Origin of the sequence: Roseateles saccharophilus, from assembly GCF_031458095.1 — a bacterium.
Lineage (GTDB): Bacteria > Pseudomonadota > Gammaproteobacteria > Burkholderiales > Burkholderiaceae_C > Pelomonas > Pelomonas saccharophila_A.
This window is the reverse complement of the sequence record NZ_JAVDXU010000004.1, coordinates 115344-571982: the sequence shown is the minus strand read 5'-3', so window position 1 is coordinate 571982 and position 456639 is coordinate 115344. Positions and strand designations below refer to the sequence as shown.

At 68.0% G+C, this 456639-nt stretch carries 395 protein-coding genes, 9 tRNA genes and 2 pseudogenes (2 of these 406 running past the window's edge); 248 read left to right on the top strand and 158 right to left on the bottom strand.

The window, feature by feature from the left end:
* The 7 genes from J2X20_RS25255 to J2X20_RS25225 form a co-directional block, all read left to right on the top strand.
* Positions 1–491: the 3' portion of a response regulator gene (locus J2X20_RS25255; RefSeq protein ID WP_310271520.1), read on the top strand. The gene continues 187 nt to the left of window position 1, outside the view; the window shows 491 of its 678 coding nt (coding positions 188–678); its start codon lies off the left edge, out of view; the stop codon is at positions 489–491.
* Positions 488–694: a DUF3820 family protein gene (locus J2X20_RS25250; protein WP_310271418.1), complete on the top strand. Its 207-nt coding sequence runs from the start codon at positions 488–490 to the stop codon at positions 692–694. The genes J2X20_RS25255 and J2X20_RS25250 overlap by 4 nt, the downstream gene beginning before the upstream one ends.
* Positions 691–1386, top strand: a complete 696-nt coding sequence (locus J2X20_RS25245; protein ID WP_310271415.1) for a phosphodiester glycosidase family protein — start codon at positions 691–693, stop codon at positions 1384–1386. The genes J2X20_RS25250 and J2X20_RS25245 overlap by 4 nt, the downstream gene beginning before the upstream one ends.
* 120 nt (positions 1387–1506) lie before the next feature.
* A complete protein-coding gene (locus tag J2X20_RS25240) occupies positions 1507–2373 on the top strand; it encodes an ABC transporter ATP-binding protein (RefSeq protein WP_310271412.1) in 867 nt (288 codons plus the stop codon).
* The gene (locus J2X20_RS25235; protein ID WP_310271407.1) at positions 2370–3950 is read left to right on the top strand and encodes a hypothetical protein; all 1581 of its coding nucleotides are present in this window, start codon (positions 2370–2372) and stop codon (positions 3948–3950) included. The genes J2X20_RS25240 and J2X20_RS25235 overlap by 4 nt, the downstream gene beginning before the upstream one ends.
* A gap of 56 nt (positions 3951–4006) precedes the next feature.
* Positions 4007–4516, top strand: a complete 510-nt coding sequence (locus tag J2X20_RS25230) for a hypothetical protein (protein WP_310271404.1) — start codon at positions 4007–4009, stop codon at positions 4514–4516.
* 33 nt (positions 4517–4549) lie between these two features.
* Positions 4550–5293, top strand: coding sequence for an ankyrin repeat domain-containing protein (locus tag J2X20_RS25225; RefSeq protein ID WP_310271403.1), 744 nt, complete (start codon positions 4550–4552; stop codon positions 5291–5293).
* Here J2X20_RS25225 and J2X20_RS25220 read toward each other — a convergent pair.
* The 4 genes from J2X20_RS25220 to J2X20_RS25205 form a co-directional block, all read right to left on the bottom strand.
* Entirely contained in the window at positions 5287–7881 is a 2595-nt protein-coding gene (locus J2X20_RS25220) for a TonB-dependent receptor (RefSeq protein ID WP_310271400.1), read from the bottom strand. The two genes, J2X20_RS25225 and J2X20_RS25220, sit on opposite strands and share 7 nt — an antisense overlap.
* A 125-nt stretch (positions 7882–8006) precedes the next feature.
* Positions 8007–9245 (bottom strand): MFS transporter, encoded by a 1239-nt coding sequence (locus J2X20_RS25215; protein WP_310271398.1) that lies wholly within the window; start codon positions 9243–9245, stop codon positions 8007–8009.
* 5 nt (positions 9246–9250) lie between these two features.
* Positions 9251–10195, bottom strand: coding sequence for a carbohydrate kinase family protein (locus J2X20_RS25210; protein ID WP_310271395.1), 945 nt, complete (start codon positions 10193–10195; stop codon positions 9251–9253).
* A gap of 64 nt (positions 10196–10259) precedes the next feature.
* On the bottom strand, positions 10260–11510 hold the full coding sequence (locus tag J2X20_RS25205) for an ROK family transcriptional regulator (RefSeq protein WP_310271392.1): 1251 nt from the start codon (positions 11508–11510) through the stop codon (positions 10260–10262).
* 306 nt (positions 11511–11816) lie between these two features.
* On the opposite strand from J2X20_RS25205, the gene J2X20_RS25200 reads away from it, so the two are divergent.
* The 12 genes from J2X20_RS25200 (at position 11817) to J2X20_RS25145 (ending at position 27221) form a co-directional block, all read left to right on the top strand.
* Complete coding sequence (locus tag J2X20_RS25200) at positions 11817–12926, top strand: hypothetical protein (RefSeq protein ID WP_310271389.1); 1110 nt, start codon at positions 11817–11819, stop codon at positions 12924–12926.
* Positions 12923–14728, top strand: coding sequence for a glycoside hydrolase family 9 protein (locus tag J2X20_RS25195; protein ID WP_310271385.1), 1806 nt, complete (start codon positions 12923–12925; stop codon positions 14726–14728). The genes J2X20_RS25200 and J2X20_RS25195 overlap by 4 nt, the downstream gene beginning before the upstream one ends.
* 57 nt (positions 14729–14785) lie before the next feature.
* Positions 14786–15736 (top strand): RNA polymerase sigma factor SigJ, encoded by a 951-nt coding sequence (gene sigJ, locus J2X20_RS25190; RefSeq protein ID WP_310271381.1) that lies wholly within the window; start codon positions 14786–14788, stop codon positions 15734–15736.
* Between the two features lie 48 nt (positions 15737–15784).
* The gene (locus J2X20_RS25185) at positions 15785–16264 is read left to right on the top strand and encodes a carboxymuconolactone decarboxylase family protein (protein WP_310271377.1); all 480 of its coding nucleotides are present in this window, start codon (positions 15785–15787) and stop codon (positions 16262–16264) included.
* 222 nt (positions 16265–16486) lie between these two features.
* Positions 16487–17377 carry a DUF6929 family protein gene (locus J2X20_RS25180; RefSeq protein WP_310271375.1) on the top strand — a complete coding sequence of 297 codons (891 nt, stop codon included), beginning with the start codon at positions 16487–16489 and terminating at the stop codon, positions 17375–17377.
* A 34-nt stretch (positions 17378–17411) separates the two neighbouring features.
* Positions 17412–18653: a M28 family metallopeptidase gene (locus J2X20_RS25175; protein ID WP_310271372.1), complete on the top strand. Its 1242-nt coding sequence runs from the start codon at positions 17412–17414 to the stop codon at positions 18651–18653.
* A 267-nt stretch (positions 18654–18920) separates the two neighbouring features.
* Entirely contained in the window at positions 18921–20753 is a 1833-nt protein-coding gene (locus J2X20_RS25170) for a thiamine pyrophosphate-binding protein (RefSeq protein ID WP_310271369.1), read from the top strand.
* A complete protein-coding gene (locus J2X20_RS25165; protein ID WP_310271366.1) occupies positions 20750–21547 on the top strand; it encodes a citrate synthase family protein in 798 nt (265 codons plus the stop codon). Before J2X20_RS25170 ends, J2X20_RS25165 begins: the two co-directional genes overlap by 4 nt.
* The gene (locus tag J2X20_RS25160; RefSeq protein WP_310271364.1) at positions 21544–22392 is read left to right on the top strand and encodes a citrate synthase family protein; all 849 of its coding nucleotides are present in this window, start codon (positions 21544–21546) and stop codon (positions 22390–22392) included. The genes J2X20_RS25165 and J2X20_RS25160 overlap by 4 nt, the downstream gene beginning before the upstream one ends.
* 61 nt (positions 22393–22453) lie before the next feature.
* The gene (locus J2X20_RS25155) at positions 22454–24505 is read left to right on the top strand and encodes a TonB-dependent receptor plug domain-containing protein (RefSeq protein ID WP_310271360.1); all 2052 of its coding nucleotides are present in this window, start codon (positions 22454–22456) and stop codon (positions 24503–24505) included.
* A 109-nt stretch (positions 24506–24614) separates the two neighbouring features.
* A complete protein-coding gene (locus J2X20_RS25150; RefSeq protein ID WP_310271358.1) occupies positions 24615–25544 on the top strand; it encodes an ABC transporter substrate binding protein in 930 nt (309 codons plus the stop codon).
* A 9-nt stretch (positions 25545–25553) separates the two neighbouring features.
* The gene (locus J2X20_RS25145; RefSeq protein WP_310271355.1) at positions 25554–27221 is read left to right on the top strand and encodes an ATP-binding protein; all 1668 of its coding nucleotides are present in this window, start codon (positions 25554–25556) and stop codon (positions 27219–27221) included.
* Here J2X20_RS25145 and J2X20_RS25140 read toward each other — a convergent pair.
* The 7 genes from J2X20_RS25140 to acnA all read right to left on the bottom strand — a co-directional run bounded on the left by J2X20_RS25140 (position 27199) and on the right by acnA (position 36344).
* Complete coding sequence (locus tag J2X20_RS25140; RefSeq protein WP_310271352.1) at positions 27199–29577, bottom strand: ATP-binding cassette domain-containing protein; 2379 nt, start codon at positions 29575–29577, stop codon at positions 27199–27201. The two genes, J2X20_RS25145 and J2X20_RS25140, sit on opposite strands and share 23 nt — an antisense overlap.
* 2 nt (positions 29578–29579) lie before the next feature.
* Positions 29580–29990 carry a VOC family protein gene (locus J2X20_RS25135; RefSeq protein WP_310271348.1) on the bottom strand — a complete coding sequence of 137 codons (411 nt, stop codon included), beginning with the start codon at positions 29988–29990 and terminating at the stop codon, positions 29580–29582.
* 40 nt (positions 29991–30030) lie between these two features.
* Complete coding sequence (locus J2X20_RS25130; protein WP_310271347.1) at positions 30031–30474, bottom strand: helix-turn-helix transcriptional regulator; 444 nt, start codon at positions 30472–30474, stop codon at positions 30031–30033.
* On the bottom strand, positions 30471–31574 hold the full coding sequence (locus tag J2X20_RS25125; protein ID WP_310271344.1) for an acyltransferase family protein: 1104 nt from the start codon (positions 31572–31574) through the stop codon (positions 30471–30473). The genes J2X20_RS25130 and J2X20_RS25125 overlap by 4 nt, the downstream gene beginning before the upstream one ends.
* 76 nt (positions 31575–31650) lie before the next feature.
* Positions 31651–32160 (bottom strand): hypothetical protein, encoded by a 510-nt coding sequence (locus tag J2X20_RS25120; protein WP_310271341.1) that lies wholly within the window; start codon positions 32158–32160, stop codon positions 31651–31653.
* 138 nt (positions 32161–32298) lie between these two features.
* The gene (locus J2X20_RS25115; protein ID WP_310271338.1) at positions 32299–33366 is read right to left on the bottom strand and encodes a M35 family metalloendopeptidase; all 1068 of its coding nucleotides are present in this window, start codon (positions 33364–33366) and stop codon (positions 32299–32301) included.
* A gap of 239 nt (positions 33367–33605) precedes the next feature.
* Positions 33606–36344, bottom strand: a complete 2739-nt coding sequence (acnA, locus tag J2X20_RS25110) for an aconitate hydratase AcnA (RefSeq protein ID WP_310271335.1) — start codon at positions 36342–36344, stop codon at positions 33606–33608.
* Between the two features lie 50 nt (positions 36345–36394).
* On the opposite strand from acnA, the gene J2X20_RS25105 reads away from it, so the two are divergent.
* The 13 genes and pseudogenes from J2X20_RS25105 to dut all read left to right on the top strand — a co-directional run bounded on the left by J2X20_RS25105 (position 36395) and on the right by dut (position 48753).
* The gene (locus J2X20_RS25105; protein ID WP_310271332.1) at positions 36395–37744 is read left to right on the top strand and encodes an MATE family efflux transporter; all 1350 of its coding nucleotides are present in this window, start codon (positions 36395–36397) and stop codon (positions 37742–37744) included.
* Positions 37745–37822: 78 nt separating this feature from the next.
* Positions 37823–38797 (top strand): BMP family lipoprotein, encoded by a 975-nt coding sequence (locus J2X20_RS25100; RefSeq protein WP_310271329.1) that lies wholly within the window; start codon positions 37823–37825, stop codon positions 38795–38797.
* Positions 38798–38876: 79 nt separating this feature from the next.
* On the top strand, positions 38877–40421 hold the full coding sequence (locus J2X20_RS25095) for an ABC transporter ATP-binding protein (RefSeq protein WP_310271326.1): 1545 nt from the start codon (positions 38877–38879) through the stop codon (positions 40419–40421).
* Positions 40418–41527: an ABC transporter permease gene (locus tag J2X20_RS25090; protein WP_310271323.1), complete on the top strand. Its 1110-nt coding sequence runs from the start codon at positions 40418–40420 to the stop codon at positions 41525–41527. The genes J2X20_RS25095 and J2X20_RS25090 overlap by 4 nt, the downstream gene beginning before the upstream one ends.
* On the top strand, positions 41520–42485 hold the full coding sequence (locus J2X20_RS25085; RefSeq protein ID WP_310271320.1) for an ABC transporter permease: 966 nt from the start codon (positions 41520–41522) through the stop codon (positions 42483–42485). The genes J2X20_RS25090 and J2X20_RS25085 overlap by 8 nt, the downstream gene beginning before the upstream one ends.
* On the top strand, positions 42486–42902 hold the full coding sequence (gene cdd, locus J2X20_RS25080; protein WP_310271316.1) for a cytidine deaminase: 417 nt from the start codon (positions 42486–42488) through the stop codon (positions 42900–42902).
* A gap of 8 nt (positions 42903–42910) precedes the next feature.
* On the top strand, positions 42911–43747 hold the full coding sequence (locus J2X20_RS25075; protein WP_310271312.1) for a purine-nucleoside phosphorylase: 837 nt from the start codon (positions 42911–42913) through the stop codon (positions 43745–43747).
* On the top strand, positions 43744–44508 hold the full coding sequence (gene deoC, locus J2X20_RS25070; protein WP_310271309.1) for a deoxyribose-phosphate aldolase: 765 nt from the start codon (positions 43744–43746) through the stop codon (positions 44506–44508). The genes J2X20_RS25075 and deoC overlap by 4 nt, the downstream gene beginning before the upstream one ends.
* A 3-nt stretch (positions 44509–44511) precedes the next feature.
* Positions 44512–45822: a thymidine phosphorylase gene (deoA, locus tag J2X20_RS25065; protein ID WP_310271306.1), complete on the top strand. Its 1311-nt coding sequence runs from the start codon at positions 44512–44514 to the stop codon at positions 45820–45822.
* Between the two features lie 23 nt (positions 45823–45845).
* A pseudogene (gene trmB, locus J2X20_RS25060) lies at positions 45846–46508 on the top strand (tRNA (guanosine(46)-N7)-methyltransferase TrmB); the annotation flags it as partial.
* 49 nt (positions 46509–46557) lie between these two features.
* Positions 46558–47073, top strand: a complete 516-nt coding sequence (locus J2X20_RS25055; protein ID WP_310271303.1) for a hypothetical protein — start codon at positions 46558–46560, stop codon at positions 47071–47073.
* 7 nt (positions 47074–47080) lie between these two features.
* Positions 47081–48304: a bifunctional phosphopantothenoylcysteine decarboxylase/phosphopantothenate--cysteine ligase CoaBC gene (coaBC, locus tag J2X20_RS25050; RefSeq protein ID WP_409034200.1), complete on the top strand. Its 1224-nt coding sequence runs from the start codon at positions 47081–47083 to the stop codon at positions 48302–48304.
* Positions 48304–48753, top strand: a complete 450-nt coding sequence (gene dut, locus J2X20_RS25045; protein WP_310271298.1) for a dUTP diphosphatase — start codon at positions 48304–48306, stop codon at positions 48751–48753. The genes coaBC and dut overlap by 1 nt, the downstream gene beginning before the upstream one ends.
* Before the next feature lie 57 nt (positions 48754–48810).
* Here the strand turns inward: dut and J2X20_RS25040 are convergent, their stop codons facing one another.
* Positions 48811–49332: an FKBP-type peptidyl-prolyl cis-trans isomerase gene (locus J2X20_RS25040; protein ID WP_310271296.1), complete on the bottom strand. Its 522-nt coding sequence runs from the start codon at positions 49330–49332 to the stop codon at positions 48811–48813.
* A gap of 40 nt (positions 49333–49372) precedes the next feature.
* Here J2X20_RS25040 and J2X20_RS25035 point away from each other — a divergent pair, with 40 nt between their 5' ends.
* The 3 genes from J2X20_RS25035 to J2X20_RS25025 all read left to right on the top strand — a co-directional run bounded on the left by J2X20_RS25035 (position 49373) and on the right by J2X20_RS25025 (position 51348).
* Positions 49373–50488, top strand: coding sequence for a ribosomal protein uL16 3-hydroxylase (locus J2X20_RS25035; RefSeq protein WP_310271292.1), 1116 nt, complete (start codon positions 49373–49375; stop codon positions 50486–50488).
* The gene (locus J2X20_RS25030; protein ID WP_310271289.1) at positions 50485–50979 is read left to right on the top strand and encodes a hypothetical protein; all 495 of its coding nucleotides are present in this window, start codon (positions 50485–50487) and stop codon (positions 50977–50979) included. The genes J2X20_RS25035 and J2X20_RS25030 overlap by 4 nt, the downstream gene beginning before the upstream one ends.
* Positions 50980–51144: 165 nt before the next feature.
* On the top strand, positions 51145–51348 hold the full coding sequence (locus tag J2X20_RS25025) for a hypothetical protein (protein ID WP_310271286.1): 204 nt from the start codon (positions 51145–51147) through the stop codon (positions 51346–51348).
* 127 nt (positions 51349–51475) lie between these two features.
* Here J2X20_RS25025 and J2X20_RS25020 read toward each other — a convergent pair whose 3' ends face one another.
* From J2X20_RS25020 to J2X20_RS24990, 7 genes are all read right to left on the bottom strand, one after another.
* Positions 51476–52255 carry an MBL fold metallo-hydrolase gene (locus J2X20_RS25020; RefSeq protein ID WP_310271283.1) on the bottom strand — a complete coding sequence of 260 codons (780 nt, stop codon included), beginning with the start codon at positions 52253–52255 and terminating at the stop codon, positions 51476–51478.
* 31 nt (positions 52256–52286) lie between these two features.
* Entirely contained in the window at positions 52287–53462 is a 1176-nt protein-coding gene (gene bamC, locus J2X20_RS25015) for an outer membrane protein assembly factor BamC (RefSeq protein ID WP_310271280.1), read from the bottom strand.
* Positions 53463–53532: 70 nt separating this feature from the next.
* Complete coding sequence (dapA, locus tag J2X20_RS25010) at positions 53533–54414, bottom strand: 4-hydroxy-tetrahydrodipicolinate synthase (RefSeq protein ID WP_310271278.1); 882 nt, start codon at positions 54412–54414, stop codon at positions 53533–53535.
* 30 nt (positions 54415–54444) lie between these two features.
* A complete protein-coding gene (locus J2X20_RS25005) occupies positions 54445–54951 on the bottom strand; it encodes a class I SAM-dependent methyltransferase (protein ID WP_310271276.1) in 507 nt (168 codons plus the stop codon).
* On the bottom strand, positions 54948–55076 hold the full coding sequence (locus J2X20_RS25000; RefSeq protein WP_310271273.1) for a hypothetical protein: 129 nt from the start codon (positions 55074–55076) through the stop codon (positions 54948–54950). Before J2X20_RS25000 ends, J2X20_RS25005 begins: the two co-directional genes overlap by 4 nt.
* Complete coding sequence (locus J2X20_RS24995; RefSeq protein ID WP_310271271.1) at positions 55073–56287, bottom strand: MFS transporter; 1215 nt, start codon at positions 56285–56287, stop codon at positions 55073–55075. The genes J2X20_RS25000 and J2X20_RS24995 overlap by 4 nt, the downstream gene beginning before the upstream one ends.
* 14 nt (positions 56288–56301) lie before the next feature.
* Positions 56302–57660 (bottom strand): amidohydrolase family protein, encoded by a 1359-nt coding sequence (locus J2X20_RS24990; RefSeq protein WP_310271268.1) that lies wholly within the window; start codon positions 57658–57660, stop codon positions 56302–56304.
* Positions 57661–57737: 77 nt separating this feature from the next.
* On the opposite strand from J2X20_RS24990, the gene J2X20_RS24985 reads away from it, so the two are divergent.
* The 7 genes from J2X20_RS24985 to J2X20_RS24955 all read left to right on the top strand — a co-directional run bounded on the left by J2X20_RS24985 (position 57738) and on the right by J2X20_RS24955 (position 66765).
* On the top strand, positions 57738–59744 hold the full coding sequence (locus tag J2X20_RS24985; protein ID WP_310271266.1) for a DNA topoisomerase IV subunit B: 2007 nt from the start codon (positions 57738–57740) through the stop codon (positions 59742–59744).
* A 98-nt stretch (positions 59745–59842) separates the two neighbouring features.
* Entirely contained in the window at positions 59843–61390 is a 1548-nt protein-coding gene (locus J2X20_RS24980; RefSeq protein WP_310271264.1) for a S8 family serine peptidase, read from the top strand.
* A 142-nt stretch (positions 61391–61532) separates the two neighbouring features.
* Positions 61533–62561: a histone deacetylase family protein gene (locus J2X20_RS24975; RefSeq protein ID WP_310271261.1), complete on the top strand. Its 1029-nt coding sequence runs from the start codon at positions 61533–61535 to the stop codon at positions 62559–62561.
* Positions 62562–62563: 2 nt separating this feature from the next.
* Entirely contained in the window at positions 62564–63088 is a 525-nt protein-coding gene (locus J2X20_RS24970; RefSeq protein ID WP_310271258.1) for a GNAT family N-acetyltransferase, read from the top strand.
* Positions 63085–63738: a lytic transglycosylase domain-containing protein gene (locus tag J2X20_RS24965; RefSeq protein ID WP_310271256.1), complete on the top strand. Its 654-nt coding sequence runs from the start codon at positions 63085–63087 to the stop codon at positions 63736–63738. Before J2X20_RS24970 ends, J2X20_RS24965 begins: the two co-directional genes overlap by 4 nt.
* Positions 63735–66068, top strand: coding sequence for a DNA topoisomerase IV subunit A (gene parC, locus J2X20_RS24960; protein ID WP_310271253.1), 2334 nt, complete (start codon positions 63735–63737; stop codon positions 66066–66068). The genes J2X20_RS24965 and parC overlap by 4 nt, the downstream gene beginning before the upstream one ends.
* 202 nt (positions 66069–66270) lie before the next feature.
* The gene (locus J2X20_RS24955; RefSeq protein WP_310271250.1) at positions 66271–66765 is read left to right on the top strand and encodes an FxDxF family PEP-CTERM protein; all 495 of its coding nucleotides are present in this window, start codon (positions 66271–66273) and stop codon (positions 66763–66765) included.
* A 102-nt stretch (positions 66766–66867) separates the two neighbouring features.
* Here J2X20_RS24955 and J2X20_RS24950 read toward each other — a convergent pair whose 3' ends face one another.
* Genes J2X20_RS24950 through J2X20_RS24940 form a run of 3 tightly spaced genes read right to left on the bottom strand, consistent with a single transcriptional unit; the run spans position 66868 to position 69370 of the window.
* Complete coding sequence (locus tag J2X20_RS24950) at positions 66868–67365, bottom strand: outer membrane protein assembly factor BamE (RefSeq protein ID WP_310271247.1); 498 nt, start codon at positions 67363–67365, stop codon at positions 66868–66870.
* 8 nt (positions 67366–67373) lie between these two features.
* Positions 67374–68414, bottom strand: a complete 1041-nt coding sequence (locus tag J2X20_RS24945; protein ID WP_310271245.1) for a quinone-dependent dihydroorotate dehydrogenase — start codon at positions 68412–68414, stop codon at positions 67374–67376.
* Between the two features lie 14 nt (positions 68415–68428).
* Positions 68429–69370: a LysR family transcriptional regulator gene (locus J2X20_RS24940; protein ID WP_310271241.1), complete on the bottom strand. Its 942-nt coding sequence runs from the start codon at positions 69368–69370 to the stop codon at positions 68429–68431.
* A 104-nt stretch (positions 69371–69474) separates the two neighbouring features.
* Between J2X20_RS24940 and J2X20_RS24935 the strand changes: the two genes are divergently transcribed.
* The 9 genes from J2X20_RS24935 (at position 69475) to J2X20_RS24895 (ending at position 78338) form a co-directional block, all read left to right on the top strand.
* On the top strand, positions 69475–70401 hold the full coding sequence (locus J2X20_RS24935; RefSeq protein WP_310271238.1) for a DMT family transporter: 927 nt from the start codon (positions 69475–69477) through the stop codon (positions 70399–70401).
* Between the two features lie 52 nt (positions 70402–70453).
* Positions 70454–71575 (top strand): 3-deoxy-7-phosphoheptulonate synthase, encoded by a 1122-nt coding sequence (locus J2X20_RS24930; RefSeq protein WP_310271235.1) that lies wholly within the window; start codon positions 70454–70456, stop codon positions 71573–71575.
* Positions 71576–71870: 295 nt separating this feature from the next.
* Positions 71871–72302 (top strand): DUF2141 domain-containing protein, encoded by a 432-nt coding sequence (locus J2X20_RS24925; protein WP_310271232.1) that lies wholly within the window; start codon positions 71871–71873, stop codon positions 72300–72302.
* 11 nt (positions 72303–72313) lie between these two features.
* Positions 72314–73795, top strand: coding sequence for a carotenoid oxygenase family protein (locus J2X20_RS24920; protein ID WP_310271229.1), 1482 nt, complete (start codon positions 72314–72316; stop codon positions 73793–73795).
* 188 nt (positions 73796–73983) lie between these two features.
* Positions 73984–74655: a PEP-CTERM sorting domain-containing protein gene (locus tag J2X20_RS24915; protein WP_310271226.1), complete on the top strand. Its 672-nt coding sequence runs from the start codon at positions 73984–73986 to the stop codon at positions 74653–74655.
* 17 nt (positions 74656–74672) lie between these two features.
* The gene (locus tag J2X20_RS24910; RefSeq protein WP_310271223.1) at positions 74673–75281 is read left to right on the top strand and encodes a PEP-CTERM sorting domain-containing protein; all 609 of its coding nucleotides are present in this window, start codon (positions 74673–74675) and stop codon (positions 75279–75281) included.
* Positions 75282–75285: 4 nt separating this feature from the next.
* Entirely contained in the window at positions 75286–77046 is a 1761-nt protein-coding gene (locus tag J2X20_RS24905) for a glycoside hydrolase family 16 protein (RefSeq protein WP_310271220.1), read from the top strand.
* Between the two features lie 51 nt (positions 77047–77097).
* Complete coding sequence (rpiA, locus tag J2X20_RS24900; protein WP_310271217.1) at positions 77098–77757, top strand: ribose-5-phosphate isomerase RpiA; 660 nt, start codon at positions 77098–77100, stop codon at positions 77755–77757.
* Positions 77758–77765: 8 nt separating this feature from the next.
* Complete coding sequence (locus J2X20_RS24895) at positions 77766–78338, top strand: hypothetical protein (protein ID WP_310271214.1); 573 nt, start codon at positions 77766–77768, stop codon at positions 78336–78338.
* A 122-nt stretch (positions 78339–78460) separates the two neighbouring features.
* Here J2X20_RS24895 and J2X20_RS24890 read toward each other — a convergent pair whose 3' ends face one another.
* The 6 genes from J2X20_RS24890 to J2X20_RS24865 all read right to left on the bottom strand — a co-directional run bounded on the left by J2X20_RS24890 (position 78461) and on the right by J2X20_RS24865 (position 87493).
* A complete protein-coding gene (locus J2X20_RS24890; RefSeq protein ID WP_310271210.1) occupies positions 78461–80017 on the bottom strand; it encodes a M4 family metallopeptidase in 1557 nt (518 codons plus the stop codon).
* A gap of 291 nt (positions 80018–80308) precedes the next feature.
* Positions 80309–81601, bottom strand: coding sequence for a methyl-accepting chemotaxis protein (locus J2X20_RS24885; protein ID WP_409034199.1), 1293 nt, complete (start codon positions 81599–81601; stop codon positions 80309–80311).
* Positions 81602–81729: 128 nt separating this feature from the next.
* The gene (gene mnmC / locus J2X20_RS24880; protein WP_310271208.1) at positions 81730–83595 is read right to left on the bottom strand and encodes a bifunctional tRNA (5-methylaminomethyl-2-thiouridine)(34)-methyltransferase MnmC2/FAD-dependent 5-carboxymethylaminomethyl-2-thiouridine(34) oxidoreductase MnmC1; all 1866 of its coding nucleotides are present in this window, start codon (positions 83593–83595) and stop codon (positions 81730–81732) included.
* A complete protein-coding gene (locus tag J2X20_RS24875) occupies positions 83592–84239 on the bottom strand; it encodes a Rossmann-fold NAD(P)-binding domain-containing protein (protein ID WP_310271202.1) in 648 nt (215 codons plus the stop codon). The genes mnmC and J2X20_RS24875 overlap by 4 nt, the downstream gene beginning before the upstream one ends.
* A 5-nt stretch (positions 84240–84244) precedes the next feature.
* A complete protein-coding gene (locus tag J2X20_RS24870) occupies positions 84245–85759 on the bottom strand; it encodes a DEAD/DEAH box helicase (RefSeq protein ID WP_310271198.1) in 1515 nt (504 codons plus the stop codon).
* Positions 85760–85924: 165 nt separating this feature from the next.
* The gene (locus tag J2X20_RS24865) at positions 85925–87493 is read right to left on the bottom strand and encodes an ABC transporter substrate-binding protein (RefSeq protein ID WP_310271195.1); all 1569 of its coding nucleotides are present in this window, start codon (positions 87491–87493) and stop codon (positions 85925–85927) included.
* Between the two features lie 92 nt (positions 87494–87585).
* On the opposite strand from J2X20_RS24865, the gene ettA reads away from it, so the two are divergent.
* The 4 genes from ettA (at position 87586) to J2X20_RS24845 (ending at position 92237) form a co-directional block, all read left to right on the top strand.
* A complete protein-coding gene (gene ettA / locus J2X20_RS24860; RefSeq protein WP_310271192.1) occupies positions 87586–89250 on the top strand; it encodes an energy-dependent translational throttle protein EttA in 1665 nt (554 codons plus the stop codon).
* Between the two features lie 143 nt (positions 89251–89393).
* Positions 89394–89891 (top strand): Spy/CpxP family protein refolding chaperone, encoded by a 498-nt coding sequence (locus J2X20_RS24855; RefSeq protein ID WP_310271189.1) that lies wholly within the window; start codon positions 89394–89396, stop codon positions 89889–89891.
* Positions 89892–89982: 91 nt separating this feature from the next.
* Positions 89983–90699: a response regulator gene (locus tag J2X20_RS24850; RefSeq protein WP_119047244.1), complete on the top strand. Its 717-nt coding sequence runs from the start codon at positions 89983–89985 to the stop codon at positions 90697–90699.
* A gap of 164 nt (positions 90700–90863) precedes the next feature.
* Positions 90864–92237 (top strand): sensor histidine kinase, encoded by a 1374-nt coding sequence (locus J2X20_RS24845; protein WP_310271186.1) that lies wholly within the window; start codon positions 90864–90866, stop codon positions 92235–92237.
* Here the strand turns inward: J2X20_RS24845 and J2X20_RS24840 are convergent, their stop codons facing one another.
* Genes J2X20_RS24840 through trpS form a run of 3 tightly spaced genes read right to left on the bottom strand, consistent with a single transcriptional unit; the run spans position 92238 to position 94986 of the window.
* Complete coding sequence (locus tag J2X20_RS24840; protein ID WP_310271183.1) at positions 92238–93581, bottom strand: MATE family efflux transporter; 1344 nt, start codon at positions 93579–93581, stop codon at positions 92238–92240.
* On the bottom strand, positions 93578–93985 hold the full coding sequence (locus tag J2X20_RS24835; protein WP_310271180.1) for a DUF3717 domain-containing protein: 408 nt from the start codon (positions 93983–93985) through the stop codon (positions 93578–93580). The genes J2X20_RS24840 and J2X20_RS24835 overlap by 4 nt, the downstream gene beginning before the upstream one ends.
* Positions 93982–94986, bottom strand: coding sequence for a tryptophan--tRNA ligase (gene trpS, locus J2X20_RS24830; RefSeq protein ID WP_310271178.1), 1005 nt, complete (start codon positions 94984–94986; stop codon positions 93982–93984). Before trpS ends, J2X20_RS24835 begins: the two co-directional genes overlap by 4 nt.
* A gap of 58 nt (positions 94987–95044) precedes the next feature.
* On the opposite strand from trpS, the gene purN reads away from it, so the two are divergent.
* Positions 95045–95677, top strand: a complete 633-nt coding sequence (gene purN, locus J2X20_RS24825; RefSeq protein WP_409034198.1) for a phosphoribosylglycinamide formyltransferase — start codon at positions 95045–95047, stop codon at positions 95675–95677.
* Here purN and J2X20_RS24820 read toward each other — a convergent pair.
* Positions 95670–96317 (bottom strand): DUF1345 domain-containing protein, encoded by a 648-nt coding sequence (locus tag J2X20_RS24820; protein ID WP_310271175.1) that lies wholly within the window; start codon positions 96315–96317, stop codon positions 95670–95672. The genes purN and J2X20_RS24820 overlap by 8 nt on opposite strands.
* 23 nt (positions 96318–96340) lie before the next feature.
* Here J2X20_RS24820 and J2X20_RS24815 point away from each other — a divergent pair, with 23 nt between their 5' ends.
* The 3 genes from J2X20_RS24815 (at position 96341) to J2X20_RS24805 (ending at position 99531) form a co-directional block, all read left to right on the top strand.
* Positions 96341–97603, top strand: coding sequence for an RsmB/NOP family class I SAM-dependent RNA methyltransferase (locus J2X20_RS24815; RefSeq protein ID WP_310271171.1), 1263 nt, complete (start codon positions 96341–96343; stop codon positions 97601–97603).
* Positions 97604–97733: 130 nt separating this feature from the next.
* Positions 97734–98945 (top strand): DesA family fatty acid desaturase, encoded by a 1212-nt coding sequence (locus J2X20_RS24810; protein ID WP_310271167.1) that lies wholly within the window; start codon positions 97734–97736, stop codon positions 98943–98945.
* A gap of 100 nt (positions 98946–99045) precedes the next feature.
* Positions 99046–99531, top strand: coding sequence for a DUF3016 domain-containing protein (locus tag J2X20_RS24805; protein WP_310271164.1), 486 nt, complete (start codon positions 99046–99048; stop codon positions 99529–99531).
* A 100-nt stretch (positions 99532–99631) separates the two neighbouring features.
* Here the strand turns inward: J2X20_RS24805 and rpmG are convergent, their stop codons facing one another.
* From rpmG to trxB, 3 genes are all read right to left on the bottom strand, one after another.
* Complete coding sequence (gene rpmG, locus J2X20_RS24800) at positions 99632–99802, bottom strand: 50S ribosomal protein L33 (RefSeq protein WP_025564431.1); 171 nt, start codon at positions 99800–99802, stop codon at positions 99632–99634.
* Between the two features lie 34 nt (positions 99803–99836).
* A complete protein-coding gene (gene rpmB, locus J2X20_RS24795) occupies positions 99837–100070 on the bottom strand; it encodes a 50S ribosomal protein L28 (protein WP_025564080.1) in 234 nt (77 codons plus the stop codon).
* A gap of 184 nt (positions 100071–100254) precedes the next feature.
* On the bottom strand, positions 100255–101214 hold the full coding sequence (gene trxB, locus J2X20_RS24790; protein ID WP_310271150.1) for a thioredoxin-disulfide reductase: 960 nt from the start codon (positions 101212–101214) through the stop codon (positions 100255–100257).
* A gap of 164 nt (positions 101215–101378) precedes the next feature.
* On the opposite strand from trxB, the gene J2X20_RS24785 reads away from it, so the two are divergent.
* From J2X20_RS24785 to J2X20_RS24765, 5 genes are read left to right on the top strand one after another with little or no spacing between them, the layout of a single operon-like run.
* Positions 101379–102047, top strand: coding sequence for a Crp/Fnr family transcriptional regulator (locus tag J2X20_RS24785; protein ID WP_025564077.1), 669 nt, complete (start codon positions 101379–101381; stop codon positions 102045–102047).
* Between the two features lie 16 nt (positions 102048–102063).
* Positions 102064–104451, top strand: a complete 2388-nt coding sequence (locus J2X20_RS24780; protein ID WP_310271143.1) for a DNA translocase FtsK — start codon at positions 102064–102066, stop codon at positions 104449–104451.
* Complete coding sequence (gene lolA, locus J2X20_RS24775; protein WP_310271141.1) at positions 104448–105053, top strand: outer membrane lipoprotein periplasmic chaperone LolA; 606 nt, start codon at positions 104448–104450, stop codon at positions 105051–105053. The genes J2X20_RS24780 and lolA overlap by 4 nt, the downstream gene beginning before the upstream one ends.
* Positions 105050–106345 (top strand): replication-associated recombination protein A, encoded by a 1296-nt coding sequence (locus J2X20_RS24770; RefSeq protein WP_310271139.1) that lies wholly within the window; start codon positions 105050–105052, stop codon positions 106343–106345. Before lolA ends, J2X20_RS24770 begins: the two co-directional genes overlap by 4 nt.
* Positions 106332–107228: an amino acid ABC transporter substrate-binding protein gene (locus J2X20_RS24765; protein WP_310271136.1), complete on the top strand. Its 897-nt coding sequence runs from the start codon at positions 106332–106334 to the stop codon at positions 107226–107228. The genes J2X20_RS24770 and J2X20_RS24765 overlap by 14 nt, the downstream gene beginning before the upstream one ends.
* Here the strand turns inward: J2X20_RS24765 and J2X20_RS24760 are convergent, their stop codons facing one another.
* Both J2X20_RS24760 and J2X20_RS24755 read right to left on the bottom strand, forming a co-directional pair.
* Positions 107229–108569 carry a sigma-54-dependent transcriptional regulator gene (locus tag J2X20_RS24760; protein ID WP_310271135.1) on the bottom strand — a complete coding sequence of 447 codons (1341 nt, stop codon included), beginning with the start codon at positions 108567–108569 and terminating at the stop codon, positions 107229–107231.
* Entirely contained in the window at positions 108562–110406 is a 1845-nt protein-coding gene (locus tag J2X20_RS24755; RefSeq protein ID WP_310271133.1) for a sensor histidine kinase, read from the bottom strand. Before J2X20_RS24755 ends, J2X20_RS24760 begins: the two co-directional genes overlap by 8 nt.
* A 297-nt stretch (positions 110407–110703) precedes the next feature.
* On the opposite strand from J2X20_RS24755, the gene J2X20_RS24750 reads away from it, so the two are divergent.
* From J2X20_RS24750 to J2X20_RS24735, 4 genes are read left to right on the top strand one after another with little or no spacing between them, the layout of a single operon-like run.
* Complete coding sequence (locus tag J2X20_RS24750) at positions 110704–111627, top strand: branched-chain amino acid ABC transporter permease (RefSeq protein WP_310271130.1); 924 nt, start codon at positions 110704–110706, stop codon at positions 111625–111627.
* 13 nt (positions 111628–111640) lie between these two features.
* The gene (locus J2X20_RS24745) at positions 111641–112723 is read left to right on the top strand and encodes a branched-chain amino acid ABC transporter permease (RefSeq protein WP_310271127.1); all 1083 of its coding nucleotides are present in this window, start codon (positions 111641–111643) and stop codon (positions 112721–112723) included.
* 13 nt (positions 112724–112736) lie between these two features.
* Positions 112737–113522 carry an ABC transporter ATP-binding protein gene (locus J2X20_RS24740; RefSeq protein ID WP_310271125.1) on the top strand — a complete coding sequence of 262 codons (786 nt, stop codon included), beginning with the start codon at positions 112737–112739 and terminating at the stop codon, positions 113520–113522.
* A 14-nt stretch (positions 113523–113536) separates the two neighbouring features.
* The gene (locus J2X20_RS24735; protein ID WP_310271123.1) at positions 113537–114259 is read left to right on the top strand and encodes an ABC transporter ATP-binding protein; all 723 of its coding nucleotides are present in this window, start codon (positions 113537–113539) and stop codon (positions 114257–114259) included.
* Positions 114260–114321: 62 nt separating this feature from the next.
* On the opposite strand, the gene J2X20_RS24730 is transcribed toward J2X20_RS24735, so the two are convergent.
* The 3 genes from J2X20_RS24730 to J2X20_RS24720 all read right to left on the bottom strand — a co-directional run bounded on the left by J2X20_RS24730 (position 114322) and on the right by J2X20_RS24720 (position 119355).
* The gene (locus tag J2X20_RS24730; protein ID WP_310271121.1) at positions 114322–116658 is read right to left on the bottom strand and encodes an alkaline phosphatase D family protein; all 2337 of its coding nucleotides are present in this window, start codon (positions 116656–116658) and stop codon (positions 114322–114324) included.
* A 13-nt stretch (positions 116659–116671) separates the two neighbouring features.
* Entirely contained in the window at positions 116672–118144 is a 1473-nt protein-coding gene (locus J2X20_RS24725; protein ID WP_310271118.1) for an OmpP1/FadL family transporter, read from the bottom strand.
* 155 nt (positions 118145–118299) lie between these two features.
* Positions 118300–119355, bottom strand: a complete 1056-nt coding sequence (locus J2X20_RS24720; protein WP_310271115.1) for a Leu/Phe/Val dehydrogenase — start codon at positions 119353–119355, stop codon at positions 118300–118302.
* A 169-nt stretch (positions 119356–119524) separates the two neighbouring features.
* Between J2X20_RS24720 and J2X20_RS24715 the strand changes: the two genes are divergently transcribed.
* Both J2X20_RS24715 and J2X20_RS24710 read left to right on the top strand, forming a co-directional pair.
* Entirely contained in the window at positions 119525–120199 is a 675-nt protein-coding gene (locus J2X20_RS24715) for a LuxR C-terminal-related transcriptional regulator (protein WP_310271112.1), read from the top strand.
* Positions 120196–121917: an ATP-binding response regulator gene (locus J2X20_RS24710; RefSeq protein WP_310271109.1), complete on the top strand. Its 1722-nt coding sequence runs from the start codon at positions 120196–120198 to the stop codon at positions 121915–121917. Before J2X20_RS24715 ends, J2X20_RS24710 begins: the two co-directional genes overlap by 4 nt.
* Before the next feature lie 4 nt (positions 121918–121921).
* Here J2X20_RS24710 and J2X20_RS24705 read toward each other — a convergent pair whose 3' ends face one another.
* Both J2X20_RS24705 and J2X20_RS24700 read right to left on the bottom strand, forming a co-directional pair.
* A complete protein-coding gene (locus tag J2X20_RS24705; RefSeq protein ID WP_310271106.1) occupies positions 121922–122650 on the bottom strand; it encodes a 2OG-Fe dioxygenase family protein in 729 nt (242 codons plus the stop codon).
* Complete coding sequence (locus J2X20_RS24700) at positions 122650–123681, bottom strand: CDP-6-deoxy-delta-3,4-glucoseen reductase (RefSeq protein WP_310271104.1); 1032 nt, start codon at positions 123679–123681, stop codon at positions 122650–122652. Before J2X20_RS24700 ends, J2X20_RS24705 begins: the two co-directional genes overlap by 1 nt.
* Positions 123682–123756: 75 nt before the next feature.
* On the opposite strand from J2X20_RS24700, the gene J2X20_RS24695 reads away from it, so the two are divergent.
* A complete protein-coding gene (locus J2X20_RS24695; protein WP_310271100.1) occupies positions 123757–124617 on the top strand; it encodes an NAD-dependent epimerase/dehydratase family protein in 861 nt (286 codons plus the stop codon).
* Here J2X20_RS24695 and J2X20_RS24690 read toward each other — a convergent pair.
* Together J2X20_RS24690 and J2X20_RS24685 are read right to left on the bottom strand one after the other, a co-directional pair.
* Positions 124614–125195: a rhomboid family intramembrane serine protease gene (locus J2X20_RS24690; RefSeq protein ID WP_310271097.1), complete on the bottom strand. Its 582-nt coding sequence runs from the start codon at positions 125193–125195 to the stop codon at positions 124614–124616. The genes J2X20_RS24695 and J2X20_RS24690 overlap by 4 nt on opposite strands.
* A 93-nt stretch (positions 125196–125288) precedes the next feature.
* Positions 125289–125373, bottom strand: a tRNA-Leu gene (locus J2X20_RS24685).
* Positions 125374–125467: 94 nt separating this feature from the next.
* Here J2X20_RS24685 and cysM point away from each other — a divergent pair.
* From cysM to J2X20_RS24670, 3 genes are read left to right on the top strand one after another with little or no spacing between them, the layout of a single operon-like run.
* On the top strand, positions 125468–126364 hold the full coding sequence (gene cysM / locus J2X20_RS24680) for a cysteine synthase CysM (RefSeq protein ID WP_310271094.1): 897 nt from the start codon (positions 125468–125470) through the stop codon (positions 126362–126364).
* Positions 126361–126888: an NUDIX domain-containing protein gene (locus tag J2X20_RS24675; RefSeq protein WP_310271090.1), complete on the top strand. Its 528-nt coding sequence runs from the start codon at positions 126361–126363 to the stop codon at positions 126886–126888. Before cysM ends, J2X20_RS24675 begins: the two co-directional genes overlap by 4 nt.
* A 10-nt stretch (positions 126889–126898) precedes the next feature.
* Positions 126899–127126 (top strand): sulfurtransferase TusA family protein, encoded by a 228-nt coding sequence (locus J2X20_RS24670; RefSeq protein WP_057299823.1) that lies wholly within the window; start codon positions 126899–126901, stop codon positions 127124–127126.
* Positions 127127–127190: 64 nt separating this feature from the next.
* Here the strand turns inward: J2X20_RS24670 and galU are convergent, their stop codons facing one another.
* Positions 127191–128075, bottom strand: coding sequence for a UTP--glucose-1-phosphate uridylyltransferase GalU (galU, locus tag J2X20_RS24665; RefSeq protein WP_409034197.1), 885 nt, complete (start codon positions 128073–128075; stop codon positions 127191–127193).
* Positions 128076–128161: 86 nt separating this feature from the next.
* Here galU and J2X20_RS24660 point away from each other — a divergent pair, with 86 nt between their 5' ends.
* The gene (locus J2X20_RS24660) at positions 128162–129112 is read left to right on the top strand and encodes an NAD(P)-dependent oxidoreductase (protein ID WP_310271081.1); all 951 of its coding nucleotides are present in this window, start codon (positions 128162–128164) and stop codon (positions 129110–129112) included.
* Between the two features lie 7 nt (positions 129113–129119).
* Here the strand turns inward: J2X20_RS24660 and J2X20_RS24655 are convergent, their stop codons facing one another.
* Positions 129120–131933, bottom strand: a complete 2814-nt coding sequence (locus tag J2X20_RS24655) for a valine--tRNA ligase (protein ID WP_310271078.1) — start codon at positions 131931–131933, stop codon at positions 129120–129122.
* A 95-nt stretch (positions 131934–132028) separates the two neighbouring features.
* Complete coding sequence (locus tag J2X20_RS24650; protein WP_409034204.1) at positions 132029–133753, bottom strand: CocE/NonD family hydrolase; 1725 nt, start codon at positions 133751–133753, stop codon at positions 132029–132031.
* A gap of 335 nt (positions 133754–134088) precedes the next feature.
* Here J2X20_RS24650 and J2X20_RS24645 point away from each other — a divergent pair, with 335 nt between their 5' ends.
* Genes J2X20_RS24645 through J2X20_RS24630 form a run of 4 tightly spaced genes read left to right on the top strand, consistent with a single transcriptional unit; the run spans position 134089 to position 136616 of the window.
* Positions 134089–134535 (top strand): hypothetical protein, encoded by a 447-nt coding sequence (locus J2X20_RS24645; RefSeq protein ID WP_310271072.1) that lies wholly within the window; start codon positions 134089–134091, stop codon positions 134533–134535.
* Positions 134535–134822: an ATP-binding protein gene (locus tag J2X20_RS24640; protein ID WP_310271069.1), complete on the top strand. Its 288-nt coding sequence runs from the start codon at positions 134535–134537 to the stop codon at positions 134820–134822. Before J2X20_RS24645 ends, J2X20_RS24640 begins: the two co-directional genes overlap by 1 nt.
* Before the next feature lie 7 nt (positions 134823–134829).
* A complete protein-coding gene (locus tag J2X20_RS24635) occupies positions 134830–135543 on the top strand; it encodes a response regulator transcription factor (protein WP_310271066.1) in 714 nt (237 codons plus the stop codon).
* Positions 135540–136616, top strand: coding sequence for a sensor histidine kinase (locus J2X20_RS24630; protein ID WP_310271063.1), 1077 nt, complete (start codon positions 135540–135542; stop codon positions 136614–136616). The genes J2X20_RS24635 and J2X20_RS24630 overlap by 4 nt, the downstream gene beginning before the upstream one ends.
* Here the strand turns inward: J2X20_RS24630 and J2X20_RS24625 are convergent.
* From J2X20_RS24625 to J2X20_RS24610, 4 genes and pseudogenes are all read right to left on the bottom strand, one after another.
* Entirely contained in the window at positions 136613–138103 is a 1491-nt protein-coding gene (locus J2X20_RS24625; RefSeq protein ID WP_310271058.1) for an amidase, read from the bottom strand. The two genes, J2X20_RS24630 and J2X20_RS24625, sit on opposite strands and share 4 nt — an antisense overlap.
* A 59-nt stretch (positions 138104–138162) precedes the next feature.
* Positions 138163–138945 (bottom strand): VPLPA-CTERM sorting domain-containing protein, encoded by a 783-nt coding sequence (locus tag J2X20_RS24620; protein ID WP_310271055.1) that lies wholly within the window; start codon positions 138943–138945, stop codon positions 138163–138165.
* Between the two features lie 190 nt (positions 138946–139135).
* Positions 139136–140113 carry a GMP reductase gene (locus J2X20_RS24615; RefSeq protein ID WP_310271052.1) on the bottom strand — a complete coding sequence of 326 codons (978 nt, stop codon included), beginning with the start codon at positions 140111–140113 and terminating at the stop codon, positions 139136–139138.
* A gap of 577 nt (positions 140114–140690) precedes the next feature.
* A pseudogene (locus J2X20_RS24610) lies at positions 140691–141293 on the bottom strand (NUDIX domain-containing protein); the annotation flags it as partial.
* Between the two features lie 59 nt (positions 141294–141352).
* Here J2X20_RS24610 and J2X20_RS24605 point away from each other — a divergent pair.
* Positions 141353–142111 (top strand): DeoR/GlpR family DNA-binding transcription regulator, encoded by a 759-nt coding sequence (locus J2X20_RS24605; RefSeq protein WP_310271050.1) that lies wholly within the window; start codon positions 141353–141355, stop codon positions 142109–142111.
* On the opposite strand, the gene J2X20_RS24600 is transcribed toward J2X20_RS24605, so the two are convergent.
* Positions 142101–143408 carry a DUF3422 family protein gene (locus J2X20_RS24600; protein ID WP_310271047.1) on the bottom strand — a complete coding sequence of 436 codons (1308 nt, stop codon included), beginning with the start codon at positions 143406–143408 and terminating at the stop codon, positions 142101–142103. The two genes, J2X20_RS24605 and J2X20_RS24600, sit on opposite strands and share 11 nt — an antisense overlap.
* An 84-nt stretch (positions 143409–143492) precedes the next feature.
* On the opposite strand from J2X20_RS24600, the gene J2X20_RS24595 reads away from it, so the two are divergent.
* Positions 143493–144626 (top strand): beta-ketoacyl-ACP synthase III, encoded by a 1134-nt coding sequence (locus tag J2X20_RS24595; protein WP_310271044.1) that lies wholly within the window; start codon positions 143493–143495, stop codon positions 144624–144626.
* On the opposite strand, the gene J2X20_RS24590 is transcribed toward J2X20_RS24595, so the two are convergent.
* Positions 144623–145360, bottom strand: a complete 738-nt coding sequence (locus J2X20_RS24590; RefSeq protein ID WP_310271042.1) for a transporter — start codon at positions 145358–145360, stop codon at positions 144623–144625. The two genes, J2X20_RS24595 and J2X20_RS24590, sit on opposite strands and share 4 nt — an antisense overlap.
* Positions 145361–145396: 36 nt before the next feature.
* Here J2X20_RS24590 and sbcB point away from each other — a divergent pair, with 36 nt between their 5' ends.
* From sbcB to J2X20_RS24550, 8 genes are all read left to right on the top strand, one after another.
* Positions 145397–146842, top strand: coding sequence for an exodeoxyribonuclease I (gene sbcB / locus J2X20_RS24585; protein WP_310271038.1), 1446 nt, complete (start codon positions 145397–145399; stop codon positions 146840–146842).
* Between the two features lie 82 nt (positions 146843–146924).
* Entirely contained in the window at positions 146925–148895 is a 1971-nt protein-coding gene (locus tag J2X20_RS24580) for an MFS transporter (protein WP_310271036.1), read from the top strand.
* Positions 148896–149013: 118 nt separating this feature from the next.
* Entirely contained in the window at positions 149014–149955 is a 942-nt protein-coding gene (locus J2X20_RS24575) for a GGDEF domain-containing protein (RefSeq protein ID WP_310271032.1), read from the top strand.
* Positions 149956–150348: 393 nt separating this feature from the next.
* Positions 150349–150621: a hypothetical protein gene (locus tag J2X20_RS24570; protein WP_310271029.1), complete on the top strand. Its 273-nt coding sequence runs from the start codon at positions 150349–150351 to the stop codon at positions 150619–150621.
* 44 nt (positions 150622–150665) lie between these two features.
* Positions 150666–150788: a hypothetical protein gene (locus J2X20_RS24565; protein ID WP_310271026.1), complete on the top strand. Its 123-nt coding sequence runs from the start codon at positions 150666–150668 to the stop codon at positions 150786–150788.
* A gap of 63 nt (positions 150789–150851) precedes the next feature.
* On the top strand, positions 150852–151709 hold the full coding sequence (locus J2X20_RS24560) for a hypothetical protein (protein WP_310271023.1): 858 nt from the start codon (positions 150852–150854) through the stop codon (positions 151707–151709).
* A gap of 23 nt (positions 151710–151732) precedes the next feature.
* On the top strand, positions 151733–152296 hold the full coding sequence (locus tag J2X20_RS24555; protein ID WP_310271020.1) for a sigma-70 family RNA polymerase sigma factor: 564 nt from the start codon (positions 151733–151735) through the stop codon (positions 152294–152296).
* The gene (locus J2X20_RS24550) at positions 152289–153308 is read left to right on the top strand and encodes an ankyrin repeat domain-containing protein (protein ID WP_310271018.1); all 1020 of its coding nucleotides are present in this window, start codon (positions 152289–152291) and stop codon (positions 153306–153308) included. The genes J2X20_RS24555 and J2X20_RS24550 overlap by 8 nt, the downstream gene beginning before the upstream one ends.
* Positions 153309–153312: 4 nt before the next feature.
* Here J2X20_RS24550 and J2X20_RS24545 read toward each other — a convergent pair whose 3' ends face one another.
* The 6 genes from J2X20_RS24545 to J2X20_RS24520 form a co-directional block, all read right to left on the bottom strand.
* On the bottom strand, positions 153313–155112 hold the full coding sequence (locus tag J2X20_RS24545; protein WP_310271015.1) for a DUF3592 domain-containing protein: 1800 nt from the start codon (positions 155110–155112) through the stop codon (positions 153313–153315).
* A 136-nt stretch (positions 155113–155248) separates the two neighbouring features.
* On the bottom strand, positions 155249–157840 hold the full coding sequence (gene acnB, locus J2X20_RS24540; protein WP_310271012.1) for a bifunctional aconitate hydratase 2/2-methylisocitrate dehydratase: 2592 nt from the start codon (positions 157838–157840) through the stop codon (positions 155249–155251).
* Between the two features lie 36 nt (positions 157841–157876).
* Positions 157877–158299 carry a type II toxin-antitoxin system VapC family toxin gene (locus tag J2X20_RS24535; protein ID WP_310271009.1) on the bottom strand — a complete coding sequence of 141 codons (423 nt, stop codon included), beginning with the start codon at positions 158297–158299 and terminating at the stop codon, positions 157877–157879.
* Positions 158296–158541 carry an AbrB/MazE/SpoVT family DNA-binding domain-containing protein gene (locus tag J2X20_RS24530; protein ID WP_056196361.1) on the bottom strand — a complete coding sequence of 82 codons (246 nt, stop codon included), beginning with the start codon at positions 158539–158541 and terminating at the stop codon, positions 158296–158298. The genes J2X20_RS24535 and J2X20_RS24530 overlap by 4 nt, the downstream gene beginning before the upstream one ends.
* A 104-nt stretch (positions 158542–158645) precedes the next feature.
* Positions 158646–159272, bottom strand: coding sequence for a hypothetical protein (locus J2X20_RS24525; RefSeq protein WP_310271006.1), 627 nt, complete (start codon positions 159270–159272; stop codon positions 158646–158648).
* 132 nt (positions 159273–159404) lie between these two features.
* A complete protein-coding gene (locus tag J2X20_RS24520; RefSeq protein WP_310271004.1) occupies positions 159405–160406 on the bottom strand; it encodes an HpcH/HpaI aldolase/citrate lyase family protein in 1002 nt (333 codons plus the stop codon).
* Between the two features lie 149 nt (positions 160407–160555).
* On the opposite strand from J2X20_RS24520, the gene J2X20_RS24515 reads away from it, so the two are divergent.
* Positions 160556–162121, top strand: coding sequence for a methyl-accepting chemotaxis protein (locus J2X20_RS24515; RefSeq protein WP_310271001.1), 1566 nt, complete (start codon positions 160556–160558; stop codon positions 162119–162121).
* Positions 162122–162262: 141 nt separating this feature from the next.
* Here the strand turns inward: J2X20_RS24515 and J2X20_RS24510 are convergent, their stop codons facing one another.
* Complete coding sequence (locus tag J2X20_RS24510) at positions 162263–163249, bottom strand: malate dehydrogenase (protein ID WP_310270998.1); 987 nt, start codon at positions 163247–163249, stop codon at positions 162263–162265.
* A 94-nt stretch (positions 163250–163343) separates the two neighbouring features.
* On the opposite strand from J2X20_RS24510, the gene J2X20_RS24505 reads away from it, so the two are divergent.
* The 11 genes from J2X20_RS24505 to purL all read left to right on the top strand — a co-directional run bounded on the left by J2X20_RS24505 (position 163344) and on the right by purL (position 175869).
* On the top strand, positions 163344–164060 hold the full coding sequence (locus tag J2X20_RS24505) for a GntR family transcriptional regulator (RefSeq protein ID WP_310270995.1): 717 nt from the start codon (positions 163344–163346) through the stop codon (positions 164058–164060).
* A gap of 91 nt (positions 164061–164151) precedes the next feature.
* A complete protein-coding gene (gene sdhC, locus J2X20_RS24500) occupies positions 164152–164580 on the top strand; it encodes a succinate dehydrogenase, cytochrome b556 subunit (protein ID WP_310270992.1) in 429 nt (142 codons plus the stop codon).
* A 12-nt stretch (positions 164581–164592) separates the two neighbouring features.
* Complete coding sequence (sdhD, locus tag J2X20_RS24495; RefSeq protein ID WP_310270989.1) at positions 164593–164952, top strand: succinate dehydrogenase, hydrophobic membrane anchor protein; 360 nt, start codon at positions 164593–164595, stop codon at positions 164950–164952.
* A complete protein-coding gene (gene sdhA / locus J2X20_RS24490) occupies positions 164952–166718 on the top strand; it encodes a succinate dehydrogenase flavoprotein subunit (RefSeq protein WP_310270985.1) in 1767 nt (588 codons plus the stop codon). The genes sdhD and sdhA overlap by 1 nt, the downstream gene beginning before the upstream one ends.
* Positions 166719–166734: 16 nt before the next feature.
* Positions 166735–167436: a succinate dehydrogenase iron-sulfur subunit gene (locus tag J2X20_RS24485; protein ID WP_310270983.1), complete on the top strand. Its 702-nt coding sequence runs from the start codon at positions 166735–166737 to the stop codon at positions 167434–167436.
* A 3-nt stretch (positions 167437–167439) separates the two neighbouring features.
* Positions 167440–167703 carry an FAD assembly factor SdhE gene (locus J2X20_RS24480; protein ID WP_310270980.1) on the top strand — a complete coding sequence of 88 codons (264 nt, stop codon included), beginning with the start codon at positions 167440–167442 and terminating at the stop codon, positions 167701–167703.
* 24 nt (positions 167704–167727) lie between these two features.
* On the top strand, positions 167728–169038 hold the full coding sequence (gltA, locus tag J2X20_RS24475) for a citrate synthase (protein WP_310270977.1): 1311 nt from the start codon (positions 167728–167730) through the stop codon (positions 169036–169038).
* A gap of 64 nt (positions 169039–169102) precedes the next feature.
* On the top strand, positions 169103–170020 hold the full coding sequence (locus J2X20_RS24470) for a ribokinase (protein WP_310270974.1): 918 nt from the start codon (positions 169103–169105) through the stop codon (positions 170018–170020).
* A gap of 19 nt (positions 170021–170039) precedes the next feature.
* Positions 170040–171353: a TRZ/ATZ family hydrolase gene (locus tag J2X20_RS24465; protein WP_310270971.1), complete on the top strand. Its 1314-nt coding sequence runs from the start codon at positions 170040–170042 to the stop codon at positions 171351–171353.
* A 3-nt stretch (positions 171354–171356) separates the two neighbouring features.
* Entirely contained in the window at positions 171357–171761 is a 405-nt protein-coding gene (locus tag J2X20_RS24460) for a hypothetical protein (protein WP_310270968.1), read from the top strand.
* Between the two features lie 142 nt (positions 171762–171903).
* A complete protein-coding gene (purL, locus tag J2X20_RS24455) occupies positions 171904–175869 on the top strand; it encodes a phosphoribosylformylglycinamidine synthase (protein ID WP_310270966.1) in 3966 nt (1321 codons plus the stop codon).
* Here purL and J2X20_RS24450 read toward each other — a convergent pair.
* The 4 genes from J2X20_RS24450 to J2X20_RS24435 form a co-directional block, all read right to left on the bottom strand.
* A complete protein-coding gene (locus J2X20_RS24450; protein WP_310270963.1) occupies positions 175866–176327 on the bottom strand; it encodes an SRPBCC family protein in 462 nt (153 codons plus the stop codon). The two genes, purL and J2X20_RS24450, sit on opposite strands and share 4 nt — an antisense overlap.
* Complete coding sequence (locus J2X20_RS24445) at positions 176324–176674, bottom strand: ArsR/SmtB family transcription factor (protein WP_310270961.1); 351 nt, start codon at positions 176672–176674, stop codon at positions 176324–176326. Before J2X20_RS24445 ends, J2X20_RS24450 begins: the two co-directional genes overlap by 4 nt.
* Positions 176643–177317 (bottom strand): glutathione S-transferase family protein, encoded by a 675-nt coding sequence (locus J2X20_RS24440; RefSeq protein WP_310270958.1) that lies wholly within the window; start codon positions 177315–177317, stop codon positions 176643–176645. The genes J2X20_RS24445 and J2X20_RS24440 overlap by 32 nt, the downstream gene beginning before the upstream one ends.
* A gap of 113 nt (positions 177318–177430) precedes the next feature.
* A complete protein-coding gene (locus J2X20_RS24435; protein ID WP_310270955.1) occupies positions 177431–178762 on the bottom strand; it encodes an MFS transporter in 1332 nt (443 codons plus the stop codon).
* Between the two features lie 114 nt (positions 178763–178876).
* Between J2X20_RS24435 and cyoA the strand changes: the two genes are divergently transcribed.
* From cyoA to J2X20_RS24400, 7 genes are all read left to right on the top strand, one after another.
* Complete coding sequence (cyoA, locus tag J2X20_RS24430; protein ID WP_310270952.1) at positions 178877–179953, top strand: ubiquinol oxidase subunit II; 1077 nt, start codon at positions 178877–178879, stop codon at positions 179951–179953.
* A 9-nt stretch (positions 179954–179962) separates the two neighbouring features.
* Positions 179963–181966 (top strand): cytochrome o ubiquinol oxidase subunit I, encoded by a 2004-nt coding sequence (gene cyoB, locus J2X20_RS24425; protein WP_310270949.1) that lies wholly within the window; start codon positions 179963–179965, stop codon positions 181964–181966.
* Positions 181967–181982: 16 nt separating this feature from the next.
* Positions 181983–182606 carry a cytochrome o ubiquinol oxidase subunit III gene (gene cyoC / locus J2X20_RS24420; protein ID WP_310270947.1) on the top strand — a complete coding sequence of 208 codons (624 nt, stop codon included), beginning with the start codon at positions 181983–181985 and terminating at the stop codon, positions 182604–182606.
* Complete coding sequence (gene cyoD, locus J2X20_RS24415) at positions 182606–182995, top strand: cytochrome o ubiquinol oxidase subunit IV (RefSeq protein ID WP_310270944.1); 390 nt, start codon at positions 182606–182608, stop codon at positions 182993–182995. The genes cyoC and cyoD overlap by 1 nt, the downstream gene beginning before the upstream one ends.
* A gap of 178 nt (positions 182996–183173) precedes the next feature.
* The gene (locus tag J2X20_RS24410; protein WP_310270939.1) at positions 183174–183872 is read left to right on the top strand and encodes an SURF1 family protein; all 699 of its coding nucleotides are present in this window, start codon (positions 183174–183176) and stop codon (positions 183870–183872) included.
* The gene (locus J2X20_RS24405; protein WP_310270937.1) at positions 183869–185203 is read left to right on the top strand and encodes an ATP-binding protein; all 1335 of its coding nucleotides are present in this window, start codon (positions 183869–183871) and stop codon (positions 185201–185203) included. The genes J2X20_RS24410 and J2X20_RS24405 overlap by 4 nt, the downstream gene beginning before the upstream one ends.
* Positions 185193–185750 (top strand): response regulator transcription factor, encoded by a 558-nt coding sequence (locus J2X20_RS24400; RefSeq protein WP_310270934.1) that lies wholly within the window; start codon positions 185193–185195, stop codon positions 185748–185750. The genes J2X20_RS24405 and J2X20_RS24400 overlap by 11 nt, the downstream gene beginning before the upstream one ends.
* On the opposite strand, the gene J2X20_RS24395 is transcribed toward J2X20_RS24400, so the two are convergent.
* The 7 genes from J2X20_RS24395 to J2X20_RS24365 form a co-directional block, all read right to left on the bottom strand.
* On the bottom strand, positions 185751–187046 hold the full coding sequence (locus J2X20_RS24395) for an NAD(P)/FAD-dependent oxidoreductase (RefSeq protein WP_310270931.1): 1296 nt from the start codon (positions 187044–187046) through the stop codon (positions 185751–185753).
* Between the two features lie 125 nt (positions 187047–187171).
* Complete coding sequence (locus J2X20_RS24390; RefSeq protein ID WP_310270928.1) at positions 187172–187522, bottom strand: RNA recognition motif domain-containing protein; 351 nt, start codon at positions 187520–187522, stop codon at positions 187172–187174.
* Between the two features lie 84 nt (positions 187523–187606).
* Positions 187607–187816: a hypothetical protein gene (locus J2X20_RS24385; protein ID WP_310270925.1), complete on the bottom strand. Its 210-nt coding sequence runs from the start codon at positions 187814–187816 to the stop codon at positions 187607–187609.
* Positions 187817–188063: 247 nt separating this feature from the next.
* A complete protein-coding gene (locus J2X20_RS24380) occupies positions 188064–189044 on the bottom strand; it encodes an LLM class flavin-dependent oxidoreductase (protein WP_310271515.1) in 981 nt (326 codons plus the stop codon).
* 5 nt (positions 189045–189049) lie between these two features.
* Positions 189050–189952 carry an alpha/beta hydrolase gene (locus J2X20_RS24375; RefSeq protein ID WP_310270922.1) on the bottom strand — a complete coding sequence of 301 codons (903 nt, stop codon included), beginning with the start codon at positions 189950–189952 and terminating at the stop codon, positions 189050–189052.
* Between the two features lie 161 nt (positions 189953–190113).
* Positions 190114–190671 (bottom strand): GNAT family N-acetyltransferase, encoded by a 558-nt coding sequence (locus J2X20_RS24370; RefSeq protein ID WP_310270918.1) that lies wholly within the window; start codon positions 190669–190671, stop codon positions 190114–190116.
* Positions 190668–190916, bottom strand: coding sequence for a DUF2917 domain-containing protein (locus J2X20_RS24365; protein ID WP_310270915.1), 249 nt, complete (start codon positions 190914–190916; stop codon positions 190668–190670). The genes J2X20_RS24370 and J2X20_RS24365 overlap by 4 nt, the downstream gene beginning before the upstream one ends.
* A gap of 132 nt (positions 190917–191048) precedes the next feature.
* Here J2X20_RS24365 and gcvA point away from each other — a divergent pair, with 132 nt between their 5' ends.
* On the top strand, positions 191049–191975 hold the full coding sequence (gene gcvA, locus J2X20_RS24360; protein ID WP_310270913.1) for a transcriptional regulator GcvA: 927 nt from the start codon (positions 191049–191051) through the stop codon (positions 191973–191975).
* A gap of 2 nt (positions 191976–191977) precedes the next feature.
* Here the strand turns inward: gcvA and J2X20_RS24355 are convergent, their stop codons facing one another.
* The 3 genes from J2X20_RS24355 to J2X20_RS24345 all read right to left on the bottom strand — a co-directional run bounded on the left by J2X20_RS24355 (position 191978) and on the right by J2X20_RS24345 (position 194580).
* Positions 191978–192691, bottom strand: coding sequence for a YebC/PmpR family DNA-binding transcriptional regulator (locus J2X20_RS24355; RefSeq protein WP_310270910.1), 714 nt, complete (start codon positions 192689–192691; stop codon positions 191978–191980).
* Positions 192692–192787: 96 nt separating this feature from the next.
* On the bottom strand, positions 192788–193480 hold the full coding sequence (locus J2X20_RS24350; RefSeq protein ID WP_310270907.1) for a hypothetical protein: 693 nt from the start codon (positions 193478–193480) through the stop codon (positions 192788–192790).
* Positions 193480–194580, bottom strand: coding sequence for a S1C family serine protease (locus J2X20_RS24345; protein ID WP_310270903.1), 1101 nt, complete (start codon positions 194578–194580; stop codon positions 193480–193482). The genes J2X20_RS24350 and J2X20_RS24345 overlap by 1 nt, the downstream gene beginning before the upstream one ends.
* Before the next feature lie 129 nt (positions 194581–194709).
* On the opposite strand from J2X20_RS24345, the gene J2X20_RS24340 reads away from it, so the two are divergent.
* The 4 genes from J2X20_RS24340 (at position 194710) to J2X20_RS24325 (ending at position 197317) form a co-directional block, all read left to right on the top strand.
* Entirely contained in the window at positions 194710–195321 is a 612-nt protein-coding gene (locus J2X20_RS24340; protein ID WP_310270899.1) for a hypothetical protein, read from the top strand.
* A gap of 77 nt (positions 195322–195398) precedes the next feature.
* Positions 195399–195788: a hypothetical protein gene (locus J2X20_RS24335; RefSeq protein WP_310270896.1), complete on the top strand. Its 390-nt coding sequence runs from the start codon at positions 195399–195401 to the stop codon at positions 195786–195788.
* A gap of 6 nt (positions 195789–195794) precedes the next feature.
* Positions 195795–196520 (top strand): acetyltransferase domain-containing protein, encoded by a 726-nt coding sequence (locus tag J2X20_RS24330; RefSeq protein WP_310270893.1) that lies wholly within the window; start codon positions 195795–195797, stop codon positions 196518–196520.
* Positions 196520–197317, top strand: coding sequence for a polysaccharide deacetylase family protein (locus J2X20_RS24325; protein ID WP_310270891.1), 798 nt, complete (start codon positions 196520–196522; stop codon positions 197315–197317). The genes J2X20_RS24330 and J2X20_RS24325 overlap by 1 nt, the downstream gene beginning before the upstream one ends.
* Positions 197318–197327: 10 nt before the next feature.
* Here J2X20_RS24325 and J2X20_RS24320 read toward each other — a convergent pair whose 3' ends face one another.
* On the bottom strand, positions 197328–199109 hold the full coding sequence (locus J2X20_RS24320) for a PEPxxWA-CTERM sorting domain-containing protein (protein WP_310270889.1): 1782 nt from the start codon (positions 199107–199109) through the stop codon (positions 197328–197330).
* Positions 199110–199238: 129 nt separating this feature from the next.
* On the opposite strand from J2X20_RS24320, the gene J2X20_RS24315 reads away from it, so the two are divergent.
* Genes J2X20_RS24315 through upp form a run of 3 tightly spaced genes read left to right on the top strand, consistent with a single transcriptional unit; the run spans position 199239 to position 203074 of the window.
* Entirely contained in the window at positions 199239–201674 is a 2436-nt protein-coding gene (locus tag J2X20_RS24315; protein WP_310270886.1) for an ATP-binding protein, read from the top strand.
* The gene (gene rlmB, locus J2X20_RS24310; RefSeq protein WP_310270882.1) at positions 201671–202408 is read left to right on the top strand and encodes a 23S rRNA (guanosine(2251)-2'-O)-methyltransferase RlmB; all 738 of its coding nucleotides are present in this window, start codon (positions 201671–201673) and stop codon (positions 202406–202408) included. Before J2X20_RS24315 ends, rlmB begins: the two co-directional genes overlap by 4 nt.
* 33 nt (positions 202409–202441) lie before the next feature.
* A complete protein-coding gene (gene upp / locus J2X20_RS24305) occupies positions 202442–203074 on the top strand; it encodes a uracil phosphoribosyltransferase (protein WP_310270878.1) in 633 nt (210 codons plus the stop codon).
* A gap of 148 nt (positions 203075–203222) precedes the next feature.
* Here upp and J2X20_RS24300 read toward each other — a convergent pair whose 3' ends face one another.
* Entirely contained in the window at positions 203223–204404 is a 1182-nt protein-coding gene (locus tag J2X20_RS24300; protein WP_310270875.1) for an acetylornithine transaminase, read from the bottom strand.
* 93 nt (positions 204405–204497) lie between these two features.
* Here J2X20_RS24300 and J2X20_RS24295 point away from each other — a divergent pair, with 93 nt between their 5' ends.
* Both J2X20_RS24295 and J2X20_RS24290 read left to right on the top strand, forming a co-directional pair.
* Positions 204498–205475: a GlxA family transcriptional regulator gene (locus tag J2X20_RS24295; RefSeq protein ID WP_310270873.1), complete on the top strand. Its 978-nt coding sequence runs from the start codon at positions 204498–204500 to the stop codon at positions 205473–205475.
* A gap of 104 nt (positions 205476–205579) precedes the next feature.
* Positions 205580–206044: a hypothetical protein gene (locus J2X20_RS24290; protein WP_310270870.1), complete on the top strand. Its 465-nt coding sequence runs from the start codon at positions 205580–205582 to the stop codon at positions 206042–206044.
* Positions 206045–206059: 15 nt separating this feature from the next.
* Here J2X20_RS24290 and J2X20_RS24285 read toward each other — a convergent pair whose 3' ends face one another.
* The 3 genes from J2X20_RS24285 to J2X20_RS24275 are packed head-to-tail and all read right to left on the bottom strand — an operon-like array spanning position 206060 to position 208159.
* Positions 206060–206602: a chromate transporter gene (locus J2X20_RS24285; RefSeq protein ID WP_310270868.1), complete on the bottom strand. Its 543-nt coding sequence runs from the start codon at positions 206600–206602 to the stop codon at positions 206060–206062.
* Positions 206599–207150: a chromate transporter gene (locus J2X20_RS24280; protein WP_310270862.1), complete on the bottom strand. Its 552-nt coding sequence runs from the start codon at positions 207148–207150 to the stop codon at positions 206599–206601. The genes J2X20_RS24285 and J2X20_RS24280 overlap by 4 nt, the downstream gene beginning before the upstream one ends.
* 1 nt (position 207151) lies before the next feature.
* On the bottom strand, positions 207152–208159 hold the full coding sequence (locus J2X20_RS24275) for a D-2-hydroxyacid dehydrogenase family protein (protein ID WP_310270859.1): 1008 nt from the start codon (positions 208157–208159) through the stop codon (positions 207152–207154).
* 123 nt (positions 208160–208282) lie between these two features.
* Between J2X20_RS24275 and J2X20_RS24270 the strand changes: the two genes are divergently transcribed.
* From J2X20_RS24270 to J2X20_RS24255, 4 genes are all read left to right on the top strand, one after another.
* Positions 208283–208792, top strand: a complete 510-nt coding sequence (locus J2X20_RS24270; RefSeq protein ID WP_310270857.1) for a DUF1993 domain-containing protein — start codon at positions 208283–208285, stop codon at positions 208790–208792.
* A gap of 108 nt (positions 208793–208900) precedes the next feature.
* Positions 208901–210757, top strand: coding sequence for an O-linked N-acetylglucosamine transferase, SPINDLY family protein (locus J2X20_RS24265; protein ID WP_310270854.1), 1857 nt, complete (start codon positions 208901–208903; stop codon positions 210755–210757).
* Entirely contained in the window at positions 210758–213124 is a 2367-nt protein-coding gene (locus J2X20_RS24260) for a type I secretion system permease/ATPase (RefSeq protein ID WP_310270851.1), read from the top strand.
* On the top strand, positions 213121–214323 hold the full coding sequence (locus J2X20_RS24255; RefSeq protein ID WP_310270848.1) for an HlyD family type I secretion periplasmic adaptor subunit: 1203 nt from the start codon (positions 213121–213123) through the stop codon (positions 214321–214323). The genes J2X20_RS24260 and J2X20_RS24255 overlap by 4 nt, the downstream gene beginning before the upstream one ends.
* Positions 214324–214352: 29 nt before the next feature.
* Here J2X20_RS24255 and J2X20_RS24250 read toward each other — a convergent pair whose 3' ends face one another.
* On the bottom strand, positions 214353–215825 hold the full coding sequence (locus J2X20_RS24250; protein ID WP_310270846.1) for an alpha/beta hydrolase: 1473 nt from the start codon (positions 215823–215825) through the stop codon (positions 214353–214355).
* A 229-nt stretch (positions 215826–216054) separates the two neighbouring features.
* Between J2X20_RS24250 and J2X20_RS24245 the strand changes: the two genes are divergently transcribed.
* The 10 genes from J2X20_RS24245 to J2X20_RS24200 are packed head-to-tail and all read left to right on the top strand — an operon-like array spanning position 216055 to position 225108.
* A complete protein-coding gene (locus J2X20_RS24245) occupies positions 216055–217467 on the top strand; it encodes a TolC family protein (RefSeq protein ID WP_310270842.1) in 1413 nt (470 codons plus the stop codon).
* Between the two features lie 37 nt (positions 217468–217504).
* The gene (locus J2X20_RS24240; RefSeq protein WP_310270839.1) at positions 217505–218458 is read left to right on the top strand and encodes a WxcM-like domain-containing protein; all 954 of its coding nucleotides are present in this window, start codon (positions 217505–217507) and stop codon (positions 218456–218458) included.
* The gene (locus J2X20_RS24235) at positions 218455–219552 is read left to right on the top strand and encodes a DegT/DnrJ/EryC1/StrS family aminotransferase (protein ID WP_310270836.1); all 1098 of its coding nucleotides are present in this window, start codon (positions 218455–218457) and stop codon (positions 219550–219552) included. Before J2X20_RS24240 ends, J2X20_RS24235 begins: the two co-directional genes overlap by 4 nt.
* Positions 219549–221138, top strand: a complete 1590-nt coding sequence (locus J2X20_RS24230) for an HAD-IIIC family phosphatase (RefSeq protein ID WP_310270833.1) — start codon at positions 219549–219551, stop codon at positions 221136–221138. The genes J2X20_RS24235 and J2X20_RS24230 overlap by 4 nt, the downstream gene beginning before the upstream one ends.
* On the top strand, positions 221135–221356 hold the full coding sequence (locus J2X20_RS24225; RefSeq protein ID WP_310270830.1) for an acyl carrier protein: 222 nt from the start codon (positions 221135–221137) through the stop codon (positions 221354–221356). Before J2X20_RS24230 ends, J2X20_RS24225 begins: the two co-directional genes overlap by 4 nt.
* Positions 221346–221927 carry a GNAT family N-acetyltransferase gene (locus J2X20_RS24220; RefSeq protein WP_310270828.1) on the top strand — a complete coding sequence of 194 codons (582 nt, stop codon included), beginning with the start codon at positions 221346–221348 and terminating at the stop codon, positions 221925–221927. The genes J2X20_RS24225 and J2X20_RS24220 overlap by 11 nt, the downstream gene beginning before the upstream one ends.
* Positions 221917–222342 carry a VOC family protein gene (locus tag J2X20_RS24215; RefSeq protein WP_310270825.1) on the top strand — a complete coding sequence of 142 codons (426 nt, stop codon included), beginning with the start codon at positions 221917–221919 and terminating at the stop codon, positions 222340–222342. The genes J2X20_RS24220 and J2X20_RS24215 overlap by 11 nt, the downstream gene beginning before the upstream one ends.
* Positions 222339–223070: a class I SAM-dependent methyltransferase gene (locus J2X20_RS24210; RefSeq protein ID WP_310270822.1), complete on the top strand. Its 732-nt coding sequence runs from the start codon at positions 222339–222341 to the stop codon at positions 223068–223070. Before J2X20_RS24215 ends, J2X20_RS24210 begins: the two co-directional genes overlap by 4 nt.
* The gene (locus J2X20_RS24205; RefSeq protein WP_310270819.1) at positions 223067–224416 is read left to right on the top strand and encodes a hypothetical protein; all 1350 of its coding nucleotides are present in this window, start codon (positions 223067–223069) and stop codon (positions 224414–224416) included. The genes J2X20_RS24210 and J2X20_RS24205 overlap by 4 nt, the downstream gene beginning before the upstream one ends.
* 17 nt (positions 224417–224433) lie before the next feature.
* On the top strand, positions 224434–225108 hold the full coding sequence (locus J2X20_RS24200) for a glycosyltransferase (RefSeq protein WP_310270816.1): 675 nt from the start codon (positions 224434–224436) through the stop codon (positions 225106–225108).
* A 3-nt stretch (positions 225109–225111) separates the two neighbouring features.
* Here the strand turns inward: J2X20_RS24200 and J2X20_RS24195 are convergent, their stop codons facing one another.
* A complete protein-coding gene (locus J2X20_RS24195) occupies positions 225112–225975 on the bottom strand; it encodes a helix-turn-helix transcriptional regulator (RefSeq protein WP_310270813.1) in 864 nt (287 codons plus the stop codon).
* Positions 225976–226070: 95 nt separating this feature from the next.
* Between J2X20_RS24195 and J2X20_RS24190 the strand changes: the two genes are divergently transcribed.
* From J2X20_RS24190 to J2X20_RS24180, 3 genes are read left to right on the top strand one after another with little or no spacing between them, the layout of a single operon-like run.
* Entirely contained in the window at positions 226071–227285 is a 1215-nt protein-coding gene (locus J2X20_RS24190) for a DUF4331 family protein (RefSeq protein ID WP_310270811.1), read from the top strand.
* The gene (locus J2X20_RS24185) at positions 227282–228346 is read left to right on the top strand and encodes a tetratricopeptide repeat protein (protein WP_310270808.1); all 1065 of its coding nucleotides are present in this window, start codon (positions 227282–227284) and stop codon (positions 228344–228346) included. Before J2X20_RS24190 ends, J2X20_RS24185 begins: the two co-directional genes overlap by 4 nt.
* A gap of 29 nt (positions 228347–228375) precedes the next feature.
* On the top strand, positions 228376–229020 hold the full coding sequence (locus tag J2X20_RS24180) for a glutathione S-transferase family protein (protein ID WP_310270806.1): 645 nt from the start codon (positions 228376–228378) through the stop codon (positions 229018–229020).
* Positions 229021–229178: 158 nt separating this feature from the next.
* Here the strand turns inward: J2X20_RS24180 and J2X20_RS24175 are convergent, their stop codons facing one another.
* From J2X20_RS24175 to J2X20_RS24160, 4 genes are all read right to left on the bottom strand, one after another.
* Complete coding sequence (locus tag J2X20_RS24175; RefSeq protein ID WP_310270802.1) at positions 229179–229553, bottom strand: nuclear transport factor 2 family protein; 375 nt, start codon at positions 229551–229553, stop codon at positions 229179–229181.
* Between the two features lie 139 nt (positions 229554–229692).
* Positions 229693–230484 (bottom strand): glycosyltransferase family 2 protein, encoded by a 792-nt coding sequence (locus tag J2X20_RS24170; protein ID WP_310270799.1) that lies wholly within the window; start codon positions 230482–230484, stop codon positions 229693–229695.
* 9 nt (positions 230485–230493) lie between these two features.
* Complete coding sequence (locus tag J2X20_RS24165; RefSeq protein WP_310270796.1) at positions 230494–231177, bottom strand: class I SAM-dependent methyltransferase; 684 nt, start codon at positions 231175–231177, stop codon at positions 230494–230496.
* On the bottom strand, positions 231174–231815 hold the full coding sequence (locus J2X20_RS24160; protein WP_310270792.1) for a glycosyltransferase family 32 protein: 642 nt from the start codon (positions 231813–231815) through the stop codon (positions 231174–231176). The genes J2X20_RS24165 and J2X20_RS24160 overlap by 4 nt, the downstream gene beginning before the upstream one ends.
* 134 nt (positions 231816–231949) lie before the next feature.
* Here J2X20_RS24160 and J2X20_RS24155 point away from each other — a divergent pair, with 134 nt between their 5' ends.
* Both J2X20_RS24155 and J2X20_RS24150 read left to right on the top strand, forming a co-directional pair.
* The gene (locus tag J2X20_RS24155) at positions 231950–232762 is read left to right on the top strand and encodes a hypothetical protein (RefSeq protein WP_310270789.1); all 813 of its coding nucleotides are present in this window, start codon (positions 231950–231952) and stop codon (positions 232760–232762) included.
* A complete protein-coding gene (locus tag J2X20_RS24150; RefSeq protein WP_310270786.1) occupies positions 232746–233792 on the top strand; it encodes a GSCFA domain-containing protein in 1047 nt (348 codons plus the stop codon). Before J2X20_RS24155 ends, J2X20_RS24150 begins: the two co-directional genes overlap by 17 nt.
* Before the next feature lie 136 nt (positions 233793–233928).
* Here J2X20_RS24150 and J2X20_RS24145 read toward each other — a convergent pair whose 3' ends face one another.
* The 3 genes from J2X20_RS24145 to J2X20_RS24135 form a co-directional block, all read right to left on the bottom strand.
* Positions 233929–249459 carry a hypothetical protein gene (locus J2X20_RS24145; RefSeq protein WP_310270783.1) on the bottom strand — a complete coding sequence of 5177 codons (15531 nt, stop codon included), beginning with the start codon at positions 249457–249459 and terminating at the stop codon, positions 233929–233931.
* 343 nt (positions 249460–249802) lie between these two features.
* The gene (locus J2X20_RS24140) at positions 249803–260143 is read right to left on the bottom strand and encodes a hypothetical protein (RefSeq protein WP_310270780.1); all 10341 of its coding nucleotides are present in this window, start codon (positions 260141–260143) and stop codon (positions 249803–249805) included.
* 409 nt (positions 260144–260552) lie between these two features.
* Positions 260553–261227: a GntR family transcriptional regulator gene (locus J2X20_RS24135; RefSeq protein WP_310270778.1), complete on the bottom strand. Its 675-nt coding sequence runs from the start codon at positions 261225–261227 to the stop codon at positions 260553–260555.
* 82 nt (positions 261228–261309) lie between these two features.
* Between J2X20_RS24135 and scpA the strand changes: the two genes are divergently transcribed.
* The 8 genes from scpA to J2X20_RS24095 are packed head-to-tail and all read left to right on the top strand — an operon-like array spanning position 261310 to position 269612.
* A complete protein-coding gene (gene scpA, locus J2X20_RS24130; protein WP_310270775.1) occupies positions 261310–263484 on the top strand; it encodes a methylmalonyl-CoA mutase in 2175 nt (724 codons plus the stop codon).
* Positions 263484–263912, top strand: coding sequence for a GNAT family N-acetyltransferase (locus J2X20_RS24125; RefSeq protein WP_310270772.1), 429 nt, complete (start codon positions 263484–263486; stop codon positions 263910–263912). The genes scpA and J2X20_RS24125 overlap by 1 nt, the downstream gene beginning before the upstream one ends.
* On the top strand, positions 263909–264874 hold the full coding sequence (meaB, locus tag J2X20_RS24120; protein WP_310270768.1) for a methylmalonyl Co-A mutase-associated GTPase MeaB: 966 nt from the start codon (positions 263909–263911) through the stop codon (positions 264872–264874). The genes J2X20_RS24125 and meaB overlap by 4 nt, the downstream gene beginning before the upstream one ends.
* Complete coding sequence (locus tag J2X20_RS24115; protein WP_310270765.1) at positions 264871–265266, top strand: VOC family protein; 396 nt, start codon at positions 264871–264873, stop codon at positions 265264–265266. The genes meaB and J2X20_RS24115 overlap by 4 nt, the downstream gene beginning before the upstream one ends.
* A gap of 3 nt (positions 265267–265269) precedes the next feature.
* Positions 265270–266802: an acyl-CoA carboxylase subunit beta gene (locus tag J2X20_RS24110; protein ID WP_310270762.1), complete on the top strand. Its 1533-nt coding sequence runs from the start codon at positions 265270–265272 to the stop codon at positions 266800–266802.
* The gene (locus tag J2X20_RS24105; RefSeq protein WP_310270758.1) at positions 266799–267089 is read left to right on the top strand and encodes a helix-hairpin-helix domain-containing protein; all 291 of its coding nucleotides are present in this window, start codon (positions 266799–266801) and stop codon (positions 267087–267089) included. The genes J2X20_RS24110 and J2X20_RS24105 overlap by 4 nt, the downstream gene beginning before the upstream one ends.
* A gap of 10 nt (positions 267090–267099) precedes the next feature.
* Positions 267100–269145: an acetyl-CoA carboxylase biotin carboxylase subunit gene (gene accC, locus J2X20_RS24100; RefSeq protein WP_310270757.1), complete on the top strand. Its 2046-nt coding sequence runs from the start codon at positions 267100–267102 to the stop codon at positions 269143–269145.
* Positions 269142–269612, top strand: a complete 471-nt coding sequence (locus J2X20_RS24095; RefSeq protein WP_310270755.1) for a VOC family protein — start codon at positions 269142–269144, stop codon at positions 269610–269612. The genes accC and J2X20_RS24095 overlap by 4 nt, the downstream gene beginning before the upstream one ends.
* Here J2X20_RS24095 and J2X20_RS24090 read toward each other — a convergent pair.
* Positions 269593–270363: a substrate-binding periplasmic protein gene (locus J2X20_RS24090; RefSeq protein WP_310270751.1), complete on the bottom strand. Its 771-nt coding sequence runs from the start codon at positions 270361–270363 to the stop codon at positions 269593–269595. The genes J2X20_RS24095 and J2X20_RS24090 overlap by 20 nt on opposite strands.
* 139 nt (positions 270364–270502) lie before the next feature.
* A complete protein-coding gene (locus J2X20_RS24085; protein WP_310270748.1) occupies positions 270503–271735 on the bottom strand; it encodes a Yip1 family protein in 1233 nt (410 codons plus the stop codon).
* A 304-nt stretch (positions 271736–272039) separates the two neighbouring features.
* Here J2X20_RS24085 and J2X20_RS24080 point away from each other — a divergent pair, with 304 nt between their 5' ends.
* From J2X20_RS24080 to J2X20_RS23965, 24 genes are all read left to right on the top strand, one after another.
* Entirely contained in the window at positions 272040–273371 is a 1332-nt protein-coding gene (locus J2X20_RS24080) for a phospholipase C/P1 nuclease family protein (RefSeq protein WP_310270745.1), read from the top strand.
* 84 nt (positions 273372–273455) lie between these two features.
* Positions 273456–274349, top strand: a complete 894-nt coding sequence (locus J2X20_RS24075; RefSeq protein ID WP_310270742.1) for a LysR family transcriptional regulator — start codon at positions 273456–273458, stop codon at positions 274347–274349.
* A complete protein-coding gene (leuC, locus tag J2X20_RS24070; RefSeq protein ID WP_310270740.1) occupies positions 274346–275758 on the top strand; it encodes a 3-isopropylmalate dehydratase large subunit in 1413 nt (470 codons plus the stop codon). Before J2X20_RS24075 ends, leuC begins: the two co-directional genes overlap by 4 nt.
* Before the next feature lies 1 nt (position 275759).
* A complete protein-coding gene (gene leuD / locus J2X20_RS24065) occupies positions 275760–276407 on the top strand; it encodes a 3-isopropylmalate dehydratase small subunit (RefSeq protein ID WP_310270737.1) in 648 nt (215 codons plus the stop codon).
* 1 nt (position 276408) lies between these two features.
* The gene (gene leuB, locus J2X20_RS24060) at positions 276409–277503 is read left to right on the top strand and encodes a 3-isopropylmalate dehydrogenase (protein WP_310270734.1); all 1095 of its coding nucleotides are present in this window, start codon (positions 276409–276411) and stop codon (positions 277501–277503) included.
* 94 nt (positions 277504–277597) lie between these two features.
* Entirely contained in the window at positions 277598–278710 is a 1113-nt protein-coding gene (asd, locus tag J2X20_RS24055) for an aspartate-semialdehyde dehydrogenase (protein ID WP_310270731.1), read from the top strand.
* Positions 278711–279041: 331 nt separating this feature from the next.
* Positions 279042–281546, top strand: coding sequence for a FimV/HubP family polar landmark protein (locus J2X20_RS24050; RefSeq protein WP_310270729.1), 2505 nt, complete (start codon positions 279042–279044; stop codon positions 281544–281546).
* A gap of 64 nt (positions 281547–281610) precedes the next feature.
* A complete protein-coding gene (truA, locus tag J2X20_RS24045) occupies positions 281611–282393 on the top strand; it encodes a tRNA pseudouridine(38-40) synthase TruA (protein WP_310270726.1) in 783 nt (260 codons plus the stop codon).
* Positions 282390–283022 carry a phosphoribosylanthranilate isomerase gene (locus J2X20_RS24040; protein WP_310270723.1) on the top strand — a complete coding sequence of 211 codons (633 nt, stop codon included), beginning with the start codon at positions 282390–282392 and terminating at the stop codon, positions 283020–283022. The genes truA and J2X20_RS24040 overlap by 4 nt, the downstream gene beginning before the upstream one ends.
* Before the next feature lie 8 nt (positions 283023–283030).
* Positions 283031–284284, top strand: coding sequence for a tryptophan synthase subunit beta (trpB, locus tag J2X20_RS24035; protein ID WP_310270720.1), 1254 nt, complete (start codon positions 283031–283033; stop codon positions 284282–284284).
* Positions 284281–285078: a tryptophan synthase subunit alpha gene (trpA, locus tag J2X20_RS24030; protein WP_310270717.1), complete on the top strand. Its 798-nt coding sequence runs from the start codon at positions 284281–284283 to the stop codon at positions 285076–285078. Before trpB ends, trpA begins: the two co-directional genes overlap by 4 nt.
* A 10-nt stretch (positions 285079–285088) precedes the next feature.
* A complete protein-coding gene (gene accD, locus J2X20_RS24025; RefSeq protein ID WP_310270714.1) occupies positions 285089–285961 on the top strand; it encodes an acetyl-CoA carboxylase, carboxyltransferase subunit beta in 873 nt (290 codons plus the stop codon).
* 62 nt (positions 285962–286023) lie between these two features.
* Positions 286024–287334 carry a bifunctional tetrahydrofolate synthase/dihydrofolate synthase gene (gene folC / locus J2X20_RS24020; RefSeq protein WP_310270711.1) on the top strand — a complete coding sequence of 437 codons (1311 nt, stop codon included), beginning with the start codon at positions 286024–286026 and terminating at the stop codon, positions 287332–287334.
* A 14-nt stretch (positions 287335–287348) separates the two neighbouring features.
* Positions 287349–288116 carry an SPOR domain-containing protein gene (locus J2X20_RS24015; protein ID WP_310270708.1) on the top strand — a complete coding sequence of 256 codons (768 nt, stop codon included), beginning with the start codon at positions 287349–287351 and terminating at the stop codon, positions 288114–288116.
* A gap of 5 nt (positions 288117–288121) precedes the next feature.
* The gene (locus J2X20_RS24010; protein WP_310270706.1) at positions 288122–288664 is read left to right on the top strand and encodes a CvpA family protein; all 543 of its coding nucleotides are present in this window, start codon (positions 288122–288124) and stop codon (positions 288662–288664) included.
* 11 nt (positions 288665–288675) lie between these two features.
* A complete protein-coding gene (gene purF / locus J2X20_RS24005) occupies positions 288676–290187 on the top strand; it encodes an amidophosphoribosyltransferase (protein ID WP_310270704.1) in 1512 nt (503 codons plus the stop codon).
* 4 nt (positions 290188–290191) lie between these two features.
* Complete coding sequence (locus tag J2X20_RS24000) at positions 290192–291412, top strand: O-succinylhomoserine sulfhydrylase (RefSeq protein ID WP_310270702.1); 1221 nt, start codon at positions 290192–290194, stop codon at positions 291410–291412.
* The gene (gene gltX / locus J2X20_RS23995) at positions 291409–292809 is read left to right on the top strand and encodes a glutamate--tRNA ligase (protein WP_310270700.1); all 1401 of its coding nucleotides are present in this window, start codon (positions 291409–291411) and stop codon (positions 292807–292809) included. The genes J2X20_RS24000 and gltX overlap by 4 nt, the downstream gene beginning before the upstream one ends.
* Positions 292810–292897: 88 nt before the next feature.
* A tRNA-Ala gene (locus J2X20_RS23990) sits at positions 292898–292973 on the top strand.
* 50 nt (positions 292974–293023) lie between these two features.
* A tRNA-Glu gene (locus tag J2X20_RS23985) sits at positions 293024–293099 on the top strand.
* Positions 293100–293207: 108 nt separating this feature from the next.
* Positions 293208–293284 (top strand) — tRNA-Asp (locus J2X20_RS23980).
* Between the two features lie 75 nt (positions 293285–293359).
* Positions 293360–293435 (top strand) — tRNA-Ala (locus J2X20_RS23975).
* A gap of 38 nt (positions 293436–293473) precedes the next feature.
* Positions 293474–293549 (top strand) — tRNA-Glu (locus J2X20_RS23970).
* Positions 293550–293631: 82 nt separating this feature from the next.
* Positions 293632–293708: transfer RNA gene (locus J2X20_RS23965), tRNA-Asp, on the top strand.
* 51 nt (positions 293709–293759) lie between these two features.
* Here the strand turns inward: J2X20_RS23965 and J2X20_RS23960 are convergent.
* From J2X20_RS23960 to J2X20_RS23950, 3 genes are all read right to left on the bottom strand, one after another.
* The gene (locus J2X20_RS23960) at positions 293760–293984 is read right to left on the bottom strand and encodes a hypothetical protein (protein ID WP_310270697.1); all 225 of its coding nucleotides are present in this window, start codon (positions 293982–293984) and stop codon (positions 293760–293762) included.
* 204 nt (positions 293985–294188) lie between these two features.
* Positions 294189–294279: transfer RNA gene (locus tag J2X20_RS23955), tRNA-Ser, on the bottom strand.
* Positions 294280–294330: 51 nt separating this feature from the next.
* On the bottom strand, positions 294331–294597 hold the full coding sequence (locus J2X20_RS23950; protein ID WP_310270694.1) for a hypothetical protein: 267 nt from the start codon (positions 294595–294597) through the stop codon (positions 294331–294333).
* 186 nt (positions 294598–294783) lie between these two features.
* Here J2X20_RS23950 and J2X20_RS23945 point away from each other — a divergent pair, with 186 nt between their 5' ends.
* Positions 294784–295494 (top strand): helix-turn-helix transcriptional regulator, encoded by a 711-nt coding sequence (locus J2X20_RS23945; protein WP_310270692.1) that lies wholly within the window; start codon positions 294784–294786, stop codon positions 295492–295494.
* Between the two features lie 284 nt (positions 295495–295778).
* Here J2X20_RS23945 and J2X20_RS23940 read toward each other — a convergent pair whose 3' ends face one another.
* Positions 295779–296690, bottom strand: a complete 912-nt coding sequence (locus J2X20_RS23940; RefSeq protein ID WP_310270689.1) for an SPFH domain-containing protein — start codon at positions 296688–296690, stop codon at positions 295779–295781.
* 40 nt (positions 296691–296730) lie between these two features.
* On the bottom strand, positions 296731–297159 hold the full coding sequence (locus J2X20_RS23935) for an NfeD family protein (protein WP_310270688.1): 429 nt from the start codon (positions 297157–297159) through the stop codon (positions 296731–296733).
* Positions 297160–297278: 119 nt separating this feature from the next.
* Here J2X20_RS23935 and J2X20_RS23930 point away from each other — a divergent pair, with 119 nt between their 5' ends.
* Positions 297279–299546 carry an Orn/Lys/Arg family decarboxylase gene (locus J2X20_RS23930; protein ID WP_310270686.1) on the top strand — a complete coding sequence of 756 codons (2268 nt, stop codon included), beginning with the start codon at positions 297279–297281 and terminating at the stop codon, positions 299544–299546.
* A 7-nt stretch (positions 299547–299553) separates the two neighbouring features.
* Here J2X20_RS23930 and J2X20_RS23925 read toward each other — a convergent pair whose 3' ends face one another.
* The 5 genes from J2X20_RS23925 to fabI all read right to left on the bottom strand — a co-directional run bounded on the left by J2X20_RS23925 (position 299554) and on the right by fabI (position 307241).
* On the bottom strand, positions 299554–301857 hold the full coding sequence (locus J2X20_RS23925; RefSeq protein WP_310270684.1) for a glycoside hydrolase family 88 protein: 2304 nt from the start codon (positions 301855–301857) through the stop codon (positions 299554–299556).
* A 39-nt stretch (positions 301858–301896) separates the two neighbouring features.
* Entirely contained in the window at positions 301897–302715 is an 819-nt protein-coding gene (locus tag J2X20_RS23920; protein ID WP_310270681.1) for a helix-turn-helix domain-containing protein, read from the bottom strand.
* A complete protein-coding gene (locus tag J2X20_RS23915; protein WP_310270678.1) occupies positions 302715–304046 on the bottom strand; it encodes a DUF1501 domain-containing protein in 1332 nt (443 codons plus the stop codon). Before J2X20_RS23915 ends, J2X20_RS23920 begins: the two co-directional genes overlap by 1 nt.
* 12 nt (positions 304047–304058) lie before the next feature.
* Positions 304059–306200 carry a DUF1800 domain-containing protein gene (locus tag J2X20_RS23910; RefSeq protein ID WP_310270675.1) on the bottom strand — a complete coding sequence of 714 codons (2142 nt, stop codon included), beginning with the start codon at positions 306198–306200 and terminating at the stop codon, positions 304059–304061.
* Positions 306201–306461: 261 nt separating this feature from the next.
* Positions 306462–307241, bottom strand: a complete 780-nt coding sequence (fabI, locus tag J2X20_RS23905; protein ID WP_310270672.1) for an enoyl-ACP reductase FabI — start codon at positions 307239–307241, stop codon at positions 306462–306464.
* Between the two features lie 259 nt (positions 307242–307500).
* Between fabI and rimP the strand changes: the two genes are divergently transcribed.
* From rimP to J2X20_RS23810, 19 genes are all read left to right on the top strand, one after another.
* Positions 307501–308124 carry a ribosome maturation factor RimP gene (rimP, locus tag J2X20_RS23900; RefSeq protein ID WP_409034196.1) on the top strand — a complete coding sequence of 208 codons (624 nt, stop codon included), beginning with the start codon at positions 307501–307503 and terminating at the stop codon, positions 308122–308124.
* The gene (gene nusA / locus J2X20_RS23895; protein ID WP_025564233.1) at positions 308121–309599 is read left to right on the top strand and encodes a transcription termination factor NusA; all 1479 of its coding nucleotides are present in this window, start codon (positions 308121–308123) and stop codon (positions 309597–309599) included. Before rimP ends, nusA begins: the two co-directional genes overlap by 4 nt.
* A 47-nt stretch (positions 309600–309646) precedes the next feature.
* Positions 309647–312679 (top strand): translation initiation factor IF-2, encoded by a 3033-nt coding sequence (gene infB / locus J2X20_RS23890; RefSeq protein ID WP_310270667.1) that lies wholly within the window; start codon positions 309647–309649, stop codon positions 312677–312679.
* 75 nt (positions 312680–312754) lie between these two features.
* Entirely contained in the window at positions 312755–313135 is a 381-nt protein-coding gene (gene rbfA / locus J2X20_RS23885) for a 30S ribosome-binding factor RbfA (RefSeq protein WP_310270663.1), read from the top strand.
* Complete coding sequence (gene truB, locus J2X20_RS23880) at positions 313128–314087, top strand: tRNA pseudouridine(55) synthase TruB (RefSeq protein WP_310270661.1); 960 nt, start codon at positions 313128–313130, stop codon at positions 314085–314087. Before rbfA ends, truB begins: the two co-directional genes overlap by 8 nt.
* Positions 314088–314111: 24 nt before the next feature.
* On the top strand, positions 314112–315935 hold the full coding sequence (gene typA / locus J2X20_RS23875; protein ID WP_310270659.1) for a translational GTPase TypA: 1824 nt from the start codon (positions 314112–314114) through the stop codon (positions 315933–315935).
* A 110-nt stretch (positions 315936–316045) separates the two neighbouring features.
* Positions 316046–316918: a DMT family transporter gene (locus J2X20_RS23870; RefSeq protein WP_310270656.1), complete on the top strand. Its 873-nt coding sequence runs from the start codon at positions 316046–316048 to the stop codon at positions 316916–316918.
* Complete coding sequence (locus J2X20_RS23865; protein ID WP_310270653.1) at positions 316915–318030, top strand: enoyl-CoA hydratase/isomerase family protein; 1116 nt, start codon at positions 316915–316917, stop codon at positions 318028–318030. The genes J2X20_RS23870 and J2X20_RS23865 overlap by 4 nt, the downstream gene beginning before the upstream one ends.
* 88 nt (positions 318031–318118) lie before the next feature.
* Positions 318119–318697, top strand: coding sequence for a lectin-like protein (locus J2X20_RS23860; protein WP_310270650.1), 579 nt, complete (start codon positions 318119–318121; stop codon positions 318695–318697).
* Positions 318698–318832: 135 nt separating this feature from the next.
* Positions 318833–319786: a tRNA dihydrouridine(20/20a) synthase DusA gene (dusA, locus tag J2X20_RS23855; protein WP_409034195.1), complete on the top strand. Its 954-nt coding sequence runs from the start codon at positions 318833–318835 to the stop codon at positions 319784–319786.
* 38 nt (positions 319787–319824) lie between these two features.
* The gene (locus tag J2X20_RS23850; protein ID WP_310270644.1) at positions 319825–320766 is read left to right on the top strand and encodes an MBL fold metallo-hydrolase; all 942 of its coding nucleotides are present in this window, start codon (positions 319825–319827) and stop codon (positions 320764–320766) included.
* Positions 320741–321331, top strand: a complete 591-nt coding sequence (locus J2X20_RS23845) for a methylated-DNA--[protein]-cysteine S-methyltransferase (protein ID WP_310270641.1) — start codon at positions 320741–320743, stop codon at positions 321329–321331. Before J2X20_RS23850 ends, J2X20_RS23845 begins: the two co-directional genes overlap by 26 nt.
* An 80-nt stretch (positions 321332–321411) precedes the next feature.
* Positions 321412–322665: a DEAD/DEAH box helicase gene (locus J2X20_RS23840; RefSeq protein WP_310270638.1), complete on the top strand. Its 1254-nt coding sequence runs from the start codon at positions 321412–321414 to the stop codon at positions 322663–322665.
* The gene (locus tag J2X20_RS23835; protein ID WP_310270635.1) at positions 322655–323122 is read left to right on the top strand and encodes a CYTH domain-containing protein; all 468 of its coding nucleotides are present in this window, start codon (positions 322655–322657) and stop codon (positions 323120–323122) included. The genes J2X20_RS23840 and J2X20_RS23835 overlap by 11 nt, the downstream gene beginning before the upstream one ends.
* A 57-nt stretch (positions 323123–323179) precedes the next feature.
* The gene (locus J2X20_RS23830; protein WP_310270632.1) at positions 323180–325846 is read left to right on the top strand and encodes a TonB-dependent receptor; all 2667 of its coding nucleotides are present in this window, start codon (positions 323180–323182) and stop codon (positions 325844–325846) included.
* Positions 325847–326026: 180 nt separating this feature from the next.
* Positions 326027–327589 carry an ABC transporter substrate-binding protein gene (locus tag J2X20_RS23825; protein ID WP_310270630.1) on the top strand — a complete coding sequence of 521 codons (1563 nt, stop codon included), beginning with the start codon at positions 326027–326029 and terminating at the stop codon, positions 327587–327589.
* 8 nt (positions 327590–327597) lie between these two features.
* Entirely contained in the window at positions 327598–330816 is a 3219-nt protein-coding gene (locus tag J2X20_RS23820; protein ID WP_310270627.1) for a response regulator, read from the top strand.
* A 150-nt stretch (positions 330817–330966) separates the two neighbouring features.
* Positions 330967–331470 (top strand): hypothetical protein, encoded by a 504-nt coding sequence (locus J2X20_RS23815; RefSeq protein WP_310270624.1) that lies wholly within the window; start codon positions 330967–330969, stop codon positions 331468–331470.
* 95 nt (positions 331471–331565) lie between these two features.
* Positions 331566–333626, top strand: coding sequence for a TonB-dependent receptor (locus J2X20_RS23810; protein ID WP_310270621.1), 2061 nt, complete (start codon positions 331566–331568; stop codon positions 333624–333626).
* Positions 333627–333630: 4 nt separating this feature from the next.
* Here J2X20_RS23810 and J2X20_RS23805 read toward each other — a convergent pair whose 3' ends face one another.
* From J2X20_RS23805 to J2X20_RS23795, 3 genes are all read right to left on the bottom strand, one after another.
* On the bottom strand, positions 333631–334599 hold the full coding sequence (locus tag J2X20_RS23805; protein ID WP_310270618.1) for a recombination-associated protein RdgC: 969 nt from the start codon (positions 334597–334599) through the stop codon (positions 333631–333633).
* A 61-nt stretch (positions 334600–334660) separates the two neighbouring features.
* Positions 334661–335986: a PEP-CTERM sorting domain-containing protein gene (locus tag J2X20_RS23800; protein WP_310270615.1), complete on the bottom strand. Its 1326-nt coding sequence runs from the start codon at positions 335984–335986 to the stop codon at positions 334661–334663.
* A gap of 80 nt (positions 335987–336066) precedes the next feature.
* Entirely contained in the window at positions 336067–336717 is a 651-nt protein-coding gene (locus J2X20_RS23795) for a DsbA family oxidoreductase (protein ID WP_409034194.1), read from the bottom strand.
* 215 nt (positions 336718–336932) lie between these two features.
* Here J2X20_RS23795 and J2X20_RS23790 point away from each other — a divergent pair, with 215 nt between their 5' ends.
* The 5 genes from J2X20_RS23790 (at position 336933) to J2X20_RS23770 (ending at position 341525) form a co-directional block, all read left to right on the top strand.
* The gene (locus J2X20_RS23790) at positions 336933–338162 is read left to right on the top strand and encodes a hypothetical protein (protein ID WP_310270611.1); all 1230 of its coding nucleotides are present in this window, start codon (positions 336933–336935) and stop codon (positions 338160–338162) included.
* 4 nt (positions 338163–338166) lie between these two features.
* A complete protein-coding gene (locus tag J2X20_RS23785; RefSeq protein WP_310270607.1) occupies positions 338167–338613 on the top strand; it encodes a hypothetical protein in 447 nt (148 codons plus the stop codon).
* A complete protein-coding gene (locus tag J2X20_RS23780) occupies positions 338610–340223 on the top strand; it encodes a sensor domain-containing diguanylate cyclase (protein WP_310270605.1) in 1614 nt (537 codons plus the stop codon). Before J2X20_RS23785 ends, J2X20_RS23780 begins: the two co-directional genes overlap by 4 nt.
* 66 nt (positions 340224–340289) lie before the next feature.
* Positions 340290–341159 (top strand): glutathione-dependent disulfide-bond oxidoreductase, encoded by an 870-nt coding sequence (yghU, locus tag J2X20_RS23775; RefSeq protein ID WP_310270602.1) that lies wholly within the window; start codon positions 340290–340292, stop codon positions 341157–341159.
* Positions 341160–341186: 27 nt separating this feature from the next.
* Positions 341187–341525 carry a hypothetical protein gene (locus J2X20_RS23770; protein WP_310270599.1) on the top strand — a complete coding sequence of 113 codons (339 nt, stop codon included), beginning with the start codon at positions 341187–341189 and terminating at the stop codon, positions 341523–341525.
* On the opposite strand, the gene J2X20_RS23765 is transcribed toward J2X20_RS23770, so the two are convergent.
* From J2X20_RS23765 to J2X20_RS23735, 7 genes are all read right to left on the bottom strand, one after another.
* Positions 341509–341925, bottom strand: a complete 417-nt coding sequence (locus tag J2X20_RS23765) for a ribosomal maturation YjgA family protein (RefSeq protein ID WP_310270596.1) — start codon at positions 341923–341925, stop codon at positions 341509–341511. The two genes, J2X20_RS23770 and J2X20_RS23765, sit on opposite strands and share 17 nt — an antisense overlap.
* Complete coding sequence (locus J2X20_RS23760) at positions 341922–342914, bottom strand: succinylglutamate desuccinylase/aspartoacylase family protein (RefSeq protein ID WP_310270593.1); 993 nt, start codon at positions 342912–342914, stop codon at positions 341922–341924. Before J2X20_RS23760 ends, J2X20_RS23765 begins: the two co-directional genes overlap by 4 nt.
* The gene (locus tag J2X20_RS23755; RefSeq protein ID WP_310270591.1) at positions 342911–343765 is read right to left on the bottom strand and encodes a PIG-L deacetylase family protein; all 855 of its coding nucleotides are present in this window, start codon (positions 343763–343765) and stop codon (positions 342911–342913) included. Before J2X20_RS23755 ends, J2X20_RS23760 begins: the two co-directional genes overlap by 4 nt.
* A gap of 9 nt (positions 343766–343774) precedes the next feature.
* On the bottom strand, positions 343775–344662 hold the full coding sequence (locus J2X20_RS23750) for a DMT family transporter (RefSeq protein ID WP_310270588.1): 888 nt from the start codon (positions 344660–344662) through the stop codon (positions 343775–343777).
* 210 nt (positions 344663–344872) lie between these two features.
* A complete protein-coding gene (locus J2X20_RS23745) occupies positions 344873–346045 on the bottom strand; it encodes an esterase-like activity of phytase family protein (RefSeq protein ID WP_310270585.1) in 1173 nt (390 codons plus the stop codon).
* Positions 346046–346105: 60 nt separating this feature from the next.
* Complete coding sequence (aptA, locus tag J2X20_RS23740; RefSeq protein WP_310270583.1) at positions 346106–347422, bottom strand: omega-aminotransferase AptA; 1317 nt, start codon at positions 347420–347422, stop codon at positions 346106–346108.
* Between the two features lie 36 nt (positions 347423–347458).
* Positions 347459–348376, bottom strand: coding sequence for a DMT family transporter (locus J2X20_RS23735; RefSeq protein WP_310270579.1), 918 nt, complete (start codon positions 348374–348376; stop codon positions 347459–347461).
* Positions 348377–348549: 173 nt separating this feature from the next.
* Between J2X20_RS23735 and J2X20_RS23730 the strand changes: the two genes are divergently transcribed.
* Complete coding sequence (locus J2X20_RS23730; protein ID WP_310270575.1) at positions 348550–349293, top strand: DUF805 domain-containing protein; 744 nt, start codon at positions 348550–348552, stop codon at positions 349291–349293.
* On the opposite strand, the gene J2X20_RS23725 is transcribed toward J2X20_RS23730, so the two are convergent.
* On the bottom strand, positions 349290–350063 hold the full coding sequence (locus J2X20_RS23725; protein ID WP_310270572.1) for a ferritin-like domain-containing protein: 774 nt from the start codon (positions 350061–350063) through the stop codon (positions 349290–349292). The genes J2X20_RS23730 and J2X20_RS23725 overlap by 4 nt on opposite strands.
* Positions 350064–350082: 19 nt before the next feature.
* Entirely contained in the window at positions 350083–350964 is an 882-nt protein-coding gene (locus J2X20_RS23720) for a hypothetical protein (protein ID WP_310270569.1), read from the bottom strand.
* An 82-nt stretch (positions 350965–351046) separates the two neighbouring features.
* Between J2X20_RS23720 and J2X20_RS23715 the strand changes: the two genes are divergently transcribed.
* The 5 genes from J2X20_RS23715 to J2X20_RS23695 all read left to right on the top strand — a co-directional run bounded on the left by J2X20_RS23715 (position 351047) and on the right by J2X20_RS23695 (position 360341).
* Positions 351047–351574, top strand: a complete 528-nt coding sequence (locus J2X20_RS23715; RefSeq protein WP_310270567.1) for a gamma carbonic anhydrase family protein — start codon at positions 351047–351049, stop codon at positions 351572–351574.
* Complete coding sequence (gene hslO / locus J2X20_RS23710; protein ID WP_310270564.1) at positions 351567–352523, top strand: Hsp33 family molecular chaperone HslO; 957 nt, start codon at positions 351567–351569, stop codon at positions 352521–352523. Before J2X20_RS23715 ends, hslO begins: the two co-directional genes overlap by 8 nt.
* 107 nt (positions 352524–352630) lie before the next feature.
* The gene (locus tag J2X20_RS23705; protein ID WP_310270561.1) at positions 352631–356053 is read left to right on the top strand and encodes a hypothetical protein; all 3423 of its coding nucleotides are present in this window, start codon (positions 352631–352633) and stop codon (positions 356051–356053) included.
* A 132-nt stretch (positions 356054–356185) separates the two neighbouring features.
* The gene (locus J2X20_RS23700; RefSeq protein WP_310270556.1) at positions 356186–359680 is read left to right on the top strand and encodes a hypothetical protein; all 3495 of its coding nucleotides are present in this window, start codon (positions 356186–356188) and stop codon (positions 359678–359680) included.
* Between the two features lie 190 nt (positions 359681–359870).
* Complete coding sequence (locus tag J2X20_RS23695; protein WP_310270554.1) at positions 359871–360341, top strand: hypothetical protein; 471 nt, start codon at positions 359871–359873, stop codon at positions 360339–360341.
* Between the two features lie 6 nt (positions 360342–360347).
* On the opposite strand, the gene J2X20_RS23690 is transcribed toward J2X20_RS23695, so the two are convergent.
* The 10 genes from J2X20_RS23690 to J2X20_RS23645 form a co-directional block, all read right to left on the bottom strand.
* The gene (locus J2X20_RS23690) at positions 360348–360869 is read right to left on the bottom strand and encodes an AAA family ATPase (protein WP_310270551.1); all 522 of its coding nucleotides are present in this window, start codon (positions 360867–360869) and stop codon (positions 360348–360350) included.
* Entirely contained in the window at positions 360866–361477 is a 612-nt protein-coding gene (gene pnuC, locus J2X20_RS23685; protein ID WP_310270548.1) for a nicotinamide riboside transporter PnuC, read from the bottom strand. The genes J2X20_RS23690 and pnuC overlap by 4 nt, the downstream gene beginning before the upstream one ends.
* Positions 361477–361770 (bottom strand): septum formation initiator family protein, encoded by a 294-nt coding sequence (locus J2X20_RS23680; protein ID WP_310270544.1) that lies wholly within the window; start codon positions 361768–361770, stop codon positions 361477–361479. The genes pnuC and J2X20_RS23680 overlap by 1 nt, the downstream gene beginning before the upstream one ends.
* Positions 361771–361773: 3 nt before the next feature.
* Entirely contained in the window at positions 361774–363060 is a 1287-nt protein-coding gene (gene eno, locus J2X20_RS23675) for a phosphopyruvate hydratase (RefSeq protein WP_310270541.1), read from the bottom strand.
* 96 nt (positions 363061–363156) lie between these two features.
* On the bottom strand, positions 363157–364425 hold the full coding sequence (locus J2X20_RS23670; protein ID WP_310270538.1) for a DUF3999 family protein: 1269 nt from the start codon (positions 364423–364425) through the stop codon (positions 363157–363159).
* Complete coding sequence (locus tag J2X20_RS23665; RefSeq protein ID WP_310270535.1) at positions 364406–367108, bottom strand: DUF2339 domain-containing protein; 2703 nt, start codon at positions 367106–367108, stop codon at positions 364406–364408. Before J2X20_RS23665 ends, J2X20_RS23670 begins: the two co-directional genes overlap by 20 nt.
* A 5-nt stretch (positions 367109–367113) precedes the next feature.
* Positions 367114–367401, bottom strand: coding sequence for a DUF1330 domain-containing protein (locus J2X20_RS23660; RefSeq protein ID WP_310270532.1), 288 nt, complete (start codon positions 367399–367401; stop codon positions 367114–367116).
* Between the two features lie 5 nt (positions 367402–367406).
* The gene (kdsA, locus tag J2X20_RS23655; RefSeq protein WP_310270529.1) at positions 367407–368264 is read right to left on the bottom strand and encodes a 3-deoxy-8-phosphooctulonate synthase; all 858 of its coding nucleotides are present in this window, start codon (positions 368262–368264) and stop codon (positions 367407–367409) included.
* 232 nt (positions 368265–368496) lie between these two features.
* Entirely contained in the window at positions 368497–370128 is a 1632-nt protein-coding gene (locus J2X20_RS23650) for a CTP synthase (RefSeq protein ID WP_310271512.1), read from the bottom strand.
* A gap of 73 nt (positions 370129–370201) precedes the next feature.
* Positions 370202–371011 carry an alpha/beta fold hydrolase gene (locus tag J2X20_RS23645; protein WP_310270527.1) on the bottom strand — a complete coding sequence of 270 codons (810 nt, stop codon included), beginning with the start codon at positions 371009–371011 and terminating at the stop codon, positions 370202–370204.
* 324 nt (positions 371012–371335) lie between these two features.
* Here J2X20_RS23645 and J2X20_RS23640 point away from each other — a divergent pair, with 324 nt between their 5' ends.
* A complete protein-coding gene (locus J2X20_RS23640; protein WP_310270525.1) occupies positions 371336–371851 on the top strand; it encodes a hypothetical protein in 516 nt (171 codons plus the stop codon).
* A 31-nt stretch (positions 371852–371882) separates the two neighbouring features.
* Here J2X20_RS23640 and J2X20_RS23635 read toward each other — a convergent pair whose 3' ends face one another.
* Positions 371883–372701 carry a substrate-binding periplasmic protein gene (locus J2X20_RS23635; RefSeq protein ID WP_310270522.1) on the bottom strand — a complete coding sequence of 273 codons (819 nt, stop codon included), beginning with the start codon at positions 372699–372701 and terminating at the stop codon, positions 371883–371885.
* A 5-nt stretch (positions 372702–372706) separates the two neighbouring features.
* The gene (gene mutS / locus J2X20_RS23630; protein WP_310270519.1) at positions 372707–375268 is read right to left on the bottom strand and encodes a DNA mismatch repair protein MutS; all 2562 of its coding nucleotides are present in this window, start codon (positions 375266–375268) and stop codon (positions 372707–372709) included.
* Between the two features lie 100 nt (positions 375269–375368).
* Here mutS and J2X20_RS23625 point away from each other — a divergent pair, with 100 nt between their 5' ends.
* Complete coding sequence (locus J2X20_RS23625) at positions 375369–376415, top strand: hypothetical protein (protein WP_310270516.1); 1047 nt, start codon at positions 375369–375371, stop codon at positions 376413–376415.
* Between the two features lie 5 nt (positions 376416–376420).
* Here the strand turns inward: J2X20_RS23625 and J2X20_RS23620 are convergent, their stop codons facing one another.
* Together J2X20_RS23620 and J2X20_RS23615 are read right to left on the bottom strand one after the other, a co-directional pair.
* The gene (locus tag J2X20_RS23620) at positions 376421–377290 is read right to left on the bottom strand and encodes a Bug family tripartite tricarboxylate transporter substrate binding protein (protein WP_310270513.1); all 870 of its coding nucleotides are present in this window, start codon (positions 377288–377290) and stop codon (positions 376421–376423) included.
* Positions 377291–377378: 88 nt separating this feature from the next.
* Positions 377379–378299 (bottom strand): LysR family transcriptional regulator, encoded by a 921-nt coding sequence (locus tag J2X20_RS23615; protein ID WP_310270510.1) that lies wholly within the window; start codon positions 378297–378299, stop codon positions 377379–377381.
* A gap of 163 nt (positions 378300–378462) precedes the next feature.
* On the opposite strand from J2X20_RS23615, the gene J2X20_RS23610 reads away from it, so the two are divergent.
* A complete protein-coding gene (locus J2X20_RS23610; protein WP_409034193.1) occupies positions 378463–379785 on the top strand; it encodes a hypothetical protein in 1323 nt (440 codons plus the stop codon).
* Between the two features lie 65 nt (positions 379786–379850).
* Here the strand turns inward: J2X20_RS23610 and J2X20_RS23605 are convergent, their stop codons facing one another.
* Both J2X20_RS23605 and J2X20_RS23600 read right to left on the bottom strand, forming a co-directional pair.
* Positions 379851–380165: an energy transducer TonB gene (locus tag J2X20_RS23605; RefSeq protein WP_310270507.1), complete on the bottom strand. Its 315-nt coding sequence runs from the start codon at positions 380163–380165 to the stop codon at positions 379851–379853.
* Between the two features lie 228 nt (positions 380166–380393).
* The gene (locus J2X20_RS23600) at positions 380394–381326 is read right to left on the bottom strand and encodes an inositol monophosphatase family protein (protein WP_409034192.1); all 933 of its coding nucleotides are present in this window, start codon (positions 381324–381326) and stop codon (positions 380394–380396) included.
* Positions 381327–381435: 109 nt separating this feature from the next.
* Between J2X20_RS23600 and J2X20_RS23595 the strand changes: the two genes are divergently transcribed.
* The 3 genes from J2X20_RS23595 to J2X20_RS23585 all read left to right on the top strand — a co-directional run bounded on the left by J2X20_RS23595 (position 381436) and on the right by J2X20_RS23585 (position 386361).
* Positions 381436–382182, top strand: a complete 747-nt coding sequence (locus J2X20_RS23595) for an RNA methyltransferase (RefSeq protein ID WP_310270505.1) — start codon at positions 381436–381438, stop codon at positions 382180–382182.
* Positions 382183–382213: 31 nt separating this feature from the next.
* Complete coding sequence (gene cysE, locus J2X20_RS23590) at positions 382214–382990, top strand: serine O-acetyltransferase (RefSeq protein WP_310270502.1); 777 nt, start codon at positions 382214–382216, stop codon at positions 382988–382990.
* Positions 382991–383124: 134 nt separating this feature from the next.
* Entirely contained in the window at positions 383125–386361 is a 3237-nt protein-coding gene (locus J2X20_RS23585) for a two-component regulator propeller domain-containing protein (RefSeq protein ID WP_310270499.1), read from the top strand.
* Here the strand turns inward: J2X20_RS23585 and mog are convergent.
* Both mog and yjgA read right to left on the bottom strand, forming a co-directional pair.
* Entirely contained in the window at positions 386358–386942 is a 585-nt protein-coding gene (mog, locus tag J2X20_RS23580) for a molybdopterin adenylyltransferase (protein WP_310270497.1), read from the bottom strand. The genes J2X20_RS23585 and mog overlap by 4 nt on opposite strands.
* The gene (gene yjgA, locus J2X20_RS23575; protein WP_310270493.1) at positions 386935–387471 is read right to left on the bottom strand and encodes a ribosome biogenesis factor YjgA; all 537 of its coding nucleotides are present in this window, start codon (positions 387469–387471) and stop codon (positions 386935–386937) included. Before yjgA ends, mog begins: the two co-directional genes overlap by 8 nt.
* 58 nt (positions 387472–387529) lie before the next feature.
* On the opposite strand from yjgA, the gene pmbA reads away from it, so the two are divergent.
* The gene (gene pmbA, locus J2X20_RS23570) at positions 387530–388897 is read left to right on the top strand and encodes a metalloprotease PmbA (RefSeq protein WP_310270490.1); all 1368 of its coding nucleotides are present in this window, start codon (positions 387530–387532) and stop codon (positions 388895–388897) included.
* Between the two features lie 329 nt (positions 388898–389226).
* Entirely contained in the window at positions 389227–390309 is a 1083-nt protein-coding gene (locus J2X20_RS23565) for a TRAP transporter substrate-binding protein (protein ID WP_310271503.1), read from the top strand.
* A gap of 142 nt (positions 390310–390451) precedes the next feature.
* On the opposite strand, the gene J2X20_RS23560 is transcribed toward J2X20_RS23565, so the two are convergent.
* The 6 genes from J2X20_RS23560 to J2X20_RS23535 form a co-directional block, all read right to left on the bottom strand.
* Entirely contained in the window at positions 390452–392011 is a 1560-nt protein-coding gene (locus J2X20_RS23560) for a TRAP transporter large permease (RefSeq protein WP_310271501.1), read from the bottom strand.
* Positions 392011–392619 (bottom strand): TRAP transporter small permease subunit, encoded by a 609-nt coding sequence (locus J2X20_RS23555; protein WP_310270486.1) that lies wholly within the window; start codon positions 392617–392619, stop codon positions 392011–392013. The genes J2X20_RS23560 and J2X20_RS23555 overlap by 1 nt, the downstream gene beginning before the upstream one ends.
* Before the next feature lie 97 nt (positions 392620–392716).
* The gene (locus J2X20_RS23550; RefSeq protein WP_025563960.1) at positions 392717–393061 is read right to left on the bottom strand and encodes a protein tyrosine phosphatase family protein; all 345 of its coding nucleotides are present in this window, start codon (positions 393059–393061) and stop codon (positions 392717–392719) included.
* A 9-nt stretch (positions 393062–393070) separates the two neighbouring features.
* Positions 393071–393517, bottom strand: a complete 447-nt coding sequence (locus tag J2X20_RS23545) for a GatB/YqeY domain-containing protein (protein ID WP_310270479.1) — start codon at positions 393515–393517, stop codon at positions 393071–393073.
* A 108-nt stretch (positions 393518–393625) separates the two neighbouring features.
* Complete coding sequence (rpsU, locus tag J2X20_RS23540; RefSeq protein WP_012346814.1) at positions 393626–393838, bottom strand: 30S ribosomal protein S21; 213 nt, start codon at positions 393836–393838, stop codon at positions 393626–393628.
* A 166-nt stretch (positions 393839–394004) separates the two neighbouring features.
* Positions 394005–395222 (bottom strand): BaiN/RdsA family NAD(P)/FAD-dependent oxidoreductase, encoded by a 1218-nt coding sequence (locus J2X20_RS23535; RefSeq protein ID WP_310270422.1) that lies wholly within the window; start codon positions 395220–395222, stop codon positions 394005–394007.
* A gap of 216 nt (positions 395223–395438) precedes the next feature.
* On the opposite strand from J2X20_RS23535, the gene J2X20_RS23530 reads away from it, so the two are divergent.
* On the top strand, positions 395439–396452 hold the full coding sequence (locus J2X20_RS23530) for a GGDEF domain-containing protein (RefSeq protein ID WP_310270420.1): 1014 nt from the start codon (positions 395439–395441) through the stop codon (positions 396450–396452).
* On the opposite strand, the gene J2X20_RS23525 is transcribed toward J2X20_RS23530, so the two are convergent.
* Together J2X20_RS23525 and J2X20_RS23520 are read right to left on the bottom strand one after the other, a co-directional pair.
* The gene (locus J2X20_RS23525; protein WP_310270417.1) at positions 396449–397261 is read right to left on the bottom strand and encodes a sulfite exporter TauE/SafE family protein; all 813 of its coding nucleotides are present in this window, start codon (positions 397259–397261) and stop codon (positions 396449–396451) included. The two genes, J2X20_RS23530 and J2X20_RS23525, sit on opposite strands and share 4 nt — an antisense overlap.
* Positions 397258–397716 carry an EVE domain-containing protein gene (locus J2X20_RS23520; RefSeq protein ID WP_310270414.1) on the bottom strand — a complete coding sequence of 153 codons (459 nt, stop codon included), beginning with the start codon at positions 397714–397716 and terminating at the stop codon, positions 397258–397260. The genes J2X20_RS23525 and J2X20_RS23520 overlap by 4 nt, the downstream gene beginning before the upstream one ends.
* A 322-nt stretch (positions 397717–398038) precedes the next feature.
* Between J2X20_RS23520 and J2X20_RS23515 the strand changes: the two genes are divergently transcribed.
* Positions 398039–399901, top strand: coding sequence for a M48 family metalloprotease (locus tag J2X20_RS23515; RefSeq protein ID WP_310270410.1), 1863 nt, complete (start codon positions 398039–398041; stop codon positions 399899–399901).
* On the opposite strand, the gene J2X20_RS23510 is transcribed toward J2X20_RS23515, so the two are convergent.
* The 6 genes from J2X20_RS23510 to J2X20_RS23485 all read right to left on the bottom strand — a co-directional run bounded on the left by J2X20_RS23510 (position 399898) and on the right by J2X20_RS23485 (position 404366).
* Positions 399898–400197, bottom strand: a complete 300-nt coding sequence (locus tag J2X20_RS23510; protein WP_310270406.1) for a cell division protein ZapA — start codon at positions 400195–400197, stop codon at positions 399898–399900. The genes J2X20_RS23515 and J2X20_RS23510 overlap by 4 nt on opposite strands.
* Positions 400194–400403 carry a hypothetical protein gene (locus J2X20_RS23505; RefSeq protein ID WP_025563979.1) on the bottom strand — a complete coding sequence of 70 codons (210 nt, stop codon included), beginning with the start codon at positions 400401–400403 and terminating at the stop codon, positions 400194–400196. The genes J2X20_RS23510 and J2X20_RS23505 overlap by 4 nt, the downstream gene beginning before the upstream one ends.
* A 13-nt stretch (positions 400404–400416) precedes the next feature.
* Positions 400417–401061 (bottom strand): endonuclease III, encoded by a 645-nt coding sequence (gene nth / locus J2X20_RS23500; protein ID WP_310270399.1) that lies wholly within the window; start codon positions 401059–401061, stop codon positions 400417–400419.
* A 10-nt stretch (positions 401062–401071) separates the two neighbouring features.
* Positions 401072–401716, bottom strand: coding sequence for an electron transport complex subunit RsxB (rsxB, locus tag J2X20_RS23495; RefSeq protein ID WP_310270396.1), 645 nt, complete (start codon positions 401714–401716; stop codon positions 401072–401074).
* The gene (locus tag J2X20_RS23490) at positions 401713–403044 is read right to left on the bottom strand and encodes a polyhydroxyalkanoate depolymerase (RefSeq protein WP_310270394.1); all 1332 of its coding nucleotides are present in this window, start codon (positions 403042–403044) and stop codon (positions 401713–401715) included. Before J2X20_RS23490 ends, rsxB begins: the two co-directional genes overlap by 4 nt.
* Positions 403045–403178: 134 nt before the next feature.
* The gene (locus J2X20_RS23485; RefSeq protein ID WP_310270391.1) at positions 403179–404366 is read right to left on the bottom strand and encodes an amino acid aminotransferase; all 1188 of its coding nucleotides are present in this window, start codon (positions 404364–404366) and stop codon (positions 403179–403181) included.
* A gap of 129 nt (positions 404367–404495) precedes the next feature.
* On the opposite strand from J2X20_RS23485, the gene uvrB reads away from it, so the two are divergent.
* From uvrB to tsaD, 9 genes are all read left to right on the top strand, one after another.
* Entirely contained in the window at positions 404496–406625 is a 2130-nt protein-coding gene (gene uvrB, locus J2X20_RS23480) for an excinuclease ABC subunit UvrB (protein WP_310270389.1), read from the top strand.
* A gap of 186 nt (positions 406626–406811) precedes the next feature.
* Positions 406812–407345 carry a Fe-S cluster assembly transcriptional regulator IscR gene (gene iscR / locus J2X20_RS23475; RefSeq protein WP_025563988.1) on the top strand — a complete coding sequence of 178 codons (534 nt, stop codon included), beginning with the start codon at positions 406812–406814 and terminating at the stop codon, positions 407343–407345.
* A 27-nt stretch (positions 407346–407372) separates the two neighbouring features.
* A complete protein-coding gene (locus J2X20_RS23470) occupies positions 407373–408593 on the top strand; it encodes an IscS subfamily cysteine desulfurase (protein WP_310270384.1) in 1221 nt (406 codons plus the stop codon).
* Between the two features lie 21 nt (positions 408594–408614).
* The gene (gene iscU, locus J2X20_RS23465; RefSeq protein ID WP_310270380.1) at positions 408615–409001 is read left to right on the top strand and encodes a Fe-S cluster assembly scaffold IscU; all 387 of its coding nucleotides are present in this window, start codon (positions 408615–408617) and stop codon (positions 408999–409001) included.
* Between the two features lies 1 nt (position 409002).
* Entirely contained in the window at positions 409003–409326 is a 324-nt protein-coding gene (iscA, locus tag J2X20_RS23460) for an iron-sulfur cluster assembly protein IscA (RefSeq protein ID WP_310270377.1), read from the top strand.
* A gap of 62 nt (positions 409327–409388) precedes the next feature.
* Positions 409389–409907, top strand: coding sequence for a Fe-S protein assembly co-chaperone HscB (hscB, locus tag J2X20_RS23455; protein ID WP_310270370.1), 519 nt, complete (start codon positions 409389–409391; stop codon positions 409905–409907).
* Positions 409908–409909: 2 nt separating this feature from the next.
* Positions 409910–411754, top strand: coding sequence for a Fe-S protein assembly chaperone HscA (gene hscA / locus J2X20_RS23450; protein ID WP_310270369.1), 1845 nt, complete (start codon positions 409910–409912; stop codon positions 411752–411754).
* Positions 411755–411762: 8 nt separating this feature from the next.
* Positions 411763–412101, top strand: a complete 339-nt coding sequence (gene fdx / locus J2X20_RS23445; RefSeq protein ID WP_310270368.1) for an ISC system 2Fe-2S type ferredoxin — start codon at positions 411763–411765, stop codon at positions 412099–412101.
* Positions 412102–412199: 98 nt separating this feature from the next.
* On the top strand, positions 412200–413225 hold the full coding sequence (gene tsaD, locus J2X20_RS23440; RefSeq protein ID WP_310271498.1) for a tRNA (adenosine(37)-N6)-threonylcarbamoyltransferase complex transferase subunit TsaD: 1026 nt from the start codon (positions 412200–412202) through the stop codon (positions 413223–413225).
* A gap of 7 nt (positions 413226–413232) precedes the next feature.
* Here tsaD and J2X20_RS23435 read toward each other — a convergent pair whose 3' ends face one another.
* Positions 413233–413622: an Hsp20/alpha crystallin family protein gene (locus J2X20_RS23435; protein WP_310270365.1), complete on the bottom strand. Its 390-nt coding sequence runs from the start codon at positions 413620–413622 to the stop codon at positions 413233–413235.
* 385 nt (positions 413623–414007) lie between these two features.
* Between J2X20_RS23435 and rpsO the strand changes: the two genes are divergently transcribed.
* The 24 genes from rpsO to J2X20_RS23315 all read left to right on the top strand — a co-directional run bounded on the left by rpsO (position 414008) and on the right by J2X20_RS23315 (position 439368).
* Positions 414008–414277, top strand: a complete 270-nt coding sequence (rpsO, locus tag J2X20_RS23430; RefSeq protein ID WP_310270363.1) for a 30S ribosomal protein S15 — start codon at positions 414008–414010, stop codon at positions 414275–414277.
* Positions 414278–414487: 210 nt separating this feature from the next.
* A complete protein-coding gene (gene pnp / locus J2X20_RS23425) occupies positions 414488–416656 on the top strand; it encodes a polyribonucleotide nucleotidyltransferase (protein WP_310270360.1) in 2169 nt (722 codons plus the stop codon).
* Between the two features lie 11 nt (positions 416657–416667).
* Positions 416668–417654 (top strand): NAD(P)H-quinone oxidoreductase, encoded by a 987-nt coding sequence (locus tag J2X20_RS23420; RefSeq protein ID WP_310270357.1) that lies wholly within the window; start codon positions 416668–416670, stop codon positions 417652–417654.
* 9 nt (positions 417655–417663) lie between these two features.
* Positions 417664–418407, top strand: a complete 744-nt coding sequence (gene tpiA / locus J2X20_RS23415) for a triose-phosphate isomerase (RefSeq protein ID WP_310270354.1) — start codon at positions 417664–417666, stop codon at positions 418405–418407.
* 59 nt (positions 418408–418466) lie between these two features.
* On the top strand, positions 418467–418847 hold the full coding sequence (gene secG, locus J2X20_RS23410) for a preprotein translocase subunit SecG (RefSeq protein WP_310270351.1): 381 nt from the start codon (positions 418467–418469) through the stop codon (positions 418845–418847).
* A gap of 112 nt (positions 418848–418959) precedes the next feature.
* Positions 418960–419044 (top strand) — tRNA-Leu (locus tag J2X20_RS23405).
* Between the two features lie 185 nt (positions 419045–419229).
* Complete coding sequence (locus J2X20_RS23400) at positions 419230–419589, top strand: NADH-quinone oxidoreductase subunit A (protein ID WP_310270349.1); 360 nt, start codon at positions 419230–419232, stop codon at positions 419587–419589.
* Between the two features lie 30 nt (positions 419590–419619).
* Entirely contained in the window at positions 419620–420096 is a 477-nt protein-coding gene (locus J2X20_RS23395; RefSeq protein ID WP_046113908.1) for a NuoB/complex I 20 kDa subunit family protein, read from the top strand.
* A 10-nt stretch (positions 420097–420106) separates the two neighbouring features.
* Positions 420107–420703: an NADH-quinone oxidoreductase subunit C gene (locus J2X20_RS23390; RefSeq protein ID WP_310270340.1), complete on the top strand. Its 597-nt coding sequence runs from the start codon at positions 420107–420109 to the stop codon at positions 420701–420703.
* 3 nt (positions 420704–420706) lie between these two features.
* The gene (locus tag J2X20_RS23385) at positions 420707–421963 is read left to right on the top strand and encodes an NADH-quinone oxidoreductase subunit D (RefSeq protein ID WP_310270337.1); all 1257 of its coding nucleotides are present in this window, start codon (positions 420707–420709) and stop codon (positions 421961–421963) included.
* A complete protein-coding gene (locus J2X20_RS23380) occupies positions 421960–422463 on the top strand; it encodes an NADH-quinone oxidoreductase subunit NuoE family protein (RefSeq protein ID WP_310270334.1) in 504 nt (167 codons plus the stop codon). The genes J2X20_RS23385 and J2X20_RS23380 overlap by 4 nt, the downstream gene beginning before the upstream one ends.
* An 8-nt stretch (positions 422464–422471) precedes the next feature.
* Entirely contained in the window at positions 422472–423812 is a 1341-nt protein-coding gene (gene nuoF, locus J2X20_RS23375; RefSeq protein ID WP_310270331.1) for an NADH-quinone oxidoreductase subunit NuoF, read from the top strand.
* Positions 423813–423832: 20 nt separating this feature from the next.
* Positions 423833–426139 carry an NADH-quinone oxidoreductase subunit NuoG gene (nuoG, locus tag J2X20_RS23370; RefSeq protein ID WP_310270327.1) on the top strand — a complete coding sequence of 769 codons (2307 nt, stop codon included), beginning with the start codon at positions 423833–423835 and terminating at the stop codon, positions 426137–426139.
* A gap of 14 nt (positions 426140–426153) precedes the next feature.
* Complete coding sequence (gene nuoH, locus J2X20_RS23365; RefSeq protein WP_310270324.1) at positions 426154–427251, top strand: NADH-quinone oxidoreductase subunit NuoH; 1098 nt, start codon at positions 426154–426156, stop codon at positions 427249–427251.
* A 10-nt stretch (positions 427252–427261) separates the two neighbouring features.
* Complete coding sequence (nuoI, locus tag J2X20_RS23360; protein ID WP_119046407.1) at positions 427262–427750, top strand: NADH-quinone oxidoreductase subunit NuoI; 489 nt, start codon at positions 427262–427264, stop codon at positions 427748–427750.
* A gap of 53 nt (positions 427751–427803) precedes the next feature.
* A complete protein-coding gene (locus J2X20_RS23355) occupies positions 427804–428445 on the top strand; it encodes an NADH-quinone oxidoreductase subunit J (RefSeq protein WP_310270319.1) in 642 nt (213 codons plus the stop codon).
* Positions 428442–428771, top strand: a complete 330-nt coding sequence (gene nuoK / locus J2X20_RS23350; protein ID WP_310270317.1) for an NADH-quinone oxidoreductase subunit NuoK — start codon at positions 428442–428444, stop codon at positions 428769–428771. Before J2X20_RS23355 ends, nuoK begins: the two co-directional genes overlap by 4 nt.
* 13 nt (positions 428772–428784) lie before the next feature.
* Positions 428785–430821, top strand: coding sequence for an NADH-quinone oxidoreductase subunit L (nuoL, locus tag J2X20_RS23345; protein ID WP_310270314.1), 2037 nt, complete (start codon positions 428785–428787; stop codon positions 430819–430821).
* A 21-nt stretch (positions 430822–430842) separates the two neighbouring features.
* Positions 430843–432333, top strand: a complete 1491-nt coding sequence (locus J2X20_RS23340; protein ID WP_310270311.1) for an NADH-quinone oxidoreductase subunit M — start codon at positions 430843–430845, stop codon at positions 432331–432333.
* Positions 432334–432354: 21 nt separating this feature from the next.
* Complete coding sequence (gene nuoN / locus J2X20_RS23335; protein ID WP_310270309.1) at positions 432355–433830, top strand: NADH-quinone oxidoreductase subunit NuoN; 1476 nt, start codon at positions 432355–432357, stop codon at positions 433828–433830.
* Between the two features lie 145 nt (positions 433831–433975).
* The gene (locus J2X20_RS23330; protein ID WP_310270306.1) at positions 433976–434278 is read left to right on the top strand and encodes a DUF2818 family protein; all 303 of its coding nucleotides are present in this window, start codon (positions 433976–433978) and stop codon (positions 434276–434278) included.
* The gene (locus J2X20_RS23325; RefSeq protein ID WP_409034203.1) at positions 434256–434846 is read left to right on the top strand and encodes an NUDIX domain-containing protein; all 591 of its coding nucleotides are present in this window, start codon (positions 434256–434258) and stop codon (positions 434844–434846) included. Before J2X20_RS23330 ends, J2X20_RS23325 begins: the two co-directional genes overlap by 23 nt.
* A 109-nt stretch (positions 434847–434955) precedes the next feature.
* The gene (locus tag J2X20_RS23320; protein ID WP_310270301.1) at positions 434956–436125 is read left to right on the top strand and encodes an efflux RND transporter periplasmic adaptor subunit; all 1170 of its coding nucleotides are present in this window, start codon (positions 434956–434958) and stop codon (positions 436123–436125) included.
* A 15-nt stretch (positions 436126–436140) separates the two neighbouring features.
* Complete coding sequence (locus J2X20_RS23315; RefSeq protein WP_310270298.1) at positions 436141–439368, top strand: efflux RND transporter permease subunit; 3228 nt, start codon at positions 436141–436143, stop codon at positions 439366–439368.
* On the opposite strand, the gene J2X20_RS23310 is transcribed toward J2X20_RS23315, so the two are convergent.
* Both J2X20_RS23310 and J2X20_RS23305 read right to left on the bottom strand, forming a co-directional pair.
* Positions 439346–440749, bottom strand: a complete 1404-nt coding sequence (locus J2X20_RS23310) for an FAD-binding oxidoreductase (protein WP_310270295.1) — start codon at positions 440747–440749, stop codon at positions 439346–439348. The two genes, J2X20_RS23315 and J2X20_RS23310, sit on opposite strands and share 23 nt — an antisense overlap.
* Complete coding sequence (locus tag J2X20_RS23305) at positions 440746–441126, bottom strand: DUF2069 domain-containing protein (protein WP_310270293.1); 381 nt, start codon at positions 441124–441126, stop codon at positions 440746–440748. Before J2X20_RS23305 ends, J2X20_RS23310 begins: the two co-directional genes overlap by 4 nt.
* 21 nt (positions 441127–441147) lie before the next feature.
* On the opposite strand from J2X20_RS23305, the gene J2X20_RS23300 reads away from it, so the two are divergent.
* Positions 441148–442443, top strand: a complete 1296-nt coding sequence (locus J2X20_RS23300) for a YihY family inner membrane protein (protein ID WP_310270291.1) — start codon at positions 441148–441150, stop codon at positions 442441–442443.
* Here J2X20_RS23300 and J2X20_RS23295 read toward each other — a convergent pair.
* Positions 442415–443374 carry a Bug family tripartite tricarboxylate transporter substrate binding protein gene (locus tag J2X20_RS23295; RefSeq protein ID WP_310270289.1) on the bottom strand — a complete coding sequence of 320 codons (960 nt, stop codon included), beginning with the start codon at positions 443372–443374 and terminating at the stop codon, positions 442415–442417. The two genes, J2X20_RS23300 and J2X20_RS23295, sit on opposite strands and share 29 nt — an antisense overlap.
* Before the next feature lie 28 nt (positions 443375–443402).
* Positions 443403–443966: a helix-turn-helix domain-containing protein gene (locus tag J2X20_RS23290; protein ID WP_310270286.1), complete on the bottom strand. Its 564-nt coding sequence runs from the start codon at positions 443964–443966 to the stop codon at positions 443403–443405.
* A gap of 98 nt (positions 443967–444064) precedes the next feature.
* Here J2X20_RS23290 and kbl point away from each other — a divergent pair, with 98 nt between their 5' ends.
* Both kbl and J2X20_RS23280 read left to right on the top strand, forming a co-directional pair.
* The gene (gene kbl / locus J2X20_RS23285) at positions 444065–445261 is read left to right on the top strand and encodes a glycine C-acetyltransferase (RefSeq protein ID WP_310270284.1); all 1197 of its coding nucleotides are present in this window, start codon (positions 444065–444067) and stop codon (positions 445259–445261) included.
* Positions 445258–446208: an NAD-dependent epimerase/dehydratase family protein gene (locus tag J2X20_RS23280; RefSeq protein ID WP_310270280.1), complete on the top strand. Its 951-nt coding sequence runs from the start codon at positions 445258–445260 to the stop codon at positions 446206–446208. The genes kbl and J2X20_RS23280 overlap by 4 nt, the downstream gene beginning before the upstream one ends.
* Here the strand turns inward: J2X20_RS23280 and J2X20_RS23275 are convergent.
* From J2X20_RS23275 to J2X20_RS23235, 9 genes are read right to left on the bottom strand one after another with little or no spacing between them, the layout of a single operon-like run.
* Positions 446198–447214 (bottom strand): DUF4438 domain-containing protein, encoded by a 1017-nt coding sequence (locus J2X20_RS23275; RefSeq protein WP_310270278.1) that lies wholly within the window; start codon positions 447212–447214, stop codon positions 446198–446200. The two genes, J2X20_RS23280 and J2X20_RS23275, sit on opposite strands and share 11 nt — an antisense overlap.
* Before the next feature lie 18 nt (positions 447215–447232).
* Positions 447233–447997: a hypothetical protein gene (locus J2X20_RS23270; RefSeq protein ID WP_310270275.1), complete on the bottom strand. Its 765-nt coding sequence runs from the start codon at positions 447995–447997 to the stop codon at positions 447233–447235.
* Positions 447998–447999: 2 nt separating this feature from the next.
* On the bottom strand, positions 448000–448500 hold the full coding sequence (locus J2X20_RS23265; protein WP_310270272.1) for a hypothetical protein: 501 nt from the start codon (positions 448498–448500) through the stop codon (positions 448000–448002).
* Positions 448501–448512: 12 nt separating this feature from the next.
* A complete protein-coding gene (locus J2X20_RS23260; protein WP_310270269.1) occupies positions 448513–449598 on the bottom strand; it encodes a hypothetical protein in 1086 nt (361 codons plus the stop codon).
* 43 nt (positions 449599–449641) lie between these two features.
* Positions 449642–450325 carry a hypothetical protein gene (locus tag J2X20_RS23255; RefSeq protein WP_310270267.1) on the bottom strand — a complete coding sequence of 228 codons (684 nt, stop codon included), beginning with the start codon at positions 450323–450325 and terminating at the stop codon, positions 449642–449644.
* Between the two features lie 30 nt (positions 450326–450355).
* Positions 450356–452320 (bottom strand): hypothetical protein, encoded by a 1965-nt coding sequence (locus J2X20_RS23250; RefSeq protein ID WP_310270264.1) that lies wholly within the window; start codon positions 452318–452320, stop codon positions 450356–450358.
* 27 nt (positions 452321–452347) lie between these two features.
* Positions 452348–453610 carry a hypothetical protein gene (locus tag J2X20_RS23245; protein WP_310270261.1) on the bottom strand — a complete coding sequence of 421 codons (1263 nt, stop codon included), beginning with the start codon at positions 453608–453610 and terminating at the stop codon, positions 452348–452350.
* A gap of 35 nt (positions 453611–453645) precedes the next feature.
* Entirely contained in the window at positions 453646–454695 is a 1050-nt protein-coding gene (locus J2X20_RS23240; protein ID WP_310270258.1) for a hypothetical protein, read from the bottom strand.
* Between the two features lie 21 nt (positions 454696–454716).
* On the bottom strand, positions 454717–455904 hold the full coding sequence (locus tag J2X20_RS23235) for a hypothetical protein (RefSeq protein ID WP_310270254.1): 1188 nt from the start codon (positions 455902–455904) through the stop codon (positions 454717–454719).
* A gap of 409 nt (positions 455905–456313) precedes the next feature.
* On the opposite strand from J2X20_RS23235, the gene J2X20_RS23230 reads away from it, so the two are divergent.
* Positions 456314–456639 carry the 5' portion of a helix-turn-helix transcriptional regulator gene (locus tag J2X20_RS23230; RefSeq protein WP_310270251.1) on the top strand. 169 nt of this gene lie beyond the right edge of the window, so only the first 326 of its 495 coding nucleotides appear in the window; it begins with the start codon at positions 456314–456316; the stop codon falls past the right edge of the window.

Here is a 456639-nt window from a genome sequence, read left to right as displayed (position 1 = left end):
GCGGCTGGTCGCAGGCGCCCATCCTCGTGTTGTCGGCCCGCGAGGGCGAGGAGCGCAAGGTGCAGGCCCTGGATGCCGGTGCCGACGACTACCTCGTCAAGCCCTTCGGCGTGGCCGAGCTGCTGGCCCGCGTGCGCGTGCAACTGCGTCGCTTCACTCGAGGAAATGGGGGCGGTGGGCACGACACCGACCCGGTGCTGCGTTTCGGCGACATCGCCCTGGACCGCGCCCTGCGCACGGTCAGCAAGGCCGGCGAGGAGCTGCACCTGACGCCCATCGAATACCGCCTGCTGCAGGAGCTGGCCATGGCGCCGGGCCGCGTGCTGACCCACCAGCATCTGCTCAAGGCCGTCTGGGGTCCGGGCCATGCCGAGGATGTGCACTATGTGCGCGTGCACATGGCCAATCTGCGCAAGAAGCTCGAGGCCGACCCGAACCGGCCGCAATGGCTGGTGACCGAGGCCGGCGTGGGCTATCGGCTCAAGACATGAATCCGGAAGACCTGCTCAAGCTTGTGAAGACCGAGATGCCCTTCGGCAAGCACAAGGGCACGCGCATCGCCGACCTGCAGAGCAACTACCTGGCCTGGTTTGCGCGCGAGGGCTTTCCCAAGGGCGAGATCGGGCGGCTGCTGGCGCTGATGCATGAGATGGACATCAACGGCTTGCGCGAGCTGCTGAGGCCCCTGCGGTGAAGCGGGTCCTGCTGGGCCTGGGCTTCGCCCTCATCGGCTTGAACAGCCGTGCGGAAGGGGATGCCACCTACACCGTCGTCCGGGTGGAGGCCGAGAAGCTGCGCCTCTATTGGCGGGACGATGCCGACAAGCCCCTGAGGCGGCTGGACCGCCTGGCCGCCTGGCTGAAAGGGCAGGGCAGGACCCTGGCCTTCGGCATGAACGCCGGCATGTATCACGCCGACGCCAGCCCCGTCGGCCTGCTCGTCATCGACGGGCGCGAGATCGCGCCTCTCAATCTGGCCAGCGGCCAGGGCAATTTCTTCCTCAAGCCCAATGGCGTCTTCCTCGTCGATGCCCAGGGACCGCGGGTCATCGACGCGCTGGACTATCCGGCGCTGCGCGAGGGCGTGCGCCTGGCCACGCAATCCGGGCCGCTGCTGTTGAAGCAGGGCCAGATCCATCCGGCACTGGGCCCCAATTCGGCCTCGCGCTACATCCGCAACGGCGTCTGCGCCGCCGGCTCGCAAGCCCTCTTCGTCATCACCGAGAAGCCCGTCACCCTGTACGAGTTCGCCAGCTATTTCCGGGATGCGCTGCACTGCCAGGATGCCCTCTATCTGGACGGCGCCGTGTCCAGCCTCTATTCGCCCCGCCTCGGGCGCAATGACCACTGGAGCGAGCTCGGGCCGCTGCTGGCGATCGTCGAGTGACGCCGGCCCAGGCCGCGGTTTTGCCCGCCTGAACCGCGCCCTCTACGGTCTGTCGCAAGCGCGTTGGCCGACGCGCGTCGCGTCTCTAGTCTGCACCCCATCACAAGATGAGGAGCGGCCATGCTGCAGATCCAGAACGTCACCAAGAGCTATGGAAAATTCAATGCCGTCGAGGACGTATCGCTTGATTTGAAGCCTGGAGTGGTCGGCCTGATCGGCCACAACGGCGCGGGCAAGAGCACGCTGATGCAGATGCTGGCGACGCTGATGAAGCCGACCCGTGGGCGCATCCTGCTGGAGGGCCAGGACATCGGCGCGAAACCCGAGCTGATGCGCCAGCGCCTGGGCTATCTGCCCCAGGACTTCGGCGTCTATCCGCATCTGACGGCGCTGGAATTCCTGCAGTATTTCGCGGCCCTCAAAGGGGTCGGCGACCGCCAGCGCCTGCAGCAGCTGCTGGAGCTGGTGAACCTGCACGAGCAGGCGAACCGCCGCGCCATCGGCTTCTCGGGCGGCATGCGCCAGCGCCTGGGCATCGCCCAGGCCCTGCTGAACGACCCCGATGTGCTCATCGTCGACGAACCGACGGCGGGCCTGGACCCCGAGGAGAGGCTGCGCTTTCGCCACCTGCTCGGCGACCTGGGCCGCCAGCGCCTGGTCATCGTGTCGACCCACATCGTGTCGGACATCGAGAACATGGCGACCCACCTGGCCGTCATGCGCCAGGGCCGCCTGGTGGCCTTCGAGACGCCCGAGGCCGTCATCGCGCGTGCCGTCGGCAAGGTCTGGACGGCCCAGCTCGCGCCGGCCGACTACGAGGCACTGAAGGGCCATGTGCAGGTGCTGCAGGCCCAGCCCCAGGGCAGCCGCGTGCAGGTGCGCATGGCCCATCCCTCGCGCCCCTTTGCCGAGGCGGAGCCGGCCAATGCCACGCTGGAGGAGGCCCTGATGGCCCAGCGTTATGCCGATGCGCGGGAGGCCGCATGAACACTTCCCTCTACAAGGCCCTGGTGCTGAACGAATGGCGGCTGCGCAGCCGTCGCGTCAGCAGCCTCGTCATCCTGCTGGCCGTCGTGGGCATCAGCTGGTTGATGGTGCTGGACCCGGGCAGCGGCAGCGCCATGATGGTGGTGAACAAGCAGCGCATTGCCTACGAGAGCCAGGCCCTGGCCTTCGCGACCAATCTGATCGCCTCCCTGCTGCTCGGCCTGGCGGGCTTCTACCTGGCGCGTGGTCGGACGCAGGAGGACCTGCGCTGCGGCGCCGCCGGTGTGCTGGCCGCCACGCCGGTGGGGAGCGCCCAGTTGCTGGGTGCGCGCTGGTTGGGCGCCTTCGGCTTCCTGTTCTCGTTGGGCACTGTCGTCATGCTGACGGTGTGGGTGCTGCAGCTGGTACGCGGCGAGGGGCCGCTGCAGCCTTTGCCCTATCTTCAGATGCTGGTGCTGGGGCTGGCGCCGGGGCTGATGCTGTGCGCCAGTCTGGCCGTGCTGGCGGATGCCTGGCTGCCGCTGAGCGCCAAGCGCGGTGATGCGCTGTACTGGTTGCTGTGGATGGTCCAGTTCGCCTTCATCCCGGCCCTGTTGGGGCAGGGCGGTGCCGTGCACCTGAGCGGCTGGCAGCTGTTCGATGTCAACGGCATGTCGCCGCTGCTGGTGGGCGTGAGCCGGCTGATGGACGTGAGCCATATCAGCGTCGGCGGCTCGCCCTTCGATGCCTCGCTGCCCCTGCTGCACATGCCCGAAGGCCTGTGGACCTCGGAGCTGGTGGCATTGCGCGTGGGCTCCATGCTGGTGGCGCTGCTGCCGCTGGTGCCGGCGGTGATGCTCTTCCATCGCTACGCACCCGACCGCGTCAAGCTGCGCAACCCGAACGGCCGCTGGCGCCTCGTGCAGGGCCTGCAATGGCTGCTGCGCCCGCTGCTCAAGCCCCTGTCTTTCGCCCTCGGTCTGCTGCTGCGTGCCAGTGCGCGCCTGCCGGGTCTGCCGGGCCGCTGGCTGGCGGATGTGGCCCTGGTGCTGCTGAGCCAGCCGCTGCTGGCCCTGACCCTGCTGGCGGGCGCCGTCGCTTGTGGTGTGGCGCCGGCGCAGGCCCTGCCCGGCCTGCTGGCCGCGACGCTGTGCGCCTGGGGCCTGGCCGTGTCCGATGTCAGCTCCCGCGACCTGCAGAGCGGCACCCTGGCCCTGGCCAGTGCCACACCGGGTGGTGCCTGGGAGCGGGGCTGGCGCCAGGCCCTGGCGGCCTTCGGCCTCGGCCTGATGCTCGTGCTGCCGGGGCTGCTGCGCATCTGCAGCGCGGCGCCCCTGCTGGCCCTGGCCTGCGTCGCGGGGCTGCTCTTCCTCAGTGCCGCCGCCGCGCTGCTGGGTCGGTTGACGCAGGGCTCGCGCACCTTCCTGGCCCTCTTCCTGTTCGCCCTCTACCTTGACCTGCAGAAGGTCGGCATTCCGGCCCTGGACCTGCTGGGCCTGGCGGGTGCGGCGAGCGTGGCCAGCGCGACGGGTTATGCGTTGGCGGGTGTGCTGGGTTTCGCGGTCCTGCTGGCGGGGCCCGGGCTGCGTCGGACCTGAGGCCAAGGCCGCGGCCTACAGCGGGGCGCAGGGGAAAGGCGCAAGATAGCAAGGCCATGGTCGCCAAACACCGCCTCCTTGTTCTTGCCCTGGCGTCGCTGTGCGCTGCGGCGCCGGCCGACGAACTGCCCCGGTCGGCCCCCTGCCGCACCGCCGTGCAGGCCCTGGAGGACGCAGAAGACGCCATCGTGGCGGGCGCGTCGTCCCCGGCCGCAACGCCCGCCGACAAGCAGCGCCAGCAATCCGTCGCCGCGCGCCTGCAACCCTTGCGAAAGCGTGTGGCCGACGCCTGCCTGGGTGGGCTCACCACGTCGCCACCACCGTCCCAGCACAGCTGGGTCGTGCCCGAGGCATCCGTTCGACCGGGCATGGCCATGCCGCGCTCGCCTCAGCCTGCGGTGCCGCCGGTGACGCTGCCGCGCGTCGAGCCGCCGGTCATGGTGACCCATTGCACCGCGGCCGTCTGCTTCACCAACGATGGCAGCACGCTGACGCGCGTCGGCCCCGGGCTGGTGGGGCCGCGGGGGCAATGCACGGTGCAGGGCATGTTTGTGCGCTGTCCCTGAGTAGCATGGCCGCTTCCAGCGGGAGCCGCAGCCATGAACGCCATCCACGAGCGCCTGCTCAGTGCCTTCGAGACGCACGATGTCGACGAGATCCGCGCGGTCCTCGACGCCGGCTTTGACGCCGCTTCGAGCATTGACGGCGTCAGCGTGGTCAATCAGCTGCTCGAGATGTATTTCCGCTCGGACCGCTTTCCCGCCTGCCTGCAACTGCTGCTGGAGCGCGGCGGCGTGCTCGACGATCCCAGCCTCGCGCCGGTGCTGCTCAACGACGCCGGTGCGCTGACCGCCGCCGTGGCGGCCCATCCCGCGCTGCTGCGGCACCGCACGCAGATGCGCTGCACCTTCACGCCGCTGGACGGCGCGACGCTGCTGCATGTGGCGGCCGAGTACGGCCATGTGGCCGTGACCGAGCGCCTGCTGGCCCTGGGCGCCGACCCGGACGCGGCGGCCGCTGTCGATGCCGATGGCCTCAATGGCCAGACGCCGCTCTTCCACACTGTCAACTCCAACGCCAACCGCTCGGCACCCGTCATGCGCCTGCTGCTGGCCGCCGGCGCGCGCGCCGATGTGCGCCTGCGCGGCATCACCTGGGGCCGGGGCTTTGACTGGGAGACGGTCTGCTACGACGTGACGCCGCTGTCCTACGCCCAGCTCGGCCTGCTGCCGCAGATGCACCGGGCCGAGGCCGATGTCTACGCCAACATCGCCGAGCTGCTGGCGGCCCAGCAGCGGCCCGCGCCGCGGCTCGCCAATGTGCCGAACCGCTATCTTCAGTAGTCGATGCCGACGCGGATGCCGTAGGTGCGCGGGTCGTTCCAGTAGGCGCGCACGAAACCGCCGCCGTCCTGCACCGCGTTCTTGGTCATCTTGTTGGTCGCGTTCAGCACATAGAGCTCGGCCCGCCAGTATTTGGGCGCCTGCAGCTTGAGGCTGGCGTCGATCTTGGTGAAGGCCTTCTGGCCGTCGGAGATGTGCGCGTTGTCCAGGTTCAGCATCGTGAAGTACATCTTGTCCTGCCACTTCAGATTGACCCAGGGTGTCAGCTCCCAGCCCTCGCCGAACATGAAGCTCTGCGCGAAGTTGATGCCGAAGCTGTACTTGGGCGACAGCGGCAGGTGGTGGCCGGTGATGTCCAGGATCTGGCGGCCGGCAAGCTCGCGCACGGGGCCGTTGTAGGGCTCGGGGCAGGCGGGCGCGCCCACCTCGGCGCGTACGCCGCAGTTCCAGGTGTCGCTGTAGGACGGGTAGTCCTTCATCTTGCTGTTGATGTAGCTGAAGAAGGCGCCCAGGCGCGCGCCCGACCAGGGCTTGTAGTCGACCTCCAGCTCGATGCCCGGGATGCTGACGACGCCGACGTTGACCGTCTGCCACTTGGTGACGATGTCGCAGGTCGGGTTCTCTTCGAGGCAGGGCTCGGTGCGCTTGATGCGCGAGGCGAAGTTGTCGCCCGTGACCTGCATGTCCTTGTAGCGGCTGAAGAACAGCGTGGCCGACAGGCTCAGGCGCTTGTTCAGCATCAGGCCCTTGTAGCCGATCTCGAAGTTGGTGACGGTCTCGGGCTTGTAGGGGAAGAAGGTGTATTGCGGGCCGGCCGGGCCGTCCACGCAGTCGTGGCCGCCGCAGCGGTCGTCCTTGTCGCCGAAGCCGCCGGCCTTGTAGCCGGTGGACAGCGAGGTGTAGACCATGTCCAGCGGCGTCAGCTGCTTCTGCAGACCCAGGCGGTAGGTGATCTTCTTCCAGCTCTGCGAGTTGTCGTTGCCGGCCGGCGGGCCCCATTCGGCATAGGCCGCGGTGCCGGCGAAGGGCCCCATCTGCTCGGTCAGGTCGCGGCCGTTGTGGGCACGAAAGCCCGGCTCGCCCGGCGTGCCGGGATGGAAGAGGCCGTTGTAATAGGCGGGCGGGGAGCCGTCCCAGCCGCCGAAGACCTGGCCGCCCTTGTCGGTCTTCTTGTCGAAGCTGTAGCGGGCGCCCAGCGTGGCCGTCCAGGTCGGCGTGAACTTCCAGTCGGCCTGGGCGAAGACGGCCTTGGCGTCGATCTGGCGGTCGGGCTGGTGATAGAACTGGCTGGTCGGAAAGCCGTAGGGCGCCGTGACCAGCTGCTCCTGCGCGTAGTCGATGGCGTTCTTCTCGTGCATCCAGAACAGGCCGGTGACGAGCTGCAGCGTGTCGCTGTGGTGCTTGAACTGCAGTTCGTGCACGCTGGACTTGTAGGTCGAGCCCAGTGTGAACGAGGTCATGTCGCTGACGGGCCAGGTGCCCCAGTCTCCGTCGGGGCCGACGGGCAGGCTGGCCGTCACCTGGCTGGCGATGGGGTGGTAGCCGCCGTCATCGTCGGACTGCTGGGTGCGCTTCTGGTTGGCGAAGGCGAAGCCGTATTCGATGCTGCTGCTGGGGCTGAGGTTCCAGACCAGGTTGGAGCGCACGGTGTCTATCGACATGTCCGTCTTGCCGGGCACGTTGATCTTGACGTCCCATTTGCCGCCGGTGCAGGCGAAGGCGGTGCCGGCCGCCATGTCGCAGTCCTTCATCGCGACGTCGCCGGCGCCGTTGTTCTGGAATTTCTCGTAGGCCAGCAGCCACTCGACGTTGTCGGCAAGCTTGAGCCGCCCGGCGATGCGCGCCGCCCATTCGTCGCGGTTGTAGTAGTACTTGCTCTTGGAGACGAGGGTGTTGCGGCGCTGGTCGACGTCGGGGATGCCGTCGGCGACAAAGCCGTGCTCGGGGAGGTTGACGTCGTAGAAGTCCTGCTGCTGGTTGATCCAGCCGTCGCGCTTGACCTTGCTGACGGTGGCGCGCAGCGCGAACCTGTCGTTGACGGCGATGTTCTGGATCAGGTTGATCTGGCGCTTGCGGTAGTTGCCGAAGTCGGTCTCGACATTGCCATAGGTGGAGCCGAACTCGGGCTTGGCCGGGATGATGTTGACGCTGCCGCCGGTGGAGTTGCGGCCGAAGAGGGTGCCCTGCGGGCCGCGCAGCACCTCGACCTGCTCCAGGTCGAACATCAGCGCCAGCGCGCCTTGCGGGCGGGGCGAATACAGGCCGCCGACATGCAGGCCGACGGCGGGGTCGCCGATCTCGGTGAAGTTGGTGGAGCCGACGCCGCGGATGTTGATCTGGATGCCGGAGTCGGCGCCCGAGGAGATCTGCAGATTGGGCACGCTGCCGGAGAGGCCACGCACGTCGTGGATGCCTTCGCGGCTCAGCGCCTCCTGCGTGATGGCGGTGACGGCGACCGGCGTCTTCAGCAGGTTGGAGTTGACGCGCGTCGCGCTGACGGTGACGGTGGGCAGCTCGTTCCTGGCGTTGTCCTTGTCCGTCGCAGGCGCCGTCTCTTGCGCGAAGGCCGCGCCGGCCAGCAGGCTCACGGCGGTGGCGGTGATGGTTTTTTGGAATCCAGCTCGGTTCGTTCTCATCGCTCTCGGCTCCTTGTGTCTATGTATGGGCGGCCACCGTCCTGGCCCGAAAGCCACGGCGTGTTTGAGTCAGAAACTCAGGCCTCGGGTTTGGGCTTGGGTTTGGTCTGGGACAGCAGCTGCGCCAGCGAGACGGTCTCGTTGCGCACCAATGGCCTGGCCCAGGCGCTGACGCTCAGGATGTAGGCCAGGGTCAGGAAGACGGTGGTCATGGCGGTGCGAAGGCCGATGGCGTCTCCGAGCACGCCCACCAACAGGGGCACGATGGCGCCGCCGAGGATGCCGGTGCACAGCACACCCGAGAAGGCGCCATGGTGGCGGGGCACGGAATTCAGGCCCAGCGAGAAGACGATGGAGAACATCACCGACAGGCAGAAGCCCGAGGCCGGGAAGGCCCACAGCGACGCTGCCGCCGGGCCGAACAGCGCGATGCCGACGCAGCCCATGGCCAGCACCGTGAAGCCGGCCAGCACGAGGCGCGAGTCCAGCAGCTTGAGCAGCACCAGGCCGAGCAGGCAGCCCAGCGACATCAGGCCCCAGAAGCGCGCCACCGCATCCGCCCCTTCGGCCGTGGCCGAGATGCCGTGATAGGTCGCCAGGAACTGCGACATCCAGTTGGCCAGGGTCTGCTCGGTGCCGACATAGGCCAGGATGCCGAGGAAGAAGAGGCGCAGGTCACGCCGCGCCAGCAGCTCCCGGTAGGCCGACCAGCCGCCGGCGCGCTCGTCGTCCTTGAGCTCGACCTGCGGCAGGGGCAGGGTCTGGTTGGCGAGGATGAGGGCGACGAAGCCGGCGGTGAAGATCCAGTAGAAGGCTACCCACACCAGCGGGCTGCCAGCCGCGCCGGGCCTTTCCATCAGCAACTGGAAGGCCCAGGGGCTGAGGAAGGACGCCAGGCCGAAGACGAGCTGGCCCATCACCGAGAAGAAGGCGAAATGGGCCTCGCCGCCGGCCGTGCGCAGCAGCGGGTTGACGACGACCTGCAACAGGGCCATGCCCAGGCCGATGACGAAGAGGCCGGCGATGGCCGTGCCATAGCTGGGCCAGAGGGCGATGGCCAGGGAGCCGGCCAGGTTCAGCACAAAGGCCACCAATATGGTCAGCCGCGGCCCCTTGGCTTCCACCAGCATGCCGCCCGGCACCGACACCAGCCCATAGGCCAGGAAGAAGGAGAAGGGCAGGAAGCCCGCCAGGCCCAGGCTGAGCTTGAAGTCCTGGATGATGATCGGCATCAGCGGGCCGATCAGGTTGGTGACAAAGGAGATCACGAACCAGATCAGCAGGATGTAGCCGACGATCAGCGCGCGGTGCTTCATGGCGTTCAGGCGGCGATGCAGTCAGCGAACTCGCCGGCGCGAATCGTTTTCCGTGGGAAGCGCGACAGGATGGCTCGGGCTGTGCGGCAGCCAGCCGCCAGGGCCTCGGCCAGATGGGCGCCGCGTAGGCGGGCCGATAGATAACCGGCATTGAAGGCATCGCCGGCACCGATCGTGTCGAAGATGTCGGCAGGCTCGGCGTCGTGTTCGACGCGGCGGCCGCCCTCGAAGCCCAGGGCCCCGCGTGCGCCGACCTTGACGACCAGGCTGGCCTGCGGCTTCAGCGCACGGGCGATCAGCACCAGGGCCGCGTCCAGGTCCTCGGTGCCGGCAATGCTGCGCGCCTCCAGCTCGTTGATGAGCAGGTGGTCGCAGTGGGGCAGCCAGCTCATCACCTCGTCGCGGTCCCAGCCCTCGGGCGGCCAGCCGGTGTCCAGCGCTATTGCGTAGCCGCGCGAGGCCGCCTCGGCCAGCAGGTCGACATAGCGGACGCGCAGATGGGGCAGCAGGAAGGGCGCCGTGAACAGGGCGATGGACGGCGCCGGCGTGAAGTGCAGATGCTTGAGCACATGCTGCACCGACAGCTGCTGCAGATGGCCGTGGGTGGTGAAGAAGTTGCGCTCGCCACAGCTGTGCATCAGGCCCACCGAGATGGTGGTTTCGCGGTCGCAGACCTCCAGGTTCGTGCGGATGCCGCTGAACTGCTCGGCCAGCCAGTGGCCGAAATGGTCGTTGCCGACGGCCGAGATGAGATGGGTGGCTTGGCCGATATGGCGGGCGGCCAGGGCGGCATTGGCGCCGGAGCCGCCGGCACGCAACTCGCTGCGCGGCATCAGTAGTTCGGTGCCGATGCTGGGCCAGGCTTCCAGGGAACCGAGCACCAGATCGACGCCGACGTCTCCGACGATGCTGAGCTGAGGGGAAGAAAAAAGAGCTCTATCCGTGTCCATGGGCGCCGACTATAGGAGCCCACCGGAAGCGGTGTCAATAAATAAATCCAGTGGATTGAAATATTTATCCGGTACGCCTGGCGGAGGAGCGGTGGCCCAGCAATTCGCCCACGTCGAGGTCGCCGCGGCGATCCTGCTGCAGTACTTCCAGGCGTGGCGACAGCATCTCGTAGATGGGCAGCACGGCGGCGCCGAGGATGGAGGAATCGTCCTGGCGGTCGGACAGCACGATGCGGGTCTCGGGTGCGGCCACGCCGCCGCGCACCGAGCGGTGCCAGGGCAGGGCGAGTGCGACGAGATGCTCCACCAGCACCTTGGGCGCCGAGCCGCCGATGACGATGGAGCGCGGGTCCAGCATGTTCTCGATCATGCAGACGGCGTCGCGCAGGCGGTCGGCCGCCTGGCGGCACCAGCGGTGCAGGGCCTCGTCGCCGGGCTGCTGCAGGCGTGCGCTGAGATCCAGGGTCCAGACATCGTGGTCGCTGACGCCCAGGGCCTCGGCCAGGGAGTGCATGGACACATAGCGCTCCAGGCAGCCGCGGTTGCCGCAGTAGCAGGGCGTGCCGCCGGGCACGATGGGCACATGGCCGATCTCGGTGGCATTGCCGTCGGCGCCGGGATAGGCCGAGCGGCCGATGACCAGGGCGCCACCCAGGCCCAGCCCGAGATGCAGATAGAAGAAGTCGTCCAGGTGCTTGGCGACGCCGAACAGGGTCTCGCCCAGGGCGCCGGCAACGCTGTCGACGCGGTAGAAAAGGGGCAGGCCGGTGGCTTCGCCCAGTTCCTCCAGCACCGACAGGTCGTTCCAGCCCTCCAGCGCGGTCGGGCCGATGAAACTGATGTCGGTGTGGCCCAGCGGGCCGGGCAGGGCGATGCCTATGCCCCAGAGGCGCTCGGTCGATTCGCGGCGCAGGCGCGCCACCAGCTGCAGCATGGCGGCCAGCATCTGCTGGCGGTCGCTGGTGTCCATCTCGACCTCACAGCGGCTGCGGATCTCGCCGACGAGGTTGACGAGGGCGGCCGAGGCCCGGCCGGGTTCCAGGCTGATGCCGATGGCATTGCCGGCCTGCGGGTTCAGCTCGAAGGCGATGGGCGGCTGGCCGCGCGATTTGTCGACCTTCTGGCGCCGCGACACGATGAGGCCGATGGCCTCGAGGTCGTTGGTGATGTTGGCCACCGTCTGGGGGCTCAGCGACACCATGTCGGCGATGTCCTTGCGCGAGGCGGCGCCCTGCTGGCGGATGAAGTCCAGCACCACGCGGCGGTTGAAGGGGGCGCTGGACTGTTGGGTGGCTCCTCGGCCGGTGGTTCTCATCGTGCGGGCGGCGCTTTCTTGGTGCCCATGATAGGTGGGCTGGCTGTCAGGCGCCGATTCTGGCCGAGGCCGCGGCGCCGTTGGCGGAAGCGTTTGAAATAAATTTATACAACCATTGGATTTAAATATTGACGATGCGCATCTTACGGCCCTACATTCGCGCCCCATGGTCCCGTTGGAGGGACGAGGTCTGGCCCGGCGCATCCAGCAGTGAAGTTGCGCTCCTCGCCGGCGGCATGCGTCGCTCGTGGGCATCCACAACCCGTGGCTCTTCCATCGCCACACGACTTCGTTGAGGCAACAAACATGCAATCACTCCGGATCGGCTCCTGTGCGGCCCTCGCCCTGTTGAGCCTGTCTTCGCTCGCTGTCGCGGCCGGCAGCAATGCCGCCAAGAGCACGGCCTTCGTGCAGGACGGCTGGCTCTACACCAAGACCGAAACCGCCAGCGGCCAGGCCCTGGTCACGGCCGTCCAGCCCGCTGCCGCCAGCGGCGTGATCCCGGTCGGCGACTCGCGCGTCTGGGGCAATGTCTTCGACAAGAACCGCAAGCTGACCGTCGCCCAGTGGCAGGCCGTGCTCAGCATGGATGCCTATCCGGAGAACGGCACCACCAACTACCAGGACGTCGGCCCCTGGCGCTATTGCGAGGTGGACTACGAGGCCAGCGTCGGCATCTCGGATTACCGCGGCAACACCTTCGGCCCGGTCGGCGTGACGACGGTGGGCGACTTCCCCGACTACTTCAAGAATGCCTTCGCGCCCTATGTGCTGGGCAAGACGGGCGCGACCAACGCCGACATGAAGAACTGGGGCGTGCAGGTCACCGGCGTGTCGGCCAGCAACTTCAAGGCCGATGACTCCCAGCTCGATCCCTATCCCAACCTCAGCCGCTCCAACTCGACCAAACGCGCGGCCCTGACCAAGATCTGCAAGGCCCTGCAATCGGCCTTCGACACCCAGCAGGACAAGTATGTGATGAGCCATTACGCGCACATCAACAACGACAAGCTGCTGCCGGTGCTGAGTGCGCTGAAGGGCATCGGCTTCACGGCCTTCGACAAATACAACCTCGTCGGCCTGGCCTTCCAGGTCCAGGTCAACACCGGCTCCATCGGCAGCGTGTCGGCCTTCACCTCGGTCAAGAACGCCGGCAACTGCGGCAGCATGAGCAACGAGACCTGCTTCGCCACCTATCTGACCGATCAATACATCCGCTGGCTCAAGTCCGGCAGCCTCGGCGACGATGCGGGCAACTGCTGGCGTGCCAGCATGGCTCTGGACATCTACAAGAAGAACCCGGCCATGAACAGCGTCAGCACGGTCAACTCCGTCATCAACAGCAGCTACCCGAACAACAGCGGCAAATGCCCGACCTCGGGCATCAAGTGGTCCAAGAACATGGCATGGCAATGAAGCACATCCTGATGGCGGCGGCCCTGATGGCTGGCTTGCCGCTGGCCGTGGCCGCTGAGGCGGCCGCCCCGGTGACGACCGTCTCGGTGCAGTTGCCGACCGAGCCCCTGCTGGTGCAGATCAACCAGGTGGCGCTGGAGCGCGTCGGCCCCAAGAAGGCCGTCGTGGAGTCCACGGGCCCGGCCCAGGCCGGGCGCTACCGCGTACTGGCCGGCGCCAAGGTCGTCACCCAGGGCGAGCTGAAGGCCTTGCCCGACTTCTCGGCCTGGGGTGCGGGCAGGCGCTATTTCGAGGTGGACTTCTCGGCCATCGAGAAGGCGGGCGTCTACCGTGTCGAAGCCACGCTCGGTGGCAAGCGCGCGGTCTCGGCGCCCGTGCGCGTGCGCGACCAGGCCCTGTTCACGACCATTGCCGACAGGACGCTGGACTACTTCCACCGCAGCCGCCATACCGGCAAGGGAGACAGCCACATCCGCATCTTCGAGACGGACCGCTTCGCCGATGTGCATGGCGGCTGGAAGGACGCCGGCGGCGACACGGGCAAGTATCTGTCCCACCTCGGCTACGCCAATTTCTTCAACCCGCAGCAGACCTCGATGGCGGCCTGGGTGCTGGCCTACACGGCCCACGCCTCAAGCGACCTCTACCGCCGCGCCGGGCTGCTCAAGCGCGCCGAGGACGAGGCCCTCTGGGGCGCCGACTATCTGCACCGCATCCTCGACGCCGAGGGCTATTTCTACACCACGGTGTTCGATCGGTGGGGCGATGAGAAGGCCGAGCGCATGGTCGTCGGCTATGAGGGTGAGGAGGGCAAGTACACCCAGCTCTACCGCTCGGCCTACCGTGCGGGTGGCGGCATGGCCATCGCGGCGCTGGCGCGGGCGTCGCTGCTCGCCAAGCAGTCGGGCCGGCAGGGTGAGTTCAGCGGTGCCACCTATCTGGCCGATGCGGTGAAGGCCTTCGACCATCTGCAGCAGTTCAATGCCCGGTACACGGCCAATGGCGTCGAGAACATCATCGATGACTACACGGCGCTGATGGCCGCGGTCGAGCTCTTCCACGCGACACGCGAGCTGCGCTTCCTGGACGCCGCCCGTCTGCGTGCGGAAAGCCTGATGAGGCGTCAGACCGCCGCCGGCGGCTTTGTCAGCGATGGCGATGCACGGCCCTATTACCACGCGGTCGAAGCGGGTTTGCCGGCGCTGAGCCTGACCCACTATCTGGCCATCGAGACCCAGCAGGCGCGTCGTGACCGGACCACCAACGCCATCGCTGCGGCCCTGAAAAACGAGATCACCATCACCCAGCGCGTCTCCAACCCCTATGGCTATGCGCGCCAGGCCTTCCAGCTTGCGCCCAATGGCAAAGCCGAAGGTCCCGTCCTCGAAGGCTTCTTCATGCCCCACAAGAACGAGACCGGCTACTGGTGGCAGGGCGAGAGCGCCCGCCTGGCTTCGCTGGCGACGGCCATGGCGGCCGGCCGCCGCGCCCTCGGCGCCGCCATGCCGGAAGGCTGGGCCGGCTATGCCCAGAGCCAGCTCGACTGGACCCTGGGCCGCAACCCCTATGGCATCTCCATGCTCTATGGCTTCGGCAAGCGCAACCCGCCGGCCGTGCCGTCGAGCGCAGGCGACATGTTTGCCGGCGGCATCTCCAATGGCATCACGGGTGCTGCGGACAGCGACACCGGCGAAGGCATCGCCTTCGGGCCGGGGCCGGACGACGCCCAGTGGCGCTGGGTGGAGCAGTGGATCCCGCATTCGACCTGGATGCTGCTGGCGGCGGTGGAAACAGCGCGCTGATGTCACAAACGTGGGGGCTGTTGCGTCAGGAGGGGGTTGAACCCCGAAACTCCCGCCATGACCGACGACCTTTCGCCCACCGCCCGCGCCCTGCGCTTTGACCGCGACCATGCGCGCCGCCTGCGCGCCCTGGCCTACCGCATGCTCGGCTCGCGCGCCGAGGCCGAGGACATCGTTCAGGAGGCCTGGCTGCGCTGGGCCGAGGTGGACATCAGCGCCGTCCAGCATGAGGGCGCCTTCCTGTCGCGGCTGGTGACCAATCTCTGCCTGGACAAGCTGCGCTCGGCCGCGGTGCAGCGCGAGCACTACGTGGGCGTCTGGCTGCCCGAGCCCATGCTGGAAGACGAAGCGCTGTTCGGCTGGGCGCCCGGCCCCGAGAAACAGGCCGAGTTCGCCCAGGACGTGTCCATCGCCTTCATGCTGGCCCTGGAGCGCCTGTCGCCGCTGGAGCGCGCGGCCTTTCTGCTGCATGACGTCTTCGACCTCGACTATGACGAGATCGCCCGCCACCTGGACCGCAGCGAGGCGGCCTGCCGCCAGCTCATCAGCCGGGCACGCAAGAACATCAAGGCCGACTATGCGCGGCACGAGGTGGCCAAGGAGGAGGCGGATCGCCTGGTCCACGCCTTCATGGACGCGGTGCGCAGCCAGGACGTGTCGGCCCTGGCCCAGCTGCTCAGCGAGGACGCCGTCATGATGGCCGACGGCGGCGGCAAGGTGGCGGCCGTGCCCAAGCCCCTGCATGGCGGCGCCCAGATCGCGCGCACCTTCATCGGCTTTGCGCAACTGCCCACCAGCGCGTCCTGGCGCCTGGTGCCGGCGGTCGTCAACGGCCTGCCGGGCCTGCTCATCCTCGACGACAGCAACGGCGGTCGACTCGTGCAGACCATTGCGCTGGCCCCGTCGGCCGAGCCGGGCCAGGTGGGGGCCGTCTATATCCAGCGCAACCCCGACAAGCTCGGTGGGATCAGGATGCGTGTCACAAACGCCGCGGCTGATCCGTCTTGAGTGTGAGGCCGGCGATTTTGCCGGCCCACCCCACCCAAGGACATCGCCATGAGCACGCACACTGCCCGCCTCGACTACTTCCGCCAGTCCGCCGACCTGTCCAAGAAGTACCTGGACTTCAGCATGGCCTTCCGCATGGACAAGACCCTGGCCGTGCTGATCGACATCCGCGCCTCCCAGCTCAACGGCTGCGCCTTTTGCCTGGACATGCACGTCAAGCAGGCCAAGATGCATGGCGAGCGCGAGCTGCGCCTGCACCATGTCGCCATCTGGCGCGAGTCGACGCTGTTCACGCCCAAGGAGCGCGCCGCCCTGGCCTGGACCGAGCTGCTGACCCGCATCCCGGCCGAGGGAGTCTCGGACGCCGCCTACGCCGAGGTCAGCGAGCATTTCTCCCCCGAGGAGTTGTCCGAGCTGACCTGGCGCGTCGCTGCCATCAACGGCTGGAACCGCATGAATGTGGCGGTGCGCAATGTGCCGGGCTCGGCGGACAAGATGTTTGGCCTGGACAAGGCCGGGCTGAACTGAGGCGGTCGCTCGCCACCAGTTCGGTCAAGCCGGGCAGGACGGGCGCCTTGACCTGCACGGACTGCTCGGCCACGGGTCGAGAGTCCACGACGGGCTTGGGGTGACGGAAGAAGAACATGGGCCGCCAACTGCGCGCGCAAAGTGAGATGACAAGACCAGGGAATCCCTGAGCTGACCTGTGGCGGCGCGGCTAGCATCGCTGCCACTGCTGCAGGAGCTGGGATGCTGGATGTCGAGGTGGTGCGGACGCTGACGCTGGGATCCGGCCACCTCAGCGCCGCCAGTGGGCTGGTCTGCGTCGGGCAGCAGATGTTCGTCGTTGCCGATGACGAGCATCAGCTCGGCATCTTTGGCGCCACGGGGGCGGGTTCGCTGCATCGGCTTTTCGACGGTGAGTTGCCGATGGAGCCCAAAGCGCGCAAGGTGGCCAAGCCCGATCTGGAGGCGCTGGTGCAGTTGCCGCCCTTCGAAGCTTTTCCCCACGGCGCGCTGCTGGCGTTGGGCTCGGGATCGCGCCCACAGCGCCAGCGCGCTGCATTGCTTGCGATCGACGCTGCGGGCGGCCTGCAAGGGCCGGCCCTGGAGATCGATCTCTCCTCCTTTTACGAGCCGCTGCGGGCCAGGCATGCGCAGCTGAACATCGAGGGCGGCTTTGTCAGCGCGGGGCGCTTGCATCTGCTGCAGCGGGGCCATGCAGCCGAGCCGGCCAATGTGGTGATCGGCTTCGACTGGCCGGCCGTGCAATCCTGGCTGCGCGGCGGGGAGGTGCCTGCGCCGGTCTCCAGCGCCCGGGTTGAGCTGGGCGACATCGATGGCGTGCCTCTTTGCTTCACCGACGGCACCGCCCTGGCCGCCGGAGGCTGGGTGTTCTGCGCTGCCGCCGAGGCCACCGATGACAACTACGCCGACGGGCCCTGCCGGGGATCAGCCGTCGGCGTCGTGGCTGCCGATGGGCGCCTGCTCGCGCTGTTGCCCCTGTCCTTGCGATGCAAGGCCGAAGGCATTGCGGCCAGCCTCGATAACGGATGGCTGCGCCTGTTGATGGTGACCGACCCCGACGATCGCAACGCGCCGGCCCTGTTGCTGTCGGCGAGCCTGGCGCTTCCGGCCTAGGATGCGCGCCTGGCCAACTCCACGCCGCTATCCCATGGCTGTCAAGACTGTTGCCGCTGCCTTGCTGATTACCACCACCGGCCTGGCTCAGGCACAAACCGCCGAAGCGGCCGACCCCGTCGTCACGCTGGTCCATCACCTCGACCTCGAGAGGTACAAGGCCACCATCAAGGGCCTGACCCAGTTCGGCGACCGGCGCCAGGGCACGGCGCGCAACCGCGCGGCCCTGGATTGGATCGAGACGCAGCTGAAGAGCTATGGCTGCACGAACACCGAGAGGCTGCAGTACCAATTCACCGAGCCCGCCAAGCGCAACCCGGCCGCGCCGCGCGCGCCCCTGGCCGGTGGCCCAGCCGGGCAGGGCGGCAGCACCCTGTTCGGCAAGCGCGCCCCCATCGGCGTCAACACCGACCCCCTGGCCCAGCCGGATGAGCGGCTACGCAAACTGAACGAGGAGCCCACGCCCGAGGGCACCGGCCTGCGCGAAAACGTCTACTGCACCAAGGTCGGTACGACCCGGCCCGACGAGATGTATATCGTCGGCGCCCACATGGACGGCATAGGCTGGGGCGAGGCGGCCAATGACAACGGCTCGGGCACGGCCCTGGTCATGGAGCTGGCGCGCATCTTCAGCCTGCCCGGCGTGACCACGGAGCGCTCCATCCGCTTCGTGCTGTGGAACAACGAGGAGACCGGGCTGAACGGCGCCTCTGCCTATGTCGAGCAACGCAAGGGCCTGCAGGGCATCGAGTCACCCAAGGGCTCCGGCAAATACCCCGAGCCCAGGTGGCTGGGCATGATCCAGCACGACATGATGATGTTCGACCACGGCATGCCCGTGGCCAAGCTGGACGCCAACGGCAAGCCGGTGCTGGACGCCAAGGGTCAGCCGTTCTACGTGGCTCCGAAGGAGCAACGCGCCGAGGCCGATGTCAACATCGAATACCAGTCCACGGCCAAGTTCGCGGACGGCGCGGCCAAGCTGGCCTGGCATTTCCGCGCCGCGAACGACAAATACGCGACGAACTATCCGGCGGCGGTGGGATTCCACATGACCAACACCGACTCCACGCCCTTCATGGACGAGGTGCCAGCCATCTCGCTGCGCGAAAACGAGCGCGGCCAGCAGATCGGCGCGGGCTGGAATCCGCACTGGCATCAGCCCACGGATCTGTTCTCCAGTTACACCGACAAGGACTTCCTGCTCGGCCTCAATGCGGCCCAGACGACACTGGCGGCTGTCGCCCAACTTACGGGCGCGAGGGTCAAGCCTTGACCCGTGACATCGTTCCGCCCGCATTCGCGGGGATGTACAAAAGTTTCAAATGGATACAGTCCTGTCCATCGCGCAGTTGCTAACCGTTTCCATGCGCGGCTACTAGACGTCGCTGGGCCTCTGGTCCCAAGCGCGCAGCAGGGGGGAGCAGGCCGTCCGGGCTTTGCCCACGGCCATCCGTGAGTCCACTTCGGTGGGCTCTTTTGTTTCCCCCGACGCCGTGCGGGCCTCTTCAGGCCCGCCGCGGTGTCCATCGTCTGCTGCCCCGTGGAATCCAACACTGCTCTCGCCCCGTTCTATACCGAGGCGCCTGACTCGGCGCGTGAACCTGCCGTGCGCGATGCGGCCGATCTGCTGGTCGACGCCCTGGCCGCCCTCGGCGTCGAATATGTCTTCGGCGTGCCGGGCGGCGCCATCGAACCCCTCTACAACGCCCTGGCACGCAGCGCCCGCCGCGGCGGCCCGCAGGCCGTCGTGGCCCGCAACGAGCAGGGCGCGGCCTATATGGCCGACGGCTATGCCCGCGAGACCGGCAAGCTCGGCGTCTGCATCGCCACCTCGGGGCCGGGCGCCACCAACCTGATCACCGGCGTGGCCTGCGCCTATGACAACAACGTGCCCATGCTGGTCATCACCGGCCAGCCGCCGATCAAGAACTTCGGCAAGGGCGCGCTGCAGGAATCCAGCTGCACCGGCATCAACACCATGGCCATGTTCCGGCCTTGCACGCGCTACAACTCCCTGGTCTCGCATGCCGAGCAGCTGCCCACCAAGCTCTTCAATGCGCTGATGCAGGCCCAGCGCGCGCCCAGCGGGCCCAGCCATCTGTCCATTCCGGTGGACATTCTTCGCGCCCCTATTTCAAGCGACATGGAAACCCCAGACTTCGCCGGCCTGCTGCGCCGCGCGCCGGCCCTGGTGGATCTGCCCGCCGTGCGCCAGCTGGCCCGCCAGCTGTTCTCGGCCCGCCAGCCGGTCTGGCTGATCGGCGACGGCTGCGGCGAAGCGGCCAACGAGCTGATGCAGCTGGTGCAGCGCACCGACGGGACCTTCATCACGACGCCGGACGGCAAGGGCTTCATCAACCCGCGCCACCCGCGTTTTCGTGGCGTGTTCGGCTTTGGCGGCCACGCCAGCGCGGCCGAGCTGCTGTCCAGCGAACCCGATCTCGTCATCGCGCTGGGCACGGGCTTTGGCGAATTCAACAGCGGTGGCTGGTCGGCCGCGCTGCTGAACAGCCGTCTCGTCCATGTGGATGACAGCGACGAGAACCTGATGCGCTCGCAGATGGCCCGGCTGCATGTGCGCGGCCATATCAAGTCGGTCTGTGAGCAGCTCATCGCGCTGCTGAACTCACCGCAGGACGCGGCCCTGCTGCCCTTCATGCATCCGCAGGTAGCGCGCCAGGCCTACGAGGCCATGGTCGACAGCCCCCAGGCCCTGCACAGCGACAGCGCGCCGGTCAAGCCGCAGCGTCTGGTCGCCACGCTGGGCGAACGCTGCCCGCCGCAGACCCGCTTCGTCGCCGACGCCGGCAACAGCGCCGCCTGGGCGGTTCACTATCTGGCGCCGCATGACCAGCGCGCCCGCATGCCTGGCGGCGCCTATCTGCCGGCCGGCAAGGAAAGGCGCACCCGCAGCTCCAGCTGGCTGCGCGTAACCATGGACTTCGCGCCCATGGGCTGGGCCATCGGCTCGGCCGTCGGCATCGCCATGGCCAACCGGCGCTGCCCGGTCGTCTGCCTGACCGGCGACGGCAGCTATCTGATGAATGGCCAGGAGATCACCGTGGCCGCCGAACTCGGCCTGCCGGTGCTCTACGTCGTGCTGAACGACGGGGCCCTGGGCATGGTCAAGCATGGCCAGCGCCTGGCCGGCGCCGAGCCCATCGGCTTCCAGCTGCCCAAGGTCGACTTCGCCATGATGGCCGCGGCCATGGGCATCCCGGGCCATGTGATCCGCACGCCGCAGGACCTGGATGCGCTGGACTTCGAGGCCCTGCTGTCGCGCCAGGGGCCGACGCTGCTGGACGTGCGCATCGATGGCGAGGAAGTGCCGCCGATGAATCTGCGCATGAAGACGCTGGGCACGGCCCGATGACCCCGTCGCTGACGACGCGCATCTGGCGCGAGGAGGCGGAGCCTGACAACGCCTTTGCGGCGCGCGCCGCCTTCTGCCACGGCTATGACGTCTATGGCGAAATGCTGGGTCAGGCAGGCTGGGTCGAGATGCTCTTCCTGCTGTTCACCGGGGAGCCGCCCTGGCCGGAGCAGACCCAGTTGCTGGAGATGCTGGCCGTGACCCTGGCCAACCCCGGGCCGCGTGATCCTTCCGTGCAGGCAGCCATGGCCAGCGGCACCGGCGGCGCGCCGGCCGCGGCCACGCTGATGGCGGCGCTGTCGGTGGGCGCAGGCCGCCAGGGCGGCGCGCGGGATGTCTTCGACGCGATGAGGGGCTGGGTTGATTGCGGGACCGACCTCGCGGCCTGGCAGGCACGTCTGGCGGACGGCGGCCCGGGACCGCTGGAGATCTGGCCTGCGGCTGAGCGCGCCGCCGGCTTCGACCCGCATGCGCCGCGCGTGCCGGGCATCGTGCTGCAGGCGCTCGAGCGCCTGGCCGCGCAGCCGCTGGCGCAGCGGCTGCGCTGGCTGGCCGAGCACCGTGAGGCGCTCGAAGCCGCCGCCGGCTTGCCGCTGGCCATGAGCAGCGTCGCCGCGGCCGCCCTGGCCGACCTCGGCTTCAGCCCCGACCAGGGCGAGATGCTGCATCTGCTGCTGCGCCTGCCGGGCGCGGCCGCGCATGCACTGGAGCAGCGCGCCCTGGGCTACAAGCGCTTTCCCTTCCCTCCGGTGGAGTTGCAGGACGATCCGGCGCTGCGGGCGGTGGCGGCATGAGCCCCGCACGGCCCAACCCGGGTTTCGGACCCGCCGCCCTGGCTGACCAGGCCCATGTGCTGCGCACCCGCGTCGGAGCGTGCTGGCCGGGCGCGCGGGCCGTCTTCCGCGGCCAGGACCTGCACCGCGACCTGGCCGGTGCAAGCTCCATGGACCTCTTCCTGTACGGCATCACCGGCCGGCGCTTCGCCGCCAACGAGCTGCGCGTGCTGGACGGCATGTGGGCCCTGACGGGCTATCCGGACACGCGGCTGTGGAACAACCGCGTCGCTGCGCTGGCGTCCAACGCACGCAGCCTGCCGTCGCTGGGTTTTGCGGCCGGCATTGCGGCGAGCGAGGCCCGCGTCTTCGGCGGCGGCCCGGCCTTCTTCGCCATCGACTTCTTCCTGCGCGCCGGCGCCCGGCGGCATGCGGGTGATGCGGTCGAGAACATCGTTGCCGCCGAGCTGCTGGAGCGGCGTCGCATCCTCGGCTATGGCCGCCCCATGAGCTCGACGGACGAGCGGCTGCCGCCGCTGGTGGCGCTGGCCGAGCGCGAGGGGCTGGCCGAGGGTCTGCACTTTCGCCTCGCCTTCGATGTCGAGCAGGCCCTGCTGCGCCGCAAGCCCTTTCTGAAGCTGAACTACGCCGGCGCCACCGCGGCGCTGGCGGCCGACCTCGGCCTCACGGCGCGGCAGTACCAGCTCTACAACGTCTTCAAGACCCTGCTCGGCATGCCGCCCTGCATCGTCGAGGCTGCGGAGAAACCCGAGGGCACCCTGATGCCCATGCCCTGCGCGAACGTGATTTATGAGGGGCAAGCCCCCCGCAGTTGGTCCGAAAGGGGGCGGGCGCGCCACTCATAATCGCGCCCGAATCCCCTTCCGCAGGTGCGCTATGCCACGTCGTTCTGCAGGTCTTCTGGGCTTGATCGCCACCCTGGCTTTCAGTGGCTTGGCGAGGGCGCAGTCCGACGAAGACGAACTGGCCCTGGCCTATGGCGACCAGCGCTCGGTCAGCATCGCCGCCGGCAGCCGTCAGCCGCTGCGCCAGGCGCCGTCGGTGGCCAGCGTCATCACGGCTGAGGCCATCCAGGCGATGGGGGCCGTCGACCTGGACGAAGTGCTGGAATCCGTCGCCGGCCTGCATGTCGGTCGTTCGGCCAACCAGTACATGCCGCTCTATGTCTTCCGCGGCATCTACAGTCAGTTCACACCCCAGGTGCTGGTGCTGCAGAACGGCGTGCCGATGACGACCCTGTTCGTCGGCAACAAGGGCAATATCTGGGCCGGTTATCCGGTCGAACACATTGCCCGCATCGAGGTCATCCGCGGGCCGGGTTCGGCGCTGTACGGGGCCGACGCCTTTTCGGGCGTCATCAACATCATCACCAAGTCGGCCGCCGACACGCCGGGCACGCGCGTCGGCTTGCGTGGTGGCTCCTTCAACAGCCGTGACGGCTGGGTGCTGCATGGCGGCAAGCTGGGGCCGCTGGAAGTCTCGGCCTATCTGCGCGTCGGCGCCACCGATGGCCCTCGCAGCCTCATCGAAAAGGATGCAGCCCAGCCGGCCGTGACGCGGGCGCCGGGGCCGCTGAATCTCGGCCGCGACGCGGTGGATGCCAACCTGGAGATCGCCCAGGGGGCGTGGCGTGCCCACCTCGGCTACAAGCTGCGCAGCAATGTCGGCACCGGTGCAGGCGTGGCTTCGGCCCTGGACCCGACGGGCAAGAGCCGCAGCGAACGCACGCATGCCGACCTCTCCTGGACCGAGCCCAAGCTGGCCGCGGACTGGGGCGCCGGATTGCAGGTCAGCTTCCTGCACTATGCCGATCTCGCCACGACCAACTATGTACTGCTGCCGGCCGGCACGACGCTGGGCCCGGGCAATGTCTTCACCGACGGCCTGATCGGCGGCCCGAACAAATGGGAGCGCCAGCTGCGGACGTCGGGCTTCGCCACCTATTCGGGCTTCAGCGGCCACAGCATCCGCCTGGGCCTGGGCTATGACGACCTCGACCTCTACAAGACCACCGAATACAAGAACTTCAACCCCAACTACAGCCGCATCGGCACCGGCTCTTTCGGCGACGTGACCGACTTCTCCAACACGGCGCTGAAGTTCATGCTGCCGCAGCAACGCCAGGTCAGCTATGCCTATGCCCAGGACGAGTGGCGCTTCCACCCCGACTGGATCCTGACCGCCGGCGTGCGTCACGACCGCTATTCCGACTTCGGCACGACCACCAACCCGCGCGTGGCCCTGGTCTGGAGCGCGGCCTATGACCTGACGGCCAAGCTGCTCTACGGCCAGGCCTTCCGGGCACCGTCCTTCACCGAGCAGCACAGCATCAACAACCCCGTCGTGGGCGGCAATCCGAACATCAAGCCCGAAACCATCCGCACCGTCGAGGCGGCGCTGGCCTGGACCCCGGCGGACAGCCTGCAGCTCAACCTCAGCCTGTTCCACTACGAGATGCGCGACATCATCCGCGGCGCGCCCAACCCCGCCGCGCCGCCGGCCAACCTGATCCAGAACCGCGGCGGCCAGGACGGGCAGGGCGGCGAGCTCGAAATCGTCTGGGACGCCTCGCGCAGCCTTCGCATTTCGGGCAACTTCTCTTTCCAAAGATCCGTCGACGAGGCGACGCGGGTGGACGCCGGCTATGCGCCGCACCAGCATGCCTATCTGCAGGCCGACTGGGCGGTGGCGCGCGGCACGACGATCAGCGGCCAGCTCAATCATGTGGCCGGCCGCCGCCGCCCGGCCGGCGATGCTCGCCCGCCCATCAAGGACTACACGACGCTGGACCTGTCCGCGCGGACCCGGCTGGGCGGCTCCGATTGGGAGCTCTCGCTGATGCTGCGCAACCTCTTCAACGCCGATGCGCGCGAACCCAGCCTGGCCGGCGGCGGCATCATCTATGACCTGCCGGTGGCGCAGCGGGCGGCCTATGTGCAGGCCCTGTACCGCTTTTGATCGCTGGCCAAGGGGTGGCGCCTTTGCATAATCCCGGCCACCCCTTCCGGCCCCGCCACGCGTCCTCCTCTTGACTGAGTCTTCCGCCCAAGCCACACGCCGCGCTCTTTTGCGACAGGCCTTGGGCGGTGCCGTGGCGTTGGCGGCCGGCGCGGCCTCGTCTGCCGAGCTCGGTCGCTCGCTGGTCGTCGTCTATCCCGAGCTCGGCGAGCCCTTCCGCCAGGTCTTCACGTCCATCATTGAAGGCATTGAGGACAAGCTCGGTGGCGCCGTGACCAGCGTGGTCATGCCCAACAACGCCAACCCGGCCCAGGTCGCCGATGACATCCGCAAGCGCGAGGCCAAGGTGCTGATCGGCCTGGGCCGTGGCGGCATGCGCGTCGCGGCGGCCCTGGCCGATGAGCTGGCCGTGCTGGTGGGCTGCGTCGTGTCGGTGCAGGAGTCGGAGGCACGCAGCTTCCCCGTGCACACGCTGGCGCCCGACCCGGCCCTGCTGCTGGCGCGCCTGAAGCGGCTGCGCCCCGGCGCAAAGCGCGTTCACCTCGTCTACGACCCCAAGCTGAACGCCTGGCTCGCCAAGCTGGCGCGCGAGGCCGCACGCGCCGAAGGGCTGGAGCTGGCCACCCAGGAGGTTGTCGACCAGGCCGAGGCCCTGCGCGCCTACACCCAGCTGCTGGCCGCCGCCGATCCGGCGCGTGACACGCTGTGGTTGCCCCAGGATCCCACGACCGTGGACGACAACGCCGTGCTGCCGCTGGTGCTGAGGGAGGGCTGGAACCGCAACATCACTGTGTTCTCCAGCCACCTGGCCCATGTGAAGCGCGGCGCCCTGTTCTCGCTCTACCCCGACAACCGCGAGCTTGGACGCACACTGGCCGCGGCGGCCCAGCGCCTGGTCGCCGCGCCCAAGTCGGCCGTTGCCGGCGTGCTGCCATTGCGGCAGGCCCGCTCCGCCATCAATATCCGTACCGCTGCGCACCTGGGCATCGACGTGGCCACCGTGCAGTCCGGATTCGACCTGGTCTACCCCTCCAGCTGAGGCCACTGAGTGTCCCCTCCCTACCCACTCGACAGCCAACCGCCCGTCATCGCGCGGGACGCGGAGGCGAGCCTGCCCGCCGCGCCGCCGCAACGGCCCTGGCCGCTGCGGGCCTATGCCCGCTGGCTGCGCGAAACCTCCTTCCGCCGCCACCTCAGCGTGGCCGTCGCCCTGGGCACGTTTTGCCTGGCCCTGCTGATGGCCGGCGTCAACGCCTGGCAGGGCGGCCGCCAGGTGCGCGCCATGCTGATGGAGCAGGGCGGCCGCGTGGCCGCCAACCTCGCCTCCAACAGCTCGCTGGCCCTGCTGTACGCGGCGGCCGACAACGCCGAAGAGGCCGTGCGCGCCTCGCTGGCCTTTCCCGATGTGATGGGCATAGAGATCCGCGACACCAAGGGCCGGCTGCTGCTGGCCCTCGGCCCCGAGCGTGATCGCCTGCCCGCGGGCGCGTCGCCCGGCGCGCCGGGCCGGGCCGCCAGCGAGCCCTGGCTGGACCAGGAGACCGAGGACAGCTGGGCCTTTGCCGCACCGGTCTGGACCCGCCCCGAGGCCTCGCCCTTCGACGTGACGCTGAAGCCGCCCCAGCTGCTCGGCCATGTGCGCGTGATCCAGAGCAAGGCGACGCTGCACCGTACCCAGGCCTCCCTCTTCCTCGCCAACTTCGGCGTGGCCGTGCTGTTCGCCGCCGTCTTCCTGCTCGCGCTGCGCTTCCTGGTGCTGAGGCTGACCCGGCCGCTCGGTGCCCTCTCCCAGGCCATGGAGAGGGTGGAGGGCGGCGACAGCGATGCGCGCGCGCCAGCCGGCGGCCCGCGCGACATTGCTGCCATGGCCCATACCTTCAACCGCATGCTCACTGTGTTGCAGGAGCGCGAGGCCGAGCTGGGCGCCCATCGCGACCATCTCGAGGACCTGGTGCGCGCGCGTACGGTGGAGCTCAGCGAGGCCAAGGAGCGCGCCGAAGTGGCCAGCCGCGCCAAGAGCCAGTTCCTGGCGCGCATGAGCCATGAGTTGCGCACCCCGCTGAACGCCGTCATGGGCTATGCCCAGATCCTGAAGATGGACAACGGCCTCAGCCCCAAGCAGCGCAACGGCCTGGACATCATCCACAGCAGCGGCCAGCACCTGCTGACGCTGATCGTCGACATCCTGGACCTGTCGCGCATCGAGGCCGGCAAGGCCGAACTGCGCATCGGCCCGGTCGAACTGGTCCCGCGCCTGCAGGCCGTCATCGACATCGTGCGCGTGATGGCCGAGGGCAAGCAGATCGGGCTCAGCCTCGAGCTCGATCCGCAATTGCCGGCCGTCGTGCAGGCCGACGAGAAGCGCCTCAACCAGGTCCTGCTCAATCTGCTCGGCAATGCCGTCAAGTTCACCCATGTGGGCGGCGTGACGCTACGCGCCGAGGTCGTCCACGGCGCCGATGTCGAAGGCGGCCATGCCCTGCTGCGCTTCGAGGTGAGGGACACCGGCGTCGGCATCGCCGAGGACCAGGCCGTGCGCCTGTTCGAGCCGTTCGAGCAGGCCGGCAGCGCCGAACAGCGCGTCGGCGGCACCGGTCTCGGCCTGGCCATCAGCCGCCAGTTGGTGCGCATGATGGGTGGCGAGATCCAGCTGGAGAGCCGGCTGGCCCAGGGCAGCCGGTTCTGGTTCGAGATCAGCGTGCGCGTCGAGGCTTGACGGCGCCGGGGCCGATGTAGTCCGCCAGATGCTGGCCGGTCAGCGTCGAGCGCGCCTTGACCAGATCGGCCGGCGTGCCCTCGAAGACGACCTTGCCGCCGTCGTGGCCAGCGCCCGGCCCGAGGTCGATGATCCAGTCGGCATGGGCCATGACGGCCTGGTGGTGCTCGATGACGATGACGGACTTGCCGCTGTCCACCAGGCGATCCAGCAGGCCGAGCAGCTGTTCGACATCGGCCAGGTGCAGGCCGGCGGTCGGCTCGTCCAGCACATAGACGTCGCCCTTCTCGGCCATCTGGGTCGCGAGCTTGAGGCGCTGGCGTTCGCCGCCTGAAAGTGTCGTCAGCGGCTGGCCCAGGCTGAGATAGCCGAGGCCGACGTCGGACAGGCGTTCGAGGATGGTGTGGGCCGCTGGCGTCTTGGCGGGGCCTTTGCCGAAGAAGGCCGTGGCCTCGCCGACCGACATGGCCAGCACCTCGCTGATGTCGCGGCCGCCGAGCTTGTACTCGAGCACCGCGGCCTGGAAGCGCTTGCCACCGCAGTCCTCGCAGACCGTGGACACCGTGGCCATGGGGCCGAGGTCGGTGAAGATGAGGCCGTTGCCATTGCAGGTCGGGCAGGCGCCCTCGGAGTTGGCGCTGAACAGGGCGGGCTTGACGCCATTGGCCTTGGCGAAGGCGCTGCGGATGGGATCGAGCAGGCCGGTATAGGTGGCCGGGTTGCTGCGCCGCGAGCCGCGGATGGCGGTCTGGTCGATGGCGACGACACCGTCCAGCGGCGACACCGAACCATGGATCAGCGAGCTCTTGCCCGAGCCGGCCACGCCGGTGACGACACAGAGCACGCCCAGCGGGATGTCGACGTTGACCTTCTGCAGGTTGTGGGTGCTGGCGCCGCGCACCTTCAGCGCGCCCTTGGGCTTGCGCACCTCGGGCTTGAGCTGGGCGCGGTCGTCCAGGTGGCGCCCGGTCAACGTGCCGCTCTTGCGCAGGCCGGCGACTTCGCCCTCGTAGACGATCTCGCCACCGGCCGAGCCGGCGCCCGGGCCGAGATCGACGACATGGTCGGCAATCGCGATGACCTCGGGCTTGTGCTCGACGACGAGGACGGTGTTGCCCTTGTCGCGCAGCCGCTTCAGCAGGCCGTTCATGCGCTGGATGTCGTGCGGATGCAGGCCCGTGGTCGGTTCGTCGAAGACATAGCTGACGTCGGTCAGCGACGAGCCGAGGTGGCGGATCATCTTGACGCGCTGGGCCTCGCCGCCGGACAGGGTGCCGCTGGGCCGGTCCAGCGACAGGTAGCCCAGGCCGATCTCGGCGAAGGCGTCCAGGGAATGCACCAGGGCCTTCAGCAGCGGTGCGACGGTGGGCTGTTTCAGGTCGCGCACCCAGTCGGCCAGGTCGCTGATCTGCATGGAGCAGGCGTCGGCGATGCTGAGCTTGCCGATCTTGCAGGAGCGCGCCGCTTCGCTGAGCCGCGTGCCCTGGCACTCGGGGCAGGTCTGGAAGGTGATGGCGCGGTCGACGAAGGCGCGGATATGGGGCTGCAGCGCGTCGACGTCCTTGGACAAAAAGGACTTCTGGATGGACGGGATCAGGCCGGCATAGGTCAGGTTGATGCCGTCGACCTTGATCTTGGTCGCCTCCTTGTGCAGCAGGTCGTGCAGTTCGCGCTTGGTGAACTTGGCAATCGGCTTGTCGGGATCGAAGAAGCCGCAGCCGCGGAAGATGCGGCCATACCAGCCTTCCATGCTGTAGCCGGGGATGGTGATGGCGCCGTCGTTGAGGGATTTGCTGGCATCAAACAGCTGGGTCAGGTCGAAGTCGCTGACCGAGCCCATGCCCTCGCAGCGCGGGCACATGCCGCCGGTGCGCGAGAAGGTCTGCTTGACGGCCTTGCTGGCGCCGCCCTTGTCGACGGTGATGACGCCGGTGGCCTGCACCGAGGGCACATTGAAGGCAAAGGCGCTGGGCGGGCCGATCTGCGGCTTGCCCAGGCGGCTGAACAGGATGCGCAGCATGGCATTGGCATCCGTCACCGTGCCGACCGTGGAGCGGGCGTTGGCGCCCAGACGCTCCTGGTCGACGATGATGGCCGTGGTGATGCCTTCCAGCACGTCCACCTCGGGCCGCGCCAGCGTGGGCATGAAGCCCTGCACGAAGGCGCTGTAGGTCTCGTTGATGAGGCGCTGCGACTCCGCCGCGATGGTGCCGAAGACCAGGGAGCTCTTGCCCGAGCCCGACACGCCGGTGAACACCGTCAGCCGGCGCTTGGGCAGGTCGACGCTGACGTCCTTGAGGTTGTTCTCGCGCGCACCCTGGACGCGGATGCGGTCGTGGTTGTCAGCGTCGGCCATGTTCAGCGCTTTTCCTGGATGCGGAGCAGGTTGCCTGCGGGATCGCGCACGGCGCAGTCCCGGACGCCATAAGGCTGCATGGTCGGCTCCTCGACGATCTCGGCGTCCTCGGCCTGCAGCTTGGCAAAGGTCTTGTCCAGGTCAGCGGTGGCGAGGATGAGCATGCCGAAGGTGCCCTTGGCCATCATCTCGCTGATGGTGCGGCGCTCATCCTCGGTGATGCCGGGCGTGACCGCCGGCGGGTGCAGCACGATGGAGGTGTTGGGCTGGCCGGCCGGGCCGACGGTGATCCAGCGCAGGCCGTTGTAGCCGACGTCGTTGCGCACCTCGAAGCCCAGGGTGTCGCGGTAGAAGGCAAGCGAGGCTTCGGGGTCGGTCTGGGGCAGGAAGCTGGAGTGAATGCTGATGTCCATGGCGGGGTCTCCGTTCAGTGGTTGAGCCATGTGAAGCAGTCTAGGTTTCGCTTGCTTCGGACGCTTCTCGATTCCTGATCGGTTTCGTCACTTGGCGGGCCACGCAGGACGGCATGCCGGCCGTGGCCAGGGCCTGGTCGCGCTTGTAGGCGCTCGGCGACTGGCCCACCAGCTCGCTGAAGCGGGTGCTGAAGGTGCCCAGCGACGAGCAGCCGACGGTGAAGCAGACCTCGGTGACGCTGAGGTCGCCCCGGCGCAGCAGGGCCATGGCGCGTTCGATGCGCCGCGTCATCAGATAGCTGTAGACCGATTCGCCATAGGCGACGCGGAACTGCCGGCTCAGGTGGCCGCCCGACATGTGCACGCCGTTGGCCAGGGCTTCGACGTTCAGGGGCTGGGCGTATTCGCGGTCGATGCGGTCGCGCACGCGGCGCAGCCGCGCTAGGTCGCGCAGATGCAGTTCGGAGCCGGGCTTGGTCGTCATGCCGGCATGCTGCCAGCTTCGACGGCTCGCGGCGCGCGCCCGAACCGGTCGCGCAGTTGCAGCCCCGGCTTCTCGACGAGATGGTGCAGGGCGGCGCCCACGCCCAGGATGACGGCGGCATAGACGGGGAACAGCGCCACCCCCTGCAGTGGCAGGCCGGGAGCGATCCAGGCGTAGACCGCGTGCATGGCGAGCTTGTGGCTGAGATAGAGGCTGTAGGAGGTGGCGGCCAGCCAGCCTGTGCCCGGAATCGCCCAGACCCGCGGCGTGCTGGCGGCCAGCACGAGCAGACCCAGGCCAAGGGACAGCAGAGGCCAGCCGACGGCGTTGGCGACGAGGCCGGTGCGGTCCTGGAACAGCCAGATGGCGAGGGCGACGGTCGCCAAACCCGCCAGCAGCAGGGCCATGGCGCGCGCCTGCAGCCGCTCCCACAGCTGCGGGCGATAGACGCGCAGCGCCGCAAGCAGGACGCCCATCAGCAAGCCGTCCAGGCGCGTCCAGGTCGGGTAGTAGAGGTCCTCGATGAACCAGGGGCGCTGAGGCTGGGTGGCGTCAAAGTGCAGCCAGATGCCGGTGCGCAGCGCAATGCCACCCAGCACCAGAGCCGCGAACAGGGTGGCGATGCGCGCCACCGATGGCCGCCGCGTTGCCCACCAGGCCAGCAGCGGGAACAACAGGTAGAAGTGTTCCTCCACGCACAGCGACCATGCATGCGAGAAAGCCTGGTTGTGGCCGTAGTCGATGAAGAGGTTCAGCGTGAACGTCGCGAACTGCCACCAGGCTTCCAGGTCGGGCTCCTCGCGCAGCACCGGGAAGGCGACATAGACGGTCAGCACGACGGCGAAGGCGGGCAGGATGCGCCAGGCGCGTCGCCAGTAGAAGTCACGCAACTGCAAGGCCTCGCCACGCTGCAGCTTGCGCAGCAATTGCGAGCCGATCAGGAAGCCGCTGAGGACGAAGAAGATGTCCACGCCCATCCAGCCGAAGCGGGTCAGCCAGGTCCAGTCCGGCCCCAGGCCGCCGATGAGGAAGCTGTGGAAGCACATCACCCAGACGATGGCGATGCTGCGCAGCAGGTCGAGGCCGGGAAGGCGGGGCATGGGATGAGAGGCAGCGAAAAGGGCGGCAGCGTAACGCCGCTTTCGACGGCAGCCGTTCGTCAGGTGGCGCGAGCCGTCAGCGGGTCAGCGTGACCTCGCCACAGTCCTGGTCCAGGCCGCGGTGCTGGGCACGCGGCCGCGGCGGCGTGCCGCGCAGCATCATGTCGTGCCAATGCCATCGGGCCTTCAGCCTCAGCTTGCCGGTGGGCGGCAGCGTGAAGGCGTCGTTCAGCGTCAAGCTCGCCGTCAGGCTCTGGCCGGCGGGCAGGCTCAGATAGTCCTGGGCCGACGGATCGCCGCGCTTGCGCATCGCGCCCTGGAAGGCCAATTCGCCCTGGGCCGTGCTGGCCTTGACGAAGGGGCCGAACCAGCCGCCCTCGAAGGGGCTGCCCCAGCGCAGCAGATGCAGGTCGCGCTTGCCGTTGTTGCTCAGCTTGAACTGCAGCGACACCTGGCCATCGGGCCTGGGCGTGGCCTGGAACTGGCAGCTCAGATCGGCATGTTGCAAGGGCGTGACGGCAAGGGCCATGGGCGAAAGACAGGCGGCCAGCAGGGCGGCCGCGAAGCGGAGACTGTGACGACGCATGGACGCGAGCCTAGCCGAGGGCCGGGCTGTCGGCAGCCCCCAAAACAAAAAAGCGCCGCACGGAGGCGGCGCGTCAACACGAGGGAATTCATGCCACCACCCTCGCGTGGCGGTGGCTTCCCGGTCAGGCGACCGGGCTCAGTTCTGGGCCGGGTTGTTCTCGGCGAAATATTCGTGGTTGTCCGAGTTGTCCAGGGCCTTGGTAGGACTGGACTTGGCCAGGCTCTTGGCCGCGCTCTGGCCATAGGCCCAGTCGTCGGTGCCGGCGATGACGTTGAAGTGCATCATCTCGTGCACCAGCGTGCCGCCCTTGCTGTCGGTGCCCGTCATCGGGGCGCTCCAGAAGGCGCCGCAGACATAGATCTTGTAGGGCTGGGTCGGGTAGACATAGGCATAGGTGCCGCTGTCCTTGCAGCTGCAGTCCAGCGTGAGCGCGGCGCCCTGGAAGGCGTTGCGAGCCTTGGTGAAATGGTCCTTGGCCGTGTTCCAGCGCGACGAGCTGTAGGCGCCGAACCAGGTCGTGTAGCGCGGCGTGGCCGACGGCGTGCCGTTCAGATAGTTGGTCGACGAGACGGAGTAGTTGGTGGCGGCCGTGACGGCCGACGCCAGCGAGGACTTCTGGCTGCTGGTGCAGGAGCCGGTGTAGGAGATGCTGGCGGCAGCGGCGGTGACGTCGGTGCGCGCCGTGGTGGCCATGTCGGCATCGGCCTCCAGCTTCTCGTTGCGGCCCTGCGTCCACAGATAGGTGGCGGCGGCGCTGTGCATGGACTGGGCGCCCGAGCCGTGGGTGCCACGGTCACTGTGGAACTCGATGGCGTAGCGGCCGTTCTTGCTGAAGTCGTAGTGGCCGGTCAGTTCCACCTGGTAGTTCAGCGTGGCGCCGGCGGCGATCTCGACATAGTCCTTGGCCGTGGGGGCGGCGCGCTTGATGACAGCGCCGGTGTAACGCACCGGGCGGTCGTCGCGGGTCACGGTGAACAGCGAGCCGCTCATGCTGTCGCTGGGCAGCTGCCAGCGCAACACCTGCACGGCGCTGCGGCAGCGGTTGGTCACGGCGACGTCCACATGGACATCCACATCGCCATTGACGACGGGATTGGCGCTGCTCACGCGCACGTCCAGGCACTCCGTGCTGCCGGCGGCGTAGCTGGCGCTCGTGGCGACAACGGCAAAGGCGGCGGCGGTCAACTTGAACCAGGTCTTCATGCAAGCTCCTGTCGGCCCCCGGTCGGGGCACTGGGTTGAAGAAGCCGCGGATTCTGGTGACGCGAAGGGCCCGCGCACCCTGGGACAAGCCTGTCCCATAAACCTGTTCCGTACTTGTCTAGACAGGGTGTGGAGGCGGGGCGACAGATGCCGTTTCCCCGGAGAGACAGCGCGATGAAGAAAGAGCCAGTGCATCGCCTCGATGCGCTGGCTCCCTAAGCCTTGGGCTTGCGCGGAGGCTAGGCGGCGAGCAGCTGCCTCAAAACGAAGGGAAGGATGCCGCCGTGGAAGTAGTAGTCCACCTCGATGGCGGTGTCGATGCGCAGCGTCAGCGCGACGGCCTGGCTGCTGCCGTCGGGGCGGGTGATGGTCATCATCGCGTCGCCCTGGGGCTTGATGTCGTCGGCGAGCTTGATATCAATGGTCTCGGCGCCGCTCAGGCCGAGGGTCTCCCAGCTGACGCCGGGCTTGAACTGCAGCGGCAGCACGCCCATGCCGATCAGGTTGCTGCGGTGGATGCGCTCGAAGCTCTTGGCGATGACGGCCTTGATACCCAGCAGTTGTGTCCCCTTCGCGGCCCAGTCGCGGCTGGAGCCGGTGCCGTATTCCTCGCCCGCAAAGATGACGGTGGGCGTGCCTTCCTGGATATAGGCCATGGCGGCGTCGTAGATGGTGGTTTGCTGGCCGTCCTTCAGCGTGTAGCCGCCTTCCTCGCGCGAGCCATCGGCGCGGGCCGGCAGCATCAGGTTCTTGACGCGCACATTGGCGAAGGTGCCGCGCATCATCACGTCGTGGTTGCCGCGGCGGGCGCCGTAGGAGTTGAAGTCGGCCTTCAGCACGCCGTTCTCTGTCAGGAACTTGCCCGCTGGGGTGCTCTCCTTGAAGGAGCCTGCCGGGCTGATGTGGTCGGTGGTGATGGAGTCGCCGAACAGAGCCATGATTTTGGCCCCCTTGACGCCCGACACCAGGGCCGGAGGAATCATCGTGAAGCCTTCGAAGAAGGGCGGCTGGGCGATATAGGTGCTCTTGGGCCAGTTGTAGACCTGGCCCTTGACGCCCTTGATGGCGTCCCAGAGCTTGCCGGGCTTGCTGGCGACCTTGTCGTAGTTCTCCTTGAAGGCCTTGGCGTTCATGGCGTACTTCATCAGTGCATGGATCTCGTCGCTCGAGGGCCAGATGTCGCCCAGGAAGACCGGTTGGCCTTGTCTGCCATAGCCGACGGGCTGGGTCATCAGGTCGCGCGTGACGTTGCCGGCAATGGCATAGGCCACGACCAGCGGCGGGCTGGCCAGGAAATTGGCCTTCAGGTTGGGATGGATGCGGGCCTCGAAGTTGCGGTTGCCCGACAGCACGGCCGCGCAGACCAGGTCGTTGTCCTGGATGAGCTTGTTGAGTTCCGGCGTCAGGTCGCCCGCGTTGCCGATGCAGGTCGTGCAGCCATAGGCAGCGACATTGAAGCCGAGCTTTTCCAGATAGGGCAGCAGGCCGGCCTTCTCCAGGTACTCGGTGACGATGCGCGAGCCCGGGGCCAGCGACGTCTTGATATGAGGCGCCACCGTCAGGCCGGCTTCCACCGCCTTCTTGGCCAGCAGGCCAGCGGCCAGCAGCACACCGGGGTTGCTGGTGTTGGTGCATGAGGTGATGGCGGCGATCAGCACATCGCCGTTCTTGACCGGGATGCCCGACTCGGTGACGAAGGGCTGGGTCAGCTTGTCGGCCGGCTGGTTGAAGCCGTTCTCGGCCGTGGGCTTGCTGAAGAGCTCGCCGAAGCTGCTGGCCAGGTGGGTGATCTCGATGCGGTCCTGCGGGCGCTTGGGGCCCGCCAGGCTGGGCGCGACGCTGCCGAGGTCCAGCGAGACGACGGACGTGTAGTCGATGTCGCCGGCCTTGGGCACGCCGAACATGCCCTGCGCCTTCCAGTAGGCCTCGAAGGCCTCGATCTCGGCCTTGCTGCGGCCCGTGCCCTGGAAGTAGTCGACCGTCTTCTCGTCGACCGGGAAGAAGCCCATGGTGGCGCCGTACTCGGGCGCCATGTTGGCAATCGTCGCGCGGTCGGGCAGGGCCAGGGTGCGGGTGCCTTCGCCGAAGAACTCGACGAACTTGCCGACGACCTTGTGCTTGCGCAGGATCTCGGTGACGGTCAGCACCAGGTCGGTGGCGGTGACGCCCTCGCGCAACTGGCCGGTCAGCTCGAAGCCGACGACGTCGGGCGTCAGGAAATAGACCGGCTGGCCCAGCATGCCGGCCTCGGCCTCGATGCCGCCCACGCCCCAGCCGACCACGCCGATGCCATTGATCATGGTCGTGTGGCTGTCGGTGCCGACCAGGCTGTCGGGGTAGTAGGTGCCGTCCTTGGCCTTGTGCACGCCGCGTGCCAGGTATTCGAGGTTGACCTGGTGGACGATGCCAAAGCCCGGGGGCACGACGCCGAAGGTGTCGAAGGCCTGCATGCCCCACTTCATGAACTCGTAGCGCTCGCGGTTGCGCTCGAACTCCAGCTTCATGTTGAGGTCCAGCGCCTTCTTGGTGCCGTAGTAGTCGATCATCACGCTGTGATCAACGACCAGGTCCACCGGCACCAGGGGCTCGATGGCCTTGGGGTTCTTGCCCATGCTGGCCGCCACATTGCGCATCGCGGCCAGGTCGGCCAGCAGGGGCACGCCGGTGAAGTCCTGCAGCACGACGCGGGCGACGACGAAGGGGATCTCGTCGACGCGCAGGGCCGTCGGCTTCCAGTTGGCCAGTTGCTCGACGTGCTCCGCGGTCACCTTCTTGCCGTCGCAGTTGCGCAGCACGCTCTCCAGCACGATGCGCATGGAGATGGGCATGCGCGCCACGTTCGGGAAGGCCTCGGCCAGCTTGGGGAGGGAGAAGAACTGCCCCGATTTGCCGGAGGCGGTCTTGAAGCTGGATTGAGTGTTGGCGAATGCGTGAGCGGCGGGTTTCGGCACGGTTACTCCTTTAGGATTCCGGGCCATTCTGGCGAGCTTGTCGTGACTTGTGTGAATCCCGTCTTTAAGACTTGGTCATGACGACCTTGTCCGCTCGCCCGCGCCTCTTTGCGCTCACCTGGCCGATGTTGCTGGAGCTGCTGCTGGGCATCGGCATCGGCGTCATCGGCACCGCCCTGGCCGCGCGACTGTCAGACAACAGTGGCGCCGCCTTCGGCCTGGCCAACCAGGTTTTCGCCGCGGTCTTCGTGCTGTTTCGCGTCATCGGCGCCGGCGTCAGCGTCGCGGTCACCCAGGCCCTGGGGGCCGGCCGGCGCGACCAGGCCGACGCCGTGGCCCGGGCAGTCGTCGGCGCCAGCACCTGGCTGGGTGCGGGTGGCGCCGTGGTGGCCCTGCTGGCCGCCGGGCCGTTGCTGACCCTGGTGAACGCGCCGCCTGAGGTGGCGCCACTGGCCAAGGTGCTGCTGCAGGCGCTAGCGCCCGCCCTGATGCTGGACGCCTGGAATGCCAACATGTCCAGCGTCATGCGCTCGCATCTGCGCAGCCGCGAGGCCCTGGCCGTCGTCATCGTCATCCAGGTCATCACACTGATGGTGGCCCTGCTGGCCATGCCGCGCCTGGGCTTGGTGGGCTATGCCCTGGCCTGCACCTGCGGCCGCGGCATGGGGCTGATGCTGCACATCCTGCTGTGGCGCTCGCGGCTGGACCTGCGCCTGCGCGCGGCCGACTGGTGGCGGCTGGTGCGAGCGCCGCTGAAGACCGTGCTGCACATCGGCATCCCCGGCGCGGCCGAGAACATCTCCTGGCGCCTGGCCTTCATGACCAGCCTGGCGGCCATCGCCCAGTTGGGCGCCCATGCGCTGGCGACGCATGCCTACACGATGCAGTTCCTGCACGTGATCCTGATGTTCAGCCTGGCCATCAGTTTTGCGGTCGAGATCATGGTCGGCCACATGATCGGCGCCGGCAAGCTGCATGCGGCCAACCGGCTGGTGCGGCGCTCGCTGGCCCTGGGCATTGCATTGGCCCTGATCGTCTCGAGTGCCTTTGCGCTGGCCGGGCCCTGGCTGCTGACCCGCTTCACGTCCGACCCCGGCATCGTCGCTCTGGGCTGCACCCTGCTGTGGTGGACCATGCTGGTGGAGCCCGGGCGCAGCTTCAACCTCGTCGTCATCAACGCGCTGCGGGCCGCCGGGGACGCGCGCTACCCGGTCATGGTGGGATCGGCCTCCATGGCCATCGTGCTGGCGGGGGGCAGCTGGTTCCTGGGCGTCTACCTGGGCTGGGGCCTGGTGGGCGTCTGGATCGCCTATGCGGCGGATGAGTGGATTCGAGGCCTTTTGATGTGGCGCCGTTGGGCGACACTGGGGTGGCTGCCGTATGCCCGGGCGGCCCACCGCAGGCTGCGCCACGCCAAGGCCGGGTGAATTGGTATTTTCCTACCCAGTAAAACTTGAGGGATGTTTTCTACAATGCGCCCCTTTCGCCTTGCCCACACCAATCCCATGAAGTTCGCTCTGTCCAGCTGTTCCCTGGCCTTGATGCTCGCCTGCGGTGCCGCGCATGCGCAGCAGCCCGCGGTGATCTTCGACATGGGCGGCAAGTTCGACAAATCCTTCAACCAGGCCGGCTACCAGGGCGCCGAGCAGTGGAAGAAGGAGACGGGCAAGACCTATCTCGAGTTCGAGATCAGCAACGACACCCAGCGCGTGCAGGCCATCCGCCGCATGGCCGAGCGGGGCGCCAGCCCCATCATCAGCATCGGTTTTGCGCAGGCCTCGGCCCTGCAGCAGGTCGCCAAGGACTTCCCCAAGACCCAGTTCGCCATCATCGACGCCAAGGTCGACCTGCCCAATGTGCAGTCGACCCTGTTCAAGGAGCATGAGGGCAGCTATCTGGTCGGCGCCATGGCCGCCATGGTCAGCAAGACCGGCAAGGTCGGCTTCGTCGGCGGCATGGACATCCCGCTGATCCGCAAGTTCCAGTGCGGCTACGAACAGGGCGCCAAGGCGACTTCGCCCAAGATCGAGGTCTTCTCCAACATGACGGGCACCACGTCGACGGCCTGGAACGACCCGACGCGCGGCGGTGAGCTGGCCAAGAGCCAGTTTGCCAAGGGCTCCGACGTCGTCTTCGCCGCCGCTGGCGGCACCGGCGTGGGCGTCTACCAGGCGGCCAAGGACGCCGGCAAGCTCGCCATCGGTGTCGACAGCAACCAGAACCACCTGCAGCCCGGCACCATGCTGACCTCCATGGTCAAGCGCGTGGACGTCGCCGTCTACAACGTGCTCAAGGGCTGGAAGCCCGGCGTGCAGGTGCTGGGCCTGAAGGAGGGCGGTGTCGACTACGCCGCCGACGAGCACAACGCCAAGCTGCTGAACCCGACGCTGAAGGCCAAGGTCGACGCCGTCAAGGCCGACATCATTGCCGGCAAGGTCAAGGTGGCGGACTACATGGCGGACAACGCTTGTAAATTCTGATGGCCTTGCGGGATGGACCTGTCGGCGCACTCGCCGGCAGCTCCGTCCTCAACTGACTAGAGAGCGTTCACGCCCCGACATGCCAGAGCGAGCCCAACCCGCTGTACGCCTTCAAGGCGTCTCCAAGCGCTTCGGCGCCGTCCAAGCCAACCGCGAGGTGTCCTTCGACATCGCCGCGGGTGCGGTGCATGGCTTGGTCGGCGAGAACGGTGCCGGCAAGAGCACGTTGATGGCCATCCTGTATGGCTACTACCACGCCGACGCCGGCCATATCGAGGTCAACGGCCAGCAGGTCCACATCGCCAACTCCCAGCAGGCGATTGGCCTGGGTATCGGCATGGTCCACCAGCACTTCATGCTGGTCGACACGCTGAGCTGCCTGGAAAACATCATGCTGGGCGCCGAGGGCGGCTTCTTCCTGGCGCCCTCCAAGGCCAAGGTGAGGGCGAAGCTGGAGGCGCTGATGGCCGAGACCGGCCTGCAGGTGCATCTGGACGCCCTGGTCAGCGACCTGCCGGTGGGCGAACTGCAGCGTCTGGAAATCCTCAAGGCCCTGTACCGCGGCGCGAAGATCCTGATCCTGGACGAGCCGACGGCGGTGCTGACGCCCCAGGAGACCGACCAGCTCTTCGTCACGCTGCGCAAGCTGAAGGAACGCGGCACGACCCTCATCCTCATCACCCACAAGCTGCGCGAAGTCATGAGCCTGTGCAGCGCCGTCACGGTGATGCGCGCCGGCCAGGTGGTCGAGACGCGTGGCATCGAGCAATGGAGCGAGGAGTCGCTGGCCGAGTCCATGGTGGGCCGCAAGGTCACGCTGGGACGGCCTGAAGGGCTGGAAGTGCATGCCGGCGAGGTGCGTCTGCAGGCCTCGGGTTTGAGCCTCAAGCATGCCAACGGCGTGCCGGCGCTGAAGGACGTCAGCCTGACGCTGAAGGCCGGCGAGATCGTCGGCGTGGCCGGCGTGTCGGGCAATGGTCAGAGCGAGCTGCTGGAAGTGTTGTCCGGCCTGCGCGCGCCCGAGGGCGGCCGCCTGGAGCTGGGTGACCAGTCCTTCACGCCCGAGGCCTGGCTGGACACCGCCCAGGCCCGCCCGCTGCGCCTGGCCCATGTGCCCGAGGACCGGCATGCCGTCGGCCTGGTCATGAGCTTCCCGGCCTGGGAGTCCGCCGTGCTGGGTTACCAGAACCTGCCCAAATACCGCAAGGGTGCGGCCATGAACCATGCCGCGATGCGTGCAGCCACCCAGCAGATGCAGGAGCGCTTCGACGTGCGCCCGCGCGACGAGAACCTGGGCTCCAGCAAGTTCTCCGGCGGCAACCAGCAGAAGCTCATCCTGGCGCGCGAGATCGGCGAGCAGCCGACCGTGCTCCTGGTCGGCCAGCCCACCCGCGGCGTCGACATCGGCGCCATCGAATTCATCCACCACCAGCTGCGCGCCCTGCGCGACGCCGGCTGCGCCGTGCTGCTGGTCAGCAGCGAGCTCGACGAGATCCTGGCCCTGGCCGACCGTGTCGTCGTCATGAATTGCGGTCGCATCACCGGCGAACTGGCCATCGAGGACTGCGACGAGAAGCGTCTCGGCCTCCTGATGGCCGCACAAGAAGAACGAGCTGCCGCATGAGCCAGCCCCTGCAACTTCCCCGCTGGATCGACATCGGCCTGCTGCCGCTGTGGAACCTCGCCATCGCCCTGGTCGTCGCCGGCCTCGTCGTCATGGTCATCGGCCACAGCCCATGGCAGGCGTTGACCGTGCTGCTCAACGGCGCCCTGGGCAGCGTGCGCGGCCTGGGCTATTCGCTCTATTACGCGACGACCTTCATCTTCACCGGTCTGGCGGTGGCGGTCGCCATCCATGCCGGCCTGTTCAATATCGGTGGCGAGGGCCAAGCGACCCTGGGTGGCGTCGGCGTCGCCCTGGTCGCGTTGTGGCTGGGTGCCAAGCTGCCGGCCGTCGTCATGCTGCCGCTGCTGGTCGTCGCCTCGGCCTTCTTCGGCATGCTGTGGGCGGCCCTGCCGGCCTATCTGCAGGCCTGGCGCGGCAGCCATATCGTCATCACGACGATCATGTTCAATTTCCTGGCGGCGGCGCTGAACGGCTATCTGCTCGTCAACTGGCTGCGCCCGGCGGGCAGCATGTCGGTGGAGTCCGCCGAGTTTGCCCAGAGCGCCCGCATGCCGGCCCTGCACCAGATCGCGGCGGCCATGGGCTATGAGCTGCCGTCTTCGCCGCTGAATCTCAGCCTGGTCATCGCGCTGATCGCCTGCGTCTTCGTCGGCTGGTTCCTGTGGAAGAGCGCTGCGGGCTATGCCGTGCGCGCCGTCGGCAGTGCGCCGCGCGCCGCCCACTACGCCGGCATCCGTCCGCGCGCCCAGGTGCTGATCGCCATGGCCATCTCCGGCGCCCTGGCCGGCATGGTGGGCATCAACGAGATCTCGGGCGTGCAGGGCAAGCTGACGCTGGACTTTGTCGCCGGCGCCGGCTTCACTGGCATTGCCGTGTCGCTGATGGGCCGCAACCATCCGGTCGGCATCGTCCTTGCGTCGCTGCTCTTCGGTGTGCTCTACCAGGGCGGCGTCGAGGTGAGTTTCGAACTGCAGGGCTTCAGCCGCGAGATGGTCGTCACGGCCCAGGGCTTGATCGTGCTGTTCTCGGGTGCCATGGCCACGGTCAGCGCGCCGCTGTTTGCTCGCCTCTACGGCATGGTCAAGGGAGGCCGCCATGGATGAAGTCCTGATCGCCTCGGTGCTGGCCTCCACGCTGCGCGTCAGCGCGCCGCTGCTGCTGTGCGCGATGGCGGGCGTGCTGTCCGAGCGTGCCGGGGTCGTCGACCTGGGCCTGGAAGGCAAGATGCTGTTCGCCGCCTTCGCGGCCGCTGCCGCTGCCTCGGTCACGCATTCCACCGCCTATGGCGTGATGGCGGCCATCGCCGTTGCCTGCGTCGCCTCGCTGCTGCACGGCTTTGCCTGCGTGAGCAACCGTGGTGACCAGGTCGTCTCCGGCGTCGCGCTGAACATGATTGCCGCCGGCCTGACGGTCGTGCTGGGCATTGCCTGGTTCCAGCAGGGCGGCCAGACGCCGCCCATTGAGCCTGATGTGCGCCTGACGGCCCTCGCCAAGGGCTTTGCCGAACCGCAGCCGGGCAACTGGTTCGCCTCCATCTTCGGCCATGGCCTGCTGAGCCACAACGTGCTGGTCTATGTGGCCTTCCTGATGGTGGCGGCCGTCTGGTTCTTCCTGGAGCGCACCCGCCCGGGGCTGCGCCTGCGTGCTGTGGGCGAGAACCCGGCGATGGTGGAAGCCGCCGGCATGTCGGTCCAAGGCCTGCGCTACCAGGCCCTGCTGATGAACGGCGTGCTCTGCGGCCTGGCGGGCTCCTACCTGACGCTGGCCCAGAACGCCTCCTTCTCGCCCAATATGACGGCCGGCCGTGGCTTCATCGCGTTGGCCGCCATGATCTTCGGCAAGTGGAAGCCCCTGCCCACCATGGGCGCCTGCCTGCTGTTCGGCTTCCTGGACGCTGTTGCGATCCGCATGCAGGGTGTCCAATTGCCTGGCGTTGGCGAAGTGCCGGTGCAACTGATCCAGGCGCTGCCCTACATCCTGACGGTGGTGCTGCTGGCCGGTTTCATCGGCTCGGCGATCGCGCCCAAGGCTCTTGGCAAGCCCTATGTGAAGGAGCGCTGAATGGAACTGAGCCAAGACCTGCTGAACCAGCTGCTCGCCGAATCCCTGCGCGCCCGCGAGTTCTCGCACTCGCCGTACTCGAAATACAAGGTCGGCGCGGCCATCCTCGACGAGCAAGGCCGCATCCACATCGGCGCCAATATGGAGAACGCCTCCTACCCGCAGGGCTGGTGCGCTGAGCCGTCGGCGCTGACTGCCATGATCATGGCCGGCGGCAAGCAGGCGAGGGCGGTCCTCGTGACCGGCCCCGGCCCTCACGTCATCACCCCCTGCGGCGGCTGCCGCCAGAAGCTGCGCGAGTTCTCCGTGCCCGAAGAGCTCGTCATCATTGCCGGCGATCCTGGCGGCATCCGCCAGCGCTGGACCCTGGCCGAACTGCTGCCCCACAGCTTCGGGCCTTCCCATCTGAATTTCTGAGGTTTCCCATGATCGACAACAAGACCCTCGACCCCGCGATCACCGCGAGCGTCGAGAAGCTGCAATCCCTGTTCGGCAACGCCCCTGAAGTCGCCGTCGTGCTCGGCTCCGGCTGGGCCGGCGCCGTCAGCCATGTGCAGGGCGCGAAGAACCTGCCCTATACCGAGCTGCCGGCCTTTCCGCAGCCCAAGGTCGAGGGCCATGTCAACGAGATCGTCGTCGGCCAGATCGGCGAGCAGCGCGTCATCTTCCTGCGCGGCCGCGCCCACACCTACGAGAGCGGTGACTGCACCGGCATGGCCGGCGCGCTGCGCACCCTCAAGCGCTGGGGCGTCAAGCTGGTCGTGCAGACCAACGCCTCGGGCTCCCTGCGCGGCCATATGCCGCCCGGCAGCCTGATGCTGATCGCCGACCACATCAATTCGCCGCAGCGCAGCCCGCTGGTGGGCGAGCAGGGCAGCCATCGCTTCGTCGACATGGTCAATGCCTACGACGCCGACCTGCGCAAGCACGCCCTGGCGCTGGCCAAGCGCGAGAACCTGATGCTGGGCGAGGGCACCTATTGCTGGGCGCTCGGTCCGCAGTTCGAAACCGCCGCCGAGATCCGCATGTTTGCCGCCTGGGGCGCCGACGCGGTGGGCATGAGCACCGTGCCTGAGACCATTCTGGCCCGCCACGCCGGCCTCAAGGTCATGGGCATTGCGCTGATGACCAATATGGCGGCCGGCCTGTCCGCCGAGGCGCTGACGCATGACCTGACGCTGAAGCAGGCCCAGATGTCGGGCGAGCGCGCCGCCTCCTTCCTGGCCGCACTGATCGCCAGCTTCAAGGACGTCGCGCTGTGACAGCCGATCTGAAGGCAGCGGCCCTTACGGCGCTGGCCTGCCTGGACCTGACCAGCCTGAACGACGCCGACACGGCCGCCGACATCGACGCGCTGTGCAAGCGCGCGCAGACGGCTCACGGCCCTGTCGCCGCGGTCTGCATCTGGCCGCGTTTCGTCGCCCAGGCGCGCGCGGCTTTGCCGGCCTCGATCAAGGTGGCCGCGGTCGCCAACTTCCCCGATGGCTCATTGGACCTGCAGCGTGCGCTGAGCGACGTGGCCGAGATTGCCCAGGCCGGTGGCGACGAGGTCGACGTCGTGCTGCCTTATCGGGCGTTGATGGCCGGCCAGAGCACCGAGGTCGCGGAGTTCCTGTCCGAAGTGCGCTTCGCCAGCCGCCCGCTGACGCTCAAGGTCATCATCGAATCCGGCGAACTGGCCACGGCTGAGCGCATCGCCCAGGCCACGCGCCTGGCCCTGGCTGCCGGCGCCGATTTCGTCAAGACCAGCACCGGCAAGACCAAGACCGGTGCCACGCCTGCTGCGGCCGCCGTCATGCTGAAAGAGATCGCGGCTAGCGGGCTTTCCGCCGCCGGCTTCAAGGCCTCGGGCGGCGTGCGGTCGGTGGCGGATGCCGCTGGCTATATCGAACAGACCCGTGCTGCGCTCGGCGAAGAAGCCCTCAACCCGCAGCGCCTGCGCTTTGGCGCCAGCGGCCTGCTCACCGACATCGAAGCCGTACTTTCCGGCGCCCAATCCGCGGCCACGACGTCCGCGTACTGAACCATGCTTGCCCAAGAAATCATCCGCGCCAAGCGCGACGGCCAGGCGCTTGACGAAGCGCAGATCAACCATTTCGTCCGCGGCCTCGTCGACAACTCCTGGAGCGAAGGCCAGGTGGCCGCCCTGGGCATGGCCGTGTTCCTGAAGGGCATGGGCCGTGACGAGGCGGTGCTGCTGACCCGCGCGATGATGAACTCCGGCCGCGTCATGCGCTGGCCTGACATGCCCGGCCCGGTGCTGGACAAGCACAGCAGCGGTGGCGTGGGTGACAAGGTCAGCCTGATGCTGGCGCCCATGGTGGCGGCCTGCGGCGGCTATGTGCCCATGATTGCCGGCCGGGGCCTGGGCCACACCGGCGGCACGGTCGACAAGCTGGAGGCCATCCCCGGCTACACGACGACGCCCGACCCAGCCAGGTTCGACCACATCGTGCGCACGCTGGGCTGCGCCATCATCGGCCAGACCGCCGACCTCGCGCCCGCCGACAAGCGCTTCTACGCGACCCGCGATGTGACGGCCACGGTGGAGAGCGTGCCGCTGATCACCGCCAGCATCCTGTCCAAGAAGCTCGCCGCCGGCCTCGAAGGCCTGGCCATGGACATCAAGTGCGGCAACGGTGCCTTCGCCTCCACGCCGGAGTTCGCCAAGGAGCTGGCCGAGAGCATCGTCGCCGTCGCCGGCGGCGCGGGCCTGCGCACCCGCGCGCTGATCACCGACATGAACCAGATCCTGGGCACCGACGTCGGCAACTCGCTGGAAGTCATCGAGACCATCCGCTACCTGAAGGGCGAGCACCGCGAGCTGCGCCTGCACGAGGTCACGCTGGCCCTGTGCGCCGAGATGCTGGTGCTGGGCGGCCTGGCTGCCGACACGTCAGCTGCGCGCGTCAAGCTGCAGGCATCGCTGGACTCCGGCGCCGCCGCCGAGAAGTTCGCCCAGATGGTCGTGGCCCTGGGCGGCCCGGCCGACCTGATGGAGCGCCCCGAGGCTTACCTCGCCGCCGCCCCCGTCGTGAAGCCCGTGGCCGCACCGCGTGCCGGCATCATCACGACGATGTCGACCCGCGACCTGGGGGTGGCCATCGTCGAACTGGGTGGCGGCCGCCGCAAGGCCGGCGATGCCATCGACATGCGCGTGGGTTTCTCTGAAGTGAAGCCGATCGGCGCGCGCGTCGCCGCTGGCGAGCCGCTGGCCCTGATTCACGCCGCCGACGAAGCCGCGGCCGACCGTGCCGTGGCCTCCTATCTGGCGGCCTGCACGCTGGGCGATGCCGACGTGGCTGCAACGCCCATGGTCATGGCCGAGGTGGGCTGATGGAAGAAAAGGACCCGCCGCGCCGCGCGATCAAGAGCTTCGTCACGCGCGCCGGCCGCATGGGCACCGGCCAGATCAAGGCCCTGGCCGAGCTGGGCCCGAAGTTCGTGTTGCCCTACAAGCCCGAGCGTATCGATGCTGAAGCCGTCTTTGGCCGCAAGGCGCCGCTGGTGCTGGAGATCGGCTTCGGCATGGGCGCCGCGACGGCCGAGATCGCCCAGACGCTGCCCGACCACGACTTCATCGGCTGTGAGGTGCACGAGCCCGGCGTCGGCGCCTTGCTCAAGCTCATCGACGAAAAGCAGATCGGCAATATCCGCATCGTCCAGCACGATGCCGTCGAGGTGCTGCGGGACATGGTCGGTCCGGGCGTGCTGGCCGGCGTGCACATCTTCTTCCCCGACCCCTGGCACAAGAAGCGCCACAACAAGCGCCGCCTGATCCAGCCCGAGTTCGTTGCCAAGCTGGTGCAGCATCTGGCGCCCGGCGGCTATCTGCATTGCGCCACCGACTGGCAGCCCTATGCCGAGCAGATGCTGGAAGTGCTTTCGGCCGAACCGACGCTCCAGAACACCGCCTCCGGCTATGCTGACAAGCCCGCCTACCGCCCGCTGACCAAGTTCGAAGCGCGCGGCCTGAGGCTGGGGCACGGCGTCTGGGACCTGGTGTTCCGCCGCAAGGCCTGACCCGCGCCGCCCGACAACCTGGTTTTACTTGCCGACATCCATGCCCGTCTTGACCCGTTCCTTCGCCGTCCTCTCCCTGATCGCCGCTGCAAGCGCTGCCCATGCGGCCGCCTACCAGGTCCCCGAGAACATCGGCTACAAGGACGTCACCATCATCCAGAGCAACGTCGTCCAGGAGTGCAACGAGCTGGGTCGCCAGCTGTCGGCCTCGCTGGCCGCCGAGCTGACCAAGACGGGTGTGGAAGTCCAGCGCGTTGCGGCTCTGGATGCCGCCGCCGGCCCCGTCGTCGACATCAAGATCAGCAATCTCGTCAGCGCCGGCAATGCCTTCATCGGCCACCGCAAGTCCGCCAGCGTCTGGGTGGAACTGCGCCAGGGCAGCGAGGTGCTGGCCTCCAAGGGCTTCACGCGCGACACCATGGGCGGCGCCTTCGCCGGCTTCAAGGGCTCCTGCACGGTGCTGGAGCGCGCGGTGCTGGTGCTGGGCAAGGACGTGGCCCAGTGGACCCAGTCCATCCCCCTGCGCGCGGGCGCGGCGCCAGCGGCCGCGGCCAGCGCACCCTGATGCCGGGATGAGCGCCATGCAGGACCTGTCTCTCAGTCCCTTGCAGGGCAAGCATGTGCTGCTCGCGATGACCGGTGGCATCGCCGGCTACAAGATCGCGGAGCTGACGCGCCTGTTCGTGAAGGGCGGCGCGACGGTGCAGGTCATGATGACCGAGGCAGCCGAGCAGTTCATCACCGCCGTCACCATGCAGGCCCTGTCCGGCCGGCCGGTCTACACCAGCCAGTGGGACGCACGGCCCGACAACAACATGGCCCACATCAATCTCAGCCGTGAGGCCAATGTGATGCTGGTGGCGCCGGCGAGCGCCGATGCCATCGCGGCCCTGGCGCAGGGCCGGGCGGACGACCTCGTCAGCCTGACGGCCCTGGCGCGCCGCATCCATGAATGCCCGCTGCTGGTCGTGCCGGCCATGAACCGCGAGATGTGGGCCCACCCGGCCACGCAGCGCAATATCGCGCAACTGAAGGCCGACGGCGCGACCGTCATCGGCCCAGCCAACGGCGACCAGGCCTGTGGCGAGATCGGCGATGGCCGCATGCTGGAGGCCCAGGAGATCTTCGACGACGTCGAGGCCTTCCTCGCGCCCAAGACCCTGGTCGGCAAGAAGCTGCTGATCACCGCCGGCCCGACCTTCGAGCCCATCGACCCGGTGCGCGGCATCACCAACCACAGCAGCGGCAAGATGGGTTTTGCGATTGCCCGCGCAGCCGCTGAAGCCGGAGCCGAAGTCACGCTGATTGCGGGCCCCGTGCATCTGCCGACGCCGCGCGGCGTGCAGCGCATCAACGTGCAGAGCGCGCAGCAGATGCATGACGCAGTGCTGCCAATGGCCGTTCATCAGCACGCCTTCATCGCGACGGCCGCCGTCGCCGACTGGCGCCCGGCGCAGACGCATGAACACAAGCTGAAGAAGGCCGAAGGCGGGGCGACCGCGCCGACCATCGCGATGGCCGAGAACCCCGACATCCTGGCCACCGTGGCCAGGCTGCCCAAGCCGCCCTATTGCGTCGGCTTTGCCGCCGAGAGCGAGAAGCTGGCCGAGCATGCCGACGCCAAGCGCCGCCGCAAGGGCATCCCCCTCATCGTCGCCAACCTCGGCCCGGCCACCTTTGGCCGTGACGACAACGCGCTGCTGCTCATCGACGAGCAGGGCCAGCGCGAACTGCCCCGCGCAGACAAGCTCAGCCTTGCGCGCGAGCTGATTGCCGAACTTTCCAAACGACTCTGATGCACGCCATTGATTTGCAAGTTCTCGATGCCCGCATGGCCGAGCAGATCCCCGCCTACGCCACGCCTGGCAGCGCCGGCCTCGACCTGCGTGCCTGCCTGGATGAAGCCATCACGCTGGCGCCCGGCCAGACGACGCTGATCCCCACCGGCCTGGCCATCCACATCGCCGACCCGGGCCTCGCGGCCATCATCCTGCCGCGCTCGGGCCTGGGCCATAAGCATGGCATCGTGCTGGGCAATCTGGTCGGCCTCATCGACAGCGACTACCAGGGCCAGCTGATGGTCAGCTGCTGGAACCGCGGCCAGACCGAATTCGTCATCCAGCCCTTCGAGCGAATTGCGCAGCTCGTCATCGTGCCGGTCGTGCAGGCCACGTTCCGGCGTGTGGACAGCTTCGACGCCTCGTCCCGAGGGGCCGGCGGCTTCGGCTCGACCGGCAAGGGCTGATTTGAATTTCTGAATCGGTTGGGGACAGAGCGCGCTGTCGCGCGGTCAGTCCCGCCATCAATGAAGACTCTCGTCCGGCGGCGCGCCGGTCTGCACCATGAAGATGGGCTCGCCGACGGAGCCGGCCTGAGCCTCCTGCTCGGTGGCCGCGCGAACGTCCAGCAGCGTCAGATGCATGCGCAGGCCGATGCCCGCCAGCGGATGATTGCCGTCCAGCACGACATGCTCGGGATAGACCTCGGTGACGGTGTAGACCGCGTCCTCGGGCATGCCCTCGGTGACGGCGCCTTCGGGCATGCCTTCGAACTGCATGCCGGGTTCCACATCCGAGGGGAACAGGCCGCGCGCCTCGAAGCAGACGAGGTTGGAGTCGTAGTCGCCGAAAGCCTCTTCGGGCTGCAGTGCGAGGTCGGCCTCGAAGCCCACCTCCTGGCCCTCCAGCGCGGCCTCGACCTTGGCGAACAGATCCTCGCCACCGAACAGGAATTCCATGGGTTCGGCCAGCTCGTCGATGAGCTGGCCCTGGGCGTCTTCGAGTCTCCAGCGCAGGGAGACAACACAGGGGCGGGTCACTTGCATGGCGGCAATTTTCCCACAGCAGCCTCGGCACAATGTCTGCATGCAGATTGCCCTCCCCACCCCCATGCTGGCCGGCCTCAGCCCGGCCCAGTTCATGCGCAAGCACTGGCAGAAAAAGCCGCTGCTGGTGCGCCAGGCCTTTGCCGATGCCGAGCCGCCCGCCTCCTTGAAGGAGCTCGCTGCCCTGGCCGCGCGCGACGACGTCGAATCGCGCCTGGTCACGGCCTTTGACGGCGACTGGAAGCTCAAGCAGGGCCCCATCGCCCGCCTGCCGGCCATGAGCAAGCCTGGCTGGACCCTGCTGGTGCAAGGCCTGGACCAGCACCTGGCCCCAGCCCGTGCTGTGCTGGACCTGTTCCGCTTCGTGCCGGATGCGCGCCTGGACGACCTGATGCTGTCCGTCGCCAGCGATGGCGGCGGCGTCGGCCCGCATTTCGATTCCTATGACGTCTTCCTGATCCAGCTGGCTGGCCGCCGGCGTTGGCGCATCGGCGCCCAGCGCGACGCGGTGTTGCGCGACGACGTGCCGCTGAAGATCATTGCCAACTTCAAGCCCGAGGAGGAATTCGTGCTGGAGCCTGGCGACATGCTCTATCTGCCGCCGGGCTGGGCGCATGATGGCGTCGCCGTCGGCCCCGGCTGCATCACCGGCTCGGTCGGCTTTCGCGCCTCCAGCGTCGAAGGCATGGCCGCCGAATTGCTGCCCCGCCTGCTGGATGATGTCGACACGGCCAGCCGTCTCTATGCCGATCCGCGCCAGGAGGCGAGCGCCGAACCGGCCCGTGTGCCGGCCGCGCTGGTGGACTTTGCCCGGCGGGCCGTCGAAGCCGCCGTGCAACGACCCCAGGCCCTGGAGCGTGCCCTGGGCGAGGCCCTTACCGAACCCAAGGCCACCGTCTGGTTCGAGCCTGGCGAGCCGCTGCCCGAAGGGCAGGGCGCGGTGCTGGACCGCCGCAGCCGCATGCTCTACGACGCGGCCCATGTCTTCCTGAACGGCGAGAGCTTTCGCGCCGGCGGCCGCGATGCCGTCCTGATGCGCAGCCTGGCCGACAACCGGACGCTGAGCGCCGCTGAGGTCGCGCGTCTGTCGCCCGACGCCCGCGAGCTGCTGGATCAGTGGACGGAGGACGGTTGGGTTCAACCGCAAACGCCATGAACGCACAAAACTTTGCCAGCCGGGCCGATTTCCAACGCCTGCTTGTTGAAACCCTGGCCTGGGCCAGCGAACAAGGCTGTCGCGAGCTGCATGCCTGGGACGCGAGCTTTGTCGACTGGCCGCTGTCCGAGGCCGGCGTGCTCGAGTCGCTGACGCACTGGGCCCGCAACGGCCGCCAGCTGCACCTGCTGGCCCTGCAGTACGACGACGTCGTGCGCCGCCACCCCCGCTTCGTGCGCTGGCGCCGCGACTTCGCGCATTGCGTGACGGCGCGCGCCGTCGAGCCCGAGCTGAGGCTGGAGGCGGCGCCCGAGAGCTTGCTGCTGGCTGTCGGGCCGCAGGCGTGCGTCAGCCTGCGGCTTTTCGACCGTCATCTATGGCGCGGCGAAGTCAGCCTGGATGTGGCCCAGCGCCTGCGCGGCCTCGAATGGTTTGATGCCCTGGCACAACGCTCCAGCGATTCATTTGCGCCCACGACTTTGGGGTTGTGAGCGCCAGTGACGTACAAACCCCTATAATTGCTGGCTAGGCGGGGGAAGCGCTCGAGGTTTTCCGCGTCTTGTTCTGTCGGGGTCGGCAGTCAGTGTGCAAAAAGCACTGGCGCACGACCCCAAAGTTATGGTGTGCACCGTCGTTTAAACGTTTGAGGACAAGTAATGAATAAGTCGATCCTGTTGGCTTCCCTGCTGGCTGCCGTTGCTCTGACCGCCTGCAGCAAGAAGGAAGAACCCAAGGTTGAGGCCCCGGCCCCCGTCGTCGCCGCCCCGGCCGCTTCGGAAGCCGCCTCGGCTGTTGCCGATGCCGCTTCGGCTGCTGCCAGCGCCGTTGTCGACGCCGCTGCCTCGGCTGCTTCGAAGTAATCGCTTCGTCCCCGCGGAAAGAGCCGCCGCTGCGCAAGCAGCGACGGCTTTTTTCTTTTTTGCGACGTTTTGACGTCAATTGCCGGCGCGATTACAAAACTTTGCGCTCCGCCGGTGCGTCGTGAGTTCAGCCCAGCGCCACCCAATCCAGACCCAGACTCGGGTGAGCGACACGAATATCTGATTCCCCACCGCCGACCGCTTCGGCCAAGGCGCCGCGCGCCAATTCCGGCGTGTTGTTGTGCTCGCTGAGGTGGGCTGCGGCGATGGTCTTCAGGCCCTGGTGCAGGCAGCGCGACAGCAGGTCGGCGGCGGCGGCATTGGACAGATGGCCGTGGCTGCCGAGGATGCGCTTCTTCAGCGCCGGGTGATAGGGCCCGGTGCGCAGCAGGCCCTCGTCGTGATTGCACTCGAGCAGCAGGGCCTGGCAGCCCGCCAGTGCCGCGGCGACGCCCGCGGGGGCACAGCCCAGGTCGGTGACGATGCCAAGGCGCAGCACGCCGTCGTCCAGCACCAGTTGCAGCGGCTCATTGGCGTCGTGCGGCACCGCGAAGGGCTTCAACACCATGTCGCCCAGGGGCATGGTCTCGCCGTCCTTGGCAATGCGCAGCAGGCCCGGATCGAGGTCGGCGTTGCCGACCGCCCGCCAGGTGCCGCGGCTCATGATCAGCGGTCGACGGTACTTGCTGGCGAAGGCCAGCGCGCAGCCGATATGGTCGCCATGTTCGTGGGTGATGAAGACCGCGTCGACCTCCTCGGGCGCGCAGCCGGCGCGGGCGAGTCGCCTGACGAGCTCGCGCACGCTGAAGCCGGCATCGACGAGCAGGCGCGTGCTCGTGATGCCCTGGCTGGCTTCGATCAGCGTCGAGTTGCCGCCGCTGCCGCTGCCGAGGCTGCAAAAGCGCATCACGGCAGTGCTTCCTCGATGAGAGAACGCCTTACTTCAGGTCGTCCATCAACAGCGACAGGATGCGCTTGGCGTTGTCGTCGGAGACGGCCTGGCCGCGGTCGTCCAGGATGCGCACCGTGCTCTTGATGCCTTCGGCCTTGACCGAGACGCGGTAGCGCACCGGCGTCGCGGCCTTGGCGCCGAACAGGCGCTGGAAGAAGTTGGGCTCGTCCTTGCCGGCCTGCTCGGGGTCGGCATAGCGCAGATAGAACAGGCCGGCGGCGCGGTCGCGGTCCTCGATGGTGAAGCCATGGCGGTCCAGGGACAGGCCGACGCGGCGCCAGGCGCGGTCGAAGCCGTCGTTGACGCTGAGGCTGTCAGGCACCTCGGACAGCGGGCGGCGCGCGCCCTGGGTTTCGCCGCCCACCTTGAGGCTGCTGGGCGTGGTGGCCGGCGCCGGCGAGCCGGCCTCGGCGACGATGGTCTTGGCCGCGTCTTCCTTGCCGCCGAGCTTGAGCATCAGGCGCGACAGCATCTCGGCTTCGAGATAGGGGTCGGCCGGCCGGTTCTGCCAGGCGGTGGATTCGCGACCCTGGGAGGTGTAGACCTCCTGCATGCCGCGGTGGCTGATGAAGATGTCCGTGCCGGTGGCACTGCGCTCGACCCGGGTGCGGTACATGTCGCGCTCGCCGGTGGAGTACAGGCCGTCGAAGACCTTGCCGATGGTGGAGCGGATGAAGTCCTGCGGCAGCTTGGCGCGGTTCTCGCCCCAATTGGTCTCCATGGTGCCGATCTCGGGCTGCTCCTTGATGACCTCCAGGCCGCGTTCCTGCCAGAAGGTGCGGATCTGCGGCCAGAGTTGCTCGGGCGTGGCCGAGGTGTGCAGCCAGCGCTCGGCGCCGCTGCGCTCCAGGCGCACATCGCCCGCGGCGCCGGCAGCCACGCTGCCGCTCACCAGGGACTGGGCATTGGTCGAGTTGGCAGGCTTGGCGGCGGACAGGGCCGAGGCGGTGATGGAGCCGCCCTGCACCTGGGCGCGGTTGTCCTTGGCGAGCTGGGTCAGGTCGGGCGGAATGTCCAGGCCCTGGGTCTGGCGCGAAGCGGCGCGGTAGTCGACCTTGTCCGTCGAGAACATGCTGTCGAGGGTGCTGCAACCAGCGAGCGACAGGACAAAGGCCGTGCAGGCCAGACGGGTCGCCGTGGGGCGGAGCGAGGAAACAGACATCACGCTGGAAATCTCCGGGGAACTAGAACGCCGGGCAAGGCCGGCGCAGCCGCGCATTAGACCAGAGCCTTCAGAGCAATCCGGCTTCGACCATGGCCTGACCGACGCTGGCCTGACCGGCAGCCGTCAGCGGCGTGATGGGCAGGCGCAGGGCGCCACCGCAGCGGCCCAGGCGGGACAGGGCCCACTTGGCCGGGCCGGGGCTGGGCTCGCAGAACAGCTGCTTGTGCAGGCCGAGCAGCTTGAAATGGATCTTGCGGGCCTCGACGGCATTGCCTTCGATGGCCAGGCGGCACATCTCGGCCATCTCGCGCGGCGCGACATTGGCGGTCACGCTGACATTGCCATGGCCACCCAGCAGCATCAGGGCGACGGCGGTGCCGTCGTCACCCGAGTAGATGTGAAAGCCCTGGGGCGCGTGCTTGATCAGGTAGGCGGCACGTTCGATATTGCCGGTGGCCTCCTTGACGCCGAAGACGCCGCGCAGGCCGGCGCAGCGCAGCGTCGTCTCGGGCGCCATATCGGCGACGGTGCGGCCGGGCACGTTGTAGAGCATCATGGGGATGTCCACGGCCTCGGCAATCGCCTTGAAATGCTGGTAGATGCCTTCCTGCGAGGGCTTGTTGTAATAGGGCACGACGGACAGCGTGCAGTCCGCGCCAACTTCCTTGGCATAGCGGCTCAGCTCGATGGCCTCGGCCGTCGAATTGGCGCCGGTGCCGGCCAGGATGGGGATGCGGCCCTTGGCATGCTCAACCGCGACGCGAATGATTTCGCGGTTCTCTTCCATGCTGACGGTGGGCGACTCACCGGTCGTGCCGACGACGCCGACGCAGGCGGTGCCGGACTCGACATGCCAGTCGATCAGGCGGCGCAGGGCGGGGTAGTCGATGCTGCCGTCCTCGTTCATCGGGGTGACGAGGGCGACGATGCTGCCGAGGATGGGCTTCATGGTGGGAATGTCTTAAGGAATCCGGCGATTTTAGGCTGCCGGCGGCAGCCGGACGGCCGCAACGCGCTGGACGAAGCGCGGGTTGACGCCGTCCTCGTACACGTCTTCGTAAGCGACGATGCTCCAGCCGGCGCAGACACGAAGCAGTTCGCCCCGCTCCAGCAGGAAATCAGGGCGTGAGGGCCGGCCTATGGTCTGCTGGCCGTCGGCAAAGGTTTCCCAGATCAGCCAGCCGCCGGGTTTGACGGCGGCGCGGATGGCGTCGAACAGGGGCCGCCACAGGTAGTTGCAGACGACGACGAGATCGAACTGCTGTTGGCCCAGGGGCCAGGGGCCGTTCTCGATGTCGGCATCGACGATCTTTGCAAGGCTTTGCAGAGGCGCCGTGGCGGCCGTGTCACGGTCGACGCCGGTGACCTGCCAGCCGGCGCCGACCAGCCAGCGCAGATTGCGCCCCGAGCCGCAGGCGACGTCCAGGGCCGTGCCGGGCGGTGTCGGTGCAAAACGCTGCAGCCAGTTCGACGGCGTGCCAGTCATCCGAAGCAGGCCCAGATCTGCTCGCTGAGCTGGACCATGACGGCCGGATGGCGATAGGCCAGCACGGTGACCGCCAGCACGGCGACGGCCAGCGTCGGCCAGAGCCAGCGGCCGGGCTTCCTCATGCGGGTTGCGCTCTCAGGATGGGCGCTTCACGCACCGGCAGATTGGCCAGCATGGCCATCACGCCAAGCGCGACGGCCAGCCACCAGACGACGTCATAGCTGCCCGTGGCGTCATAGAGCTTGCCGCCCAGCCAGACGCCCAGGAAGCTGCCGATCTGGTGGCTGAAGAAGACGAAGCCTCCCAGCATGGACAGGTGCTGGGCGCCGAAGATTTGTGCCACGACGGCATTGGTCGGCGGCACCGTGGACAGCCACAGGAAGCCGATGACGGCCGCGAAGATGTAGACGCTGACGGGTGTCAGCGGCACCGAGATGAAGATGACGATGGCTATGGCACGCAGGCCGTAGATGCCCGACAGCAGATAGCGTTTCGGGAAGCGCTGGCCCAGCATGCCCACGGCGTAGGTGCCGAAGATGTTGAACAGGCCGATCAGCATCAGGGCGCCGGTGGACACGCCGATACCCAGGCCATGGTCCTTGAGGTAACTCGGCAGGTGCACGCCGATGAAGACGACCTGGAAGCCGCAGACGAAATAGCCCAGCATCAGCAACTGGAAGCTGCGGTAGCCGAAGGCCTCCTTCAGCGCCTGGCCGATGCTCTGGTGGCCGGCCGAGCCGCCCACGGCCTGGCGCTCGCGGATGCCCAGGGCCAGGGGCACGATGAGCAGGGCCGTACCGGCCAGCAGATACAGAGCGCCCTGCCAGCCGAGATGGCTGATCAGCCAGGTCTCGACGGGGATCATGACGAACTGGCCGAAGGAGCCCGCTGCGGCAGCCACGCCGAAGGCCCAGGAGCGCTTCTCCGGCGACACGGTGCGGCCCAGCACGCCATAGATGACGGCATAGGTCGAACCCGATTGGGCGATGCCGATCAGTACGCCGGCGCTCAGCGTGAACGTCAGGGGATGGCTGGTCACGGCCATCAGCAGCAGGCCCAGGGCATAGGTCAGCCCGCCCATGACCAGCACCTTCCAGGCGCCGAAGCGGTCGGCCAGCATGCCGGCGATGGGGCCGGCGGCGCCCCAGGCCAGGTTCTGCACGGCCATCGCGAAGGAGAAGGTCTCGCGCGTCCAGCCTCGCTCCGTGATGATGGGCTGCAGCCAGAAGCCGAAGCCATGGCGTATGCCCATGGACAGCGTGACGATCATGGCGCCGCAGAGCAGCACCTGCTGGACGGACAGTCCAGTGGAGGCGGGGCGGGGGGTGTTCATGGCGGCGACTGTAATCAGCGCCGTTTGGCCTTGCTCTGCGTCTTGGCTTTGGTGTTGCTGCCGGCCTTCTTCTTGGCGGCGGCCTTCTTGGGCGGCTCGGCTGTCGACGCGCTGGCCTGGGAGCTGGACGCCGCCACATCGGCCAGGCGGGTCAGTAGCCGGCCCTGCTTGACGCGCAGCATCGGCATGTCGACCTGGGCCAGGTCGGCCAGCGGGTCGCTGCCCAGCACGAGGAAGCTGGCCTCGCAGCCCGGCTCGAAGCAGCCGAGCTTGCGGCCGGGAAACAGGACGCGCGGCGTGTCCCGGGTGGCCAGGCGCAGCAGCGTGGCGCGGTCCAGGCCGAGTTCCTCCAGGGCGTGCAGTTCGGCGCGGGCCGTGGCGATGAAGACGTCGGAGCCGATCAGCAATTGCACACCTGCCGCCTGCAGCCGGGCCAGGTTGGCGCGCTGCACCTCGCGCATCGCCGCCAGCGCCGCGGCGTCCAGCTTGAAGAGGGCGGTGGCGGCCGTCGTCGTGATGACGGCGGTGTGCTGACGGGCAGCCTGGGCCGCTGTCGCCTCACTGATCGCGAAGACCTCCGGGGCCTCGTCCAGCGTGTTGGCATAGCCGGGCAGATGGGCGATGGCATCGACGCCGGCGCGCAGGGCGGCCTCGAAATCGGCCGCCGTTTCCACATGGGCGACGACGCGCCGGCCCTCGGCATGGGCCAGGCGGGTCAGCTCTTTGGCGGTGTCGGGCCGCAGGCCCAGGCGGCCGAACATGGCCGGCTGCTGGCGCAGCTCGGGCCGCTCGCTGTGGGCCAGCACGATGCGCAGCCAGGCGCCGCCGCGGGCCTTGATGGCCGGCCAGTGGGCGATGGCCTGCTCGGGGCTGTCGACGAGGACGATCTGGTTCTGGGCCGCCGCAGCCTCGGCACTGGGCTCGGGCAGCACGGCGGCCAGAGGATAGCCGTCGGGCGAGGTGATGCAGGCGGTGACGAAGCTGACGTCCGGCGCGGCCGGCGTGGCGGCCAGGGGCTTGACCTCGGCGACGCCGGCGGGGTCGCCGCAGAGCATGGCGGCGTAGAACACGCCCTCGTCGATGTATTTGTCGGCGAACTGGCCCCAGCCCCAGGCCGTCTGCAGATTGTGGTTGTGGGCTTCCGCCAGCGGGCTGATCAGCACCTGCCCGCGCATGTCCATCTTGCGGTTGACCTGGGCCGGCTTCTTGGCGACGAAGACGCCATGCTCCACATAGAGATTGCCGCGTTGGATCTGGCGGCCGTCGAACCAGCGGGCGTTCTTCAGCTCCCAGGACAGCGGGGCGCTGGCCTGGTAGGGCTGTTGCGGAGGGGTTGGTGTCTGGGCCTGTGAAAAACTACAGGTCAGCAACAAGCAAGCGATCAGGAATCTCAAGCGCTGGAACTCGGTCTTCGGGGGCGGCGAATCCTACTTCTTAGAATCCCGCCCCTATGTCGAGCCGTCCCCCTGCCCATCCCGCCGCCAAATCTGCCGCCCATCCTGCTGAGTATGGCGAAGCCTCCATCCGCGTTCTGAAGGGCCTGGAGCCCGTCAAGCAGCGGCCGGGCATGTACACCCGCACCGACAACCCGCTGCACTGCATCCAGGAAGTCATCGACAACGCCGCCGACGAGGCCCTGGCCGGCTTCGGCAAGCGCATCGACCTGACCCTGCACGTCGATGGCTCCGTCTCCGTGGCCGACGACGGCCGCGGCATTCCCTTCGGCCTGCACCCCGAGGAAGGTGTGCCGGTCGTCGAGATCGTCTTCACCCGCCTGCATGCCGGCGGCAAGTTCGACAAGGGTTCGGGCGGCGCCTACAGCTTCTCGGGCGGTCTGCACGGCGTCGGCGTGTCCGTCACCAATGCCCTGGCCAAGCGCCTGGAAGTGGCCGTCTGGCGCGACAAGCAGGTGGCCGGCATCGCCTTCGAGCATGGCGACGTCGTCCAGCAGGTCGTCACCCGCCCGGCCGCCAGCGGCGACCGCAAGCAGGGCACGACGGTGCGCGTCTGGCCCGAGGCCAAGTATTTCGAGAGCGCCGAGCTGCCCAAGCATGAGCTGGTGCATCTGCTGCGTTCCAAGGCTGTGCTGATGCCGGGCGTGACGGTCACGCTGAAGGTCGAGAAGACCAACGAGGTCACGACCTGGCAATACAAGGCCGGCCTGCGCGACTACCTGGCCCAGGCGCTGACGGCCGATCCCATCATCCCGTCCTTCGAGGGCGAGGGTTTTGCCACCGCCGGCGAGAGCGAGAACTTCGCCGAAGGCGAGGGTGCGTCCTGGTGCGTCGCCTTCACCGAGGACGGCGCGCCGCTGCGCGAGAGCTATGTGAACCTGATCCCGACGGTGGCCGGCGGCACGCATGAGTCCGGGCTCAAGGACGGCCTGTTCGGCGCCGTCAAGGGCTTCATCGAGATGCATTCGCTGCTGCCCAAGGGCGTCAAGCTGATGCCCGACGACGTGTTCTCGCGCGCCAGCTTCGTGCTGAGCGCCAAGGTGCTGGACCCGCAGTTCCAGGGCCAGACCAAGGAGAGGCTGAACTCGCGTGACGCGCTGCGCCTCGTCTCCGCCTATGTGAAGCCGGCCTTCGAGCTGTGGCTCAACCACCATGTCGAGCATGGCAAGAAGCTGGCCGAGCTCGTCATCAAGCAGGCCCAGACCCGCCAGCGCGCCAGCCAGAAGGTCGAGAAGCGCAAGGGCTCGGGTGTGGCCGTGCTGCCCGGCAAGCTGACCGACTGCGAGAGCCGCGACCTGCTGCACAACGAGGTCTTCCTCGTCGAGGGCGACTCCGCCGGCGGCAGCGCCAAGATGGGCCGCGACAAGGAGACGCAAGCCATCCTGCCGCTGCGCGGCAAGGTGCTGAACGCCTGGGAGGTCGAGCGAGATCTCCTCTTCAAGAACAACGAGATCCACGACATCTCGGTGGCCCTGGGCGTGGACCCGCATGGCCCCAATGACACGCCCGATCTGTCCGGCCTGCGCTACGGCAAGGTCTGCATCCTGTCCGACGCCGACGTCGACGGCTCCCACATCCAGGTGCTGTTGCTGACGCTGTTCTTCCGCCATTTCCCCAAACTGGTCGAGACCGGCCATGTCTTTGTCGCCCGCCCGCCGCTGTACCGCGTCGACGCGCCGGCCCGCGGCAAGAAACCGGCCGCCAAGCTCTACGCGCTGGACGACGGCGAGCTGACCGCCACGCTGGACAAGCTGCGCAAGGAAGGCGCCCGCGAAGGCAGCTGGAGCATCAGCCGCTTCAAGGGGCTGGGCGAGATGAGCGCCGAGCAGCTCTGGGACACGACGCTGAATCCCGAGACGCGCCGCCTGTCGCGTGTCGAATACGGCCAGCTCGACTTCGCTGCCACGGTGGACGCCTTCAACAAGCTGATGGGCAAGGGAGAGGCCGCCTCGCGCCGCGAGTTGATGGAGCTGCATGGCGACTCCATCGAGGTCGACGTCTGAGCGTTTTCCAGCCCCCGGTCTAGGGGGCGGGCTGATCCTCTGCCGAGACCGGCAGGCGGCGCGAAGAATGTCTGGCACTCATATTCCAAGGAGTTGCCATGCAACAGCCACGATTCGCTTTGCGCGCCTTTGTCCTGTGCCTGGGTGCTGCCGCCTTCTCGACGGCCTTTGCGGCCAAGGATGAAGTCCAGGTCATCGTCGGCCACAAGGCCAATGGCGGCGGCGCCGTGCGCGCCGAGGTCGGCAAGGGCGGTGGTCGTGTCGTCGATGATCTGTCCGACATCGACGCCCTCGTCGTCGCCATGCCCCGCGGTGCGGCCCAGGCGCTGGCCAAGCATGCCCAGGTCGATTTTGTCGACGCACCCGTGCAGCGCCGCGTGCTCGGCAGCCGGGGCGTGCGTGCCACGGGCTCCCAGGCCCAGGTGGCGCCCTATGGCATCGCCATGGTGCAGGCCGACCAGCTCTCCGACGCCCAGGCCGGCAACCGCCGCGTCTGCATCGTCGACTCCGGTATCAATGCCACGCACGAGGACCTCGCCGGCGTGCCCATGACGGGCGAGAACTTCACCAAGTCGGGCGCCTGGAACACCGACGAGAACTCGCACGGCACCCATGTGGCCGGCACGATCGCGGCGCTGAACAATTCGGTCGGCGTCGTCGGCGTGGCGCCTTCGGGGCGCCTGAACCTGCACATCGCCAAGGTCTTCGACGCCAGCGGCAGCGCCAGCGACGCCGTCATCACGCGCGCCATGCTCAACTGCGGCCGCAATGGCGCCAACGTCATCAGCATGTCGCTGGGTGGCGCCGAGGGCAGCCGCACCGAGGCCCGGGCGGTGGCCCGCCTGGCCAAGCAGGGCATCCTGATCATTGCCGCCGCCGGCAATGATGGCAACAACACCATCTCCTACCCGGCCGGCTTCCCCGAGGTCGTCTCGGTCGCGGCCATCGATTCGAACAAGGTCGTCGCCGACTTCTCGCAGTTCAACGCCGACGTGGAGCTGGCCGCGCCTGGCGTGGGCGTGCTGTCCACCGTGCCGGCCTTCAGCCAGACCGGGGCCTCGCTGAACGTCGGCGGCAGCGGCTACACGGTGCAGTCCATGGATGGCTCGCCGCGCGCCAGCGCGACGGGCAGCCTGGCCGACTTCGGCCTGGGCAGCACCGCCACGCCGGGCAGCATGAGCGGCAAGGTCTGCCTGATCCAGCGCGGCACCATCAGCTTCGCCGACAAGGTGCTGAACTGCCAGAACAGCGGTGGCGTCGGTGCCGTCATCTACAACAACACGGCCGGCGACCTGTTCGGCACGCTGGGCGAGACGGTGACCACCATCCCCTCGGCCGGTGCCACCCAGGCCGATGGAGCGACCCTGCTTGGCAGCCTGGGCCAGAGCGCCACCGTGGCCGTCTTCGGCCTGCCTGACCTCTACGCGGCCTACAACGGCACCTCGATGGCCACGCCCCATGTGTCGGCCGTGGCGGCCCTGGTCTGGAGCCTGCACCCCGGCTGCACGGCCGCGCAGCTGCGGGCCTCGCTGAACAAGAGCGCCCTGGACCTGGGTGCCCCGGGCCGTGACGACTATTACGGCAATGGCCTGGTGCAGGCCAAGGCCGCCCACGACCGCATCAACGGCCTGGGCTGCGGGAACTAGACCAGGCGCCCGGCGGGGGCGTGGATTCAAAGCGCGGCACAATCCCGCGCCTGATGAACGCCCCCGAATTGCGCCCCCGACCGACCGTTTGCGCCCGCCCCGCGGGTGCGGCCGGCTGCGCGCATTCGCCGCAGGAGGGCTGATGCAGACGGTCTACAACGCCGGCCACGCTCAGCACGCGGCCACGCATGAGTTCTTTCGCGGCCGCCTGGTGCCCGCCTTCGAGGTGCCGGCTCGGGCCGACTACATCCTGGGGGCCGTGCAGAAGGCCGGCCTCGGCGAGGTGCTGGTCCCCGTCGACCATGGCCGCGCGCCGCTGGAGCGCGTGCATGCTGCGCGCTATCTGCGCTTCATAGCAGGCGCACACACCGAGTGGCTGGCTACCGGCGGGGAGGGCGACGCCTTTCCGGCCGTCTGGCCAGTACGCACGCTGCGCAGCGACGTCGAGCCCGCCAGCTTCGCCGCCCGCCTGGGCCTGTATTCCATGGACAGCGGCACGCCGCTGACCGCCGGCAGCTGGGCCGCGGCCTATGCCGGCGCCCAGGCCTCGTTGACGGCGCTGGACCTGGTGCTGGCTGGCCAGCGTTCGGTCTATGTGCTGACGCGCCCACCCGGCCACCACGCGGGTGCCGATTTCTTCGGCGGCTACTGCTTCATCAACAACGCCGCCGTCGCCGCCCAGGCCGCGCGCGACGCCGGCTTGAAGCGCGTCGCCATCCTGGACGTGGACTACCACCACGGCAACGGCACCCAGGCCATCTTCTACGACCGCGCCGACGTCTTCTACGCCAGCGTCCATGGTGACCCGCGCACCGAATTCCCCTTCTTCCTCGGCCACGCCGACGAGACCGGTGCGGGCGAGGGCGCCGGCTGCAACGCCAACTTCCCGCTGCCGGTGGATGTGGCCAACGAGGACTGGTTTGCCGCCTTGGAGCAGGCGCTGGCGCGGTTGACGGCCTACAGGCCCGAGCTTCTGGTCGTGTCCCTGGGCGTCGACACCTATGGCGGCGACCCGATCTCCCACTTCAAACTGGATGAGCCCGAGTTCCGCCGCATGGGACGGCGCCTGGCCGCCTTCGGCGCACCAACCCTCTTCATCCAGGAAGGCGGCTATGCCACCGAGGCCATCGGCCGCAATGTGGTCGCCGTGCTTGGCGGTTTCGAAGGCTGAGCATGAGCCTGAGGCTGCGTCCCACCATGCTGTCCGACCTCGATTGGGTCGTCTCGCTGGAGCGCGATGGCACCAATCTGCCCTTCATCACGCCATGGGAGCGGCCCCAGCACGAGGGCGCGATCCGCTTTCCCGATTCGCGCCATTTCATCGTCGAAGAGGGTGATCAACTGGAGCGCATCGGCTTTGTCATCCTGCAGGGCTGCCGCAACCCGAATGGCTCGATGGAGCTCAAGCGCCTGGTGCTGCAGCCCAAGGGCCGGGGCCTGGGCCGCTCAGCGGTGCGCCAGCTCAAGGCCATGGCCTTCACGCAATTCAAGGCCCACCGCTTCTGGTTGGACGTGAAGGCGCTGAACACCCGCGCCCTCAAGCTCTATCAGAGCGAAGGTTTTGTCGAGGAAGGGCGGCTGCGCGAGAGCGTGCGCGTGACCGTCGACGGCGCCGACGGCTATGACTCGCTGATCGTCATGTCGCTGCTGGACCGCGAATACCAGGCCCGTGTCGCCCTCGGGCTGGAGGCTGCATGAAGTTCGCCTGGCTGTTCCTGCTCGCCATCTCGCTGCCGGCCCATGCCGACCTGTGGGGCTATGTGGACGCCACCGGCGTGGCCCACTTCGCGCCGCGCCAGCTCGACGCGCGCTATGCCCCTGTGCTGGGCAGCGTCGGCATGCAGCGCGTGCCGGGCAAGACCGACGCCGGCCCGGCCCTGCTGAATTGGCTGGACATCGCGCCCGAAGTGAAGGCTGTGCAACCCTGGGTGCGCGAGGCCGCCGCCCAGCATGGCGTGGATGCCGACCTGCTGAAGGCCATCATCGCGGTCGAATCCGGCTACCAGCGCAACGCCGTGTCGCCGCGTGGCGCCACCGGCCTGATGCAGATCACGCCCGAGACGGCCAGCCGCTATGCGACGCCGGCAGACGCTGCCCGCCTTATCGAACCCCGCATCAACATCCACACCGGTGCCCGCATGCTGGCCGACCTGATGCGCCGTTTCGGCCGCATTGATGCGGCCCTGGCGGCCTGGAATGCCGGCGAGGGCGCCGTGCGCCGCGCCGGCAACCGTGTGCCCGATATCGACGAAACCCAGGCCCATGTGCATCTCGTCCTCGAGCTGTACTGGGCTCTGCTGCAACAGAGCCAGCCGGCCCGTGCGCAGCGCTTGACCTTGCATCCATGAGTTCCCAGACCACGATCGACTTCAACGGCCCCACCGACGGTGGCGGCGATGACAGCAACGCGCTGACGCTGGCGGCCTACGCCCAGCAGGCCTATCTCGAGTACGCCCTCAGCGTCGTCAAGGGGCGGGCGCTGCCCTCCTATGCCGACGGCCAGAAGCCGGTGCAGCGCCGCATCCTGTATGCGATGAAGCAGCTGGGCCTGGGCTGGACGGGCAACTCCGGCGCCAAGCCCGTCAAGGGCGCCAAGGTCGTCGGCGACGTGCTGGGCGACTTCCACCCCCATGGCGACCAGTCTGTCTACGACGCCCTGGTGCGCATGGCCCAGGACTTCTCGCTGCGCTATCCGCTCATCGACGGCCATGGCAACTTCGGCAGCCGCGATGGCGACGGTGCGGCGGCGATGCGTTACACGGAAGCCCGCCTGGCTCCGATCGCCCGCCTGCTGCTGGACGAGATCGACGAGGATACGGTGGACTTCCGTGCCAACTACGACGGGCGTCTGCAGGAGCCCGTCGAGCTGCCGGCGCGCCTGCCCTTTGCGCTGCTGAACGGCGCCAGCGGCATCGCCGTGGGCCTGGCGACCGAGATCCCCAGCCACAACCTGCGCGAGGTGGCCGCCGCGGCCGTCGCGCTGCTGAAGGACGACAAGCTGTCCGACGACGCCTTGTTCGACCTGGTGCCCGGCCCCGACTTCCCCGGCGGCGGCCAGCTCATCAGCGCCGCCGAAGATATCCGCGCGGCCTACACCGCCGGCCGTGGCAGCCTCAAGCTGCGCGCGCGCTGGAAGATCGAGGACCTGGCCCGCGGCCAGTGGCAGCTCGTCGTCACCGAGCTGCCCCATGGCACCAGCGCCCAGAAGGTGCTGGAGGAGATCGAGGAGCTGTCCAACCCCAAGGTCAAGGCCGGCAAGAAGACGCTGTCGGCCGAGCAGCTGCAGCTCAAGGCCAGCCTGCTGGCGGTGCTGGACGGCGTGCGCGACGAGTCCAGCAAGGACGCGGCGGTACGCATCGTCTTCGAGCCCAAGAGCCGCACCGTCGAGCAGCAGGACCTCATCAATGCCCTGCTGGCCCACACCAGCCTGGAAAGCAGTGCCTCGGTCAACCTGACCATGATCGGCGCCGACGGCCGGCCGACGCAGAAGAGCCTGCGCGAGGTGCTGACCGAATGGGTGGGTTTCCGCCAGACGACGGTGCGTCGCCGCACCGAGCACCGTCTGGCCCATGTCAACGACCGCATCCACGTGCTCGAAGGCCGGCAGCTGGTGCTGCTGAACATCGAGGAAGTCATCCGCATCATCCGCGAGTCCGACGAGCCCAAGCCGGCGCTGATCGAGCATTTCAAGCTCAGCGACCGCCAGGCCGAGGACATCCTCGAAATCCGGCTGCGCCAGCTGGCCCGCCTGGAAGCCATCAAGATCGAGCAGGAGCTCTCCAAGCTGCGCGACGAGCGCAGCAAGCTCGAAGACATCCTGGGCAGCAATGCCGCGCTGCGCCGCACCGTCGTCAAGGAGATCGAGGCCGATGCCAAGCAGTACGGCGACGACCGCCGCACGCTGATCCAGGCAGAGAAGCGCATCGTTGCGGAAGTGAAGATCGTCGACGAGCCCGTCACCGTCATCGTCAGCCAGAAGGGCTGGGTGCGGGCCCTCAAGGGCCATGAGGTCGACGTCTCCGCCCAGACCTTCAAGGCCGGCGATGCGCTGTGGGGGGCCTTCCGCTGCCGCAGCGTCGACCCCCTCATCGTCATGGGCAGCAACGGCCGCGTCTATTCCGTGTCGGTCTCGACCCTGCCCGGAGGCCGCGGCGATGGCCAGCCCATCACGACCATGATCGAGCTCGAAACCGGCAGCCAGATCGCCCATTACGTCGCTGGAGCGCCGGCGCAGCGGCTGGTCATGGCCGGCAGCACGGGCTATGGCCTGATCGCCCAGATCGGCGACCTGGTAGGCCGCCAGAAGGCCGGCAAAACCTTCCTCAGCCTGGACGATGGCGAAACACCGCTGCTGGCGGCCGTGCCTGGCGACGCCGTCGCCTTGCAGCTCGGCGTGTTGAGCGCCCAGGGGCGCCTGCTGAGCTTCCCGCTTGATGAACTCAAGCACCAGCCCAAGGGTGGCAAGGGCCTGATGCTGATGGACCTCGAAGCCAAGGACAGCATCGCGTCCATCGCCTGCTTCACGACCCAGCTGCGCGTGCTCGGCAGCGGCCGTGGAGGCAAGCCGCGCGAGGAGCTGCTGAAAAATCAGTCCCTGGCGGCCCATGCCGGCAAGCGGGCGCGCAAGGGCAAGGCCGTTGACGGTCTGCAGAAGGTCGCGCGTCTGACGGCCGAGTGAGGTGCATGCGCTCGACAATGGTGTCAGGTCGCCGTGACTTGGTGCACATCTGACAAAGCTGGGGCGGTGGTTAACAACTTGCTACAACATGGCTAGGAGGCCTCCCTAGCCCAGGGGGTATCCAAACCCTTCACGCGGCTTCGCTGCACCGCACAATGATTTCCGGCGGTTGTGCTTGACCGTCAAAGTCAGGAGCTACGCAATGAAATTGAAAACCATAGTCGCCGCGTCCGCGGTGGCACTAACCACGCTGAGCAGCTACGCGGCTGACACCAACTGGGGCAACCATGACCTGCTCGAAGTTGGCGTCGGCGGCACGGCCGGCGGCGTAATCTTCGACACCTTCTCGTTCTGGCTGGGTTCCCAATCCAGCGTGGCGAGCAGTGTCGTGTCCTTCGGTGCCGTCGTTGGCGGTGCCTACAGCCTGTATTCCTTCGGTGCCGACGGCCTGAAGGGCACGGGTGACGACGTCGGCATCGGCGCCTGGACATTCAGTGGCACGCCCGCCGTGCACACGGTGTCCCTCGCTTCCGGCAACTACTACTACTCGGTGCTGGGCGGCGCGCCTGCCGGTGCCAGCTATGTGATCAGCTCCGCGGCCACTGCGGCCCCGGTGCCGGAACCCGAGACCTATGCCCTGCTGGCTGCGGGCCTGGGCGTCATCGGTTTCCTCGCCTCGCGTCGTCGTCGCGACTGAACGGGCGACTGCCTGCGCGCTTCAGGAGAGCGGGCAGGCAGGCGACTCGACCATCGGCCCTGGCAGCCCTGCGGCTCCAGGGCTTTTTCATGGGCGTCGCCGTCAGTCATCGAAGCCGGGGAAGAGCCGGCTCGGAAATACCATGCTCTGCGTCGTGCGCGCGACGACTCCGTCCTTGAAATGGACGTTGAAGCGCATGCCATAGCCCGTCTGATCAGGCTCGATGGTCCAGTCCCAGACGTCCTCGCCGCTGAGCCGGAAGAACACCCGTGTGCGCTCGCGGCCCAGCAGGCGGCTGACCTGCTCGGGCGCCATGCCGGGCTGGATGAGGGCGCGGCCCGCCGGAGAGAGGCCGTCCTGGACGCCCACCAGCCGGCCGTCGGCGGCGAGGCGGACCATATAGCAATGCCGGCCCATGGGCTGGCTCGAATACTCCAGCGTGCGGCCGCCATCGGCCTCGGGCCAGACGCGCCCGGGCTGGCCGTAGAGGGCGACCACCTCGGCCTCGCGGCTGACACCGGGTTGCAGCCGCGCATCGCGGTCCGGCGTCGCGCAGCCCGCGAGCAGCGCGGTGCACAGGGCGAGGGCGGCGAGGCGCATGGGGGGACTCAGGCTTTGGCCAGGGCCTTCGCGCAGTCGCTGACGAGGGCCGGACCCTTGTAGATGAGGCCGGTGTAGACCTGCACAAGGTCGGCGCCCGCATCGATCTTGGCGCGGGCATCGGCGCCGCTCATCACACCGCCCACGCCGATGATGGGATAGCCGGCCGGCAGAGCCGTGCGCAGCAGGCGGATGATGCGGTTGCTGGCCTCGAAGACCGGCGCGCCGGACAGGCCGCCCATCTCGTTGGCGTGGGCCAGGCCCTGGACCTTGTCGCGGGCGATCGTCGTGTTGGTCGCGATGACGCCGTCGATGCCGTTGGCCTTCAGCGTCTGGGCGATGACGGCGACCTGGTCTTCCTCCAGGTCGGGGGCGATCTTGACGAACATCGGCACGCGCCGGCCGCTCTGGGCGTCGAGCTGCTGCTTGCGCTTTTGCAGGGCGCCGAGCAGGGCGTCCAGGGCCTCGTCACTCTGCAGGGCGCGCAGGTTCTTGGTGTTGGGGCTGGAGATGTTGACGGTGATGTAGTCGGCATGGGGATGCACGCCCTCCAGGCCGAGCAGGTAGTCGTCGGCCGCGTTCTCGATGGGTGTGGCGGCGTTCTTGCCGATGTTCAGGCCCAGGATGCCGCCGGCCTTGCGGAAGCTGTGGGCGCGCTTCACGTTGGCGATGAAGCTGGCCAGGCCCTCGTTGTTGAAGCCCAGGCGGTTGATCAGCGCGTTGGCCTCGGGCAGGCGGAACATGCGCGGCTTGTCGTTGCCGGGCTGGCCCTTGGGCGTCACCGTGCCCACTTCGATGAAGCCGAAGCCCATGGCGCCCAGGCCGTCGATGCAGCGGCCGTTCTTGTCCAGGCCGGCGGCCAGGCCGATGCGGTTGGGAAAGCGCAGGCCGGCTATCGTCACCGGGTCGCTGACGCGCTCGCCGCACCACAGCCACTGGGCCGGCGTGTTCTGAAGCTTCGCGATGCCGTCCAGCGTCAGTTCGTGGGCTTGTTCGGGGTCGAGGCCGAAGAGGAAGGGGCGGGCGAGGGCATAGGGGATCAGCGGCATAGCCCGCGATTCTCTCAGCCGCGATCCCAAGGAGGGATATCGCCCATTTTCTCCAGCATGAAGTCGATCAAGGCCCTGACCTTGGGCGCCGGGTGGCGGCTGGGCAGGTAGACGGCGTAAAGGGTGTCGGCATCGGCCAGGCCGCCCACCGGTTGCCAATCGGGCAGGACCACCCTGAGCCGCCCCGCGTGCAGATCGGTGCCCACGGCATAGGTGGGCAGCACGGCCAGGCCCAGGCCGGCCAGGGCCGCCACGCGCAGGGATTCGCTGCTGTTGGCTGTCAGCCCGCTCTCGAAGCGCATGGCGCCGCGGGTCTCGACCTCGGCTTCGCCGTGATCGGCATGCCGGAAACGCCAGCGGTCGGGCGATTGCAGATAACCAAAGCGCAGACAGCGGTGGCCGGCAATGTCGGCCACGGTCTGCGGCTCGCCATGGGACTGAAGATAGACCGGTGCCGCGCAGAGCACGAAGCGGATGGCCGCCAGGCGCCGTGCCACCAGGCCATCGGAGGGCTTGTGCGTGAGGCGCAGCACGACATCAAAGCCTTCTTCGGCCAGATCCACATAGCGGTCGTTCAGGCCCAGCACGACGTCGATCTGCGGGTGGCGCGCGCAGAACTCGGCCATCAGCGCCGTGAACTGCAGATTGCCAAAGGCCGTGGACACCGACAGCCGCAACACGCCGCGCGGCTCGTCGCGGCGGCCGGCCAGCTCGGTCTCGAGCGCCAGCGACTCTTCCAGCAGCCGCAGCGCGCGGTCGTAGACGGCGCGGCCTTCGGCCGTGGGGCTGACGCTGCGCGTCGTGCGATGCAGCAGCCGCGTGCCGAGCTGGTCTTCCAGCCGCACGACCTGTTTGCTGACGGCCGACTTGGTGGTGCCCAGCAGGCGCGCGGCAGCGGAGAAGCCGCGCGCGTCGACAACGCGGGCGAAGGCTTGCAGATCTTCGAGGCGTCCCATTTGATTGGACTCCGTTTGGAAACTCTGAATCGAATTTTGACTGGATTGTGTCTTGGATCGGCGGTTTCTAGAGTGTGGCCATGTCTCTCCAAGGAGTCGTCGCCATGTCCACCACCGTCCTGTCGCCTTGCGCGGCCCGGTCCTTCCGCCCCAGTACCTTCGATCGGCTGCTGAGCGCCGCTGCGGCGTCCAGCCTGCCCCTGTTGTTCATCCTGCTGTGGAGCAGCGGCTATGTGGCCGGCAAGTTGGCCTTGCCCCATACCGGGCCGCTGACGCTGCTGACGCTGCGCTTTGGCTTGGCCGCCGTCGTGTTGCTGGCCGTTGCCATGACCACGGGCGCACCCTGGCCGCACCGCGCTCGCGGTTGGGCGCATCTGGCTGTCGTCGGCCTGCTGATGCAGGTGCTGCACTTCTCCTGCATCTACTTCGCGCTGCAATGGGGGCTGAGCGCCGGTGTGGCCGGCCTGCTGATCGGCCTGATGCCGCTGGCCACGGCCCTGGGCGCCCATCTGTGGCTGGCCGAGCGCATCAGCCGCCGCCAGATGCTGGCCCTGCTGGGCGGCCTGGCCGGCGTCGGCCTGGTCATCGCCGACAAGCCGCTGAACGGCGCCTGGACGGCCTATGCCGTGGCCGGCCTGGGCCTGCTGGGCCTGGTGGCGGGCACCCTCTACCAGAAGCGTTTCTGCGCCCATATGGACCTGCGCAGCGGCGCCGGCGTGCAAATGGCCGTCTCCGCCTTGGCGGTCGCTGCAGTCGCCTGGCCCACCGAACACTTCGCCATCGACTGGGCGCCCGAACTGATCGGCTCCTGGCTGTGGCTGGGCCTGGTCAACTCCATCGGCGCCTTCAGCCTGATGTTCATCATGATCCGCCGGGGCCAGGCGGGGCAGGTGGCGCGGCTGTTCTTTCTGATCCCGGGCGTGTCGGCATTGATGGGTTTCGTACTGCTCGGCGAGCGCCTGGAGCCGCTGGCCCTGGCTGGTTTTGGGCTCTCTGCGCTGGCCGTGTGCTTTGCGGCTGCCAAGCGGTGAACCGACGGCTCGAGAGAGCCGGCAAAATGCGGGGCTTGCCTGGAGCCCTGCAATGAAACCTCTCGACGACCCCCACCACGACCGCGAAGCCGGCTCCCGCGACGAGACCCGCGACACCACGCGCACCGACGACACCCGCATCGGCGCCGTGCGCGCCCTGATCAGCCCGGCCCTGCTGCTGGAAGAGCTGCCCATCCCCGACGCGACGCTGGAGCTGGTCGAAAAAGCCCGCCAGCAGATCAGCGACGTGCTGCATGGCCGCGACGACCGCCTGCTCGTCATCGTCGGCCCCTGCTCCATCCACGACCACGACCAGGCGATGGACTACGCCCGTCTGCTGAAGACGGCGCGCGACGAGCTGAGCCGCGACCTGCTGATCGTCATGCGCGTCTACTTCGAGAAACCGCGCACGACGGTGGGCTGGAAGGGCTATATCAACGACCCGCGCCTGGACGGCAGCTTCCACATGAACGAGGGCCTGCGCCTGGCCCGCCAGCTGCTGCTGGACGTCAACGGCCTGGGCCTGCCGGCCGGCACCGAGTTCCTGGACCTGCTGTCGCCGCAATACATCTCCGACCTCATCGCCTGGGGCGCCATCGGTGCGCGCACGACCGAGAGCCAGAGCCACCGCCAGCTGGCCTCGGGCCTCTCCTGTCCGGTCGGCTTCAAGAACGGCACCGACGGCGGCATCAAGGTCGCCAGCGACGCCGTGCTGGCCGCCAGCAGCGCCCATGCCTTCATGGGCATGACCAAGATGGGCACGGCCGCCATCTTCGAGACCCGCGGCAACCAGGACTGCCACGTCATCCTGCGCGGCGGCAAGGCGCCCAACTACGACGCGGCTTCCGTCAACGCGGCCTGCGATGCGCTGAAGACCTCGGGCCTGCGCGAGCAGGTCATGATCGACTTCTCGCACGCCAACTCCAGCAAGAAGTACGAGCGCCAGGTCGACGTCGGCCGCGACGTCGCGGGTCAGATCGCGGGAGGCGATGCGCGCATCACCGGCGTCATGATCGAAAGCCATCTGCAGCCGGGCCGCCAGGACCTGGCGGAAGGCCAGACTAAGGCCGACCTCAAGCCCGGTGTGTCCATCACCGACGCCTGCCTGGGCTGGGCCCAGACCGAGCCGCTGCTGCGCGAACTCGCCGCCGCCGTCCAGAAGCGCCGCGGCTGATCGAGCGGCCCCTCGCCCAGTCTTGCCTCGCTGAACGCGGGCAGTCTGGTCGGTCCCCCGAGGGGACGGCGATGCTTGCGGCATCGAGCCGCAAGCAAATCGCCAGCGCGGTCCGGCTAGGGAGCGGCCCGGCGCTCGGCCCGCAGGACAGCCAAACAGGGATCGCACGGCGAACGACTGACGCCGTCCGGGTGCCATTCGCGCCCATTCCCGCCCACCCGTCGCAGCGCGCTCGCGCTGAGGCGGGGCGGTTTCCATCATTCAGCCATTCCCACTGCTGAACCTGGAGACCGCCATGAACAAAGCTCTTGCCACTGCCGCCCTGTTGGCCCTGCTGCCGCTGTGCAGCCAGGCCGCCGACGTCACCCTCGAGGTCGAGGGCCTGGACGCCACGCGCCTGCAGGGTGCCACCCTGATGGTGGCCGTCTTCACCGAGCCGGCGAGCTGGCTGCGCCAGCCGCAGAGCGGCCGTCGCTTCGCCCTCGGGCCCGAGGCCGCCAGCGGCAAGTTCAGTGTCGTGCTCAAGGACCTGCCCGACGGCCCGCTGGCCATCAGCCTGTTCCAGGACGCCAACGCCAATGGCCGCCTTGACATGAACGCCATGGGCATCCCGGTCGAGCCTTTCGGCTTCTCCAACAACGCCGCCGGCAACTTCGGCCCGCCGCAGTTCGAGCAGGCCGTCGTGACACCGATGGCCGGCACGCCGGTCAAGGTCAAGCTGAACTAAGGGAGGCGGCCATGAGCACGACCCGTCGTTCCCTGCTGACCGCGCTGCTGGCAGGTGGCCTCAGCCCCGAGCTGCTGGCCCTGGGCCTGCCGGCCGACGCCTTCGCGGCCGATGCGCCCGAGCTCGCGCCGCTGCGCGGCCTGGGCGGTGAGAGCCTCGGCGCCCAGGCCGTCGTGGAAGGGCGGCTACCCGCGGCTTTACGCGGCCGCTATTTCCGCAACGGCCCGGGCCTGATGCAGCGGGGCGACCAGCGCTACCGCCATTGGTTCGACGGCGACGGCCTGGTGCAGTCCTGGACGCTGGCCGATGGCCGCGCCAGCCACAGCGCCCGCTTCGTGCAGACCGACAAGTTCCGCGCCGAGCAGCAAGCCGGCCGCTTCCTGCTGCCCGCCTTCGGCACGGCCATCAAGTCCGAGCGCCCGGTGCGCGGCCCCGACAGCGTCAACGCCGCCAACACCAGCGTGCTGCTGCAGGGCGAGCACCTCTACGCGCTGTGGGAAGGCGGCAGCGCCTACGAGCTGGATCCGGCCACGCTGGCCACGCGCGGCGTCAAGACCTGGGCGCCCGAGCTGCGCGGCATGCCCTTCTCGGCCCATCCCAAGGTCGAGCCCGACGGCACGGTGTGGAACTTCGGCACCGCCAACGGCCGCTTGGCCCTGTACCAGATCGATGCCGGCGGCAGCGTGCGTCGCCATGCGGTGCTGGACGACATCGACGCACCGGCCATGCTGCACGACTTCGCCGTGTCGCAGCGCCATCTCGTCTTCCTGCTCGCCCCCATCAAGCTGGACGCCGCTGCCGTGCGCGCCGGCCAGTCCATGCTGGAAGCCATGCGCTGGGGCGCCGACCAACCCACCCGCGTCCTCGTCGTCGACAAGGCCGATTTCTCGCGCCGGCGCGTCTTCGAGATGCCGGCTGCCCACGTCTTCCATTTCGGCAATGCCTGGGACGACGGCCGCCTGCTGCGCGTCGACTATGTGCAGGGCGTGCCGCTGCCGGAGTTCAATGCCGGCGCCGAGAAGATGATGCGCGGCCAGCGCACGGGGCGGGAGGCGTCCACGCCGCGGGTGCTGGAGATCGACCTGCAAGGCGGCCGGCTGCAGCTGGCCACGCGCGACGAGGCCGTCGAGTTTCCCGTCGTCGACCCACGCGTCGTCGCCCAGCGCCATCGCTTCGTCTGGTACCCCACGGCCTTAGAGACCGGCGCGCGCTGGGGTTTCAACGGCCTGATGCGGCTGGACATCGAGAGCGGGGCCCGCGAGCGCTTCAGCTTCGGCATGGACACCGTCGTCGAGGAGCACGTGCTGGTGCCCAGGCCCGGCAGCACCCAGGAAGGCGAGGGCTGGCTGGTCGGCATGGGTTACGACGTCAAGCGCCGGCGCAGCTTCTTCAGCGTCTTCGATGCCCTGCGCCTGGCCGACGGCCCGCTGGCCCGCGCCTGGCTGCCCTATGCCGTGCCCTACGGCTTCCACGGCAAGTTCTATTCCGCCTGACGGGCTTGTCCCCTGATCCCGGCCAGGGCAGGGGACTCCACATTGACAGGCTTTTGCAAGCCCCCTATGGTCGCGCCGTTTGTTGAAAGCGCTTTCAGAAAGCGCTTTCACTTTCGGCGGCCGGCAGCAGTTCGTCGTCGCCTCGTTCCGGGATTGCTATTTCCCCTTCAAAACCATGGAGACGACCAATGCTGAATCTGAAGACCTGCGTGGCAATAGCCGCGCTGACGCTGGCCGGCACCGCCGGCGCGGCCACGACGAATGCCTTTGCCAACGGTGGTTTCGAGACCGCGGGCGGCCCGGGCCAGCTTGCCGCGGGCTGGCTGACGGCGGCCACCAACAGCCCCGCAACGCTGTCCGGTGATGCCCACAGCGGCAGCCATGCCCTGCTGCTGAGTGCCCCCAACGGCCTTGACGCCTCCATCGCCCTGCAGGACTCCGTCGGCCACGGCGGCATGCCGCTGCTCGGCGCCGCCAATGTCGGCGACACGCCCTGGCTGAGCTTCTGGGCCAAGGGCGACGCCAGCGTCACAGGCAACGCCTTCGTCACGCTGCGCTATATGGGCGCCAACGGGGTCATCAGTACGGCCCTGAACCAGCAATTCCAAAGCCAGCTCAGCACCAGCAGCTGGACGCAGATCAGCTTCCAGGCCGCCGCGATTCCCGTCGGCACCACCTCGGTCTTCATCGAGATCGGCACGGCCGTCGGTCCCATCCTGGAGAACCGCCCCAACGCCGTCCTCGTCGACGACCTGCAGTTCGCCCTGCACACCGCCGCCGTCCCCGAGCCCGGCAGCTACGCCCTGCTGCTGGCCGGCTTGGCCACCGTCGGCACCATCGTCCGCCGCCGCCGCGCCTGAAGCCAAGGAGCCTCACCATGCAACTGCACACCCTCTCCAAGATCGCCGCGTCCCTGCTGCTCTGCGGCCTGGCCGTCCACGCCAGTGCCGCCGGCACCGTCGTCATCAACACTTACGGTCCCGGCGATGACGTCAGCGGCTGGGCTTCCCTGCTCGGTCATGGCCAGGACCTCGCCGTCGCCTTCGACGTCGGCAGCGCCACCACCATCCAGTCCATCCTCACCTCCATCGACGGCGTCGGCGGCATCACCGTCGGCATCATGGCCCGTTCAGGTGCCGTGCCCAGCGGCAACAGCTGGCTCTACAGCACCCACCTGACCGACCCCTGGGCCAACACGGCACTGACGCCCACCGGCTGGAACCTGGCGGCCGGCAGCTACTGGCTGGTGACCCAGGCCGACGCCGGCTTCGCCGGCCAATGGCAGAGCGGTACCGACACGCCCAGCGCCGCCTGGGCCTTCTCGTCGTCCGGCAGCTGGCAGGCGGTCAACACCGGCTTCATCGGTGCGCCGGCCACCCGCATCACCGTCGCCGCCGCCGTGCCCGAACCCTCGACCTACGGCCTGATGGCCCTGGGCGCCCTCGTCGTCGGGGCCCGCCTGCGTCGCAACCGCCAACAAGGATGAAGCCATGAATCGCAAACACATCATCGGCGGCTTGCTGCTGGTCGCCAGCACCATCGCCTGCGCCAGCGTCACCAACCCCGTCATCGGCAAGCTGCTTTGGTCCGAGGAATTCAACGCTGCCAGCCTCGACAGCACCCTCTGGTCGACCTATGACGGCAATGGCTGCCAGATCGGCCTGTGCGGTTATGGCAACCAGGAGCTGGAGTACTACCGCCCTGGCAACCTCAGCATCGTCAACGTGCCTTTCGAGCCCGCCACGCGGGCCTTGGCCATCACGGCCAAGCGCGAGGTGATGGGCGCCAACCAGTTCACCTCCGGCAAGCTCGATTCGGCCGGCAAGGTGCAGGTCAAGTACGGCATGATCGAAATCCGCGCGGCCACGCCGTCGGTCAGTGTTGGCCTGTGGCCGGCCCTGTGGCTGCTCGGCACCAGCCCGCAGGCCTGGCCGCGCAAGGGCGAGATCGACATCATGGAGCAGGGTGGCCGCCAGCCCGCGGGCCTGCCCGCCGTGTCGCCGGACCAGTTCGTCGGATCCAACGTCATCACCTTCAACGAGGCCGCCTGCGTGCCCGGCAACGAGAGCTGCGCTGCGTCCACCGCCTGGCAGACCAAGAACTGGGTCACGCCCACGCGCTCGCTGGCCAACCGCTTCGTGCTGTACCGCCTCTACTGGACCGACACGCAGATCCGCTTCACGCTGGTGGACAACGGCCGCGAGCTGGACATGTACAAGGCGCCCATCTCCACGGTCGGCTCGCCCGCGCTGCAGGAGCCGTTCTATCTGCTGATGAACATGGCCGTCGGCGGCAACTTCACGCCGGCCGCCACGCCGGCGCAGGTCACGGCACCGCTGCCCGCGACCATGTACGTGGACTATGTGCGCGTGTATGAGCTGGACGGCAAGGGCGAGGTGAAGCTGGGCGTCGGCATCACGCCGGAGGCCGGCAAGTTCGGGGTCTTCACCGACAACACGCCGGTCACCAACGGCCAGGCCCTCGGCACGTCGGCAGACTTCTTCATCTGGAACACCGGCTCCATGGGCGGCGGCAACATCCCGGCGTTTGAGGGCTCCAACGTGCTGGCCCTGAACTACTTCGCGCCGGGGCAGTGGTTCGGCGGCGCCGTGCAGTCGCGCCAGGTGCACGATATGAGCGGCTTTCGCAACGGCAACATCAAGCTGAAGATCAAGGTGCCCGCCAATGTCGCGTTCAAGATCGGCATCCTGGACACCTACACCAACCACAGCTGGGTGACCTTCCCTGCCAACACCACGGCTTACGGCCTGGTACGCAACGGCGAATGGGGCACGGCCACCATTCCGGTGGCCGAGATCGCCGGGCCGCTGGTCGCGCTGCAGTCGATGAACTCGCTGTTCGAGTTCCTCAGCGTGGACGGCTCCAATCCGGGCGCTCCCTTCCAGATGGCCTTTGACGACATCATCTGGGATTCGGGCGTGGCCGGTGTGGCCCCGATGGTCGTCAGCGCACCGGCCCTGGCCAAGACGGCGGCGGTGCCGACGGCTTCGGCTCAGACCGGTGCCACCACCCTCGAACTCGCCGCGACGGCGACGGGCTGGGTGGACGTGCACTACACCGTCAACGGCGGCGAGACCCAGACGGTGCGCATGCGCCAGGACGGCTCGGCCAGCCGCTACACGGTGGGCGGCCTGAAGAAGGGTGACGTGGTCGAGTACCGCTTCACGTCCTGGGACGGTAAGAGCCAGGTGGCCACCGACTCGTCGGCCAAGCGCGTCACGATGAAGTAGGCCGGAGGGGATGGGCGCGGCTCGTCCGCGACCATCCCCGACAATCCGGCCATGAACCAAGACCAGCTCAAACAACTCGTTGGCCGCGCGGCCCTGGACTACGTCCCCACCGGCCAGATCCTCGGCGTGGGCACCGGCTCCACGGTGGACTGCTTCATCGATGCCCTGGCCGCCAGCGGCATCGCCATCCCCGGTGCAGTCTCCAGTTCGGAGCGCTCGACGCAGCGCCTCCTCAAGCACGGCATCAAGGTGCTGGACGCGACCGAAGTGGAACGCCTGGCCGTCTACATCGACGGCGCCGACGAGATCGACGGCCGGGGCTTCATGGTCAAGGGCGGCGGCGCGGCGCTGACGCGCGAGAAGATCGTGGCCGACCTGGCCGACCAGTTCGTCTGCATCGCCGACGAATCCAAGCTCGTGCAGACCCTGGGCAAGTTCCCGCTGCCGGTCGAGATCATCCCCATGGCCGCAGCCCAGCTGTCGCGGCGCTTCGCCCGCATGGGCGGCCAGGCGACGCTGCGCGCCGGTGTCGTCACCGACAACGGGGGCCACATCCTCGATGTGCGGGGCCTGGCCATCACCGACCCGCTGGCCTTCGAGGCCGAGGTCAGCCAGTGGCCGGGCGTCGTCACCGTCGGCGTGTTCGCCCGCCACAAGGCCAGCGTGTGCCTGCTGGGTGGCGCGGATGGCGTGAAGACGCTGAAGTTCTGAGAGAACGTATGCCGCGCGAGTCGCTCGGGTTCGACGCGACCTCGCACGAGAAGCACCATTGGTGGCGCAGCCTGCTGTTCAAGGCGGTCGTGTGCGGCGCCGCGACGGCCCTGCTGTGGTGGGCCAGCGGCTGGGCCGGCCTGCTGGTGGCGCTGATGCTGTGGGGCCGGGCCTTTGCGTCCGATCTCGTCGCCCTGGGTGAGACGGCGGGACGCGGCCTGAAGTCCCTGGCCTTCCGGCCCGTGCAGGGGCGCTTCTATGCCTTCAAGGGGCACCGCATCCGCGTGTTGGAAGACGAACTGCTGCCGCAGCGCTGGATTGCCCTAAAGGATCTCGCCACCGCCCTGGAGGCGCCCATGCCGGCCGCGGTGCTGCGGCGGCGCCGGCCGCTGCGCGAGGAGCGCGACGGCGTCTATGTCCTCGACGAGGTTGCACTCGGCTGGCTGCGCGAGCAGCGCAACGACCGGGCCGGGCGCCTCGCACATTGGGTGGAGCGCGAGGTCTGGTACCCCGCGCGGGGCCGCAAGGCCAGCTATGCCCAGAAAAAAGGGGCGCCGGCCGACTCTCCTGGAGAGGAGTGATGCGGGCCGAGCGCCGGGCCGCTCCCTAGCCGGCCCGCGCTGGCGATGTGCTTGCCGGTCGATCCGGCAAGCATCGCCGTCCCCTCGGGGGACCGACCAAGGTACCCCTTGGGCGAGGGGCTTCAGTTCCTGCCGACCGCGCTCCAGGCGGCGGCCACGGCATTCGCTTCGGCGCTGCCGTTGCCGTAGAGCTCATTGGCGGCGGCGATGGTGCCGGCACGCGCGCCGGCGTAGTTGGTCGACGAGGTGAACTTGGTCGTCAGCGCGCGGTACCAGATCTTGGCGGCCTTGTCCCGACCGATGCCGGCCAGCGAGCCCGTGCCGGTGGCGACGCGGGTGTTGCCGGCCATGCAGGTCGGGCTGTTGCCGTAGGCGCTGTTGGTGCCTTCGGCCAGCAGGAAGAAGAAGTGGTTGGCCACGCCCGAGCTGTAGTGCACGTTGAGGTTGCCCACGCCGGAGTACCAGCAGTCCGCCGAGGCGCCGTCGCTGCTGGGCTTGACCATGCTGCGCAGCGAACCGCCGCCGATCATGATCTTCTCGCCGATCAGGTAGTCGCCCGCATCCGTGGCGTTGCCGGCATAGAACTCGACCATGGTGCCGAAGATGTCGGAAGTGCCCTCGTTGAGGCCGCCGGACTCGCCGGAATAGGTGAGGTTGGCGGTGCGGCTGGTGACGCCGTGGCTCATCTCGTGGCCCGCCACGTCCAGCGACACCAGGGGCTTGATGCTGGTGCCGTCGCCATCGCCGTAGGTCATGCAGAAGCAGGAGTCCGACCAGTAGGCGTTGGCGTAGTTGCGGTTGTAGTGGACACGGTTGTAGGCGCCCTTGCCGTCGTTGGCGATGCCGTTGCGGCCGTGGACGTTTTTGTAATAGTCCCAGGTCATGGCCGTGCCGTACTGGGCGTCGGTGCCGGCGCTGGCGAGGTCGCTGGTGGCGTTGTTGCCCCAGGTGTTGTCGGCATCGGTCATGACGCTGCCGCCGCTCTTGCGGTTGTTCATGTTGATGGTGTACGTGCCACCGCGCGTCGGATCGCGCAGCTCATAGCCGCCGCTGATGCTGTTGGTCGTCAGCACCACATTGCCGCTGTACAGGGTCTTGCCCGTGCCGTTGGCGGCCGCGGTGTGGATATCGTCCCAGGCGTCAAGCTGGCTGCCGCTGTTCGCGTCCATGATGACGTGCTTCTCGAAGGGGGTGCCGTCGTCGCTCTCGCCGGAGACGGGCACGTCCCAGGCCAGTGCCGGTTGCTGGTCGCGGGCGTAGATGACGAGCTCGGCCTTGCCGGCCTCGCCGTGCGTCGTTCGCATGGCGGCCATCGCGGCGCGGTTGGCGTTCAGGGCCGGCTTGGTGGCCATGCCGTCCATGCGCCAGCGCAGGTTGTGATGCATGGTGCGCAGGTTGCCGAAACGATCGCTCTGCACGACAAGGTCGCCACCGATGACACGCAGGCCGGCCACCGTGCGGTCCAGGCGCACATGATTGCCGCCGTCGGCGTCGACGACCAGGTCACGCAGCGTGTAGCTGTGGTCGTTGCCGTGCATGCTCATGCCGGGGAACTGGCGCACGAAGTCGTCGGCGCGGTTCTTGAACGCGTTGGCGTTGGCGCGGTCGGACTGGGCCTGGGCGGCGGTGGCCGCGAGTGCCACGCTCAACAGCGCGAGGCGAAAGATGGGGCGAAACATCTGTAGCTCCTGGGTGGTTCGATGTCGCGGCGGGGTCTGCCGCGGAGGGGCGCCAGGTCGGCGCTGCCATGACTTTGCTCACCCGGACCGGCCCGGGCGCCGGGAACTTCCCGGCATGGCGCGAGGGCGCAACAAGGGTTGACCCGCCTCAGGCCCCTGGCGCTTGGACGCCGGCCTGCATGGCGCCTGGGCGCGCCCCTCCTGCCCCTGAACATGGGACGGGCGGCCCCTGATTCACAAACGAAAAAGCCGAGCATTGCCCGGCTTGATGGGTTAGGGACTGAGCGCGCGTCAGAAGGTTTCCCAATCGCCGTCGTCCGCGGCGGGGGCCGGCGCGGGCGCTGCAGCGGGGCGGGGAGCGGCCGCCGGCGCGGTCTTGGGGGCGACTGCCGCGACCGGCCTGGGCGCCGCTGCCTTGACGGCGGGCTTGGCAGGCGCTGCAGCGGGTTTGTGAACGGCGGGGGCCCTGGCCCTGGGCGCCGCCGAGCGCGGGGCCGCGCCGCCGAGCCTGAACACGCTGATGGCCTCGGCCATGCGGGCCGACTGCTCGCGCAGGCTCTCCGCGGCGGCGGCGGATTCCTCCACCAGGGCGGCGTTCTGCTGCGTCATCTGGTCGAGCTGCACGACGGAGCCGTTGACAACGGCGATGCCCTCGCTCTGCTCGCGGGCGGCGGCGCTGATCTCGCCGATGATGTCGGTCACGCGCTGCACGCTGGCGACGATCTCGGTCATCGTCGCACCGGCGTCCTGCACCTGCTGGGTGCCGGAGTCCACGCGCTCGACGCTGGCACTGATGAGGCTCTTGATCTCCTTGGCGGCCTCGGCGCTGCGCTGGGCCAGCAGGCGCACCTCGCCGGCCACGACGGCAAAGCCGCGGCCCTGCTCGCCGGCGCGCGCCGCTTCCACGGCGGCGTTCAGGGCCAGGATGTTGGTCTGGAAGGCGATGCCATCGATGGTGCCGATGATCTCGTTGATCTTGCGCGAGCTCTGGCTGATCTGGTCCATGGTGGCGACGACCTGGGACACGGCCTCGCCGCCGCGCTGGGCCACCGAGGCCGCCGAGCTGGCGAGCTGGTTGGCCGTCATCGCCGCGTCGGCCGTCTGCTTGACGGTGCCGGTCAGCTCGGACATGGAGGAAGCGGCGTTCTGCAGATTGCTGGCCGTCTGCTCGGTGCGCTGGCTCAGGTCGAGGTTGCCGGTGGCGATCTCGGCGCTGGCGGTGCCGATGCTGTCGGACGCCTCACGGACCTTGCCGATGAGCTTCTGCAGGGCCTGCTGGGTGTCGTCCAGCGCGCCGAGCAGGCGGCCGACATCGCCGCTGCCGCCGCGTGGAACGGAATAGGTCAGGTCAAAGCGGGCCAGGGCCTCGGCGGCTTCGGTGGCCGCGTGCAGGTCGCCGCTCGAGCCGCCGCCGGCCAGCAGCCCGAACAGGCCCGCCACCCAGCTCAGCACCAGCACGGCATACAGCCAGCCCTTGGCGGAGCCGGCGTTGTCGCCCAGGCCGGACAGGGCCACGCCGACGCCGACCGTCACCACGCCGAGCATGATGCCCAGGGCCAACTTCAATCGCTGCGAACCGCTCATGCCGCCGTCTCCATCAGATAAAAGGGAATGCCGGCCAAGCCGGATCAACGGCGCAGTGTGCCGGCGGCCCCGCGGGGGTGGAAGGGCGATATGGGGGCGGAAGCGGCAATAGTTGCCCGAACCCGGCGCTACCGGCCGGGCTTGCGTCGCCGGCGCAACGCGAAGCGCAGCGGGTCCACCGCGTCCAGCAGCTCGGCCTCCAGCGGCCGCGGCGAGCCCAAGGCCAGGGCTGCGACGAGGCGGCCGGCCAGGGCCGCCCAGGTGATGCCGCGCGAGGCCAGGCCGGTGCAGACGACGAGGCCGGGTCGGCGCGGCTGCAGGCGCAGTTGCTCGGCGGCTTCACCTGGCGTGGCCAGGCCCCCGATCAGCGGCAGGCGATCCGGCGCGATCAGGCGCCAGGCGACCCGGCCCGCCAGTGGCGCCCGCGGCGCGGCGGCCAGGCCGGCCAGACGGGCATAGCGGGCCAGGTTGTCGGCCTGGTCGGCTTCGCGCAGGCTGGGGTCCAGGTCGCCGTCCTGCGTGGTGGCGCCGCACCATAGGCCGCCCTGCCCATCGGCAATGGCATAGCCCTCGCCGGCGACGGGCAGGGCCGGGCACCAGGGCGCGGCCGGCAGATGGGTGAGCTGGCCGCGCTGAACGACGAGGTCGGCCGCCAGCTCGCCGAGCAGTGGCAGTTGCGCATGGCCGCCGGCCAGCACGACCAGAGGTGCCTCGGCGACGAGGTGGCCTTGGGCATCCAACAGGCGCCAGCCGTCGACCGCTTCTTCCAGCGCGGCGACATGCTGACCCAGCAGCAGGGCGGCACCGCTCGCGTTCAGCATGGCACGGGTGTAAGCAGCAGGGGCCAGTGCACCGCCACCCGGATAGAACCAGGCGGGATGGGCGAGGGTGGTGCCGGCCAGGGCCGAGGCAGCCTGGGCCGACAGGGCCTGCACATAGCCTGGCACGCCCTGCATGGCGTCCAGTGGTCGCCGCGTCTCCAGCCTCAGCAGCCCCTGCTGATGCGGCAGGCCGAGTTCGGCCAGCAGGGCCTGGGTGGCCAGGGCCGCGGCGCGATTGAAGCGGGCATGCGGGCCGTCGTCGGGGTTGAGGGTGCCGTGGAAAAGGCCTGCCGGGTTGCCCGAGCTGGCCGGGGCCGCACCGGGCAGCTCATCGACGACGGTGCAGGCCAGGCCCTGGCGCGCCAGTGCCAGCGCACAGGCCGCGCCCGCCAGGCCGGCACCGACGATGACGGCGCGGCGTGCGGCAGGGGCCAGTGGTTCACGCCCGGCCGGCCGCTGCGGCAGGTGGCGCGGCGCGAAACGGGCGACGGTCATCTCTGGCTTGCTGGCGAAGCCCGCAGCCAGTTCGACCTCGAAACCGAGGGAGGCGAGGGCCCGGCGCATCGGCCGGTTGATGCTCCAGGTCGCAGCCGTTGTGCCCGGCACCGCATGCCGGGACAGGCTCTTGAGGAGCCATTCGTCCCACAGCTCCGGGTTGCGCTGCGGCGCAAAGCCGTCGAGATAGAGGGCGTCGGCCTGCAGCACCAGTTCGCGCAGCAGCTCGCGGGCATCGCCCAGGCCCAGCAGCAGCTCGACACAGCCGCTCTCGAAGTTCAGCGTGTGCAGGCCCGCTGTCAGCGGTGGCCAGTGGTCGACGAGTTGCCTGGCCAGTTCGGGCAGGGCGCTGTGGGCATGCGCTCGGACCAGGTCTTCGCGGCGCAGCGGGTGCTTCTCCACGCTGACGAAGACGAGGCGCTCGCAACGCGCCGGGTCTTGCCGCCAGGCGTCCCAGGTCGCGAGGAAATTGTTGCCCAGGCCGAAGCCCGTTTCCAGTACGACGAAGCGTTCGCGACCCCTCCAGCGGGCTGGCAGGCCGTTGCCGGCGACAAAGACATGGCGGGCCTGGGCCAGCGCGCCGGCGCGTGAGTGATAGACGTCGCCGAAGGCCGGAGCGACGGGAGCGCCAGGGTCGGAGAAGTCGACCTCGGCCGGTGGGACGGCCGCAGACTTCATCGGCCCAAACGCTGCATCTCGCCGGACTCGATGATGCGAACGGCGGGGCCGGGTGATTCAAGCGCCAGACGCATCGCCCGCGCAATGCGCACCGGCGAGATCGGGCGCCACACGGCCGGGATGAGGCCGGCCAGCGGCCGCACCAGCTTCAGCGTCAGGGCCTCGGCCTTGCGGCGCGGCTGGTCGAGCTGCTCGCGCTCGCCATCGAGCAGCGAGGGCCGGGCGATGACGAGGCGCTCGAAGCCGAGGGCGATCAGCGCGTCCTCGGCCTCGCCCTTGACCTGGTTGTAGAAGACCGCCGAGCGCGCGCTGGCGCCCAGGGCCGACACCAGGCCGCAATGCGTCGCGCCGGCCTGGCGGGCGGCACCGGCCACCGTGAGGACGGCATCGAAATCCGCCGCACGGAAGGCCTCGCGCGAACCAGCCTGGGCCATGGTCGTGCCCAGGGCGATGAAGACGCGGCCCGGCGTGGGCAGCGCAGAAAAGGAAACGGGATTGCCGTAGTCCACCGTGGCAGTGGCGATAGGCAATCCCGTTGTCGGCCGGCGCACCAGCGCCAGCCCGTTTGGCAGTTCGGCTGCCAGCGCCCGCCCGACCAGCCCGGTCGCGCCGGCAATCCAGTCGGGACGAGGCGAGTTGGCCATGCGCTTTAACGCTTAGGTTGGGTCAGGCGCGGGCCATTGTTGTGGCGCGGCGCGCTGCCGTCGCCGCGGCTGGGCTGGCTGGCGGCCGAGCGCGGCGCATGCTGCGAATGCGGCTTGGCTGCGGGCTTGGCGCCGCCGTGACCGGCATGCGCTGCGGGCTTGCCACCGCCGTGACCCTGGGGCTTGCCGCCGGGGCGCCCGCCGTCGCGTTGACCGCCACGGTTGTCGCCGCCACGGCCACCGCCACCACCACCCGGGCGTCCGCCCCGGCCGGCGTGCGCCGGCGGGTTGGGGTTGCGGCCCCGGCTGCCATTGGGGTTCAGCACGGTGCGGCCCAGGATGATGGGCTCGGCCTTCTCGTTGGGATCGGGGGCGAAGCCGGGCACGATCTCCTTGGGAATCTCGCGCTTGATGAGCTTCTCGATGTCGCGCAGGAAGCCGTTCTCGTCGACGCAGACGAGGCTGACGGCCTCGCCCTGGGCGCCGGCGCGGCCGGTACGGCCGATGCGGTGGACATAGTCCTCCGGCACATTGGGCAGCTCGAAGTTGACGACGTGGGGCAGCTGGTCGATGTCGATGCCGCGGGCGGCGATGTCGGTCGCCACCAGGCAGGTCAGGTCGCCGCTCTTGAAGTCGGCCAGGGCCTTGGTGCGCGCGCCCTGGCTCTTGTTGCCGTGGATGGCCATGGCGCTGATGCCCTGGTCATTCAGGTAGTCGGTCAGGCGGTTGGCGCCATGCTTCATGCGCGTGAAGATCAGCACCTGGTGCCAGGGTTGGCCATCCTGGCCGCCCTTGATCAGGTGGGCCAGCAGCTCCTTCTTGCGCTCGCGGCCGACCGGGTGGACCTTCTGCGCAATGGCGTCGTTGGTCTGGTTGCGGCGAGCCACCTCGATGAGGGCCGGCTGGTTCAGCAGGCGGTCAGCGAGGTTCTTGATCTCGTCGCTGAAGGTGGCGCTGAACAGCAGGCTCTGCTTCTTGGCCGGCAGCAGGGCCAGCACCTTCTTGATGTCGTGCACGAAGCCCATGTCCAGCATGCGGTCGGCTTCGTCGAGGACGAGGATCTGCACCTGCGACAGGTCGAGCGTGCCTTGCTGGGCGTGGTCGAGCAGGCGGCCGGGCGTGGCGACGAGGATGTCGACGCCGTCGCGCAGCTTGTTGATCTGCGGCTGCATGCCGACGCCGCCGAACATGACCATGCTCTTCAGCGGCAGGTATTTGCCATAGGTCTGCACGCTTTCCTCGACCTGGGCGGCGAGTTCGCGGGTGGGCGTCAGCACCAGGGCGCGGATGGCGATCTTGCCGCGCTTGTTGAGCAGCTTCTCGCCGGTGGCGAGGCGGTGCAGCATGGGCAGGGTGAAGCCGGCGGTCTTGCCGGTGCCGGTCTGGGCGCCGGCCATCAGGTCACCGCCGTTCAAGACGGCGGGAATCGCTTGGGCCTGGATGGGGGTGGGGGTGGTGTAGCCAGCGTCTGCAATGGCCTTCAGCAGCGGAGCTGCAAGGCCGAGGGTGTCGAAACTCATCGAATCCTAAAAGGGGAGGGCACGCCAACAATCACCGGGGCTCGCCGTGCCGCCGGGGAGGCGACACCAGTCTTCGGGCAAGCCAGGCCGCGTGCGGGGGCTCTAAAAAGTGAAACGCCGCGCAAGACTGTCGGCGCGGCGTTGGCATGCATTCTAGCGGCTGAACTATTTGCGGATCGTGACCCAATCCATGCTGGCCCAGTTATTGGCCGAGTGGGGCATGCTGACTTCCTTGCGCATGGCCCACGGAATGACCTGGCGGTGCAGGGGAATGATGTTGACCTGGTCGCGATAGGCCTGCAGAGCCGCCTTGACGGTGGCCTCGCGCTTTTTCGGGTCGATCTCGACGGTGGAGGCGGCGGCCAACGCATCCGCGTCGGCGTTGACGATGCCGCCATAGTTGGCCACGCCCACGCCTTGCTCGCCACGGTTGCGCAGTACCGGCGTCAGCATGGTCTCGGCGTCGGTCGAGCCGCCACCCCAGCCGGTCAGGAAGAGGCTGGTGTCGAACTTCTCGATCTTGGGGAAGTACAGGGTGCGCGGCATGGCGTTGACCTTGACCCTGACCTTGACCTGGGCCCACATGCTGGCCAGCGCGATGCAGATGCGCTCGTCGTTGACATAGCGGTTGTTGGGACAGTCCAGGGTGATGTCGAAGCCATCCGAGTAACCGGCTTCGGCCAGCAGCTTTTTGGCGGTCGCGACGTCATAGGGCAGGCGGTTTTCCAGCTTGGGGTCGCCATAGGCGCCGCGCGGTGAAGGGGTCAGGCCGCCGGTGGGGGACGAATAGCCGCTCATCAGCTTGGTCTTGATGGCCTCGATATCGATGGCGTGATAGAGGGCCTTCCTCACCCGCAGGTCTTTCAACGGGTTTTTGTCACCAGGTGCCTGGCCGTAGAGCAGCTTGTCGCGGCTCTGGTCCATGCCGATGTAGACGATGCGGTTCTCCTGGCCGTCGACAACCTTGAGCTCGGGCAGGCTGCGCAGCCGGGCGATGTCGCGCGGCGGCGGATCGAGGACGAAATCGACTTCGCCGGTGATGAGGGCCGCCGTGCGCGTCGCGTCGTTGCCGATGGGCAGGTAGACGAACTCCTGCAGATTGCCTTCGAACTTGTTCCACCAGTGGGGATTGCGCTTGAAGACCGTCTTCACGCCCGGCTGGCGGCTGACCAGCATGAAGGGGCCGGTGCCGTTGGCGTGCTGGCTGGCATAGGACTCTTCCTGCTGCTTGAAGTTCAGTGGCCGCGCGACGCGGTGCTCCTCGCACCACTTGCGGCTCATGACGAAGAGGGTGGACAGCAGTTCGGGGACGATGGGGTTGGGCTTGTCCAGCGTGAAGACGACGGTCAGCGGATCGACGGCCTTGGGCGAGCCGACCGCGTTGGCATAGACGCGCTGCGGCGAGTTTTCGTCGCGCAGGCGCTGCATCGAGAACACCACGTCGTCGGCCGTGAAGGGCGTGCCGTCATGGAATTTGACGCCCGGGCGCAGCTTGAAGCGCCAGATCAGCGGCGTGACCTGGGTCCACTCCGTCGCCAGCGCCGGGCCGGCCGCCAGGTCCTTGCCTCGCCGCGTCAGCGTCTCGTAGACCTGGTTGTTCAGGCTGTTGGTCATGACCTCGTTCTGCGAATGCGGATCGGTGGTCTGCATGTCGCCCTGGCTGGACCAGCGCAGGGTCTGGGCCTGGGTGAGACCGGTGGCGAGAACGAGCAGGGCGGCGAAAAGACGGGGCATCTGAGTTCCTGGAAACGCGGCTCGGCGACAATAGCAGGCAATGCAGGCCCCTTTCAGGGCCTGCCGCCATTTCAGACTCACAGGATTTGCCCATGGCCCAGTACGTCTTCAGCATGAACCGTGTCAACAAGACGGTTCCCCCCAAGCGCCACATCCTCAAGGACATCTCGCTGTCCTTCTTCCCCGGCGCCAAGATCGGCGTGCTGGGCGTCAACGGCTCCGGCAAATCGACCATCCTGAAGATCATGGCTGGCGTCGACAAGGAGTACGAGGGCGAGGCCATCCCCATGCCGGGCATCAAGATCGGCTATCTGGAGCAGGAGCCGCGCCTGGACGCCGACCAGACGGTCCGTGAAGCGGTGGAAGAGGGCATCGGCGGCGTGCTGGCCGCCAAGAAGCGCCTGGACGAGGTCTATGCCGCCTATGCCGAGCCTGACGCCGACTTCGATGCCCTGGCCGCCGAGCAGGGCGAGCTGGAGGCCATCATTGCCGCCGCCGGCTCCGAGAACACCGACCTGCAGCTGGAACTGGCCGCCGACGCCCTGAACCTGCCGCCCTGGGACGCCCAGATCGGCGTGCTGTCCGGTGGCGAGAAGCGGCGCGTGGCCCTGTGCCGCCTGCTGCTGTCCAAGCCCGACATGCTGCTGCTGGACGAACCCACCAACCACTTGGACGCCGAATCGGTCGAGTGGCTGGAGCAGTTCCTGCAGCGCTTCCCCGGCACCGTGGTGGCCATCACCCACGATCGCTACTTCCTGGACAACGCTGCCGAGTGGATCCTGGAACTCGACCGCGGCCACGGCATTCCCTGGAAGGGCAACTACTCCGAGTGGCTGGACCAGAAGGAACGCCGCCTGGAAAACGAGCAGAAGTCCGAAGACGCCCGCATGAAGGCGATGAAGGAGGAACTCAAATGGGTCCGCTCCAACGCCAAGGGCCGCCAGGCCAAGAGCAAGGCGCGTCTGGCCCGCTTCGAGGAACTCTCGGACGTCGAATACCAGCAGCGCAATGTCACGAACGAGATCTTCATTCCCGTGGCCGAGCGCCTGGGCAATGAGGTCATCGAGTTCGAGAATGTCAGCAAGAGCTTCGGCGACCGCGTGCTGATCGACAACCTGTCCTTCAAGGTGCCGGCCGGCGCCATCGTCGGCATCATCGGCCCCAACGGCGCCGGCAAGTCGACGCTGTTCCGCATGCTGCAGGGCGTGGAGCAGCCGGACAGCGGCACGGTCAAGATCGGCAAGACGGCCAAGCTGGCCTTCGTCGACCAGAGCCGCGCCAGCCTGGAAGCCGAGAAGACGGTCTGGGAAGACGTCTCCGGCGGCCTGGACAACATCACGGTCGGCAAGTTCGTCATGCCCAGCCGCGCCTATCTGGGCCGCTTCAACTTCAAGGGCAACGACCAGCAGAAGCTCGTCGGCTCGCTGTCCGGCGGTGAACGCGGCCGCCTGCACCTGGCCAAGACCCTGGCCCAGGGCGGCAATGTGCTGATGCTGGACGAACCGTCCAACGACCTGGACGTCGAAACCCTGCGCGCGCTCGAAGAAGCGCTGCTGGAGTTTGCCGGCTCGGCCATGGTCATCAGCCATGACCGCTGGTTCCTGGACCGCATCTGCACCCACATCCTGGCCTGCGAGGGCAACTCGCAGTGGTTCTTCTACGACGGCAACTTCCACGAGTACGAGGCCGACAAGAAGAAGCGCCTGGGCGAGGAAGGTGCGCGCCCCAAGCGCATGCGCTTCAAGCCCATCAAGTAAGGCCTGTTCGCGGCAGGCGGCAGCGGTTCACTAAAAGCAAAACCGCTCCCGCTTATCGACACAGTTCTTTACCGCGGCCCCAAAGAGGCCACACAGGTGGCCTGGAAGATGACCTCACTCCCTCTTCTTCCAGGAGACCTCAGATGAAAGCCTTCCAGATCCCGAACCTGTTGCGCGCCGCCACCGTGGCTGCGGCACTGGTCCTCGGCGGCGCCGCCGCCCAAGCCCAGCCCGGCCATGGCGGCCCAGGTGGCCATCACGGCGGCCCGGCCATGATGGCCCCCGGCGGCCTGTTCGGCGGCCACATGGAGCATCTGCTGGACCTCGTCAACGCGACGGATTCCCAGCGCAGCCAGATCGAAGCCATCTTCAAGGCCGCTCGCCAGGACCTGTCCGGCCAGCGCGAGACTGGCAGGAAGCTGCACGAGCAGATGGCCACGCTCTATACGGCCACCAACGTCGACGCCGCCGCCATCGAGGCCGTGCGCGTGCAGATGAGCGCCCTTCACGAGACTGCTTCCAAGCGCCTGAGCCAGGCCAGCATCGACGCCGCCCGCGTGCTGACGCCCGAACAGCGCGCCAAGATTGCCGAGATCATGAAGAAGCGCCAGGCGCGCATGGCTGCCCGCCACGCCGGTTGATTGGCTCTCTGCCAGGAGTTCTGCGATGCTTGAGCTTCGTTCCACCGGCGCGGACGCGCGCCGGCCTCCCTTTTCTTCCCTGGCCCCGGTGATGAGTGCCCGACTGCTGCTGATTGATGACGATGCCCGCCTGACCGGCATGGTGGGCGATTACCTGCGCTCCGCCGGCTTTGAGGTCAGCACAGCCGGCAGCCTGGCCCAGGCCCGCGAGGCCCTGGCCCATGGCCGCTTCGAGCTGCTGGTGCTGGACCTGATGCTGCCCGATGGCGATGGTCTGGACTTCTGCCGCTGGCTGCGCGGCGATCCGCGCTGGCGCCACCAGCCGGTGCTGATGCTGTCGGCCCGCGGCGAGCCCATGGACCGCATCCTCGGCCTGGAGCTGGGCGCCGACGACTATCTCGCCAAGCCTTTCGAGCCGCGTGAGCTGCAGGCCCGCATCAAGGCCCTGCTGCGCCGCCTCGAGCCCAAGCTCGATGGCGACGAAGTGCTGCGCTTCGGCCGGCTGGAGATCGACCTGGCCGCCCGCGTGGCGCGCCTGGACGGCAAGATCTGCGACCTGACCAGCCACCAGTTCGACCTCCTCGTCGTGCTGGCCCAGAGCCCGGGCCGGGTGCTGAGCCGCGACCAGATCATGGATGCGCTGAAGGGCCATCCGCTGGAAGCCTTCGACCGCTCCATCGACGTGCACATCTCGCGCATCCGTGCCGTCATCGAGGACGACCCCAAGAACCCCCGCCGCGTGCTGACCGTGCGCGGAGCCGGCTATGTCTTTGCCCGCAAGCAGGACGCCGACGCCGACGCGGCTTGAATGAGACCCCTCGCCCAGTCCGGCCCTGCTGAACGCGGGCAAGCCTGGTCGGTCCCGCGAGGGGACGGCGATGCTTGCCGGATGGACCGGCAAGCACATCGCCCAAGGCGGGCCGGCTAGGGAGCGGCCCGGCGCTCGGCCCGCAAACTTCAACCGACCCTGACTTGAAAAGCCTTTACGTCCGCATCTATCTGACCCTGGTCGCGCTGCTGCTGGCTTTTGCCTTCGGGTCGGCCTGGCTGTTCCAGCGCCATATCGAGCAGGAACGTGGCAACGTCGAGCTGGCGGCGGGCGAGAGGCTGAACGCGATGGCGGGCCTGCTCAAGCTCGCCCTGCCGCCGGTGACGGCGCCGCGCGAGGAGCAGGCCGCTGCCTTTGCCGATTGGGGCCTGCGCCTGCGCATGCCCATCGCGCTGGAGGATGCCGAGGGCAAGCGCATCGCGACGACGCAGATGTTCCAGCGCCGTGCCGACGACCCCGGCGCCATCATCGTCAGCGCCAATCTGGGCGATGGCCGCAGCCTGGAGATGGTGCGCACCGTGCGCCCGCCCAATGCCCCGGGCGCGGCCTCCGGCCCTGGAGGAGGCCCCGGGGCGCGGCCGCCGCGAGTGGACGAAGGCCCCTGGACCGGCCCCTGGCTGCACCGTCCGGTGTCGCCGGGCGCACCGGCGGTGTCGACGCTGGCCGTCGTGCTGGTGCTGCTCTTCATCGGTGTTGCCGCGGGTGCCTATCCCGTTGTGCGCCGTCTGACGCGCCGGTTGGAGGCCCTGAAAAGCGGCGTCGAGAAGTTCGGCGCCGGGCATCTGGGCCATCGCGTCGATGACGGCGGCCGCGATGAAGTGGCGGCCCTGGCGACCAGCTTCAACCAGGCGGCCGACCGCATCGAGACCCTGCTGCGCTCCCACCAGACCCTGCTGGCCAACGCCAGCCATGAGCTGCGCTCTCCGCTGGCGCGCTTGAAGATGGCCTTTGCGATGCTGGACGACGCCGCGCCGGCCCAGCGCCAGCGCCTGGCCCATGAAATCGACGTCAACATCGCCGAACTGGACGCCCTCGTCGAGGAGGTGCTGCTGGCCAGCCGCCTGGAGGCGGGCAGTGCCATCGGCGAAACCCATACGGTCGAGTTGCTGGCCCTGGGCGCTGAAGAGGCTGCACGTGCCGAAGCGGCCTTCGAACCCGAGACCGATTCCGCGCGCGTCGACGGCCAGGAACGCCTGCTGCGCCGTGCCCTGCGCAATCTGCTGGACAACGCACGCCGCTATGGCGGGCCCGAGGTGGAACTGGCGTTGCGGCCGGTGGCGGGGGGCTATGAATTCATCGTCGCCGACCGCGGCCCCGGCGTGCCGGCCGACCTGCGCGAGCGCATCTTCGAACCCTTCTACCGTCTGCCCGGTCACGCGGAGATGGCGGGCGGCGTCGGCCTGGGCTTGAGCCTGGTCAAGCAGATCGCCGAGCGCCATGGCGGCAGCGTGCGCTGCCTGGCGCGCGAAGGCGGGGGCAGCCGCTTCGTGCTGTTCCTGCCGACGGCGAAGGGCTAGTTATCGGTTCTCGTCGAAGACGCGCTTGAGCAGCAGGCTCAGCAGCAGCGCGGCCGTCATCAAGCCGGCCGTGGCCGCCTGCCAGAAGCCGACCGCACCAGCGCCGTCGCGGCCAAAGGCGAGGAAATAGCCGCCGCCAATGCCCAGGCCCCACAGCGCAACGACGTAGATGATCATCGGCAGCGTGGCCACCTGGTAGGCGCGCAGCACATAGGCCGCCACCGTCTGCAGCGCGTCGCCGAGGTGGAAGAACCAGACCCACACCAGCAGCGGCAGGGCCGCGGCGGCCGCCTCGGGGTTGGAGGTGTACAGGGCGACGATGGGCTCGCGGGCCAGGGCCACGATGGCGCCCAGGCCGGCCGCCACCAGCGTGGCCAGGGCCATCGCATGCCGGCCGACGATGCGCGCCTCGCGCTTCTGCTCGGCGCCCAGGTGCTGGGCCACCAGCGTCCCTGCGGCCGTGGCCAGCGCGAGGGCGGTCATGAACATCATCGCGACGAGATTGACGGCGATCTGGTGGCCGGCCACCGGCGTGGCGCCGAGGCGCGCGATGAAGAAGGCCATGAAGGTGAAGCCGGTCACCTCGACGAGGATGGAGCCGCCCATGGGCAGGCCCAGACGCACGAGGTCCCAGAGCTCGCGCCATTGCGGACGCGTCTGCCACAGGTGGGGAATCCGGAAGGGCCGGTAGAAGTCGTCGCGCCGCAGCAGGACGAGCACGGTCAGGGCCTGGGCCGTCATGGCGATGGCCGTCGCCCAGCCGCAGCCGGCCACACCCATGGCGGGGATGGGTCCCCAGCCGAACACCAGCATCGCGTTCAGCGGCACCTTGGCCGCCAGGCCGGTGAGCTGCATGGCCATGACGGCCTTGGGCCGGCTGACGGCCGTCGAGAAGCCGCGAAAGGCCGTAAAAAGCAGGGCCGCCGGCAAGGCGAAGGCCTCGGGGCGCGTGTAGGCGCGCACCTTGTGCGCCTGGGTCGCATCGAGCTGGGCCAGCCAGATGAAGGGATCAGGGAACCACAGCAGCAGGCAGCCGGGCACACACAGCAGCACGGCCAGCCATTGCGCCTGCATGAAGCTGCGCCCGGAAGCCGGCAGGTCGTCCGCGCCGAACTGGCGGCCGGCAATCGGGCCGACGGCCAGCACCACCCCCATCAGGCCGACAAAGATGCTCACATAGGCCGCCGAGCCGACGGCGAGGGCGGCCAGGTCCTGCGGGCCGACGCGGCCCATCATCAGCGTGTCGACCGTGCTGAACATCATGACGGCGATCTGGCCGACCAGCACGGGCCAGGCCAGCGGCACGAGGCGACGGACGCTGTGGATGAAACGAATCCGGTTCATCGCGTGGCGCGCTCTGCGTAGCGGTTGAAGCGCCAGGCCGTGGCTTCCTGCGTGATGCGATGCCAGATCACGCGCTTCTCGAAGGGGTCCAGAGCGGGCCAATGCTGCACTTCGTCGAAGCTGCGGCCGCAGCCCTTGCAGACCGGGTCACCCTGGGCGGTGGAGCAGATGGCGATGCAGGGCGAGTCCGGCGTCGTGGCGTACCAGGCGAGCCAGGCGTCCAGGGCCTGGGGCTTGAGGGCGTCGGCGGCTATCTCGGTCGCGCGGCTCAGCGCCAGCAGGGCGTAGGCCTCGGCGAGTGCGCGCACTTCCGGGGCGGCGCTGATGCCGTCGACGGAGGGAGAACGCTCGCGCCACCAGTTGATGGCGGCCTCGAGGTCGGTGACATGGATGCTGGAGCTCAAGCCACCAGCCCCATGGCTGCACGCACCTCGCGCAGCGTCTTGCGCGCGACGGCGCGCGCGCGCTCGGTGCCGACCTCCAGCGTCCACTTCACCTGCTGCGGGTCCAGGGCCGCGGCGCGCTCGCGCCAGGGGGCCTGTTCCTTCTGAATGGCTTCAATCAGCGGCTGCTTGCAGTCCAGGCAGCCGATGGCCGCCGTGCGGCAGCCGCTGTCGCAGGCGGCGCGCGTCGCGTCGTCGCTGTAGATCTGGTGCAGCGGCCAGACGGGGCAGCGTGCCGGGTCGCCGGCATCGCTGCGGCGCACGCGTTGCGGATCGGTCGGCATGGTGCGGACTTTGGTGGCGACGACCTCGGGCTCGTCGCGCATCGCGATCGCGTTGTCCAGGCTCTTGCTCATCTTCTGGCCGTCCAGTCCAGGCACGCGAGCGGTCTCGGTCAACAGGGCCTGGGGCTCGACGAAGACGGGCGCGGCCTCGGCATAGAGGCGGTTGAAGCGGCGCGCGACCTCGCGGGTCACTTCGACGTGGGCGGCCTGGTCTTCACCGACCGGCACGCCGGCCGGCTTGTACATGAGGATGTCGGCCGCCTGCAGCAGCGGGTAGCCGAGGAAGCCATAGGTGGCCAGTTCGGGGTCGGCGGCGACCTGGTCCTTGTAGCTGGGCATGCGCGCCAGCCAGGAGGAGGGCGTGCACATGGCCAGCAGCGTGAACAGCTCGGCATGCTCGGGCATGCGGCTTTGCAGGAACAGCGTGCAACGCTCGGGGTCGATGCCGGCGGCCAGCCAGTCGGTGACCATCTCATAGACATGGCGGGTCAGCGTCTCGCCGCTGGGGCGCTGGGTGGTCAGCGCATGCCAGTCGGCGACGAAGAAGAAGCAGTCGTGGCTGTCCTGCAGCTTCACCCAGTTCTTCAGGGCGCCGTGGTAGTGGCCCAGGTGCAGGGCGCCGGTCGGGCGCATGCCGGAAAGCATGCGCAGGCGGGTGAGGGTGGGTGTCGTCGACATGGGGCGCGGATTGTCGTTCAAGGGGCCCCGGATCGCCCGCCCCCTAAACTGCCGCCCCATGAAGAGGCTGGTGATTCTGATTTCCGGGCGTGGCTCCAACATGGAAGCCATCGTGAAGGCCTGCAAGGCCGAGGGCTGGCCGGCCGAGGTCGCGGCCGTCGTCAGCAACCGGCCGGATGCCGGCGGGCTGCAGTTCGCCGCGGCGCACGGCATTGCGACCGCCGTCGTCGACCACAAGGCCTATGGCAGCCGCGAGGATTTCGACGCCGAGCTGGCGCGGGTCATCGACGGCTTCTCACCCGACCTCGTCGTGCTCGCGGGCTTCATGCGCATCCTGACGCCGGGCTTCACGGCCCGCTACGCGCGCCGCATGCTCAACATCCACCCCTCGCTGCTGCCCGCCTTCACGGGCCTGCATACCCATGAGCGGGCCATTGAGATGGGCTGCAAGGTCGCCGGCGTGACGGTGCACTTCGTGACCGCCGAGCTCGACCATGGCGCCATCGTCATGCAGGCCGCCGTGCCGGTGCTGGCGGGCGACGACGCCAAGTCGCTGTCGGCCCGCGTGCTGACGGCCGAGCACCGCATCTATCCGCAATCGGTGCGCTGGTTTGTCGAGGATGCGCTGGTGTGGAGCGGCGAGGTGGTGAGCCATCGCAGCGGCGCGGCGCAGCACCTCTTCCTCAGCTGATCAGGCCGGCCAGGATATTGATGGAAAGAGCCAGCACGCCGGTATTGAAGACAAAGGCGAGCAAGGCCTGGACCAGCACCAGGCGCCGCATGGCCCGCGAGCTGACGCAGACGTCCGAGGTCTGCGAGGTGGCGGCGACGGTGATGGAGAAGTAGAGGAAGTCGCCATAGTCCGGCGGCCCTTCCTCTTCACCCGGGAACTCCAGTCCATGCGAAGCCTTCCCCCCGCCGTGGTACAGGCTGGCATAGGCGATCCCGAACTCCACCGGCAGCAGCAGCCAGGAACCGGCGACGGTCGTCAGGGCAAGCAGCACATAGCGCGGATCGTGCTGCTGGCGCGCCGCCTGCAGCTCCAGCGTGATCGCGGCCAGGCTGGCCAATGCGCCCAGCACGGCGAGCACCAGGATCACCCGCACGCCTTCGTTGAGCCGGCGCGCGTTGGCCTGCACATCTGTCGAGCCGGCGCGGCCCAGCATCATCCACAGCGCCAGCGGCAGATAGATCCAGATGACGAGATTCCAGCCAATCAGCAGCCGGGTCTGCAGGCTCATCATGCCGGGCCAAGCCGCTGCCAGTGCGCTGCCCACAAGGATGGCCGTCAACAGGCGCGGGCGCAGGCGCAGCTGGGTCCAGAGCTTCATTCGGAGGTTGGGATAATGCGGCGATGCATCCTAATGCCCTGCTGGAGCTGTGCGCCGAGCTGATCGCCGCCGTCAACAAGCTCGACGCGCCGGCCGACGCCACCGTTTCGGCCTTCTTCCGTCAACACAAGAACCTCGGCCAGCGCGAACGCGCGAGTCTTGCCGAAACCGTCTATGCGCTGCTGCGCGAGCGGCTCAAGTTCCAGAACCTGGCCCAGAGCGGCAGCGGCCCGATGCCGCGCCGCCTGGCCATGCTCGCCTGGCGTGGCAGCGACACCTTCCTGCGCGGCGCGCTGAGTCCGGTCGAGCAGCAATGGCTGCAGCAGGTGACGTCGATCGACACGCAAAGCCTGGCACCCAAGCTGCGCCACAACATGCCAGACTGGCTGGCCGAGCCCCTGCTGGCCCGCCTGGGCGAGGATGAATTCTGGAAGCTGGCCACTGCGTTGAACGAAGCGGCGCCGCTGGACCTGCGCGTCAACACGCTCAAGCTCAAGCGCGAGGAGGCCCAGGCCCAGCTCAAGGCGGCTGGGATCGAAGCGGCGCCGACACCGCACTCGCCGATCGGCCTGCGCATCGACGGCAAGCCCGCCCTGAACAAGCTGGAGCTGTTCACCAACGGCAGCATCGAGGTGCAGGACGAGGGCAGCCAGCTGCTGGCCCTGCTGCTGGCGCCCAAGCGCGGCGAGATGGTCGTGGACTTCTGCGCCGGTGCCGGCGGCAAGACCCTGGCCCTGGGAGCCGCGATGCGCAATACCGGGCGCCTCTATGCCTTCGACGTCTCGGGCCACCGCCTGGACGCGCTCAAGCCCCGGCTGGCGCGCAGCGGCTTGTCCAATGTCTACCCGGCCCAGATCGCCCATGAGCGCGACGACCGCATCAAGCGTCTGGCTGGCAAGATCGACCGCGTGCTGGTCGACGCCCCCTGCTCAGGCCTGGGTACGCTGCGCCGCAATCCCGACCTGAAATGGCGCCAGTCGCCCCAGGCGGTGACGGAGCTGCAGGCCAAGCAGCGCGCCATCCTGGCCAGCGCCGCCCGCCTGGTGAAGCCGGGGGGGCGCCTGGTCTATGCCACCTGCAGCCTGCTGGATGCCGAAAACGAGGTGATTGCGGCCGAATTTGCCGCCGCCCACCCCGACTTCAAGCCGCTGCCGGCGGATGAAGCGCTGGTCAAGGCCCAGGTCGAGGGCGCCGGCGAACTCGTGGAAAACGGCGCACTGCGGCTGTGGCCCCACCGACACGCCACGGACGGATTTTTCGCCGTCGCCTGGGAGCGCCAGGGTTGACCCGGATCAAATAACGCGTCGATTCACACGGCATCGCCTGAATGCGGTGCGCTGATCCCCTTGTTTTTGGGGGCCTTCCCCTACAATTGACATTCCTTTGCATGGCCGCTTCGGCCGGAGTCTTGGACGCATGAACGACATCCTGAACGCGCTGATCGACTGGGTGGGCTCCGGCCTGCTGGGCCTCAGCGCCTGGCAATTGGTGATCTATACGCTGGTCGTGACCCACATCACGATCGCATCGGTCACCATCTTCCTGCATCGTGCCCAGGCTCATCGCGCCTTGGATCTCGGTCCCATCCCGTCGCACTTCTTCCGCTTCTGGCTGTGGATGACGACCGGCATGGTCACCCGCGAGTGGGTCGCCATCCACCGCAAGCACCACGCCAAGTGCGAAACCGAGGAAGACCCCCACAGTCCGCAGACCCGTGGCCTGAAGAAGGTCATGGCCGAGGGCGCCGAGCTGTATCGCGCCGAGGCCAAGAACGCCGAAACCATCGCCAAGTACAGCCGCGGCACGCCCGACGACTGGATCGAGCGCAATGTCTACCTCAAGCACAGCGCGCTCGGCGTGTCTCTGCTGCTGATCATCAACGTCGCTCTGTTCGGTGCCATCGGCGCGACCATCTGGGCCATCCAGATGGCCTGGATCCCCTTCTGGGCCGCCGGCGTCATCAACGGCATCGGTCACTACTGGGGTTATCGCAACTTCGAGGCGCCCGATGCCTCGACCAATCTGACGCCCTGGACGCTGATCGTCGGCGGCGAAGAGCTGCACAACAACCACCACACCTACCCGACCTCGGCCAAGTTCTCGGTCAAGCCCTATGAGTTCGACATCGGCTGGATGTATATCCGTGGCCTGGAGATGCTGGGTTGGGCCAAGGTCCGCAAGACCGCTCCCAAGCTGAGCCTGGGCGAGATCAAGCCGGCCGACGCCCGCACACTCGAGGCACTGATCGCCAACCGCTACGAAGTCATGGCCACCTATGCCCGTGGCCTGAAGGCGGCCTGCGCCGCCGAGCTGGCCAGGATCAAGGCCGAAGGCGGCAAGCACAGCGCCCGCTTCGCCGAGTTCAAGCAGGCCCAGCGCTGGCTGCACCGCGACGAAGACCGTATTCCGGCCGCCGTCCAGGGCGACCTGGCCAATGCCCGTGCCGCCAGCCCGGTCATCGACAAGCTGGTGACCATGCGTGAAGAGCTGCGCCAGATGTGGACCCGCACCAATGTGTCGGCCGAGCAGCTGGTGGCTGATCTGCAGGCTTGGTGCCGCCGCGCCGAGGAAAGCGGCATTGCCGAACTGCAGGCCTTCTCGATGCGCCTGCGCGCTGCTCACGCCTGAGCCACCGTTTCTCCAAGTAAAGGGCGCCCCGCGGGGCGCCCTTTTTTCTCGGCTGGCCTAGACTCGGGGTATGCAGTCACTGAACGTTAGGAGGCTTGCCATGAAAACCCGCTGGATCGCTCTGAGCCTGTTGGCGCTGGCCGCTGCCGCGCACGCCGATGTGCAGGTGAATTTCTTGAATCCCGAGAAATTCACGGACATCAAGGACAACAACGGCTTCAAGCAGATGGACGTGCTGAAGGACATCGAGGCCTATCTGGTCGAGCAGACTGGCAAACGCCTGCCGGGCCGCGATGTGCGCATCGACGTGACCGATGTGGACCTGGCCGGTGAGGTCGAACCCTTTGGCCGACGCATGCAATGGCTGCGCGTGATGCGCACGGTGACGCTGCCGGGGATGAGCTTCCACTACGAGGTGCGCGAAGGCGGCAAGGTCGTCCAGCAAGGCGAAGCCAAGTTGCGCGACATGAATTATCAGGAGGGCTTCAACAGCTTCTCCGGCAGCGACCCGCTGCGGTATGAAAAGCGCATGCTGGATCGCTGGATGCAGAAGGAATTCGGCACCAAGGTCGCTTCTTCCAACTGAGCAGCCCGCCGCTCGGCCCCAAAAGCAAAAACCCGCCAGCGTTGCCGCTTGGCGGGTTTTGTTTTGCTGAGAGAGCAGGGTGGCCAGGCCACCCGGTGCATCACTTCAGCTTGATTTCCTTGTACAGGACGTGCTTGCGCGCCTTGGGGTCGAACTTCATGAATTCGAGCTTTTCGGGCGTGGTCTTCTTGTTCTTGTTCGTCGTGTAGAAGTGGCCGGTGCCCGCAGTGGACTCCAGCTTGATCTTTTCGCGGCCGCCTTTGGATGCCATGGTCGTATTCCTTTAGTGAGTCAGTGAACGACGATCAGAGCTCGCCCTTGGCGCGCAGATCGGCGACGACTTGGTCGATGCCGACCTTGTCGATCAAACGCAGAGCGGCGTTCGTGATGCGCAGGCGCACCCAGCGGTTTTCCGATTCCACCCAGAAACGGCGGTATTGCAGGTTCGGCAGGAACCGACGCTTGGTTTTGTTGTTGGCGTGGGAAACATTGTTCCCGACCATGGGCTTCTTGCCCGTGACTTGACAGACGCGTGCCATGACGCTTCTCCGGTTTGACTTCTCTGACCAGTTGCTCGGGAGAGCAACCCTTTGACCGCAAATGCCTGCTAGTTCCTCAGCCATAACTCGGTTCATGGCGTCGGATGCGGTCCATCCGGCAGGCAAGCCCGCGAGTATAGCGGAAAACCCCTGATCCGGCCAGCGACTTGAAGAACGGCTGAGATCAGCTGTTCTCCTGCTCCAGGAAACGCTGCGCGTCCAAGGCCGCCATGCAACCCGTGCCGGCGCTGGTGATGGCCTGGCGGTAGACATGGTCCTGCACGTCGCCGGCGGCGAACACGCCCGGCACGCTGGTCATGGTGGCGAAGCCGTTCAGGCCGCTCCTGGTGATGATGTAGCCGTCCTTCATCTCCAATTGACCCTTGAAGATGTCGGTGTTGGGCTGGTGGCCGATGGCGATGAAGCAACCGTGCACCGGGATGTCGGCCTTGCCGCCGTCCAGCGTGCTGACGGTGCGCACGCCGGTCACGCCGGAAGCGTCGCCCAGCACCTCGTCGAGCTGCTGGAAGAGATGCAGCACGATCTTGCCGGCAGCGGCCTTCTCATGCAGCTTGTCGACCAGAATGGGCTCGGCGCGGAACTTGTCGCGGCGGTGGATCAGGTGGACGGTGCTGGCGATATTGGACAGGTAGAGAGCCTCCTCGACGGCCGTGTTGCCACCGCCGACGACGCAGACTTCCTGGCCGCGGTAGAAGAAGCCGTCACAGGTGGCGCAACCACTGACCCCGCGGCCCATGAAGGCCTGCTCGGACTCCAGGCCGAGGTATTTGGCCGAGGCGCCGGTGGCGATGATGAGGGCGTCGCAGGTGTAAGTGCCACTGTCGCCGGTCAGCGTGAAGGGGCGCTTGGAGAAGTCGACCGCGTTGATGTGGTCGAAGACGATCTGGGTCTGGAAGCGCTCGGCGTGTTCCTGGAAGCGCTGCATCAACTCGGGGCCTTGCACGCCCATCACGTCGGCCGGCCAGTTGTCGACCTCGGTCGTGGTCATGAGCTGACCCCCTTGGGCCATGCCGGTGATCAGCGTAGGCTTGAGATTAGCCCGGGCGGCATAGATGGCGGCGGTGTAGCCGGCAGGGCCGGAGCCGAGGATGAGCAGGCCGTGGTGTTGGGTCGTAGCGGTCATGGCGGGGAAGATGAGGACGGGTCGGCGGCTCTCAAGGTAGTCTTAGGGGTGAAAACCCCGGCCTAACCCGGTGCGACGGAGCCTGCCGCGTGTGCACAATGCACGCCATTTTAGGCAGGCGCATTTATTCGCGTCGGCCTGGGGCCCAAACCTGGAGACTGCATATGGCGATGATTTCCAACCTCGACCTGATCCGCCGGGTGCCGCTGTTCTCGATGCTGACGACCGATCAGGCCCAGTCCATCGCCGACAGCGTCGTCAAGCGCCGCTTCAAGCGCGGTGAACTGATCGTCGAGCAGGGCACCAAGTCCAACGCTCTCTTCATCTTGCTCAACGGTCGTGCCCGCGTGCTGACGGCCGACCACCGGGGGCGAGAGGTCATCTTGGCTGTGCTGCAGTCCGGTGACTATGTCGGCGAGATGAGCCTGATCGACAACGAGCCGCACTCGGCCACCGTCCGCGCCGAGGTCCAGACCGACATGCTGGTGCTGGGCCGCCTGGAGTTCGCGCGCTGCCTGCCCGAGAGCAGCAGCCTGTCCTACGGCATCCTGCGTGGCCTGGTGGCGCGCCTGCGCAATGCCGACCGCCAGATCGAGTCGCTGGCCCTGCTGGACGTCTACGGCCGCGTCGCGCGCACGCTGCTGGACATGGCCGAGGACGAGAAGGGCATCAAGCTCATCCGCGGCAAGGTCTCGCGCCAGGACATGGCCAAGGTCGTCGGCGCCTCGCGTGAGATGGTCAGCCGCGTCATGAAGGACCTGGAAGAACGCGGCGTCATTGAAACGCTTGAGAACGGTTCGGTCGTCATCAAGGAACGGCTGACCCACGATTGACGGCGACAATGCGGGGATGAGTTTTCCCCTCGGTTCCCTGCTGGGCGGCCCGGATGAGTCCAGAGCCGCCAGTGAAGCCGCCGCCCCCGCCAAACCTACCCGCCGCCAGGCGCCCAAGCGCGAGCCGGCGCCGCCGTCGGCCGCGTCGCGGCTGCTGCGCACGCCGCTGTGGCTAGCTCTGACGGCGCTTGTCCTCGCCCTGCTGGTGCTGGCCATGGCCACGCACGACCTGCGCGACGCCGCCTTCAGCACCAGCGGCCAGCGTGAGCTGGTCCACAACCGCATCGGCGGCTTCGGCGCCTGGGTGTCGGACGGCCTGCTCTTCATCTTCGGCTTCTCGGCCTGGTGGCTGCCCTTGCTGGCCCTGCGTGCCTGGCTGCGCAGCCTGGCCGGCCTGCTGCGCCATGACGTCGCCCCCGTGCCGCGCTGGAGCCAGCGCGCGCGCTGGTGGGCCGGCGTGCTGCTGCTGATCGGCGCGAGTTGCGCCCTGGAGTGGAGCCGCCTTTACGCCGTCGAGGCGCGCCTGCCCGGTCACGCTGGCGGCCTGCTCGGCTACACCCTCGGCCCGGTCGGCATGAAGGGCCTGGGCTTTGCCGGTTCGGGCGTCGTCTGGATCGTGCTGCTGCTGACCGGCATGTCCTGGGCCTTCCGCTTCTCCTGGGGCCACCTGGCCGAGCGCATCGGCGAGCGCATCGAGCAGCTGCGCGAGCAGCGCATCGAGAAGCGCGAGATCAAGGCCGACCAGAAGGCCGGCGAGCTGGCCGTCAAGGAGCGCGAGCAGGAGGTCGAGGTCGAGCGCCAGATCGAGCGCCAGGTCGAGGCCGAGCATGCGCCCCTGGTCATCGAAGCGCCCGTCGTCGAGGTGCCGCAGTCCACGCGCGTGGCCAAGGAGCGCCAGCAGACGCTGTTCGTCGATGCGGGCGACGCCAAACTGCCGCAGGTGGATCTGCTGGACGCCGCACCTGGCCGCCAGGAGACGGTGACGCCCGAGTCGCTGGAAATGACCAGCCGCCTCATTGAAAAGAAGCTGCGCGACTTCGGCGTCGAAGTGCATGTCGTCGCTGCGTCGCCCGGTCCGGTCATCACGCGCTACGAGATCGAGCCGGCCACAGGCGTGAAGGGCTCGCAGATCGTCGGCCTGGCCAAGGACCTGGCCCGGTCTTTGAGCCTCGTGTCCATCCGCGTCGTCGAGACCATCCCGGGCAAGAACTACATGGCCCTGGAGCTGCCCAATGCACGGCGCCAGACCATCCGCCTGTCCGAAATCCTCGGCTCCCAGGTCTATGCCGACGCCGCCTCGCAGCTGACCATGGGCCTGGGCAAGGACATCATCGGCCTGCCCATCGTGGCCGACCTGGCCAAGATGCCGCACTGCCTGGTGGCCGGCACGACCGGGTCGGGCAAGTCGGTGGGCATCAACGCGATGATCCTCAGCCTGCTCTACAAGGCCGAGGCCCGCGATGTGCGCCTCATCCTCATCGACCCCAAGATGCTGGAGATGAGCGTCTACGAGGGCATCCCGCACCTGCTGGCGCCGGTCGTGACGGACATGAAGCAGGCCAGCAATGCGCTGAACTGGTGTGTCGGCGAGATGGAGCGGCGCTACAAGCTCATGTCCAAGATGGGCGTGCGCAACCTGGCCGGCTACAACAAGAAGATCGACGAAGCCAAGGCCAATGGCATCAGCATCCCCAATCCCTTCGCGCTGAACAACGAAGAGCCGGAGCCGCTGGAGCGCCTGCCTTTCATCGTCGTCGTCATCGACGAGCTGGCCGACCTGATGATGGTGGTCGGCAAGAAGATCGAGGAATTGATCGCCCGCTTGGCGCAGAAGGCGCGCGCGGCCGGCATCCATCTGATCCTGGCCACGCAGCGCCCCTCGGTGGATGTCATCACCGGCCTCATCAAGGCCAACATCCCGACCCGGCTGTCCTTCCAGGTCAGCTCCAAGATCGACAGCCGCACCATCCTCGACCAGATGGGCGCCGAGGCGCTGCTGGGCATGGGCGACATGCTCTACATGCCTTCGGGCACCGGCCTGCCCATCCGCGTGCACGGCGCCTTTGTCAGCGACGACGAGGTGCACCGCGTTGTGGAGTACATCAAGTCCCAGGGTGAACCCAACTACATCGAAGGCATCCTCGAAGGTGGCGTGCTCGACGGCATCGACGGCGAAGCGCCGGCGCCAGGCGAGGCCAGCGGTGAGCAGGACCCCATGTACGACCAAGCCGTGGCTATCGTCCTACAACATCGCAAGGCGTCCATCTCCCTGGTGCAGCGCCATCTGCGCATAGGCTACAACCGCGCCGCGCGGCTGCTGGAGCAGATGGAGAACTCCGGGCTGGTCGGTGCCCTGGCCGCCAATGGCAGCCGCGAGCTGATTGTTCCGAAGCGAGACGAATGAAGAAATTTCTGTTGTCCCTGACATTGCTGGCCTGCGCCGCGGCCCATGCCGATGCCGTCGACGCGCTGCGCAGCTTTGCCAGCGAGGTCAAGAGCGGCAAGGCCAATTTCACGCAGACCGTGACCTCACCGGACGGCAAGCGCAAGAAGGTGTCGTCGGGCAGCTTCGAGTTCCAGCGCCCCAACCAGTTCCGCTTCGCCTACGCCAAGCCCTTCGAGCAGGTCATCGTCGCCGACGGCCACAAGGTCTGGATCTTTGATGCCGACCTCAACCAGGCCAGCTCCCGCAAGCTCAGTGATGCGCTGGGCGCTACGCCCGCGGCCCTGCTCGCCGGCACCAACATCGAACGCGATTTCACGCTGAAGGCCCAGCCTGCCGAGGGCGGTGTCGACTGGGTGCAGGCGGTCCCGAAGCAGGCCGAGTCCACCATCCAGTCCCTCAAGCTTGGCTTCAAGGGCAAGGAGCTGGCGGCCATGGAGATCGTCGACGGCTTTGGCCAGCGTTCGCGGCTGGACTTCAGCGCCGTGCAGGCCAATGTGCCGGTTGCCGCCGAGCGCTTCCAGTTCAAGCTGCCGGCCGGGGCCGATCTGATCGAGCAGTGAGTACCGCGTCTCTCTTCGACGCCGACCCGCCCGCGCAGCCGCTGGCCGAGCGCCTGCGCCCGAAGACGCTGGACGAGGTCATCGGCCAGCGCCATCTGCTCGGCCCCGGCATGCCGCTGCGTGCGGCCTTCGACGCGGGCCGGCTGCAGAGCATGATCCTTTGGGGCCCGCCGGGGGTCGGCAAGACGACGCTGGCGCGGCTGATGGCCGGCGCCTTCGACGCGCAATTCATTCCCATCAGCGCCGTGCTCGGTGGCGTCAAGGACATTCGCGAGGCCGTCGACCGCGCCCAGCTCGCGGCCCAGCAGGGCCGGCGCACGGTGCTGTTCGTCGACGAGGTGCATCGCTTCAACAAGGCCCAGCAGGACGCCTTCCTGCCGCATGTCGAATCGGGCCTCTTCACCTTCATCGGCGCGACGACCGAGAACCCGAGCTTCGAGGTCAACTCTGCTCTGCTGTCGCGCGCCCAGGTGCAGGTGCTGAAAAGCCTGGATGCCGAGGAGCTGCAGCAGCTGGTCGAGCGCGGCTCCGCCGAGCTGGGCATCGCCACGCCGACGAGGCAAGCCGCCGACCGCCTGATCGGCTATGCCGACGGCGATGCGCGGCGTCTCTTGAATGCGCTGGAGTCCGCCGCTTCACTAGCCAATGGCGCCCAGATCGACGAAGCCCTGCTGGAGCGGACGCTCGGCGAGCAGCTGCGCCGCTATGACAAGGGCGGCGACCAGTTCTATGACGTCATCTCGGCCCTGCACAAGTCCGTGCGCGGCAGCAGCCCGGACGGCGCGCTGTACTGGTTCGCGCGCATGCTGGACGGCGGCGTCGACGCCCGCTACATCTCGCGCCGCCTGATCCGCATGGCCAGCGAGGACATCGGCCTGGCCGACCCGCGTGCGCTGCGCATCACGCTGGACGCCGCCGACACCTACGAGCGCCTGGGCACGCCCGAAGGCGAGCTGGCCCTGGCCGAGGCCGTCGTCTATCTCGCCATCGCACCCAAGTCCAATGCCGTCTACAAGGCTTTCAACGCGGTCAAGGCCTTCATCAAGCAGGACCAGACCCGCCCGGTGCCCGAGCATCTGCGCAATGCGCCGACGCGGCTGATGAAGGACCTCGGCTATGGCAAGGCCTACCGCTATGCCCACGACGAGCCCAATGCCTATGCGGCCGGCGAGCAATACCTGCCCGACGGGCTGGAAGGCCAGCGCTGGTACGAACCGGTGCCGCGCGGCCTGGAGCTGCGCATTGCCGACAAGCTGGCTGAACTACGCCGGCTGGACGATGAAGCGACTTAGCGCGGCGCTGCTCGCGCTGTGTGCGATCGCCGCACAGGCAGCCGACGGCCCCACGCTCACGCGGGTGCGCGACACCGGCGTCATCGTCATCGGCTACCGGCCGGCGTCCCTGCCTTTCTCCTATCTCGACGCCCAGCTGCGCCCCACCGGCTACACGGTCGAGCTCTGCGACCGCATCGTCGCGGCTGTGCGGACCAAGCTGCAGCTGCCTGACCTGGAGGTGCGCCGCGTCGAGGTGGCCTCGGCCACCCGCATGCCCTTGGTCATCAACGGCACGCTGGATCTGGAATGCGGCATCACGACGCACACTGCCGAGCGGGCCCGCCAGCAGGCCTTTTCGCTGACCATCTTCATCGCCGAGACGCGGTTGATGACACGGGCCGCCGAGCGGGTGCAGGGCCTCTCGGACCTGCGCGGCCTGCCGGTCGCGTCCACCATCGGCACCACCAGCATCCAGCACCTCGCCAAGGTCAACGAGCAGCAGGGCCTGGGCATCCGCATCCTGGGCGGCCTGGATGATCCAGAGGGCTTCCAGCTGCTGCGCAGCGGCCGCGCTTCGGCCTTCCTGATGGACGACGTGCTGCTGCGTGCGCTGTTGGCCCAGCAGGGGCCGGGCGCCGACGACTACCGCATCTCCGACCAGGCCCTGACAGTGGAGCCCTATGCCATCGGCTTGCGCAAGGGCGACCCGCAGTTCAAGGCGCTGGTGGACGAGGTGCTGACCGGGCTCTACCGCAGCGGTGAGATCCATGCGATCTACCGCCGCTGGTTCGAGTCGCCGCTGCCCTCGCAGGGGCTCAATCTCAAGCTGCCCATGAGTGCGGCTTTTCGCCGCGTCATTGCCAATCCGACAGACTCGCCCGACCCCGAGAAATACCGCTGATCAGCGGAAGTCGTCCAGCACGATGCCGTGCCGGTTCAGCTTGTCATACAGCGTCTTGCGCGGCGTGCCCAGCAACTCCATGGCGGCGGGCACCTTGCCGTGGCAGCGGCGCAGGGCCTGCTCGATCAGCGTCTTCTCGACCAGGTCCATCTGCCGCGCGAGGTTGAGCGCCGGCACGGCCTGCAGGGCCGCTTGCGGATCGAGGTCGTCCAGAGCCAGCACGAAGCGGTCGGCGGCGTTGCGGATCTCGCGCACATTGCCGGGCCAGTCGTGGGCCATCAGCTCGCGCAGCTTCTCCGGCGTCAACTCGGGCGCGGCGCGCTCATAGCGTGCGCAGGCCTGGGCGACGAAATGCTCGAACAGCAGCGGGATGTCTTCGCGGCGCTCGCGCAGCGGCGGCAGCTGCAGCGTGGCGATGTTGAGGCGGTAGTAGAGGTCGCTGCGGAACTGCCCTGAAGCCGACTGCTCCTTCAGGTCGGACTTGCTGGCGGCGATGAAGCGCACATTGACCGGCACCTCCTCGTTGGAGCCGAGGCGCTCGACGCGCCTCTCCTGCAGCACGCGCAGCAGCTTGATCTGCAGCGCAATCGGCATGGTCTCGATCTCGTCCAGCAGCAGACTGCCGCCGTTGGCATGCTCGATCTTGCCGATGCGGCGCTTGGCGGCCGACGTGAAGGAGCCGGGTTCGTGGCCGAACAGCTCGCTCTCGAACAGCGCTTCCGGCAGGCCGCCGCAGTTGATGGCGACGAAGTGGCGGTCACGGCGCGCGCTCTGGTCGTGAAGGCAGCGCGCCACCAACTCCTTGCCGGTGCCGGTCTCGCCGACGATGAGGACGTCGGCCGAGGTGCCGGCCAGGTTCAGCACCTGGCGGCGCAATTGCTGCATGGCCGGCGACTGGCCGAGCAGCGCGGCCTCGATGCCGCTGGCGCGCTGCAGCTGGGTGCGCAGCTCATCGGCCGAATGGCGCAGCGTGCGCAGGTCCAGGGCCCGGCGGGCCACGTCCAGCAGGCGCTCGGGCGCGAAGGGCTTCTCGATGAAGTCGTAGGCACCGGCGCGCATGGACTGCACCGCCATGGTCACGTCGCCATGCGCCGTGATGAGGATGGTGGGAATGTTCGGGTCGGTGGCCTGCACATGGGCGAGCAGGGCGCGGCCATCCATGCCGGGCAAGCGCACATCGGTGATGACGACGATGGGCGCGCCGGCCTGGATGTGGGGCAGGGCCTCCTCGGCGCTGCGGCAGGGGACGACGGCCAGGCCTTCCAGCTCCAGCGTCTGCGTGAGGCTGACCCGCACCGGCAGGTCGTCCTCGACGAACACGACCTTGTAGCCTTCAAACATCTTGGCTCTCCCATGCTTCGACCGCGAGGTCGAATTCGAAACTCATGCCGTGCTCCAGGCGGCGGGCACGCAGGCTGCCACCAAACTCATTGACGATCTTGGCCGAAATCACCAGGCCCAGGCCCAGGCCTTCACCGGCCGGCTTGGTGGTGAAGAAGGGCTCGAAGAGATGGGGCAGCTGTTCGTCGCCGACGCCGGCGCCGCTGTCCTGCACCTGGACGAGGGCCCGCGCACCGCCGTCCTGTGCGGAGACCCGCACAAGCAGTCGGCGCTCGGCCTCGTTCTGCATCGCGTCGATGGCATTGCCGAAGAGATTGACCAGTACCTGCTCCAGCCGGTTGGCCTCGGCCCGCACGCGCAGGCCCGCGGGCACGTCGACCTCGATGGCAATGCCCAGCGCACGGCTGCGGTGCTCCAGCAGCACCTGGGCGTTGCGCACGCTGTCCAGCAGCAAGACGACGCCGGTGACCTGCTCGTCGGCCTTGCGCGCGAAGCTCTTCAGCTGGCGCGTGATCTGGCCCATGCGCTCGACCATGTCGTCCATCAGCTTCAGATTGGTGGCCACCGCATCCTGGCGGCCGCTCTCCAGCAGGCGCATGGAGTTGCGCGCCAGGGCCCGCAGTGCGGTCAGCGGCTGGTTGACCTCATGCGACAGCCCGGCCGACATCTGGCCCAGCACCGCGAGCTTGCTGGCCTGCAGCAGCTCGCCTTCGGTCTGCAGGCGCTGTGCGATCTGGGTCTTCAGCGCGTCATTGGTCTGGCGCAGCTCGGCCGTGCGGCTGTCCACCAGCTGTTCGAGCTGGGCATGGGCCTGTTGCAGCTCGGTCTGGGCGCGGGTGAGCTGGCGCAGGGCGCGTCGGCGCGACGACAGATAGAGCACCAGCAGGCCGATGCTGGCGCCAAAGGCCGCGCCGCCCCAGGCCGCGAGTTGGGCGCGCTGGCGCACCTCGGTCAGGTCGGACAAGGCCACCAGGCGCAGGCCCAGCGGCACGATGAGGCGCTGCTGAGCCAGCATGGCCTTGGCGCCCGGCGGGGGCAAGCTGACCTGCTGACCCTGGTGCACTTCCAGCGAGACCGGCAGGTCCAGGTCGGGGCCGATGGCCTGCGGGTAGCGCGCGCTAGCCTGCAAGGCCTGCCGGCGTGACGGGTCGGCATGGCCCAGCACGGCGTATTTCCAGGCCTGCACCGAGCTCATGATGACGACGTCCTGGTCGTCGGCGATGAGGATGCGCTCGTTCTGCGAGCGCAGGCCGAGATCGATCCAGGTCGCCTCCAGCGGCGCGAGGTTGAAGCGCACGACGATGACGCCACTGTTCTGGCTGGCCTGGCGCAAAGGGTGCAGCAGGTAGAAGTCGGTGCTGCCCGTGTTGGGATCGGCGGCGAAGAAATGGGTGCGGCCCTGGGCCAGGGCCTCGGCGAGGCGGGCCGGGGGCGTCAGCACCTCGCTGGCCGACAAGACCTGGCCCTGGGCGTCGGCGACGAAGAGCTGGTGGGTGCCGGCGCGCACATTGACGCGGGCCAGCATCTGGCTGGCGGCGCGGCGCGCCGCGGCGTCGTCGGGGGCCTGCATCAGGGCCTGCAGCGTCGGCGCGATGGCCAGCAGGCTGGGCAGGGAGGCGTGGCGGCCCAGCTCGGCGGCCAGGTTGGAAGCGTAGAGCTCCAGCCTCTCGGTGCTCAGCGCCGACAGCTGCTCGCGGCCGCTGCGTTCACTCAAGCGGTGCGCGAGCACGAAGCCGAGCACCATCAGCAGGCCGGTCAGGAAGAGATGGAAGCCCGGCCGGCTCAGCAGGCGGATCAGGCGCAGCGCGCGCGGACGAAGGGAGGCAGGCACAACCATGGCAGGGGCCGTGTAGTTTGCCCATCGCGGGCGCCACAAGACAGGCCCGCAACCAGTTTTTTCGACCTTGGCGGAGAACCGCTCGCGCGCGCTGCGGTTTGTGCGGATTTCCGCCCAGTTTTCGGGGGCCGACACTCGTGAAATCTGACCAGGCCCGCCCCCGTGGGGCGGAGCTAACGGTCGGCCGTTTCATACCGTCGGTGAATACCCTTGAAACGCCGTCATTGGCACGAGGGTTGCGATTTAACGCTGGTCGCGTGGCGCATGCTGCGCCCAACAATTATTCCTGGAGCCCTCATGGAGACTCTGATTCAACAGATCATCAACGGCCTGGTGCTGGGGAGCATGTATGCCCTCGTCGCCCTGGGCTACACGATGGTCTACGGCATCATCAACCTCATCAATTTCGCCCACGGCGAAATCCTGATGGTCGGCGCCATGGTCAGCTGGACGCTGGTCACGCTGTTGGCGGATTCCGGCATCCCCGGCTGGCTGCTGATGCTGATCGGCCTCGCGGCCGCCATCATCGTCTGCGCCACCTTGAACTTCGCGGTCGAGAAGATCGCCTACCGGCCGCTGCGCAATGCACCGCGCCTGGCGCCGCTGATCACCGCCATGGGCATGTCGCTGCTGCTGCAGGTGCTGGCGATGATCATCTGGAAGCCCAATCCCAAGCCTTTCCCGCTGCTGCTGCCGACGACGCCGTTTGATTTGGGCGGCCCCGTCATCACCGTCACGCAGTGCCTGATCCTGGGCCTGACGGTCTGCATCCTGGCCGGCCTGATGTATCTGGTGAACTACACCAAGCTGGGCCGCGCGATGCGCGCCACCGCCGAGAACCCGCGCGTGGCCGGCCTGATGGGCGTCAAGCCCGACTTCATCATCTCCACCACCTTCGTCATCGGCGCCGCGCTGGCCGCTGTTGCCGGCCTGATGTGGGCGGCCAATTACGGCACGGTGCAGCACACCATGGGCTTCATGCCCGGCCTGAAGGCCTTCACGGCCGCGGTGCTGGGCGGCATCGGCAATCTGGCCGGCGCCGTCGTGGGTGGCGTGCTGCTGGGGCTGATCGAGGCCATCGGCGCGGGCTACCTCGGTGACCTGACCGGCGGCGTGCTGGGCAGCCACTACGCCGACATCTTTGCCTTCATCGCCCTCATCCTCGTGCTGACGCTGCGCCCCTCGGGCCTGCTCGGCGAGCGTGTGGCCGATCGCGCCTGAAGGGAGACAAGACATGGACAGCAAGAAAATCTTCACCTTCCTGGCGGCCGCCATCGGCCTGCTCGTCGTGCCCCTGTTCGCACAGCAGCTCGGCAACGGCCCGGTCCGCATCATCGACCTGGCCCTGCTGTATGTGCTGCTGGCCCTTGGGCTCAACATCGTGGTCGGCTACGCCGGCCTGCTGGACCTGGGCTACGTCGCCTTCTACGCGGTCGGCGCCTATATGTTCGCGCTGATGGCCAGCCCGCACCTGAGCGAGAACTTCGAGGCCATCCGGGCCGCCTTCCCCGAGGGCCTGCACTCGCCGATCTGGCTGGTCATCCCGGCCGGGGCGGCCCTCGCCGCCTTCTTCGGCGTGATGCTGGGGGCGCCGACGCTGAAGCTGCGCGGCGACTACCTGGCCATCGTGACGCTGGGCTTCGGCGAAATCATCCGCGTCTTCCTGAACAACCTGGAGTACCCGGTCAACGTCACCAACGGGCCGCGCGGCATCGGTCAGATCGACTCCTTCCACATCTTCGGTGTCAACCTCGGCAAGTCCTGGGAGGTGTTCGGCTTCACGCTGCCCTCGGTGACGCTGTACTACTACCTCTTCCTGGCCCTGGTGGTGGCGGGCGTGGTGATCTGCTATCGCCTGGAGAACTCCCGCATCGGCCGCGCCTGGATGGCCATCCGCGAGGACGAGATCGCTGCCAAGGCCATGGGCATCAACACCCGCAACCTCAAGCTGCTGGCCTTCGGCATGGGCGCCACCTTCGGCGGCGTGTCGGGCGCCATGTTCGCGAGCTTCCAGGGCTTCGTGTCGCCCGAGTCCTTCAGCCTGCAGGAGTCGGTCATGATCGTCGCCATGGTGGTGCTGGGCGGCATCGGCCACATCCCCGGCGTCATCCTCGGCGCGCTGATGCTGTCGGCCCTGCCCGAGGTGCTGCGCTATGTCGCCGGCCCGCTGCAGCAGATGACCGATGGACGGCTGGACGCGTCCATCCTGCGCCAGCTGCTCGTGGCCCTGGCCATGATCGGCATCATGCTGGCCCGCCCGCGCGGCCTGTGGCCCTCGCCCGAGCACGGCAAGGTCGCACCGCCGGCAGCCAAGTGAGGGGAGGGACAACATGAGCATCCACGACAACATCGTTCTCAACGTCAGCGGCGCGTCCAAGCGTTTCGGCGGCGTGCAGGCCCTGTCCGACGTCGGCATCCAGATCCAGCGCGGCCAGGTCTACGGCCTGATCGGCCCCAACGGCGCCGGCAAGACCACCTTCTTCAACGTCATCACGGGCCTGTATGTGCCGGACGGCGGCAGCTTCTCCCTGGGCGGCACGCCCTACACGCCGCAGGCCGTGCACCAGGTCGCCAAGGCCGGCATCGCGCGCACCTTCCAGAACATCCGTCTGTTTGCCGACATGACGGCCATCGAGAACGTCATGGTCGGGCGCCACATCCGCACCAAGTCGGGCCTCATCGGCGCGGTGTTCCGCACGCCCAAGTTCAAGGCCGAGGAGGCCGCCATCAAGGCGCGTGCCCAGGAGCTGCTGGACTATGTCGGCATCGGCAAATACGCGGACTACAAGGCGCGCACGCTGAGCTACGGCGACCAGCGCCGCCTGGAGATCGCCCGGGCTCTCGCCACCGACCCCCAGCTGATCGCGCTGGACGAGCCGGCCGCCGGCATGAACGCGACCGAGAAGGTCGTGCTGCGCGAGCTGATCGACCGCATCCGCAATGACGGCCGCACCATCCTGCTGATCGAGCACGATGTGAAGCTGGTCATGGGCCTGTGCGACCGCGTCACGGTGCTGGACTACGGCAAGCAGATCGCCGAAGGCACGCCGGCCGAGGTGCAGAACAACGAGAAGGTGATCGAGGCCTACCTCGGCGCCGGCCACAAGCCGCATTGAGAGGGAAGAACGACATGGCAGAAGCAAAGCAAACCCTGCTCAAGGTCAGCGGCCTGAAGGTGGCCTATGGCGGCATCCAGGCCGTCAAGGGCGTCAGCTTCGAGGTGCGCGAGGGCGAACTGGTGTCGCTGATCGGCGCCAACGGTGCCGGCAAGACGACGACGCTGAAGGCCGTCACCGGCCTGCAGCCGATTGCCGCCGGCAGCGTGGAATACCTTGGCAGGCCCATCAAGGGCCAGGGCGCCTGGGACCTGGCCAAGCAGGGCCTGGTCATGGTACCCGAGGGCCGCGGCACCTTCACGCGCATGACCATCACCGAGAACCTGCAGATGGGCGCCTACAACCGCAAGGACGGCGAGATCGAGTCCGACATGGACAAGGTCTTCGCGCTGTTCCCGCGGCTCAAGGAGCGTGCCAAGCAACTGGCCGGCACCATGTCCGGCGGCGAACAGCAGATGCTGGCCATGGGCCGCGCGCTGATGGCCCGTCCCAAGGTGCTGCTGCTGGACGAGCCCTCCATGGGCCTGTCCCCCATCATGGTGGACAAGATCTTCGAGGTCGTGAACGACATCCACCAGCAGGGCGTGACCATCCTGCTCGTCGAGCAGAACGCCAGCCGCGCCCTGCAGCTGGCCAACCGCGGCTATGTGATGGAGTCCGGCGAGGTGACGATGGACGGCGAGGGCCAGGCGCTCTTGAACGACCCCAAGGTCCGCGCGGCCTACCTCGGCGAATAAGAGATCCACCGCCCAAGAAAAAACGCCCGGCACTGCCGGGCGTTTGTTTTGGTGGATGGCGCTCAGAGGCTGGCCACCACGCTCACATCGGTCACGCCAGCTGCCACGCGCACGGTCCTGACGCTGGCCACCGGGCTGGCCGGCGCGGTGCCGCCGACCTGGCGCGCCACCTTCTTGAAGGTGCAAAGCATTTCCGTCTTGCTGACAGAAACGACGGCGTAGCCCTGGGCGTCGCTGTCGACATGCTTGATCCAGGGGTTGTTGACCGTCGGCGGCACGCCCGTCGTCGAGTTGGCGAAGGGGTTGAGGCGCTTGATGATTTCCGAGGCCGGCACGAGGTTGGCCGGGATGCCCAGGGCCGCGGCCAGCGACTGCTGGATCAGGCCGTAGAGGGTCATCGCGGCGGCCGACTTGCCGGCCACGGCCATGCTCGTGATCAGGCCCGCCACCAGCGTGCCCATGGTGCCGGCCTGGGTTTCGTCGAAGGTGTTGACGACGGCCCTGGACAGCGCGGCCGTCGGCGCGAAGGCCGCGGCCGGCACCTTGCCGGCAAGGATGGCGCCCTGCACGGCGGCCTGGATGGCGGCCGTGTTGCTCAGGTCGGTCACGCCGGCGGCGATGGCGATGGCCGCGCTCAGCATCTGGATGGCGATGGCTTCGGCCTCGAACTCGCTGGTGGCGACCAGGGGCTTGAGCGCGGCAAACGACGGTGTGCTGGCCGCGCCGTAGAAGTAGCTGAAATTGGAGTTGCTGGACACGCCGGCCGTGACGAGGTCGACCATGGCCGGCACGGGCGTGGCGGCGTCGTAGTCGGCCATGACCACGCCGGCATAGAAGGCGTGGATGTCACCGGTGACGGCCACCACGTTCTTCACGCCCTTGGCCAGCAGCTGGCCCATCAGGTATTTGCGCTCGGCGTTGAAGCCGTCCCACTGGTCGGCGTTCAACACGAACTTGGCCTTGAAGGCGGCCGGCGCGGCGGGGATCTTGTTGCCGTCGATGCCCATGCGCAACAGCGAGACCTCATTGCCCCAGACCTTCCATTGCGCGGTGGACGCCGTCATCGTCTGCACCCACCACTGGCGCTGCGCACCGCCCAGCACGCTGACCAGGGCCAGCGGGTCGGGCAGGGCGGCACCGGCGGCCAGCTTGGCGGCCTCCACGCCGGCCAGCGTCGCCTGCGGCACCATATAGCGCGCACCGATGGAGCCGACGGCCTGGCCCGTCAGCGGGCTGGGCGCCGCCTCGGGGATGAGGTGGTCGGCGCGGTAGAGGCGCTGGTCGGTCATGACCAGGTGCATCAGCTTGCCGAACTTCAGGTCGCGGTAGATGCGGATGCCGGTGATGCCCTGGCCGGGGTCCAGCGTGAAGCTGATATCGGCCGGCATGTTCTCGAACCAGGCCTGGTTGGCGGCCAGGCGGCGCGAGGTCTGGGCGGTGTTGTCGCCGACCTGCGTGGTCGCGTTGAAGCTGCCGTTGTCGTAGGTCTCGCGGTCCTGCCAGCAGTCGTCGCTGAACTCGTGGTCGTCCCAGACGGCCACGAACGCGAAGCGCTCGTGCAGGTTCTGCAGGCGGCGGTCGGTGCGGTAGCGCTTGTAGAGGTAGCGGTAGTCGGCGATGGTCGTCGCGTACTTGCCGCCGGTCGGCAGCGTCGTGCCGTTGGGCAGGGCCAGGGCCGCATGGGCGCTCTCGACGCCGCCGGCCTGGTAGTCGGCCCCCACGGCTTCGTAGATGTAGTCGCCCAGGTGGACGATGAAGTCGATGTTCTCGTTGGCCAGGCTGTCCATGCCGGCCCAGTGGTTCACGCTCCAGTCCTGGCAGGAGACGAAGGCGAAGTTCAGGCTGCTGTTGTCGGTGTCGGCAGCCGGGGCGGTCTTGAAGCGGCCCACGCGCGACGTGCTGCTGCCGGCGGTGAACTGGTAGTAGTAGACCGTGTCGGGCTTCAGGCCGCTGATGCGATGGCGCAGCGTGTGGTCGTAGAACTCGTAGACGGGCACGTCGGCGCTGGCGTCGGCCGTGCCGGTCAGGGCCGTCGTCGTGCCCAGCAGGGCGGCATTGCCGGCGGCACTGCTGATGCTGAGCTTGACGGTGTAGCTGCCGGCGCCAGCGGCGCTGGTCACGTCATCGGCCGAGCTCGGCACGACGCGGGCCCACAGCACGGCGCCGTCCGGCTTGGGGTCGCCCGAGGCGACCGACTGCGGGAACTTGAAGGTGCCGCTGGCGGCGGCCGTCGTGGGCAGCGGCGTGCTCGTGCCCGGGAAGGTGGCTGGCAGCGGCTGGATGGGGGCTCCGGCATCGCCACCACCGCCGCAGCCGACGAGGCTGGACAGGGCCGTGGAGGCGGTGATCAGGGCGCCCGCTTGAGCGGCGCTGCGGCGAAGAAAACTGCGGCGATCCATGATGTTCGCCTCCTCAGAACTTGTAGTTGAACTGGACACCGTAGATGGTGGCCTTGGAGCTGTAGTTGCCGCGCACGGTCGAGTAGGCGCAGTTGCAAGGCTGCGTGCCGTCGCCGTCGTCGGTCGCGTTCATCGATGCGTCCTTCAGCTTCACATGGCCGAAGGAGAAGTCGACGCTGGCGTTGTCCATGAAGGCCCAGTTGGCGCCCAGCGCGTACCAGGTGCGCGCCGCATCGGGCAGGGCCGGACTGCGCGTTGCCGAAGGCACGGGCGACATGTCCTTGCTGAAGCCGGTGCGCAGCAGCAGCGAAGGCAGGACCTTCCATTGCGCACCGACGGAGACCTTGGTGCTGTCCTTCCAGTGCTCGGCGGTGGTGGAGTCGGCGGTCGAGTTCGCGAAGTCGATGACCAGCTGCTTCAGGCGCGAATCGCGCGTGATCGTGAAGTCGCCCATCACGGCGATGGTCGGCGTCAGCTGCTGGAAGCCGTGGATGGACAGCGACTCGGGTGTGCGCACCGCGAGGCTGGCGTCGGAGTCGTTGTGGTCCAGGGCCGACACGCCGTTGTAGGGCGCGGCGGTGATGGCCGCCTGCACGGTGGCCGGCAAGTTGCTGGGCTGAGTCCAGTCGGCGTGGCCCTTGAGCTTGTGGCCGACGCTGCTGCGATAGCTCAGGCCGACGCGCGTGCCGGCGGCCGGTTCCCACAGCAGGGCGACGTTGAAGCCCAGGCCCCAGTCCTTGCCGTTGACGGCGATGGAGCCGTCGTAGCTTGGGTCGCCGAAGATCTGTGCGGCCTGCTGCTGGAGCTGCAGGGCCAGGCCCGGTGCGCCGGCGGCGGCGGCCTGGTGGGCTGCGTTCAACAGGCCCGCCGCATAGACGGAGGCATAGGGCACTGCGCGGCGCAGCTTGCCTTCCATGTACTGCAGGTTCAGGCCGGCCGCCAGCGACAGCTCGGGCGTGGCCTTCCAGGCCACGTTCGGGTTGATCGACAGGGACTTCAGCTCGACCGATTGCAGGTTGTAGCGCCCACCCCAGTTGGCCGGGTAGTTGAGCTTGGTGCCCCAGGGTACGAACACGCCCAGGCCATAGGCCAGGCCGTCTTCACCCTGGTAGCTCAGGTAGGCGTGCGGCACCGGCTGGGCCTTGGCGAAGCTCATCGTGTCGCCCGCGGCGCTGGTCGAGCGCGGCGCGAGGCCGGAGCCCGGCAGGGAGATGTAGGAGCCCTGGTCGGTGAACCTGGTCTTGGGGTCGACGTAGTCGATGACGCCGGAGAAGTTCCAGCCCTTGAGCCGCGTGATGCCGGCCGGGTTGGCGAACAGCGTGCTGGCGTCGGCGGCCTCGGCGCCATTGGCGTTGGCCGTGCCTTCGGCAGCGGCGCTCTGGGTGCCGAAGCGGTAACCCGCAGCCTGGACATTCAGGGCCAGCGGCAGCAGCGCCAGGGCGGCCAGCAACGGGCGCAGCGCGCCCGCGTGACATGGGGTCTTCATGATGGGTTTGTCTCCGTAATCGTGCGTAACCGGCGCGAATTGTGCGCAGCGACGGTGTCACGCGGAGGACAAACCAGCCCAGGGAAACCCTGGACTGGGGAGGACACTCTAGGTGTTGGCCGGGCGCAACCGCTCAACCAACTTAGGGGCTGGACTCAGGCCAAGCGCACGAGCTTGGAACGGGCCCAGTCGTCGGCCACGCGGGCCGGCGTCGAGTCGGCTGCCTGCACGCGCTGCAGCAGCTCTTCCACGCGCTCGGCGATCTTGCTGACCTCGGCCATCACGGCCTTCTCTTCGCCTTCGTTGCGGTACTCGCGGGCCACGCTGATGATGCCGCCGGCATTCACCAGGTAGTCGGGCAGATAGCAGATGCCGCGGCGCTGCAGGGCGTCGCCGTCGGCCGGCGTGGCGAGCTGGTTGTTGGCGGCGCCGGCGATGAGCTTGGCGCGCAGCGTCGGCACGGTCTGCTCGTTCAGCGAGGCGCCGAGAGCACAGGGAGCCAGCACGTCGACATCGACAGCGAGGATGTCCGCCACGCTGACGGCCGTCGCGCCGAATTGCGCCACGGCGCGTTCGACCTTGGCGGCATCCACGTCAGCCACCACCAGTTTGGCGCCGGCCTGGTGCAGGAACTCGGCCAGATGCCAGCCGACGGCGCCCAGGCCCTGCAAGGCGACGCGCACGCCGTCCAGCGACGAGCGGCCCAGCACCAGACGGGCACCGGCCTGGATGGAGACGAAGACGCCCCAGGCCGTCTTGGGGCTGGGGTCGCCACCGAAGGCGCCCTCGCGCGGAATGCCGCTCACATAGGGCGTCACGGCCTGCATGCCGCGCATGTCGGCGGTCGTCGTGCCGACGTCCTCGGCGGTGATGTAGGCGCCGTTCAGCGACTGCACGGCGCGGCCGAAGGCGGCAAACAGGGCAGGGCGATCGAAGGCACCTTCGGGCTTCAGGATGACGGCCTTGCCGCCGCCAAAGGGCAGGTCGGCCAGGGCGTTCTTCAGGCTCATGCCCTGGGACAGGCGCAGCGCGTCGTTCAGCGCGGCGGCTTCGGATTCGTAGTGCCAGAGGCGGCAGCCACCAAAGGCGGGGCCGCGGGCGGTGCTGTGTACGGCGAGGATGGCCTTGAGGCCGGTGGCCGGGTCGGTGGCGAGCAGCACGCGCTCATGGGCGGCTTGCTCGGGCAGGCCGAAGAGGGAGGTCGGGTTCATGCGGTGGGCGCTTTTGGCGCGGCAGTGAGGGAGGGACGGCCGCGCTTTTGGCGCAGCCGGCGGCGATTTTAAGGGGCCTCCACGCCGCGGCCTCGGCAGGCCCGCGGCGCGGTTAACCTTCGCACCCACGAGGACATAGGCGCGGATGACAGCGCCAGGGGAGTTGGACGTGCGGGCCCTGTTGATCGACGACGAGGATCTGGTGCTGGAGGGGCTGGAGGCTTTCCTCCAGGTGAGCATGCCCGACCTCAGCCTGGACAAGACCAGCGAGCTGGCGGTGGCCGTCGAGCTGGCGGCCAAGGTGCCCTATGAGCTGACGCTGCTGGACTGGCATCTGACGGGTGCGGACGGGCGGCAGCAGGATGGCCGGGCGGTCATCGAAGCCCTGCGCGCCGGCGGCTCGCGGGCCCCCATCCTCGTCGTGTCGGGCGGCGACCCGACGCCGTGGCCGGAGCGGGTGTTCGAGCTGGGGCTGGCCGGCTTCGTGCCCAAGCGGGCCAGCGGCGCCACGCTGCTCCAGGCGATCCGCATCGCACTGGACGGCGGCGTCTTCCTGCTGGACCGGGCGCTGCAGCAGCGCGCCGGGGTGGCGGTCAAGCCGCCAGCGGCCCCGACGGTTCCGACCGACGATGCGGCTTCCCTGCAACTGCGTTTTCCCGCGCTGACGGAACGCCAGGCCGAGGTCTTTCGCATCATGCTGCGCGGCGCGAGCAACAAGGAGATCGCCCGTGAGCTCGACATCGGCGTCAACACCGTGCACACCCATGTGCGCGGCGTGCTGGCGGCCGTGGGGGCGCAGCGCCGCGGCGAGGCGGTGTTCCGCGTCGTCGGCGGGCAGGGATGACAGCGGGCGACGTGCAGTCGGCCCTGGCGCGCCGGCTGTTCATGGCGCGCACCCAGACGCTGCGCTCGCAGTGGCCCATCGCCATCTCGCACGCCGTCGTGGCCTGGGTGTTGTGGCGCGATGGCCTGGCCATGGCCGCCGTGGCCTGGTTCCTCACGATCACGGCGGTCAACCTCGCGCGCAGCCTGCATCTGCTGCGGCTGAACGGCGCCACTGAAGCAGACGCGCAGCGCGCGACCCGCGTGGCGCGCAACTGGCTGGTCGTCATCGGCCTGCTGCGGCCGATTCCGGTGCTGCTGACGCTGCTCGGCCACAGCGTCGAGGGCTTCTACCTGATCACCATGATCATGCTGGGCCTCACCGTGGGCGGCGTGTCCAACCTGGCGGGTCTGACGCGCCTGTACGACGTCTGGTCCGCGCCGCTGTTCCTCGCCTTCTGTGGCGTCTGGCTGGCCCGCGCCGACATCGAGGGCGCGGCCATCGCGCTGCTGCTGGGGATGATGTTCTTCCTGCTGCGGACTTTCGTGCGCGACTACGGCGCCGTGCTGGCCCGCGAGATGACCTGGGCCGAGCAATTGCGCGTGGAACGCGACCGCGCCGAGGAGGCCATCGTGGCCCGGGGGCGCTTCTTCGCCGCCGCCAGCCACGACCTGCGCCAACCCATTGCGGCCATGCGCTGGTATGGCGAAGCGGTCGAGGAGCATGCGCGGCTGCTGGACCATGCGGGGCTCAGGCAGATCGGCGAAGGCATTGCGCGGGCGATGGCGCGGGCCGATCCGCTGCTGGCGCAATACCTGGAAATCTCGCGATTGGAGGCGCACGAGACCGCCTTGCCGCTCAGCAACGTCGACCTCGGCGCGCTGTTGCGCCAGACGGCCGAGGCCTGGGAGCCGCAGGCCCGCGAGCGCGGCCTGGGCCTGGCGCTCAGGCTGCCCGACGGGGTGCCGCTGGCCCTGGGCGACGAGGCCGCTCTGCGGCGCATCCTCGACAACCTGGTGGCCAACGCCATCAAGTTCACGCCGGCGGGCGTCGTGACCTTGGCGGCCGAGACAGCGGGACCGGGCCGCTGGCGGGTCAGCGTCAGCGATACCGGCATTGGCATCGCCGCCGAGGACCAGGGCCAGGTTTTCGACGACTTCTTCCAGATCGGCAATGCCGCGCGTGTCAGCGACAAGGGCGTGGGCCTGGGCCTGTCCATCGCCCGCCGCCATGCCGAGCGCCTGGGCAGTTCGCTGCGGCTGACCAGCGCCTTGGGGCAGGGCAGCCGCTTCGAGTTCGAGCTGGCGGCGGCCGACGGCGAGCCCCCGCCCGCGACCGCGCCTGCCGACGAGCCGTCGTTGCCAGCTGGCCTGAAGGTCCTCGTCGTCGATGACGATGTCGACGTTCAGCAGGCCTTGAAGGCGCGCCTGCAGGCGAGGGGCTGGACGGTGCAGACGGCCTCGGCCTTGGGCGAGGCCCTGGGGCTCTGGCGCGACGGCTTCTTGCCTGACATCGTGCTCGCCGACTACCGCCTCGGGGACGAGCACACCGGTGCCGAACTGATTGCGGCGCTGCGCGGCGAAGGCTGCGAGGCGCCGGCCCTCATCATCACCGGCGATACCGCGCCGGACCGCCTGGCCGAGCTGGCCCGCAGCGGGGTGGAGGTGCTGCACAAGCCGGTCAGCGACGCCTTGCTGGTGCAGGCGCTGGGGCGGCTGCTGGCCAGGGCACCCGCCTGACGGCTCAGGGTCCCTGGAAACCGCCGCTGCGCAGCGTGAGTACCAGGGTGTCGCGCCAGCCGCGCTCGCCGGCGGCCAGGGGCTGGATGGGCGTCGTCTCGTGGATGACGCGGGCGTCGTCCAGCAGCAGCGTCGTCCAGGGCTGGGTCATGGTGAAGCGCTGGCCGGCCGGGCCGGCAGCGTCGAAGACGCGCGACTCGCCGCCCTTGATGCCATGGCGGCCGACGAAGAGCACGGCGACGAGGTCGACGCCATCGCGGTGGGCACCCTCGGGCGTGGGGCGCCCGATGCCGTCGCTGGTGTCGATGCGAAACGGGTGGGCCTCGATGAACCAGGCCTGCTCGCCCTTAAGCGCCGAGGCGATCCGGGCCAGGCCCAGCAGCAGGGCCGTCCAGGCGGGTGAAGTGACCATCTCCTGGGCCAGCGGCACGAACCAGCGCTGGATGCCGCCGTGCAGGGCGTTGTAGTCCAGCGGCTGCCAATGGGCGCGGTGGGGCGCCAGCGTCAGCGTGCCTCCCTCGGCGACGAAGCAGCCATGGCGGCGGAAGCGGTAGCGACCGCCGTCGCGCAGATAGCCGTCGGGCGGCAGGTCGTCCCAGCAAGGCTTGAGGCTGTCGAGGTCGACGGCCGAGACGCCCAGCACACCGAGCGAACTCGGCGCCAGCACGGCCTCGCCATCGCGCCTGAGCGCTTCGACCAGTTCAGCGGCAGGAGTCCACGGCGGCTCGAACATCAGTGTTTATCGGCTTCAGAGGTGAAGGCATCCGCATAGAACTCTTCATCCGGCAGCTTGCACTGCGCGACGAAGTCCTTGTGCGCGGACTCGACCATGATGGGCGCGCCACAGGCATAGACCTGATGGCCGGAAAGATCGGGGTGATCTTGCATGACGGCGCGGTGGACGAAGCCGGTGCGGCCCGTCCAGCCGGCCTCGGGCTCGGACAGCACGGGCACATAGGTCAGCGTCGGCCCACCGTTCCCAGATTCTGCGGCGATCTGCGCGGCCCAGTCGTTCAGATAGAGGTCGGCCTGCTTGCGCGCGCCCCAGTACAGCACCATGGGCCGCTTGGACTCGATATGGCGGGCGCGCTCGATGATGGCCTTGATGGGCGCGAAGCCCGTGCCGCTGGCCAGCAGCACGATGGGCTTGTCGCTGTCCTCGCGCAGGAAGAAGCTGCCGAAGGGACCTTCCATGCGCAGGATGTCCTTCTCCTTGAGCGCACCGAAGACGTGATCCGTAAACTTGCCGCCGGGCATGTGGCGGATGTGCAGCTCGATCTGGCCCGGCAGCGTGTGCGGCGCATTGGCCATGGAGTAGCTGCGGCGCGAGCCGTCGCGCAGGATGAACTCGACATACTGGCCGGCGCGGAACTGGAAGTTCTGGTTGGCAGCCAGCTGCATGGTCAGCACGGCCACGTCGGCGGCGGGGCGCAGGATGGTGGTCACGCGGCTGGGCAGCTTCAGCACCGGGAACTCGCCGGCGCCGGGCACGGTGCGGGCCTCGATGGTGCAGTCGGTCTGCGGGCGGGCGCAGCAGGTCAGCACGAAGCCGGCAGCCTCCTCCTCGGCCGACAGGGCCTTGGGCTGGTGGTTGCCGTGGATGACGGCGCCTTCGAGCAGCTTGCTCTTGCAGGAGCCGCAGGCGCCGTCCTTGCAGCCATAGGGCAGGCCGACGCCGTTGCGGATGGCGGCGGCAAGCAGGGTGTCGTCGCCCTCGGTCTGGTAGACGCGGCCGGCGGGCTGGATGGTGATCTGATGGGACATAGGCCTTAAAAAGCAGCGGCCCCGCAGGTCGTTCCCGGGGCCGTAGACTGCCCGCCATTTTGCCGCACCCCTGGCATGACCCCACGACTGTTGATCATTGGCTGCGGCGACGTCGGCCTGCGTGTGTTGAAGCTGCTGTCCGGCCGCTGGCGCGTGCTGGCGCTGACATCGAGCTCTGCGCGTTCTGCGGAGCTGCGCGCGGCGGGTGCCGTGCCGCTGGTCGGAAACCTGGACGAACCGTCGACGCTGGCTCGGCTGGCCGGCCTGGCCGACCTCGTGCTGCACCTGGCGCCGCCTGCGCGGGATGGCGCCACGGACGAGCGCACGCGCCACCTGCTCGCCGCTCTCGCACGCAGGCCGCCGGCGGCCCTCGTCTACGCGAGCACGACCGGCGTCTACGGCGACTGCGGCGGCGACTTCATCGACGAGACGCGGGCTCTGAATCCGGCGACCGACCGCGCCATGCGCCGCGTCGATGCCGAGGCCCAGCTGCGCGCCTTCGGCCGCCGCCACGGCACGCGCATCAGCCTGCTGCGCATCCCCGGCATCTACGCGCGTGACCGCGAGGGCGGCCATCCGCGTGAGCGCCTGGCACGTGGCACGCCGGTGCTCAGGCGTGAGGACGATGTCTACACCAACCACATCCATGCCGACGACCTGGCTCACGCCTGCCTGCTCGCGCTGCTGCGCGGCCTGCCTCAGCGTGCCGTCAATGTCTGCGATGACAGCCAGTTGCTGATGGGGGACTACTTCGACCTCGCCGCCGACTTGGGCGCCCTGCCGCGGCCCGCGCGCATCACTCGCGCCGAGGCGGGCGAGACCATGAGCGCGATGCAGCTGAGCTTCTGGAGCGAATCGCGCCGGCTGGTCAACACCCGGCTCAAGCGCGAGTTGCGCCTGAGTCTGCGTTACCCAACGCCGCGGGAAGGCCTCTAGCCACGCCGGCGCGGCGAGCGCCAGTGGCGGATCAGCAGCCAGGCGCCCAGCATGCCGCCCAGGTGGGCGAAATGGGCGATACCGCTGCTGCGGCTGAAGCCGAGGATGAGTTCCAGCCCGCCGAAGATGGCGACGAAGTACTTGGCCTTCATCGGGATGGGCGGGATCAGCGGCACGATGATGCGGTTGGGGAACAGCATGCCGAAGGACAGCAGCAGGCCGAAGATGGCGCCCGAGGCGCCCACCGTGGGCGACCGTGCGCCGATGACCCAGGTGAAGATCAGCTGCACGATGGCAGCGCTCAGCGTGCTGGCGACCAGGATCAGCGTATAGCGCTTGGGGCCCCAGACGCGCTCCAGCTCGCCCCCGAACATCCACAGGCCCAGCATATTGAACAGCAGATGCGTGAAGTCGCCGTGCAGGAAGGCATAGGTCAGCAACTGCCAGGGCATGAACAGGCCCGAAGCCACCGGCCAGAGCTCAAACCACAGCGCGAGGAGCGGGAAAAGCTCGAAGAAGCAGAAGAAGCCGACGCAAGCCAGCAGGAAGGCTTTGGTGACCGAAGGCAGCGGGGGCATGAGAGCGCGGCTGTGCGCCGGGAAAGGGCGCCTGCACCGGGAGGGGCGGTGCTTACCGTTTTGAGTATGCCAGGGACTGGCGGCTGTTTCTGTTGGTGCCTCGGGCCGGACTCGAACCGGCACACCTTGCGGCGGGGGATTTTGAGTCCCCTGCGTCTACCGATTTCGCCACCGAGGCCCGTCGGAAACAGCTTGTCTCGCCATTGCAGCGAGGGGCTGGATTATGCACTCGCCAAGGCTCGGGGTTTGAAGCCGCTGCCACAATCGCTTGCATGAACTACCCGACCCTCGAAGACGTCATCGGCGCGACCCCCCTGGTGCGCCTGCAGCGGCTGCTCGGCGACGATGCGCGCGGCAATGTGGTGCTGGCCAAGCTGGAAGGCAATAACCCGGCCGGTTCCGTGAAGGATCGCCCCGCCATCAGCATGATCAAGCGTGCCGAGGAGCGCGGCGAGATCAAGCCGGGCGACACGCTGATCGAGGCGACCTCGGGCAATACCGGCATCGCCCTGGCCATGGCGGCGGCCATCCGCGGCTATCGCATGGTGCTGATCATGCCGGAGGACCTGTCCATCGAGCGTGCCCAGACCATGAAGGCCTTTGGCGCCGAGCTCATCCTGACGCCCAAGACCGGCGGCATGGAATACGCCCGCGACCTGGCCGAGCAGATGCAGAACGAGGGCAAGGGCCGGGTGCTTGACCAGTTCGCCAATGCCGACAACCCCCGCGTGCACTATGAGACCACCGGCCCCGAGCTGTGGAAGGACACGGGCGGCCGGATCACCCATTTCGTCAGCGCCATGGGCACGACGGGCACCATCACCGGCGTGTCGCGCTTCCTGAAGGAAAAGAACCCGGCCGTGCGCATCGTCGGCGCCCAGCCGGCGGAGGGCTCGCGCATCCCGGGCATCCGCAAATGGCCCGAGGCCTATCTGCCCAAGATCTACGACCCCAGCGGCGTGGACGAGCTGGTGCTGGTGAGCCAGAGTGACGCCGAGGACATGGCGCGCCGGCTGGCCCGCGAGGAAGGCCTGTTCGCTGGCATCTCGGCGGCGGGCGCCTGCTGGGTGGCCCTGCAGATTGCGCGCCGCGTCGAGAACGCGACCATCGCCTTCGTCGTCTGCGACCGCGGCGACCGCTATCTGTCGACGGGCGTCTTCCCTGCATGAAGCCTTACCGCTTCTGTCCCGACTGCGCGACCGAGCTGGCCCTGATCACCCAGGCCGAGGATGGTGGCGACAAGGAGAGGCTGCGCTGCCCGGCCTGCGGCTTCACGCACTGGAACAACCCGACGCCGGTGCTGGCCGCCGTCATCGAATGCACCGACCGCGACGGCCAGGTGCTGCTGGCCCGCAACGCGGCCTGGCCGGGGCGCTTCTTCGGCCTGATCACCGGCTTCATGGAGGCGGGCGAGTCGCCCGAGGACGGCATCCGCCGCGAGATCGCCGAGGAGACTTCGCTGCAGGTCGATGCCCTGAACCTGCTGGGCGTCTGGGATTTCCAGCGCATGAACCAGATCATCATTGCCTACCATGCGGCGGCACGCGGCGAGATCAAGCTGTCGCCCGAGCTGGCCGAGTACAAGCTGATTGCGCCCGAGGACGTGCGCTGCTGGCCGCAAGGGACGGGCCAGGCGCTGGCGACTTGGCTGCGGTCCAAAGGCATCGAGCCCCAGTGGCTCGATCTGAAGTGAGAATCACGCCATGGACGTCCAACGCGAGATCGACACCCGGGGCCTGAACTGCCCCCTGCCCATCCTGAAGGCCAAGAAGGCCCTGGCCGAGATGCAGAGCGGCGAGCTGCTGCGTGTCGTGGCGACCGACCCGAGCTCGACGCGCGACTTCCAGGCCTTTGCGCGCCAGACGGGCAATGAACTCGTGGCCCAGGAGACCCGGGCCGACGAGTTCATCCACGTGCTGCGCCGTCGCTGAGCAAGCCTGAGTCGGTGGGGGACAGAGCGGCTCGCTGCGCTCGCTCGGTCAGTCCCTCAAGGCCTTAGAGATCCAGGCCCTGCAGGAACTCCTTGAAGCCCGGGCCCAGTTGCGGGTGGGCCAGCGCCAGTTCGACATTGGCCTGCAGAAAGCCTTCCTTGCTGCCGCAGTCATAGCGCTTGCCTTCGTAGCGATAGGCAAACACCTTTTCGCGGCGCAGCAGGCCGGCGATGCCATCGGTCAGCTGGATCTCGCCGCCCACGCCGCGCGGCTGGTTGGCGATCTCGTGGAAGACGCCTGGTGTCAGGATGTAGCGGCCGGCCACGCCCAGGCGCGAGGGTGCCACCTCGGGGGCAGGCTTCTCGACGATGCGGTTCACGTCCATCAGGTGGTCGTTGACCTGGGTGCCGGCGACGATGCCGTAGCGGCGGGTGTGTTCGGCGGGCACTTCCTGCACCGCCAGGATGGAGGCGCGCCAGTCGGCGAACTGCTCGACCATCTGCTTCAGGATGGGGGTCTCGCCCACCATCAGGTCATCGGCCAGCAGCACGGCAAAGGGCTCGTTGCCTACCAGGCGCTGGCCGCAGAGCACGGCGTGTCCCAGACCCAGGGCCTGGGCCTGGCGCACGTAGATGCATTCCATGTCATCGGGCTTGACCGAGCGCACCACGTCCAGCAGGTCCTGCTTGCCCGAGTTCTCGAGGGCCACCTCGAGCTCGAAGGTCATGTCGAAATGGTCTTCGATGGGGCGCTTGTGGCGGCCGGTGACGAAGATCATCTCGCGCACGCCGGCGGCATAGGCTTCTTCCACCGCATACTGGATCAGCGGCTTGTCGACGACGGGCAGCATCTCCTTGGGCTGGGCCTTGGTGGCCGGCAGGAAGCGGGTGCCGAGGCCGGCGACCGGGAAGATGGCTTTGGTGATCGGCGATTTGGGCGAGGAGGCCATGGGCATACACTGGTTTGACAGGGTCGCGAAGATTGTGTCACGGGGGTTGTGACGCTTTTGCCCCTGGAGTCGGGCACATACAAACAATGACAGTCCTGATCCTGGAACCGTTGGAAGCCGAGGTGGTGCAGTGGCTGGCCGAGCGCCATGACGCGCGCTTTGCGCCTGAACTGGTGGGTGATCCCGAAGGCCTGATCGAGGCCTTGCAGGATTCGCGCGCCCTGGTGGCGCCACCCGAGGTTCCCATCGACGCCGAACTGCTGCGCGCCGCGCCGGCGCTGCGAGCCATCGGCCGCGCCAGCGGCGGCGCCGAGAACATCGATGTCGAGGCTTGCCGCAAGGCCGGCGTGGAGGTGGTGCGCTCCCAGTCGTCCACGGCCAGCGCCGAGGCGGAGTTCGCCATCGGGGCCCTGCTCAGCCTGCTCAGGCGCGTGCCGGTGGAGGGCAGCGATGGCCTCAAGGTTGGCCGCGAGCTGGGCTGCTCGACCATAGGCGTGCTGGGCATGACGCCGACGGCCCAGGTGCTGACCCAGTTGCTGCATGCCTTCGGCTCGCGCGTCATCGGCTATGACCCCGGCCTGCACCCCAGCGACGCGACCTGGACGCGCTGGGGCATAGACGCGGTTTCGCTGAGCGAACTGGTCGAGCAAAGCGACGGCCTGGTGCTGCTGCAGCCCTACTTCCCGCGCTTTCGCGGCCTGGTTGGCGACCGCCAGCTGGAAAACGTGCGGGCCGGCCAGGTGCTGGTCGGACTGAGCCAGTCCGGCGTCGTCGACGAAGCGGCGCTGGGCCGGGCCCTGCGCAGCGGCAAGCTGCGCGCGGCCTGGTTCGACAGCCTGGAGCCGGGTTGGCTGGAGGCGGGTCGGCCCCTGCACGGCATCTCGACGCTGCAGGTCACGCCGCGGCTGGCGGGCACGACGCGCGAGTCGCGCGTGCGCGCTGCCTGGGCGGTGGCGCGGGGCCTGGACGAACTGCTGGGCGCGCCGTCCAGCGGCAAGAAGAAGGCCGCCAAGAAGGCGGCCGTCGACTACTACTAGGCCGGGATCAGGCCGGCAGGCGGGCGAGCTGCTCGCGCAGCCGCACCACGGTTTCCTTGAAGCCGGCAACGCGGGCGCGCTCCTGCTCGACGACAGCGGCCGGCGCACGGGCGACAAAGCTCTCATTGCCCAGCTTGGCCTCGGCCTTGACGATCTCGCCTTCGAGACGGGTCGCTTCCTTGGTCAGGCGGGCCCGCTCCGCCTCGACGTCGATCTCGACCTTCAGCGCCAGCTTGGCGGCGCCATGCACCAGCACCGGCGAGGTGGCGCTTTGCTTGGCGAACTCGGCCTCGTCGGCGATCAGCTCGACGGCACTGAGCTTGGCCAGCACCTTGAGCACGGCAGCAGCCTCGGTCAGGAAAGACAGGTCGCCACCCACCAGCAGCGGCACGCGCTCGGCGGGGCTCAGGGCCATCTCGCTGCGCAGGCTGCGCGTCGTGCCGACCACTTCCTTGAGCTGGGCCACCCAGGCGTCAGCAGCGGCATCGATGCGCTCCAACTGGGCCACGGGGTAGGGCGCCTGGCCGATGTAGTCGGTCGCCTTGCGGCCGGCCACGGGGGCCACGGTCTGCCACAGCTCTTCGGTGATGAAGGGGGCGATGGGGTGGAGCAGGCGCAGCGTGGTTTCCAGCACGCGGATCAGTGTGCGGCGGGTGGCGCGCTGCTGGCCTTCGTCGCCGGTCTGGATCTGCACCTTGGCGATTTCCAGGTACCAGTCGCAGTACTCGTCCCAGACGAAGCTGTAGATGGCGTTGGCGACGTTGTCGAGGCGGTACTCGGCAAAGCCCTGGGCCACGGCCGCTTCGACGCGCTGCAGTTCGCTGCTGATCCAGCGGTCGGCCTGGCTGAACTTGTTGTAGCCCGGCGGGCAGGCGCCCTGGTCGTGCGCGAGGCCGCAGTCCTGGCCTTCGGTGTTCATCAGCACGAAGCGGGTCGCGTTCCAGAGCTTGTTGCAGAAGTTGCGGTAGCCCTCGCAGCGCTTGGTGTCGAAGTTGATGTTGCGGCCCAGGCTCGCGTAGCTGGCCATCGTGAAGCGCAGTGCGTCGGCGCCATAGGCCGGCATGCCTTCGGGGAATTCCTTCTTTACGCGGGCGGCGACCTTGGGCGCCGTCTCGGGCTTGCGCAGGCCGACCGTCGATTTGGCCGTGAGCGTCTCCAGGTCGCAGCCCTGGATGAGGTCGACCGGGTCCAGCACATTGCCCTCGGACTTGCTCATCTTCTGGCCCTGGGAGTCGCGCACCAGGCCGTGGATGTAGACGTCCTTGAAGGGCACCTGGCCCGTGAAGTGGGTCGTCATCATGATCATCCGGGCGACCCAGAAGAAGATGATGTCGTAGCCGGTCACGAGGACGGAGGAGGGCAGGAAGAGCTCCTGCTCCAGCGTCTTCTGCGGCCAGCCCAGCGTCGAGAAGGGCACCAGGGCCGAGGAGTACCAGGTGTCCAGCACGTCGGGGTCGCGCGTCAGCTCGCCCAGGTAGCCGGCGGCCTTGGCGCGGGCCTGGGCTTCCTCTTCGCTGCGTGCGACGAAAAGCTCGCCGCCCGTGCCATACCAGGCCGGGATCTGGTGGCCCCACCACAGCTGGCGCGAGATGCACCAGTCCTGCAGATTGCCCATCCAGTGGTTGTAGGTGTTGACCCACTGCTCGGGGTGGAACTTGACCGCGCCGGTCTCGACGGCGGCAATCGCCTTGTCGGCAATGCTCTTGCCATCGGCGCTCGGCTTGGTGACGGCGACAAACCACTGGTCGGTCAGCATGGGCTCGATGACCTGGCCGGTGCGCTCGCAGCGCGGCACCTGCAGCTTGTGCTTCTTGACCTCGACGAGCAGGCCCTGCGCCTCCAGGTCGGCGACGACGCGCTTGCGGGCGACGAAGCGGTCCAGGCCGCGGTAGGTCTCGGGGGCGTTGTCGTTGATCTTGGCCTGCAGGTCCAGCACCGCGATCATCGGCAGGTTGTGGCGCTGGCCGACGGCGTAGTCGTTGGTGTCATGCGCGGGCGTGACCTTGACGACGCCGGTGCCGAACTCGCGGTCCACATAGTCGTCGGCAATGACCGGGATCTCACGGTCCGTCAGCGGCAGCTTCACCAGCTTGCCGATCAGGGCCGCATAGCGCTCGTCCTCGGGGTGGACCATGACGGCCACGTCGCCCAGCATGGTCTCGGGGCGGGTCGTGGCGACCACCAAGGAGCCCGAGCCGTCCGCCAGCGGATAGCGGATATGCCACAGCGAGCCGTCCTCTTCCTCGGAGCTGACTTCCAGGTCCGACACGGCGGACTGCAGGATGGGGTCCCAGCTGACCAGGCGCTTGCCGCGGTAGATCAGGCCTTCCTCGAACAGGCGCACAAAGGTCTCGACGACGACGGTCGAGAGCTTTTCGTCCATCGTGAAGTACTCATGGCCCCAGCTGACCGAATCGCCCAGGCGGCGCATCTGGCTGGTGATGGTGTTGCCCGATTCCTGCTTCCAGTCCCAGACACGGGCGACGAAATTCTTGCGGCCCAGGTCATGGCGGCTCTGGCCGGCGGCCTGCAGCTGGCGCTCGACGACGATCTGCGTGGCGATGCCAGCGTGGTCGGTGCCCGGCACCCACAGCGTGTTGTCGCCCTTCATGCGGTGGTAGCGCGTCAGCGAGTCCATCACCGTCTGGTTGAAGGCGTGGCCCATGTGCAGCGTGCCGGTGACGTTCGGCGGCGGCAGCTGGATGCTGAAGGAGGGCTTGGCCGGGTCCAGGGTCGGCTCATAGAGGCCGGCGGCTTCCCACTTGGGGCCCCAATGGGCTTCCAGGGCGGCGGGTTCGAAGGACTTGGCAAGTTCGGTCATCGCGGCGTCGCCCGCTGTGAAGCTGGGGCGAAAAGAGGGCTTTTCGGGGGTCCGCGATTGTAGGGGGCCGCACTGGGGCGGCCCCTCCCGACGGGTTAGCGCGTCAGCAGCTTCAACTGCAGCGGCATGCTGGTGTTGAAGTCCAGGGCCATGTCGAAGCGCTCGCCGGCGCGCACCGGCGGGCCGTAGAGGCTGTCCTGGGTGTCGAAGACCAGCACCAGGCGGTGGCCGGCCGGCACGTCGTAGCCGGTGGCGACCATGTCGAAGCTGAAGTCCTGCGACTGGCCCGGCGTGGCCGCATGCACGGCGCGGGCGCCATGGGTGATCAGCGTGCCGAAGCCCACCAGGTCGACGTCATAGAGATAGGCGACCAGCATGCCGCGCTTCTGCGAGGGGATGGCCTTGAGCTTGAGCGTCGGCGCGCCGCGCAGCTTCAGGGTCTGGCTGAGCCAGGGGCCCTCGTAGCGCACGCCGAAGGCCGGCAGCACGGTGGCCATCTGGTTGATGACCGGCAGGCCGACGCTTTCGGCCAGCGGCGACAGCACGGGAATGGGCCCGGTGGTGGCCGTCGTGTCCAGCGCGTTGCCGATGCTGTCGCGGCCGCTGGTGCTGCGGGTGCCGGTCTGCAGATCGCCGGTGATGCCGCGCCAGCACAGGCAGCCCAGCTCCCAGCGCACGGCGCCGCGCGGCGTGATCTGGTAGTCCAGCGCGCGCAGTTCGGGCGCCGGCCAGGTCGACAGCGTCTCGCGGTAGCCCTGGAACTTGGGCTGCAGCGACACCTTGGGTTCGTTCTCGATGCCGTTGGCCTGGCCCTTGAGCCAGCGGTCGAACCAGCGATGCGCCTGGTCCCAGATCACATTGTCGACGTCGAACAGCGCACCGGGAATCTCGGCCGAAGCATGGATGCCGGGCTGCAGCATCAGCTTCTTGGGGCCGGTCAGCTGGCTGAACATCGCCAGCGAGGAGTTGGGCGAGAACATGTCGTCCTGCCAGTTCTTGGCTATGAAGACCGGCGCGCCGCGCTGGTTGATGGCCGCCACGGCGCTGGCGGGCGAGCGCGGCCAGCCCCAGGCCGTGATCTCGGCGAGCTTGGAGGCCGGCGTGTCGGGGTTCTGGATGGCGGCGTTGTACTCGGCCACGATGGGGTCCAGGCGCCCGGTCAACTGGCCGGAGATCTGCAGGATGTCCAGCCAGGTCGGGTTGGGCACCTGGTTGCGGTACATCTGGTCGAGCAGGGTCGCCCAGCCGGACAGGGCCACGGCGGTCTTCAGCCGCGGGTCGTTGCCCAGGGCCAGCAGGGACAGGCCGGCGCCATAGGAGATGCCGGCGGCGCCGACGCGGGCCGGGTCGGCGGGCGTCTGGGCCAGGGTCCAGTCCAGCACGCCGCTGACGTCGGCCACGTCGACGGGGCCGGCCACGCCGATGACGCCTTCCGAGTCCCAGAAGCCGCGCGCCGTATAGGCCACGGCGATATAGCCGTCACGGGCCAGGCGCTGCTGCTGGCCCAGGTATTCGAAGAAGTCGGCCACCGCCCAGCTGGTGACGAAGATCACCGTCGGGTATTTGGTCGTGCCGCCGCTGCTGGCGCCGGCCGGCAGGAAGACATTGGCCGCCAGGCGCACGCCGTCCGGGCGCGTGACCTTGAGGCCGTTGAGAAAGCAGGTGCCGTCCTTGGGCGAAATCACGCCGGGCATGGCCAGCGGCGTGGTGTAGGTGAGGGTCTCCAGCGGCGTCGCGGCCCGGCAGCTCAGGTTGGCGCCCTGGGCGGAACCCAGGGTTAGCAGGCAGCCCAACAGGGCGGCTCCCCGGGCGGCGCGCATGCGCCAGCCCTGCATCGAAACAGTCATGGTTGTCTCCGTCGGGGTGGGTATGAAGACGGTCGGCGTCCCCGAGAAAAGCACGACCGTTCGTTTTATTTTTCGGGCTCCTGGCCGGCCGCCGACTGGGGAAATCCCGCCCGCCACGCTTGACGTTGTGGCGGCGGAACGAAGCTGAGGGTTTGGGGAGAGCGGGCCGTCGGCCAGCCGTGCTAGCGAGGGCCGCCGACGAAACAAAACGAAAAAAGGCGATACCGCGTCGAGATGCGCTGGCAGGCGCCAACGGGAAACATCAGTGCCATCCCAACCACGGGCCTCGAGCGCCCCCGGAGCACACCATGAACTTTTTTCGTCGCTGGCACGCCCACCACGAGTTCCACCACCACTTTGGCCACGGCCATCGCGGCCATCATTTCGGCCCTCACGCTGATGGCTTTGCCCACCTCCTCATGGCCCGAGTCGGCGCCAAGCTGGACCTGGACAGCGAGCAGCAGCGCCGCTTCGCCGCCTGGATCGAGCAGATCCAGAACCAGCGCGACGCCATGAAGGGGATGGCGCGTGGCCCCGAGTTGGTCGGCCTGATCGCCGGCGAGCAGTTCCCGCGCGAGTCGGCCCAGCAGTTGCTGGACGCCAAGCTCGACGCCGTGCGCGCCGCCGGCCCCGGCCTCATCGGCAGCTTTGCCGAGTTCTTCGACTCGCTGGACACCGAGCAGCGCCAGGTGCTGCGCTTCATGATGCGGCGCTTCAGCCATTCGCGCCGCCACGGCGATGCCGCGAACTCGTGATGGACGTCCACTGCGGCAAGCAGCCGCGCGGCCGCTTCGTCCCCCACATCGACCGCAACCGCTGCGAGGGCAAGGGCGACTGCGTGGCCGTCTGCCCCTTCAATGTCTTCACCCTGGGCAAGCTGGCGCCGGAGCAGCGCCAGGACCTGAGCCTGTTCGGCAAGCTCAGGGGCATGGCCCACGGCTGGGAGCAGGCCTTCACGCCCAATGCCGCCGCCTGCGAAGCCTGCGGTCATTGCGTCAGCGCTTGTCCCGAGAAAGCCATCACCCTGGTGCGGGTCAAATAGTCCCCTTATGCACCGACTGCTGCTGATTGACGACGATGAGGCCCTCGCCGGGCCGCTGACCCAATACCTGGCCCGCTTCGACCTCCAGCTCGAAGCGGTGACTCGCCCCAGTGCCGCGCTGGAGCGGCTGGCGGCCGAGCGCTTCGATGCGCTGATCCTCGACGGCATGCTGCCCGAGATGGACGGCTTCGAGTTCTGCAAGCGTCTGCGCGCTAGCAACGACGCCTGGCGCGACATGCCCATCCTGATGCTGACGGCGCGTGGCGACCTGACCGACCGCGTCGTCGGCCTGGAACTGGGCGCCGACGACTACCTGCCCAAGCCCTTCGAGCCGCGTGAGCTGGCCGCGCGGCTGCAGACCATCCTGCGCCGCACGCGCTTTGCGCCGCTGGCCGCGTCGGCAGTCGCCCAGGTCGCGAGCAAGCTCTGCTTCGAGGGCCTGGAGATCGACACCACGCGCCGCGAGGTCAGGTGCTCGAGCGGCCTGGTCGAGCTGACCGGCACCGAGTACGAGCTGCTACTGATGCTGGCCCGCGAGCCGGGCAAGGTGTTCTCGCGCGACGACATCCTGAACCGCCTGCGCGGCCAGGAGGCCGAGCTGTTCACCCGCGCGGTCGACATCCTCGTCAGCCGCCTGCGCCGCAAGCTCGAGCCGCTGGCGGCGCTGAAGACGCTGCGCAATGCCGGCTACTGCTTTGCGTTGCCCGAGAAGCAGGCATGAAGCAGCATCCCTATGACCACCGCTGGCGCGAGCGCTGGGATCGCAAGAAGGCCAAACGGGCCCGGCGCATGGGCCGCGACTGGGAGTACCGCTGGCGTGTGCGGCATCGCTGGCACCAGCGTTGGCACCACCAGCACAAGCGCTTCAAGCACTCGCTGGGCGCGCGGCTGATCGCCATCTTCATCCTGCTGGCCTGCACGAGCAGCGTCATCCTGTGGGCCTGCATGGGCAGTCCCTACGGCCTGCTGTGGGCCGTGCCGGCCCTGCTGCTGGTGACCGGCTTTGCCTTCGGCATGATCCGCCACATGGTCTGGCCCCTGCATGCCTTGGCCATCGGTGCGGAGGCCTTCCGCCGCGGCGAGTTCTCGCATCGGGTGCCCGTCATCCATGGCGACGAGATCGGCGACCTGGCCGTTCGCTTCAATCAGATGGCCGCCGACATCCAGGCCATGCTGGACGGCAAGCGCGCCTTGCTGCTGGCCATCAGCCACGAGCTGCGCAGCCCGCTGACGCGGGCGCGCCTGCATGCCGAGTTGGTGGGCGAGGGCGAATCGCGCGATGCGCTGCTGGGCGAGCTGGCGCAGATGCGCGACCTCATCACGGCCCTGCTGGAGAGCGAGCGCCTGGGCAGCGGGCATAGCGCGCTGCAGCTGTCCGACTGCGATCTGGCGGCGCTGGCTCGCGAGCAGGCGCAGCCCGGCCTGGAGCTGCATGTCGAGCCCGATCTGCCGGTGGTGCAGATCGACCGGCTGCGCGTGCAGCTCTGCCTGCGCAACCTCGTTCAGAACGCGCTGCGCCACAACGACGCGGCCCGTGGTGCCGTGCAGCTCAGCCTGGCCCGCGAAGGCTCGGGCGTGCGCCTGACGGTGCGCGACTTCGGCCCGGGCGTGCCGCCCGAATCCCTGCCTCAACTGGGCCAGCCCTTCTACCGGCCGGACGAGGCGCGCACCCGCCATGGCGGCGGCATTGGCCTGGGCCTGTGCCTGTGCCGGCTCGTCGCCGAAGCCCATGGCGGGCGGCTGGAACTGCGCAATGCGGAGCCGGGTTTCGAGGCCTCGGTGCGCTTCGCTTAAACCGGCACGCGATCGAACCAGGGCCGTGCGGCTTCCAGCTCGGCGGCCAGTTGCAGCAGCAGCCCGTCCTCGCCCGGCGCGGCGACGAACTGCACGCCCAAGGGCAAGCCATCGCGGGTCCAGTGCAGGGGCAGCGAGATGGCCGGCGTGCCGGTCAGGTTGGCGAGCTGGGTGAAGGGCACGTGGCGCAGGCTGTCGGTGGCCATCTGCTGCACGACACCGTCCAGCAGGCCGGCGCGCTTGAGCAGGCCCAGCAGGCCCGAGGCGCGCAGTGCGCCCAGTACGGCGAGCTGCAGCGGCGGCGGGTCGCCGGTGCCATGCAGCACGGGCGGCGAGGCAAGCGTCGGCGTCAGGTAGAGGTCGTAGCGCGCATGCAGGGCAGCGAGGCTTCTGGCGTAGTCGTTCCAGCGCAGCAGCTCCAACGTCAAGCGCTCGGCGCTGGTGGCGCGGCCCAGCGTGGCGATGAGGCGGGTCAGCGGCTCGAAATCGGCCTCGCGGCCACCCTGGGCGACAGCCCGGCTCAGCGCGGCCGGCACCTGGCCGAAGTAGATGTGCAGAAAGCTGTTGGCCAGGGCGCGGCCATCGATATCCGGGCTCGCCGGCTCGACAACATGGCCCAGGCCCTCCAGCAGCGCGACGCTACGCTCCATAGCCAGACGGGCCTCGTCGTGCATGGGTTCGCCGATCGGCGAGTCGGCGCACCATGCAATGCGCAGCCGCCGCAGCGGTACGCGCATCTGGTCGACGAAGGGCGTGGCCGGTGAGGGCAGGGCGATGGCGTCGCCGGGCTCAGGACCGCTGAGGATGTCGAGCGCCAGGGCCGTGTCACGCACACTGCGCGAGATGACCCCTTCGCTGCAGGCCCCAAACCAGATCTCACCCTGACCCGGGCCGACCGACACGCGGCCGCGCGAGGGTTTGAGCCCGACCAGGCCGCAACAGGCCGCCGGGATGCGGATGGAGCCACCGCCGTCATTGCCGGCAGCCAGGGGCACGACGCCCGCCGCGACGGCTGCCGCCGAACCGCCACTGCTGCCGCCCGGCGTGCGCTTGGCATCCCAGGGATTGCTGCTGCGGCCAAAGGCCAGCGGGTCGGTGACGCCCTTGAGCCCCAGCTCGGGCGCATTGGTCTTGCCAAAGATGACCAGGCCGGCGTCGAGCAAGCGCTGCACCATATGGGCATGCTCGCGCGCAGGCGGCAACGAGGCGAGGGCGCGGCTGCCCCAGCTGGTGGGCTGGCCGGCATAGTCCTCGGCCACGTCCTTGATGAGGGTGGGCACGCCGGCCAGTGGACCGTTGCCGACTCCGCGCGCCAGTTGGGCGCGGGCGTCGGCTTCCATCAGCCGGCAGACAGGGTTGAGGCGGGGTTGGACTTCGGCCAGTCGAGTCAGGGCCAAGCCGAGCAGGGTTTGGGCGTCGACTCGGCCCGCCGCCACTTCCGCGGCGAGCGAGGTGGCGTCATGGCGACGGTAGGTGATGAAGTCCATGCGAGCCCTGGGCTGAGGGGCCGGCGTCACGCCGGCCGGGAGCACATGGGCGCGGATTGTCAGCGCCGGTGGCGGCGCAGTGTGCCCAGGCCCACCAGCCCGGCCAGCAAGAGGCCGGCGGAGGCCGGCTCGGGCACGGCAGTGGCCACCCCTTGGACCAACGAGAAGGAGTATGCGTATGCAGTTCCCATCAGCTGGTCTTGCGCCGACTCGTTGGAGAGACTGACCAGGAGTTGACTCGTGCCGTCAATCTGAGTCACGCCCAGCGAGTTGAGCCAAGCGACTTGCTGGGCAGAACGATAGATGGAGAAGTCAGCGGTCTGCAATGAGATGCCAACGTCAGCCCGTGCGGATTCCCCCGCCGCGCCGCCACTGGCAACACTTGCATCGGCGAGCAGCAGCAACTGCGTATGGGGTGCCAGCACGAAATTCACGTTGAAGATTTGCACCGAGCCCCGCGCAGAGTTGCTGTCGCCCCATGCCTGAGCGCTGGTCGAGGCAGCAACACCCGAGCCGAGGACATCGCCCGCGAAGAGAGTGCCCGAGGCAAAGGAACTGCCGGTCTGCGACGTCACCGGACCGAGGCCCGACCCCATGGAGGTCAGGCGCCACATCCAATCGGGATTCGGCCCATTGATGCCCTTTGTTTGCGTATCAATGCCGGCGCCACCGAAATTGGTGAAGGTGATTCCCGCCGCAATGCCGTCGTTCGGGTCGAGATCAACCACCGTGAAGTGGATGGTGCTGATGGCAGCAGTTGCCGTGGCCGCGGCGGCATGGCCGGCGGCTGCCGACAGAACCGCTGCAGCCAGACCCGTGGCCAGTTGACGATGGATTCCCATCATTTCCTCCCTTGTTGTTGAGTGCGGCGCACTTTACGGGGAATGGAAAAGACGGTGGGAGAGCGTCCCAGGATTCTGGGGCGCGCTTACCCGATGAGGGGTGCTCAAGGTCCGCCTGCCAACTCTAGACGCCCGCATTCTGGCTGCGCCCTCAAGGACTACGCCGAAACGCCGAGCCATCACCTGTTTGCTACATGAACAGATGCTCGCCGGCGTTTTCACCACCCAGGATGACGTAGTTGACCTTCTTCAGATCCGCCAGTTGCGTCCCACCCGCATACGAGATCGAGCTCTGCAGGTCTTCCTGCATCTCGCGCAGCGTGTCGGCGAACTTGCCCTTGACCGGCTCCAGGATGCGCTTGCCTTCGACATGGCGGTACTCGCCCTTGTTGAAGTCGGACGCCGAACCGTAGTACTCCTTGTAGAGCTTGCCATCGACTTCGACCGTCGTGCCGGGCGACTCCTCGTGGCCGGCAAACAGCGAGCCGACCATGACCATGGACGCGCCGAAGCGCACGCTCTTGGCGATGTCGCCGTGGTGGCGGATGCCACCGTCGGCCACGATGGGCTTGGTGGCCACGCGCGAGCACCACTTCAGCGCCGACAGCTGCCAGCCACCGGTGCCGAAACCCGTTTTCAGCCGCGTGATGCAGACCTTGCCCGGGCCGACGCCGACCTTGGTCGCGTCCGCACCCCAATTCTCCAGGTCGATGACGCCCTCGGGCGTGCCGACATTGCCGGCGATGACGAAGGTCTCGGGCAGCTTTTGCTTGATGTGGGCAATCATGCGCTGCACGCTTTCGGCATGGCCGTGGGCGATGTCGATGGTCAGGTAGTCGGCGCCAACGCCTTCAGCCGCCAGCTTGTCGACCAGCTCGTAGTCGGCCGGCTTGACGCCGACGCTCAAGCTGACCAGCAGGCCCTTGTCGCGCATGTCCTTGGCATAGGCCAGGCTGTCGAGGTCGAAGCGGTGCATCACGTAGAAGTAGCCCTCGCGGGCCAGCAGCTCGGTGATGGGCTCATCCACCACGGTCTTCATGTTGGCGGGCACGACCGGCAGCTTGAAGCGGTGCGGGCCGAACTGCACGGAGGTGTCGCAGTCGGAGCGGCTGTCCACGCGGCATTTGCGCGGCAGCAGCAGGATGTTGTCGTAGTCGAAGATTTCCATGATTCAAGTTCACAGTTGCGGCGCGCGTTTGGCAGTGCGCGACCTGGGCTGCGAGCGCTTGACTTGCTTCGGCATGAGGGCTGGGCGCCCTCGACGGCCGGGAGGCCGTCGCGTCGCAGGCTGACTTCGCTTGCGAAGTCAAGGCGCGGCGCGCCGGGCCGAAGACAAAATTTGGGCCCGGTGATTGATTCTACGCAGTTGGCGCGGTCAAAGAGGCAAGGCCGTAGTGAATCCCCAGACCGCGCGCCAACGCGGCCTTGACCATGGCGTCGGCTCCGTCCGGATTCCCGCCGATGCGCAGCAAAAGGTCGCAGCGCTCCAGCAGGGCCTGGGCGTGAGGATGGAAGTAACGGTCCCAGACCGCATCACCGCGCTGGCCGCCCGACGCTTCGATGAGGGGCAGGGTGACCCACTCGCCCAGCACGGGCACATGGCCCAGGGCTGCGACCTGCGCAGCGGCGTCCTGCATGGCCTTCACATTGGCGGCGATGAGATCCTCGCGGTCCCCGGTGCCACTGCGGTAGGGGCCGGCGATGAAGACCAGCAGTGGCCCCGGCTTGGGCGACGGCCCGAACACATGGCGTTCGGCCCAGCGCAGCAGCATGATCGTTTTCGCATCGACGATCTCCCCGGCTTCCACGTGGCGCATGGCTGCGTCGAAATCCAGCTCGAAGCGAGCGATGTCCTCGCCTTCGTCGACCAGGCCGCCGCCGGCGCCGACGAGGTCGCTGTCCTCGTACTCGGCGGCGAAGAAATGCAGCTTCTCGGTCACCGAGCCCGGGCTCATATAAGCCTCGAACAGCGGCTGAACCGCGCGAAGCTTCACGCCCGCTTCCTGCTCGGCTTCGGCGCGGATGCAGCTGACCGGATCGGCCTCGTCCAGCAGCCCGGCCACGACCTCGACCATCAATTGCTGCCAGCCATTCACGAACACCGGATAACGGAACTGCCGCGTCAGCAGCACACGGCGGCGCTCGCGCTGGTAGAGCAGGATGCAGGCGCCGTTGCCGCGGTCATAGGTCTCGCGGTCCTGGGTCTGCCACTGGCCATCGCTGCGCAGGAATTCGAAGCGGGTGGTCTTCAGCGTGTACCAGTTGTCGGACAGCAGGCGCTCCTGCCGAACGCGCACGCGTTCGGGCAGGGGCAGGTCGGCGATGCGTGAATGGGGCTGGTCTTGCATGGTTTTTCCTGGTTTGCAAATTAATCATGCACAATCGCGCAAAACCATGCAATCCCACGATGCTGACCGAGCAACGCCATCTGGCCATCCTGGAAGAACTACGGCTGACGGGGCGCGTGCTGGCGCGCGAACTGGCCGAGCGCCTGCAGGTGTCAGAGGACACCATCCGCCGCGACCTGCGTGAGCTGTCCGCCCGCGGCGCCCTGCAGCGCGTGCATGGCGGTGCGCTGCCGATGTCGCCGGCCCTGGCCAATCTGGCGCGACGCAGTGCGATTGCCGTCGATGAGAAGCAGGCTCTGGGTCGCCACGCAGCGGCGCTGATTGCCGAGGGCCAGCTCGTCTTTGTCGACGGCGGCACCAGCACCCTGGCCCTGGTCCAGCAGCTGCCGGCCACGCTGCGCGCGACGGTGGCGACCCACAGCCCCGTCATCGCAGCGGCCCTGATCGAACACCCGACGGTGGAGGTGCTGACGCTGGGCGGGCGCCTGTTCAAGCATTCCGGCGTGGCCGTCGGCGCGGGCGTGGCCCAGGCCATCCAGTCGCTGCGGGCGGATTGCTATTTCCTCGGCGTGACAGGCGTGGAGGCCGGCTTTGGCCTGTCCACCGGCGACGCCGAGGAGGCCCAGGTCAAGGCGCTGCTGATGGCCAGCGCCGCCGAGACGGTGCTGATGGCCAGCAGCGACAAGCTGGGCAAGGTCTCGCCCTATCGGGTCGCGCCGCTTTCTGCCCTTTCCACACTCATCGTCACGCCGCAGGCCGACCCGGCCCAGCTCGATGCGTTGCGGCTGCCGGGGCTGGACGTGCAGATCAGTGGCTGAAGAATTTGCGGTGGATACGCCGCGTGGTCTGCCAGACGGCCAGCAGCACGACGGGAATGGCCGCTCCCGCCGCCAGTTCGGGTTGCACGGGCAGCCAGCCTTCGGCCTTCAGCGCCTTGAAGAAGTACAGCAGCAGGCTGACGACGTAGTAGGTGATGGCCGCGATGGACAGGCCCTCGACGGTGGCCTGCATGCGCAGCTGGGTGCGCTGGCCGCTGTTGAGCTGGGCCAATAACTGCTGGTTTTGCGCCTCGGTGGCGATGTCCACGCGCGTGCGCAGCAGGGCGCTGGCGCGTGAGATGCGCTGCGACAGGCTGCTCAAGCGCTGGGCCGTTGCATTGACGGTGCCCATGGCAGGAGACAGCCGCCGCTGCATGAACTCGCCCAGCGACTGCGTGCCGGCCACCTTGCCCTCGTGCAGCTCGGCGATGCGCTGCTCGACGATGGCCTGGTAGGCCTGGGTGGCGGCAAAGCGGTATTGGTGCGAGGCCGTCGCATGCTCGATGCGGGCGGCGGTGGAGATCAGGTCGTCCAGCAGCTCGGCCTCGGACGCGCCGCGCGTCTCCAGCCGGGCGGTGATGGTGGCCAGCGTGGCCTCCACCTCGGCCAGGGTGCCGCCCAGTGATTTGGCGGCGGGCAGGCCGCGCAGGGCCATCAGGCGGTAGGTCTCCAGCTCCAGCAGGCGCTGGCAGATGCGCCCGGCGCGGGTCTCGGGCGTGCCGGGCTCGGCCAGCACGACGATGTGCTCGAAGCCGGTGGCACGCAGGCAGAAGTCCGTCACCACCAGGGAATGCCCGCCCATGGTGGAGGCGACAACGGCATGCGCCCCGAACCAGGCCCGGGCTTCGTTGAGGGCGGCGGGTGCAAAGGTCAGCGGCCTCTCGATCATGACCAGCTTGATGGCCGCAAAGGTGCGCCCCGGGATGCGGCCCAGCCAGTCGGGCGCGACGCGCAGCGGCAGGGCGTCCAGGGTCTGGGCGCTGGCTTCGGCATCGGCCGGCAGGGGCTGAACGACCGAATAGCGCGTGAACTCGGCATGGTGCTCCCATTTCAGCGAGAACTCGCCGCAGCGCAGCCGCAGGAAGTTGGCGTTCAGCGCCTCCAGGGCCAGTTCGTGCTGGCCGGGCAGCTGGCGCAGATGGGCATGCTCGTCGGCGCGGCTGATTCCGTCGTTCAGCACGGCGATGTGCACGATGACGGCCGGCAGGCGGATGCGCGCCGGCGGCCGGGCATGCACCTCGTTGTGCAGGGCCAGGCGCAGGGCGTCGTCGGGAGGGAGTAGGCTGTCTTCGTGCATGGGTCCCCAGGCTAGTGCTTAGACGGCGCACCAGCATGGCTCGATAAAATTTCAGGCTTCGTACATCAGCAGGGCGTCCTCCTCATGCAAGCTTCATTCCCGCCCGTCGTCATTTCCGGCACCGGCATCTACCGCCCGCCCCATGTCATCACCAATGCCGAGCTGGTCGAGGCCTTCAATGCCTATGCCGACCTGCAGAACGCCGAGCACGCCGCGGCCATCGCGGCCGGCGAGCGCGCAGCGCTGACACATTCCAGCGTCGAGTTCATCGAGAAAGCCTCGGGCATCAAGCAGCGCTATGTCATCGACAAGGACGGCGTGCTGGACCCGACCCGCATGTACCCGCGCTTCACGCCGAGGGGCGACGACCAGCTGTCGCTGATGGCCGAGATCGCCGTGGTGGCCGCCAAACAGGCCCTCGAGCAGGCCGGCAAGACCGGCGCCGACATCGACGCCGTGCTGTGCTCCAGCGCCAATATGCAGCGCGCCTACCCGGCCATGGCGGTCGAGATCCAGCAGGCCCTGGGTGCCGGCGGCTATGGCTTCGACATGAATGTGGCCTGCTCCTCGGCCACCTTCGCGCTGGAACAGGCCTTCAACGCGGTGCGCTCGGGTGCATCCAAGTGCGTGCTGGTCGTCAACCCCGAGATCACCTCGGCCCACCTGGAATGGCGCGACCGCGACTGCCATTTCATCTTCGGCGACGTCTGCACGGCCCTCATCATCGAGCGCGCGGAAGATGCCACGGGGCCGGACCAATGGGAGATCCTGGGCACCCAGCTCGCCACGCAGTTCAGCAGCAATATCCGCAACAACTTCGGCTTCATGAACCGCGCCGAGGACCGCGATCCCAGCGACCGCGACCTGACCTTCTACCAGGAGGGCCGCAAGGTCTTCAAGGAAGTCGTGCCCATGGCCGCCGCCCATATCGAGGCCCATCTGCACAAGCTGGGCCTGGAGCCGACGCAGATGCGCCGCTACTGGCTGCACCAGGCCAACCAGGGCATGAACCAGCTCGTCATCAAGAAGCTGGTCGGCGCCGATGCCGGCGACGATGTCGCGCCGCTGATCCTGAACGAATACGCCAACACCGCCTCGGCCGGCTCCATCATCGCCTTCCACGAGCATCGCGCCGACCTCAAGGCCGGCGAGGCGGGCGTGATCTGCTCCTTCGGCGCCGGCTATTCCATCGGCAGCGTCGTCGTGAAGAAGCGCTAGAAGCGCAGCGACAGGCCAACCGTCCACGCTCGGTCGGGCGTGTGGTGGTTGAGGCCGCGGAAGACGGCAGCGTCCAATTGGGCGTCGTTGCTTACCTGCCAGGCCAGGCCCGTGCCCGCGGTGACGACGTTGCCGCCATTGCGTGCCGACGCGATCTGCTGGCCGGCGATCTCGGCAAAGCCATGCAGCTTCTCGCCCAGCGGGATGCCGAAGCTGGCCGACATCAGGGCCGCCGTGTAGCGCTGGTCGGCGTCATTGCGGTCGACGAAGGCGCCGGCCATGGTGCCGAGCGAATATCCGCCCGGCAGTTCCCACTGGGCCAGGAAGCTCAGGCCCGGCCGCAGGCCATGGCCCTTGAAGGGCCCGCTGCCGGTCGGCGTCTTCATCTCGAACAGCCAGCCCAGGCCGGGCTTGCCCTCGTCGCCGTCCTGCAGCTGCCATTTGAAGCCCAGGCCCAGGTCGCCGCGGCCGCTGGCGTCCGGGTTGCGCTGGCGCAGCGCACCGTCGCTGTCCAGTCTCAGCTCCAGGTCATGGCCCATGCCCAGCCGCAGCAGGGTCGGTGTGGCCCGCAGGCGTGAGGAGGCATCGCGCTGCCAGGCGCCGCTGGTCTCGATCTGGAAGCGGCCGGCCGCCATCACGTCGGGGCCGTTGGTGAAATCGGGCCGGTCGGGCGAGATGGCGTCGTCGGCGTGGGCGACGGTGCACGCGGCCAGCAGCAGCAGGGCAAGTCTCATGCGGGCCACTCTAGCGGCTGAGCTATCGTGGCGGCCATGTCTTCCCTTTCATTTTTCTGGCACGACTACGAGACCTTCGGCCGCGTGCCGCGCCGGGACCGGCCCGCCCAGTTCGCCGGCCTGCGCACCGATGCCGAGCTCAACGAGATCGGCGAGCCGCTGATGCTGTATTGCCAGCCGGCGCCCGACTACCTGCCCGACCCCGAGTCCTGCCTGCTGACCGGCATCCTGCCCCAGCACTGCCTGCAGAAGGGCGTTCCCGAGCATGAATTCGCCGCCGCCATCGAGACCGTGCTGGCCACGCCCAACACCATAGGCGTGGGCTACAACAGCATCCGCTTCGACGACGAGGTCACGCGGCATCTGTTCTGGCGCAATCTCATCGATCCCTACGGCCGCGAATGGCAGAACGGCTGCGGCCGCTGGGATCTGCTGGACGTGGTGCGCTGCGCCTATGCGCTGCGGCCCGATGGCATGGAGTGGCCCAGGCACGAGGATGGCCGCCCCAGCTTCAAGCTCGAGCACCTGACCATCGCCAACGGCGTTGCGCATGAGGCCGCCCACGATGCGCTGTCCGACGTGCGCGCCACCGTCGCGCTGGCGCGCAAGCTGCGCGACGCCCAGCCCAAGCTGTGGGACTTCTGCGTCAAGCTGCGCAGCAAGCAGGCGGTGTGGGACGAGATCGCGAATGCCCAATCTCAGGGCAAGCCCTTCCTGCACATCTCAGGCATGTATGGCCCCGAGCGCGGCTGCATCGCCATGGTCTGGCCGCTGGCACCGCATCCGACCAACAAGAACGAACTCATCGTCTGGGACTGCTCGGCCTCGCCCGAGGAGCTGCTGTCGCTGAACGCCGCCAGCATCCGCGAGCGCATGTTCAGCAAGCAGGAGGCCCTGCCCGAAGGCGTCACGCGCCTGCCGATCAAGACCATCCACGTCAACAAGAGCCCCATCGTCATCGGCAATCTGAAGACGCTCAGCGCGGCCCAGGCCGAGCGCTGGGGCCATGACGTCGAAGCCCAGCTCGCCAACGCCAAGCTGCTGGCCGAGAAGGGCCGCCTGCTCGACGGCCTGTGGCTGGACGTCTTCCAGCGCGAGCCCTTTGCACCGGCCGACGTCGACGAGGACCTCTACGGCGGCTTCATCGGCAACGAGGACCGTCGCGCGCTGAACCGCGTACGCACGACGCCGCCCGAGCAGTTGGCCGAACGCGCTGCTCAGGGCAAGCTGGCCTTCCAGGACGGGCGGCTGGACGAGCTGGTGTTCCGCTGGCGGGCGCGCAATTTCCCGGCCAGCCTGTCTGCGGACGAGGCCGAGCGCTGGCAGACGCATCTGGCCGCCAGGCTGCATGAAGGCGAGGGCGGTGCGCAGACGCTGTCGGCCTTCATGGAGCGCATCGACCAGCTCGGCGAAACGGCGGACGAGCGCGGCGAGGAGATCCTGTCGGCCCTGTACGACTACGCGGAGCAGATCGCGCCCTGAGGCCGGGTTCTCCTCAGAGTTGGTGAAGCCGCCCGGGGCGGCTTGACGGCACCATGTGGGAACTTCCGCAAGGAGAGTTCCCATGACGGACGCATCCCAAGCTGCCCAGCAAACCGCCACGGCCGAGTCCATCGTGAGCGCCAGCCAGGGGCGTCCGCCGATGGACAAGATCATCCTCGCCATCCACGGCATCGGCAGCCAGCTGCGCAGCGACACCATCCGTTCGGTGGCGCGGCGTTTCGGCGACAGGGCCTGCCCGCCGCTGCCGGTCATGCCGCTGGGCTATTTCAACCTCGGCTCGGCGGCGGCGGTCCGCATCAGCCGCCTGGATGCCAAGCCTCACGACGTCCTGTCGCGCATCGGCTTCGCCGAGATCTACTGGGCCGACATCCCCGGCCAGGTCGTCAAGGCCAATGACACGCTGGAGGAGACCAAGGCCTGGGGCCACACGGTGGTCAGCCGCGCCGAGTCGCAATACCGTCGCGATGTGCCCAACGGCCATCTGAAGACGGAGGACTTCCAGCTCGGCACGGGCGTCGTCGACGAAATCGTCGAGACCGTAGGCGTGCTGGAGAGCCTGCTGGCCGTGCTGGCCCGCATGGGCATCTTCAAGTTCGAACTGGCCCCGCTGCTGCGCGACTACGTGGGCGACGTGCAGCTTGTCACCGACTTCCCCTACTACCGCGACAAGATCCTGCATCGCTTTCACAGCGCGCTGGAACAGGTCGTGGCGACCTTCCGGGAGGCTTGCCCGGGCTGCGATCCCGAGATCTACATCGTGGCCCACAGTGAGGGCACGGTCATCAGCTTCCTCGGCCTGTTGCAGGCCTTGTCGGGCAAGTCCGTCATCGACCCCGACAAGCCATCCGGCCCGCCCGTCGACGACGGCTGGATACGCTTTGTTCGCGGCTATATGACGATAGGCTCGCCCATCGACAAGCACATCGTGCTGTGGCCGGCGCTCTGGCAGGACCTCGATCTGAAGTCCGGTCTGGCCAACGGGCAGGTTGTGTTTGGCGACAGCCAGGCGCCGCGCCTGACGCTGGAGCAGCAGATCAAGTGGCGCAACTACTACGACCTTGGTGACCCCATCGGCTTCAAGCTCGATTCGGCCATGGGCTTCCTGAAGGACAAGGGCTGCGAGGCCTTCGAGTTCGGCAGCGAGCACGACTACGGCTTCAGCCGCTACTGGCTGCCGGGCAAGGCCCACAACGACTACTGGAACGATGCCGAGGTGTTCGGCCATTTCATCGACGACGTGGTGCTGCCCGAGAAGGATGTGCAGGCCAAGGTCCCGACCAGCAGCTGGCTCGTCGACCGGGTGGGCCTGGCCATCCCCTATGTGGCGAGCTTCCTGCTGCACATCGCCGCGGTCTTCCTGCTCTACGAGGGCGTCACCGAGGCGGACGCGAAGTTTGACCGGCTGCCCTTGCAGATCCTGCTGATGAGCGGCTTGCTGATGGGCATCACCGCGGCCGCCCGGCTGCCCCGCCTCGTGCATACCGGCGGCCTGCGCTGGCATCTGGCGGCAGCGCTCGCCTTCCTGGCCGGCGCCGCACCCTTCTTCCACTGGCTGCCCAAGGGGCCGGCGGACTACCTGGGCGGCCCGCTCACTGCCCTTTTGGCCATGCCGATCAGCGATTCCACATTGGCGGGCAAGCTGGCCCTGGTCGCTGCCGCGGCGCTGATCGCGCTGAGCGGCTGGCTGCTGCCACGCAAGCCCAACTGGGGGCGACGCTGCCTGGTGGGTGCCGGTACCGCCGTGATCGCCTTCATCGTCGTTTCGCGGCTGCTGGGCAGCGGCCCGGGGGCCACGCCGCCACCTCCCGCCTGGCCCGTTCTGCTCGCCGGCGCGGCCTTCCTCTACCTGTGGTGGTTGGCCATCCTGATCTTCGATCTCGGCTTCATCTGGCATCGCTACATCCGCCGCTCGGTGGCCGTCGACACGATGCGGCAATGGAAGCGCGGCCATGACGCCCGGCCCAACGCCAGCATGGGCCTGGGCGCTCCGCAAGCGCCGCCGCCAGCGACCTCGACCGAGGCGGCCCACTAGGGGGGCAGGGCGGGCTTTGTCGTGGCGCGGCTACGGGGTCCGGCGGCGTGATGTGCGTCATGGCCGAAAGGCTTCAGTCCTGCGATAGTCGGGCCTAGAAGATCGACTCGGAGACTCCATGAGCAGCGCTACGCCCGTCACGCCCGCCTCGACCGAGGACACCACCTCCGCCCGCCTGCGTGCCCTGCTGGTGCGCGCGCCCACCGCCGCCGCCTTCGTGTCCGGCCAGCGCTTCGAGGTGGTCAGCGAGGAGTTCAACCATCTGTTCGGCTTTGGTGACGACACCGACCTCGCCGGCCAGGGCACGCGGGCCGTGCACACGACGGACATGGCCCACACGGCCCTGCACGAGCGCGCCGCCGCCGCCTTTGCCGCCGGCCGGCCGCTGGACGAGGAGATCGAATACGTCAAGCGCGACGGCCACCGCTTCTGGGGCCGGCTGCAGGCCACGCCGGTGCACTGGGATGCCCCGGCCGGGGAGGCGCTCTGGATCGTCGAGGACGTGAGCGCCGCCCGTGCCTTGCGGCTGCAACCCACCTGGACCGCCAAGCACGACGCCATCACCGAACTGGCCAATCGCCGCGAGTTCGAGCGTCGCCTCGGCGAGCATGTTGGCAGCCGCCGCAACGAGCCGGTCTCGGTGCTGTGGCTGGACGTGGACAAGTTCGGCGAGGTCATCAAAGACATGGGCGCCGAGGTGGGCGACCATTTTCTCTACGGCCTGGGCCAGATGCTGATCGGCAAGGTGCGTGCGTCGGACCTCGTCGCGCGCCTGGAGGAAGACCATTTCGCCATCCTGCTGCCCGACTGCGACCAGCACTACGCCCAGATCATTGCCGAGAAGGTGCGTTCCGCCGTCGCCAGCTACCGGCTGCGCTGGGGCCTGCACCGTACCCGCGTGAAGGCGTCGCTGGGCGTCGTGCAGATCCAGCCGACCCTGGGCACGGTGGACGCCGTACTGGGCGGCGCGGCGCTGGCCTGTACCGAGGCCAAGGCGGCCGGCGGCGACAGCGTGCGGGTCTTTGTTTCGGCCGGCGGCTACGAAGAGTTGGCGGGCTGACCCGAAGCCCCTCGTTCAAGGAGACCTTGACCGGGACCGCTCTGCGGCCAGTGGCCGCAGAGCTTCGGCAGGCACATGCCGCCCAATGGGCGCCATGTGTCCGGCCTCAGCCCCCGAGGGGACGGCGACGCTTGCGGCGTCGGGCCGCAAGCACATCGCCCAATTGGGCCGGCTCGGCGAACTGGAGTCGGACACAAGCAGTCCCTGCGGACTGCTTGTGCCTGCGGAAGGCCAATGGGCCTCTGGCCCGTGGCAGGCCCAGCGCTCGGCCCGGAACAACTGCACGCTTGGCCACGTGGCGAACCCCGGAAATGCGGGGTTTTTCGCCTTTTGTTCTAAAGTTCAGCCAGGCGTTGCCGATGTACGGCCCAAGCGCCCACTGACTGAATCCCGATGAACGTCGCCCTGTCCTCCGCCCTGACTGGCATCTCGTCCGCGAACGAGCGGCTGCGCGCATCGTCGGCCAATATCGCCAACCTCGCCGCGACCAACCAGAGCCGGCCCAATGACGAGCCGACCAATGTCGACAAGGTGCCCGAGCGCGAGATCAATCCGGCTAACGAGATCGTCGAGCAGCAGTCCGCCGCCTACGCCTATGTGGCCAATCTGAAGGTGCTGCAGACGCAGATCAACACGACGGGCGCTTTGCTCGACATCAAGGCCTGAGTGGCCCGTTTCCCCGGTACAAGCGGCCTCAGGCCGCTTTTTCTTTGTCCGGCTCTGAAGACATCGCGCAGCAGCAGGCCTGGCCACTGTGGACGCTGATCGCCGACCAGCTGCGCAGCAAGCGGCTGACACGTCGTTACAGCGGCTGGCGGGCAGAGCGCGCCTGATTTCACCCCGTTTTCTGGGCGGCTCCGTAGAAGCAGAGGTCACCCCTTTGCGAAGGATCCGCCATGAGTTCAGCTCGCCCTCTGCGCCGCCGTACCGCCCTGCTGCAACTGGCCGCGCTCACCGGCCTGACCGGCCTGCATGCCGGTTGCGCGGCTGCCGTGCAGCAATTGCCCCTGCTGGACATGCAGCTGGTCGACCGCGACAGCGGCGCCGTGCTGGCCCAATACCCCAGCCGCGGCCGCCGCTACAGCCCCGGCACACCCGGCTCGCGCTATGCCATCCGGCTCAGCAACCGCAGCGGCGAGCGTGTGCTGGTGGTGTTGTCGGTGGACGGTGTCAATGCCATCACTGGCGACACGGCGGCCTTCAACCAGTCGGGCTATGTGCTGAGCCCGGGGGAGAGCCATGACATCACCGGCTGGCGCAAGAGCGACGAGCGCATCGCGGCCTTCGAGTTCACGTCCCTGGGCGACTCGTATGCGGCGCGCACGGGCCGGCCGGCCAATGTCGGGGTGATCGGCGCGGCGGTATTCCGCGAGGTCTATGTGCCGCCTCCGCCGGTGGTGTACGAGCCTCCGGTCGTATCGTCCACCGCGCCCGCCGCGCCCAGCCTGCTGAGCCGCCTCAACGGAGCAGCGGCGGATGCCGCAGCACCGGCGCGTGAAAGCATGGGCCGGGCTGAGGCCGAGGCTTCAGCGCGCGCCAAGCTGGGCACGGGGCACGGCGCCTCCGAGTGGTCGCCCATGGCCCACACCGGCTTCCAGCGCCGCACCTCCCAGCCCGAGCAGCTGCTGGAGATCCACTACGACAGCCAGGCCAATCTGATGGCGGCGGGCATCATGCCGCGGCCCATGGCGCAGCTGCCGCGCTCCTTCCCCAACAGCGGCGGCTATGTGCCCGACCCGCCGCCGCGCTGGTGAGGCCGGGGTAGCATCCGCGCCGCATGGCCGACAGTGAACCCGTCGATGAAGAGCTCATCGCCAGCTATCTGCGCGGCGACATGGGGGCGTTCGACCGTCTGTACCGCCGCCACGATCGCAAGACCTTCGCCTTCATCCGCCAGATGTTGCATCCGACGGATCGCGCGACGGTGGAAGACCTGCACCAGGAAGGCTGGCTGGCCGTTGCGGCCAAGGCCGCCAGCTTCTCGCCCGCCAAGGCCAGGTTCTCGACCTGGCTCTACACCGTGCTGCGCAACCGGGTGCTGGACCATCTGCGCGCCCGTCCACCCCAGGCCGACGACGAGGCCGACCCGGACCTGCTCGCCTCGGCCGACCATGGCCCCGAGCAGCAATTGGTGTCCAAACGTCTTGTGCAGGCCGTCGAGAGTGGTCTGCTGCGCCTGTCCGTCGAGCAGCGGGAGGCATTCTTGCTCTTCACCGTGGTCGAACTCAGCCTCGCCGAGATTGCCGACGTGACCCAGGCCCATCAGGAAACCGCCAAGACCCGCCTGCGCTATGCACGCGAGGCGCTGCGGCATCGACTCAGCGAGTGGCGCGATGGCTGAGTTCGATCCCATCCCGCCCAAGGACGCGGACGAGGCTGCGTACGCGCAAGCTCTCCTCGGTGACGGCGACGCAGGCCGCGAGCAGCGCCGTGCCCGGTTGATGGCGGCCTTGCCGCGGCCGCAAGTGGCAGCGGCCGTTCCGGTCTCCGACACCAGCCTGGCCTGGCGCTGGCAGCCCTATGCCCTGGGTGTTCTGGTGATGGGGCTGGTGTTGGGGGCCGCGCTGGTCTTGAAGGGGCGGCCCGCCGAGCCGCGACCGGAGGCCGATCCGCGGCTGGCCGCCGCCGCGCCTGCATCGACGCCCGCCGTCGTGGTGGCCCAGGCCGACGCTCCGGTCGTCGAGGCCCCACCGGCGGCCGCAGCCGAAGCGCCGCGTGCGGCGGCCAAGGTCAGCCCCGCCAGGCCGCGTGCCCAACGGCCGGCTGAAACAGTGGTTGCGGATGCGACGCCGCCGCGGGCGTTCCGCGAGAGCGATGCGAGGAAGGCGGCGGTGCCTGAGCCGCCCGCGATGGCGGAGACGCGACCCGCCGCGCCCGTCATCGCCGCAGCACCCCCACCTGCGGCAGTCGCGATGCCCGCACCATCGCCCCCCGCCGCACCCGTGGCGGCTGCACCTCCGTCACCCAAGGCCGTCGCCGAAGCGTCCAACCAGGCCGACAGGCTGGCCCGGACCGAGGTCGTTGTCAGCGGGGCTCGGGCCCGTGCTGCGGCGCCGATGACGCAGAGCCTCGCTGCTTCCGACGCGGCCGCCAATGCCGACTTGCTGGATGCCATCCATCGGGTTGACTTGGCAGCGGCGCGCTCGGCCCTGCAATCCGGTGCCTCGGTCCATGGCCGCGATGCTCAGGGCCGCACGCCGCTGATGCTGGCTGCACGGACCGGCTCGAGCGAGCTGGTGGACTTGCTGCTCGCCGCGGGCGCCCGCAAGCCAGACCGCGACGCTCAAGGCTGGACGGCCGCGGACCACGCCCAGACCCGGAACCATGGCGAACTGGCCGAACGCCTGCGCTGAGCGATCAGCCGACCAGGCCTGACAGCCTGAGCGCCAGCCAGAGCAGGCAGAGCAGCCAGCCCCAGCCCGGCCTCGACAGCGGGGCCGGCACGTTGCGCAGCATGCCGGGGCTGAAGCGGCCACCGCGTTGCGCCAGGGCCCAGCGCAACATCTGCGCGACCTGGATCGCGCCGCTGCCGCGCAGGCCCGGCGTGAGCTGGAGATCGCTGCCGCGGTCGATGCCACGAGCCCACAGCACATACGAAGGCGCCGCGCTTTGATTGCCGGGCAGCTGGCGGTGGTACAGGCCGGGCAGGCAGGAGGCGGGCAGGTCGGCGCGTCGCCGCCACAGCCAGGAGACACGCTCCAGCACCATGCCGTCGTCCCTCACCTCCAGCGTCCAGCGCCGCGAGAGGGCGTACAGGCTCAGTGCCAGCAGTGGCACTTCCAGCGCCAGCGACGAGCCTACGAAGGCAACGACCCATCCGATCACCGCGAGGATTCCGAGGCTTCGCCACCTGGCCCGGCCGAAGTCAAGCACCAGAGCATCCGGCCGCTCGAGCATCTGCACTCCCGCCGGCACCGAAGGAATGGCGTCCTCCGATGCGGCGGGCGGGATGTCGCGATTGAGCGGCTGCGCGTCCCGCGAGAGGCGGTCGCCTGCCGAGTCTTCGATGGCCATGGCGGAGTGGATCGGAATGGGCACCGCCATCTGGATGTTGTCCTTCTCATCCAGCCATTCGAGGCGCCAGTCCACCTTTTCTCCCGAGCGTCGCGCGCCCTGGCTCGGCGCGTCGGACGGTAGTTCGAAGCGAGCCTGCAGACTCAGGCCGCCGTCGGGGTGGTGCAGCGGCCGGGCGTCCTGTGTGAAGTGTTCCGCCAGCCGCTCGGAGGTGCTGGAGCCGCTGTCATCGATGCGGTATTGGGCGACCCGCAGTTGAATGGTGGCCAGTTCAGCCCATGGGTTGGAGGCGCGCGGCGGCAGGGTCCAGGACGCGAGGAATGCCGCGCCGGATCGGGGCTGTGAAGGCTGGAAGCTGACGAACGAGCCGCGATAGGTCCAGGCTCGGCGCGTTCCCTGCACGGCCGCCCACAGCAGTGTCAGCCCAACGAGCACGAACAGGCCCGCAATCAGCCACACCCAGCCAGGTGCGGACGGTCCGGAAGCCATGCCGACGGCCGCGAATGCCAGCACGCAGAACATGATGGCGAACAGCCAGCGGCCGACGACGAAGTGCTGTGGAACATGCCGCGCCCCCGTGAGCGACGGTGCCATCGTTGGCTCCGCGCGCCGCAGGCTCGACCACGCGCCAAAGGACGCTGCGATGGCCACCAGCGGGAACAAGACGGCGAAGGGCAGCATGAACAAGACCTTGCGCCACCGCAGCTGCCGGTCGAGCACGGCCCGATCGGGGTGCAGCGGGTCCACCCAGGCCCGGATGGGCGAATTGCCCTCGCGTGCTGCGCGCAGACGTGTGTCCCAGGCTTGATGCCAATCATCGATGTTGTCGCTGCCCGCGTTGCCATCCAGCCCGATGCGAGTCGATTCGTGCGAGCGACCCGCCCATTCGTAGCGATAGCGCGCGTGGACGGCAAAGGTGGTGCTTTCGCTGTCGGATGACGTGAGGAGGCGGCTTTCCAGCACTTCGGCAGGTACTGCCTGCCACGACCTGGCCATCCAGGCCGTGTGGAGCATGGCGGTCAGCGACCCCAGGGCGTTGAGGCCCACCCAGCCGAACCCGACGGCGAACAGCACCGAGACCAGCAGTCCCCCGACACGTGCGCCCACCCTTCCCATTTCATTCTTGTTGTTCTTGTTATTCATGCGGGCAGCATAGGGGCGGGCACCTGCGACTGCATGACAAATCGATGACAGTCGCGGTGCTGCGACGCGCGCTGACCGGCCAATGAAAAAGCCCGCCGGGCTTGCGCACGGCGGGCTGGTCGTGAAGCCTTCAGGCTCAGGCCGTCACGGCCTTGGCAGTGTCGGCGTACTCCTCGATCTGGTCGAAGTTCAGGTACTTGTAGACGCTGGCCGTGTCCTTGTTGATGATGCCCATGGCCTCGTGATACTCGGCCACCGTCGGGATCTTGCCCAGCTTGGACGCGATCGCGGCCAGTTCGGCCGAAGCGAGGAACACATTGGTGTTCTTGCCCAGGCGGTTGGGGAAGTTGCGGGTGGAGGTGGACACGACGGTCGCGCCTTCGCGCACCTGGGCCTGGTTGCCCATGCACAGGCTGCAGCCCGGCATTTCGGTGCGTGCACCGGCCGTGCCGAAAGCGGCGTAGTGGCCTTCCTTGATCAGCTCGCTCTGGTCCATCTTGGTCGGCGGGGCCACCCACAGCTTGACCGGGATGTCGCGCTGGCCGCCCAGCAGCTTGGCTGCGGCGCGGAAGTGGCCGATGTTGGTCATGCACGAACCGATGAAGGCTTCATCGATCTTGGTGCCGGCCACTTCGGACAGGGTCTTGGCGTCATCCGGATCGTTGGGGCAGCAGAGGATGGGCTCCTTGATGTCGGCCAGGTCGATCTCGATGACGGCGGCGTATTCGGCGTCCTTGTCGGCTTCCAGCAGCTCCGGCTTGGCCAGCCAGGCCTCGACCTTCTCGATGCGGCGCTGCAGCGTCTTCGCGTCGGCATAGCCATCGGCGATCATGTTCTTCATCAGCACGACGTTGCTGGTGAGGTATTCCTTGATCGGCGCGGGGTTCAGCTTGATCGTGCAGCCGGCGGCCGAGCGCTCGGCGGAGGCGTCGGACAGCTCGAAGGCTTGCTCGACCTTGAGGTCCGGCAGGCCTTCGATCTCGAGGATGCGGCCCGAGAACACGTTCTTCTTGCCGGCCTTGGCGACGGTCAGCAGGCCGGCCTTGATGGCGTACAGCGGGATGGCATGCACGAGGTCGCGCAGCGTCACGCCGGGCTGCATCTCGCCCTTGAAGCGCACCAGCACCGACTCGGGCATGTCCAGCGGCATCACGCCGGTGGCGGCGCCGAAGGCCACCAGGCCGGAACCGGCCGGGAAGGAGATGCCGATGGGGAAGCGGGTGTGCGAGTCGCCGCCGGTGCCGACCGTGTCGGGCAGCAGCAGGCGGTTCAGCCAGCTGTGGATGACGCCGTCGCCCGGGCGCAGGGCCACGCCGCCGCGGTTGCTGATGAAGGCGGGCAGCTCGCGGTGGGTCTTGACGTCCACGGGCTTGGGGTAGGCGGCCGTATGGCAGAAGGACTGCATGACCAGGTCAGCCGAGAAGCCCAGGCAGGCCAGGTCCTTCAGCTCGTCGCGCGTCATGGGGCCGGTGGTGTCCTGCGAACCCACCGTCGTCATCTTGGGCTCGCAATAAGTGCCCGGGCGCACGCCCTGGCCCTCGGGCAGGCCGACGGCGCGGCCGACCATCTTCTGGGCCAGCGTGAAGCCCTTGGTCGACGCGGCAGGCGCCGACGGCAGGCGGAACAGCGTGGAGGCGGGCAGGCCCAGGAACTCGCGGGCCTTGGCGGTCAGTGAACGGCCGATGATGAGGTTGATGCGGCCGCCGGCGCGCACTTCGTCAAACAGCACATCGCTCTTGAGCTTGAACTCGGCGACGGTTGTGCCGTTCTTCACCAGCTTGCCGTCATAGGGCAGCACGTCGATGACATCACCCATCTCCAGCTTGCTGACGTCGACCTCGATCGGCAGGGAGCCGGAGTCTTCCTGGGTGTTGAAGAAGATGGGGGCGATCTTGCCGCCCAGAGTCACGCCGCCGAAGCGCTTGTTGGGCACGAAGGGGATGTCCTGGCCCGTGGCCCAGATGACGGAGTTGGTGGCGGACTTGCGCGAGGAGCCGGTGCCGACGACGTCGCCGACATAGGCCACGAGGTTGCCCTTCTTCTTCAGGTCCTCGATGAACTGCATCGGGCCGCGCTTGCCGTCTTCCTCGGGCTTGAAGGCCGCGTCGGAGCGGGTGTTCTTCAGCATGGCCAGGTAGTGCAGCGGGATGTCCGGGCGGCTCCAGGCGTCGGGGGCGGGCGACAGGTCGTCGGTGTTGGTCTCGCCGGGCACCTTGAAGACGGTGACGGTGATCTTCTTCTCGACTTCGGGGCGGGTCGTGAACCACTCGGCGTCGGCCCAGCTCTTCATGACTTCCTGCGCCTTGGCGTTGCCGGCCTTGGCCTTGGCGGCGACGTCGTTGAAGTAGTCGAACATCAGCAGGGTCTTCTTCAGGCCTGCAGCGGCGACACCAGCGACTTCGGCGTCGTCCAGCAGCTCGATCAGCGGATGCACGTTGTAGCCGCCCACCATGGTGCCCAGCAGCTCGGTGGCCTTGGCCTTGGAGATCAGGCCGACGGTGATGTCGCCGTGGGCGACGGCGGCCAGGAAGCTGGCCTTGACCTTGGCGGCGTCGTCCACGCCCGGGGGCACGCGATGCGTCAGCAGGTCAAGCAGGAAGGCGTCTTCACCAGCCGGCGGGGCCTTGATCAGCTCGATCAGCTCCGCGACCTGCTTGGCATCCAGGGCGAGGGGCGGAATGCCGAGAGCGGCGCGTTCGGCGGCGTGTTGGCGGTAAGCGGACAGCATGGGGGAACTCCTGGCGAAACGGGGATGGAAAAGGAATCAGGCGGCTCCAGGCACGATGACCTTGAGGCCCTTGAAGTAGTCGCGAAAGAAACCTTGGTCGCGTGTGATCAACGCCTGGCATTGCAGCAGGGCGTGGGCGCCGATCAGAAAGTCGGGAACGGTGCGTGGGCCGGCAGGTGCCTGGCCGGAGGCCTTGCGGCGCTCCTTGTAGCGGCGCTGCATTTCGCCGGCACGCACGGCCGCGCGGGATTCGATGGGAGAGTAGACGATACCGACGCCTTCCAGCGCGTCCAGCAGCTCGGCGCCAAAGCCCAGCCCGGAGACGACTTCGCTGAGCACGACATCGCAGGCGACGACCGGCCCACGCGCCAGCGCCTGGCGCAGGCAGTCCTCGGCGGATTCGGCGCCCACGTCACCGCCCAGCAGGTCGATGAGGACAGAGGAATCGATGGCGATCACGGCTCGACCGGATCGCCGGGAGCGCGGCCGCGCAGCTCGCGCATGACGTCGTCGGTGGTGACGCCCTCGGGCAGCTTGAAGCGCCCGCGCAGCTTGGCCAGCGCGTCGTCGACGTTCTTGCGCAAGATGATGCGGCCGCCGTCCAGTTCGACCTTGAGCGTGGTGCCCTTGGTCAGGCCGAGGGCATCTCGGACGGCTTTGGGCAGGGTGATCTGCCCGCGTTCGGCAACGGTGGCTTCCATGGCGCCTCCAGCGGCTGAGCGCCGTGGAGGCGGCGGCTCAGGTATGCATCAGAAAGTATGTATTCATTCTACATACCCGGGCTCGGGGTTTCAACTGAGATGACTCACTTGGCCTTGGCGGGCTTGGCCGGCTTGGCCGCCACCGGGGGCGTGGCGGGTGTCTCGGGCGCCGTGGGCGTGATGCCCAGGCCACTGCGTGCGGCCTCGGCGGCTTCGGCCTCAGGGTCGTTGATCTTGGCAGCCTTGGCGGCGGCGATCAGCTTTTCCTGCTCCGGGTGGACGCAGTCATCGATGAGGCGCTGGCCGATCTTGGTGTCCAGCAGCATGGATTTGTTGGCGATCTGGATCATCAGCGTGCGTCCGCTCACGTCCTCCAGGCGCAGGGCGCCGGTGGAGGACAGCACGGGCTTCATCGTGAAGACCTGCTTCTTCCAGGCCACGTTGATATAGCCGGCCACCTTGGGATGCTTTTCGATCTGCACCGTTTCCTTGAACTCGCAGGCGTAGTTGCCCAGGTAGGCGCGCTCCGCGGCGGCGAGTTGGGCTTCGTCGGCCTCGTTCAGCACCGGCTCGGGCGGCGGCAGCGGCGTCTTCTTGGTCGGCGCGGGCTTGGCCGTGGCGGCCTTGGCGGCCGGCTTGGCCGCAGGCTTGGCGGCGGGGGCTGTCTGAGCGAAAGCAGGGAGGGCGGCGCAGAGGATCAGGGCAGCAGCGCTGCTGCGAAGCTTGGGCATCGGCATCTGGAGTCGAAGGCGGGTGGGAGTTGGGGATTGAAAAGGTGGGCGCATCATGGCCGCGATGGCGCCGTGCAGGGGTGAAAAGTTGTAGGCATTGTCGGCGTGACGAAGTGCACGCCGGTTCGCGCTTTACCCGATGGCTACAGGGAAAAACGCCGATTGCACATCTTCTGGCAGCGCACGTCCGGTGCGCGCGGCGCGCTCCAGCACGGTCCAGAAATAGCGGTAGCTGGCGCGGTCGTGCAGGCGGTCATGGAAGGAGATGGGCGCCCATTGCGCGGCCTGGGCGGCGAGCAGCAGTTCGGCGGCTTCGGCCACCTCGTCGGCGGCCGGCGCAAAGGCTTCGACGATGGGGCGGATCTGGTCGGGATGGATGCTCCACATGCGCGTGTAGCCGAGGTCACGGGCGGCGCGGCGGGCCGCTTGCGCAAGCGCTGAAGCATCGCGGAATTCGGTGACGACGCAGTGGGAGGGCGTCTTGCCGAATGCATGGGCGGCGGCGGCGATCTCGAGCTTGGCGCGCACGACCAGCGGGTGCTCGAACTGGCCTGGCAGCTCCATGGCCGTCTTGGGAATGGCGCCGCCATGCGCCGAGACAAAGTCCATCAGCCCGAAGGACAGGGACTCGATGCGCGGATGGGCGGCGATGCGGAAGACCTCGCGCAGGGCGCCGTGGGTCTCGATGAGGACCTGCAGCGGCAGTTTCGGCTGGCCATGATGCTCGCAGGCGGCGTCGATGGCGGCGGCGGCGCGGTCGACGTCGTCGGCGCTCTCCGGCTTGGGGATCATCAGATAGGCCAGGCGGTCGCCAGCCTTGGCGATCAGCGTGTCGACGTCGGCCTCGAAGGCGGCATGGCCCCAGGGGTGGACGCGCGCGCCGACGCGGCCGAAGCGGTTGGCGGCGCTGGTGGCCAGCTCGGCAATCAAGAGCGCATGCTCGGCTTCGCCGCCGACCGGAGCGCCGTCCTCGGCGTCCAGGGTGATGTCGAAGACGGGGCCCAGTTCGGCCTGCAGGGCCAGGCTCTTTCTCATGCGGGCCTCGACGCCGCAGTAGTGATCGACGACGGGCAGCGCCGGCCGGGCGGCTTCATGGCCGAACAGGGCCTGGCGGGGATGGAGGAGGGCGCTCATCGCGCCACTGTACCCAGGCCCGCAATCGTGGCGGCCGTGACGCTGGTCGCGGAATCGCGACGTTTGCGGGTTCCCAGGGGTGCTTGCACACTGTCATATCTGGCCGAGCCGTGACAGCATCTGCGCATAACGACCTCAGGAGACAAAGCATGCTCAAGCTCGAGTCGCTCAGAGTTTCCCGCCGCCTGGCCTTGCAGACCTTCGGAGCGGTCCTCGGTGTGCTGCTGGTGGCTGCCATCCTGCTGTTCTCGGAGCGGGAGCTGATCCTGAACGAGCGCCAGCAGGCGGTGCGTCAGGCGGTCGAGACGGCGCACGGCATCGTGGCGCAAATCCATGCCCAGGTCGCCGCCGGCAAGCTGTCCGACGACGATGCCAAGAAGGCGGCGATGGCCGCCGTGCGCAGCCTGCGCTACAGCGGCAGCGAGTATTTCTGGATCAATGACATGAGCCCCATCATGGTCATGCATCCCATGAAGCCGGAGCTCGAAGGCAAGACGCTAAACAACAACAAGGACCCGAGCGGCAAACCCCTGTTCGTCGCCATGGTCGACATCGTCAAGGCCAACGGCGCGGGCTATCTGCCCTATCTGTGGCCCAAGCCGGGCAGCGAGCAGCCGGTGCCCAAGGTGTCCTATGTCAAGGGCTTCACGCCCTGGGGCTGGATCATCGGCTCGGGCGTCTATGTGGACACCGTCGACGCTGCCATCTGGCAGCGCGTCTGGAAGGTGGGCCTGGGCGTGCTGGCGCTGGCGGGGGGGCTGCTGGTGCTGGGCCTGGCCATCACGCGCAGCATCACGCGCCAGCTGGGCGGCGAGCCCGCGCGCGTCAACGAGATCACGCGCCAGCTGGCCGAGGGAGACCTCAGCGTCGACATCGACCTGAGGGGCAGCAGCCATGAGAGCGTCATGCAGGGCGTGAAGGCCATGCGCGACAGCATGGCCAGCATCGTTCAGCAGGTGCGCGACGGCTCCGAGTCGGTCGCGAATGCGAGTTCGGAAATTGCATCGGGCAACCAGGACTTGAGCGCCCGCACCGAGAGCCAGGCCAGCGCGCTGCAGCAGACGGCGGCCTCCATGGATGAATTGGGCGCCACGGTGCGCAACAACGTCGACAACGCCCAGCAGGCCAACCAGTTGGCGCAGAACGCCTCCCATGTGGCGGCCGAAGGCGGCCAGGTGGTGAAGCAGGTCGTCGACACCATGAAGGGCATCAACGACAGCTCGCGCCGCATCGGCGACATCATCTCGGTCATCGACGGCATCGCCTTCCAGACCAACATCCTGGCGCTGAACGCCGCCGTCGAAGCGGCGCGTGCCGGCGAGCAGGGTCGCGGCTTCGCGGTCGTGGCCGGCGAGGTGCGGCTGCTGGCCGGCCGCAGCGCCGAGGCGGCGCGCGAGATCAAGACCCTGATCTCGCAGAGCCTGGAGCGCGTGGACCGCGGCAATACCCTGGTCGACCAGGCTGGCGCGACCATGGATCGGGTCGTCAGCAGCATCCAGCGCGTCACCGACATCATGGGCGAGATCAGCTCGTCCAGCGCCGAGCAGAGCGCGGGCGTGTCGCAGGTCGGCACGGCCGTCACGCAGATGGACCAGGCCACGCAACAGAACGCCGCCATGGTGGAGCAGATGGCTGCCGCGGCCGATGGCCTGAAGGTGCAGGCCCAGCAACTGGTGGAGACGGTGTCGACCTTCCGCCTGCCGGCCCACCGCTAATCTGACTCAGCCATGAAAAAGGCCTCCCGCGGGAGGCCTTTGTTTTTTCTAGCCAGGCGGCGGCTTATGCCCGACAGCATGCAGGCTGTCGGGCGTTCGCCAGGCGTCGGACAAGCCGCAGGGCTTGTCCTCGGTCCCGGCTCACAGCAGGTGCTTGACGCCGTCCTGCTCGTCCGTCAGTTCCTTCAGCGTCTTGTTGATGCATTCCTGCGAGAAGGCGTCGATCTCGATGCCTTGCACGATCTTGTACTCGCCGCCTTCGCAGGTGACCGGGTAGCCGAACATGACGTCCTTGGGGATGCCGTATTCGCCACCCGACGGGATGCCCATGGTGACCCACTTGCCATTGGTGCCCAGGGCCCAGTCGCGCATGTGGTCGATGGCGGCATTGGCAGCCGAGGCGGCCGACGACAGGCCGCGGGCGGCAATGATGGCGGCGCCGCGCTTGCCGACGGTGGGCAGGAAGACCTCACGGTTCCACTGCTCGTCGTTGATCAGGTTCTTGACCGACTGGCCGTCGATGGTGGCGTTGCGGTAGTCGGCGTACATCGTCGGCGAGTGGTTGCCCCACACGGCCAGCTTCTCGATGCCGGCGACGGCCTTGCCGGTCTTGGCGGCGATCTGCGAGGCGGCGCGGTTGTGGTCCAGGCGCAGCATGGCGGTGAAGTTCTTGGCCGGCAGGTCCGGGGCCGACTTCATCGCGATATAGGCATTGGTGTTGGCGGGGTTGCCGACCACCAGCACGCGCACATTGCGCGAGGCGACGGCGTTCAGGGCCTTGCCCTGCACCGTGAAGATCTGGGCGTTGGCGGCCAGCAGGTCGGCGCGCTCCATGCCGGGGCCACGCGGGCGGGCGCCGACGAGCAGGGCGTAGTCGGTGTCCTTGAAGGCGGTCATCGGGTCGCTGTGGGCCTCGATGCCGGCCAGCAGCGGGAAGGCGCAGTCTTCGAGTTCCATGATCACGCCCTTCAGCGCGTTCTGAGCCTTCTCGTCGGGGATTTCCAACAGCTGCAGGATGACGGGCTGGTCCTTGCCCAGCATTTCGCCAGAGGCGATGCGGAACAGCAGGGCATAGCCGATCTGGCCAGCAGCGCCGGTGACGGCGACGCGAACGGGTTTCTTGCTCATGGAGGTCTCCGAGGACAGTTGATAAAGCCGGGGCCGGGACAGATCGCCCGAAACCCGTCGAGTGTACGGGCATACCCTGTGCTGCAATGCGGCCATGCCCAAGAGTCCTGCCCCCCTGTATGAGCAAATCCGCCAGCTGATCGTGGCGGCCCTGGCTGCCGGCGAGTGGCGGCCGGGCGACGCACTGCCCAGCGAAGCCGCCCTGGCCGAGCGTTTCCATGCCAGCGCGGGCACCGTCAGAAAGGCCATGGACGAGCTGGCGGCGGCCCATGTCGTCGAGCGCCGCCAGGGCGCCGGCACGTTTGTCGCGACGCACACGGCGCCGCGCAACTCGTATCGATTCCTGCGCCTGGTTTCCGATGACGGTGCCACCGGCTTCACCCGCGAGCTGCTGCATTGCCGGCGCGCCCGGGCCAATGCCGAGACGGCGCGCGCCCTGCACCTGCGCACGTCCGAGCCCGTCATCGAGGTGCGCCGCCTGCTGCTGCGCCGCGGCCGTGCCGTCGTGCTCGACGACCTCTGGCTGCCCGAGCGCCACTTCCAGGGCCTGAACAGCGAGGTCATCAATGCTTATCCCGGCACGCTGTACGCCCTTTTCGAGGAGCGCTACCGGGTGCACATGGTGCGCGCCGAGGAGAAGCTGCGCGCCGTCGCGGCCCGTGCCGAGGCCGCGGAGCTGCTGGGCGTGAGCGACGGCGCGCCCCTGCTCAGCGTCGAGCGCGTGGCCTATACCTATGGCGACCGACCGGTCGAACTGCGCCGGGGCCTCTACCACACGACAAGCGACTTCTACCTCAACGAGTTGAACTGAATCTGACAATGCCGCAGTGCAGCAACCGCGAAGCTCGGCCTTTGTCTTGGGCCTAGAATCTTTCGGTTTCACATTGATTACGGGCACGACCATGACGGACAGCGTCAAGAAAAGACCGGTCTATACCAATATTCACGTCACGCAGATCGTCAGCTACCGCCTTCCGCCTGCCGGCATCGTCTCCATCCTGCATCGCATCAGCGGCCTGCTGATGTTCCTGCTGCTGCCCTTCGTGGTCTGGATGCTGGACAACAGCCTCAGCACCGAAATCTCCTTCGAGACGTTCACCAACGTCTTCGTGGCGGGCGTGGCGGGCATCCCGGGCTGGTTCGTCAAGCTGGTGGCGCTGGCCCTGATCTGGGGCTACCTCTTCCACTTCATCGCCGGCGTGCGCCATCTGTGGATGGACGCGACGCACAGCGTCAGCAAGGCACAGGGCCACAGCTCGGCGCTGATCACGCTGATCCTCAGCACGCTGCTGACGCTGCTGTTGGGTGCCAAGCTGTTCGGTCTGTACTGAGGAACAACAACAATGAGTACTTTTGGCTCCAAGCGCCTCGTCGTCGGCGCGCACTACGGCCTGCGCGACTGGCTGGCGCAGCGCGTCACCGCCGTGCTGATGGCCGTCTTCACCATCGTGCTGCTGGTGCAGGTGCTGATGCCCGGCGCCCTCGGCTATGACCGCTGGGCGGCGATCTTTTCCCAGCAGTGGATGAAGCTGCTGACCTTCGTGACCATCCTGTCGCTCGCCTATCACGCCTGGGTCGGCATGCGCGACATCTGGATGGACTACATCAAGCCCGTCGGTGTGCGCCTCGCGCTGCAGGTGTTCACCATCGTTTGGTTGTTGGGTTGCGCCGGCTGGGCAATCCAGGTTCTGTGGAGACTCTGATGGCGGCGCTTTCTACCCGCAAGTTCGATGTGGTGATCGTCGGGGCCGGTGGCTCCGGCATGCGCGCCTCCCTGCAGCTGGCCCTGGCCGGCCTGAACGTGGCCGTGCTGTCCAAGGTCTTCCCGACCCGCTCGCACACCGTTGCTGCCCAAGGCGGCATCGGCGCCTCCCTGGGCAATATGTCCGAGGACAACTGGCACTACCACTTCTTCGACACCGTCAAGGGCTCGGACTGGCTGGGCGACCAGGACGCCATCGAGTTCATGTGCCGTGAGGCGCCCAAGGTCGTCTACGAGCTCGAGCACTTCGGCATGCCGTTTGACCGCAATGCCGACGGCACCATCTACCAGCGTCCCTTCGGCGGCCATACCGCCAACTACGGCGAGAAGCCCGTGCAGCGGGCCTGCGCCGCGGCCGACCGCACCGGCCACGCGCTGCTGCACACGCTCTACCAGCAGAACGTCAAGGCCCGCACGCAGTTCTTCACCGAGTGGATGGCCCTGGACATCATCCGCGACGCCGAGGGCGATGCCGTCGGCGTGACCGCCCTGGAGATGGAGACCGGCGAGGTCCACATCCTGCATGCCAAGACCGTGCTGCTGGCCACCGGCGGCGCCGGCCGCATCTTCGGCGCCAGCACCAACGCCTTCATCAACACGGGTGACGGCCTGGGCATGGCGGCACGCGCCGGCATCCCGCTGGAAGACATGGAGTTCTGGCAGTTCCACCCCACCGGCGTGGCCGGCGCGGGCGTGCTGCTGACCGAAGGCTGCCGCGGCGAAGGCGCGATCCTGCGCAACAGCAATGGCGAGCGCTTCATGGAGCGCTACGCCCCGACGCTGAAGGACCTGGCCCCGCGCGACTTCGTGTCCCGCTCCATGGACCAGGAGATCAAGGAAGGTCGCGGCTGCGGTCCCAACAAGGACTATGTGCTGCTGGACATGACCCACCTGGGTGCCGAGACGATTGCCAAGCGCCTGCCCTCGGTGCTGGAGATCGGCCACAACTTCGCCAACGTCGACATCACCAAGGAACCGATTCCCGTGGTGCCGACCATCCATTACCAGATGGGTGGCATTCCGACGAATGTGCACGGCCAGGTCGTCATCCCGAAGAACGGCAAGCCCAACGACATCATCAACGGCCTCTACGCGGTGGGCGAATGCTCCTGCGTGAGCGTGCACGGCGCCAACCGCCTGGGCACCAACTCGCTGCTCGACCTGCTCGTGTTCGGCCGCGCCGCCGGCAACCACATCGTCGACTTCAACCTGAAGACCAAGTCGCACAAGGACCTGCCCAAGGACGCCGCCGACAAGACCCTGGCGCGCCTGGCGCGGCTGGAGTCGGCCACCAACGGCGAATACGCCCAGAACGTCGCCAACGACATCCGCTCGACCATGCAAAAGCATGCCGGCGTGTTCCGCACCCAGGCGTCCATGGACGAGGGCGTGGCCAAGATCAAGGAAGTCGCCCAGCGCGTCGCCGGCATCGGCCTGAAGGACAAGTCCAAGGTCTTCAACACCGAGCGCGTCGAGGCCCTGGAAGTCGAGAACCTCATCGAAGCCGCCCAGGCCACGATGATCTCGGCCGCCGCCCGCCCCGAGAGCCGTGGCGCCCACGCGCACAACGACTATCCGAACCGCGACGACGCGAACTGGATGAAGCACACGCTGTGGTACTCCGAAGGCAACCGCCTGGACTACAAGCCCGTCAACCTCCAGCCGCTGACGGTTGAGTCTGTTCCGCCGAAGGTGCGGACGTTCTAAGCACAAAGAGCCAGACATGAAGCGCACCTTCCAGATCTACCGCTACGACCCCGACAAGGACGCCAAGCCCTACATGCAGACCCTCGAGGTCGAGCTGGACGGCCATGAGCGCATGCTGCTCGACGCCCTGGTCAAGCTGAAGGCCGTGGACCCGACGCTGTCCTTCCGCCGCTCCTGCCGCGAAGGCGTCTGCGGTTCGGACGCGATGAACATCAATGGCAAGAACGGCCTGGCCTGCCTGACGAATATGCGCACGCTGCCGGGCGTCATCACGCTCAAGCCGCTGCCGGGCCTGCCCGTCGTGCGCGACCTGATCGTCGACATGACGCAGTTCTTCAAGCAGTACCACTCGATCAAGCCCTACCTCGTCAACGACAACCCGCCGCCCGACAAGGAGCGCCTGCAGTCGCCCGTCGAGCGCGAGGAACTGGACGGCCTGTACGAGTGCATCCTGTGCGCGAGCTGCTCGACGAGCTGCCCGAGCTTCTGGTGGAACCCCGACAAGTTCGTCGGCCCGGCCGGCCTGCTGCAGGCCTACCGCTTCATCGCCGACAGCCGCGACGAAGCGACGTCCGAGCGCCTGGACAACCTTGAGGATCCGTACCGCCTGTTCCGCTGCCACACCATCATGAACTGCGTGGACGTCTGCCCCAAGGGCCTGAACCCCACGAAGGCCATTGGCAAGATCAAGGAACTGATGGTCCGCCGCGCGGTCTGAGGCATGCCTGAATTGATCGGTGAACGCGAACTCTCCAAGCTGCGCTGGCGCTGCCGCCGCGGCTTGCTGGAGAACGACCTCTTCATCGAACGATTCTTTACCCGCCATGCCGACGAAGGCATCAGCGTCACGCAAGCCGAAGGCCTGACGATACTGATGGACTTGGCCGACAACGACCTTCTCGACCTGTTACTGCGCCGCAAGGAGCCCAGTGGTGAAATCGACACCGCTGCCGTGCGAGGCGTCCTTGCCGACCTGCGCACCTGATTTCAAAACCCTAAGGACTCAAGCATGACCCCGTCCGACGTCAAAGCCACCCTGTCGTTCTCCGACGGCAGCCCCTCGATGGAACTGCCCCTGTACAAGGGCAGCATCGGTCCGGATGTCATCGACATCCGCAAGCTCTACGCGCAGACCGGCAAGTTCACCTACGACCCCGGCTTCCTGTCGACGGCGTCGTGCAACTCCACCATCACCTACATCGACGGCGACAAGGGCGAGCTGCTCTACCGCGGCTATCCCATCGACCAGTTGGCGGTGAACTGCGACTACCTCGAGACCTGCTATCTGCTGCTGTACGGAGAGCTGCCGAACGAAAGCCAGAAGGCCGACTTCGAAGACAAGGTCATGCACCACACGATGGTGAATGAGCAGATGCAGTTCTTCCTGCGGGGCTTTCGCCGTGACGCCCACCCGATGGCCGTCATGACGGGCCTGGTGGGCGCGATGTCCTCGTTCTATCACGACAGCACGGACATCAATAACCCCGAGCATCGCGAGATCTCGGCGATCCGCCTGATCGCCAAGATGCCCACCCTCGTGGCCATGGCCTACAAGTACACCATCGGCCAGCCCTACATCTATCCGCAGAACAACCTCAGCTACGCCGGCAACTTCATGCGCATGATGTTTGCCACGCCGTGCGAGGAGTACAAGCCCAACGACGTGCTGGTGCGCGCGATGGACCGCATCTTCACGCTGCACGCCGACCACGAGCAGAACGCTTCCACGTCGACCGTGCGCCTGTGCGGCTCGTCGGGCACCAACCCCTTCGCGGCCATCGCGGCCGGCGTGGCCTGCCTGTGGGGGCCCGCCCACGGCGGCGCCAACGAGGCGGCGCTGAACATGCTGGGCGACATCCAGAAGCAGGGCGGCGTCGCCCGCATCGGCGAGTTCGTCAACAAGGTCAAGGACAAGAACTCCGGCGTCAAGCTGATGGGCTTCGGTCACCGCGTCTACAAGAACTACGACCCGCGCGCCAAGCTGATGCGCGAGACCTGCCACGAGGTGCTGAACGAGCTGGGCCTGCAGAACGACCCGCTGTTCGAACTGGCCATGAAGCTGGAGAAGATCGCGCTGGAAGACGAGTACTTCGTCGCCCGCAAGCTCTACCCGAACGTCGACTTCTACTCCGGCATCGTGCAGCGCGCCATCGGCATCCCGGTGCCGCTATTCACCGCCATCTTCGCGCTGGCCCGCACGGTCGGCTGGATCGCCCAGCTCAATGAGATGATCGGCGACCCCGAGTACAAGATCGGCCGCCCGCGCCAGCTCTTCGTCGGCGCCACCCCGCGCGACGTCAAGCCCATCGCCCAGCGCTGATCGGCCCTCGCCACACGCGAACCCCTCGGTTTCCCCCGAGGGGTTTCTTGCTTTTGGAGACCTGATGACCGTTCCCGAGATCCTCGTGCTGGGCAGCGTCAACCGCGACCTCATCGTGCATGCGCCGCGCCTGCCCCTGCCGGGCGAGACGCTGCGTGGCCAGAGGTTCGGCTCCTGCCTGGGTGGCAAGGGGGCCAACCAGGCGGTTGCTGCAGCGCGGCTCGGTGCTCGCGTGGCACTGGCCGCGCGCGTGGGCCTGCTGGAAAACGGCGCGGCCATGGTCGAGCAGCTGAAAGGCGAGGGTGTCGATACGCGCGCCGTCGCCCAGCCCGCCGACGAGGTGCCCGGCGTGGCTCTCATCGTCGTCGGCGCCGAGGATGCCGAGAACCAGATCGTCACCGTCGCCGGGTCCAACGGCACGCTGCCACTGGAACAGGTCGAGGCGCTGGAGCTGACCGGCCTGCGCTGGCTGGTGGCCCAGCAGGAACTGCCGCTGCAAAGCGTCGCCCGCGCCTTCGAGCGTGCCCATGCGGCCGGCGTCAAGACCATCCTGAACGCCGCCCCCTTCCGCCCCGGCTGCGAGGCCTTGCTGCCCTTGGTCGACCTGCTGGTCGTCAATGAATTGGAAGCCCAGGCCCTGATCACGACCCTGGGTGGCGGCACGGCCGAACCCGAGGCCCTGGCCCGGGCCCTGCGAGCCAAGGGACCAGCGGCCGTCCTGGTGTCGCTGGGCGCCGAAGGCCTGTGCTGGGTCGACGCTGAAGGCACGCGCCGCGTGCCGGCCCGCAAGGTCAAGGCCGTCGATACCGTCGGCGCCGGCGATACCCTCGTTGGCGCTCTCGTTACCGCTCTCGCCGAAGGCCAGCTTGTCGCCGACGCGCTCGCCTTCGCGCAAGCGGCCGCGGCCATCGCCGTGTCTCGTCCCGGCGTGCAGGACGCGATGCCGCGCCGCGCCGAAGTCCAAGAATCGCTGAAGAACTGAATCCCACAAGGAGAACAAGATGTCCCAGACCCTGCTGCTGCCCCGCTGGATCCTCACCATGAAGGCCGGTGAAGGCACCCTCGAGGACCATGGCCTGCTGATCGAAGGCGAGCGCATCGCCGCCATTGGCCCTCGCGCTGATTTGCTCTCGAAGTATCCCCAGGCCGAGCGCGTCGAGTTGCCCGAGCAGATCCTCATCCCCGGCCTCATCAACGGCCATGCCCACTCGGCCATGACGCTGCTGCGTGGCGTCGCCGACGACGTGCCGCTGATGGACTGGCTGCAGAACCACATCTGGCCACTGGAGAAGAAGTGGGTCAGCGAGGACTGGACCTATCTCGGCTCCAAACTGGCGGCGGCCGAAGGCCTGCGCAGCGGCACGACCTATATCAACGACATGTACTTCTTCCCGACCGCCATGGCCCGCGCCGCCGTGGACTCGGGCGTGCGTGCCGCCGTGTCGATGAACGTCATCGACTTCCCCACCGGCTATGCCTCGGGCCCGGACGACTACATCGCCAAGGGCGTGGCCGCCTACGAGCAATACAAGGGCGAGAAGCTGCTGGACTGGACCAGTGCGCCGCATGCGCCCTACACGGTGTCCGACGAGACCTTCATCAAGCTGCGCGACCTGGCCGAGAAGCTGGACATCCAGATGCACTGCCACATCCACGAAACGGCGGGCGAGGTTTCAGACGGCTTGAAGCAATTTGGTGTGCGCCCGCTGGAAAGGTTAGCTAAGCTTGGGCTGATGAACGAGCGCATGATTGCCGTGCACATGGTTCATCTCAACGATGCCGAGATCGAGCTGATGGCAAAGAACGGCGTGCACCTCGTGCACAACCCCAATTCCAATCTCAAGCTGGCTTCGGGCGTCATGCCGCTGAAGGCCCTGGAAGCCGCGGGCGTCAACACCATCCTCGGCACCGACGGCGCGGCCTCCAACAACCGCCTGGACATGTTCGGCGAGATCCGCTCTGCGGCGCTGCTGGCCAAGGGCATCACCGGCGACCCGACGGTGGCCACGGCGCGTACGGCCCTGGAAATGGCAACCATTCGTGCTGCCAAGGCCATGGGCCGCGCGGACGACCTCGGTTCGCTGGAGGTCGGCAAGCTGGCTGACGTCGTCGCCGTGTCCCTGGACAGCGTCGAGTGCCAGCCGGTCTACAACGCCGCGGCCCAGCTCGTCTATGTGGCTGGCCGTGAGCAGGTCAGCAATGTGTGGATCGGCGGCCGCCAGGTGCTGCGCGAGCGCCAGCCCACGACCATCGATGTGCCGGCCCTGATGGCCCAGGTGCGGGAGGTCGTCGGGCGCATGCGGGCCAGTAGCTGAATCATGACGACGCCGTGGAACCAGCACGGCCGCTTCAGCCTGACATGGCGAGGTGAGGTGCTGGTGCTGCGGCTCGAAGGCACCTGGAACGAGGTGGCCGCAAAAAGGCTGCGCGAGCAGGGCGGACGCCTGGCCCGCGGGCGTGCCGGCCGGCCCTGGGGCCTGCTGAGCGACACGGCTGCCTGGGAGGGGGCCACGCCTGAGGCGCTGGACGGCATCTGGGCTTTCTTCGAGGATGCGTTGCAGCACGGGCTCGTGGCTGCGGCCACCGTCATCCCGGACAGCTTCCAGGCTCTCATCATCCAGCCCATGGCCGCGCGGGCTGCGCATCTGACGAACTTCCATGGCTGCAGCAGCGTTGCCGAGGCCGAGGCCTGGCTGCGGGCCCAGGGGCTGACGCTGGAATAGTGGCCGGGGCCATGGCACCCGTCGCCCGGCTGGCAGCCCGGCCTCAGTAGAATCCCGGGCGTCGCACGCCGCCCTGGCCCCGGGGCGGTGCCCTCCGAGATCCGCGTGCCCCGCGCCGCGCCCAGCCTCCTCCCCGGATCCCATGGCCCAGACCCCGCAACTGACCCATTTCGAGGGCGGCAACGCCCTTTCCGATTTCCGCGCCCAGGCCCTGCTGGCCAGGCTGCAAGAGGTCAGTGGCCGCATCACCGGCATCAACGCCCGTGCGGTGCATTGGGTCTGGACGGATAAGGCCCTCGATGCCGAGACCCGGGAGCGCTTCGGCGCGCTGCTGACCTATGGCGAACCGGCCACGGCCGACGCTGAGGGCGATCTGGTGGTCGTCACGCCGCGGTTCGGCACCGTCAGCCCCTGGGCCTCCAAGGCCACCGACATCGCCCGCAACTGCGGCCTGGCGCTCAAGCGTGTCGAGCGCGTTGTCGAATATCGCATCACGACCAAGAGCGGCCTGCTGGGTGGCGCCAGGCCGCTGAGCCAGGACGAGCTGAACGCCTGCGCCGCGTTGCTGCACGACCGCATGACGGAGTCGGCCTGCTTCAGCCGTGACGACACGAAGCACCTCTTTGACGAGCGCACCGCCGAGCCGCTGGCCCATGTGGACGTGCTGGGCGCCGGCCGCGCGGCGCTGGAAAAGGCCAATGTCGAATTCGGCCTGGCCCTGTCGACCGACGAGATCGACTACCTCGACACCAACTTCAAGAAGCTCGGCCGCAACCCCAGCGACGTCGAGCTGATGATGTTCGCCCAGGCCAACAGCGAACACTGCCGCCACAAGATCTTCAACGCGAGCTTCATCATCGACGGCGAGGCCCAGCCGCTGAGCCTGTTCGGCATGATCCGCAACACCGAGAAGCTGAACCCCCAGCACACGGTGGTCGCCTACTCCGACAACGCGGCCATCATGGAAGGCCATGCCATCGAGCGCTGGATGCCGGCGCCCCAGGCCGGCGCGGCCTATGTGGCTCGCCCCGAGCAGGCCGAGGTGCTGATGAAGGTGGAGACGCACAACCACCCGACGGCCATCTCGCCCCACCCGGGCGCCTCCACGGGCGCTGGCGGCGAAATCCGCGATGAAGGCGCCACCGGCCGCGGCTCCAAGCCCAAGGCGGGCCTGACGGGCTTCTCGGTCTCCAACCTGCATCTGCCAGGCTTGAGCGAGCCCTGGGAGCAGAACCCCGTCGGCAAGCCGGCGCATATCGCCAGCGCGCTGCAGATCATGATCGACGGCCCGCTCGGTGGCGCGGCCTTCAACAACGAGTTCGGCCGGCCCAATCTGGCCGGCTATTTCCGCGTCTTCGAGCAGAACGTCGCCGGCCTGCGCCGCGGCTATCACAAGCCCATCATGATCGCCGGCGGCCTGGGCACCATCCGCTCGGACCTGACCAAGAAGATCGAATTCCCGGCCGGCACTCTGCTGATCCAGCTCGGCGGCCCCGGCATGCGCATCGGCATGGGCGGCGGCGCGGCCTCGTCGATGGCGGCAGGCACCAACACGGCCGACCTGGACTTCGACTCCGTGCAGCGCGGCAACCCCGAGATCGAGCGCCGCGCGCAGGAGGTCATCAACCATTGCTGGGGCCTTGGCGCCGAGAACCCGGTGCTGGCCATCCACGACGTCGGCGCCGGCGGCATCTCCAACGCCTTCCCCGAGCTGGTCAACGACGCCGGCCGCGGCGCGCGCTTTGACCTGCGCAAGGTGCCGCTGGAGGAATCCGGCCTCGCCCCGAAGGAAATCTGGTGCAACGAGAGCCAGGAGCGCTATGTGCTGGCCATCGCGCCTGAGAGCCTGCCGGTCTTCCAGGCCTTCTGCGAGCGCGAGCGCTGCCCCTTCGCCGTCGTCGGCGTGACGACCGAGGAGCGCGAGCTCAAGCTGGTGGATGGCGACACCGAGGTGGCCGGCCATCCCATCGACATGCCCATGGACGTGCTGCTGGGCAAGCCGCCCAAGATGACGCGCGACGTGCAGCGCGTCGCTCGCGACGGCGGCACACTGGACCTGAACGGCGTCAAGCTCGAGCAGGCGGCGTTCGATGTGCTGCGCCACCCCACCGTGGCCAACAAGCGCTTCCTCGTCACCATTGGCGACCGCACGGTCGGCGGCCTGAATCACCGCGACCAGATGGTCGGCCCCTGGCAGGTGCCGGTGGCGGACTGCGCCGTCACCCTGGCCGACTTCAAGGGCTTTGCCGGCGAGGCCATGAGCATGGGCGAGCGCACGCCGCTGGCGGCCGTCAACGCCCCCGCTTCGGGCCGCATGGCCGTGGCCGAGGCCATCACCAATCTGCTGGCCGCGCCCTTCGAGCTGCCGCGCGTGAAGCTCAGCGCCAACTGGATGGCGGCCTGCGGCGAAGCCGGTGAAGACGCTGCGCTGTTCGACACGGTCAAGGCCGTCGGCATGGAGCTGTGCCCGGCGCTTGGCATCTCGATTCCCGTCGGCAAGGACTCCTTGTCGATGCGCACCAAATGGGATGACCAGCAGGTCACCGCACCGGTGTCGCTGATCGTCACCGCCTTCGCCAGCATCGCTGACGTGCGCGGCACGTTGACGCCCGAGTGGCAGCGCGAAGACTCGTGCGCCATCCTCGTCGACCTGGGGCAGGGCCAGCACCGCATGGGCGGCTCCATCCTGGCGCAGACGCTGAACCAGTTCGGCTCGGACGTGCCGGACCTCGATGACCCCAAGCTGCTGGTCTCGCTGGTCAACGCCATCAACGAACTGCGCACTGCAGGCAAGCTGCTGGCCTATCACGACCGTTCGGACGGCGGCCTGTGGGCTGCCGCCTGTGAAATGGCTTTTGCCGGCCAGACCGGCCTGAGCCTGAACGTGGACATGCTGGTCACCGAAGGCGACGGCATCAGCGACAGCCGCGCCGAGATGGGCGATTCCAAGAACTGGGCGGCCCAAGTCAGCGGTCGCCGTGATGAGCTGACGCTGCGCGCGCTGTTCGCCGAGGAGCTGGGCGCGCTGATCCAGGTCCGTGCCAGCGACCGCGATGCCGTCATGCAGGTGCTGCGCGCCCATGGCCTGTCCAAGCATTCGCATGTGGTGGCCAAGCCCAACGCGTCTCGGCAGATGGAAGTCTGGCGAGATGCGAAGAAGGTCTTCGGCGCCGGTCTGACGGCCCTGCAGCAGACCTGGGACGAGGTGAGCTGGCGGATTGCCCGGTTGCGTGACAACCCGGCCGGCGCCGATGCCGAGCACGCGGCCGCCGGCAAGGCCGACGACCCGGGCCTGCATGTGCATCTGACGTTCAAGCCCGAAGCGCCTTTCGTCTCTGCCGGCGCCAAGCCGAAGGTCGCCATCCTGCGCGAGCAGGGCGTCAACTCGCACGTCGAGATGGCCTATGCGATGTCGCTGGGCGGCTTCGACAGCTTCGACGTGCACATGAGCGACCTGCAGTCAGGCGCGGTCAAGCTGGACGGCTTTGCGGCCTTCGTGGCCTGTGGCGGCTTCAGCTATGGCGACACCCTGGGCGCCGGCGAAGGTTGGGCGCGCAGCATCATGTTCAACCCGGTGCTGACCGAGCAGTTCCGCGCCTTCTTCTCGCGCCCCGACACGCTGGCCCTGGGCGTCTGCAACGGCTGCCAGATGCTGGCGGCCCTCGCGCCCATCATCCCCGGTGCCGATGCCTGGCCGCGCTTCACGCGCAACCAGAGCGAGCAGTACGAGGCCCGGCTGGCCCTGGTCGAGGTGCTGGATTCACCCAGTGTCTTCTTCAAGGACATGGCCGGCAGCCGCGTGCCCATTGCCGTCGCCCATGGCGAGGGCTATGCCAACTTCGCGCGCCAGGGTGACGCCAGCAAGGTCATCCCCGCCATGCGCTTTGTCGACAACCACGGCAAAGCCACCGAGGCCTATCCGTTCAATCCCAACGGCAGCCCGGGCGGCCTGACCTCGGTGACGACGCCAGATGGCCGCTTCACGGCGCTGATGCCCCACCCGGAGCGCGTCTTCCGCAATGTGCTGATGAGCTGGACCTCGGGCGACAAGAGCGCGCACAGCCCCTGGCTGCGCATGTTCCAGAACGCGCGCAAGGCGCTGGGTTAAGCGGCGTCGACTTCCAGCAGCAGCCGATCGAGACCCTCTTCGGTCCCGCACCGGCGCTGCTCGATGTCCATATGACCGTCGAGATAGGCCAGCTGCTCCGTCAGCTTCAGCGTCGAGCCTGCCGGGCTGTTGGCGAACTCCACGGTGACGAGGGAGGCCGACAGCGCGCGGCCGTCGGCGGCCATCGAGTAGGCGAAGACGATGCGGGCCTGCGGCATGATGTCGAGGAAGACCTTGTCGACGGCGAGCTGGGTGCCATCAGGCAGCGTGCTGCGATAGATCTCCTGCCCGCCGGGGCGAAAGTCCATGCTGAACTCGGTCGCCCCCGTCTCGGCATGGCAGTCCGACCAGCGCTGCTTGGTGGCTGGATCGGCCCAGGCGGCAAACACGCGGGCGGCGGAGGCCTTGAAGCGGCGCTCCAGCACGAAGCTGGTGTGGGCGGTGGGAGTTCGGATCACGGTTGCGGGTCCTGTTCATCGAGAAGGGCTTCGAGGGCGTCGAATTGGCGATGCCACGTCGCCTTGCGCTCGGCCACCCAGGCCTCCAGGCCGCCAAAGGCGTCCGGCGCGATGCGATAGGTGCGCACGCGGCCGGCCTTGTCGGACTGCACCAGGCCGCCGGCCTCCAGCACGGCCAGATGCTTGACCGCCGAGGGCAGGCGCAGCGCCAGCGGCTTGGCGAGGTCGGTCACCGAAGCCGGGCCGCGGCTGAGCTGGTCGACCATGGCGCGGCGGTTGCCGTCGGCCAGGGCGACAAAGAGGCGGTCCAGGCGCTCAGTCGGCGAGGAAGCGGGCGGGGAGGGCATGGCGCAGCGGGTAGTACTGGAAGACGGGGCGGGCCTCGACGATGCAGCGCCACACCGACGGCCGGGCCAGCAGGCGCTCGAAGTACGCCGACAGCCTCACGTGCTCGGGTGAGAAGGGCCTGATGATGGCCGCGTGGAACAGCGACGGTGCCGCCGCGCAGTCCGCCATGGAGAAGGCCTCTCCCGCGGCCCAGGGGCCTTCGCCGAGGCGGTTCTCGATGAGGTCATAGGCCTGCCCCAGCTCGTTGACGACACCGCTCAGCGTGAGGGGATCGCGATCTTCCTCGGGCCGCAGCAACTGGGCCACATAGCGCTGGGCGGGCGTCATCACGTAGCAGTCGAACAGACGATCCCACAGCCGCACCTGCAGTTGGGCGTCGAGGTCCTCGGGCAGCAGGCGGACTCGGCCCGGGTGGCGACGGTCCAGGTATTCGATCTGCACCGAGGTCTCGGGCACCACGCGCTCGCCGTCCACGAGCAAAGGGATCTTGGCCGTGGGCCAAAGGGCGGCGTAGGCGGCGCGCGCCGCCGGGTCGCCAAGGTTGACGCCGCGGGCCTCGAAAGGCGTGCCGTTCTCGTAGAGCGCGATCAAGACCTTCCAGCAGTAGGAGGACAGCGGGTGGTAGTGCAGCGTCAAAGCCATGGGTGCCTTATCAGTTTCCGATCCGGCTAAGTGTATTGAAACTTTCTTTGAATGGAAACTCTTGGGGCAAAACAAAGGCGGGCCGAGCCCGCCTTCGAGGGAGGCAGCTGGCCTCAGTCCTGGACGACCGCCGCGGTCTGCAGCCGCTTGTTGATCCGCAGTGCCACCAGCGTGCAGACCACGCCGGACAGCAGATACAGGCTCAGCGACACCAAGCCGAAGCGTGAGGACAGGAAAAGGGCGACGACGGGTGCGAAGGCCGCGCCCAGCAGCCAGGCCATGTCGGCGGTCAGCGCCGCGCCGGTGTAGCGGAAGTGGGGCAGGAAGTTGGACGTCACCGAGCCGGCGGACTGGCCGTAGGACAGGCCCAGCAGCACGAAGCCGATCAGGATGAAGGCCGCCTGGCCGGGCTTGCCACCGCCCAACATGAAGGGCGCGAACAGCGCAAAGACGCCGATGGCGACGGCCATGGCGCCGAGGTAGCTGCGACGGCCGATCTTGTCGGCAATGAGGCCGGACATGGGCATGGCGACGGCGGCGAAGGCAGCGCCCAGCAGCTCCATCTTCATGAAGTCGTCGGCACCTTGCGGGTCCTGCAGCGTCACCCAGGACAATGGGAAGACCGTCACCAGGTGGAAGAGGGCGTAGCTGGCCAGGGCGGCAAAGGCGCCGATGACGATGTGGTGGCCCTGGGCCGGCAGCAGCTCGCGCAGATAGGCGGGGTCGAGCTCGTGCTCTTCCATGCGCTTCTCGTACTCGTGGGTGACCACCAGGCGCAGGCGCGCGAACAGCGCCACGACGTTGATGGCGAAGGCCGTGAAGAAGGGGAAACGCCAGCCCCAGGACAGGAAGTCCTTGGCCTCCAGGCTGCCGTAGACGTAGAGGAACACGCCCGACGCGACGAAGAATCCCAGCGGTGCGCCGAGCTGGCCCAGCATGGCGTACCAGCCGCGGCGGTCGGGCGGGGCGTTCAGGGCCAGGAGGGAGGGCAGGCCGTCCCAGGAGCCGCCCAGGGCCAGACCCTGGCCGACGCGGGCCAGCGCCAGCAGCCAGATGGCGGCGCTGCCGGCTTCGGCATGGCCGGGCAGCAGGCCCATGCCGACCGTGGAGCAGCCGAGCAGGAAAAGGGCGGCGGTCAGCTTGGTCGAGCGGCCGAAATGGCGCTGGATGGACATGCCGATCAGCGTGCCGACCGGTCGGACGACGAAAGCCAGCGCAAAGACCAGGAAGGCGTAGAGGGTGCCGGTCAGCCGGTCGGCGAACGGAAAGAAGACCTGGGGAAAGACCAGCACCGAGGCGATGCCGAAGACGAAGAAGTCGAAATATTCGGACGCGCGGCCGATGATGACGCCGACCGCGATGTCGCCGGGGGCCAGGTCCTCGTCCGTGCGAGTGGTCAGCGGACCGGATTGGGGGGTATGAAAGGTACTGCCTGCAACTGCCATTTCGCGCTTGTCTCCGAGTCTGCCTAGGACAAAATGTCCAATCGTTGATTTACCTCAATCAACTTACATTCCGTCGCTGCACGCAAGATCGTTAACCCTCGCGCGCCTCTCAGGATGTACCCCAACAAGTCTCTCCTCACAAGCGCCCTGGTCTTGTCGGCCAGCTTCGCTTTGTCTGGCTGCGATTGGATCGTGATGAAGCCGCATGGTGACATCGCCCAGCAGCAGGCCAACCTCATCGTCACGTCCACGCTGCTGATGCTGCTGATCATCGTCCCGGTGATCGCGCTGACGCTGTTCTTTGCGTTCCGTTACCGCCAGTCCAACCCCGAGGCGACCTATGCGCCGGACTGGGACCATTCCACGCGCCTGGAACTCGTCATCTGGGGCGCGCCGCTGCTGATCATCATCGCCCTGGGCGCCATCACCTGGATCAGCACCCACAAGCTGGATCCCTTCCGCCCGCTGGACCGCATCGCCGAAGGCCGGCCGGTGGCCGAAGGCGTGAAGCCGCTGGAGGTCTATGCCGTCTCCATGGACTGGAAGTGGCTGTTCATCTACCCCGAGCAGGGCATCGCCACCGTCAACGAGCTGGCGGCGCCCGTGGACCGTCCCATCCATTTCCGCTTCACGTCCACGAGCGTGATGAACACCTTCTACGTGCCCGCCCTGGCCGGCATGATCTACACGATGCCGGGCATGGAGACGCAGCTGCACGCCGTCATCAACAAGGCCGGCGTCTATGACGGCATTTCGGCCCATTACAGCGGTGCCGGGTTCTCGGACATGCGCTTCAAGTTCCACGGCCTGTCGGATGAAGAGTTCGCCCGCTGGATCGACGGCAACAAGGCCGGCGGCGCCAAGCTGACGCGCGAGGACTACCTGAAGCTGGAGCAGCCGAGCACCAAGGAGGCCGTGCGCCGCTACGCCAGCGTCGAGCCCGGCCTGTGGGGGGCCATCGTCGACCGCTGCGTCGACGGCAAGAAGATGTGCGTCAGCCAGATGATGGCCATCGACGCCGCCGGCGGCGCCGGCAAGGGTGGCCTGGCCAGCACCCTGCGCAGCCCCTGGCGTGACACCGAGGGGGGCAAGCGCGAGCGCACCGTCGTCGCGGCCCTGTGCACGCCGACCAACCCGCTGGGCCTGCCCGTCGAGAGCGATGCCAGCACCCGCGTCGCGCAAAAGAACTAAGAGAAGCCGATGAACGCTCCCGTCTACCCCGAAGAGCTCCACCCGGTCTTTGGCCGCCTGGGCCTGCATGCCCTGCCGATCCACGAGCCCATCCTCGTGGCGACCTTCATCGCCGTCGCCCTGGGCGGCCTCTTCGTCTTCTTCCTGATCACGAAGTTCCGCCTCTGGGGCCATCTGTGGCGCGACTGGATCACCAGCATCGACCACAAGAAGATCGGCATCATGTACATGATCCTGGGCGTGATCATGCTGCTGCGCGGCTTTGCCGACGCGCTGATGATGCGGGCCCACCAGGCCATGGCCTTCGGCGAGAACGCCGGCTTCCTGCCGCCGCACCACTACGACCAGGTCTTCACGGCCCACGGCGTCATCATGATCTTCTTCGTCGCGATGCCTTTCGTGACCGGCCTGATGAACTATGTCGTGCCGCTGCAGATCGGCGCGCGCGACGTGGCCTTCCCCTTCCTGAACAACTTCAGCTTCTGGATGACGGTGGGCGGCGCCATCCTGGTCATGATCTCGCTGTTCGTCGGCGAATTCGCCAAGACCGGCTGGCTGGCCTTCCCGCCGCTGTCGGGCATCCTGGCGAGTCCTGACCCCGGGGTGGACTACTACCTGTGGTCACTGCAGATCGCGGGGGTAGGGACGACGCTGTCCGGCATCAACCTGATCGCCACCATCATCAAGATGCGCGCGCCCGGCATGGCCATGATGAAGATGCCCGTCTTCACGTGGACGTCGCTGTGCACCAACGTGCTCATCGTCGCCAGCTTCCCCGTGCTGGCCGCGGCCCTGGCGCTGCTGACCGCCGACCGCTACCTCGGCACCAATTTCTTCACCAACGACCTCGGCGGCAACGCCATGCTCTACGTGAACCTGATCTGGATCTGGGGCCATCCCGAGGTCTACATCCTGATCCTGCCCATCTTCGGCGTGTTCTCCGAGGTCGTCTCGACCTTCAGCCGCAAGAAGCTGTTCGGCTATGCGTCCATGGTCTATGCCACGGTCGTCATCACCATCCTGTCCTACCTCGTCTGGCTGCACCACTTCTTCACGATGGGTTCGGGCGCCAGCGTGAACTCGTTCTTCGGCATCACGACGATGATCATCTCGATCCCGACGGGCGCCAAGATCTTCAACTGGCTGTTCACCATGTACCGGGGCCGCATCCAGTTCGAGGTGCCCATGCTGTGGACGGTGGGCTTCATGATCACCTTCACCGTCGGTGGCATGACCGGCGTGCTGCTGGCCGTGCCGGCGGCGGACTTCGTGCTGCACAACAGCCTGTTCCTGATCGCCCACTTCCACAACGTCATCATCGGCGGCGTGGTGTTCGGCGTCTTCGCCGGCATCAACTACTGGTTCCCCAAGGCCTTCGGCTTCCGCCTGGACGCCTTCTGGGGCAAGGTCTCGTTCTGGTGCTGGTTCATCGGCTTCTGGCTGGCCTTCACGCCGCTGTATGTGCTTGGACTCATGGGCATCACGCGCCGCGTCAGCCACTTCGACGACCCCTCGCTGCAGATCTGGTTCGTCATCGCCGCCATCGGCGCGGGCTTCGTGGCCCTGGGCATAGCCGCCTTCCTGATCCAGATCGCCGTCAGCGTGATGCGCCGCAAGGAGCTGCGCGACACGACCGGCGACATCTGGGGCGGCCGCACGCTGGAGTGGTCCACGTCCTCGCCGCCGCCGGACTACAACTTCGCCTTCACGCCCATCGCCCACGAGATGGACGCCTGGTACGACATGAAGCAGCGCGGCGCCGAGCGCCCGACGACCGGCTTCGTGGCCATCCACATGCCCAGGAACACCGGCGCCGGCTTCGTCATCGCCATGCTGGCGACGCTGATGGGCTTCGCGCTGATCTGGCATATGTGGTGGATCGCCGGCCTGAGCTTTGCAGCGACGGTCATCGCCGCCATCGTGCACACCTTCAACTACGACCGCGACTACCACATCCCGGCCGATGCGGTGACCCGCACCGAGGACGAGCGCACCCGTGCGCTGGCCGCCTGACCGGGAGAGCTTTGACATGTCTGCAACCATCGCCACCCATGTGAACGGCGCCCCGGTCTACTACGACCACAGCGGCGAGCACCATCCGCCCGGCAGCACCATGCTGGGCTTCTGGCTCTATCTGATGAGCGACTGCCTCATCTTCGCGGTGCTGTTCGCCGTCTACGCCGTGCTGGGCCGCAACTATGCGGCCGGCCCGTCGGGCGCCGACCTCTTCGACCTGCCGCTGGTGGCCGTCAACACGGCCCTGCTGCTGTTCTCGTCCATCACCTACGGCTTCGCGATGATCGCGATGCAGGCCCGCAAGAAGGGCCAGTTGCTGGGCTGGCTGGCCGTCACCGGTCTGTTTGGCCTGGGCTTCCTCGGCATCGAGCTGTTCGAGTTCCACCATCTCATCCACGAGGGTGCGGGCCCGGGCCGCAGCGCCTTCCTGTCCAGCTTCTTCACGCTGGTCGGCACCCACGGCCTGCACGTCACCTTCGGCACCCTCTGGCTGGTCACGCTGATGGTGCAGGTGAAAAAGCTGGGCCTCACGCCCGCCAACCGCCGCCGCCTGATGTGCCTGTCGATGTTCTGGCACTTCCTGGACGTCGTCTGGATCGGCGTCTTCACCTTCGTCTATCTCATGGGGGTGCTGTGATGGCCGGCCATGCACATGATGCTCACGGTCACGATGACCATCTCGATGGCGAGCAAGACTTCCACGTCAGCTACAAGGGCTACGCGACCGGCTTCATCCTGTCCGTCATCCTGACGGCCATCCCCTTCTGGCTCGTCATGGCCAAGGTGCTGCCCAGCCCCAAGCTGACCGGCTTCATCATCCTGGGCTTCGCGGCCGTGCAGATGGTGGTGCACATGGTCTATTTCCTGCACATGAACGCCAAGGTCGAGCAGGGCTGGTCCATGCTGGCCCTGCTGTTCACGGCGGCCCTGGTCGTCATCATGCTGTCGGGCTCGGTCTGGGTCATGTATCACATGAACACCAACATGATGCCGACGCCTGATCCCGCGGCGATGCGAAACATGTGAGCCCCTCGCCCAGTCTCGCCTTGCTGGACGCAGGCGTGCCTAGTCGGTCCCCCGAGGGGACGGCGATGCTTGCGGCATTGAGCCGCAAGCACATCGCCAGACGGGCCGGCTCGGGAGCGGCCCAGCGCTCGGCCCGCAAAAATCCGGCCGGCATCGTGAATGCGGAAGGAAGACTGACGTGACACGTGCCGCTCGCCTCGCACTGATCGCTGCCGCGGCGCTGTCGAGCGCCGGTTTCCTTGCACTGGCCACCTGGCAGGTCCAGCGCCTGGGCTGGAAGCAGGACCTCATCGCCCGCGTCGATCAGCAGTTGCGGGCGGAACCGGTGCCGCCGCCACTGGTGTCATCCAAGGCCGACGAGTACCGGCGCGTGCGCTTGCGCGGGCAGTTCGAGCCGCGTGAGGCGCTGGTGCAGGCCATCACGGAACTCGGCGGCGGCTACTGGGTCATCGCACCGCTGCGCCTGGAGGGCGGCACAGCCGTTCTCGTCAATCGCGGTTTCGTGCCGCCCGAGCAGCGCGCGCCCGAACAGCACGCCGCGCCGAATGGCCCGGTCGAGCTGACCGGCCTGCTGCGCCTGACCGAGACCGGCGGCGGCCCGCTGCGCAGCAACGTACCTGCCGAAGGCCGCTGGTACTCGCGCGACGTGGCCGGCATCGCGGCGCAACTCGGCGTGGCCGACAAGGCCGCCCCGTACTTTGTCGACGAGTCCGCCGACCCCGCCCAGCCGCAGCGCTGGCCGCGCCCTGGCCTGACGGTCATCCGTTTCGCCAACAATCACGCCGTCTACGCCGCCACCTGGCTGGCGCTCGCGGCCATGGCGGCCGCCGCGGTGGGTTATCTGCTGCGTGAAGAGCGCCGGCGCGCCAAGCCTTGACCCACACGCCGCTGAACCTCACCGCCGAACCCGTCGCCGTCGCGCCCGAGCGCCGCGCCGGCCGCGCCAATCTGCGCCAGCTCATCGAGCTGCGCTGGCTGGCCGTCGGCGGCCAGCTCGCCACGGTGCTGGTCGTGCATGTGGGCCTCGCCATCGCTCTGCCCTGGGCCGAGATGATGAGCCTGCTGGGCATCCTCGTCGCCTTCAACCTCTTCAGCATCTGGCGCAGCAAGCTCACGCAACCGGTCTCGCAGATCGAGCTCTGCATCGCCCTGCTGGTGGACGTCGGCGTACTGACCGGCCAGCTCTATCTCGCCGGCGGCAGCGACAACCCCTTCATCTACCTCTATCTGCTGCAGGTGGCCGTCGCGTCCGTGCTGCTGCGGCCGGCCTATCTGATGGCAGTCATGCTGAGCGCCGTGTCGGGCTTTGTGCTGCTGACGCAATGGCATCGCCCGCTGCTGCTGGACCCCACGTCGCCGACGACGCTGTCGCCCAACTACCTGGGCGGCCTGCTGCTGTGCTTTCTGCTCAACGTGGCCCTGCTCAGCGTCTTCATCGTGCGCATCAACCGCAATCTGCGCCAGCGCGACGCCGAACTGGCTGAATTGCAGCAGCGCGCGGCCGAGGAGGTGCATATCGTGCGCATGGGCCTGCTGGCCAGCGGCGCCGCGCATGAGCTGGGCACGCCACTGGCCACGCTCAGCGTCATCCTGGGCGACTGGGCCCATATGGCGCCCTTTGCCGCCGAGCCTGAGCTGCGCGAGGAGATCGAGGAGATGCAGCGCCAGATCCTGCGGTGCAAGGCCATCGTCACCGGCATCCTGATGTCGGCCGGCGAGATGCGCGGCGAGGCGCCGCGGCTGACGACGCTGCAGGCCTTCACCGAGAGCCTGGCCAAGGCCTGGCGGGCGGCCCATCCCGGCGCCGACCTGGCCCTGCGCAACAAGGACCTGCCCGAGTTCGAGATCATTTCGGACAGCGCGCTGCAACAGGTCGTCGCCAATCTGCTCGACAACGCGTTGGAGGCTGCACCCGGCATGCCATTGACGCTCGTCGCCAGTTGCCCCGACGAGGAGACCCTGTGCTTGAGCGTTCGCGACAACGGCCCCGGCTTCGACGTCGAGAGGCTCAAGCATTTCGGCGAGCCCTACCAGAGCAGCAAGGGCCAGCCCGGCCGAGGCATGGGCCTCTTCCTGTCGGTCAATGTGGCCCGCACCTTGGGCGGCAAACTGGAGGCGCGCAACCGCGAGGGCGGTGGCGCCGAGGTCGTGCTCACCCTGCCGCTCGCGTCGCTGCTGCCGCGACAATCCAGATCTGATGCCCGCTGAAGAAGACCGCCTGCTGCTCATCGTCGAGGACGACGACAGCTTCGCCCATACCCTGACCCGCTCCTTCGAGCGTCGCGGCTGGCGCTGCCTGCGGGCCACGGGTCTGGACGACATGAAGACCCTGCTCGATGAGCTGCCCGACGACGAGGAGCTGGGCCATGCCGTCGTCGACCTCAAGCTCGCCGGCGGCGCCTCGGGCCTGGCCTGCGTGCAGGCCCTGCATGGCTGGGACCCGGAGGTGCTCATCGTCGTGCTGACCGGCTACGCCAGCATCGCCACGGCGGTCGAGGCCATCAAGCTCGGCGCCTGCCACTACCTGGCCAAGCCGGCCAACACCGACGACATCGAGGCTGCGTTTGCGCGCAAGCAGGGTGATGCCGATGTCGAAGTCACCGAGAGGCAGACCGCCTCCATCAAGACCCTGGAGTGGGAACGCATCCACGAGGTGCTGGCCGAGACCGACTTCAACATCAGCGAGACCGCGCGGCGCCTGGGCATGCACCGGCGCACGCTGGCGCGCAAGCTCGAGAAGCAGCGCATCAAGTGATCAGCCGGGCAGCCTCTCCTTGAGCGCATCGCGCAGCTCGGCCCAGCTGTAGGTGGCCTGGGCCGCCAGCAAACCCGCCTGGCCGAAGACCGGCGTCAATCCATAGCGTTGCAGTTCAGAGGGAAGGTCCGCGCGGCCGCTGATGGCCTCGGCCAGCCATTCGCCGGCGGCCGTCGTCGGCGCCACGCCATGGCCACCAAAGGCCTGGGCGAACCACAGGCCCGGCGCGAGCCGGCCGATCTGCGGCATCTTGTGACGGGCATAGCTCATCAGGCCGCCCCAGGCGTGCTCGACGCGCACCGCGGCCAGCTGCGGATAGACCTTGAGCAGATCGGCCTGCAGCATCTGCGCGATGCGGGCCGGGTCGCGCTCCTGGATGGAGATGCGGCCGCCCCACAGCAGGCGGTGGTCGGCCAGCGCCCGGTAGTAGTCGAAGGCGAAGCGGTTGTCGTACAGGGCCGCCGGCGTGCGGATGGGCCGCAGATGGGACGGCAGGGGCTCGGTGGAGATCACATAGGTGGCGATCGGCAGTCGCGCGCCGGTCAGGTCTGGCAGCACCGTCTTCAGATAGGCGCCGCCCGCCACGACGACCTGGGCGGCGCGGATGGCCGCATCCTGCCCGGTGCGCAGCAGGAAGCCACCCGCGGGGAGGCGATCGACGGCCATGACGGCGCTGTGCTCATGCACGCGGCCGCCGGCCTGCTCGATGACGCGGGCCAGACCCAGGGCGTATTTCAGCGGATGGAAATGGAAGGCATCGCGCTCCAGCAGGGCGCCGCCATAGCGCTCCGTGTCCAGCCATTGCCGCACTTGAGCGGGTGCTATCTCGTCCCAGGCGACGCCGAAGTTCTCGCGCAGCCAGCGCGCCTGGTCGCGCAACTGGCGCTCGGCGCGCGGGCTGTGCCTGAACCAGTTCAGCAGCAGGGCGCCACCTTCCACCTTGTCGCAGTCAATGGAATGACTCTCGATGCGCGAGCGGATCAGTGCGACGGCTTCGCGGCTGTGGGCATAGAACTCACGGGCCGGCGCCAGGCCCAGGTCACTCACCAGGTCGGCCGCATCGCGGCTGTAGCCGCCAAAGACGAAGCCGCCGTTGCGGCCCGAGGCGCCATGGCCGATGGTCTGCGCCTCCAGCACCGCCACGCTGGCGATGCCGCGCTCCTGCAGGCCGCGCGCCGTGGCCAATCCGGCAAAGCCACCGCCTAGCACGGCGACTTCCACGTCGCAGGCTGCGCCGGACAGAGGCGGGAAGGTCAGATCGGGTGCCGTGGCGGCGTAGTAGGTCTGCGTTTGCATGCGCTGGCATTGGCTCGGAGGGCTGAGCTCAATGTAGCCCTGCGCGTGCCATTGCATGCCAGGTCAGCGCGGGACGAAAAAAAACCGGCTCGGGAGAGCCGGTCTTTCATGCCGAGCCGCTGGGTTCAGTAGCGGCCGCCGCCGAAGCCACCCGTGCCGTAGCCGACATCCGAACGCTTGGTGGCGGTGTAGCCGTTCGCGCTATAGCCGCTGGAATCCTTGCTGGCTTCGCGGGGACGGGCCAGGCTCACGACGATGGAGCGTCCATCGACGGTCATGCCGTGCAGTGCGGCGATGGCGGCCTGGGCGACTTCGGCAGAAGCCATTTCGACGAACCCGAAGCCTTTGGAACTGCCGGTGTCCCGGTCCATCATGACCTTGGCGGAGGACACGCTGCCGAACTCGGCAAAGTTGCTTTTCAGGCTGGAATCGGTGACCGAGTAGGGCAGGTTGCCCACGTAAATCTTGCTGCTCATGGTTGAGGCTTTCTGTGTGTTTGGAGCGCCGTCAGGGCGCGGTGCCGCGAATCCCGCAATCGGGAGTTCGCAGCGGATGGGACGTCAGCACGCGTTCAGGGGTGGCATGCACGCTTGCAGCCAGCCCTGAGTGACGGCAAACAACCTTGCCGCTTCGCGCGAGGCAAAGGTGGTGTCGAAGCGGAACACGCGGCGACGACCGTCGTTGCCCTCGGCGGGGCGAACCGAGAACGAGGCGCGAAAGCGGCCACAGTCGGTCGGGTGTGTCGCGGGCGAAACGACGTACTGGCCCATGGGGATGGAGTGGTTCGAAATCTTGATCAGTCAGAACTGCGGGCTTGAATCGCCCGGCGGGGCACGTTTTCGCCCGGTCAGCTGCTGTGCTACCGGCCAAAGACGCGTGGAAGGTCGCAAAGAGCGCCCTGGGTGGGGCGTGAACGGCCAGTCGGAATGGCGCGGCGACAGCGGATTATATCTGTTTGGATATATTTCCGCGTATTTATATTTCTTCAGGTGCTGATTGCAATGGGTCCGATGCCGATCAGAGCCGCGCCAGCAGCTCGTACGACCGCCTGCGCAGCGAATGGTCATGCACCGCGCAGGCGACGATGAACTCATCGGCCCGCGTGCGCTCCCTTGTTGCGGTCAGGCCGGCGCGCACGGTTTCAGGCGAGCCGATGACGGCTTCGCTCAACATGCGCTCCACCTGCAGCCTCTCGGCGGGCGACCACAGCGAGTCCATGCTGGCCACCGGCGCCGGCAGCTTGCCGCGCTGGCCGCGCACCATGCCAAGGAAGCGCTGCTGGGCCGAGGTGAACAGGAACTGCGCCTCCTCGTCCGTCGGCGCAACGATGACATTGAGCCCGACCATGGCATGCGGCTTGGGATGCTTGGCGCTGGGCTTGTAGGTCGCGCGATAGATCTGCAGGGCCTGCATCAGCATCTCGGGCGCGAAATGCGAGGCGAAGGCAAAGGGCAGGCCGAGATAGGCGGCGAGCTGGGCCGAATAGAGGCTGGATCCCAGCAGCCAGATCGGTACTTCGGTGCCTTGGCCTGGCACCGCCCGCACGACGGCGTCGCCACTCAAGGGTGCCAGATAGCTCTGCAGCTCCAGCACATCGTTGGGGAAGCCGTCCTCGCCGGTGGTTTCCAGGCTGCGGCGCAGGGCCCGCATGGTCGGGCGGTCCGTGCCCGGCGCACGGCCCAACCCCAAGTCGATGCGGCCCGGGAAGAGTTCGGCCAGGGTGCCGAACTGCTCGGCAATCGTCAGCGGCGCATGGTTGGGCAGCATGATGCCGCCGGCACCAACGCGGATGCGTCGGGAGGCCGCGGCCAGCTGGCCGATCAGCACGGCCGTCGCCGAGCTGGCCACGCCTTCCATGTTGTGATGCTCGGCCACCCAGTAGCGCTGATAGCCCAGCTCGTCGGCCAGCTTGACGAGGTCCAGGCTGTTCAGCAGGGCTTCGCGGGTGGTGGCGCCTTCGACGACGGGGGCCAGGTCGAGGATGGAAAGCGGGGGCAGGGCGGTCATGCCGCCATCTTGCCCAGATCGGTTTCGCCCCATGCAACCGGGGCTTTGCGCAGATGTGATTGCAGCCAGGGCAGCAGGCGGGCTTCGTAGGCCTGGCGGTCGAAGTCGCGCAGATCCTCATGGCCGGCGCCCGGCACCGCCCACAACTGCTTGGGCTCGGGCGCGGCATTGAAAAGCTGCTCGGTCTCGACCCAGCGTGTGGAGCGGTCCTCGGTGCCCGAAGCCACGAGCACCGGCGCGCGGATGCTGCGAATGGCTTCGATGGGCCGCAGCTCGTGCACGCCCAGGCCCAGGCGCAGCGGGATCTGCAGCAACAATAGCGGCGCGGCCCAGGCGCCGGCCGGGCCGAGGCGGTTGACGAGGCGGTCCTGCACGGCGTCGGTGATGGTCGGGTAGACCGACTCCAGCACCAGCGCATCCAGTTCGGGCTGGCGGTCCGCGAACAGCAGCGAGGCGCCGCCCAGCGATACGCCGAGGCCGCCCAGCTTTTCGCCCGGCAGCTTGTGGCGCAGCCAGGCCAGCGCGGCCTGCACGCCCAGGGCCTCGCGGCGGCCGAAGCTGATGCGGTCGCCGCTGCTTTCGCCGTGCGAGGGCAGGTCGATGAGCAGGCAGCCTATGCCCTCGCGCTGCAGCCAGCGGGCGCGCTCCTGCATCTGCAGCCGGTTGCCCCGCACGCCGTGCAGCAGCAACACGGCGCCTTCGCCTGCGCGGCCGGGCAGGAACCAGCCGCTGACCTGCTGGCCGTCGCCATAGGGGATGCGCAGGGCTTCGCCCGGCAGCCCGGGTGGCGGGGCGCCGAGAGCCGCGCGGGCGGGGCGGGTCAGCCATTCGCCGGCGGCCAGGCTGAACACGACGACGCCCAGGGCGAGTACGAGGGTGATCAGGAGGACGCGATTCATGCGATGAAGGCTGCCCGCTTGAGGGCGACGGCTTTGTCAGCGCACAGGCAGCGAAGCGGTAGGCTGAGGCGCTCAAGCGGCAGTGTCACCCTGTCAGCCGTCTCGCTTGGCTGCGGCGCCAGGCCGGCAGATCTCGGGGCTGTGAACTATTGCCCTATCCCTCAGGCCAGATCCAGCACCGCGCGCACGAGTTGCGCGCCATCGGGATGCGCCGTCAGGCGGGCGCCCTGGTCGCGCATCAACGCCAGCATGCGGCGGTTGTCGGCCAGGATGTCGCCGTAGAGGTAGCGCACGCCGTGGCGGCCTGCGTGGGCGGCGAGATGGGCGATGAGGCGCCGGCCCAGGCCGCGGCCCTGCCAGTCATCGGCGACGGCCAGCGCGAATTCGGCGCGCTCGGGGCGGCTGATCTCGTGCACATAGCGTGCATCGGCGATGACGGGGTGATCCGGCTCCAGCGCCTCGACGACCCAGGCGACATGCTGGCTCTGGTCGACCTCGGTCAGCAGCTTCAGCAGGCCAGGGCTGAGTTCGCGCAGGCCGACATGGAAGCGCTTGTGGCGCGAGTCCAGCGACAGCGCGCTGAAGAAGGCCTGCTCGGCGGCGGCGTCGGCGGCGACGATGGGGCGCAGGCTGACCTCGCGGCCGCCGGCCAGCAGCCACTGCTCGGCAGTCTGGGCGGCAGCCGGCGCCTGTGCCGGCCGAGCCAGCAGCGCGTTCACACCCGCGCCTCGGCCGGCCGCAGGTCCAGCACCGCCGGGCCACTCAGCGCGCTGACGGTGACGGCCTCGTCGCTCTGCACCACAAAGCATTGGCCCGGCTCCAGCACGATGTCGCGGGCGTCGTGGTCGATGGTGATCCACAGCGTGCCGGAGGCGCTGCAGAGATGGGTGGCGCGGGCCTCGGGCAGGCGCGAGATCTGGCCGCGTTGCAACAGCAGCCGGGTGCGGGGGATGTCGATCAGCATGGTGAGCTCCTCAGGCGGTCGGGTTGCATGCGGGATTGGCATGCTTGCGCTGGCTCCGCCTGAGGCGGATAGTGACGGTTGGCCACTGTGCCGACAAACGATGATTTGGAAGGCTTCGCATTCCTCCAGCGCATGTCAAAAAAGCCGATTGACCATCTCCCGCCGCTGCAGCTGCTGGCCGCCTTCGAGGCCGCTGCCCGCCATCTGAGCTTCACGCAAGCCGCCGAGGAGCGCTTTGTCACCCAGTCGGCCATGAGCCGTCAGATCCGCGCGCTGGAGGATGAGCTGGGCGTGACCCTGTTCGAGCGCCGCCACCGGGCCCTGGCCCTGACCGAGGACGGCCAGCGCCTGCACGCGGCCTGCGCCACGGCCTTGAACACGCTGCGCGTGGCCGTGCGTGCGGTGCGGGAGCCCCACCAGCGCCAGGTGCTGGCCCTGACCACCACGCCCGGCTTCGCCTCGCTGTGGCTGATCCCGCGGCTGACGGCCTTCACGCGGGCCCATCCGGGCATCGATGTGCGCCTGGATGCCGGCCTGGGCAACCGCAATCTGGCGAGCGAGGGCTTTGATCTGGCCATCCGCTACAGCCCCGTCGGCGCCGCCCAGGGCCAGCAGCTGTTCGCCGAGTCCATGCTGCCCGTCTGCAGCCCGCGGCTGGTGGGGGAATTGGGCCTGCCGCTGCGCGAGCCCGCCGATCTGGCCCGACACACGCTGCTGCATCTGGCCATGGATGGCGACAGCAGCGGCATGCCGGCCGAATGGGAGCCCTGGCTCGGCGCCTGGGGCCTGGCCGATCTGCGGCCGGCAGCGCGGCTGAGTTTCTCCAGCTATTCCGAGGCGATCGCCGCCGCGGTGGCGGGGCAGGGCGTGGCCCTCGGGCGCCGGCCGCTGGTCGACGCGCTATTGGCCAGTGGCCAGCTCGTGACGCCCTTCGACGCCGGCATCGCCTCGGCGCGGGCCTATCGCCTCATCATCGATCCGGCGGCCAAGACGCGGCCGGCGGTCAAGGCCTTCGAGCAGTGGTTGCTGGCGCAGTGCCTGGCGCCGGCGCTCGGCTAGCGTCAGCCCGCCAGCCCGGCGTACACATGCTGCACGTCGTCGTTCTCGTCAAGTGCCGCCAGGAAGCTCTCCACTTCCTCCAGTTGCTCGACGCTCAGACTTGACGGGTCGATGGGGTTCTTGGGGCGGTAGCCCAGCTTGGCGCTGAGCACCGTGAAGCCCTGGGCGGGCAGGGCGCGGCTGACGAGGTCGAGGTCGGCGGGGTCGGTCAGGAACAGCGTGACGCCGTCCTCGTCGGCGGGCACCAGATCCTGGGCGCCGGCTTCGATGGCGGCCATGTCGGCGTCGGCCCCCGGTGTGGCGGGTTCGGCCTCGATCAGGCCGACGTGGTCGAAGTCCCAGCTCACCGAGCCCGGCGTGCCTTGTTGGCCCTTGCGGAACAGCACGCGCATGTCCGAGGCCGCGCGGTTGGTGTTGTCGGTCAGCACCTCCACCATGACCGGTACTCGATGCGGCGCAAAGCCTTCGTAGATGACCTGCTCGAAGTGCACGGTCTCGCCGGTCAGGCCGGCGCCCTTCTTGATGGCGCGGTCCAGCGTGTCTTTGGGCATGGACACCTTGCGCGCCTGCTCGATCACCAGGCGCAGCTTGGCGTTGTCCTTGGGATCAGCGCCGCTGCGCGCCGCAATCATGATGTCCTTGGCCAGCTTGCCAAAGAGCCGGCCCTTGGCATTGGCGGCGATGTCTTTATGTTTGGCTTTCCATTGCGCGCCCATGGGGTGTCCTGTTTCGTCGAGTGGGCCCGGTGCTGAGTGGCTTGTTGGGCGGGGCGCTACTTTACGTGCCGCGCGCTGCAATGTTCCGCGTACGGGCTACTGCAAGCGCTGAACCGGATGAAATGAGCCGATCTCCACCTCGGCCAATCCCATGGCTTCCAATGTTCGAAGCAAGCTGTCGAGCATGTAGGGCTCAGACGAACCGAAGTCCACGACGGTGTTCCAGTAGCCGCCTTCAACGTTGGGAAACGTCACGCTGTGGATCACACCGAGCAACTGCCCCTTGGGCGCTTGCTTGGTGTCTGAGATGTCCATCCATCGACTGGCCCAGGCGGTCAAGGGTGACAAGCTGGTTGGCTGCTCCCGGCTGCGAACCTCTACTCGGTTCCAGACAAACGGATGAACGATGACCTTGAGCTTGGACGTGAACTGAAAGGTCTGAGGTGCAAATTGCCTGAAAGGCTTTTCGTGTTCATACCGAGATGACTCGAATTTGCCGTTCAGGTTGGACACGAGATCCAGCCGAATCTGGTCGTACGGTGGCGGAGCGGTCATCCCATTGGGGCGAATGAGCAGTTCGTTGACGCACACGTTGGCCTTCGTCTTGCACCAATCAGCGTAGGCTCGCTTGAGATCGCCAACATAGTGCTCGCGCTCAGAAGTCGCAATCGCCCGGATTTGGAGGCTCGCGCTTTCGCTGGGAGTTGTCTCGCCGTGGGCCTGTACAGAACAGAGGAAGGCGAACGCCGCAAGGCCGTGGCGGATGCAGATGAGCAGCAAGTTGTTCATCAGTCCGAGCTACCCAGCGTGGCAGTGACTTTGCGCGTCTGCCCGGCCCGCCACACCGTCAACGTCACCTTCTCCCCGATCTGCCGCGTCTCCAGCAGCGACAGCATGTCGTCCAGGTCCGCCACCGCCTGCCCCTCCACGGCCGTGATGACGTCGCCCTGCACGATGCGGCCGACGCGGTCCCGTCCGAAGGGTTTCAGCCCCGCCGCGGCCGCCGGGCTACCCTCCGCCACATTGACCAGCAGCACGCCCTTGGGGGCGCCCAGCGCCTGGGCCAGATTCGCCGGCCCGGCCGTCACACCCAGGGCCGGCCGGATGAAGCGCCCATCGCGGATCAGCCGCGGCACGATGCGGTTGACCTCGTCGACGGGGATGGCGAAACCGATGCCGGCGCTGGCCCCGCTCGGGCTGTAGATGGCTGTGTTGACGCCGATCAGCCGCCCGGCCGAATCCAGCAAGGGCCCGCCCGAATTGCCCGGGTTGATGGCCGCGTCCGTCTGGATGGCGCCCTTGATGGTGCGGCGCGTGACCGACTCGATCTCGCGGTTCAGGGCCGAGACGATGCCGGTCGTCAGCGTCTGGTCCAGGCCGAAGGGGTTGCCGATGGCATAGACCTTCTGGCCCACCTGCAGCTCGCGGCTGGTGCCCACCGCAATGGCCGGCAGCTTGTCGCGCGGCGCCTCGATGCGCAGCACGGCAATGTCGCGGTCAGGAAAGGCGCCGACCAGCTTGGCCGGATAGCTGCTCTGATCGGCCAGCGTGACGGTGGCGCGGTCGCCGCCCTGGATGACATGGAAATTGGTGACGACATGGCCGCTGTCGTCCCAGATGAAGCCGGTGCCCGTGCCGCTGGGCTGCTCGCTGGTGCGCAGCGAGAAGAAGTCGCGCTGCACGCTCAGCGTCGTGATGTGCACCACCGACGGCGACACGCGCTTGAAGACGCCGATGTTGTTCATTTCCTCGGCATCCAGCGCGCCGCGGGCATTGACGGCGCGGGGCTGGGCCGGGGTCTTGGCGATTGCGCTGTCGGCGCCGCCCAGGCCGGGCAGGGCGATGAGCAACAGGGCGGAGAGGCGCAGGCGAAGCGAGACGGCGACCATGAGGCTGGGACGTGGTTGGCGACCCTGCATTTTGAGGGGGAGGCCCCTGGTTCCAGCGGCAGAGGCGGCGCTGTCAGCGCAACGACCGACGCTTGCGTTAGGCTGGGCCGATATGAACAGGTGGTGCCGATGAAGCGTCTGAAATGGTGGGCCGTGCTGGCCGTGGTGCTGGGAATGTCGAATGCCGGGGCCCAGCAGGTCTGGAAATGCGAAGTGAATGGCAAGGTCAACTTCAGCGACAAGCCCTGTCCGCAGGCGGGCCAGCCGGTCGCAGAGCGCAGCCTGCAGCCCAATGTGGTGGAGGCGATGAAGCCCGAGATCGTGAACGCGGCCATGGGCCGCCCGCCGGCGGCCTCGGCACCGCCCCAGTCTGTGGGCAATGCCTGCCCGGGGGACGGCGAGATCCGCGGCATGGAGACCCGGGCCAACTCGACGACGCTGGGCGAGGCCGAGCGCCAGTTCCTGCAGGACGAGGTGCGGCGCGTGCGCCAGTGCCGCGCCGGCCAGGGGCGCTACCGCGAGGCCGACTGGGTCATCAGCCGCGAGGCCCAGGCCGCACAGACGCAGATCAGCGACCGGGCCCGTTACGACGCCCGTCTGCGCGCCGAGGCCATGCACAGCGCCGCCGATCCCGACGAGGGCGACCGCATCGCGCGCCGGCGCATCGCCGAGGAAAAGATGCAGCGCCGTCAGCAGCAACAGCTGCAAAGAATGCACCCGGCGTCCTACCCCGCGTCCTGAAGGCGCGCCCGCCGCGGCACGGCGTTTGCCCCTGACCGCTGCGTGGCTGCGTCGCAAGCCACCAGCGGGGATCGGCGATGAAGCGCGTGGCTCTGGGATTGGCGGTGTGCGTGATGCTGGGTGCCGCCTGGGCGCAGCAGGTGTGGCGATGCGAGCAGGACGGGCAGGTGCGCTACACCGACCAGCCCTGCGAGAAGAGTGGCCGGCCCGTACTGCTGGCTGCCGCGCCTGCGTCTGGCGCGTCCCAGGCGGCCGACCCGCCGGCCTCGGCGCCGTCCGCCGCAGCCGATGAAGCCGCCGTCCGGCCGCCCGTGAAAGTCCAGCCCGTCTCGGCGGCGGGCAGCCGGCGCGCCCACCGCGGCACACGCGCGCCGCAGTTCGCCATGCAGGGCTTGATGGACACCGACTTCGTGCAGCGCGGCCATGCGCCGAAGCGGCAGAATCCGGCGTCCACGCCGACTCCCTAGCCCTGCATGCCTCCGGCCGCCGCCGCCTCGCCGACGCCAACACGCTCCGACCGCCTCGACGCGCTGCGCGGCTTGGCCATCGTCTGGATGGCGGCCTTCCATTTCGGCTTCGACCTGAATCACTTCGGCTGGATCCGCCAGGACTTCTACCGCGACCCGGTCTGGACCTGGCAGCGGGGCTGCATCGTCAGCCTCTTCCTGTTCTGCGCCGGCGGCGGCCAGGCCTTTGCGGTGCTGGCGGGGCAGGGCGCGCCGCGATTCTGGAAGCGCTGGAGCCAGGTGGCCGGCTGCGCCCTGCTGGTGTCGCTGGGGTCCTGGTTCATGTTCCCGAGCAGCTGGATCAGCTTCGGCGTGCTGCATGGCATTGCGCTCATGCTGCTGCTGTTGCGCATGGGCCTGAGCCGGCTGCCGAATGCGGTGCTGCTCGCGCTGGCGGCCCTGGCCATCGCCGCGCCGCTCCTGCTGCAGTCCGCCTTCTTCGACACCCGCTGGACCAACTGGATCGGCCTCGTCACCCACAAGCCCATCACCGAGGACTATGTGCCGGTACTGCCGTGGCTGGGCGTCATGCTGGTGGGCTTTGTCGTCACGCGGGCGCGGCCGCAGCTGTGGGCCGGCAGTGCGCCGCGGCCTCTTGCCCTGTTGGGACGCTGGTCGCTGAGTTTCTACATGGTTCATCAGCCGGTGCTCATCGGCGCACTGATGGCCCTTCAACTGCTGAGAGGATCGTGATGCGAGCACTGCTGCTGGCCGCCGCCGGCCTGCTGATGACCTGGACGGCCCAGGCCGCACCCTTCGTGTGGCCGAACGGCGCCCAGGCCGCTGTCAGCCTGGGCTATGACGACGGCCTGGACAGCCAGCTCGACCACGTCATCCCGCAGCTGAACAAGCGCGGCCTGCGCGCCAGCTTCTATGTGCCCATCAACGGCCCGACCCTGCCGGGCCGCCAGAACGAATGGAAGGCCGCTGCCGCGGCCGGCCATGAGCTGGGCAATCACAGCCTCTTCCACAGCTGCTCGGCCAAGGGGCCGGGCCGGGAATGGGTGCAGCCGCACCGCGACCTGGAGCGTCAGATGGCCGCCCAGGTGCAGGAGCAGGTCATTGCGGCCAATACCTGGCTGCAGGCCCTGGACGGCAAGAACGAGCGCACGTTCACGCCCCCCTGTCTGGACATGAAGGCAGGCGGCCAGGACTTTGTCGCGGCGCTCAAACCCCACTTCGTCGCCTTCCGCGCGGCCGGGCCAGGCATGGTCACCGACACGGCCGGCTTCGATCCCTATGCCATGCCGGTCTACTTCGTCGAAGGCTGGACGGGCGAGCAGCTGATCGCCCTGGTCGAGAAGGCGGCGGCCCAGCATGCACTGGTCAGCCTCCTCTTCCACGGCGTCGGCGCCGAGCATCTGAGCGTGAGCCGCGAGGCCCACGACCAGCTGCTGGATCACCTGGCGCGGAACAAGGCGCGCTTCTGGACCGACAGCTTCGTCAACGTGATGACGCAGGCGAGGGCGCAGCAGGCGGCCAAGCCCTGAGCTGCAACTCTCACGCAGCCTGGTTGGTCCGGCGCCGCACGACACCACCCACCGCGGCAAAGCCCGCAACCATCAGCAGCCAAGTCGAAGGCTCAGGCACGGGGCTGGGAGCGCCGATGGGCGAGATCAGTTCGACCCGCTGGCCGGTAAAGCCCGTGCCATAGAGCAGCGCGAGTTGCGAGGCATCGGTGCCGACCTCTCCGGGGTTGTTGGTGGTCAGCTTGAGCGTGTCGCCATCGACCATGAACACGCGGTCGCCGGACTGGCTGAACAGCGACGGATCGGTGTCGCTGACGTGCATGGACGGGCAGGCCCGGCAAAGATAGGGGGTGGCGCGGATTTCGCCCGGTGCCAGGCCCTGCTCATCCTGGTCGCCGACGAAGAACAGGGCGCGATAGCCGGGGTCGGCGCTGGTCGAGACGGGCAGGGACTGCAGCACATTGAAGGGCAGGCCGGAGATGGCGCCCGTGGCGAAGCTGAAGCTGTCCTGGTAGAGCGGGATGTTGAACTTGCCGATGCCGCCCGGCCCGGAGTCGTACAGCGGCCCGATCTTGAGGCCATAGACGTCGGCGGCGAGGGCCTGGACGTTGAGGTCGCCCTGGACGACCAGCTCGGTCAGGTTGGAGAACGTCACCTGCAGGGCGGTGGACGGCACCACACCGACATTGATGACGCTGGACTTCAGCACCAGGCTTTCGCCCAGCGGCACGGTGATCTGCTGGGTGAAGCCACTCCATGTGCCATCGGCCAGTTGGCGCCGCACCGGGCTGAGGAAGTTGAAGGTCTCGATCGGCGTCAGCTGCACGCTGAGGGTCTGCGCCAGGTCCAGCGCGAGCCCCGCATTGATGCTCAGCAGGTTGTAGCCAATGCCTGCCGCGTTGCCGACCAGCGGGATGCCCACCGCCTTGGAGACCATGTTGCCGACGTTGGCCCCCAGCGAAAGGATGCTGTCGCGGCCGTAACTGTTCAGCTGCGTGGCCGTGCCGTTGGCCGGGCTGGAGACGCCATCGATATTGGGGATGTTGAGCCGCGCCGTCACATTACCGTCCAGCAGCGTGCGGTACTGCTTGAGCTGCACGATGTCGTCGCCGATCTGGATGCGCCCGTCGTTGTTGCGGTTGATGCCGACCAGCGTGCGCGACACGTTGACGTCGGGCGGAGCCAGCGCCGGGCCGGTGCAGAAGCCGGCGAGGCAGGCCTGGGCCCCGACGAAGGCATGGAATCTCGCATCGAGATCGACATAGGCCTGCAGCGTGGGCGAGTGGGTGGTGAGCTTGGCCACCACGCGCTGGCCGTTCAGATACTCCTGGTAGCCCGGTGCGGTATAGCCCGCCACCTTGAAGCTGCTGCCCAGCGTGAAGGGGCTGCCGATGGCGTTGGAAAGGGCCACGGGGTTGTTGATGTGGGCGTAGACCGGATAGAGCAGGTCGTAGGAGCCGCTGTTGAACTTGGCGCCGTAGTTCAGGCCGAAGCTGCCATTGGTGTCGGCGCCGGCGCGCACGCCGGTCGAACAGTCGTAGATGGGATCGCAGGGGTTGGCGATGGCGCCATATTCCTTGCCGAAACTGAAGGCTGGCGGGCCCAGGCGCTGGTTGGTGTTGACATCGACGGCGGGGCCCGGTGCGTAGACGCTCTGGCCCTTCAGCGAGAACACCGCGCTGAAGTCGATGGCGCTGGCGGGCATTGAAGCCACGGCGCAGAGCATGCCCGAGGCCGTCATCCAGCGTCGCCGGGCCGGAGTTGACGAGGGCCGCGTGGGCGGACAGGGATTGGCGTTTGCAGACACTCTCATCTCGGGCTCCTTGGGGTGGGGCACCGAACGCGATGCCTGAACTGACTCTGCGCCGGCCTTGGCTTCATGTCCTTGGGGGGAGGCTGAAGAGTTCTGAACTTTGCTGGCCCCCAGGCCCTAAGCTAGGGAATGAGCCCAGCTGAGCCGGTGCACGGTCGCTTGTCCCGCGAGGAAGGCCGCATCGCCACGTTCGAGCTGAGGCCGGCGGCGCGCCTGCTGCTGGTCGAGGGCCAGCCCGCCGCCCTGGGCAGCCGCGCCTTCGACGTGCTGTTGCTGCTGTTCGAGCGCCGCCATGCGCCGGTCAGCAAGGAGGAGCTGCTGCAGACGATATGGCCGGGCAGCGTGGTCGAGGAGAACACGCTGCAGGTGCATATCTCGGCGCTGCGCAAGGTGCTGGGGGCGGCGGCCATCACGACGATTGCCGGGCGTGGCTACCAGTTCACCGCGGCGGTGCATGCCGATGGCGAGGCGGCGGCTCCCGAACCGCATCGCCTGCCCCAGCCGCGTACCCGCTTCATCGGCCGTGAAGAAACCCTGTCGCAATGCGCCCGGCTGCTGGCGTCGGCCAGCCTGCTGACGCTGACCGGCACCGGCGGCTGCGGCAAGACCCGGCTGGCGCTGCAATTGGCGGCGCGGCAGTGCACCGCCTTCCCCGACGGTGCCTGGTTCGTCGACCTAGCGCCGGTGCAGGACCCGCAGCGTGTGACGGCGGCCGTCGCCGCGGCCCTGGGCCTGCGTGAGGACGCCGGCCTGCCGCTGCCCCAGCGCCTGCGTGCCCACCTCGGCCCCTGTCGCGCCGTCCTGGTGCTGGACAACTGCGAGCATGTCATCGACGCCGTGGCGGCCCTGGCCGACGAGCTGATCTCGTCCTGCGCCGGACTGAAGCTCATTGCCACCAGCCGCGAGAGCCTGGGTGTGGCCGGCGAGCAGATCATGCCGGTGCGACCGCTCTCCCTGCCATCGGCCACCGATCTTGCCGCCGTGCAGGCCTGCGAGGCGGTGCGCCTCTTCATCGACCGTGCCGGTCTGGCCCAGCCCGACTTTGTGCTGGACGCCGGCAATGCAGCGGCCGTGGCCGACATCTGCCGGCGCCTGGACGGCATCGCCCTGGCCATCGAGCTGGCGGCGGCGCGCGTGGCCATGCTGCCGGTGGCCCAGATCGGAGCGCTGCTGGACGACCGCTTCCGCTTCCTGACCGGTGGCAGCCGCGCCGTGCCCCGCCACCAGACCCTGCAGGCCACCCTGGACTGGAGCCACGCCGCGCTGACGGCTGAAGAGCAGCGATTGTTCCGGCGGCTCTCCGTCTTTGTCGACGGCTGCACGCTGGACGCAGCCGCCGAGGTGGCCGACGCGGGCGACGACTACGCCGTGCTGGCGCTGCTGCAGCGGCTGCACGACAAATCGCTGCTGGAGGTGGTGCAGGCCGGCGCGCAGGGCACGCGCTACCGGATGCTGGAGACGGTGCGCCAGTACGCCCAGGACAGGCTGGCCGGCGCGGGTGATGCCGCAACGGCACGCGACCTTCATCTGCACTACTGCGTGACGCTGGCGCAGGCCGCCTGGGGGGAGATGCAGGGCGCCGGGCAGGGGGCGTGGATGCTGCGTCTGGCCCAGGAGCAGGAGAATCTGCTGGCCGCGCACCGCTGGTGCGAACACGCGCCGGGCGGTGAGCAGGCCGCCGTCGTGCTGGTAGCCTGCCTGTGGCGCTACTGGGTGGCCTCGGCGCAACTGGAACGTGGCCATGCGCTGGCCGAGACCGCGCTGGCCCGCGCGGGCGGCGATGTCGAGCCGCTCTGGCACAGCCGTGCCCACTCGGCGCTGGGGCAGATCGCCTTCCGCATGGGCCGCTACGATCAGGCCCTGGCCCAAGCCGGGCGCAGCCTGGCCATCGTGGCCCCCCTGGACGACGCGGAACAGACCGCCACCGGCCTGGGCCTGCTCGCCAAGAGCCTGCAGGCTGTCGGGCAGGTGCAGGGCGCGCGGTCGCAGTTCGAGCGCGCCTGCGCGGTCGCCCGCACGCTGGCGAGTCCGTATCTGCTGGGCATCAACCTGAACAACCTGGCGGAGCTCCACCGCAGCCAGGGCGAACTCGAAGCTGCCGGGCTTTGCTACGAGGAAGCCATCGCCATTTCGCGGCGGTTGCGGTCGCCCGGCGGCCTTTTCGTGCCGCTGTGCAATCTGGCTCGGCTGTCGGTGGCCTGCGGCAATCTCGACCGCGCCCGGTCCCTGCTGCTGGAAAGCCTGCAGCTGGCCACCGCCGCCGAGCTCCGGGGCATGGGCGAGGACCTGCTGGAAGTCAGTGCCGGCCTGGCCTCGGCAGCCGGCGAGCCCGCGGCGGCGGCACGCTTTGCGGGCGCCGCCCAGGCGCGCATGGCGCAGGGCGGCAGCCAGCGCGAACCGGTCGACGAGGCTTTCGTGGCGCCGCTGATGGCCAGCGCGCGTGCCGCCCTGGGCAACGCGGCGTTTGCCGAGGCCGAAACCCTGGGCCAGGCCCTGAGCTACGAGGCTGCCATTGGCGAGGTCAGGCGATGGCTGGAACGGCCGGCCGCTACGATGCGCACATGAGCGCCTCCGCCAAAGTTTTGTTCGGCTTTCACGCCGTCACCGTCCGTCTCAAGACCCATCCGGATTCCGTCACCGAGGTCCATTTCGACCCGGCCCGGCGCGACCAGCGCATGCGCGCCTTCATCGAGCGCGCCAAGGAGGCCGGCGCCAAGCTGGTCGAGAGTGGCGACGAGCGCCTGACCCAGCTGGCCGGCAGCCCGCGCCACCAGGGCGTCGTGGCCCGCGTGGCATCGATTGCCCAGCCGCATTCCCTGGATGACGTGCTGGACGCCGTCGAGGGCCCGCCGCTGGTGCTGGTGCTGGACGGCGTGACCGACCCGCACAACCTGGGCGCCTGCCTGCGCGTGGCCGACGGTGCCGGCGCGCATGCCGTCGTCGCCCCCAAGGACCGCGCCGTGGGCCTGAATGCAACCGTGGCCAAGGTGGCCAGCGGCGCGGCCGAGACCGTGCCCTATCTGATGGTGACCAACCTGGCCCGCACGCTCAACGAACTGAAGGAACGCGACATCTGGGTCGTCGGCACCTCCGATCAGGCCGAGCGCTCCATCTATGACCTCGATCTGAAGCGCCCGATTGCCTTCGTGCTCGGGGCGGAAGGCGAGGGCATGCGCCAGCTGACGGCCAAGACCTGCGACGAGCTGGTGCGCATCCCCATGGCCGGGGCTGTCGAAAGCCTGAACGTCTCGGTCGCCTCGGGGGTTTGCCTCTACGAGGCCCTGCGGCAGCGCCGATAATTCTGACTATTCAGAAAAACTAGGAAATCCGCCATGGCCGTCATCGAAGTCAAGCATCCCCTCGTCAAGCACAAGATCGGCCTGATGCGCGAGGCCGACATCTCGACCAAGAAGTTCCGCGAACTGACCGGCGAGGTGGCCCGCCTGCTGGCCTATGAGGCCACGGCCGACTTCCCGACCGAGAAGGTCACCATCAGCTGCTGGAGCGGCCCGGCCGAGGTGGACCAGATCTCGGGCAAGAAGGTCACCGTGGTGCCCATCCTGCGCGCCGGCCTGGGCATGCTGGACGGCGTGCTGGACATCCTGCCCAACGCCAAGGTCTCGGTCGTCGGCCTGGCGCGTGACCACGAGACCCTCAAGCCCGTCAACTACTTCGACAAGTTCGTCGGCAACCTCGACGCCCGCACGGCGCTCATCATCGATCCCATGCTGGCCACGGCCGGCAGCATGATTGCCACCGTCGACCTGCTGAAGGCGCGCGGCTGCAAGGACGTGCGCGCCCTGGTGCTGGTGGCCGCGCCCGAAGGCGTGAAGGCCCTGCAGGCGGCCCATCCCGATGTGCGTTGCTGGACGGCCGCCATCGACAGCCACCTCAATGACGTGGGTTACATCATTCCGGGTCTGGGTGATGCGGGCGACAAGATCTTCGGGACCACGCAGGGCTGAATGAGCCCCTCGCTCAGTCTCGCCCGCTGAACGCGGCGAGCCTGATCGGTCCCCCGAGGGGACGGCGATGCTTGCGGCATTGAGCCGCAAGCACATCGCCTCAGGCGGGCCGGCTAGGGGCGGCCCGGCGCTCGGCCCGCAAAGACGTTCACCTGAGCACGTCGCCCAGAGCCCGGCGCAGCAGGGCCAGGCCTTCGTCCATCTCGGCCGGGCTGATGTTCAGTGCCGGCATGAGGCGGATCAGGTGGGGGCGCGGTGCATTGAGCAGCAGACCGACGGGTTCCAGGGCCTGCGCTGCGGCGACCACCTCTGCCGCCACATTCGTGGGCAACACCAGCGCCCGCAGCAGCCCCAGGCCACGCTCGCCCACCAGGCCGTGGTCGCGTGCGATGGCCTGCAGCCCGGCGGAGAGTTGGGCCGCCCGCTCGCGTACACCGGCCAGGAAGTCCTCGCGGCAGACCTCGTTCACGACGGCCAGGCCCACCGCCGCCATCAGCGGGTTGCCGCAGAAGGTGCCGCCCTGGTCGCCGGGCGCGAAGCAGTTGAATTCCTCCTTGCACAGCAGTGCCGCCAGCGGCACGCCGCCGCCCAGGCCCTTGGCCAGGGTCATCACATCGGGCTCGATGCCGAAGTGCTCGTAAGCGAAGGCATGGCCGCAGCGGCCGATGCCGGTCTGCACCTCGTCGGCGATCAGCAGCACGCCGCGCTCGGCGGTGAGAGCGCGCAGCTCGCGCGCAAAGCCCGGGTCGGCCACGACGACGCCGGCCTCGCCCTGCACCAGCTCGATCATCACGGCCGCCGTGTGCAGCGTCATGGCGCGCTCGACTGACGCGATGTCGTTCAGCCTCGCCTTCGTGAAGCCCGTGGGCATGGGCGCATAGATCTCGCCCCAGCCCGGCTTGCCCGAGGCGCTCATCATGGCCAGCGTGCGCCCGTGGAAGGCCTGCTCGAAGCCGATGATCTCGTGGGCGCCGCCGCGCCTGCGGCTGCCCCAGCGCCGCGCCAGCTTCACTGCAGCCTCGTTGGCCTCGGCGCCCGAGCTGGCGAGGAAGACGCGGTCGAAGCAGCTCAACTCCACGAGCCGCCCGGCCAGGTCCAGCAGCGGGCGGTTGTAGTAGGCCGGGCTGGGGTTCAGCAGCCGCTGCGACTGTGCCAGCAGGGCCTGGGTGATGAGGGCCGGGCTGTGGCCCAGGCTGTTGACGGCCCAGCCCTGCACGAGGTCGAGATGACGCTTGCCGCTCTCGTCGGTCAGCCAGGCGCCCTGGCCATGGCTGAAGACCGTATCCGGCCTTTGGGTGATGGTGATGAGGGCGTGTCCGGGGTCGTTCATGGTGGGTGTTTGGTGGTCCATGTCCGGCAGTTTGGGTTGGCCGACGCTTGGCCGCCATGACGCAGTTCCCACCTTTCCTGCCATCATGGCGGCATGACCTGCCGCATCGCCTTCGTGCTCTTCCCCGGCTTCCAGCAGTTCGACCTGGCCGGGCCCATGGCGGTGTTCGAGCTCGCCCGCCTCGCGCAGCCGGGCAGTTACGACTGGCGGCTGGTGGCGAGCACGCCGCCCGCGGTGCGCAGCTCCGCCGGCGTGGCGTGGCCGGTGCAGGGGTTGCCGCGCCGGCTGGGTGACCTGGACCTCGTCATGGTGATCGGCGGCGATGGCGTGGATGGGGCTTGTGGCGACGCACGGCTCATCCGCTGGCTGCAGCGGGCCGGCCGCTCGGGAGCCCGCATCGCCAGCATCTGCAGCGGCAGCCTGGTGCTGGCGGCGGCAGGCCTGCTGGACGAGCGCACGGCGACGACGCACTGGTCGCGCGGCCGGCAGTTCGCCAGCGACTACCCCGCAGTGAGGCTGCAGCCCGATCGCATCTATGTGCGCGAGCCCGCCGTGCGGGCCGAGCAGCGGCCCGAGGTGTGGACGAGCGCCGGCATGACGGCCGGCATCGACCTGTGCCTGGCGCTGCTGGCCCACGACCATGGCGAGGAGATCGCGCGCGAGGCCGCTCGCCAGCTGGTGGTGGAGAGGCGCCGGCCGGGTGGGCAGTCGCAGTTTTCACCCTTGCTGGACCTGCAGCGCCCGGAAGGCCGCTTCGGCGCGTTGCTGGACGAAGTGCGCCGCGACCTGAAGCATGACCACCGCGTCGAGGAGCTGGCGGCCCGGGCCTGCATGAGCCCGCGCCACTTCGCGCGCTGCTTTCGCGCCGAGACGGGTGCCACGCCGGCCGAAGCGGTGGAGAAGCTGCGCGTGGAGGCGGCCCGGGCGGCACTGGAGGGCGGCGCGGCCTCGGTGCTGCGGGTGTCGCTGGACTGCGGCTTCGGCAACACCGAGCGCATGCGCCGCGCTTTCCTGCGGCTGCTGGGCCGGCCGCCAGCGGCCTTCCGGCCGGGTGCCCGCGGGGCGGCGTGAAATTTCACCCTGGGCGCCGTGATCCCTGCGGCCGTGCCCTTGCGTCAGTACTGGCAGGCAAGCCAATCCCTGGCCTGCCACCGATCCGACCCAAGGAGTCCCTCATGGCCACGCTTTCCACCCCCACCATCACCCTCGGCGCCGTCAACGGATCCAAGCGCGACGTGACCGTCGCCGGCACCATGACCTTCGACGCCAGCGACGTCGGCCGCACCTACCGTCTGGAGATCGAGCTCTTTGGCGAAGACCTCGCCGGTGACCATCTGCCTTCGGGCGACAGCGGCGCCGACGACCTGATCAGCACCTTCACCTGGCTGGCCGGCGGCCTGATCCTGCGCCCTTACAAGGCCGTCTCGGTGCTGGCCGCGGGCACGGTCAACTACTCCGAGAAGCGCGCCATCGATACCGCCAAGCTCGACGAGGATGCCGGCACCGAGATCGTCGGCTGGGCCGACATCAACACGCCCATCATCATGCCGCGCTCCGACGAGGTGTACGCCCAGGTGACCTTGGGCATGGCGCCGGTCAGCAAGCGCTCGGTGACGACCCAGGCCGGCTTCGGCGTCTGAGGGCCTTAACAGGCCCTAAACCAGGCCGAGGGCCCCCAGCACGCCGCCACCGAGCACCATCCAGACCAGGCTCAGCCGGGTCTTCAAGGTCAGCCCTACGGTGACGGCGATCAGCGCCAGCGTGCTCCAGCGATGCGCCTCGGCCTTCAGGAAGGGCAGGGCGAGCAGCCAGCCGGTGGCGATGATGAGCCCCAGGGTCAGCGGTGTCATGCCGGCCGAGAAGGCCCGCACGCTGATGCTCTCGCGGTTGTTGCGCGCCCAGCGCGTGGCCGTCACGGTCAGCACGGTGGACGGCAGCATGATGCCGGCCATCGAGGCTGCCGCGCCCGGCAGGCCGGCCACGTTGTAGCCCAGCACCGCGACGAAGAGGATGTTGGGTCCTGGCGCGGCCTGGGCCAGCGCGATGGACGACGTGAACATGGTGTCGCTCAGCCAGCCCGTCTTGTCGACCAGGAAGCGGTGCATCTCCGGCACCGTCGTGATCGCGCCGCCGATGGACAGCAGCGACAGCGTCAGGAAGTGCAGAAAGAGGCTGAGCAGGTCGACCGGTGTCGTCACGGCTTCATCCTCCACCAGGCCACCAGCATGCCTGCGCCACCAAGGACGGCGAGCACATAGACCAAGGGCCAGCGCAGCAACGCGATCAGCACAAAGGCCAGCAGGGCCATCCCCAGCGCCAGCGGTCGGCCCAGCGGGCTTTTCTTCAGCGCCGGCAGCAGCTTGATGCCGGTGGCCAGGATGAGGCCGGCAGACACGGCGCCCATGCCGCGCAGGGCGTTGACCGCTATGGGGTGGCGGGACAGTTCGCCATAGGCCACCGCCAGCAGCAGCACGATGACGGCCGGGGCCAGCAGCATGCCGGCCAGGGCGGTGATGGCGCCGCGCAGGCCGAAGAAGCGGTCGCCGATCATCATCGACAGGTTGACCACATTGGGCCCCGGCAGCACCTGGGCGATGGCCAGAGTCTCGACGAACTCTTCCTTGCTCATCCAGCCCAGCCGCTCGACCAGCTCCCGCTGGGCCACCGCCAGCACGCCGCCAAATCCCTGCAGGGCCAGGCGCGTGAACGCCAGGAAGAGGTCGGTGAGGGACTGCGGCCGGTTCACTTCAGCGATGGACCTTCAACGCCTCGGGGTTGACGATATGGGTCGGCTGGGCCTTGATGAAGTTCAGCACATTGTCGAAGGCCGCGTCGAAATAGAGCTCGTAGCTGTCCTGCTCCACATAGCCGATATGGGGCGTGCAGACGGCGTTCTCCAGCCGCAGCAAGGGGTGGCCCTGCAGGATGGGTTCGCTCTCGAAGACGTCGATGGCCGCCATGCCGGGGCGGCCACGGTTCAGGGCCGATACCAGGGCGCCTTCGGTGACCAGCTCCGCCCGCGAGGTGTTGACGAACAGGGCCGTGGGTTTCATGTGGGCCAGGTCTTCCGGCGTGACGATGCCGCGGGTGGCGTCGCACAGGCGCAGATGCACCGACAGCACATCGGCTCCGGCGAAGAATTCCTCCCGGCTGGGGGCGGCCTGGTGGCCGTCGGCCTCGGCCTTCAGCCGCGAGGCCTCGCTGCCCCAGACCATGACCTTCATGCCGAAGGCGCGGCCGTAGCCGGCCACCAGCTGGCCGATCTTGCCGTAGCCCCAGATCCCCAGGGTCTTGCCGCGCAGCACCATGCCGACGCCAAAGTTGGCCGGCATGGAGGCCGCCTTCAGCCCGGCCTGCTGCCAGGCGCCGTGCTTGAGGTTGCCGATGTACTGCGGCAGCCGGCGCATGGAGGCCATGATCAGGGCCCAGGTCAGCTCGGCCGGCGCCACCGGGCTGCCCACGCCTTCGGCCACCGCTATCCCTAAGCGCGTGCAGGCCTCGACGTCGATGTGGCTGCCGACCCGGCCGGTCTGGGAGATCAGCTTGAGCTTGGGCAGTTTTTCCAGCAGTTGGCGTGGGAAGGCGGTGCGTTCGCGCACGAGGACGAGGACTTCGGCGTCGCGCAGCCGCACCGACAACTGGCCTATGCCCTTGACGGTGTTGGTGAAAACCTTGGCATTCAGCGGCTCCAGCTTGGCCGCGCAGCGCAGCTTGCGCACGGCATCCTGGTAGTCGTCGAGGATGATCACATTCATGGTCGGGGCCCGCGCTGCGGTCGTCGTCAGCGTGGAGGCGTCACGTTTTAGGGCATTGTGCCCTTGGCCGATGCAGGGGCCGGGCATGCTGGCTACGATCGCTTTCCCTCAAGGAGACACCCGATGACCCAGATTTCCATGCACGCGGCCAGCGCGCCGGCCTTCGCCAAGATGCTGTCCAACATGCTGAACTGGCTGGAGGCTGCCAAGGCCCATGCCGAGGCCAAGAAGTTCTCGACCGACGTCTATCTGACGCTGCGCCTGGCGCCTGACATGCTGCCCTTCACCAAGCAGATCCAGATCGCCAGCGACGCCGCCAAGGGCTGCGTGGCCCGCCTGGCCGGTCAGGAGATCCCCAAGTACGAGGACAACGAAGCCTCGCTGGACGAGCTGGCCGAGCGCATCAGGAAGACCCGCGACTATGTGCTGTCCCTGCCCGAGTCCGCCTTCGACGGCAGCGAGGACCGCGAGATCACCATCCCGCGCCGCAGCGGTGACCCGCTGAAGTTCGACGGCACCACCTATCTGCGCCATTTCGCACTGCCGAACTTTTATTTCCACGCGACAACGACTTACGCCTTGTTGCGCCATGCCGGGGTGCCGTTGGGCAAGTCGGACTACTTGGGAGGCTGATTAGCCCTCCAGCCGGGAAATGCTGCGCAATCCGCGGCCTATTCCCCCGCCCAGCCGGGGCGTTGCGGCTTGAAAATCGGCGGAACATCCGATCACACCGCCTGCCGCATGGACATGTCGACGCCTACCGCTGCACAGCCCCAAGGTATTGCCCTCGTTGAGCAATGGCTGGAGCTGGCTCGCAGCGGCCAATGGCCCTTGCCTCAGGTCATGGAGGCCGCCTCGCGTCTGCAGGCCGCCGGGGCCCTGGACGCCGCCGCGCTGCTCTACCAGAGCTGGGTGGGCGCCACCGCCTCGCCGCTGCGCCATGTGGCCTGCTTCAACTGGGGCGCCGTGCTGGGCGAGTTGCGCCGCCACGACCAGGCCGAGGGCGTCTACCGCATGGCCCTGGCCCTGGCACCGACCTTTGCGCAGGCGCGCCTGAACCTCGGCCACCAGCTCGAGCACCAGGGCCGCGAGGAAGAGGCCCTGGCCGAATGGCGCACCGTCTACGACGACGAGAAGCCCGAAAGCGTCGGCGCCGAGCCGCTGAGCCTGCGCCTGCACGCCTTCAACAACGCCGCCCGCCTGCTGGAACAGCTCAAGCGCTATGACGAGTCCGAGGCGCTGATGCGCCGCTCGCTGGAGCTGGATCCGCGCCAGAGCGACGTCGCCCAGCATTACGTCCACATCCGCCAGAAGCAATGCGCCTGGCCGGTCTACCAGACCGTCGGCGAGGTCACGCACAACCATCTGCTGATGAGCACTTCGCTGCTGGGCATGCTGGACGAGAGCGACGACCCGGCCCTGCAGCTGCTGACCGCCCAGCGCTTCGTGCTGGAAAAGGTCACCAAGGTCAGCGAGCCGCCGCTTCACAAAGGCCGCAAGCGTGAAGGCAAGATCAGAATAGGCTATCTGTCCGGCGACCTGCACATGCATGCCGTCGGCCTGCTGACGGCCGAGCTCTACGAACTGCACGACAAGAGCAGGTTCGAGATCCACGCCTTCAGCTGGAGCAAGGAAGACGGCACGCCGCTGCGCGTCCGCATCAAGGCGGCGATGGATCACTACCATCCGCTGCACGGCGTGCCCGAGCGCCGCGCCGCCGAGATGATTGCCGAGGCCGGCATCGACGTGCTGGTCGACCTGCAGGGCCTGACCAGTGGCGCCCGCCCGGGCATCCTGGCCTACCGTGGCGCCCCCGTGCAGGTCAGCTATCTGGGCCTGCCGGCCACCTCGGCCCTGCCGGGCGTGGACTGGATCCTGGCCGACCGCTTCGTGATGCCGCCGGAGTCCCTGCCGTATCACACCGAGAAGCCTATCTATCTGCCGCACTGCTACCAGGTCAGCGACCGCACCCGCGCCGCCAACCCGGCACCCAGCCGCGCCGAGATGGGGCTGCCGCAAGACGCTTTCGTCTTCTGCGCCTTCAACAACAACCACAAGATGAGCGAGCCGGTCTGGCGCTGCTGGATGCGCGTGCTGCGCCAGGTGCCCAAGAGCGTGCTGTGGCTGCTGGCCGACAACCCCTTCGCCCAGGCCAACCTGACCCACGTGGCGGCCGAGGAGGGCATCACCCCCGAGCGCCTGGTGTTCGCCGGCCGCGCCCAGCCGGCCGACTACCTGGCCCGCTTCACGCTGGCCGACCTGTTCCTGGACACCTTCCCCTACAACGCCGGCACGACGGCCAGCGACTGCCTGTGGATGGGCACGCCCATCCTGACGCGCTCGGGCCGCACCTACATCTCCCGCATGGCCGGCAGCCTGCTGACGGCCGTGGGCCTGCCCGACCTGATCACGACGACACTCGAGGAGTACGAGCAGCGCGCCGTCCAGATCGGCAACCAGCCGGCCCGTGCGGCGTCCTACAAGCGCTACCTGGCCGAGTACGGCCACAGCTCGCCCCTGTTTGACATCCCGGCCATCGTGCGCGATATAGAGCACGAGTTCGAGCGCCTGGCCCTCGAGGCCCGCGCGAAAGCCTAAATGCCGCGCCAGCACGACCCCTTCTTTGACGGCCAGCCCCAGGCGCCGGGCCTGCGCCTGGCCGCCAATGGCGAGCCGCCGCCGCCGCCGGACCCGCTGGAAGGCCTGGCCAGCCAGCCGGCCGGCGACCCGCTGCTGCAGGCCCTGTCCTGGCTGACCCGCCACCACGGCCGGCCGCGCTCGCCCGAGTCGCTGCGTGCCGGCGCGCCCGTGGAAGGCCCGCTGGCGCCCGACGGCGCCATCCGCGTCATGCGCGAGGCGGGCTACAACGCCGGCCTGCTGCGCAAGAAGATCGACGACATCCACGAGCTGCTGCTGCCGGCCGTGCTGCTGCTCAATGGCGGCGACGCCTGCGTGCTGGTGCGTCGCCTGGACGACCCGGCTGCCGTGGCCGCTGGCGCCTGCCGCTACGAAGTGGTTTTCCCCGGGCCGGAAGCGGCCGCGGTGCCGGCGACGACGGCAGAACTGGAGCCGGAGTACAGCGGCTTCATGCTGGCGGTGTCGCGTCAGGAAGCGGCCCAGGGCCAGCGCGCCGAGTCGCCCCTGCTCAAGCTGGCCGACAAGGGCCTGGAATCGCACTGGCTCTGGGGCACGCTGAAGCGCTTCACGCCCTACTACCGCGCCTCCATGCTGGCGGCCCTGCTGTCCAACGTGCTGATGCTGGTGTCGGGCCTGGTGACGTCCGTCATCTACGACAAGGTCATCCCTCACCAGGCCATGGTCACGCTGTGGACCCTGGCCGTCGGCGCCTCGGTGGCGCTGGTGTTCGACCTGTTCGCCCGCCAGTTGCGCTCCCATCTCATCGACCTGGCCGGCCGCAAGGCCGACCTCGTCATCGGCGCCAAGCTCTACCGCCAGACCCTGGGCGTGCGCATGGAGCACAAGCCCGCCTCGGCCGGCGCCTACGCCGCCTATCTGGCCCAGGTCGAGATGGTGCGGGAGTTCTTCACAGGGGCCACGCTGTCGGCCCTGTCGGACCTGCCCTTCCTGGTCATCTTCATCGGCATGACCTTCGTCATCGGCGGGCCGCTGGGCTGGGTGCTGGTGCTGGCCGTGCCCGTCATCATCGGCCTGTCCTGGGCCATCCAGGGCGCGCTGCGCCGGGCCATGCGCACCAATATGCAGGAGACGGCCGACCTGCACGGCACCCTGGTCGAATCCCTCGAAGGCCTGGAAGACTTGAAGACCTCGGGCGCCGAGGGGCGCTTCCTGCGCCGCTACGAGCGCACGACGGCCGTCGTGGCCGACACGGCCCTGACCTCGCGCGCACTGTCGAGCTGGAGCATGAACCTCTCCAGCACGCTGCAGCAGGCGGTCAACCTCATCATCCTGGTCTGGGGCGTCTACCTCATCCATGACGGCGTGATCTCCGCCGGCGCGCTGATCGGCTCGGTGATGTTCGCCAGCCGTGCCGTCGCGCCGCTGGGCAGCCTCGTCAGCCTGGCCACGCGCTACCAGGGCGCCCGCGCCGCCATGCAGGCGCTCAACCAGATGATGAATGCGCCCGTCGAGCGCGACAGCGGCCGCAACTATGTGCCGCTGTCCCAGGTCAGCGGCAAGGTCGGCCTGCACGACGTCGGCTTCTCCTACCCGCCGCAGGCTCATCCCGGTCAGCAGGCCACCGAAGCGAACGCACCCAAGGTGCTGCGCAACGTCACCATGCGGCTGGAGGCCGGCGAGCGCGTCGCCATCCTGGGCCGCATCGGCAGCGGCAAGTCCACCATCCTGCGCATGCTGGGCGGCCTTTACCAGCCCACCGAGGGCATGGTCGAGGTCGACGGCATCGACCTGCGCCAGGTCGACCCGGCCGAGTACCGCTCGCGCGTCGGCTTCGTCAGCCAGGAGCCGCGCCTGTTCGTCGGCACGCTGCGCGACAACGTCATGATGGGCCGCGCCCACCTGGACGCTGGCCGCCTCGTCGAGGTGGCCAAGCTGACCGGCCTGGACCGCGTCGTCGCCTCCCACCCGATGGGCTGGGACCTGCCGGTGGGCGAAATGGGCCAGCTGCTGTCCGGCGGCCAGCGCCAGCTCGTCGCCCTGGCCCGCGCCCTGGTCACCAAGCCGCAGATCCTGCTGATGGACGAACCCACCAGCTCCATGGACGCCCAGAGCGAGATGGCTTTCCTGCGCCAGCTGCGCGACGCGGCCGGCACCGCGACGCTGGTCGTCGTGACCCACCGCCCGGCCGTGCTGGAACTGGTGCAGCGCATCGTCGTCGTCGACGGCGGCCGCATCGTCATGGACGGCCCGCGCGACCAGGTGCTGGCGGCCCTGTCCGGCGTGCGCCCGGCCGCTCCCGCCCAGGGCGGCGAGGGCGTGCACATGCACCCGTCGGCCCAGCCCGTGCAGCGCTCCGCTTCCGTATGACGTCGGCTCTGACCAAGGAAGAGGGCGTCTTCGTCAGCGCCCTGCATGCCGCCCACATCGACGAACCCCTGCCGCGGGCGACCTGGGCGCTCTATCTGCTGTGCGCCGTCGTCACGGTGGCCATCACCTGGTCGGCCCTGGCCAAGGTGGACGAGATCACGCGCAGCGACGGCCGCATCGTGCCCGACGGGCGCGAGCAGGTCATCGCGAGTCTCGACGCCGGCATCCTGCGCGAGTTGAAGGTGCGCGAAGGCCAGGAAGTGCAGGCCGGCGAGGAACTCGCCGACCTGGACCCGACCCGCGTCGAGGCCCAGCAGAACGAAGGCCAGGCCAAGCTGCTGGCCCTGAAGGCGGCCGCGGCGCGACTGACGGCCGAGGCCAATGGCCGCACCAGCATCCGGTGGCCACGCGACGTCGATCCCAAGGCCCGCTACGCCCAAGGTGAGGCCGAGTCCTTCGAGGCGCGCAAGCACCTGCTGGACGAGGCGGTCGGCAGCATCAATCGCAGCCTGGGGCTGATCTCCAAGGAACTCAAGCTGGCCCAGGACATGTCCCGCAGCGGGCTGATGAGCGATGTGGAGGTCATGCGCCTGAACCGCCAGGTCAACGAGATCCAGCAGCAGCGCGCCGAACGCATCTCGCGCTACCGCCAGGAGGCCAGCCAGGAACTGGTGCGGGTGCAGAGCGAGATGTCCCAGCTCGACGAGCAGATGGTGGTGCGCCAGGACGCGCTGACGCGCACGGTGCTGAAGTCGCCCGTGCATGGCGTCGTCAAGAGCATCAAGGCCGGCACCATCGGCGGCGTCGTCGCCAGCGGCGCGCCCATCCTCGAGATCTCGCCCATCGGCCCCAAGGTGCTGGTGGAGGCCAAGATCAAGCCCAAGGACATCGGCTTCATCCGCCTGGGCCAGACCGCCGAGGTCAAGCTGGCCGGCTATGACTTCAACACCTATGGCGGCCTGGAAGGCAAGGTCACCTATATGAGCCCCGACGCCGTCACCGAGGGCGACAAGTCGGGCGAGGGCCATTACCGCGTCATCGTCACCGCCGAGCGCAACAACCTCAAGTACAAGGGCGAGAAGCTGCCCGTCATCCCGGGCATGACCTCCCAGGTCGAGATCAAGACCGGCGAGCGCTCGGTGCTGAGCTATCTGCTGCGGCCGATGATGAAGTCACAGGAAGCCCTGCGGGAGCGGTGACCCCTTAGGGCGGCACCGCTCTTTGCTCATCAGGGGCAGGCGGGGTAGTTCGCCTGGAAGGCCGCGCGGCTGGCCGGGGCGGTGTAGTCCTCGGCGCTCGGGGTGTTGATCGTGTACGTGCAGCCATAGCTGGGCTGGGCCACGGTGGCCGCCGTGCTCACGTCGTCACCCGCCGGCTTCGGGCCACCGGCCTCCCACTTGACCATGTCGTCGAAAGCCTTGGCGGCCTCCGCGGCGGTGAAGGCGCAGTGGCCCACGTCACGGATGGCGCGCTGCACCAGCCACTTGTCGTTGCCCTTGGCCTTGGCCCGCGCGGCGTAGACCTGCTCCATCTTGAACGGCACGAACAGGTCGCCCAGCGTGTGCAGGGTCACGACCGGCACGCCGAAGTCGCCGGCCACCTGCGGAATCCAGCGCAGGCCATCGCGGCGCAGGCGGTTGGCGTCGGCCGCCGGCTTGATCTTGTAGATGCTGTTGTTGAAGGCCATGTCCAGGGCGGTGGTGCTGGCGCTGGACGCGTCGACCTTGTAGGTCAGGGCGGTGGTATCGAGCACATTGGCGGTCAGGATGCCGTTGATCGTGCCGTCGCCGCCGATGGACGCCCAGATGTTGCCCTGGTTGCCGGCATTGGCCCAGCCTTCGGCGAAGAACGGGCGCGGCCCGCCGCTGAGGTAGGCGACGATGTTCTTGAGCTTGTCGCCGATGGCATTGGTCTGGGTCGGGAAGCTGGTCCAGAGCGTGGCCTGGATGGCCGGCGCTATTGCCGGGAAGTCGGCCTGGGGAAAGCTGCTCATCGGCAGCCCGGCCAGTTGCTGAGCGGCCAGCTGGTAGCCGGCGAAGTAGTTGAACAGCTCGTTGTCGCCGACCACGCCGCACAGGGGCACCGCGCCGTTGTACTTGACCTTGTTCACCGCGTTCGTCTGCGCCTCGGCCTCGATGGCCGCGGCCGTGATGTGGCCGCCCATCGAGACGCCGGTGATGAAGATCTTGCTCGGCGCTGCCAGTGTGCGGCCGTTGGCGGCTGCCAGCGAGACAAACTTGTTGGCGAGCGCGTTCGTGTCCTCCACGCCGGCCCTGACGTCGTAGTAGTTCTTGGAATAGCTCGACGCCGCCCAGGCATAGCCGTTGGCGATCAGGTAGCGCCGCATGATGGGCGTGCCGACCGTGAGGCTGGCACCGGTGCCGGCATAGCCGTGGGCCCACATGACGAGCTGGCCGTTCCAGCCGGTCTTGGGCACCTCGATGCGGTAGGCCGAGCCGTTCAGCACGCCCACCCAGCGGTCGGTGTCGGCGGCTCCCGCGAGCGCCGGGAAGCTGGTTTCCACCACCGGCGTGAACGTGCGCGCGTCCTGCGGCCGGGTGTCCTCGGGCATGGGGGGCGGTGCGGGCGCTGGCGCCGGGGCGGGGTCGCTGCCACCCCCGCCGCAGGCGCTCAAGGCCAGGACCGCGGCGAAACAGGCGCCCACAACGCGCGGGCGAGGGCAGTTTTGGATCGAATTCATGGATTGTCTCCAGATGGGTGCCGGCGCTCGACGGTTGACGCCGTGGGGCGACGGTAGGCAAGGCGAGCTGGCCACGCAGTCCGGTTGGCGACTCGAGGCCACCCCTAACTCGCAGTCAATGGGCCGGGCAGGGCAGAGGGAAGCCACCGCTTCACCGACGAAAACCGCCCCCGCCCCCACGCTTTTCCAGGCTTTGGATGGAGCGGGCAGATGGTCTAGTGACGGGGACATGCTGTACCCCGTCCGCCCCCTCATCGCCCTCGGCTTTGCCGTCTTCGGGTCCCTCGCGCTGGCGCAGTCGCGCCCGGCCAAAACGGCCGCGCCCCCACCGGCACCCGTCGCCGAGGCACCCGCGTCGCAGGGCCGCTGCAACGAGGACGACGCCGGCCTGTCGCGCCTGGGCCGCGACATGAGCGCCCTGGATATCCAGAATGGCGATCCGCGTGCCGCCCTGCAGTCGCTGATCGACAAGACGCTGTCGCGCAGCAAGGCCCTGGGCGCCGTGCGCCTGCTGGCCGACGCCGCCCGCTCCGACCTCGAGGAGACGCGCGCCCTGGGCATGCCGACCGCTTCGCTGAACGTCGGCATCAATGGCGTGCACCAGAGCGTCGGCAGCACCACCGTCGGTCGCGGCGGCCAGCTCAGCGCCACGCTGTCCGCCGGCATGCCGGTCTGGGATGCCGGCCGCATCGCCAAGCTGACCGAATGGCGCAAGGAGCTGGCCGAAGTCGCCAGCCAAGGCCAGCGCAGCGCCGAGGAGCAGCTGTCGCTGAACGTCGTCACCCTGGCCCTGGACCGCAGCCGCTATGTGCTGCAGGGCCAGGTCTACACCCAGTACGTGCGCAAGATGGCCTGCCTCGTCGATGCGCTGGAGATCATCACCAAGGCCGACCGCGGCCGCGCCAGCGAACTGGTGCAGGCGCAGAAGAGCCTGCAGCAGGCCGACCTGTCGCTGGAGCAGACCATGTCGGCCCTGCGCCAGACCGAGGTGCGCATGAAGCGCCTGGTGGGCGAGCCCCTGCCGCCCAGCATCGGCATGACGGCCCAGCTGTCGGTCATGCCCGACCTGGAGCAGATGCAGAGCGACATCCTGCTCGGCGCCGACGTCGCCCAGGCCGAGGCCCAGGCGCGCTCGCAGCGCAGCTTCGCCGAGTCCGTCATCGCCGGCCAGAAGCCCAGCGTCAACCTGACCGGCAGCGCCAGCGCCATGTTCCGCAGCGGCCCGGGCGAATCGCGCAGCAACGACATCGGCGCCGGCGTGTCCGTCACCATCCCCATCCTGCAGCCCGGCGCCCATGCCCAGGCCAGCGCCGCCGTGCAGCGCTATCGCGCCACGGTGCTGCAGCGCGACGAGGCCATCGAGGCCAAGCGCTACCGCCTGCTGGAGATGAACGAGGTCGGCACCTCGACGCTGGACCGCGCGCGGCGCATCGTCGAGATCCTGCGCAACAGCGACCGTGTGCGCGCCTCCACCTTGCAGCAATGGCAGCAGTTGGGCCGGCGGTCCCTCTTCGACGTGATGGCCGCCGAGGGCGACTACTACTCGATGCGGGTGGCGCATGTGAACGCCATGTTCGACGCCCAGCAGATCGTCGCGCTGATCTGGAGCATGGGTCGCGGCGTTTCTGCACCTCTGCGTTAGGCATACTGAAAGCCGTCACAGTTCGGGAGACCTATCGATGACCGAAGGCAGCGGCTTCGTGCATTCGCACGCCCTGGTCGAATCCAAGCAGATCGGGCCGCGCACGCGCATCTGGGCCTTTGTGCATGTGCTGCCCGGCGCCCGCATCGGCGCCGACTGCAATATCGCCGACCATGTCTTCATCGAGAACGAGGTCGTCGTCGGCGACCGCGTCACGCTGAAGAGCGGCGTGCACCTGTGGGACGGCGTCACGCTGGAGGACGACGTCCTCGTCGGCCCCAATGCCGCCTTCTCCAACGACCCGGCGCCGCGCAGCCGCGTCAAGCCCGCCGAGTTCCTGAAGACCCGTGTGCGTGCCGGCGCCAGCATCGGCGCCAATGCCACCATTCGCGCCGGCGTCACCATAGGCCCCGGCGCCCTGGTGAGCGACGGCGCCGTCGTCACGCGCGACGTGCCGCCGCGCGCCATCGTCGCCGGCAACCCGGCCCATATCACCGGCTACCTGGACACGCCCGAGGTGCGGGTCGACGGCCCGGCCATCTCGGCCCAGCGGCTGGGCAGCGAACTGCCGCCCCTGCAGGCACGCGGCGCCAAGCTGCATGCCCTGCCCAAGATCGTCGACCTGCGCGGCGCGCTGAGCTTCGGCGAGATCGGCGCCCATCTGCCGTTCACGCCGCAGCGCTTCTTCATCGTCTACGACGCGCCCAGCGAAGAGGTGCGCGGCGAGCATGCCCACAAGGCCTGCCACCAGTTCCTGGTCTGCGTGAAGGGCAGCTGCACCATCGTGCTGGACGACGGCGAGCACCGCGACGAGCTGCGCCTGGACAGCGCCAAGGTCGGCCTGCACATCCCGCCCATGGTCTGGGGCATCCAGTACCGCTTCTCGGCCGACGCCGTGCTGCTGGTGCTGGCCTCGGACACCTACGACGCGGACGACTACATCCGCAACTACGACGACTTCCTGGCCGCCGTCGGCAAGAAGCCCGCATGAAGATCCCCTTCCTCGACCTGCAACCCAGCTATGCCGCCTCGCGCGCGGCCATCGACGCCGCCCTGCTGCGCGTGGCCGGCAGTGGCTGGTTCATCATGGGCAAGGAGCTGGAGGCCTTCGAGGCGCAGTGGGCGGGCTATTGCGGCTCGGCCCACGCCGTCGGCCTGGGCAATGGCCTGGACGCCCTGCACCTGGGCCTGCGCGCCCTCGGCGTGGGGGAGGGCGACGAGGTCATCGTGCCGTCCAACACCTATATCGCGACCTGGCTGGCCGTTAGCCAGTGCGGCGCGAAGCCGGTGCCGGTGGAGCCCGACGCGCGCACCTACAACCTCGACCCGGCCCGCATCGAAGCCGCGATCACGTCTGCTACTCGTGTCATCCTGCCCGTCCACCTCTACGGCCAGCCGGCCGACATGGACGCGATCAACGCGATTGCTGCCAAGCATGGCCTGAAGGTACTGGACGACTGCGCCCAGGCCCACGGCGCGCGCTGGAACGGCCGCCGCGTCGGTGGCACGGCGGATGTCTCGGCCTGGAGCTTCTACCCGGGCAAAAACCTCGGCGCCATGGGCGACGGCGGCGGGCTGACGACGAATGACGCCGGCGTGGCGGAGCGGGTGCGCGTGCTGCGCAACTACGGCTCCAAGGTCAAGTACCACAATGAGGTCAAGGGCCTGAACTCGCGCCTGGACGAGATGCAGGCCGCCGTGCTGGCTGCCAAGCTGCCCGAGCTGGATGCGCTGACGAACGAGCGCCGCCGCATCGCGGTCCAGCTGCTCGATGGCCTGGCCGGCGCCAATGTCGTGCTGCCTTTCGTCCCCGCCGAGGCCGATCCCGCCTGGCATCTTTTCGTCATCCGCCACGAAGCTCGCGACCGCCTGCAGGCGGCGCTGGCCGAGCAGGGCATAGGCACGCTGATCCACTACCCGGTGCCGCCGCACCGCCAGCCGGCCTATGCCGAGCTGGGCATGGGCGAGGGCGACTTCCCCATTGCCGAGGCCATCCACCGCGAGGTGCTGAGCCTGCCGCTGTGGCCGGGCATGAGCGAGGCACACATCGATGCCGTCATCGCGGCGGTGAAGGGCTGCGCATGAGCGCATCGCCCGCGCTGGAGCACAGCCTGCGCCGCATGGCCGCGCAGGAGACGCTGTTCGCGCCCAGACCGAACCGGTTGCAACTGCTGGGCCTGTCGCTCGACAAGGCCACAGGCCCGGCGCGCCGCATCAACATCTGGCGCAACCACGCCATCGAGACCCTGCTGACCCTGGCCCAGCCCTATCTGGACTGGGCCGACCTGGCCCTGGAACCTTGGCTGTCCGGCTATGACGACAGCCTGTCTTTCGCCGAGCATGCGCCGGCCGAGCTGGAGCTGCTGTGGCTGGACGCTTCGCGCCTGCCGGCCGATGCGGGCTGGCTGAACGGCCGCATCGCCGCGCTGCGCGCCATGAGTCGCGCTCCCATCCTGGTGCTGGCCACCGCGTCCGTCGTGGCGTCGGGCCCCGATGTGCAAAGCGCCGACCTGGCCGCGGTCTGCGAAGCCGCCGGCGTGCCGCTGCTGGACGCGCGCCTGGCCAAGGTGGCCGGCTCTCCGCTGTCCGCCGCGGCCCAGTCCGTCATCGCCCGCGAGCTGGCCTGCCGCTGGCTGCCGGCCCTGCTGCTGCCGCCGGTCAAGGCCGTGGCCGTGGACCTGGACCACACCCTGTATGCCGGCGTGCTGGGCGAAGACGGCCCCGACGGCGTTCAACTGACGCCCGGCCACGCCGAACTGCAAGGCCAGATCAAGGCCTTGCGCGAGCGCGGCATCTTCATCGCCCTGGTCTCCCGCAACGAGCAGGCCGACGTGAAGGCCCTGTTCGAGACGCGTGCCGATTTCCCGCTGCGCTGGGATGACTTCTCGGTCACCGAGGTCTCCTGGGGCGACAAGGCCGAGGCGCTGCAGCGCGTGGCACAGGCCCTCAACATCGATGTGTCGGCTGTTGCCTTCGTCGACGACAACCCCGGCGAGCTGGCCCAGGTGGCGTCGCGCCTGCCGACGCTGCGCAGCGTCTTCGCCCATGCCGACGCTGCGCTGACCGCCCGCGTGCTGGCCCATCTGCCGGCGCTGTGGCGCTGGCGGGTCAGCGCCGAGGACGCCAAGCGCGTGGACGACCAACGCGCCAACGCCCAGCGCGCCGAGCTGGCTTCAGTCCACCCCGAGGCCTACTTCGAGTCCCTGGGCGTCAAGCTGCGCTTCTCGCTGAATGACGCCAGCCGGCTCGCCCGCATGGCCGAGATGAGCGGCAAGACCAACCAATTCAACCTCGCGCTGGCCCGCCTCGGGGAGGCTGACTACGCGGCGCGCCTGGCCGACCCGGCCGGTTCCGTCGTCACCATCGAATTGGCCGACCGCTTCTCCGACAGCGGCGTCATCGGCCTGCTGGCGGCCCGTCAGGGCAGCGAGGGCATCACCGTCGACGAGCTGCTGATCTCCTGCCGCGCCATGGGCCGGCGCCTGGAGGACAGCATCGTCATCGGCGCCCTGCAATGCCTGCCCGCAGCCTCGGTACGCTTCGTGGTCACCGAGGGCCCGCGCAACCAGCCGGCCCGCCAGTGGCTGGGCGAGACCACAGAATGGCCGGCCGACAGAGTCCAATCCTTCACACCGCCCGACGGCGTCCAGATCGAAAGAGTGCTTCCGTGATCCAGACCGTTCTCGACGCGCTGCGCGTCGTGCTCAAGACCGAGGTCAATGCCGATACGTCGGTGCACAACACGCCGCAGTGGGACTCGCTGCGCCATATCGAGGTCATCTTCGCGGTGGAGGACGCCACCGGCGTGCAGTTCGACGAGGCCGAGCTGAGCGAGCTGAACAGCGTCGCGCGCATCGTCGCGGCCATCGAGGCCAAGCGTGCGTCATGAACTGAGCCTGTCGGGCGCGGCCTTCGGCCTGCGGCCGGTGCGCGACGACGATGCGGAGTTCATCGTCGGCCTGCGCAGCGACCCCGAATTGGGCCGCTGGCTGAACCCGACGTCCTCCAAGGTCGAGGACCAACTCGCCTGGCTGGCGCGCTACTACGAGCGGCCGGGCGACTATTACTTCGTCATCGAGCGGCTCTCGACCGGCGCGGCCGAGGGCCTGATCGGCGTCTATGACGTCGAGGGCGGCGAGGCCGAATGGGGCCGCTGGCTGCTCAAGCCCGGCTCGCTGGCCGCGGTGGAGAGCGCGGCGCTGATCTATCGCTGCGCCTTCGAACAGCTCGGCCTGGACGCCGTCTGCTGCCGCACCCTGGCTGCCAACGAGCGCGTCGTTTCCTTCCACGATTCCTGCGGCATCGCCGAGCGGCGGGTGCTGCCCGGCCATGTCGAGCTGCGCGGCGAACGCCTGGGCGCCGTCGAGCACCGGCTGACGCGCGGGGCCTGGCCGGCCATCGATGCGCGGCTGACTCAGCTGGCCCAACTCACCGCCCGGAGGCTGCAGCGTGGCGCCTGATGCACTGCCCGAATCTCTGCCTAAGGGCTTCGAGTTCCACCACCTCGGCTATGCCTGCGCCGATCTGGCCAAGGACCAGGCGCAGTTCGAGCGCCTGGGCTACGCGGTGGAGGGCCAGGCCTTCGAAGACCCGGTGCAGGGCATTGCCGGCGTCTTCCTGACCGGCGCCGGCCCGCGCGTGGAGCTGCTGCAGAACCTGCCCGGCAGCACCACGCTCAAGCCCTGGCTGGAGCAGGGCACGCGCATCTACCACTTCGCCTATCTCGTGCCCGACATGGCCGCGGCCCTGGCCTGGGCGCGCACCCAGCGCGCTGTCACGACCGTGCAGCCCGTGCCGGCCGTGGCCTTCGGCGGGCGCCACATCGCCTTCGTCATGCTGCGCACCGGCTTCATGCTGGAGTTCATCGAAAAATGACCCAACCCGATCTCAATGCCATCGCCCAGAAGGCCTATCTGACCGACTCGACGGGCGAGGGCTTCATCGAGCCGCTGATCCACGCCACCCAGCTGCCCAGCCTGATGGCCCGCATCGGCGCCGCGCCGCGCCGTGTGCTGGAGATGGGCTTCGGCGAAGGCACCATCACCGGCCCGCTGCTGGAGTCGGGCTATGACGTCGAGCTGGTCGAAGGCTCCAGCGCGCTGTGCGACGACGCCCGCGCCCGCTTCGGCAGCCAGCTGCCGGTGCATTGCAGCTACTTCGAGCAGTTCACGCCGGCCCGGCGCTTTGACCGCGTGCTGGCCCTGCATGTGCTGGAGCATGTGGTGGAGGACGCCGCCGTGGTCCGGAAGATGCACGACTGGCTGAAGCCGGGCGGCCAGGTCATCGCCGTCGTGCCCAATGCCGAGTCCCTGCACCGCCAGCTCGCCGTCATGATGGGCCTGCAGCCCCAGCTGGATTCCCTGTCGCCGCGCGACCATCTCGTCGGCCACCAGCGCGTCTACGACCTGGCCGGCTTCATCGCGCTGTTCGAGAAGGCGGGCTTCGAGGTCGTCGAGCAGTTCGGCTATTTCGTGAAGACGGTGCCCAACGGCATGATGACGACGTGGAAGCCCGAGCTGATCCGCTCGCTGACCCAGATCTCCGACCAGCTGCCGCCGCGGCTGCTGGCCAATATCGGCCTCGTCGTCCGGCCCAAAGCATGAGCGCCGCGCCCAACTTCCTCGAACTGGTCAGGCGGCTGGAGAGCCACCAGGCGGCGGGCGCCTGGCCGGCCATGATGCTGGAGATCACCAACGTCGTCATCGCCGTCGTCAACGACCCGCGCGCCAAGGGCCTGGTGTTCGGCTCGGCCGAGCTGGACCGCTTCTGCCTGGCCGCGGGCGCCATGTCGGCCCGCCACCTGAACCTCGCAACGCCGGCGAGCTACAACGACCATGTGGCCGTCCACGTCGCCACCGAGCTCTACGACGGCCAGGGCGGCCACTCGCTGGCGCTGAAGGATGTCATCCGCGCGCGGCCCGACCTGACCCATGTCGTCGTCGTCACCAATCTGCACGACCGCACCCTGCCGCTGGAGCGCTTCAACCGCGACCTGGAGCGGCCGGTGCAGATCCTGCTGGCGCCCAAGCTGTCCCTGCAGGACAAGATGGCCTGGCTGCAGATGCAGCTGGCCCAGCTGAGGCCGGGCCTGCTGACGCTGTTCAACCACCACTACGACTCGGCGGCCATTGGCGCGGCCCAGCCCGGCGTGGCGCGTGAGACCGCCTACTTCCACCATGCCGACCACGACATGGCCCTGGGCGTCTTCCTGCCGCATGCCCTGCATGTGGACTGCACCAACCTGTCCCACCACAAATGCCAGCACTATCTGGGCGTGCACCGGCCGGTCTACTGGCCGCTGGTGTCGCCCGACATGGGCGTGCGTGCCGAGCATCGCTTCATGGCCGACGGCCTGCCGCTGACCTGCTCGCATGGCTCCTCCGGCAAGTTCATGTCGCCCGGCCGCTACGACTACTTCGACGTCATGCTGCGCCGCCTGACCGATGTGGGTGGGTCGCATGTGCATGTCGGATCCTTGCCTGACGAGGTGCTGGCCGCCTTCCGCGCACGGCTGAGCGAAGCGGGCATTGCGCAGGAGCGCTTCGTCCACCAGCCGCCGGTGCCCAGCCTGTGGGGCTGGCTGCGCGACAGCCGCGTGGACCTGTGCATCTCCTCCTTCCCCATCCAGGGCGGCAAGGGCCTCGTGGAGACCCAGGGCGCCGGCCTGCCGGTGCTGATGCAGCAGAGCAGCCTGTCCAAGCATCATTCGACGCGCGACCTGATCTATGAAGAGGCGTTGTGGTGGGAGACGCCCGACGACCTCATCCGCGTGCTCAAGGGGCTGACGCCCGAGCTGCTGGCCGAGCAGGCGCAAGCCTCGCGCGGCTTCTACGAGCAGTGGCATCACCCACGCGAGCTGGCCTATGCCCTGGCCAATCCGCGCCTGACCGCGGCCTGCCCGCCGGTCCAGCATCCACCGGTGGACACGCTGGCCCTCTATCTGCGCTGAAATCGCTCCCCGCTTTCATGATCGACCTCATCTGTGGCACCCGGCTCAATGCCGAGGAATTCTGGAGCAAATCAGCCCTGGGTCTGTCCCTGCGCCGCCTCGCCCACGACACCCGCCTGAAGCCGCGCATCTATTTCGAGAACCGCCGCGGCCTGCCGCTGCTCTACAACGAGCGCATCGCCGCCGAGGATGCGGCACCCATCCTCGTCTTCATCCATGACGACGTCTGGCTGGACGACTATTTCTTCACCGAACACATCTCGGCGGCCGTGCAGGCCGTCGACATCGTCGGCGTGGCCGGCAACAAGCGCCGCGTGCCAGGCCAGCCCTCCTGGGCCTTCCCAACCACCAAGTTCGAGTGGGACGAACGCAGCAATCTCAGTGGCACGGTTGCGCATGGCCCCAACCCCTTCGGCAAGCTCTCCTTCTTCGGCCCCGTGCCGGCCAGCTGCGAGCTGCTGGACGGCGTGCTGATCGCCACGCGGCGCGACCTGCTGCGCGAAAAGCAGGTGGGCTTCGACGAGCGCTTCGAGTTCCACTTCTACGACATGGACTTCTGCCGCAGCGCCCGCGCCGCCGGCCTGTGGCTGGCCACCTGGCCGCTGGCGATCACCCACCAGAGCGAGGGCGGCTTTGGCTCCAATGCCTGGCTGGAGAACTACAAGAAGTACATCGCCAAGTGGGGCGACTAGGGCTCAGGCCGGCAGCGCCAGCTGCCGACGGTCGGCGCGCCTCAGGCTGCGCGGCGAGCAGCCGAATTCGCGGCGGAAGGCCTTGTTGAAGTTGGACAGGTCGGCCCAGCCGGTCTCGTAGGCCACGTCCGTCACCGCAAGGCGGGTGTCGCGCAGCAGGCGCAGCCCCTGCATCAGCCGCAGGCGCATCAGGTACTGGTGGGGCGTCACGCCGATGGACTGGCGAAACACCCGCAGCAGATGGAAGGGGCTCAAGCCGGCAACCCGGGCCACCTCCTCCAGCGTCAAGGCTTCGGCGCTGCGCGTCTCGATGCAATGCGCCGCCGCGCGGGCGCGCTCGTCCTGGCGCGGCAGGGCTGCCGGCGCCTCGCCGTCGGTCAGGGCGCGGCTCACCTGCGCCACGATGGCCAGGGCCGCTTCCTCCAGCGCGAAACCCTCGTCGCCGCCGGTGTCCAGTGCATGGAAGAGACCGGCCACGCGCGGCAGCGGCGGCAGGCAGGCGCGGCCGAAGCGGTTCGGACTACCGGCGGCGCCCAGGGCGCTCAGTGTTTCCTCGAGCAGGGCGGGCGACAGCGACAGCACCGTGCAGTCGTCTCCCGAGCCATCGCTGTCCTCGTGCGAGCAGGCATAGCCTTCGCCGACATTGCCCAGCATCAGCCAGCCGGCGCTGAGCAGGGCGCCGCCGGCACGCGTGCGATAGGTGAACTGGCCCCGGTCCACCAGCGTGATCGAGAAGGCCTGGTGCTCCTCGTCGACGGCGCGCTCGCCCCGGGCAGCGCGGCACTGGCAGTGCATCAGCCGCAGGCCGCTGCCGCGCTGCAGCGGCTGGTAGCGGCGTTCGGCCTGGGCGTCTGAAGGGAGGGGCATGGCTGCATCCTAGACAGGCGCAGGCGCGAGTCCTGTCAGCAGGCATCGCAGTTTTTGCCAAGTTTTCCGGAGCCGGCTTCCCTAGGCTATGAGCCATGAAACCTCTCAGTCTGCTCTCCCGCCTCGCCGGCCTGGCCGTGCTGGCCGCCACGTCCGCCTTTGCCGCCGATCACCTGGACACGCCGACCGTCTTCGCCGACCCGGCCGCCGACATCGGCGACCTCTTCGCCTGGACTTCGGCCGACGGCAAGCGCCTCAACCTCGTCATGGACATCGTCGGCAAGCGCTTCTCCGACCAGGTCCAGTATGTCTTCCACGTCGACAGCGGCCAGGCCCTGGGCCGCACAACGAGCAGCACCCGCCTGGTCTGCCAGTTCGACGCCGCGGGCACGGCCAGTTGCTGGGCCGGCCGTGCCGACCACCTGCAAGGCGACGCAAGCGCGCCCGAGGGGCTGCAGGGCAGCAGGGGGCGGATGCGCGTCTTCGCCGGCCTGCGTGACGACCCCTATTTCAACAATGTGCGCGGCACGCGCAGCGCGCTGAACGCGGCCGGCGATGCCATCCGGGCCGGCCAAGCGCCGCAGGACGCCAGCGGTTTCCACCGCTTCGATGCCGAGGCGCTGAAGCGCATCCCCCAGCTCTGGGGCCAGACCCAGGGCGGCCCGGCGCGCAACTTCCTGGCCGGCTGGACGACCTCGGCCCTGGTCGTCTCGGTCGACCTCGATCTCGTCAACGCCGGCGGCCCGCTGCTGGCGGTCTGGGGCCGCACCGAGCGCCGCCAGCTCGCGGCGGCCAACGAACCACCGCCGCCCGGCCCCACCATCGACCGCATGGGCCGGGCGCTGACCGGCAACGCCTTGCTGGCCACCGTGGGCGAGGAAGACATCGCCAACCTGCTGAAGGAGGCCTACAACCGCGCCGACCCCGGCGGCTGGCAGGGCTTCGCCATCGAGATTGGCCGCAACCTGGCCCTCTACGACAGCTTCGACGGCGTGGCCGGCAACCAGTGGCTGGCCGACGCCCAGGACGCCAGCCCCAAGCGCTACCAGCGTCTGGCCGAGCTGCTGGCCGACGACCGCCTCTGGGTCGACAGCCGCCAGACCCGTTGCCTGCATTACCTCGCTGTCGAGCGCAATGCCTTTGCAGGTGCGCCGCTGGCCGACTGTGGTGGCCGCACGCCGCTGCAGAACGTCAATGCGGTATTCCGCTCGCTGCTGATCCGTGGCACGCCCGATGTCGCCGACGACGGCGTCACCCAGGACGACCACGAGCACTCCACCACCCGCTTCCCCTTCCTGTCCGCGCCATGAACCGCCACCGCCTTCTCGCCCTGGCCAGCGCCTTGCTGATGGCCGCCTGTGCGGCGCCGCCCGTCGCCACCACCCAGGGGGCCATCGCCCTCGCCAATCTCGACGACCAGCTGCAGCGCCAGGCCGATGACCCGGCCGCGCTTGAGCTGTGGCTGCTGCGCCTGCAGTTCCTGGCCGACTACCGCGTGCTGGACCGCGCCGCCGCGCTGACCGAGGCGAGGGCCGCCAACGCCTCCGAGCACCTGCGCCGCGCACGGGCCCGCATGGCTGCCCACCGCTTTGCCGACGCCGAGGCCGATTTCGAAGCGGCAGGGGCAACGCCGGCCCAGCGCGCCACGCTGTGGGTGGCGACCGGCCGTGCCGCCGAAGCCCTGCCTGCGCTGCGAGCCGAAGCTGAACGTCGGCCCGGCTTTGCCAGCCACTGCGCGCTGGCGCGCGGACTGGCCGCCGTCGGCCGCCTGGAGGAGGCAGACCGCCTCTATGCCATGGCCCTGCGCGAGCTGGATACGACCATGCCTTTTCCGGCCGCCGCCGTCGCCTTCGCCCGCGGGCTGATGTGGTCGGAGCAGGGGGGTGACAAGACCCGTGGCGCCGCTTTCTACGCCGAGGCCCTGCGCCTGCTGCCCGACTATGCCGCGGCCGGCATCCATCTCGCCGAGATCGAGCTGGCGCGCGGCGACGAAGCGGCCGCCGAAGCGCGCTTGCTGCAAGTCGTCATCCACACCGACGAACCCGAGGCCATGGCCCTGCTGGGCGGGCTGCATATCCGCCAGGGCGAGGTGGCGCGTGGCCAGGACGAAATCGATGGCGCCCGCAGCCGCTACGAGAGGCTGCTGGCCCGCCACCCCGAAGCCTTTGCCGACCATGCGGCCGAGTTCTACCTCGGCGCGGGCAAGGACCCGCAGCGCGCCTGGACCTGGGCGCGCGCCAATCTGGGCGAGCGGGGCACACGGCGTGCCCATGAGCTGGCCATCCTTGCGGCCGAGGCCACGGGGCGTGCGGGCGAGGCGATTGCCCTGCGTCAGCAGCTGCAAACGCGCCACGCGCCGCGGGCCGCCTGAGCCAGGACACCCAGGACAAAGGACTCGACATGCTCAAGCTCTATGGTTTCTCCAAGGTCAACGCCGTCGCGCGCGGCCATACCCGCGACCTGCGCGTGCTGTGGGCGCTGCAGGAGATGCAGCTGCCTTTCGAGATCGCGGGCATGGACCACCCGGCGCACGAGCTGAACACCGATGCCTATCGCCGCCTCAGCCCCTTCGAGCAGATCCCGGCCCTCGACGATGACGGCCTGCTGCTTTCCGAGTCCGCCGCCATCCTCGTCTACCTGGCGAAGAAGACAGGGCGGCTGATGCCGGGCGACAGCGCCGGCGAGGCCCAGGTGCTGCGCTGGTGCTTCGCCGCGATGAACACGGTCGAGCCGCCGATGCTGGCCCTGATGGTGCTCGACTGGTCGGCCGACGGCAGCTGTGCCAAGCACCGCGAGTTCCTGGTCGGCTGGGTGAACCGGGTGCTGACCAACCTGAATCTCTGGCTGACCGATCGCGAATTTGTCGCGACAACGGAGTTCAGCATCGCCGACATCCTGATGGCTCACGTGCTGTCGGCGGGCGTCAAGGACGAGTCCCTGGTGGCGCCGTATCCGCGCGTCCTGGCCTACCGGGGGCGCTGCCTGGCCCGGCCGGCGTGGCAGCGGGCGCATGCAGCCTATTGCGAGCGGGTGGTGGCGGGCTAGACGTCGCAACGCCACCGGACAGCACGTCCCAGCATCCGGGCAAGCCAGCGGTCGCCGTCAGTCATGTTCTCGAATTCACCGCCCGAAAGCTGACGTCCAACGATCGAATTGAGGCGGAGCCAAGCGCAATGCCGTTGGGCATCGCCCCGAACGAGGGGTTAGGCGGCGCCCTCGGCCTGTGTATCGCAGGTGTGCACACGGACCTCCTTCAGTCTCGTTCCTGAAAACGTGAACTGCTCGGCGATGAACATCATCGACGGAGTTCCGGCGATGGGAACCTGCGCGGTTGCAAAGACAGTACCGCCCTCCGCATAGACTCCGAGCAGTTGAAATCGCTCGAAGTCATAGTAGCCGCGCACTCGTGGGTAGAACTGTTGAAACTCGGCAAGCCCGCGATAGGTTCCGCCGAAGGGCAAATGAGCTGGCTCGTGCATGACCAGATTGGGGTCTACGCGTTCCGGGTAGTCCTCCAATCGCTTCTTCTGACCGAGCATCTCGGCTACGAAGGCCTTGTTCGATTCGGTCGTACCCATGCGGTCTCCATCTCGCTGCAGATGACGTAGGTTCGCATGCTTGCACAAGTTGAACACCGTTGGTGTGACGGTGTATTGACTGGGGCTTGGCCAGCAATGCCTGAAGCGGCGCCTGTTCAGACCCTGCTGGTGCAGCGCCCTAGAACCACTCCACCGGCAACGCCAACCCCACGCTCTTGAGCAGCCCGGCGCGCGCCGTCTTCAACTCTGCCGTCGGCGCCGGCCAGCGTCGGTAGACATGCAGGAAGTCCAGCACCACGGTGGTGTTGTTGGACGACTCCTGCTGGCCGCGGCGGGCACCGGGGTTCACGTAGTCCTTGTGCATGACGGCGCCGCCGCCGGGCACATGGCGGGGCTGGGCGCGCGAGCAGACGCCGAGCAGCCAATCCCAGTCCTCCTGCGAGGCCAGATGGGCGTCGAAGCTCAGCCCTTGTAGCAGGCTGCGCCGGTAGGCCAGGCAGTGCAGGGGGATGAAGTTCTTGACCCACAGCGTGTTGACGTCGACGCCGGCCAGCGGCGTGGTCTGGCGGCTCAGCTCGGGGATGCCGGGCTGCTGGCGGTCCTCGGTGACGACGGTGATGTCGGTGAACAGCACTTGCGCGTCGGCGCGTTCGCAATGGGGCTTGAGCGTCGCGAGGTGGTGGGGCTCGAGCGTGTCGTCGTCGTCCAGGAAGATGACCCACTCGCCACGCGCCATCGCCAGGCCCTGGTTGCGGCTCTCGGCGGGGCCGTTCGGCCCGGTGCGCTTGAGGAAGCTGTCGGCGGAGCCCAGGTCGCGGGCGACGACGGCGGCTGTCTCGGCGTCCAGCGCGTCGGCCACCAGCAGGATCTCGAAGTCGGCGCAGGTCTGGGCGCGCAGCGAGGCAATGGCCCGCGCCAGCGTCAACGGCCGGTTGTGCGTGGCCATGACGATGGAGAAGAAGGGCTGCATCGGGTGCGCTCAGGCCTTGCGGCGGGCAATGGCCAGCAGCGAGATGTTGTTGAAGAACCAGAGGCCCTGCAGGTCCAGCGTCGTGTACTTGTGGATGACGTTGGCCAGGGTGTAGGGCGTGTACCAGCAGTTGTGGTCGGGGTGGACGACCTCGACGAAGGTGTCGGCGCCGGCCTGGTAGTCGAAGTGGCGCGCGAAGCAGCTGAAGGCGTCGGGCACGGTGATGACGTATTCCCGGGCGCCGACGCGGTCGAGCTGCTCCAGGAAGCCCTTCACGTCGGGCACATGCTCCAGCACCTCGGGCACCAGCACCAGGTCGTAGTCGTCCTTGACGTCGTCCCAGGACGAGAACAGCCGGCCCTTCAGGTGCGGCAGCATGTGGGGGAAGGCCTCGTCATGGATGTCGAAGCCGTCGAGCTGGCACACCTGATCCAGCTGCAGATGCAGGGAGCGGTTCAGGTCGGTGATGGGCCAGTCGACGCAGCCCACATGCAGCACGCGCTTGCCGCGGCACATCTCCTGCAGCACCTGCACGCGCGGGTGGCCCATCAGGTTGCGGCTGACCGGGATGCGCTGCACGAAATAGGGCGAGTGGGCGCGCTCCAGCGCCGACACCGGCGGCAGGCCTTCGGGCTGGCACAGGGCCGGCTTGGGGCCGCGCTCGGTCTCGGGGGAAGTCGTCGTCTCGCTCATGCCACGCTCCGTGTGTGCAACTCGTCGTAGTTCCGGCGCGTGCTGCCCCATTCCTGGTCGGCGAACACGGGGCCCTTGCCGCTGTAGCGGATGCCGGAGTAGTGCTGGGGGATGAAGAAGTGGCTGGGCCAGACCGTCAGATTGATGTAGTTGTATTTGCGGTGGGCCTCGGTCAGGTAGAGCGGGCCGACGCTCTGCCAGGCCATGCGGTCGATGACGGTGGGCTTTTCCTTCAGGTCCAGGATGAGCTGGCGGAAGAAGGGGTTCTGCGCCTCCGAGGCGACATAGCCGGCCGCGATCAGGCCCGGGCGAATGATCTCGTTCTCCCAGCAGGCGCAGGCCTCGCAGTCGAACAACCAGGGCTCAAGCGGGCGGCGGCAGATGCTGTCGGCGTCGACGACGAAGCCGCCTTCGCGGAACAGGATCTCCCAGCGCATGATGTCGGCCACGCCGTTGAGCTCGCGGCCCGACATGGCGCGGATGTGGTCGGCGTTGTACCAGCCGTAGGACATCAGTTCCGCATTGCCCCAGATCTTGAGCTCCCAGTCGGGGTTGTGAGCCCGCCAGGTGGCTATGCAGTTGTCCGGCCGCTTGGATTCATCACCGACCCAGATGATGTGCAGGGTCTTAGGGATCATGGTGCTCTCCTGAGCTTATCCAGCGCAGTATCCGGCCGCGGCCGGGCCTCCCGAGAGGGGAACTGAGGCCCAATCTTCGCCCTTTTGCCCGCTGGGCAAGCGGCGCGCCTCCCCTATGCTTGGCGCCAAGCATCATGACCCCAAGGCTTTTCGTTGCCATCGGCAGCTCGCACCTCTTCGGCCTGATCGACCGCTATATCGAGCCGGTGTCGTCGGCCAAGTACCGTTCGGTCTGGTCGACCGGCGTGCCTTTCCGCGAGCCCATCGAGCTCGGCGCCCCCGCCGGCTGGCGCGGCGAGCATGTGCTCTACAACACGCCCGTGGCCGGCCCGCCGCCCATGCTCAAGGAGGATGTGCTCTACATCCCCGAGGTGCTGACGGGCGTGCTGGCCCATATCCCGCAGGAGACCGACGTCATCTTCTCGCTGCTGCGTGGCCAGGAATTCGCCATCGCCGCCCTGGTCGACGATCCCTCGCACGGCGATTTCCTCGGCGACGACGGCCAGATGGAGCTGGGCCGGCGCTGGATGTCGCGTGCCGACGCCCTGACCTGGGTGCGCCAGATCGCCGAGCCGCTGTGGACCACCCATCTGGCCCTGCGCCAGCAGTTCCCGCGCGCCCGCATCGTGCACGTGCCCGCGCCGCCGCCGGTGGAGTCGCACGAGCATATCCTCGCCAACCCCGAGGCCTTCGGTCCGTTGTTTGCCGTGCATGGCATCAAGCCGTTTGCAATGCGCCAGCGCATCTACCGGCTGATGTATGCCGACCTCAACCAGCGCCTGGCCAAGATGGGCGTCATGAGCCTGGCGCCGCCGGCCGGCGCGCTGACCGAGCATGGCGGCCTCAAGCCCGAATTCGCGCGCGGCTGCCTGCATGGCAACGAGCTCTATGCCGAGTTGCTGGCCGAACAGATCAGGGAGGTGCTCGCTCATGTCCCATCCGTATGAAGGCATGCCGGCCCAGGCCTTCTGGCGCAAGACCGTCAGCGCCCAGGCCTGGGCCCAGCTCGATTTCAAGCCGAGCACGAAGTTCAAGCTGACGCCGTCGCTGAAGATCGCGACGGCCGGCTCCTGCTTCGCGCAGCACATGGCCAAGCGGCTGGAGAGCTTCGGCCTCAGCCACTGGGTGGTGGAGCAGCCGCCCGCCGGCCTCACGCCCGAGCGCGCGCGCGAGCTGCAGTACGGCGTGTTCTCGGCCCGCTATGCCAATGTCTACACGGTGCGCCAGCTGCGCCAGCTGGTCGAGTTCGCCTTCGGCCTGCGCGAGGGCGACCCGCCGGTGCTGACCGACAAGGGCCGCTTCTTCGACGGCCTGCGCCCGCGCGTCCAGGCCGGCGGCTATGACTCGCTGGCCGACCTGCGCGCCGACCGCGCCTGGCATCTGTCCCAGGTCAGGCGCCTGTTCACGGAGTGCGATGTCTTCGTCTTCACGCTGGGCCTGACCGAGGCCTGGGTGGAGCAGGGCAGCGGCATCGTCTTCCCGGTCTGCCCGGGCACGGCGGCGGGCGAGTTCGATGCCGAGCGGCATGGCTTCGTCAACTTCGAGTACCCGGAGGTCCTGGCCGACCTCGAGTGGGTGCGCGAGTTCGTGGCCGGCGTGAACCCGGGCATGCGCTGGATCGTGACCGTGTCGCCAGTGCCCCTGGTGGCCACGGCGACGGCCCATCCCGTCATCGTCGCCTCCAGCTATTCCAAGGCCGTGCTGCGTGCCGTGGCGGGGCGCTTCGCGGACGCACACGAGAGCGTCGAATACTTCCCGTCCTTCGAGATCATCTCGTCGGCCCAGAGCTTTGGCCAATACCTCGAGGGCGACCTGCGCGAGGTGTCGCCGCGCGGCGTCGACCATGTGATGCGCCAGTTCTCGGCCGCCTTTGTCGAGGCGGGTGAGCGCATCGCCGTGACGGCGAGCAGCATCGCCGTCCAGGCCGCAGCAGCGGCCCAGGTCGAGTGCGAAGAGTTGCTCAACGACCGGCCCTGACCGCCTGCTGCTGCGTTGACGTCACGGCCCTGCGGGGCCGTCTGCTTTTGCGTCGCCAAGGAAAAACAGGCCCTGCGGATCGCTCCACAGGGCCTGCAAGGGCCGGCAGGCGACTGCCGGCGTCAGGAGTTCAAGCCTAGATCCAGTTGCCGCCGTTGTTGCGCCGGTGCTCGTCTTCCTCGGCCAGCTTGCGGTCGATGGCCGCCAGGTGGGCGTCGGGAGCCGGGTGCGGCACGGCCGCCTTGGCCAGGTCGATGTGCTCGGACCCAAGCAGCGCGCCGCTCGGCGGCGCCAGCACGTCGTGCAGGCTGACCGTGGTGTCCTTGCCGTCGCTGGTCGACTGTGGTTGCACGTCCTTGGTGAACCAGACGTCGGCGACATCGTGGCTGCTGCCGTCGGTGCTGGTGTAGCTGGACACCAGGCCGATGAGGTTGCCGTTGTCGCTGCCCGAACCCTTCGTGGCGTTCAGGTCGATGGAGGCGACGCCCACTTCGTCCAGGGTCTTGAGTTCGCCGGCGTCGGTCTTGCCGTCGTGGTTGGCATCGACCCAGACCTGCAGCTGCTTCCAGTTGGCGTCGTGGCTGTCCAGCTTGCCATCGTGGTTGCTGTCCTGCTCGGCCATGGCGGCATAGCCGTCCTTGGCGTGTTTGCCATTGGCCAGGATGGTGCCCATGCCGAACAGCTCGCCGCCGTTGTTGATGACGCCGTCGTGATTGCGGTCCATCACCAGCAGGCCGTCGCCGCCGGCGATCCAGCCCACCTTGTCGGTGTGGCCGGTGCCGATCAGGTCGAAGTTGACGCCCTGGGCGGCGGCCAGCGTGTTGATGCCGTGGCCGTCCAGGTCGAGCACGATAGGCGTCTTGGCGAAGTAGGCGTCGAACTGCGCGCCGTTCATCTCGCCGACCGCCGTGCTGGTCAGCGCGTCGAGCTGGGCCATGCTCATCGCGGCGATGTCCCGGGTCTCCAGGCCGTGGATCTGGTCGGTCGTGATGGCGTGGACCTGGTCGGTCGTCAGCGCGACCGCCTGGTCTGTCGTCAGTGCGGTGATCTGGGTCACCTTCAGCGTCTCGAACTGGGCGGTGGTGATGGCCTGGATCTGCGAGGTGCTCAGGGCCGCGAAGTTGGCCGTGCTCAGGGCGCGCAGATCGTCGGTCTCCAGCGCCTTCATCTGGTCGGTACTGAAGGCCTGGACCTGGCTCGACGTCATCACCGAGAACTGCGCGGCGGTGAAGGCGTTCAGGTCGTCGCTGGCCAGGTGGTTGATCTGGCTGGTGGTCAGCAGGTTGACACGGGCGTTCAGGCCGGTCAGCTGGTCGGTCGTCAGCGCGGCCAGCTGGGTGTCGGTGATGGCGCGCAGCGAGGCCGCGGACAGCTTGGCCAGGTCGGCGGCGTCGATGGCCACGATCTGGTCGGTCGACAGCGAAGCCACCTGCTCGGTCGTCAGCATCGAGATCTGCGCCGAGTCCATCGCCTTCATGTCGCCGGTTGAGAAGCCGTCGAACTGGCTGGTCGTCAGCGCCAGCACCTGGGCGGTGCTCAGGGCGGCGACGTGGTCGGTCGACAAGGCCGCGAACTGGTCGGAATCCAGGCCGGCCAGGGCGGCCGTCGTGATGGCGCGCAGATCGGCCGTCTCGAGCTTGCCCATCTGGGCCGTGGTCAGCGCGCCGACCTGGTCGGAGTTCAGCGCGGCGAACTGGCCGGTGCCCAGGGCATTGAGGCTGTCGGTGCCGAGGTTGCCCAGCTGCGTCGTGGTCAGGGCCTGGGCCTGTGCCGTCGACAGATTGCCGAACTGGCCGGTGGTCAGGCTGTTCAGGTCGGCCGTGCCCAGGGTGTGGATCTGGTCCGTCGTCAGGTTGCCGACCTGGCTGTTGGACAGGGCACGCAGCTGATCGCTGGTGAAGGCGTCAAGCTGGTCGGACGACAGGTTGCGCAGCGCACCGGTGGACAGCGACTTGATGTCGGCCGTCTCGATGGCGGCGATCTGGGCCGTGGACAGCACATCCGCCTGGACCGAGTTGATCGCGGCGATCTGCGTCGACGTCAGGGCCACCATGTCGGCCGTGCTCAGGCCGGTGATCTGGGTCGTGCCCAGGGCGCCGATCTGGGTGGCCGTCATGGAGCCGACGGCGTCGCTGGCCAGGGCCGCGACCTGGTCGGAACTCAGCGCGTTCAGCGCGGCGGTGGACACCGCGCGCAGGTCGGCGGTCTCCAGCTTGCCGAGCTGGGCCGTCGTCAGCGCGCCGAACTGGCCGGAGTTCAGGGCCGCGAACTGGGCCGTGCCCAGGGCGTTGAGGTTGTCCGTCGCCAGATTGGTGAGCTGGGTGCTGGTCAGCGCCTGGACCTGGGTGGACGACAGATTGCCGAACTGGCCGCTGGTGAGGCTGTTCAGGTCGGCCGTCCCCAGGGTGTTGATCTGACCGGTGGTCAGGCCGTTGACCTGGGTGCTGGACAGGGCGCGCAACTGGTCGCTGGTGAAGGCGTCGAGTTGATCCGAGGACAGGTTGCGCAGCGCACCGGTGGACAGCGACTTGATGTCGGCCGTCTCGATGGCGGCGATCTGGGCCGTCGACAGCGTGGCGGCCTGCGCGGAATTCAGCGCAGCCACCTGGGTCGAGGTCAGGGCCACCATGTCACCCGTGCTCAGGCCCTTGATCTGGGAGGTGCCCAGCGAGCCGAACTGGGCCGTCGTCAGCGTGCCGACGGCGTCGCTGGCCAGGGCGCCGATCTGGTCGGAGCTCAGCGCGTTCAGGGCCGCCGTCGTCACGCCGCGCAGGTCGGCGGTTTCCAGCTTGGCGATCTGGGCGGTGGTCAGCGCGCCGAACTGGCTGGAACCCAGGGCGGCGAACTGCGTCGAGTTCATCGCGTTGAGGCTGTCGGTCGCCAGGTTGGCGATCTGCGTGCTGGTCAGCGCCTGGACCTGGGCCGTGGACAGGTTGGCGACTTGGGCTGTCGTCAGCGAGTTCAGGCTGGACGTCGACAGGTTGGCGAACTGCGGGCTGGTGCTCAGCGCATTGAGCTGGGCCGAGGTCAGGCCGCGCAGCTGGTCGCTGCTCAGGGCGGCGAGCTGGTCGGTCGACAGATTGCGCAGCGTGGCCGTGGCGAGCGACTTCATGTCGCCCGTCTCGATGGCGGCCAGCTGGGCCGTGGACAGGCTGGCGGCCTGCACCGAGTTGATGGCGGCGATCTGGCTCGAGGTCAGGGCCACCATGTCGGCCGTGCTCAGACCCTGGATCTGGGCCGTGCCCAGCGAGGCCACTTGCGCGGTGGTCATGGCGCCGACGGCATCGCTGGCCAGGGCGGCGATCTGGGCCGACGTCAGGCCGTTGAGAGCCGCCGTCGTGACGGAACGCAGGTCAGCCGTCTCGAGCTTGCCCAGTTGGGCGGTGGTCAGCGCACCGAACTGGCCGGAGTTCAGGGCGGCGAACTGGCTCGTGCCCAGGGCGTTGAGATTGTCCGTCGCCAGGTTGCCCAGCTGGGTGCTGGTCAGGGCCTGGACCTGGCCTGAGGACAGGTTGGCGAACTGGCCGCTGGTGAGGCTGTTCAGGTCGGCCGTGCCCAGGGTGTTGATCTGGGCCGTGGTCAGGCTGTTGACCTGGCCGCTGGACAGGGCGCGCAGCTGGTCGCTGGTGAAGGCGTCCAGTTGATCCGAGGACAGATTGCGCAGGGCACCGGTCGTCAGCGACTTGATGTCGGCCGTCTCGAGGGCGGCGACCTGGGCCGTGGACAGGCTGGCGGACTGGGTCGAGTTGATGGCGGCGACCTGGGCCGAGGTCAGGGCGACCATGTCACCCGTGGTCAGGCCCTTGATCTGGGTCGTGCCCAGCGAGGCGACCTGGGCCGTGGTCAGCGAGCCGACGGCGTCGCTGGCCAGGGCACCGACCTGGTCGGAGCTCAGGCCATTCAGCGCCGCCGTCGTGACGGCGCGCAGGTCGGCGGTTTCCAGCTTGCCGAGCTGGCCGGTCGTCAGCGCGCCGAACTGGCTGGACGACAGCACCGCGAACTGGGCCGAGCCCAAGGCGTTGAGGCTGTCCGTCGTCAGGTTGGCGATCTGGGTGTTGGTCAGGGCCTGGACCTGGGCGGTGGACAGGTTGGCGATCTGGCCGGTGGTCAGCGAGTTCAGGTCGGCCGTGCCCAGGTTGGCGAACTGCGGGCTGGTGCTCAGCGCATTCAGCTGGGCCGAGCTCAAGGCGCGCAGCTGGTCGCTGGTCAAGGCGTCGAGCTGGTCGGTCGAGAAGTTGCGCAGGGCCGACGTCGACAGGGCCTTGATGTCGGCCGTCTCGATGGCGGCAATCTGGGCCGTCGACAGGCCGCCCACCTGGTTGGAGTTGATGGCGGCGACCTGGGCCGAGGTCAGGGCGACCATGTCGGCCGTCGTCAGGCCCTTGATCTGGGCCGTGCCCAGCGAGGCGATCTGGGCCGTGCTCATGGCGCCGACGGCGTCACTGGCCAGGGCGCCGATCTGGTCGGAGCCCAGGGCGTTGAGGGCGGCCGTCGTGACGGCGCGCAGATCGGCGGTTTCGAGCTTGGCCAGCTGGCTGGTGCTCAGGCCGCTGAACTGGCCGGAATTCAGCGCCGCGAACTGCGCCGTACCCAGGGCGTTCAGGTTGTCGGTGGCGAGGTTGGCGAGCTGGGTGCTCGTCAGCGCCTGGACCTGGGCGGTCGACAGATTGCCGAACTGGCCGCTGGTCAGGCTGTTCAGGTCGGCCGTGCCCAGGGTGTTGATCTGGCCCGTGGTCAGGCTGTTGATCTGGCCGCTGGACAGGGCGCGCAACTGGTCGCTGGTGAAGGCATCCAGCTGGTCGGACGACAGGTTGCGCAGGGCCCCGGTGGCCAGCGACTTGACGTCGGCGGTCTCGAGGGCGGCGATCTGGGCCGTCGACAGGCTGGCGGCCTGGGTCGAGTTGATGGCGGCAACCTGGGCCGAGGTCAGGGCGACCATGTCACCCGTCGTCAGGCCCTTGATCTGGGCCGTGCCCAGCGAGGCCACCTGCTGCGTGCTCAGCGAGCCGACGGCATCGCTGGCCAGGGCGCCGACCTGGTCGGAGTTCAGGCCGTTGAGGGCCGCCGTCGTGACGGCGCGCAGGTCGGCCGTCTCCAGCTTGGCCAACTGGCTGGTGGCCAGGCCCGCGAACTGGCTGGAGCTCAGCGCCGCGAACTGGGCGGTGCCCAGGGCGTTGAGGTTGTCGGTCGACAGATGGCCGAGCTGGTCGGACGTCAGCGCGCGGACCTGGGCCGTCGACAGATTGGCCATCTGGCCGGTCGTCAGCGAGTTCAGGTCGGCCGTGCCGAAGTTGCTCACCTGCGGACTGGTCGTCAGCGCATTCAGCTGGCTGGAGCTGAGGGCGCGCAGCTGGTCGCTGGTCAGCGCATCGAGCTGGTCGGTGGACAGATTGCGCAGGGCACCGGTCGAGATGGCCTTGATGTCGGCGGTCTCGATGGCGGCGATCTGGGCCGTGGACAGCACGCCGGCCTGGGCCGAGTTGATGGCGGCGATCTGGGCCGAGGTCAGCGCGACCATGTCGGCCGTCGTCAGGCCCTTGATCTGGTCGGTGCCCAGGGAAGCGACCTGGGTGCTGGTCAGCGAGCCGACGGCGTCGCTGGCGAGAGCGCCGATCTGCGTCGACGACAGGCCGTTCAGGGCGGCTGTCGTGACGGCGCGCAGGTCGGCCGTTTCCAGCTTGCCGAGCTGGGCGGTGGTCAGCGAACCGAACTGGCTGGAGCTCAGGGCCGCGAACTGAGCGGTGCCCAGGGCATTGAGGTTGTCGCTGGTCAGGTTGCTGAGCTGGTCGCTCGTCAGCGCGCGGACCTGGGCCGTCGACAGATTGGCGATCTGGCCGGTGGTCAGCGAGTTCAGGTCGGCCGTGCCCAGGTTGTTGACCTGCGGGCTGGTCGTCAGCGCGTTGAGCTGGGTCGAGCTCAGGGCGCGCAGCTGGTCACTGGTCAGCGCGTCGAGCTGGTCGGTGGACAGATTGCGCAGGGCGCCGGTGGAGATGGCCTTGATGTCGGCGGTCTCGATGGCCGCGATCTGGGCCGTGGACAGCACGCCCGCCTGGTTGGAGTTGATGGCGGCGATCTGGCCCGAGGTCAGGGCGACCATGTCGCCCGTCGTCAGACCCTTGACCTGGTCGGTACCGAGGGACGCGACTTGCTGCGTCGCCAGCGAGCCGACGGCGTCGCTGGCCAGGGCGCCGATCTGGGTCGACGACAGGCCGTTCAGCGCGGCGGTGGTGACGGCGCGCAGGTCGGCCGTCTCGAGCTTGCCGAGCTGGGCGGTGGTCAGCGAACCGAACTGGCCGGAGTTCAGCGCAGCGAACTGGCTGGTGCCCAGGGCATTCAGGTTGTCGGTCGCCAGGTTGCTCAGTTGGGTGCTCGTCAGCGCCTGGACTTGGGCCGTCGACAGATTGCCGAACTGGCTGCTGGTCAGGCTGTTCAGGTCGGCCGTGCCCAGGGTGTTGACCTGGCCCGTGGTCAGGCTGTTGATCTGGCCACTGCTGAGGGCGCGCAGCTGGTCGCTGGTGAAGGCGTCCAGTTGATCCGACGACAGGTTGCGCAGGGCACCGGTCGCGATGGACTTGATGTCCGCCGTTTCGATGGCGGCGATCTGGACGGTGGACAGGGTGCCGGCCTGGGTCGAGTTCAGGGCCGCGACCTGACCCGAGGTCAGGGCGACCATGTCACCGGTGGTCAGGCCCTTGATCTGGGTCGTGCCCAGCGAGGCCACCTGGGCGGTGGTCAGCGAGCCGACGGCGTCGCTGGCGAGGGCGCCCATCTGGTCGGAGCTCAGCGCATTCAGGGCCGCGGTCGTGACGGCGCGCAGGTCGGCCGTCTCGAGCTTGCCAAGCTGGCCGGTCGTCAGCGCACCGAACTGGCCGGAGCTCAGCGCCGCGAACTGGGCCGAGCCCATGGCGTTCAGGTTGTCGGTCGACAGGTTGGCGAGCTGGTCGGTCGTCAGCGCGCGGACCTGGGCCGTCGACAGATTGGCGATCTGACCCGTCGTCAGCACGTTCAGGTCGGCGGTCGCGAGATTGACGATCTGCGGGTTGGTCGTCAGCGCGTTCAGCTGCGTGGAGGTCAGCGCGCGCAGTTGGTCGCTGGTCAGCGCGTCGAGCTGGTCGGACGACAGATTGCGCAGGGCGCCGGTGGAGATGGCCTTGACGTCGACCGTCTCGATGGCGGCGATCTGGGCCGTGGACAGCACACCCGCCTGGTTGGAGTTGATGGCGGCGATCTGGCCCGAGGTCAGGGCGACCATGTCGCCGGTCGTCAGGCCCTTGACCTGGTCGGTACCCAGGGATGCCACTTGCTGCGTGGTCAGCGTGCCGACGGCATCGCTGGCGAGGGCGCCAACCTGCGTGGACGAGAGGCCGTTCAGGGCAGCCGTGGTCACCGCGCGCAAGTCGGCCGTCTCGAGCTTGCCGAGCTGGGCGGTGGTCAGCGAACCGAATTGGCCGGAGTTCAGGGCTCCGAACTGGGCCGTGCCCAGGGCGTTCAGGTTGTCGGTCGCCAGGTTGCTCAGCTGGGTGCTGGTCAGGGCCTGGACCTGGCCGGTGGACAGGTTGGCGAACTGGCTGCTGGTCAGGCTGTTCAGGTCAGCCGTGCCCAGGGTGTTGACTTGGGCCGTCGTCAGCGAATTGATCTGGCCGCTGGACAGGGCACGCAGCTGGTCGCTGGTGAAGGCGTCGAGCTGGTCGGACGACAGATTGCGCAGGGCGCCCGTCGTGATGGACTTGATGTCGCCGGTCTCGATGGCGGCGAGCTGGCCGGTGGACAGCGCGGCGGCCTGGGTCGAGTTGATGGCGGCGATCTGGCCCGAGGTCAGAGCGACCATGTCGGCCGTGGTCAGGCCCTTGAGCTGGCTGGTGCCGAGGGATGCGACCTGGGCCGTGGTCAGCGAGCCAACGGCGTCGCTGGCCAGGGCGCCGACCTGGTCCGAAGACAGGCCGTTCAGCGCCGCGGTGGTGACGGCGCGCAGGTCGGCCGTTTCCAGCTTGCCGAGCTGGCTGGTCGTCAGCGCACCGAGCTGGCTGGAGTTCAGCGCCGCGAACTGGCTGGTGCCCAGGGCGTTGAGGTTGTCCGTCGCCAGGTTGGCGAGCTGGGTGTTGGTCAGGGCCTGGACCTGCGTGGACGACAGGTTGGCGAACTGGCTGCTGGTCAGGCTGTTCAGGTCAGCCGTGCCCAGGGTGTTGATCTGGCTGGTGGTCAGCGCGTTGATCTGGCTGCTGGACAGGGCACGCAGCTGGTCGCTGGTGAAGGCGTCGAGCTGGTCGGACGACAGATTGCGCAGGGCGCCGGTCGTCAGCGACTTGATGTCGGCCGTCTCGATGGCGGCGATCTGGGCGGTGGACAGGCTGGCGGCCTGCGTCGAGTTGATGGCGGCGATCTGACCCGAGGTCAGGGCCACCATGTCGGCCGTGTTCAAGCCATCGATCTGGTTGGCGCCGAGGGAGGCCACTTGGGCCGTCGTCAAGGAGCCCACGGCATCGCTGGCGAGCGCGCCGACTTGGTCCGAAGACAGGCCATTCAGGGCCGCGGTGGTCACGGCGCGCAGGTCGGCCGTTTCGAGCTTGCCGAGCTGACCGGTCGTCAGCGCACCGAACTGGCTGGAGTTCAGCGCCGCGAATTGGCTGGTGCCCAGGGCGTTGAGGTTGTCGGTCGCCAGGTTGGCGAGTTGGGTATTCGTGAGCGCCTGGACCTGACCCGAGGACAGGTTGGCGAACTGGCTGCTGGTCAGGCTGTTCAGGTCAGCCGTGCCCAGGGTGTTGATCTGGCCGGTCGTCAGCGAGTTGATCTGGCCGCTGGACAGGGCACGCAGCTGGTCGCTGGTGAAGGCGTCCAGTTGGTCCGACGACAGATTGCGCAGGGCGCCGGTTGTGATGGACTTGATGTCGCCGGTTTCGATGGCGGCGAGTTGCGCGGTCGACAGGCCGGCACCTTGGGTCGAGTTGATGGCGGCGATCTGGGCCGAGGTCAGGGCGACCATGTCGCCCGTGGTCAGGCCGTCGATCTGGTTGGCGCCCAGCGACGCCACCTGGGCGGTGGTCAGCGAGCCCACGGCGTCGCTGGCCAGGGCGCCGACCTGGTCGGAAGACAGGCCGTTCAGGGCCGCGGTCGTGACGGCGCGCAGGTCAGCCGTTTCGAGCTTGCCGAGCTGGCCGGTCGTCAGTGCGCCGAACTGCGAAGACGACAGGGCCGCGAACTGGGCCGTGCCCAGGGCGTTCAGGTTGTCGGTCGCGAGGTTGCTGAGCTGGGTGCTGGTCAGCGCCTGAACCTGGCCCGAAGACAGGTTGGCGAACTGGCTGCTGGTCAGGCTGTTCAGATCAGCCGTGCCGAGCGTATTGACCTGGCCGGTCGTCAGGCTGTTGATCTGGCTGCTGGACAGGGCGCGCAGCTGGTCGCTGGTGAAGGCGTCCAGTTGATCGGAAGACAGATTGCGCAGGGCACCGGTCGTGATGGACTTGATGTCGCCGGTCTCGATGGCGGCGAGCTGGCCGGTGGACAGCGCGGCGGCCTGGGTCGAATTGATGGCGGCGATCTGGCCCGAGGTCAAGGCCACCATGTCGGCCGTGGTCAGGCCCTTGAGCTGGGTGGAGCCCAGAGAGGCGACCTGGGCCGTCGTCAGCGAGCCCACGGCATCGCTGGCAAGAGCGCCGACCTGGTCGGAGCTCAGCGCATTCAGGGCGGCCGTCGTGACGGCGCGCAGGTCGGCCGTTTCGAGCTTGCCGAGCTGGCCGGTCGTCAGGGAGCCGAACTGGCCGGAGTTCAGGGCCGCGAACTGGGCAGTGCCCAGGGCGTTGAGGTTGTCGGTCGCCAGGTTGCTCAGCTGGGTGCTGGTCAGCGCCTGGACCTGGCCCGTGGACAGATTGGCGAACTGGCTGCTCGTCAGGCTGTTCAGGTCGGCCGTGCCCAGGGTGTTGACTTGGGCCGTCGTCAGGCTGTTGATCTGGCCGCTGGACAGGGCGCGCAGCTGGTCGCTGGTGAAGGCGTCGAGCTGGTCCGACGACAGATTGCGCAGGGCACCGGTCGTGATGGACTTGATGTCGCCGGTCTCGATGGCGCCGAGTTGGGCCGTCGACAGCGTGCCGGCCTGGGTCGAGGTCAGCGAGGCGACCTGGGACGAGGTCAGGGCGACCATATCGGCCGTCGTCAGGCCCTTGATCTGGGTGCTGCCCAGGGAGGCGACTTGAGCGGTCGTCAGCGAGCCGACGGCATCGCTGGCCAGGGCGCCGACCTGATCCGAAGACAGGCCGTTCAGCGCGGCCGTCGTGACGGCGCGCAGATCAGCCGTCTCGAGCTTGCCGAGCTGGCCAGTCGTCAGGGCGCCGAACTGGCTGGAATTCAGCGCGGCGAACTGGGCCGTGCCCAGGGCGTTGAGGTTGTCGGTCGCCAGATTGGCGAGCTGGGTGTTGGTCAGGGCCTGGACCTGGCCCGAGGACAGGTTGGTGAACTGGCTGCTGGTGAGGCTGTTGAGGTCGGCCGTACCCAGGGTGTTGATCTGGCCGGTCGTCAGGCTGTTGATCTGGCCGCTGGACAGCGCGCGCAGCTGGTCGCTGGTGAAGGCGTCCAGTTGATCGGAAGACAGATTGCGCAGGGCACCGGTCGTGATGGACTTGATGTCGGCCGTCTCGATGGCCGCGATCTGGGCGGTGGACAGGCTGGCGGCCTGGGTGGAAGTCAGGGCGGCGACCTGGGCCGAGGTCAGGGCGACCATGTCGGCCGTGTTCAAGCCATCGATCTGGTTGGCGCTCAGCGAGGCCACCTGGGCTGTCGTCATGGAGCCGACGGCGTCGCTGGCCAGGGCACCGATCTGGTCGGAGGACAGCCCGCCCAGGGCTGCCGTGGTCACGGCGCGCAGGTCGGCGGTCTCGAGCTTGCCGAGCTGAGCGGTGGTCAGCGAGCCGAACTGGCCGGAGTTCAACGCGGCGAACTGGGCGGTGCCCAGGGCGTTGAGGTTGTCCGTCGCCAGGTTGCTGAGCTGGGTGCTGGTCAGCGCCTGGACCTGGCCGGAAGACAGGTTGGCGAACTGGCCACTGGTGAGGCTGTTCAGGTCGGCCGTGCCCAGCGTGTTGACTTGGGCCGTCGTCAGGCTGTTGATCTGGCCGCTGGACAGGGCGCGCAGCTGGTCGCTGGTGAAGGCGTCGAGCTGGTCCGACGACAGATTGCGCAGTGCACCGGTCGTCAGCGACTTGATGTCACCGGTCTCGATGGCGGCGAGTTGGGCCGTCGACAGCGTGCCGGCCTGGGCGGAGTTGATGGCGGCGACCTGGGCCGAGGTCAGGGCGACCATATCGCCCGTGGTCAGGCCCTTGATCTGGCTGGTGCCGAGGGACGCCACCTGGGCCGTGGACATCGAGCCGACGGCGTCGCTGGCGAGGGCGCCGATCTGGTCGGAGTTCAGGCCATTCAGGGCGGCCGTCGTGACGGCGCGCAGGTCGGCCGTCTCGAGCTTGCCGAGCTGGCCGGTGGTCAAGGCACCGAATTGCGAAGACGACAGGGCGGCGAACTGAGCGCTGCCCAGGGCGTTGAGGTTGTCGGTCCCGAGGTTGCTGAGCTGGGTGCTGGTCAGGGCCTGGACCTGGGCCGTCGACAGATTGGCCATCTGGCCGGTCGTCAGCACGTTCAGGTCGGCGGTGCCCAGGTTGACGAACTGCGGGCTGGTGCTCAGGGCATTCAGCTGGGCCGAGGACAGGGCGCGCAGCTGGTCGCTGGTCAGGGCATCCAGCTGGTCGGTCGAGAAGTTGCGCAGGGCGGCGGTCGACAGCGACTTGATGTCACCGGTCTCGATGGCCGCGATCTGGGCGGTGGACAGATTGGCCACCTGGCCCGAGGTCAGGGCGGCGACCTGGGCCGAGGTCAGGGCGACCATGTCTGCCGTGGTCAGGCCCTTGATCTGGGTGCTGCCCAGGGCGGCGACCTGAGCGGTCGTCAGCGAGCCCACGGCGTCGCTGGCGAGAGCGCCGACCTGGTCGGAGCTCAGGGCATTCAGGGCGGCTGTCGTGACGGCGCGCAGGTCGGCCGTCTCGAGCTTGCCGAGCTGGCCCGTGGTCAGCGCAGCGAATTGCGAGGACGACAGGGCCGCGAACTGGGCGCTGCCCAGGGCGTTGAGGTTGTCGGTTGCCAGATTGGCGAGCTGGGTGCTGGTCAGGGCCTGGACCTGGCCCGAGGACAGGTTGGCGAACTGGCTGCTGGTCAGGCTGTTCAGGTCAGCCGTGCCGAGCGTATTGACCTGGCCGGTCGTCAGGCTGTTGATCTGGCTGCTGGAGAGTGCGCGCAGCTGGTCGCTGGTGAAGGCGTCGAGCTGGTCGGAAGACAGGTTGCGCAGGGCGCCGGTCGTCAGCGACTTGATGTCGCCGGTCTCGATGGCGGCGAGCTGGGCGGTCGACAGGCCGGCGGCCTGGGTCGAGGTCAGGGCGGCGACCTGGGCCGAGGTCAGGGCGACCATGTCGCCCGTGGTCAGACCGTCGATCTGGTTGGCGCCGAGAGAGGCAACCTGGGCGGTCGTCAGCGAGCCGACGGCGTCGCTGGCGAGAGCGCCGACCTGGTCGGAGTTCAGGCCGTTCAGCGCCGCGGTGGTCACGGCGCGCAGGTCGGCCGTTTCGAGCTTGCCGAGCTGGCCGGTGGTCAGGGCACCAAACTGCGAAGACGACAGGGCCGCGAACTGGGCCGTACCCAGAGCATTGAGGTTGTCGGTCGCCAGGTTGGCGAGCTGGGTGCTGGTCAGCGCCTGGACCTGGCCCGAGGACAGGTTGGCGAACTGGCTGCTTGTCAGGCTGTTCAGGTCAGCCGTGCCGAGCGTATTGACCTGGCCGGTCGTCAGGCTGTTGATCTGGCTGCTGGACAGGGCGCGCAGCTGGTCGCTGGTGAAGGCGTCGAGCTGGTCGGACGACAGATTGCGCAGGGCGCCGGTCGTCAGCGACTTGATGTCGCCGGTCTCGATGGCCGCAACTTGGGCTGTCGACAGCGTGGCGGCCTGAGTCGAGCTGATCGCGGCAACCTGGGCCGAGGTCAGAGCCACCATATCGCCGGTGGTCAGGCCCTTGATCTGGCTGGTGCCGAGCGAGGCCACCTGGGCCGTGGACATCGAGCCGACGGCATCGCTGGCCAGGGAGCCGATCTGGTCGGAGTTCAAGCCATTCAGCGCGGCGGTCGTGACGGCGCGCAGGTCGGCGGTCTCGAGCTTGCCGAGCTGGCCTGTGGTCAGGGCACCGAATTGCGAAGACGACAACGCGCCGAACTGGGCCGTGCCCAGGGCGTTCAGGTTGTCGGTCGCCAGATTGGCGAGCTGGGTGCTGGTCAGGGCCTGGACTTGGGCCGTGGACAGATTGGCGAACTGGCTGCTCGTCAGGCTGTTCAGGTCGGCCGTGCCCAGGGTGTTGACCTGGGCCGTCGTCAGCGAGTTGATCTGGCCGCTGCTCAGCGCGCGCAGCTGGTCGCTGGTGAAGGCGTCCAGCTGGTCGGACGACAGATTGCGCAGCGCACCCGTGGTGATGGACTTGATGTCGGCCGTCTCGATGGCCGCGATCTGGGCGGTGGACAGGCTGGCGGCCTGGGTCGAGGTCAGGGCGGCGACCTGGGCCGAGGTCAGGGCAACCATGTCGCCCGTGGTCAAGCCGTCGATCTGGTTGGCGCTGAGGGAGGCCACCTGGGCCGTCGTCATGGAGCCGACAGCGTCGCTGGCGAGGGCGCCGACCTGGTCGGACGAGAGGCCGCCCAGGGCTGCCGTGGTCACGGCACGCAGATCGGCCGTCTCAAGCTTGCCGAGCTGGCCGGTCGTCAGCGCAGCGAACTGCGAAGACGACAGGGCCGCGAACTGGGCCGTGCCCAGGGCGTTGAGGTTGTCGGTCGCCAGGTTGGCCAACTGGGTGTTGGTCAAGGCCTGGACCTGGCCCGAGGACAGGTTGGCGAACTGGCTGCTGGTCAGGCTGTTGAGGTCGGCCGTGCCCAGGGTGTTGATCTGGGCCGTCGTCAGCGAATTGACCTGGCTGCTGGACAGGGCGCGCAGCTGGTCGCTGGTGAAGGCGTCCAGTTGATCGGAAGACAGATTGCGCAGGGCACCGGTCGTGATGGACTTGATGTCGGCCGTCTCGATGGCCGCGATCTGGGCGGTGGACAGGCTGGCGGCCTGGGTGGAAGTCAGGGCGGCGACCTGGGCCGAGGTCAGGGCGACCATGTCGGCCGTGGTCAAGCCATCGATCTGGTTGGCGCTCAGCGAGGCCACCTGGGCCGTCGTCATGGAGCCGACGGCGTCGCTGGCCAGCGCGCCGACCTGATCCGAGGACAGGCCGCCGAGCGCAGCCGTCGTGACGGCACGCAGGTCGGCCGTCTCCAGCTTGCCGAGCTGGGCCGTCGTCAGGGCGCCGAACTGGCCGGAGTTCAGGGCCGCGAACTGGGCCGTGCCCAGGGCGTTGAGGTTGTCCGTCGCCAGGTTGCTCAGCTGGGTGCTGGTCAGGGCCTGGACCTGGCCCGAGGACAGGTTGGCGAACTGGCTGCTGGTCAGGCTGTTCAGGTCGGCCGTGCCCAGGGTGTTGATCTGGCCCGTCGTCAGCGAATTGACCTGGCCGCTGGACAGGGCGCGCAGCTGATCGCTGGTGAAGGCGTCCAGTTGATCCGAGGACAGGTTGCGCAGGGCGCCCGTCGTGATCGACTTGATGTCGGCCGTCTCGAGAGCGGCGACCTGGGCGGTGGAGAGGGCGGCGGCCTGGGTTGAACTGATCGAAGCCACCTGGGCCGAGGTCAGGGCGACCATGTCACCCGTGGTCAGACCCTTGATCTGGCTGGTGCCCAGCGAAGCGACCTGGGCCGTTGTCATGGAGCCGACGGCGTCGCTGGCAAGGGCGCCGACCTGGTCGGAGGACAGGCCGTTCAGGGCCGCAGTGGTCACGGCGCGCAGGTCGGCCGTCTCCAGCTTGGCCAGCTGGCTGGTGCTCAGCCCGGCGAACTGGGTGGACGACAGCACGGCGAACTGACCCGTGCCCAGGGCGTTCAGGTTGTCGGTGGACAGGTTGCCCAGCTGGGTGGCCGTCAGGGCCTGGGCCTGGGCGGTGGTCAGATTGGCGAACTGGCCGCTCGTGAGGCTGTTCAGGTCGGCCGTGCCCAGGGTATTGACCTGGCCCGTCGTCAGCGAAGTGATCTGGCCGCTGGAGAGGGCGCGCAACTGGTCGCTGGTGAAGGCGTCCAGCTGGGTGGACGACAGATTGCGCAGCGCGGCGGTCGTGATGGACTTGATGTCGCCCGTCTCGATGGCGGCGACCTGGGCCGTGGAGAGGTTGCCGAGCTGATTGGACGTCAGCGCGCCGATCTGGGCGGTGGTCAGGGCCACCATGTCGTCGCTGCTCAGGCCCTTGATCTGGACGGTGCTCAGGGAGGCGATCTGGCCGGTGCTCAGGGCCTGGACCTGGTCGGTCTTCAGGAACTGGACCTGGTCGGAGCTGAGGCCGGCGAGGCCGGTCGTCGTGATGGCCCGCAGGTCTTCGGTCTGGAAGGCGCGGATCTGGTCGCTCTTCAGGACGGCCAGGTTGCTGGAGAGGATGACCGAGGCCTGGGCGGTGGTCAGGGCAACCAGCTGGGCGGTGCTCAGCGCAGCGTAGTCCTCAGTCGTCCAATCCCGGATGGTTGTCGTGGACAACGTCGGGATGACGGATACCGGAATGCTGGGGATGACGGTTGACATGTTTTCTCACCTGTACTGATGGCCGCCATGTCTTGCAACATGGCGGCCCTGGGCCGTTTCCGGCCCGCCCCCGACACTGAAGGCGTTGTGCTGTTCTGAGCCAGTGCCCAGGCCCGTCGAGCGGCCAGCCCGACGTGTCCCGGACACCAAGAATCCAAAGCCAGGAGCCAATCCGACATGGCCGCAGCCGGGCAACCCCGACTGGAGCGCCATAACGGAAGGCTCCCGTGCAGTCATGCTAGGGACGAGTCCATGGCATCAACCGGCAAAAAGGCCGGGTTTTCCGTCCACGCACCGACCGTTCGGCGGGATCGCCGGACAGGCTGGAAGGAATTCACGGACTTCATAGCCAGTTGCCGCCGTTGTTGCGCCGGTGCTCGTCTTCCTCGGCCAGCTTGCGGTCAATGGCCGCCAGGTGGGCGTCGGCCGACGGATGCGGCACGGCCGCCTTGGCCAGGTCGACAGGCTCGGCGCCGAGCAACGGGGCGCTGGGCGGCGCCAGCACGTCGTGCAGGCTGACCGTGGCGTCCTTGCCGTCGTCGGCCTTCTGCGGCTGCACGTCCTTGGCGAACCAGACGTCGGCCACCTCGTGCTTGCCGCCGTCGCTCGTCGTATAGCTGGACACCAGGCCGATCAGGTTGCCGTTGTCGCTGCCCGAACCCTTGGCGGCGTTCAGATCCAGGGACGTGATGCCCAGCTCGTCCAGGGACTTCAGCTCGCCGGCGTCGGTCTTGCCGTCGTGGTTGGCGTCGACCCAGACCTGCAGCTGCTTCCAGTTGGCGTCGTGGCTGTCCAGCTTGCCGTCGTGGTTGCTGTCCTGCTCGGCCATGGCCACATAGCCGTCCTTGGCGTGCTTGCCATTGGCCAGCACTGTGCCCATGCCGAAGAGCTCGCCGCCGTTGTTGATGACGCCGTCATGGTTGCGGTCCATCACCAGCAGGCCGTCGCCGCCGGCCACCCAGCCGACCTTGTGGGTCTGGCCGGTACCCAACAGGTCGAAGTTGACGCCCTGGGCGGCGGCCAGCGTGTTGACGCCGTGGCCGTCCAGGTCGAGCACGATGGGCGTGACGTTGAAGTAGGCGTTCATCTGCGCCGCGCTCATCTCGCCGAAGGTGGTGCCCTGCAGCGCGTCCAGCTGGGCCATGCTCATGGCCGAGATGTCGCGGGTTTCCAGGCCGGAGATCTGGTCCGTTGTCAGGCTGTGGACCTGGTCGGTCGTCAGCGCGGCCGCCTGGGCCGTCGTGAACGCGGTGATCTGCGTCGCCTTCAGCGTGCTGAACTGGTCGCTGGTGATGGCCTGGATCTGCGCATTGCTCATCGAGGCGATGTGGGCCGTCCCGAGGGCGCGCAGGTCGTCGGTTTCCAGGGCCGCGATCTGGGCGTTGGTGAAGGACTTGACCTGGTTGGTCGTCAGCGCCGCGAACTGGGCGGTCGTGAAGGCGTTCAGGTCGTCGGTCGCCAGGTTGTTGATCTGGCCGGTCGTCAGCACCGAGACACGGGTGCCCAGGCCGGTCAGCTGATCGGTCGTCAGCGCGCCCAGCTGGGTGTTGGTGATGGCCTGCAGGGACGCCGAGGACAGCTTGGCCAGGTCATCGGAATCGATGGCCACGATCTGGTCGGTGGACAGCGAGTTCACCTGGGCCGTCGTCAGCACGGCGATCTGTGCCGAACCCATGGCCGTCATGTCGGTCGCGTCCAGGCCCTTGATCTGGGCCGTCGTCAGCGACATCACCTGGGCCGTGCTCAGGGCCGCGATGTGCTCGGTCTGCAGCGAGGCGATCTGGTCCGAGTTCAGGCTGGACAGGGCCGCCGTCGTCACCGCGCGCAGGTCGGCCGTCTGCAGATTGGGCAGCTGGTCGGTCGTCAGCGCGCCGAACTGGGCCGAGCTCATCACCGCGTAGTGCTGGGTGCCGAGGGCCGTCAGGTCGTCCGTCGTCAGATGCGACATCTGGCCGGCGGTCAGCGCCTGCACCTGGCCCGTGCTCATGCGCGAGAACTGGTCGGTCGTGAAGGCGTTCAGGTCGTCGCTGTTCATCGTCGACAGCTGCGACGACGTCAGCGCATTGACCTGGGCCGAGCTCAGGGCCTGCAACTGGTCGCTGGTGAGGCCGTCGATCTGGGTGCTGGACAGGGCGCGCAGGGCCGTCGTCGTCAGGAAGCGCATGTCCCCGGTCTCGATGGCGGCGAGCTGGTCGGTGTTGAGCGCCTGCAGCTGGGCGGAGCTCAGCACGGCGACCTGGCCGGTGCCCAGGGCCGTCATGTCGTTGGCCGTCAGGCCCTGGACCTGGACTGTCGTCAGCGAGCCGATCTGGGCGGTGCTGAGGCTGGACACCTCATCCGAGGTCAGGGTGTTGATCTGGTCGGACGTGAGGCCGCGCAGGGCCGCGGTGGTCACGGCGCGCAGGTCGGCCGTCTCCATCTTGGGCAGCTGGTCGGTCGTCAGCGAACCGAACTGCGTGGAGTTCAGCGTCGCGAACTGGGCCGAGCCCATGGCGTTTAGGCTGTCGGTCGTCAGATTGCTCAACTGGACCGTGGTCAGCACGGCGACCTGGGCGGTGGACAGCTTGTTGAACTGGTCGGACGTCAGGCTGTTCAGGTCGTCGGTGTTCAGCGTGCGGACCTGGTCGGTCGTCAGCGAGTTCACCTGGGCCGAGGTCAGGGCGCGCAGCTGGTCGGAGGTCAGGCCGTCGAGCTGGGTGCTGGACAGGGCGCGCAGGGTGGCCGTCGTCAGCGACTTCATGTCGGACGCGTCGATGGCCGACAGCTGGTCGGTCGACAGGTTCTGGGCCTGGGCCGAGCTCAGCGCCGCGACCTGGCCCGTGGACAGGGCCGTCATGTCGCCGGCGGTCAGGCCCTTGACCTGGGCCGTCGTCAGCGCGGCGATCTGGCCGGTGGACAGGCTGGACACCTCGTCCGAGGTCAGGGACTGGACCTGATCCGAGCTGAGGCCGCGCAGGGCGTTGGTCGTCACCGCACGCAGGTCGGCCGTCTCGAGCTTGGAGAGCTGGTCGGTCGTCAGCGCGCCGAACTGGCTCGACGACAGCGTGGCGAACTGGGCCGAGCCCATGGCATTCAGGCTGTCGGTGGCCAGGTTGCTCAGCTGGGACGTCGTCAGCGCCTGGATCTGCGAGGTCGACAACCGGGCGATCTGGTCGGTCGTCAGGACGTTGAGGTCATCCGTGTTCAGGCTGATGACCTGCGGGTTGGTGGTCAGCGCGTTCAGCTGGGCGCTGCTGAGGCCGCGCAGCTGATCCGAGGTCAGGCCGTCCAGCTGGGTGCTGCTGAGGGCGCGCAGGGCGACCGTCGTCAGCGACTTCATGTCGGACGCATCGATGGCCGACAGCTGGTCGGTCGACATGGCCTGGACCTGGGCCGAGCTCAGCACGGCCACCTGGGCGGTGGACAGGGCCGTCATGTCGGCCGCCGTCAGGCCCTTGACCTGATTGGCCGACAGCGAGGCGATCTGGCCCGTGGACAGGCCGGCGATCTCGTCGCTGGTCAGCGTCAGGATCTGGTCGGAACTCAGGCCAGCCAGGGCGGCGGTCGTGACGGCACGCAGGTCGGCCGTTTCCAGCTTGGGCAACTGGTCGGAGGTCAGGGAAGCGAACTGGGCTGAGTTCAGCGTCGCGAACTGGGCCGAGCCCAGGGCGTTGAGGCTGTCCGTGCCCAGATGGCTGAGCTGGTTGGTCGTCAGCACCTGGACCTGGGCCGTCGACAGCTTGTTGAACTGGTCGGACGCCAGGCTGTTGAGGTCGTCGGTGTTCAGCGTGCGGACCTGGTCGGTCGTCAGGGCGGTGACCTGGCTGGAGCTCAGCGAGCGCAGCTGGTCGGAGGTCAGGCCGTCGAGCTGGGTGCTGGTCAGCGCGCGCAGGGCCGCCGTGGTGATGAAGCGGACGTCACCGGTTTCGATGGCTGCCAGTTGGTCGGTGTTCAGGGCGGCGGCCTGGGCGGCGCTCAGCACGCCCACCTGGGCGGTGCCCAGGGCCGTCATGTCGGCAGCCGTCAGGCCTTGGACCTGGCTGGTCGTCAGCGCGGCGATCTGGCCGGTGCTGAGGCTGGACACCTCATCGGAGGTCAGCGTGTTGATCTGGTCGGACGACAGGCCGCGCAGGGCCGCGGTGGTGACGGCGCGCAGGTCGGCCGTCTCCATCTTGGGCAGCTGGTCGGTCGTCAGCGCACCGAACTGCGTGGAGTTCAGTGTCGCGAACTGGGCCGAGCCCATGGCGTTCAGGTTGTCGGTCGTCAGATTGCTCAGCTGCGCCGTCGTCAGCACGGCGACCTGGGCGGTGGACAGCTTGTTGAACTGGTCGGAAGTCAGGCTGTTCAGGTCGTCGGTGTTCAGCGTGCGGACCTGGTCGGTCGTCAACGAATTGATCTGGGCCGAGGTCAGGGTGCGCAGCTGGTCGGAGGTCAGGCCGTCGAGCTGGGTGCTGGACAGGGCGCGCAGGGCGGCCGTCGTCAGCGACTTCATGTCGGCCGCTTCGATGGCCGACAGCTGGTCGGTCGACAGGTTCTGGGCCTGGGCCGAGGTCAGGGCGGCGACCTGGCCTGTGGACAGGGCCGTCATGTCGCCGGCGGTCAGGCCCTTGACCTGGGCCGTCGTCAGCGTCGTGATCTGGGCCGTCGACATGGAGCCGACTTCGTCGGACGTCAGCGACTGGACCTGATCGGAGGACAGGCCACGCAGCGCATTGGTGGTGACGGCGCGCAGGTCGGCCGTCTCCATCTTGGACAGCTGGTCAGTCGTCAGCGCGCCGAACTGGTTGGACGACAGCGTCGCGAACTGGGCCGAGCCCATGGCGTTGAGGCTGTCGGTGACCAGGTTGGTCAGCTGCGAGGTCGTCAGGGCCTGGATCTGGCCGGTCGACAGTCGAGCGATCTGGTCCGTGGTCAGCACGTTCAGGTCGTCCGTGCTCAGGCTGATGACCTGCGGCGCGGTGGTCAGCGCATTCAGCTGGGTGCTGGTCAAGGCGCGCAACTGGTCGCTGGTCAGGCCGTCGATCTGGGCGCTGGACAGGGCGCGCAGGGCCGCCGTCGTCATCGCCTTCATGTCGGTCGCGTCGATGGCAGACAGCTGGTCAGTGTCCAGGGCCGCGGCCTGTGCCGAGCTCAGAGCGGCGACCTGGGCGGTGCCCAGGGCCGTCATGTCGCCGGCCGTCAGGCCCTTGACCTGGGCCGTCGTCAGCGCGGCGATCTGGCCGGTGGACAGGCCCGCCACTTCGTCGGTGGTCAGGGACTGCACCTGGTCGGAAGACAGGCCGCGCAGGGCATTGGTGGTGACGGCGCGCAGGTCGGCCGTCTCCATCTTGGACAGCTGGTCGGTCGTCAGCGAAGCGAACTGGGCGGAGTTCAGCGTGGCGAACTGGGCCGAGCCCATCGCGTTCAAGCTGTCGGTGACGAGGTTGCTCAGCTGCGTCGTCGTCAGTGCCTGGATCTGCGAGGTGGACAGGCGGGCGATCTGGTCGGTCGTCAGGACGTTCAGGTCATCCGTGTTCAGGTTGACGACCTGCGGGCTGGTGGTCAGCGCGTTCAGCTGGGTACTGGTCAGGCCGCGCAGTTGGTCCGAGGTCAGGCCGTCCAGCTGGGTGCTGGACAGGGCGCGCAGCGTGGCCGTCGTCAGCGACTTCATGTCGGAGGCGTCGATGGCCGACAGCTGGTCGGTGCTGAGTGCCTGGGCCTGCGTCGAGTTGATGACGCCGACCTGGGCCGTCGACAGGGCCGTCATGTCGCCGGCCGTCAGGCCCTTGACCTGATTGGCCGACAGCGAGGCGATCTGGCCCGTGGACAGGCCGGCCACCTCGTCGGTGGTCAGCATCTGGATCTGGTCGGAGGACAGGCCGGCCAGGGCGGCCGTGGTGACGGCGCGCAGGTCGGCCGTCTCCAGCTTGGGCAGTTGGTCGGACGTCAGCGAGGAGAACTGGGCCGAGTTCAGCGTCGCGAACTGAGCCGAGCCCAGGGCGTTGAGGCTGTCCGTCCCCAGGTGGCTGAGCTGGTTGGTGGTCAGCACCTGGATCTGGCTGGTGGTCAGCTTGTTGAACTGGTCGGACGCCAGGCTGTTCAGGTCGTCCGTGTTCAGGGTGCGGACCTGGTCGGTCGTCAGCGAGCTGATCTGGCTGGACGACAGGGCGCGCAGCTGGTCGCTGGTGAGGCCGTCCAGCTGGGTGCTGGTCAGCGCGCGCAGGGCGGCCGTGGTGATGAAGCGGATGTCGCCGGTCTCGATGGCGGCCAGCTGGTCGGTGTTCAGGGCGGCGGCCTGGGCCGCGCTCAGCACGGCAACCTGGGCGGAGCCGAGGGCCGTCATGTCGCCGGCCGTCAGGCCTTGCACCTGGCTGGTGGTCAGCGAGCTGATCTGGGCCGTGGTGAGGCTGGCGGCCTCGTCGGAGGTCAGCGTCAGGACCTGGTCGGACGACAGGCCGCGCAGGGCCGAGGTCGTGACCGCGCGCAGGTCAGCCGTCTCCATCTTGGGCAGCTGGTCCGAGGTCAGCGCGCCGAACTGGGTGGAGTTCAGCGTCGCGAACTGGGCCGAGCCCAGGGCGTTCAGGTTGTCCGTCGTCAGGTTGCTCAGCTGCGCCGTCGTCAGCACGGCGACCTGGGCGGTGGACAGCTTGTTGAACTGGTCGGACGTCAGGCTGTTGAGGTCGTCGGTGTTCAGCGTGCGGACCTGGTCGGTCGTCAGCGAGTTGATCTGGCTGGACGTCAGGGCGCGCAGCTGGTCGGAAGTCAGGCCGTCGAGCTGGGTGCTGGACAGGGCGCGCAGGGCGGCCGTGGTCAGCGACTTCATGTCGGCGGCTTCAATGGCCGACAGCTGGTCGGTCGACAGGTTCTGGGCCTGGGCCGAGCTCAGGGCGGCGACTTGGGCCGTGGACAGGGCCGTCATGTCGCCGGCGGTCAGGCCCTTGACCTGGGCCGTCGTCAGCGCGGCGATCTGGCCGGTGGACAGGCTGCCCACCTCGTCCGAGGTCAGGGACTGGACCTGATCCGAGCTCAGGCCGCGCAGGGCGTTGGTCGTCACCGAGCGCAGGTCGGCCGTCTCCATCTTGGACAGCTGGTCGGTGGTCAGGGCGCCGAACTGCGTCGAGCTCAGCGTGGCGAACTGCGCCGAGCCCATGGCGTTGAGGCTGTCGGTGACGAGGTTGCTCAGCTGGGCCGTCGTCAGCGCCTGGATCTGGGCGGTCGACAGGCGGGCGATCTGGTCCGTCGTCAGCACGTTCAGGTCATCGGTGTTGAGGCCGACGATCTGCGGGCTGGTCGTCAGGGCGTTCAGCTGGGCGCTGGTGAGGGCGCGCAACTGGTCGCTGGTCAGGCCGTCGATCTGGGTGCTGGACAGGGCGCGCAGGGCGGCCGTCGTCATCGACTTCATGTCGGCCGCGTCGATGGCCGCCAGCTGGTCGGTGTTCAGGGCCGCGGCCTGCGTCGAGCTCAGGGCACCCACCTGGGCGCTGCTCAGGGCCGTCATGTCGCCGGCCGTCAGGCCCTTGACCTGGGTGGCCGACAGCGAAGCGATCTGGCCGGTGGACAGGCCGGCGACTTCGTCGCTGGTCAGCGTCAGGATCTGGTCGGATGTCAGGCCCGCCAGCGCCGCCGTGGTGACGGCACGCAGGTCGGCCGTTTCCATCTTGGGCAGCTGGTCGGAAGTCAGCGAACCGAACTGCGTGGAGTTCAGCGTCGCGAACTGGCCCGAGCCCATGGCGTTCAGGCTGTCGGTCGTCAGGTGGCTCAGCTGGGCCGTGGTCAACACGGCGACCTGGGCGGTGGACAGCTTGTTGAACTGGTCGGACGTCAGGCTGTTGAGGTCGTCGGTGTTCAGCGTGCGGACCTGGTCGGTCGTCAGCGCATTGACTTGGGTTGACGACAGGGCGCGCAGCTGGTCGGACGTCAGGCCGTCGAGCTGGGTGCTGGTCAGGGCGCGCAGGGCGGCCGTGCTCAGGAAGCGGATGTCGCCGGTCTCGATGGCGGCGAGCTGGTCGGTGTTCAGGTTCTGCACCTGGGCCGAGCTCAGTACGCCGATCTGGGCGGTGCCCAGGGCCGTCATGTCGCCGGCCGTCAGGCCCTGGACCTGGGAGGTGCTCAGCGAGCCGACCTGGGCCGTCGTGAGGCTGGACACCTCATCGGAGCTCAGCGTCTGGACCTGGTCGGAGGTCAGGCCACGCAGGGCGGCGGTGGTGACGGCGCGCAGGTCGGCCGTCTCCAGCTTGGGCAGCTGGTCGCTGGTCAGCGCGCCGAACTGGGTGGAAGACAGCGTGGCGAACTGGGCCGAGCCCATCGCATTGAGGTTGTCCGTGGCCAGGTTGCTCAGCTGGGCGGTCGTCAGCGCTTGGACCTGGGCGGTCGACAGCTTGTTGAACTGATCCGACGTCAGGCTGTTGAGGTCGTCGGTGTTCAGCGTGCGGACCTGGTCGGTGCTCAGCGCATTGATCTGGCTGGAGGTCAGGGCGCGCAGCTGGTCGCTGGTCAGGCTGTCCAGCTGGGTGCTGGTCAGGCCGCGCAGGGCGGCCGTGCTCAGCGACTTCATGTCGGCGGCGTCGATGGCCGACAGCTGGTCGGTGTCCAGCGCGGACACCTGGGCCGAGCCCAGGGCGGCGATCTGGGCCGAGCCCAGGGCCGCCATGTCGCCGGCGGTCAGGCCCTTGACCTGGGCCGTCGTCAGCGCGGCGATCTGGCCGGTCGTCAGGGCACCGACCTCGTCGGAGGTCAGCGTCAGGATCTGGTCGGAGGACAGGCCGCGCAGGGCAGCCGTCGTGACGGCGCGCAGATCGGCCGTCTCCATCGTCGGCAGCTGGTCGGACGTCAGCGCGCCGACCTGGGTGGACGACAGCGTCGCGAACTGGGCCGAGCCCATCGCATTGAGGCTGTCCGTCGTCAGATGGCTGAGCTGGGCCGTCGTCAGCGCGGCGACCTGGGCGGTGGAGAGCTTGTTGAACTGGTCGGACGAGAAGCTGTTCAGGTCGTCCGTGTTCAGCGTGCGGATCTGGTCGGTGGTCAGCGCATTGATCTGGCCCGAGGTCAGGGCACGCAGCTGGTCCGAGGTCAGGCCATCGAGCTGGGTGCTGGTCAGGCCGCGCAGGGCGGCCGTGCTCAGCGACTTCATGTCGGCGGCTTCAATGGCCGACAACTGGTCGGTGCTCAATGCCGAAACCTGGGCCGAGCTCAGCGCAGCGACCTGGGCCGTGCCCAGGGCCGTCATGTCGCCGGCGGTCAGCCCCTTGACCTGGGCCGTCGTCAGCGCGGCGATCTGGCCGGTCGTCAGGGCGCCGACTTCGTCGGACGTCAGGGTCTGGATCTGGTCGGAGGACAGGCCGCGCAGGGCGGCCGTCGTGACGGCGCGCAGGTCGGCCGTCTCCATGTTCGGCAGCTGGTCGGACGTCAGCGCGCTGAACTGCGTGGAGTTCAGCGTCGCGAACTGGGACGAGCCCATCGCATTCAGGCTGTCCGTCGTCAGATGGCTCAGCTGGGCCGTCGTCAGCACGGCGACCTGGGCGGTGGAGAGCTTGTTGAACTGGTCGGACGAGAGGCTGTTCAGGTCGTCCGTGTTCAGGGTGCGGACCTGGTCGGTGGTCAGCGCGTTGACCTGGTTGGAGCTCAGGCCGCGCAGCTGGTCGGAGGTGAGGCCGTCCAGCTGGGTGCTGGACAGGGCGCGCAGGGCCGCCGTCGTCAGCGACTTCATGTCGGCGGCGTCGATGGCCGACAGCTGGTCGGTGTTCAGCGCTGCGGCCTGAGTGGCGCTCAGCACGGCCACCTGGGCCGTGTCCAGGGCGGTCATGTCGGCGGCCGTCAGGCCCTTGACCTGGCTGGCGTTCAGCGCGGCGATCTGGCCGGTGGACAGGCCGGCCACTTCATCGCTGGTCAACGTCAGGATCTGGTCGGAGGACAGGCCGGCCAGGGCCGCGGTGGTGATGGCGCGCAGGTCGGCCGTCTCCATCTTGGGCAACTGGTCGGAGGTCAGCGAGTTGACCTGCGCCGAGGACATGGCGGCGAACTGGGCCGAACCCATTGCGTTCAGGCTGTCCGTCGTCAGGTGGCTGAGCTGGCTGGCCGACAGCGACTGCACCTGGGCGGTGGTGAGCTTGTTGAACTGGTCCGACGTCAGCGTGTTGAGGTCGTCGGTGTTCAGCGTGCTGACCTGGGCCGTGGTCAGCGCCATGATCTGGCCGGACGACAGGGCGCGCAGCTGGTCGCTGGTGAAGCCGTCCAGCTGGGTGCTGCTCAGGGCGCGCAGGGCGGCCGTCGTGATGAAGCGGATGTCCGTCGCTTCCAGGGCCGACAGCTGGTCGGTCGACAGGCCCTTGGTCTGGTTGGAGGTCAGGGCGCCGACCTGGGCGGTGGTCAGGGCCACCATGTCGGCGGCATTGAAGCCGCGCAGCTGGCTGGTGCTCAGCTGCAGGATCTGGCCGGTGCTGAAGGCCTGCACCTGGTCGGTCGTGAAGGCACCGATCTGGTCGGAATTGAAGCCGCCGATGGAAGCGGTCGAGATGGCACGCAGATCCTCGGTCTGGAAGGACCGCAGCTGGTCACTGCTCAAGACGGAAAGGCCGCTGGAGGTGATCACAGCGGCCTGTACGGTGGTCAGCGCGATCAGCTGGTCGGTGCTGAAGGCAGCCCAGTCCTCGGTCGTGAAATCCCGGATCGTCGTCGTCGTCAGGCCGGGGATCTTCGAGACCGGAATAAAGGGGACGATGCTTGCCATGGTGTTTTACCTGCTGCTGTGCTGACGGCCACCGCCTCGTGAAAGGCGATGGCCTGCGCCGAATGGGGGCCTCGACGCGGGGCGCTGTCTCGTTGTCTGCCACGCCCGCCAAAACCATCCCTGGCGGGCCCGACCTGCGCTGAATCCGGGAAAACCCGCCGTGCCCATGGCGGACTCGTATCCCTAGATTTCAAGTGCTTCGATCGGTTATCGGGCCCCCTGGGCTTGACTTGAGGAACAAAGTCTCAAATCGGCCCGAGCGGCTCGAAACCGGGCTCACCGCCCCGGGTCCGAACACTCAGACCGGGGGTGGTTTACCCAGTAATCGTCATGCTAGTAAGGACTTAGCCGATCCGCTCGGCGATAAGCGCGGGCTTTCGGTGGCAGTTCACGGCCGCCCCGTTTGCCTTCACGAAGCTGTCTGGGTGGCGCTCAGCCCGTTACAAAAATGGGCCTTCACCAGGGCCCGGCACGCCGTCGCATCCCGCGACAGCAGCGCCTTCACGATGGCGCGGTGCTCCTCCAGCGATTCCGCCAGCCGTCCCTCCCGGAACAGCGAATGATGGCGGTTGAGCTTCATCAGCCGGCGCAGGTCGCCAACGATCTGCAGTCGCCAGCGGTTGCCGTCGATCTCCAGCACGCGCAGGTGGAAGCGCTCGTTGGCGGCAAAGAAGGCGTCCCGCGAAGGTGTGGGTTCTTGCAGGGCTTCCTCCAGCGCCTGGTGCAACTCGCCCAGTTCCTGCAGCTCCGCGTCGGTCGCCCGGACGGCGACCTCGGCGGCGGCGTCACTTTCGAGAAGGGAGAGCAGTTGATAGGCTTCTCGCACATCCCGCTCGCTCATCTCGGTCACATAGGCGCCGCGTCGCAGCTTCATCGTCACCAGGCCCTCGGAGGCCAGCACTTTCAGCGCTTCACGCATGGGCGTGCGGCTGATCCCGAGTTCGGCGCAGAGCTTGAGCTCGTCGATCCAGGAGCCCGGCTCCAGCTCGCGCGCCAGGATCTGCTGACGTAAGCGGTCGGCGACCTGCTCATAAAGAGCGGACGCGGCGAGCGGGGCGTGATCGAAAGAACCGGCTGCGGACATGGGCCGAGTGTAGCAATTTTGAATTCATAATTATGAATAACAGCTTCGGCTAAGATGCCGACCCAGTTACAGGAGAGTTTCGATGTCGGACGCCAGCCGCCCCGGGAATGCCCCGGAGTTCAAGACCGCCACGCTGGAGCAGTGGACCAAGGCCGCCGCCAAGTCGGCCCCGGGCGGCGACGTCAGCGCGCTGAACTGGGTCACGCCGGAAGGCCTGACGGTCAAGCCGCTGTACACGGCGGCTGACACCGCGAACCTGCCGCATGCCGACACGCTGCCTGGTTTCGAGCCCTTTCTGCGCGGTCCCCAGGCCACCATGTATGCCGCCCGGCCCTGGACCATCCGCCAGTACGCCGGCTTCTCGACCGCCGAGGAGAGCAATGCCTTCTATCGCAAGGCGCTGGCGGCCGGCGGTCAGGGCGTGTCGGTGGCCTTCGATTTGGCCACCCACCGCGGCTACGACAGCGACCACCCCCGCGTGACGGGCGACGTCGGCAAAGCCGGCGTGGCCATCGACTCGGTGGAGGACATGAAGATCCTGTTCGACGGCATCCCGCTGGACAAGGTGTCGGTCTCCATGACCATGAACGGCGCCGTGCTGCCGGTGCTGGCCGGCTATGTGGTGGCGGCGGAAGAGCAGGGCGTCAGCCAGGCCCAGCTGGCCGGGACCATCCAGAACGACATCCTCAAGGAGTTCATGGTCCGCAACACCTACATCTACCCGCCGGAGCCGTCGATGCGCATCGTCGGCGACATCATCGAATACACGGCGCGGGAGATGCCCAAGTTCAACTCCATCTCCATCTCCGGCTATCACATGCAGGAGGCGGGCGCCAACCAGGCTCTGGAACTGGCCTTCACGCTGGCCGATGGCCAGGAGTATGTGAAGACGGCCATGGCCAAGGGCCTGAGCGTCGACGACTTCGCGCCGCGCCTGAGCTTCTTCTGGGCCATCGGGATGAACTTCTATCTCGAGATTGCGAAGATGCGCGCGGCCCGGCTCTTGTGGTGCCGCATCATGAAGGGCTTCGGCGCCACCTCGCCCAAGAGCCTGATGCTGCGCACCCACTGCCAGACCTCGGGATGGAGCCTGACCGCCCAGGACCCGTACAACAACGTGGTGCGCACCACCATCGAAGCCATGGCCGCCGTCTTCGGCGGCACCCAGAGCCTGCACACCAATTCGCTGGACGAGGCCATCGCCCTGCCCACCGAGTTCAGTGCCCGTATCGCCCGCAACACCCAGCTCATCATCCAGGAAGAGACCCACATCACCAGCGTCGTCGACCCCTGGGCCGGCAGCTACATGATGGAAAAGCTCACCCAGGACATGGCCGACAAGGCCTGGGAGATCATCGAGGAGGTCAATGCCCAGGGCGGCATGATCAAGTCGGTGGACTCGGGCTGGGCCAAGCTGAAGATCGAGGCCAGTGCAGCCGAGAAGCAGGCCCGCATCGACTCCGGCCAGGACGTCATCGTCGGCGTCAACAAATACAAGCTGGCCAAGGAAGATCCCATCGACATCCTCGACGTCGACAACGTCAAGGTGCGCGACGGCCAGATCGAGCGCCTCAAGCGCATCAAGGCCACGCGCGACACGGCCGCCGTACAGGCCGCGCTGGCCGCGCTGACCCAGGCCGCCGAGACGGGCGAAGGCAATCTGCTGGACCTGTCCATCAAGGCCGTGCGCCTGCGCGCGACGGTGGGCGAGGTGTCCGATGCGCTGGAAGCCGTCTTCGGCCGCCACCGCGCCGACACCCACAAGGTCAGCGGCGTCTATGCAGCGGCCTATGACTCGGCCGAGGGCTGGGCCAAACTGCAGGGCGAGATCGCCGCCTTTGGCGAGAACCAAGGCCGCCGGCCGCGCGTGATGATCGCCAAGCTCGGGCAGGACGGCCATGACCGCGGTGCCAAGGTCGTGGCGACCGCCTTTGCCGACCTGGGCTTCGACGTCGACATCGGACCGCTCTTCCAGACGCCCGAGGAATGCGCCCGCCAGGCCATCGAGAACGACGTGCATGCCGTGGGCATCTCCACGCTGGCGGCGGGCCACAAGACCCTGGTCCCGGCCATCATTGAAGAGCTGAAGAAGCAGGGGGCCGACGACATCATCGTGTTTGTGGGCGGCGTCATCCCGGCCCAGGACTACGACATGCTGTACGCGGCCGGCGTCAAGGGCATCTACGGCCCGGGCACGCCCATCCCGGCCAGCGCCAAGGACGTGCTGGAGCAGATCCGCGCTAAGGTGGCGGCCTGATGACGCCAATGCTGGCGCCCGTCGCCGACGCCGACTTCGAGGCCATGCTGGCCCTGCGCATCGAGGCGCTGCGCGAGAGCCTGGAGCGGCTGGGCCGCTTCAACCCCGACGTCGCGCGGGCGCGGCTGAAGAGCCAGTTTCGGCCGGACTGGATGCGGCATCTCGTCGTCGCTGGCGAGCGCATCGGCTACTTCACCGTCGAGCCGCGCGAAGGGGAGTTGCGCTTGCATCACCTCTATCTCCGTCCTCAAGCGCAAGGGCAGGGCCTTGGTGCCTGGGTGCTTGACCACGTCAAGGCCCAGGGCAAGCCCATCACGCTGGCCGCGCTGCGCGAGAGCCGCGCCAATGCCTTCTATCTTCGCCACGGCTTCAAGGTTGTCGAAGAGCAGGACTTCGACATCGAGTACCGCTGGGAGGCCGTCGCGTGAATCTGGCCGCCTCGCTCAAGGCCGGTGACCGTCGCGCGCTGGCCAAGGCCATCACGCTGATCGAGTCGACGCGCGCCGACCACCGCGAGCAGGCCGATGCGCTGCTGACCGCGCTGATGCCGGCCACCGGCGGCGCGCTGCGCCTGGGCATTTCCGGCGTGCCCGGCGTGGGCAAGAGCACCTTCATCGAGGCCCTGGGCTGCTTTCTGCTGGAACAGGGGCATCGCGTCGCGGTGCTGACGGTGGATCCGTCCAGCAGCGTGTCCGGCGGCGCCATCCTGGGCGACAAGACGCGCATGGAAAAGCTCTCCATGGACACCCGCGCCTTCATCCGCCCCAGCCCCAGCAGTGGCACCCTGGGCGGCGTGGCCGAGAAGACGCGCGAGGCCATGCTGCTGTGCGAGGCGGCCGGCTATGACGTCGTCATTGTCGAGACCGTGGGCGTCGGCCAGAGCGAGACCGCCGTGGCCGGCATGACCGACCTCTATCTGCTGCTGCAGCTGCCCAATGCGGGCGACGACCTGCAGGCCATCAAGAAGGGCGTCATGGAACTGGCCGATCTCGTCGTCATCAACAAGGCCGACCTGGACGATGTGGCCGCCACGCGCGCCCAGGCCCAGATCACCTCGGCGCTGCGGCTGCTGCCCACGCATGCCCATGCCACGCAGCGCGTGATGAAGGTCAGCGCGCTGAAAGCCGACGGCATCGCGCCCGTGTGGGAGGCGCTGACGGCCTTGCGCGCGGCCAGTGAAGCCAGCGGCGCCTGGGCGTCCAAGCGCCGCGAGCAGTCGCTGGCGTGGATGTGGTCGCGCATCCAGTCGGGGTTGAAGCAGGCCTTTGTCGCCCATCCCGGCGTACAAGCGCAACTCGACGCCACCACCGCCGCCGTGCGCGACGGCCGCACCCCTGCCTCCGCCGCCGCGCGTCAGTTGCTGGCCACTTTCAGGAATGCTTCGTCATGATCACCGGCTTGCATCACATCAACCTGCGCGCACCGGCCGAGCTTCTGGTCACGCTGCGCGACTTCTACCGTGATGTGCTCGGCTTGGAGCAAGGCCCGCGGCCCGACTTCGGCAGTCCGGGCTTTTGGCTTTATGCCGGTGGCCACCCCATCGTCCACCTCTCGACCCAGCGCGCGGACGAGCCCTTGCGCGGCCCGGTCGATCCGGCGGCGCCGACGACCTACGACCACACGGCCTTCCACGGCACCGACCCCGCCGCCACGGCCGCGCATCTGCGCGCCTTGGGCGTGCGCTTCCACGAATCGCGCTCGGCCGTCACCGGCCAGCACCAGTTCTTCTTCCAAGACCCCGCCGGCAATGGCGTGGAGATCAATTTCCCGTTTGAGGCCTGACCCATGCACGACATCCTGCAAGCACTCGAAGCCAAGCGCGCCCGCGCGCGGCTCGGCGGTGGCGAGAAGCGCATCGCCGCCCAGCACGCCAAGGGCAAGCTGACCGCCCGCGAGCGGCTGGAACTGCTGTTCGACGAAGGCAGCTTCGAGGAATGGGACATGTTCGTCGAGCACCGCTGCGTCGACTTCGGCATGGCCGACAACAAGATCCCCGGCGACGGCGTCGTGACCGGCTACGGCATGATCAACGGCCGTCTGGCCTTTGCCTTCAGCCAGGACTTCACCGTCTTCGGCGGCGCGCTGAGCGAGTCGCATGCCGAGAAGATCTGCAAGGTGATGGATCAGGCCATGAAGGTCGGCGCTCCCGTCATCGGCCTGAACGATTCGGGCGGTGCGCGCATCCAGGAAGGTGTCGCCTCGCTGGGCGGTTATGCCGACGTCTTCCAGAAGAACGTGCTGGCCTCGGGTGTCATCCCGCAGATCAGCATGATCATGGGCCCCTGCGCCGGCGGCGCCGTCTACTCGCCGGCCATGACGGACTTCATCTTCATGGTGAAGGACAGCAGCTATATGTTCGTCACCGGTCCCGAGGTCGTGAAGACGGTGACGCACGAGGAAGTGACGGCCGAGGAGCTGGGCGGCGCGACCACCCACAACAGCCGCAGCGGCGTGGCCGACCTGGCCTTCGAGAACGATGTCGAGGCGCTCTTGATGCTGCGCCGCTTCTTCAACTACCTGCCGCTGTCCAACCGCGAAAAGGCACCTTGCCGCCCGAGTGGCGACCCGGCCACGCGGCTGGATATGTCGCTGGACACCCTGGTGCCCGACAACCCCAACAAGCCCTACGACATCAAGGAGCTGATCCTCAAGGTTGTCGACGACGGCGACTTCTTCGAGCTGCAGCCCGACTACGCCAAGAACATCGTCACCGGCTTTGCGCGCATGGAAGGCCAGACGGTGGGCATCGTCGCCAACCAGCCCCTGGTGCTGGCCGGCTGCCTGGACATCAAGAGCAGCATCAAGGCGGCGCGCTTCGTGCGCTTCTGCGATGCCTTCCACATCCCCGTCATCACCTTCGTCGACGTGCCCGGCTTCATGCCCGGCACCTCGCAGGAGTACGGCGGCATCATCAAGCACGGCGCCAAGCTGCTCTATGCCTATGCCGAGGCGACGGTGCCCAAGATCACCGTCATCACGCGCAAGGCCTATGGCGGCGCCTATGACGTGATGGCCTCCAAGCACCTGCGTGGCGACGTCAACTTCGCCTGGCCGAATGCCGAGATCGCGGTGATGGGCGCCAAGGGCGCGGTGGAGATCATCTTCCGCGAGGACAAGAAGGATCCGGCCAAGCTGGCCGAGCGCGAGGCCGAATACAAGGCCCGCTTCGCCAACCCCTTCGTGGCCGGTGCGCGTGGCTTCATCGACGACGTCATCCAGCCTCACGAGACGCGCAAGCGCATCTGCCGCTCGCTGGCCATGCTGAAGGACAAGAAGCTGGAGAACCCGTGGCGCAAGCACGGGAATATTCCGTTGTGAGCAAGGCGAGCTGTGCCGCCGAAGTCAGGCGGCTCACCGACATCCCCAATATCGGCAAGGCGATGGAGGCGGATCTGGTCGGATTGGGCATCACGACGCCCGCGCACGTGAAGCGCATGGACCCGCTCAAGACCTACGACCGCCTGCGCGACCCCATGGGCCAGCGCCATGACCCCTGTGTGCTGGACACCTTCATGGCGGCACACGACTTCATGAACGGCGGGCCTGCCCAGCCGTGGTGGAACTTCACCGAGCAGCGCAAGAAGCTGCTCGGAAAAACGAAATAAGAGGCATCACATGTTCACCAAGATTCTGATTGCCAACCGAGGTGAGATCGCCTGTCGGGTCATTGCGACCGCCAGGAAGATGGGCATCCAGACCGTCGCCGTCTACTCCGAAGCCGACAAGGACGCCCGCCATGTCGAGCTGGCCGACGAGGCCGTGCTGCTGGGCCCGGCGCCGTCGCGTGAGAGCTATCTGGTGGCCGACAAGATCATTGCCGCCGCCAGGCAGACCGGCGCCCAGGCCATCCATCCCGGCTATGGTTTCCTGTCCGAGAACGAGGACTTCGCCCGCCGCGTGGAAGAAGAGGGCATGGCTTTCATCGGCCCCAAGCACTACAGCATCGCGGCCATGGGCGACAAGATCGCGTCCAAGAAGCTGGCCAACGAGGCCAGGGTCAGCACCATCCCCGGCTACAACGAGCCCATCCTGACGCCGGAGGAAGCCGTCGAGATCGCCAAGCGCATCGGCTACCCGGTCATGATCAAGGCCAGCGCCGGCGGTGGCGGCAAGGGCCTGCGCGTCGCCTTCAATGACAAGGAATGCTTCGAGGGCTTCACGTCCTGCCGCAACGAGGCCCGCAACAGCTTCGGCGACGACCGCGTCTTCATGGAGAAGTTCGTCGAGCAGCCGCGCCACATCGAGATCCAGGTGCTGGGCGACTCGCAGGGCAATGTCGTCTATCTGCACGAGCGCGAATGCTCCATCCAGCGCCGCCATCAGAAGGTCATCGAGGAGGCGCCTTCGCCCTTCATCAGCGAGGCGACGCGCAAGGCCATGGGCGAGCAGGCGGTGGCCCTGGCCAAGGCGGTCAAGTACCAGAGCGCCGGCACGGTGGAGTTCGTCGTCGGCAAGGACCAGGACTTCTACTTCCTGGAGATGAACACGCGGCTGCAGGTCGAGCATCCCGTCACCGAGTGCATCACCGGCCTGGACCTCGTCGAGCAGATGATCCGCGTTGCCGCGGGCGAGACGCTCACCTTCAAGCAGGCCGATATCAAGCGCGACGGCTGGGCCATCGAATGCCGCATCAACGCGGAAGATCCCTTCCGCAACTTCCTGCCGTCCACCGGCCGCCTGGTGCGCTACCAGCCGCCCGAGACCAGCATGGCCCAGGGCGAGCCCGAACGCTTCGGTGTGCGCGTGGACACCGGCGTCTACGAGGGCGGCGAGATCCCGATGTTCTACGACTCGATGATCGCCAAGCTCATCGTGCATGGAAAGGATCGCGCTGAGGCGATTGCCAAGATGCGTGAGGCGCTGAACGGCTTCGTCATTCGCGGCGTGTCCAGCAATATCCCCTTCCAGGCGGCCCTGCTGGCGCACCCGGACTTCGCGACCGGCAACTTCAACACCGGCTTCATCGCCCAGCACTACGCCGGTGGATTCAAGGCCGAGGATGTGCCGCACGCCGATCCGCTTTTCCTCGTTGCCCTCGGCGGCTTCATCCGCCGCAAGGCCCGCGAGCGCGAGGCCGGCATCAGCGGCCAGTTGCGCGGCCATGAGGTGCAGATCGAGCATGACTATGTTGCCGTCGTGAACCTCGGCGGCGGCAAGAGCGAGCAGCATCCCCTTCACATCAGCGAGTTCGCGGGTGCCTTGGGCGAGGCGCGCGTGCAGGTGGGCGGCAGGGATTACCGCATCGTCTCCAATTCGCGTCTCAACGATGTGCGCATCACCGGCACCGTCAACGGCCAGCCCTTCACGGCCCAGGCGGAGCGCGGTGCGGCCAAGAATCCGCTCGCTTACCGCATCCAGCATGGTGGCCGCTCCGTCGAGCTGACCGTGCTGAGCCCGCGCGCTGCCGAGCTGCAGGCTCTGATGCCCTACAAGGCCCCGCCCGACACCTCCAAGCTGCTGCTGTCGCCGATGCCGGGCCTGCTGGTGCATCTTGCGGCCGAGGTCGGACAGACCGTACAGGCCGGCGAGCGGCTGGCCGTCATCGAGGCCATGAAGATGGAGAACATCCTCAGCGCACTGCAAGACGTGAAGGTGGCCGAGATCCTGGCCAAGCCGGGCGAGAGCTTGTCGGTCGATCAGCCCATTCTGAGGTTTGCATGATGAGCACACCCCGTCCCTTCAAGGTCCTGGGCCTGCAGCAGATCGCCATCGGCGGCGTGGACAAGAACAAGCTGCGCCATCTGTGGGTGGAGCTGCTGGGGGTGCCAGTAACAGGCAACTTCAGGAGCGAGCGCGAGAACGTCGACGAGGACATCTGCACGCTGGGGCAGGGCGCCCATGCGGTCGAGGTGGACCTGATGCAGCCCCTGGACCCGGAGAAGAAGCCGGCCGTGCACGCCACGCCGCTGAACCACATCGGCCTGTGGGTGGACGACCTGCCGGTGGCCGTGCAGTGGCTGGAATCCCAGGGGCTGCGCTTTGCGCCCGGTGGCATACGACGCGGCGCGGCCGGCCATGACATCTGCTTCGTCCACCCCAAGGGCAACGATCAGTTCCCGTTTGGCGGCGAGGGTGTGCTGATCGAGCTGGTGCAGGCACCGGCCGAGGTCATCGCGGCGCTGGCGTGACCTTGGCGTCCAAGCCGTAGCGGCGCTGCAGTGCGGCAATGGCCGCCTGCTCATCGCGCAGAAAACGGTTGAACTGGGCGATCAGCCCGTCATGCCGGACGCTCGAAAGTCGGTAGTGGTAGGCGTAGGGCATGGGCCGCAGCGCGGTGGAGGGCACGAGAGCGTCGGGCCGGCCCAGTTGCTCCAGCTGGTACAGCGCCACCGGCAGGGCGAGTTGCACACCGTCGACACGGTCGGCAAGCGCCATGCGCATGAGTCGCGAAGGGTCCCCGGCCTCGGTCACGGTCAGGCTGCCGGCTTCGATCAGCGGCAGGAAGCGCTTGGGCGTGTAGCCGCGCACAATGCCCAGGCTGCGCACGGGCTGGTCGCGCTTGGCGAGAGGCACCATGACCACGTCCTGGAATGGGACGGCGGGCTCCGAATAGACCAGGGTCCGGCCGCGCTTGGTGTCGGCCTCCCAGGTCTCGCTGTCGGGGAAGACCGCGTCCAGGCGGCCGGCGACATGCTCGGCCGTCAATCGCTTGGTGGGCAGCGGCAGGTAGTCGAAGCGGTGGCCATGGCGGCGGGCGAACAGGTCGAGCAGTTCGCGCACATAGCCGCGGAATTCGCCCTTGTCGGCCGTGCTCATGATGGGCGCGTAGTCGACGTCTTCGACGCCGATGACGAAGTGGTCGGCCCGGGAGAGGCCGGCGGTGGCCAACAGCAGCGGCGCCACGAGGCAGTGGATGAAGCTGGCCTGGAGTCGTCGCATGAATCCTGTGGGTTCGCGGAGGCCGGGCATCGTCGCACAGGCTCCGCGCCCTGCGGATCACGCCAACGCGCACGGCATCGGCTCACCCCCTCCAAGGCATTGCCCCCAGGTGGCCGTGCGGACCGACAGGCGGCTGCGCTCAGCCGGGCTGGCGCGGCGTGGTGGCCAGCTTGTTGAGGTCGACGCTGCCGATGGCGCTGCGCAGCTGGTCGATGCCGACCTGCTCGCCCTTGGCCTCGACGATGACGCCATTGGGCAGCAGCACCGTCATCTCCGCGTGCGAGCCGTCCTTTCGGTACTCCTCGCGCACCGTGCGCTCGCCCTGCTTGAACACGCGCTCGATGCGGCCGTCGGCTTCCTTGTCGAGCGTCATATTGGCCCAGCCGGCGAGGTTGGCCATGCCAGCGAGGCTGCCCATGTCGGTGATGTCCAGGCTGATGGATTTGTCGCCATTGCCGTAGCGAGCCTTGGCCGAGGACGAGTTGATGCCGATGGCGCCGCCGCTCTGGGCCTCGACGCTGCTGCGCTTGAAGTCGCCGATAGTTTCAGGAAGCAGGGCCTTGAGGTCGGCGGCCGGCGTCGGTTTGCCACCTCCGGTCGCGCCCGCCATCGTTCCCATCATCTCGCCCAGGGCCTTGCCCGCAGCAGCGCCGTCTCCCTTGGCCTGAGCCTCTTCCATCCGTTTGCCCAGCGCCTCCATGCGCTTGGCCGCGGCCTCCATCTTGCTGGTGTCGAGAGTGACGTCGCCGCCCGGGCCCTTGATGGTCACCTCGCCGCCGCCCGCATGTCGGCCGCCCCAGCTGCCGATGCCGAGCACCGCGGTACTCACCGCGCCCACCACCAGCCCGGCCACGATGCCCGCCACCACCACCACGGCCGTGTAGCCGGCAGACTTCTCCGGCGGATTGCGCATCAGCACCGGCAGCCCGAGGTAGATGAGGTAGATCGAATAGAGACCGCAAAGCAGGCCCAGCACGCTCAGCGAGGGCAGCAGCTGGAACACCCCGCCCACGAAGCCCGCCGTACTGCCATAGGCCACCAACTTGAGCGCGGCCAGGGGGGCGGGGGTGCCGCCGAAGGTGGGCGCCAGCGCGTTCACCAGCAGCGAGAGCAGGTAGACCATGCCCAGCGACAGCACATAGGCCAGCACCATATGCACCAGGCCGCTCGCGAAGGGCACGCGGTAGCTGAATCCGAGGCCTCCCATCCCGATCACCGACATGCCGAGAAAGCCCGCGACCGCCGGCACCGCCGCCAGGATGAGCAGCCAGTCCTTGTACAGGGACTGCACCGTGGCGGTCTCCTGGGCGATCTGCGGCCAGGTGTCCTTGGGCTTGAGCAGGATGTCTTGGATGCGCTGAACCAGATTCATGAGGGCCTCCCGGAGATGGCGCATCCTAGAAGTGGCGCACCAGCGTGGTACATGGGGCTTTCATGAAGCAGCCCGCGACGGCGCCGTCTTTGGCGTTGGCGAAGCCGCGCTTCCCGAATCACCGCTTCTGCGAAACCGTACCCGCCCCTAACCTGCCGAGCAGCAAAACTTGCGCGTGCCGCGCTGGGCTCACCGGCCCGTGGCACACCGGGAGGCGAGGGGGCCACAAGCCGTTTCGCGAGTTCGGTCGCAAGGCTTTGCTCAGGCTCGCGCCAGAATCGGCCACCTCTCACGTTGCCCGCCGATGCGCCAGTCCCTCCTCCTGCTCGCCCTGCTGCTGCCCACCCTGGCGCAGGCCTGGGGCAATCACAGCCCCATGTGCTATCGCGCCTTCGAGCGCATGCCCGAGGTCGCCAACGCCGCGGCCGTGAAGGCCGAACCCCTCGTCGATTTCCTGCGCGACCAGGAGCGGTCGATCGCCCTCACGCTGGATGCCCAGGAGGCCTGGGCCCGCGCCCATCTACCGGGCCATGCGCCCCGGCCCGAGGCCCTGCGTTTTGTCGCCGACGCCAAGCGCAGCGACGCCGAGCGGCGCGCCGCCTTCCTTCGTGCGCTGCGCCTGTCGCCGCAGAGCAGGCTGGCCCTGTATCTGCAGCCTGACCCGCGTGAGGCGGCCTCGGCGCGCCCGCCGATCGATGCTGAGCTCGTCACCGTCACCAAGCCCGGCGCCGGCGCCACGCAACGCTTCGTCGCGCTTCAGCCCGGCGAGATGGTCGCGCCGCTGGCCGTGCTGGCCTCGGCCTGCGACGAACCCGACTACGGCCACGACCTGAACCTCTTCGACGACAACCCCGGCCACCCCGACTACGGCTTTGGCAACCAGCCCTTCGGCAACCCGGCCGTCTCCATCGGCTCGCAGGCGCCTTTCCATATGGGCTTCTTCCACCAGGGTCCCGTCTTCAACACGCTGGCACCGAGCTTTGCCCGCACCTTCACCGAGCTGCGCGTGCAGCAGTACGGCACCCTCGCCGTGCTGGCTTGGCAGACCGGCCATGCCTACTGGGGCTGGCGCTTCGCCGGCCTGGCCCTGCACCATGTCGAGGACCTGACCCAGCCCTATCACGCCAGCGCTGCGCCCGGCGCGACGCTGCGCCACATGATGTGGGTCAACCTCAAGGCCCAGCTCGGCGCGCCGGCGGATCGCCAGGGCCTGGTCGTGCTGCAGGGCAACCGCCACTTCGTGCTGGAACAGTTCCAGACGCGCTGGATCATCGAGGCCGCCCGCAAGCAGCAGGACGGCGCGCTGGAACTGGCCCTGCGTGACACGAGCCGCGATGCGCGCTATCCGGCCTGGAGCGTGGGCTATGTGCGTGACGTCGTCGCGGCCGAGGCCTTCGCCGCCGGCCCGGCAACGGATGGAGCCGTCGTCGTGGGTGCGCCAGCGAAATTCGTCACTGACCCCAATTTCGACTTCGCGGCCAACGAGGCCCAACTCGGCCCCGAGCTCGCCCGCGACATGCAAGGCCAGCGTGACGCCCTGCAGGGCCAGATCGCCGAACTGCTGGCCCACTTCGGCGCGCACAGCCGCAACGCCCTGCGCGGATTGCTTAAACAGGTGTATGCGGTGTCGCGCTGAGCTTCGCAAGAGACGAAACAGAAGTCGGTTTTTGGCGCAGAATTGCCTTCTTCACGAAGGCTATGCTGGAGTTAGACGATCACCATGCGCCACGACCTCACCACCCTCAATCTCGTGCTGGCCATCGAGCAGACCCGCTCGATCACGCGCGGCGCCGCCCAGGAACACCTGGCGCTGGCGGCCGCCAGCAAGCGCCTGTCTGACCTGGAAAGCCGCCTCGGCGTGCAGCTCTTCGAGCGGCGCGCCCGGGGTGTCGAACCCACCGAGGCCGGCCGTGCGCTGGTGCGTCATATCCGTTCGCTGCACGCGTCCCTCTATGCCCTCGAGACCGAGGTCATGGAGTTCTCGCGCGGCATCAAGGGCCATCTGCGCATCGCCGCCAACAGCAGCGCCATCACCGAGGCCTTGCCGCCTCATCTGGTGGGCTTCTCGCAGGCGCACGCGCAGATCCGCATCAGCCTGGAAGACCTGACCAGCGCCGAAGTGCAGGCCGCGGTCGCCGAAGGGCGTGCCGACGTCGGCGTGTTCACGCCGCCGCTGGTCGACAACCGGCTGCAGACCTGGGTGGTCGGCCACGGCCGCCTGGCGGCCCTGGTGCCGCTGAAGCATCCCTTGAGCGCCCGCGAGGAAGTCACCTTCGACGATCTGCTGGCCTATGACCTCATCGGCCTGCATGCCGGCGCCAGTGCCCAGGAGCTGATGCGTGAGCAGGCTGCTGCGCGCGGCAAGACGCTGAATGCGCGCTGGCAGGTGCGGGGCTTCGATGCCATCGCCCAGCTCGTCGAAGCGGGCCTGGGCGTGGCCGTGCTGCCCGAGCAGCCGGCCGAGCGCTTCACTCGCGTCTTTGGCGTGCGCAGCATCCGGCTTGAAGAGCCCTGGGCCGAGCGCGAATATGTATTGGGCGTGTTGCGCCAGCAGCGTCTGCCTACCGTGGTGCAACGCTTCGTGGACACGCTGATTCCTCGAGACAAGCAATGACCTCTAGAACCCTCTACGACAAGCTCTGGGATGAGCATGTCGTGCACACCGAGCCCGATGGCACGGCGCTGCTGTATATCGACCGCCATCTCGTCCATGAGGTGACCAGCCCCCAGGCCTTCGAAGGCCTGGACCTGGCCGGCCGCAAGGTCTGGCGCCTGTCGGCCAACCTGGCCGTCAGCGACCACAACGTGCCGACGACGGACCGCAGCCAGGGCATCTCCGACCCGGTCTCCAAGCTGCAGGTCGACACCCTGGACGCCAACTGCGACCGCGTCGGCATCACGCAGTTCAAGATGAACGACAAGCGCCAGGGCATCGTGCACGTCATCGGCCCGGAGCAGGGCGCCACACTGCCCGGCATGACTGTCGTCTGTGGTGACAGCCACACGTCCACCCATGGCGCCTTCGGCGCGCTGGCCCATGGCATCGGCACCAGCGAGGTCGAGCATGTGCTGGCCACGCAGACCCTGTCGGCCAAGAAGGCCAGGAACCTGCTCGTCAAGGTCGAAGGCGTTTTGCCCAAGGGCTGCGGCGCCAAGGACATCGTGCTGGCCATCATCGGCAAGATCGGCACCGCCGGCGGCACCGGCTACACCATCGAGTTCGCGGGCGCGGCCATCCGCTCACTCTCGATGGAAGGTCGCATGACCGTCTGCAATATGGCCATCGAAGCCGGCGCCCGCGCCGGCCTGATCGGCGTGGACGACACGACCATCAATTACGTCAAGGGCCGCCCCTTCTCGCCGCAAGGCGTGGAATGGGATCAGGCCGTTGCCTACTGGCGCACCCTGCATTCCGACCCTGGCGCCCACTTCGACAAGATCGTCGAAATCGACGCCGCCCAGATCCGCCCGCAAGTCACCTGGGGCACCTCGCCCGAGATGGTGCTGGCCATCGATGACCGCGTGCCCGATCCCGACAAGGAGAAGGATGCCGTCAAGCGTGGCGCCATCGAGCGCGCGCTGACCTATATGGCCCTGGAGCCCAACAAGGCCATCAACGACATCCATGTCGACAAGGTCTTCATCGGCTCCTGCACCAACAGCCGCATCGAGGACATGCGCGAGGCCGCGGCCATCGTGAAGCGCGTCGGTGGCCGCGTCGCCAAGAACATCAAGCTGGCCCTGGTCGTGCCGGGCTCGGGCCTCGTGAAGGCACAGGCCGAAGCCGAAGGCCTGGATCAGGTCTTCAAGGCCGCCGGTTTCGAGTGGCGCGAACCGGGCTGCTCCATGTGCCTGGCCATGAACGCTGACCGGCTGGAGCCGGGCGAGCGCTGCGCCTCCACCAGCAACCGCAATTTCGAAGGCCGCCAGGGCGCTGGTGGGCGTACCCATCTCGTCAGCCCGGCCATGGCCGCTGCGGCCGCGATGACCGGCCATTTCGTTGACGTTCGCACGCTGAGCTGACATGGACAAGTTCACCCTCCACAAAGGGCTGGTCGCGCCCATGGACCGCGACAACGTCGACACCGACGCCATCATCCCCAAGCAGTTCCTGAAGTCGATCAAGCGCTCGGGCTTCGGCCCCAACCTGTTTGACGAATGGCGCTATCTGGACCATGGCGAGCCCGGCCAGGATCCGGCCAGCCGCAAGCCCAATCCCGACTTCGTGCTGAACCAGCCGCGCTATGCCGGCGCCAGCGTGCTGATCGCGCGCAGCAACTTCGGCTGCGGCTCCAGCCGCGAGCACGCGCCCTGGGCCCTGCAGCAGTACGGCTTTCGCGCCATCCTGGCGCCGAGCTTCGCCGACATCTTCTTCAACAACTGCTTCAAGAACGGCCTGCTGCCCATCGTCCTGCCGGAGAGCGCCATCGCCCGCCTGTTCGATGAAGTGGCAGCCTTCCCGGGTTACCAACTGACGGTCGACCTGCCGCGCCAGGTCGTCGTCAAGCCCGACGGCGCCGAGCTGCCCTTTGACATCGAGCCGTTCCGCAAGGAGTGCCTGATCGGTGGCCTCGACGAGATCGGCCTGACGCTGCAGCACACCGACAAGATCCGCGCTTACGAGGCTGCCCGCATTGCCGCGAAGCCCTGGCTGAACAACCGAGTGATTTGAGATGAAGAAGATTGCAGTACTGCCGGGCGACGGTATCGGCCCAGAAATCATGGCCGAGGCCGTCAAGGTGCTCAAGGCCCTGGACCTTCCTTTGCAACTCGATTGGGCCGACGTTGGCGGCAAGGCCTATGAGACCAGCGGCCATCCACTGCCCCCCGCCACGCTGAAGCTCGCGCAAGAGGCCGACGCCGTGCTGTTCGGCGCCGTGGGCGACTGGAAGTACGACAAGCTGGAGCGTTCGCTGCGCCCCGAGCAGGCCATCCTCGGCCTGCGCAAGGCCCTGGGCCTGTTCGCCAATTTCCGCCCCGCCATCTGCTACGAGCAGCTGACGCATGCCTCGTCGCTGAAGCCGGAACTGGTCGCCGGCCTCGACATCCTGTTGATCCGCGAACTGACCGGCGACATCTACTTCGGCCAGCCGCGCGGCCGCCGCACGGCCGTGGACGGCCATTTCCCCGGTGCCGACGAAGCCTTCGACACCATGCGCTATTCGCGCCCCGAGATCGAGCGCATCGCCCATGTCGCCTTCCAGGCAGCCCGCAAGCGAGGCAAGCGCCTGACCAGCGTCGACAAGGCCAATGTGCTGGAGACCTCGCAGTTCTGGAAGGACATCGTCATCGAGGTCCACGCCCAGTACCCCGACGTCGAGCTGGACCATATGTATGTGGACAACGCGGCCATGCAGCTCGTCAAGGCGCCCAAGAAGTTCGACGTCGTCGTGACCGGCAATATGTTCGGCGACATCCTGTCCGACGAAGCCGCCATGCTGACCGGCTCCATCGGCATGCTGCCGTCGGCGTCGCTGGACGCCAACAACAAGGGCCTCTACGAACCCAGCCACGGCAGCGCGCCTGACATCGCGGGCAAGGGGATTGCCAATCCTCTGGCTACAATCCTTTCCGCTGCCATGATGCTCAAGTTCTCCCTCAACCAAGCCGACGCTGCCGCTCGTATCGAGCAGGCCGTGCAATCGGTGCTGGCCCAGGGCTTGCGCACTGCCGACATTTGGTCCGAAGGCACCTCGAAGGTCACGACCGTCGAGATGGGCGACGCCGTCGTCAAAGCCATTACGACCACCAAAACCATCAAGAGCTGAAGCTCCGTCTCGTCTCGCCCCTCCAAACCCGGCGAACGAGCCGGGGCCCAAAGTGGATGGGGTTTGGTGACAGTCAAGACGAAAGGATTTGAAGATGACGACCTTGGTAGGCCTCGTAGGCTGGCGCGGTATGGTGGGCTCTGTGCTCATGGAGCGCATGACCGCTGAACGCGATTTCGACCTGATCGAGCCGCTGTTCTTCTCGACCTCCAACGCCGGCGGCGCCGCCCCGGCCCAGGCCAAGAACGAGAAGTCGCTGCAGAACGCCTTCGACCTCGAACAGCTCAAGCGCTGCGACATCATCATCACCGCCCAGGGCGGCGACTACACGACCGAGGTCTACCCCAAGCTGCGCGCCGCCGGCTGGAACGGCCACTGGATCGACGCCGCCTCGACGCTGCGCATGGCGGACGACGCCGTCATCATCCTGGACCCCGTCAACCGCCCGGTCATCGACCAGGCGCTGAGCAATGGCGGCAAGAACTGGATCGGCGGCAACTGCACCGTCAGCTGCATGCTGATGGGCGTGGGCGCGCTGTACAAGGCCGGCCTCGTCGAGTGGATGTCCACCCAGACCTACCAGGCCGCTTCCGGCGGCGGGGCCCAGCACATGCGCGAACTGCTGACGCAGTACGGCACGCTGAACGCCTCGGTCAAGTCCCTGCTGGACGACCCCAAGAGTGCCATCCTGGAGATCGACCGCCAGGTCATCGCCAAGCAGCGTTCGCTGTCTGCCGAAGAGACGGCCAACTTCGGCGTGCCGCTGGGCGGCTCGCTGATCCCCTGGATCGACAAGGACCTGGGCAACGGCCAATCCAAGGAAGAGTGGAAGGGCATGGCCGAGACCAACAAGATCCTCGGCTCGGGCGCCATCCCGGTCGACGGTTTCTGCGTGCGCGTCGGTGCCATGCGCTGCCACAGCCAGGCCCTGACCTTCAAGCTGAAGAAGGACGTGCCGCTGGCCGACATCGAGGCCATGATCGCCGCCGACAACGCCTGGGTGAAGGTCGTGCCCAACACGCGCGAGGCCACCATCCGCGACCTGACGCCCGTGGCCGTCACCGGCACCATGACCATCCCGGTCGGCCGCCTGCGCAAGCTGGCCATGGGCTCCGAGTACCTCGGCGCCTTCACGATTGGCGACCAATTGCTCTGGGGTGCTGCGGAACCGCTGCGCCGCATGCTGCGCATCCTGCTGGAGCGCTAACAAGCAAACTCGGAATGGGCCTTCGGGCCCGTTTCTTTTGGGTTTCGCTTACGGTCTTTTACGCCTTGACTTAGGGTTCACCCGGGCGTCGATATTGAATCCAAACGACACATCAGGTACCCCTTGAGCATTTCAGCGTATATGCTTGATGCCGTTGTGTTTTTGATTCGAAACTCGACGCAGGCCATATCGTGCAAACCAGCGTGCAGACCCGGTTCGTGCAGCGCTTGCTGAAGATCGAGACAGGCGGGGCCCTCAACAGCCCCGCCTTGTTGCTTTGGGGAATGCCTTGAAAGACCACATCCGCGACGCATTCGAGGGAGTTCGACCCATGAGCTTTGCTCGCCACCACCTCGCGCTTGCAGCTGCCCTGCTCGTGGCCGGCAGTGGCGCGCAGGCCTTGGGCCTGGGCAAACTGAACGTGCAGTCAGCCCTCGGCGAGACGATGCGCGCCGAGATCGACCTCACCAGCCTGACGCCCGAGGAAGCCGCCTCGCTCAAGGTGCGTGTTGCGCCACCCGAGGCCTACCGCACCAGCGGTGTTGAATACAACCCGGTGCTGACCTCGACCCAGGTCCAGGTCTTGCGCAACAACGGTCGCACCGTGCTGCGCGTCAGCAGCGACCGCTCGGTGCAGGAGCCATTCGTCGACGTCATCCTGGAGCTGACTTGGGCCAGCGGCCGTCTCGTGCGTGAATACACGCTGCTGTTCGACCCGCCCAGCCTGCCCAAGCCCGCCCCCGTCATCACCGCGCCGCCGGCTGTCGCCGCCGCTCCGGCGCCTGCCACGGCTGCATCCAGCGAGGCCGTGCCCGCACCGGCGCCCGCCACGACTACAGCGTTGCCGCGCAACGGTTCCGCTCCAGCGCCTGCGCCGGTCGCTGCGGCCCGCCCGCCCGCGCCGGCTGCGGTCCGGCCTCCCGTTACGGCGGCCTCCGAATATGCCGTGCGTCCGGGCGACTCGCTGTCCAAGATCGCGGCCCGTACCCAGGTCAGCGGCATCTCGCTGGACCAGATGCTGGTCGGCCTGTTCCGCAACAACCCCGACGCCTTCATCGACGGCAACATGAACCTGCTGAAGGCAGGCACCGTGTTGCAGGTGCCGTCCAGCGAATCCCTGGCCAGCGTGCCGGCGCCCGAGGCGCGGCGCGTCATCCTGGCCCAGAGCGCCGACTTCTCGGCCTACCGCCAGCGCCTCGCGTCTGCCGCTCCGACGCTGCAGAATACCGAGAGCGAACGCCAGTCCAAGGGCCAGGTGCAAGCCGCCGTCGAGGACCGCAAGCCCGCCGCCGCGCCGACGCCCGACAAGCTCACCCTCAGCAAGGCCGGCAGCACCGCTGCCAGCGCGGCCGAGGCCAAGCTGTCCAAGGAGACCGAGAAGAAGGACGCCGCGGCCCGTGTCGCCGAGCTGACCCGCAATGTCGAGGAGCTGAAGAAGCTGTCGAGCGCGGCCAAGCCTGGCGCGCCCACGGCTTCCGCTGCAGCGCCTGCAACGGCACCCACGCCGGTGGCTGCGCCCATCGTCGCCACGGCCGAGCCCGCATCGGCCCCGGCCTCTGCGCCCGCCGTGGTCGCCGCGGCAAGCGCCCCTGCATCGCGCCCGGCCGCTCGTGCCAGCGCACCGCTGGCGCCGCCCCCGGTTGCCGAGCCGCCGGGCCTGATCGAGCAATTGCTCGACAGCCCCATCGTGCTGCCGCTGGCCGGTGTCCTCGTCGCAGTGCTCGGCGGCCTGGGTCTGTACCGCCTGCGTTCGCGCCGCCCGGTCAATGCGGCCGAGACCGGCTTCCACGAAAGCCGCCTGCAGCCCGATTCCTTCTTCGGCGGCACCGGTGGCCAGCGCGTCGACACGCGTGACGCGCAGAACAGCGGCCAGTCGTCGATGAGCTATTCGCTCAGCCAGCTCGATGCCATCGGCGATGTGGACCCGGTCGCCGAGGCCGACGTCTACCTGGCCTATGGCCGCGATCTGCAGGCCGAGGAAATCCTCAAGGAAGCCCTGCGCGCCAACCCGACGCGCCTGGCCATCCGCCTCAAGCTGCTGGAGGTCTACGCCAAGCGCCGCGACACCAAGGGCTTTGAGCAATTGGCCGTGCAGCTCTATGCCGAGACCAAGGGCGCGGGCGAGGACTGGGCCAAGGCCCAGGAGCTGGGCCGTGGCATCGACCCGGACAACCCGCTCTATCAGCCTGGCGGTGCGCCGGCCCATGTGGAAGACGGCCCCGAACTGCGCCCCGAGCCCATGAACGCCAGCACGCTGCCGCAGACGGCTCTGCCCGCCGGCGCGAGCGCCGCAGCAGCAGCCGCGGCTCATCTGGCCACCGATGCCCTGCGCGGTGGCCCGGACACCGGTCCGGTGAGCGGCTTCGACCTGGCCCTGGACCTCGACCTCGACGCCCCCGAGCCGGTCTCGCCCAATGCGATGGCCGCGACCCAGGCCATGCCGGCCTCGGTCGAGCAGGCGCCGATGACGATGGACTTCGACATCTCCAGCCGCGGCACGCGCACGGCGCCGCCCGCTCCCGACCTGAGCTTCGACGTCAGCAGCATGGGCGGCCTGACGCCGGCGCCCGCTACGCCGGCAGCGGCATCCACCGATCTCGACTTCGACCTCGGCGATTCCACCCTGCCTGGAGAGACCACGCCGGAGGGCCTGGGCCACAACCTGCATCTGCCCGACGACGAAGGCGACCCGCTGTTGCGCCAGCTCGAACTGGCCGACGAGTTCCGCCAGATCGGCGACACCGAAGGCGCCCGTGAGGTGCTGCAGGAGCTGATCCAGCGCGCTTCCGGCCCGCTGCGCGACAAGGCGCAGGCCATGCTGAACGGGCTGCGCTGAAGCCGGACCGCAACCGCGATACTTCGACGCCCGGCCTTGGCCGGGCGTTTTTCCTTTTGAGTCCATGAGAATCGCACTAGGAGTCAGCTACCGCGGCGGCGGCTACAACGGCTGGCAGAGCCAGCCCGACGGCCGCACCGTGCAGGACGCTCTCGAGAAGGGCCTGTCCGCCTTCGCGGCCCAGCCCATCCGCACCCTCTGCGCCGGGCGCACCGATGCCGGTGTGCACGGCATCAACCAGGTCATCCATTTCGACACCGAGGTCGAGCGCGAACCCTTCTCCTGGGTGCGCGGCAGCAACCGCTATCTCCCGCCCGACATCGCCATCCAGTGGTGCCGTTTCCCGGGCGACGCCTTCCACGCGCGCAATTCCGCGCGCGGGCGCCGTTATGCCTATCTGCTGCTGGAGTCGGCCGTGCGGCCGGCCATCGAGTCCGGCCAATGCGGCTGGATCTTCCGCCCGCTGGACCAGGCCGCGCTGGAGGCGGCCGCCGAGCGCCTGATCGGCGAGCACGACTTCTCGTCCTTCCGCTCCTCCGAATGCCAGGCCGCCTCGCCCATCAAGACGCTGCGCGAGATCCGGGTGCAGCGCCGCGGCGCCTACTGGCGCTTCGAGTTCGAGGCCAGCGCCTTCCTGCACCACATGGTGCGCAACCTGATGGGCTGCATCCTGGCAGTGGGCAGCGGCACACGCTCGCCGGACTGGGTGTCCGAGGTGCTGGCCGCGCGCGACCGCAAGGTGGCGGCGCCGACCTTTGCCCCCGATGGCCTGTATTTCCTCGGCCCGACCTACGATGCCGATCTGGACATTCCACGCGAAGTCGCGGCCCTGAGCTGGCTCCCATGACCACACGAATCAAGATCTGCGGCCTGACCCGCGAAGCCGACGTCGAGGCTGCCGTCCAAGCCGGCGCCGACGCCATCGGTTTTGTCTTCTATGCCAAGAGCCCGCGCGCCGTGACGCCCGAGCGGGCGAGGGCGCTGGCGCGTCTGCTGCCGCCCTTCGTGACGCCGGTGGGTCTGTTCGTCAATGCAACTGACGCGGAGCTGCAGGCGGGCTTGGACGCGCTGCCCAACATGCTGGTGCAGTTCCATGGCGATGAAGAACCTGCCGACTGCGACCGCATCAGGCGGCCCTATCTGCGCGCCGCCCGCATGGCGCCGGGCGTCGATTTGCTAGACTTCGCGGCACGTTTTTCCAATGCCCAGGCCATTCTGCTCGACGCCCACGTCGACGGTTATGGCGGTGGCGGCAAGGTCTTCGATTGGTCACTCGTTCCTCCAAGCGTCAGCTCTCGCCTCGTTTTGTCTGGTGGGTTGAATGCTGCCAACGTAGCCGATGGCATCGCACGGGTGCGGCCCTGGGCCGTTGATGTGAGTTCCGGCGTCGAGGTGTCCAAGGGCATCAAGGGCGCCGACCTGATCCACGAGTTCTGCAACGCGGTGCGCCGCGCCGATGCCGAACTGACCCGATAGGAAAGACCATGTTCCCCTACGACCAGCCCGATGCGACCGGGCATTTCCGCCATGCGGGCACGCCGACCTATGGCGGCAGCTTCGTCTCCGAGACCCTCGTCCATGCCCTGGACCAGTTGAAGGATGCCTACGCCCACTACCAGAACGATCCCGAGTTCCTGGCCGAGTTCAAGAAGGAACTCAAGCACTTCGTCGGCCGCCCCAGCCCCATCTATCATGCCGACCGCCTGAGCAGCGAACTGGGCGGCGCCCAGATCTATCTGAAGCGCGAGGACCTGAATCACACCGGCGCGCACAAGATCAACAACGTCATCGGCCAGGCCCTGCTGGCCAAGCGCATGGGCAAGCCGCGCGTCATCGCCGAGACCGGGGCCGGCCAGCACGGCGTGGCCACGGCCACCATCTGTGCCCGCTACGGGCTGGAATGCGTGGTCTACATGGGCAGCGAGGACGTCAAGCGCCAGTCACCCAATGTCTACCGCATGAAGCTGCTGGGCGCCACCGTCGTGCCGGTGGAAAGCGGCAGCAAGACGCTGAAGGACGCGCTGAACGAGGCCATGCGCGACTGGGTCACCAACGTCGAGAACACCTTCTACATCATCGGCACCGTGGCCGGCCCGCACCCCTATCCGATGATGGTGCGCGACTTCCAGCGCATCATCGGCCTGGAGTGCCTGGAGCAGATGCCCGAGCTGGCCGGCCGCCAGCCGGACGCCGTCATCGCCTGCGTGGGCGGTGGATCCAACGCCATCGGCATCTTCCACCCCTACATCCCGCATGAGAACGTGCGCCTCATCGGCGTCGAGGCCGAAGGGCAGGGCGTCGCCAGCGGCAAGCATGCGGCGACGCTGACGGCAGGCAGCCCGGGCGTGCTGCATGGCAACCGCACCTATCTGCTGCAGGACGAGGACGGCCAGATCATCGAGACCCACTCGATCTCGGCCGGCCTGGACTATCCGGGTGTCGGCCCCGAGCATGCCCATCTGAAGGACATCGGCCGCGCCGAGTACGTCGGCGTCACCGATGCCGAAGCGCTGTCGGCCTTCCACCGGCTGTGCCGCACCGAAGGCATCATCCCGGCCCTGGAATCCAGCCATGCCGTCGCCTATGCCATCAAACTGGCGCCGACGCTCGCCAAGGACAAGGTGCTGCTGGTCAACCTCAGCGGCCGTGGCGACAAGGACATCGGCACCGTGGCCGACCTGTCCGGCGCCGCCTATTTCGATCGCCCGTCGCAAGCCGGTGAAAAGGTGAAGCAATGAGCCGCATCGACGCTACCTTCCAGCGGCTCAAGGCCGACGGCCGCAAGGCATTGATCCCTTTCGTCACCGCCGGTGATCCGCACGCCGGCGCCACCGTCGACCTGCTGCTGGCCATGGCCGACGCCGGCGCCGACGTCATCGAGCTGGGCGTGCCTTTCTCCGACCCCATGGCCGACGGCCCCGTCATCCAGCGCGCCGGCGAGCGGGCGCTGAAGAACGGCATTGGCCTGCGCAAGGTGCTGGCCTATGTGCGGGACTTCCGTGCCCGCAACGACAAGACGCCGCTGGTGCTGATGGGCTATGCCAACCCGGTCGAGCGCTACGGCCTGGACGCCTTCGTGGCGGACGCGTCGGCCGCCGGCGTCGATGGGGTGCTGATCGTCGACTACCCGCCCGAGGAGTGCGAGGACTTCGCCGCCAAGCTGCGCGCCGCGAACATGGACGCCATCTTCCTGCTGGCGCCCACGTCCACCGAGGCGCGCATGGCCCAGGTCGGCAAGCTGGCCAGCGGCTATGTCTATTACGTCTCGCTGAAGGGCGTGACCGGCGCCGGCCACCTCAACACCGCTGCGGTTGCTGAGGCCGTGCCACGCATCCGCAAGCACGTCAGCACGCCGGTGGGCGTGGGCTTCGGCATCCGCGACGGGGCCACGGCACGGGCTGTGGCCGATGTTTCGGACGCCGTCGTCATTGGTTCCAAGCTGGTCGAATTGCTCGAGCGCCAGCCAGCCGATAATGTCGCCTTGACCGGCGCGGCCTTCATCCGAGACATCCGCGCAGCACTCGACGAATAAAGGACTGACCATGAGTTGGCTCGACAAACTGCTCCCGCCCAAGATCCAGCAAGGCGACCCTGCGGACCGCCGCACGGTGCCCGAAGGCCTGTGGATCAAGTGCCCGAGCTGCGAGACGGTGCTCTACAAGACCGACCTGGAGCAGAACATCAATGTCTGCCCCAAGTGCAGCTTCCACCACCGCATCGGTGCCCGTGCCCGCCTGGACGCCTTCCTCGACGGTGAAGGCCGTTACGAGATCGGCCAGGAGGTGCTGCCGGTCGACGCGCTGAAGTTCAAGGACAGCAAGAAGTACCCCGATCGCCTGAAGGAAGCGCTGGAGTCCACCGGCGAGACGGACGCCCTGGTGGTCATGGGCGGCGCCGTCATGAGCGTGCCGGTCGTCGCGGCCTGCTTCGAGTTCGACTTCATGGGAGGCTCCATGGGCTCGGTCGTCGGCGAGCGCTTCGTGCGCGGCGTCGAATCGGCCATCGAACAGAAGACGCCCTTCATCTGCTTCACCGCCACGGGTGGCGCGCGCATGCAGGAGGGCCTGCTGTCGCTGATGCAGATGGCCAAGACCAACGCGTCGCTGACGCGCCTGGCCAAGGCCAAGTTGCCTTACATCAGCGTGCTGACCGATCCGACCATGGGTGGCGTGTCCGCCTCCTTCGCCTTCGTCGGCGACATCGTGCTGGCCGAGCCCAAGGCCCTGATCGGCTTTGCCGGCCCGCGCGTCATCGAGAACACCGTGCGCGAGAAGCTGCCCGCCGGCTTCCAGCGTGCCGAGTTCCTGATGGAGAAGGGCGCCATCGACATGATCGTGGACCGCCGCCAGCTGCGCGAAACCATCGCCCGCCAGCTCGCCATGCTGCAGCGCCAGAGCGCGGACGCCGTCGCCTGACCGTCGCCCGCAGAGTTGCCAGCCAGGCCCCGAGCCTGGCTTTTGTTTTTCAGTGATCCGCCATGACGCTTGACGACTGGCTCGCCCATTGCGAGCGCCTGCATCCCAAGACCATCGACATGACGCTGGACCGCGTCAAGGCGGTGAAGGAGCGGCTGGGCATTGCCTTTGACTGCCCGACCATCGTCGTCGCCGGCACCAATGGCAAGGGGTCGACCTGCGCCATGCTGGAGTCCATCGCCCTGCATGCCGGCTACCGCGTCGGTCTCTACATCAAGCCTCATCTCGTGCACTTCCAGGAGCGCTGCCGCGTCGGCGGCGAGCCCGTGAAGGCCGAGTCGCTGGAGGCCCACTTCGAGGCGGTCGAGGCCGCGCGCGGCGACATCACGCTGACCTATTTCGAGTTCACGACCCTGGCCATCATGCGCCGGCTCCAGCATGAGCCGCTGGATCTGGTCATCCTCGAAGTCGGCCTGGGCGGCCGGCTGGATGCCGTCAACGTCATCGATGCCGACTGCGCCGTCATCACCAGCATCGACCTGGATCACACCGAATTCCTCGGCCCGGACCGCGAGAGCGTCGGCCGCGAGAAGGCCGGCATCATGCGCACCGGCCGCCCGGTCGTCGTCAGTGACCCCGTGCCACCGGCCTCGCTGGCCGAGCGGGCCCTGGAGGTCGGCGCCGAGCTGCGCCAACTGGGCCGTGACTTCAGCTTCAGCGGCGACCGCACCCAGTGGCAATGGGCTGGCCGAGCCAAGCGCTACTCGGGCATGTCCTACCCGGCGCTGCGCGGCGTCAACCAGCTGCTGAACGCCTCGGGCGTGCTGGCCGCCTTTGAGGCCCTGGCCGACCGCCTGCCCATCAGCGCCCAGGCCGTGCGCACCGGCCTGGCCCTGGTCGAGCTGCCGGGCCGTTTCCAGGTGCTGGCCGGCCAACCGGCCGTGGTGCTGGACGTCGCCCACAATCCGCATGCCGTGGCGGCCCTGGCCCAGAACCTCGACCAGATGGGCTTCTTCCCGCGCACCCATGCGGTCTTCGGCGCCATGGCTGACAAGGACCTGGCCGGCATCCTTGGCAGGATTGCGCCGCTGGTGGACGTCTGGCACTTTACCGACCTGCCCATCCCGCGCGCCGCGACGGCCGAGCAACTGGAGAAGGCCTTCCTGGCTGCGGGGCTCAAGACGCCGCCGGACGTTGCGACTCACACCCATGCCAACCCCCTGGATGCCCTGCATGCCGCCGCGGCCGGGGCGACCACGGCCGATAGAATCCTGGTCTTCGGATCCTTCTACACCGTGGGGGGCGTGCTTCAGCAGGGCATTCCCCGCGTGACCGCCGGTGCCACCGCACCCCAGCCCCCCACTCTCCACTGAGCCAGACGCCGCCGATGGGCCTGTTTTCCTTTCTCAAGCGCGATGACGCCGCCTCAGCGGCGGCGCCCAAGAAGTCGGCTGGCAAGTCCGGCGCCAAGGCCTCTGCGGCCGAGGATGTGCAGCTGCTGCGCATCCGCGCCCGCCGCCGCCTCATTGGCGCCGCTGTGCTGGTGGCCGCAGGCGTTGTCGGCTTCCCGCTGATCTTCGAGACTCAGCCGCGGCCGATTCCCGTCGACCTGCCCATCGACATTCCGCGCAAGGAGACGGCGCCGCCCCTGACCGTGCCGACGCGCGAGCCGCTGAGTCAAGCCGAGCCGGCCTCTACGCCGTCCGTTGCCGTGGCGACCGCTCCGGCGCCGGCCGAGCCGGTGGTTGAAAAGCCGGTGGCCGAGAAGCTGCAGGAAAAGCCCGCCGTCAAGGTCGCCGAGAAGCCGGTGGAAAAGCCCGCCGAGAAGCCGACGGAAAAGCCGGCCGACAAGCCCAAGGCGCATGCCAACGACGGCGCCCGCGCCCAGGCCTTGCTGGAGGGCAAGGAGGCCGCGCCTGCTGCTGCGGCGCGCTTCATCGTCCAGGTCGGCGCCTATGGCGAGAACAAGACCGCGCAAGACGTGCGCGCCAAGGTCGAGAAGCTGGGCCTCAAGACCTACGCCCAGGCCGTGGACACGGCCGACGGCCGCCGCATCCGCGTGCGCCTGGGGCCGTTCGCCAGCCGCGACGAGGCTGAGCGCGCATCTGCCAAGCTCAAGGGTGCCGGTCTGCCCGGCGCCATCCTGACGCTGTAACCGCCATGGAAGCCGCGCTCAGCTGGGTCGATCTCGTGTTGGCAGCCTTGCTGCTGATCTCGATCGGCCTGGGCATCTGGCGCGGCCTCATCTTCGAGGTCATGTCCCTGGCCGGGTGGGTGGTGGCCTATTTCGCCGCCTCACCGCTGGCGCCGGTGGTCGAGGAGCTGCTGCCAGCCGCCTTCACCAGCCAGTTCGGCCCCGCGGCCCTGCATGTGGTGGCGTTGGTCATCGCCTTCTTCTTCGTGCTCATCGTCTGGAGCCTGGCCTCGCGCCTCGTGAAGATGCTGATCCACGCCACGCCGCTGTCCGTCGTGGACCGACTGGGCGGCGCTGGTTTCGGTGCGCTGCGAGGTGTCTTCATCGCGCTGCTGCTGGTCCTCGTCATCGGTGCCTCGCCGCTGGCCGAATCGTCGACCTGGCGGGCCTCGCGCGCCGCGCCGGTGCTGGCCGGCGTGCTGCAGGACGCCGCACCGTTGCTGCCCGAACCTCTTGCCCGTTTTATTTCCCGCTCGATGACCCCATCTGAGGCGGAAGCTACTGACTAAGGACCCTCGCCATGTGCGGCATCGTCGGCACCCTCGCTGCCTCTCCCGTCAACCAACTCCTTTATGACGCGCTGCTGCTGTTGCAGCACCGCGGCCAGGACGCCGCCGGCATCGTCACCATGCAGGGCCAGAAGTGCTTCATGCACAAGGCCCGCGGCATGGTGCGCGACGTCTTCCGTACCCGCAACATGCGGGCCCTGCCGGGCAATATCGGCCTGGGCCAGGTGCGCTACCCGACGGCCGGCAACGCCTACAGCGAGGAAGAGGCCCAGCCCTTCTACGTCAACGCCCCCTTCGGCATCGTGCTGGTGCATAACGGCAACCTGACGAATGCGCTGGCGCTGAAGGACGAGCTCTTCGACATCGACCGCCGCCATATCAACACCGAGAGCGACACCGAGGTGCTGATCAATGTGCTGGCCCATGAGCTGGAGCTGGCCGCGCGCGACCTGCCGCTGACGCCCAAGGAGATCTTCTCCGCCGTGCGCGCCGTGCAGAAGCGCATCAAGGGTAGCTATGCCGTCATCGCATTGATCGCCGGCCAGGGCCTGCTGGCCTTCCGCGACCCCTTCGGCATCCGCCCGCTGTGCTTCGGCAAGTCGGCGAATGGCGAATTCATGGTGGCCAGCGAAAGCGTGGCGCTGGAAGGCACCGGCCACCAGCTGGAGCGCGACCTGGCGCCCGGCGAGGCCCTGTTCGTCGACATGACCGGCAAGGTGCACACCGAGCAGTGCAACGACAACCCGTCGCTGAACCCCTGCATGTTCGAGTTCGTCTACCTGGCTCGCCCGGACTCGGTGATGGACGGCATCTCGGTCTACCAGGCCCGCCTGAACATGGGCGAGACCCTGGCCCAGCGCGTCATCTCCACGATGCCGCCCAATGAGATCGACGTCGTCATCCCCATCCCGGAAAGCAGCCGGCCGTCGGCCATGCAGCTGGCCCACCGCATCGGCAAGCCCTACCGCGAGGGCTTCGTGAAGAACCGCTACGTCGGCCGCACCTTCATCATGCCGGGGCAGGGCGCGCGCAAGAAGAGCGTGCGCCAGAAGCTCAATGCCATCGGCGTCGAGTTCAAGGACCGCAATGTGCTGCTGGTGGATGACTCCATCGTGCGGGGCACGACGTCCAAGGAAATCGTGCAGATGGCTCGCGAGGCCGGCGCGCGCAAGGTCTATCTGGCCTCCGCCGCGCCGCCGGTGCGCTACCCCAACGTCTATGGCATCGACATGCCGACGGCCGAGGAGCTGATCGCCCACAACCGCTCCATCGAGGAGATCCGCGAGTACATCGGTGCCGATGCGCTGATCTACCAGGACGTCGATGCGATGAAGCGCGTCGTTGCGGCGCTGCGCCCGGGACTTGCCGGCTTCGAGGCGAGCTGCTTCGACGGCCACTACGTGACCGGTGACGTCAGCCTGGCCGATTTCGCAGCCATGCGCGAGCAGCGCACCAGCCAGTCCACCGAGGAAGACGCCGATGCACGCGGCCGCCTGGCCCTGCAGGGCGGCGGCGAGGGCTGAGCACATGAGTGGCGAGCGACGCCTGCCCGACGGCCTGCGCCCCGAGACGCTTGCCGTTCGCTCGGCGCTGCCGCCCAGCCAGCATGGCGAGAACTCAGAAGCCCTGTTCCTGACGACGGCCTACGTCCAGCCTGACGCCGAGACCTCGGCGCGCAAGTTCTCCAACTCCGAGGACTTCACCTACTCGCGCACCAGCAACCCGACGGTGCGCAGCCTGGAGGCCCGCCTGGCGGCGCTGGAAGGCACGGAGGCCGCCATCGCGACGTCCACGGGCATGAGTGCCATCCTGCTGCTGGGCATGGGGGTGCTGAAGGCCGGTGACCATGTCGTCTGCTCGCGCTCGGTGTTCGGCTCGACGATCAATCTCTTCGCCAAGGAGTTCGCCAAGTTCGGCGTCGAGACGACATTTGTCTCGCAGACCGACCTGACCGAATGGCGCGCGGCGATCAGGCCGACGACCAAGCTGCTGTTTGCCGAGACGCCCACCAATCCGCTGACCGAGGTCTGCGACATCCGCGCCTTGGCCGACATCGCCCATGGCGCAGGCGCCATCCTGGCTGTCGACAACACCTATTCGACGCCGGCCTTGCAGCGTCCGGCCGAGATGGGTGCCGACATCGTCATGCACTCGGCCACCAAATACATGGATGGCCAGGGCCGCGTGATGGCCGGCGCGCTGTGCGGCCCGAACAGCCTGATCCGCGATGTCTTCGGTCCGATCCTGCGCACGGTGGGCATGACGCTGGCGCCCTTCAATGCCTGGGTCGTGCTGAAGGGGCTGGAGACGCTGGCCCTGCGCATGAAGGCCCAGAGCGAGCAGGCCCTCGCCGTGGCGCGCTGGCTGGAGGCGCAGCCGGAAGTGGACCATGTCTACTACCCGTCGCTGGCCTCGCATCCCCAGCATGAGCTGGCCATGCGCCAGCAAAGCGGGCAGGGCGGGGCGGTGCTGTCCTTCGACCTGCGCGCCGACACACCGGAGGCCGCTCGCGCGGCCGCCTTCCACGTCATCGACAGCACCCGCGTGCTGTCCATCGCCACCAACCTTGGCGATACCAAGTCCATCATCACCCACCCTGCGACGACCTCGCACGGCCGCCTGACCGAGGTCCAGCGTCAAGCGGCTGGCATCGGGCAGGGCCTGATCCGCCTGGCCGTCGGCCTCGAGCATGTCGACGACATCACCGACGACCTGCTGCGTGGCCTTTCCACCCTGACCATCCGATGAGTTCCTTCGACAAGATCCGCACGCGCATCGCGCCGTCGCCCACCGGCTTCCTGCACCTGGGCACGGCCCGCACGGCGCTGTACTCCTGGGCCTATGCCCGCCACCACGGCGGCGAGTTCGTGCTGCGCATCGAGGACACCGACGTGGCCCGTTCCACCCAGGACTCGGTCGAGCAGATCATCGCGGCCATGAACTGGCTGGGCCTGAGCTATGACGAGGGCCCGATCTACCAGATGCAGCGCCTGGAGCGCTACCAGGCCGTCATCGAGCAGATGATTGCCGACGGCAAGGCCTACCGCTGCTATGCGACGCCGGAAGAGCTCAATGCGATGCGCGAGGCCCAGAAGGCCCGTGGCGAGAAGACCCTCTACGACCGCCGCTGGCGCCCGGAGCCGGGCAAGGTGCTGCCGACGCCGCCCGAAGGCGTGAAGCCGGTGGTGCGTTTCGCCAATCCGGTGGACGGTGACGTGACCTGGAACGATCTGGTCAAGGGCTCGATCACGATCAACAACCGCGAGATCGACGACCTCATCATTGCCCGCACCGACGGCGTGCCGACCTACAACTTCGCCGTCGTCGTCGACGATTGGGACATGCGCATCAGCCACGTCTTCCGCGGCGACGAGCATGTCAACAACACGCCCTGGCAGATCAACATCTTCAACGCCTTGGGCGCACCGCTGCCGTCCTTCGGCCACCTGCCCATCATCCTGGGCGACGACGGCCTGAAGCTGTCCAAGCGCCGCGGCGCCGTCAGCGTGATGGACTATGCCGCCAACGGCTATCTGCCCGAGGGCATGCTGAACTACCTGGCCCGCCTGGGCTGGAGCCATGGCGACGACGAGCTCTTCTCGGCCGAGCAGATGGTGTCCTGGTTCGATGGCTCGCATCTGTCCAAGAGCCCGGCCCAGTGGGACCCGGCCAAGCTGGACTGGGTCAATGGTCACTATGTGAAGCAGATCGATGAAAGCCGGCTGGCCGGTCTCGTTGTTGATCAACTCAAGGCCAAGGGCATCGAGGCGCCGCTCGAGCAGGTCCAGCCCAAGGTTGCCCTGTTCAAGGATCGCTGCGCCACGGTTGCCGCTCTTGCCGATTGGTTGGCCATGTATTTCGCGCCTGTCGCGCCGTCGGCCGAGGACCTGGCAGCCCATGTCACCGATGCGGTGCGCCCGGCGTTATCGGCGCTGGCCGAGCGCCTGTCGGCCCTGGCCGAGTGGAACAAGGCCAGCATCCAGCAGGCTCTAAAGGAAACGCTGGCCGCGACCGGATTGAAGATGCCTCAACTGGCCGTGCCCGTTCGCGTGCTGGTGTGTGGTCGTGCGCAAACACCGAGCGTCGATGCGGTGCTCGAGCAGTTCGACAAGAAAAAAGTTCTCGACAGCTTGCAATCAGTCTGATTTTCGTCATATACTCTTGGTCTCGCTTGAACAGCGCTGTTAACGAAGAAGTTGGCGACGAAAGTTGATTGACGGAATCGAAAACAACGGGGGTATAGCTCAGCTGGGAGAGCGCTTGCATGGCATGCAAGAGGTCAGCGGTTCGATCCCGCTTACCTCCACCAAATATCCTTAGGGAGGTTTGGTGGCGCGCGGTTCAAGTCGTGAAGGATTAGTCCCCTTCGTCTAGAGGCCTAGGACACCACCCTTTCACGGTGATTACAGGGGTTCGAATCCCCTAGGGGACGCCAATATTGGCAATCCTGTTCGCAAGACAGGAATTGGCAATCTCGTCGCAAGACGGGCGAGTTTGATGAGCTTGGGTATTGCTGCAAAGCGGTATTGAATTCATCCCACGCGGAGTGGTAGTTCAGTTGGTTAGAATACCGGCCTGTCACGCCGGGGGTCGCGGGTTCGAGCCCCGTCCACTCCGCCAAGGATTCCATCGGGTCCGCCCGATAAAATGAACGGCCAATTTATTGGCCGTTTGTTTTTTGCGACCGGTTTATCCGGGGGTATAGCTCAGCTGGGAGAGCGCTTGCATGGCATGCAAGAGGTCAGCGGTTCGATCCCGCTTACCTCCACCAAATCTCTAGAGGTTTGGCGGTTCGCAGTGAAATAGAATGTCCCCTTCGTCTAGAGGCCTAGGACACCACCCTTTCACGGTGATTACAGGGGTTCGAATCCCCTAGGGGACGCCAAGCAATTGGTTATCTGTCGCGAGACGGACAAGTTTGATGAGCTTGGATATTGTCGAAAGACGGTATCGAATTCATCCCACGCGGAGTGGTAGTTCAGTTGGTTAGAATACCGGCCTGTCACGCCGGGGGTCGCGGGTTCGAGCCCCGTCCACTCCGCCAAAATAGCAAAGCGCCGAAACCTCGCGGTTTCGGCGCTTTTTGTTTGTCGGCTCAGGAAACGAGGCCGCGCGCAGGTGCGGGCGCAGTGCCGGCGTCGTCGTTGCCACCGCTGCCATGGGCCTGGGGGGCAGATGGGCTGGGGCGCTGCTCGGCCGGCGCAGTCTTCGGCGCCTCGGTGGAGCCGCGCTTGCCGCTGACGACAAGGCGAGCAAGCTTGACGACCTCGCTGGCCTCAGCAGGCAGGCTGCCGACCAGCAGTCCGAGCGTCAAACTCAAACACCACCATCCCTTTTTCACTCTTGGCATCTCAGACTCCCGCCTTGCGGTTGGCAAGGTGCAGGCTGAAGTGTTGAACAAGGCTTGGCGGCGGGCCACCGCGGCGCGACGAACTGCGCTTTTCGGGGGGTGAACTGCGGCCGGGTGTCGGTCAATGCAAAGCGCTTGAAAGCAAAACGGGCCCCTGAGGGGCCCGATCATGCTTGGCGGAGAGGGCGGGATTCGAACCCGCGGTGGGCTATTAACCCACACACGCTTTCCAGGCGTGCGACTTAAACCGCTCATCCACCTCTCCTGCAAGCCCGCCATCATAACCCATTGCGGGCCTCTGCAGGGAATCAATCGGTCAGTTCGCGTTGCGCCAGTCCAAGGCGCCGCGCCAGTCGAGCTGATGCACGACATTGTTGAGGTGCAGCATGCGGCGCGAGCGCGCGAGTTCGTGGCCCGTCCCGTCGATCAGCGCGACGTTGCACAGGATGTTCATGGGGTCGAACAGTGCCACAACGTCGGGCTGGATCTCGGTCCACTCCCAGGCGATCTGGATGGCCTCGCCATCGGCCAGTGCGGCCCAGACCTCCTGGCCGCAACGCAGCCCGGAGCGTGCATCGTGCACTCTGACACTGCTTCCGATTTGTCGCAGGTCATGAGTCACCTTTTCAAACTCGTTTACAGTCTTAACGACCGTATCGCAGGCCATCAGTTGCCAAGCTGCCATCTGCATTCGGATCTCCCCGTCATTTGGATGGCTTGCAGTTTGCGTTCCTCGACGCTGGACTGCTCCTACCAACCCTAGTAGCGCATGAACCTCCAGCGGTACGAACAAGTCAGTCAAGCGGCAGATCTCACGTCTTTTCGACAGGGGCTGATCGACTTCGCCAATGACCTGGATTTCGGCTTGGTCGTTGGTCTGATGGTCGTTGAACACCGCGGGCCGGGCGCCAAGACTGAATATCACGCCGTAGGCAATACGCCTGAAGCGTTTCTGGAGATCCAAAAGGACAACAGCTACGCGAAGCGCGATCCCGTGCATCAGCGCCTGATGAACCTGACTAAGCCACTGATTTACGACCAAGCGTTCTATGTCGAGGCCGGCGCAGGCGAGTTGTGGGAGATGTACGCGCCCTACGGCTATCGGACCGGCGTCGCAGTCGGCGTCCAGATGCCTGGCTACCGTCGTTTGTTGCTCGGGGTCGACCGCGAAGATCCTCTGCCTAAGGATCCGATCAAGCTGAATCGGATGATCGCGGACCTTCAGTTGCTCGCCGTCCATGCCCAGGACGCCGCAGGCCGCTTGTGGGCGCCGAAGAAACAGGCGCTGGTGGAGCTGCCGTCGCGTCAGCTGGAGATCCTGAAGCTGACCATGGAAGGCAAGAGTGCCTGGGTGGTCGGTAGCCTGCTCGGCATCAGTGAGAACACGGTGAACTACCACATGAAGCAACTGTTCAAGTCGCTCGATGTGTCGACCAAACATCAGGCTGTGCTGAAGGCGATGGAGCTGGGGATCATCTGACGAGACCTGCCCCCTACCAGGGTTTGTAGTTCACCGTTTTCAGGCAGTCCTACACACTGCGCGCCATCTCAACGCTGCTTGACGGATGGTGCAAATGGAACAGTTTTCTTTCTGGGAAGTTGTCGCGGAACTGCTCGGCTTCCCGATCACGGGTAGCTGAGCACCTCTGAAGAAATTTTAGGAAAAGCGACACCTCCATCGCTTTCGTTCGGCGCCCCCCGAACGTCTTGCGCCCGCGACCGCCCCGACTAGGGGCCCTCGCGGGCTTTTTTGATTTTGGGCCTTCAGGGGCGTGCGCCGCTCTTGATCAAGGCCATGGCGGTGCCAATCAATCCGGCCACCTCGCTCATATTGCCTGGCACGATCATCGTGTTGTTCTTCTGGGCCAACTGGGCATAAGCCTCGACGGCCTTCTCTGCGACTTTGAGCTGGACGGCTTGGTCGCCACCTGGCTGCTGAATGGCGGCTGCGATCTTGCGGATGGCGTCCGATGTGGCATCGGCCACCGCCGTGATGGCTGCGGCCTGGCCTTGGGCCTGGTTGATCTCCCGCTGTTTCTCGCCTTCTGAACGCGCAATGGCTGCCTCGCGCTCGCCGGTCGCAATATTGATCTGCTCCTGGCGCCGGCCCTCGGACGCGGCGATCAGGGCACGCTTCTCGCGTTCGGCCGTGATCTGGGCCTGCATGGAGTGCAGGATGGCCGGCGGCGGCGTCAGGTCCTTGATCTCGTAGCGCAGCACCTTGACGCCCCAGTTCAAGGCCGCCTCGTCCAGGGCCTCGACGACCGAGGTGTTGATCATGGCGCGCTCCTCGAAGGTGCGGTCAAGCTCCATGCGGCCGATGACGGAGCGCAGCGTCGTCTGCGCGAGCTGGGTGATGGCGACGACATAGTTGCTGGCGCCGTAGCTGGCCCGCATCGGGTCGGTGACCTGGAAGTAGAGGATGCCGTCGACGGTCAGCTGGGTGTTGTCCTTGGTGATGCAGACCTGGCTGGGCACGTCCAGGGGAATCTCCTTCAGCGAATGCTTGTAGGCCAGGCGGTCGACAAAAGGCACGAGGAAGTTCAGGCCCGGCGTCAATGTCGCGTGGTACTTGCCCAGGCGCTCCACCACCCAGGCGTGCTGCTGGGGCACGACCTTGATCGAGCGGATCACGAAGATGGCGGCGATGACGAGGATGACGAGTGCGATTTCCATGGGGCCTTTCGGGCGGTGTTCTGGACGAAGGGGAGGGCGTTCAGCGATCCAGCAGCAGGCAGCTGCCTTCCACCGCACGGATCACATGCCGGCCGCCCTGGGCTGGGGCGCTGCCGATGAAGCGGGCCTGCCAGGCGGCACCGCGGTATTGCACCTGGGCCCGGCCGTCGGCCGACCAGGCGTCGACCTGTACGCTCTGGCCGATGTCGAGGTTGACATCCGGGTTGCTGGACGCCGGCTGCGGCTTGGGGGCCTTGGCGCGGCGCCTGTACAGCGCGAAAACGGCGGCACCGCCAACGATGGCCGAAGCCAGCATCTGCCCCGCGACGCCCAGATTCAGATGAGCTGCAACCGCGCCGGCGGCAGCCCCCACGGCGAGCATCAACAGGTAGAAACTGCCGGTGGCCAGCTCGGCCGCCACCAGCACGCCGGCCGCGATCCACCAGACAGTGGCCCAGTTCCAATCCATCTCGCCTCCCAAGGCTGCGGTGTCGGCCCAGTTTAGACCCCGTGCGACATGGCCGGGACACGCTGCGGCCCTACACTTCGCCGCTTCGTTTTTTGATGCCCGCCCGCTGGAGGCCGCCCATGATCCGTTTTCACTTTCCCATCGTCATCATCGATGAGGACTACCGCTCCGAGAACACCTCGGGCCTGGGCATCCGCGCGCTGGCCGAGGCCATCCAGAAGGAGGGCATGGAAGTCCTGGGCGTGACGAGCTACGGCGACCTGTCGCAGTTCGCCCAGCAGCAAAGCCGCGCCTCGGCCTTCATCCTGTCCATCGACGACGAGGAGTTCACGGCCGGTCCGGAGATGGACCCCGTGGTGCTGAACCTGCGCAAGTTCATCCAGGAGATCCGCAACCGCAACCCGGACATCCCGATCTACGTCTACGGCGAGACGCGCACCAGCCAGCACTTGCCCAATGATGTGCTGCGCGAACTGCACGGCTTCATCCACATGTTCGAGGACACGCCCGAGTTCGTGGCCCGCCACATCATCCGCGAGGCCAAGAGCTACCTCGACGGCCTGGCGCCGCCCTTCTTCAAGGCGTTGATGGACTATGCCCAGGACGGTTCCTACTCCTGGCACTGCCCCGGCCACTCCGGCGGCGTCGCCTTCCTGAAGAGCCCGGTCGGCCAGATGTTCCACCAGTTCTTCGGCGAGAACATGCTGCGCGCCGACGTCTGCAATGCCGTGGAGGAACTCGGCCAGCTGCTGGACCACACCGGCCCCGTCGCGGCCTCCGAGAAGAATGCCGCGCGCATCTTCAATGCCGACCACTGCTTCTTCGTCACTAACGGCACCAGCACGTCCAACAAGATGGTCTGGCACCACACGGTGGCGCCGGGCGATGTGGTCGTCATCGACCGCAACTGCCACAAGAGCAATCTGCACGCCATCATCATGTGCGGCGCCATCCCGGTCTTCATGACGCCGACGCGCAACCACTACGGCATCATCGGCCCCATCCCGGAGAGCGAGTTCAGCCCCGAGGCCATCCGCGCCAAGATCGCGGCCAACCCGCTGCTGGCCCATGTCGATCCGGAGACCGTCAAGCCGTCCATCGTCACGCTGACGCAGAGCACCTATGACGGCGTGCTCTACAACACCGAGACCATCAAGAAGAAGCTCGACGGCTACATCCCGACGCTGCATTTCGACGAGGCCTGGCTGCCGCACGCGGCCTTCCACGATTTCTATGGCCAGTTCCATGCGATGGGCAAGAACCGCCCCCGACCCAAGGAGGCCATGGTCTACGCGACCCAGTCCACGCACAAGCTGCTGGCCGGCATCTCGCAGGCTTCGCAGGTGCTGGTGCAGGACTCTCAGAGCGTCAAGCTCGACAAGCACCTCTTCAACGAGGCCTATCTGATGCACACCAGCACCAGCCCGCAGTACTCCATCATCGCGAGCTGCGACGTCGCCGCTGCCATGATGGAGCCGCCCGGCGGCACGGCCCTGGTGGAAGAAAGCATCCGCGAGTCGCTGGACTTCCGGCGCGCCATGCGCAAGGTCGAGGGCGACTACGGCGACGACTGGTGGTTCAAGGTCTGGGGCCCCGACTATCTGCGGGCCGAGGAAGGCAGCGCGCCGGTGGCGGCCGACTGGATGCTGCATGCCGACGAGGACTGGCATGGCTTCGGCGCCCTGGCCGAAGGCTTCAACATGCTGGACCCGATCAAGTCCACCATCATCACGCCCGGGCTGGACATGGAAGGGCGCTTCGCCGCCACCGGCATCCCGGCCTCGGTCGTCACCAAGTTCCTGGTCGAGCATGGCGTGGTGGTCGAGAAGACGGGCCTGTATTCCTTCTTCATCATGTTCACCATCGGCATCACCAAGGGCCGCTGGAACACGCTGCTGACCGCGCTGCAGCAGTTCAAGGACGACTACGACAAGAACGCGCCGCTGTGGCGCATCCTGCCGGAGTTCGTCGCGCAGTTCCCGAAGTACGAGCGCATGGGCCTGCGCGACCTCTGCCAGAGCATCCACCAGGCCTATGCCGAGGGCGACATCGCCCGCCTGACGACGGACATGTATCTGTCCAATCTGCAGCCGGCCATGACGCCGACCGACGCCTATGCCCACATCGCGCAGCGCAGGACCGAGCGCGTCGGCATCGACGACCTCGAAGGCCGCATCACGACCTCGCTGCTGACGCCTTACCCGCCCGGCATCCCGCTGCTGATCCCGGGCGAGCGCTTCAACAAGAAGATCGTCGACTACCTGAAGTTCACGCGCAGCTTCAACGCCAAGTTCCCGGGCTTCGCGACCGACGTGCACGGCCTCGTCCATGAGGTGGACGAGGAGACCGGCCGCGGCCGCTATTCCGTGGACTGCGTGAAGGCCTGAGCCGGAGCTATTTCGCCAGCACGCGGGGCGGCCGGTTCAGGCCGTCCAGCGTCGTGGCGACCCAGGCCTTGAAGCCCTCGAGGTCGCGCACGCCTGAGGCGTCCTGCGCCCAGGCCTGGGCGAAGGCGTAGCGCACCTGGGCGGCGTCCTTGAAGGTGACGAACAAGGTCTGGCCATCGTCGTTGAAGCGCGTCGCCACGGCCTCCTCCGGAAAGAAGAGGACGAGGCCGAGGTCGTCGCCCGCCAGGCTTTGCCGGCCCCAGCTGGCGATATAGCCCCAGCCACCCCGAGCCGCGTCGCTCTTCAGCACCGTCATGCCCTTGTTGTGAACGAGGCCCGCGGCGACCGGGCCGTTCATGCCGCTGCCCTTGGCGTCGACGAAGGTCAGCGCCGAGCCCGCATGGATGCGATAGCGTGCGACGAGATTGGACTTGCCGCCGTCGAAGCCCCGATGCTCGACCCTCGCGCTGGCGCTCACGGGCCCTTCGTTGGCGACATGGCCCAGCACCAGGCCGCCACCAATCTGAGTCGCCTTGCCGCCGCGTACTTCGCCGAGGCCGCCCATGCCGAGGGACTGGTCGACCTGCAGGATGTCCTGGCCCCAATCGGCCATGGCGTGATAGTCGTCGGCGCCCTGGCCGATGGATTGCAGGATGGGGCGGGGCAGCTTCTTGCCATAGATGTCGACGACGCCCCGCGCGTCGAGATAGAGGCGGTAGGCGACCTTGTCGCTTTCCCATCCCAGGCCTTCGAAGGCGACCAGGCCGTCGTGATAGGCGTGCTCGACCGGGACCGCATAGTCCTTGCGCAGATGGAAGACGCCGCCCTTGAAGGCCTGGCCCTGCAGCTTGCCGCCTTCGCGCACATTCAGGATGGCCTGGGTCTGCAGCGGCAGCGGTGCGCTCTGCGGCAGGAACTTGACGATGGCCCTGGCCTTGGCCTTCATCGGCATCACAAAGCTCAGCGTTGCCGGCTGGCCGTCCACTGCGGCGTTGTACTGGGCGGCGTAGATCCGGTCGCCACTGAGCACTGACCAGTTGCCCGTGCTCGCGCCGATCCGCGCGGCCGGCACGGAGACGAGAGCCGCGGGCTGGTCATGCGCCGACGGGTTCTCCACCTTGACGGCGGCCTTCAGCGGCTGGACCGGTGCCAGGTTCAGGTCGGCGACGGCGGTCGCTGCCAGCAGGAAGGCCCCGACGCCATAGTGCTGGGTGTCGTCGAACTCGACGGCATCGGGCCGGTCGCCCACCGGCTGCACATAGCCGAGCTTGCCGTCGGCGCGCACGGCCCGCGTCAGCGCGGCCCAGCCCTTGCGCACGACGGGCTCGTAGGTCTGGCGGTCCAGCAGCCCGGCCTTGATGCCCCAGGCAAAGCCATGGGTGTAGAAGCCCGTGCCGCTGGACTCAGGCAGGGCCGTCTCGGGATCGCCCAGCAGCGACGGCGCCCAGAAGCCATCGGGCTTCTGGATGGCCTTCAGCTTGGCCGCCATGTCGCGAAAGATGGCGACGATGCGCGGGCGGTCGGGGTCGTTCTTCGGCAATTGCGCCAGGCCCGAGAACACCCAGCCGTCGCCGCGCGACCAGAACAGCTTGCGGCCGTTGACGTCACGGCGCTGGAAGAAACGGCTGTCGCGGAAGTAGAGCTTCTCTTCCTGGTCGTAGAGCAGCTCGGTCGTCGCCCAGAATTCCTTCTTGGCGAAGTCGGCGTATTTGGCCTCGCCCGTGGCCCTGGCCATTTCCAGCCAGACGGGGGGCGCCATGAAGAGGGCATCGCACCAGGACCAGCGATCCACCGACGGCACGCTGCGGTCGGCCATCTCGACGAAGTGCAGGTCGACGTCGCTCGGCTTGGCCAGGATCTGATCGAAGCGTTCGCGCAGCGGCGCCATGGCCGCGTTGCCGGCGCCATGGCTGGCCGCCCACAAGTAGGCGGCGCCTATGGCGTGGTCGTCGGCGTGGTAGATGCGGCTGCCGGGCTGCCAGCCGTTGTCCTTGCCGCGCTGCAGGATGGCGTTGGCGAACTCCGGCTGCTTGCTGTGGTCCGCCAGGGCGGCGAGGCCGACGAAGAGGGCGCCCTGTTCCCAGCCCCTGAGGTCGGGCATGGACTTGACGGAGCGCGGGTGCTCGCCGCGTTCCAGGGCCTGCAGCTGCCAGCGGGCGACCTTCTCGGCCAGGGCGATGACGGCGGCCGGCTTCCAGGGCACGGCGTCGACCGCGGCCGCCGACAGCGGCGGCGTTGCCGGCTCGGCTTGAGCGGTCAGCGACGACGACAAGGCCAGCAGGCTGGCGGCGCAAAGGAGGGCCGTCTTCATCGAGTCTCCTCGTCAGGGTCGGCCGGAATGTAGGCGCTTTCAGGTGAGGTTGCTGCCCAGCCGCCAGGGCAGGCCTTCGTGGCGGGCCAGGTCGCGGCGCACGCCGGCCGGGCTCAGGCCCGTCAGGGCCCGGAACTCGCGCACCATATGGGCCGCGTGGCTGAAGCCGCAATGCGCCGCCACATCCGCCAGCTCGGCGCCCTCGGCCAGCCGCAGCAGCCCCTCGTTCAGGCGCTCGATGCGCATCAGCGCCTTGGGCGACAGGCCGAGGGCGTCGCCGACGCGGCGCTGCAGCTGGCGGGCGCTGGACGTGGCCACGTCGGCCCAATCACTCACGCTCAGTGCGGCGGCAGGCACGCCCGGCGGCGGCTGCCAGGCGCGGCGGGCCTGGGCCTTTTCCACCCAGCAGTGCAATTGCTGCTCGATGATCCAGACCTGGGCCGCCGTGCTGCTGGCTCGCCGCAACTGCGACAGCAGCACCTCGGCCGTCGGCCAGCCGATGACCTCGGCCGCCGGGCCGCGCCGGTTCACCCATTCAGCGGCCGGCAGGTCGAACAGCCAGCTCAGCACGCCCGGGCGCAGCAGCACCGTCGTGATGGCCGGGTCGTTCGCATAGGCGCGTCGTGCCGGCCTGAGGCGCGGGCCGGCCAGTTCCAGGTCGGCCAGCGACAGGCCCGAGTCGGCGTCGACCCAGTCGCCGCGGTGCAGCACCGTGAGGGCGCCCTGCACATTGGCGGGAAAGCATTGCACCGCCGGCAAGGCCGGCCCGTCTGGGCTGGGCCGCCGCACGGCGATGGCCTGGACATAGGGTGCCAGTGCCGGGCTGGGCGGCAGCAGTTGGGTGCGACTCGCGGGCATCAGGCCATGAATCCCAAATCCTGTGGCGTGAAGGCGGCCAGCGCCGGGAAGGCCGTGTTGAGGGCCGTGGCGTCCAGACCGAACCAGCGCCCGAGTGTCGCGCCGAACTGCTCCAGCGAGGTGGACGGGATCAAGGCGCCGCGGCTGCCCGCGTCGTCGGCACCGCCCAGGGCCGGGTAGGGGAAGCGGCCATAGACCTGGCCGCCCTTGACCGCGCCGCCGAGGATGAGATGGTGGTTGCCCCAGCCATGGTCGGTGCCCGAGCCGCTGGGCTGCAGCGAGCGGCCGAACTCGCTCTGCGTGAAGCTGGTGACCAGCTGCGACACGCCGAGCTCGACGGTGGCGTTGTAGAAAGCGCCCATGGCGTCGCCGAGTTGGCGCAGCAGGTCCCATTGCTGCCAGCTCTGGCCGCTGTGGGTGTCGAAGCCGCCGAGCTGCACGAAGAAGACCTGGCGCTTGACGCCGACGCTGTTGCGCAGCGCGATGACGCGCGCCACCTGCTGCAGCTGGCGGCCCAGGTCGGTGCCGGGGAAGACGGTGTTGACGGTGCCGGCGCCGCTGCTGCGCAGCAGGGCGCCGAGGCTGAGCGCATCGCGCCGGACCTGATTGGCGCCCTGGATCAGGCGCACACCGCCGTCCAGGGCCAGGATCTCGTTCAGGGCCTGGCTGCGTGCCGTCGTCGCCGAGGCTGGCCAGGTGCTCATGCCGCTGACGTCTAGGTTGAAGCCCGGCACCAGGCTGGCGCTGGGCACCTGGGCGCCGTTGGTGAACAGGGCGCCGCCGGACATGGACACGGCCGCCGGGAAGCGCGACGTGCCGTTGCGCGCGATCAGGGCGTCGGCCGTGCGCCCACCCCAGCCTGTGCCGCCGCCGCTGCCGTTGCCGGCCTGGGTCTGCTGCATCTGGTCGGAATGGGAGAACAGGTTGGCGGGCAGCGTCGCCGTGCCGGTCTGGATCTGCGCGCGTGTCGTCGGCGCGAGCAGGGGGCCGACGTTGGCGATGGCCGCCAGCTTGCCCTGAGCCCACAGCGGATGGACGGTTTGCAGGCCCGAGTTCAGCGCATAGGCCACGCCGCCGGTCGTCGTGATGGGCAGCAGGCTGGCTGACTGGTCGGGCAGGGCCAGGCCGCCGCGGATGCTCTTGTAGGCGGCATAGGCGGCCGTGGCCTGAGGCACCAGCACGTTGTGGCCGTCGCAGCCGCCTGCCAGGAAGACGCAGACCAGGGCACGGTAGTCCTCGGTGGTCTGGGCCAGGCTGGGCAGGGCGGGCGCGGCGGTCAGGGCGCAGGCGGCGCGCAGCAGGGCGCGGCGGGTGGTGTTGTGGTTGGTCATGGCTGCGCTCCTTCAGTGTTGGATGGCGTGCTGGCCGGACAGCAGCGTCAGGTAGAGCGCCGTCTGCATGCGCTGGGTCGCATCGGGCTGGGCGTTGATGGCATTGGCCAGGCTCTGGCGCATGGCCGGCGACATGCGGCCCCACAGCAGGGCCTGGTCGACCGCGTTGATCAGGGCCGTCGTGTCATTCGCCACCGCGGTGAAGGGCTGCAGGTTGATGCGCATATTGCCGCCGGGCTGGGTCAGCAGGGCCCACAGGAAATTGCCGCGCAGCGTCGCCTCGGTGGGGGTGTAGATCTGGAACTCGGGCGCGGCCAGCGTCGTCTGTGGCAGGCGGAAGAGCTGCGAGTAGTGGCCGAACACCGAGGGCGGCGTCAGCGGCGTCTGGCCGGTGCGGCCGATCTCCCAGCTCAGCTGGTTGCCGGGCTGGAAGCCACCGTTCAGTGCGCGCAGCATGGCGGCGATGTGCTGGATGGGATCGCGCAGCCGGCCGTCGTTGGTGCCGGCCGTGTCGTTGCGGGCCTCGCTGTCGAGCAGGATGGCCCGCACCACGGCTTTCAGGTCGCCGCGCACGCCGCTGCCGTTGTTGATGAAGACCGCGGCGATGCGCTGCACATAGGCCGCGCTGGGGTTGCTCTTGACCAGCTGGCGTATCAGCCGCTGCGACACGAAGGGTGGCGTGTTGGGATGCTGGAAGAGGCAGTCCAGCGTGGCCTTCAGGTCGGCGTCGGTGCCCTGGCTGGCAGGCAGGTTGCAACCGAGGAAGCTCTTGGCACGCTGGTCGTGATTGACCTCGCGCAGCACCATGGGCCCGCTGAAGTTTTCCCAGTTGTTGGTGCCGGTGCCGGCATAGGTCCAGCCCGTCAGCGCCAGCGCCACCTGCTGGATGGTCGACTGGTCGTAGGTCGGGATGGTGCGGCCGGACAGGTCCAGCTGCGGCGTGCCATCAGTGTTCAGCTTGACCAGGCCGATGGTGAAGAGCTGCATCAGCTCGCGCGCGAAGTTCTCGTTGGCCGACGAGCCGCCCAGGGGCCTGTTGCTGTTGGCGAGGTCCAGGTATTTGCCCATCTGCGGGCTGCGCGCCACCTCCTCCAGCAGCGCGCGGTAGTTGCCGAAGGCGTTCTTGCTCAGGGTGCGCAGATGCGGCGCGATCTCCTCGGCATAGATGTTCTTGTTGGCCGAGATGACGATGACCTGGGCCAGCGCATAGGCGACGCGCTGGCGCAACTGGTCGGGGGCGTCGGTGAGCCGGTTCAGCATCTGCGCCGCCACGGTCGACGTGCTGCCGTCGGTTGGCGTCGCGACGACCGTCTCGGGCAGGCCGAACTGCTCGGTCAGCCAGGCGTCCTGGCCCAGGCTCTGCACGCGGGTCACGGAAGCTGCATTGGGGCCGAAAGTGGCCTGTTCGAGGAAGCGGGCCGCGGCCAGGTTGGCCGTACCTTGGCCGGGGCCTGGTGCGGGCGTCGGCGCGGGGGCGGGCGCTGGGCTCGGTGAAGGAGCCGGCGCGGGCGCGGGAGCGGGTGTCGGCGCGGGGGCGGGAGCTGAGGCCGAGATCGACAGGTTGACGACGTCAGAGCCGATGGTGCCCAGGCCCGTGGCCCAGACCTGCACCGGCTGGGTCTTGCCCAGCCAGGCGCTGGGCGCGGTGGCCGAGGCCTGCAACTGGGTGGCGGAGATGCGCGTGACCGTTGCGTTCACGTCGCCGATCCTCACGGCCACATTGGTCGGGAAGGCCGCGCCGTTGAGCCTGATCGTGAAAGCCCCCATCGGCACGGCCGTGGGGCTGACGCTCCACAGCCGCGGCTGGACCTGGGTGATGCTCAGCGTGACGCTGCCCGATTGGGCCGGGTAGGCCGTGCTGGTCGCCGTGACGGTGACGTCGCTCTGCATGGGCACGGCGGCGGGCGCCGTGTAGAGGCCGCGGTCACTGACCGTGCCGACGGTGGCGTTGCCGCCGGCAATGCCGTTGACCGTCCAGGTGACAGCGTTGGGCGACAGCGGCACATAGGCTGTCAGCTGTTTCGTTGTGGCGATGGGCAGGTTGCCGCTGCTGTAGACCGTGATGGTCTGGGCGATCAGCGGGCCGGCGCCGAAGCTGCCGACGAAGGCCAGGGCGGCGATGCGGACGAGGCGCGGCGGGGGAGGGCAAATCATGCGGCTGCTCCGAGGGAAGACAGCTCACTGGTGCAACGCTCATGCCATGGCCGAAAGGCGTCAAAACTGACGCCACTCGTCGGTTCTGACGGCCGCACGCCCAGATCAACTGACGATTTCTGTTAGCCGCTGACCAGGGATGTCAGTCTTGTAAGGACTTGCAGGGCTGATTTGTGCAAATGTCACGAGTTGTAGAGGCAAAAAAAGCGGCGGGCCGGTGTCGGCGCGCCGCGGTGGATGCGGGAATGGGGCCGAGGAGGCTTATTCCATCCCCATGGCGGTGTGGCTGAAGCCGCCGTCCACGTAGGTGATCTCGGCACTGATGCCGGCCGACAGGTCGGACAGCAGGAAGGCGGCGGTGTTGCCGACGTCGTCGATGGTCACGTTGCGGCGGATCGGCGCCTGGGCGGCGAACTGGCTCAGCAGCTTGCCGAAGTCCTTGATGCCGGAGGCGGCCAGCGTCTTGATCGGGCCGGCGGAGATGCCGTTGACCCGCACGCCCCTGGGGCCGAGGGCCGAGGCCAGGTAGCGCACGCTGGCTTCCAGGCTGGCCTTGGCCAGGCCCATGGTGTTGTAGTTGGGCACGATGCGCAGGGCGCCGAGGTAGCTCAGCGTCAGCAGGGCCGAGCCCGGGCGCAGGCGCGGCGCAGCCAGCTTGGCCATGGCAGGGAAGCTGTAGGCCGAGATGTCGTGGGCGATGCGGAAGTTCTCGCGCGTCATGCCCTCGAGGAAGTCGCCGGCGATGGCCTCGCGCGGCGCGAAGCCGATGGAGTGGACGAAGCCGTCGAATTCCGGCCAGACCTCGCCCAACTGGTCAAAAAGGGCCTGCATCTGCTCGTCGCTGGTGACGTCACAGTCGTAGATCAGCTTGGAATCGAATTCCGCGGCGAACTCGCTGATGCGGTCCTTGAAGCGCTCGCCCTGATAGCTGAAGGCCAGCTCCGCGCCTTCGCGGTGGCAGGCGCGGGCAATGCCGTAGGCGATGGAGCGGTTGGACAGCACGCCCGTGATCAGCAGCCGCTTGCCGGCGAGAAAGCCCATTCTTGTCTCCTGTGAGGTCTCAAACAGCCTCAGATTCTGGCATGCGCCGGGCGTAGCGGCTTGCCGGCATGGGACTTGCACAGTACAATCCGAGCTTCACCAGAAATGAGAGAACTCCGAGCAATTGCAGCGGGGGCTTTCAGCGGGTCCCGGACGACATCCCCCGGGGCGCGGTATCCGGTGAACGAGTGGGCGGATTCATCCAGCCCATTTTTTTTGCTTTTTCGATTTTCTTTCGCTAGACGCCCGCATACCCCGAATGAGTTGGCAAACCACTGTGGAAACGACCGTGACCGGACTCGGTTACGAACTCGTGGACTGCGAACGCAGTGCCGGTGGATTGCTGCGCGTGACGATCGACAAGCTGCCGGCCCAGGCCGAAGCCGGGGAGTTGATCACGGTGGACGATTGCGAGAAGGTCACGCGCCAGTTGCAGTATGTGCTGGAAGTCGAAGCCTTTGAATACAGCCGGCTCGAGGTCTCCTCGCCGGGTCTGGACCGGCCGCTGCGCAATGCCTCGCACTATGCGCGCTTTGCCGGCCAGGAAATCGACATCACGCTGAAGATGCCCTTCCAAGGGCGGAAGAAATACCGCGGCATCGTCAGTGCGCAGCCGGATGCGGCGGACGACCAGGCCTGGCGCCTGGTGTTTGACGACGGCGAGGCCGAGCAGGCTCTCGATTTCACGCTGGATGAAGTGCGTGAAGCGCGGCTGGTGCCGCAGTTCAGTTTCAAGGGGCGCGGCGGCGAGCCGGCACCCGATCGCAAGCCCGGCCAGCGGGGCGTCATCAAGCCGAAGAAAGCACCGGCTAGGAAACAAGCGGGCGAGCCCAGTGAGGCGTCGCCCAGCCAAGACAAGGTTGACGGAGGTCTCAAGCAATGAACCGCGAAATGTTGATGCTGGTGGACGCAATCTCGCGCGAAAAGAGCGTGGAGCGCGATGTCGTGTTCGGTGCGGTGGAAGCCGCGCTGGCCTCGGCCACCAAGAAGATTTATGGCGGTGAAGCCGACATCCGCGTGAGCGTCGATCGTGAGTCGGGCGAGTACGAGACCTTCCGCCGCTGGCATGTCGTGCCCAACGAGGCCGGCCTGCAGAACGCCGACGCCGAGATTCTGCTGTTCGAAGCCCAGGAACAGATTGCCGACATCGAGGTGGACGACCACATCGAGGAACCGGTCGAGTCCGTGCCCATCGGCCGCATCGGCGCCCAGGCCGCCAAGCAGGTCATCCTGCAGAAGATCCGCGACGCCGAGCGCGAGCAGCTGCTCAACGACTTCATGTCGCGCGGCGAGAAGATCTTCGTCGGTACCGTCAAGCGCCTGGACAAGGGCGACATCATTGTCGAGAGCGGCCGCGTTGAAGGGCGCCTGAAGCGCAGCGAGATGATCTCGAAAGAGAACCTGCGCACCGGCGACCGCGTGCGCGCCGTCATCCTCGGCGTCGATCCGACCCAGCGCGGCCCGCAGATCATGCTGTCGCGCTCGTCGCCCGAGTTCATGAAGGAACTCTTCGCCCAGGAAGTGCCGGAAATCGAGCAGGGCCTGCTGGAGATCAAGAGCTGCGCCCGCGACAGCGGTTCGCGCGCCAAGATCGCCGTCATCAGCCATGACCGCCGCGTCGACCCCATCGGCACCTGTGTCGGCGTGCGCGGTTCGCGCGTCAACGGCGTGACGACCGAGCTGGCCGGCGAGCGCGTGGACATCGTGCTGTGGAGCGAAGACCCAGCCCAGTTCGTCATCGGCGCCCTGGCCCCGGCCAATGTGCAGTCCATCGTTGTCGATGAAGAGCGCCATGCCATGGACGTCGTCGTCGACGAGGAAAACCTCGCCATCGCCATCGGCCGTGGCGGCCAGAACGTGCGTCTGGCGTCCGAGCTGACCGGCTGGCGCATCAACATCATGTCGGCCGAGGAGTCGGCTGCCAAGCATGAACTGGAAGCCGAGAGCGTGCGCAAGCTCTTCGTCGAGAAGCTCGACGTCGACGCTGAAGTCGCCGACATCCTGATCGCCGAAGGCTTCACCAGCCTGGAAGAGGTCGCCTACGTCCCGATGCAGGAAATGCTCGAGATCGAGGCCTTCGACGAGGACACCGTCAACGAGCTGCGCACCCGTGCCAAGGACGCGCTGCTGACGATGGAAATCGCCAAGGAAGAGAAGGTCGAGGAGGTCTCGCAGGATCTGCGCGATCTCGAAGGCGTGACGCCCGAGCTGCTGAGCAAGCTGGCCGAAGGCGGCATCAACACCCGCGATGACTTGGCCGATCTGGCCGTTGACGAATTGGTCGAGCTGACCGGCCAGGATGAGGCCGCGGCGCGCGCTCTGATCATGAAGGCCCGTGAACATTGGTTCAACGCCTGATCAACCCCACGCCGCGCCGCACCGAAATCGATTTGAAGGATCCCCACATGGCCGTGACTACCGTCGCCCAATTTGCCGCCGAGCTGAGCAAGCCGGCGGGCACGCTGCTGGAGCAGCTGCAAGCCGCGGGCGTCAAGAAGTCTTCCGTCGACGACTCGCTGAGCGAGACCGACAAGGAACGCCTGCTCGACCACCTGCGCACCTCCCACGGCACTGCCGGCGGCGAGCGCAAGAAGATCACCCTCGTCAAGAAGTCGACCACCGAGATCAAGCAGGCCGACGCTTCTGGCAAGGCCCGCACCATCCAGGTCGAAGTGCGCAAGAAGCGCACCTTCGTCAAGCGTGACGACGCCGCCGACGAGACCTCCTCCGGTCCCGACGAGGCCGACCTGCTGCGCCGCGAGGAAGAAGCCCAGGCCCAGGCTGCTGCCCTGCGCGCCCAGGAAGAGGAACTTGCCGCCAAGGTGAAGGCCCGCGAGGACGCCGAGCGCGCTGCGCGCGAAGCTGCTGCTGCCAAGGCTGCCGCTGAAGCCGCTGCCGCCGAAGCCGCCGCCAAGGCCGCGGCCGAAGCCGCTGCGGCTGCCGCTGCTGCCAAGGTGGAAGCCAAGACCGAAGGCAAGGCCGACGACCAGGCCGAGGCCCGCGCCCGCAACGCCGCCGCTGCCGCCGCCGAAGCCGCTGCCATCAACAAGGCCGCGTCCAAGCGGGGGGCCAAGGCTGCCGCGCCCGCACCTGCGCCGGAACCCGAAGTCGTCGCGCCGCCGCCGCCCGCGCCGGTCCCCGATGTCGTGGCCCCGCCGCCGCCCGTGCCCGAGGCTGCCAAGCCGGCCCTGCGCGTCGTGAAGGCCGTCGATGCCGCGGCCGAAGAGAAGCAGAAGCAGGACGACCTGGCCCGCCGCCGCAAGGCTGCCGAGGACGAGGCTGCCAAGATCCGCGCGATGATGAACGCGCCCAAGAAGGTGCTCGTCGCGGCCAAGAAGGAAGAGCCCAAGCCGGTCGAAGCCGCTGCGGGCATCAAGGGCACCATCCACAAGAAGGCCGGCGCGCCTGGCGCGGCACCTGCCGCAGCGGGCGCCGGTGCAGGCGCAGGCAAGCCGGGCGACAAGAAGTCGGTCAAGTCCGAGAAGCTTTCGTCCAGCTGGGCCGATGACGCCGCCAAGAAGCGTGGCCTCAAGACCATCGGTGCCGGCCCTGCCGGTGGTGCCGGCCGCCCGGGCGGCGGCGGCAACTGGCGCGCTCCGGCGCGCGGTGGTGCCGGTGGCCGCCGTGGCGACCGTGGCGGCAACGGCCAGTCCAACTTCCAGGCCCCTGCAGAGATGCAGATCCAGGAGGTCCATGTCCCCGAGACCATCTCGGTGGCGGATCTCGCCCACAAGATGTCGGTCAAGGCCGCCGAGGTCATCAAGCAATTGATGAAGCTGGGCCAGATGGTCACCATCAACCAGCAGCTGGACCAGGAAACGGCCATGATCCTCGTCGAGGAAATGGGCCACAAGGCCTTCGCCGCCAAGCTGGACGATCCGGATGCCTTCCTCGAGGAAGAGGGCACTGCCGAACAGCAGCACGAGGCTGTCGCGCGTGCACCGGTCGTCACCGTCATGGGTCACGTCGACCACGGCAAGACCTCGCTGCTGGACTACATCCGCCGCTCGCGTGTGGCTGCTGGCGAAGCCGGCGGCATCACGCAGCACATCGGCGCCTACCACGTCGAGACGCCGCGCGGCACCATCACCTTCCTGGACACCCCGGGTCACGCGGCCTTCACGGCCATGCGGGCTCGCGGCGCCAAGGCGACCGACATCGTCATCCTGGTCTGTGCGGCCGATGACGGCGTCATGCCCCAGACCAAGGAAGCCATCCACCACGCGAAGGCGGCGGGCGTGCCCATCGTGGTCGCCATGACCAAGATCGACAAGCCCGACGCCAACGCCGAGCGCGTCAAGAGCGAGCTGGTGGCCGAGCAGGTCGTGCCGGAAGAATTCGGTGGCGAGTCGCCCTTCATCGGCGTGTCGTCCAAGACCGGCCAGGGCATCGACGAGCTGCTGGAGCAGGTGCTGCTGCAGGCCGAAGTGCTGGAACTGAAGGCGCCGGTCGAGTCCATGGCCAAGGGCCTGGTCATCGAAGCCAAGCTGGACAAGGGCCGCGGCCCGGTGGCTACGGTCCTGGTGCAGAGCGGTACCCTGAAGCGCGGCGACGTCGTGCTGGCCGGCTCCACCTTCGGTCGTGTTCGCGCCATGCTGGACGAAGACGGCAAGGCCACCAACGAGGCCGGCCCGTCCATCCCGGTGGAAATCCAGGGCCTGACCGAAGTGCCGCAAGCCGGTGACGAGTTCATGGTGCTGGGCGATGAGCGCCGCGCCCGTGAAGTCGCGACCTTCCGCCAAGGCAAGTACCGCGACGTCAAGCTGGCCAAGCAGCAGGCCGCCAAGCTCGAGAACATGTTCAGCGAAATGGGCGCCGGCGACGTGCAGACCCTGCCGCTGATCATCAAGAGCGACGTGCAGGGTTCGCAGGAAGCGCTGGCCGCTTCGCTGCTCAAGCTCAGCAACGCCGAGGTCAAGGTGCAGATCGTCCACGCGGCGGTCGGCGGCATCAGCGAAAGCGACGTCAACCTGGCCATCGCGTCCAAGGCCGTCATCATCGGCTTCAATGTGCGTGCCGATGCCGGCGCGCGCAAGCTGGCCGAGGGCAACGCCGTCGACCTGCGTTACTACAGCATCATTTACGACGCTGTGGACGATGTGACCAAGGCCATGTCCGGCATGCTGGCGCCCGAGCAGCGCGAGGAAGCGCTGGGTACCGCCGAGATCCGCGTCGTGTTCGTCGCCTCCAAGATCGGCACGGTGGCCGGCTCCATGGTCACCAGCGGCCTGGTCCGCCGTGGCGCGCGCTTCCGCCTGCTGCGCGACAACACCGTGATCTACACGGGCGAGGTCGAGTCGGTGCGCCGCGAGAAGGACGACGTCCGCGAGGTCAAGGAAGGCTTCGAGTGCGGTATCAAACTCAAGAACTACAGCGACATCAAGGAAGGTGATCAGCTCGAGTTCTTCGAAATCAAGGAAGTGGCCCGCACGCTCTGAACTCCAGTCCCGAGGGTTAACCCCGCCCCTCGGGGCGGGGTTTGTTCTTTGTTGGAGCCTGATCAGGAAACCGCCATGAGACACAAACGCGCCATCCCCAACCGCAGCTTCCGCGTCGCCGACCAGATCCAGCGCGATCTGGCCGAGCTCATCCGCGAGCTGAAGGATCCGCGCATCGGCATGGCGACCATCAGCGCGGTCGAGGTCACGCCCGACTACGCCCACGCCAAGGTGTTCTTCTCGGTGCTGATCGGCGATCCGAAGGAGACGCAGGAAGCGCTGAACGAGGCCGCCGGTTTCCTGCGCAACGGCCTGTTCAAGCGCCTGCAGATCCACACCGTGCCGACGCTGCATTTCCAGTACGACCGCACCACCGAGCGTGCCGCCGAGATGAGTGCGCTGATCCACAAGGCCAACGCCACGCGTGCCCTCGAGGACGACGAGCCCAATGACTGACGTCTCCGTTGCCGCCGCCAAGCCTGCCCGGGTGCGCATCCAGCGCCGCCCGCTGCATGGCGTGTTGTTGCTCGACAAGCCGCTGGGCCTGTCGAGCAACGACGCGCTGCAGAAGGCCAAATGGCTGCTGCGCGCCGAGAAGGCCGGCCATACCGGCACGCTGGACCCGTTGGCCACCGGCCTGCTGCCGCTGTGCTTTGGCGCGGCCACCAAGTTCAGCCAGGTCAGCCTGGACGCTGACAAGCGTTATCTCGCGACGCTGGCCCTGGGCATCCGCACGACGACGGGCGATGCCGAGGGTGAGGTGCTGGAGCGTCATGACGCCGGCCACATCACCCGCGAGCAGATCGAGGCCGCCTGCGCCGCCTTCACCGGCGAGATCGACCAGACGCCGCCGATGTATTCGGCGCTCAAGCACGAGGGCAAGGCCCTGTACGAATACGCCCGTGCCGGCGTCGAAATCGAGCGCAAGAGCCGTCGCGTGACGATTCATGCCATAGCCATCGTCGGCATGCATGCCGGCACCGTGACCCTCGACGTCCGCTGCACCAAAGGCACCTATATCCGCACGCTGGCCGAAGACATTGGCGCGAAGCTGGGCATCGGCGCCTCGCTCGCCGCTCTGCGCCGCACCGGCTCCGGCGGCCTGACGCTGGACGGCGCCGTGACGCTGGCCCAGATCGAGGCCCTGCCCGACGAGGAGCGCGCCGCGCTGCTGACCTCGCCCGACCGCCTGCTGGCCGAAGCCCCCGAGCTGCGCCTGGATGCCGCCGACGCCACCCGCTTCCTGTCGGGCCTGCGCCGGCGCGTGAGTGCGCCCGATGCCGAGCGCGTGCGCGTCTACGGCCCCGAAGCGCGCGCCTTCCTCGGCAGCGCCCACATCACCTCTGGCGAACTGATCGCCGATCGCCTGTTGACCCCACCGGAGGTCCAGGCTCTGCTTTCCGCCTGATCCGGTTTATTTCGAAGCATCACCATGACCACCCCGATCCGCAACATCGCCATCATTGCCCACGTCGACCACGGCAAGACCACCATGGTGGACCAGCTGCTGCGCCAGAGCGGCACCTTCGCCGACCATGAAAAGGTCGTCGACACCGTCATGGACAGCAACGCCATCGAACGTGAGCGCGGCATCACCATCCTGGCCAAGAACTGCGCCGTGTCCTGGGGCGGTACGCACATCAACATCGTCGACACGCCCGGACACGCGGACTTCGGCGGCGAAGTCGAACGCGCCCTGTCCATGGTCGACGGCGTGGTGCTGCTGATCGATGCCCAGGAAGGCCCGATGCCGCAGACGCGCTTCGTCACCAAGAAGGCGCTGGCCCTGGGCTTGAAGCCCATCGTCGTCGTCAACAAGGTCGACAAGCCCGGTGCCAAGCCCGACGCCGTCATCAACGCCGCCTTCGACCTGTTCGACAAGCTGGGCGCCACCGACGAGCAACTCGACTTCCCGGTCGTCTACGCCTCCGGCATCAACGGCTGGACCTCGCTGACCGAAGGCGCGCCCGGCGAGCAGTGGGGCCCCGACATGTCGGCCCTGTTCGACACCGTGCTCAAGCATGTGCCGGCCCAAACCGGTGACCCGGCCGCGCCGCTGCAGCTGCAGATCTCGGCCCTGGACTTCTCCACCTTCGTCGGCCGCATCGGCGTGGGCCGCATCAGCCAGGGCACCATCAAGCCCGGCATGCAGGTCGCCGTCATGGAAGGCCCGGACGGCAAGAGTGTCAACGGCCGCATCAACCAGGTGCTGACCTTCCACGGCCTGGACCGCGTGCAGGTCACGGAAGCCGGCCCGGGCAACATCGTGCTGATCAACGGCATCGAGGACATCGGCATCGGCGTCACCGTGACCGACCCGGCCAACCCCCAGCCCCTGCCCATGCTGAAGGTGGATGAGCCGACGCTGACGATGAACTTCTGCGTCAACACCAGCCCGCTGGCCGGCCGCGAAGGCAAATACGTCACCAGCCGCCAGATCTGGGACCGCCTGCAGAAGGAACTGCAGCACAACGTGGCCCTGCGCGTCTCCGAGACGGACGAAGACGGCGTCTTCGAGGTCTGCGGCCGCGGTGAACTGCACCTGACCATCCTGCTGGAAAACATGCGCCGTGAGGGCTACGAGCTGGCCGTCTCCAAGCCGCGCGTGATGTTCAAGGACGTCGACGGCGAGAAGCAGGAGCCGATGGAGCTGGTGACGGCCGACGTCGAAGAAACCCACCAGGGCGGCGTCATGCAGGCCTTGGGCCTGCGCAAGGGCGAGATGCTGAACATGGAGCCGGACGGCCATGGCCGCGTGCGCCTGGAGTACCGCATCCCCGCGCGCGGTCTGATCGGCTTCGCCAACGAGTTCATGAATCTGACGCGCGGCTCGGGCCTGATCTCGTCGATCTTCGACGGCTACGAAGCCCACAAGGGCGAGATCGGCGGCCGCAAGAACGGCGTGCTGATCTCCATGGACGACGGCGAGATCTTCACCTATGCCCTGGGCAAGCTGGACGACCGTGGCCGCATGTTCGTCAAGCCGAACGACCCGGTCTACGAGGGCATGATCGTCGGCATCCACAGCCGCGACAACGACCTCGTCGTCAACGCCACGCGCACCAAGCAGCTGACCAACTTCCGCGTCTCCGGCAAGGAAGACGCGATCAAGATCACGCCGCCGATCGACCTGACGCTGGAATACGGCGTGGACTTCATCGACGACGACGAGCTGGTCGAGATCACGCCGAAAAGCGTGCGTCTGCGCAAGCGCCATCTGTCGGAAAACGAACGCAAGCGAGCGTCGCGCGCGTAAGTGCACGAAGCTCGCTCGCGTTCCGCGGCATGTTGAGCTTCCCCAGCCCCCTCCGCGAGGGGGCTCTAGCAAGTTGATTGCCCGCGCCCCGAAAGGGGCGCTCTTCGTTGATGAAGCACCGTAGCGCTGTGTTGCTGATGCTGCTGGTCACGCTGATGTGGAGTTCGGCGGGCGTCGTCACGCGGCATCTGGACGCGGCGCGCGGGTTCGAGATCACGTTCTGGCGCAGCAGTTTCAACGCGCTGGCCCTGGTCGTCATCCTCGGCTTCCTGCGGGGGCGGGCGTTGCTGCCCAGCCTGAAGGGCCGCGCGGTCTGGGCTTCCGGTGTCTGCTGGGCCATCATGTTCACGGCCTTCATGGTGGCGCTGTCGCTGACGACGGTGGCCAATGTGCTGGTCACGATGTCGCTGTCGCCGCTGTTCACGGCGCTGTTTGCACGCGTCTTCCTGCACCAGCCCATTCCCGGCCGTACCTGGGCCGCCATCGTCGTGGCCGGCGCCGGCATCGCGTGGATGTTTGGCGGCCAGTTCGGTGGGCCGCTGGCGGGCGTGATCGTCGCCCTGGGCGTGCCGTTGGCGGCGGCGTCCAACTGGTGCCTGCTGCAGAAGGTGGGGCAGGGCAGCGGTGCCGACATGCTGCCCGCCGTGCTGATCGGCGCGCTGATCTCCATGGCCGCCATGCTGCCGCTGGCCTGGCCGCTGCAGGCCGGCGCGCATGACCTGGCCCTGCTGGGCTTCCTCGGCGTCTTCCAGCTGGCCGTGCCCTGCCTGCTGGCCGTGCGCCTGGCGCGCGAGCTGCCCGGTCACGAGCTGGCCCTGCTGGGCCAGGCCGAAACCCTGCTTGGCGTGCTGTGGGCCTGGCTCTTTGCGGGCGAACACCCAGGCAGCGCGGCCCTGATCGGCGGTAGCCTTGTGCTGGCCGCCTTGATCGCCAACGAAGCCCTGGCTCCCCCTTCCGTCAAATCCGTCCTGAAGAACGCATGAACGCTGCTGTCCCGAACTTGGTGTCCGATGGCCAGATCCTGGCCGAGGTCAACGGTTGCCTCGGCCTCATCACGCTGAACCGCCCGCAGGCCCTGAACGCGCTGTCGCTGGCCATGATCCGCGACATGACCACGCTGCTGCGCCACTGGGCCTCGCGCCCGGAGATCCAGGCCGTGGCCGTCCTCGGCGCGGCCCGCGAAGGCAAGGCGCCGGCCTTCTGCGCCGGCGGCGACATCCGCTTCTTCCATCAGGCCGCCCATGCCGGCGACCCGGCCCTGGGCGAGTTCTTCACCGAGGAATACCGCCTCAACCACCTCATCCACCATTTCCCCAAGCCGTATATCGCGCTGATGGACGGCATCGTCATGGGCGGCGGCATGGGCATCAGCCAGGGCGCCAAGCTGCGCGTGCTGTCCGAGCGCTCCAAGCTGGCCATGCCCGAGACGGCCATCGGCCTCTTCCCCGACGTTGGCGGTGGCTACTTCCTGGCCCAGTGCCCCGGCCATGTCGGCGAGTGGCTGGCCCTGACCGGCCACACCATCGCAGCCGGCGACGCCATCGAGTGGGGCCTGGGTGACGTCTATGTGCCGGCCGCGCAATGGGCCGACCTTGTCGAAGCCCTGCGCTTCAGCCCCCAGCCCAGCGCCGAGCATGTCGTCGCCACTGTCATGGAGAGGGTTGACCTCGCTCCCACGGCCGACCCCAAGGCCGCGGCCGAACGCATCGACCGCCATTTCGGCGAGCCGACGCTGGCCGGCATCCTCGACTCCCTGGCCGCGGCCGGCGACGACTGGGCGCGCCAGACCCGCGAGACGCTGTTGACGCGCTCGCCCTTGATGATGGCGGTCACGCTGGAGCTGGTGCGCCGCGGCCGCAAGCTCAGCCTCGCCGATGACCTGCGCCTGGAGCGCGACCTCGTTCATCACGCCTTCCACCTGCGCGGGGCCGCGCGCAGCGAGACGGTCGAGGGCATCCGCGCCCTGGCCGTCGACAAGGACCATGCGCCGCGCTGGAGTCCGGCAGCCGTGGCCGATGTGGACGCGGCCGAGGTGGCCGCCTTCTTCGTCAGCCCCTGGAGCCCGGCCGAGCACCCGCTGCGCGACCTGAGCTGAAGCTGTCGCCCCCCGGATTGGGGGTTGGCCCGGCAGGTGGGCCTCCTGACACTCGCGGAAATATTTCACGAAGAGGACGGAGACATCCATGCGTAAGCTGCTCACGACTGCTCTGCTGGCCGCCGGCCTGCTTGGCCAGGCTGCCCAAGCCGCACCCGTGCAATGGACCATTGCCTCGGGCGGCAATGACCACTGGTACGAGTTCATCGACTCCAACGTCACCTGGGACGCCGCCTTCGCCGCGGCCCAGGGCATGAGCTTCATGGGCATGACGGGCTATCTGGCCACCGTCACCAGCGCGGGCGAAAACCGCTTCGCCTCCGTCACCGCCGCCGGCGGCATCCTGGCCTGGCTGGGCGCTTCGGACGCAGGCAATGAGGGCAACTTCACCTGGCGTGATGGCCCCGAGGTCGGTCAGGCCCTGACCTATACCAACTGGAATCCGGGCGAGCCCAACAACTGCTGCGGTGGCGAGAACTATCTGCAGACCAATTTCGGCGCCGTCATGGGCTGGAACGACCATGGTGGTCCGGGCAATGCCGGCCAGGTCAACGGCTATCTGGTCGAATTCAGCGCCGCCAACACCGTGCCCGAGCCCGCCAGCCTGGCCCTGGTGATGGCTGCTGCCCTGGCCGGCGTCGGCGTCGCGCGCCGCCGCGGCCGCTAAGCCCCCGCGCTTCAGCATTTCTCAACGCCCGCGTCGGCCCGACGCGGGCGTTGCCATTGGCGGCCCGGGATAATCGCGTCCGTGACTGCTGCCCTTTCTTCCCGGTTTTCTCCCTGGCGCCTGTCCGTCGCTCCGATGATGGACTGGACCGACCGCCAATGCCGCTATTTCCACCGGCTCATCACCCGCCAGACCCTGCTCTACACCGAGATGGTGACGACCGGCGCGCTGCTGCATGGCGACCAGCCCCGCCACCTCGACTTCAACGCCGAGGAGCATCCCGTCGCCCTGCAACTGGGCGGCAGCGAACCCGCCGACCTGGCCGCCAGCGCGAAGTTGGCCGAGCGCTGGGGCTATGACGAGGTCAACCTGAACTGCGGCTGCCCCAGCGAGCGCGTGCAGAAGGGGGCCTTCGGCGCCTGCCTGATGGCCGAGCCCCAACTGGTGGCCGACTGCGTCAAGGCCATGCGCGATGCGACGGCGCTGCCGGTCACCGTCAAGCACCGCATCGGCATCGACAGAAACGAGAGCTATGACTTCGTGCGCGACTTCGTCGCCACCGTGGCCGAGGCCGGCTGCGAGGTCTTCATCGTGCACGCCCGCAATGCCTGGCTGCAGGGCCTCTCGCCCAAGGAAAACCGCGAGATCCCGCCGCTGCGCTACGAACTCGTGGAGCAGCTCAAGCGCGAGTTCCCGCAGCTGACCATCGCCATCAACGGCGGCCTGAAGACGCCCGACCAGATCGCGGCGCAGCTCGAAGTGCTGGACGGCGTCATGATCGGCCGCGAGGCCTATCACGAGCCCTGGAGCATGGCGCAGTGGGACTCGCGCTTCTTCGGCCGGCATGACCCCGCCGCGTCGCGAGAGCAGGTCGAGGAGGCCTGGCTGGACTATCTCGAGCGCGTGCACGCCTCGGGCCGCTCCTGGGCCCATGCGATGCGCCACGCCCTCGGGCTGTGGAATGGCACGCCCGGCGCGCGCCGCTGGCGCCAGGTCTGGAGCGATCACCGCTTGAAGACGCTGGCGCCGCGCGAAGTCGCCAGGCAAGCCACTGCTGCTCGTCTCTCGGGCGCCGCCGTCGCGGCATGACGACCGGCCGCAAGGCCGGCTTGCGCGAGCATGCAGGCATGCGCCTCCTGCTCATCACCCTGTCGTTGTGCTGCGCTGCCGTGCAGGCCCAGCAGACGCTGGCGCCCGGCGTCCTGCTCGTGCCCGGCGGTTTCGAGGCCGGCCGCCAGCCGGACGGCAACAGCCTGCTGCTCAAGGGCAGCGCAGGCTGGCTGTTGATCGACAGCGGCCGCCATCGCGCCCACACCGAGGCCGCGCTGAAGGCCGCGGGCGGGCAGGTGAGGGCGGTGCTGAACACCCACTGGCATCTCGACCACCTGGGCGGCAACGCCTGGCTGCGCTCGCAACAGCCCGGCGTCGAGGTCTGGGCTTCACCGGCCGTCGCCCAGGCGCTGGCAACTGACGGCTGGCTGGACCGCTACCGCCGTCAACTGGCCGAGGCGCTGCCGACCGCGCCAGCCGAGCAGGCGGCCGTCATGCGCGTCGATCAGGACCTGCTGGATCAGGCCGCGGCGCTGCGACCGGACCATGAGGTCAAGGCCGCAGGCCCGCTGACTTTGGCTGGCCGGCGCCTGCAGGTCGGCGTCGAGACGGCCGTCAGCGGCGGTGACCTGTGGGTGCTGGACACCGCCTCGGGTCTGTTGGCTGTCGGCGACCTCGTCACCCTGCCCGTACCCTTCATGGACACCGCTTGCCCGCCGGCCTGGCGCGAGGCGCTGGCGCGCATCTCGGCCCAGCCCTTCAAGCAACTCGTTCCCGGCCATGGCCCGGTGATGAGCCGCGCGGATTTCGAGCGCTGGCGCAGTGGCTACGAGGCCTTGCTGGACTGCGCCGACCAGGGCCTGCACCCGGCCGCCTGTGCTGCCGTCTGGCGCTCGCGCGTGGACTCCTGGCTGGACGATGCCGGCCGGGCCCGCGTGAGTGGCATGCTTGGCTACTATTTCAAGACCCTGCTGCAGGCTCCCAAAGACCAACGTGAACGTTTTTGTCGACGACCCTGACATTGGCCCGGTGCTGCCGCCGGGCGAATCGCTTTGGAGCCACAGCTTCGACACGGCCCTGGGCCGCTGCGGCATCGTGTGGAGCGAGCGCGGCATCGTCGCGTCGCTGCTGCCGGATGCCAGTCTGGAAAGGCTCAAACGTCGCCATCCGACGGCCCAGCCCGTCACGGAACTGCCGGCTCACATCGCCCAAGCCGTCGATGGCATCCGCGCCCTGCTGGCCGGCGAGGCGCGTGACCTCAGCGACATCGTCCTGGACGAGCGCGGCATCCCCGAGTTTCGCCGCCAGGTCCACGCGTTGACCCGTGCCATCCCGCCGGGCCAGACCCGCACCTATGGCGAGATCGCCAACGCCCTCGGCCAGCCAGGCGCCGCGCGCGCGGTCGGCCGGGCCGAAGGCGACAACCCTTTCCCGCCCATCGTGCCCTGCCATCGCGTCATGGGCGCGGGCGGCGAGCCGACGGGTTTTTCGGCGCCCGGCGGTGTCGAGACCAAGCGGCGCATGCTGCTCATCGAGGCCCGCGCCGTCGGCCAATTGGCCGGCGACCAGCAAAAACTGTTCTGACCCGGCGACACCGCGACCCTGGCCAGTTGAGGACAGAGCTTTTCGCGCCGCTGCAAGGTCTGTCCCGCAAAATCACGTCTATGTCCTTCGCTTCCCTGGGCCTAGCGCCCACCCTGCTGCGCGCCGTGCGCGACCAGGGCTATCACGCGCCCACCGCCGTGCAGTCGGCCGCGCTGCCGCCCATCCTGGCCGGCGCCGATGTGCTGGCCCTGGCCCAGACCGGCTCCGGCAAGACCGCCGCCTTCGTGCTGCCGCTGCTGCAGCGCCTGCTCACCGCCCCGCCGCGGCCCGGCCCGCGCGCGCTCGTGCTGGCGCCGACGCGCGAACTGGCCATGCAGACGGCCCAGCTGCTGCGCGACCTTGCCGCGGCCTTGCCTCAGCGCCTCAAGATCGCCCTGGCCTTTGGCGGTGTCTCCATCAATCCGCAGCTGATGGCCTTGCGCGGCGGCTGCGACGTCATGGTGGCCACGCCAGGTCGCCTGCTGGACCTGATCGACCACAACGGCCTGACGCTGGCCGGCGTGCAATGCCTGGTGCTGGATGAGGCCGACCGCCTGCTCAACCAGGGCTTTGCCGACGAACTCCAGCGCCTGCTGGCTCTGTTGCCGCCCCAGCGCCAGTCGCTGCTGTTCTCGGCCACCTTCCCGGCTGCCGTCGAGGCGCTCGCCGCCCAGCTGCTGCGCGAGCCGGTGCGCATCCAGATCGAGGAAGCCCCGCCGCAGATCGCCCAGCGCGCCCTGCAGCTCGACCGCGCCCAGCGCCTGCCGGCCCTGCGCCAGTTGCTGAAGAGCGAGGGCTGGAAGCGGGCCTTGGTCTTTGTCGCCAGCCGCTACACGGCCGACCTGGTGTCGGACAAGCTGTTTGCCCATGGCTTCAAGGCCGGCGTGCTGCATGGCGAGTTGAGCCAGGGCGCACGTCGCGACGTGCTGGAGGCCCTGAAGGCCGGCAGCGTCGAGGTGCTGGTGGCCACCGACGTCGCCGCGCGCGGCCTGCACATCGAGGCCTTGGACGCCGTCGTCAACTACGAGCTGCCGCGCTCGGCCGCCGACTACACGCACCGCATCGGCCGCACCGGCCGCGCGGGTGCCACCGGCGTGTCGGTCAGCTTCATCTGCGCCGATGGCCCCGAGAATGCCGAGAGCCATTTCCGCCTCATCGAGAAGCGCCAGGGACAGCGCGTGCCGCGCGAGCGGCTGGAGGGCTTCGAGCCCCAGGCCGTGACGACCGAGGCTCAGGCCACGGGGGGCATCAAGAGCACGACGCGCAAGAGCAAGAAGGACAAGCTGCGCGAGGCCGCAGCCAAGGCGGCTGAAGGCTCGCACGATGGGCATTGAGATCGAACGCAAATTCCTCGTCAGCGGCGATGGCTGGCGCCAGCCGGTCGAGCGCCAGATCCGCTTCAGTCAGGGCTATCTGAGCCGCGACCCGACGCGCACGGTGCGCGTGCGCATCGCCGGCGAGCGTGCCTTCCTGACCATCAAGGGCGCCACGCGCGGCGCGACGCGGGCCGAGTTCGAGTACGAGATCCCGCTGGCCGATGCACAGGCGCTGCTGGCCCTGAGCGACGGCCCGGTGGTCGAGAAGATCCGCCATCTCTGCCTGTTCGAGGGCATGAGCTGGGAGGTCGACGAGTTTCTGGGCGCCAATGCCGGCCTGGTCGTTGCCGAGATCGAGCTGTCCGACGAAGGCCAGGTCTTTGCCCGGCCGGACTGGCTGGGCGCCGAGGTGACCGGCGACGGCCGTTACGTCAATGCCAACCTGGCGGTGAGGCCGTTCACGAGCTGGGGGTAGGTCGCCGACTGGCGGAGCCCCGGCGCGCGACGCCGGGTTGCCGCTCGCCGCGGGGCGTTGCTAAGTGCTTGGTCGTGCGCATGGCGGTGCCCATCGCGCCTTCCTACACTGCAGCTGTTCAATGATGCACTTGGAGACAATGTGAAACACACTCCAACACAACGTGCTCGGAACTCGCAGATCACCAATGCGCTGGCTGCTGCGGCTCTGTTCATCGTCCTTCCTGCCCGCGCTGAGGACGCGCGTTCAAACGCCGGACCGGCGGACGGGGTGACGCAGGCCAAGTCCAGCGATCCGGCGGCTGTCGCGGAAGCTTCCACCAGGGACGCGAATCGGACCAGCGCCGACAACCGCCTGAGCCTCGATCGGACCGTGGTCACCGGCACGGGCGTGGCCCGTCGCAAGTTCGACATGTCGTACGCGGTTTCGAGCATCTCGTCCTCCGACATCGACAAGCTGGGGCCGCTGAACACGGCTGACCTCATCGGCCAGATGCCCGGTGTGCAGGCCGAAGCCACCGGCGGCGAGGCGCAGAACATCTACCGCGTGCGCGGCATTCCGAACGAGTCGAACTTCTTCACCCTCCAGGAAGACGGCATGCTCGTCTACGGCGAGAACGACGGCTTCTTCTTCAAGGGCGACGTCATGATCCGCCCGGATCTGATGACCCAGAGCGTCGAAGTCGTTCGTGGCGGCCCGGCGCCGATATTTGCCGACAACGCGGCCGCCATCGTCAACCTCATCACGCGCCAGGGCGGCGAGGCGGCTGAGAGGGGCACCCGCCTCACCCTGGGTGATACAGGCCTGTACCGCTTCGACGGTTTCGCGTCCGGCAAGCTTGCCGACCGGATGTACTACGCCTTCGGAGGCTTCTACCGCAAGCACCGGGGCTATCGCGACAACGGCTTTCCCAGCGACACGGGCGGCCAGGTGCGACTGAACATCCGGCACAGGCTGGACCAGGGCGAGGCCAGGTTCTTTGCCAAGGTCTTCGACGACCGGAACGTGTTCCTGCTGCCCATTCCGGTGGCTGACCCGCGCAACCCGTCGAAGTCGCTGAACCCCTATATCGATTACTTCAAGGGCACACTGAATTCGCCCTATCTGCGCAACGTCCAGATGCTCTACCCGACCGAGGGCGGCGCCGGCAAGGCGACCGAAGGCCGCGATCTGTCCAACGGCCGGCACCTGCGTTATTTCAACACCGGTGTTGATCTGAGCCTTGACCTAGGAGGCTGGCGGCTTGGCGAGCAGTTGCGCCTGACCCAGGGTCATCTCGACTTCGACGCGTTGTATTCGACCGTCAACCCGGCCGACGGCAACGCCTTTGCCGCCAGTTTCCTGAATGCCTCACGCACGGTGTTCGGTCCCGGTGTCAGCCGCCTTGGCTACACCTTCGCCGGCCAGACCGCCAGCTACGACCCGTACGCCGCTTCGGGCTTGGTCGCGCAAGCGGGCTACCGCGCGATCTGGAACGACTTCAGCTCCGTGTCCAACGACCTGCGGGTGACCCGCGACTTCGAACTGGCCGGCAAGCATCGCCTGACCGCCGGCTTGCTGCTGTCGCGCTACAAGTCCACCATGAACATGCGCTTCCAGGACTTGCTGCTGGAGTTGGCCGGCAAGCCCCGTCCGCTGGACCTGGTTGCCTACGACGCCGGCGGCAACGCGCTGGGCCGCGTCACCGACAACGGCGTGCTGCGCTATTCGTCCACGCTGACGGGGGGCGAATCCACCGTCACCCAGACCTCGGTCTACTTTGCCGACACCTGGAAGCCGGCGGAGCAGACGACGCTTGATTTCGGTGCCCGCCGCAGCGGCTACAAGGGCGACGGCTTCAGCAAGTTGACGGCCCGCTACGACTTGGGCAACGGCACCACGCTGGCCGACAACTCGACGCTGGGTTTCACCGGTGTCAACGCCCCGCGCTCGATCGACGGTCATCCGACATCGTGGACCGTCGGTGTCAATCAGGAGATCACGCGAGCCATGGGCGTGTATGCACGGGCTTCCGTGGCCTACCGTCTGCCGGGCGAAATCAACGTCTACACGTTCGCTGCGCCAACAACGACCCGCGCCCGGCAGTACGAGGCTGGGTTGAAGTACTCGACCCAGCCGTTCTCGGCTTTCGCCACGGTCTTCCTGAGCCAGTTCAAGCCCTTCGCAACGACGGTTGCGGAAATCGACCCCGCCACCGGGACCATCACGAATCAGGTCTTCATCGGCAACGTGAAGAGCCCCGGCGTCGAGCTCGAATTCTCGTGGCGCCCCCTCGCAAGCTTCACGCTGGATGGATCGGCCACCTATGCCCCCGCCAAGTCCGGCAACATGGTCAGCGCAGCGGGCAACCAGTCGCTGACGACAGAAGGCAAGTTGCCCATCCGCCAGCCCAAGGCCTGGGGCAACATCCGTCCAGCCTTCAACTTCGCAGTGGCGGACTGGCAGGCCAGCGCATACGCACGCTTCAACTTCACCGGCAGGCGCTACGTCGATCTGCAGAATACGACGGCGCTGCCGGCCTACCAGACCCTGGCTCTGGGCGCGTCCGCCAGCAAGGGCGGCACCGCCGTGCAGCTGATGGTGGAGAACGCCACCAACGCCAAAGGCCTGACCGAAGGCAACCCGCGCGCCGATGCGGTGGCAGGACAGGGGACGGCCGATGCCATCTATGGCCGCCCGCTGTTCGGTCGCAATGTCCGCCTGACGATGACCCAGGAATGGTGACGGTCCAGCGCGGGGGGGCGGCCAAACCCCCATCCGCGGGTCGGACAGGTGGGCTACAGTGAGGTCGAGGTCGGTGAGCACGGCTCGTTCGGCGAGTCGCGCAACCGGCCTGCGGTGTCGACGCATTCCAGGCCTCATGGAGCGAACATGACTCAGAGCGGGCTCATGAGGGCATGCCTGGTGTTGTTGACCAGCTGGCTCCCGCTGGCACAGGCTGCCGACGGCCAGGACGCCAAGACGCCTGCCAGGCCCGAGAGCACCACCGTCACGGTCGGCCGGGCCAATGACGTACCCGTGCCGAGAGTCCTGCCGGCCTGCGCGCCGGGAAAGTGCCTGTTTGCAGGTCAGAAGGTGACGGTGATCGCCACCAAGAGCGCGATCAGCGAGGCGCTGCTCGAAGTGAAGGAAGAGTTCGAGGCGGCCACCGGGGCGAAACTCGACATCGTGCGCTTGGTCGGTGTCGAGCACTACCCGACCCTGATCTCGGACATGACCAACCACACCGGCAAGTACGACGCGTCGATTGCTGCGGCCTGGTGGGTGGGCGACATGGTGGCTGGCGGGCACCTGCTGTCCTACGAAAAGTTCTATGACGATCCACGCTTCCCGAAATGGAACATCGACGACGTGCTGCCCGGCCCGCGCACGCTGTTGTCCTACGGCGGCAAGAAGTACATGGTCGCCTATGACCACGACGGCCAGGTGCTGTACTACCGGCGCGACCTGCTGAACGCCCCTCGGCACCAGGCGGCGTTTAGGCAGAAGTACGGCTACCCGCTGGCGGTGCCGCAGACCTGGGCGCAGCTGCGCGATGCGGTCGAGTACTTCAACGGCCAGGACCTCAATGGCGACGGCACGCCGGATCACGGCATCGTGCTGGCGCTGCAGCCAGGCAGCCAGGGCATGTTCAATTACATGACGATCTCGGCCTCCTTCGTCATTGGCCCCGCCAATACGCGGCTGTACTGGTTCGACCCGCGGACGATGGCGCCGCTGATCAAGAGCCCCGGCCATGTGCGCGCCCTCGAACTGTTTGTTGAATTGGTGAAATTCGGCCCGCGCGAGATGCTGACCTGGAACCATGGCCGCGGCTGGGACCACTTCCTGGCCGGCCGCGCGGCATTCGCGCTCACCTGGGGCGATCTCGGCGCGCTGGCTCAGCAACAGGGCAGCCAGGTCAGGGGCAAGACCGGCACCGCGCCGGCCCCCGGAACGCATGAGTACTACGACATCGTGCGCGGCAAATGGACCACCACAGCGGGCGTCAACCAGGTTGGCAATACCTCCGGTGCCTCCTGGGCGGGGGTGATCTCCAAGTACTCGAAGGTGCCCGAGGCGACCTACTTCCTGCTGGCGCTGCTGGCGACGAAGGAGAAGTCGCAGGTCTATGCGGCGCGCGGCTGGGATGGCATCGACGCGGGGCGCAAGTTCCACATGCTGCCGCCCGAAGGGACGGGCAGCCTGGAGCCCTATCTGCGGGCGAACTGGGACCCCATCGACATCCGCGACTACCTCAGCGCGTTCCAGAGCACTTTCAACAACAAGCAGCAGTTCCCCTATCTGCGCATGCCGGGAACCTACAGCTATGTGCTGGCGCTGGATCTGCGCCTCATGCAGGCGGCGGGTGGGCAACTGAGTCCGGCAGCGGCGCTCGCGGCCGCTGCCATCGATTTCGAAGAGATCACGATCCGGCTCGGCCGCGAGCGGCAACGCGAGTCCTATCGAACCTCCATGGGCTACTGATCACACGCATGCGCTGGATTATCCGGGGCTCATCGCTTGGCATTGGTATCGGCACCAAGCTGACCGTTGGTGTCGGGATCCTCGTCGGCCTGACGCTGCTGGTCGTGGCACTCGCCATCCTGGCGGGCCACAACGCCAGCCGGGACATCGAAGTCAGCGAAGGCTTGCGCGCACCGGCATCGCGGGCCTCGGCCCAGGCGCAGGAAGCATTGTTGAGCATGCAGCTGCATCTGCGCGGTTTCCTGGTGCTTTCAGATCGGGAAGACATCGGGCACTACCACGAGGCACGCCGGGCATTCGAGGGAGCGCTGGCGTCGCTGCAGGGATTGGCCGCCGGCTGGGAGGAGGGTGAACGCAACCGCGTGCAGGCCTTGACCGAGCGCTACGAGCGCTGGAAACGCCTGCCGCCGCAGTTGTTCGAACTGCACGAGGACACCTTGCGCAATCGGCCGGCGCTGCGTCTGTCGAGCATCGACGTGCAGGCGCTGCGGGTGCGCGTGCTCGCCGAAACCGAGGCGATGATCAAGCTGCAGAAGGCGCGCGCCGCCGATGCGGTGAACCGCGAAGTGCTGGCGGAAATGCTCATCTTCCAGAGTTCCTTCGATGTGCTGGCCACCAACGTGATGGCGTTCGGTGCCTCGGGCGAAGGCAACTTCAGGCTGACCTACAGCCCGCAACTGGTGACCAACGCGGCCTTGTGGGACGGGCTCAACGCGCGCCGCCCGTTGCTCACATCTGAGCAGCTCGCCCACCTGGACCGCATCGCGGCGGCACGGGCCGAACTGACCGAGCTGACCTTGCAGATCCGCACGATCCAGGACAGTGCGCATGCCTACGAGGATCTCTTCCTGTACCGGACAGAGGTCGTGCCGCAGGCGCAAGGGCTTCTCGATCTGCTGCACCAGATCACCGCAGAGCAGCAGGCGCAGCTGCAGACCGAGCTGTCGCGCGCCCGGGACAGCCTGGCCCATTCGCGTGCCCGGACGGTGGCTGGGGGCGTGGCCGCGCTGGCATTCGGTGTGGCGCTCGCATTCCTGCTCCGGCGCAGCATCGTCGGGCCGGTGCAGCGCCTGACCCAGGTGGCGGCACGGATCGCTGCCGGAGATCTCGCGGCCCAGGCGCCTGTCGAAGCGCGCGACGAGACCGGCATGCTGGCCGCCAGCTTCAATTCGATGACGGCCCGCCTGGCCAAGACGATCGCAGACCTGGAAACCGCCTACGCCGAAGCGCAGCAGGCCAAGAACGTCGCCGAGCTGGCCAACCAGGCCAAGAGCAGCTTCCTGGCCAATATGAGCCACGAGATCCGCACGCCGATGAACGCCATCCTGGGCATGTCCCACCTGGCGCTGCAAAGCGGCCTCAACCCGCAGCAGCAAAACTACATCCAGAAGGCGCATTCGGCGGCGGAAGCGCTGCTGGTCATCATCAACGACATCCTGGACTTCTCCAAGATCGAAGCCGGCAAGCTCGACATCGAGACGATTCCATTCAACCTCGGCGATGTGCTGGACAACTTGAGCAATGTGGTCGGCCTGAAGGCCGACGAGAAGGGCCTGGAGCTGCTGCTGGACGTGCCGCTGCAGGTGCCCAGGGCGCTGGTGGGCGACCCATCGCGCCTGGGCCAGGTGTTGCTCAACCTGGGGAACAACGCCGTCAAGTTCAGCGACCGCGGCGAGGTCGTCATCACCGTGAGGGTGGTTGAACAGGACGACGAATCGGTCCGGCTGCGGTTCACCGTTCGCGACACCGGCATCGGCATGAGCCCGGAGCAATTGCAACGTCTGTTCCGACCCTTCACGCAGGCCGACGCCTCGACCAGCCGGCGCTACGGCGGCACCGGCCTCGGGCTGGCCATCAGCCGCCACCTGGTGAAGCTGATGGATGGCGAGCTCGCCGTCGAAAGCGAGATGGGCCGCGGCAGCCGGCTTCACTTCGAGCTGCGCTTCGGGCTTCAACCCGGGGCTGCGGACCAGCCAGTGGACGACAGTCTGCGCGGCACGCGTGTGCTGGTCGTGGACGACAACGCCGCCGCGCGCGAACTCCTCGCCGCGATGTGCCTGGCGATGGGCCTGCAGGTCGATGTCGCCGCCGACGGCGAAGAAGCGCTGCGCCAGGTGGTGCAGGCCGACGCGGGTGACGCACCCTTCCAGCTGCTGCTGCTGGACTGGAAGATGCCGGGCATGGATGGCGTGGCCTGTGCGCAGGCCCTGGCCGAGCGGACCGAGTTGCGCCACCCGGCGCCCCTGGTGCTGCTGGCCACGGCCTTCAGCCGCGAAGAGGTGCGGCAGCGCCTGGCCGAGCGGAAGCTGCGGGCCGGCGCGCTGCTGACCAAGCCGGTCACGCCGTCGGCCTTGCTGGATGCCTGTGCGGTTGCACTCGGACGAACGCTGGCGGTCCCCACGCGCAATGCGCGGCGCGAAGAGGCTCAGTCCGACCATCGAAAGATGCTGGCTGGCGCTCATATCCTGCTGGTCGAGGACAACGCGATCAACCAGGAGCTCGCCGTCGACCTGCTCAGTCGTGCCGGTGTCGTCGTCAGCGTCGCCGGCAACGGGGAGGAGGCGCTGCGCAAGCTGGCCGATGAGCAATTCGATGCGGTGCTGATGGACTGCCAGATGCCCGTCATGGACGGCTATGCCGCGACGCGGGCATTGCGTCAGCAGCCTTCGCTGCAGGCGCTGCCCGTGATTGCGATGACCGCCAACGCGATGGTCGGCGACCGCGAGGCCGTCCTTGCGGCGGGCATGAACGACCATATCTCCAAGCCAATCAAGGTCGATGAGATGTTTGCCACCATCGCCAAATGGGTCAAACCGGGTCGGCCGGTCGTGGTGATTGGCAATGACAGTGGTGCCGACACCTTGCGGGTGCTGAAAGGCATTGACGCGCATTGCGGTCTGGCGAACGTCGGTGGCAACGGCGTGCTTTACCGCCGCGTGCTGAGCCTGTTCTGCGCCCGTGAGGCTGATTTCGCGCAGCGTTTCAAGGCTGCACGCGGTGGGGGTGACGCCGACACCGCATTGCGTGCTGCGCACGACCTCAAGGGCCTGGCGGGGACGCTGGGCATGCATGCGTTGCAAAAGGCCGCTGCAGCTTTGGAGCGAGGCTGCCTGGACGGCGCGGGTGACGTCGAACTTGACGCCATGGTGCACCAGGTGTCGAACCACCTTGACGAGGTCGTCGCCGGGATCCGGAGCCTCGAGAGCGAGGCCACACCAGCCTCGTGAGCGGACTGCCAGGAGAAGCTAGGGGGAGGCGAATCCGGCCGCCGGCCGCGCGCGTAGGACAGGCAGCCGAGTGTCATATGCGGGCCATGTCCGCGACCGAAGATGCTCAGCTTGGCTTGCTGGCCGCCCCTTCCTCGCATCATCACGCCCGTGCCCGTCTTCCTGTCATCGCTGCTGCACAGCTCGCGCGCCGCCGTCCTGGCGCTGCTGCTCGTCGTGCTGCCGCTGCAGGGTGTGGTGCAGTTGGTGGCGGGGCTTCAGGGGCATCGGCATGTGCACACCGGTGCGGCCCGTGAGTCCGTGCTGTCCGGCCTGGCTGAGCCGCTGCGGGCCCTGCTGGACCATCTGCATGCGGCCCAGGACCCGCGGCTGCAAGGGCACAAGCTTGGCGGGTTCGCCAGCAAGGGGTCGGCGGCCGGCATGCACGAGCATGGCGGCGTCTTCCACCAGCACTCGGCCGACACCGCCGATGTGCTCGAGGTCGGCGATGCGGCCGATGATTCCCTGCAAGGCGGCGTGACCGCCTTCCTGGCCTGGCTGCCCACTGGCCTGGCCATGATGGCCCTGGGTGGCGCGAGTGACCATCCCAGCCTGGCCGATCTCGACTGGCGTGACCGCGTCATCGCGCCGCCATTGACGCCGCCGCGCGGCTGAGCGCGCCCGGCGCGTCCTGCGCCGCTCCGACCTCTCCCGACTTCCGCCCGTCGCGAGCCGACGTGCGGTGTGCTCCCGCGCTTGCCGAGAACTCCATGCCCAAGCATCGCCCGACGCTGCTGGCCGCCGCCAGCCTGCTCGTCACCGCCACCGCCCATGCCCAGGCCGAGGCGCCAGTCATCGTTGCCACCGCCGTGCTCGAGAAGGTCGAGATCAGCGGCCGCCACTACGACAACGCCATCGGCAGCGCCGACGCTGCCTCGCAGGGGACCATACGCGCCGAGCTGCTGAAGAGCCGCCCCGCGCTGCGGCCGGGCGAGGTGCTGGAGTTCGTACCCGGCGTCATCGTCACCCAGCATTCGGGCGGCGGCAAAGCCAACCAGTACTTCCTGCGCGGCTTCAATCTCGACCACGGCACCGACTTCGCGACCACGGTCAACGGCCTGCCGGTCAATATGCCCACCCATGGGCATGGGCAGGGCTATTCGGACCTGAACTTCCTCATTCCCGAACTGGTCGATCGCATCGAATACCGCAAAGGCCCTTATTTTGCGAAGAACGGCGACTTCGCTGCCGCCGGCTCGGCCGACATTGCCTACCGCAACACGCTGGACGAGAGCTTCGCAGCGCTGACGCTGGGCCAGCGCCAGTTCCAACGTTTCGTCGGCGCGGGCTCGACGGCCCTGCGCGGCGGTCTGAAGCTGCTCGGCGCCGTCGAGGTGCAGCACAACGACGGTCCCTGGAAGCTGCCCGAGCGGCTGCGCAAGAGCAATGGCGTGCTGACGCTGTCAGGCGGCACGGCGGTCGAGGGCTGGAGCGCCAGCCTGATGGGCTATGAAGCGAAGTGGAACTCGACCGACCAGGTGCCCGAGCGCCTCATCAATACGGGCAGCATTGGGCGCTTCGATGCCATCGACAAGAGCGACGGCGGCGCGACACAGCGCAGCAGCCTGTCCGGCGAATGGCATCGCGACGGTGAAGCCGGCACGACGCGCGTCGCGGCCTATGCGATGGACTACCGGCTCAAGCTGTTCTCCAACTTCACCTATGCGCTTGAGCGCCCGGACGGCGACCAGTTTTCGCAGCAGGACAAGCGCGGCGTCTACGGCTTCAACGCCAGCCATGCCGTGGACCACAAACTGGGCGAGCTGCCGGCCCGCAGCGAGATCGGGGTGCAACTGCGTCACGACCGCATCCGCGTCGGCCTCTACGACACCGTCGAACGCCGCATCACCGCGACGACGCGCGACGACGAGGTGCGTGAGACCCAGCTTGGCGTCTACGGCCAGACCTCGGTCGAGCTGACGCCCTGGCTGCGCAGCGTCGTCGGCCTGCGCGCCGATCAGGCGCGCTTCAGGGTCGACAGCCTCAGCAATGCGGCCAATTCCGGCAGCGCCTCGGCCCATCTGCTCTCGCCCAAGCTGTCGCTGATTGCCGGCCCCTGGGCCAAGACCGAGTTCTTCTTCAACGCCGGCCGTGGCTTTCACAGCAATGACGCGCGCGGCACGACGGCGACGGTTGACCCCAAGAGCGGCGGCGCCGTCGACAAGGTGTCCGGACTGGTGGCGGCGCGCGGCCTGGAGCTGGGGGCGCGGACCGAATGGGTGCCGGGCCTGCAGTCTTCGCTGGCGGTCTGGAAGTTGGATTTCGACTCCGAGCTCGTCTACGTTGGCGACGCCGGTGCCACCGAAGCCAACCGCCCCAGCAAGCGCCGTGGCGTGGAGTGGAACAACCGCTATATGCCTGCCCCGTGGCTGCTCATTGACGCCGACCTGGCCTGGACGCATGCACGCTTTGCCGACGGTGATCGCATTCCGAACGCTGTCGACAAGGTCGCCTCCATCGCCGTCACGCTGCGCGAGCTCGGCCCCTGGTCGGCCAGCCTGCAATGGCGCTACCTCGGCTCAGGCGCGCTGATCGAGGACAACGGCGTGCGCTCGCGCTCGTCGCTGACGACCAATCTGCGCGTCAGCCGCAGGCTATGGGCGGGCAGCGATGTGACCGTCGATGTCTTCAACCTCGGCAACCGCAGGGTCAACGACATCGAATACTTCTACGAGTCCCGGCTGCCCGCCGAGGCCGCGCCGGTCGCCGACCGGCACGTCCATCCCGCCGAGCCGCGCACCGTGCGCGTGACCTTCAAGCTGGGCTTTTGAAGCCTCACCAGGGGGCGGCTTCCTCGGCGAGCGGCTCTGTCGACAAGGTGGCTGGCGCCGGCGCGGTGCCCGCGGCCGCGAAGTCATGCTCGCCGCCCAGGCCCTCGATCAGCGCCGGGATCAGCCGGCCCAGCTCGCCGGTGGCCAGGGCCAGGTCGGCATCGAAGGCCTCGTCGCCGCTGGCCTCGGGCCGGCCCTCGAAGGCCAGGTCCAGGAAGCTGATCTTCTTGATCGTGAAGCCCTCGGTCAGCGTGAAGGCGACGCGCTCGTTCCAGCTCAGGGCCAGGCGGGTCGGCATCTTGCCGCTGGTCAGATGGGCGCGCACCTCCTCGATGTCCAGCGGGTGGCGGGCATAGCGCACGACGGGCTTCTGCTCGTCGCTGCCCTTGAGCTCGCATTCGCGCTCGATCTGGAAGCCTTCGGGCGTCACGCCGTCCAGCAGCCAGTCGGCCATGCAGGCGGCGGGGCTCTCGGCGGTCTGCACCAGCTGCAGGCTCAGGCCCGGGCTGGCCTGGATCAGCAGCGTGACGACCTCGTCGGCGCGGCTGCTGGAGCCGGCGTCGACGAAGAGCAGGCCGGCCTGGGGCGCGATCCAGACCTGGGTGGCCGAGGTCTTGGTGAAGGCGCGCGGCAGCAGCTCGTGCGTGGCCTGCTCCTTCAGATCCTTCTTGGCCTTCTTGCCGGGCTTGCGGCCCGTGGTGGCCTCGATGTGCTCTGCCAGTTCGTCGATGCGTTCCTGCACGACGGAGGAGGGCAGCAGGCGCTGCTCGCGCTTGAGCTTGACGAGCCAGTGGCCGTCGACGACCTCGACGAGAGGGGCGTGCTCGATGCCGCGCGGCGGCGCCCAGCCGACGGCCAGGGGCTGGGTGGGGGCGCAGGCGAGGAAGGGTTCCTTGGCGAGCTGTTCGGCGAGCTGCTTGGCGTCGGTCTGCCAGCCTTCGCCGATGCGGTAGGTGATCAGGTTCTTGAACATGGGCGCTGGAGAAACAAGAAGCCCGCCAGCGGCGGGCTTCGGGAACTGAAGGCCTATTGTCTCAGGTCCGGCGGCGGCCCCCTGCCAGCAGGGCGCCGGCACCGGCCAGCCACAGCAAGGAAGTCGCGGGTTCGGGCACGGCGGTCGTGATGGCCTGCATGGTGCCGGTGAAGCTGCCGTCGTTCATGAAGCTGAGTCCGGTGACGAAGGCTGTCAGGTCGAAGGCGTTGACGCCGGCCGAAACCTCGATGCCGCGGATCTGGAAACGGTCCACGCCAGCCGTGTAGCCGTGGGCCACGAAATCGAAGCTGGTGCCGGCCGCCAGGTTGCTGGCGACCTCCAGCCAGCCGCTGCCGTTCCAGGCCCAGACTTCGTACAGCCCGTCGCCGACGTTGCTGGCGATCTGCACGGTCCTGAAGTTCGGGTCGCCGGCTCCGGTGCGGTAGCTGAAGCCCGTCGCCACAACCGGGTCGATGAAGGTGACGCTGTTGGCCGAGACGTTGTCGACGTGGAAGTTGTAGACCGGCCCCGCCAGCAGCCCTGAAGTCGTCGGCACCGGTGTGACCGTCGGCAGGGCGATGTTGCTGACGCCGGCGGGCAGGGTGGCCGGGTCGACGGGCGTGAAGTCGAAATACGAGGCGGAGCGCGACGAGGTGCTGCCATCGGCGCGCAGGTGGTTGAGGTCGACGGCGATGGAATAGTGGGTGCCGTAGCTCAGCAAGCCGGCGGGCAGGGTGAAGCTGGTGCCGCCCAGCGCCGCGCTCTGGAAGATCTGGTTAGCCTGCTCGAAGCTGTTGGCCGTGCCGTAGCGTGGCTCGACCGTGGTGGGATGACTGTTGTCGAACACGCGCACCCGCATCTGGTCGATGCTGGTGGACGAGCTGGGCAGGCTCCAGGTGACGCTGGGCGTGAGGCCGGAGCTGCTGACCGTCATCGAGGTGACGAAGGGCATGGCGCCGACGACGCCCAGCGCGGGGGTCTGCAGCACCGTGCTGCTGCCGAAACCGGGGTCGGTCGACAGGTAGATGCGCCAGGAGCCGGTCAGCGACGCATCGTAGGGGCGCGAGGCGAAGTACTGGTGAGGCAGCGCAGTCATGTCGCGCTCGAAGAGGATCTGACGCACCCAGTCCGGGTCGGTCGCGAAGCTGTCGCAGGTCCGGCCCAGCGGACAGGTGCCCGAGACGCCGTAGACGTAGGCGCCTGGGGCGCCGGCGGGGGGCGCCACGTCGTTGGCTCCCCAGACGATGATGTCGCCGGTCGCCCGGTTGCCGCTGTTGGCGCTGTTGTTGACCCGCAGGTTGAAGACGTTGGCCACGCTGGGGGTGGCCGCCATGGCCGGGACGGCCCCCAGCAGGCCGAGGCTGGCGACGAGGGCAAAGGCTTTCATTCGGACTCCCTGAGACGCAAGCCAGCCTAGGCCTGTGACCGGGGGCCCGCATACCCCCTGCGGAGGGGGCATCGCGCCGTTCAGGCCAGGCGCGGCTCGTCCATGACCTGGCGCAACAGCCTCTCGAAGACTTCGACCGACTGGCCGCCCTGGATCAGGTGGCGCTGGTTGACGATGATGGCCGGCACGGCGTGGATGCCCTGGGCATGCACTTCGGCCTCGGCCGCGGCCACGTCGGCGTCGTATTGCTTGCTGTCCAGCACGGCCTTCGCGCCCGCCTCGGGCAAGCCGGCGGCGACGGCCAGTTCCAGCAGCACGGCGCGATCGGACACATTGCGGCCTTCGGTGAAATAGGCCTTCAGCAGGGTGACCTTGAGCACGCGCTGCACCGCGCCGCCAAAGGCCTCGTCGGCCCAGTGCAGCAGGCGATGGGCGTCGCGGGTGTTGTAGATGCGGCTGCGCGCCTCCATGCGGAAGTCAAAGCCCAGGGCCTGCCCACGCTCGCGGATGGCCTGGCGGGTGCCGGCCAGCTGGGCCGGGCTGGCGCCGTATTTCTGGGCCAGGTGCTCCTCGATGTCCTGGCCCTCGGGGCCCATGCCTGCATTGAGCTCGAAGGGGTGGAAGTGCAGGTCCAGTTCCAGCCCGGGGATGCGGGCCGCCGCCGCTTCCAGCGAATACAGGCCGATGGCGCACCAGGGGCAGACGATGTCGGAGATGAAGTCGATACGCATGGCCGGCATTTTCGCGGGTCGCCAATGCCCCCGGGTTTGCAAGCTTGACCCAAGCGTGATGGGGTTGCAATTGATTGCGGCGACAGGTGTTGCGCGGCGGGGCGCGAGGCTAATAATGGCTTTGCAGTACCCGTTGCGCCATGCCCGCCCAGACTCCAGACCGATTCAGCCGCTGGAAACGTGGCCTGCTTGCAGGCCTCATCCCCCTTGCCGCGATGACCAGCGTCCAGGCCCAGGAGGCCGACAAGCCGTCCGGTGGGGCGGGCCTCAGGTTCAATGGCTTCGGCAGCCTGGGCTTGAGCCATGTGGATGCGCCGGCCGGCTGGGGCTATCGCCGCGAGCTCACCCAGGGCGGCAGCGACGACAGCTGGCGTGCCGATGTCGACACGCGCCTGGGCGTGCAGATGAACTACAGCCTGGGCAGCCGCTTCGAGCTCGTCGCCCAGGTCATCGCCAAGAAGCGGGCCCGGTACGCCATCGGCAGCGACGCGGTGGAATGGGCCTACGCCAGCTACCGGCCCGATGCCGCCTGGACCCTGCGCGCGGGCCGGGTGAATCTCGATGTCTTCCTGATGGCGGACTATCGCAACGTGGGCTATGGCTTCATGACGGCGCGACCGCCCGTGGAGTTCTATGCCATGTTGCCGACGACGCTGGATGGCGCGGACGTGGCGCGCAGCTGGCAGCAGGGCGACGCCCAGTGGCGGGCCAAGCTGATGTTCGGCTCGGCACGCATCGGCGACTTCGAGAGTGCCAAGGCCAGCCGTGTGCGCTCGGTGGTCGGCGGCATGCTGTCGCGCGAGGAGGGCGGGCTGTTGCTGCGCGTCAGCTATGCCCACACGCGCATTGCCATCGACCACACCGACACCCAGCCCGCCCTCGATGGCCTGGCCCAGCTGGGCGGCCTGCCCATCCCGTCGGTGGCCGAGCAGGCGCTGTCATTGCGCCGTCGCCTGGGCGCTGACAACGGTTCGGGGACGTTCTGGGAGCTGGGCCTGCGTCACGAACTGGCGGACTGGCAATGGAGCGCCGAGATCCTGCGCATCTCGGCCGATCCCCTGATCGTGCTGACTTCCGCCTATGCGACGCTGGGCCGGCGCGTGGGCGACTGGACGCCTTACATCGGCTATGGCCTTGTCCGCGACGCGCAGGGCGTACTGCCGCTGCCGGCGTGGCAGGCCACGCTGACGCCTGTGATCGGCCCCGTCGGCGCGGCCCAGGCACAAGGTCTGGGCAGTGCCGTGACGGCTTCCTTGAACGCCTCGCGGTTCCAGCAATCAGGCTGGGCTATCGGCACGCGCTGGGACTTCCACCCCCAGGCCGCGCTGAAGCTGCAGTGGGACCGCGTGCGCATCAGCAACAGCGGCTCGGGCCTTTGGACCGGTGCCGACGGTGCGCCTTCGCACGCCACCATCGCGACCGCCGTCGTGGACTTCATCTTCTGAAGCCATGGCCTTGCGCAGCCTCCTCAGCAAGCTCGGCGCTCTGGCGCTGCTCGCCAGCGCCTTGCCGGCGCACGCCGATTTCTACATCGTCGTGCACGCCAACAATCCCCAGCGCAGCCTGACGCAGAAAGAGGCCGTCGACCTCTTCATGGGGCGCACCCGCGCCTTTGCCAACGGCGATTTCGCGCTGATCTTCGACCTGCCGCGCGACAACCCGCGCCGCGCGGCCTTCTACCAGGCCCTGACGGGCATGAGTGTGGCCCAGGTGAACAGCTACTGGTCGCGGCTGATGTTCTCCGGCCAGAGCGCGCCGCCGCAGGCTTTGGCAGACGAGGCGGCCATGGCGGGCATGCTGCGCCGCAACCCCGGCGCCCTGGGCTGGCTCAGCCGCGAGCCGACCGAGCCGGGCCTGCGCTCGGTGCTGGTGATCAGGGAAGCCGGCAGCCCATGACGCCTACCGCAGCGACTCGCGTCCGCGGCGCGAACAGCCTGCAGCTGCGTTTCATGCTGGTGGTGTTTGCCAGCGCCACGCTGCTGGCCCTCGTCGTGGCCACTGTCGCCTACCAGCTCAGCCAGGCGCGAGCCCTGGCCAGCGGCCGCAGCAGCGTGGAGTCGCTGGCCACGGCCGTCGAGAAGACGCTGGCCATCGGCGCCTATGCCCGCGACGCGGTGCTGCTGCAGGAGGTCGCGGGAGGCCTGGTGCGCAATGAGCTGGTAGACGTGGTGGCCGTCGTGGCGGCCGACGGCAGCGCGCTGGTGAAGGTGGTGCGCCCCGGCGCCGTCGAACACCAGGGCGCCGCCTTGCTGACACGCCCGCTGATGTCGCCCTTCGACGCCAAGGAAGCCCTGGGCCAGTTGCGCATCCACCTGAACGATGCCAAGGTGAGGGCCGACGCCGACCGCGAGGCCTACACGCTGGCGGCTGCCATGGCGGGCCAGGCGGCGTTGCTGGCTTTCGTCCTTTACCTGGTGGCGGCACGCATGGTGTCCAGCCCCATCGTGCGGCTGGCCAGCGCGTTGCGCCGCATGACACCCGGCTCGGGCGAGCGGCTGGATACACCCCACAGCCATGCGCGCGACGAGATCGGCGTGCTGATCGCCGGCGCCAACGAACTGCTGGACAGCAACGAGCGCCAGCTCAAGGTGGAACGCAAGCTGCGCGCCGAGGTCGAGTCCATGGAGGCGCAGTACCGCCAGATCTTCGACTCCAGCAGCGCCGGCATCTTCGTGCTCAACGAGAGCGGCCGCCTCATCAATGGCAACCCGACGGTGTCGCGTGTCGTCGGCCTCAGCATGGGCGATCTGCGCAACCTCAGTGAGGAGGATTTCATCGCCCGCGTCTTCAACCGGCCCGAGCAGGTCAGGCAGATGATCGACGACGCGACACGCCGCGGCGAGACCGTCTCGGCCGATCTGGAGCTGGTCCAGCAGGGCGATGAGAGGCGTTGGGTGCACTGCCTGATCTCGGTGCAGCGCGCCGATGGCCAGACGGTTGAAGGCGTCATCTACGACATCACCGAGCGCAAGAGCGACGAGAACGAGGTGCGCCACCGCGCCGAACACGATGCCCTGACCCAACTGAAGAACCGCGCCGCCGGCCAGGCGATGCTGGAGCGCTTGGTTGCCGAAGCCGCCTCGCGCGGCGCCTCGCTGAGCGTGGCCTGCATCGACCTGGACGGTTTCAAGCAGATCAACGACAGCCATGGCCACCAGAGCGGCGACGAGGTGCTGGTGGCCTGCGCCGAGCGCATGCGCGTCGCCGTGCGGCGTTCGTCCGACCTCGTCGCGCGCCTGGGTGGCGACGAATTCCTCATCGCGCTGCGCGATGTCGGCCCCGGCGATGCGGTGCTGATCCAGGTCATGCGCGCCCTGATCGACGGGCTGTCCCTGCCCATACGCCTGTCCACGGGTGAGGAGGTCAGGGTGGGCGTCAGCATCGGCATCGCCAGCCTGCCCGAGCATGGCACCGACCCCCACGCCCTGGTGCGCGCGGCCGACGAGGCGCTGTACCACGTCAAGCGCAACGGCAAGCAGGCCTTTTCGCTGGCCTTGTCCGGCTGAAGTCCATACGACCCACGGGTGCAAGCCGGCGTGGTTACCGTGGCGGCCTCGCCATCTGGAACCCGCATGACCGACGCCACCTCTTACGCCCCGCCCAAGGTCTGGACCTGGAACAAGGACAACGGCGGGCAGTTCGCCAGCATCAACCGCCCGGTGGCCGGTCCGACGCACGACAAGGCCCTGCCGGTGGGCCGCCATCCGCTGCAGCTTTACTCCCTGGGTACGCCCAATGGCGTCAAGGTCACGATCCTGCTGGAGGAGCTGCTGGCCCTGGGCCATGCGGGCGCGGAGTACGACGCCTGGCTGATCCGCATCAACCAGGGCGATCAGTTCGGCAGCGGCTTTGTGCAGGCCAATCCCAATTCCAAGATCCCGGCCCTGGTGGACCGCAGCGGACCCGAGCCGGTGCGGGTCTTCGAGTCGGCCGCCATCCTGATGTATCTGTCGGAGAAGTTCGGTGGGGCCTACATGCCCCTGGGCCCGGCTCGTGCCGAGGCCTTGAGCTGGCTGTTCTGGCAGATGGGCAGTGCGCCTTTCCTGGGCGGCGGCTTCGGCCATTTCTATGCCTATGCGCCGACCAAGCAGGAATACCCCATCGACCGCTATGCGATGGAGGTCAAGCGACAGCTCGACGTGCTGAACCGCCTGCTGGCCGGGCGCCGCTATCTGGCGGGCGAGCAGTACAGCCTCGCCGACATGGCCACCTGGCCCTGGTATGGCGCCCTGGTCAAGGGCCAGCTTTATGGCGCGGGCGAGTTCCTGTCGGTGCACGAGTACGGCCACGTGATCCGCTGGGCTGACGAGATCGCCGCGCGCCCGGCGGTGCAGCGTGGCCGCATGGTCAACCGCACCTGGGGCGAACCTAACACTCAGTTGCATGAGCGGCACGAGGCCAGCGATTTCGAGACCCGGACCCAGGACAAACTCGCACCCTGACTCTGTTCGGAGCATGAAAGGCAGCGCATGGGAGCGGATTCCTTCATCGCCTTCTACGGCATCAAGTTCGAGCTCGACCCCGATGACGAGGACGAGCTGGACGCCTGCGGTGCAGACACCGATCCCCGGTGCCAGAAAGCCAGGCGTGCCGGCCTCGAGACCTTCACCGGCCGCATGACCGACGGCGAGGACTATTTCCTCTACGTCGGCCGGCGCGTAGCCTGGCTGGGCATCGAGCATGACCAGCATCTGAAGCAATCCGCCGAGCAGCTGGCCTCGATCGCCACCGACGTCAAGGCCAAGCTCAGGGCGGCGGACTTCGCGCAAGCTCCCGAGCTGCACTTCCAGTTCATCGGGCAGTACTAGCGCGGCGCAGCATCAGCAGTTCAGCCGCCGCGCCCATGGCCACGCCGACGCCATAGGCCAGCAGATCCAGGGCATGAAAGCCCGAACCCAGTACCAGATGCCCCAGCGTGGTGTGCCGGATCGCATTGATCCAGTCTGCCTGGTAGAGCTGGCTGAACTCGACGGCGAATGAAGTCGCCAAAGCTGCGGCAGCCGTGCGGGCGATGGTCCAGCGCGGCCGGGCGAGTCCGTAAAGCAGCATGACCATCAGCGCCCACAGCGCATCGCCGGGGTATTTGCCGAGCGGCGCCGGCAGCAGCCCCGGATAGCGGCGCGAGGCCAGGCCGGCGGCGATGACCGCCAGCACCAGCACGGCATACAGCAGGCGGTTGCGGTGGCGGGGTTCGCCCAGCGGGTTCAACCGAGCTTGCGGTCGCTGGGCCGCGCCAGATAGAACCATTCCGTCCCCGGCTGGGACTTCACGTTGGGGAAGACGATGCGCCCCTCGCTCGGCGCGATCACCGCCTCGCCGCTGGCGCGGGTGCCGATCTTCTGGCCCTTCTCGATGGCATCGAAGCTGGCCCATTCGCGCTCGAAGCCGTCGCCTATGTCCTCGCGGTCGATGACGTCGTAGAGCTGCAGCAGCTCGGGAGGCTGCGTGGGGCGATGGGGTTCGACGGCGGATTCATCGAGCATGCCGAGGAAGACCAGGGTGCGCAGGATGGCCAGCCGCGCCACCTCCGGGCCGTTCGGGTCCAGGTGCTGGCCGCATTCCAGCGTGATGGCCCAGCCGCCGGTGGAGCGCATGTATTCGGTGGTGCCGACGCCGTAGTGCGGGTCGCTGATCAGGGAGGCGCGGCGCGAGCCGTCGTGCTCGCGCTGCTGGCGGCGCTGCAGGCCCAGCGCATAGGTGGACAGCCAGCCTTCGACGATGCGGCTCACGCCCAGGCGTGCGGCCAGGGCCGATTCGGTGGCCTCCTGCGAGAAGGGCTCGAGCTCGCCGGTGTTGTTGCGCGGGCCGATCATGGCGAAGGCTGGGCCGTTGCCCTGGAAGCTGTGCAGGTCGAGGATGCCGTCATGCTGGGCGATCAGCGGGCAGAGCACGCGCGCGATGCGGTCCTCGAAGTCATGGGCTATGACGGGCGGGCGCAGGTTGCGGTTGAGGTTGCGGTCGCCCTCACGGCGATTCAGCTGGTGGGCCAGCGGGTTGACGATGGGCACCAGGGTCAGGGTGCCGCGCAGCAGCGCCAGCTCGCCGGCGTCGAGCTGGCGAATGATCTCGGCCATGGCTTTCGTGCCGTGGATCTCGTTGCCGTGCACGGCGCCGGTGACGAGCAGGCGCGGGCCGGTCTGCAGGCCAGCGAACTGGTGGACGCGCAAATGAGTCGGCAAAGGGGTCGGTTGAGTCATGACTTGAGCAGGGCGGAAGAGAGGGCCTGGTCGGCCGGGTAGACATGCCGCGGCAGGTCGCCCGCCGGCTGCCCATCGCGGTAGGCGACGAGGCGGTAGAGGGTGGCGAAGGCGAAGTCGGGTGCTTCCTCGCCGGCGCCCAGCACCAGCTCGCCGCCGCGGCGCACGGCGTCGGCCAGGAAGGCCGGCAGGCGCAGGTGGTAGGGGTTGCGCTCGATCTCGCCGGCATGGCGCTCCAGGGCGGCGATGAGGCGCGCCGTGTCGGCGATATTGGTCTGCACCAGGGCGTTGGGCTCCGCCTGGGTGGACCAGAACTCGGTATGGGCCAGCACCGTGTCCAGCCGCGCCGTGGCAATCGCCTCGGCGACGAGGCGGTAGACGCCGCGGTGGCTGGGGTTGTCGTCCAGCGCATGCGGCGCCAGCACGAGGGCTGGGCGGTGCTGGGTGAGCAGGGCGGCGATGGCGCCCACATGGGCAGCCCACAGCTCAGGCTCGCGTTCGGCCGTGTCGGCACGTACATCGGACAGGCCGTCCGCGCCGACGCGGATGCAGTCGAAGCCCAGCACGCCGCAGGCGTCGACCAGCTCGGCCCAGCGCGACTCGCGGCGCTCCGGGTTGCTGCCCAGGGTTACGGCGACATTGCTGATGCGCCAGCCGGCCTCCTGCTGCAGGCGCAGCGGCAGGGCGCCGACGATGCATTCATCGTCGGGGTGGGGGGCGAAGACCAGGCAATGGCCCGGGGCGGCCTCGGGCGCGGGACGGGCGCTGCGGTCGGGCGGGTTGCCCAGCAGGGCGGCGAAACGGTTCAGGTGCTCGCGCCAGCGGGCGAGATCGGCTTCCAGGGACGACATCCCGGCATCCTACCGAGTGCCAGCCCGGGCCGGCCATGTCGCCAGCAGCACACCCAATAAGGCCAGGCCATAGGCCAGGGCCTGCAGGGCGGAGATGGATTCGCCCAGCAGCAGGCCGATCAGCGCCGTGCTGATGGGCAGGAAGACCATGAAGACCCCCGCCTGGGCCGCCGGCAGGCCCTTGAGGCCGGCCATCCACAGCCAGACGGTGATGACGCTGGCGGTGGCCGCGTAATAGGCCAGCAGGACCCAGTCCAGCACGCGCGGCGCGCCGAAGTCGAAGCTCAGGGCTTGCCAGGCGGCCAGTGGTGTGACCAGCACCAGGCCCCAGAGGTTGATCAGCGCGCTGATGCGTTTGGGCCCCAGCCCGGCGGTCAGCTTCTTGCCGATGACGACATAGCAGGCCTCGCAGAAGACGGCGGCGAGCAGCAGCAGGGCGCCAAAGGGCGTGGTCTCTGCTCCGCCTTGCCTGCCCGTGGCTACCAGGGCGATGCCGCCCACCGCGCAGGCGATGCCGGCGAGCACGCGGCCGCCCAGGCGTTCGCGCAGCACGGCCCAGCTCAGCAGGGCCACCGCCGCCGGGATGCCGGCCATGATGACGCCGGCCACGACGGCCGAGCTCTGCCTCAGGCCGAACAGCATGCAGATGGAGAACAGGAAGTTGCCGAGGAAGGATTCGAGGAAGAGCAGCCAGCGCGAGCGCGCATCCAGTGGCGCTTCATGGGCCGGCTTCTTCAGCCAGGGCAGCATCAGCAGGGCCGCAAAGCCGAAGCGCAGGCCGGCGAGCAGGAAGACCGGAAAGGCCATCACCAGCAGCTTGGACAGGCCGACATAGCTGCCGACCAGGCTGGTGCTGGCCGCGAGCAGCGCATAGGCGCGCCAGGGAACAGGATGCATGGGCGTTTCAGTCCGCGTTCGAAGTTGCGGGCCGAGCGCCGGGCCGCTCCGATGCCGCAAGCATCGCCGTCCCCCCGGGGGCTGAGGCCGGACACATGGCGCCCAGTGGGCGGCATGTGCCTGCCGAAGGGCTGCGGCATTGGCCGCAGCGCGGTCTGCAAGACCGACTGGGCGCGCCCGCGTCCAGCGTGGCGAGACCAGGCGAGGGGCTCATTCAACCGTGAAAGCAATGAACTGCGTGAACTGGGCCGGGTTGAAGTTGTTGTCGGAAACCAGGATCAGCGTGCGCTTGCCGTTGAACATCGGGCCAAAGCTGATGCCTTCGATGTTGTCCAGGGCCAGCACGCTGCCGTCGTCGTTCTTCAGCGAGGACAGGTCCAGCAGCATGGCGCGCTTGACCGGCACGACCTCGCGGCCCTTGATGCTGGGCCAGCCCGAGACGTCGGTCGCGCCGCGGGTGTCGATCAGGTAGAGCTTGATGGTGTTGCTGGTGGGCTGCTTGGTGAGGGCGGCCACGCCGGGCGTCTGGGCGCCGACGGCAAAGGCGCGCTCGATGACGATGAACTCATGGGCCGACAGGGCCAGCATGTCTGGCACGCCATTGGTCGCGAAATCACCCTGGCGGGCCGGCGGGAAGGGCACGGGGCCGACGTCGTAGATGTATTCAGCGCCGGCCTTGCCGCTGTCCAGGTCGAAGGACAGCATGCGGGCGCGGCTGCCGCGGCCCACCGCCGTGGGCAGGCTGTCCTGGGCCAGGCCGTTCTCGCTCATGGTCCACAGCGTCTTGCCGTCGGGCGTGATGGCGATGCTCTCGAAGGCCAGGTTGTTGTAGATGCCCATGTCGCCGGGCGCGATGCCGCTGGCGCTGCCCGAGGGGTTGTAGTAGCCCGGCACGGGGAACTCGCCGGCCGGCTTGCCCTCAAGGCTCATGCGCCTGACGGTCGGGTTCTGCATCGCGTTGGAGACGCGCTGGCCCTCGTTGGCCCAGTAGATCAGGTTGCGCTTGGCATCCAGGCGCAGGCTCTCGGGGTCGACCTGGTTGCGGCCGAAGGGCTGGCCGTCGAGGTCGAGGATGGTGGTCATGTTGACCCAGGTCACGCCCGCGTCACCGGGCGCGGCGCTGCGGCGGAACTTGGACAGGTCCAGGCTCAGCTCGTAGTAGCGCGCCGGCGCGCGGTCGCTGCGGTCATCGCAGATGGCCAGGTAGTGGCCCGTGGCGGGCACATAGTCGATGCTGGACAGGCCGCCGACCGGCACGCCACGGAAGGTTGCGCTCGTCGGCACGATCTGCTGGCCGAGATAGGTCAGCGTCTGGGCGAGGGCCGGCAGGGCCAGCAGCAGGGAGGCTGCTGCGGCGGCGGCGCAGCGGGCGATCAACTTCATCAACGAATCCTTAGGCAGCGGCATCGCACCGCTGCGGGCGGCGCAGTCTAGTGCAGGCGCTCAGGCCGCCCTTCTGAGGGCGCCGCGCAGCGTGTCGATGATGCGTTCGATGTGGCTGCTCTCGATGATCAGCGGCGGCGACAGGGCGATGGTGTCGCCCGTGGTGCGGATCAGCAGGCCCTTGTCCCAACAATCCAGGAAGACGTTGAAGGCGCGCTTGGCCGGTTGGCCATCGAGCGACTTCAACTCGATGCCGCCGACCAGGCCGATATTGCGCACGTCGATGACATTGGGCTCCTCGCGCAGCGAGTGCAGGGCCTTGGCAAATTCGTCCTGCATGCGCGCGGCGCGGGTCAGCAGATCGTCATCGGCATAGGTGTCCAGCGTGGCGATGCCGGCCGCGCAGGCCAGCGGGTGGGCCGAGTAGGTGTAGCCGTGGAAGAACTCGATCAGGTGCTCGGGCCCGGTCATGAAGGCGTCGTGGATCTTCTGCTGGGCGAAGACGGCGCCCATCGGCACGCAGCCGTTGGTGATGCCCTTGGCCACCGTCATCAGGTCGGGCGTGACGCCGAAGGTTTGGGCGCCGAAGGGGCTGCCGGTGCGGCCGAAGCCGGTGATGACCTCGTCGAAGATCAGCAGGATGCCGTGCTTGTCACAGATGTCCCGCAGGCGCTGCAGATAGCCTTGGGGCGGAATCAGCACGCCGGTGGAGCCGGCCACGGGCTCGACGATGACGGCGGCGATGGTCGACGCGTCGTGCAGGGCGACCAGGCGCTCGAGGTCGTCGGCGAACTCGGCGCCATGCTGGGGGATGCCCACCGAGAAGGCGTTGCGCGCCGGGTCATGGGTGTGGCGGATGTGGTCGACGCCGGCCAGCAGGCTGCCGAACATCTTGCGGTTGGCCACCATCCCGCCCACCGAGATGCCGCCGAAATTGACGCCGTGATAGCCGCGCTCGCGGCCGATGAGGCGGGTTCGTGCGCCTTCGCCGCGCACGCGGTGGTAGGCGATGGCCATCTTCAACGCGGTCTCGACGGACTCGGAGCCGGAGTTGGTGAAGAAGATGCGGTTCAGCCCCGCCGGGGTCAGCTGCGCGAGGCGCTCGGCCAGCTCGAAGGCCTTGGGATGGCCCATCTGGAAGGGCGGCGCGAAGTCCAGCTCCGCGGCCTGATCCTGGATGGCCTGGACGATCTTCTGGCGGTTGTGGCCGGCGTTGACGCACCACAGGCCGGCGATGCCGTCGAGGATCTCGCGGTCCTTGTCGTCGCGGAAGTACATGCCGTCGGCCTTCGTCAGCAGGCGCGGCGCCTGCTTGAACTGCCGGTTGGCGGTGAAGGGCATCCAGTAGGCGTCAAGCCTGGAAACGTCTGCGCTCATGCGGGGCTCCTCGACACAGGACCCCAAAGTCTAGAGTCAATTTGACGGAGTGGTCAGAATCTGGCGCCGCCTCAGGGTTCCCACCAGAGGCATCAGCTGCACGAGCAGGATGCAGGCGAGCATCAGGCCGCAACCGATCAGGCCGGCGGTGTTGAGGCGCTCGCCCAGCAGCAGGTAGCCGCAGGCCGCGGCGAACAAGGTCTCGGACGACAGGATGATGGCCGCGTCCGCCGCCTGGGCATAGCGCTGGGCGACGACCTGGGCCGTGAAGGCGACGCCCACCGACAGGACGCCGGTGTAGGCGATGGGCCAGGCCGCGGCCACGATGCCGGCCCCATGCACAGGCTCCATGACGAAGGCCGCAAGCAAAGACAGCAGGCCGCAGATGGCGAACTGGCCGCAGGCGACGAGGAAGGGCGCGCCCATGCGGTCGGCCCAGCGGCCCACCATCAGCACATGCAGGGCCCAGGGGATGGCCGAGCCGGCCACCCAGAGGTCGCCCAGGCCGATGTTCAGCTGATGGGCGCCCGACAGCAGGAAGGCGCCCACCAGGCAGCCCGCCGCCGCCGGCCAGACCGACCAGTGCGCGATCTGGCCGAGCAGCAGCCAGGCCAGCACGGGCACCAGGGGCACATAGACGGCGGTCAGGAAGCCGGCGTTGGTCACGCTGGTGAACTGGATGCCGACCTGCTGCATGACGGCGCCCAGCGTCATCAGGCCGCCCAGGCCGGCGATATGCCAACCGTCGAGCCGGGACAGGGGGCGGCCTGCACGGCCGAGGCGGCGCCACTCCAGCACGGCCAGCGGCAAGACCACGGCAGCGCCGATCAGGAAGCGCACGCCGGTGAAGAGCAGGGGGCCGACGTCGGCCATGCCCTGGTTCTGGGCGACGAAGGCCGAGCCCCAGATCAGGGCGACGAGGGTGAGCAGCAGATTGGCCTGGAAACGGGTCATCGAATGGGAAGGACTGAGCAAGCCAACCGCGAGCCGCCTGCTGGAAGCCGGGGCGAGCTGGAGGCGACATTGTCCCCGCGAGTGCGCGCAAGGGTTCCGCCCGATGGCAGCGCGTGATGTGAATCCGGACGATGCCGCGCCTTGAATTCATTCCATAAACAAGGGAGGAAAGAATGAATCTGTATCTGCAAGGGTGGTGGCGCGCCTTTGACTTCCAGGGGTTTGCGACTCGTTCGGAGTACTGGACTTTTTCCCTGGTGAACATCGTCGTGATGGTGCTGCTGTCGCTAGCCAAGTTCGAAGCGCTCTGCGGGCTGTTCATTCTGGCCAACCTGATTCCGCAATGGGCGGCGGCAGCCCGGCGGCTGCATGACGCGGGCTATTCGGGCTGGTGGCAGCTGCTCAGCATCATCCCGCTGGCGGGCCTGGCGGTCCTCGTCATGCTGGTGATGCCTTCTCGCGTGGTCGGCAACTCCTATCGACCCGATGTGCCCGGCGCGGTGCAGAAGCCGGCCTCCGCCGGATTCATCGTCGCGGTGGTGGCAATTGCTTGCATTCCGGTGATTGGCATCCTGGCCGCGATCGCCATCCCGGCCTACCAGGATTACACGGCCAAGGCCCATGTGGCGGCGGTCCTGGGCTTTGCTCAGGTGATTGCGGCCGACCTGGAGGACAAGCACCAGGCAAGCGGTGCGTGGCCGCCCTCGGTGAATACGGGCACCCTGCCCAAATCCCTGCAGAGCGTGGAATGGAACGGCGATGGTCGTCTGCGGCTCGTGCTGAATGAAAGCCTGCCCGTCGCGGTGCGCGGGAAAGACATCGTGCTGCAGTACCAAGCCGGCAGGACCGGCTCGTCGGCATGGCGTTGCGAGGCGGGCGCCATTGCGCCCCGCTTCCTGCCCGCGATGTGCCGCTAGCCCAGGGCCGCCAGTTCCGCCTCGTCAAAGCCAGCCGCGCGGCGGGCTTCCAGGTTGAAGGGGGCGCGCAGTTTGGGCGCCTGGTAGCGCTCGGCCAGCTCGGCATAGGTCGCCACCGGCTCCAGGCCGCGCTGCTCGCACAGAAAGCGGAACCAGCGGTTGCCGGCGGCCACATGGCCGATCTCGTCGCGCAGGATGAGGTCCAGGATCTCGCCGGCGCGGTGGTCCCCGGCGCCGACGAGCTTGCGCTTGACGGCCGGCGAGGCGTCCAGGCCGCGGGCCTCCAGCGTGCGCGGCACCAGGGCAATGCGGGCCAGCAGGTCGTGGCGGGTGCGCTCGGCCATGTCCCACAGCGCGTTGTGGGCGTCGAAGTCGCCATAGTCGAAGCCCAGGGTCACGAGATGCTCGCGCAGCAGCGTGAAGTGCAGGGCCTCCTCGGCGGCGATGCGCAGCCAGTCGCGGTAGAAGGCAGCCGGCATGCCGGCAAAGCGCCAGCAGACGTCCAGGGCCAGGTTGATGGCGTTGAACTCGATGTGGGCGATGGAATGCACCAGGGCGGCGACGCCGGCCGGCATGCGCATGGAGGGCGGCTTGAGCCGGATGTGCTCGACCAGCTGTGGGCGGGCCGGGCGGCCAGGGATGCCTGGGGGCTCGGCCAGCTCGGCGTGGGGATCAAGGGGCGCGCGTTCGTCCAGCGCCCTCGCGGCCGCCGCCTTGGCCAGCGGGTCGGTGAGGGCGAGGATCTGCAAGGCGCGCGCACGGACTTCCATGCCCGGATTATCCCGGGCGCTAGCCTCTGAGCCGGGCAGCCACCAGCGGATGCCAGAGCCTGTCGTCCTGCAGCGGCGTGTCGGTCGGCAGGTCGGGGTTGTGCAGCTTCAGCCAGCGCCTGTCGTTCAGCGCGGCGCGCTGCAGCTGCGGGCCTGCCCATTGCTCGAACAGGGCGGTAAAGCTGCCATCGGCCAGCACCAGCTCCCAGCCCTTGCGCAGGCGCGCGGCCAGCTCGGGCTGGCCGGGACTGACGAAGAAATACAGCGGCGCCGGGTAGGCGATCAGCCAGCCATCCAGCACGCACAGGCCCGGCAGGGCATCGACGAAGGGATAGACCTCGATGGCGCCCAGGGCGAACAGGTCGATGCGCTCGCGCTCGAGCAGGGCGGGGAAGCTGGAGCGCCGGGCGATGGCCTGCACCGGCCAGCCATTGGCCTTCAGGATCTGGGTGTCGGGCCAGCTCTCGACCTGGGCCAGGCGCAGCTGGCGGGCCTGCTCCAGCGTCGCGACGCGCTGCAGCTCGGCGCGGCGGCGCGCCAGCGCGATGGGCAGGCGGATGCCGATGAGGCCGCGGTAGAGGCAGGTGCGCACGGCCAGGGCCTGGGCTTCGTGCTCGGTCGTCGTGACCGAGGTGGTGAGGTCGAGGTCGCCGGCCGCCAGCTGCAGGAAGGCGCGGCTCTGCGTCATCGGCGGGGCCACTTCGAGGCGGTAGGGGCCATGGCTGGCCTGGGTGCGCTCCAGCAGCAGGCGCAGCACGGCGAGCTCGTAGTTGGGCACGCCGTCCGGCAGCTGCACCAGGGCATGGCGGATCACCGGCGCGGCCCCAGGCGCAGCCCCGCCCAGGGCCGGCAGCAGGCCCAGCGCGGACAGACAGCGTCTTCTGAGACGGCTTACCGGCATGCGAGCCAGCCTAGCAGCAGCCCCGCTTCTAAAATCGAGGTTTTGCGCGCCGCGGCGGCCGCAGCGTGCGGGAGTACATGCAATGGCCATCTATCAGCTGGGCGAGTGGCAGCCTGACGTCGACGACAGTGCCTGGGTGGCCGGCAGTGCCGACGTCATCGGCCGGGTGACGCTGGAGGCCGATACCAGCGTCTGGTTCAAGGCCGTGCTGCGCGGCGACAGCTCGACCCTGCACATCGGTCGCGGCAGCAACATCCAGGACGGCTCGGTCCTGCATGCCGACCATGGCTTCCCCCTCGTCATCGGCGAGGGTGTGACCGTGGGCCACCAGGTCATGCTGCACGGCTGCACGGTGGGCGACAACTCCCTGATCGGGATTGGCGCGGTGGTCTTGAATGGCGCCCGTATCGGCCGCAACTGTGTGGTCGGCGCCGGGGCTCTGGTCACCGAGGGCAAGGAGTTCCCGGACGGCTCGCTGATCATCGGCAGCCCGGCCAAGGTGGCGCGGCCGCTGGAGCCCGCCCAGATCGAAGGCCTGCGCGCCAGCGCGGCCCATTACGTGGAAAACGCCCGCCGCTACCGTGCGGGACTGAAGAAGACCGATGAGTGAACTGCACAAATTCCTGTTCGAAGGCCTGCCCGTGCGCGGCATGCTGGTGCGCCTGACCGAGGGCTGGCAGGAGCTGCTGTCGCGGCGCGAGCCCGGCCAGGAATACCCGCCCGAGTTGCGCAACCTGCTCGGCGAGATGAGTGCCGCGGCCGTGCTGATGCAGGCCAACATCAAGTTCAATGGCGCCCTGGTACTGCAGGTCTTTGGCGACGGCCCTGTCAAGCTGGCCGTGTCCGAGGTGCAGCCCGACCTGTCCTTCCGCTCCACGGCCAAATGCGTCGGCGCCGTCGAGCCCGGTGCGACGCTGGAGGCCATGGTCAATCTGCACGGCCAGGGCCGCTGCGCCATCACACTGGACCCCAAGGACAAGTTTCCCGGCCAGCAGCCCTACCAGGGCGTCGTGCCCCTGCACGGCGACCTGCGCGAGCCGCTGCAGAAGGTCAGCGAGGTGCTGGAGCACTACATGCTGCAATCCGAGCAGCTCGACACCCGCCTGGTGCTGGCCGCCAATGGCGAGATTGCCGCCGGCCTGCTGATCCAGCGCCTGCCCGTCGAGGGCGAGGGCAATCTGGAAGGCAAGCGCAATGAAGACGACATCGGCTTGTCCGACGCCTTCAACCGCATCTCCATCCTGGCCGGCACGCTGACCTCGGAGGAGCTGCTGACCCTGGACGCCGACACCATCCTGCGCCGCCTGTTCTGGGAGGAGACGATGACCCGCTTCGAGCCCCAGGCGCCGCGCTTCGCGTGCACCTGCTCGCGCGAACGTGTCGGGCAGATGCTCAAGGGCCTGGGCCGCGACGAGGTCGACGGCGTGCTGGCGGAGCGCGGTGACGTCGAGATCGGCTGCGACTTCTGCGGCCGCCACTACCGCTTCGATGCCGTGGACGTGGGGGCGCTGTTCGACGATCGCAGCCATCCGTCCAGCGGCTCGGCCACGATGCAGTAGTCCGGGGGGAGGGCTTCCCCAGGCTTGGGGAAGCTCATCAAAACTTGCGTTGAGCCGGTCCCTCCCATCGACGAGTGTGTTCGCACTCGTCAAACAGGGAGGCCAACATGGCCGATTCCAAGTCTGGCGGCCTGGGTGCTTTCGCCTGGGCCGGCGCCGCCGTGCTGGCGGCTTTCGTCGGCAGCACGCAGCTGGTGCCGCATGCCTATGACTCGCTGCGCCCGGCCGAGAAGGAGCCGGCCGGCCGCATCGTCGTGCCCGCAGGCGAGCTCAGTGCCCGGTTGTGGGAGGACCCGCTCAGTGCATTGAAGCGCAGCGAAACCGAAAGGCTGTCGCGTTGCGGCAAGCAGCAGACGGCCGGCGCGCTGAGCAGTTGCCGCGTGGAGGCAGAGATCACCGGCCGCAGTCCCGACGACCTGCTGCAGCGGCTCGACGCCGATCACGATGGCGATCGGTCGGATGTGCTGCTGCTCTTCGCGCTGCTGCCCGGTGCGGATTTCGTCGGCGCCGAGGAGGTGCGCCGCCGCACCCGCTACGCCGTCCTGGCCGGTCTGATGGCCAAGGGCTATGTGCCGGACAACGCCGAGGGCATGCGGGTGCTGGCCCTGCGGGGGCTCGACAAGAGCGAACACGTGATGCCCTATGAGCTGCTGGCCCAGCGGGTCATCGGCCGGGCGCGGCCGGACGCCCCGGCGACGGGCAAGCTGAACTATCGGCAGGTGGCGCTGATCTGGGTGGACGAGAACGAGCTGCCCGAGCCCAGGCTCGATGCCTTCGCGCGCCTGGCCCGGCGGCTCACCGGTGATCAGGGCAGCGCCAGGTCGCCCGCCGTGGCGGTGCTCGGCCCGTCATCGACCGATGCGCTGCGCCGGGCGATCCGGGACCTGCGCTGCGCCGCGGATCGCAGCCTGGTGTCGGAGAAGGCCGCCAGCGCGACGGCCGATCCGGCCGTCTGTGGCACCAAGACGATCGCGCCGTTGGACCCCGAGACCAAGGCGGGCTACGAGACGCTGGCCCGGGCCAGCTTCTACAGCACCGGCTCGACGGCAGCGCACTACATGCTGGAGGAACTGCACGAGCAGAAGCTGGAGAACTTCGTGGCCGACCGTTTCCGCCGCCTGGCCGCCAGCCCCGCCGAGAAGCCCACCCGTCTCGTGAGGACCATCGGCACGGACAACGAGCTGATCAAGCGCCTCGTGACCGAGCTGCAGATGCGCCTGTCCAAGGATGCCAAGCGCCGCATCGTCGTCTTCGCCGAGCGCGACAGCCTCTACGCCCAGACCCTGGTGGAAGAGCTGAAGCGGCGGCTGTCCGATGAGAAGCACCTGAAGTTCGAGGTCGAGTACTTCCTGCGCGGCCTGGACGGCGCGACCCAGCGTGGCGCGGCCGAGGCGCAGGCCGGCAAGCCGACGCCTGCAGAGGATCCGCGCAACATCGAGTGGCCGGAGAACCGCAACCAGCTGGACTATCTGCGCCGCACCAGCCAGGCGCTGCGCGACAGCCAGGCCGAACCGGGCGCCGACGCGATCGGCGCCATCGGCATCTTCGCCACCGACGTGCATGACAAGCTGCTGGTGCTGCAGGCCCTGCACGAGGAGTTCTCGGACAAGGTCTTTTTCACAACCGACATCGATGCGCGCTTCCTGCATCCCAAGGTGCAGGACTTCTCGCGCAATCTTGTCGTGGCCAGCAGCCTGCCGCTGACCTTCCATGCCGCTGAGGCGGCGAACGACGTGGACCTGCGCGCCGGCACGCCGCCGCTGCGCGACGCCTACCAGTCGTCCAGCTACCTGGCCGCGCGCCAGGCGAGCTGCCGCGACGACGGCTGCCGCGACGGCGAATACGCCGCCATGAAGGAGGTGCTGAACGCACCCTCGGTCTACGAGATCGGGCGCAGCCGCGCCGTGGCCCTGAGCGGCTATGCCGCGGAAGGCCAGCCGACCGGGCGCGGTGTCATCAATGTCGTCGTGGCCGTCGGGACCGGGCTGCTGACGCTGATCGCGTTGCTGGCCTGGCCGTCCACGCGCTCGATGCGGCGTGTGCGCGAGCTGCTGCGCTACGAGGACACGCAGCGCTACGGGGCGGAGATCGACATCAGCGCCCTGGTGCTGACGACGCTGCAGATGAGCGTCGCGGCCTTCGTGCTGGCCAATCTGATCGAGTTCGCGCGGCCCCAGCAGGTCAGCTTCGTGCGCATGCTGCTGCTCGGTTGCCTGGGCGGGCTGGCCGCGGTGCTGGCCGTGCTGCCGGCGCTGGTGGCGGCGGGTGGGCCCGCCGGCGCGCGCCGGGGCGGCGGCGCGGCGCTGGATCCGCTGCACCTGTCGGTGCTGGCGCTGCTGGGGGCCATCTGGCTGGTGCTGGCCTGGCCGCAGGGCGGTGCTGCCGGCCCCTGCCGCGAATGCGAGCCCGTGGCCTGGTTCCAGGGTGTCAGCGCCTGGCCCTCGCATCTGCTGCACCTGCTGGCCCTGGTCGGCACGCTGCTGGCGCTGGACCAGGCCTGGATCGGCGTGCTGTGCGCCCGCCGCAAGGACTGCCGCTGGCTGGGCCAGCCCGAGCCCGAACCGAGCTTGCTGAAAGGGTTCAGCCCGCGGGCGCTGTTCAGGCACTGGCGTGACCAGTACAGCACGCTGGCCTGGCCCATCGCCAGGGCGGCGAGCTGCGACGCCATGAAGCTGTGGAAGCAGTACGCCGAGCGCGGCCATCCGCGCGTGCGGGCGGTGCGCATCTTCTTCTGCTTCCTGTGGACGATCGGCCTGGGCCTGCTGTTCTTCATCGGCCTCAGCGAAGGCCAGATCCCGGAGGTGCCGGTGCGCGGCGAGGAGCATCGGCAGATGGTCAAGGCCACGCTCTATGTGCTGCTGCTGCTGTTGCCGCTGCTCATCGTCGTGGTCGTGGACGCGACGCTGTTGCTGCTGTGCTTCATCCGCCGCCTCAACGCCGGCCGCAGCTACTACCCGGACGAGACGTTGGCGCGCTTCGCGGCCGGGCTGGGCAGCGCGCATGACGACCTGTGGAAGCGCAAGCTGAGCGCGCGGCCCGGGGACCGGGAAAGTGCCGCGGCCGAGCGCCTGCACAGCCTGCTCGACCCCTGGGTCGACCTCCAGCTCATCGCCCGCCTGAGCCAGCCCGTGGCGCGGCTCGTGATCTGGCCGTTTGCGGTGCTGGCCGTCATCGTCGTGGCACGCAGCCGCTTGTTCGACAACTGGTCGCTGACGCCGCCCATTGCCGGCGTCGTCTGCTTCTACGTGGTCGTGCTGGTGGGCTTGGCGCTGTGGGTCAAGCAGGCCGCCGAGCGGGCCCGCAGCCAAGCGCTGAACACGATGAAGGCTGACCGACGCTGGCTGGCCGGCAGTGGCGACGCCGAACTGGTCGTGCTGGCCGGGCCGTTGGATCGCCTGATCAGCGAGGTGGAGGCGATGCGGTCCGGCGCCTTCGCGCCCTTCCTGGAGCAGCCCTTGCTGAAGGCCCTGCTGGTGCCACTGGGAGGCGCGGGCGGGACGCAGCTGTTCGACATCCTGCTGGCACGTTGACGTTGGCGCGCATTGCGGGGGAGAGGCGCGTCATGCCTTCTGAGGATGCGCAACGCCCTAGTGATTGACGACCGCAGCCCAAGCTGAGACTTTCGCTCCCTGGCCCGCTCCTGCAAGGGCCGGGAGGCGTTGATGGCGGATTCCAAGGGCGGCGTGCTGGGCAGTTTCCCGTGGGCCAGCGTGGCGGTGCTGATGGCCTTCATCGCCAGCACGCAGCTGGTGCCGCATGCCTTCGACGCACTGCGCCCGGCCGAGAAGGCGCGCGCCCAGGCGCCGCTGGACCCTGACCTGGAAATCAACGCCCGGCTCTGGGAGGATCCGTTCGCGGCCCTGCGCCGCTACGAGGTGGAACGCTCCGAGCGTTGCGAGCGCCAGCGCAAGGCCTCGCAGCCGGTGGACGCCGACTGCGGCAATGTGATGCCCAAGCTGCGCGATCCGCGCAACCTGCTGTCGCGCCTGGACGGCGACCAGAACAAGCGCATCGACGACACCCTCATCGTGCTGGCGCTGATGCCGGGGGCCGATTTCGTCGGTGCCGAGGAGGCTCGCCGGCGCATCCGCTACGCGACGCTGGCCGGCCTGCTGGCCCAGGACTATGTGCCCGACAACGCCGAGCGGCTCAGCCTGCTGGAGTTCAAGCTGCTGGACGCCAACCCCGAAGCCAAGGCCGGCATGAAGGAGGTCAGCGCCAGCGCCGGTTACATGGTGCCCTATGAGCTGCTGTCGCTGCGGCGCGAGAACAGCGACCAGCCGCCTTCGCGCTACGCCCAGGTGGCCCTGCTGTGGGTGGACGAGACCGCGCTGCCTCTGCGCAAGCTGGACGCGGTGGCCCGCCTGACCGAGCAGCTGATGGGCAAGACGGCGCGGGCCCGCGCCCAGGTGCGCTTTGCCGACGACCACCAGGATGCGCTGCCCCGCCTGGCCGTCATCGGCCCTTCGTCCACCGATGCGCTGCGCACCGCCTTGCGCGACCTGCGCTGTGCGGCCGACCTCAACAACGCCGCGGGCATCGCCGGCGGCGGCGTGGGGCGCAGCGATGCCGCCCGCTGTGCGCGGCGCGGCGAAGACATCGACGCCAAGCAGGTCTTGCCCACCGACGTGCTCGATGGCTACCGCCTGCTGGCCCGGGCCGAGTTCTACAACCCCTCGTCCACGGCCCCCGAGCGCATGCTGCCGGAGCTGCAGCAGTACGCCCGCGACGTGACCGGCGTGGACGACGGCCTGGATGCCTTCCTGACCCAGCACTTCAGCCGCCTGACCGGCACCCATGGCAAGCCGCCGCCCGTGCACATGGTGAGAACCGTGGGCAGCGACGCCGACCTGATCGAGAACCTGGTCAAGGAGGTGCGGCTGCGCCTGCCGCAGAAGCACCGCCGCATCGTCGTCGTGGCCGAGCGCGACTCCATCTACGCCCAGGCCCTGGTGGAGCAGTTGCGCGACTGCCTGCCGCCGGCCCTGCAGGAGAGCCTGAGGGTCATCTACTTCTTCCGCGGCATCGACGGCGTCACCACCAAGGAAGCGAGCGCCGCGGCGGCGCTGGCCACGGCCGCGGCCAAGGCGGCGCCGCTGGAATGGCCCGAGAGCCGCGACCAGCTGGACTATCTGCGCCGCCTGAGCGGCGAACTCAAGCGCAGCGAGGCCGTGGACGACAGCCTGCCCATCGGCGCCATCGGCATCTTTGCCAATGATGTGCACGACAAGCTGCTGGTGCTGCAGGCCCTGCACGAGACCTTCTCGGACCGCATGTTCTTCACGACGGACATGGATGCGCGCTATCTGCATCCGCGCACCCAGGCCTTCACGCGCAACCTCGTCGTCGCCAGCAGCCTGCCGCTGGCCTTCTACCCGGCGGGCCAGGGCGAAGTCGACCTGCAGGCCGGCACGCCGCCGCTGCGCGATATCTACCAGGTCAGCACCTACGCCGCCGCCCGCCGCGCCGGTTGCCGCAGCGAGGCCTGCAAGGCCGGCGAGGCCAGGGCCCTGGACGTGGTGCTGAAGAACACCTCGGTCTACGAGATCGGCCGCTCCGAGAGCGTGCCGCTGGCCGGCTATGCCCTGCTGCAGCGGCCGCACCAGACGGCACCGGGGCGCATCTTCGTCGCGCTGCTGATGGCGGCGTTGATCGGTTGCATGCTGTTTGCCTGGCCCTCAACGCCGTCCATGCGCCAGGCGCGCCGCGTGCTGATCGGCTCCCGCGCAGGCATGCCGCGCACGATGGACCTGACGGCCGTCGCCCTGGTCACGCTGCATGCGGTGCTGCTGTCCTACTCGATGGCCAGCCTCATCGAGTTCGTGCTGCCGGGGCGCATGAATTTCAGCCACGCGCGCCTGCTGGCTGCATTGGCGGCTGGCGGCGCCCTGCTGCTGGGGCTCACGGCCTGGAAGGCCGGCGAGCAGCGGCGGCTGGTGGCCGTGCTGGCCGCGCTGCTGCTGGGCATCGCCGGTGCGTGGATGTGGCTGGCCTGGCCGCATGGCGGCTGGTTGCCGGGCAAGTCTCCCTGCCTGAACTGCGAGCCCACGGCCTGGCTCGAAGGCGTGAGCGCCTGGCCGTCCCATCTCATCCACCTGCTGGCGCTGTTCACGCTGCTGTGGACGCTGGACTGGGCCTGGGCCGCCACGCAAGAGCAGTTGCGCCTGGACTCCGACTGGCTGAAGCTGCCGCGGCCCACGCGGCACACGCTGCGCGAGTTGCTGGGCGGCTGGTTCGTCAATGCCAGCGTGATGTTCTGGAAGCCGGGCGTGGGCTTCAGCTGCGATTTCAAACAGCTCTGGGTGGAGTACGGCGAGCGCGGCGAGGCCACGCCGCGCCTCATCCGTACGCTGTTCTGGTATGTGCTGACGCTGGCCGTCATGCTGCTGCTGTTCTTCGGCATCAACGACGGCAAGATCCCCGAGGTGCCGGCGCGCGGGCGCGAGCACCGCAGCCTGGTGCGCGTGACGCTGTATGCGGCCATGCTGCTGCTGCCCCTGCTCATCGTGGCGGTGGCCGATGCGACGGTGCTGCTGACGCGCTTTGTGCGCCATCTGAATGCCGGCCGCAGCTTCTACCCGCCCGAGACCATTGCGCAGTTCGCCAATGCGCTGGGTGATGAGCACAAGGCCTTGTGGTCGCAGCGCTTTTGCGCCAAGCCGGAAGAGCGCAGCAAGGACGGCACGGGCTTCGCGATGCACACCCTGCTGGACGACTGGATCGACGTGCAGGTGGTGGCACGGCGCAGCGCGCCCATCGCGCGCCTGGTGATCGGGCCCTTCGTCGTGCTGGCGCTGCTGGTGGTGGCGCGCAGCCGGCTGTTCGACAACTGGGCGCTGACGCCTGCCATCGCCGTGGGCGTGAGCTTCTATATCGCGGTGCTGATCGGGCTGACCTTCCTGCTCAAGCAGGCTGCGGAGAACACGCGCCGCCGGGCGCTGGAATCCATGCAGGCCGACCTGCGCTGGATGGCCGGCAGCGGGGCGCCGCTGACGGGCCTGGTGGAGCCCTTCAAGCGACTGATCGTCCAGGTCGAGAACGAGCAGCATGGCGCCTTCGCCTCCTTCTTCGACCAGCCTCTGCTCAAGGCCATCCTCGTGCCCCTGGGCGGCGCAGGCGGCACGCAGCTGTTCGACTACCTGCTGCTGGGGCGATAGCTCAAGGCGACTGTGCCGCGATCCGGCAAATACAAGCCCCTAGAACCCCGGGCCGCCGAGCGGCGCTTCCCCCGTCCATACGATGGTGTTTGCGATCCAGGCGACTAGCCTGTTAGGAGCGGCCGCCCCGTTCGAGGCCCCCGTCGGGCGTCCCGGCATCGCCTTTCCATGCCGGTCACTGGAGTGAGACATGAGCACCGATCAACGCTTGCTGGCCCTCATCGGCCGCCGCCTGCCGGCCATCTTCGACGTGATCCCGCGCGGGCCGCAGGGCTTCTCGTTGCAGGATCGCGTCAGCGCCGTGGCGCTGAACCCCCAGCCGCTGCCGCCGGGGCCGCCCGAGTTCATCGGTGCAGCGCTGGCGCAGGAGTTTGCCCATATGGCCTTCGTCAGCGACAGGTTGGGCTTGGCCTGGAAGACCATGAACCAGGACTTGGACGACTGGTGCCCGACGCAGCCGCGCAAGATCAAGTTCCCCGTCGGCTGGCCGCCCGTGCCGGAGCCCGACCCCCATCCCAACTGGCTCGCCGAACTGCATCTGGGCTTCGCGGCCAAGCTGTCGGCCATCTCGGCCGACCATGCCGGCACACCGCTGGCGGCGACGCTGGACCGCGCCGTCAATCGCTCCGTCGACGCGCTGTCGCAGCTGCGCGCCCAGTGAGGCGTTTCAGCGGCCTGGCAAGGCGTCCACGGCTTGCACGGCCAGCGCCAGCCGCTCGGCCTGCGCCTCGCCGTGGATATCGAGCCAGGGCAGGCCATGGCTTGCCAGCGCCGCGCGCAGGCGGGCGTCAAAGCGCGCCCGCACCTCGGGCCCGTCCCGCAGGAAGCCATCGGCCTCCCACGGCAGGTCGGGGGCACACAGCAGGGTCAGATCGCAGCGGCGCTGGAAGGCGAGGGCGTCGGCCAGCAGCGAGTCGTCATTGAAGTAATGCTGGCTGCACAGGGCGGTGATCAGCGGCGTGGTGTCGCAGATCACCAGCTCATGCTCGCGAGCCGCGGCCTCGATGCGCGCGGCCTGCTCGGCGGCGATATGGGCCTGCTCGTGCTGCTGCGGTGTGCGGCCGTGGGCGGCGCACCATTCACGCAGGTATTCGGTGACGAGGCCGGCGCCGAGATGCCGCGCCATGGCCGGGGCCAGCGTGGACTTGCCGGTGCATTCGGCGCCCACCAGCGCCACCAGGCGGCTCAAGCGCTTCTCCAGGCCCGCCAGCCGATGACGCTCATCGGGATGAAGCCGGCGTAGAGGATGACCGTCAGCCAATAGCCCTTGAGGCCGAACAGCACGACGCTGACCGCGTTGACGACGATCCAGGTCGGCCAGTTCTCCTCGTATTTGCGCGCCAGCAGCCACTGGCCGAGCAGGCTGGCCACGGTGGGGAAGGCGTCCCAGTAGGGCAGGGGGCTGTCGGTGGCCTTGGCGAGGAAGAAGCCGAGCAGGGGCCAGGCGGCCAGCGTCAGCAACACGGGCCTCCATAGGCCCTGGCGGCCGAGTCGGCGCACGGTCAGTGCCTCGCCTTCGCGGGTGCGGCCGAACAGCCACTGCCACCAGCCCCACAGCGCCAGCGCCGCGAAGACGAGTTGCAGCGAGGCTTCGCCGTAGAGCTTGCCGTCCCAGAACAGCGCGAAGTACATCAGCGAGCTGATCAGGGCCAGCGGCCAGGCCAGCAGGTGCACGCGCATATTGCAGACCACCATCCAGACGGCCAGCACAAAGGCCACCAGCTCCAGCCAGGAGATGGGGCTGCCGAAGGCGGTGAAGGCGGGCGCGATCAGCGCCGCCCAGGCGGCGGCCAGCATCAGCGTTTGACGGCCGAGGCCGCGGCAGGCGCCAGCGGCACGAAGACTTCGTCGGACTTGATCATGCCCAGCTCGAAGCGGGCCTTCTCCTCGACCATCTCCAGGCCTTCGCGCAGATCGCGCAGCTCGGCCTGCAGTTGGGCGTTGCGGGCCCGGGCCTTGTCGTTGTCGGCCTGGGCCTGGCTCAGCTCCTCGCGGAGCTGAGCGACGTGCGGAATGCTGCCCCGGCCCACCCAGAGCTGGGCTTGGATGGCCACCAGGAACAGGGCCAGGACCGCGGCAAGCGCCTTCAACGCTTACTTGAGGTTATAAAAAGCGGCACGGCCGGGGTAGACGGCCACATCGCCCAGGTCCTCTTCGATGCGCAGCAGCTGGTTGTACTTGGCCATGCGGTCCGAGCGCGACAGCGAGCCGGTCTTGATCTGGCCGGCGTTCAGGCCGACGGCGATGTCGGAGATGGTGCTGTCCTCGGTCTCGCCGGAGCGGTGCGATACAACGGCGGTATAGCCGGCGCGCTTGGCCATCTCGATGGCGGCGAAGGTCTCGGTCAGCGTGCCGATCTGGTTGATCTTGATCAGGATGGAGTTGGCGATGCCCTTCTCGATGCCCTGCTGCAGGATCTTGGTGTTGGTGACGAAGAGGTCGTCGCCGACGATCTGCACGTTTTGCCCCAAGCGGTCGGTCAGGATCTTCCAGCCGTCCCAGTCGCCTTCGGCCATGCCGTCTTCGATGGAGATGATGGGGTATTTGTCGACCCAGGTGGCCAGCATGTCGGTCCACTCCTGCGAGGTCAGCTGGATGCCGCCTTCGCCTTCGAGCACGTACTTGCCGTCCTTGTAGAACTCGCTGGCGGCGCAGTCCAGGCCGATGGCGATCTGCGAGCCGGCCTGGTAGCCGGCCTTGTCGATGGCCTGCAGGATCAGCTGGATGGCGGCCTCATGGCTCTCGACGCTGGGGGCGAAGCCGCCCTCGTCGCCGACGGCGGTGGAGATGCCCTTGTCGTGCAGGATCTTCTTCAGCGCGTGGAAGACCTCGGCGCCCCAGCGCAGGGCTTCGCGGAAGCTCGGCGCGCCCACGGGGATGATCATCAGCTCCTGCAGGTCCAGGCTGTTGTTGGCGTGGGCGCCGCCGTTGATGACGTTCATCATCGGCACGGGCAACTGGTTGCCGTTCATGCCGCCGAAGTAGCGGTACAGCGGCAGGCCGGATTCCTCGGCCGCGGCGCGGGCCACGGCCATGGAGACGGCCAGCATGGCATTGGCGCCCAGGCGGCTCTTGTTCTCGGTGCCGTCCAGGTCGATCAGGGTCTTGTCCAGGAAGGCCTGCTCGGAGGCGTCCAGGCCCAGCACGGCCTCGGAGATCTCGGTGTTGATGTGCTCGACGGCCTTCAGCACGCCCTTGCCGAGGTAGCGGGCCTTGTCGCCGTCGCGCAGCTCGATGGCTTCGCGCGAACCGGTGGACGCGCCCGAGGGCACGGCCGCGCGGCCCATGACGCCGGACTCCAGCAGCACGTCGCATTCGACGGTGGGATTGCCGCGGCTGTCGAGGATCTCTCGGCCGACGATGTCAACGATGGCGCTCATTCAATGTCTCCAGGAAGTGAAAAATTCGGGCGGGCGCAAGTGTGCCGAGCGGGCGTTACCGTGTCACAACAAGCGGCGCTGCGTTGGGGCAGGAGTTTAAGTGCTCGTGTCCGTGGGACCCTGGCGCCACAGCCGCCAGGTGACGGCCGCCAGCAGCGCGACGCCCACGCCCAGCACGGCCCATAGCAGCAGGCGCCGTGGTGGCACGGCAGCTTCCGTGGTGGCAGCGACCGCCTGCGCCGAGAAGGCACCGAGCTGGGAGTGGCCCAGGCGCGACTGCTCGCGATTCCAGTCCGGCACCACGTCGGCCAGCGGGCGCGGGCCGCTCTCGGGCGTCGCGGCGCCGACCTGGAGGCTGAAGGGAGGCTCGCCCTGGGCCGCCCAGACGACGCGGATGGCGCGCACCGTCCAGTCCAGGCGCAGGCTGCCGGCGGGCGGCAGGGCGGTGCCGCGCGGCGGCAGCAGGCGCAGTTCGCTGGCACCGATGCCCAGTGGCAGGGCCGGCGCCATGTCGGCCGGTGCGGCCCCACGATCCACGCGATAGAAGACGGTACGGGCGACGGTCTGCCAGGGCGCCTGGGCGCCGGCGCGCGTCTGCACCTGCACGGGCAGGACCCAGGTGCCCTGGCTGCCGGCCAGCGTCAGGCTCAGGAGCGGCTGCGGGCCGCCCAGGGAAATGACCCAGCCGCCATCGGCATCGGGCGCGGGCAGGGCGGCGGTGCGCGGCGTCTGCTGGAGTGCGGCGCCGGCGGGCTGAGCCAGCAGCGTTGCGGCCTCGGGCTGCACAGAGCTGCTGGCCTCGTCCCAGACCAGGCGCAGATAGCGCTGTGGGCGGCCCGGCAGGTTCACCAGGGGCTGGGCCAGCGGCGCGCCTTCGGCCGTGCGCAGGCCCAGCAGCTGGCCCGTGCCCAGCCATTGCCAGGACTGCAGGTCGGCGCTGGTCTCCAGCCGGTAACCGGCCTGGAAGGGGGTGGAGTCGGCGGGCCAGCGAAGGCGCACTTGGCGCGGCTCGGCGGGCCATTGGGCGGGTTCGCCCAGATCCAGCATCCAGCCGGCGGGCAGGCGGTTGGGTGGGGCCGATGCGGCCGTCGTCGGCGCGGGCGGCAGGGCGAAGAGCTTGAGTTCGCGCTCGGGTGTGGCGAGCAGGCCGTCAGGCAGCAGCGCAAACGGCACGCGGCGGCCCTGGGCGTCGAGCAGCTGCCAGTCGCGCAGGTCGCTGCCCAGGCTGTGCTGCCAGGCCTCGGCCGTGGCGTCCAGCGTCAGGAAGGGCGCGGGCTGGGTGATCTGCACCGGCGCGCGGTAGGGCGAGGCGGTGGCCGACGCGGCTGCCAGCAGCAGCATCAGCTCAAACAGACTTTTTCTCATCGTTGGAAGAACCGGCCGAACCAGGCAGGGGAGCGACATAGCCGATGACCAGCATCAGCACGCCCACACCGATGAAGGAGACGATGCGCAGCACCGTGCCGCTGCCCGACAGGTCGAACAGCATCAGCTTGAGTACGACGGCGCCCAGCAGCACGGCGCCGGCCAGCCAGGGCATGCGCTGCTGGCGGCGCGTGCCCCACAGCATCAGCACCAGCGCCAGCGCGCTCCACAGCAGGGCCAGGCCGGTCTGCACGCCGCGTGAGGCCAGCCAGCCATCGACGTGATAGGGCACGCCGCCCCAGTGGTGGAAGCTGCGGATCAGCATGCCGTTCAGCCACAGAAAGGACAGGCCGGCGGGCAAGGCCCAGATGCGGGACGGCAGAGCCAGGGCGGTGGCCGCCGGGCTGCGCAGCCAGGCCGCGATGGCGAGCAGGGCGCCGGCCAGGCCCAGGTCCAGCGGATTCAGCAGCGGGATATAGGGCAGGGGATCGGCCCGGCCCGGGCTGGCCCAGTTGGCGATCAGCACCCAGGCCGCCAGGGCCAGGGCCAGCACGCCGGCGCCGGTCTGGGCATAGGCCGGCGGCGCCAGGCGCAGCGGCCAGGCCTGGCGCAAAGGCGCATGCCGCTGCTGGCGGAGCACCGCGGCCAGCAGCAGGGCGGGCAGCGCCAGCCAGCCCAGCCAGCCCCAGGCACTGCCGCCATTGCCATCGATATTGCCGAGGTCGGCCGTCCAGTGCCGGCCCTGCAGGGCGCCGAGCAGAGCCAGGCTCAGCAGGCTGCCGGCATGGGTGGCGTGGCGCAGGGGATCGGGCCAATGCGGTGCCGTGCGTTGCAGCACCCAGGCCTGGGCGGCCCAGGCCAGCGGCAGGGCCCACCAGCCGCCCGCGGACAGCGGTGCGCCATGCAGCAGGCTGCCGGCGACGCCCAGCAGCGTCCAGGCCGGCAGCAGCAGCGCCGTCGGCCAGGCGATGGTGGGCCAGCGCCACAGCGTCTGCAGGCCCAGCAGCAGGGCGCTTGCCGCCGCCAGCAGGGCCAGGCCGACGGCCCAGATCTGCTCATCGGGCACCCATTGCGTCAGCACGACGGCGGCGGCCACGCCCAGCCAGGCCGTACCCCAGCCGACCAGCGCAAACGCAGCGAGCGCATGCTGGGGCCGGCGTTCATCGAGGCCGAACAGGCGTGCACCGCCGAGGCCGGCGGCAGCGATCAACAGCGCGTTCAACAACTGCGTCGCGGCATGCGGACCGCCGACGTCCTGGGACAGCGACTTCATCAGTGTCAGCCCGCCCAGGGCCATCAGGGCCAGGCCGCTGACGAGCACGCGGTCGCGGCGCTGGCGCAGGCCCAGCCAGACCGCGCCCAGGCCTTCCAGTGCCCACGCGCCGGCCGTGGCTTCGGCGCTCAGCGCAAATGGAATGACCAGCGTGCCGAAGACGGCGCCCAAGGCCAGCAAGGCCTCGAAGATGCGCGCATGCGCGGCGCGTTTGCGGGTCCAGGCCGCCAGGCCCACATAGGCGGCTCCGGCCAGCAGCGCCGCCAGCGCGATGGCCATGGCGTCGGGTCGCAGCAGCAGGTATTGCATGGCCGCACCCAGGGCCGGCATGCCGAACAGCAGCGTGGACTGCAGCCACAGTTCGGGCTCCTGGGCATGGCGGCCCGGCAGCAGTTGCACGATGGTGAACAGCAGCCAGAAGGCAATCAGGAAACCCTGAGCCATCGGGTAGTCCGCCGCCGTGTAGCTCCGTGCCGCCCACGCACTGGCGACCAGGGCCGTGAAGCCGAAGGCGATCAGGTTGAGCCGCGGCCAATGCCTGAACCAGGCCACCAGGGCCACGCCCAGGCCCAGCACGAAGTAATAGCCCAGCAGCATGGCGATGGCGCCGCTGCCGGTGGCCAGCAGCAGCGGCGTCGCGTAGCCGCCCAGGGCGGCGACGACGGCCAGGGCCTGGGCCTCCTGGCGCACGGCGAGCAGCGCGGCCAGCAGCGAAACCGCCAGCATCAGCACGAAGACCAGGGCCAGGGGCTCCAGCCCGGCCAGCTTCACGGCCGCGAACAGCGTCAGGTAGACGACGGCCACGCCGCCGCCCTGCAGCAGCAGGCCATAGGCGCGCGAGCGCAGGCGCAGCCGCCAGCCCACCACCAGCAGCACGATGCCGGTGGCACCGATGCCGGCCAGGCGCACTTCCAGCGGCACGGTGACATGTTCGGCGGCGAAGCGGGCCAGGAAGACCAGGCCGAGGAAGAGCATGGCCAGCCCGACCTTGACGATGGTGTTGGCCGCCGCGATGCGCTGGGCCCAGGCGGGCATGGGCGGCATGCGGATGGGCCTGGGCGCGGCAGTCGGGGCTGGAGTGGTGCGAGGGGCGGGCGGCAGCGCCGTGGTGGCAAGCGCGGGCGCGGGTGTTGCCAGCGCAGGCGCCGGCGTCGGCAGTTCGCGAAGCGGCAACGGGATGGTCGGCTCGGGCTCAGGCTCGGGTTCGGGCGCTACCTGGGGCGGGGCGACCCGGGGGGGCGGCGTCGCTGCGCCCGTCTTCAGCCTTTGTTCCAGGTCGGCGATGCGCTTGGCCTGCTGGAGCTGGCGCGAGAACAGCCATCCCAGGGCCGCGCCCATGAGGGCGCCGCCAGCACTCTCAAGCGCAAGGCCGCCGATCAGCGCGCCCAGCAGCAGCGAGAGCGCGGCCACGGGGCTCAGACGCCTTCGATCAACACCATGCGCATGACGGCAATGCCCTCGCGGGCTTGCCGTGCCGCGCCGTACTCGGGCGAGTCGTAGAAGGCCTGCGCCGCTTCAGCAGTGGGGAACTTCAGCAGCACGACGCGCTCGGGCGTCCAGTCGCCTTCCAGCACCGTCACCTTGCCGCCGCGCACCAGCACTTCGGCGCCATGCTCCTTCATGGCCAGCGTCGAGAGGCGCCGGTAGTCCTCGTACTGTGTGGGGTTGGTGACCTTGACGTTGGCGAGGATATAGGCGGCCATGGTGTTCAGCAGCTGAAGTCGTTCTCGAGAAGGGGTTGCTTCTTGACGACGCGGTCCAGCGCCACCAGTTGCTCCAACAGCGTCTTCATGTGCTTGAGCGGCACGGCATTGGGGCCGTCGCTGAAGGCCTCGGCCGGGTTGGGGTGGGTCTCCATGAAGAGGCCCGCCACGCCGACGCCGACGCCGGCACGGGCCAGCACGGGCACCATCTCGCGGGCACCGCCGCTGGAGCCGCCGAGGCCACCGGGCTTCTGCACCGAGTGGGTGACGTCGAAGACCACCGGCGCGCCGGTGTTGCGCATCTCGGCCAGGCTGGTCATGTCGGCGACCAGGTTGTTGTAGCCGAAGCTGACGCCGCGTTCGCAGGCCAGGAAGCTGTCCTCGGGCAGGCCCTTTTCCGCGGCGGCGGCGCGGGCCTTGTCGATGACATTCTTCATGTCCCAGGGCGCGAGGAACTGGCCCTTCTTGATGTTGACCGGCTTGCCCGACTGCGCCACCGCACGGATGAAGTCCGTCTGGCGGCACAGGAAGGCCGGCGTCTGCAGCACGTCGACGACGCTGGCGACTTCGGCCACCTGCGAGTTGTCATGCACGTCGGTCAGCACCGGCAGGCCGGTCTGGCGGCGCACCTCGTCGAGGATCTTCAGGCCGGCTTCCATGCCCAGGCCACGCTTGGTGGTGCCGGAGGAGCGGTTGGCCTTGTCGAAGGAACCCTTGTAGATCAGCGGGATGCCGAGCGTCGTGCAGGCCTCCTTCAGCAGGCCGGCCACGTCGAGTGAGAGCTGCAGGCTCTCGATCGAGCAGGTGCCGGCGATCAGGAAAAAGGGCTTGTCGATGCCGACGTCGTATCCGCAGAGCTTCATTTCAGTGATCCATTTCTGTTGCGGGCCGAGCGCCGGGCCTGCCCTGGGCCAGAGGCCCTGGGCCTTCCGTAGGCACAAGCAGTCCGCAGGGACTGCTTGTGTCCGACTCCAGTTCGCCAAGCCGGCCCGCTCTGGCGATGTGATTGCGGCTCGAAGCCGCAAGCATCGCCGTCCCCTCGGGGGACCGACCAGGATTGCTGGCGTGCAGCCGGCGCAAGACTGGGCGAGGGGCTCATTGCTTGTGTTTATGGTCCAGCGCGGCCTTGATGAAGGCCGTGAACAGCGGGTGGCCGCCCCAGGGCGTGGATTTGAACTCGGGGTGGAACTGCACGCCGACGAACCAGGGGTGGACCTCGCGCGGCAGCTCGACCATCTCGGTCAGCTTCTCGCGTTGGGTGATGGCCGAGATGACCAGACCGGCCTTGGTCAGGCGGTCCAGGTAATGCTCGTTGGCCTCGTAGCGATGGCGGTGGCGCTCGGTGACGACGGGGCCGTAGATGTCGCGGGCCAGGGTGCCGTCCTTGACGTCGGAGCTCTGCGCGCCCAGGCGCATGGTGCCGCCGAGGTCGGAGTTGGCGTCGCGCTTCTGGATGCTGCCGTCGCGGTCCTGCCATTCGTCGATCAGCGCGATGACGGGGTGGGGCGTCTCGGGATCAAACTCGGTGGAGTTGGCATTCTCGAGGCCGGCCATGTGGCGGGCGTACTCGATGGTCGCGACCTGCATGCCCAGGCAGATGCCCAGGTAGGGCAGCTTGTGCTCGCGGGCATATTGCGCCGCCAGGATCTTGCCTTCGACGCCGCGCTTGCCGAAGCCGCCGGGCACCAGGATGGCATCGAACTTGGCCAGCGTCCCGATGGTTTCGGGCGTCAGCGTCTCGCTGTCCACATACTCGATCTTGACGCCCGAGTGGTTGTGGATGCCGGCATGGCGCAGGGCCTCGTTGAGCGACTTGTACGAGTCCGACAGGTCCGTGTACTTGCCGCACATGGCGATGGTGACTTCTTCCTTGGGGTTCTCGACTTCATGGACGAGGGTGTCCCAACGCCTCAGGTCGGTGCTCTTGGTGTTGAGCTGGAGCTTGGTGCAGATCAGCTGGTCCAGGCCCTGCTCGTGCAGCATGCGCGGCACCTTGTAGATGGTGTTCACGTCCCACATCGAGATCACGCCGTACTCGGCGACGTTAGTGAACAGCGAGATCTTCTCGCGCTCGTCGTCGGGGATGCGACGGTCGGCGCGGCACAGCAGCGCGTCGGGCTGGATGCCGATCTCGCGCAGCTTCTGCACCGTGTGCTGGGTCGGCTTGGTCTTGAGCTCGCCGGCGGCGGCGATCCAGGGCACATAGGTCAGGTGCACGAAGGCCGTGTTGGTCGGGCCGGCGCGCAGGCTCATCTGGCGCACGGCTTCCAGGAAGGGCAGGGACTCGATGTCGCCCACCGTGCCGCCGATCTCGACGATGGCCACGTCGACGCCCTCGGCGCCGCGCTTGATGTATTCCTGGATCTCGTTGGTGATGTGCGGAATGACCTGCACCGTCTTGCCGAGGTAGTCGCCGCGGCGTTCCTTCTCCAGCACCGTCTTGTAGATCTGGCCGGTGGTGAAGTTGTTGGCCTTCTTCATCCGCGTCGTGATGAAGCGCTCGTAATGGCCGAGGTCGAGGTCGGTTTCGGCGCCATCGTCGGTGACGAAGACTTCACCGTGCTGGAAAGGCGACATCGTGCCGGGGTCGACGTTGATGTAGGGGTCCAGCTTGATGAGGGTGACTTTGAGGCCGCGCGATTCGAGGATGGCAGCCAGGGAGGCCGACGCGATGCCCTTGCCCAAGGAGGACACCACACCGCCGGTGACGAAGACGTATTTGGTCATGTCTTGCAGCACGCAGAACAGCATGCTGAGGTGGGAAATTCTGATTGTACGGGAGGCCGCCGGCCGCCCGGCTTCAGCGGCCGGATGGCCCCAGCAAGTCCAGCACCAAATCCGCGGTCTCTTCGGGCCTCTCGAAGGGGAAAAGGTGCGAGCCCTCCATCCAACGCCAGTTCTCGCCGGCCAGCTTCTTGGACGCAGCCGCGCCCGCCTGACGCAATTCAGCCGAGCGCGTGCCGCCGACGAAGGCCACCGGGCATTGGGGCGGGCGCAGGCGCAGCAGCAGGGGCAGATGGTGGGGCAGGGTGCGGTAGATATGGGCCTCGACCTCGCGGGTGAAGCGCAACCGGACCTGGCCGTCCTCGGCCTCCTCGAAGCCGGTCTCGATGTAGTCCGCCAGCACGCGCGGATCCCAGCGGGCGAAGAGCTTCTTGGCCGCGAAGTGCGCATGCACGGCCCCACGGTCCGGCCAGACATGGCGGCGTTCGCGGGCGATCTTGGACGGGCCGTAGCGATGGATCAGCCCGGTCGTCTTGGCCATGGCCACGGCGGCGGCCTTCATGCCGGAAACGACGGGCGAGTCCAGCATCACCAGGCGACTGACCAGTTCGGGCCGGCGGCAGGTCGCCATCAGGCTCAGCATGCCGCCCAGGGAATGGCCGACCAGGGCCACCTGGCCCTCGGGCCTGACCTCGGTGTCGATGAAGTTCAGCAGCTGGTCGCGCAACTTGCGCCAGTCGCCGGTGACCGGGAAGCGCGGGTCATGACCGAAGCGGTCCAGGGCCTCGACGCGCCAGCCGGCGGCGCGCCAGCGCTCGAACAGCACGCGATAGCAGCCGGCGGGATAGCTGTTGGCGTGGGCGAAGACAAGAACGGGCGGGTGCATGGCTGAATCTTCGCTGAGCAAAGCAGGCTTTCTCCCAACACCTGACGATGACGATCAGCCGCGATATGCCTAGCCTGCGAGCTTTGTTGCGGAGGGAGAAAGGCCGTGAGCGTCGTTTCGAATCTCCCAATGGCTGCCGAGGTGGGGCTGTTGGTTACCGTCGGGTTTGCAGCGGGCCTCCGATTGGGTACCTGGATGTTCAACCTACGGCTCGGCTATGTGGTGGGGGCCCGGGACGGTGAGGAGCCTCCACCGCAGCCGCGGCCAGTGCCCCCGCCCTGGGGGCGCATCTTGTGGACCGCGCTCTGGATTGGAGGGGGCGCCATGGCCGTCGCGTTCTGGATTGGTGTCGTGCAGCAAAAGGAGCAGGATCTGGGCAAAGCTACCGATCTGTTTTTCAAAGGCGCGGCGCCGTTCATTGCATTCGCTTACTTCATCTACCAAATATTGGGCGGGACGTTTTTCGCGACGACCGCCGTAGTGCTTTCAGCTGAGCGGTCAAAAGACAATCCCAGAGCGCTGGTCGTCAAGCTTTCAATCGAGCGAGGCTCCCAATGGGTGGCGGAAATCGTGAGCGATGAGCTGTTCTTTCACCGTAAGCCAGACGTTTGGGACGAGAAGCCCATGAGCCGGAAGGTTGGATTGATGCCGCGTCGCCGGGATGGCCTCTTGAGGATGGCCGCTGGAGAGAAGTCGTCAACCGAGATTCGGCTGAAGGTTCCGGCGGGGTCGTTTTTCATCACGGCCCGCATCGTCTCCCGCGCAATCTACTGGCCGACTCCCAGCGAGAGCTTCGCGCGCGTCTGCGTGCCGGCTATTGCGGAGCAGCAAGCTTCTTGAGCTGATACAGCGCCTCGCGCGTCGACAGCGTTCACTCGCGCGGCAGCTGCAGCTCGATCACCCGGCGCTTACCGGCGTGGATTTCGTCGAGGCTGCGCCTGAAGCTGGGGATGCTGCGGAACAGGCTGTCAAAGCTGCCGTCCGCCAGGGCCGCGCGCAGGCCGCGCTCGATGCGATCGGCCAGGGCCGGGTTCTGGCGGCTGGTGAAGAAGTAGAAGGGCACGCGGTAGTGCAGGAACAGACTCTCTTCGATGGCCAGATTGCTGTGCTGGCTCTGCTCGTACCAGACCTCGTAGACGCCGCGTGGCATGTAGTCGAAGCGCTTGGCGTCCAGCATCGTGAACAGCTGTTCATAGGTGACCGACGTGACCACCGGCAAGCCGTTGGCGCGCAGCACGGCGGTCGACGGCCAACCATCGCCGGCACCGGCGTTGAACAGGCGCAGATCGGCGAGGCTGCGCACGGCGCGGAAGCGCGCCTGAGTGCCTCTGCGGATCAGGAAGACGCGGTAGTCGTTGAGTTCGCGCAGCAGCGAAATGCGCACCGGCAGCAGCTCGGCCTCGCGCCTGGGGTCGGTCCCGTCCCAGATCAGGTTGACGGCGCCGTCGTTCTTCAGCTCGGCGAACTGGCGCGGGCCGCTCATGGCCTGGTCGAACTGCCGGATCTCGAAGGGGCCGTCGCTGGCGCGCGTCTTCTCCAGCGCCAGGCGCAACAACTGTGGGAAGTAGCTGGCGTGCTCCTGGGCGCTGGGCGGCAGCTGCGGGATGGTGATGCGCAGCGGCTCCACGGCCCGCGCCGCGGGCAGGGCGACAGCCGATAGCAGGGCCAGGGCGGCGCGGCGCCGGGTCATCGTGTTCAGCCGTTGGCCAGGCGCTTGAGCTGGTAGAGCGCCTCCAGCGCGTCGCGCGGTGACATGGCGTCGGGGTCGACCTTGGCCAGGGCCTGCAGCAGCTCGCTCGGCTCGGGCAGCGGTGGCGGCGCGGGCGGGGCGGCGAAGAGGTCGAACTGGTCGTCGGCGGCGTTCTGGCGTGCCTCCAGCGCTTCCAGCGTCGCGCGTGCCTGGCGCACCAGGCTGGCGGGCATGCCGGCCAGCTTGGCCACCTGCACGCCGTAGCTGCGGCTGGCCGGGCCGGCCTGCAGCTCGTGCAGGAAGACGATGTCCTCGCCGCTCTCGACGGCCGAGACGTGCCAGTTCTGCGCCATCGAATGCTTGGCCGGGAATTCGGTCAGCTCGAAATAGTGGGTCGCGAACAGCGTGAAGGCCCGCGTCTTGTCGTGCAGATGGCTGGCGATGGCCGAGGCCAGGGCCAGGCCGTCGAAGGTCGACGTGCCGCGCCCGATCTCGTCCATCAGCACCAGCGACTGGTCGGTGGCCGAATGCAGGATGGCCGCGCCCTCGGTCATCTCCAGCATGAAGGTGGACTGGGCGTTGGCCAGGTCATCGGCCGCGCCGATGCGGGTGTGGATGGCGTCCATGGGTCCGAGACGGCAGCTCGTCGCGGGCACGTAGCTGCCGACGGCGGCCAGCAGCGCAATCAGCGCGACCTGACGCATGAAGGTGCTCTTGCCGCCCATGTTCGGGCCGGTGATGACCAGCATGCGGGTGCGGGCGTCGAGCCGGCAGTCATTGGGCATGAATTCGGTGCCGCCGGTCTCGGCCAGGCGGGCCTGCACGACGGGATGGCGGCCGGCCTCGATCTCCAGGCAGGGCTGGGCGACGAACTCCGGTCGGCACCAGTTCAGCGTGATGGCGCGCTCGGCGAGAGCCGCCAGCGCATCCAGGCCGGCCAGCGTGCGGCCCAGGGCCGTCAGCGGCTCCAGGCGGGCGATGAGGGCGTCGATGACCTGTTCGTAAAGCAGCTTCTCGCGGGCCAGCGCCCGCTCGTTGGCGGACAGGGCCTTGTCCTCGAAGGCCTTGAGCTCGGGCGTGATGTAGCGCTCGGCGTTCTTCAGCGTCTGGCGGCGCTGGTAGTCCATCGGCACCTTGTCGAGCTGGCCCTGGGTGACCTCGATATAGAAGCCGTGCACGCGGTTGAACTGCACGCGCAGATTGGCGATGCCGGTGCGGGCGCGCTCGCGGGTCTCCAGATCCAGCAGGAAGCCGTCGCAGTTCTGCTGGATGCCGCGCAACTCGTCCAAGTCGGCGTCGAAGCCATCGGCGATGACGCCGCCGTCGCGCGCCAGGACCGCCGGCTCGAGCGCGATGGCGCGTTCCAGCAGCTCGAGGATGTCGGCCGGCGGGTTCAGGGTCGCGTCGCGGAGCGCGGCAGGCGTGGCCGCGCGCAGGGCCGGCAGGGCCTGCAGCGTCGCGCGCAGGCCGGTCAGCTCGCGCGGGCGCACCTGGCGCAGGGCGATGCGGGCCGAGATGCGTTCGACGTCGCTGACCGACTTCAGCGCTTCGCGCAGCGGCTCGAAGCCTTCGGCATGCAGGGCTGCGATGGCGTCGTGGCGGGCCATGGCCTCGGCGCGCTCGCGCTTGGGATGCAGCAGCCACTGGCGCAGCATGCGGCTGCCCATGCCGCTCTTGCAGGTGTCGAGCAGCGAGAACAGCGTCGGGCTGGATTCGCCGCGCAGGGTCTGCACCAGCTCCAGATTGCGCTGGGTGGCGGGCGGCAGGTCCAGCAGGTCGCTGGCGCGCTGCACGCGCAGCGAGCGCACATGGGCCAGGGCCCGTCCCTGGGTGTGCTCGGCAAAGGCCAGCAGGGCGCTGCCGGCGGCGTGGGCCAGCGTCAGCTCATGGGCGTTGAAGCCTTGCAGATTGGCCACGCCGAGCTGCTCGCTGAGCTTGCGCTGGCCGAGGGTGGCGTCGAACTGCCAGCTGGGGCGATTCGTGACCGGGAAGGGGGCCTTCATGACGCCCGAGGGCTGCTGTTCGCGATTGACCAGCACCTCGGCCGGTGACAGCCGCGCCAGCCAGGCCGGCAACTCGACGTCGCTGCATTCGGCCAGGCCGATCTCGCCCTGGGTCAGCGACAGCCAGGCCAGGCCATGGCGGCGGCCTTGGCCGGAGACCGACAGCAGCACGGCGTCCTGCTTGTCGGCCAGCAATTCGGTGTCGGTGATGGTGCCGGGCGTGACGACGCGCACCACCTTGCGCTCCACCGGCCCCTTGCCCGCACCTACTTCGCCGACCTGCTCGGCGATCGCGACGGCTTCGCCCAGCTTGATGAGCTTGGCGAGATAGCTTTCCAGCGCATGCACCGGCACGCCGGCCATGACGACGGGCTGGCCGGCGCTCTGGCCGCGCTGGGTCAGCGTGATGTCCAGCAGCGCATTGCACTTGCGCGCGTCGTCGTAGAAGACTTCGTAGAAATCGCCCATCCGGTACAGCAGCAGCGTGTCCGGGAAGTCGGCTTTCAGGCCCAGGTACTGGGCCATCATGGGCGTGTGAGCGCTGAAGTCAGCGGTCTGGGTCATCGGCGTCAGGCAAAAAGCAAAGCCCCCCGGCGGAGGGCTTCAGAATGAGTGGCAGTTTACGCGGCGGCCCATCCCGCGGTCGCAGGACAGGGAGAAGCAGATGAGGTACAGCTTGTGGGCTGCCGTGACCTGCCTTGGCGCTCTGGCAGGCCAGACGACCGAGGCCGCCGAACCCTCATTGTGCGCACGGCTTGCCGATGAGGCGCGGCGGCTGCCGACGGCCGCCTGGGACGGGAGTGAACCGCTGAAACGCTGGATCCAGCCCATGCGTCCCTCAAGGGGCGGGGCGTCCGCCGCCACAAAAGCGCTGGCGAACGACCCCATATGGCGCGACAAGGTCTCGGCGCCGTCGGCCGATCGGGTCGGTGTTCAGCATCTGCAGGGCGCGCCGGTCTATCTGATCGACTTCGTCAGCGGAACGGCGCACTGCCAGCAATACGTGCTGGCCGAGGTGAGGGAGGGGCAGCCCACGCAGGAGCTGGAGTCACCGTTGCAGCCCAATATGGCCCTGTGCATGGGCGGCTGGGCCCGCTTTGCTCGAGTGATGAATCAGCCCGCTTTGGTGATGGGGGACGCGCCGTCAGCCAGCTCTCCCGAGGGCGAGTACCGGATCGCGGGCTGGACCGCGAGGGGCTGGGCACCGTCCTGCCGCTTGAAACTGCGTCTGCGCACCCGCTTGACGCCGCTGCAGCGCTTCTGCGCGCCGGAAGCGGCGGTCTGCGCGCAGGGTCAGGCCGTGGCGTTTCGGCTGGCGACGGACTCGCAGGCGGGCAGCGCGGTTGATGCGGATCTGGCCTCAGGCCAGCCGCAGGAAGTGCTGGCTGCCCTCAATCCACCGCTGCGTGACCCTGGCGCGGTGGGAGATTCCAACCTGCCATTGCCGACCTTCGGCGCCAAGGATAGCCGTGGCAATGACATGCGCATGCAGTTCTCGAACTCGTCCGCAGAGCGCTTGCCTGTCCTGATCGGCGACCGGTGGTGGCTGGCCGTTGTCGGGCGTGCAGGGATAGGTTGGCGCGTTGGCGATGCCGTCAATGTCGCGCTCTTCGCTCCGCCTGGCAGGGCGGCTGACGCCGTGGCGTCCTACCAGTTCGGCTTCGAGCAGACCGGCCTGCTGGCGGCGACTGCGGTTGACGATCCGCGCTGAACGATTCAGTCCGCCGGGACCCGGAGTGCCCGTTCACGCTCCTTCGCGATGCGCGTCACGAAAGCCGCCGTGCTACCCCCCGTTGGCAGATTGCTGACGTCGAGGATGCGGGCACGGATGTCGGGCTGGCGCAGGGCCTCGTTGACGACAGCATTGAGGAGTCGCAGCCGCTCCGCAGGCACGCCGCGCGGCGCGAACAGGCCAAAAGTCGAGACCAGGTTGGCTTCCGGGAAGCCCAACTCGGCCAGCGTCGGCACGTCAGGCAGCACCGGCAGCCGTTTCGGTGACCCGATGGCCAGGGGCTTCAACAGCCCTCGCTGTACATACTGCAGCTGCTGGGCGGCGACGTTGGACGACAGCAGTTCGAACTGGCCGCCCAGCGCGTCGGTGAGCTGCTGGCCGCCGCCCTTGTAGGGGATGTGCACGATGTCGACACCGGCGGCGGCTCGGATCTGGGCCAGCACCATATGGCCGACCGTGGCATGGCCTGAGGTGGCCCAGCGCAGCCGGCCCGGCGCGGCGTGGGCGGCGGCGAGCATGGCGGCAAAGCTGGCCGGCTTGAAGGACGGATGCGCCAGCACCAGCACCGGCGTGTCCATGACGCTGACCACCGGTGCCACGTCGCGCAGCAGCGCATCGCTGCCCCGGCTTGAAGGCATGGAAGCCGAAGCGGCGGGTGCGAAGACCAGGGGCGAGATCGCGCAATAGGCCAGGGTGTGGCCGTCGGGCGGCGCGTGGGCCAGCCCTTCCAGCGCCGTCAGCCCGCCGGCACCGGCGCGGTTCTCGACGACGACGGGCACCTTGAGGCGCGCGCCCATGAACTGGGCCAGCGCTCGCGCCGTGTCGTCGCTGACGCCGCCGGGCGGGTAGGCCACCACCAGATGGACAGGGCGGGTTGGCCAGCGCTCCTCCGCAGCGGTTTCGCGACCAAGCCCTGCCGCGGCGAACGCCAGCAGCTCGCGTCTACGCAGCACGGCATTCCTGGGCGATGCGCCGCGCCAGCGCAATGAAGGTGGCGGTCGGGCCTTGCTGGTCCTGGCCGCGGAAGGCCAGCGTCAGCGGTGCCTCGAGCTGGGCATGCTTCTCCAGCGGCCGGCAGACGATGGAATGGGCATGCATGCCGCGCATTGAGGCGGGCACGACGGAGATGCCGGCGCCGGCCGCGACGAGGTTCATGTTCATCATCATGCGGTCGACCTCAATGAAGCTGCGCGGCCGCACGCCATGGCGCTCGCACAGGGCCAGCAGGTTGGCGTAGAGGCCGGGCGCGCCGGGCTTGCGCACGAGGATGAGGTCCTCGTTCTCCAGTTCGGCCAGGGGCACGGGCGTGGTCGACGCGCGTGGAACGGCCGCCAGGCGGTGGTCCAGCGGCAGGGCCAGCAGGGCCGGTTCGGTCAGCAGGGTCTCGAAGCTGATGCCCTCGGGTTGGGCCACGGGCACGCGCAGGAAGCCGCAGTGCAGGCGGCTCTTGGCGATGGCATCGATGAGGCCGGCGGCGTTGTCCTCGGTCATCGTCAGCGCGATGCCGGGCTGCTCGCTGCGGCAGGCGCGCAACACGGCGGGCGTGAAGGCATGGGCCGCGGCGGAGCTGGTGAAGCCCACCGTCAACAGGCCGTACTGGCCACCGGCCAGGCGTTCCATGCGGTCGCGCATGTCGCCGAAATCGCGCAGCAGCCGCTTGGCTTCCCCGAGGAACTGGCGGCCGCCGTCGGTGAGGCTCACGCCCTTGGGATGGCGGTGCAGCAGCACCAGGCCCAGCTCCTGCTCCAGCGCCTTGATCTGCTGGCTCAGCGGCGGCTGCTGCATGCCCAGCAGGCCCGCAGCGCGCGTCATGTGGCCCGTCTCCGCGACGGTCACGAAATAGCGCAGATGCCTCAGCTCCATGGTGTCTCCATATGTTCTATGTCTTGAATTGAAGTGTTCACTGTATTTGACGCTATGGAGGTCGCTCAGTAAGGTGGGCCCCCGATGCCCCACAGCAAGCGGCGTGGGGTTCGGCGTGCGCCACGGCTCCTGAGCGGAAAGACGCAGGATGAGGATGATGACGATGAAGTGGTTCGGAGCAGGGATGGCGCTGGCGGCAGGCTTGTCCCCGGCCGCGGCCCTCGACGCCGCGGCCGAGACCCCGCCTGTGCCGACGGCCTGCCCGCCCAACGTCGGCGAAGGCACGACCTGCCTGGCCGGGCGGGACAGCGCCGGCGCCTTCTATCTGATCGCCATGCCCAAGGCCTGGAATGGCGATCTCGTCCTGCATTCGCATGGCGGGCCCTTCCTCGGCGCGCCGACGGCCAAGCGCGTCGTCGAGGACCTGGAGCGCTGGTCCATCATGCCCCGCCTCGGCTACGCCTGGGCGGCGTCCAGCTATCGCCAGGGCGGCGTCGCCGTGACTGCCGCGGCGGAGGACACCGAGAGGCTGCGCCAGATCTTCATGGCCAAGGTGGCGAGACCGAAGCATGTCTGGCTGCATGGCCAGTCCTGGGGGGCGAGCGTCGCGGCCAAGGGCGCGGAGCTGTTCGCCGACGGCAAGCCCTATGACGCCGTGCTGCTGACGGCCGGCGTGCTGGGCGGCGGCACGCGCAGCTACGACTTCCGCCTCGACCTGCGCGTCGTCTATCAATACCTCTGCCACAACCACCCCTTGCCCAGCGAGACGCAGTACCCGCTCAACGTCGGCCTGCCTGCCGACGCGAAGCTGACCCAGCACGAGCTGGCACGCCGGGTGGACGACTGCCTGGGGCTGGATAAGCCCCAGGCGCAACGCACGCCGGAGCAGGCTGCCAGGACCAAGACCCTCGTCGAGGTGATTCGCATTCCGGAGCGCAGCATTACCTCGCATCTGAACTGGGCCACCTGGCATTTCCAGGACGTGGTGCAAAAGCGCACCGGTGGCGCGAGCCCCTTCGGCAATGCGGGCGTGAGCTACACGGGCTCGACCGACGACGCGGCGCTGAACGCCGGAGTGCAGCGCTACACGGCCGACGCCAAGGCGGTGGCGACGCTGTCGGCGGACGCTGACCTGGGCGGCAGCATTCCGGTGCCCGTGCTGACCGTGCATGCCATCCACGACCCGACGGCCATGGTCGAGCTGCAGGACAGCTTTGGCCGCACCATGGCGGCGGCCGGGCGCGACGCGGCCCTGGTGCAGACGTACACGGGGGATCGCGACCACAGCTATCTCAGCGACCCGAGCTATGCGGCGCTGCTGGAGGCGCTGTCGGCCTGGGCGACACAGGGCAAGAAGCCGACGCCTGAAGGCATTGCGGCCGGCTGCGAAAAGGCGAGGACGGTGCTGGGATTTACGTGCAAGTTCGAGCCGGGCTATGTGCCCAAGCCGTTGGACACGCGAGTACCACCGCGAGCGAAGCCATAAAAGAGCAAGGCCCGCATTGCGGGCCTTGTTGATTCAGCGAAGCGTCGAGCTATCGAAGCGTCTAATCAATCTTCGGATTTGAACACCAGCTTGACTTCATGCGTCTGCGGAGCGCCGGTGCCTTCGAACTTCCACTGGCTCAGAGCTTCGGTGGCGGCGCGGTCGAAGACGCGCTTGGGTTCGGCTTCGACGACTTCAACGCCCGACACCTTGCCGTCGCCGGCGATGGTCATCTTGGCGCGCACGCTGCCGGCGGTGATGTTCTTCTTGATCGCCTCGCCGGGGTACTCGGGCGCCACCTTCTTCAGGACCTTGGCATCGGCATGAGCCAGGGAAGCAGCGGCGACGAGGGCGAGGGCGACAGCGGAACGGGCAAACATCGGGAGCGTCTTTCGGTGGGGTTGAGTGGTGTGTTTGAAGCGGCTTGTGGCCGCGGTGCAGCACGCATTCTGTCCAGCCGCCCTCCCTTGGGTAAGGGGTGAGGCCGTGCAGAAGTCACACACGACAGGTCGGGTTAGCCCTTGGTGGCTTCCAGCGCCAACTCCTTCACGGCGAACCAATGAAAAAGCCCTCGCGAGAGGGCTTGTTCCGAGGATCGGGCCTGGGGCTCAGGCCGATGCGTTGCCGCTGTCGTCCTTCTTGATACGCACCGCGGCGCGCTTCTTGGGCGCGGGGGCTGCCGGCACCACCTCGGCGACCGGTGCGGCGGGCGCGGCGGCGTCTTCTTCCTTGATGACGCGGGTGTAGGGTGCCAGCATGGTGACGAGCTGGGCGTAGATCTTGGGGTTGCCGGCGACGACCTCGCGCTGGTGCAGGAAGTCGGCCTCGCCGGTGAAGTTGCCGACCAAGCCGCCGGCCTCGGTGACGATGAGGGAGCCCGCCGCCAGGTCCCAGGGCTGCAGGCCGGTCTCGAAGAAGGCGTCGTAGTAGCCGGCCGCCACATAGCAGAGGTCCAGGGCTGCCGCACCCGGGCGGCGCAGGCCGGCGCAGTGCTGCATGACTTCCTCGAACATCTTCACATAGCGCTTGAAGTTGTCGCCGCGGCGGAAGGGGAAGCCGGTGCCGATCAGCGCGTCGCTCATGCGGGTGCGCTTGGACACACGCAGACGTTTGTCATTGAGGAAGGCGCCGCGGCCCTTGCTGGCGTAGAAGAGGTCGTTGCGGGTCGGGTCATAGACGACGGCCTGCTCGATCTTGCCGCGGAACGCCAGCGCGATGGACACGCAGTAGACCGGCAGGCCGTGGATGAAGTTGGTGGTGCCGTCCAGCGGATCGATGATCCAGACGTAGTCGGAATGCTTGTTGCCGTGGGTGCGGCCCGACTCTTCGGCGAGGATGCCGTGGTCCGGGTAGGCGCCCAGCAGCGTCTCGATGATCACCCCTTCTGCGGCGTGGTCGACCTCGGTCACGAAGTCGTTCGGGCTCTTGGTGTTGATGCGCAGAGCTTCGAGGTCCAGCGAGGCGCGGTTGATGAGGGCGCCGGCCGCACGAGCCGCTTTGATGGCGACATTGAGCATCGGGTGATGGGACGTTTGCAGCATGCGTGGCACTCGCTGGGAAGAAGGGGCTGACGGGAGGAAAGAGCAACGGGTCGGCAGCAAGCCGGCCCGGATAATCGCGCGATTCTAGCCGCCCGCTTGGTAGTAACCCGTGGAATCCACACGTTTCGTTCTGATCAACACCAGCCATGCCGGCAACGTCGGTGCGACGGCGCGGGCGATGAAGGTGATGGGTTTCAAGGATCTGGTGCTGGTGGCGCCGCGCTTTGCCGACGTGCTCTGCCACGAAGAGGCCGTGGCCATGGCCAGCGGCGCGGCCGATATCCTGGCCCGGGCCCGTGTCGTGTCCACCCTGGCCGAGGCCCTGGACGACGTGGACTTCGCCTGCGCCACCGCGATGACGCCGCGCGACTTCGGCCCGCCGACGCGCGAGCCGCGCTCCCTGTTCGCCGAACTCTCCGCCCGCGAGGCCGCGCCGCGCCTGGCCCTGGTGTTCGGCTCCGAGCGCTACGGCATGAGCAATGAAGATGTCTACCGCTGCCATGCCGTGCTCAGCATCCCGACGCATCCCGACTACGGTTCGCTGAATCTCGCCCAGGCCGTGCAGCTGCTGGCCTATGACCTGCGCCAGGCCGTTGGCGGCTTCGGCGTGCAGCCGCGCACGCCCGAGCCGGAGCTGGCCGACGCGCGCGCCGTGCAGGGCCTGCTCGAGCATCTGCAGGCGGCCCTGACCGACATCGGCTACCTCGACCCTGCCGCGCCCAGGAAGCTGATGCCGCGCCTGAACCAGCTCTTCAACCGGGCCGGCCTGACAAACGAGGAAGTCCACATCCTGCGCGGCATCGCCCGCCAGATGCAGAAGACCTCAGTCCAGGCAGGCCCAAGCGGTCCCGCCTAGACTGGCCCGCCTTTCTCCACCCGGCAGCACCATGTTTCAGCGCCTGCGCGAAGACATCGCCCTGATCCTCGAACGCGACCCGGCCGCCCGGTCGACGTGGGAGGTGCTGACCTGTTACCCGGGCCTGCATGCGCTGTGGATGCACCGCCGCGCCCACTGGTTCTGGACACGCGGCTGGAAATGGCTGGGCCGCTGGACTTCGCACTGGAGCCGCTTCCTCACCGGCATCGAGATCCATCCCGGCGCGCGCATCGGCCGCAAGGTCTTCATCGACCATGGCATGGGCATCGTCATCGGCGAGATGGCCGAGATCGGCGAAGGCTGCACCATCTACCAGGGCGTGACCCTGGGCGGCACCTCGCTGATCAAGGGCGCCAAGCGCCATCCGACCCTGGGCCCGGGCGTCATCGTCGGGGCCAATGCCTGTGTGCTGGGCGGCTTCACGGTAGGCGCGGGGGCACGCATAGGCTCGGGCGCCGTCGTCACCAAGCCCGTGCCTGCCGGTGCGACGGCCGTGGGCAACCCGGCCCGCATCATTGAAGCGGCCAGCGAGCAGGCCCGCGAGGAAGCCGCCGCCAAGATGGGCTTCTCGGCCTATGGCGTGACCCAGGGCGACGATCCGGTCGCGATTGCCATGCGAGGCCTCATCGACAGCGCCTCGGGCCACGAGCACCAGATCGCCCTGCTGTGGAATGCGGTGTGCAAGCTGTCGACCCAGGCCGGCCGGCCGCTGGGCGACTGCGTGCCCGACGATGCCCAGCGCGACGAGGCCTTCGACGCGGCCGAGATGAATCGCCTCGTCAAGTAGGCCGCTGCAAGGCTCCGGCATTTGTCGCCGGGGCCCTCGCGCGTGGATGAGAATCCCGAGTTCCGGGCCTTGGGTCCGCTCCTGTGACGGCTGCCTTGTTTCTGCGCGAGTTAAGACGACGGCTCTCCCATGGCTTGCGCACGGCGCTGGGCCTGGCGATGGCCTTCGCGCTGCTCGCAGCCCAGGCGGCGCCGGCCCACAAGCGCTGGTCCAGCCTGGCCGACATCAGCTTCCAGCACCTGACCCAGGAGCAGGGCCTGCCCAATGCCATCGCCACGGCCGTGGCCGAGGATGGCCAGGGCTTTCTGTGGGTCGGCACCCTCGGAGGGCTGGCGCGCTGGGACGGCTACCGCTTCAAGGTCTACAAGGGCGATGCCCAGCGTCCCGGTGCCCTGCCGGACAACTATGTGCAATCCCTGCATGGCGATGCCAAGGGGCGGCTCTGGGTGGGCACCAGCGCGGCCGGCCTGCTCAGGCATGACCCGGCGACGGACCGCTTCGTCGCCATTCCGGTCGGCGGTGGTGCGGGCCTGAGCCATGTCAGCGTGCGCCAGATCGCTGATGACGGCGCCGGCGGCCTCTGGGTCGTCACCGACGGCGGCCTGGATCATCTGGACCCCGACAGCGGACGCATCGAGCACGCCAGCGCCGCCGGCGCCTGGGCCGAAGGCGTCGGCACCCGGGTCTGGGCCGTGCTGCGCGACCGCCGCGGCCGGCTGTGGGTTGGCGGTGTGGCCGGCCTGTTCCGCCGTCCGGCCGCCGGTGAACCGCTGCAGGCCGTGCCGTTGGCGCCGGGCCGCGTCGTGCAGCCCCAGGCCCTGGCCCAGGACAGCGCCGGGCGCATCTGGGCCGGCAGCCTGCACGAGGGGGTCTTCGTGCTCGGCGATGAGGGCGACGCGCCGGCCGTCGATGTGCGCGAGGCGGGCGTCATCGGCAAGCCGGATGTGCTGGGCAACAGCCAGATCACCAGCCTGCTCGAGGTGCAGCCCGGCGAGATGTGGGTCGCGACCCTGGGCCAGGGCGTGGTGTCCATCGATGTCGAGCATGGCGACAGCCGGCGCATCCGCCATGTGTCGGCCTGGCCGGTCAGCCTGGCGGACAACGCGCTGCGCACCCTGTATCGCGACCGCTCCGGCCTGGTCTGGGCCGCGTCCAACCGCGGCCTGAGCCGCTATGACCCGCGCCAGGGCGGCGTGCTGACGCGACTGGGCATCAGCCCCGAGAACGAGGACGCGCTGGACGCGCGCTTCATCAGCGCCGAGATCAGCTGGATCCTGCCCATGCCCGAGGGCCGGCTCTGGCTGGCCACGCACAAGAGCGGCGTCGACATCCTCGACGCCACCGGCACGCGAGCCGGCGCGCTGCGGCCCGATGCGAGCCGCCCGGAGACGGCGCTGCCGCCGGACATCGTGCTCGGCATGGTGCGCGTGGCGGACGGCGGTGTCTTCATCGCCACCAAGCGCGGCCTGTACCGCTGCGACGCCGACGGCCGCCGCCTGCGCCGCGTGACGCTGGCGGGCCGCGACCCGGCCGCGTCCACCTGGGCCCTGCTGGCCGATGGCGGCACGCTGTGGATAGGCGGCCAGTTCGACGGCCTGTGGCGGCTGGACCTGGCCAGCGGCCGCGCCGCGCCCGTCGCTCCGGCGGCGCCGGGCCTGACCGACCAGCGCATCATGGTGCTGGCCCGCGGCGCGGCCGGCGAGCTCTGGGTCGGCACCCGCAACGGCCTCAACCGCGTCGACCCCATCAGCGGCAGCGTCGAGCAATACCCCGCCGGTCCGACGCTGGCGCACGGCCTGTCGGCCGGCTTTGTCACGGCGCTGATGCTGGACGGCGAGGGCCGGCTCTGGGTGGGCAGCTATGGCGGCGGCATCGACGTGCTGCCGGCGCCGGGCCGCGGCGATGCCCTGCTGCGCCTGGGCGTGGCCCAGGGTCTGCCCGACGGCACCGTCAATGCGCTGCTGCAGGATGGCGATGGCCGCGTCTGGGCCAGCACGGACGACGGCCTGGCCCGCATCGACCCCGGCCGCCTGACGGTGAAGGCCCTGCGCCGCGCCGAGGGCGTCATCTTCCCGACTTATTGGACCGGCGCAGCGGCGCGCACCGAGCGCGGCGAGCTGCTGTTCGGCGGCGCGGGCGGCATGACCGTGGTGCTGCCCGAGAAGCTGCAGTCCTGGAACTACAAGCCCGAGGTGCTGGTGGCCGATGTGCAGATCGGCGGTCGCTCGGTGGGCCTGGCGCCGGGAGCCGGCGCCTTGCTCGACGTGCCGGCCGACGGCAACAGCCTCACGGTGGAGTTCGCCTCTACCGATTTCTCGGCGCCCGAGCGCAACCGCTACGCCTACAAGCTCGAAGGCTATGACGCCGAATGGATGGCGGCCGATGCGGCGCGCCGCCTGGCGGCCTACACCAATCTGCCGCCGGGCGACTACCGGCTGCGCCTGCGGGCCTCCAACCGCGACGGGCAATGGAGCGAGCGCGAGCTGTCCCTGCCGGTGACCGTGAGGCCGAACTGGTACGAGACCTGGTGGTTCCGCGTCGCGCTCGGTTTGCTGCTGGGCCTGTTGGTGCTGGCGACGGTGGCGGCGCGCACGCGGCTGCTGCGCCACCGCCAGCTCGAGCTCGAGCACAAGGTGCGCGAGCGCACGGCCGCGCTGCGGCATCTGCACGAGGAGCTGAAGGAGAAGTCCGAGCAACTGCAGCGCAGCAGCGTCACCGACCCGCTGACCGGCCTGCACAACCGCCGCTTCCTCAGCGAGCACATCGAGCAGGACCTGGCGGCCAGCCTGCGTCGCGCCCAGGAGGTCAGGGCCGCGGGCGGCCAGCCTCTGGACACCGACACCGTCTTCCTTCTGCTGGACATCGACGCCTTCAAGCGCATCAACGACCGCTTCGGCCATGCCTCGGGCGACGCCGTCCTGGTGCAGTTCGGCGCGCGGTTGCGGGCCGTGATGCGCGAGTCCGACTATCTCGTGCGCTGGGGCGGCGAGGAGTTCCTGGCCGTGGCGCGCGACACCGACCGCGCCCAGGCGGCGGAGATGGCCGAGCGCATGCGCGCAGCCATCGCCGACAAGCCCTTCCGCCTGGAAGACGGCGCCGAGCTGGACGTGAGCTGCTCCATCGGCTTTGCCTGCGTGCCCTTTGAGCTGGAGAAGCCCCAGGGGCGCAGCTGGCAGCAGGTCGTCAACCTGGCCGACCTGGGCCTGTACGCGGCCAAGCGCTCGGGCCGCAATGCCTGGGTGGGCGTGCACACGGCGACGGGCCGGGCGGCGCTGGGCCAGCGCGTCGTGGGCGGCTTCGGCCTCAGCAGCAACCGCAACCTGGACGATGTGGCCGCGGCCCTGGCCGAGCCGGGCACGGTCGAGGGCTAGGCCCGCGCTGGCCGCTGCGCGCTCTTGGGCCTGAAGGCCTTGCAGACCTCGTCGCGGGTCTCGAGGTAGGGGCCGCCGATCAGGTCGATGCAATAGGGCACGGCGGCGAAGATGCCGCTGGCCTTCTCATGGCCGGCCAGGGTCTCGGCAATCGCCTTGGGCTGGCCCGGCAAATTGATGATCAGCGCCTTGCTGCGGATGACGGCGACCTGGCGCGACAGGATGGCCGTGGGCACGAAATGCAACGAGATCTGGCGCATCTGCTCGCCAAAGCCCGGCATGACGCGGTCGGCCACGGCCAGCGTCGCCTCGGGCGTCACGTCGCGCGGTGCGGGGCCGGTGCCGCCGGTGGTCAGCACCAGGTCGCAGTGCTCGGTGTCGACGAGATCGATCAGCGCCTGCGAGATGCCGGCCTGCTCGTCCGGGATCAGGCGGGGCACGAACTCGATCGCGTTGTGCAGGGCGCTGGTGAGCCAATCCTTCAGCGCGGGCAGGCCCTTGTCCTCGTAGACGCCGGTCGAGGCGCGGTCGCTGATGGAGACGATGCCTATCCGGATGGTTTCAGGAACGGAGTCACTCATCTTCGGCCGCGGCCTCCGAGGCCTTGATGAACTGGAACAGCTCGCGGAAAGCGCGACCGCTGCGTTTTTCGGGTTCGTTGGCAGCATCCTTGCGGGCCGCGCGCACCAGGCTGCGCAGCTGCTGGATGTCGACCTCGGCATGCTCGGCCAGGAATTCCTGCAGCGCCTCGTCGCTGGCCAGCAGGCGCTCGCGCCAGCGTTCGGACTGGTGCAGCTTCAGGCTGTCCTGCGCGTGGCCGAGCTTGAAGGCGGCCACCGCCTCGCGGATGGGCTCGGCGTCGATCTTGCGCATCAGCTTGCCGATGTATTGCATCTGGCGGCGCTTGCCCTCGAAGTTGGTGATCTTCTTGGCGTGGCGCAGCGCGTCGTAGAGGATCTCGGGCAGGGCCAGCGGCTCCCAGCGGCTCTCGGGCAGGGCGAGCAGTTCTTCGCCGAGCTTCTGCAGCGCGGTCATGTCGCGCTTGAGCTGGGACTTGCTGGGACGGTCGAAGTCGTCGTCGTCTTCGAAATCAGGGGTGTTTTCTTGCATTGGGGGCCATGTTCAGGCGAGTCCTATGATTGTCGCCCACTCGAATTCAGCGCCTTTCATGTCCCAAGCCCAAGCCGGTTTCGCCTACAGCCCCGAACAATTCCAGCAGTGGATCGAAGACGCCCTCGCCGAGGCGAAGAAGCTGGGCGCCAGCGATGCCGGCGCCGAGGTGTCGGAAGGCTGCGGCCTGTCGGTGTCGGCCCGACTGGGCAAGCTGGAGAACGTCGAGCGCAACCGCGACAAGTCGCTGGGCATCTCGGTCTACCTCGGCCAGCGCCGCGGCAATGCCAGCACCTCCGACTTCTCGCCCCAGGCCATCCGCGACACGGTGCGCGCGGCTTATGACATCGCCCGCTTCACGGCCGAGGACGAATTCGCCGGCCTGCCGGACGAAGTCGACCTGGCGCTGGACGCCTCGGCGCGGCCCGAGCTGGACCTCTTCCACCCCTGGGCCATCGATGCCGCCGCAGCATCAGAAATCGCGCTGCGCTGCGAGGCCGCGGCCCTGGGTGTGGACAAGCGCATCACCAACAGCGAAGGCGCGGCCGTGTCGGCCCAGCAGTCCCACTTCTGGATGGGCAATACGCGCGGCTTTCGCGGCGGCTATGCCAGCTCGCGGCATTCGCTGTCGGTGGCGCCGATTGCCGGCCGCGGCAACGACATGCAGCGCGACGCCTGGTACAGCTCCATGCGCGACGCCGCCGACCTGGCTTCGGCCGAGGCCGTCGGCCGCTATGCCTCAGAGCGCGCGCTGTCGCGGCTGAAGGCGCGCAAGGTCGCGACGGCCGAGGTGCCGGTGCTGTTCGAAAGCACGGTGGCCATCGGCCTGCTGGGCGCCCTGGTGCAGGCCACCAGCGGCGGCGCCCTCTACCGCCGCACCACCTTCCTGCTGGACAGCCTGGGCAAGCCAGTCACGGCGGCGCATGTCGACATCGCCGAGGATCCGCATGTGAAGAAGGGCAAGGGCAGCTCGCCGTTTGATGACGAAGGCGTCATCACGCGCGCCCGCTCCGTCGTCGAGAACGGCGTGCTGCAAGGTTATTTCCTGTCCAGCTATTCGGCACGCAAGCTGGGCATGAAGACGACCGGCCATGCCGGCGGCTCGCACAACCTGCGCATGACCAGCCGTGCCACCGCGCCCGGCGACGACCTGCCGACCATGATCCGCCGCCTGGGGCGCGGCCTGCTCGTCACCGAGCTGATGGGGCAGGGCGTCAACTACGTGACCGGCGACTATTCGCGCGGCGCCAGCGGCTACTGGGTCGAAAACGGCGAAATCGCCTATCCGGTGCATGAGGTGACCATTGCCGGCAACCTCAAGGACATGCTGCTCAACATCGTCGGCATCGGCGCCGACGAATACACCATGGGCACCAAGACCATTGGTTCGGTGCTGGTCACCGGCATGAAGCTGGCGGGCAATTGAGGCCCCTCGCCCAGCCTGGCCTGCTGAACGCGGCCACGCTGGTCGGTCTTGCAGACCGCGCTGCGGCAGGAGCCGCAGCCCTTCGGCAGGCACATGCCGCCCACTGGGCGCCATGTGTCCGGCCTCAGCCCCCGAGGGGACGGCGATGCTTGCGGCATCGAGCCGCAAGCACATCGCCTGACGGGCCGGCTTGGGAGCGGCCCGGCGCTCGGCCCGAACGCTAACTCACGAGCGCCGGGGTAAATCCGGGCCGGAGGGTGGTGTGGTCTTCCTAGAATCGCCCGGCAATTTTCTCTTCGCAAACCCGAAATCAGGAGACTTCAATGACCATGGAACGTCGTTCCTTTGTGCGCCATGCCGGCCTGGCTGGTGTGCTGGCCGCAGGTGCTGCCCCCGCCGTCGTGCATGCCCAGGCTCAGGTGCGCTGGCGCCTCGCATCGAGCTTCCCGAAGTCGCTGGACACCATCTTCGGCGCGGCCGACGTGTTCGCGAAGAAGGTCTCCGAGATGACCGGCGGCAAGTTCCAGATCTCCGTGCATGCCGGTGGCGAGATCGTGCCGGCCCTGCAGGTGGTCGACGCGGTGCAGAGCGCCACCGTCGAGATCGCACACACGGCACCGTACTACTTCTTCGGCAAGGACGAGACTTTCGCCCTGGGCTGCGCCATCCCCTTCGGCCTGAACAGCCGCCAGATGACGGCCTGGATGGTGGAAGGCAACGGCCTGAAGCTGATGCGCGAGTTCTATCGCAACTACAACATCATCAACTTCCTCGGTGGCAACACCGGCGCCCAGATGGGTGGCTGGTACCGCAAGGAGATCAAGAGCATCGCCGACATGAAGGGCCTGAAGATCCGCATCGGCGGCTTTGCGGGCCGGGTCATGGAGCGCATGGGCGCCGTGCCGCAGCAGATCGCCGGCGGCGAGATCTACTCGGCGCTGGAGAAGGGCACCATTGACGCTGCTGAGTGGGTCGGCCCCTATGACGACCAGAAGCTGGGCTTCAACAAGGTCGCGCCCAACTACTACTACCCCGGCTGGTGGGAGGGCGGCCCGCAGCTGGACTTCTTCATCAATACCAAGGCCTATGACGCGCTGTCGGCCGAGTACAAGGCCGTCGTCGAGGCCGCCTCGGCCATGGCCCATATCGACATGCAGGCCAAGTACGACGCCAAGAACCCTGGCGCGCTGAAGCAGCTGGTGGGCTCGGGCACCAAGCTGTTCCGCTTCCCCAAGGATGTCATGGATGCCGCCTTCAAGGAGTCCATGGCCATCTACGGCGAGCTGTCGGCCAAGAACGCCAACTGGAAGAAGGTCTACGAGGACTACGCCAACTTCCGCCGCGACCAGAACCTGTGGTTCCGTTTCTCGGAAGCCGGCTTCGACGACTTCATGCAGGCGCAGAAACTCTGACCGGGCCGAGCGAGGTCCCTGCGGACCTCGCGACGCCTGTCAGAGGACTGGCCGCATGCAGGCGGGCAGGCATGTAAGCCTGGCTCGCGCAGCGCAACAAAGCCCCGCGTCGCGGGGCTTTTTTCATGGGCGCTCGCGGCGCTTACTTCTTGGCCGCTTCCTCCAGCGCGCGGCGCACCGCGTCGCCGTCGTCCGTGGGCGCGCTGGCGCTTGATGCCGGCAGCTCGGGCGCGAACAGCTTGCTCGCGTCGTCCGAGCTCATGTCGGCCGGCTTGTCGTGGCCGCCCATCTGCTGCAGCAGCTCCGAGGCCTGGTTCAGGTCCACCGCCTTTTCCTTGTCGAGGAAGGCCGTCACCGTCTGCGGGAAGAAGATGACGATGGCGACCAGGATGAGCTGCATCAGCACCCAGGGGATGGAGCCCAGGTAGATGTCGTTGGACTCGACCTTCTTCGGAATGGAGCCGTTCTTGAACAGCGTGTCGGAGATGCCACGCAGGTAGAACAGGGCGAAGCCGAAGGGCGGGTGCATGAAGCTGGTCTGCATGTTCACGCACAGCATGACGCCGAACCAGACCAGATCGATGCCCATCTTGTCGGCCACCGGGCCCAGCAGCGGCAGGATGATGAAGGCGATCTCGAAGAAGTCGAGGAAGAAGGCCAGGAAGAAGATGAATAGATTGACGACGATGAGGAAGCCGATCTGGCCGCCCGGCAGGTCGCTCAGCATGTGCTCGATCCAGCGCCCGCCCTCGACACCCTGGAAGACCAGCGAGAAGGTGCGCGAGCCGATCAGGATGAAGACCACCATGGCGGTGATGCGCATGGTGTTCAGCATGGTCTCCTTGATCAGCGGCCAGCTCAGGCGGCGGTGCATGGCGGCCAGCACGAAGGCGCCCACGGCACCCATGGCACCGGCTTCGGTCGGCGTGCAGATGGCGGTGTTGATGCCGGGCAGGCCGCCCATGGAGCCCAGCACGGCAAAGATCAGCACGGCCGAGGGGACGATGCCGCGCAGGCATTTGGCCCATAGCGCCCAGCCCTGCAGCGTGCGCGCTTCCTTCGGGACCCCAGGCACGTGGTGGGGCTTCACGCGGCTCAGCACGAAGGTGTAGAGGGCGAAGATCAGCACCTGCAGGATGGATGGCCCCCAGGCGCCCTTGTACATGTCGCCGACCGAGCGGCCGAGCTGGTCCGCCAGGACGACCAGCACCAGCGAGGGCGGCACCAGCTGCGTGATGGTGCCCGATGCGGCCAGCACGCCGGTCGCGTAGCGCATGTTGTAGCCGTAGCGCATCATGACCGGCAGCGAGATCATGGCCATGGCGATGACCTGGCCGGCCACGGTGCCCGTGATGGCGCCGAGGATGAAGCCGACGATGATGACCGAGTAGCCCAGGCCGCCGCGCACCGGGCCGAAGAGCTGGCCCATGGAGTCGAGCATGTCTTCAGCGAGGCCGCATTTCTCCAGCAGCGAGCCCATCAGCGTGAAGAAGGGGATGGCCAGCAGCAGGTCGTTGGACAGGATGCCGAAGACGTTCTGCGGCAGGGCGCTCATGAACTCCGGCGGGAACCAGCCCTGGCTCACGGCGAAGAAGCCGCAGGCCAGACCGAGGGCCGCCAGCGAGAAGGCGACGGGGAAGCCGATCAACATGACGAGGATCAGCCCCGCGAACATCAGCGGCGGGAAATGCTCCATCGAGATCATTGCAGCGGCCTCTCGTAATGCGTGTCCATCTCGAACTTGTGCGCCAGCCAGGCCGCGCGCTTGATGATCTCGGCCAAGCCCTGCAGCGCGACCAGGGCAAAGCCCAGCGGCAGCGTCAGCGCGGCCGGCCAGCGGATCAGACCGCCCGAATTGCTGGACAGCTCACCCGAGGTCAACAGCTTGGTGGCGTAGCTCACCAGCCCGAGGCTGGCGACGGAGTCCCCTGGCGCCATGCCGGTGCTGAGCTTGACCATGAAGAAGCCCCAGGACAGCCAGGCCAGATAGCAGATGACCGGCATCAGGAAGACCACCAGGCCGAACAGGTCGACATAGACCTTGCCATGGCCTGTGAGGCGGCTGTAGACCAGGTCCACGCGCACATGCTCGTTCAGGCGCAGCACCTGGGCCGCGCCCAGCATCACGCAGGCGGCGAACAGATACCACTGGATCTCGAGGAAGGAATTGGAGCTGTAGTCCAGCCCGTAACGGACGATGGCATTGGCGGCGCTGATGAAGCAGGACAGCAGCACGGCCCAGGCGGCAAGCTTGCCGAAGCGGTCGTTGAGGCTGTCGATGCGCCGCGCCAGGGAGAGCAGGGCGTTCATGGGCTGGCAGGAGAAAAGCAAAAACGGTCGCCAATGTAGCGACCGCCTGAGGGGCGACGGCTTCGTTCAGCCGTCGTTCAGGGTAAGCCCCGACGCTTTAGCCCAGTTGCTGGGCCTGAAGGAACAGCCGCGTCGAGCGCGCGCCCGAACGGCAGAACAGCAGCAGCGGCCGCGGCAGCTCGGCCAGCAGATCGGCGAAGGCCGCGATCTCCTCGGGCGACTGGTAGCCACCGGCCACCGGCAGATGGCGGTATTCCAGGCCAGCCGCCTCGGCGGCCGCCTGGATGGCGGCCGAAGTCGGCTGGTCGGGACCATGTTCGAAGTCGGGGCGGTTGTTGACGACGCTCTTGAAGCCCATGGCCGCGGCCTCGGCCATGGCTTCGGGCGTCAGCTGGGGCGCGGCACAGATGTCGGGCGCGATGGCTTGCATGGGCAGGCTCATGGGGGCTCCTTATTTGGCCAGCGCGGCCTTGACCGCTGCGGAGACCGTGCTCATCTCGGCCGAATTGCCGAGGGCGGCCTTGGCGGCGGCCATGACCTTGCCCATGTCGCCGGGGCCGCTGGCGCCCAGTTCGGCGACGATGGCCTTGACCTTCTCGGCCACGGCCTCGGCCGACAGGCGCTCGGGCAGATAGACCTGCAGCACGGCCAGCTCGGCGGTTTCCTTGGCGACGAGGTCGTCGCGGCCGGCGGCGGCGAACTGGCTGATGGAGTCCTTGCGCTGCTTGATCAGCTTGTCGACGATGGCCACGAGGGCGGCGTCGTCGACGACGATGCGCTCGTCCACTTCCTTCTGCTTGACGGCAGCCAGCAGGCCACGGATGGTCAGCAGACGATCGCTTTCCTTGGCGCGCATCGCGGCCTTCATGTCTTCGGTGATGCGGTCTTTCAGGCTCATGGGGACATCCGGTTCAAAAAGACAAAAACCCGCAACAGCGTCCTGTAGCGGGTTTTGGAGTTCACCGGAGCGGCTTCAAGCACAGGCTCCGGGTCGCGTCAGAGACGATCAGTACAGCTTCTTGGGCAGCTGCATGCTGCGCACGCGCTTGTAGTGGCGCTTGACGGCGGCAGCCTTCTTGCGCTTGCGCTCGGCGGTGGGCTTCTCGTAGAACTCGCGGGCGCGGAGTTCGGTCAGCAGGCCCAGCTTTTCGATGGTGCGCTTGAAGCGACGCAGGGCGACGTCGAACGGCTCGTTTTCCTTGACGCGGATGGTGGTCATGTATTTCCTTCAGATTGCGCTCGGTGTTCGCAGCTAAGTTTCAGCAGCAGGTTCCGGATTACTGCGTCACTTGTGTGAGTCCAATGACATGCAGCGAATCGACGCGCGGGTTTGCCAGCAAAGCCGAGGATTGTAGCCGGGAAATCAAGGACTTGCCAAGATTTGCTCAGACGGCTGCAGAAGAGTCCGCCATGGCGCGAGCGCAGGCCGCTGCGCTGGCCCAGGCCCACTGGAAGTTGTAGCCCCCCAGCCAGCCCGTCACATCGACCACTTCACCGATGAAATACAGGCCCGGCACGCGCTTGCTCTCCAGCGTCTGGGAGCTGAGATCGCGGGTGGAGACGCCGCCGCGCATGACCTCGGCCTTGCGCCAGCCCTCGTCGCCACTGGGCATCAGCTGCCACTCGTGCACGCTGCGGCCCAGGCGCTGCAGGTCGGCGTCGCGGCATTCGGGCATGGCTCTGGTGGCGTCCAGCCCGGCGCGCTCCAGCCAGGCGGCGGCCAGGCGCTGGGGCAGGCGGGCGGCGAACTCGTTGCCCAGCTGGCGACGTGACACCGCCTTGGCCTCGACGAGTTCCTTGTCCAGTTGCAGATCCGGCGCCAGATCGAGCTGCAGGGCCTGGTCCTCGGCGCGGTAGCTGGAAATCTGCAGGATGGCCGGGCCGCTCAAGCCGCGGTGGGTGAACAGCAGGTCCTCCAGGAAGCGCGTGCGCGTCTTGCCGCTGCCGACGCTGACCTCCACGGGCAGAGACAGGCCCGCCAGGGCGGCGAAGGGCGCCCAGGCGTCCGGGTCGAAGGTCAACGGCACCAGGGCCGGGCGGGGGTCGACGATGGCGTGCTCGAAACGCTTGGCCAGGCGCAGCCCCCAGTCACTGGCGCCGATCTTGGGCACGGGCAGCCCGCCCGTTGCAACGACGACACGGGGCGAGCTGACGGGGCCCTGGCTGGTGTCCAGTTCGAAGCCGCCATCCGGCAGCGGCCGCACGTCGGCCACCGTGCAAGGCTGCCAGCGCGTCACACCGCCGGCCTCGCATTCCTTGACCAGCATCTGGATGATCTGCTCACTGGAGTCGTCGCAAAACAACTGGCCCTTGTGCTTTTCATGGAAGGCGATGCCGTGGCTTTGCACCAGCTTGATGAAGTCCTGCGGCGTATAGCGGGCCAGGGCCGAGCGGCAGAAGGCCGGGTTCTCGGACAGGAAATTGGCCGGGCCAGCCTCACGATTCGTGAAATTGCACCGCCCCCCGCCCGAGATACGAATTTTTTCGCCCAGCTTGGGCGAGTGGTCGATCAGCAGCACCTTGAGCCCGCGTTGGCCGCCCAAGCCCGCGCAGAACAGGCCTGCCGCCCCCGCGCCCACCACCACCGCATCGAATCCCCGCATAGACCTCCCTTGAATCGGGCGGCATTGTCGTGGGTGAGTGCATTGAAACTCGTTAGGATTCAGCTCAGTTAGCAGACGGACCTTCTAGGGGGGAGGCCCGATTCATGGGGTGGCGTGGCCTTGCTGGCGCTGCTTTTGCCCCACTACAGTCCCCCGAACACCCTTGGCATCCGTGGTTTTCCCGCCGCGGATGCACGATCGCATCAAAACGATTTCATGGACATGACCGCCGACCAGACCGCGATGCAGCCGCCCGCCGGCAGCTTGGCGCATTGGCTGGCGAGTCATGCCGAGCTGGGCAGCGAGACCCTGGTCGGCCTGGTGTCGCTGATCGAGCCCTTGGGCAGCCAGGCGGCGATCAAGGCCATGTCCACCGGCCGCTATGTGTTCGCGAGCGCGGGCCTGGCGCAGATGTTCGAGCGCGAGGCCGTCGTCGGCCACACCGACGCCGAACTGCTCAAGCCCGACGAAACGACGGCCCTGCGCCGCGTCGAGCAGACGGTCATGGCCCAGCGCCATCCGGTGGTCAGCGAGCACAAGCTCGAAATCAACAACCGCCGCCGCGAGTTCAGCGTGACCCGGCTGGCCCTGAGTGCGGACTTCCTGCTGTCGGTCTGGCATGAGCGCACCGAGGAGCGCCATCGCGAGGCTCATCTACAGCGGGCCCTGGCCCAGATCGAGCAGCAGCAGTCTTCCATCGAACAGATCCGCCGCGAGTTGCAGCAGGGCTCCGGCCGCGACGAGGTCTCGGGCCTGTACATGCGCGCCCAGTTCGACGACCAACTGCTGCGCGAGATCGACCTGTCCTCGCGCGAGCATCGCGAATTCGCCCTCGTCATCATCGCCCTGGATGCCTCGTCGGCCGTTGCCAGCCTGGGCGACGACGCCCAGCAGCGCCTGCTCGAAGGCATAGGCCGCATGCTGCGCGCCAACACGCGCGCCATGGACTCGGCCTGCCGCATCGGGCCGCAGCGTTTTGCGGTGCTGCTGTCCGGCGTCGGCCTGGCGACGGCCCATGCCCGCATGGAGCAGCTGCGCCGGCAATGCGCGGCCCAGATCGTCGTGCTGAACGGCCAGGACCTGGGCCTGTCCATCTCCATGGGCGTGTCCAGCTTCCCGCACACGGCCTCGCGCCAGGATGAGCTGATGGCCGCCAGCGAGGCTGCCGTGCACGAAGCCCAGCGCCGCGGCGGCAACCAGGTCGTGCTGGCGTCCATCGCCTTCGGCTAAAGGCCGGAGATTCCCTTCCAGAGCATGTAGGCAGCGAGCGCGAAGAGCAGCGCCGCGAAAGCCTTCTTCAGCTGGGCCACATTCATCGCATGGGCCGCCCGGGCGCCCAGCGGTGCCATGGTCACGCTGGCCGCGGCAATCAGGGCCAGGGCCGGCAGATAGAGGTAGCCGAAGCTGCCGGGCAGCGCCGGCTCCAGCCCCCAGCCGCCGATGACATAGCCCGCCGTGTTCGCCACCGCGATGGGAAAGCCCAGCGCGGCGCTGGTGGCGACGGCGAAATGCACCGGCACATTGCACCAGACCATGAAGGGCACACTGACAAAGCCGCCACCCGCGCCCACCAGGCCGGACAACATGCCGATCCCGGCGCCCGCGCCAAGCTGGCCGGCCGTGCCTGGCATTTGCCGGCTGGGCGCCGGGCGCTTGTTGCGCAGCATCTGCCAGCCCGAGAAGCTGACAAAGCCGCCGAAGACCAGGGCCAGCCAGGCGCCCTTCAGCAGAGCGAACAGGCCGGCGCCGGCCAGCAGGCCGCCGATCAGGATGCCGGGCGCCAGGCCCTTGACGAGATCCCAACGCACCGCGCCGCGCTGGTGATGGGCGCGCACGCTGGACAGCGAGGTGAACATGATGGTGGCCATCGACGTCGCGATCGCCATCTTGACGGCCAGGCCGGGCTCGACGCCGCGCTGGCCGAGGATGAAGGTGAGGATGGGCACCATCAGCATGCCGCCGCCGATGCCGAGCAGGCCCGCAAGAAAGCCGGCTGCAAGCCCAAGGGCCAGCAGCTCGATGACGAGGCCGGCCGTCATTTCGCGTGCAGACGCTTCAGCACCGCTTGCCACTCGGCCGGCGTGACCGGCGTGATGGACAGCCGGCTGCCACGCTCCAGCACGCGCATCGACGCGAGCTCCGGCGCCTCGCGCATCTCTTTGAGGCTCAACAGCCGCGTCGTCTCGCGCCAGCGCACATCCACATGCACCCAGCGTGGCGCCTCGGGCTTGGACTTGGGGTCGTAGTAATGGCTCTCGGGATCGAACTGCGTCGCATCCGGATAGGCCGCGCTGCAGACCTCGGCAAGGCCCGCGATGCCGGGTTCCGGGCAGGACGAGTGATAGAACAGCACGCCGTCGCCTAACCGCATATCGTCGCGCATGAAGTTGCGCGCCTGGTAGTTGCGCACGCCCGTCCAGGGCAGGGTGCCGGAGCGCTGCAGGTCGAGGATGGAGGCCTCGTCGGGCTCGGACTTCATCAGCCAGTAGTTCATGGGCCGATGCTAAATGAGGTGTCCACCGCAATCCTGGGGGCCGAGATCCTGAACACCCAGGGGTAATCAGGTGGGCGAGGTCAACCGGACTTCGGGTTCATCTGACGCGAGACGATCACGCCCGTCCGGCATTTTCCAAGCCCTTGCTCATAGAGCATCGGATGAAGGAAATAAAGCCCCAGAGGAAAGCGATGGACGGAGTGATTCTAAAACCTGTGGCATCCCCCGCATTGCGGGAGGGAGGTAAAGACGGAATGCCTTCAGGGCTTGGCTAGGATGCGCGCCAACAACAGGGGAGGCGGCAGGGCCGCAGGGAGTGCTGATGGATCAGGCGGATTTCGTGCACATGGTGCGCATGAGCGAGCAGGCCAGCGCCCACGACAGCCGCGCCTATCGCCGGGGCGTCGCCATGTTTGCGGCGCTCGGCTATCTATGGGTGCTCGGATGCCTGTCCTTGGCCTTGGCACTGGTGGCCTGGCTGGTGCCGCAACTCATCCACGGACGCGTGCGCATCGGGCTGCTCTGGGGCCTGGTGGCCGCTCTGGGCCTGTTGTGGGCCAGCCTGCGCGCGCTCTGGGTGCGCTTTGATGCGCCCGAGGGTTTGGCCATCACGGCGCGCGAGGCGCCGGCACTGTTCGATGCGCTGGAGCGCATTCGCAAGAAGATCCACGGCCCGCCCATCCATACCGTCTATCTGGACGGTGAATTCAACGCGAGCATCCGCCAGACGCCGCGCTGGGGCCTGCTGGGCGGCGCGGTCAACACGCTGACCCTCGGCTTGCCGCTGCTGATGGCCCTCGACAAGCCGCGGCTGCTGGCGGTGCTCACGCATGAATACGGCCATCTGCGCGGCGACCATGGGCGTTTTGCGGCCTGGATCTATCGCACGCGCCTGTCGTGGCTGCGCCTGCACGACAGCATGCGCAACGACGAGAGCGTGGCAGCAGCGGCCACGCAGGCCTTTCTGAACTGGTACTTCCCGCGCTTCGCCGCCAAGACCTTCGCGCTGGCCCGCCAGGACGAGTACGAGGCTGACCGCATCGCCGGCCGCTTGTTGGGGCCAGAGGTGGCGTCGGCCGCTCTGATCGAGATCGAGATCAAGAGCGCCTGGCTGCAGCAGGACTTCTGGGCCGGCCACTGGCGCCACGCGGCCACGCAGGCGCTGCCCGTCGGGCCTTTCCAGGCCATGCAGGCCCAGCTGGGCCTGGCGCCCGAGCCCGGTTTCGCGCGCGAAGCCCTGCGCCACGCGCTTGCGCGCCTCAGCGACGTGGCGGACACCCACCCGAGCCTGCGCGACCGCGTTGCGACTCTTGGCGGCCAGGCCGTGCTGCCGGACTGGTCACGGCGTGGCGCTGTGTCTCTGCTGGGTGAAGGCGGGCCGCGCTGGATCGAGCATTTCGACAATCAATGGTGCCGCGACAACGCGGCCGCCTGGAAGCAGCATCACGCCTGGCTGGCCCGCGTGCGCGACCGGGTGCAGGCACTCGCCGCCTCTCGGGCCACCAGCAATGCCAACGAACTGGTGGAGGAGGCTTCGCTGCGCCGCCAGCTCGACCCGCGTGCCGAGGTGCGGTCGCTGTACGAGCTGGCCCTGCAGCGCAGCAGCGAACATGCAGCCGCCTTGCAGGGCCTGGCGCGGACGCTGGCCGAAGAAGACCGGGCCACTCGCCTGCAGGTCTTGCAGCGCCTCTGGGATGCGGGCCGCGATCGTCGCTGGTGGGCGGCGTGCGCGGCCGTACAGGAACTGGAGACGTCACGCCCGGGCCAGGCTCACGATGCCGTGGCCCTCAAGCTCTGGCGCGAGCGCATCAAGCAGGCCGAGGAAGCTGAGGAGCGCGCCTGGGAGGATCTGCGCCAGGAGCCCTATTTCAGCCAGGTGACGCGCCACGATCTGTCTGCTTGCGAGCTCGGCGAGGTGCAGGCCGAACTGGCCCGCTGCCAGCCAGTGGTGCGAGCCTGGCTGGTCAGCAAGACGCTGCGCGAGTTTCCCAACCGCCGCGCCTATCTCGTGTTCGTCGAACTGCCCGGCATGGCGGACGAGGATCGCTTCGAGCTGTGTCGCTGGCTGGAGCGCAACCTGAGCCTGCCTGGGGCGGTGCTGGTGCTTTGGGCGGGCGAATCGCCCACACTCGAGGAGATCCGTCGCGGCGCCTTCGAGGCTGTCTACCCAGCCCAGGGCGCCTAGAGCAGTTGCCCGTCGTGGCCGAGGGCCTCGTCCAGGCGCTTGATGAGGGCATCCACGTCGGGCGAGGCGCTGCTTGCTGCAGCGGTTGTGTCCCGCGGAACTTCGGCGAGCTGATAGGCCAGGTTCAGCGCGGCCAGCACGGCGATGCGCTCGCGGGCCTTGACCTTGCCAGCATCGCGGATGGCGCTCATCTCGCGGTCCACCTGAGCGACGGCCGAGGCCAATGCGGTCTCGCCGCCTTCGGGGCAACCGAGCAGATAGCTCTGGCCCATGATGGTCACTTCCATCTGTTTCATGCGTCTTCCTTGGGCGTCTCGACGGGCAGGCGCTCCAGCAGCGCGTCCACGCGGGCGCGGGCGGCGTTCAGGCGCGAGCGCAGGCTGTCGCGCTCCTGGGTGAGGGCCGCCACCTGCTCGAGCAGCAGGGTGTTGGTGCGGGTGAGCTCGTCGTGGCGCAGCAGCAGGCGTTCGACGCGTTCGGTGAGATCGCTCAGTTGGGCCATGGCGTGTGAGGGTTCAGGCTGCGGCGGATTTTAGGTTCCGGCCGTAGTCGCATTCGTTGATGACGGCGCAGACATTGCAAAGCGGCTTGCGTGCCTGGCAGACATAGCGGCCGTGCAGGATCAGCCAGTGGTGGGCGTCGACGAGGTAGTCCGTCGGCACGCGGTTCAACAGGCCCAGCTCGACGGCCAGCGGCGTCTTGCCGGGCGCCAGGCCGGTGCGGTTGCTGACGCGGAAGATATGGGTGTCGACTGCCATCGTCGGCTCGCCAAAGGCCACATTGAGCACGACATTGGCCGTCTTGCGGCCGACGCCGGGTAGGGCTTCCAGCGCCTCGCGCGAGCGCGGCACCTCGCCGCCGTGCAGGTCGATGAGCATCTGGCAGGTCTGCAGCAGATGCTTGGCCTTGCTGCGGTACAGGCCGATGGTCTTGATGTAGCTCTCCAGACCCTCGACACCCAGCGCGAGGATCTGGGCCGGCGTGTTGGCGACGGCGAACAGCCGCCTGGTGGCCTTGTTGACGCCGACGTCGGTGGCCTGGGCCGACAGCAGCACGGCGGTCAGCAACTCGAAGACACTGGAGAACTCCAGCTCGGTCTGCGGCGCCGGGTTGGCGGCCTTCAGCGTGGCGAAGAAGCGTTCGATCTGCGCGGCGTTCATGCCGGCATTGTCAGGTCCGTTTGGCCCTGGCCCGGGCGAGTGCCGCTTCGATCACGGCGCGCTTGCGATCGAGCTGCACGGGATCGGTGATCGCAGAGGCGGCCGGCAAGTCGGCCAGCTTGGCTTCAGCCTTGGCAGTGAGGCGCACCTCGTTCTCCTCGGCCTCGCGATGGCGGCGGAACTGGCGGAAGCTGTAGCGCTCGCGGGCCTCGTCGGCTTGTGGCTGGCTCCAGGCCGCCCAGCCGGTCGTCGTGGTGACCTCGGGCATGGAGATGCAGTCGACCGGGCAGGCCGGCACGCAGAGCTCGCAGCCCGTGCACTGGGAAGCGACGACGACATGCATGGCCTTCGGGGCCCCGACGATGCAGTCCGCCGGGCAGGCCTTGATGCACAGGGTGCAGCCAATGCACCAGGCTTCGTCGATGACGGCCACCCCGCGCGTCGCCTCGATGCCGTTGGCGGGATTCAGCGCCAGGGCCGGGCGGCCGGTGATTTCCGAAAGCCTGACCACGCCCTCGGCACCGCCGGGCGGGCATTGGTTGATCTCGGCCTCACCCGCGGCGATGGCGTCGGCATAGCGGCGGCAGTCCGGGTAGCCGCAGCGGGTGCATTGGGTCTGCGGCAGTGCGGCGTCGATGAGCTCCGCGAGGCTCACGCTTTGCGGGTGCTGCGCGTACGCTTGGCTGCCGGCTTGGCCGTGGCCTTGACCGGTGTGGCCTTGGCGGTCTTCTTCAGCGGCGCGGCCTCGTACTTGGCGATGAAGTCGCGCACCTCGGGGTAGACGTTGTCGCGCCAGCGGCGGCCCGAGAAGATGCCGTAGTGGCCGGCGCCGATGGCGTCGTAGTGGTACTGGTGCTGCTTGGGCACGCCCGAGCAGAGGTCGTGGGCGGCCTTGGTCTGGCCGGCGCCGGAGATGTCGTCCAGTTCGCCTTCGACGGTCAGCAGGGCCGTCGTCGTGATGTCCTGGGGGCGCACGAAGGCGCCATCGACCTGCCAGGTGCCATTGACCAGGGCGAAGTCCTGGAAGACCGTCTTGATGGTGTCCAGGTAGTACTCGGCCGGCATGTCGAGCACGGCGTTGTATTCGTCATAGAAGCGGCGATGCGCTTCGGCGCCTTCGTCGTCGCCGCGCACCAGGTCCAGGAAGTAGTCGTAGTGCGAAGACAGATGGCGGTCCGGGTTCATCGCGACGAAGCCGGTGTGCTGCAGGAAGCCCGGGTAGACCTCGCGGCCGGCGCCAGGGAAATTGGTCGGCACGCGGTAGATGACGTTGTTCTCGAACCAGCTGAAGCTGCGGTTCATGGCCAGGTTGTTGACGGCCGTCGGGCTCTTGCGGGCGTCGATGGGGCCGCCCATCATGGTCATGCTGCGCGGCGTCGGCTCGCCGCGGCTGGCCATCAGCGAGATGGCGGCCAGCACCGGCACGGTGGGCTGGCAGACCGAAATCACATGGCTGTCGGCGCCGCCGACATGGCGGATGAACTCCTGCACGTAGGCGATGTAGTCGTCCAGGTGGAAGGGGCCGACGTCCAGCGGCACCATGCGGGCGTCGGTCCAGTCGGTGATATAGACCTTGTGCGACTTCAGCAGCTGCTTGACGGTCTCGCGCAGCAGGGTGGCATGGTGGCCGGAAAGCGGTGCGACGACGAGGACGGTGGGCTGGTCCTTCATCTTGGCCAGCACCTTCAGGTCGTCGGTGTAGCGCTTGAAGCGCAGCAGGCGGCAGAAGGGCTTCTCCAGGGCGACCAGTTCCTGCACGGCCACATCGGTGCCATCGACATCGACGGACTTGATGTCGAACTCGGGCTTTTCGTAGTCCTTGGCCAGGCGGTGCATCAGGTCCAGGCCGGCCGACAGGCGCTGGGCCATGGGCGTGTGCGCAAAGGGCGACAGCGGGTGGCTGTAGAGCTTGGCCGACGCGGCTGCGAACTCAGAGAAGGGGCTGAGCAGGGCGCGCTGGGTTTCGAAGAACTGATACAGCATGGCAAACCTTGAACTAGGGGCCTGGGAATGGCCCGATGGTGCCAGAAAACGCTTTCGCCTTTGTGCGCTGCAACATCGGATTGGCGGTCAAACCGCCAATCCTGCGCACTTCAACGGTGCGCTCGGGCTGGATTTCAGCCCTTGATGACGGCCGCCATCGCGGCCGCCACCGTGGGCAGATTGCCCTCGTTCAGGGCGGCGACGCAAATGCGGCCGGAGTCGACGCCATAGACACCGAATTCATTGCGCAGGCGCTGCATCTGGGCGGCGCTGAGGCCCGAGTAGCTGAACATGCCGAGCTGTTCGGTGACGAAGGACAGGTCCTGGGTCACGCCTGCGGCCTTCAGGGCGGCGACCAGGGCCGAGCGCATGGCCTTGATGCGCACGCGCATGCCGGCCAGCTCTTCCTCCCACAGCGCGCGCAACTTGTCGTCGGACAGCACCTGGGCGACGACCTGGGCGCCATGCGTCGGCGGGTTGGAGTAGTTGGTGCGGATCATGATCTTGAGCTGCGACAGCACGCGCACGGCTTCCTCGTCGCTGCTGCAAACCACGCTCAGGGCGCCGCAGCGCTCGCCGTACAGCGAGAAGCTCTTGGAGAAGCTGGTGGACACGAAGAAGCCCACGCCGGCCGCCATGAACTGGCGCACGGCCTCGCCGTCTTCCTTGAGGCCGAAGCCGAAGCCCTGGTAGGCCATGTCCAGGAAGGGCGTCAGGCCCTTGGCCTTGACCGCAGCGACGACCTGGGCCCACTGGGCGGCCGTGATGTCATAGCCGGTGGGGTTGTGGCAGCAGGCGTGCAGCACCACGACGGTGCCGGCCGGGGCGGCGTTCAGCGCGGCCAGCATGGCGTCGAAGTTGATGCCCTTGCTGGCGGCGTCGTAGTAGGGGTAGGTCTCGACCGTGAAGCCGGCCTGGGTGAACAGGGCGCGGTGGTTCTCCCAGCTCGGGTCGGAGATCAGCACCTTGGAGGCGGGGTTGAGCTGCTTCAGGAAGTCGGCGCCGATCTTCAGCGCGCCGGTGCCACCCAGGGCCTGCACGGTGGCGACATGCTTCAGCTCGCTGCCGAAGACCAGCTTCTGCACGGCCTTGTCATAGGCGGCGATGCCGTCGATGGGCAGGTAGCCGCGCGGCTTCGGCGCCGCGGCCATGGCGGCTTCGGCCTCGCGGACGCATTTCAGCAGGGGCAGCTTGCCGTTTTCGTCGTAATAGACGCCGACGCCGAGGTTGACCTTGCCCGGACGGGTGTCGGCGTTGAACTGCTCGTTCAGGCCGAGGATGGGGTCACGGGGGGCAAGGGCGACATCAGCGAACAAAGACATGACGGAGTTTCCTGAAAGGACGTTGGCAGGAGGGGAGGCTTGAAAGATCAGGGTCTGCGCTAACCTGACTGGTTCTGCAGTGCAGCAATGCAGCGCCGCAATTTTGCCCGTGAACCCAGGGAATTCCCCATGCAAGAAGCCTTGAACGCCATGCCCGGCCCCGAAAGTGACTCGGAGGAACGCAAGGGCGAATTCGTCAGCTTCGAAGGCTCGCCGTTCCAGCTGTTCCAGCCTTTCCCTCCGGCGGGGGATCAGCCGACGGCCATCGCCCAGTTGGTGGAGGGCATCAACGACGGCTTGAGCTACCAGACCCTGCTGGGCGTGACGGGCTCGGGCAAGACCTTCACGATGGCCAATGTGATCGCCCGCCTGGGGCGGCCGGCCATCGTCTTCGCCCCCAACAAGACGCTGGCCGCCCAGCTCTACAGCGAGTTCAAGGATTTCTTCCCCAAGAACGCCGTCGAGTACTTCGTCAGCTATTACGACTACTACCAGCCCGAGGCCTATGTGCCGCAGCGCGACCTCTTCATCGAGAAGGATAGCGCCATCAACGAGCACATCGAGCAGATGCGGCTGTCCTGCACCAAGAGCCTGCTGGAGCGGCGCGACGTCGTCATCGTGGCGTCCGTGTCGGCCATCTACGGCATCGGCTCCCCGGCGGACTATCACCAGATGGTGATGACGCTGCGGGTGGGCGACAAGATGGGCCAGCGCGACGTCATCGCCCATCTGATCCGCATGCAGTACACGCGCAACGAGATGGAATTCCAGCGCGGCCATTTCCGCGTGCGCGGCGACACCATCGACGTCTTCCCGGCCGAGCATTCGGAACTGGCCATCCGCATCGAGCTCTTCGACGACGAGATCGAGGCCCTGTCGCTGTTCGACCCGCTGACCGGCCAGGTGCGCCAGAAGATCCCGCGCTTCACCGTCTACCCGAGCAGCCATTACGTGACGCCACGCGAGCGCGTGCTGGCCGCCACCGACGCCATCAAGCAGGAGTTGCGCGAGCGCGTCGACTTCTTCGTCAAGGAAGGCAAGCTGGTCGAGGCCCAGCGCGTCGAGCAGCGCACGCGCTTCGACCTGGAGATGCTGCAGGAGGTGGGCCACTGCAAGGGCATCGAGAACTACACCCGGCATCTGTCCGGCGCCGAGCCGGGCGATCCGCCGCCCACGCTGGTGGACTACCTGCCCAAGGACGCCCTGATGTTCCTGGACGAGAGCCATGTGCTGATCGGCCAGTTCGGCGGCATGTACAACGGCGACCGGGCGCGCAAGACGACGCTGGTCGAGTATGGTTTTCGCCTGCCGTCGGCGCTGGACAACCGGCCGCTGAAGTTCGCCGAGTTCGAACGCAAGATGCGCCAGGCCGTGTTCGTGTCCGCCACCCCGGCCCAGTACGAACAGGACAACGCCGGCCAGGTGGTCGAGCAGGTGGTGCGGCCGACCGGCCTCGTCGACCCCCTCGTCGAGGTGAGGCCGGCCACCCAGCAGGTGGACGATGTGCTGCAGGAGATCCGCCTGCGCGTCGAAGTCAACGAGCGCGTGCTGATCACGACGTTGACCAAGCGCATGGCCGAGCAGCTGACCGACTACCTCAGCGACAACGGCGTCAAGGTGCGCTATCTGCACTCCGACGTCGACACGGTGGAGCGGGTCGAGATCCTGCGCGACCTGCGCCTGGGCGCCTTCGATGTTTTGGTGGGCATCAACCTGCTGCGCGAAGGCCTGGACATCCCCGAGGTGTCTCTCGTGGCCATCCTGGACGCCGACAAGGAAGGCTTCCTGCGCGCCGAGCGCAGCCTGATCCAGACCATAGGCCGGGCGGCGCGCAACCTGAACGGCAAGGCCATCCTCTACGCGGACCGCATCACCGAGTCCATGCGCAAGGCCATCGGCGAGACCGAGAGGCGGCGCGCCAAGCAGATCGCCTTCAACGAGGCCAATGGCATCACGCCGCGCAGCGTGCAAAAGCGCATCAAGGACCTCATCGACGGCGTCTACTCCGAAGAATCCGGCCGCGACGACGCGAAATTGTTGGCCGCCGCCAAGGTCGAGGACTTGTCGGAGAAGGATCTGGCCAAACGTATTGCCCAGCTCGAAAAGCAGATGCTGGAGCATGCGCGCAACCTGGAGTTCGAACAGGCGGCCCGCCTGCGCGACCAGCTGGCCCAGTTGCGCGAGCAGGCCTTCGGCGCCCGGGTGCACGACAACATCGTGCCGCTGGACAGCGCCCGCAAGGCCGGCTCGCCACGCTGACCTGCTGCGTCGCAACAAAAAACCCGCTGAAACCTAGGGCTACCCAGTAACCCTGAGCTGTGGCCGATTAGTCGAGTAAAATCATCGGAAATGATTCGCTCGGCTATTGTCCCGGGCGTCCCGGGTTAACCCGAAATCATTTGTCCTGGACAAAACCTGTTCAGGCGCCTCGCAAAGGAGTTCTGTATGCGTCTCACCACCAAAGGCCGGTTTGCAGTCACCGCAATGTTGGACTTGGCGCTGCGCGAGAATACCGGCCCGGTCGCCCTGGCTGCGATCAGCCAACGGCAGCAGATTTCGCTCTCCTACCTGGAGCAGCTCTTCGGCAAGTTGCGCCGCCATGAACTGGTGGAAAGCACGCGCGGCCCGGGCGGCGGTTACTCGCTGGGCCGCAAGGCCGAGGACATCACTGTTGCCGACATCATCGTCGCCGTGGACGAGGCGCTGGACGCCACCGGCTGCGGCGGCAAGGAAAACTGCATGGGCGAGGACAGCGGCCGCTGCATCACCCATGAACTCTGGACCAATCTGAACGCCAAGATGATCGAGTACCTCGACTCCGTGTCCCTGCGCAAGCTCGCCGACGAGCAGCTGGCCAAGGGCTTCGAGGTCGAGGCGGCGCCGGTCAAGCGCGCCATCTCCAGCCAGCCGGTGCTCAAGCCCATCCGCGTGACGGCGCCGAACTCGGTCTTCGCCCTGGGTGGCGCGTTCAGCAAGTAAGTCAGAAGAACTCAAAGAAGTCGTTCCATGGACATGACCCCGCATTTCCCGATCTACCTCGACTACGGCGCCACGACGCCGTGCGATCCCCGCGTGGTGGACGCGATGATTCCCTGGTTGCGCGAGCACTTCGGCAACCCGGCATCGCGCAGCCATGCCTGGGGCTGGGAAGCGGAAGAGGCGGTCGAGAAGGCCCGCGAGCAGGTCGCCCTGCTGATCGGTGCGGACCCGCGCGAGATCGTCTGGACGTCCGGTGCCACCGAGTCCAACAACCTGGCCCTGAAGGGCGCTGCCCAGTTCTACAAGACCCGCGGCAAGCACCTGATCACGGTGAAGACGGAGCACAAGGCCGTGCTCGACACCATGCGTGAACTGGAGCGCCAGGGCTTTGACGTGACCTATCTCGACGTGCTGGAAAACGGCCTCGTCGACCTGGAGGCCTTCAAGGCCGCGCTGCGCCCGGACACCATCCTCGCCTCGGTCATGTATGTCAACAACGAGATCGGCGTCATCCAGGACGTCGTGGCCCTGGGCAACGTCTGCCGCGAGCGCGGCATCATCTTCCACGTCGACGCGGCCCAGGCCACCGGCAAGGTCGCCATCGACATGGCCAAGCTGCCCATCGACCTGATGAGCCTGGCCTCGCACAAGACCTACGGCCCCAAGGGCATCGGCGCCCTCTATGTGCGCCGCAAGCCGCGCGTGCGCCTGGAAGCGCAGATGCATGGTGGCGGCCACGAGCGTGGCATGCGCTCGGGCACGCTGCCGGTGCACCAGATCGTCGGCATGGGCGAGGCCTTCCGCATCGCCCGCGAAGAGATGGGCACCGAGAGCGAGCGCATCCGCGCCTTGCACAACCGCCTGATCCAGGGCCTGTCCGGCATCGAGCAGACCTTCATCAATGGCGACCTCGAGCAGCGCGTGCCGCACAACCTGAACATCTCGTTCAACTACGTCGAGGGCGAGTCGCTGATCATGGGCGTCAAGGGCATTGCCGTGTCGTCCGGGTCGGCCTGCACCTCGGCCAGCCTGGAGCCCAGCTATGTGCTGCGCGCCCTGGGCCGCAGCGACGAGCTGGCCCACAGCTCGCTGCGCATGACCATCGGCCGTTTCACGACCGAGGAAGAGATCGACTACGCGATCAGCGTGCTGACCGACCGCGTGGCCAAGCTGCGCGAACTGTCCCCGCTTTGGGACATGTACAAGGACGGCATCGACATCTCGACCATCCAGTGGGCTGCCCACTGATCGTCGACACAGGAGAACACCATGGCATACAGCGAAAAGGTCGTTGACCACTACGAGAATCCGCGCAACGTCGGCAAGTTCGACAACGGCGATGACGATGTCGGTACCGGCATGGTCGGGGCGCCGGCCTGCGGCGACGTGATGAAGCTGCAGATCAAGGTCAACCCGGCGACCGGCCTCATCGAGGACGCCAAGTTCAAGACCTATGGTTGCGGCTCGGCCATCGCCTCCAGCTCCCTGGTGACCGAATGGGTCAAGGGCAAGACGCTGGACCAGGCGCTGACGATCAAGAACACCCAGATCGCCGAAGAACTGGCCTTGCCGCCGGTCAAAATCCACTGCTCCATCCTGGCCGAAGACGCGATCAAGGCCGCCGTGGACGACTACCGCGCCAAGCACTCGAACTGATATGTCGGTCACGCTGACTGAAGCCGCGGCTCGCCACGTCAAGCGCTACATCGCCAAGCGCGGCAAGGGCGTGGGCGTTCGCCTGGGCGTGAAGACGACGGGTTGCTCGGGCCTGGCCTACAAACTGGAATACGCCGACGAGGTGGCGCCCGAGGACGTGATCTTCGAAGGCCATGAGGTCAAGATCCTCATCGATCCCAAGAGCCTGCCCTACCTCGACGGCACCGAGCTGGACTTCGTCCGCGAGGGCCTGAACGAAGGCTTCAAGTTCCGCAACCCACGCGAGAAGGACCGCTGCGGCTGCGGTGAGTCTTTCCGTGTCTGACCGACCCTGAGTTCTTGCTGAGCGCGGCACCGGCCGCGCTTTTTGCTTTTCGCCACCGCACCATGCGCCTGACCGACAACGACTTCCAGCTCTTTGGCCTGCCCGAGACGCAGGCCCAGGTGCGCGCCGACATCGACGCGCGCTGGAAGGCGCTGCAGGCTGAGGTGCATCCGGACCGCTTTGCCTCTGAAGGTGCGGCCGCCCAACGCGTCGCCATGCAATGGGCCATGCGCGTCAACGAGGCCTACCAGCGCCTGAAGGACCCACTCAAGCGCGCGGCTTATCTGTGCGAGCTGCGCGGTGCGTCGGTCGGGGCGGAAAACAACACCCAGATGCCGGCCGCCTTCCTGATGCAGCAGATGGAGTGGCGCGAAGCGCTGGACGACGCGAGCGGCGAAGCGGCCCTCGAAGCCCTCGATGACGACGCGGCCCAGGCCGAAGCCACCGCGCTGGCTCGGGCCCAGCATCTGCTCGACGACAACAACGACGCGCCGGCTGCAGCCGCGCAGGTGAGGGCGCTGATGTTCATCCAGCGTTTCCGCGCCGATATCGACCAGCGCCTTGCGGCGCTCGACGCCTGACCATGGCTCTCCTCCAGATCTCCGAACCCGGCGCCTCGCCCGACCCGCACCAGCGCCGCATCGCCGTCGGCATCGACCTGGGCACGACCCATTCCCTGGTCGCCGCCGTGCGCCATGGCGTGGCCGAATGCCTGCCTGACGAGCAGGGGCGCGTCATCCTGCCTTCGGCCGTGCGCTACCTGCCAGAAGGCCGCCGCCAGATCGGCGCCGAGGCGCTGGTGGCCCAGGCTGAGGATCCCGAGAACACCATCGTCTCTGTCAAGCGCTTCATGGGCCGGGCCATGGCCGACATCGCCAACCGCGAGCGCCTGCCTTATCGGTTCGAGGACCGCCCCGGCATGCTGGCCATCGCGACGCGCGACGGCGTGAAGAGCCCCGTCGAGGTCTCGGCCGAGATCCTGGCCACGCTGCGCTTTCGCGCCGAAGACAGCTTCCTCGACGACCTGTTCGGCGCCGTCATCACCGTGCCGGCCTATTTCGACGACGCCCAGCGCCAGGCCACCAAGGATGCCGCCGAGCTGGCCGGCCTCAAGGTGCTGCGCCTCATCAACGAGCCCACCGCCGCGGCGATTGCCTACGGCCTGGACAACGCCAGCGAAGGCCTCTACGCCGTCTATGACCTGGGCGGTGGCACCTTCGACATCTCGCTGCTGCGCCTGACGCGCGGCGTCTTCGAGGTCGTGGCGACCGGTGGCGATGCCGCCCTGGGCGGCGACGACTTCGACCGCGCGCTGGCCGACTGGGCGCTGGCCGGCCGTGTGGTCGCATCGGCCCATGACAAGCGCGCCGTGCTCGTCGCCGCGCGTGCGGCCAAGGAGGCGCTGTCCGACGCCGACACGACCGAGCTTGTCGCTGCATTGGATGCCGGCGAACTGCGCGTGATCGTCACGCGCGCGCAGTTCGAGGAGCTGGCCCAGCCGCTGATCGCCAAGACCCTGTCCTCGGTCAAGCGCGTGCTGCGCGACGCCAAGGTCAAGGCGGCCGACGTGGCCGGCACTGTCATGGTGGGCGGCTCGACGCGCATGCCGGTTGTGCGCCGCGCGGTCAGCGAGTTGTTCGGCCGCGAAGTGCTGACCAATCTGAATCCCGACGAAGTCGTGGCTCTCGGCGCCGCCATCCAGGCCAACCAGCTCGCTGGCAACGCCGCCGATGGCGAGATCCTGCTGCTGGACGTGATCCCGCTGTCGCTGGGTCTGGAGACCATGGGCGGCCTGGTCGAGCGCGTCATCGAGCGCAACTCGACCATCCCCGTCGCCAAGGCCCAGGACTTCACGACCTTCAAGGACGGCCAGACGGCCATGGCCATCCACGTCGTGCAGGGCGAGCGCGAGCTGGTCAGCGAATGCAGGTCGCTAGCGCGCTTCGAGCTGCGTGGCATCCCGGCCATGGTGGCCGGCGCGGCGCGCATTCGCGTCAGCTTCCAGGTCGATGCCGACGGACTGCTCAGCGTCTCGGCCGAGGAGCTGACCTCGGGCGTGCAGGCGGCCATCACCGTCAAACCCAGCTACGGTCTTGGCGACGACGAGATCGCCAACATGCTGAGGGATGGTTTCTCCAGCGCCGAGGGCGATATGGACGCGCGCAAGCTGCGTGAGGCCAGGGTGGAGGCCGAGCGCATGATCCTCGCGACGCGCAGCGCCTTGTCCGTCGACGGTGACCTGCTGCCCGAGGCCGAGCGTGAGGCCCTGGAAGCCCGCCTGTCGGCGCTGGCCGCCATGGAAGGCGATGCCGATGCCATCGATGCCGCCGTGAAGGCCTTGGCCGAGGCAACCGAAGGCTTTGCCGCCGAACGCATGAACCGCAGCATTGCCCGTGCGCTGACCGGCCGTGCCGTCAACCAGATTTGAGAACTGTCATGCCCGTCATCAAGATCCTCCCGCACGCCGAGTACTGCCCGGACGGCGCCAGCATCACGGCCGAGCCCGGCACGTCGATCTGCGAGGCCCTGCTGGCCCACCACATCGAGATCGAACATGCCTGCGACCAGGTCTGCGCCTGCACGACCTGCCACGTCATCGTCCGCGAGGGCGGCCGGTCGCTGAGCGAGATGGAGGAGGACGAGGAAGACATGCTGGACCGCGCCTGGGGTCTGGAGCCCGACTCGCGCCTGTCCTGCCAGGCTCTGCTGCGCCAGCAGGACATCACGGTCGAGATTCCCAAGTACTCCATCAACCACGCCAAGGAAGGCAAGTGAGTGCCGAGTCAACGACGGGCCGCTCCCGAGTTGACTCGACCCCCGCGGGGGGCAGCGGCGGGCCTTTGCCGCCGCTTGGGGGCTCCAGTCCTCAGCGCATCCTGGGTTTCGAGTCGTCCTGCGACGAGACCGGGGTGGCGCTTGTCGAGGTGGACGGTGACAAGCCGCCGCGCCTGGTGGCCCAGGCCCTGCACAGCCAGATCAGCATGCACCAGGCCTATGGCGGCGTGGTGCCCGAGCTGGCCTCGCGCGACCATGTGCGCCGTGTGCTGCCGCTGACGCGCGAGGTGCTGTCGCAGGCGGGGCTGGCGCTGCATGACGTGGACCTGGTGGCCTACACGCAAGGCCCCGGTCTCGCGGGTGCGCTGCTCGTAGGTGCGGGCGTGGCCGTGTCGCTGGCCGCCGCGCTGGACGTGCCGGCCCTGCCAGTTCATCACCTCGAAGGGCATCTGCTGTCGCCCTTCCTGTCGGCCGACCCGCCGGAATTCCCCTTTGTGGCGCTGCTGGTCAGCGGCGGCCACACGCAGCTGATGCGCGTGGATGACGTCGGCAGCTACGAGATCCTCGGCGAGACCATCGACGACGCGGCCGGCGAAGCCTTCGACAAGAGCGCCAAGCTGCTCGGCCTGCCTTATCCCGGCGGCCCGCACCTGGCCCGCATGGCCGAATTCGGCAACCCCGAGGCCTATGCACTGCCGCGCCCGCTGCTGCACAGCGGCAAGCCGGACTTCAGCTTTGCCGGCCTGAAGACGGCGGTGCTGACCCAGGTGAAGAAGATTGGCGACTCACCCTGCGATCAGACCAAGGCCGATCTGGCCGCGTCCACGCAGGCCGCCATCGTCGAGGTGCTGGTGAAGAAGTCGCTGCTGGCGCTGAAGGAGACGAAGCTGAAGCGCCTCGTCGTCGCCGGCGGCGTAGGGGCGAATGCCAAGCTGCGTGAGCAACTGAACGCTGCTTGCGCCAAACGGGGCGTGCGCGTGCACTACCCCGAGCTGTCGCTTTGCACCGACAACGGCGCCATGATCGCCATGGCCGCCGCGCTGCGGGTGCAGCGTGGCATGGCCAATCCCAGGCAGGACGGCGGCTTCGAGGTCCGTCCCCGCTGGGATCTTTCTGCCGCCTGAACTCGGCTTAAAGGACGTTCAGCTGGCCGCCGTTCTCGGCGACGCGCTTGACCAGGTTCAGCGTCAGCACGCCGTTCTCGAAGCGGGCCTGCGACTGGGTCTGGTCGATCTCGACCGGCAGCGAGAAGCTGCGGGCATAGCTGGCGGCGCGGCGTTCGCGGTAGAGGACGCGGGAGCCATCGGTCGGAGCTGCGGCTTCAGCGCTGGCGGTCTCGATGTGTACGCGACGGCCTTCGACGCGGACCTTGACGGCTTCCTTGGCGACGCCGGGCATGTCGACGGTCACGCTGTAGGCCTTGTCGTCTTCGCTGATGTCCAGGGCCGGGGTGCGGGCGACGTCGGCATCGAACTGGCGCAGGGCGCGGGCGACTTGGCGGGGGTGGGTCAGGTAGAACATGGGGATGGCTTCCGTTGGTTTGCGCTGCTGAACCGGTCGGGAGCAGCACCCGATGACCCGGAGATGCGGCGGCGGCGGGGCGCTTCAAGAGCTGTTTTTGCGCTGGAACAGAGAAGTCACGCATTTGCAGGGCAGGTCGGTTTGGCCCCTTGAAACCCTGCTCGGGTGCCCCACTTCCGCCCGCTTGGCCTGACGCAGTTTGGGGCTCCTGCCGCTTTGGGCTAGAATCCGCAAGTTCTGCGTATCGGGCATCCGGTACACGGAGCACCAGCACGGCTCGGGGCGGTTTCCCCCGTGTCCGCAAGTCAACCCCGGAAACCGTCTGCGGCAGCGCCACGTGTTGTGCTCGCCCGGCCGGACTTCCGAAACCTTTTTGGAAAACAAAATGTCCGTCGCCGATCTGAACAAGGCCGATATCGTCAAGGCCAATGCCCGCAGCGCCAACGACACCGGCAGTCCCGAAGTCCAAGTTGCTCTGCTGACCGCCCGCATCAACGAGCTGACCCCCCACTTCAAGACCCACGCCAAGGACCACCACGGCCGCCGCGGTCTGCTGAAGATGGTCAACACCCGCAAGAGCCTGCTGGCCTATCTGAAGCGCGTCGACTCCGCCCGTTACGTCGCCCTGATCCAGAAGCTGGGCCTGCGCAAGTAATCTAGCGAATCCGTCAAGGAGCCTGTCTGGTCCTCAAGCCCAGTACAGGCTCTTTGTCCTTTCAAGCCGGAACCAAGCTGACGTGGTCGCGGATCATTCCAAGACGGCTCTCTTCACCGAGTCGCCCTGGAATGGCATCTGGACCAAACCCAGCCTCGTTCCCGGTTCCAACGAGCGCCTGAGCGCGTTCACAACAACCAGGAGATGAGCATGTCCATGTTCAACAAGGTCACCAAGTCCTTCCAGTGGGGTCGCCACACTGTCGTGCTGGAAACGGGTGAGATCGCCCGCCAATCCACCGGCGCCGTCCTCGTCAACATCGAAGGCACCGTCGTGCTGGCCACCGTGGTCGCCAAGACCGAGGCCAAGGCCGGCCAGGACTTCTTCCCGCTGACCGTCGACTATCTCGAGAAGACCTATGCCGCCGGCAAGATCCCCGGCAGCTTCTTCAAGCGCGAGGGCCGTCCCTCCGAGCACGAGACGCTGACGAGCCGCCTGATCGACCGCCCGATCCGCCCGCTGTTCCCCGAAGGCTTCTTCAACGAAGTCCAGGTTGTCATCCACGTGGTGAGCCTGAACCCTGAAGTGCAGGCCGACATCGCCGCCATGATCGGCACGTCCGCCGCCCTGGCCGTCTCCGGCATCCCCTTCAATGGCCCGATCGGCGCCGCCCGCGTCGGCTACGTCAACGGCGAGTACACGCTGAACCCCAGCAAGTCCGAACTGGCCAACAGCCAGATGGACCTGGTCGTCGCCGGCACGCAAGCCGCCGTGCTGATGGTCGAGTCCGAGGCCTCGGGCCTGTCGGAAGAAGTCATGCTGGGCGCCGTGGTCTTCGGCCACGACCAAGGCAATGTCGCCATCGCCGCGATCAATGAGCTGGTCAAGGAAGCCGGCAAGCCGGCCTGGAACTGGACCGCTCCCGCCAAGGACGAAGCCTTCATCGCCAAGGTCAACGCCTTGGCCGAAGGCCCGCTGCGCGAGGCCTACCAGATCCGCTCCAAGCAGGCCCGCACGCAAGCCTGCCGCACGGCTTCCGCCAACGTCTTCGCTGCGCTGACCGCTGAAGGCGTGTCCTTCGACAAGGTCGAAGTCGAAGGTCTGCTGTTCGAGATCGAAGCCCGCATCGTGCGCAGCCAGATCCTGGCCGGCGAGCCGCGCATCGACGGCCGCGACACCCGCACCGTGCGCCCCATCGAGATCAGCAACGGCCTGCTGCCGCGCACCCACGGCTCGGCCCTGTTCACCCGTGGCGAGACGCAAGCCCTGGTCGTCGCGACCCTGGGCACCGACCGCGACGCCCAGCGCATCGACGCGCTGGACGGCGAGTTCGAAGACCGCTTCATGATGCACTACAACATGCCCCCCTTCGCCACCGGCGAGACGGGTCGTGTCGGCAGTCCCAAGCGCCGCGAAATCGGCCACGGCCGCCTGGCCAAGCGCGCGCTGATCGCCGCCCTGCCGAGCAAGGAAGACTTCCCCTACTCGCTGCGCCTGGTCTCCGAGATCACCGAGTCCAACGGCTCCTCGTCGATGGCTTCCGTCTGCGGCGGCTGCCTGGCACTGATGGACGCCGGCGTGCCGATGAAGGCCCATGTGGCCGGCATCGCCATGGGCCTGATCAAGGACGCCAACCGCTTCGCCGTGCTGACCGACATCCTGGGTGACGAAGATCACCTGGGCGACATGGACTTCAAGGTGGCCGGCACGACGACCGGCATCACCGCCCTGCAGATGGACATCAAGATCCAGGGCATCACCAAGGAAATCATGCAGGTCGCCCTGGCTCAGGCCAAGGAAGCCCGCCTGCACATCCTGGGCAAGATGGTCGAGGCCATGGGCAGCGCCAAGACCGAGGTCTCGACCTTCGCGCCCCGTCTCTACACGATGAAGATCAACCCGGAGAAGATCCGTGACGTCATCGGCAAGGGCGGCGCCACCATCCGCGCGCTGACCGAAGAGACCGGCACGACCATCGACATCGGCGAAGACGGCACCATCACCATCGCCTCGACGGACGCCGAGAAGGCCGAGATGGCCAAGAAGCGCATCGCCGAGATCACGGCCGAAGTCGAAGTCGGCAAGGTCTACGAAGGCCCGATCACCAAGATCCTGGACTTCGGCGCCCTCGTGAACCTGCTGCCTGGCAAGGACGGCCTGCTGCACATCAGCCAGATCGCCCACCAGCGCGTCGAGAAGGTGACGGACTTCCTGCAGGAAGGCCAGGTCGTCAAGGTCAAGGTCCTCGAGACCGACGAGAAGGGCCGCATCAAGCTGTCCATGAAGGCCCTGATCGACCGTCCTGAGCAGCAGCCTCGCGAAGCCGCTCCGGCTCCGGTGGCTCCGGCTGCCGACGACACGCCGCCTGCAGCCGAGTAAATCGACCGGCGATGAAAGCCATCGCGATCACCCGCCCCGGCGGGCCCGAGGTGCTGGAGCTGGCCGACAGGCCGGATCCAGTCGCGGGCCCGGGTGAGTGCCTGATCCGCGTTGCAGCTTCGGGCATCAACCGCCCGGACGTGCTGCAGCGCAAGGGCGCCTACCCGCCGCCGCCGGGTGCGAGTGAGTTGCCGGGCCTGGAGGTCGCGGGCGAGATCGTCGCCGGTGACGCTGCGGCCCTGGCCGCGCATGGCTTCAAGCTGGGCGACCAGGTCTGCGCCCTGGTCAACGGTGGCGGCTATGCCGAGCTGTGCACGGCACCGGTGGGCCAATGCCTGCCCGTGCCGAAGGGCTGGACGCTGACGCAGGCGGCCACGTTGCCGGAAACCTGCTTCACGGTCTGGGCCAATGTGTTCGACCGTGCCGTCCTGCAAGCTGGCGAGACGCTGCTGATCCATGGTGGCTCCAGCGGCATCGGCGTGACGGCCATCCAGATGGCCAAGGCCCTGGGTGCGCGCGTGCTGGTGACGGTGGGTGGCGCCGACAAGGCCGAGGCCTGCAAGGCCCTGGGCGCCGAGGTGGCGATCAACTACCGCGAGCAGGACTTCGTCGTCGAAGCCAAGGCCGCCACCGATGGCCGCGGTGTCGACGTGATCCTGGACATGGTGGCGGGCGACTACATCGGCCGTGGCGTGCAGGCCCTGGCCGAGGACGGCCGCCTGGCCCTGATCGCGGTGCAGGGTGGTGTGAAGTCCGAGATCGATGCCGGCCTGGTGCTGCGCAAGCGCCTGACCATCACCGGCTCGACGCTGCGTCCGCGTTCGGCGGCTTTCAAGGCCCAGCTCGCGCGTTCGTTGCGCGGCAAGGTCTGGCCGCTGATCGAAGCGGGGCATATCAAACCGGTGGTGTATCGCGAGCTGCCGGCCGCGCAGGCGGCCGAAGCGCACGCATTGATGGAATCCAACCAGCACATCGGCAAGATCGTGCTGACCTGGTGAGGAGCTGACATGAGAAGAAAACTCGTCGTGGGCAACTGGAAGATGCATGGCAGCCGCGCTGCCAATGCCCAGCTGCTCGCCGGCCTCAAGGAAGCCGGCCCCTGGAACGCCGACGTCGCCGTCTGCGTGCCTTTCCTCTATATCGCCGAGACGGCTCTGGCGCTGACGGGTACGGCCATCGCCTACGGTTCGCAGGACGTCTCCTCGCACGAACAGGGCGCCTATACGGGCGAGGTGTCGTCGGCCATGCTGCACGACGTCGGCTGCCGCTATGCCATCGTCGGTCACTCGGAGCGCCGCGCTTATCACGCGGAGAGCGACCAGCTCGTCGCCGACAAGGCCAAGGCTGCGCTCGCCCATGGCGTGACACCCATCGTCTGTGTTGGCGAGACGCGTGCCGAGCGCGAGGCCGGGCAGACCGAAGCCGTCGTCAAGCGCCAGCTCGCTGCCGTCATCCACACGCTGGGGCATTGCACGGGCGAGATGGTGGTGGCCTATGAGCCCGTCTGGGCCATCGGCACCGGCCTGACGGCCACGCCGGCCGAGGCGCAGGCCGTGCACGCGGTGCTGCGCGCGCAGCTGCATGCGGCAACCGACAAGTCTGATGCCATGCGCATCCTCTACGGCGGCAGCGTCAAGGCCGACAACGCGGCCGAGCTCTTCGGCCAGCCCGATATTGATGGTGGCCTGATCGGCGGCGCTTCATTGAAGGTGGCTGATTTCGCCGCCATCTGCCGCGCGGCCGCCCACTGAGTTTTTCCCGCGCCGTGCCGTGAGGGCAGGGCGCTTAGAGTTTTGATGGAGTGTTTGGAATGCAGGTCTTTGCGAATCTGGTGTTGGTCGTTCAGTTGCTGTCGGCTCTGGCGATCATTGGTCTGGTGCTGGTTCAGCACGGCAAGGGTGCCGACATGGGCGCCTCCTTTGGCAGCGGCGCCTCGGGCAGCCTGTTCGGCGCCACCGGCAGCGCCAACTTCCTGTCGCGCAGTACGGCCGTCGCCGCGACGCTGTTCTTCGGCTGCACGCTGGGTCTGGCCTTCCTGTCCAACAGCCGTCCCGCTGCATCGAGCACCGACAGCGTGCTGGACCGCGCGGCCGTCGTGGCCCCGGCCGCTTCGGGTGCTGCTGCCATCCCCGGCGCAGTCGTCGCGCCTGCCGCAGCGGCCTCGGCCGCGGCGTCCGCTGCAGCCAACTGAAGTCCGACTAAAAACCTCGCCTCTTCACCGGGAGACCCCTAATTCCCGGTATAGAATGCGAGGCTGTCTGGCATGCAAACCCTCACTAGCTGCCAGGCGGATTTGAGTACCTGCCGTCGTGGTGAAATTGGTAGACACGCTATCTTGAGGGGGTAGTGGCGAAAGCTGTGCGAGTTCGAGTCTCGCCGACGGCACCAGAACATTGAAGCGGCCTGTCGCCGCGGTCTCCGAGCAGTCGGGGTGACCGAGGCAAGGTTCCAGGCGGGCGCGATCCGCGAGCGACATCATTCGATCTCGCTGGTGGCGCGCCTGTTTGCTTTTGTGGTCGGCTTGTGCAGCGACTGCGTTGACGAAGACGTTGAGTCGACCCGAGAAAGCGCAAATGAATCTCGAACAATACCTGCCCGTCATCCTCTTCATCTTGGTCGGCGCAGTAGTCGGGATTGCACCCCAGGTGCTCGGCGCGCTGCTCGGACCCAACCGGCCGGATCAGGCCAAGAACTCCCCCTACGAATGCGGCTTCGAGGCCTTTGAAGACGCGCGCATGAAATTCGATGTGCGCTACTACCTCGTCGCCATCCTGTTCATTCTTTTCGACCTGGAAATTGCCTTCCTCTTCCCCTGGGCCGTGGCGCTCAAGGAAATCGGTGCGACGGGTTTCTGGGCGATGATGATCTTCCTCGGCATTCTGGTCGTGGGCTTTGCCTACGAATGGAAAAAAGGCGCCCTGGACTGGGAATAAACGCCACGCCAAACACGCTGGGAATTCGAAATGGGTATTGAAGGCGTCCTCAAAGAGGGCTTTGTCACCACCTCGGTCGACAAGCTCATCAACTGGTCCAAGACCGGCTCGTTGTGGCCGATGACCTTCGGTCTGGCCTGCTGTGCAGTCGAGATGATGCATGCGGGCGCCGCCCGCTACGACATCGACCGCTTCGGCATGCTGTTCCGTCCGAGCCCGCGCCAGTCCGATCTGATGATCGTGGCCGGCACGCTGTGCAACAAGATGGCGCCGGCCCTGCGCAAGGTCTACGACCAGATGGCCGAGCCGCGCTGGGTGCTCTCCATGGGCTCCTGCGCCAACGGCGGCGGCTACTACCACTACAGCTATTCCGTCGTGCGCGGCTGCGACCGCATCGTGCCGGTGGACGTCTATGTGCCGGGCTGCCCGCCGACGGCCGAGGCGCTGCTTTACGGCATCCTGCAGCTGCAGGCCAAGATCCGCCGCGAAAACACCATTGCACGCTGAGCGCCAAGGTATGAGCCTGAATCTCGAAACCCTGGCCCAGCAGATTGGTGCCGTCCTCGGCGAGCGCGTCGTGGAGCTGAAGAACGCCTTGGGCGAACTGACGCTGACGGTGCGCGCGGCCGACTACTTCGACGTTGCGACCACGCTGCGCGACCACCCCGAGCTCAAGCTCGAACAGCTGATCGACCTCTGCGGTGTCGACTACAGCAGCTTCGGCGACGGCGCCTGGGAAGGCCAGCGCTATGCCGTTGTCAGTCATCTGCTGTCGGTCAGCAAGAACTGGCGCCTGCGCCTGAAGGTCTTCGCCGCCGATGACGACTTCCCCTGCGTGGCCTCGGTCACCCCGGTGTGGAGCTCGGCCAACTGGTTCGAGCGCGAGGCCTTCGACATGTACGGCGTCATCTTCGACGGCCACGAAGACCTGCGCCGCATCCTGACGGACTATGGCTTCATCGGCCACCCGATGCGCAAGGACTTCCCGGTGTCGGGCCATGTCGAGATGCGCTACGACGCCGAGCAGAAGCGGGTCATCTACCAGCCGGTGACCATCGAGCCGCGCGAGATCACGCCGCGCATCATTCGCGAAGACAAGTACGGCGGGCTCTGAACCATGGCCGAAATCAAGAACTACACCCTCAATTTCGGTCCGCAGCACCCGGCCGCCCACGGCGTGCTGCGCCTGGTGCTGGAGCTGGACGGCGAAGTCATCCAGCGTGCCGACCCCCATATCGGCCTGCTGCACCGCGCCACCGAGAAGCTGGCCGAGAGCAAGACCTACATCCAGTCGCTGCCCTATATGGACCGCCTCGACTACGTGTCGATGATGTCCAACGAGCATGCCTACTGCCTGGCCATCGAGAAGATGCTGGGCCTGGAAGTGCCCATCCGCGCCCAGTACATCCGCGTGATGTTCGGCGAGCTGACCCGCATCCTGAACCACCTGCTGTGGCTGGGCTGCCATGGCCTGGACTGCGGTGCGATGAACATCCTCATCTACTGCTTCCGCGAGCGTGAGGACATCTTCGACATGTACGAGGCGGTGTCGGGTGCGCGCATGCACGCGGCCTACTTCCGTCCGGGCGGCGTCTACCGCGACCTGCCGGACAGCATGCCGCAGTACCAGGTCAGCAAGATCCGCAACGCCAAGGCGATTGCGCAGATGAACGAGAACCGCAGCGGTTCGCTGCTGGACTTCATCGAGGATTTCAGCCGCCGCCTGCCGAAGAACATCGACGACTACGAGACGCTGCTGACCGACAACCGCATTTGGAAGCAGCGCACGGTCGGCATCGGCGTCGTGTCGCCGGAGCGTGCGCTGAACCTGGGCTTCACTGGCGCCATGCTGCGCGGCTCGGGCATCGCCTGGGACCTGCGCAAGACCCAGCCCTACGACGTCTACGACAAGATGGACTTCGACGTGCCCATCGGCACGAATGGCGACACCTACGACCGCTATGTCGTGCGTGTCGAGGAGATGCGCCAGGCCAACCGCATCGTCCAGCAGTGCGTGCAGTGGCTCAAGGCCAACCCCGGCCTGCCCGTCATCACCGACAACCACAAGGTGGCACCGCCGGCCCGCGTGGACATGAAGTCCAACATGGAAGAGCTGATCCACCACTTCAAGCTCTTCACCGAAGGCTTCCATGTGCCGGAAGGCGAGGCCTATGCGGCCGTCGAACACCCCAAGGGCGAGTTCGGCATCTACATGGTCAGCGACGGTGCCAACAAGCCCTATCGCCTGAAGATCCGCGCGCCGGGCTTTGCCCACCTGGCGGCTCTGGACGAGATGGGTCGCGGCCACATGATCGCCGACGCCGTCGCCATCATCGGCACGATGGACATTGTTTTCGGTGAGATCGACCGATGAGCAGCTACCAACTCTCCGACGCCACCCGCGCGCGCTTCGACCGCGAGGTCGCCAAATACCCCTACGAGATGCGCCAGTCTGCCGTCATGGCCTGCCTGGCCATCGTGCAGCAGGAAGAGGGCTTCGTGCCTCGCGCCGCGGAAGACGCGATCGCTGCTCATCTCGGCATGGCGCCCATCGCCGTGTACGAGGTGACGACCTTCTACAACATGTACAACCAGAAGCCGGTTGGCAAGTTCAAGCTGAACGTCTGCGCCAACCTGCCTTGCCAGCTGCGCGACGGCCAGAAGGCCCTGGACCATCTGTGCAGCAAGCTCGGCATCGAGCAGGGCGGCACGACGGCCGACGGCCTGTTCACCGTGCAGAAGAGCGAGTGCCTGGGCGCCTGCGCCGACTCGCCGGTGATGCTGGTCAACGACCGCCAGATGTGCAGCTTCATGACGACCGAGCGCCTGGACGAGCTGGTCGATGTGCTGCGCGCTGAAGCTGCCAAGGCCTGAGGAAGACGATGCTGGACCTCACCAAATTCCAAAGCACCGGCGCCGAGACCTGCTTCCACGGCCGCCACATCAGCCCGCAGATCTATGCGGATCTGAACGGCAAGAACTGGGCTATCAAGGACTACGAAGCCCGCGGTGGCTACGCGGCCCTGCGCAAGATCCTGGGCAAGGACGGCGGCGAAGGCCTGACCCCTGACCAGGTCATCGCCGAAGTCAAGACCTCGGCCCTGCGCGGCCGCGGCGGCGCCGGCTTCCCGACGGGCCTGAAGTGGAGCTTCATGCCCCGCCAGTTCCCGGGCCAGAAATACCTCGTCTGCAATTCCGACGAAGGCGAGCCGGGCACCTGCAAGGACCGCGACCTGCTGATGTTCAACCCGCATCAGGTCATCGAGGGCATGGCCATCGCCGCCTATGCGATGGGCATCACGGTCGGCTACAACTACATCCACGGCGAGATCTTCGAGGTCTACGAGCGCTTCGAGGCGGCCCTGGAAGAAGCCCGTGCCGCCGGCTATCTCGGCGACAAGATCATGGGCTCGGGCTTCAGCTTCCAGCTGCACGGCCACCACGGCTTCGGTGCCTACATCTGCGGCGAAGAAACGGCCCTGCTGGAGTCTCTTGAAGGCAAGAAGGGCCAGCCGCGCTTCAAGCCGCCGTTCCCGGCCAGCTTCGGCCTGTACGGCAAGCCCACCACCATCAACAACACCGAGACGTTTGCCGCGGTGCCCTGGATCATCCGCAACGGCGGCCAGGCCTACCTCGAGATCGGCAAGCCCAACAACGGCGGCACCAAGCTGTTCTCGGTGTCGGGCGACGTGGAGCGCCCGGGCAACTACGAGATTCCTCTGGGCACGCCGTTCTCGGTGCTGCTGGAGATGGCCGGTGGCGTGCGCAAGGGCCGCAAGCTCAAGGCCGTCATCCCGGGTGGCTCGTCCGCGCCGGTGCTGACTGCCGAAGTGATGATGCAGTGCACGATGGACTATGACTCCATCGCCAAGGCCGGCTCCATGCTGGGCTCGGGCGCCGTCATCGTCATGGACGACTCGCGCTGCGCCGTGCAGAGCCTGCTGCGCCTGTCCTATTTCTACGCCCACGAGTCCTGCGGCCAGTGCACGCCCTGCCGCGAAGGTACGGGCTGGATGCACCGCGTGCTGGAGCGCATCTACCACGGCGAGGGCAGGGCAGAGGACATCGACCTGCTGAACTCCGTGGCCGACAACATCCAGGGCCGCACGATCTGCGCGCTGGGCGACGCTGCCGCAATGCCCGTGCGCGCCATGATCAAGAACTTCAAGCACGAGTTCTTGCACCTGATTGAACACAAGAAGCCCCTGGTGGCTCCGACCTGAGCTGCCTAGGGAACCCCATCATGGTTGAAATCGAACTCGACGGTCAGAAGGTCTCGGTCCAGGAAGGCAGCATGGTCATGCATGCCGCCGAGAAGGCCGGCACCTACATCCCGCACTTCTGCTATCACAAGAAGCTGAGCATCGCGGCCAACTGCCGCATGTGCCTGGTGGACGTGGAGAAGGCGCCCAAGCCCATGCCCGCCTGCGCGACGCCCGTCACGCAGGGCATGATCGTCCGCACCAAGAGCGACAAGGCGATCAAGGCCCAGCAGGGCGTCATGGAATTCCTGCTGATCAACCACCCGCTGGATTGCCCCATCTGCGACCAGGGTGGCGAGTGCCAGCTGCAGGACCTGGCTGTTGGCTACGGCGCTGGCAAGAGCCGCTACTCGGAAGAGAAGCGCGTCGTCTTCCACAAGAACGTCGGCCCGCTGATCTCGATGGAAGAGATGAGCCGCTGCATCCATTGCACCCGCTGCGTGCGCTTCGGCCAGGAGATCGCCGGCCAGATGGAGCTGGGCATGGCCCACCGCGGCGAGCACAGCGAGATCCAGACCTTCGTCGGCCGCACGGTGGACTCCGAGCTGTCGGGCAACATGATCGACATCTGCCCGGTCGGCGCGCTCACCAGCAAGCCCTTCCGCTACAGCGCCCGCACCTGGGAACTGTCGCGCCGCAAGAGCGTCAGCCCCCACGACTCCACCGGCGCCAACCTGATCGTCCAGGTCAAGAACCACCAGGTCCTGCGCGTCGTGCCGCTGGAGAACGAAGAGGTCAATGAATGCTGGATCGCCGACCGCGACCGCTTCAGCTATGAGGCCCTGAACAGCGACCAGCGCCTGACCGCGCCCATGATCAAGCAGGGCGGCGCCTGGAAGCAGGTCGACTGGACGACGGCCCTGGAATACATCGCCAACGGCCTGAAGACCATCAAGGGCGACCACGGTGCCGCTTCCATCGGCGCCCTGGGCTCGGCTCACAGCACGGTGGAAGAACTGCATCTGCTCACGCAGATCGTGCGCGGCCTGGGCAGCGACAACATCGACCACCGCCTGCGCCACAGCGACTTCGGCAATGCCGCGTCCGGCGGCCAGGCCCGCTGGCTGGGTACTTCGATCGCGAGCTTGTCCGAACTGGACCGTGCCCTGGTCGTCGGTTCCAACCTGCGCAAGGACCACCCGCTGTTCGCCGCCCGCCTGCGCCACGCCGCGCGCCGCGGTGCCGCCGTGCATCGCGTCGGCTTGAGCAGCGATGACTGGCTGATGCCTCTCGCCGGTTCGTCTTCCGTTGCGCCTTCGGGCTGGGTGCAAGCCCTGGCTGATGTGGCCGCCGCCATTGGCGCCGGCGCACCGCTGGCCGGCACGGCCACGGACGAAGCCAAGGCCATCGCTGCCAGCCTTGCATCGGGTCAGAAGAAGGCCATCCTGCTGGGCAATGCCGCCGCCGAACACCCGCAGGCCACCAGCCTGCTGGCGCTGGCGCAGTGGATCGGCCAGCAGACGGGGGCGACCGTCGGCTATCTGACCGCCGCCGCCAATACCGTGGGCGCCCAGCTCGTGAAGGCTCAGCCGCAGGTCGACGGCCTGAACGCCGGCCAGATGCTGAACGGCACGTCGCTGAAGGCCGTGGTGTTGCTGAACACCGACCCGGTGCTGGACTCCGCCAACGCCGCTGCCGCCGTCAAGGCGCTGGATGCGGCCGAGATGGTCGTCGTGCTGAGCCCCTTCAAATCGGGCCTCGAATACGCCGATGTGCTGCTGCCCGTCGCCCCCTTCACCGAGACCTCGGGCAGCTTCGTCAACGCCGAGGGCCGCCTGCAGAGCTTTGTCGGCGTCGTGCGCCCGCTGGCCGAGACGCGTCCGGCCTGGAAGGTGCTGCGCGTGCTGGGCAATCTGCTGGGTCTGCCGGGCTTCGATCAGGACAGCTCCGAGCAGGTGCGTGAGCAAGCCCTGGGTGGCGACTTCTCCGGCCGTCTGTCCAACGCCACTTCGGCTGGCGCGCAAGTCGCCGCGAAGGGCGAGGGCGTCGAGCGCTTCGCCAACCTGCCCATCTACGCGACCGACGCGCTGGTGCGCAATTCCACGTCGCTGCAGCTGACCACCGATGGCCGTGAAGCCGCCACCGTCGGCCTGCCGAGCAGCCTGTGGGCGCAACTCGGCCTGGCCGAGGGCGACCAGGTGCGCGTCGTGCAGGACGGCGGCGCCGCCCAACTGCCCGCCCGTCTGGAAGCCGGCCTGCCTGAGGGCGTGGCCCGTGTGCCGGCCGGTCTGGCCCAAACCGCAGCTCTGGGTGCCGCCTTCGGCACGCTGAGCATCAGCAAGGTCTGAGGGAGCCCCACCGAATGATCGACTCTCTCTACCAAAACGGCGCCTCGCTGCTGGGGTCCCTGTGGCCTCTGGTCTGGAGCCTGCTGAAGATCGTCGCGGTCATCCTGCCGCTGCTGGGCTGCGTGGCCTATCTGACGCTGTGGGAGCGCAAGGCCATCGGCTGGTCGCAGATCCGCCCGGGCCCGAACCGCGTCGGTCCCTATGGCCTGCTGACGCCCATCGCCGATGCGGTCAAGCTGATCTTCAAGGAGATCATCAAGCCCGCCGCCGCGAGCAAGGGCCTGTTCTTCCTCGGCCCCGTCATGACCATCATGCCGGCCCTGGCCGCCTGGGCCGTCGTGCCGTTCGGCCCGGACGCGGCCGTGGCCAACGTCAACGCAGGCCTGCTGTTCCTGATGGCCATCACCTCGCTTGAGGTCTACGGCGTCATCATCGCCGGCTGGGCGTCCAACTCGAAGTACGCCTTCCTGGGTGCGCTGCGCGCCTCGGCGCAGATGGTCAGCTACGAGATCGCCATGGGCTTTGCCCTGGTCGTCGTGCTGATGGTGACGGGCAGCCTGAACATGACGACCGTCGTGCAGGTGCAGGAGCGCGGCATCTTTGCCGGCTACGGCGTCAACTTCCTGTCCTGGAACTGGCTGCCGTTGTTCCCCATCTTCATCGTCTACTTCATCTCGGGCCTGGCCGAAACCAACCGCCACCCGTTTGACGTCGTCGAAGGCGAATCGGAAATCGTCGCCGGCCACATGATCGAGTACTCGGGCATGTCGTTCGCGATGTTCTTCCTGGCCGAGTACGCCAACATGATCCTGGTGTCGGCCCTGGCCGTCGTCATGTTCCTGGGCGGCTGGAGCGCACCGATCTCCTGGAGCCTGCTGGGCATGGACGTGCCGGCCTTCTTCCAGCACACGATGGCGTTCTGGAACTGGTTCTGGCTGTTCGCCAAGACCTTCTTCGTCGTCACGATGTTCCTGTGGGTGCGTGCCACGTTCCCGCGCTTCCGCTACGACCAGATCATGCGTCTGGGCTGGAAGATCTTCATTCCCATCACGCTGATCTGGCTGGTCGTTGTCGGTGCCTGGATGCAGACGCCCTACAACATCTGGAAGTGAGGCGGCGCCCATGACTGCAATCACGAATTTCGCCAAGACCTTCTTCCTCTGGGAACTTCTCAAGGGGATGAAGCTGACGGGTCGCCACTTCCTGTCGCGCAACATCACCATCCAGTTCCCGGAAGAGAAGACGCCGCTGTCGCCGCGTTTCCGCGGCCTGCACGCGCTGCGCCGCTACGAGAACGGTGAAGAGCGTTGCATTGCCTGCAAGCTCTGCGAGGCCGTCTGCCCCGCGATGGCCATCACCATCGAGAGCGACGTGCGCGCCGACGGCAGCCGCCGCACGACGCGCTACGACATCGACCTGACCAAGTGCATCTTCTGTGGCTTCTGCGAAGAGAGCTGCCCGGTGGACTCCATCGTCGAGACCAGCATCTTCGAATACCACGGCGAGAAGCGCGGCGACCTCTACTTCACCAAGGACATGCTGCTGGCGGTCGGTGACAAGTACGAGCCCCAAATTGCCGCCCAGAAGGAGGCCGACGCCAAGTACCGCTGATCGCTGCCGCGCCGCAAGGCGCCAGCGGTCCAGCCTCGCTGGCCTGGATACGTATGGACATCACGACCATCCTCTTCTACGTCTTCTCCGGCATCCTGCTGGTGAGTTCGTTCCGTGTCATCACGGCGCGCAGCACCGTGCATGCCGCGCTCTTCCTCATCCTGTCCTTCTTCACGGCCTCCTGCATCTGGATGCTGCTGAAGGCCGAGTTCCTGGCCATTGCGCTGGTCCTCGTCTACATCGGCGCCGTCATGGTGCTGTTCCTGTTCGTCGTCATGATGCTGGACCTGAACACGGACAGCCTGCGTGAGGGCTTCTGGAAGCATCTGCCGGTGGCGGCCGTCATCGGCGCGCTGATCGCCTTCGAGATGGGCATCGTGCTGATGGGCGGTTTCCAGCTGTCCGACGCCCCGGCGGCCACCGCGGCCCAGATCAGCCAAGGCAACACCAAGCTGCTCGGCATCGAGATCTACACCAGCTATCTCTACCCGCTGCAGATCGCCGCCGTGCTGCTGCTGGTGGCCATCGTCGCCGCCATCGCGCTGACGCTGCGCCGCCGCAAGGACTCGCGCGCCATGGATGCCTCCGAGCAGGTCAAGGTCACCAAGGCCCAGCGCCTGAAGATCATCAAGATGGCGCCGACGGTCGCCGCTGCGGCCCAACCAGCCGCACCCACCGAAGGAGGCCAGGCATGACCGCCATTGCTGGACTGAGTGGCCTCACGCTGGGCCATTTCCTGACGCTGGGCGCGATGCTGTTCGCGCTGTCGGTGATCGGCATCTTCCTGAACCGCAAGAACCTGATCGTGCTGCTGATGGCCATCGAGCTGATGCTGCTGGCGGTCAACCTGAACTTCGTCGCCTTTTCCCATTACCTGGGCAATATGGACGGACAGGTCTTCGTGTTCTTCATCCTGACCGTCGCGGCGGCCGAATCGGCCATCGGCCTGGCCATCCTGGTCGTGCTGTTCCGCAACCGCGCCAGCATCAACGTCGAAGAGCTCGACGCTCTCAAGGGCTGAGGACACGAACAAGATGTCTGCACAACTCTCCCAGAACCTGCTGCTGACGGTGCCGCTGGCGCCACTGGCGGGCGCCATCGTGGCCGGCTTCTTCGGCAAGACGGTGGGCCGCCGCGGCTCGCACATGGTCACCATCCTCGGCGTCCTCGTTGCCTTCATCCTCTCGGCCATGACGCTGTACAGCGTCGCCGTCGACGGTGCGCGCTTCAACGCCACCGTCTACGAGTGGATGAACCTCGGCGCGCTGAAGATGGAGGTCGGCTTCCTCATCGACGGACTGACGGCCATGATGATGGTGGTCGTGACCTTCGTGTCGCTGATGGTGCACATCTACACGATCGGCTACATGGAAGAGGACGACGGCTACCAGCGCTTCTTCTCCTACATCTCGCTGTTCACCTTCAGCATGCTGATGCTCGTCATGAGCAACAACATGCTCCAGCTGTTCTTCGGCTGGGAGGCGGTGGGCCTGGTGTCCTATCTGCTGATCGGCTTCTGGTACAAGAAGCCGACGGCCATCTTCGCCAACATGAAGGCCTTCCTGGTGAACCGGGTCGGCGACTTCGGCTTCATCCTGGGCATCGGCCTGCTGGTGGCCTTCGGCGGTTCGCTGAACTACGCCGAGACCTTCGCCAAGGCCGAGCTGCTGTCGCAGATGGTCTTCCCGGGCACCGATTGGTCGCTGATGACCGTCGCCTGCATCTGCCTGTTCATCGGCGCCATGGGCAAGTCGGCCCAGTTCCCGCTGCACGTCTGGCTGCCCGACTCCATGGAAGGCCCGACGCCCATCTCCGCGCTGATCCACGCCGCCACGATGGTGACGGCCGGCATCTTCATGGTGGCGCGCATGTCGCCGCTGTTCGAGCTGAGCGACACGGCGCTGAACTTCGTCATGGTGATCGGTGCCATCACGGCCCTGTTCATGGGTTTCCTGGGCATCATCCAGAACGACATCAAGCGCGTCGTCGCCTACTCCACGCTGTCGCAGCTGGGCTATATGACGGTGGCGCTGGGCGCCTCGGCCTATTCGGTCGCCGTCTTCCACCTGATGACGCACGCCTTCTTCAAGGCCCTGCTGTTCCTCGGCGCCGGCTCCGTCATCATCGGCATGCACCACGACCAGGACATCCGCAACATGGGCGGCCTGCGCAAGTACATGCCCATCACCTGGATCACGTCGCTGCTGGGTTCGCTGGCCCTGATCGGAACGCCGCTGTTCTCGGGTTTCTACTCCAAGGACTCCATCATCGAGGCCGTGCACGCCAGCCATCTGCCGGGTGCCCACTTCGCCTACTTCGCCGTCATCGTCGGCGTGTTCGTGACGGCCTTCTATTCCTTCCGGATGTACTTCCTCGTCTTCCACGGCAAGGAACACTTCCACCACAAGCCCTTCCCGCCGGAAGAAGACGAACCGCATCACGACGACCATCACGCCCACACGCCGCATGAGTCGCCCTGGGTCGTCACGGCGCCGCTGGTGCTGCTGGCCATCCCGTCGGTCGTCATCGGCTTCCTGACCATCCAGCCCATGCTGTTTGGCGACTTCTTCAAGGACGCCATCTTCGTCAATCTGCATGCGCATCCGGCGATGGAAGAACTGGCCGAGGAGTTCCACGGTGCTGCCGCCATGGCCCTGCACGGCCTGACCTCGCTGCCGTTCTGGCTGGCCCTGGCCGGTGTCGTGACCGCCTATGTGTTCTACATGGTCGCGCCCAGCATCCCGGCCACGCTGGCCAAGGTGCTGCGCCCGGTGGTCATCGTCCTGGAGAACAAATACTTCATGGACTGGATCAACGAGAACATCCTGGCCCGCGCCGCCCGCCTCATCGGCGTCGGCCTGTGGAAGGGCGGCGACGCCGGCCTCATCGACGGCGTCATCATCAACGGGTCGGCCAGGACCGTCGGCGGCATCGCCGGACTGGTGCGCCGCCTGCAGAGCGGTTATCTGTACTGGTACGCCCTCGTCATGATCCTCGGCGTCATGGGTCTGATGACCTGGCAGCTCTGGCCCTATATCAAGCCCCAGTTCAGCGCCCTGTTCGGGTTCTGAGCGACGAGGCGGAGAACAAGAATGTTGCTGAGTCTTGCGATTTTTCTGCCCATCGCCTGCGGCGCCTTGCTGCTGGCGCTGGGGCGTGACGAACAGGCCAAGGCCGTGCGCTGGATGGCGCTGGCCGCTGCCGTGGCGAGCTTCCTCGTCACGCTGCCGCTGATCACCGGCTTCGACACGACGACGGCTGCCATGCAGTTCGTCGAGAACCAGCCCTGGATCGAGCGTTTCGCCATCCACTACCACCTCGGCGTGGACGGCATCTCGATGTGGTTCGTGCCGCTGACGGCCTTCATCACCATCATCGTCGTCATCTCGGCCTGGGAGGTCATCGAGACCCGCGTCAACCAGTACATGGGCGCCTTCCTGATCCTGTCGGGTCTGATGGTGGGCGTGTTCAGCGCGCTGGACGGCATGCTGTTCTACGTGTTCTTCGAGGCCACGCTGATCCCGATGTACATCATCATCGGCGTCTGGGGCGGCCCGAACCGCGTCTACGCGGCCTTCAAGTTCTTCCTGTACACACTGGCCGGTTCGCTGCTGATGCTGATCGCGCTGCTGTACCTGTACTACCAGTCCAACGTCATCAACGGCGCCGGCTCCTTCGACATCCAGACCTGGCACAAGCTGCCGCTGGCCGGTGGCGCCCAGACCTGGCTGTTCTTCGCCTTCCTGGCCGCCTTCTCGGTCAAGGTGCCGATGTGGCCTGTGCACACCTGGCTGCCCGACGCCCACGTCGAGGCGCCCACCGGCGGCTCCGTCGTGCTGGCGGCCATCATGCTGAAGCTGGGCTGCTACGGCTTCCTGCGCTTCTCGCTGCCGATCGCCCCCGACGCCGCGCGCGAGTGGGCCTGGCTCATCATCGCGATGTCGCTGATCGCCGTCGTCTACATCGGCCTCGTGGCCCTGGTGCAGAAGGACATGAAGAAGCTGGTGGCCTACTCGTCCATCGCCCACATGGGCTTCGTGACCCTGGGCTTCTTCATCTTCAACGAGCTCGGCGTCTCCGGCGGCCTGGTGCAGATGATCTCGCACGGCTTCGTGTCGGGCGCGATGTTCCTGTGCATCGGCGTGCTCTACGACCGCGTGCACTCGCGTGAGATCGCTTCCTACGGCGGCGTCGTCAACACCATGCCCAAGTTCGCCGCCTTCGCCGTCTTCTTCGGCATGGCCAACTGCGGCCTGCCCGCGACGGCCGGCTTCGTCGGCGAGTGGATGGTCATCCTCGGCACGGTCAAGGCCAACTTCTGGCTGGGCGGCATCGCGGCCACGGCCCTGGTCTTCGGCGCGGCCTACACGCTGTGGATGATCAAGCGCGTCTACTTCGGCGACATCGCCAACGATGACGTGCGTGCCCTGACCGACATCAACAAGCGCGAGTTCGTCATGCTCGGCCTGCTGGCCGTGGCGACGCTCTACATGGGCCTGTATCCCAAGCCCTTCACCGACGTGATGCACAACTCGGTCACCGAGTTGCTCAAGCACGTGGCGCTCAGCAAGATCCCCGCCTGATTCTGAGCCGAGGCAAGAACAATGAACGACATGAACTGGCTCGCGATCTATCCCGAAATCCTGCTGCTGGCGATGGGTTGCGTCATTGCGCTGGTGGACCTCTGGGTCACGGACGAGCAGCGCCGCCCGACCTACTGGCTGACCCAGCTGACGCTGGCCGTCGTGGCCGGCATGCACTTCTACTATTTCGACTCGACCACCTATGCGATGCAGGGCATGGTGGTCGCCGACCCCATGGGCCATCTGCTGGCCGCCTTCGCCTGCATCGCCACGATGATCGCCCTGGTCTATGCGCGCCCCTACGCCGGCGTGCGCGAGATGCTCAAGGGTGAGCTCTTCATCCTCAGCCTGTTTGCGCTGCTGGGCATCAGCGTCATGCTGTCGGCCAACAACTTCCTGGTCATCTACCTCGGCCTGGAGCTGATGAGCCTGTCGCTGTACGCCCTGGTGGCCCTGCGCCGCGACCATGCGGTGTCGACCGAGGCGGCGATGAAGTATTTCGTCCTCGGCGCCCTGGCCAGCGGCTTCCTGCTGTACGGCCTGTCGATGATGTACGGCGCCACCGGCTCGCTGAGCATTCCCGAGGTCTTCGACGTCATCTCCAAGGGCATCCCGAACAAGTCGGTGCTGATCTTCGGTGTCGTCTTCGTCGTCGCCGGCCTGGCCTTCAAGCTCGGTGCCGCCCCCTTCCACATGTGGGTGCCCGACGTCTACCAGGGCGCGCCGACGGCCGTCACGCTGCTGATCGGCGCGGCGCCCAAGCTGGCGGCCTTCGCCATCACCATGCGCCTGCTCGTCGAAGGCATGATTGGCCTGGCCGCGGACTGGCAGCAGATGCTGATGGTGCTGTCCATCATGTCGCTGCTGATTGGCAACCTCGCTGCCATCGCGCAGAGCAATCTGAAGCGCATGCTGGCCTACTCGACCATCGCCAACATGGGCTTCATGCTGCTGGGCATGACGGCCGGCGTCGTCAACGAGAGCACGAAGTGGGGCGACAACGCCTACAGCGCGGCCATGTTCTATGTCGTCACCTATGTGCTGACGACGCTGGGCACCTTCGGCATGGTCATCCTGCTGTCCCGTCAGGGGCATGAGGCCGAGGAGATCAAGGACCTGGCCGGCCTGGGCAAGCGCAGCCCCTGGTTCGCCCTGGTCATGACCCTGTTCATGTTCTCGCTGGCCGGCGTGCCGCCCACCGTGGGCTTTTACGCCAAGCTCGCGGTGCTGCAGGCCCTGGTCTCGACGGACGTCACCGCCTACCTCTACCTCGCGATCTTCGCCGTCGTCGTGTCCCTGGTCGGTGCCTTCTACTACCTGCGCATCGTCAAGGTCATGTTCTTCGACGAGCCGACCGACACGGCCCCCATCGCCGCACCGGCCGATGTGCGCTTCGTGATGTCGCTGAACGGTGCCGCCGTGCTGGTCTTCGGCCTGCTGCCCGGCGGCCTGATGGCCCTGTGCGGCCAGGCCATCGTGAAGGCCCTGTCGACTTGAAGCCCCTCGCCCAGCCTGGCGCCGCTGCACGCGGGCCCGTCCGGTCGGTCCCCCGAGGGGACGGCGATGCTTGCGGCATGGAGCCACAAGCACATCGCCAGAGCGGGCCGGCTAGGGAGCGGCCCGGCGCTCGGCCCGTAAGCTAATGGATCAGTCCGTCGCCGTCTGGCTGGTCCTGGCTGCGGCCGTCATCGCGGCCAATCTGCCTTACTTCAACGAGCGCGTGCTGCTTGTCGGCCCGCGTCAGGCGCCCAAGAGCGTCTGGTGGCGGCTGCTGGAGCTGGCGCTGATGGCGGTGTTGACCTTCGCCCTCGGCTCGGCCCTGGAGGGCCGCATCGGCCAGCGCCATGCCCAGGGCTGGGAGTTCTACGCCGCGGCCGCCTGCCTCTTCATCACGCTGGGCTTTCCCGGCTTCGTCTGGAGGTATCTGCGCCGTGGCCGAGGCTGACGACGATCATCTCGTCGAGCGCCTGCTCGAGGGCAGCCAGGTCTACCAGGGCCATTTCCTGGATGTGCGCCGCGACCGTGTCGCGCTGCCCGATGGGCGCAGCGCCCACCGCGAATACATCCGTCATCCCGGCGCTGTCATGGTCATCCCGCTGCTGGATGACGGGCGGCTCTTGATGGAGCGCCAGTACCGCTACCCCATGGGCCGCGTGATGCTGGAATTTCCCGCCGGCAAGCTCGACGCCGGCGAGGCACCGCTGGTCTGCGGCCAGCGCGAGCTGCTCGAGGAAACCGGCTACAGCGCCGCCGAATGGGCGTATGCCGGCGTGCTGCACAACGCCATTGCCTATTCGGACGAGGGCATCCACATCTACTTTGCGCGCGGCCTGAACAAGGGCGAGCAACAGCTGGATGAAGGCGAGTTTCTCGAACTCGTCACGCACACGGTCGAGGATCTCGACCGCCTCGCCGCTGCTGGCGAGCTGACCGATGCCAAGACGCTGATCGGCCTGCTGTGGCTGCAGCGCTGGCGGCAGGGCGCCTGGCCGCTGCCATGGCAGCCGGCCTGATTACATTCGAAAACATTTCGTACATGACCTCTGGCGACTTGTTGCCAGACCGTTAAGCTCGCGCGTTTAGCCGCCCGAAAACCTTTCCATCCGCAGAAAGATTCTCTCCATGACGCGTGCAACGCCGATCCTGACCGCCCTGACGCTGGCCCTGACCCTCACCGCCTGCGGCAAGGGGGGCAAGCCTGACGATGCCAAGGCCGCGACCAAGCCGGCCGCCGCGCCGCTGCTGCTGGCGCCCGAGGATCTGCGCCAGGTCGGCCAGAGCGGCCTGATCGGCGCCCCCGTCATCACCGGTGCCATCCAGCCCGCCCGCCGCGCCGACCTGCGTGCCGAAGTGGCGGCCGTCGTGCTGCAGGTGGCCAAGGACAACGGCGAGCGTGTTCGCACGGGTGATCTCATCATCCGCCTCGATCCCACCTCCATCCGTGACGGCCTGACCTCCGCCGAGGAGGCCCTGCGCGCCGCCCAGCAGAGCTTCGAGCAGACCGAGCGCGTGCTGGCCCGCCAGAAGACGCTGAACCAGCAGGGCATGATCTCCATGCAAGGCCTGGAGGACGCCGAAGTGCGCCGCAATGCCGCCCAGAGCGAGCTGGCCGCAGCCAAGGCACGCATGGTCACGGCCCGCCAGCAGGTCTCGCGCACCGAGATTCGCGCCCCGTTTGACGGCGTCGTCAGCGAGCGCAAGATCTCCGTCGGCGACACGGTGCAGATCGGCCGCGAGCTGATCAAGGTCATCGATCCGACCTCCATGCGCTTCGAAGGCCAGGTCTCGGCCGACCGCCTGGGCGAGCTCAAGCTCGGCCAGCCGGTGTCCTTCCGCATCAATGGTTTCGGCGATGCTGAGTTCCGCGGCAAGCTGGCGCGCATCGACGCGGCCGCCAACGCGACGACCCGCCAGGTCGAGGTCATCGCCGAATTCAACGACCGCGCCAAGGCGCCCCAGGTCTCCGGCCTCTATGCCGAGGGCCGCGTCGAGAGCGCCGAGCGCAAGGCTCTGGTGCTGGCCGAAGGCTCGGTGCAGCGCCAGGGCGACAGCGCCTTCGTCTGGAAGGTGGCCGGCAACCAGCTGAAGAAGGTGCCCGTGACCCTGGGCGAGCGCGATGACCGTCGCGGCGAGGTCGTCATCGCCTCGGGCCTGGCCCTGGGCGACGAGGTGCTGCGCGCACCCACCGGCAACCTGACCGATGGCGCTGCGGCCCAGCGCGTCTCGGCCGGAGCCGGCGCGGCCTCGGCCGTCGCCGCCGCGGCAGCGCCCACGCCCACCGCCAGCAAGTAAGCAGGAGGCTCCCCGATGTTCCTCTCCAACTTCAGCATCAACAGGCCCGTCGCGACCGTCGTCATGGTCATCGGGCTGATGCTGGTGGGCCTGCTGGCGCTGTCCAAGCTGCGGGTCAACCAGTTCCCGGATATCGAGCCGCCCGTGCTCGTCATCAACATCCCGTATCCGGGCGCCTCGCCCGAGACGGTGGAGCGCGAGGTCGTCAACCGCATCGAGAAGGCCCTGCAGAGCATCTCGGGCGTTGACCGCAGCAACTCCACGTCGCGCGAGGGCAGCGCCACCATCGTGCTGGTCTTCGACTTCTCGAAGAACATGATCGAGGCCGCCGACGAGGTGCGCAACGCCATCGCCTCGGTGCGCTACAAGCTGCCCACCGAGATCCGCGAGCCCATCATCACGCGCGCCGACCCCGGCGCCCAGCCCATCCTGCAGCTGTCGCTGTCCAGCACGACGCTGACGCATGCCCAGCTCAGCCGCCTGGCCGAGGACAAGCTGGCCGAGCGCTTCCGCGGGGTGGCCGGCGTGTCGACGGTGACGGTCAACGGCGCCTTGAAGCGCGAGCTGTCCATCCTTCTGCGGGCCGAGAAGCTGCGCGAGTTCGGCGTCTCGGTCACCGAGGTGCTGAACGCCGTGCGCGCGCAGAACACCACGGCCCCGGTCGGCAAGGTGCGCGGCACCATGGAAGACCAGAGCATCCGCCTGCTGGGCCGCATCGAGTCGCCCGCCGAGTTCGAGCAGATGATCATCAAGCGCAATGGTCAGAGCGGCAGTGGCAACATCATCCGCCTCGGCCAGGTCGCGGAGGTGAAGGACGGCTTCGCCGAGATGACGGGCTATTCCTTCCGCAACGGGCGGCCCAATGTTGGCATCTCGGTCACCCGCTCCCGCGATGCGTCGACCGTCAGCGTCGCCAACGACTCGCGCAAGCTCGTCAAGGAGATCGAGAAGGAACTGCCCAAGGGCACGACGCTGGAGATCACCCAGGACGGTGGCAAGGACGCCGAGAACAGCCTGCACAACGTGACGGACGCCCTGGTCTTCGGCGCCGCCCTGACCATCTTCGTCGTCTACGCCTTCCTGAACAGCTGGCGTTCGACGCTGATCACCGCGCTGTCCCTGCCCACCTCGGTGCTGGCCGCCTTCATCGCCGTCTGGCTGATGGGCTTCTCGCTGAACTTCATGAGCCTGCTGGGCCTGTCCTTGGCCATCGGCGTGCTCATCGACGACGCCATCGTCGTGCGGGAGAACATCGTGCGCCACATGGAGCGCGGCAGCGACCGCGTGACCGCGGCGCGCGAGGGCACGGCCGAGATCGGCCTGGCCGTTGCGGCGACCACCTTCGCCATCGTGGCCGTCTTCGTGCCCGTGGCCTTCATGGGCAATGGCCCCGGCCAGTGGTTCAAGCCCTTTGCGCTGACCGTCGTGGCCTCGGTCGCCGTGTCGCTGGTCATCAGCTTCACGCTGGACCCCATGCTGTCGGCCTACTGGGGCGACCCCCCGGGCTATCACGAGCAGCCCAAGAAGGGCTTCGGCAGGCTGCTGCAAGGCTTCAATCACTGGTTCGATGGCGTCGCCAACGGCTATGGCCATGTCATCGCCTGGGCGCTCCACCATCGCCGCTGGATGGCCGCCTTCGCGGTGCTGAGCTTTGTTGGCGCCATCGCGCTGCAGGCCACGGTCGGTGGCTCCAGCTTCCTGCCCCAGGCCGATGCCGGCTTCCTGGCTGTCGAAGTGCGCAGCCCCGCGTCCGCCAGCCTGGACTACTCGCGCCTGAAGCTCGACGCCGCCGCGGCCCTGGCCTCGACGATGAAGGAGACCAAGGCGACGATGTCCTATCCCAACGCCACCGGCGGCCGCATCTATGTCGACATCGGCAAGAGCACGGAGCGCCAGCGTTCGGCGGCTGACGTCGCCAAGGAACTGCGCGAGAAGGTCGCCCGCCTGGTGGGCGCCGAGTACGTCGTGCTGGACGACCTCAACAACGGTGCCCAGAAGCCCGTGCAGATCCGCTTCTACGGCACCGACACGCGCCGCCTGCAGCAGATCACCCAGGACTTCCAGAAGACCATGCAGGGCATCAAGGGCGCGGTCGACATCGGCTACTCCGAGCAGGACCCGCAGAACGAGCTGCAGATCGAACTCGACCGCGGCCTGGCCAACCAGATGGGCATCTCGGTCAACGATGCCGCCCAGGCACTGCGTGTGGCCTTTGCCGGCGTCGAGGCCGGCGATTGGATCGACCCGACCGGCGAGGCCCGTGACGTCTCCATCCGCCTGCACCCGGCCGACCGTGTCGACGCTGCCAACATCGAGCGCCTGCCCATCGCCGTGACCGGTACCAACCGCATGGTGCCGCTGGACCAGATCGCCACCGTCACCATGGGCAAGGGCCCCGGCCAGATCCAGCACGGCGACGGCAAGCGCACCATCACGGTCAGCGCCAACGCCCAGGGCCGCTCGCCCGGCGAGATCACGTCCGAGGCCAAGAAGCTGGCCGAGAAGATCGAGTTCCCGCCCGGTTTCGGCATCGAGCTGGCCGGCGCCGCGCGCGACCAGCAGGTCGTCTTCACGGCCATGATCACGGCCCTGCTGAGCGGCATCGCGCTGATGTATTTCGTGCTCGTCATCCAGTTCAACAGCTTCACGGCGCCGCTGGGCGTCATGCTGTCGCTGCCGCTCTCGCTGATCGGCGTCGTGCTGGCGCTGATCCTGACGCGCGGCACGCTGAACCTGATGAGCCTCATCGGCGTGATCATGCTGATGGGCCTGGTGGCCAAGAACGCCATCCTGCTGCTGGATGCGACGCGCCAGGAGGAGAGGGCGGGCGTGGACCGCGAAGAGGCCCTGATGCACGCGGGCCGCAAGCGCTTCCGGCCCATCCTGATGACGACGCTGGCGCTGATCGCCGGCATGATGCCGGTGGCCATCGGCATCGGCGAGGGCGGCGAGTTTTACCGCCCCATGGCCGTGGCCATCATCGGCGGCACCATCACGTCGACGCTGCTGACCCTGCTGATCGTGCCGACCTTCTACGACAGCATCGAGATCGCGCGAGACCACGCCTTCGCCAAGTTCAAGCGCCGCACGCCGCGCTTCACCCTGGTGGGCGCCTTTGTGCTGACGCTGCTTGAAGCCGTGCTGGCCCTGGTGCTGGTGCGCTTCGTGTTCCGCCTGGTCATGAAGCTGGGCCGCTTCGCGACCGGCCGCCGCGTGACGGTTACACCAGCCGCCCAGGGTTGAGGAGGTCGAGCGGGTCCAGGGCCCGCTTGATCGAGCGCATCAGCGCGAGGGCCGTCGGGTCCTTGCGCTGAGCCAGTTCCTCGCGCTTGAGCCGGCCTATGCCGTGCTCGGCCGAGATCGAGCCGCCGCGCTGCTGCACGGCGTCATAGACCAACGCGTTGATGGCGGCCTCGTGCGCGCCCAGGAAAGCCGCCGGCGCCACACCGGCCGGGGCCTGCACGTTGTAGTGCAGGTTGCCGTCGCCCAGGTGGCCGAAGTCGATGACCGCTATGCCGGGCAGATAGGCAGCCAGCGCCGCGTCCATTTCGGTCACGAAGGCGGGAATGGCCGACACCGGCAGCGAGATGTCGTGTTTGATGTTCAGCCCCGCCTGGGCTTGGGCCAGCGGGATGGACTCGCGCAGATGCCAGAAAGCCTTGGCCTGCTGGATGTTCTGCGCGATGGCCGCGTCCTGCACGCAGCCGCGTTCCAGCGCCATCTCCAGCAGGCCTTCGAAGACATTGCGCGCGTGTTCGGCACTCTCGGCGTCGGACAGTTCCAACAGGACTGTCCATTCAGCCGCTCCCAGCGGTTGAGCCAGTTGCGGCAGCTCACGCGCCACCAGGGCCAGCGAAGCCCGGTTCATGACCTCGAAGCCGGTCAGCGCATCGCCGGCACGCTCGCGCGCCAGGCCGAGCAGGGCGACCGCGTCGTCCATCGAAGCGCAAGCCGCCAGGGCGGTCAGGCGCTCCTTCGGTTGCGGATAGAGCTTCATCGTCGCTGCCGTGATGATGCCCAGTGTGCCCTCGCTGCCGATGAAGAGGTCGCGCAGGTCATAGCCGGTGTTGTCCTTGCGCAGGCCCGACAGGCCCTGCCAGATCTCGCCGGTCGCGGTCACGACCTGCAACCCCAGGCACAGCTCGCGCGCATTGCCATAGCGCAGCACCTGGGTGCCGCCGGCATTGGTCGCCAGGTTGCCGCCCAGCATGCAAGAGCCCTCGGCGGCGAGGCTGAGGGGGAAGAGCAGGCCCGCGCCAGCCGCCGCCGCCTGCACCTCGGCCAGCACGCAACCGGCCTCGGCCGTCAGGCTGGCGTTGGCGACGTCGATGCCCCGGATGCGCTTCATGCGCGACAGGCTCAGCACCAACTGGCGGCCGCTGTCGTCGGGCGTCGAGCCGCCGACCAGGCCGGTGTTGCCGCCCTGGGGCACGACGGCTATGCGGTGCTGGTGGCACAGGCGCATCACCGCCGCGACCTCCTCGGTCGAGGCCGGCCGTGCCACGGCCAGGGCCTTGCCGACATAGCGCTTGCGCCAGTCGTTCTCATAGGCCGACAGGTCGCCAGCCGTCAGCAGCCCCGCCTCGCCGAGCCGCTCGCGCAGTGCGTCGAGGAAAGTGCTCATGCCGCTTTCGCCGCCGCCAGCCGCCGCCGGATCTGCGCCGTGCAGGCGGTGAAGATGACGACGCTCAATACCACTTCGCCGAGAGCCAGCCATTGGCCCAGGCCGCCTTCGCTGGTCGAGCGCACCAGGCCCTCCAGCACATAGAGCCAGATGGCCAGGGCCAGCCAGCGGTAGGTGTACATGCGATAGCGCCACAGGCCGATGGGCGCGGCCAGCAGCGGCAGCACCTTCACGGCCAGGGTGCCGCGGCCGGTCGGCGCCAGCCACAGCTCCCAGGCCAGGCACAGCAGAATCAGGGCAAGGGTGGCGCCGAACGCCAGATTGCGCGTCAGCCGTTCGACGGCTGTAGGTTCGGTTCTTTCGAGGGCGGAGGGCATAGCTGCGGCATCATAGAAGCCATGTCCACAACGCCGATCCCGCCCGTTCCGCCCGCCGCGCCCGACAACCCGGACGCGCCGCTGGCCCACAACCCCATCGCCTTCGCCAGCGACTTCATCGCCGACCTGCTCGCCTGGCCCTGGCTGCAGACCCTGCACACCTTCCGCCAGCGCTTCCGCGAGGAGAAGCTCGGCCTCACCGCCGGCAGCCTGACCTTCACGACACTGATCTCGCTGGTGCCGCTGCTGACGGTGATGCTGGCCATCTTCACGGCCTTCCCGATGTTCTCCAGCTTCCAGTCCGCGCTGGAGCAGTACTTCCTGAAGAGCCTGATCCCGCCGAACATCGCCAAGCCGGTGCTGGCGTCGCTCACGCAGTTCGCGGCCAAGGCCAACAAGCTGGGCGTCGTCGGCCTGGTCTTTCTGGGCATCACGGCCCTGGCCTTGATGCTGACCATCGACCGCACGCTGAACGCCATCTGGCGCGTGAAGCGGCCGCGGCCCATGGCCCAGCGCGTCCTCGTCTACTGGGCCGCCCTGACCCTGGGCCCGCTGCTGCTGGGCGGCAGCCTGACGCTGACCAGCTACGCCATCAGCGTCGGCCAGGGTTATCTCACGGCCATGCCGGCCAGCATGTCCACCGCCCTCGGAAGCGCCGACGTGGTGCTGTTCGGCCTGGCCATGGCCGGGCTCTTCCACTATGTGCCCAACACCCATGTGCGCTGGCGCCATGCCCTGATCGGCGGCGCCTTCGTGTCCATCGGCTTCTCGCTGGCCAAGTCGCTGCTCGCCTGGTACGTCAAGCAGGTGCCGACCTATTCGACGCTGTACGGCGCCTTCGCCACCGTGCCCATCTTCCTGATCTGGATCTACCTGGGCTGGGTCATCGTGCTGCTCGGGGCCATCCTTGCGGCCAACACGCCCAGCCTCACAGGCCGCCTGCATCTGCGCCCCGACACACCCGGCCAGCCCATGGCGCTGGCGCTGGAGGTGCTGCGCGAACTCTGGCGCGTGCGCGAGGCCGGCCAGCAGGGCCTGTCCTATCTGAGCCTGGCGGTCGCGCTGCGTGTCGACCCCCTGCAGCTCAGCCCCGTCATCGACAAGCTGCTGGCCATGGACTGGATAGGCCGGCTGGAAGAAGAGGGCGCCCAACGCCTGGTGCTGCTGAACTCACCCGAGAAGGCGCTTGCCGAGCCGCTGGTGGCGGCTTTCCTGGCCGAGCGCCAGGGCCTGCTCGGCAATCTGTGGACGCAGGGGAACTGGTCCAGCCTGACGCTGGACAAGCTGCTTACTGCGGCTGGAAGCCCCCGGCCTTGATGATCCTGGCCCAGGCCGCCGAGTAGGCGCGCTCGCGGGTCGCGAGCTGGGCCGACGACATCATGCCCACCGACAGGCCCAGCTCGGTCAGCCGCGCCTTCACGCCCGGCTGATTGATGACGCCGGCCAATGCATTCGAGAAGCGCTCGACGATGGCCGCCGGCGTGCCGGCCGGCGCGAACAGACCGTAGTAAGGCAGGTCCTCGAAGCCGGCGATGCCCAGCTCGGCAAAGGTCGGCACCTCGGGCAGCACGGCCTGGCGTTGCTGGCCCATGACGGCGACGATCTTCAGCTTCTTCTGCTGGTGGTTGGTGATGAGGTCGGGCACCGAGCCCACGCCGGCGCTGATCTGGTTGCCCAGCATGTCGGCAATCATGGGCGCGCTGCCGCGATAGGGCACGGCCAGCAGATTGAGGCCGTTCTTCTCGCCCAGCAGCTTGACGAGGAACTCCGGCACCGAGGCCGGCGCCGGGATGCCGACATTGCCCTGGCCGCTGTTCTGCTTCTTCACCCAGGCCAGGTAGTCGGGCAGGCTGGCCGCGGGCGTGCCGCCGGACAGCGCAAACGCATTGGCGAAGGTGGCGAAGCCGGCCACCGGCACGAAGTCGTGGGACGGATCAAAGCCCGGGTTCTTCAGCACCAGCGGCAGGATGGAGATGGTGTGGTCGTGGCTGACAAAGAAGGTCGTGCCGTCGGGCGCCGCTGTCTTCAACGCCTGGGCGGCGATCTGGCCGCCGGCACCGGGCTTGTTCTCGACGAGGACCGTGGTGCCCAACGAGGCCTGCAGGGCCTCGCCCAGCAGCCGCGCAATCGCATCGGTGCCGCCGCCAGCGGGGAAGCCGACGAGCAGGCGGATAGGTTTCTCTTGCGCCTGCGAAGCAAAGGGCAGGGCGGCCAGGGCGGCCAGGGTTGCGCGACGGGAAATCTGCATGCATGCCTCCTTGAGCGGAGGCTGCAGTCTACGGATGAAGGACGACCAGCAGTGCGGTCGCCGCCGACTTGGTGGCATTGCGGATGGCGTGCGGGCCGTCCACCGCATAACGCGCCGTCTCGCCGGCCTTGAGCTTGCTCGTCAGCCCTGAAGCCGTGACTTCCAGGCTGCCGGTCAGCACGCTGAGGTGCTCGCGCGAGCCGGGTTCATGGGCCTGGCTGTCCAGCACGCCACCGGGCTGGATGCTGAGCTCATACCACTCGAACTGGCCGGCCAGCTCGATGGGCCCCAGGATGCGCAGCTTGCACAGGCCGTCCGGGCTGGTCAGGCCCGGCGTGGCATGGGCCGGCACCGTCTCGATGGCCGGCGCGGCGACGCGTTCGGTGCCCAACAGCTCGCCCATGTCCACGCCCAGCGCATTGGCCAGGCGCCACACCACCGCCACCGTGGGATTGGCCTGGTTGCGCTCGATCTGGGACAACATCGATTTACTCACGCCGGCCCGCTTGGAGAGATCATCCAGCGACAGGCCCCGGCTGCTGCGCAGGGCCTGCAGGGCCGCGCCAACGCGGGGTGGTTCGTTGTTGTCCATGTTCATGCTTGACGGCAATAGACGTTTTTCAGATACTGCACGAAAGTTCGATATATCGAACACGTTCACTAAATGAATTGTGCATCAGGAGCGGCGCCATGAGCCAGGCCTTCTATCAACATCTGCAGACCGAACTCGACGGCATCCGTGCCGCCGGCCTCTTCAAGGCCGAGCGCATCATCACGACGCCCCAAGGTGCCGTCGTCAAGACGACCGACGGCCGCGAGGTCATCAACCTCTGTGCCAACAACTACCTGGGCCTGTCCTCCCATCCCCAGGTCATCGAAGCGGCCCACGAGGCGCTGCGCACCCATGGCTTCGGTCTGTCCTCGGTGCGCTTCATCTGTGGGACGCAAGACCTGCACAAGGAGCTGGAGCAACGCATCGCCCGCTTCGTCGGCTGCGAGGACGCCATCCTCTACGCGGCCGCGTTTGACGCCAACGGCGGCCTGTTCGAACCTCTGCTGGGCGAGCAGGACGCCATCATCAGCGACGCGCTGAACCATGCCTCCATCATCGACGGCATCCGCCTGTGCAAGGCGCAGCGCTACCGCTACGAGCACAACAACCTCGACGACCTCGAGCGCTGCCTGAAGGAAGCCAAGGAAAAGGGTTCCCGCTTCACGCTGGTGTTCACCGACGGCGTCTTCTCCATGGACGGCACCATTGCCCAGCTCGACAAGATCCGGGCGCTGTGCGACCGCTATGACGCGCTGCTGGGCATCGACGAATGCCATGCCAGCGGCTTCCTTGGCAAGACCGGCCGTGGCACGCCCGAGTACCGCGGCGTGTTCGGCAAGATAGACATCATCACCGGCACCTTCGGCAAGGCCCTGGGTGGCGCCTCGGGCGGCTTCACGGCCGCGCGCAAGGAAGTCGTCGAGCTGCTGCGCCAGCGCTCGCGCCCCTATCTGTTCAGCAACACCCTGGCGCCGAGCATTGCCGGTGCGTCGCTCGCCGTGCTGGACCTGCTGGAAGGCTCGACGGCCCTGCGCGACAAGCTCGAAGCCAACACCGCCTATTTCCGCGAAGCCATCCAGGCCGCCGGCTTCGAGATCAAGCCCGGCACCCACCCCATCGTGCCCATCATGGTCTACGACGCGGTCAAGGCCCAGGAGCTGTCCAAGCGCATCCTGGAGCTGGGCATCTATGCCGTCGGCTTCTTCTTCCCCGTCGTGCCCAAGGGCCAGGCGCGCATCCGCGTGCAAATCTCGGCTGTGCACGAGCGCGAGCATCTGGAGAAGGCCGTTGCCGCCTTCACGCAAGCCGGCAAAGAATTGGGCATCCTGAAATGAGCACGCCGCGCATTCTCATCATCGGCGCCAATGGCCAGATCGGTACCGAGCTGGCCACGGAACTGGCCAAGCTGCACGGTGAAGACGCCGTCATCACCAGCGACCTGACGCCGCAAGGGCGCGTGCGGACCCTCAAGCACGAGGCCCTGGACGTGACCGACGCCGGCGCGCTGACAACCATCGTCAAGCGCCATCACATCAGCCAGATCTACCACCTCGCCGCGGCCCTGTCGGCCAATGGCGAGAAGCACCCGATGTGGGCCTGGGACCTGAACATGAAGGGCCTGCTGAATGTGCTGGAGCTGGCCCGCCACGAGAAGCTGGACAAGATCTTCTGGCCCAGCTCCATCGCCGCCTTCGGCCCCAACACGCCGGCCGTGGACACGCCGCAGACCACGGTCATGGACCCCACCACGGTCTACGGCATCTCCAAGCTCGCCGGCGAACGCTGGTGCGCCTGGTACCACGCCAAGCATGGTGTGGACGTGCGCAGCCTGCGCTACCCCGGCCTCATCAGCTGGAAGACGCCACCCGGCGGCGGCACGACGGACTACGCGGTGGAGATCTTCCACGCCGCGCTGAAGGAAGGCCGCTACACCTGCTTCCTGGAGCAAGACCAGGCCCTGCCGATGATGTACATGCCCGATGCCCTGCGCGCCACCATCGAGCTGATGAACGCGCCGGCCGACCAGATCAAGCAGCGCGGCAGCTACAACCTCGCCGGCGTCAGCTTCACGCCGGAAGGCATCGCCGCCTCCATCCGCCGCCGCCTGCCGGAGTTCTCGATGGACTGCGTGCCTGACTTCCGCCAGAGCATCGCTGCCAGCTGGCCGCAACGCATCGACGATGGCGCAGCCCAGGCTGACTGGGGCTGGAAGCTGCAGTACGACCTCGACGCGATGGTCGACGACATGCTGGCCAATCTGGGTCCACAGCTCAAGTCCTGAATGCCAGTCGCGGTGGCACTTCGCGCAGCTTGCAGCGCACGCGCCGATCCCGCTCGGCAAGCGTGAGCCGCTCGCGGGCCGGCACCGGCTGGCGCACGCCCAGGGCTGCGGCCAGATTGGCGTCGGCCTCGCGCCGCGGGCGCAGCAGCTCGGCCGGTCCCGTCAGCAGCGGCGTGACGCCGGGCCCATGGCCGCTGACCGTGCTGTCGCCATGAACGATGACGCCTATGGTCACGCGCCCCTCGCGCCAGCTCGGGCCGCGGCGCGTGTCGGCATCGGTGATGGCGACGAAATCGCCGAAGCGCAGGCTGCCCAGGCGGTAGCGCTCGCGCGCGGCGCGGTCGGCCAGCTGGATGTCGTAGTCGCCGCGCCAGGCGGTGTTCTTGCCCAGGCCCGAGCCCATCAGCCGCGCCGGGATCAGATGCGTGACCGGCACCGAGAGCTGCCCATCGCGCTCGGTGACGCCCCAGCGCGACAGCAGCAGCGGCGCGCAGTTCATCAGCTCGATGCGGGGGTGCTGAGGCAGGCGCAGGCCCTGGCCGATGGAGGTGATGGCGATGCGGTCGCCAATGGCCAGCCGGCGCAGCACCTCGGGCGGGAAGTCCACCATCACATGGTTGACGCCGCCATGCTTGCCCGTCACCCAGCCCTGCTGGCCGCGCGCCGCGCCGTTGAGCACCCGGGCCCGGTTGCCCACGCAGGCATAGGTGATCAGCGCGTTGTTGGGACCGTCGCGCGGGCCGATGACCTCGCGGCCGTTGTTGTGCAGGGAGACGCCGGGCTCGATGTGATCGCCCGCCAGGCCCACGCAGAGGTCGCCGATGCGCCGGTTCAGCACGATGCCGCCGGTGCCGGGCAGCACGCGCGGCACGCCGTCATAGCCGATGCGGTAGGGCATGGCCCGGGCCACCGGGTGGGCGATCTGGCCCTGCACCGTCACGGCGACGAGTTCGTCGCGGTTGAAGCTCGGGCCGCTGGGCGGCGTGCTGCTGGGCTCGGCATACATGGGCGGGCTCCGCAAGGGTCAAAGTCGATACCACCAGGCCTGGCTGCGCTGCCACGGGTCCTGGCTGTCGTCGTTGGCTGCTTCGCAGTCGGGCGGCAGCGTCAGCGCATGCACGATGCAGACGCCGCCCAGGGATTGCAGCAGCGCCGCCAGCCCCGCGGCGGCCACGGCCTGGCGCACGAAGATGCGCTCGGCTGCCATCAGGCTGGTGCTGTCGTCGGGGGAGAGGCGCTGGGGCTGATGGCCCAGCCGCTGCAGGGCCTGCACCGGCCCCGGCGCGGTCGTGGCATCGGACGCCTGGCAAAGGATGAGGGCGCCATCCAGCGCAGCGGACAAAGCCAGCGCGTCATGGGCACTGCCGACCGGGTCGAAGCTGCAGTTCCAGGCATCGCAGGCCTGCGGCAGCTCCGACGCCTGCAGCGCCTCGGCATGGCGTTCGAAGCGATCCAGCAGCGTGTCGTCCACGCCGCTGCGCAACTGCGACTCGTGCAGGTTGTCACCCACCCAGCGCATCGGCCAGGAGCCCGCGTCGGTGCCGTCCCGCAGCGCCGTCCAGTCGTTCAGCGCCAGCGGGTGCAGCCAGGGCGAGTTCTCGGTGTCCATGCAGAGCAGCTCGCTCGCGTCGAGCACGCGCCAGAACGAACGCGGCAGCCAGGCCTCGAACACGCGTGTCAGGCCCAGGGCCAGTTGTCGGCCGCAGGCATGGCCGAGCACCAGGGCCGGGTCCAGCACGCAGCGCAGCTTGACGCCGTCGACGGTGACGCGCAGGTCGCTGGCACTCATGCTCAGGGCTCGGCAAAGGCGTCGAAGACATCGCTGGGGCGCAGCCGCACGGGCGCGGCGCGTGTGCCGCTGCGGTCCAGCGTCGGCGTGGTGGCGCCGGCGGCGTAGACCAGCTTGCGCAGCAGGGCGCCGCTGGCCGGATCGATCTGCAGGAAGACATTGCGCACATTCGGGTTGCGGGCCGCGACGTGGCGTTGCATCTGGCCGGGCTGGGTGTCCACCTCGATGTGGGTGGGGCGGTTGCCGCGGCGCGGGTTGTTGAAGTTGGCGTCCGGGCGCAGCCGACGCCCGGGCTGGCCGGCGCCGCGCGGCTTGTCCACGCGCACCGGCGTACCGGGGAACCAGCGCCTGAGGTCGTTGCTCAGGCTGCCGATCACATGCCAGTGCGCCAGGTTGGGCGACAGGCCGCGCTGCGGTCGCGGCAGCTGCGTCAGCGCGTCGATGCCCGCATCCGCATCGGCCAGCGCGTCGTCGATGACGGCGGCGTCCCAGCTAGCGTCCATGGGTCTTCCCGTTCAAGCCGCTTGGCGAACGCCGAGCACGCTCTGCAGGGCCGGCGTCACGCCCGGGAAGCCGCGGCCCTCGGGAGTCATGCGATACGCCGCCACCCAGGCCTCGGCATGGGCTCCCATCGGCCGCACGACGCTCTGGAACAGGATGGGATCGATGGCCGTCTTGAAGTCGTTGTCGGCGATGAACTGCAGGATGCGCCGGCCGCTCTCGGCCATCTTGGCGCGCTGGCTGGGTTCGGCCACGCCGCCGAGGTAGCGGTTGGAGACGATCTCCACCACATCCCACTTGGTGTTGGCGTCAAACGCCTTCTTGATGTCGGGCGCGTCGAGCAGCTGCAGCACCGTCTTCAGGTGGTGGCCGGTTTCCATGGCCAGCGAGAAGATGTTGCCGTAGGTCGAGCGGTCCAGCGCATAGCGCAGGTCCAGGCCGATGCGCTGCACGGTGGCCACGCTGCCGAAGGGGCGCTGCTCGATGAGCTGGCCGCCGCGGATGACCTCGCCGATCAGCAGGTCGCGGAAGTACTGGCCCAGGGCCACCATGAAGCCCACCATCTGGCGGTGGAAGTTGCGGTTGGTGACGGCCCCTGCCGGAGCTTGCGCCGTGCCGTAGTTGAAGGCGCGGCGGTAGGCCACCATGCGGTCGGCACGCTTGTAGCGCAGCGGCTGCCACTTCTCCAGCAGATACAGGCCACGGGCGCCGGGGCCGCGCTGAATGCGCATCTTGCCGAGGCGGAACAGGCGCAGCAGCGTGTCCACCACCTCGAAGATCTTCATGCGCTCGTGCTGATAGATGTAGTACAGCTCGGCCGCGGCATGCAGCTGGCTGGGCACGACGGCGTCGTCGAAGTCCGGCGTGATGAAGGGGTAGGAGATCTTGTCGAAGTCCGGCGCGCCCTGGTCGCCGAAGCCGACCAGGTCGAGGAAGCCGTCGCGGCCCTCGCCGTTGGCGGCGCCCTTGAGCAGTTCACTGAAGCGCTGCTCGAAAGGCTGCTCGAACTTCTGCCGCTCCGCGGCAGGCATGGCCGCCAGCTGGTCGCGCAGGAAGGTTTCCCACAGCCGCTGGATGGTCTCGGTGGTCTGGAAGCTCATGGTGTGGCTCCGGCGTGGCGTTGCACTCGAGGTGGGTTGTGGGCTAGCCCAGGTGGGCCGTGATCACCGGGATCAGGGCGTGCACTTCGGTGAAGCGCCGGTGGCGGATGTCGAAGTCCTTGGTGGCGAAGGGCGCGAAGGCCTCCAGATAGCGCTTCAGCAGGTCGGTCGAGGTGCCCAGCTGCTGCCGCGCTTCGGGTTCGGCCACGGCCAGCAGCTTCTGCAGGGCGACGTTCTCGCCGAACTCGCTCTTGTTCTGCTTGTCCGGCTGGCCGGGGTTGGCGTCCACGGCCAGGGTCAGCACCTGCGTCAGCCAGCGCACCAGGGCGGCGTTCTTCGCGGTCACGACAGCGGCGCCTCCTGTCGTGGGAGCCGGCGTCGGGACGGGTGCCGGTGCAGGCTGGAAGCTGCTGAGCTTGTCCAGCACCTTCTGCACCTCCTGACCCAGCCTGAGCGTGATCGCGTCGCTGGCGGCCTTGATGTCCTCGGCGTGGGCAGCCTTGAGCTGGGTCACCGCTGCGCCCACCTGCGTGGACATGGTGGTGTTCAGCGTCGTGATGCTGTCGTCGATGGGCTTGAGGGCATCGCCGACCAGCTTGGGCAGGGCTTCGACGCCCTTGCGCGTGGCCGTGACATCCAGCGCCGTGCTGCCCAGGTCCAGCCGGACCGGTGTGCCGAGGCTGCGGTAGAGCTCGGGCGTGTAGACATTGATCTCTTCGAACGGCATGGTCGTTCTCCTTGGTTTGAGATGCCGGGCTCAGCGCCGCTGTTGCAGCGCCAGCACGCGATTGGGGCGGCCCAGGCCGCTGCGCTCGACGCGGTCGACGATGCTGTCCAGCGAGGTCTCCAGCGTCGGCGGCAGGTTGATGCCACGGCGGTCGAGGCAGTCGTGGCCGACGACGGCCCGGACGGCGCTCTGCACCACGGTGCGCAGTTCACCCAATGACTTGTCGATCTGCGAGCAGTTGGCCACCATGGAATGCACCAGGTCCTTCCAGCGTTCCTCCATCTCCAGCTGCAGGCACAGCTCCTGTTCCATCACGCCGATATAGGCGTCGAGCTCGAGGTCGGCGAAGCCGGGAATGCCCAGCTTCTGGAAGTCGGCGTTGACGCCCGAGATGGCGCGGTAGGGCACGCAAAGATCGCTGATGCTGGCCTTGGCGGGGAGGGGGTCGTTGAGGAACTTGGTGAGGTCCTGAGGCTCGGCCACATGGGCGTCGCCGAGGGCCGTGCGGACTTCCTCGCCCAGGCCGCGGGCCCGCAGATAGGCCTTGTTGAAGGCGGCGTCGGTGTTGAGCGTCAGCGTGGGCCTGAGGCTGAGCGCCACGCTCTTCAGCTGATCCAGCAGTTCGGCGTCCAGCGCATCGACGCCGGCGATCTTGCAGGCGAACTGGCCCGTCAGGACCTGGTCGATCAGGAAGGCATAGGCCGCGGCCCGCCTCTCGGTGGTGCCGAAGTTGTCGAAGCCCAGGCCATAGAGGTCGATGGCGCGGTCCAGGTCGTAGAGCAGCTTGTCCAGCAGCATCAGGCAGGACTTGTTGCTGGTGCAGCAGGTGCCGGCCAGGCAGTCGATGGCATCAGCCACCAGGCCGCGGCGCGTGGCCAGGTCGACGATGCGCCGGTCGGCATCGTCCAGGCCGGTGCTGCCATACAGGCCATAGAAGAGCAGCGGCGGGCGGGCGATCTTCATCAGGCGGAAGCCGCCGGCCGAGTCGAAGGCCGAGGAGAACAGCTGCAAGGCCTCGAGGAAGGCATAGAGGGCGGGGGACTCGGGGCTGATGCCGCGCCGGCCCACGGCCACCAGGCGGCGGAAGCGTTCCAGCGCCAGCAGCGAGGTGGAACCCACCGAGCGCAGGCCGTCGGCCGTGTTGTCGCCGCTGCGCTGCACCAGTTCGTCCATGGTGCGGGCCAGCTCGGTCTCCACCAGCAGAGAGCGCAGATCGTTCTGGCCCTGGGCCTCCAGCAGGTCGTTGAGCTGGCGGTAGGCGTCCAGGCCGCGCGGCCAGTCGTCGGGGCCATAGGCCGTCTGCGTGCTGCCCACCAGGTTGCGCAGCGCGTAGACGGCGGCGTCGCGGCGCGTCTGCAGGTCGGCATAGGCCACCTGGGGCACATAGCGGCCGCCGCCGAAGCCGACATTGGCCAGGGCCTCGCCCATGATGACGAGCAGCAGATTGGCGGCTTCGTCCAGGCTTTGCGCCAGCTTGCGGAAGTCGGTCAGCATGGCCGGCGTGTGCGCGCCGACGAGGCGGGCCAGGCGGGCATAGTCGTTGAGCTGGCGGCGCATCGCAAAGCCCTTGTCGCGATTGCGCGGATCCAGCCCGAAACGCGCCGCGTTATAGCCCTCGCTGAGGGCCGCGCGGATGGCCTGGCCCCAGCCGCGCAGCTCGGGCGCCACGTCCTTGAGGAGGGCGCTGTGGGTGAGGTGGTGCAGGTCGGTGTTGATGTCGTCCTGGGCCTGCTGCCACTCCGCCCCGCCGGCAGCGGTCAGCATCTGCACGACGGGCGGGGCCGCGGCGGCCGTCTGCAGGAAGGGCAGGCCGCGCGACTCTTGACCGATGGCCTGGGCGCGAGGGTCGGCGCTGTAGCGGGTCAGCAGGGCCTGGGCCACCTGGTTGGGGTCGCTCGGGTCGCCGACCTTGAGCTCGCGGCGGATCAGGTTGTCCAGCACCAGGCGGTCTTGCCCGCTTTGCGGGGTGATGGACAGGGCGTTGGAGGAGGCCATGGGGAGTCCTTGTGGTGGAGGTCGGGTTCAGGCGGCAAGGCGCAGCGGTGGGCGGGTTTTGCTGCCGCTGAGCTGGTCGGTCACGATGTGGGCCAGGCGCTGCGCCGGGATGCGGCCGCTTTCCAGCGCGTAGTGCGCGGCGCTGACGACATGGCGGGGCGACAGCCCGGTGGCTCGTCCCGCCTGCAGGCAGCGCGCGCCTTCGAGGATGGCGTCCTGGTCGGCGCGCTGGAAGCGGATCACGTCGGCCAGGGCCTGCTGGGCGAGGTTGCGCCGCGTCTGGAAGGCGATCTCGTCCACCACCTCGGGGATGAGGCGCGGTGCGCTGCTCATCAGGCCGGCCGGGATGCGGTGGCCGCTCTCGGCGCGGTAGAGGGCCTGCCAGACGCGCAGCAGCTTCGTCGCGTCTTCGGGGAAGCCCATGCGCCGCAGCATCTCGGCCAGCAGATAGACGCGCAGATAGGCCGTCGGGTGGGCGCCGCCGGGGCGGAAGGTCATGGTGCGCGGCTGGGGGTGGGCCAGGAAGTCGGCCATGCCCCAGGCCGCTGCCGGCCCGCCGAGCAGGATGGCGGCGAGGTCGGCAAAGATCTCCTTGTGCCAGCGCCCGTAGACCGAGGCCAGCATGGGGCTGCCGGCGCGGCCCATCACACGGCGCAGCACCGCCTGGCGGTTCTCTTGCCAGATGCCGGCATCCGCCTGGAGGTTGTGGGCCACCTCGTGCAGGAAGACGCTCTGCCAGGGCTGGTCGCGATCCCAGGGTATGCGGATCAGCGGGAAGGGATTGGCCTCGCCCAGCAGGCGTGACAGGGCCACGCCGCGGCGCATCGTCGCTGGCGAATAGCCGTGCTCCATATAGGACACCGGCTTGAGCAGCGGCCCGTCGAAGAGGCGTGGCGCGTTCTGGCGGATGGCGGCATAGCAGTCGGCGGCGATGTTGTCGTGCGCGGCCAGCGAGGGCCCGAAGGCCGTGCCGCGCTGGGCGAACACCTCGTAGAACATGCCGAAGAGGCGGCGCGCGCGGTCCAGCTCGCGCTCCACCAGCGCGATGTCGACGAGCACGCGCTGGGGCGCGCGCTGGCCGGCATCGCTGCGCAGATCCTCGAAGCGCTGCTTGATGCGCTGCTCCACCGCCGCCAGCCGCGCATTGGCCACGCGGAAATGCTCGGGCGAGGGCGCATACGGCATGTCCTGGGGACGCAAGCCGACGAAGGCGTTGTCCACCCTCGCCAGCCGGGAGAGCCGGGCCGAGAGCCCGGTGATCTTGGCCTGCAGGAAACGGCGCACATTCATGGCCCGGCCCTCGTGTTGTCGTGGTGCGCCTGCGCTCAGCGGCAGCGCAGATTGATGACGACCGGGCCGCGCGCAATCACGCGGCGACCGCCGCGCGCGCAGTGCGGGCAGCCGATGCGGGCGACACGGCCCGTCGTCGCCACCACCTGCCGAGCAATGGGTGCCACCTGGCGCGCCACCACCTGGGCGGCCTGGCCGCGCGGCGTGGCGCGGCGGGCCGGCGCCACCAGCGGGCGCGACAGGCGCTGCACGGTCTGCGGGCGGGCGGCCACCTGGCGCGTGACGCGCTGCACCGCACGCACCGCCTGGCGGGGCGGCAGGCGGCGGCGCTGCACGATGCGGCGCGTGGCCGTGACGGCGCGCGCCACGGCACGGGCGGCCTGCGGACCCTGGCGGCGCACGGCGCCGCGCACGGCCTGGCTGACGGCGCGCACGGCGGCACGCCGCACTGGCGCCGCGGCGCGGGCCACGCCGGGCAGGGCGCGGCGGATGAGCATGCCGGCCAGCACCGGGGCGGCAGCGTCGATGCCGTCCTCGTCCAGGCCGTCCACCAGCTCGTCGAAGGCCTCGAACTCGTCGGCGCCATCGGCCAGCAGGCGCCCGGCTACATTGGCCAGGCGGCCGATCATCTGGGCCTGAGGGATGGGGATCATGCTGGCGATGGGCCCGACGACGCGGGCGGCACGGCCGATGCCGCGGCCCACGCCGCGGGCGATGCGGCCCAGGCGGCGGAAGAACTCGTCGCCGTCGCCGGCGTCCATCGCATCGGCGACGGCGGCTTCGAAGGCGTCGTCGCCGCCATCGCCTTCATCGAATTCGTCGTACTCATCGCCTTCGTCGAACTCGTCGTATTCGTCGGCTTCGTCAAAGCCCTCGCCGCCACCGCCGCCCAGCAGGCCACCGGCGACGCGGCCGATGCCGCCGAGCAGGCGGCCGATGAACTCGTCATCGCCCTCGTCGGCACCGTCGAACTCGTCGAACTCATCGCCTTCGTCGAACTCGTCATAGGCATTGCTGGCGCGTGCCGGGCCTTCTGCGGCGTCGGACATCAGGTCGTCCATCACGTCGGCTTCGAATCGGTCCATGGTGATCTCCTTGCAGTGGATTCAGGGTTGGCGCGGCGTGACCGTCAGCTTGACGGGGCCGTCGATATGGAAGGTGCGGGGGCCGCTGATGCGACGTGTGCGCTGGCCGCGGCCGACCCGGGTGTCGCGTGCCAGAGGGGCGGCGCCGGGACCGGCGCCCGAGCTGCCCGCGCCGGGCTGGGCCAGGCGGCGCATGGTCTGCGGCTGCTGGGCCACGCGCCGCGCCGTGGCGGGCAGGCCGCGGCGCACTTGCTGGGCGGCGCGCTGGGGCGTGGGCGCCGTGCGGGTGGCCACGCGGGCCGCCGATTGCGCCAGCCGGGGCAGGGCACGGATGGCGCTGCGGCCGCGCTGGCGCACCAGCTCGCGCGCCGCCGAGGCCGTGCCGCGCACGATGGCGCGCCGTCCGGCCTGGGCCAGATGGCCCATATTGCGCATGCCCAGGGTGCGGGCGGCGGCGCGGGCGGCCAGGGCCACGACGGCCGGCAGGGCCTCGTCGACGCCGTCCTCGAAGGCATCGGCCAGGGCGTCGAAATCGTCCATCTCGTCGCCGCCGCCGCCAATCAGCTGGCTGAGCTGGCCCAGCACGCCTTGGGCGCCGCCGGCCGTGTTGGCGACGCCGCCGGCCAGGCGCCCGGCGGTGCCGGCCCAGCCCTGCACGCGCTGCGCGCCACCGGCGACGCTGCGCAGGCCGCTGGCGATGCCGGGGGCGCCCAGCATCTGGGCCAGGCGCGAGGCGGCCATGGCTGCCGGCGAGACCTGGCGGGCGACGCGGCCGACGCCGCCGGCCACGCGCTGGGCCTGGCGGGCGATACCGCGCACGCGGCCGGCCACTCCGGCGGCGCCGCCCAGGCCACGCCTGAGCACGCCGCCGGCGCGGCCCAGGCCGCCGAGGATGCGGCCGAGGAATTCGTCCTCGTCGGCGGCATCCAGGCCGTCGGCGACTTCGTCCTCGAAGGCATCCCAGAGGGCCATGGCATCGCCGCCGTCGACCTGTTCGTCGGCGAAGTCCGCGCCATCCAGCGCGTCGCCTTCGAAGTCGTCGGCACCGTCGCCGAGGTCGCCAGCTTCACCGTCGAAGCTTTCCATCAGGTCCATGCCGTCGCTGCCGTCGGCTTCGTCAAAACCCTCGTCCGCACCGTCGCTCGCGTCGGCACCGTCGAGGGCGTCAGCCTCGTCCATCAGCTCGTTGTCAAAGGGGTTCTGGTCCATGTCGTGGCCTCCAAGCCAGGGCGGCATCGCTACCGTGAAGTCACTCTAGGCAGCGGCCAGCGCGCCGACAAAACGTGTTTTGTGCCGACCGCATCGGGGCTCGCGAGGACGCACCAGTCCTGACGCATCAACCCATCGGAGGGCCCCCGTTTGAGGGCATCGATGAGGGGGGCTCGCTTCGCGCCCGCCCCGAAGCATGATGCGCAGCGCCTGGGGCGCCACCGCCGTGCATCGACATCCAGCACTTATTCACGTCGGCAGCCCCCCAGCTTCCCAGGTGCCAAGAGCGGCGGACTGAGCAAACATCCGGCGCCCTGGGCGATCCAAAGAAGGACCACGTCAGTTGCAGGAGATGCGTCATGGCCAGCAGCATGCAAACGCGGCGACATCCGCCGCCCCGGGACGGGGCATGAACATCCGTCGCGACGGTGCCGACGACGACGCGTCATGCGCCGATGCGGGCGCGCTGCAGGCCAGCGTCGAGTTGGACGGTCGCAGCCTGCACATCGTCTGCGTCGACGACCGCCTGCCCGACCACAGCGCCCGGCCCGGCAGCTCGCGGCTGTGCCAGCGCTATCTGCCCGGCGAGATCGCGCATTTCGAGTGGGCCGGCCACCGCTATGCCCTGGTGCCGGACAACGAGTCATCTGGCCCTTCAGTCCCGACCCAGGAGCTGCATACCCTGCTGACCAACCGCGAGCTGCAGATCGTGCAATTGATCTGCTCCGGCCTGCT

What these genes read in the sequence shown, in the direction of transcription:
- J2X20_RS25250 (WP_310271418.1), top strand. Translation starts at nt 488, where the DNA reads ATGAATCCGGAAGACCTGCTCAAGCTTGTGAAGACCGAGATGCCCTTC.
- J2X20_RS25240 (WP_310271412.1), top strand. Translation starts at nt 1,507, where the DNA reads ATGCTGCAGATCCAGAACGTCACCAAGAGCTATGGAAAATTCAATGCC.
- J2X20_RS25235 (WP_310271407.1), top strand. Translation starts at nt 2,370, where the DNA reads ATGAACACTTCCCTCTACAAGGCCCTGGTGCTGAACGAATGGCGGCTG.
- J2X20_RS25230 (WP_310271404.1), top strand. Translation starts at nt 4,007, where the DNA reads ATGGTCGCCAAACACCGCCTCCTTGTTCTTGCCCTGGCGTCGCTGTGC.
- J2X20_RS25225 (WP_310271403.1), top strand. Translation starts at nt 4,550, where the DNA reads ATGAACGCCATCCACGAGCGCCTGCTCAGTGCCTTCGAGACGCACGAT.
- J2X20_RS25215 (WP_310271398.1), bottom strand. Translation starts at nt 9,245, where the DNA reads ATGAAGCACCGCGCGCTGATCGTCGGCTACATCCTGCTGATCTGGTTC.
- J2X20_RS25210 (WP_310271395.1), bottom strand. Translation starts at nt 10,195, where the DNA reads ATGGACACGGATAGAGCTCTTTTTTCTTCCCCTCAGCTCAGCATCGTC.
- J2X20_RS25205 (WP_310271392.1), bottom strand. Translation starts at nt 11,510, where the DNA reads ATGAGAACCACCGGCCGAGGAGCCACCCAACAGTCCAGCGCCCCCTTC.
- J2X20_RS25200 (WP_310271389.1), top strand. Translation starts at nt 11,817, where the DNA reads ATGCAATCACTCCGGATCGGCTCCTGTGCGGCCCTCGCCCTGTTGAGC.
- J2X20_RS25195 (WP_310271385.1), top strand. Translation starts at nt 12,923, where the DNA reads ATGAAGCACATCCTGATGGCGGCGGCCCTGATGGCTGGCTTGCCGCTG.
- sigJ (WP_310271381.1), top strand. Translation starts at nt 14,786, where the DNA reads ATGACCGACGACCTTTCGCCCACCGCCCGCGCCCTGCGCTTTGACCGC.
- J2X20_RS25185 (WP_310271377.1), top strand. Translation starts at nt 15,785, where the DNA reads ATGAGCACGCACACTGCCCGCCTCGACTACTTCCGCCAGTCCGCCGAC.
- J2X20_RS25180 (WP_310271375.1), top strand. Translation starts at nt 16,487, where the DNA reads ATGCTGGATGTCGAGGTGGTGCGGACGCTGACGCTGGGATCCGGCCAC.
- J2X20_RS25175 (WP_310271372.1), top strand. Translation starts at nt 17,412, where the DNA reads ATGGCTGTCAAGACTGTTGCCGCTGCCTTGCTGATTACCACCACCGGC.
- J2X20_RS25165 (WP_310271366.1), top strand. Translation starts at nt 20,750, where the DNA reads ATGACCCCGTCGCTGACGACGCGCATCTGGCGCGAGGAGGCGGAGCCT.
- J2X20_RS25160 (WP_310271364.1), top strand. Translation starts at nt 21,544, where the DNA reads ATGAGCCCCGCACGGCCCAACCCGGGTTTCGGACCCGCCGCCCTGGCT.
- J2X20_RS25140 (WP_310271352.1), bottom strand. Translation starts at nt 29,577, where the DNA reads ATGGCCGACGCTGACAACCACGACCGCATCCGCGTCCAGGGTGCGCGC.
- J2X20_RS25135 (WP_310271348.1), bottom strand. Translation starts at nt 29,990, where the DNA reads ATGGACATCAGCATTCACTCCAGCTTCCTGCCCCAGACCGACCCCGAA.
- J2X20_RS25130 (WP_310271347.1), bottom strand. Translation starts at nt 30,474, where the DNA reads ATGACGACCAAGCCCGGCTCCGAACTGCATCTGCGCGACCTAGCGCGG.
- J2X20_RS25125 (WP_310271344.1), bottom strand. Translation starts at nt 31,574, where the DNA reads ATGCCCCGCCTTCCCGGCCTCGACCTGCTGCGCAGCATCGCCATCGTC.
- J2X20_RS25120 (WP_310271341.1), bottom strand. Translation starts at nt 32,160, where the DNA reads ATGCGTCGTCACAGTCTCCGCTTCGCGGCCGCCCTGCTGGCCGCCTGT.
- J2X20_RS25115 (WP_310271338.1), bottom strand. Translation starts at nt 33,366, where the DNA reads ATGAAGACCTGGTTCAAGTTGACCGCCGCCGCCTTTGCCGTTGTCGCC.
- acnA (WP_310271335.1), bottom strand. Translation starts at nt 36,344, where the DNA reads ATGGCCCGGAATCCTAAAGGAGTAACCGTGCCGAAACCCGCCGCTCAC.
- J2X20_RS25105 (WP_310271332.1), top strand. Translation starts at nt 36,395, where the DNA reads ATGACGACCTTGTCCGCTCGCCCGCGCCTCTTTGCGCTCACCTGGCCG.
- J2X20_RS25100 (WP_310271329.1), top strand. Translation starts at nt 37,823, where the DNA reads ATGAAGTTCGCTCTGTCCAGCTGTTCCCTGGCCTTGATGCTCGCCTGC.
- J2X20_RS25095 (WP_310271326.1), top strand. Translation starts at nt 38,877, where the DNA reads ATGCCAGAGCGAGCCCAACCCGCTGTACGCCTTCAAGGCGTCTCCAAG.
- J2X20_RS25090 (WP_310271323.1), top strand. Translation starts at nt 40,418, where the DNA reads ATGAGCCAGCCCCTGCAACTTCCCCGCTGGATCGACATCGGCCTGCTG.
- J2X20_RS25085 (WP_310271320.1), top strand. Translation starts at nt 41,520, where the DNA reads ATGGATGAAGTCCTGATCGCCTCGGTGCTGGCCTCCACGCTGCGCGTC.
- cdd (WP_310271316.1), top strand. Translation starts at nt 42,486, where the DNA reads ATGGAACTGAGCCAAGACCTGCTGAACCAGCTGCTCGCCGAATCCCTG.
- J2X20_RS25075 (WP_310271312.1), top strand. Translation starts at nt 42,911, where the DNA reads ATGATCGACAACAAGACCCTCGACCCCGCGATCACCGCGAGCGTCGAG.
- deoA (WP_310271306.1), top strand. Translation starts at nt 44,512, where the DNA reads ATGCTTGCCCAAGAAATCATCCGCGCCAAGCGCGACGGCCAGGCGCTT.
- coaBC (WP_409034200.1), top strand. Translation starts at nt 47,081, where the DNA reads ATGAGCGCCATGCAGGACCTGTCTCTCAGTCCCTTGCAGGGCAAGCAT.
- dut (WP_310271298.1), top strand. Translation starts at nt 48,304, where the DNA reads ATGCACGCCATTGATTTGCAAGTTCTCGATGCCCGCATGGCCGAGCAG.
- J2X20_RS25040 (WP_310271296.1), bottom strand. Translation starts at nt 49,332, where the DNA reads ATGCAAGTGACCCGCCCCTGTGTTGTCTCCCTGCGCTGGAGACTCGAA.
- J2X20_RS25035 (WP_310271292.1), top strand. Translation starts at nt 49,373, where the DNA reads ATGCAGATTGCCCTCCCCACCCCCATGCTGGCCGGCCTCAGCCCGGCC.
- J2X20_RS25030 (WP_310271289.1), top strand. Translation starts at nt 50,485, where the DNA reads ATGAACGCACAAAACTTTGCCAGCCGGGCCGATTTCCAACGCCTGCTT.
- J2X20_RS25025 (WP_310271286.1), top strand. Translation starts at nt 51,145, where the DNA reads ATGAATAAGTCGATCCTGTTGGCTTCCCTGCTGGCTGCCGTTGCTCTG.
- J2X20_RS25020 (WP_310271283.1), bottom strand. Translation starts at nt 52,255, where the DNA reads ATGCGCTTTTGCAGCCTCGGCAGCGGCAGCGGCGGCAACTCGACGCTG.
- bamC (WP_310271280.1), bottom strand. Translation starts at nt 53,462, where the DNA reads ATGTCTGTTTCCTCGCTCCGCCCCACGGCGACCCGTCTGGCCTGCACG.
- dapA (WP_310271278.1), bottom strand. Translation starts at nt 54,414, where the DNA reads ATGAAGCCCATCCTCGGCAGCATCGTCGCCCTCGTCACCCCGATGAAC.
- J2X20_RS25005 (WP_310271276.1), bottom strand. Translation starts at nt 54,951, where the DNA reads ATGACTGGCACGCCGTCGAACTGGCTGCAGCGTTTTGCACCGACACCG.
- J2X20_RS25000 (WP_310271273.1), bottom strand. Translation starts at nt 55,076, where the DNA reads ATGAGGAAGCCCGGCCGCTGGCTCTGGCCGACGCTGGCCGTCGCCGTG.
- J2X20_RS24995 (WP_310271271.1), bottom strand. Translation starts at nt 56,287, where the DNA reads ATGAACACCCCCCGCCCCGCCTCCACTGGACTGTCCGTCCAGCAGGTG.
- J2X20_RS24985 (WP_310271266.1), top strand. Translation starts at nt 57,738, where the DNA reads ATGTCGAGCCGTCCCCCTGCCCATCCCGCCGCCAAATCTGCCGCCCAT.
- J2X20_RS24980 (WP_310271264.1), top strand. Translation starts at nt 59,843, where the DNA reads ATGCAACAGCCACGATTCGCTTTGCGCGCCTTTGTCCTGTGCCTGGGT.
- J2X20_RS24975 (WP_310271261.1), top strand. Translation starts at nt 61,533, where the DNA reads ATGCAGACGGTCTACAACGCCGGCCACGCTCAGCACGCGGCCACGCAT.
- J2X20_RS24970 (WP_310271258.1), top strand. Translation starts at nt 62,564, where the DNA reads ATGAGCCTGAGGCTGCGTCCCACCATGCTGTCCGACCTCGATTGGGTC.
- J2X20_RS24965 (WP_310271256.1), top strand. Translation starts at nt 63,085, where the DNA reads ATGAAGTTCGCCTGGCTGTTCCTGCTCGCCATCTCGCTGCCGGCCCAT.
- parC (WP_310271253.1), top strand. Translation starts at nt 63,735, where the DNA reads ATGAGTTCCCAGACCACGATCGACTTCAACGGCCCCACCGACGGTGGC.
- J2X20_RS24955 (WP_310271250.1), top strand. Translation starts at nt 66,271, where the DNA reads ATGAAATTGAAAACCATAGTCGCCGCGTCCGCGGTGGCACTAACCACG.
- J2X20_RS24950 (WP_310271247.1), bottom strand. Translation starts at nt 67,365, where the DNA reads ATGCGCCTCGCCGCCCTCGCCCTGTGCACCGCGCTGCTCGCGGGCTGC.
- J2X20_RS24945 (WP_310271245.1), bottom strand. Translation starts at nt 68,414, where the DNA reads ATGCCGCTGATCCCCTATGCCCTCGCCCGCCCCTTCCTCTTCGGCCTC.
- J2X20_RS24940 (WP_310271241.1), bottom strand. Translation starts at nt 69,370, where the DNA reads ATGGGACGCCTCGAAGATCTGCAAGCCTTCGCCCGCGTTGTCGACGCG.
- J2X20_RS24935 (WP_310271238.1), top strand. Translation starts at nt 69,475, where the DNA reads ATGTCCACCACCGTCCTGTCGCCTTGCGCGGCCCGGTCCTTCCGCCCC.
- J2X20_RS24930 (WP_310271235.1), top strand. Translation starts at nt 70,454, where the DNA reads ATGAAACCTCTCGACGACCCCCACCACGACCGCGAAGCCGGCTCCCGC.
- J2X20_RS24925 (WP_310271232.1), top strand. Translation starts at nt 71,871, where the DNA reads ATGAACAAAGCTCTTGCCACTGCCGCCCTGTTGGCCCTGCTGCCGCTG.
- J2X20_RS24920 (WP_310271229.1), top strand. Translation starts at nt 72,314, where the DNA reads ATGAGCACGACCCGTCGTTCCCTGCTGACCGCGCTGCTGGCAGGTGGC.
- J2X20_RS24915 (WP_310271226.1), top strand. Translation starts at nt 73,984, where the DNA reads ATGCTGAATCTGAAGACCTGCGTGGCAATAGCCGCGCTGACGCTGGCC.
- J2X20_RS24910 (WP_310271223.1), top strand. Translation starts at nt 74,673, where the DNA reads ATGCAACTGCACACCCTCTCCAAGATCGCCGCGTCCCTGCTGCTCTGC.
- J2X20_RS24905 (WP_310271220.1), top strand. Translation starts at nt 75,286, where the DNA reads ATGAATCGCAAACACATCATCGGCGGCTTGCTGCTGGTCGCCAGCACC.
- rpiA (WP_310271217.1), top strand. Translation starts at nt 77,098, where the DNA reads ATGAACCAAGACCAGCTCAAACAACTCGTTGGCCGCGCGGCCCTGGAC.
- J2X20_RS24895 (WP_310271214.1), top strand. Translation starts at nt 77,766, where the DNA reads ATGCCGCGCGAGTCGCTCGGGTTCGACGCGACCTCGCACGAGAAGCAC.
- J2X20_RS24890 (WP_310271210.1), bottom strand. Translation starts at nt 80,017, where the DNA reads ATGTTTCGCCCCATCTTTCGCCTCGCGCTGTTGAGCGTGGCACTCGCG.
- J2X20_RS24885 (WP_409034199.1), bottom strand. Translation starts at nt 81,601, where the DNA reads ATGAGCGGTTCGCAGCGATTGAAGTTGGCCCTGGGCATCATGCTCGGC.
- mnmC (WP_310271208.1), bottom strand. Translation starts at nt 83,595, where the DNA reads ATGAAGTCTGCGGCCGTCCCACCGGCCGAGGTCGACTTCTCCGACCCT.
- J2X20_RS24875 (WP_310271202.1), bottom strand. Translation starts at nt 84,239, where the DNA reads ATGGCCAACTCGCCTCGTCCCGACTGGATTGCCGGCGCGACCGGGCTG.
- J2X20_RS24870 (WP_310271198.1), bottom strand. Translation starts at nt 85,759, where the DNA reads ATGAGTTTCGACACCCTCGGCCTTGCAGCTCCGCTGCTGAAGGCCATT.
- J2X20_RS24865 (WP_310271195.1), bottom strand. Translation starts at nt 87,493, where the DNA reads ATGCCCCGTCTTTTCGCCGCCCTGCTCGTTCTCGCCACCGGTCTCACC.
- ettA (WP_310271192.1), top strand. Translation starts at nt 87,586, where the DNA reads ATGGCCCAGTACGTCTTCAGCATGAACCGTGTCAACAAGACGGTTCCC.
- J2X20_RS24855 (WP_310271189.1), top strand. Translation starts at nt 89,394, where the DNA reads ATGAAAGCCTTCCAGATCCCGAACCTGTTGCGCGCCGCCACCGTGGCT.
- J2X20_RS24850 (WP_119047244.1), top strand. Translation starts at nt 89,983, where the DNA reads ATGAGTGCCCGACTGCTGCTGATTGATGACGATGCCCGCCTGACCGGC.
- J2X20_RS24840 (WP_310271183.1), bottom strand. Translation starts at nt 93,581, where the DNA reads ATGAACCGGATTCGTTTCATCCACAGCGTCCGTCGCCTCGTGCCGCTG.
- trpS (WP_310271178.1), bottom strand. Translation starts at nt 94,986, where the DNA reads ATGTCGACGACACCCACCCTCACCCGCCTGCGCATGCTTTCCGGCATG.
- purN (WP_409034198.1), top strand. Translation starts at nt 95,045, where the DNA reads ATGAAGAGGCTGGTGATTCTGATTTCCGGGCGTGGCTCCAACATGGAA.
- J2X20_RS24820 (WP_310271175.1), bottom strand. Translation starts at nt 96,317, where the DNA reads ATGAAGCTCTGGACCCAGCTGCGCCTGCGCCCGCGCCTGTTGACGGCC.
- J2X20_RS24815 (WP_310271171.1), top strand. Translation starts at nt 96,341, where the DNA reads ATGCATCCTAATGCCCTGCTGGAGCTGTGCGCCGAGCTGATCGCCGCC.
- J2X20_RS24810 (WP_310271167.1), top strand. Translation starts at nt 97,734, where the DNA reads ATGAACGACATCCTGAACGCGCTGATCGACTGGGTGGGCTCCGGCCTG.
- J2X20_RS24805 (WP_310271164.1), top strand. Translation starts at nt 99,046, where the DNA reads ATGAAAACCCGCTGGATCGCTCTGAGCCTGTTGGCGCTGGCCGCTGCC.
- rpmG (WP_025564431.1), bottom strand. Translation starts at nt 99,802, where the DNA reads ATGGCATCCAAAGGCGGCCGCGAAAAGATCAAGCTGGAGTCCACTGCG.
- rpmB (WP_025564080.1), bottom strand. Translation starts at nt 100,070, where the DNA reads ATGGCACGCGTCTGTCAAGTCACGGGCAAGAAGCCCATGGTCGGGAAC.
- trxB (WP_310271150.1), bottom strand. Translation starts at nt 101,214, where the DNA reads ATGACCGCTACGACCCAACACCACGGCCTGCTCATCCTCGGCTCCGGC.
- J2X20_RS24785 (WP_025564077.1), top strand. Translation starts at nt 101,379, where the DNA reads ATGGCGATGATTTCCAACCTCGACCTGATCCGCCGGGTGCCGCTGTTC.
- J2X20_RS24780 (WP_310271143.1), top strand. Translation starts at nt 102,064, where the DNA reads ATGAGTTTTCCCCTCGGTTCCCTGCTGGGCGGCCCGGATGAGTCCAGA.
- lolA (WP_310271141.1), top strand. Translation starts at nt 104,448, where the DNA reads ATGAAGAAATTTCTGTTGTCCCTGACATTGCTGGCCTGCGCCGCGGCC.
- J2X20_RS24765 (WP_310271136.1), top strand. Translation starts at nt 106,332, where the DNA reads ATGAAGCGACTTAGCGCGGCGCTGCTCGCGCTGTGTGCGATCGCCGCA.
- J2X20_RS24760 (WP_310271135.1), bottom strand. Translation starts at nt 108,569, where the DNA reads ATGTTTGAAGGCTACAAGGTCGTGTTCGTCGAGGACGACCTGCCGGTG.
- J2X20_RS24755 (WP_310271133.1), bottom strand. Translation starts at nt 110,406, where the DNA reads ATGGTTGTGCCTGCCTCCCTTCGTCCGCGCGCGCTGCGCCTGATCCGC.
- J2X20_RS24750 (WP_310271130.1), top strand. Translation starts at nt 110,704, where the DNA reads ATGGAGACTCTGATTCAACAGATCATCAACGGCCTGGTGCTGGGGAGC.
- J2X20_RS24745 (WP_310271127.1), top strand. Translation starts at nt 111,641, where the DNA reads ATGGACAGCAAGAAAATCTTCACCTTCCTGGCGGCCGCCATCGGCCTG.
- J2X20_RS24740 (WP_310271125.1), top strand. Translation starts at nt 112,737, where the DNA reads ATGAGCATCCACGACAACATCGTTCTCAACGTCAGCGGCGCGTCCAAG.
- J2X20_RS24735 (WP_310271123.1), top strand. Translation starts at nt 113,537, where the DNA reads ATGGCAGAAGCAAAGCAAACCCTGCTCAAGGTCAGCGGCCTGAAGGTG.
- J2X20_RS24730 (WP_310271121.1), bottom strand. Translation starts at nt 116,658, where the DNA reads ATGGATCGCCGCAGTTTTCTTCGCCGCAGCGCCGCTCAAGCGGGCGCC.
- J2X20_RS24725 (WP_310271118.1), bottom strand. Translation starts at nt 118,144, where the DNA reads ATGAAGACCCCATGTCACGCGGGCGCGCTGCGCCCGTTGCTGGCCGCC.
- J2X20_RS24720 (WP_310271115.1), bottom strand. Translation starts at nt 119,355, where the DNA reads ATGAACCCGACCTCCCTCTTCGGCCTGCCCGAGCAAGCCGCCCATGAG.
- J2X20_RS24710 (WP_310271109.1), top strand. Translation starts at nt 120,196, where the DNA reads ATGACAGCGGGCGACGTGCAGTCGGCCCTGGCGCGCCGGCTGTTCATG.
- J2X20_RS24705 (WP_310271106.1), bottom strand. Translation starts at nt 122,650, where the DNA reads ATGTTCGAGCCGCCGTGGACTCCTGCCGCTGAACTGGTCGAAGCGCTC.
- J2X20_RS24700 (WP_310271104.1), bottom strand. Translation starts at nt 123,681, where the DNA reads ATGTCCCATCAGATCACCATCCAGCCCGCCGGCCGCGTCTACCAGACC.
- J2X20_RS24695 (WP_310271100.1), top strand. Translation starts at nt 123,757, where the DNA reads ATGACCCCACGACTGTTGATCATTGGCTGCGGCGACGTCGGCCTGCGT.
- J2X20_RS24690 (WP_310271097.1), bottom strand. Translation starts at nt 125,195, where the DNA reads ATGCCCCCGCTGCCTTCGGTCACCAAAGCCTTCCTGCTGGCTTGCGTC.
- cysM (WP_310271094.1), top strand. Translation starts at nt 125,468, where the DNA reads ATGAACTACCCGACCCTCGAAGACGTCATCGGCGCGACCCCCCTGGTG.
- J2X20_RS24675 (WP_310271090.1), top strand. Translation starts at nt 126,361, where the DNA reads ATGAAGCCTTACCGCTTCTGTCCCGACTGCGCGACCGAGCTGGCCCTG.
- J2X20_RS24670 (WP_057299823.1), top strand. Translation starts at nt 126,899, where the DNA reads ATGGACGTCCAACGCGAGATCGACACCCGGGGCCTGAACTGCCCCCTG.
- galU (WP_409034197.1), bottom strand. Translation starts at nt 128,075, where the DNA reads ATGGCCTCCTCGCCCAAATCGCCGATCACCAAAGCCATCTTCCCGGTC.
- J2X20_RS24660 (WP_310271081.1), top strand. Translation starts at nt 128,162, where the DNA reads ATGACAGTCCTGATCCTGGAACCGTTGGAAGCCGAGGTGGTGCAGTGG.
- J2X20_RS24655 (WP_310271078.1), bottom strand. Translation starts at nt 131,933, where the DNA reads ATGACCGAACTTGCCAAGTCCTTCGAACCCGCCGCCCTGGAAGCCCAT.
- J2X20_RS24650 (WP_409034204.1), bottom strand. Translation starts at nt 133,753, where the DNA reads ATGCGCGCCGCCCGGGGAGCCGCCCTGTTGGGCTGCCTGCTAACCCTG.
- J2X20_RS24645 (WP_310271072.1), top strand. Translation starts at nt 134,089, where the DNA reads ATGAACTTTTTTCGTCGCTGGCACGCCCACCACGAGTTCCACCACCAC.
- J2X20_RS24640 (WP_310271069.1), top strand. Translation starts at nt 134,535, where the DNA reads ATGGACGTCCACTGCGGCAAGCAGCCGCGCGGCCGCTTCGTCCCCCAC.
- J2X20_RS24635 (WP_310271066.1), top strand. Translation starts at nt 134,830, where the DNA reads ATGCACCGACTGCTGCTGATTGACGACGATGAGGCCCTCGCCGGGCCG.
- J2X20_RS24630 (WP_310271063.1), top strand. Translation starts at nt 135,540, where the DNA reads ATGAAGCAGCATCCCTATGACCACCGCTGGCGCGAGCGCTGGGATCGC.
- J2X20_RS24625 (WP_310271058.1), bottom strand. Translation starts at nt 138,103, where the DNA reads ATGGACTTCATCACCTACCGTCGCCATGACGCCACCTCGCTCGCCGCG.
- J2X20_RS24620 (WP_310271055.1), bottom strand. Translation starts at nt 138,945, where the DNA reads ATGGGAATCCATCGTCAACTGGCCACGGGTCTGGCTGCAGCGGTTCTG.
- J2X20_RS24615 (WP_310271052.1), bottom strand. Translation starts at nt 140,113, where the DNA reads ATGGAAATCTTCGACTACGACAACATCCTGCTGCTGCCGCGCAAATGC.
- J2X20_RS24605 (WP_310271050.1), top strand. Translation starts at nt 141,353, where the DNA reads ATGCTGACCGAGCAACGCCATCTGGCCATCCTGGAAGAACTACGGCTG.
- J2X20_RS24600 (WP_310271047.1), bottom strand. Translation starts at nt 143,408, where the DNA reads ATGCACGAAGACAGCCTACTCCCTCCCGACGACGCCCTGCGCCTGGCC.
- J2X20_RS24595 (WP_310271044.1), top strand. Translation starts at nt 143,493, where the DNA reads ATGCAAGCTTCATTCCCGCCCGTCGTCATTTCCGGCACCGGCATCTAC.
- J2X20_RS24590 (WP_310271042.1), bottom strand. Translation starts at nt 145,360, where the DNA reads ATGAGACTTGCCCTGCTGCTGCTGGCCGCGTGCACCGTCGCCCACGCC.
- sbcB (WP_310271038.1), top strand. Translation starts at nt 145,397, where the DNA reads ATGTCTTCCCTTTCATTTTTCTGGCACGACTACGAGACCTTCGGCCGC.
- J2X20_RS24580 (WP_310271036.1), top strand. Translation starts at nt 146,925, where the DNA reads ATGACGGACGCATCCCAAGCTGCCCAGCAAACCGCCACGGCCGAGTCC.
- J2X20_RS24575 (WP_310271032.1), top strand. Translation starts at nt 149,014, where the DNA reads ATGAGCAGCGCTACGCCCGTCACGCCCGCCTCGACCGAGGACACCACC.
- J2X20_RS24570 (WP_310271029.1), top strand. Translation starts at nt 150,349, where the DNA reads ATGAACGTCGCCCTGTCCTCCGCCCTGACTGGCATCTCGTCCGCGAAC.
- J2X20_RS24560 (WP_310271023.1), top strand. Translation starts at nt 150,852, where the DNA reads ATGAGTTCAGCTCGCCCTCTGCGCCGCCGTACCGCCCTGCTGCAACTG.
- J2X20_RS24555 (WP_310271020.1), top strand. Translation starts at nt 151,733, where the DNA reads ATGGCCGACAGTGAACCCGTCGATGAAGAGCTCATCGCCAGCTATCTG.
- J2X20_RS24550 (WP_310271018.1), top strand. Translation starts at nt 152,289, where the DNA reads ATGGCTGAGTTCGATCCCATCCCGCCCAAGGACGCGGACGAGGCTGCG.
- J2X20_RS24545 (WP_310271015.1), bottom strand. Translation starts at nt 155,112, where the DNA reads ATGAATAACAAGAACAACAAGAATGAAATGGGAAGGGTGGGCGCACGT.
- acnB (WP_310271012.1), bottom strand. Translation starts at nt 157,840, where the DNA reads ATGCTGTCCGCTTACCGCCAACACGCCGCCGAACGCGCCGCTCTCGGC.
- J2X20_RS24530 (WP_056196361.1), bottom strand. Translation starts at nt 158,541, where the DNA reads ATGGAAGCCACCGTTGCCGAACGCGGGCAGATCACCCTGCCCAAAGCC.
- J2X20_RS24525 (WP_310271006.1), bottom strand. Translation starts at nt 159,272, where the DNA reads ATGCCCAAGCTTCGCAGCAGCGCTGCTGCCCTGATCCTCTGCGCCGCC.
- J2X20_RS24520 (WP_310271004.1), bottom strand. Translation starts at nt 160,406, where the DNA reads ATGAGCGCCCTCCTCCATCCCCGCCAGGCCCTGTTCGGCCATGAAGCC.
- J2X20_RS24515 (WP_310271001.1), top strand. Translation starts at nt 160,556, where the DNA reads ATGCTCAAGCTCGAGTCGCTCAGAGTTTCCCGCCGCCTGGCCTTGCAG.
- J2X20_RS24510 (WP_310270998.1), bottom strand. Translation starts at nt 163,249, where the DNA reads ATGAGCAAGAAACCCGTTCGCGTCGCCGTCACCGGCGCTGCTGGCCAG.
- J2X20_RS24505 (WP_310270995.1), top strand. Translation starts at nt 163,344, where the DNA reads ATGCCCAAGAGTCCTGCCCCCCTGTATGAGCAAATCCGCCAGCTGATC.
- sdhC (WP_310270992.1), top strand. Translation starts at nt 164,152, where the DNA reads ATGACGGACAGCGTCAAGAAAAGACCGGTCTATACCAATATTCACGTC.
- sdhD (WP_310270989.1), top strand. Translation starts at nt 164,593, where the DNA reads ATGAGTACTTTTGGCTCCAAGCGCCTCGTCGTCGGCGCGCACTACGGC.
- sdhA (WP_310270985.1), top strand. Translation starts at nt 164,952, where the DNA reads ATGGCGGCGCTTTCTACCCGCAAGTTCGATGTGGTGATCGTCGGGGCC.
- J2X20_RS24485 (WP_310270983.1), top strand. Translation starts at nt 166,735, where the DNA reads ATGAAGCGCACCTTCCAGATCTACCGCTACGACCCCGACAAGGACGCC.
- J2X20_RS24480 (WP_310270980.1), top strand. Translation starts at nt 167,440, where the DNA reads ATGCCTGAATTGATCGGTGAACGCGAACTCTCCAAGCTGCGCTGGCGC.
- gltA (WP_310270977.1), top strand. Translation starts at nt 167,728, where the DNA reads ATGACCCCGTCCGACGTCAAAGCCACCCTGTCGTTCTCCGACGGCAGC.
- J2X20_RS24470 (WP_310270974.1), top strand. Translation starts at nt 169,103, where the DNA reads ATGACCGTTCCCGAGATCCTCGTGCTGGGCAGCGTCAACCGCGACCTC.
- J2X20_RS24465 (WP_310270971.1), top strand. Translation starts at nt 170,040, where the DNA reads ATGTCCCAGACCCTGCTGCTGCCCCGCTGGATCCTCACCATGAAGGCC.
- J2X20_RS24460 (WP_310270968.1), top strand. Translation starts at nt 171,357, where the DNA reads ATGACGACGCCGTGGAACCAGCACGGCCGCTTCAGCCTGACATGGCGA.
- purL (WP_310270966.1), top strand. Translation starts at nt 171,904, where the DNA reads ATGGCCCAGACCCCGCAACTGACCCATTTCGAGGGCGGCAACGCCCTT.
- J2X20_RS24445 (WP_310270961.1), bottom strand. Translation starts at nt 176,674, where the DNA reads ATGCCCTCCCCGCCCGCTTCCTCGCCGACTGAGCGCCTGGACCGCCTC.
- J2X20_RS24440 (WP_310270958.1), bottom strand. Translation starts at nt 177,317, where the DNA reads ATGGCTTTGACGCTGCACTACCACCCGCTGTCCTCCTACTGCTGGAAG.
- J2X20_RS24435 (WP_310270955.1), bottom strand. Translation starts at nt 178,762, where the DNA reads ATGGCAGTTGCAGGCAGTACCTTTCATACCCCCCAATCCGGTCCGCTG.
- cyoA (WP_310270952.1), top strand. Translation starts at nt 178,877, where the DNA reads ATGTACCCCAACAAGTCTCTCCTCACAAGCGCCCTGGTCTTGTCGGCC.
- cyoB (WP_310270949.1), top strand. Translation starts at nt 179,963, where the DNA reads ATGAACGCTCCCGTCTACCCCGAAGAGCTCCACCCGGTCTTTGGCCGC.
- cyoC (WP_310270947.1), top strand. Translation starts at nt 181,983, where the DNA reads ATGTCTGCAACCATCGCCACCCATGTGAACGGCGCCCCGGTCTACTAC.
- cyoD (WP_310270944.1), top strand. Translation starts at nt 182,606, where the DNA reads ATGGCCGGCCATGCACATGATGCTCACGGTCACGATGACCATCTCGAT.
- J2X20_RS24400 (WP_310270934.1), top strand. Translation starts at nt 185,193, where the DNA reads ATGCCCGCTGAAGAAGACCGCCTGCTGCTCATCGTCGAGGACGACGAC.
- J2X20_RS24395 (WP_310270931.1), bottom strand. Translation starts at nt 187,046, where the DNA reads ATGCAAACGCAGACCTACTACGCCGCCACGGCACCCGATCTGACCTTC.
- J2X20_RS24390 (WP_310270928.1), bottom strand. Translation starts at nt 187,522, where the DNA reads ATGAGCAGCAAGATTTACGTGGGCAACCTGCCCTACTCGGTCACCGAT.
- J2X20_RS24385 (WP_310270925.1), bottom strand. Translation starts at nt 187,816, where the DNA reads ATGGGCCAGTACGTCGTTTCGCCCGCGACACACCCGACCGACTGTGGC.
- J2X20_RS24375 (WP_310270922.1), bottom strand. Translation starts at nt 189,952, where the DNA reads ATGAATCGCGTCCTCCTGATCACCCTCGTACTCGCCCTGGGCGTCGTC.
- J2X20_RS24365 (WP_310270915.1), bottom strand. Translation starts at nt 190,916, where the DNA reads ATGCTGATCGACATCCCCCGCACCCGGCTGCTGTTGCAACGCGGCCAG.
- gcvA (WP_310270913.1), top strand. Translation starts at nt 191,049, where the DNA reads ATGTCAAAAAAGCCGATTGACCATCTCCCGCCGCTGCAGCTGCTGGCC.
- J2X20_RS24355 (WP_310270910.1), bottom strand. Translation starts at nt 192,691, where the DNA reads ATGGGCGCGCAATGGAAAGCCAAACATAAAGACATCGCCGCCAATGCC.
- J2X20_RS24350 (WP_310270907.1), bottom strand. Translation starts at nt 193,480, where the DNA reads ATGAACAACTTGCTGCTCATCTGCATCCGCCACGGCCTTGCGGCGTTC.
- J2X20_RS24345 (WP_310270903.1), bottom strand. Translation starts at nt 194,580, where the DNA reads ATGGTCGCCGTCTCGCTTCGCCTGCGCCTCTCCGCCCTGTTGCTCATC.
- J2X20_RS24340 (WP_310270899.1), top strand. Translation starts at nt 194,710, where the DNA reads ATGAAGCGTCTGAAATGGTGGGCCGTGCTGGCCGTGGTGCTGGGAATG.
- J2X20_RS24335 (WP_310270896.1), top strand. Translation starts at nt 195,399, where the DNA reads ATGAAGCGCGTGGCTCTGGGATTGGCGGTGTGCGTGATGCTGGGTGCC.
- J2X20_RS24330 (WP_310270893.1), top strand. Translation starts at nt 195,795, where the DNA reads ATGCCTCCGGCCGCCGCCGCCTCGCCGACGCCAACACGCTCCGACCGC.
- J2X20_RS24325 (WP_310270891.1), top strand. Translation starts at nt 196,520, where the DNA reads ATGCGAGCACTGCTGCTGGCCGCCGCCGGCCTGCTGATGACCTGGACG.
- J2X20_RS24320 (WP_310270889.1), bottom strand. Translation starts at nt 199,109, where the DNA reads ATGAGAGTGTCTGCAAACGCCAATCCCTGTCCGCCCACGCGGCCCTCG.
- J2X20_RS24315 (WP_310270886.1), top strand. Translation starts at nt 199,239, where the DNA reads ATGAGCCCAGCTGAGCCGGTGCACGGTCGCTTGTCCCGCGAGGAAGGC.
- rlmB (WP_310270882.1), top strand. Translation starts at nt 201,671, where the DNA reads ATGAGCGCCTCCGCCAAAGTTTTGTTCGGCTTTCACGCCGTCACCGTC.
- upp (WP_310270878.1), top strand. Translation starts at nt 202,442, where the DNA reads ATGGCCGTCATCGAAGTCAAGCATCCCCTCGTCAAGCACAAGATCGGC.
- J2X20_RS24300 (WP_310270875.1), bottom strand. Translation starts at nt 204,404, where the DNA reads ATGAACGACCCCGGACACGCCCTCATCACCATCACCCAAAGGCCGGAT.
- J2X20_RS24295 (WP_310270873.1), top strand. Translation starts at nt 204,498, where the DNA reads ATGACCTGCCGCATCGCCTTCGTGCTCTTCCCCGGCTTCCAGCAGTTC.
- J2X20_RS24290 (WP_310270870.1), top strand. Translation starts at nt 205,580, where the DNA reads ATGGCCACGCTTTCCACCCCCACCATCACCCTCGGCGCCGTCAACGGA.
- J2X20_RS24275 (WP_310270859.1), bottom strand. Translation starts at nt 208,159, where the DNA reads ATGAATGTGATCATCCTCGACGACTACCAGGATGCCGTGCGCAAGCTG.
- J2X20_RS24270 (WP_310270857.1), top strand. Translation starts at nt 208,283, where the DNA reads ATGACCCAGATTTCCATGCACGCGGCCAGCGCGCCGGCCTTCGCCAAG.
- J2X20_RS24265 (WP_310270854.1), top strand. Translation starts at nt 208,901, where the DNA reads ATGGACATGTCGACGCCTACCGCTGCACAGCCCCAAGGTATTGCCCTC.
- J2X20_RS24260 (WP_310270851.1), top strand. Translation starts at nt 210,758, where the DNA reads ATGCCGCGCCAGCACGACCCCTTCTTTGACGGCCAGCCCCAGGCGCCG.
- J2X20_RS24255 (WP_310270848.1), top strand. Translation starts at nt 213,121, where the DNA reads ATGACGTCGGCTCTGACCAAGGAAGAGGGCGTCTTCGTCAGCGCCCTG.
- J2X20_RS24250 (WP_310270846.1), bottom strand. Translation starts at nt 215,825, where the DNA reads ATGAATTCGATCCAAAACTGCCCTCGCCCGCGCGTTGTGGGCGCCTGT.
- J2X20_RS24245 (WP_310270842.1), top strand. Translation starts at nt 216,055, where the DNA reads ATGCTGTACCCCGTCCGCCCCCTCATCGCCCTCGGCTTTGCCGTCTTC.
- J2X20_RS24240 (WP_310270839.1), top strand. Translation starts at nt 217,505, where the DNA reads ATGACCGAAGGCAGCGGCTTCGTGCATTCGCACGCCCTGGTCGAATCC.
- J2X20_RS24235 (WP_310270836.1), top strand. Translation starts at nt 218,455, where the DNA reads ATGAAGATCCCCTTCCTCGACCTGCAACCCAGCTATGCCGCCTCGCGC.
- J2X20_RS24230 (WP_310270833.1), top strand. Translation starts at nt 219,549, where the DNA reads ATGAGCGCATCGCCCGCGCTGGAGCACAGCCTGCGCCGCATGGCCGCG.
- J2X20_RS24210 (WP_310270822.1), top strand. Translation starts at nt 222,339, where the DNA reads ATGACCCAACCCGATCTCAATGCCATCGCCCAGAAGGCCTATCTGACC.
- J2X20_RS24205 (WP_310270819.1), top strand. Translation starts at nt 223,067, where the DNA reads ATGAGCGCCGCGCCCAACTTCCTCGAACTGGTCAGGCGGCTGGAGAGC.
- J2X20_RS24200 (WP_310270816.1), top strand. Translation starts at nt 224,434, where the DNA reads ATGATCGACCTCATCTGTGGCACCCGGCTCAATGCCGAGGAATTCTGG.
- J2X20_RS24195 (WP_310270813.1), bottom strand. Translation starts at nt 225,975, where the DNA reads ATGCCCCTCCCTTCAGACGCCCAGGCCGAACGCCGCTACCAGCCGCTG.
- J2X20_RS24190 (WP_310270811.1), top strand. Translation starts at nt 226,071, where the DNA reads ATGAAACCTCTCAGTCTGCTCTCCCGCCTCGCCGGCCTGGCCGTGCTG.
- J2X20_RS24185 (WP_310270808.1), top strand. Translation starts at nt 227,282, where the DNA reads ATGAACCGCCACCGCCTTCTCGCCCTGGCCAGCGCCTTGCTGATGGCC.
- J2X20_RS24180 (WP_310270806.1), top strand. Translation starts at nt 228,376, where the DNA reads ATGCTCAAGCTCTATGGTTTCTCCAAGGTCAACGCCGTCGCGCGCGGC.
- J2X20_RS24175 (WP_310270802.1), bottom strand. Translation starts at nt 229,553, where the DNA reads ATGGGTACGACCGAATCGAACAAGGCCTTCGTAGCCGAGATGCTCGGT.
- J2X20_RS24170 (WP_310270799.1), bottom strand. Translation starts at nt 230,484, where the DNA reads ATGCAGCCCTTCTTCTCCATCGTCATGGCCACGCACAACCGGCCGTTG.
- J2X20_RS24165 (WP_310270796.1), bottom strand. Translation starts at nt 231,177, where the DNA reads ATGAGCGAGACGACGACTTCCCCCGAGACCGAGCGCGGCCCCAAGCCG.
- J2X20_RS24160 (WP_310270792.1), bottom strand. Translation starts at nt 231,815, where the DNA reads ATGATCCCTAAGACCCTGCACATCATCTGGGTCGGTGATGAATCCAAG.
- J2X20_RS24155 (WP_310270789.1), top strand. Translation starts at nt 231,950, where the DNA reads ATGACCCCAAGGCTTTTCGTTGCCATCGGCAGCTCGCACCTCTTCGGC.
- J2X20_RS24150 (WP_310270786.1), top strand. Translation starts at nt 232,746, where the DNA reads ATGTCCCATCCGTATGAAGGCATGCCGGCCCAGGCCTTCTGGCGCAAG.
- J2X20_RS24145 (WP_310270783.1), bottom strand. Translation starts at nt 249,459, where the DNA reads ATGTCAACCGTCATCCCCAGCATTCCGGTATCCGTCATCCCGACGTTG.
- J2X20_RS24140 (WP_310270780.1), bottom strand. Translation starts at nt 260,143, where the DNA reads ATGGCAAGCATCGTCCCCTTTATTCCGGTCTCGAAGATCCCCGGCCTG.
- J2X20_RS24135 (WP_310270778.1), bottom strand. Translation starts at nt 261,227, where the DNA reads ATGTCCGCAGCCGGTTCTTTCGATCACGCCCCGCTCGCCGCGTCCGCT.
- scpA (WP_310270775.1), top strand. Translation starts at nt 261,310, where the DNA reads ATGTCGGACGCCAGCCGCCCCGGGAATGCCCCGGAGTTCAAGACCGCC.
- J2X20_RS24125 (WP_310270772.1), top strand. Translation starts at nt 263,484, where the DNA reads ATGACGCCAATGCTGGCGCCCGTCGCCGACGCCGACTTCGAGGCCATG.
- J2X20_RS24115 (WP_310270765.1), top strand. Translation starts at nt 264,871, where the DNA reads ATGATCACCGGCTTGCATCACATCAACCTGCGCGCACCGGCCGAGCTT.
- J2X20_RS24110 (WP_310270762.1), top strand. Translation starts at nt 265,270, where the DNA reads ATGCACGACATCCTGCAAGCACTCGAAGCCAAGCGCGCCCGCGCGCGG.
- accC (WP_310270757.1), top strand. Translation starts at nt 267,100, where the DNA reads ATGTTCACCAAGATTCTGATTGCCAACCGAGGTGAGATCGCCTGTCGG.
- J2X20_RS24095 (WP_310270755.1), top strand. Translation starts at nt 269,142, where the DNA reads ATGATGAGCACACCCCGTCCCTTCAAGGTCCTGGGCCTGCAGCAGATC.
- J2X20_RS24090 (WP_310270751.1), bottom strand. Translation starts at nt 270,363, where the DNA reads ATGCGACGACTCCAGGCCAGCTTCATCCACTGCCTCGTGGCGCCGCTG.
- J2X20_RS24085 (WP_310270748.1), bottom strand. Translation starts at nt 271,735, where the DNA reads ATGAATCTGGTTCAGCGCATCCAAGACATCCTGCTCAAGCCCAAGGAC.
- J2X20_RS24080 (WP_310270745.1), top strand. Translation starts at nt 272,040, where the DNA reads ATGCGCCAGTCCCTCCTCCTGCTCGCCCTGCTGCTGCCCACCCTGGCG.
- J2X20_RS24075 (WP_310270742.1), top strand. Translation starts at nt 273,456, where the DNA reads ATGCGCCACGACCTCACCACCCTCAATCTCGTGCTGGCCATCGAGCAG.
- leuC (WP_310270740.1), top strand. Translation starts at nt 274,346, where the DNA reads ATGACCTCTAGAACCCTCTACGACAAGCTCTGGGATGAGCATGTCGTG.
- leuD (WP_310270737.1), top strand. Translation starts at nt 275,760, where the DNA reads ATGGACAAGTTCACCCTCCACAAAGGGCTGGTCGCGCCCATGGACCGC.
- leuB (WP_310270734.1), top strand. Translation starts at nt 276,409, where the DNA reads ATGAAGAAGATTGCAGTACTGCCGGGCGACGGTATCGGCCCAGAAATC.
- asd (WP_310270731.1), top strand. Translation starts at nt 277,598, where the DNA reads ATGACGACCTTGGTAGGCCTCGTAGGCTGGCGCGGTATGGTGGGCTCT.
- J2X20_RS24050 (WP_310270729.1), top strand. Translation starts at nt 279,042, where the DNA reads ATGAGCTTTGCTCGCCACCACCTCGCGCTTGCAGCTGCCCTGCTCGTG.
- truA (WP_310270726.1), top strand. Translation starts at nt 281,611, where the DNA reads ATGAGAATCGCACTAGGAGTCAGCTACCGCGGCGGCGGCTACAACGGC.
- J2X20_RS24040 (WP_310270723.1), top strand. Translation starts at nt 282,390, where the DNA reads ATGACCACACGAATCAAGATCTGCGGCCTGACCCGCGAAGCCGACGTC.
- trpB (WP_310270720.1), top strand. Translation starts at nt 283,031, where the DNA reads ATGTTCCCCTACGACCAGCCCGATGCGACCGGGCATTTCCGCCATGCG.
- trpA (WP_310270717.1), top strand. Translation starts at nt 284,281, where the DNA reads ATGAGCCGCATCGACGCTACCTTCCAGCGGCTCAAGGCCGACGGCCGC.
- accD (WP_310270714.1), top strand. Translation starts at nt 285,089, where the DNA reads ATGAGTTGGCTCGACAAACTGCTCCCGCCCAAGATCCAGCAAGGCGAC.
- folC (WP_310270711.1), top strand. Translation starts at nt 286,024, where the DNA reads ATGACGCTTGACGACTGGCTCGCCCATTGCGAGCGCCTGCATCCCAAG.
- J2X20_RS24015 (WP_310270708.1), top strand. Translation starts at nt 287,349, where the DNA reads ATGGGCCTGTTTTCCTTTCTCAAGCGCGATGACGCCGCCTCAGCGGCG.
- J2X20_RS24010 (WP_310270706.1), top strand. Translation starts at nt 288,122, where the DNA reads ATGGAAGCCGCGCTCAGCTGGGTCGATCTCGTGTTGGCAGCCTTGCTG.
- purF (WP_310270704.1), top strand. Translation starts at nt 288,676, where the DNA reads ATGTGCGGCATCGTCGGCACCCTCGCTGCCTCTCCCGTCAACCAACTC.
- J2X20_RS24000 (WP_310270702.1), top strand. Translation starts at nt 290,192, where the DNA reads ATGAGTGGCGAGCGACGCCTGCCCGACGGCCTGCGCCCCGAGACGCTT.
- gltX (WP_310270700.1), top strand. Translation starts at nt 291,409, where the DNA reads ATGAGTTCCTTCGACAAGATCCGCACGCGCATCGCGCCGTCGCCCACC.
- J2X20_RS23945 (WP_310270692.1), top strand. Translation starts at nt 294,784, where the DNA reads ATGAACCTCCAGCGGTACGAACAAGTCAGTCAAGCGGCAGATCTCACG.
- J2X20_RS23940 (WP_310270689.1), bottom strand. Translation starts at nt 296,690, where the DNA reads ATGGAAATCGCACTCGTCATCCTCGTCATCGCCGCCATCTTCGTGATC.
- J2X20_RS23935 (WP_310270688.1), bottom strand. Translation starts at nt 297,159, where the DNA reads ATGGATTGGAACTGGGCCACTGTCTGGTGGATCGCGGCCGGCGTGCTG.
- J2X20_RS23930 (WP_310270686.1), top strand. Translation starts at nt 297,279, where the DNA reads ATGATCCGTTTTCACTTTCCCATCGTCATCATCGATGAGGACTACCGC.
- J2X20_RS23925 (WP_310270684.1), bottom strand. Translation starts at nt 301,857, where the DNA reads ATGAAGACGGCCCTCCTTTGCGCCGCCAGCCTGCTGGCCTTGTCGTCG.
- J2X20_RS23920 (WP_310270681.1), bottom strand. Translation starts at nt 302,715, where the DNA reads ATGCCCGCGAGTCGCACCCAACTGCTGCCGCCCAGCCCGGCACTGGCA.
- J2X20_RS23915 (WP_310270678.1), bottom strand. Translation starts at nt 304,046, where the DNA reads ATGACCAACCACAACACCACCCGCCGCGCCCTGCTGCGCGCCGCCTGC.
- J2X20_RS23910 (WP_310270675.1), bottom strand. Translation starts at nt 306,200, where the DNA reads ATGATTTGCCCTCCCCCGCCGCGCCTCGTCCGCATCGCCGCCCTGGCC.
- fabI (WP_310270672.1), bottom strand. Translation starts at nt 307,241, where the DNA reads ATGGGCTTTCTCGCCGGCAAGCGGCTGCTGATCACGGGCGTGCTGTCC.
- rimP (WP_409034196.1), top strand. Translation starts at nt 307,501, where the DNA reads ATGAGTTGGCAAACCACTGTGGAAACGACCGTGACCGGACTCGGTTAC.
- nusA (WP_025564233.1), top strand. Translation starts at nt 308,121, where the DNA reads ATGAACCGCGAAATGTTGATGCTGGTGGACGCAATCTCGCGCGAAAAG.
- infB (WP_310270667.1), top strand. Translation starts at nt 309,647, where the DNA reads ATGGCCGTGACTACCGTCGCCCAATTTGCCGCCGAGCTGAGCAAGCCG.
- rbfA (WP_310270663.1), top strand. Translation starts at nt 312,755, where the DNA reads ATGAGACACAAACGCGCCATCCCCAACCGCAGCTTCCGCGTCGCCGAC.
- truB (WP_310270661.1), top strand. Translation starts at nt 313,128, where the DNA reads ATGACTGACGTCTCCGTTGCCGCCGCCAAGCCTGCCCGGGTGCGCATC.
- typA (WP_310270659.1), top strand. Translation starts at nt 314,112, where the DNA reads ATGACCACCCCGATCCGCAACATCGCCATCATTGCCCACGTCGACCAC.
- J2X20_RS23870 (WP_310270656.1), top strand. Translation starts at nt 316,046, where the DNA reads ATGAAGCACCGTAGCGCTGTGTTGCTGATGCTGCTGGTCACGCTGATG.
- J2X20_RS23865 (WP_310270653.1), top strand. Translation starts at nt 316,915, where the DNA reads ATGAACGCTGCTGTCCCGAACTTGGTGTCCGATGGCCAGATCCTGGCC.
- J2X20_RS23860 (WP_310270650.1), top strand. Translation starts at nt 318,119, where the DNA reads ATGCGTAAGCTGCTCACGACTGCTCTGCTGGCCGCCGGCCTGCTTGGC.
- dusA (WP_409034195.1), top strand. Translation starts at nt 318,833, where the DNA reads ATGATGGACTGGACCGACCGCCAATGCCGCTATTTCCACCGGCTCATC.
- J2X20_RS23850 (WP_310270644.1), top strand. Translation starts at nt 319,825, where the DNA reads ATGCGCCTCCTGCTCATCACCCTGTCGTTGTGCTGCGCTGCCGTGCAG.
- J2X20_RS23840 (WP_310270638.1), top strand. Translation starts at nt 321,412, where the DNA reads ATGTCCTTCGCTTCCCTGGGCCTAGCGCCCACCCTGCTGCGCGCCGTG.
- J2X20_RS23835 (WP_310270635.1), top strand. Translation starts at nt 322,655, where the DNA reads ATGGGCATTGAGATCGAACGCAAATTCCTCGTCAGCGGCGATGGCTGG.
- J2X20_RS23820 (WP_310270627.1), top strand. Translation starts at nt 327,598, where the DNA reads ATGCGCTGGATTATCCGGGGCTCATCGCTTGGCATTGGTATCGGCACC.
- J2X20_RS23810 (WP_310270621.1), top strand. Translation starts at nt 331,566, where the DNA reads ATGCCCAAGCATCGCCCGACGCTGCTGGCCGCCGCCAGCCTGCTCGTC.
- J2X20_RS23805 (WP_310270618.1), bottom strand. Translation starts at nt 334,599, where the DNA reads ATGTTCAAGAACCTGATCACCTACCGCATCGGCGAAGGCTGGCAGACC.
- J2X20_RS23800 (WP_310270615.1), bottom strand. Translation starts at nt 335,986, where the DNA reads ATGAAAGCCTTTGCCCTCGTCGCCAGCCTCGGCCTGCTGGGGGCCGTC.
- J2X20_RS23795 (WP_409034194.1), bottom strand. Translation starts at nt 336,717, where the DNA reads ATGCGTATCGACTTCATCTCCGACATCGTCTGCCCCTGGTGCGCCATC.
- J2X20_RS23790 (WP_310270611.1), top strand. Translation starts at nt 336,933, where the DNA reads ATGACCAGCGTCCAGGCCCAGGAGGCCGACAAGCCGTCCGGTGGGGCG.
- J2X20_RS23785 (WP_310270607.1), top strand. Translation starts at nt 338,167, where the DNA reads ATGGCCTTGCGCAGCCTCCTCAGCAAGCTCGGCGCTCTGGCGCTGCTC.
- J2X20_RS23780 (WP_310270605.1), top strand. Translation starts at nt 338,610, where the DNA reads ATGACGCCTACCGCAGCGACTCGCGTCCGCGGCGCGAACAGCCTGCAG.
- yghU (WP_310270602.1), top strand. Translation starts at nt 340,290, where the DNA reads ATGACCGACGCCACCTCTTACGCCCCGCCCAAGGTCTGGACCTGGAAC.
- J2X20_RS23770 (WP_310270599.1), top strand. Translation starts at nt 341,187, where the DNA reads ATGGGAGCGGATTCCTTCATCGCCTTCTACGGCATCAAGTTCGAGCTC.
- J2X20_RS23760 (WP_310270593.1), bottom strand. Translation starts at nt 342,914, where the DNA reads ATGACTCAACCGACCCCTTTGCCGACTCATTTGCGCGTCCACCAGTTC.
- J2X20_RS23755 (WP_310270591.1), bottom strand. Translation starts at nt 343,765, where the DNA reads ATGTCGTCCCTGGAAGCCGATCTCGCCCGCTGGCGCGAGCACCTGAAC.
- J2X20_RS23750 (WP_310270588.1), bottom strand. Translation starts at nt 344,662, where the DNA reads ATGCATCCTGTTCCCTGGCGCGCCTATGCGCTGCTCGCGGCCAGCACC.
- J2X20_RS23745 (WP_310270585.1), bottom strand. Translation starts at nt 346,045, where the DNA reads ATGAAGTTGATCGCCCGCTGCGCCGCCGCCGCAGCAGCCTCCCTGCTG.
- aptA (WP_310270583.1), bottom strand. Translation starts at nt 347,422, where the DNA reads ATGAGCGCAGACGTTTCCAGGCTTGACGCCTACTGGATGCCCTTCACC.
- J2X20_RS23735 (WP_310270579.1), bottom strand. Translation starts at nt 348,376, where the DNA reads ATGACCCGTTTCCAGGCCAATCTGCTGCTCACCCTCGTCGCCCTGATC.
- J2X20_RS23730 (WP_310270575.1), top strand. Translation starts at nt 348,550, where the DNA reads ATGAATCTGTATCTGCAAGGGTGGTGGCGCGCCTTTGACTTCCAGGGG.
- J2X20_RS23725 (WP_310270572.1), bottom strand. Translation starts at nt 350,063, where the DNA reads ATGGAAGTCCGTGCGCGCGCCTTGCAGATCCTCGCCCTCACCGACCCG.
- J2X20_RS23720 (WP_310270569.1), bottom strand. Translation starts at nt 350,964, where the DNA reads ATGCCGGTAAGCCGTCTCAGAAGACGCTGTCTGTCCGCGCTGGGCCTG.
- J2X20_RS23715 (WP_310270567.1), top strand. Translation starts at nt 351,047, where the DNA reads ATGGCCATCTATCAGCTGGGCGAGTGGCAGCCTGACGTCGACGACAGT.
- hslO (WP_310270564.1), top strand. Translation starts at nt 351,567, where the DNA reads ATGAGTGAACTGCACAAATTCCTGTTCGAAGGCCTGCCCGTGCGCGGC.
- J2X20_RS23705 (WP_310270561.1), top strand. Translation starts at nt 352,631, where the DNA reads ATGGCCGATTCCAAGTCTGGCGGCCTGGGTGCTTTCGCCTGGGCCGGC.
- J2X20_RS23700 (WP_310270556.1), top strand. Translation starts at nt 356,186, where the DNA reads ATGGCGGATTCCAAGGGCGGCGTGCTGGGCAGTTTCCCGTGGGCCAGC.
- J2X20_RS23695 (WP_310270554.1), top strand. Translation starts at nt 359,871, where the DNA reads ATGAGCACCGATCAACGCTTGCTGGCCCTCATCGGCCGCCGCCTGCCG.
- pnuC (WP_310270548.1), bottom strand. Translation starts at nt 361,477, where the DNA reads ATGCTGGCCGCCGCCTGGGCGGCGCTGATCGCGCCCGCCTTCACCGCC.
- eno (WP_310270541.1), bottom strand. Translation starts at nt 363,060, where the DNA reads ATGAGCGCCATCGTTGACATCGTCGGCCGAGAGATCCTCGACAGCCGC.
- J2X20_RS23670 (WP_310270538.1), bottom strand. Translation starts at nt 364,425, where the DNA reads ATGAGAAAAAGTCTGTTTGAGCTGATGCTGCTGCTGGCAGCCGCGTCG.
- J2X20_RS23660 (WP_310270532.1), bottom strand. Translation starts at nt 367,401, where the DNA reads ATGGCCGCCTATATCCTCGCCAACGTCAAGGTCACCAACCCCACACAG.
- kdsA (WP_310270529.1), bottom strand. Translation starts at nt 368,264, where the DNA reads ATGAAGCTCTGCGGATACGACGTCGGCATCGACAAGCCCTTTTTCCTG.
- J2X20_RS23650 (WP_310271512.1), bottom strand. Translation starts at nt 370,128, where the DNA reads ATGACCAAATACGTCTTCGTCACCGGCGGTGTGGTGTCCTCCTTGGGC.
- J2X20_RS23645 (WP_310270527.1), bottom strand. Translation starts at nt 371,011, where the DNA reads ATGCACCCGCCCGTTCTTGTCTTCGCCCACGCCAACAGCTATCCCGCC.
- J2X20_RS23640 (WP_310270525.1), top strand. Translation starts at nt 371,336, where the DNA reads ATGGCCGTCGCGTTCTGGATTGGTGTCGTGCAGCAAAAGGAGCAGGAT.
- J2X20_RS23635 (WP_310270522.1), bottom strand. Translation starts at nt 372,701, where the DNA reads ATGACCCGGCGCCGCGCCGCCCTGGCCCTGCTATCGGCTGTCGCCCTG.
- mutS (WP_310270519.1), bottom strand. Translation starts at nt 375,268, where the DNA reads ATGACCCAGACCGCTGACTTCAGCGCTCACACGCCCATGATGGCCCAG.
- J2X20_RS23625 (WP_310270516.1), top strand. Translation starts at nt 375,369, where the DNA reads ATGAGGTACAGCTTGTGGGCTGCCGTGACCTGCCTTGGCGCTCTGGCA.
- J2X20_RS23615 (WP_310270510.1), bottom strand. Translation starts at nt 378,299, where the DNA reads ATGGAGCTGAGGCATCTGCGCTATTTCGTGACCGTCGCGGAGACGGGC.
- J2X20_RS23610 (WP_409034193.1), top strand. Translation starts at nt 378,463, where the DNA reads ATGAAGTGGTTCGGAGCAGGGATGGCGCTGGCGGCAGGCTTGTCCCCG.
- J2X20_RS23605 (WP_310270507.1), bottom strand. Translation starts at nt 380,165, where the DNA reads ATGTTTGCCCGTTCCGCTGTCGCCCTCGCCCTCGTCGCCGCTGCTTCC.
- J2X20_RS23600 (WP_409034192.1), bottom strand. Translation starts at nt 381,326, where the DNA reads ATGCTGCAAACGTCCCATCACCCGATGCTCAATGTCGCCATCAAAGCG.
- cysE (WP_310270502.1), top strand. Translation starts at nt 382,214, where the DNA reads ATGTTTCAGCGCCTGCGCGAAGACATCGCCCTGATCCTCGAACGCGAC.
- mog (WP_310270497.1), bottom strand. Translation starts at nt 386,942, where the DNA reads ATGAGTGACTCCGTTCCTGAAACCATCCGGATAGGCATCGTCTCCATC.
- yjgA (WP_310270493.1), bottom strand. Translation starts at nt 387,471, where the DNA reads ATGCAAGAAAACACCCCTGATTTCGAAGACGACGACGACTTCGACCGT.
- pmbA (WP_310270490.1), top strand. Translation starts at nt 387,530, where the DNA reads ATGTCCCAAGCCCAAGCCGGTTTCGCCTACAGCCCCGAACAATTCCAG.
- J2X20_RS23565 (WP_310271503.1), top strand. Translation starts at nt 389,227, where the DNA reads ATGGAACGTCGTTCCTTTGTGCGCCATGCCGGCCTGGCTGGTGTGCTG.
- J2X20_RS23555 (WP_310270486.1), bottom strand. Translation starts at nt 392,619, where the DNA reads ATGAACGCCCTGCTCTCCCTGGCGCGGCGCATCGACAGCCTCAACGAC.
- J2X20_RS23550 (WP_025563960.1), bottom strand. Translation starts at nt 393,061, where the DNA reads ATGAGCCTGCCCATGCAAGCCATCGCGCCCGACATCTGTGCCGCGCCC.
- J2X20_RS23545 (WP_310270479.1), bottom strand. Translation starts at nt 393,517, where the DNA reads ATGAGCCTGAAAGACCGCATCACCGAAGACATGAAGGCCGCGATGCGC.
- rpsU (WP_012346814.1), bottom strand. Translation starts at nt 393,838, where the DNA reads ATGACCACCATCCGCGTCAAGGAAAACGAGCCGTTCGACGTCGCCCTG.
- J2X20_RS23535 (WP_310270422.1), bottom strand. Translation starts at nt 395,222, where the DNA reads ATGCGGGGATTCGATGCGGTGGTGGTGGGCGCGGGGGCGGCAGGCCTG.
- J2X20_RS23530 (WP_310270420.1), top strand. Translation starts at nt 395,439, where the DNA reads ATGGACATGACCGCCGACCAGACCGCGATGCAGCCGCCCGCCGGCAGC.
- J2X20_RS23525 (WP_310270417.1), bottom strand. Translation starts at nt 397,261, where the DNA reads ATGACGGCCGGCCTCGTCATCGAGCTGCTGGCCCTTGGGCTTGCAGCC.
- J2X20_RS23520 (WP_310270414.1), bottom strand. Translation starts at nt 397,716, where the DNA reads ATGAACTACTGGCTGATGAAGTCCGAGCCCGACGAGGCCTCCATCCTC.
- J2X20_RS23515 (WP_310270410.1), top strand. Translation starts at nt 398,039, where the DNA reads ATGGATCAGGCGGATTTCGTGCACATGGTGCGCATGAGCGAGCAGGCC.
- J2X20_RS23510 (WP_310270406.1), bottom strand. Translation starts at nt 400,197, where the DNA reads ATGAAACAGATGGAAGTGACCATCATGGGCCAGAGCTATCTGCTCGGT.
- J2X20_RS23505 (WP_025563979.1), bottom strand. Translation starts at nt 400,403, where the DNA reads ATGGCCCAACTGAGCGATCTCACCGAACGCGTCGAACGCCTGCTGCTG.
- nth (WP_310270399.1), bottom strand. Translation starts at nt 401,061, where the DNA reads ATGAACGCCGCGCAGATCGAACGCTTCTTCGCCACGCTGAAGGCCGCC.
- J2X20_RS23490 (WP_310270394.1), bottom strand. Translation starts at nt 403,044, where the DNA reads ATGCTGTATCAGTTCTTCGAAACCCAGCGCGCCCTGCTCAGCCCCTTC.
- J2X20_RS23485 (WP_310270391.1), bottom strand. Translation starts at nt 404,366, where the DNA reads ATGTCTTTGTTCGCTGATGTCGCCCTTGCCCCCCGTGACCCCATCCTC.
- uvrB (WP_310270389.1), top strand. Translation starts at nt 404,496, where the DNA reads ATGCAAGAAGCCTTGAACGCCATGCCCGGCCCCGAAAGTGACTCGGAG.
- iscR (WP_025563988.1), top strand. Translation starts at nt 406,812, where the DNA reads ATGCGTCTCACCACCAAAGGCCGGTTTGCAGTCACCGCAATGTTGGAC.
- J2X20_RS23470 (WP_310270384.1), top strand. Translation starts at nt 407,373, where the DNA reads ATGGACATGACCCCGCATTTCCCGATCTACCTCGACTACGGCGCCACG.
- iscU (WP_310270380.1), top strand. Translation starts at nt 408,615, where the DNA reads ATGGCATACAGCGAAAAGGTCGTTGACCACTACGAGAATCCGCGCAAC.
- iscA (WP_310270377.1), top strand. Translation starts at nt 409,003, where the DNA reads ATGTCGGTCACGCTGACTGAAGCCGCGGCTCGCCACGTCAAGCGCTAC.
- hscB (WP_310270370.1), top strand. Translation starts at nt 409,389, where the DNA reads ATGCGCCTGACCGACAACGACTTCCAGCTCTTTGGCCTGCCCGAGACG.
- hscA (WP_310270369.1), top strand. Translation starts at nt 409,910, where the DNA reads ATGGCTCTCCTCCAGATCTCCGAACCCGGCGCCTCGCCCGACCCGCAC.
- fdx (WP_310270368.1), top strand. Translation starts at nt 411,763, where the DNA reads ATGCCCGTCATCAAGATCCTCCCGCACGCCGAGTACTGCCCGGACGGC.
- J2X20_RS23435 (WP_310270365.1), bottom strand. Translation starts at nt 413,622, where the DNA reads ATGTTCTACCTGACCCACCCCCGCCAAGTCGCCCGCGCCCTGCGCCAG.
- rpsO (WP_310270363.1), top strand. Translation starts at nt 414,008, where the DNA reads ATGTCCGTCGCCGATCTGAACAAGGCCGATATCGTCAAGGCCAATGCC.
- pnp (WP_310270360.1), top strand. Translation starts at nt 414,488, where the DNA reads ATGTCCATGTTCAACAAGGTCACCAAGTCCTTCCAGTGGGGTCGCCAC.
- J2X20_RS23420 (WP_310270357.1), top strand. Translation starts at nt 416,668, where the DNA reads ATGAAAGCCATCGCGATCACCCGCCCCGGCGGGCCCGAGGTGCTGGAG.
- tpiA (WP_310270354.1), top strand. Translation starts at nt 417,664, where the DNA reads ATGAGAAGAAAACTCGTCGTGGGCAACTGGAAGATGCATGGCAGCCGC.
- secG (WP_310270351.1), top strand. Translation starts at nt 418,467, where the DNA reads ATGCAGGTCTTTGCGAATCTGGTGTTGGTCGTTCAGTTGCTGTCGGCT.
- J2X20_RS23400 (WP_310270349.1), top strand. Translation starts at nt 419,230, where the DNA reads ATGAATCTCGAACAATACCTGCCCGTCATCCTCTTCATCTTGGTCGGC.
- J2X20_RS23395 (WP_046113908.1), top strand. Translation starts at nt 419,620, where the DNA reads ATGGGTATTGAAGGCGTCCTCAAAGAGGGCTTTGTCACCACCTCGGTC.
- J2X20_RS23390 (WP_310270340.1), top strand. Translation starts at nt 420,107, where the DNA reads ATGAGCCTGAATCTCGAAACCCTGGCCCAGCAGATTGGTGCCGTCCTC.
- J2X20_RS23385 (WP_310270337.1), top strand. Translation starts at nt 420,707, where the DNA reads ATGGCCGAAATCAAGAACTACACCCTCAATTTCGGTCCGCAGCACCCG.
- J2X20_RS23380 (WP_310270334.1), top strand. Translation starts at nt 421,960, where the DNA reads ATGAGCAGCTACCAACTCTCCGACGCCACCCGCGCGCGCTTCGACCGC.
- nuoF (WP_310270331.1), top strand. Translation starts at nt 422,472, where the DNA reads ATGCTGGACCTCACCAAATTCCAAAGCACCGGCGCCGAGACCTGCTTC.
- nuoG (WP_310270327.1), top strand. Translation starts at nt 423,833, where the DNA reads ATGGTTGAAATCGAACTCGACGGTCAGAAGGTCTCGGTCCAGGAAGGC.
- nuoH (WP_310270324.1), top strand. Translation starts at nt 426,154, where the DNA reads ATGATCGACTCTCTCTACCAAAACGGCGCCTCGCTGCTGGGGTCCCTG.
- nuoI (WP_119046407.1), top strand. Translation starts at nt 427,262, where the DNA reads ATGACTGCAATCACGAATTTCGCCAAGACCTTCTTCCTCTGGGAACTT.
- J2X20_RS23355 (WP_310270319.1), top strand. Translation starts at nt 427,804, where the DNA reads ATGGACATCACGACCATCCTCTTCTACGTCTTCTCCGGCATCCTGCTG.
- nuoK (WP_310270317.1), top strand. Translation starts at nt 428,442, where the DNA reads ATGACCGCCATTGCTGGACTGAGTGGCCTCACGCTGGGCCATTTCCTG.
- nuoL (WP_310270314.1), top strand. Translation starts at nt 428,785, where the DNA reads ATGTCTGCACAACTCTCCCAGAACCTGCTGCTGACGGTGCCGCTGGCG.
- J2X20_RS23340 (WP_310270311.1), top strand. Translation starts at nt 430,843, where the DNA reads ATGTTGCTGAGTCTTGCGATTTTTCTGCCCATCGCCTGCGGCGCCTTG.
- nuoN (WP_310270309.1), top strand. Translation starts at nt 432,355, where the DNA reads ATGAACGACATGAACTGGCTCGCGATCTATCCCGAAATCCTGCTGCTG.
- J2X20_RS23330 (WP_310270306.1), top strand. Translation starts at nt 433,976, where the DNA reads ATGGATCAGTCCGTCGCCGTCTGGCTGGTCCTGGCTGCGGCCGTCATC.
- J2X20_RS23320 (WP_310270301.1), top strand. Translation starts at nt 434,956, where the DNA reads ATGACGCGTGCAACGCCGATCCTGACCGCCCTGACGCTGGCCCTGACC.
- J2X20_RS23315 (WP_310270298.1), top strand. Translation starts at nt 436,141, where the DNA reads ATGTTCCTCTCCAACTTCAGCATCAACAGGCCCGTCGCGACCGTCGTC.
- J2X20_RS23310 (WP_310270295.1), bottom strand. Translation starts at nt 440,749, where the DNA reads ATGAGCACTTTCCTCGACGCACTGCGCGAGCGGCTCGGCGAGGCGGGG.
- J2X20_RS23305 (WP_310270293.1), bottom strand. Translation starts at nt 441,126, where the DNA reads ATGCCCTCCGCCCTCGAAAGAACCGAACCTACAGCCGTCGAACGGCTG.
- J2X20_RS23300 (WP_310270291.1), top strand. Translation starts at nt 441,148, where the DNA reads ATGTCCACAACGCCGATCCCGCCCGTTCCGCCCGCCGCGCCCGACAAC.
- J2X20_RS23295 (WP_310270289.1), bottom strand. Translation starts at nt 443,374, where the DNA reads ATGCAGATTTCCCGTCGCGCAACCCTGGCCGCCCTGGCCGCCCTGCCC.
- J2X20_RS23290 (WP_310270286.1), bottom strand. Translation starts at nt 443,966, where the DNA reads ATGGACAACAACGAACCACCCCGCGTTGGCGCGGCCCTGCAGGCCCTG.
- kbl (WP_310270284.1), top strand. Translation starts at nt 444,065, where the DNA reads ATGAGCCAGGCCTTCTATCAACATCTGCAGACCGAACTCGACGGCATC.
- J2X20_RS23280 (WP_310270280.1), top strand. Translation starts at nt 445,258, where the DNA reads ATGAGCACGCCGCGCATTCTCATCATCGGCGCCAATGGCCAGATCGGT.
- J2X20_RS23275 (WP_310270278.1), bottom strand. Translation starts at nt 447,214, where the DNA reads ATGTATGCCGAGCCCAGCAGCACGCCGCCCAGCGGCCCGAGCTTCAAC.
- J2X20_RS23270 (WP_310270275.1), bottom strand. Translation starts at nt 447,997, where the DNA reads ATGAGTGCCAGCGACCTGCGCGTCACCGTCGACGGCGTCAAGCTGCGC.
- J2X20_RS23265 (WP_310270272.1), bottom strand. Translation starts at nt 448,500, where the DNA reads ATGGACGCTAGCTGGGACGCCGCCGTCATCGACGACGCGCTGGCCGAT.
- J2X20_RS23260 (WP_310270269.1), bottom strand. Translation starts at nt 449,598, where the DNA reads ATGAGCTTCCAGACCACCGAGACCATCCAGCGGCTGTGGGAAACCTTC.
- J2X20_RS23255 (WP_310270267.1), bottom strand. Translation starts at nt 450,325, where the DNA reads ATGCCGTTCGAAGAGATCAATGTCTACACGCCCGAGCTCTACCGCAGC.
- J2X20_RS23250 (WP_310270264.1), bottom strand. Translation starts at nt 452,320, where the DNA reads ATGGCCTCCTCCAACGCCCTGTCCATCACCCCGCAAAGCGGGCAAGAC.
- J2X20_RS23245 (WP_310270261.1), bottom strand. Translation starts at nt 453,610, where the DNA reads ATGAATGTGCGCCGTTTCCTGCAGGCCAAGATCACCGGGCTCTCGGCC.
- J2X20_RS23240 (WP_310270258.1), bottom strand. Translation starts at nt 454,695, where the DNA reads ATGGACCGATTCGAAGCCGACGTGATGGACGACCTGATGTCCGACGCC.
- J2X20_RS23235 (WP_310270254.1), bottom strand. Translation starts at nt 455,904, where the DNA reads ATGGACCAGAACCCCTTTGACAACGAGCTGATGGACGAGGCTGACGCC.